Source organism: Curtobacterium citreum (assembly GCF_006715175.1).
Lineage (GTDB): Bacteria > Actinomycetota > Actinomycetes > Actinomycetales > Microbacteriaceae > Curtobacterium > Curtobacterium citreum.
In genome coordinates this window covers 393458-854830 of record NZ_VFMQ01000001.1, presented here as the reverse complement: position 1 = coordinate 854830, position 461373 = coordinate 393458, and the positions used below count along the sequence as shown (strand labels likewise).

General features: G+C 72.1%; 438 protein-coding genes, 1 tRNA gene and 2 pseudogenes (1 of these 441 running past the window's edge). 194 read left to right on the top strand and 247 right to left on the bottom strand.

Going from position 1 to position 461373, the window contains the following annotated elements; genetic code table 11:
* Positions 1–379: 379 nt before the first annotated feature.
* The 3 genes and pseudogenes from FB462_RS04175 to FB462_RS17625 form a co-directional block, all read right to left on the bottom strand.
* A complete protein-coding gene (locus FB462_RS04175) occupies positions 380–703 on the bottom strand; it encodes a contact-dependent growth inhibition system immunity protein (protein ID WP_141860362.1) in 324 nt (107 codons plus the stop codon).
* Positions 700–909: an RNase A-like domain-containing protein gene (locus tag FB462_RS17200; protein WP_229666966.1), complete on the bottom strand. Its 210-nt coding sequence runs from the start codon at positions 907–909 to the stop codon at positions 700–702. The genes FB462_RS04175 and FB462_RS17200 overlap by 4 nt, the downstream gene beginning before the upstream one ends.
* A gap of 101 nt (positions 910–1010) precedes the next feature.
* A pseudogene (locus tag FB462_RS17625) lies at positions 1011–1514 on the bottom strand (DUF6177 family protein); the annotation flags it as partial.
* 103 nt (positions 1515–1617) lie between these two features.
* On the opposite strand from FB462_RS17625, the gene pgm reads away from it, so the two are divergent.
* Positions 1618–3237: a phosphoglucomutase (alpha-D-glucose-1,6-bisphosphate-dependent) gene (gene pgm, locus FB462_RS04165; RefSeq protein WP_114850166.1), complete on the top strand. Its 1620-nt coding sequence runs from the start codon at positions 1618–1620 to the stop codon at positions 3235–3237.
* 201 nt (positions 3238–3438) lie between these two features.
* Positions 3439–5898, top strand: a complete 2460-nt coding sequence (locus FB462_RS04160) for an MDR family MFS transporter (protein ID WP_141860358.1) — start codon at positions 3439–3441, stop codon at positions 5896–5898.
* A 63-nt stretch (positions 5899–5961) separates the two neighbouring features.
* Here the strand turns inward: FB462_RS04160 and FB462_RS04155 are convergent, their stop codons facing one another.
* A complete protein-coding gene (locus tag FB462_RS04155; protein WP_141860356.1) occupies positions 5962–6831 on the bottom strand; it encodes a DNA-methyltransferase in 870 nt (289 codons plus the stop codon).
* 90 nt (positions 6832–6921) lie between these two features.
* A complete protein-coding gene (locus FB462_RS04150; RefSeq protein WP_141860354.1) occupies positions 6922–8283 on the bottom strand; it encodes a hypothetical protein in 1362 nt (453 codons plus the stop codon).
* A gap of 116 nt (positions 8284–8399) precedes the next feature.
* On the opposite strand from FB462_RS04150, the gene FB462_RS04145 reads away from it, so the two are divergent.
* The gene (locus FB462_RS04145; protein ID WP_114850170.1) at positions 8400–8684 is read left to right on the top strand and encodes a GNAT family N-acetyltransferase; all 285 of its coding nucleotides are present in this window, start codon (positions 8400–8402) and stop codon (positions 8682–8684) included.
* A 6-nt stretch (positions 8685–8690) separates the two neighbouring features.
* Here FB462_RS04145 and FB462_RS04140 read toward each other — a convergent pair whose 3' ends face one another.
* The 3 genes from FB462_RS04140 to FB462_RS04130 all read right to left on the bottom strand — a co-directional run bounded on the left by FB462_RS04140 (position 8691) and on the right by FB462_RS04130 (position 11100).
* Positions 8691–9020 (bottom strand): hypothetical protein, encoded by a 330-nt coding sequence (locus FB462_RS04140; protein ID WP_141860351.1) that lies wholly within the window; start codon positions 9018–9020, stop codon positions 8691–8693.
* 72 nt (positions 9021–9092) lie between these two features.
* The gene (gene lplAB / locus FB462_RS04135; RefSeq protein ID WP_141860349.1) at positions 9093–10142 is read right to left on the bottom strand and encodes a lipoate-protein ligase LplAB; all 1050 of its coding nucleotides are present in this window, start codon (positions 10140–10142) and stop codon (positions 9093–9095) included.
* 88 nt (positions 10143–10230) lie between these two features.
* Positions 10231–11100 carry an alpha/beta hydrolase gene (locus FB462_RS04130; RefSeq protein ID WP_141860348.1) on the bottom strand — a complete coding sequence of 290 codons (870 nt, stop codon included), beginning with the start codon at positions 11098–11100 and terminating at the stop codon, positions 10231–10233.
* A gap of 87 nt (positions 11101–11187) precedes the next feature.
* On the opposite strand from FB462_RS04130, the gene FB462_RS04125 reads away from it, so the two are divergent.
* The 5 genes from FB462_RS04125 to FB462_RS04105 all read left to right on the top strand — a co-directional run bounded on the left by FB462_RS04125 (position 11188) and on the right by FB462_RS04105 (position 15682).
* The gene (locus FB462_RS04125; protein ID WP_114850174.1) at positions 11188–12333 is read left to right on the top strand and encodes an inorganic phosphate transporter; all 1146 of its coding nucleotides are present in this window, start codon (positions 11188–11190) and stop codon (positions 12331–12333) included.
* Positions 12334–12342: 9 nt separating this feature from the next.
* Positions 12343–12612 (top strand): hypothetical protein, encoded by a 270-nt coding sequence (locus FB462_RS04120; protein ID WP_114850175.1) that lies wholly within the window; start codon positions 12343–12345, stop codon positions 12610–12612.
* 44 nt (positions 12613–12656) lie between these two features.
* The gene (locus tag FB462_RS04115) at positions 12657–13598 is read left to right on the top strand and encodes an acetamidase/formamidase family protein (protein WP_141860347.1); all 942 of its coding nucleotides are present in this window, start codon (positions 12657–12659) and stop codon (positions 13596–13598) included.
* A 321-nt stretch (positions 13599–13919) separates the two neighbouring features.
* The gene (locus FB462_RS04110; RefSeq protein WP_114850177.1) at positions 13920–14339 is read left to right on the top strand and encodes a MarR family winged helix-turn-helix transcriptional regulator; all 420 of its coding nucleotides are present in this window, start codon (positions 13920–13922) and stop codon (positions 14337–14339) included.
* Complete coding sequence (locus FB462_RS04105) at positions 14336–15682, top strand: MFS transporter (protein ID WP_167510003.1); 1347 nt, start codon at positions 14336–14338, stop codon at positions 15680–15682. The genes FB462_RS04110 and FB462_RS04105 overlap by 4 nt, the downstream gene beginning before the upstream one ends.
* Positions 15683–16044: 362 nt before the next feature.
* Here the strand turns inward: FB462_RS04105 and FB462_RS04100 are convergent, their stop codons facing one another.
* Positions 16045–16938, bottom strand: coding sequence for an alpha-E domain-containing protein (locus FB462_RS04100; RefSeq protein ID WP_141860345.1), 894 nt, complete (start codon positions 16936–16938; stop codon positions 16045–16047).
* 176 nt (positions 16939–17114) lie between these two features.
* Between FB462_RS04100 and FB462_RS04095 the strand changes: the two genes are divergently transcribed.
* Together FB462_RS04095 and FB462_RS04090 are read left to right on the top strand one after the other, a co-directional pair.
* The gene (locus FB462_RS04095; RefSeq protein WP_058740595.1) at positions 17115–17630 is read left to right on the top strand and encodes a MarR family winged helix-turn-helix transcriptional regulator; all 516 of its coding nucleotides are present in this window, start codon (positions 17115–17117) and stop codon (positions 17628–17630) included.
* 9 nt (positions 17631–17639) lie between these two features.
* Positions 17640–17861 carry a hypothetical protein gene (locus FB462_RS04090; RefSeq protein WP_141860343.1) on the top strand — a complete coding sequence of 74 codons (222 nt, stop codon included), beginning with the start codon at positions 17640–17642 and terminating at the stop codon, positions 17859–17861.
* 6 nt (positions 17862–17867) lie between these two features.
* Here FB462_RS04090 and FB462_RS04085 read toward each other — a convergent pair whose 3' ends face one another.
* From FB462_RS04085 to FB462_RS04060, 6 genes are all read right to left on the bottom strand, one after another.
* Positions 17868–18710 carry an NAD(P)-dependent oxidoreductase gene (locus FB462_RS04085; RefSeq protein ID WP_141860341.1) on the bottom strand — a complete coding sequence of 281 codons (843 nt, stop codon included), beginning with the start codon at positions 18708–18710 and terminating at the stop codon, positions 17868–17870.
* A 129-nt stretch (positions 18711–18839) separates the two neighbouring features.
* Positions 18840–19466 carry a M23 family metallopeptidase gene (locus FB462_RS17195; RefSeq protein WP_167510002.1) on the bottom strand — a complete coding sequence of 209 codons (627 nt, stop codon included), beginning with the start codon at positions 19464–19466 and terminating at the stop codon, positions 18840–18842.
* Between the two features lie 395 nt (positions 19467–19861).
* Positions 19862–20269 (bottom strand): hypothetical protein, encoded by a 408-nt coding sequence (locus FB462_RS04075; RefSeq protein WP_141860339.1) that lies wholly within the window; start codon positions 20267–20269, stop codon positions 19862–19864.
* A gap of 121 nt (positions 20270–20390) precedes the next feature.
* Positions 20391–21104, bottom strand: a complete 714-nt coding sequence (locus tag FB462_RS04070) for a lysophospholipid acyltransferase family protein (protein WP_229666970.1) — start codon at positions 21102–21104, stop codon at positions 20391–20393.
* Positions 21105–21239: 135 nt separating this feature from the next.
* Positions 21240–23057 (bottom strand): DNA helicase RecQ, encoded by a 1818-nt coding sequence (gene recQ, locus FB462_RS04065; protein WP_114850183.1) that lies wholly within the window; start codon positions 23055–23057, stop codon positions 21240–21242.
* Positions 23058–23066: 9 nt separating this feature from the next.
* Entirely contained in the window at positions 23067–24191 is a 1125-nt protein-coding gene (locus tag FB462_RS04060; protein ID WP_141860337.1) for a CPBP family intramembrane glutamic endopeptidase, read from the bottom strand.
* A gap of 36 nt (positions 24192–24227) precedes the next feature.
* Between FB462_RS04060 and FB462_RS04055 the strand changes: the two genes are divergently transcribed.
* Positions 24228–25187, top strand: a complete 960-nt coding sequence (locus tag FB462_RS04055) for an EamA family transporter (protein WP_141860335.1) — start codon at positions 24228–24230, stop codon at positions 25185–25187.
* A gap of 32 nt (positions 25188–25219) precedes the next feature.
* Here FB462_RS04055 and FB462_RS04050 read toward each other — a convergent pair whose 3' ends face one another.
* Positions 25220–25657 (bottom strand): GNAT family acetyltransferase, encoded by a 438-nt coding sequence (locus tag FB462_RS04050; protein WP_141860333.1) that lies wholly within the window; start codon positions 25655–25657, stop codon positions 25220–25222.
* An 85-nt stretch (positions 25658–25742) separates the two neighbouring features.
* Between FB462_RS04050 and FB462_RS04045 the strand changes: the two genes are divergently transcribed.
* Both FB462_RS04045 and FB462_RS17190 read left to right on the top strand, forming a co-directional pair.
* The gene (locus tag FB462_RS04045; protein WP_229666968.1) at positions 25743–26549 is read left to right on the top strand and encodes a class E sortase; all 807 of its coding nucleotides are present in this window, start codon (positions 25743–25745) and stop codon (positions 26547–26549) included.
* Positions 26546–26722, top strand: coding sequence for a hypothetical protein (locus tag FB462_RS17190; RefSeq protein WP_167509945.1), 177 nt, complete (start codon positions 26546–26548; stop codon positions 26720–26722). The genes FB462_RS04045 and FB462_RS17190 overlap by 4 nt, the downstream gene beginning before the upstream one ends.
* A 104-nt stretch (positions 26723–26826) precedes the next feature.
* Here FB462_RS17190 and FB462_RS04040 read toward each other — a convergent pair whose 3' ends face one another.
* From FB462_RS04040 to FB462_RS04025, 4 genes are all read right to left on the bottom strand, one after another.
* A complete protein-coding gene (locus tag FB462_RS04040) occupies positions 26827–29829 on the bottom strand; it encodes an AAA family ATPase (protein ID WP_141860331.1) in 3003 nt (1000 codons plus the stop codon).
* Positions 29829–30992, bottom strand: a complete 1164-nt coding sequence (locus FB462_RS04035) for a metallophosphoesterase family protein (RefSeq protein ID WP_141860329.1) — start codon at positions 30990–30992, stop codon at positions 29829–29831. Before FB462_RS04035 ends, FB462_RS04040 begins: the two co-directional genes overlap by 1 nt.
* A gap of 64 nt (positions 30993–31056) precedes the next feature.
* Positions 31057–32154 carry a S24/S26 family peptidase gene (locus FB462_RS04030; RefSeq protein ID WP_141860327.1) on the bottom strand — a complete coding sequence of 366 codons (1098 nt, stop codon included), beginning with the start codon at positions 32152–32154 and terminating at the stop codon, positions 31057–31059.
* 18 nt (positions 32155–32172) lie between these two features.
* Positions 32173–32775, bottom strand: a complete 603-nt coding sequence (locus tag FB462_RS04025; protein WP_114850189.1) for a TasA family protein — start codon at positions 32773–32775, stop codon at positions 32173–32175.
* A gap of 188 nt (positions 32776–32963) precedes the next feature.
* Between FB462_RS04025 and FB462_RS04020 the strand changes: the two genes are divergently transcribed.
* Positions 32964–33434, top strand: coding sequence for a MarR family winged helix-turn-helix transcriptional regulator (locus tag FB462_RS04020; protein WP_114850190.1), 471 nt, complete (start codon positions 32964–32966; stop codon positions 33432–33434).
* A gap of 49 nt (positions 33435–33483) precedes the next feature.
* Complete coding sequence (locus FB462_RS04015) at positions 33484–33993, top strand: mycothiol transferase (RefSeq protein ID WP_114850191.1); 510 nt, start codon at positions 33484–33486, stop codon at positions 33991–33993.
* A 110-nt stretch (positions 33994–34103) separates the two neighbouring features.
* Here FB462_RS04015 and FB462_RS04010 read toward each other — a convergent pair whose 3' ends face one another.
* Positions 34104–36194, bottom strand: a complete 2091-nt coding sequence (locus tag FB462_RS04010; protein ID WP_141860325.1) for a DEAD/DEAH box helicase — start codon at positions 36192–36194, stop codon at positions 34104–34106.
* 219 nt (positions 36195–36413) lie between these two features.
* The gene (locus tag FB462_RS04005) at positions 36414–37268 is read right to left on the bottom strand and encodes a PPK2 family polyphosphate kinase (protein WP_114850193.1); all 855 of its coding nucleotides are present in this window, start codon (positions 37266–37268) and stop codon (positions 36414–36416) included.
* 96 nt (positions 37269–37364) lie between these two features.
* On the opposite strand from FB462_RS04005, the gene FB462_RS04000 reads away from it, so the two are divergent.
* Together FB462_RS04000 and FB462_RS03995 are read left to right on the top strand one after the other, a co-directional pair.
* Positions 37365–38393, top strand: a complete 1029-nt coding sequence (locus tag FB462_RS04000) for an alpha/beta hydrolase (protein WP_141860323.1) — start codon at positions 37365–37367, stop codon at positions 38391–38393.
* Between the two features lie 118 nt (positions 38394–38511).
* A complete protein-coding gene (locus tag FB462_RS03995) occupies positions 38512–38748 on the top strand; it encodes a hypothetical protein (RefSeq protein WP_114850195.1) in 237 nt (78 codons plus the stop codon).
* A gap of 84 nt (positions 38749–38832) precedes the next feature.
* On the opposite strand, the gene FB462_RS03985 is transcribed toward FB462_RS03995, so the two are convergent.
* From FB462_RS03985 to yczR, 3 genes are all read right to left on the bottom strand, one after another.
* Positions 38833–42216 carry an efflux RND transporter permease subunit gene (locus tag FB462_RS03985; RefSeq protein WP_141860321.1) on the bottom strand — a complete coding sequence of 1128 codons (3384 nt, stop codon included), beginning with the start codon at positions 42214–42216 and terminating at the stop codon, positions 38833–38835.
* 66 nt (positions 42217–42282) lie between these two features.
* Positions 42283–42984 carry a DUF6518 family protein gene (locus tag FB462_RS03980; protein WP_141860319.1) on the bottom strand — a complete coding sequence of 234 codons (702 nt, stop codon included), beginning with the start codon at positions 42982–42984 and terminating at the stop codon, positions 42283–42285.
* Between the two features lie 89 nt (positions 42985–43073).
* Positions 43074–44525 carry a MocR-like transcription factor YczR gene (gene yczR / locus FB462_RS03975; protein WP_141860317.1) on the bottom strand — a complete coding sequence of 484 codons (1452 nt, stop codon included), beginning with the start codon at positions 44523–44525 and terminating at the stop codon, positions 43074–43076.
* Positions 44526–44586: 61 nt separating this feature from the next.
* On the opposite strand from yczR, the gene yczE reads away from it, so the two are divergent.
* Both yczE and FB462_RS03965 read left to right on the top strand, forming a co-directional pair.
* The gene (gene yczE / locus FB462_RS03970; RefSeq protein ID WP_208738888.1) at positions 44587–45315 is read left to right on the top strand and encodes a membrane protein YczE; all 729 of its coding nucleotides are present in this window, start codon (positions 44587–44589) and stop codon (positions 45313–45315) included.
* Positions 45258–46127: a sugar phosphate isomerase/epimerase family protein gene (locus FB462_RS03965; protein WP_141860315.1), complete on the top strand. Its 870-nt coding sequence runs from the start codon at positions 45258–45260 to the stop codon at positions 46125–46127. Before yczE ends, FB462_RS03965 begins: the two co-directional genes overlap by 58 nt.
* A gap of 71 nt (positions 46128–46198) precedes the next feature.
* Here the strand turns inward: FB462_RS03965 and FB462_RS03960 are convergent, their stop codons facing one another.
* The 4 genes from FB462_RS03960 to FB462_RS03945 are packed head-to-tail and all read right to left on the bottom strand — an operon-like array spanning position 46199 to position 50629.
* On the bottom strand, positions 46199–47230 hold the full coding sequence (locus FB462_RS03960; protein WP_141860313.1) for a Gfo/Idh/MocA family protein: 1032 nt from the start codon (positions 47228–47230) through the stop codon (positions 46199–46201).
* On the bottom strand, positions 47227–48243 hold the full coding sequence (locus tag FB462_RS03955) for a Gfo/Idh/MocA family protein (RefSeq protein WP_114850202.1): 1017 nt from the start codon (positions 48241–48243) through the stop codon (positions 47227–47229). Before FB462_RS03955 ends, FB462_RS03960 begins: the two co-directional genes overlap by 4 nt.
* Entirely contained in the window at positions 48240–49412 is a 1173-nt protein-coding gene (locus tag FB462_RS03950) for an ROK family protein (RefSeq protein WP_141860311.1), read from the bottom strand. The genes FB462_RS03955 and FB462_RS03950 overlap by 4 nt, the downstream gene beginning before the upstream one ends.
* On the bottom strand, positions 49409–50629 hold the full coding sequence (locus FB462_RS03945) for an ROK family transcriptional regulator (RefSeq protein WP_114850204.1): 1221 nt from the start codon (positions 50627–50629) through the stop codon (positions 49409–49411). Before FB462_RS03945 ends, FB462_RS03950 begins: the two co-directional genes overlap by 4 nt.
* A 139-nt stretch (positions 50630–50768) precedes the next feature.
* Here FB462_RS03945 and FB462_RS03940 point away from each other — a divergent pair, with 139 nt between their 5' ends.
* The 5 genes from FB462_RS03940 (at position 50769) to FB462_RS03920 (ending at position 55606) form a co-directional block, all read left to right on the top strand.
* Complete coding sequence (locus tag FB462_RS03940; protein ID WP_083520143.1) at positions 50769–51725, top strand: carbohydrate ABC transporter permease; 957 nt, start codon at positions 50769–50771, stop codon at positions 51723–51725.
* Positions 51726–51734: 9 nt separating this feature from the next.
* Positions 51735–52637, top strand: a complete 903-nt coding sequence (locus tag FB462_RS03935) for a carbohydrate ABC transporter permease (RefSeq protein WP_058743231.1) — start codon at positions 51735–51737, stop codon at positions 52635–52637.
* 89 nt (positions 52638–52726) lie between these two features.
* The gene (locus FB462_RS03930) at positions 52727–54034 is read left to right on the top strand and encodes an ABC transporter substrate-binding protein (RefSeq protein WP_141860309.1); all 1308 of its coding nucleotides are present in this window, start codon (positions 52727–52729) and stop codon (positions 54032–54034) included.
* A 133-nt stretch (positions 54035–54167) separates the two neighbouring features.
* Positions 54168–55028: a DUF4097 family beta strand repeat-containing protein gene (locus tag FB462_RS03925; protein WP_114850205.1), complete on the top strand. Its 861-nt coding sequence runs from the start codon at positions 54168–54170 to the stop codon at positions 55026–55028.
* Positions 55025–55606: a PadR family transcriptional regulator gene (locus tag FB462_RS03920; protein WP_114850206.1), complete on the top strand. Its 582-nt coding sequence runs from the start codon at positions 55025–55027 to the stop codon at positions 55604–55606. Before FB462_RS03925 ends, FB462_RS03920 begins: the two co-directional genes overlap by 4 nt.
* Before the next feature lie 70 nt (positions 55607–55676).
* Here the strand turns inward: FB462_RS03920 and FB462_RS03915 are convergent, their stop codons facing one another.
* Positions 55677–57758 carry an acyltransferase family protein gene (locus tag FB462_RS03915; protein ID WP_167510001.1) on the bottom strand — a complete coding sequence of 694 codons (2082 nt, stop codon included), beginning with the start codon at positions 57756–57758 and terminating at the stop codon, positions 55677–55679.
* A gap of 117 nt (positions 57759–57875) precedes the next feature.
* On the opposite strand from FB462_RS03915, the gene FB462_RS03910 reads away from it, so the two are divergent.
* The 4 genes from FB462_RS03910 (at position 57876) to FB462_RS03895 (ending at position 59932) form a co-directional block, all read left to right on the top strand.
* Complete coding sequence (locus FB462_RS03910) at positions 57876–58631, top strand: hypothetical protein (RefSeq protein ID WP_141860305.1); 756 nt, start codon at positions 57876–57878, stop codon at positions 58629–58631.
* Positions 58632–58730: 99 nt separating this feature from the next.
* Positions 58731–58997 (top strand): DUF3072 domain-containing protein, encoded by a 267-nt coding sequence (locus FB462_RS03905; RefSeq protein ID WP_114850423.1) that lies wholly within the window; start codon positions 58731–58733, stop codon positions 58995–58997.
* A 124-nt stretch (positions 58998–59121) separates the two neighbouring features.
* Complete coding sequence (locus tag FB462_RS03900; RefSeq protein ID WP_141860303.1) at positions 59122–59562, top strand: DoxX family protein; 441 nt, start codon at positions 59122–59124, stop codon at positions 59560–59562.
* Between the two features lie 157 nt (positions 59563–59719).
* Positions 59720–59932 carry a DUF3073 domain-containing protein gene (locus tag FB462_RS03895; RefSeq protein WP_058741523.1) on the top strand — a complete coding sequence of 71 codons (213 nt, stop codon included), beginning with the start codon at positions 59720–59722 and terminating at the stop codon, positions 59930–59932.
* A gap of 434 nt (positions 59933–60366) precedes the next feature.
* Here FB462_RS03895 and purM read toward each other — a convergent pair whose 3' ends face one another.
* Entirely contained in the window at positions 60367–61467 is a 1101-nt protein-coding gene (gene purM, locus FB462_RS03885) for a phosphoribosylformylglycinamidine cyclo-ligase (RefSeq protein WP_141860301.1), read from the bottom strand.
* A 71-nt stretch (positions 61468–61538) separates the two neighbouring features.
* On the opposite strand from purM, the gene purF reads away from it, so the two are divergent.
* Positions 61539–62996: an amidophosphoribosyltransferase gene (gene purF / locus FB462_RS03880; protein WP_141860299.1), complete on the top strand. Its 1458-nt coding sequence runs from the start codon at positions 61539–61541 to the stop codon at positions 62994–62996.
* 121 nt (positions 62997–63117) lie between these two features.
* Here purF and FB462_RS03875 read toward each other — a convergent pair whose 3' ends face one another.
* A complete protein-coding gene (locus FB462_RS03875; RefSeq protein ID WP_141860297.1) occupies positions 63118–63546 on the bottom strand; it encodes a hypothetical protein in 429 nt (142 codons plus the stop codon).
* 95 nt (positions 63547–63641) lie between these two features.
* On the opposite strand from FB462_RS03875, the gene FB462_RS03870 reads away from it, so the two are divergent.
* Complete coding sequence (locus tag FB462_RS03870) at positions 63642–66233, top strand: helix-turn-helix transcriptional regulator (RefSeq protein ID WP_141860295.1); 2592 nt, start codon at positions 63642–63644, stop codon at positions 66231–66233.
* 293 nt (positions 66234–66526) lie between these two features.
* Here the strand turns inward: FB462_RS03870 and FB462_RS03865 are convergent, their stop codons facing one another.
* A complete protein-coding gene (locus FB462_RS03865) occupies positions 66527–66889 on the bottom strand; it encodes a sterol carrier family protein (protein WP_114850424.1) in 363 nt (120 codons plus the stop codon).
* 57 nt (positions 66890–66946) lie between these two features.
* On the opposite strand from FB462_RS03865, the gene purD reads away from it, so the two are divergent.
* A complete protein-coding gene (gene purD / locus FB462_RS03860) occupies positions 66947–68215 on the top strand; it encodes a phosphoribosylamine--glycine ligase (protein WP_141860293.1) in 1269 nt (422 codons plus the stop codon).
* A complete protein-coding gene (locus FB462_RS03855; protein ID WP_058741529.1) occupies positions 68212–69081 on the top strand; it encodes a phosphoribosylaminoimidazolesuccinocarboxamide synthase in 870 nt (289 codons plus the stop codon). The genes purD and FB462_RS03855 overlap by 4 nt, the downstream gene beginning before the upstream one ends.
* Before the next feature lie 11 nt (positions 69082–69092).
* Here FB462_RS03855 and FB462_RS03850 read toward each other — a convergent pair whose 3' ends face one another.
* Positions 69093–70289 carry a PP2C family protein-serine/threonine phosphatase gene (locus FB462_RS03850; RefSeq protein ID WP_114850216.1) on the bottom strand — a complete coding sequence of 399 codons (1197 nt, stop codon included), beginning with the start codon at positions 70287–70289 and terminating at the stop codon, positions 69093–69095.
* Positions 70290–70482: 193 nt separating this feature from the next.
* Here FB462_RS03850 and FB462_RS03845 point away from each other — a divergent pair, with 193 nt between their 5' ends.
* From FB462_RS03845 to FB462_RS03825, 5 genes are read left to right on the top strand one after another with little or no spacing between them, the layout of a single operon-like run.
* A complete protein-coding gene (locus FB462_RS03845) occupies positions 70483–71430 on the top strand; it encodes an ABC transporter ATP-binding protein (RefSeq protein WP_114850217.1) in 948 nt (315 codons plus the stop codon).
* A complete protein-coding gene (locus tag FB462_RS03840; RefSeq protein ID WP_114850218.1) occupies positions 71427–72260 on the top strand; it encodes an ABC transporter permease in 834 nt (277 codons plus the stop codon). Before FB462_RS03845 ends, FB462_RS03840 begins: the two co-directional genes overlap by 4 nt.
* Before the next feature lie 29 nt (positions 72261–72289).
* A complete protein-coding gene (locus FB462_RS03835; RefSeq protein WP_141860291.1) occupies positions 72290–73537 on the top strand; it encodes a sensor histidine kinase in 1248 nt (415 codons plus the stop codon).
* Positions 73534–74157, top strand: a complete 624-nt coding sequence (locus tag FB462_RS03830; protein ID WP_114850220.1) for a response regulator transcription factor — start codon at positions 73534–73536, stop codon at positions 74155–74157. The genes FB462_RS03835 and FB462_RS03830 overlap by 4 nt, the downstream gene beginning before the upstream one ends.
* A gap of 9 nt (positions 74158–74166) precedes the next feature.
* Positions 74167–74487, top strand: a complete 321-nt coding sequence (locus tag FB462_RS03825) for a hypothetical protein (RefSeq protein ID WP_141860289.1) — start codon at positions 74167–74169, stop codon at positions 74485–74487.
* Positions 74488–74517: 30 nt separating this feature from the next.
* Here the strand turns inward: FB462_RS03825 and FB462_RS03820 are convergent, their stop codons facing one another.
* Positions 74518–75057: a hypothetical protein gene (locus FB462_RS03820; RefSeq protein WP_141860287.1), complete on the bottom strand. Its 540-nt coding sequence runs from the start codon at positions 75055–75057 to the stop codon at positions 74518–74520.
* A gap of 78 nt (positions 75058–75135) precedes the next feature.
* On the opposite strand from FB462_RS03820, the gene FB462_RS03815 reads away from it, so the two are divergent.
* The 3 genes from FB462_RS03815 (at position 75136) to FB462_RS03805 (ending at position 77608) form a co-directional block, all read left to right on the top strand.
* On the top strand, positions 75136–75957 hold the full coding sequence (locus FB462_RS03815; protein WP_114850223.1) for an SDR family oxidoreductase: 822 nt from the start codon (positions 75136–75138) through the stop codon (positions 75955–75957).
* Between the two features lie 68 nt (positions 75958–76025).
* Positions 76026–76898: a VOC family protein gene (locus FB462_RS03810; protein WP_141860285.1), complete on the top strand. Its 873-nt coding sequence runs from the start codon at positions 76026–76028 to the stop codon at positions 76896–76898.
* Between the two features lie 143 nt (positions 76899–77041).
* Positions 77042–77608: a GNAT family N-acetyltransferase gene (locus FB462_RS03805; RefSeq protein WP_058741537.1), complete on the top strand. Its 567-nt coding sequence runs from the start codon at positions 77042–77044 to the stop codon at positions 77606–77608.
* 186 nt (positions 77609–77794) lie between these two features.
* Here FB462_RS03805 and FB462_RS03800 read toward each other — a convergent pair whose 3' ends face one another.
* Positions 77795–79321: a catalase gene (locus FB462_RS03800; RefSeq protein WP_058741538.1), complete on the bottom strand. Its 1527-nt coding sequence runs from the start codon at positions 79319–79321 to the stop codon at positions 77795–77797.
* A 26-nt stretch (positions 79322–79347) separates the two neighbouring features.
* On the bottom strand, positions 79348–79839 hold the full coding sequence (locus tag FB462_RS03795) for a Fur family transcriptional regulator (protein ID WP_141860280.1): 492 nt from the start codon (positions 79837–79839) through the stop codon (positions 79348–79350).
* 162 nt (positions 79840–80001) lie between these two features.
* Between FB462_RS03795 and FB462_RS03790 the strand changes: the two genes are divergently transcribed.
* Both FB462_RS03790 and FB462_RS03785 read left to right on the top strand, forming a co-directional pair.
* Positions 80002–81270 carry an acyltransferase family protein gene (locus tag FB462_RS03790; RefSeq protein ID WP_141860278.1) on the top strand — a complete coding sequence of 423 codons (1269 nt, stop codon included), beginning with the start codon at positions 80002–80004 and terminating at the stop codon, positions 81268–81270.
* Positions 81271–81426: 156 nt separating this feature from the next.
* Entirely contained in the window at positions 81427–82245 is an 819-nt protein-coding gene (locus FB462_RS03785; RefSeq protein WP_141863242.1) for a cytochrome c oxidase assembly protein, read from the top strand.
* A 194-nt stretch (positions 82246–82439) separates the two neighbouring features.
* Here the strand turns inward: FB462_RS03785 and FB462_RS03780 are convergent, their stop codons facing one another.
* Positions 82440–84092: a DHA2 family efflux MFS transporter permease subunit gene (locus FB462_RS03780; protein WP_141860275.1), complete on the bottom strand. Its 1653-nt coding sequence runs from the start codon at positions 84090–84092 to the stop codon at positions 82440–82442.
* The gene (locus FB462_RS03775) at positions 84089–84694 is read right to left on the bottom strand and encodes a PadR family transcriptional regulator (protein ID WP_114850230.1); all 606 of its coding nucleotides are present in this window, start codon (positions 84692–84694) and stop codon (positions 84089–84091) included. Before FB462_RS03775 ends, FB462_RS03780 begins: the two co-directional genes overlap by 4 nt.
* A gap of 220 nt (positions 84695–84914) precedes the next feature.
* Between FB462_RS03775 and purS the strand changes: the two genes are divergently transcribed.
* The 4 genes from purS (at position 84915) to FB462_RS03755 (ending at position 89269) form a co-directional block, all read left to right on the top strand.
* Positions 84915–85169, top strand: coding sequence for a phosphoribosylformylglycinamidine synthase subunit PurS (gene purS / locus FB462_RS03770; RefSeq protein WP_114850231.1), 255 nt, complete (start codon positions 84915–84917; stop codon positions 85167–85169).
* 5 nt (positions 85170–85174) lie between these two features.
* Complete coding sequence (purQ, locus tag FB462_RS03765; RefSeq protein WP_114850232.1) at positions 85175–85870, top strand: phosphoribosylformylglycinamidine synthase subunit PurQ; 696 nt, start codon at positions 85175–85177, stop codon at positions 85868–85870.
* A gap of 38 nt (positions 85871–85908) precedes the next feature.
* Positions 85909–88290 carry a phosphoribosylformylglycinamidine synthase subunit PurL gene (gene purL / locus FB462_RS03760; protein WP_229666969.1) on the top strand — a complete coding sequence of 794 codons (2382 nt, stop codon included), beginning with the start codon at positions 85909–85911 and terminating at the stop codon, positions 88288–88290.
* Positions 88291–88351: 61 nt separating this feature from the next.
* Positions 88352–89269, top strand: coding sequence for a 2-hydroxyacid dehydrogenase (locus tag FB462_RS03755; RefSeq protein ID WP_141860270.1), 918 nt, complete (start codon positions 88352–88354; stop codon positions 89267–89269).
* Positions 89270–89408: 139 nt separating this feature from the next.
* Here the strand turns inward: FB462_RS03755 and FB462_RS03750 are convergent, their stop codons facing one another.
* Genes FB462_RS03750 through FB462_RS03740 form a run of 3 tightly spaced genes read right to left on the bottom strand, consistent with a single transcriptional unit; the run spans position 89409 to position 91314 of the window.
* A complete protein-coding gene (locus FB462_RS03750; RefSeq protein WP_308423700.1) occupies positions 89409–89891 on the bottom strand; it encodes a GNAT family N-acetyltransferase in 483 nt (160 codons plus the stop codon).
* Positions 89855–90943, bottom strand: coding sequence for a lactonase family protein (locus FB462_RS03745; RefSeq protein WP_167510000.1), 1089 nt, complete (start codon positions 90941–90943; stop codon positions 89855–89857). Before FB462_RS03745 ends, FB462_RS03750 begins: the two co-directional genes overlap by 37 nt.
* 29 nt (positions 90944–90972) lie before the next feature.
* Positions 90973–91314 carry a chorismate mutase gene (locus tag FB462_RS03740; protein WP_114850236.1) on the bottom strand — a complete coding sequence of 114 codons (342 nt, stop codon included), beginning with the start codon at positions 91312–91314 and terminating at the stop codon, positions 90973–90975.
* A 92-nt stretch (positions 91315–91406) separates the two neighbouring features.
* Between FB462_RS03740 and FB462_RS03735 the strand changes: the two genes are divergently transcribed.
* A complete protein-coding gene (locus FB462_RS03735; protein ID WP_174778929.1) occupies positions 91407–91814 on the top strand; it encodes a DUF1304 domain-containing protein in 408 nt (135 codons plus the stop codon).
* A 401-nt stretch (positions 91815–92215) separates the two neighbouring features.
* On the opposite strand, the gene FB462_RS03730 is transcribed toward FB462_RS03735, so the two are convergent.
* Positions 92216–93232 carry an iron-siderophore ABC transporter substrate-binding protein gene (locus FB462_RS03730; RefSeq protein WP_167509999.1) on the bottom strand — a complete coding sequence of 339 codons (1017 nt, stop codon included), beginning with the start codon at positions 93230–93232 and terminating at the stop codon, positions 92216–92218.
* A 58-nt stretch (positions 93233–93290) separates the two neighbouring features.
* Here FB462_RS03730 and FB462_RS03725 point away from each other — a divergent pair, with 58 nt between their 5' ends.
* The gene (locus tag FB462_RS03725; protein WP_167509998.1) at positions 93291–94157 is read left to right on the top strand and encodes a shikimate dehydrogenase family protein; all 867 of its coding nucleotides are present in this window, start codon (positions 93291–93293) and stop codon (positions 94155–94157) included.
* A 32-nt stretch (positions 94158–94189) separates the two neighbouring features.
* Here FB462_RS03725 and FB462_RS03720 read toward each other — a convergent pair whose 3' ends face one another.
* Positions 94190–94576, bottom strand: coding sequence for a YchJ family protein (locus tag FB462_RS03720; RefSeq protein ID WP_141860266.1), 387 nt, complete (start codon positions 94574–94576; stop codon positions 94190–94192).
* Between the two features lie 225 nt (positions 94577–94801).
* On the opposite strand from FB462_RS03720, the gene FB462_RS03715 reads away from it, so the two are divergent.
* The 3 genes from FB462_RS03715 (at position 94802) to FB462_RS03705 (ending at position 101375) form a co-directional block, all read left to right on the top strand.
* Entirely contained in the window at positions 94802–95446 is a 645-nt protein-coding gene (locus tag FB462_RS03715; RefSeq protein WP_167509997.1) for a hypothetical protein, read from the top strand.
* Positions 95447–95486: 40 nt separating this feature from the next.
* Positions 95487–96275, top strand: a complete 789-nt coding sequence (locus FB462_RS03710; RefSeq protein WP_229666884.1) for an SOS response-associated peptidase — start codon at positions 95487–95489, stop codon at positions 96273–96275.
* A gap of 180 nt (positions 96276–96455) precedes the next feature.
* Positions 96456–101375, top strand: coding sequence for a beta strand repeat-containing protein (locus FB462_RS03705; RefSeq protein WP_167509996.1), 4920 nt, complete (start codon positions 96456–96458; stop codon positions 101373–101375).
* Between the two features lie 123 nt (positions 101376–101498).
* Here the strand turns inward: FB462_RS03705 and FB462_RS03700 are convergent, their stop codons facing one another.
* On the bottom strand, positions 101499–101828 hold the full coding sequence (locus FB462_RS03700; protein ID WP_058742193.1) for a hypothetical protein: 330 nt from the start codon (positions 101826–101828) through the stop codon (positions 101499–101501).
* A gap of 110 nt (positions 101829–101938) precedes the next feature.
* Entirely contained in the window at positions 101939–102268 is a 330-nt protein-coding gene (locus FB462_RS03695) for a hypothetical protein (RefSeq protein ID WP_114850242.1), read from the bottom strand.
* Positions 102269–102540: 272 nt separating this feature from the next.
* Between FB462_RS03695 and FB462_RS03690 the strand changes: the two genes are divergently transcribed.
* On the top strand, positions 102541–103401 hold the full coding sequence (locus FB462_RS03690) for a VanZ family protein (protein ID WP_167509995.1): 861 nt from the start codon (positions 102541–102543) through the stop codon (positions 103399–103401).
* Between the two features lie 44 nt (positions 103402–103445).
* Positions 103446–103640, top strand: coding sequence for a hypothetical protein (locus FB462_RS03685; protein WP_141860257.1), 195 nt, complete (start codon positions 103446–103448; stop codon positions 103638–103640).
* A gap of 298 nt (positions 103641–103938) precedes the next feature.
* On the opposite strand, the gene FB462_RS03680 is transcribed toward FB462_RS03685, so the two are convergent.
* The 5 genes from FB462_RS03680 to FB462_RS03660 all read right to left on the bottom strand — a co-directional run bounded on the left by FB462_RS03680 (position 103939) and on the right by FB462_RS03660 (position 110029).
* Positions 103939–104493 carry a hypothetical protein gene (locus FB462_RS03680; RefSeq protein ID WP_058742196.1) on the bottom strand — a complete coding sequence of 185 codons (555 nt, stop codon included), beginning with the start codon at positions 104491–104493 and terminating at the stop codon, positions 103939–103941.
* Positions 104494–104913: 420 nt separating this feature from the next.
* Positions 104914–106659 carry a DUF4012 domain-containing protein gene (locus FB462_RS03675; RefSeq protein WP_167509994.1) on the bottom strand — a complete coding sequence of 582 codons (1746 nt, stop codon included), beginning with the start codon at positions 106657–106659 and terminating at the stop codon, positions 104914–104916.
* Positions 106660–106770: 111 nt separating this feature from the next.
* Positions 106771–107742 carry a GDP-L-fucose synthase family protein gene (locus FB462_RS03670; RefSeq protein ID WP_141860253.1) on the bottom strand — a complete coding sequence of 324 codons (972 nt, stop codon included), beginning with the start codon at positions 107740–107742 and terminating at the stop codon, positions 106771–106773.
* Positions 107742–108770, bottom strand: a complete 1029-nt coding sequence (gene gmd, locus FB462_RS03665; RefSeq protein ID WP_141860251.1) for a GDP-mannose 4,6-dehydratase — start codon at positions 108768–108770, stop codon at positions 107742–107744. Before gmd ends, FB462_RS03670 begins: the two co-directional genes overlap by 1 nt.
* Positions 108767–110029 carry a glycosyltransferase gene (locus tag FB462_RS03660; RefSeq protein WP_141860249.1) on the bottom strand — a complete coding sequence of 421 codons (1263 nt, stop codon included), beginning with the start codon at positions 110027–110029 and terminating at the stop codon, positions 108767–108769. Before FB462_RS03660 ends, gmd begins: the two co-directional genes overlap by 4 nt.
* A 149-nt stretch (positions 110030–110178) precedes the next feature.
* Between FB462_RS03660 and FB462_RS17795 the strand changes: the two genes are divergently transcribed.
* The 4 genes from FB462_RS17795 to FB462_RS03640 are packed head-to-tail and all read left to right on the top strand — an operon-like array spanning position 110179 to position 115538.
* Entirely contained in the window at positions 110179–111309 is a 1131-nt protein-coding gene (locus tag FB462_RS17795) for a glycosyltransferase family 4 protein (RefSeq protein ID WP_141860247.1), read from the top strand.
* Positions 111310–111352: 43 nt separating this feature from the next.
* Complete coding sequence (locus FB462_RS03650; RefSeq protein WP_141860245.1) at positions 111353–111928, top strand: LbetaH domain-containing protein; 576 nt, start codon at positions 111353–111355, stop codon at positions 111926–111928.
* Positions 111925–114207, top strand: coding sequence for a glycosyltransferase (locus FB462_RS03645; protein ID WP_167509993.1), 2283 nt, complete (start codon positions 111925–111927; stop codon positions 114205–114207). The genes FB462_RS03650 and FB462_RS03645 overlap by 4 nt, the downstream gene beginning before the upstream one ends.
* Entirely contained in the window at positions 114204–115538 is a 1335-nt protein-coding gene (locus tag FB462_RS03640) for a hypothetical protein (protein WP_141860241.1), read from the top strand. The genes FB462_RS03645 and FB462_RS03640 overlap by 4 nt, the downstream gene beginning before the upstream one ends.
* Before the next feature lie 169 nt (positions 115539–115707).
* On the opposite strand, the gene FB462_RS03635 is transcribed toward FB462_RS03640, so the two are convergent.
* The 6 genes from FB462_RS03635 to FB462_RS03610 form a co-directional block, all read right to left on the bottom strand.
* Positions 115708–116064 carry an acyltransferase gene (locus tag FB462_RS03635; protein ID WP_167509992.1) on the bottom strand — a complete coding sequence of 119 codons (357 nt, stop codon included), beginning with the start codon at positions 116062–116064 and terminating at the stop codon, positions 115708–115710.
* 130 nt (positions 116065–116194) lie between these two features.
* Positions 116195–117427, bottom strand: coding sequence for a hypothetical protein (locus FB462_RS03630; protein ID WP_141860237.1), 1233 nt, complete (start codon positions 117425–117427; stop codon positions 116195–116197).
* Between the two features lie 55 nt (positions 117428–117482).
* Complete coding sequence (locus FB462_RS03625; protein ID WP_141860235.1) at positions 117483–118667, bottom strand: glycosyltransferase family 4 protein; 1185 nt, start codon at positions 118665–118667, stop codon at positions 117483–117485.
* 20 nt (positions 118668–118687) lie between these two features.
* The gene (locus tag FB462_RS03620; protein WP_229666882.1) at positions 118688–120079 is read right to left on the bottom strand and encodes a sugar transferase; all 1392 of its coding nucleotides are present in this window, start codon (positions 120077–120079) and stop codon (positions 118688–118690) included.
* 88 nt (positions 120080–120167) lie between these two features.
* The gene (locus FB462_RS03615; RefSeq protein WP_141860231.1) at positions 120168–121082 is read right to left on the bottom strand and encodes a hypothetical protein; all 915 of its coding nucleotides are present in this window, start codon (positions 121080–121082) and stop codon (positions 120168–120170) included.
* A 53-nt stretch (positions 121083–121135) separates the two neighbouring features.
* Positions 121136–122584, bottom strand: a complete 1449-nt coding sequence (locus tag FB462_RS03610; RefSeq protein WP_141860229.1) for a tyrosine-protein kinase domain-containing protein — start codon at positions 122582–122584, stop codon at positions 121136–121138.
* Between the two features lie 153 nt (positions 122585–122737).
* On the opposite strand from FB462_RS03610, the gene FB462_RS03605 reads away from it, so the two are divergent.
* Positions 122738–123457, top strand: coding sequence for a CPBP family intramembrane glutamic endopeptidase (locus tag FB462_RS03605; protein ID WP_141860227.1), 720 nt, complete (start codon positions 122738–122740; stop codon positions 123455–123457).
* Between the two features lie 33 nt (positions 123458–123490).
* On the opposite strand, the gene FB462_RS03600 is transcribed toward FB462_RS03605, so the two are convergent.
* The 4 genes from FB462_RS03600 to FB462_RS03590 form a co-directional block, all read right to left on the bottom strand.
* Entirely contained in the window at positions 123491–124048 is a 558-nt protein-coding gene (locus FB462_RS03600) for an arsenate reductase/protein-tyrosine-phosphatase family protein (protein WP_141860225.1), read from the bottom strand.
* Between the two features lie 2 nt (positions 124049–124050).
* Complete coding sequence (locus FB462_RS03595) at positions 124051–125346, bottom strand: adenylosuccinate synthase (protein ID WP_141860223.1); 1296 nt, start codon at positions 125344–125346, stop codon at positions 124051–124053.
* 219 nt (positions 125347–125565) lie between these two features.
* On the bottom strand, positions 125566–125736 hold the full coding sequence (locus FB462_RS17180; RefSeq protein WP_167509991.1) for a hypothetical protein: 171 nt from the start codon (positions 125734–125736) through the stop codon (positions 125566–125568).
* A gap of 123 nt (positions 125737–125859) precedes the next feature.
* A complete protein-coding gene (locus tag FB462_RS03590) occupies positions 125860–129519 on the bottom strand; it encodes a S8 family peptidase (protein ID WP_167509990.1) in 3660 nt (1219 codons plus the stop codon).
* Positions 129520–129678: 159 nt separating this feature from the next.
* Here FB462_RS03590 and FB462_RS03585 point away from each other — a divergent pair, with 159 nt between their 5' ends.
* From FB462_RS03585 to FB462_RS03570, 4 genes are all read left to right on the top strand, one after another.
* The gene (locus FB462_RS03585; RefSeq protein WP_114850427.1) at positions 129679–130347 is read left to right on the top strand and encodes a TetR/AcrR family transcriptional regulator; all 669 of its coding nucleotides are present in this window, start codon (positions 129679–129681) and stop codon (positions 130345–130347) included.
* Positions 130344–131072 (top strand): hypothetical protein, encoded by a 729-nt coding sequence (locus FB462_RS03580; RefSeq protein WP_141860219.1) that lies wholly within the window; start codon positions 130344–130346, stop codon positions 131070–131072. Before FB462_RS03585 ends, FB462_RS03580 begins: the two co-directional genes overlap by 4 nt.
* On the top strand, positions 131069–133138 hold the full coding sequence (locus FB462_RS03575) for a YhgE/Pip domain-containing protein (protein ID WP_141860217.1): 2070 nt from the start codon (positions 131069–131071) through the stop codon (positions 133136–133138). The genes FB462_RS03580 and FB462_RS03575 overlap by 4 nt, the downstream gene beginning before the upstream one ends.
* Before the next feature lie 242 nt (positions 133139–133380).
* Complete coding sequence (locus FB462_RS03570) at positions 133381–134403, top strand: LacI family DNA-binding transcriptional regulator (protein WP_114850265.1); 1023 nt, start codon at positions 133381–133383, stop codon at positions 134401–134403.
* Between the two features lie 34 nt (positions 134404–134437).
* Here the strand turns inward: FB462_RS03570 and FB462_RS03565 are convergent, their stop codons facing one another.
* The 4 genes from FB462_RS03565 to FB462_RS03550 form a co-directional block, all read right to left on the bottom strand.
* Entirely contained in the window at positions 134438–135115 is a 678-nt protein-coding gene (locus FB462_RS03565) for a TrmH family RNA methyltransferase (RefSeq protein ID WP_373286867.1), read from the bottom strand.
* A 96-nt stretch (positions 135116–135211) separates the two neighbouring features.
* Entirely contained in the window at positions 135212–135514 is a 303-nt protein-coding gene (locus tag FB462_RS03560) for a DUF4190 domain-containing protein (RefSeq protein WP_114850266.1), read from the bottom strand.
* Positions 135515–135560: 46 nt separating this feature from the next.
* Positions 135561–136427, bottom strand: coding sequence for a DUF3592 domain-containing protein (locus tag FB462_RS03555; RefSeq protein ID WP_141860215.1), 867 nt, complete (start codon positions 136425–136427; stop codon positions 135561–135563).
* Positions 136424–137164 (bottom strand): TetR/AcrR family transcriptional regulator C-terminal domain-containing protein, encoded by a 741-nt coding sequence (locus tag FB462_RS03550; protein WP_141860213.1) that lies wholly within the window; start codon positions 137162–137164, stop codon positions 136424–136426. The genes FB462_RS03555 and FB462_RS03550 overlap by 4 nt, the downstream gene beginning before the upstream one ends.
* Positions 137165–137295: 131 nt before the next feature.
* On the opposite strand from FB462_RS03550, the gene FB462_RS03545 reads away from it, so the two are divergent.
* The gene (locus FB462_RS03545) at positions 137296–138093 is read left to right on the top strand and encodes an HAD-IIA family hydrolase (RefSeq protein ID WP_141860210.1); all 798 of its coding nucleotides are present in this window, start codon (positions 137296–137298) and stop codon (positions 138091–138093) included.
* Between the two features lie 24 nt (positions 138094–138117).
* Here FB462_RS03545 and FB462_RS03540 read toward each other — a convergent pair whose 3' ends face one another.
* The 3 genes from FB462_RS03540 to FB462_RS03530 form a co-directional block, all read right to left on the bottom strand.
* A complete protein-coding gene (locus tag FB462_RS03540) occupies positions 138118–138993 on the bottom strand; it encodes a L,D-transpeptidase (RefSeq protein ID WP_114850269.1) in 876 nt (291 codons plus the stop codon).
* Between the two features lie 91 nt (positions 138994–139084).
* Positions 139085–140896 (bottom strand): phosphatase PAP2 family protein, encoded by a 1812-nt coding sequence (locus FB462_RS03535; RefSeq protein ID WP_141860208.1) that lies wholly within the window; start codon positions 140894–140896, stop codon positions 139085–139087.
* Positions 140897–141109: 213 nt separating this feature from the next.
* Positions 141110–141997 (bottom strand): CPBP family intramembrane glutamic endopeptidase, encoded by an 888-nt coding sequence (locus FB462_RS03530; protein WP_167509989.1) that lies wholly within the window; start codon positions 141995–141997, stop codon positions 141110–141112.
* 22 nt (positions 141998–142019) lie between these two features.
* Between FB462_RS03530 and FB462_RS03525 the strand changes: the two genes are divergently transcribed.
* On the top strand, positions 142020–142709 hold the full coding sequence (locus FB462_RS03525; protein ID WP_114850272.1) for a metal-dependent transcriptional regulator: 690 nt from the start codon (positions 142020–142022) through the stop codon (positions 142707–142709).
* Positions 142710–143143: 434 nt separating this feature from the next.
* On the opposite strand, the gene FB462_RS03520 is transcribed toward FB462_RS03525, so the two are convergent.
* Both FB462_RS03520 and FB462_RS03515 read right to left on the bottom strand, forming a co-directional pair.
* Complete coding sequence (locus tag FB462_RS03520; RefSeq protein ID WP_208738887.1) at positions 143144–144436, bottom strand: sodium:proton exchanger; 1293 nt, start codon at positions 144434–144436, stop codon at positions 143144–143146.
* Between the two features lie 411 nt (positions 144437–144847).
* The gene (locus FB462_RS03515; protein ID WP_141860206.1) at positions 144848–145492 is read right to left on the bottom strand and encodes a HEAT repeat domain-containing protein; all 645 of its coding nucleotides are present in this window, start codon (positions 145490–145492) and stop codon (positions 144848–144850) included.
* A gap of 157 nt (positions 145493–145649) precedes the next feature.
* On the opposite strand from FB462_RS03515, the gene FB462_RS03510 reads away from it, so the two are divergent.
* Positions 145650–146603, top strand: coding sequence for an aldo/keto reductase (locus FB462_RS03510; protein ID WP_114850274.1), 954 nt, complete (start codon positions 145650–145652; stop codon positions 146601–146603).
* 34 nt (positions 146604–146637) lie between these two features.
* Here FB462_RS03510 and FB462_RS17480 read toward each other — a convergent pair whose 3' ends face one another.
* Together FB462_RS17480 and pyrE are read right to left on the bottom strand one after the other, a co-directional pair.
* Positions 146638–148839 (bottom strand): hypothetical protein, encoded by a 2202-nt coding sequence (locus tag FB462_RS17480; protein WP_188868868.1) that lies wholly within the window; start codon positions 148837–148839, stop codon positions 146638–146640.
* Complete coding sequence (gene pyrE / locus FB462_RS03500; RefSeq protein ID WP_141860204.1) at positions 148836–149387, bottom strand: orotate phosphoribosyltransferase; 552 nt, start codon at positions 149385–149387, stop codon at positions 148836–148838. Before pyrE ends, FB462_RS17480 begins: the two co-directional genes overlap by 4 nt.
* Positions 149388–149484: 97 nt before the next feature.
* Between pyrE and FB462_RS03495 the strand changes: the two genes are divergently transcribed.
* From FB462_RS03495 to FB462_RS03485, 3 genes are all read left to right on the top strand, one after another.
* Positions 149485–151155, top strand: a complete 1671-nt coding sequence (locus FB462_RS03495) for a hypothetical protein (RefSeq protein ID WP_141860202.1) — start codon at positions 149485–149487, stop codon at positions 151153–151155.
* Between the two features lie 143 nt (positions 151156–151298).
* Positions 151299–152630, top strand: a complete 1332-nt coding sequence (locus tag FB462_RS17790) for a peptidoglycan DD-metalloendopeptidase family protein (RefSeq protein ID WP_141860200.1) — start codon at positions 151299–151301, stop codon at positions 152628–152630.
* A 71-nt stretch (positions 152631–152701) separates the two neighbouring features.
* Positions 152702–153538 carry an exodeoxyribonuclease III gene (locus tag FB462_RS03485; protein WP_114850278.1) on the top strand — a complete coding sequence of 279 codons (837 nt, stop codon included), beginning with the start codon at positions 152702–152704 and terminating at the stop codon, positions 153536–153538.
* Between the two features lie 315 nt (positions 153539–153853).
* Here the strand turns inward: FB462_RS03485 and FB462_RS03480 are convergent, their stop codons facing one another.
* Positions 153854–154777: an AEC family transporter gene (locus FB462_RS03480; protein ID WP_141860198.1), complete on the bottom strand. Its 924-nt coding sequence runs from the start codon at positions 154775–154777 to the stop codon at positions 153854–153856.
* Positions 154778–154880: 103 nt separating this feature from the next.
* On the opposite strand from FB462_RS03480, the gene FB462_RS03475 reads away from it, so the two are divergent.
* The 3 genes from FB462_RS03475 to FB462_RS03465 all read left to right on the top strand — a co-directional run bounded on the left by FB462_RS03475 (position 154881) and on the right by FB462_RS03465 (position 156833).
* Positions 154881–155474 (top strand): nitroreductase family protein, encoded by a 594-nt coding sequence (locus tag FB462_RS03475; RefSeq protein WP_141860196.1) that lies wholly within the window; start codon positions 154881–154883, stop codon positions 155472–155474.
* 150 nt (positions 155475–155624) lie between these two features.
* Positions 155625–156026: an acyl-CoA thioesterase gene (locus FB462_RS03470; RefSeq protein ID WP_141863238.1), complete on the top strand. Its 402-nt coding sequence runs from the start codon at positions 155625–155627 to the stop codon at positions 156024–156026.
* Positions 156027–156074: 48 nt separating this feature from the next.
* Positions 156075–156833: an HAD-IIB family hydrolase gene (locus tag FB462_RS03465; protein WP_114850280.1), complete on the top strand. Its 759-nt coding sequence runs from the start codon at positions 156075–156077 to the stop codon at positions 156831–156833.
* 126 nt (positions 156834–156959) lie between these two features.
* Here FB462_RS03465 and FB462_RS03460 read toward each other — a convergent pair whose 3' ends face one another.
* Together FB462_RS03460 and FB462_RS03455 are read right to left on the bottom strand one after the other, a co-directional pair.
* Positions 156960–157583, bottom strand: coding sequence for a phosphoribosylanthranilate isomerase (locus tag FB462_RS03460; RefSeq protein ID WP_058741764.1), 624 nt, complete (start codon positions 157581–157583; stop codon positions 156960–156962).
* A 40-nt stretch (positions 157584–157623) separates the two neighbouring features.
* Entirely contained in the window at positions 157624–158676 is a 1053-nt protein-coding gene (locus FB462_RS03455; RefSeq protein WP_167509988.1) for a serine/threonine-protein kinase, read from the bottom strand.
* Positions 158677–158877: 201 nt separating this feature from the next.
* Between FB462_RS03455 and FB462_RS03450 the strand changes: the two genes are divergently transcribed.
* Positions 158878–159081: a hypervirulence associated TUDOR domain-containing protein gene (locus tag FB462_RS03450; protein ID WP_141860192.1), complete on the top strand. Its 204-nt coding sequence runs from the start codon at positions 158878–158880 to the stop codon at positions 159079–159081.
* 4 nt (positions 159082–159085) lie between these two features.
* Here the strand turns inward: FB462_RS03450 and FB462_RS03445 are convergent, their stop codons facing one another.
* The 17 genes from FB462_RS03445 to FB462_RS03365 form a co-directional block, all read right to left on the bottom strand.
* On the bottom strand, positions 159086–159814 hold the full coding sequence (locus FB462_RS03445; RefSeq protein WP_229666880.1) for a DedA family protein: 729 nt from the start codon (positions 159812–159814) through the stop codon (positions 159086–159088).
* 280 nt (positions 159815–160094) lie between these two features.
* Complete coding sequence (locus FB462_RS03440) at positions 160095–162191, bottom strand: PTS fructose transporter subunit IIABC (RefSeq protein ID WP_141860190.1); 2097 nt, start codon at positions 162189–162191, stop codon at positions 160095–160097.
* 85 nt (positions 162192–162276) lie between these two features.
* Entirely contained in the window at positions 162277–163287 is a 1011-nt protein-coding gene (locus FB462_RS03435; protein ID WP_141860188.1) for a 1-phosphofructokinase family hexose kinase, read from the bottom strand.
* Positions 163284–164072, bottom strand: a complete 789-nt coding sequence (locus tag FB462_RS03430; RefSeq protein WP_114850284.1) for a DeoR/GlpR family DNA-binding transcription regulator — start codon at positions 164070–164072, stop codon at positions 163284–163286. The genes FB462_RS03435 and FB462_RS03430 overlap by 4 nt, the downstream gene beginning before the upstream one ends.
* Before the next feature lie 209 nt (positions 164073–164281).
* The gene (locus tag FB462_RS03425; protein ID WP_141860186.1) at positions 164282–165469 is read right to left on the bottom strand and encodes an ABC transporter permease; all 1188 of its coding nucleotides are present in this window, start codon (positions 165467–165469) and stop codon (positions 164282–164284) included.
* Positions 165466–166233: an ABC transporter ATP-binding protein gene (locus FB462_RS03420; RefSeq protein WP_141860184.1), complete on the bottom strand. Its 768-nt coding sequence runs from the start codon at positions 166231–166233 to the stop codon at positions 165466–165468. Before FB462_RS03420 ends, FB462_RS03425 begins: the two co-directional genes overlap by 4 nt.
* Entirely contained in the window at positions 166230–167270 is a 1041-nt protein-coding gene (locus FB462_RS03415) for a peptidoglycan-binding protein (RefSeq protein ID WP_141860182.1), read from the bottom strand. The genes FB462_RS03420 and FB462_RS03415 overlap by 4 nt, the downstream gene beginning before the upstream one ends.
* The gene (locus FB462_RS03410) at positions 167270–167758 is read right to left on the bottom strand and encodes a hypothetical protein (protein ID WP_141860180.1); all 489 of its coding nucleotides are present in this window, start codon (positions 167756–167758) and stop codon (positions 167270–167272) included. The genes FB462_RS03415 and FB462_RS03410 overlap by 1 nt, the downstream gene beginning before the upstream one ends.
* A gap of 50 nt (positions 167759–167808) precedes the next feature.
* Positions 167809–168315: a hypothetical protein gene (locus FB462_RS03405; RefSeq protein ID WP_141860178.1), complete on the bottom strand. Its 507-nt coding sequence runs from the start codon at positions 168313–168315 to the stop codon at positions 167809–167811.
* A 47-nt stretch (positions 168316–168362) separates the two neighbouring features.
* Complete coding sequence (locus tag FB462_RS03400) at positions 168363–169298, bottom strand: sensor histidine kinase (RefSeq protein WP_167509987.1); 936 nt, start codon at positions 169296–169298, stop codon at positions 168363–168365.
* A gap of 269 nt (positions 169299–169567) precedes the next feature.
* Positions 169568–170221, bottom strand: a complete 654-nt coding sequence (locus FB462_RS03395; RefSeq protein WP_141860174.1) for a response regulator transcription factor — start codon at positions 170219–170221, stop codon at positions 169568–169570.
* A 41-nt stretch (positions 170222–170262) separates the two neighbouring features.
* Positions 170263–170817 carry a DUF2231 domain-containing protein gene (locus FB462_RS03390; protein WP_141860172.1) on the bottom strand — a complete coding sequence of 185 codons (555 nt, stop codon included), beginning with the start codon at positions 170815–170817 and terminating at the stop codon, positions 170263–170265.
* A gap of 85 nt (positions 170818–170902) precedes the next feature.
* Entirely contained in the window at positions 170903–173071 is a 2169-nt protein-coding gene (locus FB462_RS03385) for an ATP-dependent Clp protease ATP-binding subunit (protein ID WP_141860170.1), read from the bottom strand.
* 53 nt (positions 173072–173124) lie between these two features.
* Positions 173125–174519 carry an MFS transporter gene (locus FB462_RS03380; protein ID WP_141860168.1) on the bottom strand — a complete coding sequence of 465 codons (1395 nt, stop codon included), beginning with the start codon at positions 174517–174519 and terminating at the stop codon, positions 173125–173127.
* Between the two features lie 182 nt (positions 174520–174701).
* Positions 174702–174980 (bottom strand): twin-arginine translocase TatA/TatE family subunit, encoded by a 279-nt coding sequence (gene tatA, locus FB462_RS03375; RefSeq protein WP_058740778.1) that lies wholly within the window; start codon positions 174978–174980, stop codon positions 174702–174704.
* Between the two features lie 237 nt (positions 174981–175217).
* Positions 175218–176603, bottom strand: a complete 1386-nt coding sequence (locus tag FB462_RS03370; RefSeq protein WP_167509986.1) for a sugar transferase — start codon at positions 176601–176603, stop codon at positions 175218–175220.
* A 191-nt stretch (positions 176604–176794) separates the two neighbouring features.
* Entirely contained in the window at positions 176795–179560 is a 2766-nt protein-coding gene (locus FB462_RS03365) for a glycoside hydrolase family 2 protein (protein WP_208738886.1), read from the bottom strand.
* A gap of 292 nt (positions 179561–179852) precedes the next feature.
* Here FB462_RS03365 and FB462_RS03360 point away from each other — a divergent pair, with 292 nt between their 5' ends.
* Both FB462_RS03360 and FB462_RS03355 read left to right on the top strand, forming a co-directional pair.
* Positions 179853–180251 carry a pilus assembly protein CpaE gene (locus tag FB462_RS03360; RefSeq protein WP_114850296.1) on the top strand — a complete coding sequence of 133 codons (399 nt, stop codon included), beginning with the start codon at positions 179853–179855 and terminating at the stop codon, positions 180249–180251.
* Positions 180252–180359: 108 nt separating this feature from the next.
* On the top strand, positions 180360–181190 hold the full coding sequence (locus FB462_RS03355; protein ID WP_114850297.1) for an aldo/keto reductase: 831 nt from the start codon (positions 180360–180362) through the stop codon (positions 181188–181190).
* Positions 181191–181269: 79 nt separating this feature from the next.
* Here FB462_RS03355 and FB462_RS03350 read toward each other — a convergent pair whose 3' ends face one another.
* The gene (locus tag FB462_RS03350; RefSeq protein ID WP_114850298.1) at positions 181270–182418 is read right to left on the bottom strand and encodes a class I SAM-dependent methyltransferase; all 1149 of its coding nucleotides are present in this window, start codon (positions 182416–182418) and stop codon (positions 181270–181272) included.
* A 190-nt stretch (positions 182419–182608) separates the two neighbouring features.
* Here FB462_RS03350 and FB462_RS03345 point away from each other — a divergent pair, with 190 nt between their 5' ends.
* Positions 182609–182860: a hypothetical protein gene (locus FB462_RS03345; RefSeq protein WP_141860164.1), complete on the top strand. Its 252-nt coding sequence runs from the start codon at positions 182609–182611 to the stop codon at positions 182858–182860.
* Positions 182861–182930: 70 nt separating this feature from the next.
* Here the strand turns inward: FB462_RS03345 and FB462_RS03340 are convergent, their stop codons facing one another.
* From FB462_RS03340 to dnaK, 5 genes are all read right to left on the bottom strand, one after another.
* On the bottom strand, positions 182931–183473 hold the full coding sequence (locus tag FB462_RS03340) for a hypothetical protein (RefSeq protein WP_141860162.1): 543 nt from the start codon (positions 183471–183473) through the stop codon (positions 182931–182933).
* 83 nt (positions 183474–183556) lie between these two features.
* Positions 183557–183967 carry a heat shock protein transcriptional repressor HspR gene (locus tag FB462_RS03335; protein WP_114850433.1) on the bottom strand — a complete coding sequence of 137 codons (411 nt, stop codon included), beginning with the start codon at positions 183965–183967 and terminating at the stop codon, positions 183557–183559.
* Positions 183968–184150: 183 nt separating this feature from the next.
* Entirely contained in the window at positions 184151–185155 is a 1005-nt protein-coding gene (locus tag FB462_RS03330) for a DnaJ C-terminal domain-containing protein (protein WP_141860160.1), read from the bottom strand.
* Positions 185156–185193: 38 nt separating this feature from the next.
* Complete coding sequence (locus tag FB462_RS03325) at positions 185194–185841, bottom strand: nucleotide exchange factor GrpE (RefSeq protein ID WP_114850302.1); 648 nt, start codon at positions 185839–185841, stop codon at positions 185194–185196.
* 2 nt (positions 185842–185843) lie between these two features.
* A complete protein-coding gene (dnaK, locus tag FB462_RS03320) occupies positions 185844–187712 on the bottom strand; it encodes a molecular chaperone DnaK (protein ID WP_114850303.1) in 1869 nt (622 codons plus the stop codon).
* A gap of 351 nt (positions 187713–188063) precedes the next feature.
* Here dnaK and FB462_RS03315 point away from each other — a divergent pair, with 351 nt between their 5' ends.
* The 9 genes from FB462_RS03315 to FB462_RS03275 all read left to right on the top strand — a co-directional run bounded on the left by FB462_RS03315 (position 188064) and on the right by FB462_RS03275 (position 199298).
* Entirely contained in the window at positions 188064–190883 is a 2820-nt protein-coding gene (locus FB462_RS03315; RefSeq protein WP_141860158.1) for a hypothetical protein, read from the top strand.
* Between the two features lie 107 nt (positions 190884–190990).
* Positions 190991–191437 carry a hypothetical protein gene (locus tag FB462_RS03310; protein ID WP_141860156.1) on the top strand — a complete coding sequence of 149 codons (447 nt, stop codon included), beginning with the start codon at positions 190991–190993 and terminating at the stop codon, positions 191435–191437.
* 53 nt (positions 191438–191490) lie between these two features.
* Complete coding sequence (locus FB462_RS03305; RefSeq protein WP_141860154.1) at positions 191491–192939, top strand: tyrosine-protein kinase domain-containing protein; 1449 nt, start codon at positions 191491–191493, stop codon at positions 192937–192939.
* Positions 192936–194015 carry a glycosyltransferase gene (locus tag FB462_RS03300; protein WP_114850307.1) on the top strand — a complete coding sequence of 360 codons (1080 nt, stop codon included), beginning with the start codon at positions 192936–192938 and terminating at the stop codon, positions 194013–194015. The genes FB462_RS03305 and FB462_RS03300 overlap by 4 nt, the downstream gene beginning before the upstream one ends.
* A 27-nt stretch (positions 194016–194042) precedes the next feature.
* Positions 194043–195263: an oligosaccharide flippase family protein gene (locus tag FB462_RS03295; RefSeq protein WP_167509985.1), complete on the top strand. Its 1221-nt coding sequence runs from the start codon at positions 194043–194045 to the stop codon at positions 195261–195263.
* Positions 195260–196570 (top strand): O-antigen ligase family protein, encoded by a 1311-nt coding sequence (locus FB462_RS03290; RefSeq protein ID WP_141860150.1) that lies wholly within the window; start codon positions 195260–195262, stop codon positions 196568–196570. Before FB462_RS03295 ends, FB462_RS03290 begins: the two co-directional genes overlap by 4 nt.
* Positions 196560–197459, top strand: a complete 900-nt coding sequence (locus tag FB462_RS03285) for a glycosyltransferase (RefSeq protein ID WP_114850310.1) — start codon at positions 196560–196562, stop codon at positions 197457–197459. The genes FB462_RS03290 and FB462_RS03285 overlap by 11 nt, the downstream gene beginning before the upstream one ends.
* Positions 197456–198397, top strand: coding sequence for a glycosyltransferase family 2 protein (locus FB462_RS03280; RefSeq protein WP_167509984.1), 942 nt, complete (start codon positions 197456–197458; stop codon positions 198395–198397). The genes FB462_RS03285 and FB462_RS03280 overlap by 4 nt, the downstream gene beginning before the upstream one ends.
* A 49-nt stretch (positions 198398–198446) precedes the next feature.
* Positions 198447–199298 carry an ankyrin repeat domain-containing protein gene (locus tag FB462_RS03275; RefSeq protein ID WP_167509983.1) on the top strand — a complete coding sequence of 284 codons (852 nt, stop codon included), beginning with the start codon at positions 198447–198449 and terminating at the stop codon, positions 199296–199298.
* A 57-nt stretch (positions 199299–199355) separates the two neighbouring features.
* On the opposite strand, the gene FB462_RS03270 is transcribed toward FB462_RS03275, so the two are convergent.
* From FB462_RS03270 to FB462_RS03240, 7 genes are all read right to left on the bottom strand, one after another.
* Positions 199356–200549, bottom strand: coding sequence for a glycoside hydrolase family 1 protein (locus tag FB462_RS03270; protein ID WP_114850434.1), 1194 nt, complete (start codon positions 200547–200549; stop codon positions 199356–199358).
* A 22-nt stretch (positions 200550–200571) separates the two neighbouring features.
* Positions 200572–201444: an alpha/beta fold hydrolase gene (locus FB462_RS03265; protein ID WP_114850313.1), complete on the bottom strand. Its 873-nt coding sequence runs from the start codon at positions 201442–201444 to the stop codon at positions 200572–200574.
* A complete protein-coding gene (locus FB462_RS03260) occupies positions 201441–203231 on the bottom strand; it encodes an ABC transporter ATP-binding protein (protein ID WP_141860144.1) in 1791 nt (596 codons plus the stop codon). Before FB462_RS03260 ends, FB462_RS03265 begins: the two co-directional genes overlap by 4 nt.
* Positions 203228–204184 (bottom strand): ABC transporter permease, encoded by a 957-nt coding sequence (locus FB462_RS03255; RefSeq protein ID WP_114850315.1) that lies wholly within the window; start codon positions 204182–204184, stop codon positions 203228–203230. The genes FB462_RS03260 and FB462_RS03255 overlap by 4 nt, the downstream gene beginning before the upstream one ends.
* A 120-nt stretch (positions 204185–204304) precedes the next feature.
* Entirely contained in the window at positions 204305–205285 is a 981-nt protein-coding gene (locus FB462_RS03250; RefSeq protein ID WP_141860142.1) for an ABC transporter permease, read from the bottom strand.
* Positions 205282–207021, bottom strand: coding sequence for an ABC transporter substrate-binding protein (locus tag FB462_RS03245; RefSeq protein ID WP_229666879.1), 1740 nt, complete (start codon positions 207019–207021; stop codon positions 205282–205284). The genes FB462_RS03250 and FB462_RS03245 overlap by 4 nt, the downstream gene beginning before the upstream one ends.
* Positions 207022–207559: 538 nt before the next feature.
* Positions 207560–208663 (bottom strand): LacI family DNA-binding transcriptional regulator, encoded by a 1104-nt coding sequence (locus tag FB462_RS03240; protein WP_114850317.1) that lies wholly within the window; start codon positions 208661–208663, stop codon positions 207560–207562.
* Positions 208664–208885: 222 nt separating this feature from the next.
* Here FB462_RS03240 and FB462_RS17175 point away from each other — a divergent pair, with 222 nt between their 5' ends.
* Positions 208886–209038 (top strand): hypothetical protein, encoded by a 153-nt coding sequence (locus FB462_RS17175; RefSeq protein ID WP_167509982.1) that lies wholly within the window; start codon positions 208886–208888, stop codon positions 209036–209038.
* A gap of 156 nt (positions 209039–209194) precedes the next feature.
* Here the strand turns inward: FB462_RS17175 and FB462_RS03235 are convergent, their stop codons facing one another.
* Entirely contained in the window at positions 209195–209962 is a 768-nt protein-coding gene (locus FB462_RS03235) for a GntR family transcriptional regulator (protein WP_141860138.1), read from the bottom strand.
* A gap of 88 nt (positions 209963–210050) precedes the next feature.
* Between FB462_RS03235 and FB462_RS03230 the strand changes: the two genes are divergently transcribed.
* Positions 210051–211235, top strand: coding sequence for an MFS transporter (locus FB462_RS03230; RefSeq protein WP_141860136.1), 1185 nt, complete (start codon positions 210051–210053; stop codon positions 211233–211235).
* A gap of 57 nt (positions 211236–211292) precedes the next feature.
* Positions 211293–212318: an acyltransferase family protein gene (locus tag FB462_RS03225; RefSeq protein ID WP_141860134.1), complete on the top strand. Its 1026-nt coding sequence runs from the start codon at positions 211293–211295 to the stop codon at positions 212316–212318.
* 60 nt (positions 212319–212378) lie between these two features.
* On the opposite strand, the gene FB462_RS03220 is transcribed toward FB462_RS03225, so the two are convergent.
* Positions 212379–213542: a rhamnosyltransferase WsaF family glycosyltransferase gene (locus FB462_RS03220; protein ID WP_141860132.1), complete on the bottom strand. Its 1164-nt coding sequence runs from the start codon at positions 213540–213542 to the stop codon at positions 212379–212381.
* 345 nt (positions 213543–213887) lie between these two features.
* Between FB462_RS03220 and FB462_RS03215 the strand changes: the two genes are divergently transcribed.
* Positions 213888–214640: a hypothetical protein gene (locus FB462_RS03215; RefSeq protein WP_141860130.1), complete on the top strand. Its 753-nt coding sequence runs from the start codon at positions 213888–213890 to the stop codon at positions 214638–214640.
* 128 nt (positions 214641–214768) lie between these two features.
* On the opposite strand, the gene FB462_RS03210 is transcribed toward FB462_RS03215, so the two are convergent.
* The gene (locus tag FB462_RS03210) at positions 214769–215917 is read right to left on the bottom strand and encodes a baeRF2 domain-containing protein (protein ID WP_141860129.1); all 1149 of its coding nucleotides are present in this window, start codon (positions 215915–215917) and stop codon (positions 214769–214771) included.
* 253 nt (positions 215918–216170) lie between these two features.
* On the opposite strand from FB462_RS03210, the gene FB462_RS03205 reads away from it, so the two are divergent.
* The 4 genes and pseudogenes from FB462_RS03205 to FB462_RS03190 all read left to right on the top strand — a co-directional run bounded on the left by FB462_RS03205 (position 216171) and on the right by FB462_RS03190 (position 222701).
* Positions 216171–217532: an extracellular solute-binding protein gene (locus tag FB462_RS03205; protein WP_141860127.1), complete on the top strand. Its 1362-nt coding sequence runs from the start codon at positions 216171–216173 to the stop codon at positions 217530–217532.
* Positions 217529–218446: pseudogene (locus FB462_RS03200) on the top strand (carbohydrate ABC transporter permease); the annotation flags it as partial. The gene FB462_RS03205 and the pseudogene FB462_RS03200, both read left to right, overlap by 4 nt.
* 182 nt (positions 218447–218628) lie before the next feature.
* Positions 218629–219633: a carbohydrate ABC transporter permease gene (locus tag FB462_RS03195; RefSeq protein ID WP_373286864.1), complete on the top strand. Its 1005-nt coding sequence runs from the start codon at positions 218629–218631 to the stop codon at positions 219631–219633.
* A 23-nt stretch (positions 219634–219656) separates the two neighbouring features.
* A complete protein-coding gene (locus FB462_RS03190; protein ID WP_141863234.1) occupies positions 219657–222701 on the top strand; it encodes a glycoside hydrolase family 2 TIM barrel-domain containing protein in 3045 nt (1014 codons plus the stop codon).
* Positions 222702–222880: 179 nt separating this feature from the next.
* Here the strand turns inward: FB462_RS03190 and FB462_RS03185 are convergent, their stop codons facing one another.
* Positions 222881–223306 carry a DUF3151 domain-containing protein gene (locus tag FB462_RS03185; protein WP_114850325.1) on the bottom strand — a complete coding sequence of 142 codons (426 nt, stop codon included), beginning with the start codon at positions 223304–223306 and terminating at the stop codon, positions 222881–222883.
* 301 nt (positions 223307–223607) lie between these two features.
* On the opposite strand from FB462_RS03185, the gene FB462_RS03180 reads away from it, so the two are divergent.
* Positions 223608–225209 (top strand): ABC-F family ATP-binding cassette domain-containing protein, encoded by a 1602-nt coding sequence (locus tag FB462_RS03180; protein ID WP_141860125.1) that lies wholly within the window; start codon positions 223608–223610, stop codon positions 225207–225209.
* Positions 225210–225270: 61 nt separating this feature from the next.
* On the opposite strand, the gene FB462_RS03175 is transcribed toward FB462_RS03180, so the two are convergent.
* From FB462_RS03175 to FB462_RS03130, 10 genes are all read right to left on the bottom strand, one after another.
* Positions 225271–225969, bottom strand: coding sequence for an SDR family oxidoreductase (locus tag FB462_RS03175; RefSeq protein ID WP_141860123.1), 699 nt, complete (start codon positions 225967–225969; stop codon positions 225271–225273).
* Positions 225970–226036: 67 nt separating this feature from the next.
* Positions 226037–227095, bottom strand: a complete 1059-nt coding sequence (locus tag FB462_RS03170) for a YihY/virulence factor BrkB family protein (RefSeq protein ID WP_208738885.1) — start codon at positions 227093–227095, stop codon at positions 226037–226039.
* A 4-nt stretch (positions 227096–227099) separates the two neighbouring features.
* Positions 227100–227621 (bottom strand): hypothetical protein, encoded by a 522-nt coding sequence (locus FB462_RS03165; RefSeq protein WP_114850327.1) that lies wholly within the window; start codon positions 227619–227621, stop codon positions 227100–227102.
* 142 nt (positions 227622–227763) lie between these two features.
* The gene (locus FB462_RS03160; RefSeq protein ID WP_114850328.1) at positions 227764–228807 is read right to left on the bottom strand and encodes a Gfo/Idh/MocA family protein; all 1044 of its coding nucleotides are present in this window, start codon (positions 228805–228807) and stop codon (positions 227764–227766) included.
* Positions 228808–229027: 220 nt separating this feature from the next.
* On the bottom strand, positions 229028–229954 hold the full coding sequence (locus tag FB462_RS03155; RefSeq protein WP_114850329.1) for a prenyltransferase: 927 nt from the start codon (positions 229952–229954) through the stop codon (positions 229028–229030).
* Positions 229951–230313 (bottom strand): lycopene cyclase domain-containing protein, encoded by a 363-nt coding sequence (locus FB462_RS03150; protein ID WP_114850330.1) that lies wholly within the window; start codon positions 230311–230313, stop codon positions 229951–229953. The genes FB462_RS03155 and FB462_RS03150 overlap by 4 nt, the downstream gene beginning before the upstream one ends.
* Complete coding sequence (locus FB462_RS03145; protein WP_114850331.1) at positions 230310–230651, bottom strand: lycopene cyclase domain-containing protein; 342 nt, start codon at positions 230649–230651, stop codon at positions 230310–230312. The genes FB462_RS03150 and FB462_RS03145 overlap by 4 nt, the downstream gene beginning before the upstream one ends.
* Positions 230651–232294, bottom strand: coding sequence for a phytoene desaturase family protein (gene crtI / locus FB462_RS03140; protein WP_114850332.1), 1644 nt, complete (start codon positions 232292–232294; stop codon positions 230651–230653). Before crtI ends, FB462_RS03145 begins: the two co-directional genes overlap by 1 nt.
* Positions 232291–233208 carry a phytoene/squalene synthase family protein gene (locus FB462_RS03135; protein ID WP_141860122.1) on the bottom strand — a complete coding sequence of 306 codons (918 nt, stop codon included), beginning with the start codon at positions 233206–233208 and terminating at the stop codon, positions 232291–232293. The genes crtI and FB462_RS03135 overlap by 4 nt, the downstream gene beginning before the upstream one ends.
* Positions 233205–234263 carry a polyprenyl synthetase family protein gene (locus FB462_RS03130; RefSeq protein ID WP_141860120.1) on the bottom strand — a complete coding sequence of 353 codons (1059 nt, stop codon included), beginning with the start codon at positions 234261–234263 and terminating at the stop codon, positions 233205–233207. The genes FB462_RS03135 and FB462_RS03130 overlap by 4 nt, the downstream gene beginning before the upstream one ends.
* A 21-nt stretch (positions 234264–234284) precedes the next feature.
* Between FB462_RS03130 and idi the strand changes: the two genes are divergently transcribed.
* Positions 234285–234827 (top strand): isopentenyl-diphosphate Delta-isomerase, encoded by a 543-nt coding sequence (idi, locus tag FB462_RS03125; protein ID WP_141860118.1) that lies wholly within the window; start codon positions 234285–234287, stop codon positions 234825–234827.
* A 110-nt stretch (positions 234828–234937) separates the two neighbouring features.
* On the opposite strand, the gene FB462_RS03120 is transcribed toward idi, so the two are convergent.
* Positions 234938–235333: a hypothetical protein gene (locus FB462_RS03120; RefSeq protein ID WP_141860116.1), complete on the bottom strand. Its 396-nt coding sequence runs from the start codon at positions 235331–235333 to the stop codon at positions 234938–234940.
* Between the two features lie 174 nt (positions 235334–235507).
* On the opposite strand from FB462_RS03120, the gene FB462_RS03115 reads away from it, so the two are divergent.
* Entirely contained in the window at positions 235508–236098 is a 591-nt protein-coding gene (locus FB462_RS03115) for a glycerol-3-phosphate responsive antiterminator (protein WP_114850337.1), read from the top strand.
* Positions 236099–236387: 289 nt separating this feature from the next.
* Positions 236388–237437, top strand: coding sequence for a magnesium and cobalt transport protein CorA (locus FB462_RS03110; RefSeq protein WP_114850440.1), 1050 nt, complete (start codon positions 236388–236390; stop codon positions 237435–237437).
* An 82-nt stretch (positions 237438–237519) separates the two neighbouring features.
* Here the strand turns inward: FB462_RS03110 and FB462_RS03105 are convergent, their stop codons facing one another.
* The 4 genes from FB462_RS03105 to FB462_RS03090 form a co-directional block, all read right to left on the bottom strand.
* Positions 237520–238944, bottom strand: a complete 1425-nt coding sequence (locus FB462_RS03105; RefSeq protein ID WP_141860113.1) for an FGGY-family carbohydrate kinase — start codon at positions 238942–238944, stop codon at positions 237520–237522.
* The gene (locus FB462_RS03100; RefSeq protein WP_141860111.1) at positions 238941–240458 is read right to left on the bottom strand and encodes an FAD-binding oxidoreductase; all 1518 of its coding nucleotides are present in this window, start codon (positions 240456–240458) and stop codon (positions 238941–238943) included. Before FB462_RS03100 ends, FB462_RS03105 begins: the two co-directional genes overlap by 4 nt.
* A gap of 131 nt (positions 240459–240589) precedes the next feature.
* Complete coding sequence (locus FB462_RS03095) at positions 240590–241366, bottom strand: SDR family oxidoreductase (RefSeq protein ID WP_114850340.1); 777 nt, start codon at positions 241364–241366, stop codon at positions 240590–240592.
* A gap of 21 nt (positions 241367–241387) precedes the next feature.
* The gene (locus tag FB462_RS03090; protein ID WP_167509981.1) at positions 241388–242671 is read right to left on the bottom strand and encodes an MFS transporter; all 1284 of its coding nucleotides are present in this window, start codon (positions 242669–242671) and stop codon (positions 241388–241390) included.
* A 305-nt stretch (positions 242672–242976) separates the two neighbouring features.
* Here FB462_RS03090 and FB462_RS03085 point away from each other — a divergent pair, with 305 nt between their 5' ends.
* The 6 genes from FB462_RS03085 to FB462_RS17170 all read left to right on the top strand — a co-directional run bounded on the left by FB462_RS03085 (position 242977) and on the right by FB462_RS17170 (position 250072).
* Complete coding sequence (locus FB462_RS03085) at positions 242977–243996, top strand: LacI family DNA-binding transcriptional regulator (protein WP_114850343.1); 1020 nt, start codon at positions 242977–242979, stop codon at positions 243994–243996.
* A 513-nt stretch (positions 243997–244509) separates the two neighbouring features.
* Positions 244510–246033, top strand: coding sequence for a multiple monosaccharide ABC transporter ATP-binding protein (gene mmsA / locus FB462_RS03080; RefSeq protein ID WP_141863229.1), 1524 nt, complete (start codon positions 244510–244512; stop codon positions 246031–246033).
* Positions 246030–247322, top strand: coding sequence for a multiple monosaccharide ABC transporter permease (gene mmsB, locus FB462_RS03075; RefSeq protein WP_141860107.1), 1293 nt, complete (start codon positions 246030–246032; stop codon positions 247320–247322). Before mmsA ends, mmsB begins: the two co-directional genes overlap by 4 nt.
* Before the next feature lie 86 nt (positions 247323–247408).
* Complete coding sequence (locus tag FB462_RS03070; protein ID WP_141860105.1) at positions 247409–248524, top strand: substrate-binding domain-containing protein; 1116 nt, start codon at positions 247409–247411, stop codon at positions 248522–248524.
* Positions 248525–249356: 832 nt separating this feature from the next.
* The gene (locus FB462_RS03060; RefSeq protein WP_141860101.1) at positions 249357–249719 is read left to right on the top strand and encodes a hypothetical protein; all 363 of its coding nucleotides are present in this window, start codon (positions 249357–249359) and stop codon (positions 249717–249719) included.
* A 191-nt stretch (positions 249720–249910) separates the two neighbouring features.
* Entirely contained in the window at positions 249911–250072 is a 162-nt protein-coding gene (locus FB462_RS17170; protein ID WP_167509980.1) for a hypothetical protein, read from the top strand.
* 102 nt (positions 250073–250174) lie between these two features.
* Here the strand turns inward: FB462_RS17170 and FB462_RS03055 are convergent, their stop codons facing one another.
* From FB462_RS03055 to dcd, 3 genes are read right to left on the bottom strand one after another with little or no spacing between them, the layout of a single operon-like run.
* The gene (locus FB462_RS03055) at positions 250175–250513 is read right to left on the bottom strand and encodes a HepT-like ribonuclease domain-containing protein (protein WP_141860099.1); all 339 of its coding nucleotides are present in this window, start codon (positions 250511–250513) and stop codon (positions 250175–250177) included.
* Positions 250510–251025: a helix-turn-helix domain-containing protein gene (locus FB462_RS03050; RefSeq protein WP_167509979.1), complete on the bottom strand. Its 516-nt coding sequence runs from the start codon at positions 251023–251025 to the stop codon at positions 250510–250512. Before FB462_RS03050 ends, FB462_RS03055 begins: the two co-directional genes overlap by 4 nt.
* 60 nt (positions 251026–251085) lie before the next feature.
* Positions 251086–251676, bottom strand: a complete 591-nt coding sequence (gene dcd, locus FB462_RS03045; protein WP_058743010.1) for a dCTP deaminase — start codon at positions 251674–251676, stop codon at positions 251086–251088.
* Positions 251677–251778: 102 nt separating this feature from the next.
* Here dcd and FB462_RS03040 point away from each other — a divergent pair, with 102 nt between their 5' ends.
* Positions 251779–252870, top strand: coding sequence for a GNAT family N-acetyltransferase (locus FB462_RS03040; RefSeq protein WP_167509978.1), 1092 nt, complete (start codon positions 251779–251781; stop codon positions 252868–252870).
* A 42-nt stretch (positions 252871–252912) separates the two neighbouring features.
* On the top strand, positions 252913–254958 hold the full coding sequence (locus tag FB462_RS03035) for a bifunctional copper resistance protein CopD/cytochrome c oxidase assembly protein (RefSeq protein WP_141860094.1): 2046 nt from the start codon (positions 252913–252915) through the stop codon (positions 254956–254958).
* Positions 254959–254994: 36 nt separating this feature from the next.
* Here FB462_RS03035 and FB462_RS03030 read toward each other — a convergent pair whose 3' ends face one another.
* Positions 254995–255330 (bottom strand): hypothetical protein, encoded by a 336-nt coding sequence (locus tag FB462_RS03030; RefSeq protein ID WP_141860092.1) that lies wholly within the window; start codon positions 255328–255330, stop codon positions 254995–254997.
* Between the two features lies 1 nt (position 255331).
* Complete coding sequence (locus FB462_RS03025) at positions 255332–256420, bottom strand: DUF6177 family protein (RefSeq protein ID WP_141860089.1); 1089 nt, start codon at positions 256418–256420, stop codon at positions 255332–255334.
* A 208-nt stretch (positions 256421–256628) separates the two neighbouring features.
* On the opposite strand from FB462_RS03025, the gene FB462_RS03020 reads away from it, so the two are divergent.
* A tRNA-Gly gene (locus FB462_RS03020) sits at positions 256629–256699 on the top strand.
* Between the two features lie 500 nt (positions 256700–257199).
* Here FB462_RS03020 and FB462_RS03015 read toward each other — a convergent pair.
* A complete protein-coding gene (locus FB462_RS03015) occupies positions 257200–257619 on the bottom strand; it encodes a VOC family protein (RefSeq protein WP_141860087.1) in 420 nt (139 codons plus the stop codon).
* A 586-nt stretch (positions 257620–258205) separates the two neighbouring features.
* Between FB462_RS03015 and FB462_RS03010 the strand changes: the two genes are divergently transcribed.
* A complete protein-coding gene (locus FB462_RS03010; RefSeq protein WP_141860084.1) occupies positions 258206–258580 on the top strand; it encodes a hypothetical protein in 375 nt (124 codons plus the stop codon).
* 308 nt (positions 258581–258888) lie between these two features.
* On the opposite strand, the gene FB462_RS03005 is transcribed toward FB462_RS03010, so the two are convergent.
* Complete coding sequence (locus tag FB462_RS03005; protein ID WP_141860082.1) at positions 258889–259998, bottom strand: fatty acid desaturase family protein; 1110 nt, start codon at positions 259996–259998, stop codon at positions 258889–258891.
* Positions 259999–260504: 506 nt separating this feature from the next.
* Between FB462_RS03005 and FB462_RS03000 the strand changes: the two genes are divergently transcribed.
* Positions 260505–261005, top strand: a complete 501-nt coding sequence (locus FB462_RS03000) for a hypothetical protein (protein WP_141860080.1) — start codon at positions 260505–260507, stop codon at positions 261003–261005.
* 441 nt (positions 261006–261446) lie between these two features.
* Positions 261447–262406 carry an AraC family transcriptional regulator gene (locus FB462_RS02995; protein WP_141860078.1) on the top strand — a complete coding sequence of 320 codons (960 nt, stop codon included), beginning with the start codon at positions 261447–261449 and terminating at the stop codon, positions 262404–262406.
* A 110-nt stretch (positions 262407–262516) separates the two neighbouring features.
* Here FB462_RS02995 and FB462_RS02990 read toward each other — a convergent pair whose 3' ends face one another.
* Positions 262517–262900 (bottom strand): MmyB family transcriptional regulator, encoded by a 384-nt coding sequence (locus FB462_RS02990; RefSeq protein ID WP_141860076.1) that lies wholly within the window; start codon positions 262898–262900, stop codon positions 262517–262519.
* On the opposite strand from FB462_RS02990, the gene FB462_RS17860 reads away from it, so the two are divergent.
* Together FB462_RS17860 and FB462_RS02980 are read left to right on the top strand one after the other, a co-directional pair.
* Entirely contained in the window at positions 262808–264070 is a 1263-nt protein-coding gene (locus FB462_RS17860; RefSeq protein WP_341872471.1) for an alpha/beta fold hydrolase, read from the top strand. The genes FB462_RS02990 and FB462_RS17860 overlap by 93 nt on opposite strands.
* A gap of 122 nt (positions 264071–264192) precedes the next feature.
* Positions 264193–264627: an ASCH domain-containing protein gene (locus tag FB462_RS02980; protein WP_229666877.1), complete on the top strand. Its 435-nt coding sequence runs from the start codon at positions 264193–264195 to the stop codon at positions 264625–264627.
* 8 nt (positions 264628–264635) lie between these two features.
* Here the strand turns inward: FB462_RS02980 and FB462_RS02975 are convergent, their stop codons facing one another.
* The 7 genes from FB462_RS02975 to FB462_RS17610 form a co-directional block, all read right to left on the bottom strand.
* Positions 264636–265574: a CPBP family intramembrane glutamic endopeptidase gene (locus FB462_RS02975; protein ID WP_141860072.1), complete on the bottom strand. Its 939-nt coding sequence runs from the start codon at positions 265572–265574 to the stop codon at positions 264636–264638.
* A complete protein-coding gene (locus FB462_RS02970; protein WP_141860070.1) occupies positions 265571–266026 on the bottom strand; it encodes a hypothetical protein in 456 nt (151 codons plus the stop codon). Before FB462_RS02970 ends, FB462_RS02975 begins: the two co-directional genes overlap by 4 nt.
* Positions 266016–266984, bottom strand: coding sequence for a hypothetical protein (locus FB462_RS02965; protein WP_141860068.1), 969 nt, complete (start codon positions 266982–266984; stop codon positions 266016–266018). The genes FB462_RS02970 and FB462_RS02965 overlap by 11 nt, the downstream gene beginning before the upstream one ends.
* Complete coding sequence (locus tag FB462_RS02960) at positions 266984–267397, bottom strand: SdpA family antimicrobial peptide system protein (protein WP_229666886.1); 414 nt, start codon at positions 267395–267397, stop codon at positions 266984–266986. The genes FB462_RS02965 and FB462_RS02960 overlap by 1 nt, the downstream gene beginning before the upstream one ends.
* Positions 267398–267554: 157 nt before the next feature.
* A complete protein-coding gene (locus FB462_RS02955; RefSeq protein ID WP_141860064.1) occupies positions 267555–268223 on the bottom strand; it encodes a sporulation delaying protein family toxin in 669 nt (222 codons plus the stop codon).
* Positions 268224–268255: 32 nt separating this feature from the next.
* Entirely contained in the window at positions 268256–268531 is a 276-nt protein-coding gene (locus FB462_RS17895; RefSeq protein ID WP_373286862.1) for a hypothetical protein, read from the bottom strand.
* Positions 268477–268677, bottom strand: a complete 201-nt coding sequence (locus tag FB462_RS17610; protein WP_229666876.1) for a hypothetical protein — start codon at positions 268675–268677, stop codon at positions 268477–268479. The genes FB462_RS17895 and FB462_RS17610 overlap by 55 nt, the downstream gene beginning before the upstream one ends.
* Positions 268678–269151: 474 nt before the next feature.
* On the opposite strand from FB462_RS17610, the gene FB462_RS17890 reads away from it, so the two are divergent.
* Complete coding sequence (locus FB462_RS17890; protein ID WP_208738884.1) at positions 269152–269574, top strand: NUDIX domain-containing protein; 423 nt, start codon at positions 269152–269154, stop codon at positions 269572–269574.
* On the opposite strand, the gene FB462_RS02940 is transcribed toward FB462_RS17890, so the two are convergent.
* The gene (locus FB462_RS02940; protein WP_229666885.1) at positions 269528–269935 is read right to left on the bottom strand and encodes a DUF2087 domain-containing protein; all 408 of its coding nucleotides are present in this window, start codon (positions 269933–269935) and stop codon (positions 269528–269530) included. The genes FB462_RS17890 and FB462_RS02940 overlap by 47 nt on opposite strands.
* 248 nt (positions 269936–270183) lie before the next feature.
* Here FB462_RS02940 and FB462_RS02935 point away from each other — a divergent pair, with 248 nt between their 5' ends.
* Both FB462_RS02935 and FB462_RS02930 read left to right on the top strand, forming a co-directional pair.
* Positions 270184–270423: a hypothetical protein gene (locus FB462_RS02935; protein ID WP_141860060.1), complete on the top strand. Its 240-nt coding sequence runs from the start codon at positions 270184–270186 to the stop codon at positions 270421–270423.
* Positions 270424–270593: 170 nt separating this feature from the next.
* Complete coding sequence (locus FB462_RS02930) at positions 270594–271904, top strand: PQQ-dependent sugar dehydrogenase (RefSeq protein WP_141860058.1); 1311 nt, start codon at positions 270594–270596, stop codon at positions 271902–271904.
* A gap of 124 nt (positions 271905–272028) precedes the next feature.
* Here the strand turns inward: FB462_RS02930 and FB462_RS02925 are convergent, their stop codons facing one another.
* The 5 genes from FB462_RS02925 to FB462_RS02905 all read right to left on the bottom strand — a co-directional run bounded on the left by FB462_RS02925 (position 272029) and on the right by FB462_RS02905 (position 277418).
* Complete coding sequence (locus tag FB462_RS02925; RefSeq protein WP_141860056.1) at positions 272029–273084, bottom strand: alpha/beta hydrolase; 1056 nt, start codon at positions 273082–273084, stop codon at positions 272029–272031.
* Positions 273081–273929, bottom strand: coding sequence for a carbohydrate ABC transporter permease (locus FB462_RS02920; RefSeq protein WP_208738883.1), 849 nt, complete (start codon positions 273927–273929; stop codon positions 273081–273083). The genes FB462_RS02925 and FB462_RS02920 overlap by 4 nt, the downstream gene beginning before the upstream one ends.
* Positions 273926–274912 (bottom strand): carbohydrate ABC transporter permease, encoded by a 987-nt coding sequence (locus FB462_RS02915; RefSeq protein ID WP_229666874.1) that lies wholly within the window; start codon positions 274910–274912, stop codon positions 273926–273928. Before FB462_RS02915 ends, FB462_RS02920 begins: the two co-directional genes overlap by 4 nt.
* Before the next feature lie 74 nt (positions 274913–274986).
* Complete coding sequence (locus FB462_RS02910) at positions 274987–276312, bottom strand: sugar ABC transporter substrate-binding protein (RefSeq protein WP_141860054.1); 1326 nt, start codon at positions 276310–276312, stop codon at positions 274987–274989.
* Between the two features lie 104 nt (positions 276313–276416).
* On the bottom strand, positions 276417–277418 hold the full coding sequence (locus FB462_RS02905) for a glycoside hydrolase family protein (RefSeq protein ID WP_141860052.1): 1002 nt from the start codon (positions 277416–277418) through the stop codon (positions 276417–276419).
* A 218-nt stretch (positions 277419–277636) separates the two neighbouring features.
* Between FB462_RS02905 and FB462_RS02900 the strand changes: the two genes are divergently transcribed.
* Positions 277637–278659, top strand: a complete 1023-nt coding sequence (locus FB462_RS02900; RefSeq protein WP_208738882.1) for a LacI family DNA-binding transcriptional regulator — start codon at positions 277637–277639, stop codon at positions 278657–278659.
* Positions 278660–278711: 52 nt separating this feature from the next.
* Here FB462_RS02900 and FB462_RS02895 read toward each other — a convergent pair whose 3' ends face one another.
* Together FB462_RS02895 and FB462_RS02890 are read right to left on the bottom strand one after the other, a co-directional pair.
* A complete protein-coding gene (locus tag FB462_RS02895) occupies positions 278712–279821 on the bottom strand; it encodes a fatty acid desaturase family protein (protein WP_141860048.1) in 1110 nt (369 codons plus the stop codon).
* A 97-nt stretch (positions 279822–279918) separates the two neighbouring features.
* The gene (locus FB462_RS02890; RefSeq protein WP_141860046.1) at positions 279919–280767 is read right to left on the bottom strand and encodes a helix-turn-helix transcriptional regulator; all 849 of its coding nucleotides are present in this window, start codon (positions 280765–280767) and stop codon (positions 279919–279921) included.
* A 101-nt stretch (positions 280768–280868) separates the two neighbouring features.
* Here FB462_RS02890 and FB462_RS02885 point away from each other — a divergent pair, with 101 nt between their 5' ends.
* From FB462_RS02885 to FB462_RS02865, 5 genes are all read left to right on the top strand, one after another.
* Positions 280869–281534, top strand: coding sequence for an SDR family NAD(P)-dependent oxidoreductase (locus tag FB462_RS02885; RefSeq protein WP_141860044.1), 666 nt, complete (start codon positions 280869–280871; stop codon positions 281532–281534).
* A gap of 19 nt (positions 281535–281553) precedes the next feature.
* A complete protein-coding gene (locus tag FB462_RS02880; RefSeq protein ID WP_114850359.1) occupies positions 281554–282690 on the top strand; it encodes an FAD-dependent oxidoreductase in 1137 nt (378 codons plus the stop codon).
* Positions 282691–282699: 9 nt separating this feature from the next.
* Positions 282700–283815, top strand: a complete 1116-nt coding sequence (locus FB462_RS02875; RefSeq protein ID WP_141860042.1) for a glycerate kinase family protein — start codon at positions 282700–282702, stop codon at positions 283813–283815.
* Positions 283816–283998: 183 nt separating this feature from the next.
* Entirely contained in the window at positions 283999–285045 is a 1047-nt protein-coding gene (locus tag FB462_RS02870; RefSeq protein WP_141860040.1) for an NAD(P)-dependent alcohol dehydrogenase, read from the top strand.
* A gap of 190 nt (positions 285046–285235) precedes the next feature.
* Positions 285236–286195 (top strand): helix-turn-helix transcriptional regulator, encoded by a 960-nt coding sequence (locus tag FB462_RS02865; protein ID WP_114850361.1) that lies wholly within the window; start codon positions 285236–285238, stop codon positions 286193–286195.
* A 78-nt stretch (positions 286196–286273) separates the two neighbouring features.
* Here the strand turns inward: FB462_RS02865 and FB462_RS02860 are convergent, their stop codons facing one another.
* The 4 genes from FB462_RS02860 to FB462_RS02845 are packed head-to-tail and all read right to left on the bottom strand — an operon-like array spanning position 286274 to position 290181.
* On the bottom strand, positions 286274–287737 hold the full coding sequence (locus FB462_RS02860; protein WP_141860038.1) for a hypothetical protein: 1464 nt from the start codon (positions 287735–287737) through the stop codon (positions 286274–286276).
* Entirely contained in the window at positions 287727–288545 is an 819-nt protein-coding gene (locus FB462_RS02855) for a TIGR03943 family putative permease subunit (RefSeq protein WP_141860036.1), read from the bottom strand. Before FB462_RS02855 ends, FB462_RS02860 begins: the two co-directional genes overlap by 11 nt.
* The gene (locus tag FB462_RS02850) at positions 288532–289545 is read right to left on the bottom strand and encodes a permease (protein WP_141860034.1); all 1014 of its coding nucleotides are present in this window, start codon (positions 289543–289545) and stop codon (positions 288532–288534) included. Before FB462_RS02850 ends, FB462_RS02855 begins: the two co-directional genes overlap by 14 nt.
* Before the next feature lie 57 nt (positions 289546–289602).
* A complete protein-coding gene (locus FB462_RS02845) occupies positions 289603–290181 on the bottom strand; it encodes a TetR/AcrR family transcriptional regulator (protein ID WP_114850365.1) in 579 nt (192 codons plus the stop codon).
* A gap of 99 nt (positions 290182–290280) precedes the next feature.
* Here FB462_RS02845 and FB462_RS02840 point away from each other — a divergent pair, with 99 nt between their 5' ends.
* Positions 290281–290595, top strand: a complete 315-nt coding sequence (locus FB462_RS02840; RefSeq protein WP_141860032.1) for a DMT family transporter — start codon at positions 290281–290283, stop codon at positions 290593–290595.
* Between the two features lies 1 nt (position 290596).
* On the top strand, positions 290597–290977 hold the full coding sequence (locus FB462_RS02835; RefSeq protein ID WP_141860030.1) for a DMT family transporter: 381 nt from the start codon (positions 290597–290599) through the stop codon (positions 290975–290977).
* A gap of 173 nt (positions 290978–291150) precedes the next feature.
* Here the strand turns inward: FB462_RS02835 and FB462_RS02830 are convergent, their stop codons facing one another.
* Positions 291151–292290, bottom strand: a complete 1140-nt coding sequence (locus tag FB462_RS02830; RefSeq protein ID WP_141860028.1) for an LLM class flavin-dependent oxidoreductase — start codon at positions 292288–292290, stop codon at positions 291151–291153.
* A 290-nt stretch (positions 292291–292580) separates the two neighbouring features.
* On the bottom strand, positions 292581–293384 hold the full coding sequence (locus FB462_RS02825) for a phosphatase PAP2 family protein (protein ID WP_144803266.1): 804 nt from the start codon (positions 293382–293384) through the stop codon (positions 292581–292583).
* 331 nt (positions 293385–293715) lie between these two features.
* Here FB462_RS02825 and FB462_RS17165 point away from each other — a divergent pair, with 331 nt between their 5' ends.
* A complete protein-coding gene (locus tag FB462_RS17165; RefSeq protein WP_167509977.1) occupies positions 293716–294177 on the top strand; it encodes a DUF4383 domain-containing protein in 462 nt (153 codons plus the stop codon).
* A 222-nt stretch (positions 294178–294399) separates the two neighbouring features.
* On the opposite strand, the gene FB462_RS02815 is transcribed toward FB462_RS17165, so the two are convergent.
* From FB462_RS02815 to FB462_RS17160, 16 genes are all read right to left on the bottom strand, one after another.
* Complete coding sequence (locus tag FB462_RS02815) at positions 294400–295710, bottom strand: ATP-dependent DNA helicase (RefSeq protein WP_373286861.1); 1311 nt, start codon at positions 295708–295710, stop codon at positions 294400–294402.
* The gene (locus tag FB462_RS02810) at positions 295710–297641 is read right to left on the bottom strand and encodes a bifunctional copper resistance protein CopD/cytochrome c oxidase assembly protein (protein ID WP_141860025.1); all 1932 of its coding nucleotides are present in this window, start codon (positions 297639–297641) and stop codon (positions 295710–295712) included. Before FB462_RS02810 ends, FB462_RS02815 begins: the two co-directional genes overlap by 1 nt.
* A gap of 166 nt (positions 297642–297807) precedes the next feature.
* The gene (locus FB462_RS02805; protein WP_058741891.1) at positions 297808–298095 is read right to left on the bottom strand and encodes an HU family DNA-binding protein; all 288 of its coding nucleotides are present in this window, start codon (positions 298093–298095) and stop codon (positions 297808–297810) included.
* A 291-nt stretch (positions 298096–298386) separates the two neighbouring features.
* Entirely contained in the window at positions 298387–298692 is a 306-nt protein-coding gene (rpsN, locus tag FB462_RS02800; RefSeq protein WP_022903745.1) for a 30S ribosomal protein S14, read from the bottom strand.
* Between the two features lie 2 nt (positions 298693–298694).
* Complete coding sequence (gene rpmG, locus FB462_RS02795; RefSeq protein WP_022908193.1) at positions 298695–298865, bottom strand: 50S ribosomal protein L33; 171 nt, start codon at positions 298863–298865, stop codon at positions 298695–298697.
* Positions 298865–299101, bottom strand: coding sequence for a 50S ribosomal protein L28 (gene rpmB / locus FB462_RS02790; RefSeq protein ID WP_022903747.1), 237 nt, complete (start codon positions 299099–299101; stop codon positions 298865–298867). Before rpmB ends, rpmG begins: the two co-directional genes overlap by 1 nt.
* Positions 299102–299586: 485 nt before the next feature.
* Positions 299587–300282 carry an alpha/beta fold hydrolase gene (locus FB462_RS02785; RefSeq protein ID WP_141860023.1) on the bottom strand — a complete coding sequence of 232 codons (696 nt, stop codon included), beginning with the start codon at positions 300280–300282 and terminating at the stop codon, positions 299587–299589.
* A gap of 10 nt (positions 300283–300292) precedes the next feature.
* Positions 300293–300706, bottom strand: coding sequence for a Fur family transcriptional regulator (locus FB462_RS02780; RefSeq protein ID WP_114850372.1), 414 nt, complete (start codon positions 300704–300706; stop codon positions 300293–300295).
* Entirely contained in the window at positions 300703–301650 is a 948-nt protein-coding gene (locus FB462_RS02775; RefSeq protein WP_058741889.1) for a metal ABC transporter permease, read from the bottom strand. Before FB462_RS02775 ends, FB462_RS02780 begins: the two co-directional genes overlap by 4 nt.
* On the bottom strand, positions 301650–302480 hold the full coding sequence (locus FB462_RS02770; protein ID WP_229666873.1) for a metal ABC transporter ATP-binding protein: 831 nt from the start codon (positions 302478–302480) through the stop codon (positions 301650–301652). The genes FB462_RS02775 and FB462_RS02770 overlap by 1 nt, the downstream gene beginning before the upstream one ends.
* 56 nt (positions 302481–302536) lie before the next feature.
* Positions 302537–303451 (bottom strand): metal ABC transporter solute-binding protein, Zn/Mn family, encoded by a 915-nt coding sequence (locus FB462_RS02765; protein ID WP_141860019.1) that lies wholly within the window; start codon positions 303449–303451, stop codon positions 302537–302539.
* An 82-nt stretch (positions 303452–303533) separates the two neighbouring features.
* Entirely contained in the window at positions 303534–304781 is a 1248-nt protein-coding gene (locus tag FB462_RS02760) for a glycosyltransferase (RefSeq protein WP_141860017.1), read from the bottom strand.
* Entirely contained in the window at positions 304774–305148 is a 375-nt protein-coding gene (locus FB462_RS17785) for an ATP-binding cassette domain-containing protein (protein WP_141860015.1), read from the bottom strand. The genes FB462_RS02760 and FB462_RS17785 overlap by 8 nt, the downstream gene beginning before the upstream one ends.
* Complete coding sequence (locus FB462_RS02750) at positions 305148–306845, bottom strand: ABC transporter transmembrane domain-containing protein (RefSeq protein WP_141860014.1); 1698 nt, start codon at positions 306843–306845, stop codon at positions 305148–305150. The genes FB462_RS17785 and FB462_RS02750 overlap by 1 nt, the downstream gene beginning before the upstream one ends.
* Entirely contained in the window at positions 306842–308005 is a 1164-nt protein-coding gene (locus FB462_RS02745; protein ID WP_114850378.1) for a glycosyltransferase, read from the bottom strand. Before FB462_RS02745 ends, FB462_RS02750 begins: the two co-directional genes overlap by 4 nt.
* 59 nt (positions 308006–308064) lie before the next feature.
* Complete coding sequence (locus FB462_RS17160; protein ID WP_167509975.1) at positions 308065–308310, bottom strand: hypothetical protein; 246 nt, start codon at positions 308308–308310, stop codon at positions 308065–308067.
* Between the two features lie 369 nt (positions 308311–308679).
* On the opposite strand from FB462_RS17160, the gene FB462_RS02740 reads away from it, so the two are divergent.
* Complete coding sequence (locus FB462_RS02740; RefSeq protein ID WP_114850380.1) at positions 308680–309132, top strand: PTS sugar transporter subunit IIA; 453 nt, start codon at positions 308680–308682, stop codon at positions 309130–309132.
* Positions 309133–309164: 32 nt separating this feature from the next.
* Here FB462_RS02740 and FB462_RS02735 read toward each other — a convergent pair whose 3' ends face one another.
* Complete coding sequence (locus FB462_RS02735) at positions 309165–309899, bottom strand: GntR family transcriptional regulator (protein WP_141860010.1); 735 nt, start codon at positions 309897–309899, stop codon at positions 309165–309167.
* 124 nt (positions 309900–310023) lie between these two features.
* On the opposite strand from FB462_RS02735, the gene FB462_RS02730 reads away from it, so the two are divergent.
* From FB462_RS02730 to FB462_RS02700, 7 genes are all read left to right on the top strand, one after another.
* Positions 310024–310650, top strand: coding sequence for a response regulator (locus FB462_RS02730; RefSeq protein WP_206609173.1), 627 nt, complete (start codon positions 310024–310026; stop codon positions 310648–310650).
* Positions 310643–311860 (top strand): sensor histidine kinase, encoded by a 1218-nt coding sequence (locus tag FB462_RS02725; RefSeq protein ID WP_141860009.1) that lies wholly within the window; start codon positions 310643–310645, stop codon positions 311858–311860. The genes FB462_RS02730 and FB462_RS02725 overlap by 8 nt, the downstream gene beginning before the upstream one ends.
* 79 nt (positions 311861–311939) lie before the next feature.
* Positions 311940–313988, top strand: a complete 2049-nt coding sequence (locus tag FB462_RS02720; protein ID WP_167509974.1) for a bifunctional lysylphosphatidylglycerol flippase/synthetase MprF — start codon at positions 311940–311942, stop codon at positions 313986–313988.
* Positions 313985–315298 (top strand): alpha/beta hydrolase, encoded by a 1314-nt coding sequence (locus FB462_RS02715; RefSeq protein ID WP_141860004.1) that lies wholly within the window; start codon positions 313985–313987, stop codon positions 315296–315298. Before FB462_RS02720 ends, FB462_RS02715 begins: the two co-directional genes overlap by 4 nt.
* A gap of 99 nt (positions 315299–315397) precedes the next feature.
* Complete coding sequence (locus FB462_RS02710; RefSeq protein WP_141860003.1) at positions 315398–315790, top strand: lactococcin 972 family bacteriocin; 393 nt, start codon at positions 315398–315400, stop codon at positions 315788–315790.
* 70 nt (positions 315791–315860) lie between these two features.
* Positions 315861–317873 carry a hypothetical protein gene (locus FB462_RS02705; protein ID WP_141860001.1) on the top strand — a complete coding sequence of 671 codons (2013 nt, stop codon included), beginning with the start codon at positions 315861–315863 and terminating at the stop codon, positions 317871–317873.
* Positions 317870–318505, top strand: a complete 636-nt coding sequence (locus FB462_RS02700; RefSeq protein ID WP_141859998.1) for an ABC transporter ATP-binding protein — start codon at positions 317870–317872, stop codon at positions 318503–318505. The genes FB462_RS02705 and FB462_RS02700 overlap by 4 nt, the downstream gene beginning before the upstream one ends.
* Before the next feature lie 48 nt (positions 318506–318553).
* Here the strand turns inward: FB462_RS02700 and FB462_RS02695 are convergent, their stop codons facing one another.
* From FB462_RS02695 to hisC, 5 genes are all read right to left on the bottom strand, one after another.
* A complete protein-coding gene (locus tag FB462_RS02695) occupies positions 318554–319126 on the bottom strand; it encodes a GNAT family N-acetyltransferase (protein WP_141859996.1) in 573 nt (190 codons plus the stop codon).
* Positions 319127–319217: 91 nt separating this feature from the next.
* Complete coding sequence (locus FB462_RS02690; protein ID WP_141859994.1) at positions 319218–320816, bottom strand: dihydrolipoamide acetyltransferase family protein; 1599 nt, start codon at positions 320814–320816, stop codon at positions 319218–319220.
* A 32-nt stretch (positions 320817–320848) separates the two neighbouring features.
* Positions 320849–321808 (bottom strand): alpha-ketoacid dehydrogenase subunit beta, encoded by a 960-nt coding sequence (locus tag FB462_RS02685; protein WP_114850442.1) that lies wholly within the window; start codon positions 321806–321808, stop codon positions 320849–320851.
* Positions 321809–321897: 89 nt separating this feature from the next.
* Positions 321898–323031: a thiamine pyrophosphate-dependent enzyme gene (locus tag FB462_RS02680; protein WP_141859992.1), complete on the bottom strand. Its 1134-nt coding sequence runs from the start codon at positions 323029–323031 to the stop codon at positions 321898–321900.
* Between the two features lie 5 nt (positions 323032–323036).
* The gene (gene hisC / locus FB462_RS02675; RefSeq protein WP_141859990.1) at positions 323037–324134 is read right to left on the bottom strand and encodes a histidinol-phosphate transaminase; all 1098 of its coding nucleotides are present in this window, start codon (positions 324132–324134) and stop codon (positions 323037–323039) included.
* Positions 324135–324221: 87 nt separating this feature from the next.
* On the opposite strand from hisC, the gene FB462_RS02670 reads away from it, so the two are divergent.
* From FB462_RS02670 to purB, 3 genes are all read left to right on the top strand, one after another.
* Complete coding sequence (locus FB462_RS02670) at positions 324222–324620, top strand: phage holin family protein (RefSeq protein ID WP_114850392.1); 399 nt, start codon at positions 324222–324224, stop codon at positions 324618–324620.
* A gap of 83 nt (positions 324621–324703) precedes the next feature.
* Positions 324704–325216, top strand: a complete 513-nt coding sequence (locus FB462_RS02665) for a low molecular weight protein-tyrosine-phosphatase (RefSeq protein WP_114850393.1) — start codon at positions 324704–324706, stop codon at positions 325214–325216.
* Positions 325213–326598, top strand: coding sequence for an adenylosuccinate lyase (gene purB, locus FB462_RS02660; protein ID WP_141859988.1), 1386 nt, complete (start codon positions 325213–325215; stop codon positions 326596–326598). Before FB462_RS02665 ends, purB begins: the two co-directional genes overlap by 4 nt.
* A 166-nt stretch (positions 326599–326764) precedes the next feature.
* Here the strand turns inward: purB and FB462_RS02655 are convergent, their stop codons facing one another.
* On the bottom strand, positions 326765–327688 hold the full coding sequence (locus tag FB462_RS02655; RefSeq protein ID WP_114850395.1) for a LysR family transcriptional regulator: 924 nt from the start codon (positions 327686–327688) through the stop codon (positions 326765–326767).
* 72 nt (positions 327689–327760) lie between these two features.
* Between FB462_RS02655 and FB462_RS02650 the strand changes: the two genes are divergently transcribed.
* On the top strand, positions 327761–328735 hold the full coding sequence (locus FB462_RS02650; protein ID WP_141859986.1) for an EamA family transporter: 975 nt from the start codon (positions 327761–327763) through the stop codon (positions 328733–328735).
* Here FB462_RS02650 and FB462_RS02645 read toward each other — a convergent pair.
* The gene (locus tag FB462_RS02645) at positions 328704–329681 is read right to left on the bottom strand and encodes an epimerase (RefSeq protein ID WP_141859984.1); all 978 of its coding nucleotides are present in this window, start codon (positions 329679–329681) and stop codon (positions 328704–328706) included. The two genes, FB462_RS02650 and FB462_RS02645, sit on opposite strands and share 32 nt — an antisense overlap.
* Positions 329681–330358: a DUF4166 domain-containing protein gene (locus tag FB462_RS02640; protein ID WP_114850398.1), complete on the bottom strand. Its 678-nt coding sequence runs from the start codon at positions 330356–330358 to the stop codon at positions 329681–329683. Before FB462_RS02640 ends, FB462_RS02645 begins: the two co-directional genes overlap by 1 nt.
* Positions 330359–330405: 47 nt before the next feature.
* Between FB462_RS02640 and FB462_RS02635 the strand changes: the two genes are divergently transcribed.
* A complete protein-coding gene (locus FB462_RS02635) occupies positions 330406–331320 on the top strand; it encodes a cation diffusion facilitator family transporter (RefSeq protein ID WP_114850399.1) in 915 nt (304 codons plus the stop codon).
* Positions 331321–331342: 22 nt separating this feature from the next.
* Here the strand turns inward: FB462_RS02635 and FB462_RS02630 are convergent, their stop codons facing one another.
* Together FB462_RS02630 and FB462_RS02625 are read right to left on the bottom strand one after the other, a co-directional pair.
* Positions 331343–331948 carry a hypothetical protein gene (locus FB462_RS02630; RefSeq protein ID WP_114850400.1) on the bottom strand — a complete coding sequence of 202 codons (606 nt, stop codon included), beginning with the start codon at positions 331946–331948 and terminating at the stop codon, positions 331343–331345.
* A 52-nt stretch (positions 331949–332000) separates the two neighbouring features.
* Entirely contained in the window at positions 332001–333263 is a 1263-nt protein-coding gene (locus tag FB462_RS02625; RefSeq protein ID WP_141859982.1) for an MFS transporter, read from the bottom strand.
* Between the two features lie 49 nt (positions 333264–333312).
* Between FB462_RS02625 and FB462_RS02620 the strand changes: the two genes are divergently transcribed.
* Complete coding sequence (locus FB462_RS02620) at positions 333313–334227, top strand: LysR family transcriptional regulator (protein ID WP_167509973.1); 915 nt, start codon at positions 333313–333315, stop codon at positions 334225–334227.
* A 58-nt stretch (positions 334228–334285) separates the two neighbouring features.
* Here the strand turns inward: FB462_RS02620 and FB462_RS02615 are convergent, their stop codons facing one another.
* The 6 genes from FB462_RS02615 to FB462_RS02590 all read right to left on the bottom strand — a co-directional run bounded on the left by FB462_RS02615 (position 334286) and on the right by FB462_RS02590 (position 340510).
* Positions 334286–335071 carry a superantigen-like protein SSL4 gene (locus FB462_RS02615; RefSeq protein WP_141859979.1) on the bottom strand — a complete coding sequence of 262 codons (786 nt, stop codon included), beginning with the start codon at positions 335069–335071 and terminating at the stop codon, positions 334286–334288.
* Positions 335061–335594, bottom strand: a complete 534-nt coding sequence (locus FB462_RS02610; RefSeq protein ID WP_229666872.1) for an RNA polymerase sigma factor — start codon at positions 335592–335594, stop codon at positions 335061–335063. The genes FB462_RS02615 and FB462_RS02610 overlap by 11 nt, the downstream gene beginning before the upstream one ends.
* A gap of 136 nt (positions 335595–335730) precedes the next feature.
* Positions 335731–335997: a hypothetical protein gene (locus tag FB462_RS02605; protein WP_058741858.1), complete on the bottom strand. Its 267-nt coding sequence runs from the start codon at positions 335995–335997 to the stop codon at positions 335731–335733.
* Entirely contained in the window at positions 335994–336635 is a 642-nt protein-coding gene (locus tag FB462_RS02600) for a DUF308 domain-containing protein (RefSeq protein WP_229666871.1), read from the bottom strand. Before FB462_RS02600 ends, FB462_RS02605 begins: the two co-directional genes overlap by 4 nt.
* A gap of 132 nt (positions 336636–336767) precedes the next feature.
* A complete protein-coding gene (locus FB462_RS02595) occupies positions 336768–338636 on the bottom strand; it encodes a DUF7507 domain-containing protein (RefSeq protein ID WP_167509972.1) in 1869 nt (622 codons plus the stop codon).
* 233 nt (positions 338637–338869) lie between these two features.
* On the bottom strand, positions 338870–340510 hold the full coding sequence (locus FB462_RS02590; RefSeq protein WP_141859970.1) for a glycoside hydrolase family 13 protein: 1641 nt from the start codon (positions 340508–340510) through the stop codon (positions 338870–338872).
* A 100-nt stretch (positions 340511–340610) separates the two neighbouring features.
* Here FB462_RS02590 and FB462_RS02585 point away from each other — a divergent pair, with 100 nt between their 5' ends.
* The 5 genes from FB462_RS02585 (at position 340611) to FB462_RS02565 (ending at position 344458) form a co-directional block, all read left to right on the top strand.
* Positions 340611–341168, top strand: coding sequence for an NADPH-dependent FMN reductase (locus FB462_RS02585; protein ID WP_058741854.1), 558 nt, complete (start codon positions 340611–340613; stop codon positions 341166–341168).
* A 143-nt stretch (positions 341169–341311) separates the two neighbouring features.
* Positions 341312–341824: a MarR family winged helix-turn-helix transcriptional regulator gene (locus FB462_RS02580; protein ID WP_058741853.1), complete on the top strand. Its 513-nt coding sequence runs from the start codon at positions 341312–341314 to the stop codon at positions 341822–341824.
* A 99-nt stretch (positions 341825–341923) separates the two neighbouring features.
* Positions 341924–342430 carry a Dps family protein gene (locus FB462_RS02575; protein WP_058741852.1) on the top strand — a complete coding sequence of 169 codons (507 nt, stop codon included), beginning with the start codon at positions 341924–341926 and terminating at the stop codon, positions 342428–342430.
* 2 nt (positions 342431–342432) lie between these two features.
* Entirely contained in the window at positions 342433–343233 is an 801-nt protein-coding gene (locus FB462_RS02570) for an SDR family NAD(P)-dependent oxidoreductase (protein WP_141859968.1), read from the top strand.
* Positions 343234–343258: 25 nt separating this feature from the next.
* On the top strand, positions 343259–344458 hold the full coding sequence (locus tag FB462_RS02565) for an NAD(P)/FAD-dependent oxidoreductase (RefSeq protein WP_141859967.1): 1200 nt from the start codon (positions 343259–343261) through the stop codon (positions 344456–344458).
* 111 nt (positions 344459–344569) lie between these two features.
* On the opposite strand, the gene FB462_RS02560 is transcribed toward FB462_RS02565, so the two are convergent.
* From FB462_RS02560 to FB462_RS02545, 4 genes are all read right to left on the bottom strand, one after another.
* Entirely contained in the window at positions 344570–345724 is a 1155-nt protein-coding gene (locus FB462_RS02560; protein ID WP_167509971.1) for an alpha/beta fold hydrolase, read from the bottom strand.
* 44 nt (positions 345725–345768) lie between these two features.
* Positions 345769–346644, bottom strand: a complete 876-nt coding sequence (locus tag FB462_RS02555; RefSeq protein ID WP_141859962.1) for an SMP-30/gluconolactonase/LRE family protein — start codon at positions 346642–346644, stop codon at positions 345769–345771.
* An 82-nt stretch (positions 346645–346726) separates the two neighbouring features.
* Entirely contained in the window at positions 346727–347557 is an 831-nt protein-coding gene (locus FB462_RS02550) for a DUF1206 domain-containing protein (protein ID WP_141859960.1), read from the bottom strand.
* Positions 347558–347661: 104 nt separating this feature from the next.
* Positions 347662–348828 carry an RtcB family protein gene (locus tag FB462_RS02545; protein ID WP_114850412.1) on the bottom strand — a complete coding sequence of 389 codons (1167 nt, stop codon included), beginning with the start codon at positions 348826–348828 and terminating at the stop codon, positions 347662–347664.
* A gap of 504 nt (positions 348829–349332) precedes the next feature.
* Here FB462_RS02545 and FB462_RS02540 point away from each other — a divergent pair.
* Positions 349333–351147: a glycoside hydrolase family 15 protein gene (locus tag FB462_RS02540; RefSeq protein ID WP_141859958.1), complete on the top strand. Its 1815-nt coding sequence runs from the start codon at positions 349333–349335 to the stop codon at positions 351145–351147.
* Positions 351148–351220: 73 nt separating this feature from the next.
* A complete protein-coding gene (locus FB462_RS02535) occupies positions 351221–351817 on the top strand; it encodes a DnaJ family domain-containing protein (protein ID WP_058741844.1) in 597 nt (198 codons plus the stop codon).
* Positions 351818–351942: 125 nt separating this feature from the next.
* On the opposite strand, the gene FB462_RS02530 is transcribed toward FB462_RS02535, so the two are convergent.
* On the bottom strand, positions 351943–352620 hold the full coding sequence (locus tag FB462_RS02530) for an ABC transporter substrate-binding protein (protein WP_058741600.1): 678 nt from the start codon (positions 352618–352620) through the stop codon (positions 351943–351945).
* A 210-nt stretch (positions 352621–352830) separates the two neighbouring features.
* Between FB462_RS02530 and FB462_RS02525 the strand changes: the two genes are divergently transcribed.
* Complete coding sequence (locus tag FB462_RS02525) at positions 352831–355302, top strand: phosphoketolase family protein (RefSeq protein ID WP_141859956.1); 2472 nt, start codon at positions 352831–352833, stop codon at positions 355300–355302.
* A 101-nt stretch (positions 355303–355403) separates the two neighbouring features.
* The gene (locus FB462_RS02520) at positions 355404–355946 is read left to right on the top strand and encodes a hypothetical protein (protein ID WP_141859953.1); all 543 of its coding nucleotides are present in this window, start codon (positions 355404–355406) and stop codon (positions 355944–355946) included.
* A 95-nt stretch (positions 355947–356041) separates the two neighbouring features.
* Here the strand turns inward: FB462_RS02520 and FB462_RS02515 are convergent, their stop codons facing one another.
* Complete coding sequence (locus FB462_RS02515; protein WP_141859951.1) at positions 356042–356413, bottom strand: hypothetical protein; 372 nt, start codon at positions 356411–356413, stop codon at positions 356042–356044.
* 195 nt (positions 356414–356608) lie between these two features.
* On the opposite strand from FB462_RS02515, the gene FB462_RS02510 reads away from it, so the two are divergent.
* The 3 genes from FB462_RS02510 (at position 356609) to FB462_RS02500 (ending at position 358625) form a co-directional block, all read left to right on the top strand.
* Entirely contained in the window at positions 356609–357292 is a 684-nt protein-coding gene (locus FB462_RS02510; RefSeq protein ID WP_208738881.1) for a fumarylacetoacetate hydrolase family protein, read from the top strand.
* Between the two features lie 150 nt (positions 357293–357442).
* Positions 357443–358435: a sugar phosphate isomerase/epimerase family protein gene (locus tag FB462_RS02505; RefSeq protein WP_141859947.1), complete on the top strand. Its 993-nt coding sequence runs from the start codon at positions 357443–357445 to the stop codon at positions 358433–358435.
* 10 nt (positions 358436–358445) lie between these two features.
* Positions 358446–358625, top strand: a complete 180-nt coding sequence (locus FB462_RS02500) for a hypothetical protein (RefSeq protein WP_114850741.1) — start codon at positions 358446–358448, stop codon at positions 358623–358625.
* Between the two features lie 317 nt (positions 358626–358942).
* Here the strand turns inward: FB462_RS02500 and FB462_RS02495 are convergent, their stop codons facing one another.
* The 3 genes from FB462_RS02495 to FB462_RS02485 all read right to left on the bottom strand — a co-directional run bounded on the left by FB462_RS02495 (position 358943) and on the right by FB462_RS02485 (position 362987).
* Positions 358943–361441, bottom strand: a complete 2499-nt coding sequence (locus FB462_RS02495) for an ATP-dependent DNA ligase (RefSeq protein ID WP_141859945.1) — start codon at positions 361439–361441, stop codon at positions 358943–358945.
* On the bottom strand, positions 361438–362328 hold the full coding sequence (locus FB462_RS02490; protein ID WP_141859943.1) for an SDR family oxidoreductase: 891 nt from the start codon (positions 362326–362328) through the stop codon (positions 361438–361440). The genes FB462_RS02495 and FB462_RS02490 overlap by 4 nt, the downstream gene beginning before the upstream one ends.
* A gap of 104 nt (positions 362329–362432) precedes the next feature.
* Positions 362433–362987 (bottom strand): hypothetical protein, encoded by a 555-nt coding sequence (locus FB462_RS02485; RefSeq protein WP_141859941.1) that lies wholly within the window; start codon positions 362985–362987, stop codon positions 362433–362435.
* A 94-nt stretch (positions 362988–363081) separates the two neighbouring features.
* On the opposite strand from FB462_RS02485, the gene ku reads away from it, so the two are divergent.
* Positions 363082–364035 (top strand): non-homologous end joining protein Ku, encoded by a 954-nt coding sequence (gene ku, locus FB462_RS02480; RefSeq protein ID WP_141859938.1) that lies wholly within the window; start codon positions 363082–363084, stop codon positions 364033–364035.
* On the opposite strand, the gene FB462_RS02475 is transcribed toward ku, so the two are convergent.
* Positions 364032–364532, bottom strand: a complete 501-nt coding sequence (locus tag FB462_RS02475; protein WP_114850736.1) for a DUF6328 family protein — start codon at positions 364530–364532, stop codon at positions 364032–364034. The two genes, ku and FB462_RS02475, sit on opposite strands and share 4 nt — an antisense overlap.
* A gap of 57 nt (positions 364533–364589) precedes the next feature.
* Here FB462_RS02475 and FB462_RS02470 point away from each other — a divergent pair, with 57 nt between their 5' ends.
* On the top strand, positions 364590–365195 hold the full coding sequence (locus FB462_RS02470; RefSeq protein ID WP_141859936.1) for a putative antibiotic biosynthesis monooxygenase: 606 nt from the start codon (positions 364590–364592) through the stop codon (positions 365193–365195).
* Between the two features lie 16 nt (positions 365196–365211).
* Here the strand turns inward: FB462_RS02470 and FB462_RS02465 are convergent, their stop codons facing one another.
* The 4 genes from FB462_RS02465 to uriH are packed head-to-tail and all read right to left on the bottom strand — an operon-like array spanning position 365212 to position 369496.
* Complete coding sequence (locus FB462_RS02465) at positions 365212–366147, bottom strand: Ppx/GppA family phosphatase (RefSeq protein WP_141859934.1); 936 nt, start codon at positions 366145–366147, stop codon at positions 365212–365214.
* 48 nt (positions 366148–366195) lie between these two features.
* The gene (locus tag FB462_RS02460; RefSeq protein WP_114850733.1) at positions 366196–367053 is read right to left on the bottom strand and encodes a ribokinase; all 858 of its coding nucleotides are present in this window, start codon (positions 367051–367053) and stop codon (positions 366196–366198) included.
* Positions 367050–368468: a uridine transporter UriT gene (gene uriT, locus FB462_RS02455; RefSeq protein WP_208738930.1), complete on the bottom strand. Its 1419-nt coding sequence runs from the start codon at positions 368466–368468 to the stop codon at positions 367050–367052. The genes FB462_RS02460 and uriT overlap by 4 nt, the downstream gene beginning before the upstream one ends.
* Positions 368465–369496 (bottom strand): uridine-preferring nucleoside hydrolase UriH, encoded by a 1032-nt coding sequence (gene uriH, locus FB462_RS02450; RefSeq protein WP_114850732.1) that lies wholly within the window; start codon positions 369494–369496, stop codon positions 368465–368467. Before uriH ends, uriT begins: the two co-directional genes overlap by 4 nt.
* 177 nt (positions 369497–369673) lie before the next feature.
* Between uriH and FB462_RS02445 the strand changes: the two genes are divergently transcribed.
* Complete coding sequence (locus FB462_RS02445; protein ID WP_229666921.1) at positions 369674–370681, top strand: LacI family DNA-binding transcriptional regulator; 1008 nt, start codon at positions 369674–369676, stop codon at positions 370679–370681.
* 262 nt (positions 370682–370943) lie between these two features.
* On the opposite strand, the gene FB462_RS02440 is transcribed toward FB462_RS02445, so the two are convergent.
* The 5 genes from FB462_RS02440 to FB462_RS02420 all read right to left on the bottom strand — a co-directional run bounded on the left by FB462_RS02440 (position 370944) and on the right by FB462_RS02420 (position 375267).
* Positions 370944–372641, bottom strand: a complete 1698-nt coding sequence (locus FB462_RS02440; protein WP_141859930.1) for an MDR family MFS transporter — start codon at positions 372639–372641, stop codon at positions 370944–370946.
* On the bottom strand, positions 372638–373261 hold the full coding sequence (locus FB462_RS17475) for a TetR/AcrR family transcriptional regulator (RefSeq protein ID WP_208738880.1): 624 nt from the start codon (positions 373259–373261) through the stop codon (positions 372638–372640). Before FB462_RS17475 ends, FB462_RS02440 begins: the two co-directional genes overlap by 4 nt.
* A gap of 68 nt (positions 373262–373329) precedes the next feature.
* Positions 373330–373812 (bottom strand): GNAT family N-acetyltransferase, encoded by a 483-nt coding sequence (locus FB462_RS02430; RefSeq protein WP_229666920.1) that lies wholly within the window; start codon positions 373810–373812, stop codon positions 373330–373332.
* Positions 373813–373879: 67 nt separating this feature from the next.
* A complete protein-coding gene (locus FB462_RS02425) occupies positions 373880–374560 on the bottom strand; it encodes an HAD family hydrolase (protein WP_141859927.1) in 681 nt (226 codons plus the stop codon).
* Between the two features lie 65 nt (positions 374561–374625).
* The gene (locus FB462_RS02420; RefSeq protein ID WP_141859925.1) at positions 374626–375267 is read right to left on the bottom strand and encodes an MBL fold metallo-hydrolase; all 642 of its coding nucleotides are present in this window, start codon (positions 375265–375267) and stop codon (positions 374626–374628) included.
* Between the two features lie 165 nt (positions 375268–375432).
* On the opposite strand from FB462_RS02420, the gene FB462_RS02415 reads away from it, so the two are divergent.
* Positions 375433–376194, top strand: coding sequence for a glycosyltransferase family 2 protein (locus FB462_RS02415; RefSeq protein WP_141859923.1), 762 nt, complete (start codon positions 375433–375435; stop codon positions 376192–376194).
* A gap of 13 nt (positions 376195–376207) precedes the next feature.
* On the opposite strand, the gene FB462_RS02410 is transcribed toward FB462_RS02415, so the two are convergent.
* The 4 genes from FB462_RS02410 to FB462_RS02395 are packed head-to-tail and all read right to left on the bottom strand — an operon-like array spanning position 376208 to position 381379.
* Complete coding sequence (locus tag FB462_RS02410; protein WP_114850727.1) at positions 376208–378157, bottom strand: amylo-alpha-1,6-glucosidase; 1950 nt, start codon at positions 378155–378157, stop codon at positions 376208–376210.
* 2 nt (positions 378158–378159) lie between these two features.
* Positions 378160–379080 (bottom strand): carbohydrate ABC transporter permease, encoded by a 921-nt coding sequence (locus tag FB462_RS02405; protein ID WP_114850726.1) that lies wholly within the window; start codon positions 379078–379080, stop codon positions 378160–378162.
* Positions 379077–380117: a carbohydrate ABC transporter permease gene (locus FB462_RS02400; protein WP_114850725.1), complete on the bottom strand. Its 1041-nt coding sequence runs from the start codon at positions 380115–380117 to the stop codon at positions 379077–379079. Before FB462_RS02400 ends, FB462_RS02405 begins: the two co-directional genes overlap by 4 nt.
* Before the next feature lie 5 nt (positions 380118–380122).
* Positions 380123–381379 (bottom strand): extracellular solute-binding protein, encoded by a 1257-nt coding sequence (locus FB462_RS02395; RefSeq protein ID WP_141859921.1) that lies wholly within the window; start codon positions 381377–381379, stop codon positions 380123–380125.
* A gap of 103 nt (positions 381380–381482) precedes the next feature.
* Between FB462_RS02395 and FB462_RS02390 the strand changes: the two genes are divergently transcribed.
* Both FB462_RS02390 and FB462_RS02385 read left to right on the top strand, forming a co-directional pair.
* The gene (locus FB462_RS02390; protein WP_141859919.1) at positions 381483–382469 is read left to right on the top strand and encodes a LacI family DNA-binding transcriptional regulator; all 987 of its coding nucleotides are present in this window, start codon (positions 381483–381485) and stop codon (positions 382467–382469) included.
* 136 nt (positions 382470–382605) lie between these two features.
* Positions 382606–383289 (top strand): hypothetical protein, encoded by a 684-nt coding sequence (locus FB462_RS02385; protein ID WP_141859917.1) that lies wholly within the window; start codon positions 382606–382608, stop codon positions 383287–383289.
* Positions 383290–383348: 59 nt separating this feature from the next.
* On the opposite strand, the gene FB462_RS02380 is transcribed toward FB462_RS02385, so the two are convergent.
* Positions 383349–383975: a helix-turn-helix domain-containing protein gene (locus FB462_RS02380; RefSeq protein WP_373286875.1), complete on the bottom strand. Its 627-nt coding sequence runs from the start codon at positions 383973–383975 to the stop codon at positions 383349–383351.
* Between the two features lie 58 nt (positions 383976–384033).
* Between FB462_RS02380 and FB462_RS02375 the strand changes: the two genes are divergently transcribed.
* The gene (locus tag FB462_RS02375) at positions 384034–385008 is read left to right on the top strand and encodes an NAD(P)/FAD-dependent oxidoreductase (RefSeq protein WP_141859912.1); all 975 of its coding nucleotides are present in this window, start codon (positions 384034–384036) and stop codon (positions 385006–385008) included.
* Positions 385009–385173: 165 nt separating this feature from the next.
* Here the strand turns inward: FB462_RS02375 and FB462_RS02370 are convergent, their stop codons facing one another.
* Positions 385174–385839: a pentapeptide repeat-containing protein gene (locus FB462_RS02370; RefSeq protein WP_114850720.1), complete on the bottom strand. Its 666-nt coding sequence runs from the start codon at positions 385837–385839 to the stop codon at positions 385174–385176.
* A gap of 141 nt (positions 385840–385980) precedes the next feature.
* Here FB462_RS02370 and FB462_RS02365 point away from each other — a divergent pair, with 141 nt between their 5' ends.
* Positions 385981–386829 (top strand): hypothetical protein, encoded by an 849-nt coding sequence (locus FB462_RS02365; protein WP_141859910.1) that lies wholly within the window; start codon positions 385981–385983, stop codon positions 386827–386829.
* Positions 386830–386836: 7 nt separating this feature from the next.
* Here FB462_RS02365 and FB462_RS02360 read toward each other — a convergent pair whose 3' ends face one another.
* From FB462_RS02360 to FB462_RS02350, 3 genes are read right to left on the bottom strand one after another with little or no spacing between them, the layout of a single operon-like run.
* Positions 386837–387244: a DUF6314 family protein gene (locus tag FB462_RS02360; RefSeq protein ID WP_114850718.1), complete on the bottom strand. Its 408-nt coding sequence runs from the start codon at positions 387242–387244 to the stop codon at positions 386837–386839.
* 20 nt (positions 387245–387264) lie between these two features.
* A complete protein-coding gene (locus FB462_RS02355; protein ID WP_141859907.1) occupies positions 387265–388323 on the bottom strand; it encodes an NAD-dependent epimerase/dehydratase family protein in 1059 nt (352 codons plus the stop codon).
* A gap of 16 nt (positions 388324–388339) precedes the next feature.
* Positions 388340–389536 (bottom strand): zinc-dependent alcohol dehydrogenase, encoded by a 1197-nt coding sequence (locus tag FB462_RS02350; protein WP_141859905.1) that lies wholly within the window; start codon positions 389534–389536, stop codon positions 388340–388342.
* A gap of 324 nt (positions 389537–389860) precedes the next feature.
* Between FB462_RS02350 and FB462_RS02345 the strand changes: the two genes are divergently transcribed.
* On the top strand, positions 389861–390679 hold the full coding sequence (locus tag FB462_RS02345) for a polysaccharide deacetylase family protein (RefSeq protein ID WP_141859902.1): 819 nt from the start codon (positions 389861–389863) through the stop codon (positions 390677–390679).
* A 21-nt stretch (positions 390680–390700) separates the two neighbouring features.
* Here the strand turns inward: FB462_RS02345 and FB462_RS02340 are convergent, their stop codons facing one another.
* From FB462_RS02340 to FB462_RS02330, 3 genes are all read right to left on the bottom strand, one after another.
* A complete protein-coding gene (locus FB462_RS02340; RefSeq protein ID WP_167509970.1) occupies positions 390701–391324 on the bottom strand; it encodes a DNA alkylation repair protein in 624 nt (207 codons plus the stop codon).
* Between the two features lie 67 nt (positions 391325–391391).
* The gene (locus FB462_RS02335; RefSeq protein WP_141859898.1) at positions 391392–392060 is read right to left on the bottom strand and encodes a hypothetical protein; all 669 of its coding nucleotides are present in this window, start codon (positions 392058–392060) and stop codon (positions 391392–391394) included.
* A gap of 162 nt (positions 392061–392222) precedes the next feature.
* The gene (locus FB462_RS02330) at positions 392223–393317 is read right to left on the bottom strand and encodes a type I restriction endonuclease (RefSeq protein ID WP_141859896.1); all 1095 of its coding nucleotides are present in this window, start codon (positions 393315–393317) and stop codon (positions 392223–392225) included.
* A gap of 259 nt (positions 393318–393576) precedes the next feature.
* Between FB462_RS02330 and FB462_RS02325 the strand changes: the two genes are divergently transcribed.
* The 9 genes from FB462_RS02325 (at position 393577) to FB462_RS02285 (ending at position 404082) form a co-directional block, all read left to right on the top strand.
* Entirely contained in the window at positions 393577–395235 is a 1659-nt protein-coding gene (locus FB462_RS02325; RefSeq protein ID WP_141859894.1) for an ABC transporter substrate-binding protein, read from the top strand.
* Positions 395232–396185, top strand: a complete 954-nt coding sequence (locus FB462_RS02320; RefSeq protein WP_141859892.1) for an ABC transporter permease — start codon at positions 395232–395234, stop codon at positions 396183–396185. The genes FB462_RS02325 and FB462_RS02320 overlap by 4 nt, the downstream gene beginning before the upstream one ends.
* Positions 396182–397057 carry an ABC transporter permease gene (locus FB462_RS02315; RefSeq protein ID WP_141859890.1) on the top strand — a complete coding sequence of 292 codons (876 nt, stop codon included), beginning with the start codon at positions 396182–396184 and terminating at the stop codon, positions 397055–397057. Before FB462_RS02320 ends, FB462_RS02315 begins: the two co-directional genes overlap by 4 nt.
* A gap of 3 nt (positions 397058–397060) precedes the next feature.
* Positions 397061–398980 (top strand): gamma-glutamyltransferase family protein, encoded by a 1920-nt coding sequence (locus tag FB462_RS02310; RefSeq protein WP_141859888.1) that lies wholly within the window; start codon positions 397061–397063, stop codon positions 398978–398980.
* On the top strand, positions 398964–400628 hold the full coding sequence (locus FB462_RS02305; protein ID WP_141859886.1) for a dipeptide ABC transporter ATP-binding protein: 1665 nt from the start codon (positions 398964–398966) through the stop codon (positions 400626–400628). Before FB462_RS02310 ends, FB462_RS02305 begins: the two co-directional genes overlap by 17 nt.
* 265 nt (positions 400629–400893) lie before the next feature.
* Positions 400894–401595, top strand: a complete 702-nt coding sequence (locus FB462_RS02300) for a GntR family transcriptional regulator (RefSeq protein WP_229666918.1) — start codon at positions 400894–400896, stop codon at positions 401593–401595.
* A 129-nt stretch (positions 401596–401724) separates the two neighbouring features.
* The gene (locus FB462_RS02295) at positions 401725–402165 is read left to right on the top strand and encodes an OsmC family peroxiredoxin (RefSeq protein WP_058742613.1); all 441 of its coding nucleotides are present in this window, start codon (positions 401725–401727) and stop codon (positions 402163–402165) included.
* Between the two features lie 97 nt (positions 402166–402262).
* Positions 402263–402520: a hypothetical protein gene (locus tag FB462_RS02290; RefSeq protein WP_141859884.1), complete on the top strand. Its 258-nt coding sequence runs from the start codon at positions 402263–402265 to the stop codon at positions 402518–402520.
* Positions 402521–402573: 53 nt separating this feature from the next.
* A complete protein-coding gene (locus FB462_RS02285; RefSeq protein ID WP_114850704.1) occupies positions 402574–404082 on the top strand; it encodes a threonine/serine exporter family protein in 1509 nt (502 codons plus the stop codon).
* Positions 404083–404196: 114 nt separating this feature from the next.
* On the opposite strand, the gene FB462_RS02280 is transcribed toward FB462_RS02285, so the two are convergent.
* Both FB462_RS02280 and FB462_RS02275 read right to left on the bottom strand, forming a co-directional pair.
* Positions 404197–404391, bottom strand: coding sequence for a DUF2795 domain-containing protein (locus tag FB462_RS02280; RefSeq protein ID WP_058742616.1), 195 nt, complete (start codon positions 404389–404391; stop codon positions 404197–404199).
* Positions 404392–404489: 98 nt separating this feature from the next.
* The gene (locus FB462_RS02275; RefSeq protein ID WP_167509969.1) at positions 404490–405167 is read right to left on the bottom strand and encodes a TetR/AcrR family transcriptional regulator; all 678 of its coding nucleotides are present in this window, start codon (positions 405165–405167) and stop codon (positions 404490–404492) included.
* Between the two features lie 163 nt (positions 405168–405330).
* Between FB462_RS02275 and FB462_RS02270 the strand changes: the two genes are divergently transcribed.
* Both FB462_RS02270 and FB462_RS02265 read left to right on the top strand, forming a co-directional pair.
* Entirely contained in the window at positions 405331–405639 is a 309-nt protein-coding gene (locus tag FB462_RS02270) for a hypothetical protein (protein WP_141859880.1), read from the top strand.
* Positions 405640–405708: 69 nt separating this feature from the next.
* Positions 405709–406551: a hypothetical protein gene (locus FB462_RS02265; RefSeq protein ID WP_141859878.1), complete on the top strand. Its 843-nt coding sequence runs from the start codon at positions 405709–405711 to the stop codon at positions 406549–406551.
* A 118-nt stretch (positions 406552–406669) separates the two neighbouring features.
* Here FB462_RS02265 and FB462_RS02260 read toward each other — a convergent pair whose 3' ends face one another.
* Positions 406670–407596 (bottom strand): SDR family oxidoreductase, encoded by a 927-nt coding sequence (locus tag FB462_RS02260; protein WP_141859876.1) that lies wholly within the window; start codon positions 407594–407596, stop codon positions 406670–406672.
* A 159-nt stretch (positions 407597–407755) separates the two neighbouring features.
* Here FB462_RS02260 and FB462_RS02255 point away from each other — a divergent pair, with 159 nt between their 5' ends.
* Positions 407756–408547: a hypothetical protein gene (locus tag FB462_RS02255; protein ID WP_141859874.1), complete on the top strand. Its 792-nt coding sequence runs from the start codon at positions 407756–407758 to the stop codon at positions 408545–408547.
* 36 nt (positions 408548–408583) lie between these two features.
* Here FB462_RS02255 and FB462_RS02250 read toward each other — a convergent pair whose 3' ends face one another.
* The 5 genes from FB462_RS02250 to FB462_RS02230 all read right to left on the bottom strand — a co-directional run bounded on the left by FB462_RS02250 (position 408584) and on the right by FB462_RS02230 (position 414488).
* Positions 408584–409366 (bottom strand): endonuclease/exonuclease/phosphatase family protein, encoded by a 783-nt coding sequence (locus FB462_RS02250; protein ID WP_141859872.1) that lies wholly within the window; start codon positions 409364–409366, stop codon positions 408584–408586.
* Between the two features lie 9 nt (positions 409367–409375).
* Positions 409376–409954, bottom strand: a complete 579-nt coding sequence (locus FB462_RS02245) for a sigma-70 family RNA polymerase sigma factor (protein WP_167509968.1) — start codon at positions 409952–409954, stop codon at positions 409376–409378.
* Between the two features lie 73 nt (positions 409955–410027).
* On the bottom strand, positions 410028–411521 hold the full coding sequence (locus tag FB462_RS02240; protein WP_141859870.1) for an LCP family protein: 1494 nt from the start codon (positions 411519–411521) through the stop codon (positions 410028–410030).
* Positions 411522–411689: 168 nt separating this feature from the next.
* Positions 411690–412340 carry a GntR family transcriptional regulator gene (locus FB462_RS02235; RefSeq protein WP_141859869.1) on the bottom strand — a complete coding sequence of 217 codons (651 nt, stop codon included), beginning with the start codon at positions 412338–412340 and terminating at the stop codon, positions 411690–411692.
* A 12-nt stretch (positions 412341–412352) separates the two neighbouring features.
* Positions 412353–414488 carry an MMPL family transporter gene (locus FB462_RS02230; RefSeq protein ID WP_141859868.1) on the bottom strand — a complete coding sequence of 712 codons (2136 nt, stop codon included), beginning with the start codon at positions 414486–414488 and terminating at the stop codon, positions 412353–412355.
* Between the two features lie 71 nt (positions 414489–414559).
* Here FB462_RS02230 and FB462_RS02225 point away from each other — a divergent pair, with 71 nt between their 5' ends.
* Both FB462_RS02225 and FB462_RS02220 read left to right on the top strand, forming a co-directional pair.
* A complete protein-coding gene (locus tag FB462_RS02225; protein WP_114850695.1) occupies positions 414560–414958 on the top strand; it encodes a MarR family winged helix-turn-helix transcriptional regulator in 399 nt (132 codons plus the stop codon).
* Positions 414959–415027: 69 nt separating this feature from the next.
* Positions 415028–416134, top strand: a complete 1107-nt coding sequence (locus FB462_RS02220) for an LCP family protein (protein WP_229666917.1) — start codon at positions 415028–415030, stop codon at positions 416132–416134.
* 106 nt (positions 416135–416240) lie between these two features.
* Here the strand turns inward: FB462_RS02220 and FB462_RS17780 are convergent, their stop codons facing one another.
* The 5 genes from FB462_RS17780 to FB462_RS02195 form a co-directional block, all read right to left on the bottom strand.
* A complete protein-coding gene (locus FB462_RS17780; RefSeq protein WP_141859864.1) occupies positions 416241–416912 on the bottom strand; it encodes a LysM peptidoglycan-binding domain-containing protein in 672 nt (223 codons plus the stop codon).
* A 361-nt stretch (positions 416913–417273) separates the two neighbouring features.
* Positions 417274–418425: a 23S rRNA (uracil(747)-C(5))-methyltransferase RlmC gene (rlmC, locus tag FB462_RS02210; RefSeq protein WP_141859862.1), complete on the bottom strand. Its 1152-nt coding sequence runs from the start codon at positions 418423–418425 to the stop codon at positions 417274–417276.
* A gap of 7 nt (positions 418426–418432) precedes the next feature.
* Complete coding sequence (locus FB462_RS02205; protein WP_141859860.1) at positions 418433–419569, bottom strand: glycosyltransferase; 1137 nt, start codon at positions 419567–419569, stop codon at positions 418433–418435.
* Between the two features lie 63 nt (positions 419570–419632).
* On the bottom strand, positions 419633–420502 hold the full coding sequence (locus tag FB462_RS02200) for an SMP-30/gluconolactonase/LRE family protein (protein WP_141859858.1): 870 nt from the start codon (positions 420500–420502) through the stop codon (positions 419633–419635).
* A gap of 24 nt (positions 420503–420526) precedes the next feature.
* Positions 420527–421246 (bottom strand): SDR family oxidoreductase, encoded by a 720-nt coding sequence (locus tag FB462_RS02195; protein WP_141859856.1) that lies wholly within the window; start codon positions 421244–421246, stop codon positions 420527–420529.
* 66 nt (positions 421247–421312) lie between these two features.
* On the opposite strand from FB462_RS02195, the gene FB462_RS02190 reads away from it, so the two are divergent.
* The 7 genes from FB462_RS02190 (at position 421313) to mnhG (ending at position 428526) form a co-directional block, all read left to right on the top strand.
* Complete coding sequence (locus tag FB462_RS02190) at positions 421313–422068, top strand: SDR family NAD(P)-dependent oxidoreductase (protein ID WP_141859854.1); 756 nt, start codon at positions 421313–421315, stop codon at positions 422066–422068.
* Positions 422069–422225: 157 nt separating this feature from the next.
* Positions 422226–425147, top strand: coding sequence for a Na+/H+ antiporter subunit A (locus FB462_RS02185; protein ID WP_141859852.1), 2922 nt, complete (start codon positions 422226–422228; stop codon positions 425145–425147).
* Complete coding sequence (locus FB462_RS02180; protein ID WP_058741433.1) at positions 425144–425566, top strand: Na(+)/H(+) antiporter subunit C; 423 nt, start codon at positions 425144–425146, stop codon at positions 425564–425566. Before FB462_RS02185 ends, FB462_RS02180 begins: the two co-directional genes overlap by 4 nt.
* On the top strand, positions 425563–427254 hold the full coding sequence (locus tag FB462_RS02175) for a Na+/H+ antiporter subunit D (protein WP_058741434.1): 1692 nt from the start codon (positions 425563–425565) through the stop codon (positions 427252–427254). Before FB462_RS02180 ends, FB462_RS02175 begins: the two co-directional genes overlap by 4 nt.
* A complete protein-coding gene (locus FB462_RS02170; RefSeq protein ID WP_114850685.1) occupies positions 427251–427832 on the top strand; it encodes a Na+/H+ antiporter subunit E in 582 nt (193 codons plus the stop codon). The genes FB462_RS02175 and FB462_RS02170 overlap by 4 nt, the downstream gene beginning before the upstream one ends.
* Entirely contained in the window at positions 427829–428173 is a 345-nt protein-coding gene (locus FB462_RS02165) for an MrpF/PhaF family protein (RefSeq protein ID WP_114850684.1), read from the top strand. Before FB462_RS02170 ends, FB462_RS02165 begins: the two co-directional genes overlap by 4 nt.
* Positions 428170–428526, top strand: a complete 357-nt coding sequence (gene mnhG / locus FB462_RS02160) for a monovalent cation/H(+) antiporter subunit G (protein WP_141859850.1) — start codon at positions 428170–428172, stop codon at positions 428524–428526. Before FB462_RS02165 ends, mnhG begins: the two co-directional genes overlap by 4 nt.
* Positions 428527–428566: 40 nt before the next feature.
* On the opposite strand, the gene FB462_RS02155 is transcribed toward mnhG, so the two are convergent.
* A complete protein-coding gene (locus FB462_RS02155) occupies positions 428567–429541 on the bottom strand; it encodes an NAD-dependent epimerase/dehydratase family protein (protein WP_114850682.1) in 975 nt (324 codons plus the stop codon).
* Between the two features lie 52 nt (positions 429542–429593).
* Positions 429594–430811: an MFS transporter gene (locus FB462_RS02150; protein WP_141859848.1), complete on the bottom strand. Its 1218-nt coding sequence runs from the start codon at positions 430809–430811 to the stop codon at positions 429594–429596.
* A gap of 156 nt (positions 430812–430967) precedes the next feature.
* Between FB462_RS02150 and soxR the strand changes: the two genes are divergently transcribed.
* On the top strand, positions 430968–431456 hold the full coding sequence (gene soxR / locus FB462_RS02145) for a redox-sensitive transcriptional activator SoxR (RefSeq protein WP_058743252.1): 489 nt from the start codon (positions 430968–430970) through the stop codon (positions 431454–431456).
* An 80-nt stretch (positions 431457–431536) separates the two neighbouring features.
* Here the strand turns inward: soxR and FB462_RS02140 are convergent, their stop codons facing one another.
* On the bottom strand, positions 431537–431980 hold the full coding sequence (locus FB462_RS02140) for a MarR family winged helix-turn-helix transcriptional regulator (RefSeq protein ID WP_114850680.1): 444 nt from the start codon (positions 431978–431980) through the stop codon (positions 431537–431539).
* A 46-nt stretch (positions 431981–432026) separates the two neighbouring features.
* On the opposite strand from FB462_RS02140, the gene FB462_RS02135 reads away from it, so the two are divergent.
* Positions 432027–433286, top strand: a complete 1260-nt coding sequence (locus tag FB462_RS02135) for a multidrug effflux MFS transporter (RefSeq protein WP_141859846.1) — start codon at positions 432027–432029, stop codon at positions 433284–433286.
* On the opposite strand, the gene FB462_RS02130 is transcribed toward FB462_RS02135, so the two are convergent.
* Entirely contained in the window at positions 433270–433998 is a 729-nt protein-coding gene (locus FB462_RS02130; RefSeq protein WP_141859844.1) for a phosphatase PAP2 family protein, read from the bottom strand. The two genes, FB462_RS02135 and FB462_RS02130, sit on opposite strands and share 17 nt — an antisense overlap.
* 106 nt (positions 433999–434104) lie before the next feature.
* Here FB462_RS02130 and FB462_RS02125 point away from each other — a divergent pair, with 106 nt between their 5' ends.
* A complete protein-coding gene (locus FB462_RS02125; protein ID WP_114850677.1) occupies positions 434105–434602 on the top strand; it encodes a MarR family winged helix-turn-helix transcriptional regulator in 498 nt (165 codons plus the stop codon).
* Positions 434603–434638: 36 nt separating this feature from the next.
* On the opposite strand, the gene FB462_RS02120 is transcribed toward FB462_RS02125, so the two are convergent.
* Positions 434639–434935: a Dabb family protein gene (locus FB462_RS02120; RefSeq protein ID WP_167509967.1), complete on the bottom strand. Its 297-nt coding sequence runs from the start codon at positions 434933–434935 to the stop codon at positions 434639–434641.
* Positions 434936–435171: 236 nt separating this feature from the next.
* Positions 435172–436059 carry an SDR family oxidoreductase gene (locus FB462_RS02115; protein WP_141859839.1) on the bottom strand — a complete coding sequence of 296 codons (888 nt, stop codon included), beginning with the start codon at positions 436057–436059 and terminating at the stop codon, positions 435172–435174.
* A 127-nt stretch (positions 436060–436186) separates the two neighbouring features.
* On the opposite strand from FB462_RS02115, the gene FB462_RS02110 reads away from it, so the two are divergent.
* Complete coding sequence (locus FB462_RS02110; RefSeq protein ID WP_141859837.1) at positions 436187–437005, top strand: SDR family oxidoreductase; 819 nt, start codon at positions 436187–436189, stop codon at positions 437003–437005.
* Positions 437006–437138: 133 nt separating this feature from the next.
* Here the strand turns inward: FB462_RS02110 and FB462_RS02105 are convergent, their stop codons facing one another.
* The gene (locus FB462_RS02105) at positions 437139–437870 is read right to left on the bottom strand and encodes a S1 family peptidase (protein WP_114850675.1); all 732 of its coding nucleotides are present in this window, start codon (positions 437868–437870) and stop codon (positions 437139–437141) included.
* A gap of 135 nt (positions 437871–438005) precedes the next feature.
* On the opposite strand from FB462_RS02105, the gene FB462_RS02100 reads away from it, so the two are divergent.
* Positions 438006–439556 (top strand): M81 family metallopeptidase, encoded by a 1551-nt coding sequence (locus tag FB462_RS02100; RefSeq protein WP_141859835.1) that lies wholly within the window; start codon positions 438006–438008, stop codon positions 439554–439556.
* A complete protein-coding gene (locus FB462_RS02095) occupies positions 439553–440323 on the top strand; it encodes a copper homeostasis protein CutC (RefSeq protein ID WP_229666916.1) in 771 nt (256 codons plus the stop codon). Before FB462_RS02100 ends, FB462_RS02095 begins: the two co-directional genes overlap by 4 nt.
* A gap of 11 nt (positions 440324–440334) precedes the next feature.
* Here the strand turns inward: FB462_RS02095 and FB462_RS02090 are convergent, their stop codons facing one another.
* Positions 440335–440958, bottom strand: coding sequence for a metal ABC transporter ATP-binding protein (locus tag FB462_RS02090; protein WP_229666915.1), 624 nt, complete (start codon positions 440956–440958; stop codon positions 440335–440337).
* 49 nt (positions 440959–441007) lie between these two features.
* On the opposite strand from FB462_RS02090, the gene aztB reads away from it, so the two are divergent.
* The 4 genes from aztB to FB462_RS02070 are packed head-to-tail and all read left to right on the top strand — an operon-like array spanning position 441008 to position 445252.
* Positions 441008–441913, top strand: a complete 906-nt coding sequence (gene aztB, locus FB462_RS02085) for a zinc ABC transporter permease AztB (RefSeq protein ID WP_141859833.1) — start codon at positions 441008–441010, stop codon at positions 441911–441913.
* A complete protein-coding gene (locus FB462_RS02080) occupies positions 441910–443112 on the top strand; it encodes an ABC transporter (protein ID WP_141859831.1) in 1203 nt (400 codons plus the stop codon). Before aztB ends, FB462_RS02080 begins: the two co-directional genes overlap by 4 nt.
* Positions 443109–444047: a metal ABC transporter substrate-binding protein gene (locus FB462_RS02075; protein ID WP_229666914.1), complete on the top strand. Its 939-nt coding sequence runs from the start codon at positions 443109–443111 to the stop codon at positions 444045–444047. The genes FB462_RS02080 and FB462_RS02075 overlap by 4 nt, the downstream gene beginning before the upstream one ends.
* A gap of 26 nt (positions 444048–444073) precedes the next feature.
* Entirely contained in the window at positions 444074–445252 is a 1179-nt protein-coding gene (locus FB462_RS02070) for a hypothetical protein (protein ID WP_141859829.1), read from the top strand.
* A gap of 84 nt (positions 445253–445336) precedes the next feature.
* On the opposite strand, the gene FB462_RS02065 is transcribed toward FB462_RS02070, so the two are convergent.
* The 3 genes from FB462_RS02065 to FB462_RS02055 all read right to left on the bottom strand — a co-directional run bounded on the left by FB462_RS02065 (position 445337) and on the right by FB462_RS02055 (position 447631).
* On the bottom strand, positions 445337–445966 hold the full coding sequence (locus FB462_RS02065) for an RNA polymerase sigma factor (protein ID WP_141859826.1): 630 nt from the start codon (positions 445964–445966) through the stop codon (positions 445337–445339).
* Between the two features lie 101 nt (positions 445967–446067).
* Positions 446068–446961, bottom strand: coding sequence for an NAD-dependent epimerase/dehydratase family protein (locus FB462_RS02060; protein ID WP_141859824.1), 894 nt, complete (start codon positions 446959–446961; stop codon positions 446068–446070).
* A gap of 46 nt (positions 446962–447007) precedes the next feature.
* Positions 447008–447631, bottom strand: coding sequence for a GNAT family N-acetyltransferase (locus tag FB462_RS02055; RefSeq protein WP_229666913.1), 624 nt, complete (start codon positions 447629–447631; stop codon positions 447008–447010).
* 80 nt (positions 447632–447711) lie between these two features.
* Between FB462_RS02055 and FB462_RS02050 the strand changes: the two genes are divergently transcribed.
* Positions 447712–448335: a TetR/AcrR family transcriptional regulator gene (locus tag FB462_RS02050; RefSeq protein ID WP_141859822.1), complete on the top strand. Its 624-nt coding sequence runs from the start codon at positions 447712–447714 to the stop codon at positions 448333–448335.
* 194 nt (positions 448336–448529) lie between these two features.
* Here the strand turns inward: FB462_RS02050 and FB462_RS02045 are convergent, their stop codons facing one another.
* From FB462_RS02045 to FB462_RS02030, 4 genes are all read right to left on the bottom strand, one after another.
* Entirely contained in the window at positions 448530–449870 is a 1341-nt protein-coding gene (locus tag FB462_RS02045) for an ABC transporter substrate-binding protein (RefSeq protein WP_141859820.1), read from the bottom strand.
* Between the two features lie 73 nt (positions 449871–449943).
* Positions 449944–450894, bottom strand: a complete 951-nt coding sequence (locus FB462_RS02040; RefSeq protein ID WP_229666912.1) for a carbohydrate ABC transporter permease — start codon at positions 450892–450894, stop codon at positions 449944–449946.
* Entirely contained in the window at positions 450891–451817 is a 927-nt protein-coding gene (locus FB462_RS02035; RefSeq protein ID WP_141859818.1) for a carbohydrate ABC transporter permease, read from the bottom strand. The genes FB462_RS02040 and FB462_RS02035 overlap by 4 nt, the downstream gene beginning before the upstream one ends.
* Positions 451814–453853, bottom strand: coding sequence for a beta-galactosidase (locus FB462_RS02030; RefSeq protein ID WP_141859815.1), 2040 nt, complete (start codon positions 453851–453853; stop codon positions 451814–451816). The genes FB462_RS02035 and FB462_RS02030 overlap by 4 nt, the downstream gene beginning before the upstream one ends.
* A 368-nt stretch (positions 453854–454221) precedes the next feature.
* Here FB462_RS02030 and FB462_RS02025 point away from each other — a divergent pair, with 368 nt between their 5' ends.
* Complete coding sequence (locus FB462_RS02025; RefSeq protein ID WP_141859813.1) at positions 454222–455244, top strand: LacI family DNA-binding transcriptional regulator; 1023 nt, start codon at positions 454222–454224, stop codon at positions 455242–455244.
* Between the two features lie 24 nt (positions 455245–455268).
* Here the strand turns inward: FB462_RS02025 and FB462_RS02020 are convergent, their stop codons facing one another.
* Complete coding sequence (locus tag FB462_RS02020; protein WP_141859811.1) at positions 455269–455529, bottom strand: hypothetical protein; 261 nt, start codon at positions 455527–455529, stop codon at positions 455269–455271.
* A 613-nt stretch (positions 455530–456142) separates the two neighbouring features.
* Between FB462_RS02020 and glgX the strand changes: the two genes are divergently transcribed.
* Positions 456143–458161, top strand: coding sequence for a glycogen debranching protein GlgX (gene glgX, locus FB462_RS02015; protein WP_141859809.1), 2019 nt, complete (start codon positions 456143–456145; stop codon positions 458159–458161).
* A gap of 95 nt (positions 458162–458256) precedes the next feature.
* Here glgX and FB462_RS02010 read toward each other — a convergent pair whose 3' ends face one another.
* Positions 458257–459162, bottom strand: coding sequence for a carbohydrate kinase family protein (locus tag FB462_RS02010; protein ID WP_141859807.1), 906 nt, complete (start codon positions 459160–459162; stop codon positions 458257–458259).
* Positions 459163–459316: 154 nt separating this feature from the next.
* On the opposite strand from FB462_RS02010, the gene FB462_RS02005 reads away from it, so the two are divergent.
* The 3 genes in view from FB462_RS02005 to FB462_RS01995 are tightly spaced (at most 42 nt apart) and all read left to right on the top strand, a layout consistent with a single transcriptional unit that may run on beyond the window.
* Positions 459317–459733, top strand: coding sequence for a BLUF domain-containing protein (locus tag FB462_RS02005; RefSeq protein ID WP_114850661.1), 417 nt, complete (start codon positions 459317–459319; stop codon positions 459731–459733).
* Between the two features lie 42 nt (positions 459734–459775).
* Positions 459776–460441, top strand: coding sequence for a GNAT family N-acetyltransferase (locus FB462_RS02000; RefSeq protein WP_114850660.1), 666 nt, complete (start codon positions 459776–459778; stop codon positions 460439–460441).
* Positions 460438–461373 carry the 5' portion of a hypothetical protein gene (locus FB462_RS01995; RefSeq protein WP_141859805.1) on the top strand. It continues 78 nt past the right edge of the window, so the window shows 936 of its 1014 coding nt (coding positions 1–936); its start codon is at positions 460438–460440; its stop codon lies beyond the right edge, outside the window. Before FB462_RS02000 ends, FB462_RS01995 begins: the two co-directional genes overlap by 4 nt.

Genomic DNA, 461373 nt, shown 5'->3' with positions numbered 1-461373 from the left:
GCGTTTCGGCGACAGCCCCAGGTTGCGCTCGGGCGACAGCCCGGTTCCGACGTACCGCAGGAACTTCCGCACTGCGTGATCGTCGGACAGTTCCTTCTGCAGGACCTTGGCCTGCTCGGCCCAGTCATTCCGAGCGTCAGCGGTGAGACCGTCGAACGCGTCGGCGTACGCCGCTTCGACGTCGGCATGGTCGAGCTCCCAGTCGTAATTGAGGTGTGTCTCCTGTCATGTGTGCGCAACGCTCTCCGCTCGCGACTGCCCCGCTCGTTGACGCAGTCGTCGCTCCCCGTCATCCCATCTCCCCGATCGGGTACGACGTCAGAGCGACGACGGAGGAACAACGGATGCACCGCGCGGCGAAGTCCGGGGCCGTCGTGGCTCACTTCGACTGCTGGATCCTACGGACCAGGGACCGCGGCCAGTCAGCGAGCGGCACCCCGAGGTGCAGACTGGGTGCGAGCCCGGATCCGACGAGGTTCAGGAACTCCTGGACTTCGGTCGCAGACGTCAGCTCCCGCGCGAGAACCTGCGCCTCACGCTCGTACTCGGCTCGTGCTTCGGCACCGAGATCGTCGAACACCGACGCGTAGGCGGCCTCAGCGTCCTCGTGGTCCAGGTCCCAGTCGTAGTTGAACACGGCTCCGAGGAGATTCCGGACGTGCGGGACCTTTGCGATGAGTGCCCGTCGCTCGACGTCGTTCACTTCTCCACCGTCGCCTTCGGATAGCTGGTGATGACCCGGTACGGTGGCTCGCCGCCCGGGGTCCAGCGAAGCACGACGCGAACCACGGTGTCGTCGTTCATCGGCGGGACCCGACCTGGTTCGTATCCGCGGCCCACGACACGATCCGCCGGCCAGTCGAATCCTTCGGTCGATGTCGGCTTGCCCGTTCCCTGGTCCGAGCGCAACCACTCCTGGATTGCACCGTGGTTGAAGTCCAGGTTGTTCGCGACCAGCCGGTCGACGTCAGCTCGGACTGCGGGTGGCGACCCAGACCCGCCGACCGGAGGCCCGCCTGCAGTCCGTCACGCAGGCCGCGCAGGTCTTCGACCGTGACCACGACACCGAGGGTCTCGAACACCGACCGCGGGCCGCGCTCGACGACGAGCAGCCCGCCGACGCCCCGGTCGGCACCGCCGACGACGAGCGTCGTCGGCGCGGGGGAACGACGTTCAGCGACCTCGGTCAGGGCCGCCGGGGTGAGCGGCGCGTCGCCCTCGTACCGCGACCACGACGGTCGTCGGCCGAGGGCCGCGAGGAAGCGTTCCGACGCGGGACCGAGCAGGGTGCGCGGCGACGGAGCGTGCTCGACCGTCAGGTCGACGTGGAGGAGGTCACCGACCGGCGCGCCCGCGTCCCCCGCTGCCGCCGCCGGCCGCCACCGCCACCCGTGCTCCGCGAGCAGGTGGAGCGCGGGCCACGACAGCACTGCGCCCGGTGGGGTCTCGACGACGCGTTCCCCGCGGTGTCCCAGCCGAGCCGCGAACGCGGCGTCCGCGCGGACGATCGTCATCGTGCTCTCCCCCGTCGGGCCACGGTCCGTGGTCCCGCGATCAGCCTACGCAGCCCGCCGTCACCCTCGGACACCTCCATCGGGCTGGTGCCAGGATGGGGACATGAACGACCGCGCCGGCACCCCCGCGACCGCAGACGACCTCGTCGACCTCGACGCCCTCCTGGCGGCCTACCACGAGCGCGTCCCGGACGTGTCGATCCCCGAGCAGAAGGTGGTCTTCGGCACCTCGGGTCACCGGGGCTCCTCGCTCGACACCGCGTTCAACGACACCCACATCGCCGCCATCACGCAGGCGATCGTCGAGTACCGGACGCAGCAGGGCACCGACGGGCCGCTCTTCATCGGCCGCGACACGCACGCCCTGTCCGCCCCCGCCGAGCAGACCGCGCTGCAGGTGCTCGCCGCGAACGGCGTCCGGGTCCTCGCCGACGCCCAGGACGGCTTCGTCCCGACGCCCGCGCTGAGCCACGCGATCATCGCGTACAACCGGGCGGGCAACACCGACACCGCGGACGGCATCGTCATCACGCCGAGCCACAACCCGCCCCGCGACGGCGGCTTCAAGTACAACCCGCCGCACGGTGGCCCGGCCGACAGCGACGCGACGTCCTGGATCGCCGACCGCGCGAACGCGATCATCGCCGGCGGCAACGCCGAGGTGCGACGGCAGGACGCGACCACGGCGGAGGGCTACGACTACCTCGGCTCGTACGTCGCCGACCTCGAGCACATCATCGACATCGACGCGATCAAGCGCGCCGGGGTGCGGATCGGCGCGGACCCGCTCGGCGGCGCCTCGCTGCCGTACTGGGAGCGCATCCGCGACCACTACGGGCTCGACCTGACCGTCGTGAACCCTGAGGTCGACCCCCGGTGGGCGTTCATGACGCTCGACTGGGACGGCAAGATCCGGATGGACCCGTCGAGCGCGAGCGCCATGGCGTCCGTGGTGGCCCGCAAGGACGAGTTCGACGTCCTGACCGGCAACGACGCCGACTCCGACCGCCACGGCATCGTCACGCCCGACGGCGGCCTGATGAACCCGAACCACTACCTCGCCGTCGCGATCGAGTACCTGTACGCGCACCGGCCCGAGTGGCGTGACGACGCGGCGATCGGCAAGACCCTGGTGTCGTCGAGCATCATCGACCGGGTCGCCGAGTCGCTGGGTCGGCGCCTGTGGGAGGTCCCGGTCGGCTTCAAGTGGTTCGTCCCGGGTCTGATCGACGGCTCGGTGGCGTTCGGTGGCGAGGAGTCCGCCGGGGCGTCGTTCCTGCGCAAGGACGGCACCGCGTGGACGACCGACAAGGACGGCATCATCCTGGCGCTGCTCGCGTCGGAGATCATCGCCGTGACGGGCAAGACGCCCTCGCAGCTCTACACGGAGCTGACCGAGCGGTTCGGCGCGCCCGTGTACCAGCGCGTCGACGCCGCGGCCAGCAAGGAGCAGAAGGCCCGCCTGTCGAAGCTCGACGGGGACGCCATCACGGCCGACACCCTGGCGGGCGACCCGATCACGGCGAAGCTGTCGAAGGCCCCGGGCAACGACGCGGCGGTCGGCGGCGTGAAGGTGGTCACCGACCGGGCGTGGTTCGCCGCGCGCCCGTCCGGCACCGAGGACGTCTACAAGATCTACGCCGAGAGCTTCGTCGGGCAGGAGCACCTGGAGCAGGTGCAGCGCGAGGCCAAGGAGATCGTGGACGCGGCGCTCGGGGCGTAGTCCCAGCCCGCTGGTCCCCCGGGAGGCGTCGTCGGATCCGTCCGACGGCGCCTCCTCCACATCCCGCAACCACCCTGCCGATGTCCACAGGAACGCCGTCGGTGGGAACAACTGGCTTGCGCCGGTTGTATTTTTGCAGCGAGCGCAACCTTCGATCACCGGGACGGTCGCGCACGCACCAGCACGGGAGACCCGAAGCACATGACCCAGACAGCGACCGCACCTGCGGCTCCCACGACGTCCTCGAACGCCGTGATGAACCACCGGCAGATCCTGCTCGTCATCTACGGACTGATGGCCGGCATGTTCCTCGGTGCCCTCGACCAGACCATCGTCGGCACGGCCATCCGCACGATCGGCGACGACCTGCACGGGCTCGACCAGCAGGCGTGGGTCACGACGGGGTACCTCATCGCCTCGACCGTGACGACCCCGATCTACGGCAAGCTCTCCGACATCTTCGGCCGCCGACCGCTGTTCCTCACCGCAATCGGCATCTTCATCGTCGGGTCGCTCGCCGCGTCGTTCTCGACCTCGATGCTCATGCTCGCCGGCTTCCGCGCACTGCAGGGCCTGGGCGCCGGTGGCCTGATGTCGCTGCCCCTCGCGATCATGGGCGACATGCTCGCCCCGCGCGAGCGTGCGAAGTACCAGGGCTACTTCCTGGCGGTCTTCGGCATCTCGTCGGTCATCGGCCCGCTCGTGGGCGGGCTGTTCGCCGGGGCCTCGCAGATCCTGTTCATCAACGGCTGGCGCTGGGTCTTCCTGATCAACGTGCCGGTCGGCGTCGTCGCGCTCGTCATGGTGCTGACGTTCCTGCACCTGCCGAAGTTCGGCGACCGCGGCAAGCCCCGCATCGACTGGTGGGGCGCGATGCTCGTCATCGTCACCCTCGTGCCGCTGCTGCTCATCGCCGAGCAGGGGCGCGAGTGGGGCTGGGACTCCCCCGGCGCCATCGCCTGCTACGCCATCGGCGCGCTCGGGCTCATCGCGTTCGTGATCGTCGAGCGCTCGATGGGCGACGACGCGATCCTGCCGCTCAAGCTCTTCGGCTCGCGGGTGTTCTCGATGGCTGCGGTGCTGAGCGTCCTGGTCGGCTTCGGCATGTTCGGCGCGATGCTGACCATCCCGCTGTACCTGCAGATCGTGAAGGGCGTGACCCCGACGGAGTCCGGCTTCGCCATGCTCCCGATGGTCCTCGGCCTGATGATCTCGTCGATCGCCTCCGGCCAGATCATCTCGCGCACCGGCAAGTACCAGGTGTTCCCGGTCACCGGCACGGCGTTCACCGCGATCGGCTTCACGGTCCTGACCTTCCTGACCGCCGACCGCCCGCTCTGGTTCCTCATGCTCGGCATGTTCGGCATCGGGCTCGGGCTCGGACAGCTCATGCAGACGCTGACCCTGGCGGCGCAGAACTCGGTGAGCCCTCGGGACATCGGTGTCGCGACGAGCGCGGCGACGTTCTTCCGGCAGATCGGCGGCACCATGGGCACCGCGGTGCTCCTGTCGGTCCTGTTCACGCTGATGCCGACGAACATCACCGGCGCGATGCAGAACGAGTCGACGCTCAAGCCGGCCCTGACCGCCGCCCTCACGCCGTCGGTGGCGAACGCCTCCGAGAACAAGGGCGTGATGGACCAGATCTGGTCGAAGATCGTCCGTCCTGTCCAGCAGAACGTGCAGAGCGGGCTCGACGAGGGTGCCGCCGCGGCCAAGCAGGCGGCGGACCAGGCGGTCACGCAGAAGGTCACCGCGGCCGTCCAGCAGCAGGTCGCCGCCGGCGCCGTGCCCGCATCGGCCGCCGACAGCGTCATCGCCCAGCAGGTCGCGGCCGCGAAGCCGCAGGCCGAGCAGCAGGCGCTCGAGACGGTCGCGTCCAAGGCGAACGCCGAGGTCGTCGACGGCACGGTCCAGGTCGACTACAGCAACGCCGACCAGCGCAGCGCCGTGGTGGACGAGGTCGCCCCGAAGCTCGTCGACCAGCTCAAGAAGGGCAACACGGCGGCGAGCTCCGGAGCCGGATCGGCCACGAGCGACACCTCGTTCCTGAACGGCGCCGACCCGCGGCTCACCCGTCCGTTCCTCGTCGGCTTCAGCAGCTCCGCCGTCGTCGTCTACTGGGTCGGCCTCGCGGTGATCCTGCTCGCGTTCGTCCTGACCTGGTTCTTCCGCGTCCCGCCGCTCCGCAAGGTGTCCGCCCTGCAGGAGCAGGCGAACGCCGCCAAGGGTGCCGCCGGCGGCAACGGCACCGACCAGTTGTCCGCCGACGCCCAGCGCGCGGCCGCGAACACGGGCTCGCTCGTGTCCCCGGACACCGGTTCGATGCGGACCGTGCCCGTGTCGCCGGACGTCGCGGCGAGCCCGCAGCCCCGGAGCGCCGCATCGGCCGTCGGGGCGGGCGCGACCGGCGGGACGGCCACCGCGGTCGCGGACCGGGCCACCGACACCCGTGCGCCGCTGCCGGACGCGACGACGCACGGTGCGCACGCCGCGGCGGCCCCGGTCGACGAGCCGGCCGCCACCACGGGGACGATCCGCACCCACCCGGCCCACGCGGCCGGGACCGGCGAGGCGGACGCGGGCCGTCCCTCCAGTCCGACCGCTCCCACCGGACCGGAGACCGAACCGCACCCGAACCACGGACGCCACTCTGCGTAGCGGTCCACGGGACGGCACGAGGGGCGGGTGCGACGCGACGGCGTCGGACCCGCCCCTCGACCGTCAGGCCCCGGTGCCCTGCTGCTCGACCGCCGCGCCGGGCAGTCGCCGGCGCATGACGTCGACGGCGACCGGGTTGTGGTCGACCAGGACGAAGCGCCGACCGAGCGCGTGGGCGACGGCGCCGAGCGTGCCGCTGCCGGCGAAGGAGTCGAGGACCCAGTCGCCCTCGCGCGAGGACGCCTGCACCATCCGGCGGAGCACCCCCTCGGGCTTCTGCGTCGGGTAGCCGGTCTTCTCGCTCCCGGTCGGCGAGACGATCGTGTGCCACCAGACGTCCGTCGGGAGCTTGCCGCGCGCACGCTTCTCGGGGGTGACGAGTCCCGGCGCCATGTACGGCTCGCGGTCGACGGCCTCGGAGTCGAACCAGTACCGCTCGGGGTCCTTCACGTAGACCAGGATCGTGTCGTGCTTGGTCGGCCAGCGCGACCGGGACTTCGCGCCGAAGTCGTACGCCCAGATGATCTCGTTGAGGAACGCGTCGCGGCCGAACAGCGCATCGAGCAGGACCTTGGCGTAGTGGGCCTCGCGGTAGTCGAGGTGCAGGTAGAGGGTGCCGTCGTCCGCGAGCAGGCGCCAGGCCTCGAGCAGGCGCGGCTCGAGGAACGACCAGTAGTCCTCGAACCGGTCGTCGAAGCGCATCAGGTCGCCGCGGACCCGCTCGTACGTCCGCCCCCGGAAGCCCGTGATCGTGGACGGTGACCCGACGTCGCGCTGCACGGCGGTCACGGCGTGCCGACGCTGCTTCCGGCCGGTGTTGAACGGCGGGTCGAGGTACACGACCGTGAACGCCCCGTCGGGCAGCGTCGGCGTGACGTCGAGGTTCTCGCCGAGCACGACCAGGTCGGGGCTGCGGTCGTCGATGGTGCGCACCGGACCATCCTCCCCGACCCGAGGCGGGCGCCGGTGCCGGTGTCGGTGCTGCGTGCCGGAGCCGTCGCCGGGCGGCGGTGCCCGCGCCGGTCAGGAGTTGGTCGCGGACCCCGGCTGGTCGGACGCCGTCCGGCAGGTCACCGCTCCGGCGTGCACGTCGGATGCGTGCTCCGTCCCCCCGACGAACACGTCGGTGGCCTTCCCGGCGTGCAGCGGCGTGACCACGGCGACGTCGTGCGGCTTCGTCAGGGACCCGACCGCCGCGTCGACGGTGAACTGCACGGCCGCGGCGGCGCAGTCGGCGGAGGGCGTGACGGCGAACGCCACGCAGTCCTCCTCGTCGCACCCGTCGGGGACGTCGGCGTCGGCCACGGTCGTGTCCTCGTGCTGGGTCGCCGTCACGCGGTCGCCGTCGGTCTCGCCGCCGGTCGCACAGGTCACGTCGACGATGTCCGAGGCTTCTTCGTCGTAGTTCTCGACCAGGACCAGCGGGACGCCCTTCGTCAGGCTGACCGTGCGCTCCTCGACGCGGCTCGGCTGGTCGTCGTCCGCCGAGGCGAAGAACCCGACCGTGACGATCGCCGTGCAGCTGTGGTCGCTCGTGATCTCCCACGGGTCGCAGGTGGTGGTCCCCGGGGTCATGTCGCAGGTGGCCTCCCACTCGTCGTCGGCGGCCAGCCAGTACGTCTTGATGCTGCCGTCGTCGGACGCCCAGCCGGGCTGCGGGGCGTCGTCCCCGCCCGACGCCGACGGGTCGTCCGCGGACGGGCCGCTGCCGTCCGTGCTGGACGCGGCGGACAGCTCCTGCCCGACGGAGTCGACGGCGGGGACCGCAGCCACGAGGGAGCCGCCGAGCAGCACCAGAGCCGCGGCACCGGCGGTGAACCCCGCGACCGTGTGCAGCGCCCTGGGCAACGCCCGGGACGGGGCACCCTCGGTGAAGGGTCGAGCGGCGGGGATCGACCACGCCTCGGCGTCCCAGGCGCCGAGCGCCTCGTCGGCGGTCGCACCGGGGTGTGCCTGTGCGGCGCGCGCGGGGAGCTCCGCCGCCCGACGCTCGGCCGCCCAGGCGCGGACCTCCGCGACGGCATCGATCACGGCGTCGCCACGACGGACCACCCCGACGACCCAGAGCGCGGCACCGGCGACGAGCGTCGGGAGCGCGAAGACCGCGGGCAGACCGAGGACCGTCAGGACGGCGACGGCCACGGCGGACGCGACGGTTGCCGCCGCACCGACGTTCAGCACGACCGTGCCGGATCGCGGGAGACGCCGGCGCATCGATCGGGTGAGCGCCCAGAACAGCCACCCCGCGGGCGCCGGGGGCACGTCGGCGGCCGGGCTCCACCCGGCGGCGGGCTCGGTGCCCTGGTACAGCTCGACCCACTCGGGCGAGGGCGTGGGCCACCCGGGCGGGGTCCGGAAGCGCAGGGGCGGTGTCTGGTCGTGCACGAGGTGACAGTAGTGCGTTCCGGGAGCGGTCACAGCCCCGCGTTCGGGGATCGGCGGGAGCACTGCGCGGGACCGCAGCCGGAACGTGGTCAGGGCCGTGGCGTAGCGTCGCCCGCATGGCATCACCCGAGGTCCGGAACGACACCGACGCGCAGCAGTACTCCCTGGTCGAGGACGGCGAGGTGATCGGGTTCGCCGCGTACGAGGTGGAGGGCGACGAGATCCGCTTCACCCACACCGAGGTCGACCCGGCACACCGAGGTGGTGGTCACGCGTCGATCCTCGTCCAGCACGCGCTGGACGACGTGCGCGAGGGCACACGACGGGTCGTCCCGCTGTGCAGCTACGTCAAGGCCTGGATCGAGCGGCACCCGGACTACCAAGAGCTGACGACCCGCTAGTCGGGGTCAGTAGCTGCGGTCGAGCGTGCCCGGACGGGCCTCGTGCCGTCCGGTGTGCCCGACCGCGGGGACCTTGATGAGCACGCTGCCGCTGAGCAGGTCGTGGTCGTCGTCGGCCGGCGTCGGGGCTTCCCGGGGCAAGCGTGACTGCCGTTCGTACTCGGACTGGGACTCGTGCCGTGTCGGCGCGAAGACCTCGTCCATCATCGAGATGGCGCCGCCGGATCCGCCCGAGCGAGTGGCCTTGTTCGACAGGTCGATCCACCCCAGGCGATCGGCGATCCACATCACGACGACCGCTGCGGCCACCGCCCCCATGAGGATCAACCAGTTCACGTGCCCGACGGTACGTCAGCCGGGCGGGTGACACCTCCGCCGCGCGGATGATCCCGTGGATCGGACGGACGATCAGGGGACCCGCTCGAGCCACTCCCGCGTGTCGAACTTCGTGTGCACGAGCTCCTGCGCCCGGGCCCGCTCGGCCTCGGTCACGTGTCCCTCGTGCGCCCCGTACAGCTTCGTGAACGTGCCGATCAACCGGTCGATGATCTCGGCGCGCGTCAGCCCGGTCTGCGAGCGCAGCGGGTCGACCCGCTTCGCCGCCGAGGTCGTCCCCTTGTCGCTCATCTTCTCGCGCCCGATCCGCAGGACCTCGACCATCTTCTGGCCGTCCATGTCGTAGCTCATCGTGGCGTGGTGGAGCAGCGCCCCGGTGCCGAGGCGCTTCTGGGCCGCCCCGCCGATCTTGCCCTTCGTCGAGGTGATGTCGTTGAGCGGCTGGTAGTACGCCTCGATGCCGAGGGACTTCAGTGCCTCGATCACCCACTCGTCCAGGTAGGCGTACGAGTCCGCGAAGGTCATGCCCTGCACGAGGTCGGTCGGGACGTAGAGCGAGTACGAGATGATCGCACCGGCGTCCATGAACATCGCGCCGCCGCCGGAGATGCGGCGGACGACCTGCACGCCGTACTTCTCGGCGCCGGCGGGGTCGACCTCGTTCTTGAGGGACTGGAACGACCCGATCACGACCGCGGGCTGGTCCCACTCCCAGATGCGCAGGGTCGGGCCGCGGCGTCCGGCGCCGACCTCCTCGGTCAGGACCTGGTCGAGCGCGAGGTGCTCGTTCGGGCTGATCGGTCCCTCGTGGACGATCTCCCAGTCGTACTCCTGCCACGTCGACGCCCGTGAGAGCGCGCGTCGGACGGCCACGCCCACGGACTCGGGCGTGAAGCCGAGCAGGACGGCGTCCTCGGGCAGCGCGCCGCGGACCGCGGCGGCGATGCCGGCCGCGTCGGTGGTCGCGGGCAGGCCGGTCACGGCCTGGTCGATCAGCGGGAGGGCGTCGTCGGGTTCGAGGAAGAAGTCGCCCGCCAGGCGGAACTCCTGGATGCTCCCGTCGACGACCTCGAGGTCGACGACGACCAGCTTGCCTCCGGGGACCTTGTACTCACCGTGCACGGGACGAGCCTACGCCCGCCACGGATCGGACTGGAGGATCGTGGCAGGCCCGCCACGAGCCTCCCGTCCCATCCCGTGTCCGGTCGCGTCAGCGACCCACGTGCCGGTCGAGCCACGCGACCAGGTCGGCGACCACCTCGTCCCGGTTCGTCTCGTTGTAGACCTCGTGCCGCGCCCCCTCGTAGACGTGCACCTGCACGTCCGACAGTCCGCCACGGCGGCGGTACGCCTGCGCGAGCCGCTCGATCGAGCGGGGGCCGCCGAGCGTGTCCTCGGACCCGACCTGCAGCAGCACGGGCAGGTTGTGCGGGATGCGGCGCCGCGGGACCCCGAGCAGCCGGAGGGTGTCGCGGAGGCCGAAGAGCTGCAGCACGTCCGCCTCGACCGCGAGCGGGTCCGCCGCGATCGCCTCGATGATCGCCCGGTCGCGGCTGATCCACTCGTAGCGCGTCGGGCCGGAGCCCGCGTGCCGGGCGTTCAGGTCGCCGCTGTTCATCCAGCCGGGCAGGCGGTACGCCGTGGCGGAGAGCACGACCCCGTCGTACGCGGCGGACGAGGTGTTCACGATCCGCTGCGCCATGAGCGAGCCCCACGAGTGCCCGAGCAGCACGAGCGGCAGACCGGGGTCCTGCTCGCGCGCGACCGCGGTCATCTGCTCGACCACGGCGATCGCGGCCCGCAACCCACCGGGTCCGAGCCGGCCGAGCTGCGCGTGGTCGCCGTCCCACTGCCCCAATCCCGTGCGGCCGTGCCCGCGGTGGTCGTTCGCGTGCACGGTCCACCCGGCGCGGACGAGGTCCTGCGCGAGCGCCTCGTACCGGAGCGAGTGCTCGCCGACGCCGTGCGCGATCTGCACGATGCCCCGCGGCCGTCCCGCTCGCCACGTGGAGTAGACGATCTCGACGCCGTGCGCGTCGGTGAACGAGGCGTCGCCCCGGGCTGCGGAGAAGGTCGGCACGGGTGCATCCTCGCAGACCGTGCAACCCGCGCGCGTGTTCACCCGGCGTTCACGCAGCGGGTCCCCGGCGGGCCTACCGTCACCGCCATGGACGTCCTCGTCACCGTCGTGCTGGTGATCGTGGTGGCCCTCGTGTTCGACTTCACGAACGGCTTCCACGACACCGCGAACGCCATGGCCACCTCGGTCGCCACCGGAGCCCTGAAGCCCCGGACCGCCGTGCTCATCTCCGCCGTCCTGAACGTGGTCGGCGCCTTCCTGTCCACCGAGGTCGCGAAGACGGTCTCGCAGGGCATCATCCGCGAGGGCCAGGACGGCATCCAGATCAGCCCGACCATGATCTTCGCGGGACTCGTCGGCGCGGTGCTCTGGAACCTCGCCACCTGGTACTTCGGGCTGCCGTCGTCGTCGACGCACGCCCTGTTCGGCGGGCTCATCGGCGCGTCGATCATCGGTGCCGGGCTGCACTCGGTCGACTGGGCCACCGTCGTGTCGAAGGTCGTGCTGCCGGCGCTCCTGTCGCCCGTGATCGCGGGCGTGATCGCCCTCGTCGCGACGTACCTGGCGTACACGCTCACGAAGAACGCGACCACGCACGGCGCCGCCACGGGCTTCCGGCACGGGCAGACGATCTCGGCGTCGCTGGTGTCGCTCGCGCACGGCACGAACGACGCGCAGAAGACGATGGGCGTCATCACGCTGACCCTGATCGCCGCGAACTACCAGCCGTCCGGCACCGGTCCGGCGCTCTGGGTGATCCTGGCGTGCGGGTTGGCGATCGGCCTCGGCACCTACACGGGCGGCTGGCGGATCATGCGCACGGTCGGCAAGAAGATCTCCGACGTGCAGTCCCCGCAGGGCTTCGCTGCCGAGACGAGCTCCGCGGCGACGATCCTGGTGTCGTCGCACCTCGGGTTCGCGCTCTCGACGACGCACGTCACGAGCGGCTCGGTCATCGGCTCCGGCCTCGGCAAGAAGCTCGCCGACGTGCACTGGTCGGTGGTCGGCCGGATCGTCGTGGCGTGGGTGATCACGCTCCCCGCCGCCGCGGTCGTCGGTGCCCTGGCGACCCTGGTGGCCTCGACGAGCACGATCGGCCTGGTGGTCGTCGCGGTGCTCGCCCTGGTCGGGGGCCTCGGCTTCTTCTTCCTCGCGCGGCGGAAGCCGATCACGAAGGACACCGTCAACGACGAGCAGCCGACGGAACCCGCTTCCGCCTCGGTGTCGGCCTAGGGAGCGACCGTGTCCATCGACTTCAGCAGCATCGGGATCGTCGCCGGCGTCGGGTTCGTCGCCGCGGTCGGCGTCGTGCTCGTCTACACGCTCGGCCTGCGACTGCTCGGGACCGGGCAGCCCGTCGACGCCGCCGGCGAGCGCACCGAGTACCGCGACGAGACCCCGCGGTCCGGGCACACGCCACCGGCCGCCCTCGCCGGCGCCGTGGTCTGCTTCGCGGTGTGCGCCGCTGCCGTCCTCTACGGGATCTGGCTGACGATCCCGCAGTTCCACTGAGTCCGCTGAGTCCACTGGGGCGGGGCGGCTGGGAGGATCGTCCGGTGACCTCCCACCGCCTCGATGCCTCGCTCGACACCGCCGTCGACGTCCTCACCGCCGAGCGCGCCCCCGTGCTCCGCGCCGTGGACGGCGACACCGTCACCGTCCGGACGCTGAGCGCCGCCGGGTACACGAGGCGCCTCGCGTCGCCCGGCGCCGATGCACCGACCCTGCTCGACGCGCGGCGCGGGCACTGCCTGGTCGGCCCGATCGCGGTGACGGGCGCCCGCCCCGGACAGGTCCTGGCCGTGCGGTTCGACGCGCTCGTGCCGGACGACTGGGGCTACACCGGGTCCGGTGGGATCGACACGGAACTGAACCGGGCGCTCGGGCTCGCGGACCCGGCGTCCCGCGGTCCCCTGCTCTGGGACGTCGACGCCGCCGCGGGCACCGCGCGCAACCAGCTGGGGCTCGGCGTCCGCACGGCGCCGTTCCTCGGCGTCGTGGGGCTCCCGCCGGAAGCGACCGGGGAGCACTCCACGATCCCGCCGCGGCCCCTCGGCGGCGGCAACGTCGACTGCCGCGAGCTCGTCGCCGGGTCGACGCTGTTCCTGCCGGTCACCGTGCCGGACGCGATGCTGTCCGTCGGCGACGGCCACGCCGCGCAGGGCGACGGCGAGGTGTCCGGTACCGCGGTCGAGTGCGGGATGACGACCACGATGACGCTGTCGCTCGTCGACGAGGTCCCGGTCGCCGGCATCCACGCGGACACCCCTGCTGGACGGATCACCTTCGGGTTCGACGCGGACCTGAACGCCGCGACGACGACGGCGCTCGACGGGATGGTCGACTGGATCGCCGGGCTGTACGACATCTCCCGCGCCCAGGCGCTCGCGATGGCGAGCGTCGCCGTGAGCTTGCGGGTGACCCAGGTCGCGAACCGCACCTGGGGGGTGCACGCCCTGCTCCCCCACGACGCGATCACCGGTCCGGACGCTCACTGACGGCGCGCCCGACAAGCGCTGACGGCGCGTCCGACGCGCGCTGTCGGCGCGTCCGACGCGCGCTGTCGGCGCGTCCGTCACCACACGGTCGGACGGGAGGCGCGGGTCAGGTCGGCGGACCCGCGCACCCGACCCGTGCCTCCAGTCCGGCGGTTCGAGCCCATCGCGCCTGTCATGGGAGACCGATCCGCGCGTTGGGTGGCAGAAGTTCCGACGTCCGATGCGCGATTCGTCCTCCGACGGGCGGAACGGCATCCCACGCGCGGATCGACCTCGGGGCAACCAGTTCGTTCGCTGAACTAATGAGGTAGGCTAACGGCCGTGCCCGACTCCTCCCTCGCCACCGACCTCCGCATCGCCGTGAACCGGCTGTCGCGGACGCTCCGCGCGCAGAAGGCCGACGCGAGCATGCCGGACGCACACTTCTCGGCACTCGCCCGGCTGCACCGCGAGGGCGCGATGACCCTCGCCGAGCTGAGCCGCCAGGACGGGGTGACGCCCCCGTCGATGACGAAGTCCGTCGCTGCGCTCGTCGAACGGGGCCTCGTGTCGAAGTGCGGCCACGGCGACGACCGCCGCAAGGTGCTGCTCTCGGCCACCCCGGCTGGGTCCGCCTTCGTGGAGGAGACCCGGCGCCGCCGCGACGACTGGCTCACGCCGAGGCTCGGCGCACTCACCCTCGACGAACGCCGCACCCTGGCCGCCGCCACCGACGTCATGAGGAGGCTGGCCCAGCAGTGACCGCCATGTTCCGTTCCCTGGCCGCCCGCAACTACCGCATCTGGTTCGCCGGCGCGCTCGTGTCCAACGTCGGCACGTGGATGCAGCGCACCGCGCAGGACTGGATCGTCCTCACCGAGCTCTCCGACAACGACGCCGTCGCGGTCGGCATCACAATGGCCCTGCAGTTCGGTCCGCAGCTACTCCTCCTGCCGTTCACCGGACTCGTGGCCGACCGGTTCGACCGGCGGAAGATGCTCATGCTCACCCAGGGCCTGATGGGGGCACTCGGCCTGGGACTCGGCGTCATGGTCCTCACCCACACCGCCACGCTCTGGTCGCTGTACGGCTTCGCGCTCGCGCTCGGCATCGTCGCCGCGTTCGACACCCCGATCCGACAGGCCTTCGTCTCCGACGTGGTTCAGGGCGAGCACGTGGCGAACGCCGTCGCGCTGAACTCCGCGTCGTTCAACGCAGCGCGGCTGATCGGCCCCGCGGTGGCGGGCGTGCTCATCGCCGCGATCGGCTCGGGATGGGTGTTCGTCATCAACGCCGGCTCGTTCCTGGCGGTCCTCGTCGCGCTGCGGTTCGTCGACCCCGCACAGCTCGCCGACCGACCTCGTGCAGGGCGCGGCAAGGGCCAGATCGTGGCGGGCTTCCGGTACGTCCGGACCCGGCCGGACATCATCGTCGTGCTCTGCATGATCTTCGTCGTCGGTACGTTCGGCGTGAACTTTCCGATCTTCACCTCGACGATGGCGCGCGTCGAGTTCGGCAAGGGCGCCGGTGAGTTCGGCCTGCTCAACTCGGTGATGGCGATCGGCTCGGTCGCCGGTGCGCTCCTCTCCGCCCGGCGGGACCGCCCGAGGATGCGCACGCTCGTGATCGCCTCGGCCGGGTTCGGGCTCGCGTGCACCGCGGCCGCCCTCGCCCCGACCTACTGGTCGTTCGCCGTCGTGCTGGTGTTCGTCGGCCTCGCCTCGCTGACGTTCATGACGACCGCGAACGCCCTCGTCCAGACCACCACGAAGCCGGCGATGCGCGGCCGCGTGATGGCGCTCTACATGGCGATCTTCGCGGGCGGCACCCCCATCGGCGCACCGATCGTCGGCGCCGTCGCGGATGCCTGGGGGCCACGGTGGGCCATCATCGTCGGTGCCGCGTCCGGGTTCGTCGCGCTGGCGATCGCCCTCGTGTGGCTCGTCCGGTGGGAGCGCTTCCGGGTCCGGTACGACGCCGACAACCGCCTGCACCTCGCGATCACGCACGCGATCCCCGTGGTCGGGACGCGCGCGTCGCGCGCCGCGATCCGGCGGGACCTGGAGCGCGACGAGGCGGTCGCGGACCGCTCGAGCGCCGTCTGACCCGCGGGTCCGGCAGGACCCGCGTGCGCTGGTCGCGCTGAGCGGGCAGGACGCGCCGCCCGTCGTCCGCCGAGCGGGCGGAACCGGTCGCCTGCTGCCGCCGAGCGTGACAGGAGTGGCCCGCTCGCGGTGCGGTGACGCGAGGCGGGCCCAGGGACGGGGACAGGGCGGACGGGAGGCGCGTGGCGGGCCCGCACCGTGCCTCCACGCCGTCACCACCCGGCCCCACCGCCGCCGGTCGCGCCGCGAGCGGGCAGGACGCGCCGCCCGTCGTCCGCCGAGCGGGCGGAACTGGTCGCCCGCGGTCGGCGAGCGTGACAGAAGTGGCCCGCTCGCGGAGCGACGGGTGAGCGGCGGGGCCGTCAGCGCGCCGGGACGGCGGCCGCGAACACGCGCTCGTCGAGGGCCGCCACCACGGCGTCGACCGCCGCGGCGAGACGCGCCGTCACCGTGCGCGGCCACGCGTCGGGCTGCTCGGCGTCGGGGTGCTCGAGCGCGGCGCGTGCCCGGCGGAAGGCCTCGACCTCGTCCGCGACGCAGGCCGGCGCGACGTCGGCCAGGCAGTCGTCCGCCCGCTGCGCGAGGAACGCGAGCGACCGCGGACTGTGTCCGTCCCGGAGCAGGAAGCCCGCGACGCTCGCCGGGTCCGTCGCACGGTGGTCGCGGCCTCGTCGGAAGGCCTCGACGGCGCCGCAGGCCCGGAGCGCGGTCGCCCACGAGTGCGGCGCAGTGGTGTCGACGAGGTCCGAGGCGAGGAGCCGCGCGGTGGCCCCGCAGCGCAGGAGCGACCGGCCGAGCGTGAAGAACTCCCACACCTCGTCGCGGCTCGCGTCGCCCTCGACGACCCCGACGGCCAGGGCACTCCGCTCGCGCACCCACGCCAGGAACTCGTGCGCGCGTTCGACCGACACCTTCCGCGGCATCCGGGACCGGGTGACGTCGAGGCAGTCCCAGAGCTCCGTGGGGACGACCTCGCGGGCCCGGCGGGCGTCGTCCCGGGCCACCGCGACCGCGGACGCGACGGAGGCCGGCTCGTGACGGTCGAGCGCGAGCGACTCGATCGTCGCGGCCCGTCCGGCTCGTCCCGGGCCCTGGGCGCCGAGCACCGCGCGCAGCGCCGACGCGACCGCCGGGTCCTCCCCCGCGGCGACGACGTCCGGGCGGACGACGTACACCTCGAGCATCCGGGCGACGACGTCAGCACGCTCGACCGCGGTCCCGACGCGGAACACGCTCCCCGCGAGTCGGCTCAGCACGTCGGCTCCTGCATGGGGTGAACCTACTGAGGGGTCGTTGCGCTGGTGTTACGGGCGCGCGTCACCGGTGTTGCACCACTCGCGGAGCGCGCAGAGCGGCCACCGGGTCGCTGGGAAGTGCATCGGTTCCCGCGCACTCGCTAGACAATCTAACTAGAGCGTCTAGCATTGTCCTCATGACGACCGAGGTGACGGACACCACCACGGGCTTCTGGTATGGCAAGGGTTCCAGGGTCGACGCGGTGGACGTCCTCAATGCGCTCCGCAGGTACCGGAGTGCCGAGAGCGCTGCCCAGCGACGGGCACGCGAGGCGCTCGGCATCGGCGAGAACGCCCTGCTCGCGCTGCGCATCCTGCTCGACGCCGAGGCCACCGGCCGCGCGGTGAACTCGAAGGAGCTGGCCGACCGACTCGAGATCACGCCGGCCTCGACGTCGGCGCTCGTCGACCGGCTCGTCCGCAGCGGACACGTCGAGCGGCACGCCGACCCGCACGACCGCCGCGGGGTCATCCTCACCGCGTCGGGTGGCTCGATGCGGCAGGTGCTGCAGGTCATCGACGAGCTCGACACCCGCACGCTCGAGGTCGCCGAGCACCTGCCCCAGTCGGACATGGGCGTCGTGGTCGCGTTCCTCGAGGAGATGGCCCGCGTCGTCGACCAGGACGATGACGAGGACGAGCGGTCCGCGTAGCCTGACGGCATGCGCGCGACCGACGACCCCGCGGCGGTGCCGGCGCACGACCCCGAGGACGACATGCCCCTCGCGGAGCTCGACGCCCGTGCCCGCGCGGACGCCGCCCTCCGGCGCATCCAGGCCGGGGCCGACCCGGCGCGCGAGGCGTTCGACCTCGCGAACACGATGAACTACGAGGCCGTGGGCCGGCTCACCGGCGCGCTGCGGCGCTGGCTCCACCGGCCCTGACCTGCGTCAGAATGCGGTGCCGACCGCCGCGATGTCGTCGCCGCCGTGCCCGTCCGCGCTCGCCTGCGCGTAGACCCGGTCGATGCCGTCGAGCAGCTCCGTCGAGACCCCGGCGTCCCGCGCGGCGTCACGGATGAGTCCGATGTCCTTCCGGATCCCGTCGAGCGCGAACTGCGGCGCGAACTCCCCAGACAGCATGGCCTCGCCCTTCGTGTGCGCGTAGGGCGAGTCGCTCGCGGTGCCCTCGATCGCGTCGAGGAACAGGTGCGGGTCGAGTCCGAGCGCGCGGGCGATGGCGAGGGACTGGCCGGTCGCCGCCGTGATGGCGGCGACCCAGGCGTTCGCGGCGAGCTTCAGCGCGGTGCCGTCACCGACCCGCTCGCCGGCCCGGACGGTCTTCGCGCCGATCGCGTCGAGCACCGGGTCGATCCGGTCGACCGTCACCGAGGGGCCCGCGGCGAGCATGGTGAGCTTGCCCTGCTCCGCCGGGCCCTTCGTCCCGAGCATCATCGCCTCGACGAGGGTGATGCCGTACTTGCCGGCGAGCTGCACGACGGTCTCGGTACCCGCGACCCCGATCGTCGAGGCCTGCACCCACACAGCGTCGGTCGGAGCGTCCCCGGCTGCGGCCTCGAGCACGTCGACCACCGCGTCGGTGTCGAACAGCGTCAGGAGGACGACCTCGGCCTCCGCCACCGCGGCGGACGCGTCGCGCTCGACCGTGGCGCCGTCGTCGGCGAGCGGTGTGGCACGGTCGGCGTTGCGGTTCCAGACCGTGACGTCGTGTCCCTCGCGGAGCAGCGACCGCGCGACCCCTGCCCCCATCGTCCCTGTGCCCAACACCGTCACGCGCACGTGCGTCTCCGTCCTCGGACGACGCCGTGCCGTCCTCGGTCCGACGCTACGCCCCGGGTGTGGACGGGTCCCGGTCAGTCCGTACAGCCCACGGCCGCGGGCGCGGGCGCCGGGCAGCCCGGGTCAGAGCAGCCCGCGGGCAGCGAGCCACGGTGCAGGGTCGACCGGGGCGCCGCCGAGGATGACCTCGAAGTGCAGGTGCGCTCCGGTCGAGATGCCGGTGCTGCCGACGGCGCCGACCGGTTCGCCGACCGCGACCTGGCGCCCGACCACCACGTCGATGCGGGACAGGTGCGCGTACCGCGTCTCGGTGCCGTCCGGGTGGCGGAGCAGCACCTGGTTGCCGTACCCGCCGAGGACCCCGGCGGACACCACCGTGCCGGACATGACCGCGACGGCCGGGGTCCCGGCGCGGGCGGCGAAGTCGAGTCCGTGGTGGTCCGTCGAGCACGCGCTGCACCCGTCGACGTGGCGACCGCCGAAGCCCCCGGCGGTGGGGACCGTGCCGTCGACCGGTCGGACCACCGTGACGTCGGAGCTGATGCGCGGCCCACGCCGGAAGTCGTCGCGGACCGAGAAGTCGTCGCGCTGCACGTCCGGACCCGCTCCCGCCGCGACGGCGTACCACTGGACGGTGCCCTGGGGTCCGGTGGCCGCCGGGAGTGTCGCGTCCAGCGCCTGCGCCGGGGTGGACACCGAGACGACGAGACAGGCGGACAGGGCGGCGGCCGTCACGGACAGCCGGGGCACGCTCGGCGTGTGGCTGACAACGGCGCGGAGCACCGCCCGCGCCGGGTCAGCAGAGGGGGGTCGGAACCGTGGGGCGCGGCACCGGGCGACAGACCGCTCGCGGGCGAGCGCGGCACGCCGACTCGATGGGGACGAAGAGGAGCAGGAGGAGGAGACCGGCCGAGCCGCCTGCGGGAGTGGCACCGGGACGGCGGCAGGGGGGACCGCCGCCCCGGTGGTCGAGGGGCGTCGCGGGGACGCCCGGATGGAGACCGGGGCGGCAGCAGGGGGGACTGCCGCCCCGGTGGTCGTGGGACCGGGACGCACCGACCGGGATCGTCGGGCGCCGGCGGCGTGCCGTGCGGCGGCTCGCGGGCGGAGGACGGGGTCCGGTGCGGTCATCGCGGTGGCCCGGGTCAGGCGCGGACGACGCCGTCGCGGGTGATCCGGTCGAGCTCGCCGACGACGGCGTCGACGACCGCGCGGGTGATCGCGTCGGCGACGGCCTCGACGAGGGCGAGCTGCTCGGTCGACACCGCGTGCTCGGCGTCGAGCGCGGCACCGAGTCGGGCGGGGATCTCGTCGATCGCGGCGACGAGCACAGCGGGCACGAGTGCCGATGCCTGCGGCGTGACGGGCGCGGACAGCGGGGACGACGGGACGGGCGCGGTCGCGAGCGGGGCGGACGCACGAGCCGCGGGGGCGAGTGCGGCAGGCGCGGGAGCTGCTGGGGTGGGGCCTGTCACCGCGGGGACTGCGGGTGCGGAGACTGCGGGTGCGGACGTCCGGCGGGAGACGGCGTCGAAGAGCGGGGTGGAGGACATGCTGCGTGCCTTCTGGTCAGGGTCGGCGCGGCCCGTTCCTGTCGGGCCGCTCGGTCACGTGCCGCTCGGGCACGGACCGATTGAACCACTGATATTCCAGATGTGCAATAGGCGTTCTGGGTCAGTCCGGTTCGACGGCCTGCTTCGGGTCGTCCCGGCGCAGCACCTGCTTGACCCGCTCGACGATCGTGGCGGGCGGGTTGTTGTACGCGTTCGCCGGCTCCTGGCCGCTCAGGGCCTGGATCGCCGCCATCACCGCGTCCGTGGCGTGCCGTCGCGCGCGCCCGGACGAGGCGTCGCCGAACGAGGACAGGTCCATCGGCTCACCGAACTCGATGGTCACCTTTGCGAGCTTCGGGACGCGCGAGCCCACGGGCTGCACGTGCTCGGTCCCCGTCAGGGCGACGGGCACCACCGGGGCGCCGCTCGTCAACGCGAGCCAGGCCACGCCCGTCCGGCCCTTGTAGAGCCGCCCGTCGAGGGATCGGGTGCCCTCCGGGTAGATCGCGAAGGCCTCACCGGCCTCGAGCCGCTCGAGCCCGAGGTCGAGGGCGTGCTGCGCCGCGGCTCCCGCCCCACGCTCGACGCCGATCGCACCGATGCCGCCGAAGAACGCCCGGGACACCGCGCCGCGCAGACCCGTCCCGGTGAAGTACTCCTGCTTCGCGAGGAACGACACCTTCCGCGGAGCCATGAGCGTGATCGCCGGAGAGTCGATGAACGAGCGGTGGTTGCTCGCGAGGATCACCGGTCCGTGCTTCGGGACGTGCTTCCTGCCGATGATCCGCGGACGCCAGAGCATCCGCGCGAGGGGCGTCACCACGGCACGGCTCATGGACGTGGCGAGCTTGGTCGAACCGGGCACCGGACCTCCTCGTTGGCGAGTACCCGAGTGTAGTGAGCGCCCGCGGAACCGCATGCCGCCGACGGAATGTTTCCCAGCCGGTGCGGCCGGCCCCGGTCCCGCCGCTCAGTCCGCGTGCGCCGCGACCACGTCGAGCACCGCGCGACCGTACCGCTCGAGCTTCGCCGTGCCGACGCCGGAGATCTCGGCGAGCTCGTCCTGGTCGGCGGGCTTCACCGCCGCGATGCCGCGGAGCGTCGCGTCGTTGAACACCACGTAGGCGGGGACGCCCTGTTCGCGGGCCTGCCCGGCACGCCAGGCACGCAGGGCCTCGAACAGCCCGACGGCCTCCCGCGGCATGTCCGTCACGACCGTGCGACGGGTGCGCGACGACCGGGTGGACTGCACGGGGTCGCGGCGCATGAGGACCTGCACGCGCCCGCTCAGGACTTCCGCACTGGTCGGGCTGAGCACCACCGTGCCGAACCCGTCGCCGGAGACCGCGGCGTAACCCTGCGCCAGCAACTGCCGGGCGACGGCGCGCCACTCCCCCTCGCTCAGGTCGCTGCCGATGCCGAACGTGGCGAGCTGGTCGTGTCGGAGCTCCTGCACGCGCGGCGACTGCTTGCCGACCAGGATGTCGACGAGGTGTGCCACGCCGTACCGCTGCCCGCGCTCCCGGTCGAGCCGGACGACCGTCGACAGCAACTTCTGCGCGGGGACGGTGCCGTCCCAGGGCTCCGGCGGCGCGATGCACGTGTCGCAGTTGCCGCACGGCGTCGACTCCTGCCCGAAGTACGCGAGCAGCCGCACCCGGCGGCACTCGATCGTCTCGCACAGGGCGAGCATCGCGTCGAGGTGTGCACTGAGCTGCCGACGGTGTGCGGCGTCGCCCTCGGACTGGTCGATCATCCGCCGCTGCTGCACGACGTCGTTCAGCCCGTACGCGAGCCACGCGGTCGAGGGCAGCCCGTCCCGCCCGGCACGGCCGGTCTCCTGGTAGTAGCCCTCGACCGACTTGGGCAGGTCCAGGTGCGCCACGAACCGGACGTCGGGCTTGTCGATGCCCATGCCGAACGCGATGGTCGCGACCATGACGACGCCGTCCTCGCGCAGGAAGGTCGACTGGTTGCGTTCGCGGACCTTCGCGTCGAGCCCGGCGTGGTACGGCAGCGCCGGGATGCCCTGCTCGGCGAGGGCCGCCGCGGTGCGCTCGACCGAGTTCCGGGACAGGCAGTACACGATGCCCGCGTCACCGCTGTGCTCGGTGCGGATGAACGTCAGGAGCTGCTGGAGCGCCCCGGTCTTCGGCTCGATCCGGTACTGGATGTTCGGTCGGTCGAAGTCGGCGACGAAGTGCGCGGCGTCGTCGAGGCCGAGGCGGGCGGAGATCTCGCGGTGGGTCTGCGGTGTGGCGGTGGCGGTCAGGGCGATCCGCGGCACCGTCGGCCAGCGCTCGTGCAGGACGCTCAGCTCGAGGTAGTCCGGCCGGAAGTCGTGGCCCCACTGGGCGACGCAGTGCGCCTCGTCGATCGCGAACAGCGCGATCCGCGCGCGGTCGAGCAGGGAGCGGGTGGACTCGAGCCGCAGTCGCTCGGGCGCGAGGTAGAGCATGTCGACCTGCCCGGACACCACCGCGCGCTCGACCCGGGCGCGCTCGTCGGGTCCCTGCGTCGAGTTGAGGAACGCCGCCTGCACGCCGTTCGCCGCGAGGGCGTCGACCTGGTCCTGCATGAGGGCGATGAGCGGCGAGACGACGACCCCGATGCCGTCGCGCACGAGCGCGGGCACCTGGTAGCAGAGCGACTTGCCGCCGCCGGTCGGCATCAGGACGAGCGCGTCGCCGCCGCCCACCACCTGGTCGATGATGGCGGCCTGCTCACCCCGGAAGGCGTCGTACCCCCAGACCCGGTGCAGGACGTCCAGCGCGGGCGTGGAACTCATGCCACGAGCCTACGGGCGACGGGCGACACCCACCGCACTGTCCACAGCGGCACCCGTGCGGTCGCCGGACCCGGCCGCGTCGTCGACGCGGGCCGGTGCACCCGCCCACCCCGCGCCTCCCGGCCGGAACCAACGCGACCCACCTGCGAAGGCCGGCGGCGTCCCCCGGAAGCGGGGCGCCTCGTGACCGGCGAACCGCCGGTCCAGCTTCCGCCACCGCGCGAGCACCTCGACCATCCCCCAGTACAGGAGCGAGGTGCCGAGCGTCACGAGCCATCCGCCCACGGTGCCCTGCGCGTCCTGCGACGTCAGGTCGATCCGCGACCAGCCGGGCGCCTGCAGCACGAAGATCATGATGTTGTTGAAGGCGTGCTGGAGCACCGTCGCCTCCATGCCGCCGGTGCGCAGCACGATGATCGCGGCGACGAGACCGAACGAGCCGACGTCGAGGATGCCCCAGACGTTGTAGCCGTTCGGGATGTGCAGCAGCGCGAACACGACGGTCGAGACGCCGACCGCCACGACTGTGCCGACGAAGCGGACCGGGATCCACGAGCCGATCGTCTGCATGAGGAAGCCGCGGAAGACGTACTCCTCGGCCGCACCCTGGAACGGGACGAGCAGCACGACCAGGACGATCGTCAGCGTGAGTGTGCTGACCGAGACGGTCGACTGCCCGATCGCAGCGTGGTCCCAGCCGAACCCGCCGTCGAACGTGAACATGCCGATGGTCTGGACCGAGAACATGATCGCCGCGATGACGAGCGTCGGCAGCAGGCACCACGCGGTCCAGCGCCAGCGCACCCGGAAGCGCGTCGACGACAGGACGTTCGCCGGGCCGAGCTTCGCGACCTTGACCGCGAGCAGGATGCCGGGGAGCAGCACGACGAGCGACACCAGGGACAGCGACAGGATCAGCGGATCGGTCGGGTCGAGCGCGCCGCTGGCCAGGTCCTGCTGGAAGCGCATCAGCCCCTCGGGTCCCTGCGACGCCCCGATCGGGACGAAGTAGGCGACCGCCAGGACCACCTGCGTCGCGACGTACCACCCGGCCAGGACCGCCAGCGCGACGAGCGGGCGCCACCACCGCCAACGGGCGTCGACGCGGGGCAGGCGGTGGTACGGAACGCTCACGCTGCGCAGGCTACCGGGCCGGGCAGGATGGGAGCCGTGCTCACCGTGCTGCTCGGCCTGACCGGGGCCGTCGTCTACGGCGCCGCCGACTTCCTGGGCGGCGTCGCGGCCCGGCGGCTGCGCGCCGTCACGGTCGCCGCGGCCGCCGCCGCGGTCGGGCTGGTGCCGCTCGCGGTCGGGATCCCGCTCGTCGGCGCGGATCTGACCGGATCGGCCGTCGGGTGGGGGCTCGTCGCGGGGCTCTCCGGCGGGGTCGCGGTGCTGCTGCTCTACCGCGCGCTCGCGATCGGTCCGATGAGCGTCCTGTCGCCACTGACCGCCGTCTTCGCGGCCGTCGTGCCCGTGGTCGTCGCGCTCGTCCGGGGCACGTCGCTGTCGCCGACGGCGTGGGTCGCGCTCGTGGTGGCGGTCGTCGCGGTCGTGCTCGTCGCGGCGGTGCGGGACACCTCCGGCGCGCGGGTCACCCCGGCCGGGCTGGTCACGGCAGCCGTCGCGGGGTGCGGGTTCGGTGGGATCGTGCTCGCCTACGACGCGGCGCCGGACGGCTCGGGGGTCGCGCCGCTGCTCGTGGCGCGCGGGGTGCAGACGGTGCTGCTCGGGGCGGCTGCGGTGGTGGTCGCGGTGCGGTCCGGCGCGTCGGGTCCGGCGGGTGCAGCGCTCGCTGTCGGTGCGTCGCGTCCGGTGGGTGCTGCTGCAGGGACTGGAGGCACGGTGCGCGTGGGCAGGTCGGCACGCGCGGGTGCGTGGTCGCGTCGCGTCGTGGCGACGGTCGTCGCCTGCGGGGTGCTCGACGCGCTGGCGAACGTGTGCATCCAGGCGGCGCTCCGCGCCGGGGACGACCCGTCGACGCTGCCGGTGGTGAGCGTGCTCAACGCGCTGTACCCGATCGGCACGGTGGCGCTCGCGGGTGTGGTGCTGCGGGAGCGCCTCACGCCCGTGCAGTGGAGCGGGATCGGGCTCGCGTTCGCGGCGGCCGTCGGGCTCGCGCTCGCGTGAGGCGGGCGGCCGTCTGGCTCGCGCGGGTCGGGTCAGTCGTCCGCGATCAGTCGCTTGCCGAGCGACACCGCGTGGTCCTCGGCGTACCCGAGCGAGGCGTAGAACCCGAGCACCCGCTCGTTGCCGGCCCGCACCTGGACGTTGACCTTCGGGCAGCCGCGCGCGAGCAGCAGCCGTTCGAACTCGGCCATGAAGGCGCGGCCGAGCCCGGTGCCCTGCTGGTCCGGGTCGACGGCGAGGTAGTTCACCCAGCCGCGGTGGCCGTCGTAGCCGGCCATGCCGGCGCCGACCAGGGTGGGGGCAGCGGCGTCCGAGGACTCGGCGACCAGGAAGAGCTCGGGCTGCTCGGCGGTCTTGCGGGCGATGTCGCGGTACGGGTCGTTCCACGGGCGGAGGAGTCCGCACGCTTCCCACAGGGCGACGACAGCGGCGGTGTCGTCCTCAGCGAAGGTTCGGAAGCGGTACGACATGTCCACAGGCTAGCGCGGCCCCCACCGGACGGACGCTCACGTCTGCTATACCTGTTCGACCACCGCACCTCGGACCAGGAGCCCCGTGACCGCACACGACACCATGCCGTCGGGGCTGTCTCCGTCCGGTGACGAGATCCCGGAGCGCCCCCGCCGGCGCCGCCCGAAGCAGACGGTCGGTGGCGCGCTCGTGTCCCTGCTCGCCGAGCTGCTCATCATCGCGGGCGCCGGCACCGGGCTCTACGTGCTCTGGACCGCGTGGTGGACCGACGTGGTCGCGGTGAACGAGCAGACCGCCCTCGTGCAGGACCTCAAGCAGACCGCGGTGCCCAAGACCGCGGGGACCGAGCACCGCGAGGCCGCTCCCGTCCTGGCCGAGCCTCCGGGACTGTCGACGGTGTTCGGCACGATGCAGATCCCCCGGTTCGGCGCGGACTACAACCGCCCGATCGGTGAGGGCACGGACCGTGAGAAGGTCCTCAACACGATCGGCCTTGGCCACTACCAGGACACCGCGATGCCGGGGGCCGAGGGCAACTTCGCCGTCGCCGGCCACCGCGTCACCTACGGCAAGCCGCTCAACCAGATCGCGGACCTGAAGAACGGCGACTCGATCGTCGTACGCGTGACCGACAAGGCGAAGGACTTCGACGTCTGGTACGTCTACAAGGTCACCGACTCGCAGATCGTCACGCCCGACAAGATCGAGACGATCGCCCCCGTGCCGAACCAGCCCGGCGTGCAGCCCACCGCCGAGGACCGCTGGCTCACGCTCACCGCCTGCCACCCGATGTGGTCGGCCAAGGAGCGGTACGTCACGCACGCCAAGCTCGACTACTGGATGCCCGCTTCGGAGGGCACCCCGAAGGAACTCTCGGAGACGCCGAATTGATCTTCCCGTTCGTCTGGCGCATCCTGCCGGGCCCCGTCGTCCTGAAGGTGCTCGAGCTGCTCGTGCTCATCGCCGCGGTCGTGTGGGTGCTCTTCACCTTCGTCTACCCGTGGATCGCGTCGGACATCCTGCCGCCGCCCGACGGCACGGTGGACGTGTCGCCGTCGCCCTGACGACCGCTCGCGGTCCGCTCCGGACGTGCCGGCCGGGCTCTGCCGTGTCGGGTCGGGCCAGTCCAGTCCGGGCCGGGCCGGGCCGGGCCGGGCCGGGCCGGGCGTCAGACGGTGGTGGTGACGCGGGACCCTCCGCCGGGGGTCCGGCGGACCGCGATGCGCTCGGGGATGCGCTGCTTGAGCTCCTCGACGTGGCTGACGATGCCGACCTGTCGTCCGCCGGCCGTGAGCCGGGCGAGCTGCCCGATCACGTCGTCGAGTGTCTCCGGGTCGAGCGTCCCGAAGCCCTCGTCGACGAAGAGCGTGCCGAGCGCGACGCCGCCGGCCTCGGCCTGCACGACGTCGGCGAGCCCGAGCGCCAGGCAGAGCGACACCGTGAAGGTCTCGCCGCCGGACAGGCTGCCGGGAGCCCGGAGCGTGTCGGTCGTGTGGTCGTGCACGGCGAGGGCGAGTCCGGTCTTGCGGGCGCGTGAACCGGTCTCGCGCTCCTCGGAGGTCTCGAGGGTGAACCGGCCGCCGAGCATGCCCCTCAGTCGGTCGTTCGCGGCAGCGACGACGTCCTCGAACCGCCGCATGAGCACGTACGTGCCGAGGGTGATGCCGCTCGGGTTGACCGAGGTGGACCCGGCGGCGACGTCGGCCAGCCGCACGACCGCGCGGCTCCGGGCGGACGTGGACTCCCGCGCACGGACGGCACGAGCGACGTCCTCGCCGCACCGGGCGGCGGCTTCGAGCCGGTCGGCCGCCGAGACCGCGACCCGGGTGGCGGCGTCGGCGCGCTCGACCGCGGAGTCGCGCGCGGCGACGGCTGCCGTCAGGTCGAGGGGTTCGTCGGCGGTCCGGGCGGCCTCGGCGACGGCCGCCTCGGTGAGGCCGGCGTCGACGACGGCCCGCTCCCGGTCCGCCGTGGCCACGACGGCACGGAGGCGTTCCCCCTCGGCCGCGGGGACGAGTGCCGCGCGGGCCCGCTCGACGGACTCGAAGCCCTGCTCGGCGCAGACCTCGGTGACCTCCGACTGCCGCTCGGCGACGGACGCGGCAGCCGTGGCGGCGCGGACGTCCGCAGCGAGCACGGCGTCGAGCTCCGCGACACGGTCGTCCAGGGCACGCACCGCGTCAGCGAGCGAGCTCCCGCCCGCGGCAGTGTCGGTGCTCGCACTCGTGCCGGCGTCGAGCGCCCCGGTGGCGCGACGGACGGCAGCGTCGACGGCAGCGGTGTCCTGGGCGAGCCGCTCCGACTCGGCCGCGGCGGAGGACACCAGGACGGCGTGCTCGGACGCGACCGTGGTGCGCTCCTGCTCGAGGGCGCGGGTCTGCTCGTCGTGGGCGCTGCGCCGGCGCTCGAGGTCGAGCACCTGGACGGCAGCGTCGTGTGCTGCCCGGACCCGCTCGGCCGCAGCGGTCGCACGGGCCTCGAGGGTGTCGGCGTCGAGGTCGCCGAGCACCGTCCGGAGCCGCTCGTGTTCCTGCTGCGCGAGCGCGAGGTCGGTCGCCGCGGCGGCGAGGGCGGCCTCGGCAGCGCGGGCAGCGGACGCGGCGGACTCGACCGCGTCGGCGGAGGGGTGGTCGTCCTGCGGCACCGCGACGCTCGGGTGCTCGACCGCACCGCACACCGGGCAGGCGTCGCCCGGCTGCAGGGCGGCGCCGAGTTCCCCGGCGAGGCCGGCGATCCGTCGGGCGCGCAGGTCGGTCTCCGTGGCGAGCGCGGCCGTCGCTGCGGCCCGGGCACTCGCGACCGCTCGCTCGGCCTGCTCCTGGGCTCGGGCTGCCGTGACGCGGGTGGACAGGTCGGCCCGGAGCTGAGCAACCCGTTCGACCTCGACCCGGGCGGGCTCGGCGTCGGCGGCGAGGGCGGCGGCGGTCCGGGCGGACTCGACGATCGTCGCGCGCTCGGCCGGACGGCGCTCGAGCGCGTCGACGAGCGCCGCCGACCGTGCCGCGAGGTCCTCGGCTCGGACGGCCGCGTCCGCAGCGCTCCGGCGACGGGTCGCGAAGGTGCGCTCGACCGCGACGAGGTGTCGGACGTCCGACAGACAGTCGGCGAGGGCGGTCCGGAGGCCGACCACGTCGGTGTCGGCGTCGAGCCCGGCACCCTGCCGTTGCGACGCCGCCGCATCCGTCGCCTGTGCGGCACGCGCGCGCGCCGCGTCGAGGGCGTCGGCGCTCGTCGCGACGCGGGTGGCGCGTTCGCCGAGTGCCAGACGATCGCGCGCCGCGGTGACCTCGTCCGCGGCGGCGTCGAGCGCCCGACGACGGTCGAGCAGTGCGGCACGACGTTCGCGGGCGGTGACGCGCTCGCGGACCGACCGCTCGCGCTCTCGGGCCCGCTCGGCGTCGGACACCGCGGCCCGGCGGTGCTCGTCGGTCTCGGCGGCGACGCTGCGGAGACCGGCGACCACGTCGTCGACGGCGCGTTCGTCGGGATCCTCGACCCCGGCGGCCTGCGCGAACCGGGACTGTGCGTCGCGGACGCGGGACTCGGCGCCCTCGACCTCGGCGAGGACCGCGCGACGACGGGCCGCGAGCTCGTCGGCCGTGCGGTCGTAGACCTGCGTGCCGAACAGGGACTGCAGGAGCTTCCGGCGTTCCTCGCCCGGGGACCGCAGGAACCGCGCGAACTCGCCCTGGGGCAACACGACGGTCTGCAGGAACTGGGCGCGGTCGAGCCCGACGATCCGCGTGACCTCGAGCCCGATCTCCGGGATGCGGGACGACACCGGTTCGCCCGCGGGGTCGGCGGGGTGCGCCAGACGGAAGAGCTGGGCGGACGCCTGCTGCCGGACCGTGCCGGTGCCGCGCTGCTTGGGTCGGTCGTACTGCGGGGTGCGCCGGACCCGGAACAGCCCGGCACCCGTCTCGAAGACCAGCTCGACGAAGGGCTCGGTCGCGGGGTCGGCGTGCTGGCTGTGCAGGCGGTCGGGCGTCGAGGACTCCCCCGCGAGGCCGCCGTACAGGGCGAACACGACGGCGTCGATGATCGTCGACTTGCCGGACCCCGTCGGCCCCTCGAGCAGGAACACCCCCGAGGCGGCGAGCGCGGCGAAGTCAATGACGACGGTATCCGGGTACGGCCCGATCGCGCGGAGTTCGAGGCGGTGCAGGTACATCAGCGCGTCCCGTCCGCGTCGAGGGTCTGCAGTGCGGCCTCGTACGCCTCGGTCAGGACCGCCAGGTCGTCGTCGTCCGGCGCCGCACCCGTCGCGAAGGTCACGAAGTCCGCGGCGACCTCGACCGGGTCGGAGGTGGCGCTCACCGCGCGGGCGGCGACGCGCTCGGGGCGTTCCGCGGGCTCGTGCGTGACCGCCAGGGCGAACGGGAAGTGGTCGCGGACGCGGGCGTACATCCGCTCGGGGTGCACGGTGTCGGTGACCGCGACCCGGACCCACGCATCGGCGTCGGCGTGGTGCGCACCGGACTCGATCGCGTCGATCGTGGCGCGGACGTCCACCAGGCGGCGCGGCACCGGTGCCGGCAGGAGCTCGACCGCGACGCCGCCGTCCGCCGCGAGGTCGACGAGGGTCACGCTCTTGCGCTGGTGCCGCTCGCCGAACGAGAACGCGAGCGGGGAGCCCGCGTACCGGATCCGGTCGCCGTCGCCCACCCGCTGCGGCCCGTGCAGGTGCCCGAGCGCCACGTAATCGATGCCGTCGAACACCGTGGCCGACACCTGGTCGACCCCGCCGACACGGATGTCCTGCTCGCTGTCGCTCGGCGCGGCACCACTGACGAAGGCGTGCGCGACGACGACGCTGCGGTGCCCGGGACGCGCGCCGAGGTCGGCGCGGATGCGGTCCACCGCGGCCTCGACGACGGCCTGGTGCGACCGGGCGAGTGGCTCGTCGGGGACCGGAGCGAGGGCGTAGCGCGTCAGGTCGGGGTGCAGGTAGGGGATGCCGTAGACCGCGACCGGGCCGTGGTCGTCGGCGAGGAGCACCGGGTCGGCCAGCCGCGCGGGCTCGGCGACGATGCGGACGCGGTCGTGCATGACCCCGGCGCCGAAGCCGAGCCGTGCCGCGGAGTCGTGGTTGCCCGGCGTCAGGACGACGGTCGCCGTCTGCGCCAGGCGCTCGAGCGTGCGGGAGAGCAGGCGGACGGCGTCGACCGGCGGGATCGCGCGGTCGTAGACGTCACCGGCGATGACGACGAGGTCGACGGCGCGGTCCCGCACGGTGTCGACGAGGAAGTCGGCGAAGGCCGCCTGGTGCTCGAGCAGGTCGGCTCCGAGCAGCGTGCGACCGAGGTGCCAGTCTCCGGTGTGGAGGATCCGCATGCCGTCACGGTAGCGGCGGCCGGGGACATCGCCGGGCACCCCGCGGCGAGCTGTGGAGAGCCGGTCAACTGCACACGTAGAGGATGGTGGCCGACCCCACGGAGAGGGTCCGGTTACCGTCCGCGTACCAGCTGCTCGTCGGCGTGGGGTCGAGGACGCGGATCTTCACGGTCTTGCGCGTGAGGCTGAGCAGCCCGCCGGAGACCGTGACACTGCGGACGCCCGAACCCGCGGTGGCGACCACCTGGTCGTCCAGGAGCACCTGGAACCCCCTCGCGTCCGGCGCGTCGTAGTCCCATGCCACCTGGACGCCAGCCACGCTGATCAGCCCGCAGCGGACGTTCGTCGGGCCGGGCAGGACCGCCGCCACGAGGTTCGAGGTGGGCGAGTTCGTCACCGCACGGAACGGCGCGGCCTCGGCCCGGTGCGGCGCGACCGCCCCGACCCCGCCGAGCACCGTCACCGCGACGAGCAGCGCGCTCCCCTGCCGCAGCGCGACGTGCCGCGCGCCGCCGCGCACGACCGGACCCCGCGCGGACCGCCGCCCGTGGACGCGGGGAACATCGGACGGAAGATGCGGGGCGGAGGTGCCACGGGCCTCCCGTCCGGTCCGACGCAACCCCGCGTCCACCGTGCACAGCGCGAGCATGCCCGCCAGTGCGGCGGCCGCCGCGGCGACCGCGCCCCACCGGCCCTCGTGCGCCCACAGGACCGGCGTGCCGATGAACGGGACCCGCAGGTAGCCGACCCCGTGCACGGCCGAGCGGTCGAGCGGTGTCGAGTCGGCGGCGGGGTTGGCGTCGCCCTTCGTCACGATCGTGCCGTCGGCGCCCGTCTCGACGTACCGGTGCAGTCGCAGGTGCCCGACCTGGTCGGGGTCGTCGGCGAGCAGGACCCGGCCGGGGACGACCTCGGGCGCGGGGACCGGCCGGGAGACGACCACGTCCCCCGGCACCAGCCGCGGTGCCATCGACGCGGTCACGACCGTGGTGGGCTGCCAGCCGACCACGGCCGGGACGGCGGCCCAGAGCGCCAGGCCGACCACGGTCGCGACGATGCCGCGCGCGAGGGTGCCGACCACGACGCGCCCCCAGTCGAGCGCGTCGAGCACGGTGTCCGGACGGGCGTGGCGGTGCTGACCGCCGACGCCGGTGGTGTCCATCACGGTGCCCGTCGCGGATCAGGTGTTCTGCGCCTCCCAGGTGAAGCCGAGCGACGCCGAACCGCCCTGGGCGGTGTTCGGGGTGTCCGGCGACACCGTGTAGGTGAACTTGAAGACCCGGGTCTCGGGGGCGGTGCCAGTGGGCGTCCACGATCCCTTGCCGGTCGCGTACGTCGTGGTGTTCGTGCCGAGCGTCGAGAGCGTCGTCGCGGGGACCACCGAGGCGCCGGACGCCAGGGCGGTGAAGCCGTCGCACGACCCGAAGCCGCCTCCGGTCCCCTGGTCGACGGTCATCGTGATGTTCGCCGCCAGGTCCTTCTGCGATGTGAGGGACGACGTGTAGAGCTTCACCGCGGACGGCAGGGTGCCGCTGGACGTGACGGCGATGCACTTGAACCCGGTCGACCCGGGCTTGAGGTTCGTGACCGTGAAGAGCGCGGTGTTGCTGTCGTCGTCGGACAGGGCGACGCTGCCGGCGGTCCAGTTGCTCGTCGGGTTCGACGTGGTGTCGGAGAAGGCGGAGTACGAGGCCGTCGAGACGACGACCCCCGAGGCGACGAGTGCGGCCGGGACGGCGATCCAGGCTGCGAGCCGGGCAGCACGAGGAGACACACGGGACATGGTTGTCCTCCGAGAGGGGTTCTGATCGGTTTCGGTTCCGGACCCGCGGTGGTTGGTCGCGCTGCGGAACCTGGTGGTTGGGCAACACCGTACGTGCTCCCTGAGCGTTCCACAAGACTCTTTGCGCGTCACTTGCTCAATCGTTCACATACTTGTTGAATGAGGTACATCCTCCCGAGACGAGTCCCATGACGAACACCCTCACCACGCTCACCACCGCCGACCGCCCGGCGCCGGTCGACGACCTGGACCGCGTGCTCCAGGCCTTCCGAGCGCTGCAGACCCAGCACGCGCGGGTCCTGACGCACCAGAGCGCCCTGCGCGGGCTGCACGCGACCGACCTGCGGTTCCTGGTGTTCGTCGCCGGTGCAGACGCGGGCGTCACGCCGAAGCACGCGAGCGACCACCTCGAGCTCACCACGGGTGCGATGACCTCGTTGATCGACCGACTCGAGCAGCGCGGGCACATCGAACGACGGCCGAACCCCGGCGACCGACGGAGCATCCTCGTGCACCTGACCCCCTCCGGGGCCGCGGTCGCCGGCGAGGTCGCGGCACTGTACCGGGAGGCCTTCCGCTCGGGCGTCGACCCTGCCGACCTCGCCCGTGTGGCGGCCGCGCTCGAGGCCGTCGGCAGCGCCCTCGACCGCCGCCGCTGACCGGAGCGAGCCCGTCCGAGCTGCGGGAGGGCCGCGTAGCGTCGGCGGCATGACACCGTCCGAACTCCTCACCGAAGCGTTCTCCCGCGTCCCCGAGACCGTCGCCAGGGCCCTCGACGGCCTGTCCGAGGACCAGCTCGCGACACGACCGGCAACCGGCGCGAACACACTCGCCTGGCTCGCGTGGCACACCGCACGCGGCCAGGACGCGCAGGTCGCGGACCTGGCGGGCAGCGAGCAGGTCTGGACCGCGGACGGCTGGGTCGAGCGCTTCGGCCTGCCGTTCCCCGCCGAGGCCCTCGGCTACGGCATGTCCCGGGACGACGTCGGTCGCGTCCGGGCCTCGGCCGAACTGCTGAACGGGTACCTGCGTGCCGTGCACGAGCGCACGGTCGCCTACCTGGCGACGCTCGGCCCGGAGGACCTCGACCCCGTGGTCGACGACGCGTGGGACCCGCCCGTCACGCGCGGCGCACGGCTGGTCAGCATCCTCGACGACTGCGTCCAGCACGCGGGGCAGGCCGGGTACGTGCGCGGCCTGCTGTTCTTCTCGCGCTGACCCGCCGCGCGTTCTTCGCGAGACGCAACGTGCGAGGTGCGGGAAGACGGACGGGAGGCACGGTGCCAGCTGGCACCGTGCCTCCCGTCCGTTCTCCGGTCGCGTCGCGATCAGCGCGCAGCGAGCTCCGCGACGATCCCGTCGCCCGGGCCGGCCTCGACGAGGTCCGCCTCGATCTCCGCGTTCTCGAGGATGCCCTCGATCTTGCGGCGGCGGCCACGCGGGACGAGCGTCACGACAGTGCCCTGCTTGCCGGCACGGCCCGTGCGGCCCGAACGGTGCAGGTACGCCTTGTAGTCGTCGGGGGCGTCGGCCTGCACGACGAGCGAGACGTCGTCGACGTGGATGCCGCGCGCCGCGACGTCGGTCGCGACGAGGACGTTCACCCGGCCGCTCGTCAGGAGCTGCAGGTTGCGGGTCCGACGGGACTGGTTGAGGTCACCGTGCAGCGAGGTCGCACGGATGCCGGCGTCCTCGAACTGGTCGGCGAGACGCTCGGCGTAGGCGCGGGTACGGGCGAAGACGATGGTCTTGCCGTCGCCCGCGACGAGCTCCTCGAGGACCTGGTCCTTCTGGCGCTGCTCGACCACGAGCACGCGGTGGTCGATCGTCGAGGACGCCTGGTCCTCCCCGGCGACCTCGTGGACGCTCGGCTCGTGCAGGAACTCCGACACGAGCGACGCGACCTGTGCGTCCAACGTCGCGCTGAACAGGAGCTTCTGCGCACGGTCGCCGTGCGGGGTGACCTCGGCCGTGGCCGAGAGGATCTCGCGCACCGGCTCGAGGAACCCGAGGTCGCACATGTGGTCGGCCTCGTCGAGCACGGAGACGACGACCTCGCTGAGGTCGAGCTTCCCCTTGTTCATGAGGTCCTGGACGCGACCGGGCGTGCCGACGATGATGTCGACGCCACGCTCGAGGGCACCCTCCTGGCGGCCGTAGGGCACACCGCCGTAGATCTGCGTCGTGAAGAGGCCGACCGAACGGGCGATCGGCTGCACCGTGCGGTCGATCTGCAGGGCGAGCTCGCGGGTCGGGGCGAGGATGAGGGCGCGCGGGGCACGGCCCATCCGGCGCTTCGTGCCGCCGCCGTGCTCCATGAGCTTCTCGACGAGGGGCGCACCGAAGGCGATGGTCTTGCCGGAACCGGTGCGGCCACGGCCGAGCACGTCCTTGCCGGCGAGCACGTCGGGGATCGTCGCTGCCTGGATCGGGAACGGGCTGGTGGCGCCCATCTCCGCGAGGGTGCGGGAGATGTTGCCGCCGATGCCGAGGTCGGTGAAGCTCACGCCCTCGACGTCGGCCGCGATCGTCGCCTCGGCCTGGAGCTTCTCGAGCTTGACGTCGTCCGCGGGGACGTACCCGGTGCGGGCCTCGTCGCGGGCGTCGCGGCGCTGGGGCCGATCGTCGCGGTCGAAGCGGCGCGGGGCACGGTCGTCCCGGTCGAAGCTGCGGGGAGCGCGGTCGTCGCGACGCTGCGGGCGCTCGTCACGGTCGAAGCGGCGCGGGGCGCGGTCGTCCCGGTCGTCGCGACGGGGAGCGCGGTCGTCGCGGTCGAAGCGACGCGGGGCCCGGTCGTCGCGGTCGAAGCGACGCGGGGCCCGGTCGTCACGGTCGTCGCGACGGGGAGCGCGGTCGTCACGGTCGAAGCGACGCGGGGCACGGTCGTCACGGTCGAAGCGACGCGGGGCCCGGTCGTCGCGGTCGAAGCGACGCGGGGCACGGTCGTCACGGTCGAACGAGCGCCGCTGCGGGCGCTCGTCCCGGTCGAAGCGGCGCGGGGCGCGGTCGTCACGGTCGAAGCGACGCGGGGCACGGTCGTCACGGTCATCACGACGGGGAGCGCGGTCGTCCCGTTCGAAGCGACGCGGAGCGCGGTCGTCCCGGTCGGAGCGACGCGGCGCACGGTCGTCCCGGTCGTACCCGCGTGCACCGCGGTCGTTGCGGTCGAAGCCACGCGCGCCACGGTCGTCGCGACGCTGGCCGCCGTCGCGCGGCTCCCAGTTCGGACGCGCCGGACGCTCGCCCTGCGCCGAACGGCCGCGGCGCTCCTCGGCGTCCCAACGCTGCTTCTGTCGCGGCTGCGACGGGTCGGCGGCGCGGAAGCCGCGGTGCTTGCTGCTCCGCGCGGCGGGGGTACCGTTCGGGTGGCGGACTCGGTCGTCGGCACGCTGACGCGCGCCCTTGTCGTACGGGGCCATGGCTACTTTCCGGGGTGCGGACGTCCGCATGCCCGGCAGCGACATCGGCGCGGAGCTTCGAGCGGAGAGGGGGTTCTTCCCGTCGCGGTTCGACGTGAATCCAGCCCTCGAGCAACACACACCCAAGCAGAATCCGTGATCACAGTGTCACGGTGTCGAAGGCCGACCGCGGGAGTCTACGCGAGATCCGCCGCCACGGCCAGCCCCCCCCCCCCCGGGTCAGGACTCCGCGAGCCGGCGGCGCTCCTCCGCCACGTCGAAGTCCGCCGGCGGCCAGGTGAGCTGCATGTCCTCGAGCGCGCGGAGCAGCAGCTGCTGCACCGCGAGCCGGGCGTACCACTTGCGGTTCGCGGGGACGACGTACCACGGCGCCCGCGCAGTCGACGTGCGGTCGAGGGCGATCTGGTACGCCTGCTGGTAGTCGTTCCAGAGCAGGCGCTCGTCGATGTCGCCCGGGTTGAACTTCCAGTGCTTGTCCGGGCGGTCCAGCCGGTCGCCGAGGCGCTCGCGCTGCTCGTCCTTCGAGATGTGCAGCATCACCTTGACGATCGTGGTGCCCTGCGCGACCAGGTCGTCCTCGAAGTCGACGATCGCGCCGTAGCGACGCTCGATCTCCTCCGGCGGGGCGAACGACCGCACGCGCTGGATGAGGACGTCCTCGTAGTGCGACCGGTCGAAGACGCCGAGCTGGCCGGCGCGCGGAAGCTCGCGTTCGATCCGCCACAGGAAGTCGTGCTCGCGCTCCTCGGCCGTCGGCGCCTTGAACCCGGCGTAGTGCACGCCGTTCGGGTCGACCGCACCGACGACGTGGGAGACGATCCCGCCCTTGCCCGCGGTGTCCATCGCCTGCAGCACGAGGAGTACGCGGCGCACGTCGCCGGCGGTGCTCGCCGCGTGCAGGCGCTCCTGCAGGGCGGCGAGGCGTGTGGCCCCCGCGGCGAGGGACTCGAGCCCGTCGATCTTGCGGCCGGCGAACCCCGGCGTCGAGTCCGGGTCGACGCGGTCCAGGCGGAAGCCCTCCTCGACGCGCAGGAGGGGCTCGGGGTCGGTGTTCCAGGCCTTGCGACGGCTCACGGGGTCCTCCAGCTCACGGGGTCGCCCCCATCCTGGCACCCGCTCGTGGTCCGCGTGGTGCTGGGGAACGCCCGGAGCCGGGTTAGCGTGGACGCGATGAGGTCCCGCCGTCGAACGATGCTCGCGCTCCTCGCCGCGGGCCTGGCGATCGGGGTGCTCGGAGCACTCGGGTCGTGCAGCGCCGACCCGGCCACGGACAGCAACGCGACCGTGACGACGGACCCCGTGATCCACCCGCTGTCGCTCCGCTACCCGGGCATCGACGTCGTCACGGACGTCCCCTACGGTGCGGATGCCCTGCAGCGGCTCGACGTGTGCCTGCCGCCGGACAGTGCCCCGGACACGAAGACGACCCCCACAGCGGCACCGACCCCGTCGCCACGGCCGTCGCCGGCGACCGACGACGCAGCCGACCGCCGCGGTGGACGGCCCGCCGTGATGATGGTGCACGGCGGCAGCTGGTCCCACGGCGACAAGGCCACCGCGGCGTACCGGGCCGTGTGCGAGTACCTCGCCTCCGAGGGCTTCGTCACGGTGAACGTCGACTACCGCCTGGCGCCGACCGACCCCTTCCCCGCGGGTCTCGACGACGTCCGCCGGGCACTGGACTGGGTGTTCCGCCCGTCGACCCTCGCCACGTACGACATCGACGCCGCCCGTGTCGGGGTCTTCGGCGGCAGTGCCGGCGGTAACCTCGTCGCGCTGCTCGCCGTCACCGACCACGAGTCCGCCGCGTACGCCGCAGGTGATCGGATCCGCGCGGTCGTCGACCTGAGCGGGCCGACCGACCTGACCGAGCGGTCCACCCGCGCGGACGGCGTCTCGGCGTCCTTCCAGCGGAAGCAGCTCCTGTACCTCGGCTGCCGGACGTACACTGCGTGCCCCGCTGCCGAGCGCGCGTCACCGACCTCCCACGTCACCCGGGACACGGCACCGTTCTTCGTCGGACACTCCACCGACGAGTTCATCCCGCTCTGGGAGTCCCAGGAGTTCGTGGCGGCGCTCCGTGCCCACGACGTCCCGGTGACGTTCGTCGCGGTGGAGGGGTCGGCGCACTCGATCGCACAGCTCGACCGGGCGATGAGCGAGCGGGTCGTCGCGTTCCTGCACGCACGGCTCGGGTGACGGCGACGCGACCGGACCCGACCGCGACACGACCGGGCCCGGCGGAGCGCGTGCCCCGTGCGGGTGCCACCCGGAGGCGGGCGTGCGCGAGGGTCCCTCGCACCCCCAGACTCCTGGGGTGACCGACACGCCGACCCGCCCCGCGCGCGCCACCTCCGAGTGGCCGCGCCGCACCGCCGCACAGACCGGGACCGAGCTCCTGCTCGGTCTGTCATTCACGGCCACGGTGGCGACGAGCGGCTACGCGGCGGCGACCGGCCACCTCGCCGTGGTCGCCCAGGGCACGGCCGTCGTGTTCCTCGTGACGCTCACGTGCGCGCTCGTCTCCTGGTTCCGGGGCAGCGAGACCCACTGACCGAGTCCGCGACCGGGAGCGTGACCGGGACCCGGACCCGGACCGGGACCCGGACCGGGACCGGGACCGGGACCGGGACCGGGATCAGTGTGACGCGCTGACCCCGCCCGGAGCCGGTTCCCCGGCACCTCCCGACTTCGCCGCCCGACGGTCCGCCCGCCGCTCCCGCGCACCCTCGACGACGGAGTACAGCGCCGGCAGCACCACGAGGGTGAGCAGCGTCGAGGACACCAGACCACCGATCACCACGAGCGCGAGCGGCTGCGAGATGAAGCCCGACTTGCCCGTGAGCCCCATCGCCATCGGCAGCAGCGCGAAGATCGTGGCGAGCGCGGTCATCAGGATCGGTCGGAGTCGCCGCGTCGCGCCCTCGACCAGGGCCTCGCGCACCCGGAGCCCGCGGCGCCGGTACTGGTTCACGAGGTCGATGAGCACGATCGCGTTCGTCACGACGATGCCGACGAGCATGAGCAGACCGATGATCGACGCGACGCCGAGCGGGATGCCCGTCGCGATCTGGAGCAGCACGGCGCCGGTCGCGGCGAACGGCACCGAGAACAGGAGCAGCACCGGCTGGAGCAGGCTCCGGAACGTCGCGACCATGATCACGTAGACGATCAGCACCGCGACGAGGATCGCGAGGAACAGCTGGCTGAACGCGGACGACTGGCTCGACGCGACGCCACCGATCGAGGCCGACGCACCCTTCGGCAGGTCGAGCTGGTCGACCGCCTTCGTGACGTTCTGCACGGCCGCACCGAGGTTCGACGCGTCCGGCGTCACCGTGATGGTGGCGGTGCGGACGGCGTTCGACGTCGTGATCGTCGTCGGGCCGTCGGACTGCTCGACCGTGGCGAGGTCGGACAGCGGCACCTCGCCGGTCGCGGTGGGGATCGACAGGCTCTTCAGTGCGTCGATCGTGGCCGGCGGGTTCGCGTCGGCGATGTACACGTCGAGCGTCGCGTCGTCGATCTCGACGCTCCCGGTGTCCCGCGGTGACACGGCCGCGGCGACGAGCCCGCCGACCTGGGTCTCGGTCAGCCCGCGCTCGGCGGCCGCCTGCCGGTCGACCTTCACGGCCAGGTACGGCTCGGCGGCGGACAGGTTGCTCGTCGCTCCCGTCGTCCCGTCGACCGCCCGCATCTCCTTGAGGACCTGCTGCGCGGCGGTCTGCAGCTCGGCCTGGGTCGGGGCGGTGACGTCCACCTCGATGTCGCTCGAGCCGCCGAACCCGCTGCTCGAGGTCAGCGACACCTCGCCGGCGCCGTCGATCCGGTCGATGCGCTTCCGCGCGTCGGACTGGATGGTCGTCTGGTCGCGCTGCGCGTCGGTCGTGACGTTGTACTGCACCGAGGCCGACGCCCCGCCGCCGAACGCCGCCTGGATCGACTGGCCGCTCGAGCCGATCGTCGTCTGGACGGTCTGCACGCCGGGGACGTCGCGGAGGGCCCGTTCGACCTTCTCGGCCTCGTCCGACTGCACGGCGAGGCTCGTGCCCGGCTTCAGGTCCTGCGTCACGGTGAACGTGTTCTGGCCGGAGTCGCCGAGGTAGTTCGTCTTGACGAACGGCACCGCCGCGGCCGTCCCGCCGAGCACGAGGACGGCGAGCACCAGCACGATCGCGGGCCGCCCGATCGCCCAGCGCAGCACCGGTTGGTACCCGCGGCGAAGCCGGTCGGGAGCAGCGGCGTCGTGCAGGTCCGCGCCGGACGACAGCACCCCGGTCGACGACGCAGACGACGCAGGCGACGCCGACGCCGACGCCGACGAGTCAGGAGACGCGGCCGCACCCGCGTGCTTGTGTCCCTTCGGCGGGCGCAGGAACCAGTACGCGAGCACCGGCACGATCGTCAGCGACACGAGCAGCGACGCGACGAGCGCCATCGTCACGGTGAGCGCGAACGGCCGGAACAGCTCACCCACGAGCTCGGCGACGAAGGCCACGGGCAGGAACACCGCGACGGTGGTGAGCGTGGACGCGGTCACCGCCCCCGCCACCTCGCGCACGGCGTCGAGCACCGCACGCCCCCGGTCGACGCCGGGTTGCAGGTGCCGCTTGATGTTCTCGATCACCACGATCGAGTCGTCCACCACGCGACCGATCGCGATGGTCAACGCCGCGAGCGTGATGATGTTCAGCGTGTAGCCGGCCGCGCGCATGCCGATCGCCGCGAGCAGCACCGACGTCGGGATCGAGATCGCGGTGACGATCGTCGACCGCAACGACAGCAGGAACACGAGGATCACGACGACGGCGAAGCCGAGGCCGAGCAGCCCCTCTTCGGCCAGCGAGTCGATGGACTGCTGGATGTACGGCGCCTGGTCGAACACGACGGTGAACTGCGGGCTCCCCGTCACCTTCGCCTCGATCCCGGGCAGCGCGGCCTTCACCGTCTCCGAGACGTCGACCGTGTTCGCCTCCTGCGTCTTCGTGATCGCGATGGTCAGCGCGGTCTTGCCGTCCACCCGGCTGATCGAGGTCCGCGGCGACTCCGCGATCTGCACGGTCGCCACGTCGCCGAGACGGGTCGGACTGGAGGCACTGCTCGCGCCCGCCCCGCCGGTCGCGGTGGTCCCGGTGCCGGTCTGGCCGGCGGCGGATCCCCCCGCGGTGCCGTCACCGGACGTGGCGCCACCGGACGCGGCCCCGCCCGACGCGGCGGAGCCGCCGGCCGCGCCCGTTGCGGAGCCACCGGCGGACGACGAGGACGACGACGAGGAAGAGGACGAGGACGACGCCGTGAGCGGCAGGTCCTCGATGTCGGCGAGCGAGGCGATGCGCTGCCCGGTCTGCACCGAGAGCGTCGTGCCGTCCTGCGTGATCGTGCCGCCCGGGATGAGCGTGCCGTTGTCGCTCAGCGCGTCCGAGATGGACTGGCTCGTCAGCCCCTTCGCCGCCAGCTCGGACTCGTTCGGCGTGATGACGACGCGGCGCCCCGGGTTGCCGAACACGCTCGCCTGCCGCACGCCGTCGAGCTTCTCGAGGTCGGGCACCGCGGTCGCGTTCAGCCGGTCGACCAGCTGCTCCTGGTTGCCGGAGGCCGTGACGGCGAGCTGCAGCACGGGCAGGTCGTCGAACGACCCGGTGACGATCTGCGTCTGCACGGTGTCCGGCAGCGACAGCGCGTTCACGGCGGTCTGGATCTTGTCCTCGGCGCTCGCCAGGTTCGAGCCGTAGTCGAACGACGCCGACACCACGCTCTGCCCGGTCGACGACGTCGAGGTCGTCGACTCCAGGTTCGGCACGACCTGGATCGCCTGCTCGATCTTCGTCGACACGTCGTTCGACACGACCTCCGGCGTGGCACCGGGGTAGGCGCTGACGATCGCGACCTGCGGGAACTCGACGCTCGGGATGAGCTCCTGCTTCAGGCTCGTGAGCGAGATGCCGCCGAACACCGCGACGACGATGGTGACGAGGGCGATGAGCGCGCGGTTCCGGATGCTGAAGACCGAGAGGAGGTGCACCCGGTGATCCTCCCAGTTCCACCTGCGAACCAGACCCCCCCCACGGCTGACCTGTGGAGAACCGCCTCACCCGCCGATGAGCAGCAGTGCGCCGAACACCCCGACGGCACCGACGAGTCCGGTCGCGAGCGCCGTGACGCGGCCGACCGGGCTGCCCGCCCGCACGATCGACACGACGAGCACCACCACCCCGACGGCGAGCTGCACGGCCCAGGCGGGCGTCGTCTCGGGCGTCGCCACGCGCAGGAACGCCCGCACCGACTCCCCCACGAGCACCGCCGCCACGACCCCGAGCGCCCCGGCCGCCAGCACCGCGCCCCGGGTGCCGCGCCGGCGTCCGCCACGCAGCGCCACCGCGACCGCCCCGGCCAGCAGTCCCGCGGGGACCCCGAGCAGGACCCACGGGTTCGTGATCGACAGGACGTCGGGGTACCCGCGCAGCACGGTGGCCGCCCAGTAGCCCACGTGCATGACCTCGAGGAGCACGACGCCGAGCAGCATCGCGAGCGGCAGGGCCACCCGGCCGGCCCGGACACCGGCGACCGCACACAGCAGCACCGCGACGACGAACCACGGCCCGGCCGAGTTCGACACGGTCGCGAGCGCGGGGACCGCCTGCCCGAACGAGGTCAGCACCCCGGCCAGCAGGGCGCCGGTCAGGGCGATCGACACCCGCGCGACCGGCGGGACCGGACGGGCCGGAACGACGTGGACGGAGGCAGGATCAGAGGCGGAGACGAGGGCGTCGGTGGGGCGGGTCGGCTGCACGTCCTCAGCCTCCGGCGCAGCCGCCCGCACCGCGTCGGCCGTCGGAGCGACGATGCGCCGGGCGGGTCAGCCCAGCGGATGACGTGCGCTCACACCACCGCGGCGAGCGATCCGCGGATCCCGACCCCGTCGCCGCCGATCCGCGCCCAGGCCCGCTCCAGCACGTCGACCATGCGCTCCCGGTCCGCCGGCGCGGTCGTGAACGGGACCCGCAGGAACCGCTCGAACCCACCGTCGGGACCGAAGACCCCGCCCGAGGCGAGCACCACGCCCTCGGCCCGCGCGGCGAGCACGAGTGCGCTCGACACCGGCCGGCCGAGGCCCACCCACGTCGTCAGCCCGCCCGCCGGCGACGGGACGTCCCACTCCGGGAGCCGCGTGCGCAACGCGCCCACGACGTCGTCGCGACCGGCGCGCAGGAACGTGCGCCGCGCCTCCAGGACGGCCGCCGTCCGCGGGACGAGCTCCCGCGCGACCAACTGGTCGAGCACGGGCGTGCCGAGGTCGCCCGACGGGCGGGCGAGCAGCATCCGCTGCAGCAGGTCAGGCTCGGCGCGCACCCACCCGATGCGCAGCCCACCCCAGAACACCTTGGCCGCCGAGCCGATCATCACGACGGTGGAGGACGGCACGGCGGACGCGGCCAGCGGCAGCTCCGGCGAGCCGTCGATCCGGAGCTCGCCCATGGTCTCGTCCGCCACCACGACGGTGCCGGTCGCCGCCGCGGTCGCGAGCAGGCGCTCCCGGGTCGCGGCGGGCATCGTCGCGCCGGTCGGGTTGTGCAGCTCGGGCATCACGTACGCGACCGCGGGCGCCGTCCGGCGGAGCGTCGTCTCGAGTGCCGACGCGTCCCACCCGGTGTGCGCGTCGACCGGGACGCCGACGAGCCGGCCGCCGGCCTCGCGGAAGGCCTCGTGCGCGTGCGGGTAGGTCGGCGACTCGACCAGGACGGCGTCGCCGCGGCGCACGAGCACCCGGGCGAGCAGCGCGATGGCGTGCTGCGCGCCGATGGTCACGACGATCTGCGACGGGTCGGTCGGCAGCCCGCGCTCCGTGTAGCGCTCGGCGATCACGGCCCGCAGCCCGGGGTCCCCGACCGTGTCGTACCCGATGCCGGCGAGCGCCGCGGGGACGTGCCGGACCGCGCGTTCGACGGCCTCGGCGACCTCGGGGGCGGCGTGCAGGGCGGCCTTGCGCAGGTCGAGCAGCCCGCCGTCGACGACCCCGCCGAGCCGCTCCGGGTCCGGGCGCCCGGCGAGCTCCCGCGGCAGGTGCACGACGCTGCCGGAGCCGCGCAGCGACACGAGGAACCCGTCGGACCGGAGTCGGGCGTAGGCGTTCGCGACCGTGGTCCGCGAGACGCCGAGGGCCTCGGCCAGCCCGCGCTCGGCCGGCAGCCGGACGCCCAGGGGCACGCGTCCGTCGATGACGAGCACGCGCAGGGCGTCGGACAGCGCCTCGTACGCGGGGGCGTCGGACCCGTCCCGCCAGTCGGTGAGCAGGAGGGCGGCCGATCGGGCGCTCAGGAGAACCGGGGTCACGGGTCCACCGTAGCCAGATTGGCTCTCGACCAACAGGCCAATCCGGCGGGAGTATCGACCCGTGCCCCGCTCTGTCAGCCTCTCGCTCCGCTCCGTCCAGCTCCTCGTCGGCCTGTTCCTCTACGGCGCCTCGACCGCGCTGCAGGTCCGCGCCGTGGTCGGCGTCGGCTCGTGGACGGTGCTCACGCAGGGCCTGGAGAACGTGCTGCCCTGGTCGTTCGGCGTCATCACCGTGGTGTCGAGCGTCGTCATCCTGCTGCTGTGGATCCCGCTCCGCCAGAAGCCCGGGATCGGCACGCTGTGCAACGTCCTGGCGATCGGCCCGTCCGCCGACCTGGTGCTCTGGCTCGTGCCGGAGCCGGACGGACTCGTCCCCCGTGTGCTGCTGTTCGCGGCGGGCCTGGCGCTCCTCGCGGTCGCGACGGCCTGCTACATCGGCGCCGGGCTCGGGACCGGCGCCCGGGACGGGCTGATGGTCGGCGTGCACGAGCGCTTCGGCTGGCCGCTCTGGCTCGCCCGCACCCTCATCGAGGTCACCGTCGTCCTGGTCGGCTGGCTGCTCGGCGGTGACGTGGGGGTCGGCACGGTGGTCGCCGCGTTCGCGATCGGGCCGATGGTGCAGCCGCTCATGCCGCTCTTCCGCCGCCTGCCGTGGTCCCCCACCCGCACGGGCGACGCGGAGCCCGTCCACACCCCTGGTGGCGACGAGACCGGAGCGGCTAGGGTCGCGCCATGCGACTCGGAGTGTCCTCCTACAGCTACGCCCGCTCCCTCCAGCGCGGTGCGCTGACGATCTTCGACGTGGTCGACCGCGTCGCCGCGGCCGGGGGCGACCACCTCGAGGTCGCGGCGGGTGGCTTCGGCGACGACCTGCCCCGGCAGCCCGAGCTGGTCGAGCAGCTGCGGGGTCACGCCGCGGCGCGCGGCATCGGGCTCGCCAACTACGTCATCGGCGCGGACTTCTCCGACCCCGCCACCGTCGACGCCGAGGTCGCGCGGGTCCACGAGCACCTCGACGTCGCGCACCGGCTCGGCATCACCCGGTTCCGGCACGACGTCGTGCCGTGGGCCTGGCGGGACGCCGACCACGCCGAGTTCGAGCGGGTGCTCGCGCAGGTCGTGCCGGTCTGCCGCGCGGTCGCCGAGCACGCCGCCACGCTCGGGATCACGACGATGGTCGAGAACCACGGCTTCGCCTTCAACGACAGCGAGCGGATCCTGCGGCTCGTCCACGAGGTCGGCCACCCCGCCTTCCGCACCCTGCTCGACGTCGGCAACTTCGTCTGCCTGGACGACGACCCGCTCCGCGCGGTGCAGCGGACCCTGCCGGTCGCGGCCGTGGTGCACCTGAAGGACTTCCTGGTGCGCGAGACCCCGCCTGCCGCGGACGGCTGGCTCACGACCCTGGCGGGTCGCGCGGTGCTCGGCACGGTCGTCGGGCACGGTGACCTGCCCCTGGGCCGGATCGTGGAGCGGATCGTCGCGAGCGGGTTCGACGGCCCCCTCTCGATCGAGTTCGAGGGGCTCGAGGACGACGTCGACGCGGTCGAGCGCGGACTCGCGAACGCCCGCAACCTGTGGGCAGCGGCCGGCGGCTCCTGAGACGGTGCCGCGACGGACGGGAGGCGCGGTGCCAGCCGGCACCGCGCCTCCCGTCCGTCAGTGCGGTGCGCTCAGACGGACCGCACCCGCACCGTCTCGCCGCTCGCCGCAGACTCCTGCGCCGCCAGCACGACCGCCAGCGTGCGGAGGCCGACCGCGGCGTCGGGCTGCGGCTGCTCGCCGCTCCGGACCGCGGTGACGAACGTCTCGAGCATCGCCTGGTCGAAGTCCGGCCCGTACGGCAGCACCACCGACCGGCCGGTCGCGGCGTCGAGCCCGCGCACGCTCGGGCGGAAGAAGTCGACGTCCACGGATCCCTCCGACCCGACCACGGTGAGCGCGAGCCCACCCCACGTCGGCGAGGTGTCCGGGCGGCCCCACGAGCAGTCGATGGCCGCGATCGTGCCGTCCGCGTAGGTGATCGTCACGAGCCCGGCGGTCTCGGCCTGCGCGCGGGCGGCGTGCAGCACCCGGTTCGTGACGGCCGTCACCGTCACGGCCGGCGTGCCGTCGAGGAGCTCGTCGAGCAGGTCCGCGATGTGCACCACGTGGTCGACGATCGCGCCGCCGCCGGACAGCTCGGGCTCGGTGAACCACGAGCGGGTCAGCGGGAGCATGCCGTTGTTCGCACCGCGGACCGAGAAGACCTCGCCGAGCCGGCCGGCCCGCTTCGTCGCCGCGAGCCGGGCGAAGGTCCCGGCGAACCGCACCGGGAAGGCGACCATGAGCAGCACGCCCGCGGCCTCGGCGGCGGCCCGCATCGCCAGGCCGTCCTCCCACGTCGTCGCGAGCGGCTTCTCGCACAGCACGTGGACACCCGCGGCGGCGGCCTGCTCGACGAGCGCGCGGTGCCTGGCGTTCTCGCTCGTCACCACGACGGCGTCGACGCCCTGTGCGAGGAGCTCCTCGACCGAGTCGACGTACGCGACCCCGAGGGCGTCGGCGAGCTCCCGACCGCGCAGGTCGGTCAGCTCCGTGCCCGTGGAGGTGCCGTCCGGGTCGGTGCCGACGACCTCGGCGCCGGGCATCGCCTGCAGCGCCGTCAGGTACGACAGCGCGTGCGTGTGCGCGAAGGACAGGACGCCGATGCGCAGGGCGGTCATGCCGTCGCCCCCTCGTGCGTCCCGGCCGCGGGGGCGGGCTCCAGGTCGACGGGCTGCCCGGTCTCGACCGACCGGAGCGCCGCGTTGACGATCCGGACCGCGGTCGCGCCGTCCTCGGCGGAGACGCGCGGGACGGCACCGCCCCGGAACGCACCGAGGTACTCGCGGATCTCGAGGAAGTAGGGGTCCTCGGTCGGGTCGAGCTCCGGCAGGTCGCCGCCGACGGCCGCCTCGTCGAGGAGCTCGGCCGTGTAGTTCCGCTCCGCGCGGGAGTCGTGCGACAGGGTGCCGAGCGTGCCGGTGGCCGAGAACTCGGTGACGAACGGCAGGTGCGCCGGACCCCAGATGCCCGCGACGTGGCTGATCGCACCGGACGCGTGGGTGAGCAGCACGTGCGCCGCCTCGACCGGGTGGTCCACGGTGCCCTTCCGGACGTGCACCGCGCTGACCCGGACGACGTCGCCGGCGATCCACCGGGCGATGTCCAGGTCGTGGATCATCTGGTCCATGATGATGCCCCCGGACAGCTCCGGGTCGGCGAACCAGGCGGAGCGCGTCGGGAAGCCGCCGGAGCGGACGAAGCGCAGGACGGCGAGCTCGCCGAGCTGCCCGGCCTCGACCGCGGCCTTCAGCCGGACGTACTCGGGGAAGTACCGGACGACGTGCGCCGGGTAGAGCTGTCGGCCGGCCTCGTGGGCGCGTCGGACGAGGTCGTCGGCGTCCGCGTCGGTGCGGGCGAGCGGCTTCTCGCTGATGACGTCCTTGCCGGCGGCGAGCGCTGCCCGCACGACCTCGGCGTGCGCGTACGTGGGGACGACGACGTCGACCACGTCCACGCGGGCGAGGAGCTCGTCGAGCGAGCCCACCACCTCGCCGCCGTGCGTGGCCACGAGCTCCTCGGCGCCGACCTCGGAGAAGACGACGACGTCGCCGAGGCGGAGCAGGTTCGGCAGGTGTGCGTGGGCGATCACCCCCGCACCGACGAGGCCGATCCGGAGTCGCTGTTCGGTCATGGGGTCCTCCTGGTTCCGTGTGGTGCTGGGTCCGCGGCGGGCGCGGGTGTGCTGGTCGTGGGCGCGCTGGACGTGGGCGCGCTCGTCGCGCCGGTCGTGCTGGTCGCGGCGGCGGTGCGGGCGAGGAGCGCGGCACCCGCCAGTCCGGCGCCGGCCCCCGCGAGCGACTGCTCGATGCGGGGCGACGGCCGCCAGCCGAGTCGGGCGTCGACGGCCGTGCGGAGCGGGGCGAGCAGGCGCTCCCCGGACTCGCCGAGCCCGCCGCCGACGACGACGACCGCGGGGTCGAGCACGGCGGACAGGATCGCGACCCCGGCGGCGAGCGCGTCGACCGCGTCCGCCCACACCGCGGCCGCGACCGGGTCGGTGTCGACCGCCGCGACGATCTCGTCGGTGGCCCCGTCGATGGTGCCGCCGGCCGCACGGTAGCGCCGACGGATGTTCCGGGCCGAGGCGTAGGCCTCGACGCACCCGCGCTGCCCGCACGTGCAGGGCTCCCCGCCGGGTCGGACGCAGACGTGCCCGACCTCGCCGGCACCCCCGGCGGCGCCGACCACCAGGCGGCCGTCGACGACCAGGCTCGCGGAGATGCCCGTGCCGATCGGGATGAAGACCATCTCGGTGACGTCCCGACCGGCGGCGGTGCGGGCGGCGATCTCGGCCGTGGCCGCGGCACGCGCATCGTGCGCAACGGCGACGGGGACGCCGTAGCGCTCGCGCAGCAGGTCGGCGATCGGCAGGTCGTGCCAGTCGAGGTTGACCGCCACGACGACCGTGCCGGCCGCGGAGTCGACGACCCCCGGGGTGCACAGGCCGATGGCGGCCAGCGGGTGGCCGGCGCCCGTGGCGGCGGCCGCGAGCCGGTCGACCACGGCGACGACCGCGGCGAGCGCCGGCCCACCGGCTGCCAGGTCGCCGACCGCCGTGCCCCCGGTCGACGGCCCATCGGCCATCGCCGCGCCGGCCGTCGCCGTGCCGGCCGTCGCAGTGCCGGCCGTCGCCGTGCCGGAGACCGTCCCGTCCGCGGGTCCGACGGTCCCGAAGGTCGGGACGACGGCCCGGTCGAGCACGACGTCGCCGATGCGCAGCATGCCCTTGACCGTCGTGCCGCCGACGTCGACCGCCACGACCGCGCCGGACTGCTCGAGGTCGCGGACCGCGGTGCTCATGCGGTGCGCTCCGCCGCGGTCCGGACCATCTCGTCGATGCGGGTGGGGGCGAGGACCTCGTCCACGGCGAGCACCGTCGCACCGCGGATCCCGGCGTCACGGGGCTCCCGGCTCGCGCGGACGTCGAGCGCGTCGGCGACCATCGGCAGGCACGAGCGGTAGAGCTCGCCGCGGATGGTGGCGACGAGCACCGAGGACGCGGACATCGCGCCCGCGAGCACGACCTCGCTCGGGTTGCAGAAGTTCACGATCCCGGACAGGACCCGGCCGATGTGCTCCCCGGCCCGGCGCAGCTCGTCGAGGACCACCGGGTCGCCCTGGGCGGCGAGGGCGAGGACGTCGCCCGTGCTGCCGACCTCGCGCCCAGTGGCCCGGAGCCGTGCGACGACGGCGCCGCCGGAGGCCACCGACTCCAGGCAGTCCGGCACGCCGCACGTGCAGCCGATCGCGGCCTCGCCGTCCACGGGGGTGTGGCTGATCTCGCCCGCGGCGCCGCTCACGCCGCGGTGCAGCCGGCCGTCGAGCAGGACGCCGGCGCCGATGCGCGTGCCGAGCTTCACCGCGACGAGCGTGCCCGAGCGGTCCGGCTCGGGGTGCTCCGCCAGGGCGATGAGGTTCGCGTCGTTCTCGACGAGCACGGGGACGTCGGTGTACTCCGCGAAGAGCTCGGGCAGCACGGCCCCGTGCCAGGACGGTTCGAACGACGGGGTCGCGATGCTGCCGCCCGGGTATGACACCGGCGCGGGGATGCTGATGGCGGCCCCGCGGAACCGGTCCATGTCGAGACCGCTGTCCCGCGCGAGCTCGACGAACCGCTGCCAGAGCGCCGCGACGGACGCCCGGGGCCCGGCGGCGACCGGGACCGTGCCGGCGCCGTGCTCGAGGGCGTCGGTGTCCGCCAGGACGGTCCCGGCCAGGTCGGTGAGGACGATGCGCACGTGGTGCGCACCGAGGTCGGCCGCGGCGACGAACCCGGCGTCCGCGACGAGTTCGAGCCGTCGGGCCCGGCGTCCGCCTCGGGACCCCTCGGCACCGCTCTCGCGGACGAGCCCGAGGGACGTCAGCGCGTCGACCCGGGCGGACGCCGTGGACGGCGCGAGTCCGGTGCTCCGGGCGATGCTCGAGCGCGAGGTCGTGTCGGATACGCGGATGAGTCGGAGGACGTCCCCGACGGACCCCGGGCTCCGCGCCATGTCCTGGAAGTGCTGCTCGTGCATGTCGTCACTGTAGCGGCTGATCGATCGATGATCGAACGAAGTCGGTGCAGAATCGACTATTTACTTTTGGTGATCGAACGGTAATCTGCTCGAAACAGCCGTTTCCTAGCGTTCAACGACGAGCCAAGAGGAGGTCCGCATGACGAGTGCGGTTCAGAACCCGACCAGGGTGACCGTTCCCGGTCGACGGTCGTCCACCGCGGACGCCAGCCGGATGGAACGACGGGAAGGCCGGGCGGGCTACGTGCTGATCGCCCCCACGACGGTGCTGCTGGCGCTGTTCTACCTGTACCCATTGGCGCAGACGGTCTTCTACTCGTTCACGAACTGGAACCCGGCGTCGGGCGAGACGAACGGCTTCGTCGGGCTGTCGAACTTCACCGGCCTGTTCCGCGACGGCGAGTTCCTGCGCGCCGCCGGCAACACCGCGCTCTACGTGGTCGTGGTCGTCCCCGTCACGATGGCGCTCGGACTGTTCTTCGCGGCGCTGCTCGCCCAGCCGTTCCGCGGCCGTGGCGTCTACCGCGCCCTGCTCTTCGTGCCGTACATCGCCCCGATCGTCGGCAGCGCCCTGATCTTCAGCTTCATCCTGTCGCCGCTCGGCGGCCTGGTGAACGGCGTCGTCACGGCGCTCGGCGCTCCCCCGATCGGCTTCCTGACCTCGGAGCCCTGGGCGCTCGTCTCGGTGATCGTGTTCTCGATCTGGCAGGGCGTCGGCTACACGATGATCATCTACTCGGCCGCGCTCACGAACATCCCGGCGTCCTACATGGAGGCCGCGACGCTCGACGGCGCCGGACCGATCCGCCGTTTCTTCCGGATCTCGCTCCCCCTGGTCGCACCGACCACGGGCTTCCTCGCCATCACCGGCGTGATCGGTGCCCTGCAGGTGTTCACGCAGGTCTACGTCCTGACCCAGGGCGGCCCGATCAACTCGAGCGAGACGATCCTCTACTACATCTACAACCAGGGCTTCGTGTTCTTCCACGGCGGCTCGGCCAGCGCCGCCGCCGTGATCCTGCTCATCGTCGGCATCCTCGTCGCGGTCGTCCAGCTGCGGGTCATCAACCGCCGCGACCCCATCGAGCTGAACTAGGACCGCACCGTGACCCAGATCGCATCCCGCGCCCTCCCGTCGGACGCGCACCGCGCCTCCCGTCCGCACCGCAGCCGACCCTTCGGCGTGCTGTTCCGCAAGCACTCGCCGGCCGTCCTGCGCCACGTCATCCTGATCGTCGCCGTCGTCCTGTTCTTCGGCCCGTTCCTCTGGATGCTGCTCACGAGCTTCAAGTCCTCGGAGGAAGCGCTGGCCTTCCCGCCGACGTTCCTGCCGAAGCAGTGGGAGCTGTCGAACTACACCGACATCTTCACCGTCGCGCCGTTCGGCCTGTACTTCTTCAACTCCACCGTCGTGGCGATCGCGACGACCGCCGGGCAGATCGTGACGAGCCTGGCGGCCGGGTTCGCGTTCTCGCGGCTGAAGTTCAAGGGCAAGAACATCGTGTTCGTCGTCCTGCTCGCCGCGCTCCTCGTGCCGTTCGAGGTCGTGTTCACGCCGCTGATCACCCTGCTGTCCTCGCTGCACTGGCTGAACAGCTACCAGGGGCTCATCGTCCCGAACATCCCGTCGATCCTCGGCACGTTCCTGTTCCGGCAGTTCTTCACCTCGTTCCCGAGCGAGATCGAGGACGCCAGCCGAGTGGACGGCGCCGGCGTCTGGCGGCGGATGTGGTCCGTCGTGACGCCGATGGCGACGCCGATGATCGGCTCCTTCGCCGTGCTGTCCTTCGTCTACAACTGGAACAACTTCTTCTTCCAGTTCCTCGTGGCGTCCCGCACCGAGTTCTTCACGGTGTCCGTCGGCCTCACGCAGCTGCAGTCCGCGAACGCGAGCCAGAGCTTCAACCTGCTCATGGCCGGTTCGACGCTGGCGATCCTGCCGGTGTTCATCGTCTTCATCATCTTCCAGAAGCAGATCGTGTCGGCCATGGCCGGCGGGCTCCGCTGATCCCGACCACCCCTCCCCGCTCCACCCCCTCAGCACCACTCCCTGCACCATTCCTCGCACCACCCAGAAGTCCGAGAAAGGACGATCTCATGCGCAAGCGACTGCTCGGTGTCACGGCCCTCGCCGTCGGCGCCGCTCTGGCCCTGTCCGGGTGTTCCGGTGGGTCCGTCACCGGCAACTCCGGCGGCAGCGGCGGCAAGACGACGATCACCGTGTGGCACAACTACACGGGACCGCAGGCCACCGAGGTGAAGAAGCTCATCGACGAGTACAACGCCTCGCAGGACAAGATCGAGGTCCAGCCCCAGTACGCCGCCTCGTCCGACCAGTTCGACGCGAAGCTCATCAACGCGTTGAAGAACGACACCGGCCCCGACATGGTCCTCGGCGACAGCACGCCGCAGCAGACCGGCGAGGTCATCCAGACCGGCAAGGTCCTGCCGCTCGAGGACTACCTGTCCGGCGGCGACATCACGAAGGACAGCTTCACCGAGGGCATGCTCTCGACGGGCGAGTTCGACGGCAAGCAGTACACGCTGCCGACCGACATCGGCGACTACGCCGTCGTCTACAACAAGGAGATGTTCAAGGAGGCCGGGATCACCGACACCCCGACCACCTGGGCCGAGCTCGCCGACGACGCGAAGAAGCTCACGAAGGGCACGACCCAGTACGGCGCGTACCTGCCGATCGGCACCGGCGAGTGGCCGGTCTTCACCTGGCAGTCGATGCTGTGGGGCGCCGGCGGTGACTTCCTCAACGAGGACAACACCAAGGTCGAGTTCAACAGCGACGCGGGCGTGAAGGCCCTCACCGCCTGGACCGACATGCTCAAGGACGGCACCGCGTACCCGCAGTCGCTCCTCACCACCTCGACGAACGGCGCCGTCCCGGCCCTGACGTCGAAGAAGGCGGCGATGGCGATCACCGGCGCGTACGACCTGTCCACGATCGACAGCACGCTCGGCAAGGACAACGTCGGCGTCTTCGCGCTCCCCGGCATCGAGAAGCCGGCGATGAACCTCGGCACGAACAACTCGTACCTGATCAAGACGACCAAGGCGAAGCAGGACGCGTCCTGGAAGTTCATGCAGTGGTGGCTCAGCCCCGAGACCGAGGCGAAGTGGGACATCGCGACCGGCCTGCTCCCCGCGAACAAGGCCACGTCGGACAACGAGACCTGGAAGAAGTACCTCGACGACAACCCACGCCTGAAGGCCTTCGCCGACGAGCTCGAGTACGCGAAGGCCCGTCCGTCCATCACTGCCTACGGCGAGGTGAGCGCGGCGCTGTCCACGCAGCTGCAGTCCGCGATGCTGCTGAAGACCAGCCCGAAGGACGCGCTCGACGCCGCGGCCGAGAAGGCACAGGCGGCGCTCGACTCCGCGTCGAAGTAACCGCCCCGCCGAACCACGACGGCCCCGCACCCACCAGGGTGCGGGGCCGTCGTGCACACCCCGTGACAACCTCGGTCTCGCGATGTATCGTGACTTCCACCAACGCGATACATCGCGAGTTTCAGGAGGCAACATGGCCCAGGAGAAGTGGCTCGTCGAGGAGCCGAAGGTGATCGACACCGGGATCGTCCGCGCACTGCGCGTCGGGCTCGCCGGTGGACAGGTCGACGTCGTCGCACACGACGAGCCGACCGCCCGCATCGAGGTGCACAGCGTCTCGGGCAAGCCCCTCAAGATCGAGCTCGACGGCGACACCCTGACCGTCGACCACCCACAGATCGGCTGGGACGACCCGCTCGGCTTCCTCAAGTCCTTCCGCGGCCGTGCCGCCGCCGACGTCAGCGTGCTCGTCCCCCGCGACGCGCGCGTCACGATCGGCGTCGTCTCCGCCGGCGTTCTGCTGTCCGGCACGAACCGCGGCGCCTCGGTCAACACGGTGTCCGGCGACGTCGTCGTCGACGGCCTCACGGGCGACCTCGCCGTGCACGCGGTGTCCGGCACCACCACGGTCCGCGAGCTCGACGGCGCCCTGACGGTCCGCACGGTCTCGGGCGACGTCGTCGCGACCGGCGCCATCCCGCGCTTCACCGCCGACGGGGTCAACGCCGACGTGGTCCTCGACCTGCAGGGCACCCCCGACACCGCCCGGGTCAACACGGTCTCCGGGTCGGTGAGCGTCCGGCTCGAGGACGGCGTCCCCTACCGCTGCACCGTGAGCACCGCCTCGGGCAAGCTGCAGTTCGACGACTCCGAGATCCGCGGCGTGCGCGGCTCCTACGTCAAGCAGGGTGGCGAGCTCTCCGGACAGTGGCTCGACCTCAAGGTGAACTCGGTGTCCGGCGACATCGCGGTGCTGCACGCACCGGCCGCGCCCGCCGCCCAGGCTCCCGCCGCCTCCACGACCGTCACCGACGAGAGCGAGGCGCCCGCATGAGCCCGGTCTTCGCCCACGGCCACCTGCGGCTGTACCTGCTCGTCCTGCTGGCCGACCACCCGATGCACGGGTACGAGGTCATCCAGGCCCTCGGCGACCGCTTCGGCGGCACCTACGTCCCGAGTGCCGGCACGGTGTACCCGCGTCTGGCGAAGCTCGAGGCGGAGGGGCTCGTCACCAAGACCGTCGACGGCCGCAAGACCGTCTACGCGATCACCGAGGCCGGTCGCGCCGAGCTCGACGCCCGCGCCGACGAGATCGCCGCAGTGCAGAACGGCGTCGCCGACTCCGTGAAGTCCCTCGCCGACGGCGTCCGCGCCTCGGTGGGCCAGGCCATGCGGTCCCTCCGCGCCGACCTCGCCGCGAGCGCGCAGGCACCCCGCGGGCAGACCGCGGACGAGCCTCAGGACGTGCCGTCCGAGGGGGCGCGTGCGCTCCGCGAGGTCGAGATGGTCCTGTCGTCGTTCCGGCAGCAGGTCCGCGCCGACCTGCGTCGCCACGCGACGCGCGGTTCCCTCTCGGACGACACCGTGACGCGCCTGCGCGACGGTCTCGAGGCGCTGCGCCGATCGCTCTGACCGCGCGCGACGACGGACCGGGCCGGTCGGGCGGGCGCACCACGCGCCTCCCGTCCGGCCTCGTTCGTCGTCAAGACCTGGCGAGAGACCCGAGCGCGTCGCGCAGCACCAACGCGAGGCGTCCGCTCATGAGACCCGTCATGTGCCCGGAGTCGCTCCGGACGAGGGTCCTGTCGATCGTCGCGGGACATGCTCCGTCCACGGTGCAGAACCAGTCGAGCACCGCGACGTGACGGGCATCTTGTCCGGATGCGACCAGCGTGGCCACGGCGGATGCCTCAGCCCGATCCTTCTTGATCGCGGCGGTCGGCAGTGCGCCGGAACACGCGCTCACTCCGGTGAACCGCGTCGCACAGGCGTCGACCGGAGCACCTTCCGGTGGCGCCCCGAGCGCGACGACCGTACGACCCGGCCCGGCCAGCTGCCGGTAGCCATCGACTGCCCCCGTGTACCACCGCTCTTCCACGGACGTCGCATCCTCGGTGCTGCGGAAGGATCCCTCGGACGTCGAGGTGAAGACGAGGTCGGGCCGTCGATCATCGACCCAGTGGCGCATGACGTCGCGTGCTGTTGCACAGCGCGCAGTGTGGTCGACTGCTCTACTGGTCTGACCAGGCGTCCACACCATCGAGCACGAGGCGAACCCCATCGCTTCGATCCGCCAACCGGCACCGAGCGCGTCGACGATCGCCGGAGTCCAGGACAGGGCGATGGAATCACCCACGACGACGGCCGTACGGGGAGCATCGTCGTCGCCCCAGGAGCAGACGGACGGATCGTCCAGTTCGTCCGGCAGGAGATCGTTCTTGCAGCCACCATCAACGAGGGCTGGGGCAACGGTCGCTCGAGCAGGAAGGTCGATGCCAGGCTCGACGTCCACGGGATCCGGTGGTTCCGTCAATCCCCGTGCGACGAACGTGCTGAGGTCTGCCGGGTCGATCGCGGACGAACGGTCATGACGGTCCGCGATCGCAGCCCTGGCGGGTGTCGTGGTGCCGCTGAGGGATGGTTCCATCCACTGCACCCCGGCAGCCAGCACGAGCACCGTCGTCACGAGTCCCCCCAACGCGAGCGAGCCGGGGCCGCGAACAGGCGAGGACCGGCGGGCTGACGGCCGGAGGAACGGCCGTTCGACGTACCGTTCGGTCAGGACAGCGAAGAGGAACGAGATGCCGACGGCCAGGAGGGCGACCAGCGGTGACGGTCCGGCGAGCGATGCAGCGACGACCAGGACCGGGAGGTGCCAGAGGTAGAGCGAGTACGACGTGCGCCCGAGGTAGCGGAGCCCTCGCCACCGCAGCGGGAGCGCGGCGACGACCGAAGCCCCGGTCCCGAGGACCAGCACGGTCCCGACGACGGGGAGCGCGGCCCCGGGCCACGGGAAGGCGGCGCCGTCGTCGAGGACGCACGCCGCGAGGACGATCGCGACGAGGCCGAGCACGAAGGCCGACTCGCGCAGCCACCGCGGAAGGCGACCGACGACGGGTGCGGCGGTCGCGAGCAACGCCCCCGCGCCGAGCTCCCACGCACGGACCACCGGGTCGAAGTAGGACGCGTCCGGCCTGGTCGTGGCTGAGACGACGGCCCACGCGATCGATCCAGCGATCATCAACCCTGCGCACACCGCGACGCTCCCCCTCGGCGGGAGCCATCGCCGGAGGATCGGTACCGCCATCAGCAGCAGGAGTGGCCACACCGCGTAGAACTGTTCCTCGACCGCGAGCGACCAGAAGTGCTGGAGCGGGGACGAGGCAGCACCGGACTGCAGGTAGTCCGCCCCGGTCCGGATCAGCCTGACGTTCTCGACGAAGGAGAGCGACGCGACCGCGTCCCACCACGTCGCGACGGCGCGGGGAGCGAACCAGACGAGGGCCGCAGCGACGCAGGTCACGCCGAGCACGACGAGCGCGGCGGGCAGGACACGGCGGGCACGACGCACGTAGAAGCGGGCGATCGACAGCTGCGCGTGGTCCTGCAGGTCCCGCAGCAGGATGCCGGTGATCAGGAACCCGGACAGCACGAAGAACACGTCCACGCCCACGTAGCCACCGCTCGGGAACGCGAACGCGTGGTAGGCGACCACGAGCAGGACGGCGATCCCGCGGAGGCCGGCGATGTCCTCGCGGAAGTTCTTCGGTCGTGCGGCGTCCACTGGCTCCCCTGATGTCGATGACCCGTATTGCAATATTACATGTGATCATTTCAGCAGGCAACCGGCGCCGGATCCCGCGGACATCGACGGCGGTCGGTCGTAGCATCGGTCCTCGACATGACGATCTCCGACCTGCGCACCTTCGCGACGTTCGACGGCCACGGCGGCAAGGTGTCGAAGCGCGTCGAGGTGCTCGACCACGAACCCTCCCCGGCCGGCCCGTACGCCGGCCTCGTCGCGGTGCGCGGCGAGCACCCCCTCGGCGCAGTCGACGAGCGTCCGGCCGACGACGGCGCCGACCTCGCCCGCGGGGTCGCGAGCATCGGCTGGGTCGACCCCGCCACGCTCCGCGACTGGTACCGCCCGGACCGCGTCGTGGTGTCCCGGCTCGAGGCGCGCCGCTCCGGGCTCGAGCCCGGCCTGTACGCCGATTCGCGCGGACGCGGTCGCGTCCGGATCGACGGCCTGGAGGGACTGCTCGCCCCCGACGGTCGGCCCGCCTTCCGCGCACTGGCCGGCCCGGCTGACGCCCCGGTCGTCGACGTCCGACTCCCCACGGACCAGGCGGTCCGCCTGGTCGCGGTCCGCGAGGTCGACGAGGGGTTCGAGGTCGTCACGACGCCGGTCTCACCGTTCCTGTCACCAGGGCAGCACCGGGCGTACGACGACGACGTGGTCGGACTCCCGCCGCGCCCGTCCTCGGGGACCGTCGAGGTCCGTGCCGCCGTGCTGCTGAACGGGTCCCTCCACCATGTGGTGCGCATCGACGAGCGCGCCGCGACGATCTGGCTGCGGCAGGGCGACGCCGAGGTCCCCGTCGCGTCGAGCGCCGTGGGCGCCGACCTGGTGCGGTACACGGTCGTCCCCACCTGAGCGCGCCGCTCGCGCCGTGGAGTTCCTTCTGTCCCGCTCGCGCTGTCGGGGGACGACGTGCTGCGCTGGCCGGACGGTCCCGCGCGTACGGTCGGCGCCATGACCGACGCAGCAGATCAGACCCCCGACGACGCCCACACCGGCGAGACGCTGGGCGGCGAGCGACCCGACCCCTCGACGACCGCGAGCAAGGACCCCGAGGACTGGGTGACCGGCGACGAGCCGATGACCGGTCCACAGCGCAGCTACCTGGACACCCTCGCGCGCGAGGCGGGCGAGGAACTGCCCGCCGACCTCACCAAGGCCGAGGCGTCCGAGCACATCGACCGCCTGCAGCAGCAGACCGGGCGCGGCGCCGACTCCTGACGCTCCCGACCCTGAAGGCGTGTCCGCGGTTCGGCGGACCGTTGTCTGGGGGACCCCTGGCGAAGTCCGGCAAGTCCCCCGGACGAGGGGGATCGATGACACGTCACTGGATACCGTCGTCGCCATGCGAACGACATCGACATCCATCGGCCTGACCGCGCTCCGCATCGTCCTCGGCGTGGTGTTCATCGCCCACGGTGCCCAGAAGTTCGCCCAGGGCATCCCGAACGTGACCCAGGGTTTCGCCGGCATGGGCGTCCCGCTCGCCGAGGTCGCGGCCCCCGCGGTCGCCGGCCTCGAGCTGGTCGGCGGCGTGCTCCTCGTCGCCGGCGTCGCCACCCGGGTCGTGGGGTTCCTGCTCGCGGTCGACATGGTCGTGGCCGGCCTGCTCGCCCACGCCACGGCCGGCTTCTTCGCCCAGGACGGCGGATTCGAGTACGTCCTCGTCCTGGCCGTCGCCTCCCTCGCCGTCGCACTGACCGGCCCCGGTCGGTTCTCCGTCGACGCCCTCGTCCTGCGTTCCTCGCGCCGGAAGCGGGGCGTCGCGGAACCCCTGCCGGCCTGACGTTGGAGCCGCGGTCCGGGGGACGCCGTGCGGGGTGTCGGGATCGGGGTACATGGTAGAGTGATCGGCAGATTTCAAACCACGAACCGTCTGGTTCCCCGGGTGGCATCCCCCACCCGCCAGGACCGGACCAGAGCCGAACACGAGGGGGTCACGCATGGGGCGCGGCCGTCAGAAGGCAAAGCACACCAAGGTCGCCCGGGAGCTGAAGTACTTCAGCCCGGAGACGAACTACGGTGCACTCGAACGCGAGCTCTCCGCCGGGCAACACTCGGACGAGAACTCCTACGTCGACCGCTGGGCAGACCAGTACGGCGACGAGGAGGACGACGAGCTCGAGACCCAGCAGGACCAGAACAAGTCCGCCTGACCTCACCGTGACGCCGCGCACCCTCCGGGGTCGCGCGGCGTTTCCGCGGGCTCGGGCTCGGGCTCGGGCTCGGGCTCGGGCTCGGGCTCGGGCTCGCAACCGTCCCACGCGCCGGGCTCCGCACGAACGGGCCAGATCTGGCGCGCTCGTGGCGCCGACGCGACACATCATGCCCGCCGGGCAACACGCGCGCGGCGTTCCGCGCACGCTCGACACGCCTTCCGGCCGAGGGGACGCAGCGCACCGGCCCAGCGTCCCTCGTCGAGGGCGCTCAACGGGCGGGCCAGATCTGGCACACTCGGGCCGTCCCGCCGACGTCTTTTGCACGCTCGGCGTCACGCACGCGGCGTGTCCTGCCCGCTCGACCGCCGCCGGCCCCCGAGCACCGCCACCGACCCGGGCAACCCGGCGCGAGACCCCCGCGCCACGCGGCCTCAGCCCGCGTAGCTCCCGACGAGCCGGACGGCGCCGCCGTCGACGCCCTTCGCGCCCTGCTCGAAGCCGTCCAGGTCGCGCGCCGAGGTCGAGATCGCCCCGACGGTCCACGCCGGCAGCCCTGCGGCACCGAGCGCCGCGACGACCGAGTCGGCAGCCGACGCCGCGACGACCGCGAACATCCCGATGCCGAGGTTCCACGTGCCTTCGGTGTCCTCGACCGGGGTGCCGGCCATGTCCGCGAGCACCCGGAACACCGACGGGGGCGTCCAGGTGGCCCGGTCGACCTCGACCCAGGTGCCGACCGGCAGCACGCGCGCCAGGTTCGCGGCGATGCCACCGCCGGTCACGTGCGACAGCGAGTGCACGGCGCCGGGCTGGGCGTCGAGCAGGTCGAGCAGCGGTGCGGTGTACAGGCGGGTGGGCTCGAGCAGTGCTTCGCCGACGGACACCCCGGCGCCGAACTCCGGCAGCTGGTCGGTGTAGCCGACGCCCTTCGTCGACAGGATGTGCCGGACGAGCGAGTAGCCGTTCGAGTGCAGGCCGGAGGACTCGATCGCGACGACGACGTCCCCGTCCTCGACCAGGTGCGCGCCGAGCTGCCGGTCGGCCTCGACCACGCCCGTCGCGGCACCGGCGACGTCGTAGTCGTCCGGGCCGAGCAGCCCCGGGTGCTCCGCGGTCTCGCCACCGACGAGCGCCGTACCGGTCGCCGAGCAGCCGCGGGCGATGCCGGCGACGATGTCCGCGATGCGGTTCGGGACGACCCGGCCGCAGGCGATGTAGTCCGTCATGAAGAGCGGCTTCGCCCCGACCACCACGATGTCGTCGACGACCATGCCGACGAGGTCCTGGCCGATGGTGTCGTGCTTGTCGATCGCCTGCGCGATGGCGACCTTCGTGCCGACGCCGTCGGTCGAGGTCGCGAGCAGCGGCCGTTCGAAGTCCTTCAGGAACGAGACGTCGTAGAGACCCGCGAACCCGCCCACTCCCCCCAGCACCGAGGCGTTGTGCGTCGCCGAGACGGCGGACTTCATGAGCTCGACGGCCAGGTCACCGGCGGCGGTGTCGACGCCGGCGGCTGCGTACGGGTTCGGCATGCGTTGTCCTCCGCGGGGCATGGCAGACTTGTTCGGTACCACCCGATCCTACGGTCTGGAGCACTCCGCGAATGTGCGGCATCGTCGGCCTCGTTGCGCAGGGGCCCGTCAACCAATCCATCTACGACGCCCTGCTGCTCCTGCAGCACCGGGGCCAGGACTCGACGGGCATCGCCACGGTCGAGGGTCGCGTGCACCACATGCACAAGACACGCGGCCACGTCCGCGAGGGCTTCCGCACCCGTGACATGCGGGCGCTGCTCGGCACGATGGGCCTCGGCCACGTGCGCTACGCCACGAAGGGCGTCGCGAGCAACGAGGAAGAAGCCCAGCCCTTCTACGTGAACGCCCCGTACGGCATCGTCCTGGTGCACAACGGCAACCTCACGAACACGCGGGAGCTCACCCGCGAGCTGTTCGACATCGATCGCCGGCACCTCAACACGAGCTCCGACACCGAGCTCCTGGTGAACGTCCTGGCGCACGAGCTGCAGGGCCAGGTCCGCGGCAGCGAGCTCGACCCCGGGCAGGTGTTCGACGCCGTCGAGCGCGTGCACGAGCGCGTCGAGGGCTCCTACGCCACGATCGCGACCATCGCCGGGCACGGGCTGCTCGCGTTCCGCGACCCGTACGGCATCCGGCCGCTCATCCTGGGCCACAAGTTCGACGAGGCCGGCCAGCCGGAGTGGATCGTCGCGAGCGAGTCGCTCGTGCTCGAGTCCGGCGGCTACGAGATCGTCCGCGACATCGCCCCGGGCGAGGCCGTCTTCATCGAGATGAACGGCCAGATGCACGCGCGCCAGTGCGCGAAGGACCCCCGCCTGGTGCCGTGCTCGTTCGAGTACGTCTACCTGGCCCGTCCCGACTCGGTGATGAACGGCATCTCGGTCTACGACGCACGACTGCGGCTCGGCAACCGGCTCGCGGACACCATCGCGCAGTACGCGCCGACCGGCGACATCGACGTCGTGATGCCGATCCCGGACTCGTCGCGTCCGGCCGCGATGCAGGTCGCGCAGAAGCTCGGCATCGACTACCGCGAGGGCTTCTTCAAGAACCGCTACGTCGGCCGGACGTTCATCATGCCCGGGCAGGCGGAGCGGAAGCGCTCGGTCCGGCAGAAGCTCAACGCGATGTCGTCGGAGTTCAAGGGCAAGAACATCCTGATCGTCGACGACTCGATCGTGCGCGGCACGACGAGCCGCGAGATCGTCGAGATGGCGCGGGCTGCCGGTGCGAACGAGGTCACCTTCACGAGCGCCGCTCCCCCGGTCCGGTTCCCGCACGTCTACGGCATCAACATGCCGACCCGTGCGGAGCTCATCGCGCACGACCGGAAGATCCCGGAGATCAACCGCGTGCTCGGCAGCGACCACCTGATCTACCAGGAGGTCGCCGACATGCGGGACGCGATCATCGAGGGCTCGGACGTCACGGACCTCGAGATGAGCTGCTTCACCGGTGAGTACGTGACCGGCTCGGTCACGCCCGAGTACCTCGCCTGGGTCGAGGCGAACCAGCTCAGCTAAGACCGGTCGCGACGCGACCAGGAGACGGACGGGAGGCACGGTGCCGGCTGGCACCGTGCCTCCCGTCCGTCATCTGGTCACCACCGCCGGTGGTGCCGTCCGCCTGTCCGTCTCCTGTCTTTCAGGGACGGTCGCCGTCCGGGTGCTCGATCTCGCCGTCGACCGTGTCCGGCACGGGCTCGACCTCGACGCGCTCCGCCGTGAGGCGGGCGGCCCGCTTCGCGAGGACGCGGTCGAGCACGACCGCGACGATCGCGCCGATCGCAGCACCGATCGTGACGCCCCACAGCGAGAAGTAGCCGACCAGGGTGCCGAAGCTGGCGTCCTGCTGGTCGCCGCGGTCGATGTCCATGGTGACCGACACGACGACGAGGGTCGCCAGGAAGCCGAGGACCGCACCGCCGAGGATGAACACGCCGAACTTCGGTGCCCGGCGGATGGTGACCTCGTCCGGGGTGGAGACGGTGTTCGGGGCCGGCGCGGCGGGCGCGGGCGTGCGGTCGTCGGGACCGTCGTCGGGTCGGGGTTCGGATCGGGCGGAGTCGCTCACGCGTCCATTGTCCCCCACTGTGGGTGGTGGTCCGGTCTGTCCTGTCCCCCGCGACCGGGGCAAGATGGACTGACGAGGAGCGGGAGGTGGTGGGGGTGCGAGACCGACCCGTCGGCGACCGTCGTCGCCCCGGCTCACCGGCGCGCGTGCCGTGGCCGATCGTGCCGCGGCGCGAGGAGGACCGTGCGGTCGCGGTCGTCGCCGAGCACCGCTGGAGCGTCGCGATCGTCGGTGCCCCCGGACTCGGCAAGACCTCGACGGCGGCGCGTGTGACGGACCGGGTCGCCCGACGCGACGCGACCGGCCGGACCCTCGTCGTCCCGATCACGGCCGTCGCCGCCGGACGCTCGATGCCGTTCGGCGCCGTGGCGGACCGCTTCGGGGAGCTCCCGGCCGCCCTGGCCGAGCTCGTCGACGACGCGGTCGCCGCCCAGCGCCTGCGCGAGACGACCGACCTCGCCGACCGGGACGTGCTGCTCCGCGTCGACGACGCCGACCACCTCGACGCGATCTCCGCCCGGTACGTCGCGTGGCTGGTCCGCGACCAGGGCGCCCGGCTCGTCCTGACCTGCAGGGACTTCACCGCACTGCCCGACCCGCTGCGCGCCCTGTGGCAGGACGACCTGCTCGAACGGATCGACCTGGCACCGCTCGACCTGCGCGAGACCGGCGAGGTCGTGGCCGCGGCACTCGGCGCCCAGCTCGAGACGGCGTCCACCGAGCGCGTGCACCGGGCGACCGCGGGCAACCCGCTGTACCTGCGCGAGGTCGTCCGGGCCGCCCTGGCGTCCGGCGCGCTCGAGCAGACCGCGTCCGGGTGGTACTGGCGCGGCCGCGTGACGGCGTCGAACAGCCTGGCGGACATGTACCGCTCGGAGCTCGGCGCCCTGCCGGAGGACCTGCGGGACGTCGTCGACATCGTGGCGCTCGCCGACCCGATCCCCCTCGAGCGGCTGCTGCGGCTGGTGTCGGGCGGGGACGTCGACCGGGTGGTCGCGCTCGGCCTCGTCACGATCGACACGGCGGACGACTGCGCCCGGGTCGTCCGTCCGTCGCACCCGCTCGTCGGCGAGGTCGTCCGGGCGCTCGTGCCGGTCGCCCGGCGTGCGGCCCTGTTCGCGCGCGCCAACGCCTTCCGGACCGACAGCCCCGAGGGCGCCCCGCCCGCCGCTCGACTCCGTGCCGCGCTCTGGGCGCTCGACTGCGGCGTGCTGCCACCCGTCGGGCAGCTGCTCGACGCGACCCAGGTCGCCGTCCGGCTGCAGGAGCACGAGAGCGCGATCGCCCTGGCGTCCGCCGCACTCCGCACCGCCCTGACCGCGCGCGAGCGGGTGACGGCGCGCTGCCTGCGGTCGATCGCGCACTCGTACAGCAGCGGGCGCGAGGCCGGCCGCGTCGACGCCGAGGCCGCCTGGTCCCTCGCGCGCTCCCGTCCGGCCGAGGTCGGCGACGCGATGGTCGTCGAGGCCTGCGAGACGCTCGCGAACATCCGGCAGTTCCACGACGACGACGTCGACGCCGCGGTGGCCCTGGCCGAGGCGGCGGCCGGCCTCGTCGGTCCGGAGACGGCCGAACGCCTGCGGATCCTGCGCCTGGCGCACCTCGGGTGGGGCGGCCGGTTCGAGGAGGTCCGCGCCGAGGTCGAGCGCTCCGGGGTCCTGCAGCAGCCCACGGTGTCCGTCGCGTTCCTCGCGCTCGCCCCCTGCGCCGTGATGGCCCTCGCCACCGCCGGACGGCTCGACGACGCCGCCGGGCTGGCACGACGGGCGCTGGCGACCGCGGTCGAGCACATCGAGGAGGCCCCGTGGGCCGTCGGCGAGGTGGTCTCCGTGACGCACCAGCTCCAGGTCTGGCGCGGGGACGTCGCCACGATGCTCACCGAGATCCCGGTCCGCCGGGCGAGCCCGTTCCTGAAGTACGACTTCACCCTCGAGCTGATCGGCGTCGGCAACCAGGCGATCGGCCAGCGGCGCTGGGACGACGCGATCGCTGCGCTCTCGGCCGCGTGCGAGCGGTACGACGTGGCCGACCACGGCGGGTTCGCGGCCTACCCGTGGGCCCGGCTCGCGATGGCGAACGCCTACGCCGGGCACGCCGAGCAGGCCGCTGCCGCACTCGACCGGGCACGGAGCACCCCGCTGCGGGCGATGCGGATCACCGGCGAGCAGGTCGCGATGTCGATCGCGTGGACCGAGGCCGTGCTCGGCAACCCGGCCGGGCTCCGGCACGCGGACGAGATCACCGCGCGGGCGACGGCGAGCGGCGCGTGGCTGCACGTGATGTACGCCGAGACGCTGCACTTCGCCGACGACGTCATGCGCGGGCACGACGCCACGGTCTCGCGGGAGCGCATGCGAGCCGCCGCGGCCCGGGTGGACGGGCCGCTCGCGAACGCGGTCGTCGAGTACGCCGACGCCCTGCGCGCCGAGGACCGGTCGCGGATCGCCGAGGCAGCTGCGGTCCTCGCGACGCACGGCATGGCGGTCACGGCCGGCCGACTGAAACCCCCACTGACCCACCGGGAGTACGAGGTGGCGGAGCTCGCGGCACGTGGGCTGAGCAACCGGCGGATCGCGGAGTCGCTCGGCCTGTCCGTCCGGACGATCGACGCCCACCTGTCGCGGGTCTTCGCGAAGTGGGACCTGCACGCGCGGTCGGAGCTCGCGGAGATGCTCGGGCCGCGCTGACGGTTCTCGTGTCGCCCCGTCACGAAATCGTCGACAACGAAACCCAGGGTTCGTTGTGGATTGCAGCACGACGCGCCGCGATGGTTGACAACGTAACCCGCAAGTCGCGTACCTTGGAGTCTGTCGCCGGGTTCGGACCCGTTCGGGTCGGGTCCGAATCCCGGCGACTTCTACGCTACGGGGACGGCCACGCAGGGCACATCGGTAGGACCTACCTAATCCCGTGAGCCTCGTCGAACAACTCGTCGGTCGAGCCGGCTGCTCCCGGCGGTGACGTTCCGTGACGTCGTCGTTCAGGTGGCGGTGCGGACCGGCAGGAACGCCGTGATGTCCGCGCGCGAGCCCGAGGCGCTCACCCGCGCGGCGGCGACGGCCTCGCTCCACCGCAGGGACCCGGTCGCCAGTGCGATCCAGGTCGCAGCGTCCGTCTCCACCACGTTCGGCGGGGTCCCCCGGGTGTGCCGTGGACCGGGCACCGCCTGGACGGCAGCGAACGGCGGGACGCGGACCTCGACGCTGTTGCCCGGGACGTCGTCGGCGAGTCGCTGCAGGGTCCACCGGACCGCGGTCGCGACGTCCGTCCGGACCGTGGAGCCCCCGAGCACCGCGGTGAGCGCAACACGGCCGACGGCGTCCTCGATCCTCTTCGGCGGCATGTCCACAGGCTAGCCGTCGCATCGCGGGCGGCGTGTCGCGCTCGGTAGGGTGATCGGGTGCGAATCCTCGTCCTCGGTTCCGGTGCCCGCGAGCACGCGATCATCACGGCCCTCCTCGCTGAACGCGCAGGGCACGTCATCACGGTGGCCCCCGGCAACGCCGGCATCGCGGCCGACGTCGAGACGGTGTCGCTCGACCCCACGAACGGCGCGCTCGTCGCCGAGTACGCGATCGAGAACGGCGTCGAGCTCGTCGTCGTCGGACCGGAGGCACCGCTGATCGCCGGTGTCGCGGACCCGCTCCGGACCCGGGGCATCCCGGTGTTCGGCCCGAGCAAGGCCGCCGCACAGCTCGAGGGCTCCAAGGCGTTCGCGAAGCGGATCATGGCCGAGGCCGGGGTGCCGACCGGACGCCCGGTGTCCGCCGGCAGTGTCGAGCAGGCAGTGGCCGCGTTCGACGAGCTCGGGGCGCCGCACGTCGTCAAGGCCGACGGGCTGGCCGCCGGCAAGGGCGTCCTGGTGACCGAGGACCGTCAGGCCGCGATCGACCACGCCACGTACTGGCTGCAGCACGGCCCGGTGGTGGTCGAGGAGTTCCTCGACGGCGAAGAGGTCTCGCTGTTCTTCCTGAGCGACGGGCACGACGTCCGCCCGCTCAGCCCCGCGCAGGACTACAAGCGCCTGGGCGACGGCGACGCCGGCCCGAACACCGGCGGCATGGGCGCCTACTCCCCGCTGCCCTGGCTCGACGAGCGCTGGGCCTCGGAGCAGGCCTTCGTCGACGAGGTCACCGACCTGGTGGCGCTGCCCACGGTCCGCCGGCTCGAGCACGAGGGCACGCCGTTCGTCGGGCTGCTCTACTGCGGGCTGATCGTCACCGAGCAGGGCGTCCGGGTCATCGAGTTCAACGCGCGGTTCGGCGACCCGGAGACCCAGGTCGTGCTCCCCCGCCTCGCCACGCCGCTGAGCGGACTGATGGCCGCGGCGGCGACCGGACAGCTCGCATCGGCGCCGCGTCCGGAGTTCCGGCCGGAGGTCGCCGTTACGGTCGTCCTCGCGAGCGAGGGCTACCCGGAGAACCCCCGCACCGGTCGGGTGATCACGGGCATCGACGCCGCGAACGCCCGGGACGGCGTCTCCGTCGCCCACGCCGCGACCGCCGTGCTCGACGACGAGCTCGTCGCCACCGGCGGCCGGGTGCTCAGCGTCGTCGCGGTCGGCACCGATTTCGCCCAGGCGCGGGAGCGCGCGTACGCCGGCCTCGGCGACATCGCGCTCGAGGGCGCGCAGTACCGCACCGACATCGCCGCGAAGGTCGCCCGGTGACCGCCGCACCCGTCCTGCCCGGCTGGCGGCACGTCTCGTCGGGCAAGGTCCGCGAGCTCTACGTCCCCGAGGGCACGGCCGACGTCGCCGACGCGACCGAGCTGCTGCTCGTCGCGTCCGACCGGGTCAGCGCGTACGACTTCGCGCTCGAGCCGCCGATCCCGGGCAAGGGCGAACTGCTGACGCGGCTGTCCCGCCACTGGTTCGACCGGCTCGCGGACGTCCCGAACCACCTGATCCCGGACGGCTCCGGCGGGACGCCCGTCCCCGAGTCCGTCGCCGCGCGGTCGATGCACGTGCTCCCGCTCGACATGTTCCCGGTCGAGTGCGTCGTGCGCGGGTACCTCGTCGGCAGCGGCTGGGCCGAGTACCGGGAGTCGGGCAGCGTGTGCGGCGTGCCGCTCCCCGACGGCCTGTCCGAGGGCGACCGCCTGCCCGAGCCGATCTACACGCCGGCGTACAAGGCACCGCAGGGCGAGCACGACGAGAACATCTCGTACGAGCAGACCGTCGAGCTCGTCGGGGCCGAGGACGCGGCGACCCTCCGTGACCTGTCGCTGCGGGTCTACGGTGCCGCGGCGGCGATCGCGCTCGAGCACGACGTCGTGATCGCCGACACGAAGTTCGAGTTCGGTCGCGACGCCGACGGCGTGGTCCGGATCGCGGACGAGGTCCTGACGAGCGACTCGAGCCGCTACTGGGACGCCCGCTCGGGCAACCGCACGGACTCGTTCGACAAGCAGATCGTCCGTGACTGGCTCAGCGCGCACTGGGACCGCCAAGGCACGCCGCCGGTGCTCCCCGACGCGATCGTCGAGCGGACGGCCGCGCGCTACCGGGAGCTCATCGAGCGCCTCGGCGCCTGACGCACCGCGCCTCAGTCGCGCGCCAGCACCACCACGGTCAGGTCGTCGCCCGGGTCGTGCTCGAGCGCCCGCGCCCGGACCCGCGCGAGGAACGCCTCGACGTCGGGCTCCTCGCGCCAGAGCGCCCCGAGCCGGGACAACGCGGCGAGCGTCGAGTCCCAGAGCTCGAGCGCGCCGTCGCTCACGATGATCAGGACGTCACCAGGCGCGAGGTCGACCGCCCCCGGGGTCCGTCCGAGCCCAGCCGGGTGCAGCCCGATCGGCAGGTCGCTCGACAGCAGGGTGCGCTCGGCGCCGTCGGCGCGCATCTGCAGCACGAGGCCGTGCCCGGCGTCGACGAAGTCCAACCGCCCGGTCGCCGGGGTGAGCCGCCCGTGGAACATCGTCGAGAACGACGACGCCCGGCCGAGCTCGGGTGCGACCTGGTCGTCGAGCGCGGCGACGACGTCCCGGGGGTGGGCGTCCGGACGGGCGAGCAGCGCCCCGCGGATCGTCGCCGCGAGGAGGCCGGCCGACATCCCCTTGCCCATCACGTCGGCGACGGTGAGGTGCAGGTCCGTCCCGGTCAGGTGCCAGTCGTGCAGGTCGCCCGAGACGACGCCGTGCGGGACGCTCATCCCGCCGATCCGGTAGCCGGGGACCGCCACGGGCGTCGGCTGCAGCCCGGCCAGCACGTCGCGGAGCCGGTCCTCGTCGGCGCCCGCGGCGAGTTCGCGCTCCGCCCACAACCCGAGTTCCTCGAGCAGCGCGAGGTCGTCAGGGTCGAGCGCGCGGGGCGTCGGGTCGATCAGGCAGAGCGTGCCGACCTTGACGGCGTCGTCGCCGACGCGCAGCGGGACCCCGGCGTAGAACCGCACGTTCGGGTCGTCGACCACCATCGGCATGTCCGAGTAGCGGGCGTCGGCCCGGGCGTCCGGCACCACGACGGGCCCGGACTCCGCCAGGGTCCGACCGCAGAACGTGTCCTGGAGCGGGATCGTGGGACCGAAGACGGTGTCGCTCGACTGCGACTTGATCGTGACGACCTCCGTGCCCGCGAGGTTGAGGAAGGAACCGGTGACCCCGAACGCGTCCCGGGCGATCCGGGTGATGCGCTCGAAGCGCTCCTCGGGTCCGCCGTCGACGACGTCGAGCGCGGCGATGAGGGCGGCGCGACGGAGTGCAGCTGGTGATGATCCGACGGAGGTTGGTGAGGTCCCCTGGTGCATGCCCCCCACGGTATCCCTCCGGGCGACCCGTGCCGCGTCCCCCGAACGGAGGACCCCTCAGACCCGCGTCCCGAGGGCCGGACTCCGAACGACGGCACCCGAGGCACCGCGACACCGACCCCTGACAGATGTCACGCCGAAGTCGTGACGACCGGCACCCGGGTGCCGCCCCGCCCGACGGGATCGTGGAGCCATGAACGAGACACCGGTCATCCAGCTCCGCGGGCTCCGCAAGCGCTTCGGCGCCGTCACCGCGGTCGACGGCGTCGACCTGACGATCCGTCCGGGCGAGGTCGTCGCCCTCCTCGGTCCGAACGGCGCCGGCAAGACCACCACGGTGGACCTGCTGCTCGGCCTGGCGACCCCCACCGAGGGCGACGCACGCCTGTTCGGCACCGACCCCCGCTCCGCGGTCGTCGACGGCCGTGTCGGCGCGATGCTGCAGGGCGGGGCGCTCCTGCCCGACGTGACGGTCCGCGAGGCGGTCGCCCTCGTCGCCGCGGCGCACCGCCGCCCGATGCCCGTCGCCGAGGCCCTGCGCCGGGCACGCTGCGAGGACATCGCGACCCGTCGGGTCTCGAAGCTGTCCGGCGGGCAGCTCCAGCGGGCACGCTTCGCGGTCGCCGTCGTCTCCGACCCGGACCTGCTGGTGCTCGACGAGCCGACCGCGGCGATGGACGTCGAGGCCCGGCACGTCTTCTGGTCGTCGATGCGGGAGTTCACGGACGCCGGCCGCACGGTCGTCTTCGCGACGCACTACCTGGACGAGGCGGACACCTTCGCGGACCGCATCGTCATCCTCCGCGACGGCCGGGTCGTCGCGGACGGCACCCCCGCAGCCGTCAAGGCGACAGCGGCGACGCGCACCGTCCGCTTCGCGGGCATCGCGGAGGACCGGCACGTCGCGTTGCGCGGTCTGCCGGGAGTCGTCGGACTGGAGGCGCGGCACGACGCCGTCACGCTGCGCACCGACCGCAGCGACGACACGCTCCGCGCCCTGCTCACCGCGTTCCCGGAGGCGCACGACCTGCAGGTGGTCGCCTCGACCATGGACGACGCCTTCCTCGCCATCACCGCCGACCGCACCGCCACCACGACCACGAGCACGAGCACCACCGAGACCGAAGGGGTCCTCGCATGACCACCACCACCGCCACCCCGGCCGCGACCACCACCGCGTCCACCGCTCCGTCCACCGTCGGCTCGTCCCGCACCACCGCCGGTCGGCTCCCGGTCCGGTACGTCGTGCTCGAGACGCGTCGGCAGCTCCGCAACGTCAAGGCGATGGTCTTCACGTTCGCGATCCCGGTCGTCATGCTCCTGGTCTTCGGTGCCGCGTACGGCGGCCAGGTCGACCCCGTGACGCACCTGCCGTTCCTGGTCGTCACCACGCTGCAGATGACGGCGTACGGCGCGATGATGGCCGCGCTCAGCCAGGCGTTCTCGCTCGTGACCGAACGCTCGATCGGCTGGAACCGCCAGCTCCGCGTGACGCCGCTGTCCGGGTGGGCGTTCCTCGTCTCGAAGCTCGTCGCGGCGATGGCCTTCTCGGCCGTCTCGGTCGTGGTCACCTTCGCGATCGCGATCCTCGGGATGCACGCGTCGCTCGGCGCCGGGCACTGGGCCGCCGCCGGGCTCGGCATCTGGGCCGGGGTCGTGCCCTTCGCGCTCATCGCGATCCTGGTCGGGCAGTTCGCGAAGCCCGCGTACGCCCAGCCGCTGTTCATGGTCGTCTTCATGGGCCTGTCGATCCTCGGCGGACTGTGGGTCCCGCTGTCGGTGATGCCCGCCTGGATGGGGTCGATCGCGCACCTGCTGCCGTCGTACTGGCTCAACCGGATCGGCCAGATGGGTGCCGGGGCGACCGGTTCCGCGGGGATGACCGAGCCGGCCCTGGTGCTCGTCGGGTGGACGGTCGTCCTCGCCGCGGTCATCGTGTGGCGCTACCGCCGCGACGCGGCGCGCCGGTGACCGGTCACGACGGTCGTACGCTGACCGACGTGACGGACCTGTCGGAGGTGTCGGGGGTGGACAGCACCAGCCCGACCGACGCGCGGGGCGCGGACGACGCGTCCCGCGCCTCCCGGCCGTCCGCCCGTGCCTTCCCGTGGGCCGCCGCACCGGGCGCCGACGACGCCGAGGTCCGCGTCGCCCGCCGCCGCTGGTACGGCGGCGCCGCCTTCGGCCTGCTCTGGCAGGCCCTGCTGCTCGTCGCGGTGTGGACCGACGGCCGCACGGTCGACGAGCACGTCTCCGCGACCCTCGCGCTCGCGGTGCTGTACGTCGGGTACCTGTTCGCCCCGGAGGCCATGTGGCGGCACGGACTCCGACGGCGCGTGGTCGTCCTGGCCGTGCTCGCCGCCTACGCGGGACTCCTGCTCGTCCCCGTCGGCCCGGCCGCGGTGTGGTCCTGGCTGCTCGTCGTCGCGCTGTCCGGGTTCGTGGCGGTGCGGCTCTGGGTGGCCCTCGCCGTCCTCGGGGTCGTCGTCGCCGCCGAGCTCGTCGTCGCCGCGGTCGTCGGGTGGGACGCGGCGTCGAGCACGGGCATCCTGTTCGCCCCGATCGTGGCGGTGTCGATCGGGGCCTCGATGGTGTTCTTCGGTCGCCAGCGCGAGGCCGAGGACCAGCTCGGGGTCGCGCAGGACGAGCTCACCCGGCTCGCGGTGGTCGAGGAGCGCGCACGGTTCTCCCGCGACCTGCACGACGTGCTCGGGCACTCGCTGACGGTCGTCACGATGAAGTCCGAGCTCGCGGCGCGGCTGGTCGACGTCGACCCGGCCCGCGCGAAGACCGAGATGCAGGACGTCGAGCGGCTGTCGCGCGAGGCGCTGCAGGGACTCCGGCAGGCGGTCAGCGGGTACCGTCAGGCCGACCTGGACGCCGAGCTGGTCTCCGCGCGCTCGGCGCTGGACGCGGCCGGGGTCGTCGCGGAGCTCCCCGTGACCGGGGACGCGGCGGCCGGGGACGTCCGGAGCCTGTTCGCGTGGGTGCTCCGCGAGGGCGTGACGAACGTGGTGCGCCACGCGGCGGCCAGCCGGGCACGGGTGACGCTGACCCGGACCACCCTGACGATCGAGGACGACGGCACCGGAGCGGTCGACGCCCCCGTGCCCGCCGGACCGTTCGACGTCGGCGGCAACGGCCTGCGCGGACTGCACGAGCGGGCGGACGCCGTCGGGGCCACGGTGACGACGGGCACGAGCGACCTCGGCGGCTTCCTGCTGCGGGTCGAGAGGAGACCACGGTGACCGACCCCATCCGCGTCCTGCTCGCCGACGACCAGGCGCTCGTCCGCGGAGCCCTGGCGTCGCTGCTGTCGCTCGAGCGGGACATCGACGTCGTGGCGCAGGTCGCCCGTGGGGACGAGGTGCTCGAGGCCGCCCGGACCTCGCAGGCCGCCGTGGCCCTGCTCGACGTCGAGATGCCCGGCACCGACGGCCTGACCGCCGCCGCGACCCTGGCCCGCGAGCTCCCGGCGTGCCGGTCCCTCATCGTGACGACGTTCGGCCGCCCCGGGTACCTGCGGCGAGCGCTCGAGGCCGGCGCCGCGGGCTTCGTCGTGAAGGACACCCCCGCCGAGCAGCTGGCCGACGCGGTCCGCCGGGTCGCCGGGGGCTTCCGCGTGGTGGACCCGGTGCTCGCCGCGGAGTCCCTGGCCGCCGGCCCGTCGCCGCTCACGCCGCGGGAGACCGACGTGCTCGTCGCGTTCCGCACGGCGTCGACCGTCGCGGGGATCGCGGCGGTGCTGCACCTGTCCGAGGGGACGGTGCGGAACCACCTGTCCGCGGCGATCGGCAAGACGGCGGCCCGGAACGCGACCGAGGCGCTGCGGGTCGCCGCCGACAACGGCTGGCTGATCGGCACGTAACCTGGACCGGTGCTCCGACGCCCCCTGCTCGCCCTCGCCGTGGTCGCCCTCGGCGCGCTGTCCCTGACCGGGTGCGGTGCGCACGACTCGACCGGGCAGATCGCCGTGACCGTCTCGGAGAACGCGGCCGAGCACCCCTACGAGGTGCGGGTCTACGCGGCGACCGGCAAGCTCTCCGAGCACCAGCGGGTGTTCCCGGGTGGCACCGCCGACTTCGCGGGGATCCCGCTCGGCCGGGTGACGGTGCGGGCGACGGACCTGTGCTCGGCGAAGGCCACCGTCACGGACGACCACGTCGCGACCGTGACGCTCGCCACCACGGGCTGCTGACGACCCGGCCCCTGGGCGCCGACGACCCGGTCAGTGCGTGAGCAGCACCTTGACGAGCCCGATCGCGAACGCCACGGCCGCGAGCACGATCCCGCCCCACAGCCCGAGGAACGACGGGCGCCGCCCGCTGAAGCGCTGCAGGAACACCCCGACCAGGCCGATGCGCACCACCAGGATGACGATCGCGGCCGTCTGCGCCCACGGCGCCGGCAGCCACCCGGCCCACGCCACGGCGTAGAGCACGGCCGGGATCAGGCCGGAGGTCGCGATCGGGTTCGCGTCGCGCAGGATCGCCCCGACGGTCTCGCGGTGCTCCTCGTCGTCGCCGGTGTCACCGATCGCGTGCGCGACGACGTGGGAGAGCACGTGCGCCAGGTAGGTCAGGACGGCCGTCGCGAGGACCGTCAGGACGGCCGCACCGTGCTCGATCTGCTCCGGGGAGACCGCGATCGCGACGGCCAGGACGGTGATGTTGCCGTAGATGTACGACGACATCCGGTCGCGCAGGCGCTCCAGGGGGAACGTGGACGGGTCGGGGCGGTGGCGACGTTGTCGGGATCGGCGGGGCACGGACCCATCCTGGCCCCCGGAGGTGCCAGGCTGGGCGGGTCGGCGCACCGCGGCGTCGACGGACAGGAGACACGAGACATGTCCCAGCGCCCACTCGACCAGCGCCAGCTCGACGAGCGCCCACTCACCCAGCGCCCCCTCGCCCTGGTGACCGGGGTCGGCCGCCGCGCCGGCATCGGCGCCGCGATCGCCACCCGGCTCGCCGCCGACGGCTGGGACCTCGCCCTCTCCTGGTGGGGCCCGTACGACGCCCGCGTGCACGGCGGGGCCGACCCCGACGGGGTGGACGCGGTCGTCGCCCAGGCCGAGCGTGCGGGGGCTCGCGTGACGCGCCTCCCGGTCGACCTGGCCGACCCGGAGCAGGCGGCCGCACTCGTCGGCCGTGCCGAGGCGGAGGCGGGCGCCCCCGTGACGGCCGTCGTCATGTCGCACTGCGAGTCGGTCGACTCCGACTACGCGACCACCACGCTCGAGTCCTTCGACCGGCACCTGGCGGTGAACGTCCGGGCGCCCTTCCTGATCGTGCAGGCGTACGCGCGACGGCTCCGCGAGGGCGCACCCGCCCCCGAGGACCGCCGCCGGGTCGTGGCCCTGACGAGCGACCACGTCGGCTTCAACCTGCCGTACGGCACGAGCAAGGGTGCGCTCGACCGGCTGATGGTCGGCGCGGCCCAGGAGCTCGGCGACGTGCACGTCAGCGCGAACGCGGTGAACCCCGGACCGAACGACACCGGGTGGTTCACCGACGAGGTCCGCGAGGCCGTGGTCGCGCAGACCCCGCTCGGACGCCCGTCGACGCCCGCGGACACCGCGGCGCTGATCGGGTTCCTGCTCGGTCCGGACGGCGGCTGGGTGAACGGGCAGCTGCTCAAGACGGACGGTGGGTTCAGCGCCCGGTAGTCGCGCCTGCCGATCCGGTCGGCGCCGATTTGGTTGACGCGTCAACCAAATCGGCGCACACTGGGTGCATGCACACGCAGGATCTCCTCGCCGCGGACACCGGGATGGGCGCCGTCACGCTCCGGGTCGCCGACCTCGACACGATGGTCGCGTACTACCGCGACGGCGTCGGACTCACCGTCCTGACGCAGGACGGCGGCGTCGCGGTGCTCGGTCGCGGGACGACCCCGATCGTGGTGCTCGAGCACGCGCCGGCGATGCGGCACGCCGCCCCGCACGAGGCCGGGTTGTTCCACACCGCGATCCTGTTCGACACGCAGGCCGACCTGGCGGCAGCGCTCTACTCGGTCGCGACGAAGTACCCGCGCACGTTCACGGGCAGCGCCGACCACCTGGTGAGCAACGCGTTCTACTTCCAGGACCCCGAGGGCAACGGCGTCGAGCTGTACTGGGACCGCGACCGCACGGAGTGGTCGTGGACGCACGGCATGGTCGACATGGCCACCATCTACGTCGACCCGAACGCCTTCGTGCAGGAACACCTGACCGCCGCGGCGCTCGAGTCCGCGCAGTCCCGCCCCGGCCGGGTCGGGCACGTGCACCTGTCCGTCGGGGACGTGGCCACCGCGAAGGCGTTCTACGTCGACCGGCTGGGCTTCGCGACGACCGCGGCGATGGGCGACCAGGCGCTGTTCGTCAGCGCGGGCGGCTACCACCACCACATGGCGATGAACACGTGGAACTCCCGCGGTGCCGGACGCCGGCAGCTCGGGCTCGGGCTGGGACTCGTCCGGATCGAGGTCCCCGGGGCCGACGACCTCGGCGCGCTCGTGTCCCGCATGCACGACACCGGGGTGCAGACCGCCGACGACGGCCGGACGGTCGCGTTCGAGGACCCGTGGGCGAACCGCATCGAGGTGACGGCGCCCGGTCGGGGCTGAGCGGCGCGGGCGCGCGCGGACCGGCTCGCCGACTGGCCGCGAGACTCGGCTGTCCGGACACGTTCGCGGGTCGGACGCCGCGGAAGCGTCCGCATGGACGAGTCTCGCGCTCGGCCCGCAGCCGCACCCGGCAGGATGGGCACGTGAGCGAAGACATCCGGTGGGAGGTGGTCGAGGAGAGCGCGCTGTCGCTCCCCGACCACGAGGCGATCGCGGCGATGCTCGGGCAGGCCTTCCCGAGCTGGTCGCACTGGTACGTGGGCGGCCGTGACTACGCCGGCATGCAGCCCGAACGCCGGGTGATCGCCCGGGACGCCGACGGTGTGGTGCTCGCCCACGTCGGGATCCGCCGCATGTTCATCACCGTGGGCGGGCAGGACGTCCTGGTCGGCGACACCGGCATCGTCGCCGTCGCGCCCCGACTCCAGGGCACCGGCATCGGCCGCGAGCTGCTCGACCGCACGCACGCGGTGCTCGAGGGACTCCGCGTGCCGTACGGCTTCCTCGGTGCCGGTGAGGACCGCATCCCCTTCTACGCGCACATGGGCTGGCACGAGATCGCGGGTGCGGTCGGCACGTTCTCGGCCTTCACGGCTGACGGGGCCGGGGTCACCGAGACCGAGCAGGGCGGCTGGATGGTCCGGCCCGTCACCGCGGCGCTCGAGGACTGGCCGACCGGAGAGATCCTGCTGAACGGGCAGCAGGTCTAGGACGCGGACTGGGCTGCGTCCAGAGCCGGAGAGATCCTGCTGAACGGGCAGCAGGTCTAGGACGCGGACTGGGCTGCGTCCAGAGCCGGAGAGATCCTGCTGAACGGGCAGCAGGTCTAGACCGGACACACCGACGGACTGGAGGCGCGGTGCCAGCTGGCACCGCGCCTCCAGTCCGTCCTGTCGTTACGCCTCGACCGCGACCTTCGCCGGGTCCTCGTTCGATCCCGGCGCGCTCGGCGCGACGGCGGCGCGCACGCGCGCCCCGAGGTCGGCGTCGACGCTCGTCCAGTAGGCGAACACCCGCTCGCGCAGGTCGTCGCGCGTCACCTTCGAGACGTGGCCGGCGATGTTGCCGACCAGGCGCTCACGGGCGGCGTCGTCGAGGACCTCGCGGTAGAGCGTGCCCGCCTGGCCGAAGTCGTCGTCCTCTGGGTGGAGGGTCGCGGCGGAGCGCTGCAGCGCACCGTCGGACTCCCAGCCGGGAGCGTCGTCCGTCGCGGACGGGTCGGCGTGTGCCCCGCCGAGCGAGTTCGGCGCGTAGACCGGCACCTCGGACTTCTGGAAGTCGAAGCGCATGGCGCCGTCCTTCGAGTACGAGTGCACCTCGTTCTTCGGGGCGTTCACCGGCAGCTGGGCGTGGTTCGTGCCGACGCGGTAGCGGTGCGCGTCCGCGTAGCTGAAGATGCGCGCGAGGAGCATCTTGTCCGGGCTCGCCGCGATGCCCGGGACGAAGTTCGACGGCGCGAAGGTCGCCTGCTCGATCTGCGCGAAGTAGTTCTCCGGGTTGCGGTTGAGTTCCATCGTGCCGACCTCGATGAGCGGGTAGTCCGCGTGCGGCCACACCTTCGTCAGGTCGAACGGGTTGAAGCGGTAGCTCTCGGCGTCCGCGTACGGCATGACCTGCACCTTGAGCGTCCACTTCGGGAAGTCACGGCGCTCGATGGCCTCGTGCAGGTCGCGGATGTGGAAGTCCGCGTCCTCGCCGGCGATGCGGTCGGCGTCCTCCTGCGTCAGGGTCTTGTGGCCCTGCTGCGTCTCGAAGTGGTACTTCACCCAGAAGCGCTCGCCCTCGGCGTTGATCCACTGGTAGGTGTGCGAGCCGAAGCCGTCCATGTTGCGCCAGCTCGCCGGCAGACCGCGGTCGCCCATCAGCCACGTGACCTGGTGCGCCGACTCCGGGGAGAGCGTCCAGAAGTCCCACTGCATGTCGTGGTCGCGGAGGTGCGAGCCCGGCAGGCGCTTCTGCGAGCGGATGAAGTCCGGGAACTTGATGCCGTCGCGCAGGAAGAACACGGGGGTGTTGTTGCCGACGAGGTCGTAGTTGCCCTCGGTCGTGTAGAACTTCAGCGCGAAGCCGCGGGGGTCGCGCCAGGTGTCCGGGGAGCCCTGCTCGCCGGCGACGGACGAGAAGCGGGCGAGCATCTCGGTGGTCTGGCCCGGCTGCAGGAACGCGGCGCGGGTGTAGCGGCTGACGTCGTGCGTGACGGTGAAGGTACCGAAGGCGCCGCCGCCCTTGGCGTGGACGACCCGCTCCGGGATGCGCTCGCGGTTGAACTGGGCGAGCTTCTCGACCAGGTAGTGGTCGTGCAGGGCGATGGGGCCGTCGGCGCCGACCCCCATCGAGTGCTGGTCGCTCGAGACCGGGGCCCCGCTGTTGGTGGTGGTCGTGGGGGTGCCGGCCGGCTGGCCGGTCGTGTTCTGGTCGGACACGGTTCCTCCTCGGAACGTTGGTTCGGTCAGGGATGCTCGGGTTGCTCGTGGGCCACGGGGGTGGCGGTGCCGTCGGCGGCTGCGGCCTGCTCGGCTGCGGCCTGCTCGGCTGCGGCGCAGAGCTCGCAGATGCCCCAGTAGGTGACCTCGGCCGTCGTGACGGCGAAGCCGTGCGTCTCGGACGGGGTCAGGCAGGGTGCGTGACCGACCGCGCAGTCGACGTCCTGCACCGCACCGCACATCGTGCAGACGACGTGGTGGTGGTTGTCGCCCGTCCGCCGCTCGTACCGCGCCGGACTGCCGGCCGGCTCGATCCGCCGCACGAGTCCGGCGCCGGTGAGGGCCCCCAGCACGCCGTACACCGCCTGGTGGCTCGTCGTCGGGAGCTCGGCGGCGAGCGCCGTGAGGACGTCGTCGGCGGTGGCGTGCGGCATCGTGCCGAGCGAGCGCAGGACGGCCAGGCGCGGGGTCGTCACCCGCAGGCCGGCGGTGCGCAGGAGTTCCGCGTCGGTGTCCATCCCGCCCCCTCGTCGGTCACTGTCTTGCATCGGTCAAGACAACAGTAGCGGTCCACCGCCCCGAGCCGCGAGCACCGGCCGGGTCCGCGCGTGTCGTCACGATCGGGTCGCGATCAGCTGGGACGCGGCTGGACCGGGCGGGAGCGCCGGTACGGTCCCTCCATGGGGGCAGCAGCGGGAACACTCGTCCGGCAGGCGATCGCGCAGCGGGACCTGGTCGTCGACCTCGTCCGGACCGCGTGCGTGGTCCTCGTCGTGGTGGTCCACATCACGATGGTCGGCGTCGCGGTGGGACCCGACGGCATCGCGGTGACGAGCCCGCTGCAGGAGGCGCCGTGGTACGTCGCCGCCACCTGGGTCGGACAGGTGATGCCGCTGTTCTTCGTCGTCGGCGGGTTCGCGAGCGCGGTGGGGTGGCGGAGCACGGTCGCGCGGGGCGGTGGGGCGCGGGACTTCGTCGCGACCCGGCTCGTGCGGCTGTTCCGCCCGGCGGTCCCGTTGTTCCTCGTGCTCGCGGTCGCACTGGGCACCGCGACCGCCGTCGGCACGCCGCCGGAGCTGCTCGGCGAGGTCGCGTTCGGCATCGGCTCCCCGCTCTGGTTCCTCGCCGCGTACGGCATCACCCAGTGCTGCGTCCCGCTCATGGCGCGGCTGCACGCCCGGGCTCCGTGGCGGACCCTCGGTGCACTGCTCGTGCTCGCCGCGGCGGTCGACGCGGTCCGGTTCGCCACCGGCGTCGCGGAGGTCGGGCTGCTCAACCTCGGTCCGGTGTGGCTCTTCGCGCAGCAGCTCGGCTTCCTGTGGGCAGACGGCTGGTTCGCCCGGCGCTCCCGGCTCGTGCTCGTCGGCGGGGCGGTCGCCGGGTACGCGGCGCTCGTCCCCCTCACCTCCGTCGGGCTCTGGGCGCCGGACATGCTGCAGGACCTCGACCCGCCGATGCTCCCGCTGGCGTTCCTCGCGGTGGCGCAGGCGTGCCTCGTGCAGCTCGCGCACGGTCCGCTCTCGCGTCTCATGCGGACCCGGAGTGCCCAGACCGCCGTGTTCGTGGTCGGCCGGGACGGCATGGTGGTCTACCTCTGGCACCTGCCGCTGTTCATCGCGCTGAACGGCATCGCCCTGCTCCTCGGTGCGCCGTTCCCGGAACCCGGCTCCGCGGCCTGGTGGGCGACCCGGCCGGCGGCACTCGTCGTGGTGCTCGCCGTCGCGATCGGGGTCGCCCGTCTCCTGGGGTGGTTCGACCGACCGCTCCCTCGCCTCGTGCCGGGCACGGACCGTCCGGGGTGGCCGGTCCTCGCCGTCGCGGCCCTCTGCACGATCGGACCGGCCTTCGCGGTGATGCAGCTGCACCTGTCGCTCGGGACCGCCGTCGTCGGCGCGGTCCTCGTGCCGCTCGGGGTCGTGCTGCTCGGGCGGACGGTGCGGCTGAACTGATCCTCACCGCACCGGGACTCGTCCGAGGGCCCACCGCGACGTCGACGGCAGAGGATGGCGGGACACCGACCACGCCCTGTTCTCCCCCGGAGGTTCCCCACGCCGCAGCCCGCCGAGTTCTGGAGCACGTGGCAGTTCGACCCCCTCGCCGCCGTGATGCTCGCCGTCGCCGCCGTCGCCTACGGGTGGTGGCTCGTCGGAGCACGCCGTCGAGGCGCGCGCTGGTCCGGATGGCGGACGCTGTCGTTCCTGCTCGCGCTCGTGCTGTTCGGGCTCCTGCAGTTCGGCGTCGTCGGGCGGTACGACCAACTGCTCCGCTGGGCCTTCACCCTCCGGCTCGCCCTGCTCTTCTTCGCCGTCCCGACGTTCGCCGCCCTCGCCGCACCGGTCTCGCTGCTGCGGCTCGGCGGCCCTGGACGCCTGGCACAGCTCGCCGATCGCGCGATGGGGTCCCGCCCGATCCGGGTCCTCGGCAACGCGATCGTCGCCCCGGTCGTCGGACTCGTGCTGTTCGCGGTGCTGCTGACCCCGCTCGCGGCGACCATCCGGGAGTCCTCGGCGTGGGCGGTCGCGATCACCGTCCTCGTGCCCGTGCTCGGCTTCGGGTTGCTCGCGCCGCTGTCCGAGCCGGGCGTGCTGCGGAGCTCGACGTTCGTCACGGTCGAGTTCCTGCTCGCCTTCGTGGAGCTCCTGCTCGACGCGGTCCCCGGCATCGTGATGCGCGTGACGAACCACGTGCTCGACGGCTCCCTCGTGCACGTCGTCGGGCAGCCGTGGTTCCCGAGCCCCCTCGAGGACCAGCACCTCGCTGGCGACCTGCTGTGGTTCATCGCCGAGGTGGCCGACGTCCCCGTCCTCATCATGCTGTTCATCCGGTGGCAGCGGACCGACCGCCGCGAGGCTCGGTCCGTCGACGCGCTCTCCGACGAGGAGATGGAGGCGCTCACCCGCGAGCACCTGCAGCGCCGCGGCTGAGCCCGGTGCGGTGGTGCTGTGCGGGGCGCCCGCCGTCGGCTCGTGCGTCATCGCAGACGTCGTACGACAGCGGCGATGACGCTGCCGCCCGCCCGCTCGCACGCCCGACACCCCGCGCCCCGCTCCCCCACGGGACCGGCCCCGCACCACCCCCGGTCGGGGACGGTACGGGGCCGGGATCGACGCAACGCGGGTCAGGCGTCGGCGTGACGACCGTGGTGGTCGGAGGCCGCCAGCTCCTCTTCCGCGGTGGCCGGCGCCGGAGCCGCAGCATGCGCCCCCGAACCCGCACCGGCACCGGCACCCGCACCGACCCGCTCGGCCTCGGGCTGCGTCGGCACCGCCCCGGTCTGCTGCCACTGCACGGTCTGCTTCGGCTTCGCCAGGAACAGGGCCGCGACGATCGCCACGACGAGCACCAGGGCCGGCAGCACGAGCGACTGCCCCATCGCCGTGGCGAAGGGCTGCTGCAGGAACGCCGGCAGCGCACCGACCTGCTGCTCGGCGCCGCCGCCCGACGACGAGCCCGCTCCGGACGGGAAGTTCGCCGTGATCCGGGCCTCGATCAGCGCCGCGATCCCCGCAGAGCCGAGTACCGCACCGATCTGCCGGGTGGTGTTGTAGACGCCCGAACCGGCACCCGCGAGCGCCGGCGGCAGGTTCCGCGTCGCGGAGACCGAGAGCGGCCCCCACATGCACGCGTTCGCGAGCCCGAGCAGCGCACTCGGCAGCAGCGTCCAGCCCCAGTCGGCACCGGACCACAGGAGCGACCCGAACCAGAAGAGGGCGCCGGAGAAGCAGGCGAGACCGAACGCCCCGACCCACCGCGGGTTCCACTTGTTCAGGTTCTTGCCGACGAGCGGCGCGAGCCCGGCGGAGATGACGGCCTGCGGCACGAGGAGCAGCGCGGCCTGGGTCGGGGTGAAGCGGAGCACGTCCTGCGCCCACAGCATGATCGGGAGCGCGAACGACGAGATCGCGACGCCCACCGCGGTGATCGCGATGTTCGCGAGCGTGAAGTTGCGGTCCTTGAACAGCCCGAGGGGCAGCAGCGGCTCGCCCTTCTGCGTGCCCTGCCACACGACGAACGCAGCGAGGACGACGATCCCGGTGATGATGAGCGACCAGACGGAGATCGGCCCGGTGATGGTGCCCCAGTCGTAGGTCTCGCCCTCCTGGATGCCGAAGACGAGCAGGAACATGCCGACGGCGGACAGCACGATGCCGAGGTAGTCGAAGCGGTGCCGGCGGCGCTCGAAAGTCGGGACGAACCGCTGCGCGAGCACGAACGCGACGACGCCGACGGGGACGTTCACGAAGAAGATCCACTCCCAGCCGAAGCCGTCGACGAGCAGGCCGCCGACGATCGGGCCGACGAGCGAGGCGACACCGGCGACGGCACCCCACAGGCCCATCGCAGCGCCGCGGTTCTGGGGCGGGAAGATGCGGGTGATGACGGCCATCGTCTGCGGGGTCATCATGGCGGCGCCGAGGCCCTGCACGACGCGGGCGACGATGAGCACCTCGATCGAGCCGGCCAGGCCGCACCACAGGCTGGCGAGCGTGAAGACGACGAGCCCGACCTGGTACAGCACCTTCGGGCCGAAGCGGTCGCCGAGCCGGCCCGTGATGAGCAGCGGCACCGCGTACGCGAGCAGGTAGGCGCTGGTCACCCAGATCACGGCGTTGATGTCCGCGTCGAGCGCCGAGGCGATGGTGGGGGTCGCGACCGACACGATGGTCGAGTCGACGAGGATCATGAAGAACCCGACGACGAGGGCCCAGAGCGCGGGCCAGGGCTTCTTCTCGTGCGTGGTCGGGGCGCCAGTGGTGGTGGCGGAGGTCATCGAGTGTGTTCCTTGCTGCTGGTGGTGGTGTCGGGGAGGACCGGGTCGGTCCAGGGGACGGCGCCGTTCCGGAGGCGTTCCGTCGTGGCACGGAGCCACTCGATCTGGGCGGTCAGCATGGCACGGACGTACGACACGTCCAGCCAGTACCGCTCGGGCAGGTCCTTGCCGCGGACGACGTCGAGGATCTCGTCGGCCTCGTCCCGCTGCCGCTCGAGCGCGTGCACCCGCCGGCCGAGCGCGTCGACGGCCTCGGCGAGGGGCAGGTTCTCGACCTCAGCGAGCGCCAGGTGGAACACCGGGTACTCGTCGGCGGGGTCGGCGAGCATGCCGACCAGGCCGTCGTGCAGCACCGTCCACCCGCTCTCGGTGATCGCGTAGGTGGTGCGTTCCGGTCGGTTGCCCTCGCGGTCGGTGCCGACGACCTCGGCGAGGCCGAGCTCCACGAGGCGGCCGACCTGGTGGTAGAGGGTGCCCGGCCGGACCTTGACGTTCCGCCCGTCGCGCCGGTGGGTCATCGTCTGGAACATCTCGTACGGGTGCGTGGGGCCCTCTGCGAGGAGCCCGAGCGCGGCGAACGCGAGCGGCGTGAGCGACGCCATCCGTGCCTCCAGTCCGACATGACGGATTGTTCCGTCCCGATCATTCGACTTGGAATGTACGCCTTGGAGCAGCCATCGGCAACCAGACGGGCGCGTCCTCCACAGGCGCGCACCGCGCGTGCAGTTCCGCACAGGAGGCACGGTGCGGTCCCGGCGCGTCGCGCGCGGACCGTAGACTGGTCGCGTCCCACCCAACCCACCCAAGCGCTGGAGTGAACACGTGCCAACCATCGTCGTCGAGGTCATGCCCAAGGCTGAGATCCTCGATCCCCAGGGCAAGGCGGTGGGCAACGCGCTCGCCCGTCTCGGCAAGGCCGACCTGACCGACGTCCGCATCGGCAAGCGCTTCGAGATCGCCGTCGACGGCCCCGTCGACGACGCGAAGCTGGCCGAGGTCCGCGAGATCGCGGCCGACGTCTTCTCGAACGCCGTGATCGAGGACGTCGTCTCGGTCACCGTCGCCGAGCAGGCGTGAGCCGCATGCGGATCGGCGTCATCACCTTCCCCGGCTCGCTCGACGACCGCGACGCCCAGCGCGCGGTCCGGCTGGCCGGCGGCGAACCCGTCGCGCTCTGGCACGGCGACCACGACCTGCAGGGGGCCGAGGCGATCATCCTCCCCGGCGGGTTCTCGTACGGCGACTACCTGCGTGCCGGTGCGATCGCGGCGAAGGCCCCGATCATGGCCGAGGTCATCGACGCCGCCGGCAAGGGCATGCCCGTGCTCGGCATCTGCAACGGCTTCCAGATGCTGGCCGAGGCACGACTGGTGCCGGGCGCGCACACCCGCAACGCCCACCAGCAGTTCATCCGGCGCGACCAGAAGCTCCGCGTCGAGAACGCCGGCACCGCGTGGACCTCGGGCTTCGACGCCCAGCAGGAGATCACCATCCCGCTGAAGAACGCCGACGGCCGCTTCGTCGCGGACGCCGACGAGATCAAGCGGATCGAGGACAACGGCCAGGTCGTGTTCCGCTACGTCGGCGTGAACCCGAACGGGTCGATCGACGACATCGCGGGCGTCTCGAACGAGCGCGGCAACGTCGTCGGGCTGATGCCCCACCCCGAGCACGCGACGGAGCCCGGGTTCGGCCCGGACACCCCCGCGGCGATGGCCTCCGGCACGGACGGCCTCACCTTCTTCACCTCCGTGATCGAGTCGACGCTGGTCAAGTGACCGCGGCCACGACTCCAGTGACAGGGAACGACAACACCGTGACGACCCACGTTCGCCCGAAGCCCGACACCGTCCAGGACGCCGCCGCGACGCCCGACAAGGAGCAGCCGTACGAGGCCCTCGGGCTCAAGGCCGACGAGTACGCGAAGATCCGCGAGATCCTGGGGCGCCGCCCCACCTCGGGCGAGCTCGCGATGTACTCCGTGATGTGGTCGGAGCACTGCTCGTACAAGTCGAGCAAGAACTACCTGCGGCAGTTCGGCAAGAAGGTCACGCCGGAGATGACCAAGAACCTCATGGTCGGCATGGGCGAGAACGCCGGTGTCGTCGACGTGGGCAACGGCTGGGCGGTGACCTTCAAGGTCGAGTCGCACAACCACCCGTCCTACGTCGAGCCGTACCAGGGCGCCGCGACCGGTGTCGGTGGCATCGTCCGCGACATCATCTCGATGGGCGCGCGTCCGGTCGCCGTGATGGACCAGCTCCGCTTCGGCGCGATCGACCACGAGGACACCGCCCGCGTCGTGCACGGTGTCGTCGGCGGCATCTCGTTCTACGGCAACTGCCTCGGTCTGCCGAACATCGGCGGCGAGACCTACTTCGACCCGGTGTACCAGGGCAACCCGCTGGTGAACGCCCTCGCGGTCGGTGTCCTGCGGCACGAGGACCTGCACCTGGCGAACGCCTCCGGCGCCGGCAACAAGGTCGTGCTCTTCGGTGCCCGCACGGGTGGCGACGGCATCGGCGGCGCGTCGATCCTGGCGTCCGACACCTTCACCGAGGGCGGCCCGACCAAGCGTCCGGCGGTCCAGGTCGGCGACCCCTTCGCCGAGAAGGTGCTCATCGAGTGCTGCCTCGAGCTGTTCCAGAAGGAACTGGTCGAGGGCATCCAGGACCTCGGCGCCGCCGGGATCTCGTGCGCCACGTCGGAGCTCGCGAGCAACGGCGACGGTGGCATGCACATCTCGCTCGACGACGTGCTGCTCCGCGACCCCACGCTCACGGCAGAGGAGATCCTCATGTCGGAGAGCCAGGAGCGCATGATGGCCGTCGTCCGTCCCGAGAAGCTCGACGAGTTCCTCGCGGTCGTCGGCAAGTGGGAGGTCGAGACCAGCGTCCTGGGCGAGGTCACCGGCACCGGCCGTCTCGTCATCGACTGGCAGGGCCAGGAGATCGTCAACGTCGACCCGCGCACCGTGGCCGTCGACGGGCCCGTGTACGACCGCCCGGTCGCCTACCCGACGTGGATCGACGCCCTGCAGGCCGACACCGCGGCCTCGCTCGACCGTCCGACCGACGGCCCGGCGCTCAAGGCGCAGTTCCTGCAGCTGCTCGGTTCGCCGAACCTGGCGTCGAAGAACTGGGTCACCAACCAGTACGACACCTACGTGCTCGGCAACACCGCGCTGTCCTTCCCCGACGACGGCGGCATGATCCGCGTCGACGAGGAGACCGGACTCGGCGTCGCCATCGCGACCGACGCCAACGGCCGGTACTGCCAGCTCGACCCGAAGCAGGGCGCACGGCTGGCCCTGGCCGAGGCGTACCGGAACGTCGCCGTCACCGGTGCCGTCCCGGCCGCGGTCACCGACTGCCTGAACTTCGGCTCCCCCGAGAACCCCGAGGTCATGTGGCAGTTCTCCGAGGCGGTCGAGGGCCTGGCCGACGGCTGCATGGAGCTCGGCATCCCGGTCACCGGCGGCAACGTGTCGTTCTACAACCAGACCGGCACCACCCCGATCCACCCGACCCCCGTCGTCGGCGTGCTCGGCATCATCGACGACGTCGCGCTGCGGGTGCCCTCGGGTTGGCAGGACGACGGCCACAACATCTACCTGCTCGGCACGACGAGCCTGGAGCTCGACGGGTCGGCGTGGGCCGGCACGGTGCACGGGCACCTCGGCGGACGCCCGCCGGCGGTGGACCTCGAGCGCGAGAAGGCCCTGGCGGAGCTGCTGTACGCGGCCTCCGGCGAGCAGCTGCTGACCAGCGCCCACGACCTGGCGGACGGCGGCCTCGGCCAGGCCCTCGCCGAGTCGGTGCTGCGGTTCGGCCTCGGCGCCCGGGTGGTGCTCGACGAGCTCGAGGCCCGCGACGGCGTCGACACCGCGACCGCGCTGTTCTCGGAGTCGACCGGCCGCGTCATCGTGACCGTCCGGCGCGAGGACGACGTGCGCTTCCAGGGCCTGTGCGACGGCCGGGGCTTCCCGGTGCTGCGCATCGGCGTGACCGACGCCACGTCGGGCACGCTCGAGGTCCAGGGCGCGTTCGAGTCGACCCTCGACGAGCTCCGCGGCACGCACGCCGCGACGCTGCCGGCCCGCTTCGGCGACGTCATCACCGAGGACGTGACCGAGGGCTACGTCGGCCGCGGCCCGCTCGCCACCGACGGCGCGTTCTCGCCGCGCGCCGACAGCTGATGTCGATCCGGCGGACGGCAGTGGCGGTGGTCGCCTCCGGCCCGGTCACCCGGGTCGCGCGGTGATCGTCACCCTGCCGTTCGCCGAGCTCGTCGACCGCTTCGGCCCCGTGCCGGACGGCGTCGAGCTCGACGTGTGGGACGTCGAGGGCCCGTACAGCCGACCCGACGAGGTCGCCCTCGCGCTGCTGCCGTTCTACTTCGGCGGACGGCACCGCTGGCAGTACGTGCACGAGCTGCCGAACCTGCGGCTGCTGCAGCTCCCGAGCGCCGGCTACGAACACGCGGTGCCGCACGTCCCGGAGCACGCCGAGCTCGCGAACGGCCGCGGCATCCACGACGACGAGACCGCCGAGCTCGCCGTCGGGCTCGCGCTGACCTCACTGCGGGAGATCGCGGCGTTCCAGGCCGACCGTGCCGCCGGGGTGTGGGATGCACGGCAGACCCGCTCCCTCGCGGACCGTCGCGTCACCGTGGTCGGCTACGGGGCGATCGGCGCCGCGATCGCGACCCGGTTCGAGGCGATGCGGTGCCCGGTGACCGTCGTCGCACGGACGGCTCGGGAGCAGGACGGTCGGCAGGTGCACGCCTTCGGCGACCTGCCGTCCCTCGCCGCCGACACGGACGTCCTCGTGCTCATCACCCCGCTGACCGACGAGACCGAACGGCTCGTCGACGCGGACCTGCTCGCCGCACTGCCGGACGGTGCCCTCGTGGTGAACGTCGCCCGCGGCAAGGTCGTCGACACCGACGCCCTGGTGGCGGAACTCACCTCGGGCCGTCTGAGCGCGGCGCTCGACGTCACCGACCCCGAACCACTGCCGGCCGGACACGCGCTGTGGACGACCCCGAACACCGTGCTCACGCCGCACGTCGGCGGCAACACGGACCTCAGCGTGCCGCGCACCCTCGAGCTGATGCGGCAGCAGGTCACCGCGCTGGCCGAGGGCAGCCCCTTCCGGAACGTCATCCCCCGCTGACCGGCGAGGCCGGCGCGCCGCGCCGCCGCGCCGTCGCGCCGTCGCGCCGTCGCGAGACTCGCCCCCGCGGACGGTTTCGCGGGTCGGCGGCCGCGAAAGCGTCCGCCGAGCCGAGTCTCGGGCCGCGCCGCGCCGCCGCTCAGTCGATCGGCAGCGCCATGCCCAGGCTGGGCGCCACGTCCTGGAACCCGAGCGACCGGTACAGCCGCTGCCCGGGCGGATCCCCGACGAGCGTGATGTAGGCCCCTCGGGGCGCTCGCGCGCGGACGTCCGCGACGAGCCACTCGACGACTGCACGTCCGAGTCCGCGGCGCTGGTGCGCGGGATCGGTGGCGATGTCCGCGATGTGGAAGTACCACCCGCCGTCCCCGATGGTGCGGCCCATCGCGATCGGCACACCCTCGGGGTCCACGACGTGGCACGCCGACCACGACCCCGCGATCGCCCCGGCACCCTGCTCGGGCTCCTTCGGCGACAGGCCCGAGTCCCGCCGGAGCCGCAGGTAGTCGTCGAGCGGGGGCGGACCCACGACGAGCCCGTACCCGTCGGCGAGGGGCCCGTCGGCGAGCACTCCCCCGGACACGGTCAGCCCTTCGCCGACGGTGCGATCGGCAGGACGCACGCCGGGCTCCCGACGGCGATCTGCGCCACGGGTCCGCCGGGCACGCCGTCCTCGCCCACGGGCAGCACCGCCACGGCGTCCGACATCTGGTTGGCGACGAGCAGGAACCCGGGGACCTGCGCGAAGTGCCGCGGCCACACCCCACCCGAGGATGCGCTGCCGACCACGGCCAGCTCGTCCCCGGTGGTGTCCAGCACGACGATCAGGTCCCGGCCACGGACGGCGACGAGCACCCGCCCGGCGTCGTCGACCTCGATGTGGGACAGGAGCGACTCCCCCACCGGGCCCTGGAAGGTCGCGGCCGAGGCGATGGGCACGAGCGACCCGGAGTCGTCCCGGCGGAGTCGGTACACGCGCCCGTCGAGCTCGCCCGCGACGATCAGGTCGTCGCCGAGCCACACCATGTGCCGCGGCCCGACCCCGGGACCGAGGTGGTGCACGCGGACCAGGTCGATCGCGGGCTCGTCCGTCACGCGGAACTCGTGCAGCGCGTCACCGCCGAGGTCCGCCACCAGCACGGTGCCGTCGGGCGTCCCGATGGACTGGTGTGCGTGCGGCCCCTCCTGCCGGTCCTCGACGGGACCCTCGACGTCGGGCAGCACGCCGGTGACGATCGCGGAGTCCGGCACGACGACGCGGTCGCCCAGCCCGTGCGGCTCGGCGGAGCCGGAACCGACGGAGCTGCCGTCGAGCACTGCGGACGCGTGCGCCTCCGCTGCCGCGAGCCCGATCGCCGTGACCGTCCCGGAGACGTAGTTCGTGACGACGAGCGCGCCGGACGGGTCGACCCGGACGTGGCAGGGGGCGTCGCCGCCGGCGCTCGCGTCCCAGCGGTGCTCGAGTGCGCCGTCGGCGTGGCGGAAGGCCGAGACGCTGCCGTCGGCGGTCTCGGACACGGCGTAGACCCGGTCGCCGTCGAGGGCGAGGAACGACGGATCGTCCATCACGGCCGCGGTGTGGGCGGTGGTGCCGTGCACGATCGAGATGCCGGTCGCCGACCCGCCACCCGTCGCCGTGTAGGACCCCACGAGCACGTGTAGGTCGTCGAGCACAGCCAGCTCGTCGAGCGACCCCGCCCCACTCACTTCGCGCCGCCCGCGATGCGCTCGTGGTGGTGGATGACCTCGGCGACGATGAAGTTCAGGAACTTCTCCGCGAACGCCGGGTCGAGGTGCGACTCCGCCGCGAGCTGCCGGAGCCGGGCGACCTGGACCTGCTCACGGTTCGGGTCGGCGGCGGGCATGCCGGCCGAGGCCTTGAGGTACCCGACGCGCTGCGTGTACTTGAACCGCTCCGCCAGCATGTGGATCACGGCGGCGTCGATGTTGTCGATGCTCTGCCGGATGCTCGTCAGCTCGGCGACGGGATCCGGAGCGGCAGGATCGACGGCGGCAGGCACGGACTCGGGCTCGACGGCGCTCATGTCCCGAGCCTACCGGCGAGGCCCACGGGTCCCCAGCGGTCGGAGCGCCCCAGCGGACGGAGCACCACTCCCGGGCTGCGAGAATGGAGGCCATGTCGGTCCTGCTCGTGATCTCGAGCGTGTGTGCGGTCCTCGCGGGCCTCGTCCACGTGTACATCTTCTTCCTCGAGTCCGTCGCCTGGACCAGCCCCCGCGTGCGCCGCGTCTTCGGCATCGCGAGCGAGACCGAGGCGCAGGCCACCCGCGCCCTCGCGTTCAACCAGGGCTTCTACAACCTGTTCCTCGCGATCGGTGCGATCGTCGGCGTCGCCCTGGTCGCGGTCGGCAACGGCGCCACCGGCTGGCCGCTCGTCGTGTTCTCGACCGTGAGCATGCTCGGCGCCGCCGTGGTCCTCGCGGGAACGGGGCGCCGGTACCTCAACTCGGCGTTCGTGCAGGGCTCGCTGCCGCTGATCGCCCTCATCTTCGCGTTCCTCGGCTCGACCTTCCCCGCGTCCTAGCCCGACGCACGCCGGACGCACGCCCGACGCACCCCCGGCTCGCCGAACGCCGGCGTCGTTCCGTCCCATCGCGCGTGCGATCGGAGGACGGAACGCGCATCGGGAGCAGGAAGGAACGGTCTTCTTCGAGCGGATCGGCCTCCCACACGCGGATCGGCACCCCACGCGCGGATCGGCAAGCCAGGCACCCGGCACCCAGCACCCGGACGCGCCGGGCGCACCCCGAGACGGACGGGAGGCGCGGTGCCGGCTGGCACCGCGCCTCCCGTCCGTCAGCCGGTCACCTCCGGCACCCCTCTTCCGTGGAGCAGAAGACGTCGGGTCGCACGAGGCGACCCGACGTCTTCTGCTCACCCAGGAATCCGGGGGAGCACCGAGCCGAGCGGTACGACGAACCGGACTCAGCCGACCTTCTTCGCCATCTCGTCCGGCAGCCGCTCGAGTGCCCACTCGATCGCCGCGGTCGTCCCGAGCGAGAACGCCGACGAGACGTTCGCGTCGCTGACGACGATGGAGTGGCCCTCCTGCACGGACGGCACCTTCTGGAACAGCGGGTCGGCCTCGGCCTTGGACGCGTCGACGTAGATCGGCAGGATCAGCGTCAGGTCGGCGTTCAGCAGGTCGAGGTTCTCCTCCGACAGCTTGACCGAGAAGGCGTCCCCGGCCTGCTCGTCGATGGCCTTCGGGATCGTGAACCCGAGGTTCTTGAGGAACTCGGAGCGGCTGTCGCTCGAGGCGTAGGCGCCGAAGCCCTCGGACGTGTACGAGCCGACGACGGCGGTCTTGCCCTGGAACTCCGGGTGCGCCTTCTTCGCGGCGGCGTACGCGTCGTCGAGGCCGCTGAGCAGCTTCTTGCCCTCGGACTCCTTGCCGAGCGCCTTCGCGATCATGTCGACCTGCTGCTCGGTGGTGGTGAGGTAGTTCGCGCCGCCCTTCGGGATCGCCACGGTCGGGGCGATCGCGGAGAGCTTGCTGTAGCGGTCCTTGTCCCCAGAGCTCTTGGTGTCGAGGATCAGGTCCGGCTTGAGCTTGAGGATCTGCTCGTAGCTCGGCTCGAGCGTCTGGATGATCTCGGGCTTCTTCGTGTAGGCGTCCTTGAGCCACGGCCCGACGCCGTCCCCACCGAAGGCGAGCCAGTCGCTGGCGCCGACGGGCTGCACACCGAGCTCGAGCGCCGTCTCGGCGTCACCCCAGCCGAGGGCGACGACGCGCTTCGGCTGCGAGGGGATCTCGGTGGTGCCGAGCGCGGTGGTGATGGACACCGGGAAGGCGCCGGACGAACCGGACGCGTCGCCGGAGGCCGAGCCGGACGGGGAGCCGCCGCTGCAGCCGGCGAGGACGAGGGACGCGGCGACGACGACGCCGGCAGCCGCGAGCACGCGCCGGACGCGACGCGAGGAGGGGGAGGTACGGATCACGTAGGTAAGGCTACCCTAAGCGCTGACCGGGCGCCGCGCCGTGGATAGGCTCGCGTGCGTGGAGTACTCGGACCCCCACCGCACCCGCCTCGCCGTGCTCGGCTCCCCCATCGCGCACTCGCTCTCGCCCACCCTGCACGCAGCGGCCTACGACGTGCTCGGGGTCGGCTGGACGTACGGGAGGCACGAGGTCGCGTCCGGCGGGCTCGACGCGTTCGTCGCGGGGCTGGGTCCGGAGTGGCGCGGGCTGAGCCTGACCATGCCGTTGAAGCGGGACGTCGTGCCGATGCTCGACCGCACGACCCCGCTCGTCGATGCACTCGGCGTCGCGAACACCGTCGCGTTCCGGCAGGAGGGCGACCGGGTCGTCCTCGCGGGCGCGAACACCGACGTCGAGGGGATCGTCCGACCCGTCGAGGCCCTCGGGCACGTGCCCGGTCAGGCGAGCATCCTCGGCGGCGGTGCCACCGCAGCGAGCGCCCTCACGGCGGCCGTCCGACTCGGGGCCGTCGACGTCCGGCTGTTCCTGCGGGACACCGCGAAGGCCGGTGCCCTCGTCGACCTGGCGGTGCGGCTCGGCGTCACGCTCGAGGTCCTGCCGGTGTCCGCGCTCCCCGGCACCCGGCACGGGTTCCTCGTGTCGACGCTCCCCGGGGGTGCGGCGGACTCGCTCGAGCTGCTGCCGACGGGGCCGGACGCCGTACTGTTCGACGTGGCCTACGAGCCGTGGCCGACCGTCGCCGCGAGCCGGTGGGCGGCCGCGGGCGGGCGCGTGCTGAACGGGCTCGACATGCTCACCGAGCAGGCGATCGGGCAGATCCGGTTCTTCCTGACCGGGGACCAGGACGAGCTGCTGCCCGACGAGGCTGCCGTGCGCCGGGCGATGCGGCGCTCCGTCGGGCTGCCGGACGCGATCGCGGGCTGAGCGCGCGACGGGGACATCAGCCGTCGCACCGATCAGGCGCCGACGCCGTCGACGTAGAACCAGCAGCCCTGCTCGCGGACGAACTCGCTCGTCTCCTCGAGCGTCCCGCGACTGTCGTCGGTGCGCCACCACGCGCGGAAGGCGACCGTGCCCCGGGAGTCGAACGGGCCTCCGGCCCGGGTCGAGACGATGTCCAACCGGGTCCAGCGCTGTGCCGGGTCGAGCGTCAGCTCGTCCGGCCGGGTGCTCGGGTGCCAGCTGCGCAGCAGGTACTCCGGCAGGCCGAGGGCGAACGCGCTGAACCGGGAGCGCATGAGCCGCTCGGCGGTCGGGGCCGCGGCGCCGGCGTGCAGGGGGCCGCAGCACTCGCCGTAGGGGTTGCCGCTCAGGCAGGGGCAGCGCTGGTCGTCGGGGAGCACCCCGGCACGGTAGCAGCGGTGCGCTCGCACTGACTGCCCGCGCCCGTCCGCCCGTCCGTCGGTCGATGGAGCAGAAGACGTCGGGTGCCCGGCCCCGACGCGACGGCCTCTGCTCCATCGAAGGCGGTGCACGAGTGAGGCGAGGGCGTTCTGAGGGCGCAGCACGTCCGCGCACGCAGGGCGTGGGGGTAAGAGTGAGGAGTGTTGCGGCTCGGGTGGCAGGTGATGCGGGGGCTCCTCGGCCAGGTCGTCGACCTCGCGCGGGTCCGCCGTGCCCTGTGGATCGCCGGTGCCGTCGCTGCCGCGGTGCTCGGCGCGCTCGTCGCCCTGCACCTGGTGAACGGTTGGGCCGGGACGGGGAGCCTGCGACCGGGGCTCGTGGTCGCGGCCGTGACGGCCAGCGTGTTCCTGCTCGTCTACGCCTGCTGCCCCACGGCGCGCGAGGTCGGCCCGGAGCTGCGGATCAACGGACGGCAGGTCCGGCCGAACACTGCGTTGGCGGTCCGGTGGGAGGTCCGCCCCTACCTGGACCGCGTCCGGCGCCCGGTGCACCCGGAGCACCGCGAGGCGATCCTGAACGACGTGCCCCTGCTGCAGCGCGGCCTGGTGCGCCGGCTGACCCGGCTCGCCCCGCTGCTGCTCGCCGTGGCGATCGGCGCAGCCGTGGTGCTCACGACAGGACGCGCTCAGGTGTTCGCGGTCCTGTGGCCGTTCGTGTACCTCTTCACACTGCCCGACATGGTGCTCCGGATCGGACGATCCGAACGGGCACGGCGGGACGCCCTCGCGACGCCGCCCGCGGCCCCGGAGCAGCGGCCGCAGTGGCGTCGGGACCCGAGCGGCTCGAAGCTGGGCCTGCCCGGGGAGTGACCGCCGGCCGGGTGTCGGTCCGGGCGGGCACACTGGGCGCATGTGTGGAAGGTTCGTCGTCTCCGACACCACGGCCGATCTGCTGCCCGAGCTCGTCGGTGAGCTCGCCGCGCGCACCGAGCACGTCGACCAGGAGACAGGCGAGGTGCACGCCGGCCTCGCCCCGAGCTGGAACGTCGCCCCGACGGACCCCGTGTACGCCGTCCGGCAGCGGAACGGGCAGCGCGAGCTCCCGCAGATCAGCTGGGGCTTCGTGCCGAGCTGGGCGAAGGACTTCCAGAAGCAGCGCCCGAAGCCGATCAACGCCCGGATCGAGACGGTCGCGACGAGCGGGATGTTCAAGCGGGCGTTCGCGACGAACCGGTGCATCGTCCCCGCGCTCGGGTACTACGAGTGGGTGGTGCGCGAGGACGGCAAGGAGCCGCACTTCGTGCACGAGCCCGGCGGCGCCCTGGCGATGGCCGGTGTGGTCAGCGCCTGGCCGGACCCGACCAAGCCCGAGGACGACCCGGACAAGTGGCGGCTGTCCCTGGCGATCATCACCCGGGACGCGCACGTGGCCCCGGGCGAGGTACACGACCGGATGCCGGCGTTCCTGACCCCGGACGGCTACGACGACTGGCTCGACGGCAGCCTGGGCACGGACGACCTGCTCGCACTGCTCGACCACGAGTCGCTCGCAGTCGCGGCGGGGCTCGAGCAGTACGAGGTCTCGCGGGCGGTCAACAACGTGCGGAACCAGGGCCCGCAGCTCATCGACCCCGTGCGCCGAGCCGACCGAGCGGACGAACCGGTCCCCCTCTTTGGGGACAAAGAACCCCCCGTCTGAGTCGCAGCTGGGAACCGGTGTCCCCAATATCGTGATCAACGGCCGTGTACCCGACACGACCGCTCTTCCCGAAGGACACCCGTGCCCTCATTGCACCGCGCTCGACCGCGCCGTCGAACCCTCCGGCTGGTCGCCGGATCCGTCGCAACGACACTCGTCGCAGGGAGCGCCGCGCTCCTGTTGCCGCACGCCGCGTTCGCGGCCCCGGCCTTCGACGCGTCGAAGCTCTACGCCGTCCAGAGCTCGTCGTCGAACGTCGTGACGATCGACCGGACGACCGGGGCGGCGACGACCGTCCTGACCGCCCCCACCGGTCCGGCGAACAACGGCAGCTTCAACCAGCTCGGCATCTCCGCCGACGGCGACAAGCTCTACATGACCGACAGTGCGACGGTCCGCGAGTACACCGCGTCGACGAACACCTGGGAGTCGACACAGCGCTCCACGGGCGCGACCGTCGGAACCACCATGGGTGGCGTCAATCCGAAGACGCAGCTGTTCTTCTTCGGCGGGCAGACCAACGGCAAGTTCCTCTTCGACTCGTACGACCCGGCGACGAACAAGATCTCCACCACCCCGGTCACCGTCTCCGCGGCGGGAGCACCCGGCGGCAGCGGCGACCTGGCGTTCGACCGGCAGGGCAACCTGTACTTCGTGTCCAGCTCGGGCGCGAACAACAACTCGAACACCGCGCAGCTCTACCGCGTCAACGCATCCGACCTCGGCGGTGGCAACACGACGGCGACCGCGGTCGGTCCGCTGATCAGCAACACCCCGATCCTGAACTCGCTGGCCTTCGGTGACGACGGCTACCTGTACATCGCGGGCAACGGGACGAACTCGTTCCTCAAGGTCAACCCGGTGAACGGCAAGACCGTCGACACCAAGACCGTCGGCGTCTCGATCACCGACATGGCGTCGAACGCAGTGCCGTCGACCGGCCAGTCGCAGGGCGGCTTCACCGACGGTCGCGCGAAGCCGAGCGACCAGCTCACGACGACCATCAGCGGCGGTGACATCCCGACCCCGGTGAGCGCGACGACGTCGACCGGCAAGGACACCGTCACGGTGGGCCCGATCATCCTGCTGCCCGGGCAGAGCTACACGGTCGACCAGACCCCGGGGAACACCACGACCGACCCGAACGCGTACGACACGACGTACAAGTGCATCAACCTGGTCGACGGCTCGGTCGTCGCACAGGGCACGGGCACCTCGGCGCCGTTCACCGTCCCCGCCGGCGGCGGCGACGTGCAGTGCGTGTTCTCGAACCCGCTCAAGCCGTCCGTGACGAACACCTCGTCGACGGGCAACACCCCCGGCCAGCCGGTGACCGTCGACCCCCTCGCCGGCTCGCAGGGCTCCATCGACCCGACCACCGTCACGCTGACCCCGAACACGCCGGACTCGACCGTGTCGAACGGCGGCAAGCAGCTCACCGTCCCCGGTGAGGGCACCTGGACCGTCGACCCGCAGTCCGGCAAGGTCACCTTCACGCCGGAGAGCGGCTCGACGAAGAACCCGACCCCGGTCACCTACACGGTCGACGACACCCGAGGCAACCAGACCTCCGGCCAGATCGCCGTGACGTACAAGGGGAACGCGCAGCCCGACACCGCGAAGACCACGCAGGGCACGGCCGTGACGGTCGACGTCCTGGCGAACGACCAGGGCGGCACCGTCGCCTCGAGCGTCGTCTTCCCGACCTCCGGTCAGCCGAAGGGCGCCACCGTGAGCACCGACGGCAAGCAGCTGACGGTCCCCGGCGAGGGCACGTACACGATCGACCAGAGCACCGGCAAGGTCACGTTCACCCCGGACCCCGCGTTCCGCGGCACCACCTCGCCCGTGTCGTACCAGGTCGCCGACGCCGACGGCGCGACGTCCACGGCGACGATCACCGTGCAGGTCGCCGCGGTCGGTCCGACGGCGAAGAACGAGACCGCCACGACCCAGCAGAACGCCCCGACCACGGTCGACGTCGTCCGCGACGCCGCCCCGGGTGTGCAGGGCGGGACCCCCGTCGACCCGACGACCGTCACCTTCCCGACCACGGGCCAGCCGGCTGGCGCCACGACGAGCACCGACGGCCGCCAGCTGACCGTCCCGGGCCAGGGCACGTACACCGCCGACCCCACCACCGGGAAGATCACGTTCACCCCGGCGCAGGGCTTCACCGGCACCACCACCCCGGTCACCTACCAGGTCGGTGACACCGGCGGCGCGACCGGCACCGGCACGCTGACCGTCACCGTCACGGCCGTCACCCCGACCGCGAAGGACGACACCGTCACGCTGGCGCAGGGCGACACGGCGACGGTCGACGTCCTGGGCAACGACACCCCGGGCAACGCAGCGACCCCGCTCGACCCCACCACCGTGACGTTCCCCGGCAACGGCACGAAGCAGCTCACCGTCCCGGGCGAGGGCTCGTACGCCATCGACCCGAAGTCCGGCAAGGTCACCTTCACCCCCGAGCCGACCTTCCGCGGTACCGCGACGCCCGTGACCTACCGGGTCGCCGACGTCGACGGCCACACCGCGTCGGCGACGATGACCGCGACGGTCACCCCGGTCGGCCCCGCGGCGCAGGACGACAGCGCGACGACCGAGCAGAACGCCCCGGTCGTCGTCGACGTCACCGCGAACGACCAGCCCGGCGTCGCGAACGGCACCCCGGTCGACCCGATCAGCGTGGTCTTCCCGACCTCCGGCCAGCCGAACGGTGCGATCGTGTCCCCGGACGGCAAGCAGCTCACCGTCCCCGGCGAGGCCACGTACACGATCGACCCGACCACCGGCAAGGTCACGGTCACCCCGGCGCAGGGCTTCACCGGCACCACCACGCCGGTGACGTACCAGGTCGCCGACACCGGGAAGGCGACGGACACCGCGACGATCAGCGTCACCGTCAGCGCCGTCAGCCCGACCGCGAAGGACGACACCGCGACGACCGACCAGGGCAGCGCGACCACCGTCGACGTCCTGGCGAACGACACCGCCGGCAACGCCCAGACCCCGCTCGACCCCACCACCGTGACGTTCCCCAGCACCAAGACGGGCACGACGAGCACGGACGGCAAGCAGCTGACCGTCCCCGGTGAGGGCACGTACACGATCGACCCGAGCACCGGGAAGGTCACCTTCACGCCCGAGGCCACGTTCCGCGGCACCGCCACCCCGGTGACGTACCAGGTCGCGGACACCGACGGCACGACGGCCACGGCGACGATCACCGTGACGGCGAAGCCGGTCGGCCCGAAGGTCGCGAAGGACACCACCGCGACCACGTCGCAGAACACCCCGGCGACCTTCGACGTCGCCGGTGCCGCGAGCCCCGGCGTCAAGAGCGGCACGCCCGTCGACCCGACGAGCGTCGTCTTCCCGAAGGACGGCCAGCCGACCGGCGCCACGGTGTCGGACGACGGCAAGCAGCTCACCGTCCCCGGTGAGGGCGCGTACACCGTCGACCCGAAGACCGGCGTGGTCACGTTCACCCCGGCGCCCGGGTTCTCCGGCACCACCACCCCGGTGACCTACCAGGTGAGCGACACCGGCGGGCAGACGTCGACCGGTCAGCTGACCACCACGGTCACCGCGGTCTCGCCGACCGCCGAGCCGGACACCGCCACGCTCGCGCAGGGCGACTCCGCGACGATCGACGTGCTCGGCAACGACCACGGCGGCAACGCGGCGACCCCGCTCGACCCGAAGAGCGTCGTCTTCCCGGCTGCCGGTCAGCCCGCGGGCGCCGTCGGCACCGAGAGCGCGAAGCAGCTCACCGTCCCGGGTCAGGGCACGTACGCGATCGACCCGGAGTCCGGGAAGGTCACCTTCACGCCCGAGCCGACCTTCCGCGGGACCGCGACGCCGGTGACCTACCAGGTCGCCGACACCGACGGCACCGCGACGACCGCGACGATCACCGCCACGGTCACCCCGGTCGGCCCGGCGGCGAAGGACGACACCGCGACGACCGAGCAGAACACCCCGGTGTCGATCACGGTCCTGCGCAACGACGGCCCGGGCGTCGCGGGCGGCACGCCGCTCGACCCCGCCAGCGTGGTCTTCCCGGCGACGGGCCAGCCGAACGGCGCCACGGTCAGCACGGACGGCAAGCAGCTCACCGTCGCCGGCCAGGGCACGTACACCGTCGACTCGACCACCGGGAAGGTGACGTTCGCTCCGGCGCAGGGCTTCAGCGGCGCTGCCGAACCGGTGACCTACCGGGTCGCCGACACGGGCGGGGTGACCGCTGCTGCGACGATCACCGTCACGGTCACCTCGGTCGCGCCCGCCGCGCACGACGACTGGGCGCGCACCGCGATGGACACCCCGGTGACCATGTCGGTCCTGAGCAACGACGACGCCGGGAACGCCGCGACGCCGATTGTCCGGTCCACCGTCCGACTGATCGACGGCTCCGGTGCCTCGGTGTCCCGCATCGCGGTGCCTCGGAACGGTGTCTGGTCGGTGAACGACGCGGACGGGACCGTGACCTTCACGCCGGAACCGGGGTTCTCCGGTCCGACGAAGGGGGACTACCGGATCACGGACACCGACGGCCACACGAGCGACGCCGTCATGACCGTCGTCGTCGGCACCCCGCCGACCGCGAAGGCGGACCACCGTGACGGCGAGCCCGGCACCGCGACCGTCGTCGACGTCCTCGGCAACGACGGCCCCGGCACCGCGCCGATCGACCCCGAGTCGGTCCGCCTGGTCGACCCGAAGACCGGCAAGCTCGTCGACACGGTGACGATCGCCGGCGAGGGTACCTTCACGGTCCAGCCCTCGGGCACGGTCACCTTCACCCCGGTCGACGGCTACGCCGGCACCGCGACGATCCGGTACTCGGTCGCCGGCGAGGACGGCAGCCGCGCCACCGCGACGGTCTCGGTCACGATCCCGGTCGTGCCCGGCATCACGCAGAACCCGGCGAAGGGCGGCGGCATCATCGTCACCACCCCGAGCGGCGACCGCCTGGCCTTCACGGGCAGCGACGTGCTGTGGCCCGGCCTCGGTGCCTCGTTCGTCCTGATGGCGATCGGCCTGGGCCTGGTCCTGCTGCACCGCCGTCGTACCGCACAGGAGCGCTGACCGGCGGCCACCGGCCACCGGCCACCGGCCACCAAGAAGCAGCCAGCAAGAAGCAACCAGCAACGACGAAGGGCCGGGACACCAGATGGTGTCCCGGCCCTTCGCCGTTGCGTGCGGATCAGCTCAGTCGAGCGTCCGCCGCACGTCCGGCAGCAGCTCGTGGAGCCGCTCCGCCAGACGGTCCTGGGCTTCGTGCAGGGACCGGAAGTCCCCGACGTACTGCCCGTAGGTGTCCGAGACGAAGAAGTGCGCGCCCTGCTGGTCGACCACTCCCCCGTAGTACCCGCCGTAGTTCGCCGCCCAGAGCCCCGTGTCGGCTTCGGACCAGACGACGTGCGCGCGGGCCGGCGCATCGGGTGACACGACCCCGGCAGCGATGCCGGTGATGACCTCGATGGTCGCCGTGTCCACGGTCACCTCGGCCTGGTGGCTGCTGGTGACGCTCGTGCTCATGGTGGTGCTCCTCGTGATGGTGGTGCTGGTGGAACCGTGCAGTGTGGTGTTGTGCGGTGCGCTGGTGTCGCGGGGCCCGTCCGACGACGGGCCGGGATGGTCGCCGGGCACTAGTCGATCGGCCGGATGACTGCCGGCAACATGACGTGCAGCTGGTCGGCGAGCTTGGCCTGGGCGTCCTCGAGCGTCGAGAAGTCGCCGACGACCAGTCCGAACGTGTCGGAGGCCACGTAGCGACCGTCGCGCTTGTCGACGGTGCCGCCGAAGTAGCCGCCGTAGTTGGCGATCCACTCGCCGTCGTCTTCCTGGGTCCAGGTGGTCTTGGCACGGGCGGCACGACCGGCGTGCTCGGCTTCCGCTTCGAGGATCGCGATGACGTCGACGGTCTCGGTGTCGAGCGTGACCTCGGCTCGGCTGTCGGTGTTGACGGTGATGCTCATTGTCGCTCTCCTTCGCGATCCGGGGTACATCTGCTGACACCAGAAACCTACGGGGCCGACCACCGGCCCCGCCAGCGATGCCCGCCGATTCACGGTTCGCGCCAATGCGATCGATCGAGCACCCCCGGAATTCCGGGGTTGGGGGACACCGGAACGGGGTACAGGTCCGAAACGGGGTACTCGTTTCGCGGATGAACGACTTCCCGGGGGACGTCGCCGCCGTCGGACGGTCGCCACCGGCCGGGAGGCACGGCACAGTACGGTCGGTTCCCGTGACCACCGCGAGCAGGACGACCGTCGTGCGGATCGTGCTGTGGGCGGCGGTCGGGCTGCTGGTCGCCCTGATGCTCGTGCCGGGCACCGCGGACGGGCTGCGGACCGCCCTGGGACGGGCCCTCGCGGCGCTGCGCGCCGTCGGGCACGGCACCCTCGACGTCGACCCGGGCTTCGCGATGGCGATGGTCGTGACGGTGGTGACCGTCCCGGTGCCGGTGCTGCTCGCGGTGGTGGGTCGCGCCTCCAGGCCGGGTGGGGTGCGGCAGCGCGCGGTCGTGAGCTGCCTGATCGTCCTGGTGCTCGCCGCGGCCGCGGCGGTGCACACCGACGGACGGTGGGACCGCTTCCGGGACGTCGCGACCGCCGGACTGGTCGGGGTGCTGATCGGCAGCCTGCTCGACGCGGCGGTGCACGCGCGGGCGCGGGCGGCGCACGCCTCGGTGCGGAGCAAGCGGGTGGCGTGGACGATCGCGGGGGCCTACGGGCTGCTCGTCGTGCTCGTGGCGACGTGGGGGACGCCGGTCGACGGCGGGATCCACCCGTGGCTGGTGCGGGCCATCGCGGCCGGGCAGCGGCTCGGGGCGCCGTCGTGGCTCGGGTACAGCGCGGTCGAGTTCACGGCGAACGTGGTGTTCTTCGCGCCGTTCGGGTTCCTGGCCGTGCTCCTGCTCGGCGCACGTCGGTGGTGGGTGGGGATGCTCGGCGGCTTCCTGGTGAGCTGCGCGATCGAGACGACGCAGGCGCTGTTCCTGCCGGCACGGTTCGCGTCGGTGGACGACGTGCTCGCGAACACCTCGGGGGCCGTGCTCGGGGTGCTGCTGGGGGTCGTGGTGCTGGGGCGGGCGCGGCGGAGCTGAGGCATCTCCGTGTCCCTGCCAGGGGCGCGCGTAACGTCGGCAGCATGACCCGACGCGGCGACCCCGTATGGCGCTCCTTGATGGCGTCCCGGACGATCACCGCGAGCATCATCACCCTGTTCGGGTTCTTCATCCTCGTCACCGATCCCGGCTCGGTGTGGGTGGGCGTGGCGCTCGTGGTCCTCGGCGCCTTCGCGCTCGCGCTCCTCGCCGTCGCTCGTCGCCGCGGCCGGTACTGACCGCCTGCGGCCTTGTTGCACTCGGCATGCTGTCCGACTTCGGCACTTGCGGCTGAAGAAGCGCAGAGCGCGCCCCTGCCGGAAACATTCGTGACCTACCGTCAGCGCATGGCCCGACCCGAACGCCGCCCCTACCGACCGCCGTCGATGTTCCCGTGGTGGTTGTGGATCGCCGCGCCGCTGGCGGTGGTCGCCGTCGTGGCGGTCGCGTTGCTCGTCGCCTGAAGACCACTCGTCCCGCGACGAGAAGAACCCCCCGGCACCGAGGTGCCGGGGGGTTCTGTCAGTCGAGCGAGGCTCAGACGGTCTCGCGCTGGCGACGGACCGACTTGCGGACGACCAGCAGGCCACCACCGAGGACGATGGCGCCACCGGCAGCCCAGAGGCCGAGCGTGGAGATGGTGCCACCCGTGAAGGCGAGCTCACCGGGGGTGCCGGTGTTGCCGTTGGCGGCGACCGAGGTCGCGCCGGCCGGGGCGATCGTGAAGGTCGCGAAGCCGGTCACGCCGGAGGTCGCGCCCGTCGCGGTCAGGTTGTACGTGCCCGAGCCACCGGCCGGGAACGTGACGCGCACGGTCAGCGAGCCGTCGGCGTTCGCGGTGTAGTCCTTCGAGACGGTCGTGGTCGGCAGGGCGCCGAGCGTGACCGCACCGGCACCGGTGACCTGCACGCGGACCGACTCGTTGTCCTGGAAGGCGCCCGGCGTGAAGGCGACCGTCGCCGTGCCCCCGGCGGTGTAGCTACCCGAGACCGACACGTCGGAGTCCGGCGTGTACCCAGCAGCGTTGGCCGCGGTCGGGATGGCGATGAAAGCTGCGCCCGCGAGGACGGCAGCGGCGATGAGCTTCTTCATAGAAGTGTTTCCCCTAGTGATCTGATCCTTCAGACCCTGACACCCAGAGCCCGTGCACCGCTCGCAAGCCACGTGGTGCACGCGGTTGCTATGGCGAAGTTCCCTCAATCTAGCGGGAATCCCCAGCTTGTTGCCACCGGATCCGTAACTTTCTCCAGACGACATCTCGTGCAGGCGCTTCATCGAGCGGTCAGCCTTGCGTAACGCGGAGTTCACACGTGGAGAAAATCCCAGTTCAGAGCCGCGTTCACTCGTTCCCAGCGCGGCTGATCTGTACCCCTGTGAGGGCAGTGAGCGCGCGTCGAGGGCGCTCAGCTTGCCGCAGATCCCCTCGATCTGGGGGTAGCTGAGACCGCGTTTCCCGGAGCAACACGATGGTCCATCACCTTGTCAGGACGTACTCGGGTCTATCGTTCGCGGTCAGCCCTGCGGGACTGGGGCGGCGCAGTCGAACCGCAGCGGCAGGGCCTTCGTCTGCTCCAGACCCGGGGTGGACAGCACCTCGGTGCCGGCCTTCGCGTTCTTGGCCTGCCCGAGGAAGGCGACCCGGAACGTCGCGCTCTCGCCCGGCGCCAGGACGGTCCGCAGCTGCGCGACCGGGTGGCCGTCGTCGGTCGCCGTCTGCACGCCGACAGCCTTACCGTTCTGCGAGGCGCCGAGGAAGATCGCGTTCTGCGGCGCGTAGACCGCGATGAGCGTCTTGATCTTCCCGGGCTCGGTGCCGAACGCGCCACCGCCGGTCACGTACTCCGGCAGGCTCGTCGCCGCGTCGGCCGGTGCGGTGTTCTTGATCGTGACCTCGACCGCAGAGGTCGGCAGGCCGTCCTTCCGGCAGACCGAGGATCCGACCGAGATCGTCTTCTGCAGGTAGTAGTCCATCTTCGAGCCGGTGCCGTCGTTCAGGTAGACGCCGAACTGCCGGGTCTCCTGGTCAGCGGTCGGCAGCGCCCCGGCGACGGCCGTGCCGTCGATGAGCTGCTCCTCGGACGCGTCGGTGCTCCAGAGGCGGAGTCGTCCCTCCCCCGCGGACTGCGTCAGCGCGGCGACGAACTGCTTCGCGTCGAACCCGCCGCTCGAGACCTTCTCGAACACCGCGCTGGCCGCCGAGGCGAAGAACGCGTCCTGCACCTTCGGGTCGGAGTACTTCGCGTACGCCTCGCTCAGGAGCAGCTTGACGGCGTTGTCGGACGTGAGCGTGTCACCGGTCGCGAGCTGAACGGGGCCGGTGGCCTTGAGGAGGTAGCCGAGGGTCACCGGGTCGATGGCGATGACACCGTTCACGTGCTGCCCGGTCTCGCGCTGCCACATCGCCTGGGCGAGCTTGCCGGAGACGTCGAAGCGCGGGGTGAGCGTCACGTCCTGCATGTACTGCCCGGTGATGTCGCCGTACAGCGCCTTCGTGCCGTCGTCGAGCGGGAGGACCGACTCGGGGTAGGGCCCGAACGAGGAGCCCGAGCGCTGCTCCCCGAACGCGACGGAGCCGTCGTTCACGTTGAGGAGCGCCACGGCGCCGGGAATACCGCCACCGGCGCGCAGCTCGGCGTTGTTCTGGAAGAGCAGCAGGTACTGCCGGTCGCCGTCGGCGCCGAGCATCGCCGGGGCGAGCTGCACGACGCGGTTCGCGGTGTCGACCTGCCCGTGCACAGACGTCAAGGCGTTCCGGAGTTGGTTGACCGCGGACGTCACCGGCGACAGGGTGTTCACGGTGTCGATCGCGTCGGCGTCCTTGACGGCCTCGTCGATCGTCGCGGTCGCCTTGGCGACCGGTGCCTGCGCCTGCACGAGGGGCTGCAGGTCGACCTTGCCGTTCTTCGGCTCGAACAAGTCCGTGCCGAGCTTGTCGACGACGCTCGCGACCGGGCTGACCGCACCTTGCGACACGTCGTCGACAACGCCGGCAATCTGACGGACCGCACGCAGGTTGGTACCGAAGAACGGGACGTGCTCCGAAGCACGCCAGATCGGGTCGCCGGTCAACGAGCGGGCCGCGCCGGCTTCGTCCTCCAGGTGCGCGGCCGTCTTCTCCGCGCTCGCGGTGTCGCCACCGGTCAGCTGCGTCCGGAGCGTCTGGACGTCGGCGACGGCGTTCTCGAGGTGTCCCTTCGCGAGCACACCCCGCACCCCCACCCAGGCGACGGCGAGGATGACGAGTAGGACGATGGCCAAGACGATCCACAGCACGGTCCGGGCCCTGTTCCCCCGGCGTACAGCAGTGCGTCGCGACTCGGGCAGGTCGGACATGAGGGCAATCCTACGGTCCCTCATGTCCGGCGCCCGTCACTGACGGATCGAGTCGGCGTTCTCGTGGAACCAGTCGATCGTGCTGCGCAGGCCGTCCTCGAGCCCGATCTGCGCGGTCCATCCCGCCTCGGCGAGCTTCGACACGTCGAGCAGCTTCTGCGGCGTGCCATCGGGCTTCGACGTGTCCCAGACGGTCTCCCCCTCGAAGCCGACGACCTTCGCGATGGTCTCGGCGATCTCGCGGATCGTCACGTCCGATCCGGTGCCGACGTTGACCTGGTCGGGGCCGTCGTAGTGCTCGATCAGGTGGAACACCGCGGCGGCCATGTCATCGACGTGCAGGAACTCGCGGCGCGGTGTCCCGGTGCCCCAGTTCTCCACCCGGTCCACGCCGTCCCGGACCGCTTCGTCGTAGCGACGGATCAGTGCGGGCAGGACGTGCGACCCCGTCGGCGAGAAGTTGTCGCCGGGCCCGTACAGGTTCGTCGGCATCGCCGAGATCCACGGCAACCCGTGCTGTCGGCGTACGGCCTGCACCTGCAGGATCCCCGCGATCTTCGCGATCGCGTACGCGTCGTTCGTCGGCTCGAGATGGCCGGTCAGCAGGGCGTCCTCGTGGATCGGCTGCTCGGCGAGCTTCGGGTAGATGCACGACGACCCGAGGAACACCAGGCGCTCGACACCGTGCTCGACCGCAGCGTCCATGACGTTCACCTGGATCTGCAGATTCTCGCTGAGGAAGTCGTGCGGGTAGGTGTTGTTCGCGAGGATACCGCCGACCTTCGCAGCCGCCAGCACGACGTGCTTCGGACGCTCCTGTGCGAAGAAGTCGAAGACCGCCGCGCGGTCCTTCAGGTCCAGCTCGGCGGACGTCCGGCTGACGAGGTCGGTGAATCCCTCGGCCTCGAACTTCCGCTTGACCGCGGAGCCCACGAGCCCGCGGTGGCCGGCGATGTAGACGCGGTCGGAGCGATCGAGCGGTCCAGGGGTGAACGAGGGCTCGGCCATCACGACTCCCAGCTCGCGAGCTTCACGGTGTCGATCCACGGTCGGCCCTCATGATCGAGCGCCTCGATGTCGGCGTCGACCATGATGCGAGCCAGCTCAGCCGTGTCGACCGTGGCCTCCCAGCCGAGCTTCTCCTTGGCCTTCGACGCGTCCCCGACGAGGGCGTCCACCTCGCTCGGGCGCAGGTAGCGCTCGTCGAACCGGACGTGGTCCTCCCAGTTCAGCCCGGCGTGCGAGAACGCCGTCGACAGGAAGTCCTTCACGGTGAAGTTGCCCCCGGTGGCGAGGACGAAGTCGTCCGGCTCGTCGACCTGCAGCATCCGCCACATGCCTTCGACGTACTCCGCGGCGTAGCCCCAGTCGCGCACCGAGTCCAGGTTGCCGAGGTACACGTGATCCTCGAGCCCGGCCTTGATCCGAGCGACCGCCCGGGTGATCTTGCGGGTGACGAACGTCTCGCCGCGGCGCGGAGACTCATGGTTGAACAGGATGCCGTTGACGGCGAACATGCCGTACGCCTCGCGGTAGTTCCGGGTCACCCAGTAGCTGTAGACCTTCGCGGCGCCGTACGGGGAGCGCGGCCAGAACGGCGTCTCCTCGTTCTGCGGCGGCGGGGTCGCGCCGAACATCTCGGACGACGACGCCTGGTAGAAGCGCGTGTGGATGCCCGACATCCGGACGGCCTCGAGCATGCGCATCGAGCCGACGCCCGTGACGTCTCCGGTGTGCTCCGGCTCGTCGAACGAGACACGCACGTGGGACTGAGCGGCGAGGTTGTAGACCTCGTCCGGCTTCAGCTCACCGAGCAGGCTGACGAGCCGTGCGCCGTCACCGAGGTCGCCGTAGTGCAGGAAGAGCTTCGCCTCAGGGTTGTGCGGGTCGACGTACAGGTGATCGATCCGCGACGTGTTGAAGGTCGAAGCGCGGCGGATGACCCCGTGCACCTCGTACCCCTTCCGAAGGAGCAATTCGGCCAGGTACGAGCCGTCCTGCCCGGTGATGCCCGTGATGAGTGCGCGCTTGGTCAATCGTTTCCCGATCCCGTGGAGGTAGCAGTCCGACGTCCCCGCGTCAGCCCCTGCAGAAGTTGAGCATAAGTGTTGAACGAGGCGTGGCTGGACAAGCGTTCCCGACGGAAGCGCTGACCGGCGAGGCCTAGCTCTGCAGCCCGCTCCGGGTCGCTCGAGAGTGCCTCCGCAGCCTCGAGCAGCGCCCGCGGGTCGCCAGCCGCGACGGAGACGCCACCGCCGGAAAGGAGCACTTCGCTCTCGGTGACGCTCCCCGCGTCCGTCGCTGCCAGGACGGGAAGGCCGGTGCTGAAGTAGGAGGTGAGCTTGCTCGGGACCGCCATCCCGGCGACGCCTGGCTTCTCGTTGACGAGCAGCGCATCTGCGGCCGCGAGGGCGCGGCGGAACTCAGCATCAGGGAGCGAGCCGAGCATCTGCAACGCGGGCGCATCTACGGCGGCCCGCTCGAGCTCGCGGCGTTGGTTCCCATCGCCGAGGAGCACGAAACGGATGCGGCTGCCATGTGCGACAGCGAGCTTCGCCGACTCGACGACGTTCTCGAGCCCCTGCTTGACCCCCATGTTCCCGGCGTGGAGAACGACGAATTCGTCGTCGGTCCAGCCGAGTTCCGCTCGTGCCGCCGCCCGATCAACGGGCTCGCCATCCTCGAGGTGCGACCAGTTGCGCACGACTGTCACCGCACTCGGAGCGACACCAAGCTCGTGGACGACCGTGTCACGGAAACGCTCGTGGATCACAACGACCGCGTCCGCTCTCCTGAGCAACCATCCTTCGAGCGCCGCCACCGCCTGCGCAAGGCGACCCGGTCGTTCGCTGAGCTCCCGCAGGCCGAGGGAGTAGAGGTCCTGGACCCAGACGACGACAGGAGCCCGTCCGCTGAGCCGCGCACGGAGGAACGCGATCGCACTGGACAAGAGTGCGGGCGACACGAGCACGATGGCGTCTGGCCGGCCAAGCCGAGTCAGCGACGACGCGAGTCCGAACGAGATTTCCGACGCTGCACGCGCCAGCCCGCCCGGCTTCGAGGGAAGACGGTGACGGAACCGCTCGACGACCACACCAGCACGCGACTCACGAGACCGACGGGGCGGCTCGCCGTCGAAGCGCCACTGCGGATAGTGGGGGTGCGCAGTCAAGGCACGCACGCGGAAGCCGCGGCGCGCGAGCTCTTCGGCCAGACCTGCCGAGTACGGCGCGATCCCAGTGGTCTCGGGGGTGTAGTTCATGCCGATCAGCAGAACCGACAAGGGCGTCGTCACCGAGTGAACATAACAGTCGCTATGCCTCCAGGCGGCGACGCGACGACGAACAGCCGATTCGAGCAATGCCACCCGAACGGGTCGCGCCGCGACTAACCTGAGCAACAACCAAGGATCAGGGGGCGAGCGCCGTGGCTCGGATTGTCATCATGCAGCCGTACGTGCCCTCGTACCGCGCGCCCTTCTTCTCAGCCCTCGCAGAACGCCTGGCAGAGCAAGGGCACGAGTTGGTCATCGCCGCGGGACAGCCGACTGACGCTCAAGCGAAGCGACGAGACGGGGCCCGCATCCCGGGCGTCAGCGAGCGCCGACTGCGAACGAGGATCGTGAAACTCGGTCCTGCTCGGCTCCGACTCGTCAACGCTCGTCCCGCCTGGAAAGACGCAGACGTCGTCGTTGCTGAACTCGCTGCAGGCGCTTCCGCTACGTACGGAGCGCTCCTGCAGTGTCGGCGACCAGTCGGCGTCTGGGGCCACGTCGAGGCCTTCACAGCCCCGGACAGCCGACTGACCCGAGCGCTTCGTCGATGGCAGACGCGAGCAGCGACGCACGTCCTCGCCTACACCGATACCGGAGCCGCTCTGGCGAAGGACTGGGGAGTGGACGCAGCACACGTGACGTCGTTGCACAACACGGTCGACCTGACCGCCCTCTCCCAAGCGATCGACCGGGCGAAAGCGGACGATCCGTCAACGGTGCGAGCGCGTCTCGGACTCAGCAGCGGTCCCGTCTTCGCGATGATCGGAGGCCTGGACGCGAGCAAGCGCATCGATCTCGTCGTCGGAGCACTAGATGTGCTGTGGGCATCGCGCCCCGAGATCCAGCTCATCGTCGGCGGCCGAGGCGAACTCGAACCGGCCTTCAGCGAGGCCGTGGAGCGGGGCCAGGTCCGGTTGGTCGGCTACGTCGGCAACGATGCCAAGGCAGAGTTCGCGCGCGTGGCCACAGCGCTTCTCAATCCCGGTCGAGTGGGGCTGATCGCCGTCGAGAGCATGGCGATGGAGCTGCCGATCGTGACGACTTCCGGCGCCCGACACGGGCCCGAGTACGAGTACCTGACTCCGGGCGTGGACAGCATCGAATGCGAACCGACCGCGACCGCGCTCGCAGCGACCCTCGTCGCGCTCGCGGATGACTCCGAGCAGGTCGGTCAGCTGTCGGCCGCGATCGGCAAGCGGCTCGACGCGTTCTCGCTCAGTCACATGGTCGACCAGTACGCCGGAGCCCTGGAGTCGCTCGTTGACGCTTCGAAGACGAGGTCGCGTCACTCTAAGATGTGAGCACACGAGGTCGCTCCTCGCAGGCAGAGGGGATCGGGGACTCATGGCAACCGACGTGACGCATGTCATCAAGTTGAAGGACGCTCCGGGCGAGCGAACCGCATGGGGACGCTCGCGAGCGGTCGTCTACCTCTGGGGCGTCGCTGAACTCCTCTTCGTGACCAACCCCTGGCAGATCTCGTCCGGCCTGCGAGTCAGGGTCCTCCGAGCCTTCGGGGCTCAGATCGGCAGCGGCGTGATCTTCCGGCCCAGGACCCGAGTTCGCTTCCCGTGGAAGTTGCACATCGAGGACGACAGCTGGATCGGCGAGGGTGTCTGGTTCCACAATCAAGACCACATCTACGTCGGGCACGACGTCGTGATCTCTCAGGAGACTTTCCTCACGACCGGCAGCCACCGACACAAGCGCGACATGGCCCTCGTCACCCGGCCGATCCACATCGAAGCCGGCGCTTGGATCACTTCTCGTTGCATGGTCCTCGGCGGTTCGCGGATCGGCGAGTCCGCGCTCGTGCGCCCCATGTCACTCGTCCAGGGACACATCCCGGCGGGCGCAGTCGCTGCTGGCAACCCTGCCGTCGTGACCGGAGCTCGATTCAAGAACGGAAGCGACGCGTGAGAATCGTCCAGACCGTCACCCTCGCGTCCGAGGACGGCGCGTTCGGCGGACCACTCGCCGTCGCCATCGCTCAATGTCGCGAACTCGCGCGCCGCGGTCATGACGTGACCCTGCTCGCCGCGTGGGACGCAAAACTCGAGCTCACCATCCCTGGCGTCCGAGTCGTCCTCGCCCGAGGTCGACGCATCCCGGGGACCGGCTTCAGCGGCGTGCGCGCGCCTTCGTTGCTCAAGTGGCTCGACCAGAACCGTCATCAGATCGACGTCGTGCACGTGCACGCCGGGCGTCATGCGCTCGACCTCGAGCTCGCATCGCGAGCTCGGCAGCTCGGGCTCCCCTACTTCCTCCAGACGCACGGCATGATCATGCCGAACCGAGGACCGTTGGCGCGCGTCCTCGACCGCACGGTCACAAGGCCGCTGCTCCGATCGGCTGCAGCGGTCCTCGTCCTCACCGAAGCCGAAGCGTCTGGGATCCACCATGTCGAGCCAGCTGCGCGAGTGAGGACCGTGGGTAACGGTCTCGCCCTGTTCGAGCGCCCAGACCGAGACGACGCAGCACGCCCCGAGGTTCTGTTCCTTGCCCGCCTCCACCCTCGGAAGCGCGTCCTCGCATTTGCCGAGATGGCGGCGGTCCTCGCTGGGCAAGGTGTGGACGCTCGATTCTCGGTCGTGGGGCCGGACGAGGGCGACCTCGCAGAGCTCGAGCGGTTCCTCCAGGCGAACCCCCACGTTCCCCTCACCTACGAAGGCGCTGTCAGCCCGGGAGACGGCGCTGCGCGCACCGCCCGAGCGGATGTGTACGTCCTACCGAGTCACGGAGAGGTCTTTCCCGTCAGCGTTCTGGAAGCACTCGCGGCCGGAACCGCGGTCGTATTGACGAACGACTGCGGAATCGCCGAGCGCCTCGACGCCGCTGAGGCAGCGTCCGTATCAGACGGAAGCCCGGCCGACCTCGCAGCACGCGTCGCGCACCTCTTGACCAACGCAGCCGCGCGTGAGCAGCAGGTCAGGAACGGCCGAGCTCTCATCGCAGGTGAGTTCGGGATCCGAGCGGCAATCGACGGTATCTACGACCACTACGTCGCCGCCCTCGAGCGCGAGAATCGGCCGTCGATCGTTTGGGTCACGAACCAGGCGGCCCCGTACCGCATCCCGGTCTGGGAGGCACTCGCCGAGCAGGTAAACCTCGAGATCTGGCTCCTCGAGTCCGACCAGAAGCTGCATCGAGATCGCAACAACCGTGGCGCCGACTGGGAGGTTCGTGGGCGAGAGTTCAACTTTTCTGTGCGAACACTTCCCACCTACGCCATCCATCGTGGCGAAGCTCGGCACTACATCGCCGGATGGCTCGGTAGGAAGCCACTCAAGGACGTGGACGGCGTCCTCATCGGAGGATGGGACTCGCCGGCATACTGGACTGTTGCGCGGGCGGCCCGCAAAGCGGGTGCCCGCCGCATCGGCTTCTACGAGTCTCACCTCTTGACCCAGCGCAACACCGGTGGCCCCCTCGCCGCTGCACGCCGGTGGTTCTTCCGCTCCCTGGACGGAGTGGTGGTCCCAGGCGTCGCGGCGCAGGAGGCTCTGCTCCACGAGGGCGTCGATCCCGGAAAGATTCATCTCGGATTCAACGCCGTCGATGTTCAAAGGATCCACGCAGAAACCAACCTTGAGCGGGCACGTCACCCTCGAACCGATGACAACCTTCGACTTCTCGTCGTCAGCCAACTGATCGAGCGGAAGAACATCAGTGAAGCGATCAAGGCCATCCGCGAACCCGGACTGGAAAACACAATGCTCACGGTCGTCGGCACCGGACCACTCGAGGTTGAGCTAACAGAACTCATCGACAATCTAGACCTCAGTGACCGTGTAGATCTCGTCGGGTACCTGCCGGGCACAATGCTTCCGCGCGTCTTCGCGGATCACGACGCGCTCGTACACCCGGCCCTCGAGGAAGTATGGGGATTGGTCGTCAACGAGGCGCTCGCCGGCGGACTGTCTGTGGTCGTCAGCGATCGCGCTGGTGTGGCCTCATCCGTTGCGGGGTCGACCGGCGTGCACCAAGTGGAGCCGACCGCTCCCGCCATCGCGGAGGCGCTACGGTCTGTCGCCGTCAAGCAGCCGGTGGCGCACCCGGCGATTCTCGAACACACGCCAGACGCGTTTGCCCGTATCTTCCTCTCCGCGCTTGCCCCATCCGTGGATCTCAGCGAACCTTCGCGCGCAGGTGGTGGAGAAGTTTCCTCGACCCACGACGGAAGCGGGGAACCTCGGTGATCATCATCGCGACGGTAGCACTAGTCGTCTCTTTCATCGTCGGACGACGCAAGACGGCAGCTACACCCGGCCTCCTCTTGTCCCTCTTCTTTTTAAGCTTCGCCTTTCTTGGGGCAACGGCGTGGAACTGGTCTCGAGATCAGAACGGGGCTGGCTTGCCGGGCCAGATTGCGGCAGATCCTAACCTCTACGGCATCGGGACAGGGGCATTCGCGAGCGCGGCTCTCGGAGCGAGCATTGCTGCGATCTTGGGCGGCATGACATCACGACAGCTCTTCACGTTCGCGTCGATCAATCGCATCCTGCGAACTCCGCGCCTCGGAACAATTACGCAAGTCGCCTCCGTCATCGCTCTCGCCCTCTGGCTCGTTGGCCAGGGAACGAACCTCTGGTTCCGCCAGAACTACATGGACACAAACGGCAGCCAGGCGTTCTTGACAACGTTCAGCCTCATCGGACCCTTGGCCGGCATTAGTGCGTTCCTTATTGGATCCATTTCGGCCGCCGCCCCTGTTCGCGTTGCAGCTTGGATCCTTGCAAGCACTTGGTGGGCCTGCACCTCCGCAGCTGGCACTCGCCTCGCCGTCGGCTTCGTTCTGACAGGTCTCCTTGCATGCATTCTGTACTGGCTTACTAGCAGATCAATCCCACGGACTTTGATCGCATTCGCTCAAGGCGCCGGCCTCACCTATTTGACGCTGGCAACCTTCGCTGTCACCTACGTCGCGCGGGGCACCCAACACGGGTTGACACGGCTGGCCGCGCTCTTCGCGTCCCCCTCGGTCCCTCAGCCCTTTGATTTGAATACCTGGGTACCAGGCCTCAAGTGGCTAGTTTCTTCCATCGCAGCTTCCTTCCCGCTCACGGAACAATCCGCCCTGCGAGCCCCGCCTACTGAGATCATTCTGGCGAACCTAAACCCACTGCCGGCAAGCCTCCTCAACATCGATCCATACACGTTCGAGCGTCTCTGGCCATGGGCATGGGTACCCCTTGGTTTCGTCGGCGAGGTTTATGGCGCCTTCGGCCCGATCTCCGTCACTATTCTTTTCTTCGCGGTCGCGCTGTCGGCAGGCATTGGAGCAGCCTGGCTTCAGCGCAAAGGCCTGGACATCGCTATTGTGGCGATACTCGTGACAACTGTCGCCCTGGGATTCCTAGCAATTCAGTATCCGAGCCGATCCGCCGGTCGAGTGATCAGCTTCGTCACTATCGGACCGTACCTTGCGGTGCTCGTCGTCAACCTTGCAAAGCTCTTCCGATTGAAGACTAGGCCGCCAACTGCAAAGCAATTGCACCAAGCGGGCGCGCCGCGAGATGTCGAGGTGTGACTACTCCTGCGAATCGGGAGGAACCGCACCATCAGCTCTACCCAGGGGAGCCGATGCACCTGGCTTAACTTCAAGCTTCACACTGTGTAGTTGCCTGTGTGACGATCAGCAGACGCGTGGCGCTGAAGCATCGCACCGGCAATCCCCGGATGGCGACCACCGGCAGAAATTAATTAAGCCGCCGAATCACACGCGCGGGCACCCCCGCAACAAGGCAATTCGCCTCGACATCGCCGGTCACGACCGCACCCGCACCCACGACCGCACCCGAACCCACAGACACGCCGGGAAGAATTACTACACCAGCACCAAGCCAAGCTCCTTCGGCGATCCGAATCGCTTCGACTCGCATCGCGCCCGCACGCTTGGTCGGTGTCCCTATTTCGTGAGTCACGGTGAGCAGCTTCACCCCCATTGCTATGCTCACGCCGCTTCCGATCTCGACGGCGCCCTCGGCCTCGATCAGACAGTCTATGTTGATGAAGGTGTCATCTCCTATCGAGAGCCCGTCACCTGTGACGGACAATCCGCGAAGGATGCGTGCTCTTCCGACGTTCACCCCAGCGCGTCGCAGGATCCAAGCTCGAACACTTGGCCGCACTATCGCAGATGCGGAGAGTCGCCGTAGAGCCGCGTTCTTGCGCCAGCGAAGTTGTTCACGCATCTGAGCTGCCACCCAATCCGAATCCTCCGGCTGGTCCGTGTCTGCGACTCCTCAACTGCGAGAACCCCAGGACAGTCGCCGGAATCGACTGCTGCACCGAAATGCCCAGGCCTGCGCCAGTGGTCGTGCCACTCAACGCGCCAACGGCGACGCAAGGCACAAACGTGACGAGTTGCACGACTCGCAGCCTGGAGAGGAACCGAATGCGGCCGCGCTTCTTCGCCACGAGCGTCGCAGTCTCCGCAAACAAACTCGCTACCGCCCCGAGCGCGAGTCCAAGCGAAGCGCCTCGCGCCATGTCGACGTGGTCGCCCACCAACAAGCCGAGCACGCCTGCGGGCACGAGCTGGACCGTCCCGAGCCAGAGAACCGTCACCGCGATGAGGAACCCGAGGGTCAGGGTGAGCGGACGTGGCCACCGGACTTCGGCTTTGTGCTCGTCGCGAAGCGCCCCTGCCGCGACGAACGGCAAGGCACTGCCGAGCAATCCGATCGGAGCGGCAATCGTCTCGCCAAGCCGTACTCCTGCAAGAATTTCTGGCCCTCCCACAGCACCAAGGAGCGCGAGGCTTGCAACGCTGATCACGAAGAAGACGGTCCACTCCAGCACTCCGAGGCGCAGTAGCTGGATGGAATCCTTGAACCAGAGCCACAGCGGTCGTCTGGGCGCCGGATTGATCCTGCGCAGGGCAAAGGCAATGGACATGGCGACGCCGAGCGCCGATCCGATCACTGATAGGAGAGCCGCGTCGAGAGCCACGCCGCGAGTGACTGCGACGACCGCCGTCACGACCAGCGCAGTACCGAAGACCGCGCCGTCCGCAAGAGCGATCGAATACGTTGATCGATGCTCGCGAGAGAGCAAAGACCGGGCCACCTCGTATCCTCCGAGTACCCAGACTGACAGTGCCAGCAGTAAGGCTGTCGACAGCGGCAAGCCGGCCTGCGCGACGACGAACACCGCCACCGCGATAGGGGTCCCCAGTGCAACATTCACCGCGAGTAGCGGGACCAGGCGCGGCGTTCGATCTGCCAGCAGAAGTGCGGGAACGAGGACCATTCGAACAGCCCCCACCCATGTCGACTCAAGCGCCCAGGCGGCGAAGAACGCGGCGAGTGGGCCGGTGGTGAGCGCATGGGCCGCGGTTATCGACACAAGGTAATTGGCAAGCGCAAGAAACGCCTGCGCCCCCACCCGTGGCAGGAGCAGGTGCAGGACTTTCACCGTTGGTCGGCTGATCGCATTACGGCGGGCTCCAACGTTCGATCTTTCGACCGGATCACAGTCGGCTCTTCTCCAGTTCAGCAGCAACAGCTTGGTCGACCACAGTGCCGTAACGCTCCCAGGTGCGATCGTCGGAAGCTCCGCGGAGCCGTCCCGCTCGGGCGCCACGCTCCTCGTCGGACAACAGCGGAACAGAACGGAGAGCGCTGCGAAGAGGCAGCATCTCTCCGGCTGGCACGATCCAACCGTCATGCACGCTCACCGCTTCAGCTGCCCCGGTCTCATCCGTCGTGAGGACAGGAAGCCCAGACGCAAGAGCCTCGAGCACGACCAGACCGAAGGCATCCTCAAGGCTTGGCAGAACCAGAGCGTCGCTCTGGTTCATGAAAGCGTTCAGTTCGTTTGCCGACACCGTGCTTCGATGTACGACGTTGTCGGGCAGCCCGTGAAGCAGTTCCGGCTCGACAACAGGCCCGACCATCTCGACATCGACGTCAACGCCACGAGCGGCGTCGACAAGCAACGGAACGCCCTTCCGATAGCTGATCTGACCCACGAACAAGATCTTCGGCCTCCGCCGCTGGCGCCCGCCCGACGGGAGAGCGAAGAAGCGGCTCGTGTCCACACCGTACGGCGCGAGCGCCAAGCGATCCTCCGCAACACCACTCGTCCGGTACTGGCGCTTCTTGAGTTCTGACGGCACGAGCACGATGTCCGCCGCCGCGAGCTCCCGCTCGATCTGCGCCACCCTTCGCTCGGGCACAATTTCGCGCCCGGCCGCCTTGCCGAACGTCGACTCGAGCAGCGCATTGACAGCCCGCGGATGCCCGTCGACCGCGTGAAGTACTTTCACCCCGGACGCCCTGCGGAAGATGCGTTCGGCTGCTCCGGGCATCGCCATGACGACGCTCGAGTCAGCCAAGTGGCGACTCACCGACTGATCAAATAGTCGCTTGTACGCGTCCATCGCGTGCGGAGCGACAGACCGCAGGCGAGGCTCACGCGAAATGAGACGCAACACCTCGAGCAGCGGAGCAACGGTCCGGACCCTGTCGACCTGATCAGCACCCTTGAGGACGCGACTCCGGTACTTGTCGTTCGTCTTGTGCGGAAGCAACGCCAACGCGCCTGCGGTCAATGCCCTCGAGGGGAGCCAGAGTGAGCCAAGGTTGCCGCGACTTTCCAGCCAGCGCGCGTATTCGATGATCGCGCCCTCTGGATAGGGCACGGCGATGGCCACCGGAGGCAGGGTAGCCGGCGTCAATATGCTCCTTCTTTCCTGGTGACAGCCCGCACGGTCCGCCAAAGGATGACCAAGTCACTGATCAGCGACCAGTTTTCCACGTAGTAGAGATCGAGCCGCACTGAGTCCTCCCACGACAGGTCCGACCGCCCGCTGACCTGCCATAAACCGGTCATGCCCGGCTTCACGAGGAATCGGCGGTGCACGTGGGAGTCGTAGCGCTCGACCTCACGGGCGAGCGGCGGGCGCGGGCCCACGAGGGACATGTCGCCGACGAGCACGTTGAACAGCTGTGGCACCTCGTCCAGGCTGTACCGCCGCATGAACGCACCGATCCGGGTGACCCGGGGGTCGTTCTTCATCTTGAACAGGACCGTGTTGCCCTCGGCGCGGTCGAGCGTGCTGAGCTCCTGCAGACGGGCCTCGGCGTCGACGACCATGGAGCGGAACTTGATCATCCGGAAGGTCGAGCCGTTCAGGCCGACGCGCTCCTGCCGGAAGAACACGGGTCCGGGCGACGACGTCTTGACGAGCAGCGCGAGGACGAGCAGCACCGGGGACAGGACGATCAGGAGTGCGGCTGATCCGACCAGGTCGAAGGCCCGCTTGGTGTAGAGCTTGCGGCCGGAGTACGTCGGGGTCTCGACGTGGATCAGCGGCAGGCCCTGCACCGGTCGGGTGTGGATGCGCGGACCACCGATGTCGGTCAGGCTCGGCGCGACGACCAGGTGCTGCCGGCCGGGCTCGAGCGACCAGCTGAGCTGGCGGACGCGCTCGGGCGGCAGGTCGTCCGAGCTGGTGATGACGACCGTGTCGGCGCCGGTCAGCCGAAGCGCCGACGCCACGTCGTCGATGCCGCCGAAGCTCTCGATCGTCGAGCCGTCCAGCACACCACGGGTCCCGTTCGACACCGCAGCCCCGACGACCCGGTAGCCGGCCTCGGGTGCGCGGGCGAGCTCGCGACCGATGTGGAGCACGCTCGCGGTGGACCCGACGAGCAGGACCCGGGCGGAGTACCCGCCGTGCTTGCGCTCGGCGACGAGCCACTGCCGCCACATCCAGCGCGAGAGCAGCAGGACCAGGATCCCGACCGGGAACGCGATGAGCACGTAGCCACGGGCCAGGTCGACGTGCAGCAGGAACGCCGCGATCGCGAGCAGGCCGAACACCCGCACGCTCGAGTCCGCCACCAGGCGGTACTCCGCGCTACCGGTGCCGATGACGCGGGCTCCGCGGGTGTCGTACAGCGCGAGGGCCGCCATCCACACGACGATCACGACGACGGAGATCGCGAAGTAGCTGAGTCGCAGGTCCGCGGTGTTCGTCGCGAGGTTCGAGCTGAAACCGAGCCACGCGATCTGCACGCCGAACACGACCCAGACCAGTGCGAGCAGGTCGGTGACCAGCACGCGCCGCGAGTACGTGCGGCTCCATTCCTGCGTCCCCGCAGGAGCAGATGTCGGCCGGACCCGCTCCGCAGTCACGGCGTGCCCCGGCTCACCACGTCTTGCCGCCGTCCACGGACACCGCGACCGTGTCGCCCGCCCACATCCACACCGACTGCCCCGCCCGGTCGATCGCGATCGGCCCCGTGGTCGGCGCCGGGTTGCATCCCACGGGGGTGGTCGGCGTCGCCGGCGTGACGCCGATGGCGGTCATGGTCTCGACCTGCACGCCCTCGCACGCCGACGCCCCGACCCGCGCGAGCGTGTACGAGTTGCCGTCGACCGCGACGCCGCGGACGCCGCCGAGCGGCACGTCCACCCACGCGGCGGTCCCGGTGCGCCACTCGACCTGGCCGTCGCAGACGACGATCGCGGTGCGGGTGCCCTGGAACGCGTCGAGCGGCTCCGGGCACGGGTTCGCGACGGTGGTGGTGCCGAGGCGCACGCCGTCCGGCGTGATGCCGGCGCCCGAGGCGCCGGCTGCCGCCGCCTTCCAGGTCACGCCGTCGTCGACGGAGGTCCGCTCGGTCGCCTCGCAGCCGTCACCGACGGCCTCCAGCAACGAGAGTCCGTCCGTGGTCGCGCGCATCCCCCACAGGGCGCGCACGTCGTCGCCCAGGGCGACGGGCGTCCACGTGGTCCCACCGTCGACGGTGTGCTCCAGCACCACCTGCGCGACGGAACACGACGCACTGGAGGCACGCCATGCCTCCCGTCCGTCCACTGCGGACAGCAGACGGCGGGCCGGGCCCTGGGACGCACCCTGCGCGGAGGCGTCCGGTGTCGGGGTGGCGGACGCCGACGGCGTCGGCGTCGCGTCCGAGGACGCGCCGAAGGTGGGGACGGGTCGGGGTGAGCCGACCGCCTCCGGGGCGGTCCGCCCCAGCGCCATCGCGACGAGCACGACGTCCACGACGACCAGGAGCACCACGACGGCGGCGACGCCGATCAGGGTGTTCCGTTTCACATCACTGCCGAGGCCTCGGGCCCCCCGGCCTGCACGCATGTCGTCCCCCGGTCTCAGCGGTCGGCCCGGCGCAGCGTGCCGAGCTTCCCACGCGCCTTCTTCGGCGCCTTCGTGTCGGGCTGGGTGGGCTCTGCCTCGTCCAGGCCGTAGCCGTAGCCGTACCCGTAGCGGCCGTAGCCGTACGCACCCGGTCCGCGCACCGGCATCATCGTGATGACGAAGCCCGCGATGGGAGCACCGACGTTCTCGAGCGACGCGACGGCGGCGGCGAGCTGGCCCTTGTGGGTCTTGCCGGAGGCGACGGCGAGGATCGCGCCGGACGCCTTCTTCGACAGGATCGCCGCGTCCGTGACGGGCAGCAGCGGCGGGGCGTCGAACAGCACGTAGTCGAACTGCCCCTCGAGCGTCGTGATGAGGTCCTGCATGGCCTTCGAGCCGAGCAGCTCCGACGGGTTCGGCGGGATCTGACCAGCCGGCAGCACGACCAGGTTGCCGCGGCCCCAGGGCTGGGCGACGTCCTCGAGCGAGGCGCGGCCGATCAGCACGTCGGTCAGCCCGGCGGAGCCGTCGACCTCCATGTACTCGCCCACGCGCGGACGGCGCAGGTCGGCGTCGATCAGGATCACGCGGAAGCCGGCGCTGTCGAGCGCGATCGCCAGGTTCGCGACCGTGGTGCTCTTGCCCTCGGACTGCATCGACGACGTCATCACGAAGGTGCGTGCGCCGGTGCCCAGGTCGAGGAACTGCAGGTTCGTACGGAGCGTGCGGAAGGACTCGGCACGCGGGCTGCGCGGGTCGACCTGCACGATGAGCGGACGCTCGGAGGCCTTGCCGTCGAACGCGATGCCGCCGACGACGGGCTTGGCGCTGATCTTCTCGACGTCGGTCTCGGTACGGACGCGGTTGTCGAGCGTCTCGCGCAGCACGGCGATGCCGACACCGAGCGCCAGGCCGACGAGCAGACCCAGGGCGATGTTCACGGGGACGTTCGGGCTGACCGGGCTGAGCGGCACGTCGGCCTGCTTCACGCGGGTGAGCTTGACGGTGCTCGTGCCGTTCGCGTCGGTGGCCTCGATGTCCTGCACGACGTTCGTCAGGCTCGACGACACCGCGTTGGCGATCTCGGTCGCCTGCACCGGGTTCGTGTCGTTCACGGTGATGGAGATGAGCGTGGTGCTCGTCGGCGCCGTCGCCGAGACCATCTTCGCGAGCTGCTCGGCGTTCATGTCCAACTTGAGCGACGAGATCACCGGCAGGAGCACGATGGGCGTCTCCACCAGGTTCGAGTACGTCAGCACGCGCTGCTGCGTGAAGGTGTTGCCCTGCGCCAGGTCACTCGCACTGCCCGACGTCTCCGTCGACACGAACACCTGGGCAGAGGCGGAGTACACCGGCTTCTTCAGCAGGGAGAAGCCGGCCGCGGCCGCCACCCCCACCAGGGCGAGCACCACGATGAGCACCCACCCCTTGCGGAGCACAGTGATGTAGTCGCGCAGTTCCACGCGGCCGTCCTTCCCCGATCCTCGCCGTCCCTGTGGTCCCGACACAGGCCTGCGGAGGTTTTCCCAGCAGACGGCATTCAAATAGTGCCACATGGATGAGGCCCACTCGGCTGTTCTCCCCGATCCGCGCTGGCGGTCCTCTACGCTCGCCCCATGACGCCCCAGCCGGAAGCGGCCGCCCACGAGCCATCGACCGCCCGGCAGCGGGACCTCGTCGCCCTGCTCATCGCCCTCGTCGTGGCGGTCGTGCTCGCCCGGATCGTCAGCACCCTGACGCTCCGCGGGGCGATCCCGACGCCGGTGCTGCAGGTGCTCGTCGGCGACCTGTCGGTGTGGGTGCCGCTCGCGCTCGGTGCCGTGTGGGTGCTCGCGCGGACGGGACGGGGCACGCTCGCCCGGTTCCGGATCGAGCTCGGCGACCTGGTCTTCGCGCTCGGCATCGTGATCCTGGCGCGGGTGCTCGACGTGGTCCTGGCGATCTCGTTCACGGGGACGACCGGACTGACCCCCGCGCCGTCGCTCGGGGCTCCCGACGTGGGGTTCCTGGTCGTGTCGGCGATCGGCATCGTGCTCGTCAGCCCCGTGCTCGAGGAGCTGTTCTTCCGCGGCCTGTTCCAGCGCATCCTGGCCGACGAGCTGACCCCGCGGACGCAGTGGCTCGCGGTGGTGCTGACGGCGTTCCTGTTCGCCCTGTCGCACCTGTTCCTGGGCTCGGCGACGACGGCGCTCGGCGGGTTCCAGGTGTTCGTGACGACGTTCGTGCTCGGGCTGCTGACCGGGACGCTCGTCGCGATGACGAACCGGATCGGCGCGGCGGTCGTGGCGCACGTGCTGTTCAACGCGGTGGCGGTCGTCGCGACCTGGCCGCGGTAGCGCGGCCGCTCGGATCAGCGCGGCCGCGCGGCGTCAGCGCAGCGCGCGCAGGGCGTCCGCGATCGGCGCGAGCGCCGCGTCGATCTCGTCGGCGACCCGCTCGTGCGTCTCGTCGGAGCGCCGGTAGGGGTCGTCGACGTCGTCGTCCGCGGGGTCGGCCGGCGGCGGCACGGTCCCCCGGAGCCGGGCGACGCGCTCGACCAGGTCCTGCGCCGTCTCGATCCCGGACAGGTCCTCCGGCTCGAGCCCGTCGAGCACCCGCGCGAACTGCTTGATCGTGAACGCCCGCTTCGCCGCCCGGGGCGCGAGCGACACCACGGCTGCGCGGTGCGACCGCTCGGCCGTCAGCACGAGGTCGGCCGACGCCGCGATCTGCTCCGTCAGGTAGCGCGACCGGTGCGTCGACGGGTCACCGCCGAGCCGGGCGGACTGCGCAGCGGCAGCGCCGTCCATCGCTGCACCGTCGTCGGCGATCGTGCCCGCCGACTCGACCGTGAACGCGTGCGCGTCCGGGCCGAGCCGGGCGGTCAGGACCTGGGCGCCGAGGGGCGACCGGCAGATGTTGCCGCTGCAGACGAACAGGACCCGCATGCTCAGAGCGCCGCGCCGAGCAGGTCGTGGCGCACGACGATGGCGTCACGGCCGGGGCCGACGCCGATCGCGGAGATGCGGGCGCCGGACATCGCCTCGACCGCCAGCACGTAGTCCTGGGCGTTCTGCGGCAGGTCCTCGAACGAGCGGGCACCCGTGATGTCCTCGGTCCAGCCGGGGAACTCCTGGTAGATGGGCTTCGCGTGGTGGAAGTCCGACTGGTTGACGGGGACTTCGTCCACGCGCTGCCCGTCGACCTCGTAGGCGACGCACACGGGGATGGTCTCGAGGCCGGTCAGGACGTCGAGCTTCGTCAACACGAAGTCGGTCACGCCGTTGATGCGGGCGGTGTACCGGGCGATCGGGGCGTCGTACCAGCCGCAGCGGCGCGGACGACCGGTGGTGGTCCCGAACTCGAAGCCGTTCGCGCGGAGGAACTCCCCCGACTCGTCGAACAGCTCGGTCGGGAACGGACCGGCGCCGACGCGGGTCGTGTACGCCTTGACGATGCCGATGATGCGCTCGAGCTTGCCCGGGCCGATGCCCGAACCGGTCGCGGCGCCACCCGCGGTCGCGGACGACGAGGTCACGAACGGGTAGGTGCCGTGGTCGACGTCGAGCATCGTTGCCTGCCCGGCCTCGAACAGGACGGTGTCGCCCCGCTCGAGCGCCCGGTGGATCTCGAGCGCGGTGTCGGCGACCATCGGACGCAGGCGGTCCGCGAAGGACAGCAGCGACTCGACGACCTCGTCCGCGTCGATCGCGCGGCGGTTGAAGACCTTGACGAGCAGGTGGTTCTTCTGGTCGAGGGCCGCCTCGACCTTCTGCCGCAGGATGTTCTCGTCGAAGATGTCCTGGATGCGGATGCCGACGCGGTTGATCTTGTCGGCGTAGGTCGGGCCGATGCCGCGGCCGGTGGTGCCGATCTGGCGCTTGCCGAGGAACCGCTCGGTCACCTTGTCGATGGTGCGGTGGTAGTGCGTGATGACGTGCGCGTTCGCCGACACGAGCAGCTTCGACACGTCGACGCCGCGGGCGCGCAGGGCGTCGAGCTCCTGGAACAGGACCTCGAGGTCGACGACGACGCCGTTGCCGATGATCGGGGTGACGCCGGGCGTCAGGATGCCGGACGGCAGCAGGTGGAGCGCGTACTTCTCGCCGCCGACGACGACCGTGTGCCCGGCGTTGTTGCCGCCGTTGAACTTCACGACGTAGTCGATGCGGGAGCCGAGGAGGTCGGTGGCCTTCCCCTTGCCCTCGTCACCCCACTGGGCACCGATGATGACTGCTGCGGGCATGGAGGTTCTCCTCACGTTGGCGGAGGACCGCACCGGCGGGCTGGGCCGATGGTCCACCCGAGTCTATCGAACGGTCACCTACCCGCTACCTCGCGCGGTCGGACCGGGTCGCGTCGCGACGTGGTCGCGACCCACGGACGGACGGGAGGCACGGTGTCAGCTGGCACCGTGCCTCCCGTCCGTCCGTGGTGACGCTGGATCCGAGGTGACGCTCCGCGGTCAGGCGCGGAAGAAGTCCTGGTACGACGGATCGCCGACCGGCTGGGAGTGCCCCGGCTCGGCGAGGCGCTCGGCCACCATGGCCTGGATCGCGTCCGGCGGGGTGAGCCCACGGCGGCGCCACTCCATCGGGTTGGCCCGGAGCTGCATCAGGGTGCTCTGCGTTCGCATGGGACGACCTTCCCACCGATTGCCTAGTTTGTCTAACTACATGTCCTGTTGCCGCACTCCGGTTGCGCCGGACGTGCGGAACGCCCCGCCACCGAGGGGTGACGGGGCGTTCCGGCAGGTGCGTCAGCGACGCGGAGCCACCTTGGCGGTCGACTTCGAGGTCGCCGAACCGTCCTGGTACCCCGTCGCCTTCGCGGTGACCTGCACCTGGAAGCGGTGCCCCTGGTCGGTCGTGCCGAGCGAGTAGCGCTCGCCGGTCGCACCCTTGACGGCCACGCCGTCACGGAGCCACTGGTACGAGTACGTCACCTTCTTGCCGTCCCACGAGCCGTGCTGCGCGCGGAGCGTCTTGCCGACCTTCGGGTCACCCGAGATCGTCACGGCGCTGCCCTTGCGGAGCGCGAGCGTCGGCGCGGTCTGCGCCGCCGCGAGCGTGTCCGCCTGGTCGCCCACCGCGTTGCCGAGGTGGAGCAGCAGGATGCGGGCGTTCGTGACGTCCGCGGGACGCGTGACCTGCAGCGAGCCCTGGTCCGCGAAGAGCACACCGGTGGTGGTGCCCTGCGCGAAGGTCAGCGCCGGCTTCGACGGGTCGTACGTGGCCGAGTCGGTCTCGTCGACGACGTAGGAGCCGCTCGTGGCGAGGGCCGGGGCGTACGCCGACTCGGTCAGGACCGAGTAGTCGAACGGACCGGTCGCGCCGATCGTCGAGGCCGAGACCGTCAGGACCTTCACGGCGCTGTCGAACGTGTTCACGTCCTGCCCGGCGGTCCCGCCGCCCAGCGGCTGCGAGTCGACCGTCTTGCCCGTCGCCAGGTCCACCGTGGTGGCGAACGTGGCGTCGACCGTGGCCGACTTCGCGTCGTACACCAGGTAGTCCGGCTTCCCGTCGCGGTTCGTGTCGATCATGACCTCGACGTTGGTGACGGCGCCCGGGTTGGCGTCGGCACCGGCGGTCTGGACGCCGAACGCGAGCGTGTCGGACGCCTTGTCGTAGTTCGCACCGTAGGAGCGGATGTCCGCGGCCTGGAGCGACTGCTTCGCCGAACCGGCCGGGAACGACTCCTGCGGGTCCGTCCCGCCGAGCACGAACGGCGCGACGACCGAGTGGTACCCGGTCACGGCGTCGCCCTGGTCGACCGCACGCCCGGTGAGCGCGAGGTCCGCCGTGGTCTGCGCGCCCGAGAACGCGATGTCCTTGCCGTGCACCGCACTGACCGGCTTCGGGGCCACGTAGGCGCCGAGACGGAGCGGGTTGAGCGACGAGTCGGTCGGCGCGAAGGCCACGACACCCGACGCAGCGGCGACGAACTCACGCTGGTAGCCGGACTGCACCGACTCCTGCGTGGGGTCGATGACGCGACGGAGCTTCGTCGGGTCGGCGATCGTGAACGTCAGCTTGACCGTCGCGGTGCCGTGGGCCGGAGCCGTGACCCGCTTCGTGCTCAGCGTGAACGCGACGCCCGGCTGGTCCACCTGCGGCTGGTAGGCCACGTCGTAGGTGTGCGGACGGCCGTCGGTGTTCTCGATCTGCAGCGTGCGGGACTCGGTCGTGGCACCGCTGACCTCGACGACACCGTACGAGGCGGTGACGAGCTGGTCGTTCTCGATGCTGCGGACCGTGGTGCCGGCGGTGACCGCCTGCAGCGCGTCGACGCGGCCGGTGCCCTGGCGGAGCAGCGTGGCCGTGCGGTCGCCCTGGCGGACGTCGTGCGTCGCGGTGTTCATCACGGCGGCCTTGACCTGCGGGGCCGTCCAGGACGCGTGCGACTGGAACGTCAGCGCGACGATGCCGGCCACGTGCGGGGTCGCCATCGAGGTCCCGCTCATCGACATGCGGCCGTCACCGGTGCCGTTGGCCGCGGAGATCACGTTGACCCCGGGGCCGGCGACGTCGGGCTTGACGATGTCGTCGAACGATCCGTGGACGCCACGGCTGGTGAACGGTGCGAGCGTGTTCACGTTCGCCTGGTCGGTCGCCAGCTGGAAGCCCTTGAGCTCCTGTGCGAAGCGCACGTGCAGGGTCCCGGCCTGGGCAGCGGCCTGGAGGCTCGCCACACTGTCCGACGTGAGCTCGGCTCCCGGGATGGTCGCGTTGCCCGCGATGCCGGAGTCGAAGCTCGTCACCGTTCCGGCCAGCAGGACGCCGACACCGCCGGCCGCCTGGACGTTGTTGAAGCGGACGCCCGAGCCGCACTCGAGTGCGCCGTCGGTCCACTTCAGCCAGACGACCTTGCCCTTCACCTTGGCGGCCTCGTCGGCGCTGAACGCCTGGCAGCCGTCGATGTTCGTCGACGGGACGACGACGTCGCCCTCGACCGGCAGGGTGCCCTGGTAGTTCTGCGAGTACTGCGCGCGGTAGGTGTTCGCGACGTCCGCGGGGGCGGTCGCCTGCACACCGTCGAAGAGCGACTGGCCGGTGGCGCTCGCGGCCACGGTCAGGGCGCCCTCGGCGTTCCCCGGCGAGCCACCGATGTCGGTGAAGTCGTCGGCGTTGCCCGAGGCGATGACCGGCAGGACACCGCGGGCGGTGAGCGCGTCGATCTTGGCGTTGTCGGGGTCGTCCGGAGCGCCGTAGTCGGAGCCGAGCGACAGGTTCAGGACGTTGATGTCCTTGCCCTCGGTCAGGGCCTTGCCGACCCAGTCGAGCGCGGCACCGGTCAGGTCGGTCGAGCCGCCGTCGTCACCGAACACCTTGAGGGCGTACAGCCCGGCCTGGGGCGCGGTACCCGGGCCGACCCACATGTCCTGCACGGTCTGGTTCGTGAGCTTCGAGTAGTCGCCGCGGAAGGTCTTCTTGTCCGCCATCAGACCGAAGCCCGCCGCGGTGCCCGCCACGTGCGTGCCGTGGTCGCCGCCCTTGCCGTCGATCGGGTTCGCGTCCGGCTTCGGGGTCGGGTCGTACGCCGCGCTCGAGGTGTCCGCGTTGTAGGTCGGACCGGCGAAGTCGTAGCCGCCGAGGTACTTCGAGCCGTCGTACCAGCTCGGGTCGGGGGCGTTCGTGCTCGCGAGGGCGGTCTGGTACGCGGCCGTGGTGCCGGGGCCGCCGAAGTCCGCCTGCGTGTAGTCGAGACCGGTGTCGAGCACGGCGATGTTCACGCCCTTGCCCGTCTTCCCGGTCTGCTGCCACGCGTCGAGGGCCCGCGTGTAGACGTCGCTCGCCGCGTTCTTCGGGCTGACGCCGTCCGCGCCCGGCTTGACCAGGTCGGGGTCGACGCCGCTCGGGGCCTGCGACGCATCGCCCGGTGCCGGGTCGACGATCTTCTTCGGGGTGAGCGGGATGATGCTCTCGACGTCGGAGCGCTCGGCGATGCTGCGGAGCGCGTCGACGTCGGCGACGACCGCGACGCCGGGGACCGTGTACTCGGTCGAGTACAGCTCGGTGGCCTTCGCGTCCGACTGCTTGACAGCGGCGCTGACCGCGTCGACCGTCGACGCGATCGCCTGCACGCGCTGCTTCGCCTGCGTCGACTGGGTCTTCGACTTCGTCAGGTCGCCGCCCTTGGCCTTCGCGTCGACCGCGAGCGCACCCTCGCCGGTCGTCCGCACGAACGCGGCGATCGTCTTCGAGGGCTTCGCGTCGCGGAGCGGCTGCGCGAGCTTGAGGTCGGCCGACGACAGCCCGGTCGGGGCGGCGTTCGCGGCGCCGCCGACGGCGAGTCCGCCGCACGTCAGGGCCACGGCGGCGATGCCGGCGGTCAGGACGCGGGTGAGCCGGCGGTGCCGGATGGGGGCGGTGGGGTCTGTCTGATCTGGTGTTGCACGGTTCGGTGTAGCTCTGGTCACAGGGCGCACTCCTCGGGTTCCGTCCGTGGTGGGAATTCCTGTGAAGTTATGCGGTCGCTCACAGGCACCGCAGTCCGCACTTCGGGGGACTGGCCCCCGTCCGGGGGTACACGATCTGTGAACTTGCACACTGCTGTGCACGATCGTACGATGGTCGCCGTGACCACCGCAGACCAGCCCGTGCGCGCCCCACGGCGTGACGCGACCGAGAACCGCGCCGCCCTGATCGAGGCCGCGAAGACCGTCCTGCAGCAGGACCCGGACGCGTCGCTCGAGACCATCGCGAGCGCCGCCGGGTTGTCGCGGCGTGCGGTCTACGGACACTTCCCGTCGCGGGACGACCTGGTCCGCGAGCTCGTCACCGCCGGTGCCGCCCGGATCGCCGCCGCCATGCCGACGACCTCGGACCTCGGGGTCCTGCCGCCGGCGTCGCGCCTGGCTGTGATCGCGGTCGCGCTCTGGTCCGAGGTGTCGCACGTCCGCTCGATGGCTCGGATCGCCGTGCGCTCGCCGTTCGCCGAGTCCGTGGCCGAGGTCTTCGCGCCGCTGCGGGCCCAGGTGCGCGAGGCGTGCGCGCTCGGGATCGCCGAGGGCTCGATGCGCGACGACGTCGACCCCGCCACGCTCGGCCGGCTGGTCGAGGGCGCGTGCATCACCGTCCTCGACGAGGCCACCCGCTCGGGCACCACCGACGAGGCCGGCCGGCGCATGGTCGTGCTGTCGGCCCTCGGCACCGCCGGGATCGACTGGCGGACGGCGCTGCTGTCCGAGCCGGTCGCTCCCGTGTCCCCCACCACCACGACCACCACCCCGGAGGCCCGCGCATGACGACGCTCGAACTCGACCACGTCGGCATCGGCGAGGACCCCGGCGCGGCGCTGCCCGTCGTGTCCGCCGTCGCCGGACCCGGGAGGCCCGGGGTCGTCGCCGTCGAGACCGAACAGGCACCCGTGCTCGCGTCGCTCGTCGCCGGCGGCCGGATGCAGCCCGAGGCCGGACGGGTGCTGCTCGACGGACGACCGGACGCGGGAGCGGTGCGCACGGCGTTCGCGCTCGTGGACACCCCCGGGGTCGCCGAGCCGTTCCCGGTGCTCACGCTGACCCAGGTCGTGCGCGAGGAGCTCGCGTTCGCCGGGCAGCGGCCCTCCCGCCGGCACGTCGACGCCGTGCTCGACGAGCTCGGGATGCGGGAGTACGCCGACACCGCCGTGCAGCGGGTCCCGACGGGCGTGCGGGTGCGGCTGCTGGTCGAGCTCGCGCTGCTGCGGGACGGGGTGACGGGCATCGTGCTCACCACCCCCGAGCGGCACGGGGGCGCCGTGGCGGAGTGGTTCGCGGTGGTGCGCGACGTCGCCCGGCGTGGCGTGACCGTCGTCGTCGTGACCTCCAAGGCGGCCGCGGCGACCGTCGAGCAGCTGCTCGACACCATCGGGACGGACACCGTGTCCGACCCGCACCAGACCGAGGGTCCCGACGACGTGACCGTGACCGACGGAGGCCCCACGAGCCTCCCGGCCGACACCGACCACCTGCCCACGGAGGCGACAGCGTGACCATCCCCTCGCTCATCCGCGCCGAACTCGCGCGGCTCACCGCGACACCGCTCGCACGCCTGGCGTTCATCGCCCTGATGATCGTGCCGCTGCTCTACGGCGGCGCCTACCTGTGGGCCAACCGCGACCCGTACGCCAAGCTCGACCAGGTCCCGGCCGCGATCGTCGACCAGGACGCCGGCGCGACCCTGGACGGCGAGCGCGTCGACTACGGCGAGGACGTCACGAAGGAGGCGCTCGACGGCGCCGACTTCAAGTGGACCGAGACCTCCGCGGCCGACGCACGCTCGGGCGTGCGCAACGGCACCTACGACTTCGTCGTGACCATCCCGCACGACTTCTCGGAGTCGCTCGTGTCGGCGCAGGGCGACGACCCGAAGCGCGCCGAACTCGTCATGACGACGGCGGACACCAACTCGTACCTGGCGTCCACCATCGCGGAGCAGGCCGGCAAGACCATGCGCACCGCCGTGGCGGAGCGGGTCGGGAAGCAGGCGGCGAAGACCCTGCTCGTCGGGCTCGCGGACGTGCGGGACAGCCTCGGCGACGCCGTCGACGGGGCGGGCCAGCTCGCGTCGGGGGCCACCTCGGCCGCCGACGGGGCCCGGCAACTCGCGTCCGGGACGGACCAGCTGTCGGCGGGTGCGTCGCAGCTCGCGTCAGGGACGGCCGAGCTGCCGTCGCAGACACGGCAGCTCGCGGACGGGGCCGGTCAGGTCGCGTCCGGGGCGTCGTCGCTGGCATCGGGACTCGCCGACGCGCAGCGGCAGACGGCGGACCTGCCGGCGCAGACGCAGCAGCTCGCCGGCGGTGCGAAGCAGGTGTCGGACAACCTGACGGCGTTGACCGCCAAGACCGACCCGGCGCTCCAGGCGCTGCAGACGGCGTCGCCGGACACCGTCACGGCCGCGATCACCCAGGCCGCCGCCGACCGCGGGGTCACCCTGACGCCGGAGCAGCAGGCCGTGGTCGCCGCGACCGTGCAGGCCCAGCTACAGGACGAGAAGACGCAGCAGCAGCTCGCCGACGCGAAGGCCGCGCTGCAGGGGCTCGACCAGCTCCGCGACGGGTCGCAGCAGGTGACGGACGGGGCCGCGCAGCTCGCCGCCGCCGCACCGACGCTGTCGAACGGGATCGCGTCCGCCGCGTCCGGGGCGTCGCAGCTGTCGACCGGCGCGTCGCAGGTCTCGGCCGGTACGTCGAAGCTCGCCGACGCCGCGCCCACGCTGTCTTCGGGTGCGTCGTCGCTCGCCTCCGGTGCCGCGTCGGCCGCGTCCGGTGCGTCGTCGCTGTCGTCCGGGGTGGACCAGCTCGAGAGCGGCTCGAAGGAGCTCGCGTCGAAGCTCGACCAGGGGCGCACGAAGATCCCGGCGTCCACGGCGTCCCAGCGGAACGCGCAGGCATCGGTCATCTCGGACCCCGTGAAGGTCGGTGACGACAACGTGGCCGCCGCGTCGAACTACGGTGCCGGCCTCGCGCCGTTCTTCATCTCGCTCGCAGCCTGGATCGGCATGTACGCGCTGTTCCTGATCCTCAAGCCGATCTCGAAGCGGGCGATCACGGCGGTGCGGAAGCCCCTGTCGGTGGTGCTCGGCGGCTGGCTGACGCCGGCGCTCCTCGGGGTGGTGCAGATGGCGGCGCTGTTCCTGATCGTGCGGTTCGCGCTCGACCTCGACGTGGTGCACGCCGGGTCGACGGTGGGCGTGATGGTCCTGGCCTCGGCGACGTTCGCGGCGATCATCATGGCGCTCAACGTGCTGCTCGGCTCGGTCGGTCAGTTCCTCGGGCTCGTGCTCATGCTCGTGCAGCTCGTGACCGCCGGTGGGACCTTCCCGTGGCAGACGCTGCCGGGGCCGTTGGCGGCGCTGCACTTCGCGCTGCCGATGACGTACTCGGTCGACGCCCTGCGGCAGACGATGTACGGCGGGTCGATGGGCGCGGTGTGGTCCGACGTCGGGGTGCTCGCGTGCTGGCTGCTCGGCGCGCTGCTGGTGTCCCTCGTGGTGACGGCCCGGCAGACCCGCACGCGGACGCTGCGCGACCTGCGGCCGAGCCTGATCGGGTAGCGGCGGGGCCCGGGCCGGCGGCCGGCGCCGGGCCGGCGGTGCCGCGCGGCGCTGCCGCTCCGCACAACCAGAAGCACGCCGTGCCGCGGAAGTCCGTGGCGCGGCGTGCTTCCCGTTGTGCGGGAGCACGCCGAACCACCGGGCCCGAGACAGGTGAGACAAGACCCCCGCACCCATGTCCTGACAACCGCGGAACGGCGCCCGCTACGATCGAGGGACACCACAGGAGGTCGACGGAGATCATGGGACACGGCACGCCCGCCAGCGCAGACGGCACGCCAGCGACGACGGAGCACAAGCCCGCCACCATCTACGACGTGGCCGCCCGTGCCGGGGTGTCGAAGTCCCTCGTCTCGCTCGTGCTGCAGCGCTCCCCCCGGGTGAGCGACCAGCGCCGACAGGCGGTCCTGACGGCCATCCAGGAGCTCGACTACCGCCCCTCGACCGCCGCGGTCTCGCTCGCCGGCACCCGGAGCCGCACGATCGGCGTCGTGCTCGACGACTTCCGGAACCAGTGGTTCGTCGACCTGCTGACCGGTCTGCGCGAGTCGCTCCAGGACCAGGGGCACCGCCTGGTGGTGGCGGACCGGTTCCTCAACACCGGCCTCGACGCCTCGCCGGTCGAGGGATTCCTGTCCATGCGAGTCGAGGGCATCGTCATCGCCGGCGAGCCCGACACCGACCTCGCGATCCCCGCGAGCATGCCCGTCGTGGTCGCCGGCGGTCGCGCGACCCTCCCCCGCGCCGACACCGTTGCCAACGACGACCGCGCCGGCGGCCGGATGGCCGCAGAGCACCTGCTGTCGCTCGGGCACACGCGCATCGGCTTCGTGGGCGCGAGCTCCGCCGCCTCCGCGGAGCGGCTGACCGGTCTGCGGACAGAGGTGCCGACGGTCGTCACGAGCGTGATGCGCGGCGAGCCCACCGAGGCCGCCGGCGCCCAGGCAGTCGGGCACCTGCTGGACGAACACCCCGACGTCACGGCGGTGTTCGCCGCGAACGACGTCATGGCGCTCGGTGCGCTGTCCGCCCTGGCCGACCGAGGCCTGCGCGTCCCCGAGGACGTGTCCGTGATGGGATACGACGACACCCCGCTCGCCGCCACCGCGTACGTGGCGCTGACGAGCATCGACGACCGGAGCGTGGAGATCGGCCGCGGCGCCGGGGAGCGGTTGCTCGCCCGCATCGCCGACCCGACCGCACCAGCGCAGGAGACCCTCGTCGAGCCCCGCCTGGTCGCCCGCCGGACGACCGCACGACGCTAGCCGCGGCGCTCGCCGCAGCGCGCCGCCCGCCTGGTCAGGAGGCCGGCAGCGCCGCGTGCTGCACGACCCACGCGTGCATGACGATCGCAGCCGCCGCCGAGGCGTTGATGCTCCGCGTCGACCCGAACTGCGTGATCTCGAGGTGTGCGTCCGCCCCCGCGACGGCCGCCTCGGTGAGCCCCGGCCCCTCCTGCCCGAACAGGAACACGCACCGCTCCGGGATCGCCGCCGTCTCGATGCGTTCGGCCCCCGGGGTGTTGTCGATCGCCACGACGGGTCGGCCCTCGTCGCGCATCGCCGCGAGGAACGCGTCGACGTCGGGGTGGTACCGGACGTGCTGGTACCGGTCGGTCACCATGGCCCCGCGCTTGTTCCACCGCCGCCGTCCGACGATGTGCACGGTCCCGGCCAGGAACGCGTTCGCGCTGCGCACGATCGACCCGATGTTCAGGTCGTGCTGCCAGTTCTCGATCGCCACGTCGAACCCGTGCCGACGGGTGTCGAGCTCGGCGACGATCGCGTCCATCGACCAGTAGCGGAACCGGTCGACGACGTTGCGGGTGTCCCCGGCGGCGAGGAGCTCCGGGTCCAGCCGCGGGTCGTCCGGCCACGGCTCGGGGTGCGGCCCGACGCCGTTGGTGGTCGCCTCGTGCGTCGGCGGCAGCTCCGGCGCGTGGTCGCCCCGGTGGGCCGGTCCCGTCGACGGGACCACGGGGTCGGACGGGAGGCGCTCGGTCACGCGACCAGCGTACGGTGCGTGCCCCGCGCCTCCCGTCCGGCGACCGGCGTCACCGCCGGCCGGACGCGGTCAGTACCCCGTCGGGTACTCGACCGTCGGGGCGCTCGCCGCGACCGCGACCAGCGCGATGACGAGGACCACGTACAGCAGGGTGATCACACCGCCGACGATGACGGCCGCGAGCGCGAGGCCGCGGCCGCCCTCGCCGCGCTTCCGGGTCTGCGACATCGCGACGAAGCCGAGGACGAACCCGACGATCGGCGCGACGAACGCCGCCACGAGGGCGATGATCGCGAGGGTGTTGGTGCGCGGCGGAGCAGCGGGCGCTGCTGCGTACGGCTGGTACTGGGGCTGGGGCTTCTGTTCTGACACGGCCAACGAGCCTAGGGTGACGCGGATTTCGTTGAGAAGTGCCAACCTACGTCGTGCCCGGGCGCAGGAACTCCTCCGGGTCCTGCCCCTTCCCGGTCGACGCGAAGATGCGCTTCCGGTCGCCGGGCCGCGCCGGGTCGTACAGCACCGTGACCGCGCGTCCGAGCTCCGGGCCCTCGCCGGGTGCGAAGCCCTCGGTCCGCTCCACCCAGCGCCGGACGCCCTGCAGGTCCACGAACGTGAACGTCCACCGCAGCAGGGTCCGCGCCGCGTCCGGTGTGGTCGCACCGCTGACGGCGGTGACCTCACCCGTGGTCCGGCTGCCCTGCTGCAGGACGTCGGTCAGGCGTGCGCGGCGGCTCCCCCGGCCCAGGCGCGTGACACCGCCGGCGACGCAGGCGAGCACGGCGAAGACCGTCACGAGCGCGGGGAGCAACCAGACGGTGGCGTACCAGACCCAGTCGCCGACACTCCAGGCCTGGTCGTGGCCGAACGTCGGGTCGACCTCGGTCCCGACGCGATCCGGGGCGGGCCACTGCGTCTGCGTCGTCCACCACAGGAACGCCGCGGCCCCGACGAGCCAGAGCGGCAGCACGCCGATGCCCGCGACGTCGCTGGTGCGACCGGACCAGCGGTGGTTCCAGCGGGTGTAGACCGCGGCGGCGACGAGCGTGCCGACGACCGCGACGGGGGCGGCCCACAGGGCGGTGTCCGGGTCGGGGCTGTGCGAGAACACGCTGTTCAGGTTCATCATCCGGAACACCAGGACGAACTGCCCGATCGCGGCGCCGCCGACCGCGCCGGCGGCGACGACGAGCAGGCCGCCGAGGACCGTCATCGCGAGGGCGAGGGGCGTCCGGCGGAAGCGGGCCTCGCGTTCGCGGCGGGCCTGCTGCGGGTCGACCGTGCTCACCGGTCTGCCTGGGGCGCTGCGGCTGCGTTCGTCGAGCGCACGCGTGCCTCGATCCCGCTGAGCAGGATCTCCAGGCCGAGCTCGAACCGCTCGTCGTAGGAGTGCTCGCCGAGGATCTCGCCGACGAGCCGGTGCCGCTCCGGACGCCCGGCGTCGGAGTCGCCCCGGCCGACCTGCACCCCGGCGTGCCCGACCACGAAGTCGTACACGACGAAGAACGCGTACATGGCGTCCCGCTCGCTCAGCCCGGCCTGCCGCAGGGCGCCGACGACCTTCGCCACGACGGCGTCGGACTCGGTCGAGGCCAGCGGGGCGCGCTGGCTGTGCGACTCGAGCACGAGCGGGTGCGTGTGCATGAGCTGCCGGAAGGTCCGGGCGAACACGCAGACCACCTGGCGCCAGTCGTCCGGCCAGACGAAGGTCGCGGTGAACTCGTCGACGGTGCGGCGGACGAGCTCGGCGTGCAGGTCGTCCAGGCCGCCGATGGTCCGGTGCACGGTCATCGGGGCGACGCCGAGGCGGGCGCCGAGGGCGCGGAAGGACAGGCGGTCGAGGCCCTCCTCGTTCGCGATGGCCGTCGCGGCGTCGACCACCTGGTCGCGGCTCAGCACGTTCGGCCGGCCGCGGCGGCGCGGGGCGGGCTTCTCACCCGCCGCCGCTGACTGCTCGCGTTCCGTTGCCGGGCTGGCCGTGGTCGGGCGGGGTGCGGCGCTGGGGGTGCCAGGGTCGACGAGCACGGAAGGGCCTCCTGATCTGGATCCGGTACGTGTACGGAAAAGCCTAGGGCAAAGCCGAACGCCGCTCGGTGTCCGGTCGGCCAGTGCTCGGTGGCCGACCGGCTGCCGAGCGCTCCCGGTACCCTGGGCGCATGGCGACCCGCGACGACGTCGAGTGCTGGCTGACCGACATGGACGGCGTGCTCGTCCACGAGAACCAGGCGCTCCCGGGCGCCCCCGAGCTCATCCAGCAGTGGCTCGACGAGGGCACCGAGTTCCTCGTCCTGACGAACAACTCGATCTTCACGCCGCGGGACCTCAGCGCCCGCCTGCGGAGCTTCGGCCTGCACGTGCCCGAGGAACGCATCTGGACGAGCGCCCTGGCGACGGCCGACTTCTGTCGCTCCCAGATGCCCGGCGGCTCGGCGTTCGTGATCGGCGAGGCCGGCATGACCACCGCCCTGCACGAGGCCGGGTTCATCATGACCGAGACCGCGCCGGACTACGTGGTGGTCGGCGAGACGCGGAACTACTCGTTCGAGGCGATCACGAAGGCCGTCCGGCTCATCCGCGACGGTGCCCGGTTCATCGTGACGAACCCGGACGCGACCGGACCCTCAGCCGAGGGGGTCCTGCCGGCCACGGGTGCGATCGCCGCGATGATCGAGAAGGCCACCGGGAAGCAGCCGTACGTCGTGGGCAAGCCGAACCCGATGATGTTCCGGTCGGCGATGAACCGGATCGGGGCGCACTCCGAGAACACGGGCATGATCGGCGACCGGATGGACACCGACGTGCAGGCCGGCATCGAGGCGGGGCTGCACACGGTGCTCGTCCTGACCGGCATCAGCGACCAGGCCGAGATCGACCGCTACCCGTTCCGCCCGAGCGAGGTCATCACGGGCGTCCACGAGCTCGTCCGTCCCGAGCCCGTCGAGGTCGAGATGTAGCGAGGGCGCCGCCCGGCCCGCGCCTCACTCCACCGTGACGAGCGTGCCGAGCGGCAGGGCGTCCACCGCCGCCACCGCCTCGGCGGACAGCCGGACGCACCCGTGCGACACCGCACCCGAGGTCGTGGCGTTCCAGTGCAGCCCGATCAGCCCGCCGTCGTGCCCGCCGTACGGCTCGTCGGCGGCGCTCGAGTGCAGCGAGGTGAGCTGGATCGGGTGGTCGCCGGTGCCCTGCGACGGGTCGACGTACCGCTGCTCCAGGTAGCCCGTGACCCCGGTCGGCGTCGGGGTGTCCGCCGTCCCGACGCCCGCGGCGAAGTGCTGCTGCACCGCTCCGGTCGACGCCGAGACGATCGACACGGACTGCTCCTTCGTCGAGATCACGACGCGCGAGGTCGGCGACGGTGCCGCCGTCAGCAGGGCCGTCGGCACCCACGCCGCGGTCTGCGCCGCGGCACCGCCGGCTCCGGCGGCCGAGGGCAGCTGCCGCCGCGCGGGCGTCAGCACGAGCTCCCACGGGCCCTGCCGTCGCACACCGACGACCGTGGTCGGCTGCTGCAGGAAGTCGTCCTTCGCGAGCCGCGCCACGGGGGCGGTCCGAGCGTCACCGAACAGCGGGGCGTCGGCGGTCAGGTGGAACACGTCGACCGAGGTGGTCGTCCGGTCCCACGGGAGCAGCCCGCCGATCACGGCCGAGTACTGCGCCTCGGGCAGGGCGGCGAGCGCCGCGGCGTCGACGGACGGAACGCTCGGCGCCGAGGTCGCGGACGCCGTGGCCGCGCGGGTGGTGCCGGCCGCGGGGGCGGGTCCGCCGCCGACCAGGAGCGGGAGGGCGATCGCGGCCGCCGCGACGGCGGCGGCGACGCCGCCGACGGTGGTCCAGAGGGTGGTGCGCTGCACGGGGTGTCTCCCGGTGTGGGGGTGGTGGGGAGGACGGACGGGAGGTGCGGTGCGGGCGGGCACCGCGCCTCCCCTCCGTCAGGGGTGTGCGTCAGCCGCTGACGACGGGCAGGTGCACGCCGACCGGGACGGTGCCGGCTGCGCCGGCCGTTCCCGAGCCGCCGGTCGTTCCCGAGCCGCCGGTCGTTCCCGAGCCGCTGGCCGCCGCGGTCACCGTGATGCCGAGCGGCGACACGAGCACCGAGGCCTCCGACGCGTCGACCAGGTCGAGCGTGTGCGATCCCGCTGCGGTCCCCGCGGGAATCGTGACGGAGCCGGTCGCGGTGCCGTCGGCGCCGACCGTGAGCGTGCCGACCGTGACCGGGTCGGAGTGCAGCACGACCTGGAGCGTGGCGCCGGCGGCCAGGCCGGTGCCGCGGAGGGCGATGGCGCTGCCGGCCTGGACCGTGGTGCCCTGCGGGGCGGTCAGCACGCCGGAGACGACGGTCGCCGTCCCACCCGTGGACAGCACCTTCGCGCTTCCGTCGGCCTGGATCGCGACCGTGGCGCTCGTCGCCGCGGCGAGGTCGAGCCGCTCCCACGAGCCGTTGGCGGACCCCGTCTGGTCGAGCGGGTAGCCCGAGTCGATCTCGGTCTGCGCGAGCACAGCGGTGCGCTGCGCGTCGGTCAGCGTCGGGAACGCCGTGAGGAGCAGGTTCGACGCGCCGGCCGGCACGGATGGGGCCTGGCCCGCGACGCCCGTGCGGGCGAAGCCGTAGGTGAGGCGCTCGTGGTAGACCGACACGGCCGATGCACGGTCGGTGACGACCTGCGCGGTGCCGCCGGGCATCGCCTGGCCGCCGTAGGGGTCGTCCGTGTAGGGCTTCTCGGCGGCGATGCAGGACGCCAGGGTCCCGCCGCACTGCGCCTCGAGGTACTTGACGAGCTCGGCCCGGGCGGGCTCGAGGACCTGCGTGCGGTACTGCGTGTCCGACCAGCGGGTGGCGAGGGCGGCCTCGCCGTCGATGCGTCCGCCCATGATGTCGAGCGGGTAGTGCACGCCGAGGACGATGCGGTCGTTGCCGGCCTCCGAGGTGCGGGCGAGGATCTCCGGCGCGAGCTCGGGGACGAGCGTGGCGAGGGTGATGCCGGCCTGGTACGCCGTGGTGGTGTGCCCGGACGGGTACGAACCGCCGGTGCAGATGCCCTTCTGGCCGTAGCCGGCGTCGAGCACGACGTCGTTCGGCGAGAACTCGTGCGTGGTGTCCGTCGTGGCGGGCACGCGCGTGATCGTGAGGTTGCCCTTCGCGTCCGCCCACGCCTTGCCGGTGCGGTTCGCGGCGAGCGACGACGCGTTCACGGTCGCCGGGTTGCAGTTCACCTGGTCGTCCCCGGCGGGCAGCGTCGCCGCGGGGTCGGACGGCAGGTAGGGCCGCGGGTAGCTGAAGTGCGCCTTGGCCGCTCCGGTGCCGACGTAGGCGCCGCTCGTGCCGTTCGAGGAGTTGATGAGGGCGTTCGTCAGCGGCAGCGAACCGTCCAGGCGGCCCTTGACGAACAGCTTGCCGAGCACGTCGCCGAGGCCCTGCGAGACCGTGAACGACTGGTCGTACGCGGTGTTCGTCGCGTTGTTGTACTCGGCGTCCTGCAGCGCCGTGAACTGCTGCGCCTTCGTGGCGTGCTGGTTGATCCAGCTCGTCAGCTCGTCGTTCTTCGCGAGCGTCGCACCGTCGTCGACGGTGCCGTGGAGGTTGTTCGTCCCCGTCGAGGTCCAGTACTGGTCGTAGCCGTTCAGCAGGCTGATCAGGTTCGGCGGGGTGGAGTCGCTCGGGTACGTCGTCGCGGCCTGGGCGACGAGCGGTGACCCGATCACGAGGGCGGTCGCGACCGTCGCGACGGTCACCCCGCGGAGTGAGGTTCTGCGCATGTGTGGTGGTCGCCCGCGGGCGACGCCCCTTTCCTCGATGTACCGGTGTGGAAACACCGCGACGCTAAGGAGGGGTGGTTGCCGGTGGGGGAACGATCCCCCTCCAGCGGGTGAACCGGACCGCAGGCTGTGGGCATTCGCAGCGTCGGGCGGCCGGCGCGCGGGCCGACCGGGCGGTCCGTCACGTGGGCCGTCGATCCGTCCGTCGGTGGTTCAGACCCCGGCCTGGAGGCTCGGCTCGGCTCCCCGCCCCGCGTCCACCCCGGCGGGCGGCACGTCCCGCCACCGGCGCCGCAGGCGGCGCGGCCGGTCGTCACGCCATGCGACCAGCCCGCCGGCGACGAGCCCGAGGGCGAGTACGCCGAAGGACACGAGGCCGACGATCCCGACGGGCAGGAGTCGGCCGAGGTCCGTCGTGTCGACCGTGGCGGACACCGCGATCGACCCGAAGTCCCAGAAGGCGTGGAGCAGCACGGGCAGCAGCAGGTTCCCCGTCAGCCGACGTGCCAGGTACAGCGTCGAGCCGAACGAGGCCGCGAACCCCACCTGCAGCAGGGTCGCGCCGACGGCTGCCCCGGCGAGGACGTTGAGCAGGTGCAGGAGCCCGAACAGCACGCACGAGGCGATCCACACACCGAACTCGGGCAGCCGGCGCCGGAGCCCGACGAGCAGGACCCCGCGGGTGAGCAGCTCCTCGAACACCCCGACGAACAGCACGCCGAGGGTGAGCAGCACGAAGTACCGGACCGGGAGCGCCGACCAGTCGACGAGCGGCAGCCGCGCGGCGCACACCACGGCGATCAGCACGACGGTCACCGAGGTCCACCGCAGCGGGGTCCGGTCGTGGTCGACCGCCGCGCCAGGCCACCAGCCGAGGGCGGTCACGTACACGCAGAGCACGAGCACCGCGATGCTCTCGGGCAGCACGAGGGCGTGCACGACGCTGTCGACCGTCTGGCCGAGCGTGGCGTAGTCGTCGCTCGGTCGGGACCGCCAGGCACTGACCGCGGCGAACGCGACGAGCGGCAGCAGCCCGAGCAGGAGCGACGACGGGACCGGCCAGCGCGGACGGCGACGGCGCACGGGCTCGGTCGAGGTCACGTCCCGTTTGTACCATTGACCCATGCGGCTCCCCTCCCTCAGCACCATGGCCGAGGACTACGTGAAACTCGTGTGGAAGGCCGGGGAGCGCGGCGGGCAGGGGCTCGCGACCCGGGACATCGCCGCGTCGCTCGGGGTCTCGGCATCGACGGTGTCGGGGAACCTCCGGAAGCTCGACCGCGATGGTCTGATCGAGCACACCCCCTACTACGGCGTCGTGCTCACCCCGCTCGGGCAGCAGGTCGCCGTGGCGATGGTCCGGCGGCACCGGCTGATCGAGACGTTCCTGGTGCAGCGGCTCGGGTACTCGTGGGACGAGGTGCACACCGAGGCCGAGGCCCTGGAGCACGCCGTGTCGGAGACGTTCCTCGAGCGGGTCGACGCCGACCTCGGGCACCCGACGCACGACCCGCACGGCGATCCGATCCCCGCCGCGGACGGCACCGTCCCGGCGTCACCGGGCACGCTGCTCGGGTCCGTGGAGCCCGGCTCGTGCGGGGTCGTCGACCGGGTGTCCGACGACGACCCGTCCCTGCTGCGGTACTTCGACGAGCTCGGGGTCGGGCTCGGGACGCACCTGCGCGTGGAGCGGGTCCGGGACTACGCGGGCGTGATCGCCGTCACCCGTCGGTCCGCCGACGGCGCGGAGTCCCTCGTCGACCTGCCGGCGGCCGCGGCGAGCGCCATCTGGCTGACGCCCGACCCGCACTGATCAGCGCGGGCGCCGCCGAGTGCCCCACATCGGTCACCCTCGCCGGCGCGGCCCGACGACCTCTGCAGGCTCGACGGAACGCACGCGGCGTGTCCCGCCCGCTCGTGCTGCCGGAGACGACGACACGCGCCGCACTCTCCGTCGAGGTGCCGAGATTCCGGCATCTCGACGCGTCACGCGGCCGCCCGTGGAACCTCGGCGTCCCGCCGAGGGCGAGTCTCGGCACCTCGGCGCTCACGCTCGGGCCGGTCCCCGGTCCCCGGTCCCGGTCCCCTGCCCGCCGAGCGCCCCACATCTGGCACGCTCGGCGGAGCAACCCGACGACTTCTGCTCGCTCGACGGAACGCACGCGGCGTGTTCCGCCCGCTCGCGGCCCCGGGAAGCGGCGCACTCGTGCCGGGAAGTGCCGCACCCGCAGCCCCGAGCAACACCCGTCAGGTGCGGACCGCCGCGGCCCCCGCCCGCCGGAACGGCGCCGCGAGCGTCGGCAGGATCGACGACCGGTGCACCCAGAACACCACGAGGGCCGCGACGAGGTGCACCACGCTCAACACCCACCGCCCGCTCGTGTCCGTGACGACGAACTGCACCGCGAACAGCGCCACGAGGGCGATCGCCGACCACCGGTGGAAGCGCAGCGCGATGATGATCGCGACCCCGAGCACGGTCTGCGACGCGGTGAGCATGAACTCCTCGACCTGCCGGCCGTCGAGCGGCAGCCCGCCCGTGGTCCCACCGCCGAGCACGTGCGCGATCGGCAGCGACCCGACGAGCAGCGACCACTGGTTGACCTTCGACGCGATGAGCGTCCCGATCGCGGCGCCACCCATCCCGCGCAGGGCGAAGAGCGCGGCGACGATGAACTCGGGCGCCTCGGTGGCGAGCGGCGCGAGCCACTGCACCAGGAAGTAGCTGTCGATGCCGAGCGCGCTGCCCGAGGCGACCAGGGCCTCGGCGAAGGGCTCCGCCGACGACAGGATGACCGCGGCGGCGACGACGAACAGCGCGACGATCGTCCAGCGACGGGCCCGCGTCGGCATCGAGGCGATGTTGCCGGCCATCCCGACCATCTCCTCGTCCTCGTCGTCCCCGTCGGACACCTTCGACGCGCGCCACAGGTAGGCGACGAACGCGGCGAGCAGCACGAACCCGAACCACATCGGGATGGAGCCCATCAGCGGGATGAGGAACGCGACGACCGCCAGGAGCGCCAGGAAGCCGATGTCGAGCCGCGAGGACGTCTCGAGCTGCAGCACCTTCGTCGCCGAGGCGGGCAGGGAGCCGGCCTTGACGGAGCGACGGGCGACGAGCAGCGAGAGGATCACGACGAGCGGCCAGCCGAACCCGAGCAGCAACCGGTTCGAGCCGGTCATGTTCGCGGCGGCGAACTGCTCGTAGGCGGGATCGTAGCCGGAGCGGAACGCGTAGTACAGGTCGACGGCGTACTCGGGCAGCACGGCGATGAGCGCCAGGATCGCGATGGCGAGCGCACCGGAGATGTCCTTCTGCGCGGCCTCGGCGGCCCAGGCGAGCAGGAACGAGGCAGCGACGACCGCCCCGCCGAAGACGAGCAGGTCGACGACGGCGTTCGGCGCGAAGCCCGTCACACGGAAGACGACAGCGGGCAGGGCGAGCACGATGCAGATCGCGATGCGGCCCCAGGCGCTGCGGCCCATCCGGGGTGCGTGTGCCCGCTCGGTGGCGGTGGGCGTGGAGGTGTCGATCACGGGGTGGTCCCTTGGTCGGGCCGCACCGGAGCACAGGGGTGGGAGCGCTTCGGCACGACAGAACGGCCGAAGGTCTCGCTCGCCCGCCGGGTGGGACCGGACGGGTGGTGCACCGGGCCGATCGTCGTGATGGCCAGTGTGTCGACGCACGCGCTGGGAGCTACTCCCCTTCGCCCACCACCCTGCCCGTCCCGATCCGCACGTGCAAGCCGATCGGGCCTGTTCGGCGACCCGAATCCGGGTGTTCCCCGGCCCGCCCCGGAACCCCGGGAACCGGTCGCGGCGACCCGCACCGCACGACACGCGCGGCCCGACGAGTGCGGCCCGACGAGTGCGGCCCGACACAGGGGCCCCAGGGACGGACGGGAGGCACGGGGCGGGCCCGCCACGTGCCTCCCGTCCGTCAGGTGGTCAGCCGGACGCGCGCTTGCCGCGTCCCAGCGCCATCTCGCGTCGTGCGCGCTCGACGGCGAGCGCCGACCCGGCGTCCGGGTCGGCGAGGAGGCGCTCGGTGTCCGCGACGTGCTCGCGGACGGCGTCCCCGCGACGCTCGGCCGCCTCGGTGAGGACGGGTCCCGCGACCTCCGGACCGAGGGAGGCGAGCGCGCGGCTCAACGCGAGCCGACGCTCGCGGTCGCCGGAGCCGAGCTCCCGGGCGAGCCGACGGGCCAGCGCCGGGCGCTCGCTCTCCGGTGCGAGCAGCGCGGCCGCGCGCCAGGCGGTCCGGGCGACGCCGGGGTCCGGGTCGCCGAGGGCATCGGCCACGGCCGGGTACACCGAGGCATCGCGGATCTTCGAGAGGGTGTGGAGCGCCTGTGACCGGGCCTGCGCCTCCGGTCGGTGCAGCTGCTCGACGAGCCGCGGCACGGTCAGCTCGGCCGGCAACCGGACCAGCGACCACGTCAGCGCCTCGCGCACCTGCAGGTCCGGGTCGACAGCGCAGCGCTCGAGCAGCAACTCGAGGTCGGCCGGGTCCGCCGCGGTCCCGAGGGCCATCACGGCGCGCAGGCGCACGGAGGAGCGGGGGTCGGTGAGGGCGTCGGCGGTGGTGGTCATCCCCTCATGGAACACCCTGCCACCGACGGGACAGCGCGCTGCCACCGGCGGATCGGGGAGTCAGACGACGGGCATAGCGTGGGGCGGTCCGGGCACGCTCCGGACCCGTACGGGCGACCCGTACGACCGATCCGCACGACCAGGAAAGGACCTCCGCATGCCCCGCATCGGAACCAGCGACCTCCACGTGTTCCCCCTCGCCCTCGGCGGCAACGTCTTCGGCTGGACCGCCGACGAGCAGACCTCGCACCGGGTGCTCGACGCCTACACCGGTGCCGGCGGCGACTTCATCGACTCGGCGGACGTCTACTCCGCCTGGGGCGACGGCAACGAGGGCGGCGAGTCCGAGCGCGTCATCGGCTCGTGGCTCCGAGCCTCGGGCAAGCGCGACGACGTGGTGATCGCCACGAAGGTGTCGCAGCACCCGCAGTTCCCGGGGCTGTCGGCGTCGAACGTCGCCGCGGCCGCCCGCGCGAGCCTCGAGCGGCTCGGCACCGACCGGATCGACCTGTACTACGCGCACTTCGACGACCAGGACACCCCGCTCGAGGAGACCGTCCGCGCGTTCGACCAGCTCGTCCGCGAGGGCCTGGTGCGGTACACGGCGATCTCGAACTACTCCCGCGCACGCGCCGAGGAGTGGATCCGCATCGCGAAGGCCGACGGACTGGCGCTGCCGGTCGCGATCCAGCCGCACTACAACCTGGTCACCCGCGAGCCGTACGAGTCGGAGATCGCGCCGCTCGCCGCCGCCGAGGGCCTGGGCGTCGTGCCGTACTTCGCTCTGGCCGCCGGGTTCCTGACGGGCAAGTACCGGACGAAGGACGACTTCGCCGGGCGGGACCGCGAGGGCCAGGTGTCCGGGTACTTCTCGGACCAGGGACTCGCGGTGGTCGACGCCCTCGACACGATCGCACAGGCGCACGGCGTGGAGATCGCCTCGGTGGCGCTCGCGTGGCTGCAGGGCCGCCCGGACGTCGTCGCGCCGATCGCCAGTGCCCGGAACACCGAGCAGCTGCCGGCGCTCCTGGCGTCCGCCGAGCTCGAGCTCACCACGGACGAGGTCCGGACGCTCGACGACGCATCAGCCGCGGTGCCGACCGAGGCCTGATCCACGGGACTGAGCCGCGGGCGCTGGTGCCGGACTACTTGCCGTCCGGCGCCAGCGACCCGGTCAGCATCTGCCCCTGCGCGCGGGTCGCGAAGCACGAGATGAACGTGTTGCCCTGGTCCCAGGTGGCCTGGTCGGGAGCGTAGGAACCCTGCACCTGCACGTCGCCGATCTTCGCGGCCGCCGCGGTGTCGATCGCCTCGGAGCTCTGGCACGTCTTCGACGCCTGCTCGGCGAGGGCCTCGGGGCCGGGCCACTGGCTCGCGGACACCTGCACGCGGGCGGTGAGCTGCGCAGTGTGCGGCGAGGAGCAGTCGATCACCGTGTAGCTCTGGTCCCACGCGTTCGTGAACGGCGACAGGCACTCCCCGCCCGCCAGGTCCGTCCACGGGTGCACACCGGGGGCGGCCTGCGTCGTGGCGAACTGCAGGGTCGCGGCCGGCTGCTGCGGGGTGGAGCCCTGGGCCGTGCCGGACTCGGGGGTGGCCTCGGGCGTCGCGGGGGCCGAGGCGGCGGCGGTCGAGCTCGGTGCCGGCGTCGACTCCTCGATCGACCCGCCGAGGATCCAGCGGGTCAGGGCGAACACGGCGACGAGCAGCACGACGATGAGCACTACGGCGCCGCCGATGAGCAGCTGCTTCCCGCGCTTGCCCTCGTTCTTCAGGCGCGAGACGCCCTCGTCGAGCAGGACCGCGGCGCGGTTGGGCTGCGCGGGCTCGGCCGTGGGGCGCGGTGCCGCGGCCCGGTCGGCCGAGGGGACCGCGGGGACCGCGGGCATCATCCGCGTGCCGGTCTCGTGCGGGTCGTACCCGGTGGCGCCGAGCTGCCCGACGGCGGCGGTGCCGAACAGGTCCTTGATGGCGCTCGTGTCGCTGGTCTCGCGGCCGTCCCACTCGGACTGGTCGATCTCGTCGCCTTCCCCGACCCCGGGGGCGCCCGACCGGCGGGGGCCCGGCGTGACGTCGTCGTCGCGGTCGGCTCCGTGGCCGACGTCCTGCCGGTCGTCGATCGGGAACGGCAGTCGGGTCGTCGCCGCGTCGGACGCCGGACGCGGTGCCGGCTCGACCAGTGGCGGGACGGGTGCGGCGGTCGCGTCGGGTGCAGCCCACCACGGGGTGGCCCCGGTCGGCGGCTCGGAGGACGCAGCAGCTGACGACGGCTCCGGCGCGGACACCGGCGCAGCCACCGAGGCGACCGGCGCAGCGGGCGGCGGCGCGATCGGCAGCACCGTCGTCCCGTCCGCGGGGGTGTCGACCTCGCCCGAGATGACGTCGTCGTCCGCCTCGTCCGCGAGCGACCACGAGCCGGCGCCGAACGCCGTGGTGTCGAACGAGTCGGTCGTCAGGGTCGTCGGGACCTCGCCGGTCTCGTCGTCCCGGATCGCCCAGTCGAACGGGCGCTCGGTGGCGCCGCGCTCGTCGTCCCCGACGCCCTGCAGCCGCAGCAGCTCGGTGAAGCTCGGCGGCTCCCCGGTCGAGGGAGCCGGCGTCGGCGGGAGCACCCCGTGCACGCCGAGGGGCTGCGCCACCGGGCCCGTCGGGGTCACCGGCGGCGGAGGTGTCTGCGCACCGGTCGCCCGACCGAGCCAGTCGACGTCGCTGCGCCCCTGGCCGAACGGGTCGGTGCGACGGCGTTCCTCGTCGACGGCACGGTTCTCGGCCGCGCGCTCGTCCCGGTGCGTGAGCGCCGTCGGCAGCGTGATGGAGGAGGGGTGCTGCGTCGTGCTCGTCGGCGGCACCGGTGCGGCGGGCGGGATGCGCTCCCCGAGCGTCTCCCGCTCGTGCTCGGCGCTCGCCTGCGGGTTGACCGAGGGCGCCTGCAGCTCGTCGTCCATCCGGATGGCCTGCGTGGCCCCGGCGTCGTCCGGCTCGCGCGCGGCCGGCACCGAAGGCGTCACCGCCGGCGGCACCGGACGCTCGGCCAGCGGCGCGGGACGGCCGTCGGCAGGCTCTGCAGACTCGGCGGCCGAGGCCGGCGCGGTCGGCACGTCCGACGTGAACGGCTCCGGCAGCGGCGCGCCCGTCTCACGGGCGGCCCGCTCCGCCTCGCGGCGCTCGCGCCGCGAGGGCCACTCGTCCGCCGTCCGGGGCGCACCGAAGATGTCCGCGGCGCTGCGGAGCCCGCGGAACGGAGCGTCCGAGGCGGACGCGCGCTGAGCCTCCAGGCCGTCGTCCCCGTCTGCCGGGCCGGCGGTGTCCTCGGGCTCGCGCGCGCCGTCCGGACGCTCCCCGGTCACGCGCTCAGCCCCAGGTCGGCCAGCCCGATCGCGGCGAAGTAGGGGTACCCGGCCGCCTCGATGCGTTCCTTCGCGCCGGTGTCGCGGTCGACGACGACGGCGACGGCCGCGACGATCGCACCCTCGCGCTCGAGCGCCTCCGCGGCCTTGAGCGGCGACCCGCCGGTCGTGGAGGTGTCCTCGAGCACGACGACGCGCTTGCCGCGGACGTCGGGGCCCTCGACCTGCTTGCCGCGACCGTGGTCCTTCGGCTCCTTGCGCACGACGAACGCGTCGTAGGTCAGGCCGCGCGCGGCCGACTGGTGCAGCACGGCGCTCGCGATCGGGTCCGCACCCATGGTCAGGCCACCGACCGCGTCGACGTCCGGGACCTGCTGCAGCAGGTCCGTCATGACCTGTCCGATCAGGGGTGCGACGCGGTGGTCGAGGCTCACCTTGCGCAGGTCGATGTAGTACGAGGCCTGCTTCCCGCTGGTCAGCGTGAAGTCGCCGTGGAACACGGCCTCGTCCGAGATGTGCTGGATCAGCTGTTCGCGCGCGTCGGTCACAGCGCACCAGGGTAGTCGGTCACCCCGGGATCGCACCCGTCGGCCGTTCCCCGCCACCCGCAGGCGGCGCTCCGGACGGCTCGGTACGCTCCGCCTCATGTCCCACGACGCACCGGAGCCGCGCGCCTCGGTCACGTCCGGACCCGGTCCGGCGGCCCACCGCAGGTGGGTGGCGACGGTCGGCCGGGAGGCGCTGGGCGCGGTCGTCGCGCTGGCCCTGTCCGTCATCGCGTTGCGTCACGTCGTCGCGACCGAGCGGGTCGCCCTGCTCTGGTACGACGCGGACTCCGTGCTGCTGCCGCTCGTGGAGCGCTCGATCCGTTCCGGGCAGCCGTTCGAGTGGGCGATGTCCCCGGCGCTGTTCTTCTTCCCGGAGCTGCCGGTCTACCTGCTCTGCTCGCTCGTGACGGCGACGGCGCAGCAGGCCCTGGCGCTCAACGGGGTCCTGGTGCTGCTCGCCGTGTACGCCCTGGTGCGGGCGGCTGCGAACGAGCTCATGCCGTCGGCCCGGCGCTCGGCGCGGATCGCGACCGCGGCGGTGGCGCTCGGGTTCGTCACGCTGCTGGTGCTCACCGAGTCGTCTGCGACCGCCACGTCGCTCGAGCTCGCGTCGCTGCTCCTCACGACGACCTACTACTACGGCGCCCTGCTCGCGATGCTCGGCACCGCGGTGCTCGTGCTCCGCGCCGTCCGGACCGGTCGGGCGTCCGTGACCGTGCTCGTGGTCCTCGCGCTCGTCGCGGCGTGCACGACGGCGTCGAACCCGCTGTACGTGCCGTGGTCCGCGGCGCCGGTCGTCGTCACGCTCGTGCTGCTCGCCGCCGCACGACGGCTGTTGTGGCGCCCGGTCGCCCGGCTGTCCGGGGCGCTCGTCGCGGGGTCGGTGGTCGGGTACCTGCTGCGGATCCCGCTCCGTCCCTTCGTCTCCCTGGACCCGTCGACGTACGTGCACCCCGAGCACGCGGGCGAGACGCTGTCGTTCTTCGCCGCGCTCACCGACGACCGAGCAGGATCGGCCGCCGGGGACGCGGGTCTGCTCCTCCTGTTCGCGGGCGTGCTGCTCGCCGCGGGCGGGACGGTCTGGGCCTGGCGGGTCCGGACGTCGCGCACCGTGCTCGTCGCGACCGCGCTGCCGCTCGTCACGGTCGTCGCGGTGTCCGTCGGGGTGGTCGTCGCCGGGTCGGACACCCCGCGGTACCTCGAGCCGATCGTCACGGCCCCGCTCCTCGCGCTCGTGGCGGTCGCCGAGCTCACCCGCACCGCCGTCCGGACGACCCGCGTGCACCGGCCCCGCCGCGGGCTCCGGCTGACCCTGGCGGTCGCGGCCGCCGCGGTGCTCCTCGCCGGGGTCGCGACCGCGCCCGGCACCCTCTCGGCCGTCGCGCACGCCCGGTACGGCTCGGTCGCGTGCCTGGACCGGTGGGCGGACGGTCGGCAGGTCACCGGCGTCGGGCAGTTCTGGACCGTCCGACCGCTCGCCGCCTACGCCGCGTCCGACGTGCAGCTCCTGCAGGTGCGGGACACGTTCGACGCCTACCCGTGGCTCGTCGACCTCGGGGCCTACCGGGACGCCCGGCCGACGTTCGTCGTGATCGGGGCGAACGACGTCTGGACCACCGCGGTCGAGGACTCGCTCGGCTCCCCCGCGTCGATCACCCACTGCACCGGGTACGACGTGTACGACTACGCCGGGACCGCCGGCGCGGCGGTGCTGCGGCGGGACGTGGTGGGGAGCGCCGACGTGATCCGGCGCGAGCGGGGGTTCTGAGCGGGCGGCTGGCGTCCGCGCGTCGGCGTGCGGCGCGTGCGTGCGGCGCGTGCCGTCCGTCGTGTGTCGTTCGTCCATCGGACTTGTCCACAGCGGCGCGCCGTCGGACCGGGATGCCTGAACGGATGTATAGGCTCGACTCCGTGACTCGTCCCACCAACGGCCGCATCCCCCGCACGTCCCTTCGGTTCCGCCTCGCCGCCACCGGACTGGCGCTCGCCGGCCTGCTCGGGACGGTCCTGCTGGACGCGCCGAGTGCGAGTGCCGCGAAGTACCCCTCGTGGGACGACGTGATGGCCGCCCGCGGGCAGGAGTCCGCGAAGCAGGAGCAGATCACCACGATCCGGGGCATCATCGACGGCCTCGCGACCCAGGTGAAGGAAGCCGAGGCCGAGGCACAGCGGCTCGGCGACGAGTTCTACGCCGCGCAGAGCGACGCGCAGGACGCCGCCGAGAAGGAACAGAAGCTCCGCGCCGACGCCGAGGAGCACGCGAAGGTCGCCGAGCAGAGCGCCGCCCAGGCCGGGCAGCTCGCCGCGCAGATGGCCCGCCACGGTGGCGCCGACGTCACCGCCTCCGTGCTGTCCGGCGGCGAGTCCGCGCGCGACCTCCTCTACGACCTCGGTGCGCTGAGCAAGCTCTCCGAGCAGTCCGAGCGGGTCGAGGCGGCAGCGACCGCGGACGCCGCCGTCGCCCGTTCCCTCACCGCGCAGGCCGACCGGGCCTCGGCGGAGCTCGACCGGCTCGCCGCCGCCGCGCAGGAGCGGATGGACGCCGCCCAGGCCGCGGCCGACAAGGTCCAGTCGGCCTACACCGAGCAGCAGGACAACAAGGCCCGGCTCGACGCCCAGCTCGCGACGCTGACCTCGGGTCGGGTCCGGACCGAGGCCGAGTTCGCCAAGGGCGAGGCCGAGCGCAAGGCCGCGATCGAGAAGGCCGCGCGCGAGGCAGCAGCGGCCCGCGCGCGCGAAGCAGCGGCCGCGGCTGCTGCGGCGAACAGCGGCGGTGGCGGTGCTCCCGCGCCGAGCGGTGGTGGTGGCGGCGGCAGTGTGGGCTCCGGCTCCGGCACCGGTTGGGTCCGTCCCGCCGGCGGCTACGTCATCAGCCCCTACGGCTACCGCGTGCACCCGATCACCGGGCGGGTCACCAAGCACGACGGGCTCGACCTGACGAGCGGCTGCTCGACGGCGATCGTCGCGGCGTCGGCCGGCACCGTGGACTACGTCGGCTGGTACGGCGGGTACGGCAACTACGTCCGGATCAACCACGGCGGTGGCGTGAAGACCGCGTACGGGCACATCGTCAACGGCGGCTTCCGGGTCTCGCCTGGCCAGCAGGTCTCGGCCGGGCAGCTCATCGCCCTCGTCGGCTCGACCGGCAACTCGACCGGGTGCCACCTGCACTACGAGGTCCACATCAACGGCGCCACGACCGACCCCGCGCCGTTCATGGCGGCACGGGGCGTCGGCTTCTAGCCCGCGGTTCGTCGGCTTCGAGCACGCGGTCGATCGGCCCGCGCTCCGGCGGCACCGGTAGGTTCGATCCCATGCGCGTCGCGACCTGGAACGTCAACTCCGTCCGCACCCGAGTGGGCCGGATCGTCGACTGGCTGGTCCGCGAGGACGTCGACGTCCTCGGCATGCAGGAGATCAAGTGCAAGCCCGAGCAGTTCCCGGTGGAGGCGTTCGAGGCCGCCGGTTACCAGGTCGAGGCGCACGGCCTGAACCAGTGGAACGGCGTCGCGTTCGCCAGCCGGCTGCCGATGGAGGACGTCACCCGTGACTTCCCCGGCCAGCCCGGGTTCCTGAAGGGCCACGAGGGACCGGACCTGCCCGTCGAGGCCCGCGCGATGGGCGTCACCGTCGACGGCGTCCGGCTGTGGAGCCTCTACGTCCCGAACGGCCGCGAGCTCGGCGACCCGCACTACACGTACAAGCTCGACTGGCTCGAGCAGCTGGCCGACCGGACGTCCGAGTGGCTCGAGGCCGAGCCGGAGACACCCCTCGCGCTGATGGGCGACTGGAACGTCGCGCCGCTCGACCGGGACGTCTGGGACGTGGCCGTGTTCGAGGGCGCGACGCACGTCAGCGAACCGGAGCGTGCGGCGTTCCGCGCGTTCGAGTCCCGCGGCCTGCAGGACGTCGTCCGCCCGATCGTCCCCGAGGGCTACACGTACTGGGACTACAAGTCGCTCCGGTTCCCCCGCAACGAGGGCATGCGCATCGACTTCGTGCTCGGGTCCCAGGCCTTCGCGGACGTCACGGTCGGCGCGACCATCCACCGCGACGAGCGGAAGGGCGACGCTCCGAGCGACCACGTCCCCGTGTCGGTCGACCTGGACCTGGAGACCTCGCTCGACGACGACCGCCCGATGATCTTCTGACGCGTCCCCTCTCGCCCACCTGCTCCCACCGCGAGCGGGCAGGACACGCCGCCCGCGTCGCGCCCCGCGGGCGCAACACGCCGCCACGGGCCGCCGAGCGGCCCACATGTGGCCCACTCGCGACCCCGCGGCCTCGCGACGGACGGGAGGCACGGTGCCAGCCCGCCCCGCGCCTCCAGTCCGACAGTCCCCACCCGCCACCGCGAGCGGGCAGGACACGCCGCCCGCGTCGCGCCCCGCGGGCGCAACACGCCGCCACCGCCCGCCGAGCGGCCCACATGTGGCCCGCTCGGCGCCGCCGCCCGGGCGCGCCCGCTACAGGTGCAGCACCGCCGCGACCACGACGAGCACCGGCACCGCACCGATCGTCGAGACGAGCACGACGTCCCGCGCGACCGGCACGGCCGCCTGGTACCGCTGCGCGTAGTTGAAGACGTTCTGCGCCGCCGGCAGGGCACCGAGCGTCGTGAGCATGAACACGTCCTGCTCGTCGAGCCGGAACACGAACCGGGCGACCACGAACGCCACGAGCGGCATCACCACGAGCTTCAGCCCGGCGGCCACGAGCACGTCCGCCCGTATCGCGGGGTCCCGCAGCGGGGTCGCCCCGTGCAGGCTCATGCCGAAGGACAGCAGCACCACGGGCACCGCGGCGGCCCCGACGAGGGCGAAGGGCTCGAGGACCGGCGTCGGGATCTCGATCCGGAGCGCGGAGCACACCAGGCCGAGCAGCGACGCGATGATGATCGGGTTGCGGAAGGGTCCGGCGACCCGGCTCCGCCAGGTGCCCCCGGTGGCCGTCGCCGCGTCGAGGACGGTGAGCGCCAGCGGTGCGAGCACGACGAGCTGCAGCAGGATCACCGGGACGACCGCGGTGGCCTGGCCCAGGACGTAGACGGCGACCGGCAGCCCGATGTTGTTCGCGTTCACGTAGCCGGAGGCCAGCGCGCCCACCGTCGTCGTCGCGACCGACCGCCGGAGCACCAGGCGGAAGACCAGCACGGCGACGAGCGCCACGGTGACGGCGCTGATCAGCGAGACCCAGAGCATGGGCGACACCAGCGACTCGATGTGGGCAGTCGCGATGGTGTGGAAGAGCAGGCAGGGCATCAGGACGAAGAAGGCCAGCCGACTCATCACGAACTGGGCGTGCGGGCCGAGCAGCCCGGCGCGGCCGACGACGTACCCGGCGGCGATGATCGCGCCGATGATCGCGAACCCGGTCAAGACGCCACCCATCCCGTCCATCCTGTCAGCCCGGCCCCGGACGGACGACCATGTGACTGCTCACAGACGCGCTCGGACGGGAAATGCCGGACGCTTCGGTACCGTTGCACGCACCATGACCTCGACGCCCGACACGCTCACCCGTTCGACCGACTCCAGCCAGCCGCTCGTGCCGCTCCTCGAGGAGCGTTGGAGCCCCCGCTCCTACGACGAGACCGCCACCGTCACCGACGCGCAGCTCGACGCGCTGCTCGAGGCCGCCCGCTGGGCCCCGTCCGCGATGAACCACCAGCCGCGCCGCTTCGTCGCCGGCCGCCGTGGCACGGACACGTTCCGGAAGATCAACGACAACCTGCTCGGCTTCAACGCCGCGTGGGCGTTCCGCGCGAGCGCCCTCGTCGTCGGTGTCCTCGAGACCGTGACCGAGGACGGCGACGAGCGTCCGTTCGCGCAGTACGACCTCGGCCAGTCCCTCGCCGCGCTCACGGTCCAGGCGCACGCCGAGGGCCTGCACGTCCACCAGATGGCGGGCATCGACGCCGAGGGTCTCCGGGCCGCGTTCGACCTGCCGGAGCGCTTCCGGCCGTACACCGTGACGGCGATCGGCACCGTGACGGACCCCGCGCAGCTCGGCGACCAGGCCGCTGAGCGCGAGGTGGCCCCGCGCACGCGTCTCCCCCTCGACGAGGTCGTGCTCGTCAAGGAGTAGTCGACGAGCATCGGTCCGGCCCGCCCCCGTGGAGCGCTCCAGCACCACGGGGGCGTACCATGTCCGGACATGGATCAGCACACGACACCGGACCCCGCGCAGGACACGACACCGGACCCCGGCCAGGACCCCGCCGGGCCGGCCCCGGAGATGAACTTCTACACCCGCAAGTGGGTCCGCCCCGAGGACCTCAACGCCAACGGCACCCTGTTCGGCGGCAGCCTGCTGCGCTGGATCGACGAAGAGGCCGCGGTGTACGCGATCATCCAGCTCGGCAACGGCAAGGTCGTCACCAAGTACATGTCGGAGATCGTCTTCGTGTCCTCCGCACGCGAGGGCGACATCGTCGAGATCGGCCTCGTCGCGACCCGGTTCGGCCGCACCTCGCTCACGATGCGCGCCGAGGCCCGGAACCTCTTCACGCACCGGAGCATCCTCACCATCGACGAGGTCGTCTTCGTGAACCTCGGCGAGGACGGCAAGCCCGCCTCGCACGGGTACACCGACATCACCTACGCGCGCGACCGGGTCCCCGCGACGCACCGGGCCTGACGACCGCCCGCACCGGCGGAGCACGACGGATCTGGCAGGATCGAGGGCATGACCACGCCCCGCCTCGTCGCCTTCGACCTCGACGACACCCTCGCGCCGTCGAAGTCCCCGCTCGACCCGCGCATGCTCGAGACCTTCGCGTCGCTGCTCGCCACGGTCCCGGTCGCGGTCATCTCCGGCGGGAACTTCCAGCAGTTCGAGCAGCAGCTCGTGACGCCCCTGAGCGCCCGCGACGGACTCGTCCTCGACGACCTCCACCTGCTCCCGACCTGCGGCACCGCCTACTACCGCTGGTCCGGGTCCGACTGGGCACTGCAGTACGCCGAGGACCTCACCGACGACGAGAAGTCCCGCGCCCTCGCCGCGGTCGAGGCCCAGGCGAAGGCAGCCGGGCTCTGGGAGTCGGAGACCTGGGGCCCGATCCTCGAGGACCGCGGGTCACAGATCACGTTCTCGGCCCTCGGCCAGTCGGCGCCGGTGGACGTGAAGAAGCGGTGGGACCCGACCGGCGAGAAGAAGGACCACCTCCGCCGGCTCGTGCAGGCCGAGCTGCCCGACCTCGAGGTCCGCTCCGGCGGCTCGACGAGCGTGGACATCACCCGGAAGGGCATCGACAAGGCCTACGGCATGCGACGCCTCGCCGAGCTCACCGGCATCGCCCTCGACGACGTGCTGTTCGTCGGGGACCGCCTCGACCCCGAGGGCAACGACTACCCGGTCAAGGCGCTCGGTGTCCCCTGCCACGCGGTGGAGGGCTGGGAGGACACCGACGCGTTCCTGACGGAGCTGATCCCGACGCTGCGCTGAGCGTGCGCTGACGCGCACCGGACGGACGGGAGGCACGTGGCGGGCTCGCCACGTGCCTCCCGTCCGTCGTCCGGTCACGTCCGCGACGCGACGTGATCAGGCCAGGCCCGACCCGGCCGGGTCGGCTCAGGGGATGCTGCGGACCGCCTCGACGAAGGAGCGGATCCGCGCGACGTCCTTGACCCCTCGCTCCGACTCCACACCACTCGACACGTCCACGCCGTCGGGGTCCAGGGCCTCGACCGCGGCGACCACGTTCGCCGGGGTGAGCCCCCCGGCGAGGATCCACGCCTCGTCCACCTTCCCCGCGATCGTCGCGGGGTCGACGAGCCGCCCGCTGCCCGGCACGGCGGCGTCGAGCAGCAGCAGGTCGTGGTCGAAGGCCGCGCGCTGCTCGGGCGTCTCGCGCAGGAAGTCGTCGGCGGCGACGGCACGGATGGTGAAGAACCCGGCGTCCCGCGCACGCGCGAAGTCACTCGCCGACTCGCCCCCGTGCAGCTGGAGCGTGGTGAGCCCGACCTCGGACGCGATACCGACGATCTCGTCGATCTGCTGGTCGCGGAACACCCCGACGGCGTCGATGCCCTCCGGCACCCGCTCGACGAGCTCCTTCGCGAGGTCCGCCGTCACGGTGCGGGGGCTGCCGGCGGCGAAGACGAACCCGACCGCGTCGGCACCCGCGTCCACGGCGGCGTCGACGGTCTCGGGCGTCGACAGACCGCAGATCTTGATCCAGCGCTGGTCGCTCATGGATCCATCCTGCCAGGGACCTGGCCCGTCGGAGGCCGGGTCAGTGCAGGGTGCCCGCGATGTACGCCGCGGTGCACGCGGCGAGCACCCCGAAGGCCGCGAACGACCCGACCAGGACGTTCCGGCGACGCCAGCGACGGACCGCCGCGAAGGTGCCGCGCCGTGCGTGCCGGTGGGCGGCGCGGTGCAGCTTGTGGTCGCGCTTGTGCTTCGTCCGCTCCGGGCCGAGGGGCACCGGGCCGGTGATCCGCGTCGACCCGCCACGGAGCGCGCTCGCGACGGCGACCGCGGTCGGTCGGCGGGCCGGGTCGCGGTGGGTCATCTTCGCGAGCAGGTCGTGCCAGTCCGGGCCGACCGAGTCCGGGACCTCGGGGTCGTGCCGCAGCCGGGCGAGGGCAGCCTCGATCAGGGTGCCCGAGTACTCCTGCTTGCCGGTCAGCGACTCGAGGAGCACCAGGCCGAGCGAGTACACGTCGGTCGCGAAGCCGATCGGCTCCCCCGCGACCTGCTCCGGGCTGAGGTACGCCGCGGTGCCGATGATCGTGCCGTCGTTCGTCAAGCGGGAGCCGTCGACGAAGTGCGCCACGCCGAAGTCGGTGAGCTTCACGGCACGGGCGAAGCCGGAGGCGCCCTCGTCGTTGATGAGGATGTTCGCCGGCTTCACGTCGCGGTGCACGATGCCGCGCGAGTGCACGTACGCCAGGGCGTCGGCGAGCTGCGCCCCGAGGTCGGCGACCTCGTAGTTGTGCAGCGGGCCGCCCGCGAGCCGGCGGAGGAGCGTCGTGTCGGCGATGAGCTCCATCACGATGAAGCGGTGCGGGCCGTCCCCGAACTCGTGGGTGCCGGCGTCGTACAGCGGCACGAGACCCGGGTGCGACAGCATGCTGAGCAGCCGGATCTCGCGCTCCTGGCGGACCCGGTCGGCCGTCGTCATCGAGTCCGGCGTCGCGAAGAGCTTGACCGCGACCGCACGGTACGTGTGTTCGTCGCGAGCTTCGTAGACCGACCCCATGCCGCCCGTGCCGATGAGCTTGACGAGCCGGTAGCGGCCCGCCAGGACCGTGTCGGCCCGCGCGCTGTCGACCAGGGTCATGCTGTACTTCGATCCGTCGGGAGTCATCGGGTTCCGCGGCAGACGCCGACAAGGTGACTCACGGTCAACGGTACGCGTCCCACCTCGGATCCGCGGTGCCGTTACGACATCGTGATGGGGGACAGATCCCCGTGGATCCGCGGAACTGCGGGGGTAGCGTCCGGGTTCCCGGAGAGCCCGGGACTACGCAAGGAGGACATCGTGGCGCTGTCGAAGGGCGACGAGGTGCACTGGAACACCTCGCAGGGCAGGACGACCGGCAAGCTGGTCGAGAAGAAGACGAAGGACTTCACGTTCGACGGTCAGGACTTCAAGCCGACGGACGACGACCCGTACTGGATCGTCGAGTCGGAGAAGTCCGGCAACAAGGCCGCGCACAAGGAGTCGGCCCTCACGAAGAAGTGACCGCTCAGTCGTTCGCGGGTGCCGCAGGTCGGCGCCCGCGAGCGGCGCGTTCCGCCCGGGCACGCCGGACCCGTCGCACCACGAACGTCACCACGACGACGGCGATCGCGACGTAGAGCACCCGGTCGATCCACTCGGTGTACTGCTCGACCTTGTCGTACTGGGTCCCGAACGCCGCTCCGAGCAGCACCAGGCCGCTGTTCCAGATGCCGCTCGCGATGATCGTGAACACCGAGAACGTGCCGAGGTGCATCCGGTCGGCGCCCGCCGGCAGCGAGATCAGGCTCCGCACGATCGGCACGAACCGGCCGAAGAACACCGCGCTCCTGCCGTGCCGGTGGAACCAGTCCGCGGCCTTGCGGAAGTCGTCCTCGTCGACGAGCGGCAGCTTCCCGAGCCAGCGCACGGTCCGTTCGAACCCGATCACCGCGCCGAGCCAGTAGAGCACGAGCGCGCCGAGGTACGACCCGAGCGTCGCGAGCAGCAGCACGAGCACGAGGTTCATCCGCCCGGCTCCCGCCAGGAACCCCGCGAGCGGCAGGATCACCTCGGACGGGATGGGCGGGAACACCGTCTCGACGAAGAGCATGATCGCGACGCCCCACTCGCCGAGCGCGTCGATGACCTGCAGCACGAAGCCGGAGAGGCCACCGAGGTCCTCGGTGCCCGCCTCCTGACCCGCACTCCTGGTCGAGGCGGGCAGGGTCGGCGGCAGCGTGAGGGCGGTCGTCATGGGTCCACTCTGTCTGAGCGTCCTGCCAGGAGTCAGCACGCCACCTGAGCGCGAGCCGAGTGGGCGTGGTGCCGACGCGCTCGGCGACGTGTCGCCGAGGTGCCACGACTCGCCGCTGCGTGGGCGCCCGGGTGCGACGGACGGCCGCTCCGGACCGCGAGGTACCGGAATTCCGGCAGCTCGACGCACAGGGCGGGCAGGGCGGGAACGGGGGTGCGGCAGACGGACGGGAGGCACGGTGCCAGCTGGCACCGTGCCTCCCGTCCGTCAGGGCGTTGCGTCAGACCGCGGCGGGCGCGCGCTGGCCGATCGTCTCGCCGGCCACCGCCGCCTGATCGGCGGCCGCCGCCTCGGCGGCGGGTGCCTTGCGCACCCACTTCTTCAGGCCCACCAGGACCAGCGCGGACACGACCGTGCCGGCCACGATCGCGACGATGAACATCGCGACGTCCCCGATGGCGAAGAACACGAAGATGCCGCCGTGGGGTGCGCGAGAGGTCACCCCGGCCGCCATCGAGATCGCACCCGTGACCGCGGCACCGATCATCGACGCCGGGATGACGCGCAGCGGGTCGGCTGCGGCGAACGGGATCGCGCCCTCGGAGATGAACGACGCACCGAGCAGCCACGCGGCCTTGCCGTTCTCGCGCTCCGGCTTCGTGAAGCCCTTGCGGTACAGGACGGTCGAGGCGAGCGCCAGGGCCAGCGGCGGGACCATGCCCGCGGCCATGACGGCGGCCATGATCTCGAACGGGACGACGTTCGCGGCGGTCCCGGCACCGAGCCCGGCGACGGCGAACGAGTACGCGACCTTGTTGACCGGGCCACCGAGGTCGAACGCCATCATCAGGCCGAGGATCACGCCGAGCAGGATCGCCGAGGCGCCGTTGAGCGAGTTGAGCCAGTTCGTCAGCTGCGTCATGAGCCAGGCGATCGGGCCGCCGAGCACGAGGAGCATCAGGCCGGAGGCGATGATCGACGCGAAGAGCGGGATGATCACGACGGGCATCAGGCCGCGGAGCCAGCGCCAGGTCGGGATGCGCCCGATCCAGTACGCGGCGGCACCGGCGATGAGACCACCGACGAGCCCGCCGAGGAAGCCGGCGTTCATGAAGACGGCGATCGACCCGGCGACGAAGCCCGGCGCGATGCCGGGGCGGTCGGCGATCGCGTAGGCGATGTACCCGGCGAGTGCGGCGACGAGGAACCCGAGGGACACCCCGCCGATCTGGAACGCGGCGGCGCCGAGGTAGTAGCCGAGGCCCTCCGGCGGCAGGTTGAGCAGCGTGTAGTTCGTCAGCGTGTACACCGCGTTGTTCTGCCCGGAGTCCCCGTGCGGCAGCGCGATGGCGTAGCCCGCGAGCAGGAAGCCGAGCGCGATGAGCAGACCGCCGCCCGCGACGAACGGGATCATGTAGCTGACGCCGGTGAGCAGCCAGCGCTTGAGCGCCTGCCCGAAGTGCTCGTCGGCCTTGTTCGACTCGGCGGTCGTCGCAGCCCCGCCCTGCACGCGTGCGGCGTGCGGGTCGTCCGCGGCGCGGAGGGCCTCGGCGATCATCTTGTCCGGCTCGTCGACACCGCGCTTGACCGGTCCGGACACCAGCGGCTTGCCGGCGAAGCGGTTGCGGTCGCGGACGTCCACGTCGACCGCGAACACGACGGCGTCGGCGCGGGCGATCAGGGCGGGGTCGAGCGGCTCGACCTGCGAGGAGCCCTGCGTCTCGACGTGCATCTCGGCACCGGCGCGCTCGGCGGCGGCGACCAGGGCGTCGGCGGCCATGTAGGTGTGCGCGATGCCGGTCGGGCACGCGGTGACGCCGACGATGACCTTGCGGGCACCCGAGCCCGTGGTGGTGGGGGCCGGGGCGGCGGCAGCGGGCGCCGGGGCGCCGACACCGGCCTCGGCGACCTCGCCACCGACCTCGCGCTGCACCAGGTCCACGACGTCCTGCGGGGTCGCGGCCGCGCGGAGCGCCGCGGTGAAGTCGTCGCGGATGAGGGCACGCGCCAGGGTCGACAGGACCGTCAGGTGGTCCTTGTCAGCACCCTCGGGCACCGCGATCATGAAGACGATGTCCGCGTCGCCGTCCGGCGCACCGAACGGCACCTTCCGCGCCAGGCGGGAGAACGCGAGCGTCGGGCTCGAGACCGAGGCGGACCGGGCGTGCGGGATCGCGATGCCGCCGGGCACACCGGTGCCGACGCTCGCCTCGCGCTTGATCGCGTCCTCGGCGAGGGCGCTGCCGTCGGCGGCACGGCCGGTGGCGGCGACGCGGTCGGCGAGCACGCGGATGACGTCGGAGGACGTTCCGCCGAGGTCCTCGTCGAGGCCGACGAGCTCCGCGCTGATGAGGCGCTGCGTCGTGTCTGCGGACATGGGGTTGCTCCTTTGCAGTGGCGCCGAGGCGCGGGCATTGCTGTTCGGGGGTGGTGCTGCGAAGTGGTGGTGCGGTGGGGGTCGGTCAGGCGATCGGTGCCGGGACCTGCGCCGGGTGCAGGGTCCGGACGGTCACGCTGCCGGGGTCGGTGTGGTCGAGGGCGGGCACGTCGCTGCCGGGGAGCGCCGCGGCGGCCGCTCCGGTGGCGACGGCCTGGGCGAGCCGCTCGGCGGGGGTCGCACCGGCGACCTCGGCGAGCAGGTAGCCGGCGAGCGAGGAGTCCCCCGCGCCGACCGTGGAGCGCGCGACGATGCGCGGTGCGGCGGCGGCGAAGGCGCCCTCGTCCGAGACGAGCACGGCTCCGGCGCTGCCGAGCGTGAGCAGGACGGCGTCGACGTGCTTGTCGTGCAGGCGCTGGGCGGCCACCGCGGCGGCGTCCGGGTCCTGCTCGTACGCGTCCGGGTCCCCGCCGACGACCTCGGCGAGCTCCTCGGCGTTCGGCTTCACCAGGTCGATCCGCTCACCGGACTGCAGCAGCGCGGTGAAGGGCAGACCGGACGAGTCGACGGCGATCCGGACGGTGTCCCCGTGGCGCTGGCGCACGGCGCGGACGAGCACGGCGAGCGCGTCGTCGGGCAGCCCGGGCGGCAGGGAGCCGGCGAACACGACCCAGCGAGCGGCGGGCCCGGTCGCGGTCGGTCCGGCGGCGTCGGCCACGAGCGCGGCGAGGTCGTCCAGGCGGCCGGCGAGCGAGGGGCCGGGTTCGTTGAGCTTCGTCGTCGTGCCGGTCGGCTCGGTCACGGTGACGTTCGAGCGCAGCGGGGCGCCGATCGGGAGCGCCGCGGTCGGGATGCCGCGGGTCGCGAGGCCGAGCAGGACGGGGTCGAGCTCGTCGCCGGGCAGGACGGCCAGGGTGTCCCCGCCGCTGGCGACGACGACCCGCGAGACGTTGACGCCCTTGCCGCCGGGCTCGGCCGTCGTGTGCACGGCGCGCTGGACGGCGCCGCGGTGCAGCTCGCCGGCGAGCTCGATGGTCCGGTCGAGGGACGGGTTGGGCGTCACGGTGACGATGCGGGTGCTGGCGGTGCCGTTCATGCGACCACGACCTCCACGTCGGCGTCGGCGAGCGCACCGGCGAGGTCGGCCGGGGGCTCCTGGTCGGTGACGAGCGTGTCGATCTCGTCGAGGCGGGCGAAGCGCATGAGCGCCTCGACGCCGTGCTTGGCGGCGTCGGCGAGGACGACGCTCCGGCGGGCGGCGAGCACGTAGGCGCCCTTGACGCCGGCCTCGTACTCGTCGGGCGTGCTCAGGCCGAAGCCGGCGGACAGGCCGTTCGTGCCGACGAAGGCGACGTCGGGGCGCAGGCCGGCGATCTGCTCGACGGTGGCGGTGCCGACGGCAGCGCTCGTGACCCCGCGGACCCGGCCGCCGAGCAGGTGCAGCTCGACGTGCGGGCTGTGCTGCAGGGTGGCGGCGATCGGGACGGAGTTCGTGACGACCGTCAGCGTGGCGCCGGGGGTCGCGGGCTCCCACCGGGCGAGTTCGGACGCGACGGCTGCACAGGTCGTCCCCGCGTCGAGGGCGATCGAGCCGGTGAACGTCGCGGGCACCAGGCGCATCGCGGCGCGGGCGATCGCCGACTTGGCGGGGCCGTGCTGCCCCTCGCGCTCGGCGACGGTGAGCTCGACCACACTGGATCGTCCGACCGGGACCGCTCCCCCGTGCACCCGGCGCAGGACGCCCGCGGTCTCGAGCAGGTCCAGGTCGCGGCGGACGGTCTCGGTGGTGACGTCGAAGTGGTCGGCGAGGTCGGCGACGGAGACCCGGCCGGCACGCTGCAGCTGCGCGGCGATCGCGTCGTGGCGCTCCGTTGCGTACATGTCCGAACTCCTTCGTTCCCGTTGGTTTCGAGAACGATACGACGCTGAACCACAGGAACGCAACTGTTCCAACGCAGAACAAACAGGCGGGTGGACGTGCCCGGTTCGGCTGCCTGTGCGGCGTACCGGCGCCGCGGGTGCGGGGTCCCGTCCCGGCCCGCGTCGGAGCGACACCGGGCGGACCCGATGACGCTCCGACGCGACCGCCCTCAGACCGCTGCGAGCGCCGAAGTCGGGGGTATCCGCGCTGCTCGTGCCGCCGGGTAGATCCCGGAGACGCCGCCGATCACCACGGTGGCGCCCAGCCCACCGCCGACGGCCCAGAGGGGTACCGCGATCGGCCAGCCCTGAACGAGCGCGAAGACGACCGTCACCCCGAGTCCGATCACGACGCCGGCGAGCCCACCGATGAAGGACAGCAGCAACGACTCGACCAGGAACTGGTCGCGGATGGTGCGACGCCGGGCACCGAGCGCCCGTCGCACACCGACCTCGGCACGGCGTTCCAGCACGGTGATCACCATGGTGTTCGCGACACCGATGCCCCCGACCAGCAGTGCGACACCGCCGATGCCGATGAGCAGCCCAGTGAAGGAGTCGTCGGTGGCGTTCTTCGCGGCGAGCGCGTCGGACGGCCGGGTGACGGCGACGTCCTGCGGGCTCAGCGGGCTGATCGCACGGGCGAGCCGGGAGCGCACCTCGGCCACCCGCTCGCCGTCGACACGCGTGTACACGGCGGTCGGGTGCCCGTCGAACCCGGCATCCGCTGCGAACCCGCGCGGCACGTAGACCTGACCGTCGAGGTCCGGTGCGAGCTCCATCGGTGCCAGCACCCCGACGACCTGGACCCACTGCCCGCCGATCCAGACGCGGCTGTCGGGGCGCACCTCCTGGATGCCCAGGGCCTCGGCGGCGAACGATCCGAGCACCACCTGGGCGGGTGCGTCGGCGTGGGGGTCGAGCCATCGTCCCGAGGCCACCTCGCCGCCCAGCACCCGCGGCAGGTCGCCCCACGCCGCCATGACACCCAGGCCCTTGGACTGCGCGGCCGGCACCAGGCTGTTGCGGTACACCCGGGCGTCGGGAACGGTCCCGACACCCGAGACGAGCTCGACCGCGTCCTGCCGGGCGATCGAGTCGACCGCCGTGGACGGCAGCGGTGGGGTCTCACCGAACCCCTGCGCCTCGGTCACGGTCAACACGTTCGTGCCGAGCCGGTCCAGGACCTGGTCGAGGGCCGCCTTGCTCGAGGACGAGATCCCGACGACGGCGATCATCGCCGCGATGCCGATGGCGATGCCGAGCGCCGACAGGACCACCCGCCCGGGACGTGTCCGGAGCCCGAAGACCCCGAGTCGGAGCAGGTCGACGGGGGCCAGCGCAGCTCGGCGGCTCATGCCGCACCCGCCGTCGCCCGGACGCCGTCGGCGATGCCGCGGACCGCGGACACGTCGGTGCCCGAATCGGCCTGGACCCGCCCGTCACGCATCCGGACGGCTCGGGGCAGCGATGCCGCCAGGTCCAGGTCGTGGGTGATGACGAGCACGGTGGTGCCGCCCGCGTTGAGCTCGCGGAGCAACTCGACGATCGCGCTGCCCGAGGCGCTGTCGAGTGCCCCCGTCGGCTCGTCCGCGAGCAGGATCGTGGGCGAGCCGACGATCGCACGGGCGATCGCGACCCGCTGCTTCTCCCCGCCGGACAGCTCGTTCGGACGGTGGTCGACCCGGTGTCCCAGTCCGACCTGACCGAGCGCACGGACGGCACGGCGGAGACGTTCGCGACGCGGGGTGCCGGTGTAGAGCAGGCCGTCCGCGACGTTCTCGCAAGCGGTCGCCCCGGACTGCAGGTGGAAGTGTTGGAAGACGAAGCCGATGTGCTCGGCACGCAGCGCCGACAGGTCGTCGTCCCGCATCGCGCCGACGTCGTTCCCCGCGATGTGCAGGGTGCCCGAGGTCGGCCGGTCGAGCGTGCCGACGATGTTGAGCATCGTCGACTTGCCCGACCCCGACGGCCCGACGACCCCGACGAGTTCGCCGGTGGCGACGTCCAACGACACGCGGTCGAGCGCGCGGACGTCGCCGTAGACCTTGCTGACGTCCCGGAGTGCGAGGACCGGCGCAGCGCCGCCCTCGGCCGTGCGGGCGCCGTCGTCCGTGCTCACGAGGGCATCACCACGCGATCGCCCTGGCGCACGGCGCCGTCGATGGCGGCACGGCCCTCGGCAACGAACGACACGGTCACCGGGACCCGCTCGGTCGCCCCGGACGACCGGACGACGTCGAGCGCGAACGCCTTCCCGTCGCCGGCGACGAGGGCCGCGACCGGGACGGAGAGCACGTCGTGTGCGGACTGCCCGGACGCCGTCACCTGCACCGAGCCGCCTTGTGGGACGTCCCGGTCGCCCGGGTCGAACGCGATCGTGACCTCGACGGTGCCGTCACCCTGGTCCTCGTCCTGCCGGGTGTCGACGACCGCCCCCTCGACCGGGTCGCCGACACCACCGATCCGCATGCTGACCGTCGTCCCGACCGCGAGCCGCTGCTCGTCGGCGGGCTGCACGGTGACGAGTGCCACCGGGGTGGTCCCCGTGAGCTGCAGGACGTCGCCGTTGACCGGTGCGCCGAGCTGCGCCGTCCGCGACGCGACCCGGACCTCGCCAGGGACGAACGCGATGTCGTCGGCGCCCAGGGAGCCGTCGACGGTCAGGCCGTGGTGCTCCTGCCACTGCCGGACGGCTCGCTCGGTCCGAGGCCCGAAGACGTCGTCCACCGAGACGCCGTAGCCGAGCGCGGCGAGGTTCTCGTTCAGCTGGTGCACGTCGGCGCCCTCCGCGCCGCGTGTCAGGTCGCGCCAGAGCGGGACACTGCCGTACATGGCCCGGACGGGATGCTCGTCCACGGCGTACAGCGGCTGGTCCCGGGCGATCACCTTTCCCGGTTCGGGCAACCACGTGACCGTGCCCGTCGCGCTCCCCGGCAACGGCACCGGTCGGTCGAAGCCGAGGCTGCCGGAGAACACCTTCGTGTCGGTCAGGTCGCCCTTGGTGATGGTCGTCGTCGCGGGTGCGGGAGTCTGCCGTGCCGACGCCGGCGCGGAGTCCGCCGGTGTGACGACGCTCCAGGCGGCGACCCCGGCGCCCAGGACCGCGGCCACGAAGCACGTCGACACCACGACGTGACGTGCGCGCGATGCCGCCATCAGTTCACCTCGACGTCGTAGGCCTCGGCCAGACACGCCTTCTCGACCGGACCGAACGCCGTGGCGTCCTCCGGCTCGTACGCAGCCTGTCCCTGGGCGTCGTCGGGGTAGTCCTCGAAGCCCTGCCGTCGGACGCACTCGCCCAGCGCGCGGTCCGCCTTCGGGTCATGCGGGAGTTCGGCGGCGCCTGCCTGTCCGTCCGGGCTGACCTGCTTCGAGCACGCCGTGATCGCCTCGTCGAACGCCTCTGGCGAAGCGCCGTCCGGCAGGGTCGCGGTCGTGCTGTCACCCGTGTCCCCGCTGTCGTCCCACTCGAAGCCCTTCGATCGGATGCAGTCGCCGAACGCGGCGTCCTCGGCAGCCTTGCTGTTCGCCGAGCTCTGACTGCTCGGCTTCGTGGTGGTCCCGCTCGACGAGCACCCGGCCAGGAGCGCGGGTGCGAGCAGTGCGGCGGCGACGACGCCGAGGACGGTCTTCGTGGTGATCACGGGGGTCTTCCTGGTGCGGTTCTGGTGAGGGGCGGAGGTGGACGGACGCATCAGCGGTCGACCGCCTGGGTGTCGGGCGCGAACTCGGCCAGGCACGCCGATGCGGCGTCGGCGAACCCGGGTTCGTCCGCGCGGGGGTAGTCGTTGAAGTCGAGGACGCCCGGCTGTTGTTCGGGCAGGTCGTCGAAGCCGCGGTCGCGGATGCAGTCGGCGACCTTGGCGTACTGCCGCTCCCACTGCTGCTGCTGCGCGGCATCGGCGCGTTCGACACCGACCTGCTCCGAGCACTCCTGGGCCTGTCGGGTGAACGCCTGTCCGTCACCGCCGTCCGGTGCCGGGTAGGTACCGGTGCGGACCGACTCGTCGTCCGGGTCCTCGACGTCCAGTCCGGCGTCCCGCATGCACGCACCCCACCGAGCGCCGACTCCGCTGGCGGAGGACGTGGAGTCGGACGACGCCGGTGAGGACGTGCATGCAGCGAGCGACAGCGGCGCTGCGACGATGAGGGCTGCGACCACGGTGCAGCGGACCATCTTCTGCCATGTCGTGTGTGTCATGTTCCGAGTTCAGCAGGTACCGTGTTGCGCCAGCGTCACCCGGCGGGTCACACCGACGAAACACCGACCGCGACCCGGAGGCCGCCTCGCTCGCCGGGCGCCAGGACGAGGCTCCAGCCGTGCGCGGTGACGATCGCGGTGATGATCGACAGCCCGAGACCGCTGTGCCGGTGCGAGCCGGTCTGTGCGCCACGACGGAAGGGCTGCGACAGCGCGGCGATCTCCGTCGCGGGGACGTCCGGTCCGCTGTTCTCGACGACGAAGCCGCCCGCGTGCAGCTCGACCCGGACGACGCCGCCGGGGACGTTGTACTCGACGGCGTTGTCGAGCAGGTTGCCCAGCAGCTGCTGGACGAGGACGGGTTCTCCGACCACCCCGTCGGGCGCGGTCCCCTCGACCGACAGGGAGACTCCCGTCACCGCAGCAGCGGCGCGGACACCGCCCACCGCAGCCGCGACGCACGATCCGAGGTCGACCAGGACCGAGCTGCCCTCCAGACCGCGTTCGGCCTCGGCGAGGACCAGGAGCGACTCGACCAGGTGCTCGGTCCGCCGGTTCTGCTCGAGCATCTCCGTCCGCGCAGCGACCACGTCGGGTGGTGTGGCGTCGTCCGGCAGTCCGATCTGGAGCGTCGCACGCTGGACGGCCAGCGGCGTCCGCAGCTCGTGCGCCGCGTGCGACACGAACCGGCGCTGGGCCTCGAACGCGGCCTCGAGCCGGTCGAGCAGCGCGTCGATGGTGCGGGAGAGGCGGCGGAGTTCGTCGTCCGGACCGTCGAGCGCGATCCGTTCGTCGAGCGTCGTCGCCGAGATCCGGTTCGCGGTGGCGGTGATCCGGTCGATCGGCGAGAGCATCCGTCGACTGACGAACCAGCCGATCCCACCCGCCAGGCCGCCGGCCACCACGACCGCCGACGTGGACCACTGCCACTGCTGCTCGGCGACGACCGCGATCAGCGCCACCTCGCGGTCCGCGTCGGCCACGTCGGCACCCTGCGGACCACGATCGTCCGGCAGGAGCTCAGCCCGTCCGCGCCGCGACGCTTCCGTGGACACCACCCCCTCGATGGCTGCGAGGGACCACTGGGACGCCAGGTTGACGAACGCGAGTGATGCCGCGACGAGCGCCATCGCCGCCAGCGCGAACGTCAGAGCCGTCCGCGCCCGGAGACTCAGCGACCGCCAGCGCCACCGCGACCGCCAGCGCCACCGCGACCGCGACCGCGATCCGGCACGTGGTCGCGGTCGCCTGCTCACAGTGCGTACCCCTGACCCGGCACCGTGCGGATCGGGTCGGGGGCGCCGAGCTTCCTGCGCAGCTTCGACATCGTCACCCGCACCGCCGACGTGAACGGGTCGGTGTGCACGTCCCAGACCTTCTCGAGCAGCTCCTCGGCCGAGACGTACCGACCGTCCGCCCGCAGCAGCACCTCGAGGACGCCGAGCTCCTTCGACGTCAGGTCGAGCGGACGCCCGTCCCGGGTCACCGTGCGGCGGTTCGAGTCGAGCACGAACCCCGCGCGATCGAGCACCGGAGCGACCGGCGCGACACTGCGTCGGCCGAGCGCCCGCACCCTGGCCACCAGTTCCGGGTACTCGAACGGCTTCGCCAGGTAGTCGTCCGCGCCGAGTTCCAGGCCGTGCACCCGGTCGGCGAGGGTCGTCGCCGCGGTGAGCATCAGGATACGGGTGAGCGCGCCACGCGCCGCGAGTCGGCGGGCCACCACGTCGCCGTGCAGACCCGGCACGTCACGGTCGAGCACGACCACGTCGTAGTCGTTCACGGCGAGGAGCTCGTCAGCGTCGTCCCCGCGGTACGCGACGTCCGCCACCATGCCCTGCCGCGCGAGGCCCCTGGCGATCAGGTCGGCCAGTGCTGTCTCGTCGTCCACCACCAGGATGCGCATGTAGCGATCACATCTGATGTTCCAGTGGACCGGCTGGGAACTCAGCGGTCGAACGGTACCTCGCCGTGGTCGCTCACACCGGCACGCTGGCGGTACGCCAGGTGCCCTCCGAGGTAGCCGCCGACGCTCACGACGAGCAGCCCCGCGAACCCGAGCACCTTGCCGGCCCCGTGGTTCCCGGCCCGGCGCTGCACCCACGACAGGCCGTACAGCGAGATGCCGATCCAGTTCACGGCCTGGTGCACCCAGCCGGTGCGCAGCTGCTCGCGGTCGAGCTCCGCCCAGTCCACGTACCCAGCGACGCTCGCGCTGCTCGCGGAGACCAGTCCGACACCGACCAGGGTCTTCGCGGCCCGGGCGTTGCCACGACCGCCCAGCAGGTCGAGCACCGCCGCCGAGATCCAGGCGCCGAGCGGGACCTGCACCATCAGCGGGTGGACGGGGTGCCCGAACGGGACGCCGTGCAGCAGCTGCCGCAGGGCTCGGGGACGCGCCGTGGCGCGGACCACCGCGCGGTCGAGGTCAACGGCCTTGTCGAGGACGCCGGCCCCCTCGATGGTCTCGGTCAGGCGACGGAACACGCGCAGCTCAGGCATGCGTTGCACGGTAGGCCTGGAGGCGCGGTGCCGGTCCCAGGGACCGGCACCGCGCCTCCAGGCCGGATGCCGTGCACCCGCCGCATCACTCCTCGACGATCTCCGCCAGTTCGAACGGTTCGACGACGAGCGCGTCGCCGCCGTCGGCGACGTCGACCCGCACCGTGTCGCCGTCGCGCACGGCCCCCGACAGGATGCCGCGCGCGAGCTGGTCGTCGATCTGCCGCTGCATCAACCGGCGGAGCGGGCGCGCCCCGTACACCGGGTCGTACCCGCGCTCGGCGAGCCAGCCACGTGCCTGCGGCGTGACCGCGAGCTCGAGCCGCCGGTCGGACAGGCGGCGGGCGAGCCGGTCGACGTACAGCGAGACGATCTGACCGAGGTCGTCGCTCGTGAGCGCCTGGAACACGACGATGTCGTCGAGCCGGTTCACGAACTCGGGACGGAACGCCTGCTGCACGAGCTCGCGGACCGCCTCCTCGCGCTGCGCGTCCGACAGGGACAGATCCGTCATGAACTGCGAGCCGAGGTTCGACGTCAGGATGAGGATCGTGTTCCGGAAGTCGACCGTCCGACCTTGCCCGTCGGTCAGTCGTCCGTCGTCGAGCACCTGGAGCAGGACGTCGAAGACCTCCGGGTGCGCCTTCTCGACCTCGTCGAGCAGCACGACGGAGTAGGGCCGACGCCGGACGGTCTCGGTGAGCTGCCCGCCGGCCTCGTAGCCGACGTACCCGGGCGGGGCGCCGATGAGCCGCGCGACCGAGTGCTTCTCGCCGTACTCGCTCATGTCGATCCGGACGAGGGCCTTCTCGTCGTCGAACAGGAACTCGGCGAGCGCCTTCGCGAGCTCGGTCTTGCCGACACCGGTGGGACCGAGGAACAGGAACGAGCCCGTCGGACGGTCCGGGTCGGAGATGCCTGCGCGGGTCCGCCGGACGGCCTCGGACACGGTGCCGACCGCGCTCCGCTGCCCGATGATCCGGCGGCCGAGCTCGGTCTCCAGGTGCAGCAGCTTCTCGGTCTCGCCCTGCAGCAGACGCCCCATCGGGATGCCCGTCCACTGCGCGATCACGGAGGCGATGTCCTCGTCGGTGACGCTGTCGTTGACCATGCGCTCGGCACTCTCGGCCTGCTCGGCGGCGGCGAGCTCGGCCTCGATGCGCGGCTTCTCGCCGTACTCGAGCCGGGACACCGTCTCGTAGTCGGCCTCGCGCTGCGCCCGCTGGCTGCGCATGTTCAGCTCGTCGAGCTGCTGCTTCAGCTCACCGATCCGGTTCAGGCTGGCCCGCTCGGCCTGCCAGCGCTGCTCGAGCTCGTCGAGCAGCGTCTGCCGTCCGGCGAGCTCGGCGCGCAGCGTCTCGAGGCGCGCCTTCGAGGCGTCGTCCTTCTCCTGCTTCAGCGCGAACTCCTCGACGCGCAGCCGGTCGACGGTGCGCTTGAGCTCGTCGATCTCGACCGGGCTGGAGTCGATCTCCATGCGGAGTCGGCTCGCGGCCTCGTCGATCAGGTCGATGGCCTTGTCGGGCAGCTGACGGCCGGAGATGTACCGGTTCGACAAGCTCGCCGCGGCCACCAGCGCGGAGTCGTTGATCGTCACCTTGTGGTGCGCCTCGTACCGCTCCTTGAGTCCGCGCAGGATCGCAACGGTGTCCTCGACCGTGGGCTCCCCCACGAAGACCTGCTGGAAGCGGCGCTCGAGCGCGGCGTCCTTCTCGATGTACTCGCGGTACTCGTCGAGCGTCGTCGCGCCGATGAGCCGGAGCTCACCGCGCGCGAGCATCGGCTTGAGCATGTTCGACGCCGCGACCGATCCCTCACCGCCGCCGGCGCCCATCAGGGTGTGCAGCTCGTCGATGAAGGTGATGACCTGCCCGTCCGACTCGTCGATCTCCTTGAGGACGGCCTTGAGCCGCTCCTCGAACTCACCCCGGTACTTGGCACCGGCGATGAGCGCGGACATGTCGAGCGAGACGAGGCGCTTGTCCTTGAGCGAGTCGGCGACGTCCCCGGCGACGATGCGCTGTGCGAGCCCCTCGACGACGGCGGTCTTGCCGACACCGGGCTCACCGATGAGCACCGGGTTGTTCTTCGTGCGGCGGGTGAGCACCTGCGACACCCGGCGGATCTCGGCGTCCCGGCCGACGACCGGGTCGAGCTTGCCGCTCCGGGCGATCGCGGTGAGGTCGACGCCGTACTGCTCGAGGGCGGTCTTCTGCCGTTCCTGCGAGTCGGGAGCGCCCTGGAGGTTCGCCATGCGGTCCGTCCTTTCCGTGCCGTGGAGTTGTACTTGAGCCTACTCGACTCAACTCATGTGCGCGCGGGATCATTCCGGATCCCGACCGCGCTGACGACGGCGCCGGCGGCGAGCAGGCACGCCATCACGACCGCGGCGCGGTGGAACCCGGCGGTGTTCATCCCACCACCGAGGACGACCCCGGCGAGCGCCACCGTCACCAGGCTGGCGATCCGCGCGAGGGCGTTGTTCACGGCCGACCCGACGCCGGCCTCGGACTCCGGGACCGACCCGAGCACCGCACTGGTCAGGGGCGTCACCATCGTGGCGATCCCGACCCCCACGAGCACCAGGCCCGGGAGCACCGACCACCAGTACGCCCGCGGGTCCTGACCGGCGGCGAGCATGAGGAGCGCACCGACGGCGGCGACCGCGGGGCCGGCCGCCATGAACCACCGCGGGCCGTAGCGTCCAGCCAGGACTCCGACGGTGGAGGACAGCAGCAGGAGCAGCAGGGTCGGGGGCAGCGTCGCGAGGCCGGCGAGCCAGGCCGGGAAGCCCCAGACCTCCTGGACGAAGAGCGTCACGACGAAGCCGACCATGCCGAGCGCGCCGTAGACGGACAGCGTCGCCGCGTTGCCGACCGAGAAGTTCCGCGCCCGGAAGAGTTCGAGCGGCACGAGCGGCACCCGACCGGCCCGGGTGACGTGTCGCTCCCACGGGACGAACGCCAGCAGGGACGCGGCACCGACCACCAGGGCCACGACGACCACGGGGGCGGTCCAGCCGAGGCGCTCCTGCTCGATCAGCCCGAGCACCGCCCCGCCGACGCCGAGCACCGCGAGCACCGCACCCGTGACGTCGATCCGCGGCCGGTGTGCCGGGTGCACGTCGCCGGTGATCCGGGTCACGAGCACGATCGTGACGACGATCGGCACCGTTGTGAGCACGAAGATCCACCGCCAGCCGATCCCGTCGACGATGAGCCCGCCGACCAGCGGACCGAGGATCATCGCCGCGCTCGACCAGCCGGTCCACGTCCCGATCGCCTTCGTCTGCGCCGACCCCCGGAACGCCGCGACGATGAGCGCGAGCGAGCTCGGGGTGACGAGGGCGCCGCCGACGCCCTGCAGCGCGCGGGCGACGATGAGCACCGCCCCGGTGGGGGCGACGGCGCACACCACCGATGCGACCCCGAAGACGACGAGTCCCCACCTGACGATGCGGACCCGTCCGAACGCGTCGGAGAGCGACCCCGCGACGAGGATCAACGACCCGAGCGTCACCAGGTAGGCGTCGACGACCCACTGCTGCACGACGAGCCCGCCGCCGAGGTCCTGGCGGATCACGGGGAGCGCCACGTTCACGACGCTCGTGTCGAGACCCACCACGAACGAGGCGAGGATCGCGACGACGAGCACGGTGCGCCGGTCGTCCCGCAGGGGTGCCGTGGCGGCCGGGGCGCTCATCGGCCCATCATCCTCCGCCGGCGATGCAGGCGCTCCGACCGGCTCCAAGGCGCGCGACGCGAGCTGTCCCGCGCCGCAGCCGGACGGACCCCGGCAACGCCGAAGCCCCCGCGACCGGTGGTCGCGGGGGCTGCCGACAGGACGGGGCTGGGTCCTGGATCCGTGGGGGAACCGGCGGTGCGTTACTGCCGGCTGTCCGAGTTCGGCTGCACCGAGGGGCCGGGGTTGACCACTGGCTGTGCGGGAGCGGCCGACTGCGCCGTGCCCGTGGTGGTGTCCGGCGCGACGGTGGTGACCGTCGTGTCGTCCTTGCCCTTCTTGTCGTCACCCATCTCCTTCTTGAAGATGTTGATCGACTGACCGAGGCCCTTGGCGAGTGCCGGGAGCTTGGTCGCACCGAACAGCAGGATGATGATGCCGAGGATGATCAGCAGGTGCACCCCGCCGAGGCCTTGCAACATGGTGACTCCTTGGATCGAGTTCTGGTCGCCGCTGGTTCCGAGTCGCCGTCGACACGTCGGGCGGAAGTCCGTGGTGCGTCCATGCTAACCCGCACGCTCCCGGAAGCACAGGCGAGCGCCGGAACCGTCACCGTTCGCACAGGCAGACGCCGCACGGCAGCACCCCCGGAGGCCGTTGCTCTCCGGGGGTGCGCCGTTCCGGTCGCGGGTCAAGGCACGGCCGGGGTCGGTGGGCGGCTAGTAGGCGCCGCGGGAACGCAGCACGGACGGGATCGTCCGCGCCAGGATGACGACGTCGTGCAGGAACGACCAGTTCTCGACGTAGTGCAGGTCGAGCCGGACGCCCTCGGCCCAGTCCAGGTCGGAGCGACCGCTGACCTGCCAGAGCCCGGTGATGCCCGGGGTCACGAGCAGGCGGCGATCCGCGAAGTCCCGGTAGACGGCGACCTCGCGCGGGAGCGCCGGACGTGGCCCCACCAGGCTCATCGTGCCGGTCAGGACGTTCCAGAGCTGCGGGAGCTCGTCGAGCGACGTCCGGCGGAGGAACGCGCCGACGCGGGTCACCCGCGGGTCGGCCTGCATCTTGAACAGGGGACCTGCGCCCTGGTTGTACTGCGCGAGGTCGGCGACGCGCGATTCGGCGTCGACGCACATCGTCCGGAACTTCAGGATCGGGAACTCCTGCCCGCCGCGGCCCACGCGCGCCTGCCGGAACAGCACCGGCCCGCCGTCGTCGAGCCGGATCGCCGCCGCGACGACGGCGAACACCGGCGCGAGGAGCACGAGTCCGAGCGTCGCCGCGACGACGTCGAGGACCCGCTTGCCCGCGCGGCGCCGGTAGTCCGGGAGTTCGACGTGCATGAGCGGCAGACCGTCCACGGGGCGCTCGTGCACCCGGCCGGCGGCGATGTCCGCGAGCGGCGACGACACCACGAGCTCGACCCCGCGCTCCTCGAGCTCCCACCCGAGCCGCCGGAGCCGCTCGTGACCACCCCGCACGGCACCCGCGACGACCACGGCCGCGACGCCGGTCGACGCCGCGAGGTCGAGCACCCGGTCGAGCCCGCCGAGCACGGGCAGCCGGACCCCGTCGAGGTCGACGAGGCCGTCCGGGGCCGGGCAGTCCGTGACGACCCCACCGACGCGGTACCCGGCTGCCGGCGTCACGACGATCCGTCGCCCGACGTAGCGGACGTCGTCCAGGTCGCCGACGAGCAGGACGTCCTGCAGCCGCCGACCCCGGGCACGCTGCCCCGCGAGCACGGTGCGGACGGCCTTCCGTCCGAGTGCGAGCAGCACGAGACCGAGGGGGAACGCGATCGCGACGTAGCCGCGGGCGAGGTCGAGTCGGACGGCGTACGCGACGATCGCGACCGCGGCGCCGGTGAGCAGGCTCGCCGTGAGGAGCCGGCGGTACTCGTCACCGCCGACCCCGACGATCCGCGGGTGCCGCGTGCGGAAGACCGACAGCATCGTCATCCAGAGCACGACGATGCAGGGCGCGACGAGGAACTCGGTCCACCCCGGCGCGGTGTGCACCGGTGGCACCTCCCAGGGGAAGCGGAGCAGGTGCGCCGTCGTGAAGGCGACGGTGAGCAGGACGAGGTCGAGTGTCGCGAGCACGACCGAGAGGCCGGCCGCAGGGCGTCGAGGCGCGGGAGACGCGGGAGACGCGGCCTCCGTCGAGTGGATCTGGCGCACTGCGAGCGACATCGACGGCCTTCCGGTTTCGGGGAGGGACCGGTCGGGAGCCGATCCCGCGCCCGTCGGCCGACGGAACGCGGGATCAGTATATCAGAGCAGTGTGCAGTATTTCAGAGGTGTTCGTCGGGTGAGCTCAGCACGAAGGGCTCGCCGAGCCGCCGGACGTCGGCGTCGGTCAGCCCGCGGAGCCGGAAGTCGACCCGCTCCCCCGGCAGCAGCGTCATGAACCCGCGGTCGACGGTGCCGGTCGGGGCGAGCCGGTCGGGCTGGACGAGCAGGTCCCGCACGAGGGAGTCCGCCTCGACGACCAGGTCGTGGCCGTCCCCGTCCGCCGCCGGCGTCACCGTGGTCCGGTACCGCGCCGGCTCCCAGCGCACGTCCTTGTCCGGGGTGGCCGTCCACACCGCGCGCCGCCAGTCCATGTCCGCCACGACGAGCTCGCGCGTCGGGTCGTCGAGGACACCGACCGACTCGGGCAGGGCGACGACCGCGACCCCGGCCTCGGACAGGCGGACGGGGAGCGTCACCTCGGCGAGGATCGTGCCCGCGACCGTCACCCGGCGGACGCGCACGACGCTGTCCCGGCCGGCGCGTGCCGACCGCACGGCGACCTCGACGGGCGACTGCCCGAAGGCGCCTGGTGACACCCCGAGTGACAGCGTGTCGGACAGGGTGACCAACTCGGCCGTCCCACCGGCGGCAGCCGACGGGACGTCGTGTTCCGCGCCTCCAGGCTGGTCGTCAGGAGCCGGACGTGACCCGTCGGTCGGACCCGACGCGTCGGCCTGATCAGACCCGTCGGCCTGATCGGACCCGCCGACGACCCCGACGTCGCCGGGCGCAGCGGCACCAGCCGCCGCGGACCCGCGGGTCACCGGCCGGATCGTCAGAAGGACGTCGTCGTACAGGCGACGCAGCTCGTGCGCGAGCGGCTTCAGCCGCCCCGCCGAGTCGACCGCCGACCACGACGACACCGGCCACAGGTCGTTGAGCTGCCACAGCACGACACCTGTGTTGCGCGGCCAGTGCGTGCGCCAGTGCTCGACGCCCGTCGCGACCGCCCGCGCCTGTTGCAGCTGCGTCAGGTAGTGCCAGCGGTCGAACTCCGACGGGTCCACCGAGCCGAACCGCGGCGCGATCCCGCGGGCGAGCTTCGCCATCCCGTCGTCGGCCTTCTGGTGGTGCACGACGCCCGGCGCGTCGACGCGGAGCGGCTCGTCGGTGACGGCGTCCCGCAGGGTGCGCCACGCGGGCGGCGCCTGCCAGCCGAACTCCGACACGAAGCGCGGCACCGAGTCGCGGTAGTGCTCGTCGGACAGCCGGTTCCAGACGTCCCACGAGTGGTGGGTCTCGTGGTCGACGTCGTTCGCGAACAGGCTCTCGGACCCGGACCACGGCGACGCGACCGTGTAGAAGCGCGACGGGTCGACCGCGTCGACGATCGTCGGCAGCAGGTCGAGGTAGTAGTCGAGCCCCCAGCCGCGGTCGCCGAGTACGTCGGCCCAGCCGTCGACGTCGTGCAGCCAGATGTTCTCGTTGTTGCCGTTCCAGAGCACGAGCGACGGGTGACCGGAGAGCCGCGCGACGTTGTCCCGTGCCTCGGCGACGACCTCGCTGCGGATCGGCTCGATCTCCGGGTACGCCGCGCAGGCGAACGCGAAGTCCTGCCACACGAGCAGCCCGAGTTCGTCGCACACGTCGTAGAACTCGTCGGACTCGTAGACCCCGCCGCCCCAGACGCGGACGAGGTTCACGCCGAGGTCCGCCGCGACGCGCAGCCGCTCGGACACCCGGACACGGTCGACCCGCGACACGATCACGTCGTCGGGGATCCAGTTCACGCCGCGGACGTCGACCACGGCGCCGTTCACGACCACGTCGAACGGCTTGCCCACGGCGTCGTCGGTGGTGTCGATGCGCGCCGAACGGAAGCCGGTCTTCGCCGTGTGCCGGTCCAGGACCTCGCCGTCGACCGTCTGCAGCTCGACGGTGACGTCGTACCGCGGTTGCGCGCCGTACCCCCTCGGCCACCAGCGGAGCGCGTCCGGCACCCGCACGGTCACCACGGTCTCGTCGTCCTTCGGGGTCAGCTGCGCCCGGGACCGCTGTCGGGTCGTCCCGCCGTCGACCGTGGGGCCGGCGACCGTGACCACGAGCACCAGGTCGTCGTCCTCGCCGTCCTGGTCGAGGTCGTTCATCCCCGAGCGCTCGACCCGGACGTGCGCGTCGAGGACCCCCTCCCCCGCCTCGACGTCGACGAGGGGCTGGACCTCGGCCAGTCGGGCCGTCGACCACCGCTCGATCGCGACCGGGCGCCACGGCCCGCTCGTGACGGCGGTGAGCCCCCAGTCCCAGCCGAAGTTCGACGCCTGCTTGCGGACGTACGGGAACGGCTCGTCGTACGGGCCGGGCATCGCACCGGCGCGCGCGGCGACGCGGCCGGCCTCGCGGTAGGCCGACTCGAACAGCAGCTCGAGCTCGCGCCGCCCCGTCGGACCGGGGACGTCCTTGAGGTCGAAGCGGTAGCGCCGGTGCATGTTCCGCGTGGTGCCGAGGACGACACCGTCCAGGCTCAGCTCGGCGACGGTGTCCAGGCCGTCGCACACCAGGTCGACGCGCTCGAACCCACGCGGGTCGACGTCGACGTGCCGCCGGTAGGCCCAGTCGGCGCGGCCGACCCAGGCGGAGGCGTCCTCGTTGCGGTCGAACGTCGGGTCGGCGATCACGCCCTCGCGCTCGAGGTCGGTGTGCACCTGCCCGGGGACGGTCGCCGGGAGCGTGCGACCGACGAGGTCGGCGGGTGCCCCGCTCGGCACCTGGTCCCCCGCGATCGCCACGGTCCAGTCGTCACGGAGTTCCTCGCGCTCGAGGGTCATGCGGGTCCTTCTCTGGGCGGACTGGGTCGGGGCTGACGGGACCGGGCGCGGCTCGTGCCGCCACGGTGGTCCTGACACCGGCCGGCGGTCGTGCCCGTGGCCGGTGGGACCGGACGGGAGGCACGACACCGGTCGCCCAGGCGTCGTCGCATCTGCGCACGCGGGCGTCGTGACGACCGCGTGCGCAGGGGTGCTCCGCGATGCTAGTACGCCCGACTCGGTGCGCCCCAGGGGTGGGGACGGATTCCGCGTCGCCGGGCGCGTGACACCGGCTCCGTGGCAGGGTGGACCGGTGATCACCGTCGAGCTCGCCCGGTCCCTCCGCGACGCCGGACTCCGCTGGCACCCGACCACCGGAGACCGCTTCGTCATCGACAAGCCGGGCGTCGACGACGACGTCTACACGGTGTCCGAGATGACCGTCGAGCGGCACGACTACCCGAGCGGCACCGTGCTCGGCTTCAACGGCACGACCGAGTGGGCGCTCGACTCGGTCGAGGCGTCCGAGTCGCTCTGGCTGCCGCGCGAGGACCAGCTCCGCGAGCTCCTCGGCCCGGCCTTCGTCTCGCTCAGCGCGGGCTTCGCGGTGACGGCGACGATCGACGGCGCCGACCGGGAGTTCCCCGCTCCGGACGCGGCACGGGCCTACGCGGAGGCGCTGCTCGCCTACATCACCGCGTCGCTCGCCTAGCCGGGTCGCCCCGTCGCGGCCTCGCTGGCGGGGCGCCCCCGGTCGGGGGACGCGCCCGTCTGGACGTTCCCGGGAAGCGCGCTGGGGGCCGTTTGGTTGCATGTCGTCATGACCGTTCCGAACATCACGCTCAACGACGGCAAGACCATCCCCCAGCTCGGCTTCGGGGTGTTCCAGATCGAGCCGGAGAACACCAAGGAAGCCACCCTCACCGCCCTCGAGGTCGGCTACCGCCACATCGACACCGCCGAGATGTACGGCAACGAGAAGGAGGTCGGCGAGGCGATCGCCGAATCCGGCATCGACCGCTCGGAGATCTTCGTCACCTCGAAGCTCAACAACGGGTTCCACGACCCGGATGCGGCGCTCGAGAACGGCAAGAAGTCGGCCGACCTGCTCGGCGGCTACACCGACCTGTTCCTCATCCACTGGCCGCTGCCCACGGTGTCGGACTTCGTGCCGACCTGGCAGGCGATGGAGGAGCTCTACCGCGGCGGCACCGCCCGCTCGATCGGTGTCTCGAACTTCCAGACCCACCACCTCAACCGTCTCGCCTCCGAGACCACGATCACCCCGGCCGTGAACCAGATCGAGGTGCACCCGTACCTCGTCCAAGACGAGCTCCGCGCGTACGGCCGCGAGCACGGCATCGCGACCGAGGCCTGGTCCCCGATCGCGCAGGGCCTCGTGCTCGACGACGAGACCATCACCCGGATCGCCGGCAACACCGGCAAGACCCCGGCGCAGGTCGTCCTCCGCTGGCACATCCAGCGCGGTGACATCGTCTTCCCGAAGTCGGTCACCCGCTCGCGCGTCGAGGAGAACTTCGCGATCTTCGACTTCGAGCTCTCCGACGACGACATGACGGCGATCACCTCGCTCGACAAGGGACACCGCACCGGGCCGGACCCGGACACGTTCGACTACGTCCCGGCCTGACGGCCGCCGGTCGCCCAGGGCGACCCACACGACGACGGGAGGCCCGTGGCGCACGCAGCCACGGGCCTCCCGTCGCGCGTCAGGACCGCCGTGAGGCGGTGACCGTGAACTTGGCGGTCCGCACGACCTGCCGCGTCGGCCCGACCGACCGCTCCAGGAGCGGCCGGTACCGCAGGTGCGAGTTCCAGACGCACCACAGTTCACCGCCGGACTGGAGGATCGTGGCCGCGTTCCGGAACATCGCCTCGGCCGCGTCGGTGCTCACCGTCGTGCCCTCGTGGAAGGGCGGGTTGCAGAGCACGAGCTGCGCCGCGCCCTCGTCGAGCTCGTCGCCCGCATCCGACCGCACGACCGCGACCCGGTCGGCCACGCCGTTCGCCGCCGCCGTCGCCCGCGTCGACGCGACCGCGATCGACGAGACGTCCGTCGCGACCACGCGGACCCGCGGCCGGCGCCGCGCGATCGCGGTCGCGATGACGCCGTTGCCGCAGCCCAGGTCGACCACCGTCCGCGCCGTCGGGACCGCCTGGTCGGCGACGTCGAGCAGCACCCGGGTGCCCTGGTCGAGCGACGTGCCCGCGAAGACCCCGCCGTGTGCGACGAGCGTCATGCCGAGCTCGTCCACGTGCACCGCGCGCGGCCACGGGTTCGTCGTGTCCGCCCGCACGGCGGCGGCGCGCAGGGGATCCTGTGCGACGAGGAGCCGGGACTTCCCCCGCCCACGTGACGGGGTGACCTCGCCGAAGTACCGGCGGAGGACGTCGTTCTGGGACAGCGTCATGTGCTTCGTGACCCCGCCGCACAGCAGCACCACGTCCGGGGCGGCCCAGCGTGCGACGGCACGGGCGAGCTCGTCCAGTCGGTCGTTCGACTTCGAGAGCCGGAGCAGCACGAGCCGGACGTCACGGAAGGCCTGCTCGGCGGTCTCGGCGTGCCGGAAGCCGCGCAGCCCGAACGTGCCGGCGGCGGCCTGGAGCGCCCGGACCCCGACGAGGGAGTCCTGCACGACCCGGACGTCCGAGGCGCCGTGCAGTGTGATCAGCCCGAGGGTGAGCACCCCGGCCCGGTCGTCCACGACGGCGACCTCGCCGGGCTGCCGGACCGCGTCGCCGTGCACGTGCGGCGCCTCGTCGAGCAGGAACCGGTCGGTGCCGTCGATCGTCACCAGGTCCGGAGCCCCGTCGTCGGGGTCTCGCCGGAACTGGTCGGCGAAGTCAGACACGCGCATCCGGTCAGCGTACTGAGCACGCCTGCGACCGGCACGCCGACGCTTTCGTACCTGAGATGTCCACGGCTGGCCCTCGCCCCCCGCCCGCGCGATCGCGCCCGGCACCCCGCTCGACGACACCGTGCGGTCCGCGCTCGGGAGTCGCGTCGGAGCACTGCTCGACACCGTCCGGCTCGGGGAGTGGGATGCCGTGACCGATGCGGCTGCCCCGGTCCACCGCAGTTCCATCGCGTCGTGCACGAACCCCGTGCTCTGCTCACGGCTCCGAGGGTCCGTCGACGCCCTGACCTTCCGACTCCGCCACGAGGACTTGCCGATCGCACTGCCGTGGGAACGGATCGTCGCACTGCAGCTCGCGGTCGAGGGCGGCGACGGTCGACTTGCGGAGCGAGCGCTCCGGTCGATGCCCCTGCGCCCCGATCTCGACCACGCGCCTGGGTGAGGACGCGCTCGCGCCGGACGTCACCGCCATGTCCACGCACTCAGCGCCTACACCGACATGGGCACCAGGGTCATCGCGTGCTGGTGGCCGTGTGCGTCGGGAAGTCCGCGTCCTCGATCGTCGCGGTGATGGTCGTCGAGCTCACCCTCACGTCAGCGCTGTGGTTCAGGAACTCCGGCTCGTCCCCGTAGGCATCCGCCTCGATGCGCTCGGGTCGCTGCGCCAGGCGCGTGCCGGGCGAGAAGGACACCGCCGGGCCGCTGTCCGCAGTGAACTGGTACTCGATCGACTGCCCGGCTGGAGCCCACAGGAGCGGCTCCTTCCCCCATCGTCCAGATGCCGACACAGCCGTCCCCTGACGCTCACCGCTCAGCCTCCAGGCGCCGCGTTCGATCTCGATGCGGTACCGGTCACCGCCGTAGTAGGACAGTGCGGGGTCCACGCCGTCGTCGACCGAGCCGACGCGCTTCCCACCCGTCCCACTCACGTCGTAGGACCACGTCCCGACCAGTGCCGTGAGGACCGGTCCGGTCCGAGCAGTCGACACCGCGCAGCCGCCCACCCCGAGGACGACCATCGATGCCGCGACGAGCGCGATCCCTTCCCGAACCACCGAACCACGTCCGTGCAAGCGGATGGCCTCCGTTCCGATCAGCGTGAACAGATCGCTCACACTGATACTCTCCGTACGGAAGATCACGACATCGGGCGCCAGAGCACGATCTGCGTGTTCCGCTGCGGTCGCGCCCCGGCGCGGAGTGACACCGCGGCCCCCGTGGTCGTCGCGGCGAACACGCGCGCGCCCGGGCGGTTGATGAGCTGATCCGCGAGGGCCGTCTCGAGCTCACGGACGCGCTCCCGCAGCGCCTTGTTCTCGTTCTCCAACTCGAGCACGCGGCGGATGCCCTCGAGCGAGACGCCCTCGGACCCCAGGCGTGCGATCTCCCGCAGCTGCACGACGTCCCGCATCGAGTAGCGGCGCGATCCGCCGCGGGTCCGGCCGGGCACGACCAGGCCGAGCCGGTCGTACTGCCGCAGCGTCTGCGGGTGCATCTCGGCGAGTTCCGCCGCCGTCGCGATCGCGAAGACGGGCGAGTTCTCGTCCATGTCGGTCACGGCCTCTTCCTTTTCGTCGTCCGCGTGGTGCAGGACCAGCCTGGAGGCCCGGTGCGGCTTCCTGACGGAGCCGCACCGGGCCTCTCCCCACCGGCACGGCCGACCCGCCGCTTCGCGACGGGCCGGCACCGGCAGCGTGGGCCCCGGCCGGTTCGTTGCTGTGGTCGCGCAGCGTCAGCTGCGCGCCTTGGCGAGGAGGTCCTCGCGAGGGTCCTCGTCGGGTAGTGCCGCGCGGAGGGCCTCGACGGCCTCGCGCTGCTTGTCCGACAGGTGCGACGGCACCGCGACCTGCACGGTCGCGAGCAGGTCACCGGTCCCGCTCTTCGTCGCGACCCCGCGTCCCTTGACGCGCAGGACACGACCAGAGGGCGTGCCGGGCGCGACGCGGAGCTTGACGGGCTCGCCGCCGAGCGTCGGGACCTGGATCGTCGCGCCGAGCGCCGCCTCGGCGAACGTCACCGGCACGTCGACCCGCAGGTTGAGCCCGTCGCGCTCGAAGACCGGGTGCTTCCGGACGGAGACGCTGACGACCAGGTCGCCGTCGTCACCCCCGTCCGGACTCGGCTCGCCGCGGCCGCGCAGGCGGATCTTCTGTCCGTCGGCGACGCCGGCGGGGATCCGGACGTTCACCGGCTTGCCGTTGCCCTGCGAGAGCTTGACGGTGTCACCGGCGATCGCAGTGGTGAAGTCGAGCGTCGTCGACGCGGTGACGTCCCGGCCCTTGGTCGGACCGCCGAAGCCGCGGAAGCCGCCGGACGACTGCCCGAAGCCCCCGCCGCCGCCGAACATCCCACCGAGGATGTCCTCGAAGCCACCGGCACCACCGCGACCTCCGCCCTGACCGAAGCGCACGCGCTGCCCGCCCTGTTGGCCGAACATGCCGCCGAAGACGTCCTCGAACCCGCCCTGGGCGCCCGGGCCACCCGCCGTGAAGCGGGCGCCCGAGCCCATGGCGCGGACCTGGTCGTACTCGGCGCGCTGTTCCTTGTCGGAGAGCACCGAGTACGCCTCGCTGATCTCCTTGAAGCGGGACTCGGCCGCGGCGTCCCCCGGGTTGGAGTCCGGGTGGTACTGCCGGGCGAGCTTGCGGTAGGTCTTCTTCAGCTCAGCGTCGCTCGCCGTCTTGTCGACGCCGAGGACCTTGTAGAAGTCCTTGTCGAACCAGTCCTGACTGGCCATCGAGCCCTACCTTCCGTTCCTGGTCGTGACGAGCCTGCTCAGGCCGGGACCGCGACGGCGACCTTGGCCGCACGCAGGACGCGGTCGCCGAGCTTGTAGCCCGGCTCCACGACGTCCGCGACGGTCTGGTCGGTCGCACCCGGCGTGGGCAGCTGCACGATCGCCTCGTGCACCTTCGGGTCGAAGGTCTCGCCCTTCTCGCCGATCTGCACGAGCCCGAACTTGTCGAAACCGCCGCGGATCTTCTGCCCGATGACCTGCATCGGACCGTCCGCGAGGTCCCCGTGCGCCTCGGCACGGGTCAGGTCGTCCAGGGCCGGGAGCAGGGCGCGGACGACCTCGGCGATGACGGCGTCGCGGTTCGCCTCGCGGTCGCGCTCGACGCGCTTCCGGAAGTTCACCAGCTCGGCCTGTGCGCGGAGCATGTCGGCACGCATGTCGGCGACGAGGTCGCGGTCCGCCTGGGAGAGCTTGTCCTCTTCGATGCCGCGCGCGGCGTCGTCCAGGAGCGCCTGGTCCTCCGGGGAGAGGTCCGACTGGGGGCCGCCGGCGGCGGGGCCGTCGGTGGGCACTTCCACGTCCGGCCCCTCCGCCTCGATGAGGTCCTCGGGCTCCTGCGCGTTGGTGGCGTCGCCCTCGACCTGGGGCTCGGCGTCCTCGGGCACGTTGTCCTTGGGATCCGTCATCGTTACTTCTTGTCCTTGTCGTCCTCGTCGTCCACGACCTCGGCGTCGACGATGTCCTCGTCGTCCTGCTGCGCCTGGCCGTCGGCGGTCGGCTGCTCGCCACCGGCCGCGGCACCCGCGTCCTGCTGGCTGTAGATGGCCTGGCCGAGCTTGCCCTGCGACTCGTTGAGCTTGTCGTAGGCGGTCTTGACCGCGTCGTCGTCCTCACCCGCGAGGGCGGACTTCAGCGCGTCGACGTCGGCCTGCACCTCGGACTTGACGTCCGCGGGGAGCTTCTCGTCGTTCTCCTTGATGAGCTTCTCGATCGAGTAGACGAGCTGCTCCGCCTGGTTGCGACGCTCGTTGGCCTCGCGGCGGGCCTTGTCCTCGGCCGCGTGCTCCTCGGCCTCGCGGACCATGCGCTCGATGTCCTCCTTCGGCAGCGACGAGCCGCCGGAGATGACCATCGACTGCTCCTTGCCGGTGCCCTTGTCCTTCGCGGACACGTGCACGATGCCGTTGGCGTCGATGTCGAACGTGACCTCGACCTGCGGGACGCCACGGGGAGCCGGCGCGATGCCGGTCAGTTCGAACGTGCCGAGCGGCTTGTTGTCCCGGGTGAACTCGCGCTCGCCCTGGAAGACCTGGATCGCGACGGAGGGCTGGTTGTCGTCAGCGGTCGTGAAGGTCTCGCTGCGCTTGGTCGGGATCGCGGTGTTGCGGTCGATGAGCTTCGTCATCAGGCCGCCCTTGGTCTCGATGCCGAGCGACAGCGGCGTGACGTCGATGAGCAGGACGTCCTTGCGCTCACCCTTCAGCACACCGGCCTGCAGTGCGGCGCCGACGGCGACCACCTCGTCCGGGTTGACGCCCTGGTTCGGCTGCTTGCCACCGGTCAGCGACTTGACGACCTCGGCCACGGCGGGCATGCGGGTCGAGCCGCCGACCAGCACCACGTGCGCGATGTCGTTGACCGACACGCCCGCTTCCTTGATGACGTCGTTGAAGGGCTTCTTCGTGCGGTCGAGCAGGTCGGAGGTCATCTGCTCGAACTGGGCGCGCGAGATGGTCTCGTCGAGGTTGAGCGGGCCGTCGGCCGTCAGCGTCAGGTACGGGAGCTGGATGTTCGCCGACATCTGCGACGACAGTTCCTTCTTCGCCTGCTCGGCGGCTTCCTTCAGACGCTGCTTGGCGATCTTGTCCGTGGACAGGTCGACGCCGTGCTCGTCCTTGAACTTCTTGACCAGGTGGTCGACGATGCGCTGGTCCCAGTCGTCACCGCCCAGGCGGTTGTCGCCCGAGGTCGCGCGGACCTGGATCGTGGAGAAGTCGTCGTCCTTGCCCACCTCGAGCAGGGAGACGTCGAACGTGCCGCCACCGAGGTCGAAGACCAGGATGAGCTCGTCTTCCTTGCCCTTGTCGAGGCCGTAGGCCAGCGCGGCCGCGGTCGGCTCGTTGATGATGCGCAGGACGTTGAGCCCGGCGATCTCACCGGCGTCCTTCGTGGCCTGACGCTCGGCGTCGTTGAAGTACGCCGGGACGGTGATCACCGCGTCCGTGACGTCTTCACCGAGGTACTGCTCGGCGTCGCGCTTGAGCTTGCCGAGCGTGCGGGCCGAGATCTCCTGCGGCGTGTAGCTCTTGCCGTCGATGTCGACCTTCCAGTCGGTACCGATGTGGCGCTTGACGCTCGCGATGGTGCGGTCGACGTTCGTGACGGCCTGACGCTTGGCGGTCTCGCCGACCAGCACCTCGCCGTCCTTGGTGAAGGCGACGATCGACGGCGTGGTGCGGAGCCCCTCGGCGTTCGCGATGACCGTGGGCTCACCGCCCTCGAGCACGCTGACGACCGAGTTGGTGGTTCCGAGGTCGATGCCTACTGCACGTCCCATGTTGTGGTGCTCCTTCTGTCGGGTGCGTGGTTGCGGAAGTCTGCGGACTTGCGTCCGATGGACTCAACTCTACACCTGAGTCCTGTGGACGCAAGGCCGAGCAGCGACACTTCCGTCGAGCCCGTCCCCCTCGCAGTCATGGCGATGTCCCGAGCAGGAGGGAGCACCGGGGACGCACATCACGAAGGCCGCGACGGGACCGCGAGCAGGGCAACCCCGGACGCTCGACGAGGGCGACGGGGCACGCGAGCGCCGCCGACTTCGCCACCATCACTGTACATTTGATATGTTTATATCTCTCCGTCCCGTGCTGGTGCCATGCACGGGACCACTACCGAAAGGGCATGACGCATGACCAGCAAGAAGTCACGGGTCGGGCGGGCGGTCAGCGCCTCGGCGCTCGCCATCGCGACGCTCGCCTCCGGACTCTCGTTCGGGGCCGCTTCCGCTTCGGCCACCACGGCCCCCCAGACGGGAGCCACGTTCCAGCTCATCCACAAGATGAGCGCGAGCCAGTGGGTGGCCGTCAAGCAGAACGGGCAGTACGGGTCGTTCTCGTCCGAAGCGGCCGCCAAGTCCGGCGCAGGGACGTGGACGGCGTACAAGTACGCCAGCGGGACGTTCGCCATTCGCGGTGCCGGGAACACCTGCCTGCTGGCCAACAACCTCGCCCCGACCCCGTCGCTCTACAGCAGCCAGGGTGACAGCTGCCTCGATTCCCCGTCAGGCGTCTTCGCCTGGACCTTCAAGGACAACAACTTCTACAGCCCGAAGTTCAACAAGTACATGTCCTGGGACCGCGAGGACCAGGGCCATCGCACGCAGTTCTGGCTCCGGGACACGAGCGCCTACCGCTTCGACACCATGCCGATCGATCCGGCGTCGCCGGTTCCCCCTGCGGCGAACGGCGGCATCCAAGCCGATTCCTCCCCCACGACGTCGCTCGTGCGCAACCAGCCGACACCGGTGCCGTTCGCGGTCCGGTCCGTTGCCTGGTACAACACAGCCAACCTCAACATCCGACTGACCGCCCCGGCAGGGACGAGGTTCGACGCGAATCAGACGGTTCCCGGTCAGTACCATCGCAGCGGCAGCACCACGTGGCTGGACTCAGTCGGCTTGACGTTGTCCGACGTGACCGTGTCGACCGATGGCAAGACGTTGACGGGCACGTTCAAGAACGTGCCCGACTTCGCGCAGTTCGACGGCTACGGGATGCGATGGCTGCCGAAGGTGATCGCATCGAACGACACCCTCGCCGGCGAAGGCTCGATGGGGTACAAGATCACCGGCAGCACCGCTGCTGGCACCGTGTCGGTCGACAGCACGAGCCCGACGACCGTTCCCGGTCTCGCCGGTGGCGGCGTCGTGAGCGATGTGTCCAGCGGCGTCCGACTCGAGCGAGGCACTGCGACCGACGTCCCGTTCGCAGTGAAGTCCACCAACCAGTACAGCGCAGCCAAGTTCGAGGTGACCCTGGCGGCTCCCAGCCACAGCACCTTCGCGGCGGACCAGACGGTTGCCGGCCAGTTCCACTACGTCGATGAGGACTGGCAGGGCGCGTCGAGCCTGAACCTGACCGATGTCAGCGTGTCATCGGATGGGAAGAGCCTGACGGGAACCTTCGACAGCGCGAACTCCAGCGGGTTCGGTCAGAACGCCGGCATGGGTCTCCGCTGGATCGCGAAGGTGATCGCTGACAGCGATGCGGCTGCAGGCAACGGCTCCATGAACTACTCCATCAACGGCTCCACGAGCCTCGGGCCGGTGTCGCTGAACTCGTTCACCGCGACCACGATCGAGGCGCCGGCCGTCACGACTCCGACGGCGACCGTGACGTTCGACCAGGACGTGACGAAGAAGGCCACCGTCTCGGGCACCGGGGCGAAGGGTGCCGTGATCACGATCAAGAACGGCACCGACCCCATCGCCAGCGCGACGGTCGGCGATGACGGCACCTGGTCCACCCAGATCGACCCGATCGGACCTGGCTCCCACGAGCTGACGATCGAGCAGACCGGCATCGAGGGCACCCAGACCACGAGCGCGACGGCCGACTTCGGTGCCGCCGTCACCGCCAACGCCCCCACCGCCACCGTCGACTCCACCCTCGCGACGGTCACCGGCCGCGGCGAGCCCGGCGCGACGATCACCCTGCGGGACGACACCGGCACGACCCACACGACCACCACCGATGCAGACGGCAACTGGAGCATCCAGGGCAACTTCCGCCCCGACACCAACCGGGTCACGGTCACCGCGCAGTCGAAGGGTGCCCTGGAGACCACCGTCGCAGCTGAGCTCGACATCAATGTCAGCAACCGGCCCCTCGTGATCACCAGCCCCACCCAGGACGACGCGAAGGCCGACCGGATCACCGCAGGAAAGGTCACCTTCACCGGCACCGCGACGCCGTTCTCCACCGTCCAGCTGCGCACCTGGCCCGAGATCGGCCGCATCCTGTTCACCACCTACGCTGACGAGAACGGCAACTGGTCCGCCACCGGCGAGCTCGCCTCGAGCTACTACGAACTCGCCGGCAAGGAGACCGCGATCGGCGGCTACGTCGACGACATCCGCATGTTCGCCTTCTCGACCGTCGCGTTCCAGGACACCGTCATCACCAGCCCCACCGCCCAGGACGTGATCCTCGGCGGCACGGACCCCGGCGTGGTCTTCGCCGGGACCGCCACCCCCGGCGCGACCGTCGAGATCTGGACCTGGATCAACCCCCGAGGTCGCCTGGTCGCCACGGCCAAGGCCGACGGCCTCGGCAACTGGAAGACCAAGCCCGGCTCCCTCGCCGCCGACACGACCTACAAGCTCAAGGCCGAACAGATCGCCCTGAACGGCAAGACCACCGTCACCGAACTCGGCGACCTGCAGACCGAGAGCTTCCACGCCGTCGACCAGATCGAACGCGACCAGAACGGCTCCGTCACGGACTGGACCCTCCGTGCGACCCCCGGCGCGACCGTCGAGATCTGGACCGGCCCGAAGACCGCCACCTGGGCTCGCAAGATCGGCTCCGGCACCGCTGACGACCTCGGCAAGGTCGCGATCGACGGTACCTACCTTGCGCCCGGCAACGCCTACATGACCAAGATCTACCAGACGACCCCCACCAAGGAAGAGGTCACCGACTACAACTTCACGACCGACCCCGCCTGACGCTCGTCCCACCCCACCCGGAGGGCCCTCGCTCCCAGCGAGGGCCCTCCGGCATTTCGACTCGCAACTGCGATGAAATACTGATATCCTGTGTACAGGAGGAAACCATGATCCGTACTCGTTCCATCATCACCACCATCGCTGCAATCGCCCTGCTCGGTACCCTCACCGGGTGTTCCGGCGCCGATCACACCGACGGCTCCAGCCCGACGCCGACGAAGTCCGAAGCGCCCGCGGCGCTCTCCGAGGGATCGACTCCCCCGAAGACCGGCGTCTGCGACAACGGGCAGCTGACCGTGATCGCCGAGGACCTCACGGACAACGCCCTGACACTCGACGATCCGTGCGACACCGTCGCCCTGCTGACCAACGGCGCCCAGGTCACGATCGACTTCGACGTCGACATGCTGATCATCGAGGGCGCTGACAACACCATCCGGGCGAAGACCGTCGGCAAGAGCCTCGCCACCAACAGCGGCAACACCGTCGAGTTCCGCGGCTCAGCGCCGGAGAAGGTCAACGGATCCGACACGACCACGTACACCGCGCGCTGACCCGCACCGCGACCCGACCGCGCTCGCTCCACCGACCGACAGGACCGATCACCATGCAGTTCCCCGAACTCCTCCGCCTCGTTCGCCGGGGTTGGGTCACGCTCCTCGCGACGACCCTCGTCGGCGTCGCAGTCGGGGCAGTCGCCTTCCTCACCACCACCCCGGTGTACGAGGCGAAGGCGCAGTTGTTCGTCGCCGTGAAGTCCGTCGACGAGGGCAGCGCGGTCGAGGTCGTGCAGGGCAGCAGCGCCGCGCAACTCAAGGTCAAGTCCTACGTCGGGGTCATCACGAGTTCGCGTGTCCTCACGCCCGTGATCGACGACCTCGACCTGAAGACCTCGCCCGCGGCCCTGGCAGGTCACGTCAAGGCATCCACACCGACGAACACCGTCCTGATCGACCTCGTGGTCGCCGACACCGATCCGAGCCGTGCCGCGCAGATCGCGAACTCCATCTCGAAGAACTTCGCCTCGGTGATCTCGAACGGCATCGAGGCCCCGACCACGGGGGGCTCGAGCCCCGTGTCGATCGACGTCCTCGAGCCGGCCACCGTCCCCACCGCCCCGTCGGACCCGAAGCTCGCGGTCACCCTCGGGCTCTCGGTCGTGCTCGGCTTCGCGGCGGGGCTCGGCCTGCTGCTCGCTCGACGCGCGCTGGACACGCGGATCCACTCGAAGGCCGACCTCGAGGCGATCACCGACGTGCCGGTCATCGGCACGATCGGCCTCGCACCGGACATCGACCGGCACCCGCTCGTCGTGCACAGCAAGCCGAAGGGCCCGATCGCCGAGTCCTTCCGGACGCTCCGCACGAACCTGCAGTTCGTCGACATCGGCGCGAGTGAGCGGAGCTTCGTCATCACGAGCGCCGTCCCCAGCGAGGGCAAGTCCACGACGGCGGCCAACCTCGCCGTGGCGATCGCCGAGACCGGCGCGTCCGTCGTGCTCGTGGACGGCGATCTGCGGCGACCGCGGGTCGCGGAACTCATGGGGATCGAGGGAGCAGCGGGGCTGACCGACGTCCTCATCGGTGCCGCAGAACTCGACGACCTGCTCCAGCCGTGGGGGAACAACGGACTCCAGGTGCTGCCCGCCGGCGCCATCCCGCCCAACCCGAGCGAGCTCCTCGGCTCCGTCGGCATGCAGGCGCTCCTCGCCGAGCTCACCGGGCGCTTCGACGTCGTCCTCGTGGATGCACCGCCGCTGCTCCCGGTGACCGACGCCGCCGTGATCAGTCGCTCGACCCGAGGCGTCATCGTCGTCAGTGGATCGAAGCGGGCCACGCGCGCTCAGTTCGCCGAGGCGATCGAGCTCCTCGAGACGATCGGGAGCCGTGTCCTCGGGCTCGTGGCGACCCTCGTGCCGTCACAAGAAGTGCAGGGCTACGGCAGCTACGGCGCCTACGCCGCGTACTACGGGACCACCGCGAGCGCCGCGCCGCTCCCGAACCGCCCGACCGCTCGCCGGTCGCGGTCGGAGACATCGGGACCGTCGCCCGCATGACCCGTCGCCGAGACGCGGCCCACGGCCCGAGGAGCATCCGGCCGCGCATCGTCGTGCACCGAGCGGTCGACCCGCAGTACCCCCGTTCGCAGCGGATCATCGCGGACCTCCGTCGGCGCGGAGCAGACGTCGAGGTGGTCCCGCCGTCGACGACTGGTGGCGTCCTGCGACAGGCGCTCGTCGACGCCGTCCGCCTCGTGCGGGCAACGCGTCGTGGGGACGTCCTGCTGCTCGCCGAGATGCAGCTCAAGTTCACGCCGGTGACCGCAGCCGTCGCTCGGATCCGCGGGGCCCGGCTCGTGGTGGACGGCTTCATCGGTCTGCACGAGACCCACGTCGAGGACTGGCAGGTCACGGCCCCCGGGTCGCCGCGCGCGCTGCGGTACCGACTGCAGGACGCCTTCGCCCGTCGGGTCGCCGACGTCTACCTCGTCGACACCGACGTCCGAGCCACGGCGGTCCGCCGCACAGCACCCCGGACGACCGTCGCGACCCTGCCGGTCGGCGCACCGCGCTGGGCTGCGCACACGCCACCGCGGACCGCCGCCGAGCCGTTGCGGGTCCTGTACTACGGCAACTACATCCCGTTGCACGGAGTCCCGGTCATCGTCCGCGCCCTGGGGCGGGCCGTGTCGCGGCGCGACGTCGTCGCCACCTTCGTCGGCGCCGGTGCCGCCCGTCCGGCGACGGAGCGGGCGGTCGTCGACGCTGGTCTGCAGGACCGCGTGCGCTTCGTCGACCCGGTGTCGACCGACCTCCTCGCGACCGAGATCGCGCGGCACGACGTCGTCCTCGGTGTCTTCGGCACGTCGTCGAAGGCCGCTTCCGTGATCCCGAACAAGGTGTGGCAGGGTCTCGCATCCGGTCGCGTCGTGATCACCCGCCGATCGACGGCACTCGCGGAGATCCGCGACATCGTCGGTGCCCGCCTCGTCGAGGTCCCCGCTGGCGACCCGGTGCGACTGGCCGAGGCCATCGAAACGGTCCACCCGACGCCGGACGAGGTCCCCGTGGACGACCGCCTCGAGGCGTACGTCGAGCGGCGCTTCGACGAGTTCTGGGCTAGATTGACCTAATAGTATTTCACATGCTAGGTTTTGGTCGTGCCTTCGAACGCTGCTCTCCGTGAGATCTCGCGCTCTGCGAGCTTCGTCCTCGTGCCGGTCGTGTCCGCGGTCTCCCCGCTCGTGGCGCTCCCCGCGATCGCGGACCAGTACGGTGCCGCGGGGTGGAGTGACGTCGCGATCGGCCTGGCAGCCGGCGGGACCGGTGCCGTCTTCGCAGAGCTCGGCTGGGGCGTCATCGGTCCGCAACGCGTCGCGGGCGATCCCGCTGGTCGTCGCACGCTGTACAGCCGGTCGCTGGCGTCTCGCCTGGTGGCCGTGGCCGTGATCGCCCCGCTCGCGGCCCTCGCGGCCGCGGTGCTCGCGCAGACTGCGCCCGTCGCGGCGTCACTGTGCGCGGTGGCACTCGTGCTCGCGACCCTCACGCCGAGCTGGTACCTCGTCGGCGTGAACCGACCGGAGCTGATCCTGTTGGTCGACAGCCTCCCCCGCGCCGTCTGCGTGCTCGGCGGCGCACTGCTCGTCGCCGGTGGTGGACCGCTCGAGGCCTACGGCTGTGGCCTGTTCGTCGCGGCGGTGACCACGGTCGTCCTCGCCGGCACCGTTCCGGGGCTCCCCCACTGGCCGAGCGGTGCCGACTTCCGCGCATCCCTGCGAGTCGTCCTCGACCAGCGCGTCCTGGTGGCCGGTCGCGCCGTCACCGTGTGCACCACGACCGTTCCGACGATCCTGCTCGGCCTGGTCGCCCCGGGCGCGGTCCCGGTCTACGCCGCGGTCGACCGCCCCCTGCGCATGGGGCTGGGGGTCGCGACCGCGGTGCCGACGCGGCTGCAGAGTTGGGTGGGTGCTGCGCTGGAGTCGCAGCGGTCTGCTCGTCTCCGTTCCGCGCTCCTGGTCAACGTCACGCTCGGGGTGGCCAGTGCCGCCGCCGTGCTCGTCGCCATGCCGGTGGCGGTGCCGGTGCTCTTCAGCGGGGAAGTCATCGCCGACAGCGCGGTCGTCGGGTGGGCGGCAGCGCTGGCGCTGCTCGTCTGCTGCAACCGGGGCGGGGGGCTGACGCTCGTCGCACTGGGAGAGGCCAGCTGGATCGCGATCGCCGCCGTGGTCGCGGCCGCGGTCGCCCTACCGAGCATCGCGTTCCTGACACCGTCCTCCGGGGCCGTCGGCACCATGGCGGCCCTGGTGGTGGCCGAAGCGGCGGCGGGCGGCGTGCAGTTCGCCCGCTGCGCACGCCGCTGGCCGCGTGGAGGAACCCGATGACCATCGCCCTCGCAGCCTTCGCCGCAGCGGTCGCCGCCGTGTTCATCCGGCAGTTGTGCCCGCCGCAGGTCGTGCGCGGGTTCCTGATCAGTGCTGCGATCGGGCTCGTCCTCGCCGCCGGCGGGTTCGGCATCCCGGTCGAGATCACCGGTCCGGTGATCGCAGCTGCGGTCGTCCTCTCGACGGCGGCCGCACTCGTCCCCGGGTCGTTCCGAGCCTCTGTCCCGACGAGCTTGACGATCGGTCTGTGGGTCGCCCACGTGACGATCACCCTGGCGCTCGTCTTCCTGGGCGGACTCCGCCCGAGCGCCGCTGCCGAGATCCCGCAGTTCGCCGGCGTCGCCCTGAGCACCGTGCTCGCGGCCGCTCGCTGCACGCCACGCGACGTCCGGTTCGTCCGGCGTGCAGTGGTGTGGTTCGCGGTGATCGAGTCGGTCCTCGCGCTCTTCTTCGTGTTCGTGCTCGGAAGACCTGGCGTCTGGGAGTACGGCGCCGAGACGCCGTCCCCGAACTTCCTGCTCGGGGGCGAGTTCCTGCGCGCCGCCGGCTCGGTGGTGCACCCGCTCCTGCTCGGACTCCTCATCGCGTTCGGCGCCGTCCTCGTGCTGATGGACGAGCGGCTCTCGGGTTGGACGAAGGCCCTCGTCCTGGCGCTCCTGCTCCTCACCCTGGTCGTCACCGGTTCGCGGAGCGTGGTCCTCGCGCTCAGCGCCGCGGTGGTGTGGCTCACGATGACGGCCCAGCGCAGCCGCACCGAACGGGTGCTCCTGCTCGCCGTGGTCGCCGCGGTGGTGGCCGCGGTCGGCAGCGATGACATCGCCCAGGCCGTCGCCGTCCTGCTGGACTCGGGTTCCTACACGAACCGCGCGGAGTCGATCGACTCCGCGCCGGCACTCCTCGGCCGCCCGGTCGTCCAGTCACTGTTCGGTTCGGGGTACGGCTCCGAGCTCGCACTCCGTGAGCTGGGCCACCTCAACCAGAACGGCTTCGAGACCGTCGACAACCAGTACGTGACGACGCTCGCCACACAGGGTGTGCTCGGGCTCGTCGCCCTCGTCGCACTCCTGGCGACGTGGTTCCGGAACGGCGACCGGACCGTCCGCGCGCTGAGCGTCATCGTCGTCGTCGTCTTCTGCTCGTTCGACGCGTTCCGCGCCACGGTGCCGCTCGTCCTGATGCTCTCCCTGCTGACCCCCGGGGCACCGACGACCACGGCTCCCACCGCGCCGGACGCCACCGCGCCGGCCGCCCTCGCCGACGACCGCCCCGTCCGCCACCGATCCAGGAGGACCGTCCGTGCACGCTGACCTCTCCCACGACACCCGCCGCGTGGTGTGCGTCCTCGCGACCCGCGACGGTGGTGATCTCCTGCGCCGTCAGCTCGAGTCGATGGCGGAACAGACCGTGTCGCTGGACGAGCTGGTCGTCCTCGACGACGGTTCCTCGGCCGCCACGCGGCAGGTCATCGCGGCCGCCGCGGACCGTCTCCCCGTCCGGGTCGTCGCCGCGAGCACCCCCGGCGTCCCGGGAGACGCCCTGCTCGCCCGGATCGGACAGAACTTCGCCGCAGCCCTTCGGCACGCACGGATCGGCGCGTCCGACGTCGTGCTCTTCGCGGACCAGGACGACGTGTGGCTCCCTGACCGCATCGAGCGACAGGTTGCGCAGGTCGTCCGCAACGATGCCCTGGCAGTGGCCTCGGACGCGCGACTCATCGATGGTTCCGGCGACCCGCTGCCCGGATTGCTCAGCGACCTCTACCCGCGGCCGGACCGCTTCGCGGACCGCACCCGTGACGCGCAGCTGCACGCCGTGATCCGGACACCGGTCGCGACCGGCGCGGCGATGGCGGTCAGCGGAGCGCTGGTCCGGACGGCACCGTCCGTCCCGACCGGGTGGTTGCACGACCGCTGGTACTCGCTGTGTGCCGCGGCGGCGGGTGCGCTGGTGCTCGACGACGGCCCCGTGATCGAGTACCGGCTGCACGTCGACCAGGCCGTCGGCGCCACCGGGGCGGGGCGGGGCGCTGCGGCTCGACGGCTCGCAGCCTGGCTCCGCGCGCCGGGGAACGCTGGTCGTCGCATCGCGGACCTGCATCGGCTGCGGGCGATCGCCCCACTCGACGTGTCGCGAGCGTTGACCTACCGGAGGCTGTTCGCCGCCGTCGCAGCACCGGCCAAGTGGGGCGCCCGGTGACCGCCGTGCAGCGCGCCGGGATCCTGGTCACCGTCGCGACCTTCCGGCGGCCGGACGGTCTCGTCGCACTCCTCCGGTCGCTCGAGCGGATGGTGGACGCTCCGCCGTTCGACGTGCTCGTCGTGGACAACGACCCGCGGCACAGTGCCACACCTGCGGTCGACGGTGTCCGCGGCGAGCTGGGCTTCCCGGTGCGGCTCGTCGCGGAACCCGCGCCGGGCATCGCCGCCGCGCGCAACGCTGCGCTCCGCGCCGCCGACACGTACCGCTGGGTCTGCTTCGTCGACGACGACGAGGAAGTCGATCCGGGCTGGTTGCTGCGGTTGACGGACGTGCGGCGGCGCTCCGACGCCGACGGTGTGACCGGACCCGTCGAGTTCTCGTTCGCGGTGGACCCGCCACGGTGGGCGCTCCTCGGCAACTTCTTCATCCGTCCGGACTTCGCCGACGGCGCTCCGTGCCCGACTGCGGCGACGAACAACCTGCTGCTGTCCGTCGACGCGTTGCGTGCTCGCGACCTCCGGTTCGACCTCCGCCTGGGGACGACCGGCGGGTCGGACATCATGCTGACCCGGCAGCTCACCAGCAGGGGCGGACGGATCGTCTGGTGCGAGGGTGCCGTCGTCCACGAGACCGTCCCGGCGGCGCGCTGTCGCCCGAGGTGGATCCTCCGGCGGGCCGTCCGCAGCGGCAACACCGAAGCCCTCGTGGCACTCGCGCTCGCGACCAGCGCCCCGGCGCGCTTCGCGGTCCTGCTCGGCGGTCTCGCGCGCATCGTCGTCGGCTCCGGCCGGCTGGTCACTGCGCCGCTGGTCAACCGCCAGCAGCGCGGTGCCGCGGCGCTGCGCACCCTGCTCCGCGGGATCGGGGTCGTGGCAGCGTGGTCAGGCCGGCCGGTCCGCGAGTACGCACGCCCGGTGCCGCAGGAACACCGGTAACGTCGAGACCGTGCGATGGAGTCGAGTGGGCTGGCCCGGGGTCGGGTACGTGTCCCTCGAAGACGTCGAGGGCTACGCCGAACACCTCGCGCGCCTGGTCACCGATGCCCCGCCGTCCGTCGCCGCACTCGCCTCGGTCTCCTGGAACGAGTCCAGGATCGCCGAATGGCAGGTGACCGAGACACCAGGCGGCGACACCGCGGGCATCGACGAGGCCCCCACGAGCTCCGTGCGCGCGGCCGTCGTGGTCCGGACCGACGAGGTCCTCGACACCCCGGACGGCCTGTGGCGCCGGTGGAACCACGCCCGCGTGACGCTCGAGTTCCACCGTGCGGTCCTCGAGCCGGCGGACACGACAGCGCTGGCGGTCCTCGCGGGGGACGTGCAGGTGTCCCGAGGCGAGATCGCGCACGTGGACGCCGACGTGTGGGAGCTCCGGCTGCTGCTCTCCCCCACCGGCGAGCTCGCGGTGCACTTCCGCGACGTGGTGATCGAGGTCCGGCCGGTCGCGGAGTTCGAGTGGGCCGCCCTCGAGGAGCGTCCGGTCCACGGCTGGCACGGCCCGGTGCCGGACGGCTGGCTCGAGTGGGCCGCCCCCGCGGTGCGGGCTGCGGGCCACGGAGACGTCGGCGGGCTGTCACTCGAACTCGACGGCTTCGGGGCGGACCCGGCCGACATCGACGAGGTCGACACCCGATGGGGCTTCGCCCCGCTGCACGCCGCGGCCTGGTTCGACCGTCGCGGCACGACGGAGGCGCTCCTCGAGCGCGGTGCGGACGTCACGCTGCCGGATGCAGCGGGCCGGACCGCCCTGGACATCGCGCGCGAGCGCGGCTCGCGCAAGGCCGAGGAGGCGCTGCTCGCCTGGTTCGACCGGCCCGCTCCGGACGCGACCACCTGATGAGCTGGAGGCGCGGTGCCAGCTGGCACCGCGCCTCCAGTCCGTCGTGGGGTCGCGTCAGCGACGCGTCTCGAGCGCGTTCGCCTGCGCGACCCGGCCGTACCAGCGCGCCGAGTCCTTCGGCGTCCGCGCGAACGTCTCCCGGTCCCACGCCACGAGCCCGAAGGTCGGCCGGTAGCCGGAGGCCCACTCGTAGTTGTCGAGCAGGGACCAGTGCTGGTAGCCGAGCACCTGGATGCCGTCCTCGATGCAGCGGTGGATGCCCTCGAGGGCGCCCTGCGTGTAGGCGACCCGGCGGGAGTCGTCGGCCGTGGCGATCCCGTTCTCGGTGATCATCAGCGGGACGTGACCGGAGAGCTCCCACGCGCTGCGGAGTCCGTCGGCCGAGGCCTCGGGGTAGAACTCCCACCCGGTCAGGGTCGTCTCGACGTCGTCCGCGACCGGCACCGGGCCCGAGGCACCGATGAAGGTGCGGGTGTAGGCCTGCACACCGAGGAAGTCGTCGCCGGCGGCCTGCTCGAGGTACCAGTCGTCGCGCGGGTACCCGTACTCGCGGAGCATCTCCTCGGACCCGGGCTCGCCGTTCGCGCGGAACGCCTGCGTGGCGATGGTCCAGCCGGACTGGATGCCGGGGACCTGCGACAGGACCTCGCGGGAGCGCCGGTGCGACGCGAGCAGCTGGTCCGCCACGTGCAGGTCGGGGTTCGGCAGGCCGTACGCGACGAGGTTCGCGGCGTCCTCGCCGCCGGCGAGCATCGCGGCGATGTTCGGCTCGTTGATCGTGCAGACGAAGCGGACCCCGTCCTGCACGACGGGCAGCGCGGCCTCGGTGTAGCGGGCGAACAGGTCCGCGGCGTCGTCGGCGCGCCAGAAGCCGTCGCGCTCGAACCAGCGCGGCACGGTGAAGTGCATGAGGGTGACGATCGGTTCGATGCCGGCGTCGTGGCAGGCCTCGACCATCCGGCGGTAGTGGTCGACCTCGGCGCGGGAGACGAACCCGCGCTCGGGCTCGATGCGCGCCCACTCGATGCTGAACCGGTAGGAGTTCAGGCCGAGGTCGGCGGCGATGCGGATGTCCTCGCGGTAGCGGTGGTAGCTGTCCGCGGCGTCGCCGGAGGGCTCGACGATGGTGGTGTCCGGTTCGTGCTCGTGCACCCACCAGTTCGAGTTCACGTTGTTGCCCTCGATCTGGTGGGCGGCGGTGGCGGCACCCCAGAGGAAGCCGTCGGGGAACTGCAGCGTGGTGATGATGGGTCCTTTCAGTGCGCCGGCGTCAGTGCGCCGACAGGAAGTCGTCGAACAGCGCGATGGTCGCGCCGGGGTTCTCGACGTGGGGGCCGTGGTAGCTCGTTGGGACGACCTCGTACCGGGCGCCGGTGTCCTCCGCCATCTGCCGCTGCCACGGGATCGGCCAGGCACCGTCCCACTCGCCGTGCGCCACGAGGACCGACAGCCCGGTCGCGCGGAGCTCGGCGGAGGAGTCGGTGTGGTCCTCGAGGATGTGCCCGCCGGCGACGACGCTCAGGGGGCTCGTCGCGTCGAAGCGGTCGCGGACCATCCGGGCGTCGTCGGGGAGCTCCTCGTCCGGACGCCCGGCCCACAGCGGGTTCGTCGAGTCGAACAGCTGACGGAGGTTCCCGCCGGTGTCGTGCAGGATCGTCAGCTCGGCGACCTTGCGGTAGGGCCAGCCGTACGGCCCGGAGCAGAACTGCACGACGCTCCGGAACGACTGCGGGGACGCGATGACCGCGGCGCGTGCGATCACACCCCCGAGCGAGTGGCCGATCAGGTGCACGGGGGCGCCGTCGTCGAGCAGGGCGGCGACCCGGATGACGTCGGCCGCTTCTTCCTCGAGCGAGTAGTCCGACGGGCTCGTCGGCGCCGCGGAGTCGGCCTGGCCGCGGCGGCTGATCGCGACCGCGGTCCAGCCGGCCTCGCGCAGGAGCGGCATGAAGGTGCGCCAGTCCTCCTTCGAGCCGGTGTACCCGGGGACGACGAGCACGACGCCCTTCGACGGCCCGTCCGGGACCACGCGGTAGGCGGTGAGCCGCCCGACGGGCAGGTCGATGCCGACGGTGTCGACTCCCTCGGGGGTGGGCAGGTGGCCGAACGGCGCGACGACGGGGAACGCGTGGAGGGTGCTCATGCGAGCAGTGTCCGCCGCGGGTTCGGCACCGCGTCCAGCAGCGCGACCGTGTAGTCGTCCTGCGGGTGCTGCAGCACCTCGGCCGTGCGACCCCGCTCCACCACGGCGCCGTCGTGCAGCACCATGATGTCGTCGGTGATGAGCCGCGCGCTGAGCAGGTCGTGCGTGATGTAGAGGAGCGAGACGCCCCACTGCTCGCGCAGGTCCTCGAGCAGCGCGAGCACGCCCGCGCGCAGCGTCACGTCGAGCATCGAGACGGGCTCGTCGGCGATGATCACCTGCGGGTCGCTCGCGAGCGCCCGAGCGATCACCACGCGCTGCCGCTGCCCGCCGGAGAGCTGGTGCGGGAGCTTCTGCGCGAACTGCTCGACGGGCGCCAGGCCCACGGTCTCGAGGATCTCGAGCATCCGGCGACGGGCATCGCGGCCGCGGAGTCTCGTGTAGTTCGCGATCGGCCGGGACAGGATGTACTCGACGGTGTGCAGCGGGTTGAGCGCCGCGTAGGGGTCCTGGAACACCATCTGCACCTCGGAGCGCAGGTCCTTCAGGCCCCTCCTGCCCAGACGAGCCACGTCCGTGTCGCCGAAGCGCACCGTGCCGCTCGTCGGCTGCTCGACACCGGTGAGCATCTTCGCGATCGTCGACTTGCCCGAGCCGGACTGGCCGACGAGGGCGAGCGACTGCCCGGGCTCGAGCGTGAACGACACGTCGCGGACGGCCTGCACGGGCTGTTCGCCGCGGCGGGGCGCCGGGTACGTCTTCACGAGGTGGTCGACGACGATCGGGTTGCGGGCGGCGCTGCGTTCGCGGGACCCGACGGTGCTGAACGACGAGGTCGTCTGTTGCCGCGTCGCCCCCTCGGACGAACGGAGCGACCGGTCGGGGAAGCCGGGCAGCGAGACCACCGCGGCGCGCGGGTCCGCGTAGTGCGACAGCAGCATCTTCGTGTAGTCGTCCTGCGGGTCGCGGAGGACCTCGAGCGAGCGACCGTCCTCGACGATCCGTCCCTCGTGCATGACGAGCACGCGCTCGGTCGCTTCGAGCACGATGCCGAGGTCGTGGCTGATCAGGATCGCCGTGAAGCCCTCGGAGCGCTGCAGCTCGATGATCGTGTCCATCACGGCGTGCTGCACGAGCACGTCGAGGGCCGTCGTCGGCTCGTCGAACACCATGAGCTGCGGCTCGAGCGACAGCGCGAGGGCGATCGAGACGCGCTGGCGCATGCCGCCGGAGAGCTCCCCGGGGTACCGCGCGAGCATCGTCTCGGGCAGCTTCACCTTGCCGACGAGCTCCCGCATCCGCGCGTCCCAGCGCTCGCGCGGCACGTGGCCGTGGGCCTTGAACACGTCGACGAAGTGGTTGCGGACGGTCCGCACCGGGTTGAGCGCGTTCATGCCGGACTGCAGCACCATCGCGAATCCGCCCTGCCGCTGCTGGCGCAGCGCCTCGTCGTCGAGGTCGCGGATGTCGCTCCCGGCGAAGACGATGCTGCCGCCGTTGGTCCGCGCCGGCGGCTTCTGCAGCCGGGTGAGCGCGTAGCCGAGGGTCGACTTGCCCGAGCCGGACTCGCCGACCAGGCCGACGAACTCGCCCTTGCGCAGGCTGAACGACACGTGGTCGACGGCCTGGACGGCCGTCTGGCCGGCCGACTCGTAGACGACCGACAGGTCGCGGACGTCGAGCAGGACGTCCTGCGTCGCGTGCGTGGCGTCGGACGGGAGGCGCGTGGCGGCGCCGCCACGGGCCTCCAGGCCGTCGCTGGTCACGTCGGGTGTCTGGCCGCTCATGCTGCTGCCTCCTTCTTGCGGCGCGCGCCCTCGCGCAGCCGCGGGTTGGACACGGCGTCGACGCCGAAGTTGATGAGGGTGAGGCTCATCGCCAGGAGGGCGATGCAGAGACCGGGGGCGAACAGCAGGATCCACTGGCCGGTGAGCAGCGCGTTCGAGTTCTGCGCCCAGTAGAGGATCGTGCCCCAGCTGACGATCGACGAGTCGCCGAGCCCCAGGAACTCCAGGCCCGCCTCGGCGAGGATCGCGCTCGTCGCCGCACCGAAGAAGCTGCCGACGATGAGGCTCGTCATGTTCGGCAGGATCTCGCGGAACACGATGCGGGTCGCACCGTCACCGGAGAACTGCGCCGCCGTGACGAAGTCGCGGCTCCGGAGGGACTGCGTCTGGGAGCGGAGCACGCGCGCGCCCCAGGCCCAACCGGTCACGACGATCACGGCGATGATGACCGCGATGCCGCCGTTCTGCAGGTAGGCCGCGATGACGATCATGAGCGGCAGACCCGGGATGACGAGGAACAGGTTGACGATGAACCCGATGACCTCGGCGACCCAGCCGCGGATGTAGCCCCAGCTCAGACCGATCGCGACGGCGACGAGCGTGGACAGGAAGCCCGCGACCGCGCCGACGAGCACGGAGACCCGGGCGCCGTAGATCAGTTGGGAGAGGACGTCCTCGCCGGCGGCGGTGGTGCCCATCCAGTGCGCCCAGGTGGCGTCGGCGTTCCGCGCGAAGCCGTTCTGGCTGGCGCCGTACGGGGCGAGGAGCGGGGCGGCGATCGCCACGAGGACGAAGAACGCGAGGATGCAGATGCCGACGCGGGCCTTGGTGTTGCTCCAGACGACACCGAACTGTCGTCCTGCTGACCGGAGCTTGGAGGGGGCCTGCTGGTCGTGCTGCGTGTCTTGCGTTCGTACTGCGACGGTTGCGTCGGGTGCCTTGATGTTCGTCATCGGCGCGTCCTCGGGTGGTGGTTGTGGGCAGAGCACGCCGCCCATCGCGAGTTGGTCGTCATCGGCGCGTCCTCGGGTGGTGGTTGTGGGCAGAGCACGCCGCCCATCGCGAGTTGGTCGTCATCGGCGCGTCCTCGGGTCCAGGACGCCGTAGAGGACGTCCACGATGAAGTTGGCGATGAGCACCGACACGGTGATCATCAGGAAGAGGGCCTGCATGAGCGGGTAGTCCTGCCCGATCACGGCGTTGAACAGCAGGTAGCCGATGCCCGGGTAGCCGAACACCTGCTCGACCAGGACCGAGCCGCCGACGACACCGCCGAGGGCCAGGCCGAAGCCGGTCAGGTTCGGCAGGATCGCGTTGCGTGCGGCGTACCGGACGGCGACCGTGCGGCCGCGGAGGCCGTTCGCCTCGGCGAAGGTGACGTAGTCGTCGCCGAGGGTGTTGATCATGGCGTTCCGCATGCCGATGATCCAGCCGCCCAGACTCGTCACGAGGATCGTGACCGCCGGCAGGATCGCGTGCAGGAGCACGTCGCCGACGTACTCGCCGTTCCAGCCGGGGACGCTCGTCGCCGAGGACGCCCCGGTGGTCGGGAACCAGTGCAGGACGTAGCCGAGGAAGAACAGCAGCAGGAGCGCCGTCCAGAAGTACGGGAACGTCGACATGAAGCTGCCGGACAGGGTCGGGAGCGAGTCGAGCCAGGAGCCGCGCTTCCACGCCGCCGCGACGCCGATGAGCGTGCCGATCACGAACGCGAGGACCGTGACCGTGCCGACGAGCACGAGCGTGTAGGGCAAGGCCCGGCCGACCAGGTCACCGACGGGCTGCGGGTAGAACGTGTAGCTCGTGCCGAAGTCGAGGGTGACGACCTGGTGCAGGTAGCTGACGTACTGGTCCCACAGGTTGCCGGAGGGGACGCCGAGCTGCGCCTCGATGGCCTTCTTGGTCGCGTCCGTGACGGGGCCGTTCTGGCTGAGCTTCGCCAGCGCCGCGTCGGACGGGCTGCCGGGCATGAGGCGCGGGAGCACGAAGTTCAGCGTGACCGCGGCCCAGAGGGTGAGGACGAAGAGGACGAGTTTCTGCAGGATGTACTTCACTTGGCCTGCTCCTCCATGATCTTCCGGCCCGCTTCACTGTCTCTGAGTCGCAGCTTCGTGAAGATGAGCAGCGGTGCCGAGTCGTAGTTCTGCGGTGCCATGTACGGGTCCTCCGCGCTCGGCCAGCCGACGAACTTGCCGGTGTTGAACAGGCCCCAGAGCCCGCCGTAGTACATGCCGATCACGGGCAGGTCGTCGTACACGATCCCCTGCAGCTGGTTCAGGATCCGCTGCTGCTCGGCCTTGTCGGTCGTCGCCTTGTACGCGTCGAGGAGCTGCTGCGTGTCGGCGTTCCGGTACCGCTCGAAGTTGTTCACGGTCGACTTGCCGACCGGCTGGTAGAAGTCGCTCGACAGCAGCGAGTTGTAGGCCTGGAAGACGTCGCCGTTCCCCATGCCGCCCATCGCCATGTCGAACTGGCCGTTGTTGATGTTCTGCTGGTACCCCGCGGGCTGCGGCGCCTGGATGTCGACCTTGATGCCGATCTTCCCGAGGTCGCGCTGGACCTGCTGCGCGGCGCGGAGCCAGTCCGAGTAGCCGTTCGCGGTCATGAGCCTGATCTCGAGCTGCTTGCCGTCCTTGACGAGCTTGCCGCCCTGCTGGGTGTACCCGGACTTGGCGAACTCAGCGAGGGCCCGGTCGGTGTCCTGCGTGATCATGCCCTTGTCGGGGATCGACGGGTCGAGGTACTGCTCCTGGTTCGGCAGGATCAGGCCGGTCTGTCCCGCGGCGCTGAGGTTGCCCTCGGACGCGGTCTCGGCGATGTCGTCGCGGTTCAGCGCGTACGAGATGCCCTTGCGGACGTTGACGTCGCTGTACGGCGCCTTCGTGAGGTTCGGGATGAGGCCGATCACACCGCCGGCCGGGAACCACCACTTGTTGTCGGGGGACGCCGCACCCCAGGTGCCCTCGACGTCGGAGATGAACGAGTACGCCCAGTCGTAGCCGCGCGTGACGGTGTCGAGCTGCGTGTTCGTCGCCGGCAGGATCAGGTGCTCGATGGCGATCTTGTCCGCCTGCCAGTACCGCGGGTTCTTGTCCATCGAGTACTGCTGGTCGGAGTAGTTGCCGAGCACGAACGGGCCGGTGCCGACGGGGTCCGGGTCACGCCAGGTGGTGGGGTCCTTGATCTTGCCGTAGTGGTGCTCGGGGAGGATGTACGTCGCACCGATGATGTTGAGGCTCGGCACGTCGTCGCTCTTCAGGTGGAAGACGACGTGGTCACCGTCCCGCTCGATGCGGTCGATGTGCTGCCAGGCACCCTTGATGTCCATCGCGGGGAACTTCTGGAGCAGGTCGAACGTGAAGACGACGTCCTCCGCACTGAACTGCCTGCCGTCGGACCACTCGACGCCCTTCCGGATCGTCATGTCGATGGTCTTCGCGTCCGGCTGGCTCCACGAGCTCGCCAGCCACGGGGTGCCCTTGCCGTCGAGGGGGTTGATCTCGATGAGGGGCTCGTACATCCACTTGCTCGCGGTGCGGGCGTTCGAGATGTACGGGTTGAAGTTGCGGTCGAACAGCGGGTTGCCGCGGTCCGCGTTGATGAGCATCGTGTCCTTGCCGATGCTCGGGTCCGGCTGGGAGCGGACCTGGATGCTGCAGCCGGTGGCGGCGAGGGCCACGACGGCGATGCCGGCGAGCGCGGCGGCAAGGCGGCCGCGGCGCCGCGACCGCTCGGGGGCGCGGGTGCGCGGCGCGGCGCGCTCCGGCGTGCGCTGTGGGGGAAGCGTCATTGCTCGGTCGACCTCCGTGTCGAGTGGGTACCCGGACAATGTATGCGCTTACATCACGGGATGCAACCGGCCGTGTTGTTTCCCGGGGTGGGACGCCGTTCGAACGCGGGGCCTCGAGCGTGCACGACGTGCCGCTCGCGTGCGCGGCGAATGGCGCCGAGTGTGCACGACGTGCCGCTCGCGTGCGCGGCGGGTGCACAGATCGTCGGCGGAGAGGGTCGAGCGCGCCGGATGTGGCGCGCTCGTCACACCACCCGACTCATCGATCGTCGGCCGCCGAGTGTGCACGACGTGCCGCTCGCGTTCGCGGCGCGGGTACAGATCGTCGGCGGCGAGGGTCGAGCGCGCCGGATGTGGCGCGCTCATCTCCCGACACGCGCATCAACACCCCGCCGAGGTGCCACGACTCGCCGCGTGCTGCTCGTCGGGGTGCCACTCGATGCCGCCCGGAGCATCGAGAGTCCAGGATCTCGGCACCTCGAGGGCCGGGGCTGGTCGCGGCGGAGAGGAGGGGGCGGGTGCCCGGGGCACTCCGCCGCTACAGCGCGGGCGGGCAGCTCTCGCGCAGCAGCACCTCGACCGGCAGGCGCAACGCCCGCGGCGGCCCCTCCCGCCGCTCGAGCCGGTCGACGATCGCCCGGACCGCGGCACGCCCGAGCTCCCCCATCGGCTGGTGCACGGTCGTCAACCGCGGGCTCGAGAACCGTCCGGCGTCGATGCCGTCGAACCCCGTCACCACCAGGTCGTCCGGCACCCGGAGCCCGCGGGCCCCCGCCGCGTCGAGCACCCCGAGCGCGGACTGGTCGTTCGAGCAGACGATCGCCCGCGGCACCTCGGCACCGTCGAGCAGCCCCGCCGCGAGCTCCCGCGCTCGGGCCCGGCCGAAGTCACCGTGCACGACCCGCACGGACCGGGCCGGCACGTCGTGGTCGTCGAGCGCCTGCCGGAACCCCGCCGAGCGCTCCATGTCGTCCGGGGAGTCGATCGGCCCGGCCAGGTACACGAGCGACCGGATCCCGAGCCGGCCGATCACGTGCGACGCGAGGGTCCGCATCCCCGCCGCGTTGTCCACGCTCACCGAGTCGAACCCGTGCGACCGCCGGTCGTCCGCGAGCACCACCACCGGGACACGGCGGGCGACGTGCTCGAGCAGGTCGTCCGGCACGGTCTGGGCGAGGACCGCGAGCCCGTCGACCCGGCCGGCGACGTCGTTGACGAGCACGTCCCGGGAGGACCCCCGCCCCGCCGCCACCATGAGCGCCAGGCCGCGCTGCCACGCCTCGGTCTCGGCGCCGCGCAGGACCTCGTCGAAGTACAGGTTCGACGAGAACGGCTGTGTCACGTGCCGTCGGTCGTCGACCACCCGGACGCCGCCGTCGGTGACGAGGTCGGGACGCTCGTCCGGTACGACGTCGAACCCGGGCAGCAGGAGCCCGACCACGCCGGTCCGGCGTCCGGCCAGTGCGCGCGCGGTGCCCGAGGGCACGTAGCCGAGGCTCCGGATCGCCGCCTGCACCCTGTGGCGGGTGCCCTCGCGGACCGCGTCGGGCGTGCGGAGCACGCGCGAGACCGTCGCGATGGAGACGCCGGCCTCGGACGCGACGTCGTAGACCGTGGGGGGTGCGGTGCGCTGCGGACCCACGCCGTGCCTCCCGTCCGGTGTCCGTGTCAGTGCCGCGCTCGGCGCGGCCGGACCATCCTAGGCACGGCGCACGACGCGACTTCTCCACAGGTTGCCGGAATCGCTTGCGCTCCGCGGACAGGCGGCGGCACACTGATCCGACCTCAGTACGTCCCGTGAGGAAGCGCATCCGCAGGCCGGGGGCCTGCACCACCCGATGCCCACGCACACAGGAGGAACGCCATGTCACAGTCGACCCGGTCCGGCAGCAAGCACGCCATCCGACTCACCACCGACGAGGCCGAGGTGCGCGACGCGCTGCTCGACCGCACCGAGCACGGCGCCTCATCGGTCACCGATCCGCTCGAGGGGTCGGAGGACGCAGCGCGTCCCTGACGCGGGGCCCGGCAGGCTCGGGCCAGCGACTCGAGACGTTCGCCGCGGCGACGCCCGGACAGGAGGCACGATGCGGGTCGTCCGCGGCCGTCACCTCCACCGGGTGGACACGTCGGGCAGGTCTGCCGTGGGGTCACGTCGGGCTGGCGCGTGAGGTCAGCTCGCGTCGGCCTGGACGTCAGCGTGCTGGTACTCGGTCTCGTCGAGGACGGCCGCCGAGCCGACGATCGTCACGCCCGCACCGCGGAGCCGACGACGCTCCTGCGCGATCCAGCTGAGCAGCCGGTCGTTCGTCCCCGCGACGTGCGCGGCGAGCAGGTCAGCTGCTCGGTCGGCGTCGCCGTCGCGGACCGCGTCGAGGATGGCACTGTGCTCGGCCCACGCGGCGTCGCGCGCCTCGGCGGTGCGCACCTCGATCCAGCGCGTGCGCTCGAGCCGGGTGAGGGCGTCGGCCACGGTGTCGGTGATGAACCGGTTGCCGCCGAGCGCGGCGAGGTCGAGGTGGAAGGTCGATCCCATCCGGATGCCGGCTTCGCGGTCGGGAGCGCCCCGGAGGTCGTCCAGGTGCGCCCGGACCTCGTCGAGCTGTTCGACGGAGGCCCGGCCGACGGCGAGCCGAGCAGCAGCGGGCTCGAGGACCCCGCGCAGTTCGGCGAGCGACGCGATCTCGTCGAGGTCGATGGGCGTGACCGTCCACGAGCGCCCCTCGTGCAGGATGAGGCCCTCGCGCTCGAGGCGGGACAGCGCCGCGCGCACGGGCGTCCGCGAGGCGTGGAAGCGACTCTCGAGTCCGCGCTCCGAGATGCGCTCGCCCGGCGCGATGTCGAGGGTCAGGATCGCCTCGCGCAGGTTGTCGTAGAGCTGGCTCGTCTGCGACACCGGGGCGGCGTCGGTCGTCGCGTCGTCGGTCGTCGTTCCGGTCACGGCGGACCAGCCTAGTGCGGATCGGCCCCGGTTGGTATACCGTGATGGTATACCAATTGGTACCGATCCGGAACGACAGGCTGCACCGATGACCACACCCCGCCGCGCGTGGACGATGCTCGCCCTCGGCGTCGCCGCCCAGGCCGCCGGCACCCTGGTGGTCTCCGCGCCGGCCCTGCTCATCCCACACCTGGTCGCGCAGGGCATGCCGCTCGCGTCGGCCGGGTTGTTCGCCGCCGCACCCACGATCGGTCTCGTCCTCACGCTCATCGCCTGGGGTGCGGTGACCGACCGGGTCGGCGAGCGCGTGGTGATCGCGGGCGGGCTGGCGCTCACCACGGTGACGGTGGTCGCGGCGTGGCTGTCCGCGGGGAACCCGGTGCTGCTCGGCGTGGCGTTCCTGGCGGCGGGCATGACGAGCGCGTCGACCAACGCCGCGAGCGGGCGGGTCGTGGTCGGGTGGTTCCCGAAGGAGCGGCGCGGCCTGGCGATGGGCATCCGGCAGATGTCGCAGCCGCTCGGCGTGACGCTCGCGGCGGTCACGGTCCCGCAGCTGACCGAGGGGTCCGGCATCCGCGCCGCCCTGGTGCTGCCGTTCGTCCTGAGCGCCGTGCTCACCGTGCTGTGCGCCGCCGGCATCGTCGATCCGCCGCGACCGGCCCGGACGGCTCCGGCCCCGGGCGCTGCCTCGACGACGGCCGCGAACCCGTACCGCTCGTCCGGCTTCCTGTGGCGGGTGCACGCGGTGTCGGTGCTGCTCGTGGTGCCGCAGTTCACGCTGTCGACCTACGGACTGGTGTGGCTCGTGGGGCTCGGCTGGTCGACCCCGGCCGCCGGCCTGCTCGTCGGGGTGTCCCAGTTCGTCGGCGCCGTCGGACGGATCCTCGTCGGGGCGTGGAGCGACCGTGCCCGGTCCCGCGTGGGGCCGCTGCGCGTGGTGGCGGTGTCGGCCGCGGCGGTGATGGGCGTGATGGCGCTCGTCGACGTGTCGCACTGGGCGGCAGCAGCGGTGTTCCTCCTCGTCGCGACGAGCGTCACGGTCGCGGACAACGGGCTGGCGTACACGTCGGTGGCCGAGGCCGCGGGACCGTCCTGGTCCGGCCGGGCACTCGGCACGCAGAACACCGGGCAGTTCCTCGCGGCGAGCGCCGTCGGCCCCGGGGTCGGGGCGCTCGTCGGGACGCTCGGCTTCGCGGCGTCGTTCGGACTCGTGGCGGTGCTGCCCCTGCTGGCGCTGCCGCTCGTGCCACGGACGGACCGCTCGCACGACTGAGGCCGACTGCAGCAGATTCACACCGATCTGACATCCTACATATGTAACATCAGCAGCATGCGCGTTGGATGGTTGGACACGGCGAAGGGCCTGGCGATCGCCGGGATCGTGCTGATCCACGCGACGTCCTGGAGCCCCTCGCCCTCGCCCGAGGCGACCTGGCTCCTGCAGCGCTTCCTCGCTTCCCTCCCCGTGTTCTTCCTCGTCTCCGGGATCGTTTCCGGTCGCTCCCTCACCGATCCGGCCGCGACGGTCCGGACACTGGCGGCCCGAGTGCTCCCGCTCTGCTACCTCTACACGCTGTGGCAGCCCGTGGTCCTCGGGTACCGCGTCCTCCGCGACGTGACGGCGGGGACGTCGGTCGACCTCGTCGGTGAACTCCTCCGCGTGGCCGCATCACCGATCCGTCCGAACGGAGAGATCTGGTACCTGTGGGCACTCGCGCTGCACCTCGTCGTCATCTGGGCCACCAGACGCCTCCCGACCGCCGCGGTCCTCATCCCGACCTTCGTGATGTGCGCGGCTCTGATCGGCTGGGGCCGCACCGCACTCGGTGACGACACGTGGCACGTCCTCGGACCCGGACTGCAGGGGCTGCCGCTCTACCTGTTCTTCACGGTCGTGGGCGCCCGGGCGGCGTCCCCGATCGTCGCCCGTGTCGAACGCACCGGGCCGACCACATCCGTGTGCGCGCTGGTCCTCTGGGCCGTCCTCGGCGAGCTGCACGCACGCCTCGGCGGCGTGGCCCAGCCCGCGGTGGGGGTCGTCCAGACGATGGTCGGTACCGTCGCCGTCCTGCTCGCCGCCAGGACCGCGACACGGTACGCATGGGCGACGCCGATCAGCGCACTCGGTCGCTGGTCCGTGGTGCCCTACCTGACACACACGGCGATCATCGGCGTGACCCTCGCCGCGGCGCTGTGGTCCGGGGCGATGCCGCTGCTCGTCGCACACCCGACCCTCACTGTCGCGGGCCTGACGATCCTGGGGACGACCTTCGGTCTCGTCGCGTTCGTGCCGCTCCGGAACACGCCGGTCGCGTTCGCCTTCCGCCTGCCGAGCAGACGCCGCGTGCAGGCCTGAACGCGGGCGACGGCAGGGTCCAGCACACCGGCCGCGGACGATCCGTCGGGGAGCGACCGGTCAGCAGCGCCGCGCCAGCTCGTCGAGCACCGTCGCGAGCGACCGGCCGAGGGATGCGCCCGGGACCGCTCCCCCCGGAGCGCGCCGCACCCGAGTACGGACGGCGTCGGCGACGGCGGCCCCGAGAGCCGCCGGGTCCGCGTCGACAGCAGCGAGCGCCGGGTGCAGCCCGGACCGCAGGCCGCCGAGTTCGTTCGTCACCACGGCGGCCCCTGAACGCGCCGCGTCGAGCGGCGGATGGCTCGGGTGCGGGCTCTGCTGCAGGGAGAGCACCACGTCCGCAGTCCCCAGGAGGTCGAACCACCCGTCCCAACTCAGGGTGCCGACCGAGCGGAGGAGGTGCCCGTCACCGAGGTCGACGTCCGCGTGCGGCTCACCCGCCGAGAGGAACTCGAGGTCGACACGGTCGCCCGCGAGTTCGCGCGCCGCGACCCGGAGCGCGGCCACCCCGAGCGGGAACATGTTCCGCGGCTTGCCGGGCCTACCGTAGAACAGGACTCGGGTGACGCCTCCGGGGTCTCGCGCGCCGCGCACAGCCTCGGCGCGGTCGATCCCGGCACGATCGAGCTCCGGTGCGAACACGAACCGGGGATCGACCTCGATCCTCTCGTGGCGCTCGAGCGCCTCGGCGACCGGGATCGAGTTGACACAGTGCACGAAGCCTGCGCGGTAGGTCGCCGAGGCCACCGCGGACGCGGTGGACCACGGCAGGAAGCCGGGCTCGTGGTCCTGCACCAGGTAGACCACCCGGTCGCGGTGGAGCACACCGGCCCGCGCCGCGACGTCCAGCGCGTGCGCCGTGCGCCAGTAGGTCGCGATCCAGACCGTGTCGGCGGCGAACGTCGCGCCGCCCAGGTCCTCGCGTCGGACGACCCGCATCGCCGGAAGCCCGGACGGGACGACCGACGCGAAGCGCTGTGCGAGGAACCGCTCGGTCGTCCGGGTCGATGCTCGGCGTGGAGAGGTGCCCGTCGTCACGATCCGGAGCGTCCGGCCGGTCCGAGCGGCGAGGCCGGCCGCCACGGCGAGCGCCGTCCGCACACCCGCGAACGCCGCGCCGGGGCCGATCTCCTCGAGCACGAGGACGACCTGCCGCCCGGGGCCGTCCGCGGAGATGCCAGCGAGGACGAGACTGCGGTCGGTCAGTCCGTCGTACGCGTGCACCGACGCCGGTGCACGCCGACGCTCTCCCGCCCGGAGCGCTCCTGTCCTGGTGCGGTCGTCGGCGCGGCGGAGCACGGTCGTACCGGCGGCACAGGCTCGCGCTGCGACCGAGCTGATCCCTCTGACTGTTCGACGCATCTGACCAATATATCGCATGTGACGAAAATCGACCGAGATGGATCGAGTCGGGCGGGGCAGCCCAGGGCGGGCGGGATGCGCAGGGCGGGCCGTGCCGCGTCACCCTCAAGCGATGAACCAGCTTTACATATTGCATACAGGATGTCTTCGACCGATCACGTCAGGATTCGTCCGGCTCCGACCAGAGCCCCAGACGAAAGAGGTTCCATGCGAAAGCACATCAAGACCACCGGCGCGACGCTCCTGACCGCAGCGGTCGCAGCCGGTTGCCTGCTCACCGGAGCCGGCCCCGCGTCGGCGCTCACCCTGGACGGTCCGTACGCGGCGAGCGCGCAGTCGCCGGCGCCCACGGTCAAGGACCTGGTCGCCGTCCGCGACGCCAGCACGGGCGACACGACGGTGACCGGCATCGGTCGCGCTGACTCGGCCGTCCTGATCCGGTGGGCGAGTGGCGCCAACTTCATCGCGATGACCGGCTCTGACGGGTCGTTCTCCGACACCCGCAAGGCCGGGCTGCCCATCGACGCCACGGTCTCCGTTCGGTCGACGGTCTCGGAGGCGTGGCAGCCGGTCGCCATCGTCGAGGGCGAACCGACGTCGCCGGTGGTCGCCGAGCCGAACCCCGGCCAGACCGATCCCGGTTTCACCGCACCCGTGGTCGCGCAGCCGGGTCAGGGCGCGGTGGACCCGGGCTTCACCGCACCGGGCGCACCGCAGGCTCCGACCGTGCGCGACGCTCGAGCGGTCTACGACGCCCGGACCGACACCACCACCGTGACCGGGACGACCGTGGCCGACTCGTCGGCGTCGATCCGCTGGCCGGGGTGGATCGGCAGCATCGTCCGGACCGCTCAGGACGGGACGTTCTCGGACAGCCGCAAGGGGAAGTTCACCACGATCAGCGTCAGGGCGCCGTTCGGTGGCGCCTGGCAGACCGTCCCGGTCACCCAGCACCGGTGACGACCACGCCCTGAGGGCTTCCAGCCCCGGACACGCGACGGGTTCCGTCCGGGCAGGCACCAGCTGCCCGGACGGAACCCGTTCGTCGGTGGACCGACCACCGTGCGGTGGCGGCGTACCGGCGCGGCTCAGGCCGGCACGGACGGCCCGACCGGCCAGCGGAGCAGCGCCGCCGCCGGTGCCCCACTCGGCAGGGAAGCCGCGTTCACCAGCACGAGCTCGGCTTCGGTGAGCACGGCGGCCCGGACGAGCGCACACACCGCCGGCACGGGACCGATCACGGGCGCCCCGGCCGCCCGATCCGGCGTGGTCGCGATCCAGGGTGCCGCCCCGAGTGCGAGCAGCGTCTCGTCACCGATCGCCACGGCGTCGAGGGCGACGGTCGCACCCTGTGCCTGCTGCAGGGCCTCGACGACGGGCCCGAGTCCGGTGACGGCCTGGTCGTCCCCGCGCCCGACGTGGGTCCGGACCAGGTCCTCCAGGTCGTGCCGGTGCGTGGCGAGCACCCGGGCCAGGGCGACGCGGGTGTGGTCACCCAGGACGGTCTCGTCGAAGCCGCCCCCGGGCACCTCGCTGACGAGCCCCCGGGCCTTCGAGGACAGCTTCTCCAGGAGCATCGGCCGGGTCTGCGAGTCGCCGGCCACGACGACGAGCGCCGGGTCGAGTCGGGTGACGGCCCTGTCGACGGCCGCAGCGACCTCGGCCGTGTTCTGCCGCCAGACCTCTTCCGTGCGACGCTGCCAGCGCGGCTGCTTCCAGTCACCGAACCCGCCCTTGACCTTGTGCTGGTCGAAGGTCTCGCCGCTGATGCGCTCCTCGTCGTCGGCCGTGGCGGGGTGGCCGAGCCGGAACGCGCGGTAGCCGCCGCCGTCCTTGCCGACCTGCACGACCAGGAACGGCAGGTCGATCGGACGGTGGGCGACGAGGGGCACGAGGTCGGGCACGGCCCCGACGCCGATCGCCTCGGCACCGTGCAGGTGGCCGGGGAGCACCTCGCTGAGCACGAGCTCGCCGTCGTGGACGAGCACGTACCGGGCGACCGGGGACGGCATCCCCGGCTCCTGCTCGAACTCGCCGGCGATCGTGTCGACGACCTCGGCGCTCGCGCCCTGGGCGCGGAGGGACTCCTCGACGGCGCGGAGCTTCAGCGCGGCCTGCCGTCGCGGGTCCTCGACGTTGCCGGACACGTCGGCGTAGGCCCACGCCCACGTGCCCCCGCCCTCGAGCCGCTCCCCCAGGACCCTGCGCAGCTCACTCGTCGCGTTCGTCGTCGTCATGACAGCTCCTCTCGGCGGTGCGCCGGGGCGTCACGAACCCCGACGTGTCGTGTGCGCCCCACGATCCCCCCGGTGGCCCGGACGCGTCCACGGCTCGGAGCCGACACCCAGCCGCCCCGGCCGCGGTGCACCATCGGGTCAGGTGACGAGCAGCCGTGAAGAACCGTGAACGGCTTCGTGGAAACACAGCAGCGCTCAGTTTCGTGCTCTACTTGCAGCGGACCCGATCCGCCGACGAACCGGAGACCAGGCAATGACGCCATCACCATCTGGACGACAGCTGTCGAGACGAAACCTGCTGAGCCTCGGGCTCGGGACAGCCGCGGCGGGCCTGCTCGCCGGCTGCGCGGTCCCGGGCTCGACGAACGTGAACAAGGCGGCGGTGATCCCCGCGGCCGGCGGTGACACCGTGCAGATCACGTACTGGGCGTGGTTGAAGGACCTGCAGAAGGTCTGCGACGTCTGGAACGCGAAGAACCCCCGCATCCAGGTCACCGCGAACTGGATCCCGGGCGGCAACAGCGGCGGGTACCAGAAGATGTACTCCGCGCTCGCGGCCGGCGGCGGTCCGGACATCGGGCAGGTCGAGCTCCGGCAGATCCCCGAGTTCATGCTCGCGAACGGCCTGGTCGACCTCGCACGCTACGGCGCCAAGCAGTACCAGTCGAAGTACGACGAGGCCGCATGGGCCCAGGTCGAGTTCGTCGACGGCGTCTACGGCATCCCGCAGGACACCGGCCCGATGGGCTTCTACTACCAGACCGCGATCCTGGAGCAGGCCGGCGGCGAACCCCCGGCGACGTGGGACGAGTGGAAGGTGCTCGCCGACAAGGTCCGGAAGACCGGCAAGCAGAACTACCTCGAGGTCTTCCCGGTCGCCGACGCCTCGCCGTTCGCGGCGTACGCGCAGCAGGCCGGCGCCCGCTGGTTCACGACCGACGGCGACGAGTGGGTGGTCGACATGACCGACGACGCCACGCTGCGGGTCGCGGAGTTCTTCGACGGCTGCATCGACGACGGGCTCGTCGACACGTCCGCGGGCGCGTACTCCCCCGGCTGGTACGCGGCGTGCGCGAACGGCCGGATCGCCGCCGTGACGAGTGCGAGCTGGGGCGACGCCCTCATCGAGTCCATCCAGGGCGGCGAGGGCAAGTGGAAGGTCGCGCCGATGCAGAAGTGGGACGCGTCCGGCTTCGGCTCGAGCGCGATCGGCGGCTCGAGCGCCGCGGTCCTCGCCAACGCGAAGCACCCGGCCGAGGCGCTCGAGTTCATCACGTGGATGACCACCTCGAAGGAGGGCATCGACGCGATGATCAAGTACTGCGGCATCGGGTGGTCGCCCGCCCGCGACTACATCGGGGCGCAGCGTGAGCAGCCGAGCGAGTGGTTCTCCGGGCAGAACTACAACGAGGAGGTCTTCGTCCCCGCGGCGAAGGAGCAGAACATCGAGTGGTCGTGGTCGCCCGTGACCCAGTCGGCGTTCACCAGCCTGCAGAACCAGTTCCGTCGCAAGCTCACCGGCGGCCTCAAGCTGACCGACGCCGTCGAGCTCGCCCAGCGGGAGATCGTCCAGTCCTTCAAGGACAAGGGCCTGAGCGTGAGGACCGCCCGATGACCGCCACCCAGCCGGGAACCGGCTACCGCACGAGCACGAAGGCCACGAGCGCGCAGAAGCGTGCCCCGTGGATCCTGCTCGCCCCGTTCCTCGCCCTGTTCCTGCTGACGTTCATCATCCCGATCATCAGCGCGCTGTTCCAGAGCTTCACGACCGTCGACCGCGAGGGCCTGTTCGGCGAGGACGGCGTCACCGGCCGCTTCGCCGGCTTCGACAACTACGCGATCGCACTGCAGGACTCCGGGTTCGTCGCGTCGATCGGCCGCATGCTCCTGTTCGGCATCGTGCAGGTGCCGATCATGATCATCGCGTGCACGATCCTCGCGCTGCTCCTGGAGTCGGCGAGCGCCCGCTGGCCCGCGTTCTTCCGCGCGGTCTACTTCATGCCGTACGGCGTCCCCGGCGTCATCGCGACGATCCTGTGGTCGTTCCTGTACGTCCCGGGCCTGTCGCCGATCGTCGACCTGCTGCAGTCCGTCGGGCTGCAGCCGGACTTCCTCGGTGCGAACAGCGTGCTGTGGTCGATCGCGAACATCGTCACGTGGACGTACACCGGCTACAACATGCTCATCATCGTGGCGCAGCTGAAGTCGATCCCCGGCGAGGTCTACGAGGCCGCGAAGATGGACGGCGCGGGACCCTTCCAGGTCGCCTGGCGGATCCAGGTCCCGCTGATCGCCCCGGCGCTCGTCCTGACGACGGTCTTCTCGATCATCGGCACGCTGCAGCTCTTCGCGGAGCCGCAGATCCTGTCCACGGTCGCCCCGGCGATCGACACGGAGTACACGCCGAACTACGCCGCCTACACGAACGCGTTCGCGTTCAACGAGTACGGCGTCGCGAGCGCGCAGGCCGTGATCATCGCGTTGGCCGCGTTCGTCCTGTCGTTCGCGTTCCTGGCGCTGACGAACCGTCCGCCGAAGCACGAGCGCGACCAGCGGAAGCGGGCGAAGCGGGACGGCCTGGAGGCACGGCGTGCGCTCCAGACGCGTGTCACCACCGGCGACGGGTCGCGCACCGCGACCGGCGTCGCGAACCGCAGCACGACCACCGGAGCCGCCACGGGCCTCCCGGCTGACCGCAAGGGGGCGGAAGCATGACCAGTGAACGCATTGACGGACCGCAGTCGCAGGCTCCTGCGGCGCTGGCGTCGCGGCGCCGCTGGCGCGTCGCCCTGAGCTCCAGCGCGCCCGTGACCGACCGAGCCGCCGAGCCGGTCGACACCACGTCGATCACGGCGCACCAGCGTCGCAAGCTGGACCGGACCGGGAAGTCGCAGATCGTCGTGACGGGGATCCTCGTCGTCGTCGCGGTCTACTTCCTGGTGCCGCTGTACTGGGTCGTCATCGCGGCGACCAAGACGACGGGCGCGCTGTTCGCGACGAACGGGTTCTGGTTCGGCGGCGAGTTCGCCCTGTTCAGCAACATCCAGCAGGTGTTCTCGTACGACGGCGGGATCTTCGTCCGCTGGATCGCGAACAGCGTCCTGTACTCGGGCGTGGGTGCGGTCCTCGCGACGTACTTCGCGGCCGCGGGTGGGTACGCGCTCGCGAAGTACGAGTTCCGCGGCCGACAGCTCGTGTTCGGCACGATCCTCGGCGGCGTGCTCGTCCCGGGCACCGCGACCGCGCTGCCGCTGTTCCTGCTGTTCTCGACGATGGGCCTGACCGACACGTACTGGAGCGTGCTCATCCCGAGCCTCGTCTCGCCGTTCGGCCTGTTCCTGTGCCGGGTGTACGCGGCGGCGTCGGTGGACACGGCGCTCCTCGAGCAGGCGCGCATCGACGGGGCCGGGGAGCTGCGGATCTTCCACACGATCGTGCTGCGCCAGATGACGCCGGCGCTCGTGACGGTGTTCCTGTTCCAGGTCGTCGGCATCTGGAACAACTTCTTCCTGCCGCTCATCATGCTGGCGGACCAGAAGCTGTACCCGATCACGCTCGGGCTCAACAACTGGCGTGCGCAGGTCGATCGTCTGCCAGAGTTCTACCAGCTCACCACCGGCGGGGTGCTCGTCTCGGTCATCCCGCTCGTGATCGCGATCATCGTCCTGCAGCGCTTCTGGCGCGGGGGCCTCACGGAAGGATCGGTCAAGGGTTGACCAACGCTGTTCACTCGTCCTCCATCACCACCAGCACCACGCCCGATGCGCTCGACGCACTCGACGCGCTCGCCTCGACGGCACCGGGCTCGGACACCCGGCTCGCGCCGCGGGCCTGGTTGCACACCGACGCCCCCTCCCTGTCGCTCGACGGGGACTGGGACTTCCGGTGGTCGCCGGTCGCGGACGTCCCGCTCCCGGGGGTGGAGGACGGGTGGGGCAGCCTGCCCGTCCCGTCGCACTGGGTCCTGCACGGGCACGGTGCGCCGAGCTACACGAACCTGCAGTACCCGTTCCCGATCGACCCGCCGCACCCGCCGGAGGAGAACCCCACCGGCGACCACCGACGCACGTTCTCGCTGCCGTCGTCGTTCGACGCGGCGGCCCGCGTGCTGCTCCGGTTCGACGGCGTCGAGTCGCACTTCCGGGTGTGGCTGAACGGCGAACTCGTCGGATGGTCGACCGGGTCGCGGCTGGCGACCGAGTTCGACGTGACCCCGCTGCTCCGCGCGGGTGACAACGAGCTGCTCGTCCGCGTGCACCAGTGGAGCGCCGGCTCGTACCTCGAGGACCAGGACCAGTGGTGGCTGCCCGGGATCTTCCGTTCCGTCACGCTGCTCGCCCGCCCGACCGCGCCCGTCGACGACGTGTTCGTCCGAGCCGGCTGGACCGCCACGCTCGGCGACGCCGCGACCGCGGGCACCGCCGCCTCGGGACGCCCGTCGACCGGGACGGGGACCATCACGTTCCCGACGCTCGACGCCGCGTTCCCCGTCCGGTTCACGGTGCCGTCGCTCGACGTGGACGTCACCTGGGACACCCCGGAGGACGTCGCACCGATCACGGTCGAGGGCGTCGAGCCGTGGAGCGCCGAGCTCCCCCGGCTGTACGACGCGACGGTGTCCACCGGGACGGCCGCCGGCGAACGTGCGGGCGGTGAGACGGTCGCGCTCCGGCTGGGCTTCCGCACCGTGCAGATCGTCGGCGACCGGTTCCTGGTGAACGGCGAGCGCGTGGTCTTCCACGGTGTGAACCGGCACGAGACCCACCCGGTGCACGGGCGGGTCTTCGACGAGGAGCACGCCCGCGCCGACATGGCGCTGATGAAGCGGAACAACGTCAACGCGATCCGCACCTCGCACTACCCGCCGCACCCCCGCGTGCTCGACCTGGCCGACGAGCTCGGGTTCTGGGTCGTGTTGGAGTGCGACCTCGAGACGCACGGCTTCCTGTTCACCGACTGGGTCGGGAACCCCTCGGACGACCCGGCCTGGCGCGACGCGTTCCTGGACCGCATCGCCCGCACGGTCGAACGCGACAAGAACCACGCGTCGATCGTGATGTGGTCCCTCGGCAACGAGTCCGGCACCGGACGGAACCTCGCCGCGATGTCGCAGTGGGTGCACGACCGCGACGACGAGCGGCCCGTGCACTACGAGGGCGACTACACGGGTGAGTACACCGACGTCTACTCGCGGATGTACCCGACGCTGCAGGAGACCGAGTCGATCGGCGGAGGGACCCCGACGCCGCTCATGGAGTGCGGTCCGGCCGAGGCGGCACGGCAGCGCTCGAAGCCGTTCCTGCACTGCGAGTACGTACACGCGATGGGGAACGGCCCCGGGCAGATCGCCGAGTACGAGGCCCTGGTCGACCGCTTCCCCCGGCTGCACGGCGGCTTCGTGTGGGAGTGGCGGGACCACGGGCTGCTCGCCCGGACCGCCGACGGCACGGACTACTACGCGTACGGCGGCGACTTCGGCGAGGTCGTGCACGACGGCAACTTCGTGATGGACGGTCTCGTGCTGCCCGACGACAGCCCCACCCCGGGACTGGCGGAGTTCGCCGCCGTGGTCGCCCCGATCCGGTTCTCGCTCGGCGAGCGGACCGTGCTGGTCGAGAACCGGTACCACTCGGCCTCGACCGCGGGACTGCGGTTCTGCTGGACGCTGAGCCGGAACGGTGTCGTCGAGGCCTCCGGACGCTTCGCCCCCGGCGTCGTCGCCGCGCGGGAGTCCGCCACGGTGCCGGTGCCGGACGAGGTGCTCGCCGCCGCGACGGCCGCACCGGCCGCGGGCGAGGAGCTGTGGTTCGACGTCACCGCAGAGCTGGCGGGCCCGACCGCGTGGGCGGACACCGGCCACGTCGTGGCACGCGCCCAGCGGCTCGTCGCGAGCCGACCGGCGGACGTGCCACGGGCCTCCAGGACGGGGTGGGAGGGCGACCGTCTCGGCGAGGGGACGTTCAGCGCCCGAGGCGACCTGGTGTCCTGGAAGGGGCACGAGGTGGCGGGGCCGCGCCTGGAGCTGTGGCGCGCACCGACCGACAACGACAGCCTGTCGTCGCAGGGCGGGTACGAGACGGCCGACCCGGTGCTCACCGCGGGCGTCGGTGACCCGGACGCCCCGGCTTCGGCAGAGCGCTGGCGGGACCGCGGGCTCGACCGGCTGACGCACCGGCTCGTCGCGGTGACCCGGACCGACCGCGGGCTGGAGCAGCGCGTGCGCGTGGCGGCGGCGAACAGCGGATGGGGCGTCGACGTGACACACCGCTGGACCCTGACCGACGCGGGACTGCTGCTGCAGACGGACGCGGTGCCCTTCGGCGCCTGGGACGTCACGTGGCCCCGGATCGGCGTCCGGTTCGACCTGCCCGCCGGACTGCTCGACGGGTCCGCCGACTGGTTCGGGACGGGGCCGCTGGAGTCCTACGCGGACTCGTCGCACGCAGCACGCGTCGGACGGTTCAGCGCTCCGGTGCGCTCGCTCGGTGTCGAGTACTCGATGCCGCAGGAGACGGGGCACCGGCCGGAGCTGCGTGCACTGTCGGTGGGTCCGTTCACGGTGACGACGGTGGGGGCGCACCGGGCGGGCTTCACGCTGTCGCCGTGGACCGCGCAGCAGATCGGGAAGGCGATGCACCCGTACGAGCTGCCGACGCCGGACCACACGTACCTGTACCTCGACGCGGCGCAGCACGGGCTGGGGTCGCGGGCGTGCGGGCTCGACGTGCTGCCGGAGCACCAGCTGTGGCCGCAGGCGTTCTCGTGGAGCGTGGTGCTCGGGTAGGGCGCCGGGCCGCCGATGGCGGCACCTGCGTGGTGCGGTGCACCTGCGTGGTGCGGTGCACCTGCGCACAAGGGAAAGCACTCCGTGCCACGCGATTGCGTGGTGCGGAGTGCTTTCCGTTGTGCGGGACGCGACGCGGGCCTCCAGCGGCGCGCAGCGTCCCGGCGCGAAGCCCGGCGCTACTGGCCCGCGGTGAGCGCGCGGAGCGCCTCCGGGTCGCTCTGGTCGAGGAAGTCCGTCAGCCGCTCGGGCTCGCCGGGCTCCTCGATCGCCTCGGCCGCGCGCCGCAGGGCGAACAGCGCCCGGAGCACCCCGCGGTTCGGCTCGTGCGACCACGGCACGGGTCCGGCGCCACGCCAGCCCGCCTTCCGCAGGGCGTCGAGGCCGCGGTGGTACCCGACGCGGGCGTAGGCGTAGGACTCCAGGGTCGCGCCGCGCTCCCAGGCCTCGTCGGCGAGGAGCGCCCACGCCAGGCTCGAGGACGGGTGCGACACGACGACGCTCGACACGGGAGCGTCGGCGGCGAGCGCGGCGGTCACCTCCGGCTCCTCGGGCAGCAGGGTCGCGGGGTTCGCGGTCGGGTTCGGCAGCAGGTTCTCCGGCATGCGTCCAGCCTGTCACCTCTTGCCTGTCATCTCTTGCCTGGGGCCGGGTCCAGCCGTACGGTGGGTGACACCTCGTCGTCACCGCGGGGCTGCCGGGGCGGGAGACCGACCGGCGGCACGGGTGGCGGACACGGGGGTCCCCGACGGAAGAGCCGCCTTGCAGTCGATCACCGGTACCGCGCAGTCCTCGCGCTGACACCGTGATCGTCGCGCCCCGTCGGGCGTGTCCGCGCCGTCGGCCCCTCCGGGTCGCCGCGGGTCCGGTGTCGTGCGCCCAGCTCACGATCCGGGAGGCACCCCCATGCCCGCAACACCCTCCGTCGTCCTGCACGACGTCACCTTCACCTGGCCCGACGGCACCGTCGCGCTCGACCACCTGTCCACCGCCTTCGGGTCCGGCCGCACCAGCCTGGTCGGGAGGAACGGGGCCGGCAAGTCCACGCTGGTCCGGCTCGTCACGGGGCAGCTCCACCCCACGTCGGGCACCGTCCGCACGTCGGGTCCCGTGGACCTGCTGCCGCAGCGGCTCGCCACGCGCCCCGAGGACACGGTCGCGGACCTGCTCGGCATCCGCCCGGCGCTGGCGGCACTCCGCGCGATCCTCGACGGGGACGCGGCCCCGGAGCACTTCGACGCCGTCGGGGACGACTGGGACCTCGAGGAGCGGGCCGCCGCCGCCCTCGACGGGATCGGGCTGGGCGCGATCGGTCTGGCCGGGATCCGGACGGGTGCCGCCGTCCTGGACCGGCCGGTCGCGACGCTGTCCGGCGGGCAGGCCGTGCTGGCCGCGGTCGCCGGCATCCGACTGCGCGGCCGGCCGGTGGCGTTCCTCGACGAGCCGACGAACAACCTCGACCGCCGTGCCCGCGGCCTGCTGCTCGACCTGGTCGACGACTGGCGCGGGACCCTCGTGGTCGTCAGCCACGACCGCGAGCTCCTGGAGCACGTCGACGAGACCGTCGAGCTGCGGCAGGGCTCGGCGACCGTGTACGGCGGGACGTACGCGCAGTACGAGGCGCACGTCGCCGTGCAGCAGGCGGCGGTCGAGCGCGAGGTCCGGGTCGCCGAGCAGCGGCACCGCGCCGAACAGCGACAGCGCATCGAGGCCGAGACGAAGATCGCCCGCCGCGCCCGTTCGGGCCGGAAGGCCGCCGAGGGCATGCCGAAGATCTTCGCGAACGAGATGCGGAAGCGCGGCGAGCAGACCGCGGGGAAGCTCCGCACCGGGTACGCCGAGGACGAGGCCGCGGCCCTGTCGGCGAAGCACGAGGCCGAGTCCCGCCTGCGCGACGACGAGTCCCTGCACGTCACCCTGCCCGTCCCGGACGTCCCGGCGTCGCGGCGCATCGCGACCGTGACGGTGCGGGGCCGGCAGACGATCGTGCAGGGGCCCGAGCGGGTCGCCGTGGTCGGGGACAACGGGGTCGGCAAGAGCACGCTCCTCGACCAGCTCGTCGGGGTGCCGGACGCGCGGGAGCACCCGCTGCCGGAGACCTCGGCCGTCCCGCACGTCGACCGGGTGGCGTACCTGCCGCAGCGGAAGGACACGCTCGACGACACCGCGTCGGTGCTCGACAACGTCCGGCGGGACGCCCCGCACGTCCCGGTCGCCGAGGTCCGGAACCGCCTGGCTCGGTTCCTGGTCCGCGGCGACACCGTCGACCGCCCGGCGGGGGCCCTGTCCGGCGGGGAGCGCTTCCGGGTGGCCCTCGCCGCCCTCGTGCTGGCGGACCCGCCACCGCAGGTGCTCGTGCTCGACGAGCCGACGAACGACCTCGACCTGACGAGCGTCGACCAGCTCGTGGACGCCCTGCGGGCCTACCGAGGCGCCCTCGTGGTGGTGAGCCACGACGAGACGTTCCTGGAGCGGCTCGACCTGACGACGAGGATCGAGCTGCGGTAGGCCGCGGCGAGCGCGGGACGACCGCCCCGGGGCCGCGGCCGGTGCGGCCTGCCCGGGCTGGTCAGCGCCGCCGGGTCGGCCGGATCGCGAGCGACTCGATCGTCCCGCGCTCCGGCAGGTCGACCACGGTGCGGACCGCGGCGGCGACGTCCTCCGGGGCGAGGTAGTACGCGGTGTCGTAGTCCTCGCCGAGCTTCTCGGTCAGCGCCCGCTGCATGTCGGAGTCCGTGCGACCGGGGTGCACGCTCGACACCCGGACGCCGTTCGCCCGTTCCTCTTCACGCAGGGCGTCGGCGAACGCACGCAGGGCGAACTTCGACGCCGCGTACACGCCCCCGCCCGGTCCGGCGACGAACCCGGAGCCGCTGTTCACCGGCACGACGATGCCCCGCGCCGCCCGGAGTGCCGGGAGCGCCGCCCGCGTCAGCTCGGCGACCGCGAAGACGTTCGTGGCGAACACGGACTCCCACACGTCGCGCGGGGTGTCCGCGATCCGGGTGCCCTGCTCGACCCCGGCGGAGTGCACGAGCACGTCGAGCCGGTCGGGCAGCGGGGGTAGGTCACCGGCGCCGAGGTCCCCGACGAACGGCGCCGCGCTCGGCAGCTCCGCGACCAGGGCGTCGACCGCGGCGGCCGTGCGTCCACCGACGAGGACGCGGTGCGTCCGCCCGAGGTCGAGCGCGATCGCGCGGCCGATCCCCCGGGTCGCGCCCGTGACGAGGGCGACGGGACGGGTGGCGGCAGGTGCGGTGTCGGTCATGCCCACCACCCTACGGACGGTGCGCGGCGGACCCGCACCGTGCCTCCAGGCCGTGGACCGGACGCGGTCAGTCCTTGGTGCGTCCCGCGCTCTCCCGGATCCGGATGCCCTCGAGCACGTCCTTCGCGTGCTGCTCGTCCTGCTTCTCGATCTGCCGGGTGTCCCGCTCCGGGAGCTGGATGTCCTCCTCCGCCCGGATGCCCGCCTGCAGCTGCCGGCCGCGCTCGAGCTCGGCGTCGAACTCCGCACCGAACAGCAGCGCGTTGTTCGTGATCCAGATCCACAGCAGGAAGACGATCACGCCTCCGAGGGATCCGTACGTGGCGTTGTAGTTCGAGAAGTTGCCGACGTAGAAGCCGAACCCGACGCTCGCCACGATCCAGATCGTGATCGCGAGCAAGGCTCCGCCGCTGACCCACTTGAACTTCGACTGCCGGATGTTCGGCGCCCAGTAGTACAGGACCGCGACGATCACGATCATGATCGCGAGCAGGATCGGCCACTGCACGATGGAGACGACGAGCGCGGCCGCGTCACCGAGGCCGACGACGTCTCCGAACGTGCGCGCGATCGGCCCGGAGACGAGCACGAGCAGGCCGACGACGAGCAGCACGACGGTGAAGACCGTGACGCCGAGCATGGTCGGGCGGAGCTTCCAGATCGGGCGGCCCTCGCGGACGTTGTAGATCCGGTTCATCGCGCGGCCGAACGCCCCGACGAACCCGGACGCCGACCAGAGCGCGCCGAGCACACCGACGATGAACGTGATCGGGGCCGCGGGCGAACGGACGAGCCCCTCGATCGGGCTCTGCAGCAGGTCGGCGACCTGTCCGCCGCCGACGTTCCGCACGACGTCGAGCAGGGTCTCGATCGTGTCCTTCGGGTTCGACACCAGGCCGAGGATCGACACGATGGCCAGCAGGCCCGGGAAGAGCGCGAGCACCGTGTAGTAGGTCAGGCTCGCGGCGAGGTCCGTGCACTGGTCGCTCGAGAACTCCCGGAGGGTCTTCTTGAGCGTGTAGGTGAAGGACGGCTTCGTGAGGTCCGCCGGGCTGTCCGGCTTCCGGGGGTCGTCCGGCGCGGGCTTGTGCTGCAGGTCGTCCAGGTCGTGCTGCTTGCGCGCCATCGGCTCAGCCCTTCGTCTTCGCGAGGGCCTTCGCCGCCGCCTTCGACCGCTTCGCGGCCTGCTTCCGGTTCGCCGTCGCCCGACGCTGCACGGCCGAGATGCCGGCCCGCTGCTTCACGCGGTTCCGGTGCACCGGGTCGCGTTCGAGCGAATCCTCGGCCGCCTTCCGACGGGCCTTCCGCCCCTTGCGTCCGCCCTTCGCCTGGTCCGGGTCCGGCTCGCCGCGGGCGCCGAACGGCAGCAGGGCGGTGAACGCCGTCGACGCCGGCGGTCGGTCGAGGTGCCCGGCGTCGGTCCGGCCGATGCGCGCCCCGAGGACGATCGCCGCGATGCCGGTGACGGCCGTGATGCCCATCGCCACGAGCGGGGTGGGGTCGCGGTGCCAGCGCTGGCGCGCCTTCGCGACGGCGAGCCGGGTGCGCGCAGGCACGTCCGAGCGCCGCCGGATCTCGGCGACGCTGTCGGTGAGCCGCTCACGCGTGCGTACGTTCGCGAGCTCCAGCTCGGGGAGACTGTCCTTGGCCATGCATCGTGCCTACCAGTGCGGGACCGGCGTGGTCTCAGCGGAGCCGCCCGGCGCAGCCGGACAGCGGACGGGAGGCACGTGGCGGGCCCGCCACGTGCCTCCCGTCCGGTGCGGCGCGCGCTGCTGCGCCGAGCGGCGCGGGTCAGTCCGGGAGGACGACGTCCTCGGGGACGCCGGAGACCGCCGAGCGCCCCGCCGCCTCCATGACCGCGAGGCTCCGTAGGTTGTCGCGGCCGCTCGTCTCGGGAGCCGGACCGCCCTCGACCGACCGGGCGAAGGCCTGCAGCCCGCCCTGCCGGTCGGCGTGCTGCATCGAGGGCAGCTCGACGGGTTCTGCCGCCGCGTCCTGGTCCTTCCGGAGCGTGACGCGGTCACCGGCGACCTCGCTCGGCGAGCCGTCGCGGCTCGTGAACCAGAGCTCGCCGTCCTCGCCCTGGATGCTCCACTCGCCGGCCCAGGCGGTGCGCGGCGCCCGGCTCAGCCAGCTGCCGCGGTAGCTCACGACGAGGCCGCCCTCGAGCTCGATGACCATCGAGGTGATCGCCTCGTCCTGGTACTTGCTGTACGACGGGTACGAGGCGCGGGCGTACACCCGGACGGCCTCGCGACCGGTGACCATCCGGAGCAGGTCGAAGTGGTGGATCGCCATGTCGTTGATCATCGGGTGCGGGAACCGGTAGTGCGGGTAGGTCTCGACGGGCTCGTCGTTGTCCCACTGCCGGAAGTCGATGTCGATCGCCGAGAGCTCCCCGACGGCGTCCGCCTCGAGCAGCTCCTGCACGACGCGGGGCGCCGGGTACCAGCGGTAGTTCTGGCTGACCTGCAGCACGAGGCCGAGCTCCTCGGCCCGGCGGACGGCCTGCAGCGCCTCGTCCGTGGAGTTCGCGAACGGCTTCTCGACGAGCACGTGCTTACCGGCCTCGAGCGCCTCGAGCGCGAGCGGCACGTGGGTGACGGCCGGGGCGGTGATGACGACGGCGTCGGCCTCGACCGCGGCGAGGGCCTCGGTGAGGGACGCGAACGCGCTGCTCTCCGGCATGCCGAGGTCGGTGCGGACGGCCTCGAGCGTGGCCGCACTCGGGTCGACGAGCCCGACCACCTCCACTTCGGTGACCTGCGGGATGGCGGTGCGGGCCCAGTTGCCGCCCCACCCTCCGAGACCGACGTGGATGATTCGGACCGTCATGCGTGCACTCCTTCGTGACCGGCGCCCCACGACTCCCGCGGCGCGTGCGTCCAGTCTGTCAGGGGCTGCGGCGGGGGCGCGCAGGCGGGCGGGATCGTCTGCGTCTCGTCGGTGGAGCAGAAGACGTCGGGTGTCCGCGGGCCGACTCGACGTCTGCTGCTCCATCGACGGTCGGAACGACGGACCGCCCGGCGGCGGAACGGCGGGCGGGCCGGTCCGGTCAGTGCGTGAACGCGTAGGCGATGAGCGCCATCGTGACGATGAAACCGGCGAGGTAGTTGATCCAGAGGAACCGCTTCCACCCCGCGTTCGCCGACTCGGCCCCGGCGTCCGTGACGTTCCACCACGGCAGGACGTTGAGCGCGTACGGCACGACGACGATCGCCGCGATCGGCCCCGGGAAGTCCGAGAACAGCAGCGCGACGCCCGCGACGAGGTACGCCACGAACGCCAGGCGCACAGTCGCCCGCGCGCCGATCACCGTCGCCACGGAGCCGATCCCGCCCGCCCGGTCCGCGAGCACGTCCTGCACCGCTCCGAACGCGTGCGAGGCCACGCCCCACAGGAAGAACGCCACGCACACCGCGACGAGCTGCCCGGTCCACACGGGCCCCGCGAGCGCCAGGCCGTAGACCGCCGGCGACACGAAGTGCGTCGACGACGTGAGCGAGTCGAGGAACGGCTTCTCCTTGAAGCGCAGTCCCGGCGCCGAGTACGCGATCACCGCGAACACGCTGATGGCGAGCACCAGCCACGACCACGGGCCGTTGCCGGACAGCGCCCCGAGCACGACGAGCGCCACGAGGAACGGGACGTTCGTCACGACCACGGCCCAGAGCGTCGTGCGGTGCACGCTCTTGTCGAGCAGGGCGCCCTCGACGCCGCCCTTCCGCGGGTTCCGCAGGTCGGACTCGTAGTCGAAGACGTCGTTGATCCCGTACATCGCCAGGTTGTAGGGCACGAGGAAGTACACGACGCCGACGAGGAACGCGACGAGCGAGAACCCGCCGCCGCCCTCGACGCCGACCCCGCTGCCGAGCAGGTAGGCCGCCCCGAACGGGTAGGCGGTGTTCACCCAGCTGATCGGCCGCGACGACACGAACAGCGCGCGCAGGGTCGACGGCCTGGAGGCAGTGGTGGCGTTCACGGGGTCTCCTCCGGTACGGGGGTGGAGCGGTCGAACAGGACCCACAGGCTGGGCAGCAGCACGACGGCCGCGATCGAGTACGCCAGGTCCTCGACCGGGATCACACCGATCTTCAGCCCGCTGATCAGCGATGCGTCGTACGCGACGACGCCCGTGCCGACGATCACGTTGTCGAACACGATCGTCATGACGAGCAGGGCGATGCCCGCGACGACCGAGGTGGCGACAGCGACCCGGCGGGAACCCCGAGCGGCGGCACCGCCGCGTCCCCGACGCCGCGCGACGACCCCCGCCACGACCGCGACGACGGCGACCACGGCGAAGAACGGCAGCGCGAGGAGCGCGTAGGTGGCGTTCACGACCGTGACCGTCCCGCGGCCGATGCCCGGCGTTCGAGCACGGGTCGGACGAACCCGACCAGGTCCATCGTCGTCCAGCAGAGCAGCACCAGGAAGAAGAGCTCCTCGAGCGGGACGTCCGGTGCGAGCAGGATGCCCGTCAGCAGGTCCTGCGGACCGATGAAGAAGATGCCGAGGGCGACCCCGGCGACGTCCCACACCATGAAGAACACGAGGCCGACGGCCATCACGGTCGCCGCCCGCCACGGTGCCCGCCAGAAGAACAGGCGGTAGCGGGCGTCGAGCACCGCGACGCCGGTGATCGACACGAGCAGTCCGGCGAGGTACAGCCCCGGCATCAGCCAGCGGTCCGCGACGAACCCACGGGCGAGGGCAGCGGGGTCGGCAGCGGTTCGGTGCTCGTGTCGCCGTGGATGCGCTTGAGCAGGACCTCGGCGCTGATCAGGCACATCGGCAACCCGATGCCCGGGGTCGTCGAGGCGCCCGCGTAGTAGAGCCCCTGGACCCTGCCCGAGACGTTCTTCTCGCGGAAGAACGCGCTCTGCGCCAGCGTGTGCGCCGGCCCGAGCATCGAGCCGCTCCAGGCGTTGTAGTCGTCGGCGAAGTCCTGCGGGCCGATCGTCCGGCGCACCCGGATCCGGTCCCGCAGGTCGGGGACACCGGCGCGCTCGGCGATGACGTCGATCGCCCGGTCGGCGATCCGCTCGACCTCGGCGTCGCCGGCACCGTCGATGCCGCCCTTGCCGATGGACAGGTCGGCCGGCAGCGGTACGAGGACGAACAGGTTGCTCGTGCCCTCGGGCGCGACGGAGTCGTCGGTGAGCGAGGGCGCGCACACGTAGATCGACGCGGGGTCCGGCACGTGCCGGTCCTTGCCGAAGATCGCGCCGAAGTTCGCCTGCCAGTCCTCGGTGAACACGAGGGTGTGGTGCAGCAGCCCGGGGACGGGGCCGTCGACGCCGAGGTACGCGAGCACGGCGCTCGGACCCGGATCGCGCTTCCGCCAGTGCGCCTCGGGGTAGGTGCGGTGCTCGGGGCCCAGCAGGTGCAGCTCGGTGTGGTGCAGGTCCGACGCGCTCACGACGAGGTCGGCCGGCAGGGTGTGCCGGGCACCGGTCGCGTCGCGGTGGACGACACCCGTGACATGGCCGTCCTCGACGAGGATCTGCTCGACCGGCGACTCGGTGGCGATGGTGACGCCCTCGCGCCGGGCCACGCGCTCGACGGCGGCGATGACCTCGGTGATCCCGCCCTTCGGGTAGAGCACTCCGTCGGCCAGGTCGAGGTGGCTCATCAGGTGGTACATGCTCGGCGCCGCGTACGGGCTCGTGCCGAGGAACACCGCCGGGTAGCCGAGGACCTGCCACAGCCGGCGGTCCCGGACGGCCTTCGACGCGAAGGTCGACAGCGGCTGGAGCAGCAGGCGCGCGAGCTTCGGCAGACGACGGAGCACGTCGGGCGCCGCGAGCTTCGTGAGGTCCTCGAAGGTCGTGTACAGGAACCGGCGGACGGCCATCGCGTACGTGTCGGCCGCCGAGTCGAGGTACTTCCGCATGCGGTCGCCGGCACCGGGCTCGATCGACTCGAAGAGCGCGATGTTGGCCTCTCTGTCGGCGAGCAGGTCGATCGGTTCGTCGTGCCCCTCGGAGTACACGCGGTAGCCCGGGTCGAGCTTGATCAGCTCCATCTCGGCGTCCGCGGAGGTACCGAGCAGCTGGAAGAAGTGGTCGAACACCTCGGGCATGAGGTACCACGACGGCCCGGTGTCGAACCGGAAGCCGTCGCGCTCCCACGAACCGGCGCGGCCACCGAGCTGGTCGCGCTGCTCGAGCACCGTGACGGCGTAGCCCTCCCGCGCGAGCAGTGCGGCGGACGCGAGTCCGCTGATGCCACCACCGACGACGACGACACGACGGGCGGGCACCGTGCGTCCCGGGGTGGTCGGGACCGCCTTCTGACCGGAGGCGCGTGGCGGGGTCACCGCGAGCCTCCCGTCCGGTGGTGCGCGGCCCGGGACGCGAGCGGCGCGCGACCGGCGAGCACCTGCGCGGCGAGCCGGGCCTTGACCGGGTTCGGGACGCGCACCCGGCTGGTGACCAGCCGGTCCGCCGGGGTCGCCGCGATGCGGTCGTTGAGCTCCTGGAACAGCGCGTGCGCGAGTCCGACGGCCTTGCGCGCGTCGGCGGGGAGCAGCGGCACCGTCAGCGCGGCACGGTCGAGGTCGGCCTGCACGTCGGCGACCAGGCGGCGTTTCGTCGTCTCGTCGAACGAGCGGATGTCGACGCCCGGGAAGTACGAGCGGCCGAGGACCTCGAAGTCGGCGTGCAGGTCGCGGAGGAAGTTGACCTTCTGGAACGCGGCGCCCAGGGCCCGCGCGCCGTCCACGAGCACGGTGTCGTCGAACGTCGGCCGGCCCGCGCGGTGCACGAAGGCACGCAGGCACATGAGCCCGACGACCTCGGCGGAGCCGTACACGTAGCGGTCGAAGGACTCCTGGTCGTGCTCGGTCCGCTCGAGGTCCATGCGCATCGACGCGAAGAACGGCTTCGTGAGCTCCGGGCCGAACCCGGTGACGCGGGCGGTGCGGGCGAAGGCGTGCACGACGGGGTTCACCGAGAAGCCGAGCGCCATCGCCCGCTCGGTGTCCGCCTCGAGCTCGTCGAGGACCGTGCGGGCGAGGTCGTGGTCGAGCCCGGCCTCGGTCGCGGGACCGTCGACGACCTCGTCGGCGACGCGGACCAGGGCGTAGACGTTCCGGATGTGCTCGCGGGTGTCCTTCGTGAGCAGCCGGCTGGCGAGTCCGAAGGACGTCGAGTAGCGCTCGATGACCACCCCGGACGCAGCCTCGGCCGTCGCGTCGTACAGGGGCAGACGCGGGGGTGCGGTCTGGGTCACCGCACGCGCTCCAGCAGTTCGGTCACGAGGCCCTCCAGTCGGTCGGCGAGGTCGTACGGCAGCGCCGCGAGCTCGGCCCGGGCGAGTGCGGCGTGCTCGGCGATCCGGGACTCGGCAGCCGAGCGGGCGCCGCAGGTCTCCAGGGTCGCACGGAGTTCGGCGGCACGCTCCTCGGTCAGGTCGGGGTCGCCGAGGTACGGCGCGATGTCGTCCCAGCAGTCCGTGGTGGCCGCGTAGGCGACGAGCATGGTGCGCTTGCCCTCGCGGAGGTCGCCGAGGACGGACTTGCCGGTCGCGGCCTCGTCGCCGTACACCCCGAGCAGGTCGTCCACGATCTGGTAGGCGATCCCGATCTCGCGGCCGAAGGCCCCGAGCGCCTCGACCACGAACTCCGGAGCGCCGGCCAGGACCGCGCCGGACTGCAGCGGCGCCTCGAACGAGTAGACGCTCGTCTTCGCCCGTTCCATCGCGAGGACCTCGTCCACCGAGGGCATCACGCCGTGCGCCAGGTCGACGTCGGTCATCTCGCCGGCCGCGCTCGCGAAGACCGCGTCGTCGAGGATCTCGAGCAGCCGGGAGCGTCGCTCGCCGGTGACGCCCGAGGCCTCGATGAACCGGGCCGCGGCGACCAGCGCCAGGTCACCGGCGATGACGGCCGCGCTCACGCCACGGTGCTCGGCGGTCGGCAGTGCGAGGCCGCCCGTCGTGCCGGTGTCGCGGAACGACCCGGCGACGTTCGGCTCACCGCGGCGGGACCAGTCGCGATCGATGACGTCGTCGTGCACGACCAGGGCGGTGTGCAGGAGCTCGTAGGCGGCGGCGACGTTCGCGGCCGCGTGGTGGTCGGTGCCGCCGAGGAAGCCGTAGGCGGTGAGGACCATGCGGGGACGGAAGCGCTTGCCGCCCATGCTCGCCTTGCGGAGCACGCGCCAGAGTTCCTCCGACGGGCGGCCGAAGCGACGGGCCCGGGCCGAGGACACGGTGAAGAAGCGTTCGATGCAGTCGTCGACCAACCCCAGGTCGATCTGCGCCACGGTGGCCGCTTCCTCGCTCATTGGCCTAACCTATCGGGGCAGATGAACACTTTCCCGGAAACCGTCGTCCTGCTGGCCGAGGACCGTACCCCGGTCGGCACGGCGGACAAGTTCGCGGTGCACACGACCGACACTCCCCTCCACCTGGCGTTCTCGTGCCACGTGCGGAACACCGACGGCGACGTCCTCGTCACCCGTCGTGCGCTCTCGAAGAAGACCTGGCCCGGGGTGTGGACCAACACGTTCTGCGGCCACCCCGGCCCGGACGAGGCGTTCGAGGACGCCGTCGCCCGTCGAGCGTCGCGCGAGCTGGGCATCACCGTCCGCGACGTCGAGCTCGTGCTGCCCGACTTCCGGTACCGCGCGGTGGACGCCTCGGGCATCGTCGAGAACGAGGTCTGCCCGGTGTTCCGCGCCGTGACCGACGACGTCCCGGCGCCCGCGGACGACGAGGTCGCCGAGTGGGCATGGGTCTCCGAGGACGCGCTCCGGGAGTCCGTCGCCGGAGCACCCTTCGCGTGGAGCCCGTGGCTCGGCTGGCAGTTGACGGAGCTCGAGCGACAGGGGCTGCGCGTCACGCGCTGACCCGGCGCGCGCCCGGCACCCCTGTGCCCGGAGCCCGGCGCCCGCAGCGGGACAGCGCCCGCAGCGGAACGGCGCGCTGCGACCTGCAGCGCGCCGTTCCGACCGGATCGCTACGCCCAGGCGACGGACACGCACTTCGCGATGGTCCCGGTGGTGAAGCCCGCTGCGGCGGCCAGGCACCGCGTACACAGCACGGCGGTGGCGCACGCGGCGCCGCACGCGAGGCCGAGGACCGCGATCACCGCCCAACTCACCCCGATGCTGTTGAGACAGGTGTTCAGCCGGTTCCGGTCGAGCCCTCGCGTCCCGGTCGGCGAAGCGGACGCACCCTGCTCTCCCCGGTGCAGTTCAACGTTCTGCACGAGCGCACCGTCCTGCCACTGCGCGAAGTGCACCGACGTGATCGACGTCATCGCCGCGACCATCTCCGTGACGGTCGTCTGCCCGGCGGACGTCGTGAACGCGACCTTCGTCATCTCCGGCACGTCCGTCCCGACGAGCGGCACGGAGACGACCGTCGCCGAACCGAACCGAACCGGAACGCCTGCGCTGCTGCACAATCCGCCGAGAGCGCGGACCGCGGCACAGAGGCCCGGGTCCGGGTCCGGGTCGATGCCCGCAACGGGCTGCTGCGACCTGCTCCCCGAAGACGTCGAGGAGCATGTGCGCACAATGGGCGCATGACGACCGCCCACACGCCGACGAGCGCCGCGGTGCTGTTCGACCTGCTCGCCGACGACCCGGTGGTCGCGAGTGTCAAGGACCCGGGCTCGCTCGACGCCGTGCTCGCGTCGGACCGCGGCGTCGTCTTCCTGCTCTACGGCAGCGTGCTCGACGTCGCCGACACCGTCGAGCGCTGCAAGGCCACCGGCAAGACCGTGCTCGTCGACGTGGACCTGCTCGACGGGTTCGCCGCCAGGGAGGTCGTGGTCACCTGGCTCGCGGCGAACACCCGCGCCGACGGGGTGCTGTCGACGAAGGCGAACCTGGTGCGGGCGGCGAAGCGGGCCGGGCTGGTCGCCGTGCACCGGTTCTTCCTCGTCGACTCGTTCTCGTACCACCAGCTCGCCCGGGTCGTGGCGCAGTCGCAGCCGGACGCGGTGGAGATCCTGCCGGGGTGCGTGCCCCGCGTGCTCACCTGGTTGCGCGACGACGTCGACGTGCCGATCGTCGCCGGCGGTCTCGTGTGCGACAAGGCCGACGTGGTCGCGGCCCTCGGTGCCGGTGCCGTCGCGGTCGCCTCGTCGAACCGGGACGTCTGGGGCATGTGACCACCCCGCGCTGGTGGTCCCGCCCGGACCGGGGTAGCGTTGCCCCTCGGTCACGACGGGTGGCCTCGGTCCGTCCAGCACGGACGGACCAGCACGACGAACCGGAAGGGCAGGTGAGGCGCGATGTCGGGTGACCATCCTCGATCGGGCCGGACGACCGCCGCGGTCGTCGCCCTGCCCGTTCGCTGACGTACGCCCCCGCTCCCCCGGGACGCCCGGGCGCGTGCACACCCGTCCCGGCCCGCCCGGGTCTCGCGCCGGACTGCTCCCGACACTCGAGGAGCACGACATGGCACTCATCGACAACGCCGTCTACGTCGCTGGACGTCGCGTCGGCAGTCCGTCGACCCTGTCGCCCGACACCCGGGGCGACCTCGCCTGGATCGGACTGCTCCGTCCGGACGATGCCGAGCTCGCCGCCGTCGCGAGTGAGTTCGACCTGCACGAGAACGCCGTCGAGGACGCCCGGAAGGGCCACCAGCGCGCCAAGCTCGAGCGGTACGGCGACACGCTCTTCCTGGTGCTCCGACCGGCCTGGCACCGCACCGACACGAACGAGGTCGAGTTCGGGGAGGTGCATCTGTTCGTCGGCGACCGCTTCGTGATCAGCGTCCGGCATGCGGCGAAGCCCGACCTGGCGGCCCTGCGCTGCCGCGTCGAGGCCGACCCGGAGTTCCTGGCGAAGGGCTCCGAGGCCGTCACCGCGGCGGTGCTCGACGAGGTCGTCGACGGCTACGCGCCGGTCGTCGAGGTCCTGCAGGACCAGGTCGACGCCATCGAGGACCAGCTGTTCGCCGGCCAGGTCGACCCGGGTGTCTCGAAGCGGATCTACCAGCTGCTCAGCGAGGTCCTCGCCTTCCAGCGCGCCACGACCCCGGTGCCCGCGATGGTCCAGGGGCTCCTGCGCGGCGCGGACAAGTACGGCGTCGACGACGAGGTGCAGCACCGCCTGCGGAACGTGCTCGACCACGCGCTGCGCGTCACGGAGCGCGTGGACTCGTTCCGGGCCCTCCTCGAGAACGCACTGACGCTGCACGCGACCCTCGTCAGCCAGGAGCAGAACGAGGCCATGCGCCGGATGACGAGCGCGAGCCTGGCGCAGGGCGAGGAGAGCCGGCAGCTCGCCCGCGCCGCGCACAAGCAGGGCGAGGAGGTCAAGAAGATCTCGTCGTGGGCGGCCATCCTGTTCGCCCCCGGGCTGATCGCCGGCGTCTACGGCATGAACTTCGACCACATGCCCGAGCTGCACTGGCGCTACGGCTACCCCGCCGCCATCGTCGCGATGCTCGCGCTCGCCGGCATCCTGTGGGTGGTGTTCCGGAAGCGGAACTGGCTCTGACCCGCTCGCGGGTGGCGGGCGGGAGGATCGTGGCGGGCCCGCCACGATCCTCCCGCCCGCCACCCGGTCGCATCGGCGACCGTCAGCCGACGATCGCGGCCGTCCGCCGGTAGAGCGGGTCGGTGTGCGCCGCCGCGTCCGCGTGCACCGCGCGGAGTGCGTCGTAGACCGCGGCGTTCCCCGGGTCGGGCCGGAAGCGGTCGCGCTCGACGACCATCGCCTGCACCGCCTCGGCGAACGAGGGGTGCACCCCGGTCGCGACGGCCGCGCAGATCGCCGCACCCCGACCGGCCGCACCGTCGCCGACCATGCGGATCGCCTCCCGCTGGAACACGTCCGCGGTGATCTGCATCATCAGGTCGGACGACGACCCGCCGCCGGACACGACCACGCGCTCGTGCGTCGTGTCGAGCTCGGCGGCCATCGCGTCGGTGCGCTCCCGCATCGTCATCGCGATGCCCTCGAGGATCGACCGGTACACGTGCGCCCGGCCCTGCCGCCCGTCGAAGCCGAGCAGCGACCCCTTCCGGAACGTCGCGTCCGACGGCGCGAGCCAGTCGAGCACCGCCAGGAGTCCGTCGGAGCCGGCCGGGACGGCGGCGGCCTCACGGTTCAGGCGTTCCTCGACGCGCTCGCCCGCGGCCTCGGCGGCGGCCGCGGCCTCGGGGCCGAGCAGGTCGCGGAACCAGCTCACCGTCCACATGCCGCGGCGGATACCACCGGACTCGTACAGGTAGCGACCCGGCTCGGACCCGAAGTTCGTCCAGCAGTCGGTCCCAGTGCGGTTCCGCGTCCCGACCGACATGCCGGCGATGTAGGTGCCGAGCGAGACGAGCAGCGTGGTCGGGTCGAGCAGGCCGCAACCGAGCGCCTCGACGGCCTTGTCGTTCGCGGTCGCGACGACCGGCAGTCCCGCGGGGAGCCCGGTCGCGGCGGCCGCGGCAGGGGTGACGTGCCCGAGGACCTCGCCGGGATCGACGAGCTCGAACAGCTGGTCGCGGCGCATCCCGGTGGCGGTGTACGCCCGCGGGTCGTCGGACCAGCGCCAGGTGTCGGTGTCGATCGGCCAGACGCCCTGGTGGTTCGCCGCGGCGTCCCGGAAGCGACCGGTCAGGCGGTGCGTGACGTACCCGGAGGACGACGTGACGAAGGCGACGTCGTCGCGCTCGGCGGCGAACGGCCCGGACACCCGCGCGTCCATCCACGACTGCACCGGTTGCGCGAGGGACCCGTCGGCGCGGAGCACGGCACGGCAGAACCGGATGGTGCAGAGACCGACGCCGACGATCTCGGCGGGGTCCCCGGAGAACGCCGCCATCGCGATCCGGCACGCGGCCGCGATCGAGTCCCACAGGTCGTCGTCCGGGTGCTCGACCACCCCGGGCGCCGGGGTGTGGTTCGGTCGTAGCGGGACCCGACCCTCGGCGACGACCCCGCCCCGCTCGTCGAAGACCGTGACCTTCGACGACTGCGAGCCGTTGTCGATGCCGACGAGGTACCGGGTCATGCGCGGGTCGCCCCGAAGTCGGTCACCGGGTCGGCGGCTGCCGGCTGGATCGCCCCGGGTGCGGGGAAGATCGTGCCCTTGTTCATGATGCCCTTCGGGTCGAACTGCGCCTTGAGGCCCTGCATGATCGCGAACGCCGAGCCGTGCTCCTCCTCGACCCACGGCGTGCGGTACTTGCCGACGCCGTGGTGGTGGACCATCGAGCCGCCGTGGCGCAGGGCTTCCTCGACGATGATCGCGTTGAGGGGGATGTGGTACTTCTCGATCTCCTCCTCCGGGGAGCAGTCGATGCGGTAGTCGTACACGAAGTACATGTTCGTGCCGGTCTGGTAGCTGTGCGACGAGTGCCCGCCGAGCATCGTCAGGTCGTCGGCGTGCGGGTACTCGGTCCGGATGCGGCGCATGACGGCGTCGTACACGTCGCCGACGGCGGACCAGTCGGCGGAGATCTCCGTCGTGTAGCCGAGGTGCCGGTCACGGAGCATCGTGGCCTTCTCGGCGTCGATCTTGTCCTGCCCCCAGTTGAGCTGGTCGAACCACTGCTCGATCCGGGCCGGGTCCACCTTGGTGTGCGGGTGCTGGTCGAGCACACGCTGGATCTCCTCGCTCGTCGCGCGGACGATGCCCTTCGGCCCCTCGGCGACGAAGACGACCACGCACTTGCCCTGCGAGAAGTCCGCGAAGTGCTGGTTCGCGTCCTCGGGCGAGTAGAGCCGGACGACAGACGGGTGGAAGCCGTTCACGACGACCTCGCGGAGGATCGCGATGCCGGTCCGCATGTCGTCGACGAGTGCGCCGTGGAACTCGTTGTTCTCGGGCTGGTACCGGAAGACCTTGACGGTGACCTCGGTGATGACGCAGAGCGCACCCTCGTTGCCGATCACGACGTGGCGGATGTCCGGGCCGGCCGAGCGGCGCGGGACGGCCTTGATCCGACGGACGGCACCGCCGGGGAACACCGCCTCGAGCCCGACGACCATGTCCTCGATCGCGCCGTAGAGGGTCGAGAACTGCCCGATCGAGCGGGTGGCGACGAGCCCGCCGTACTGCGCGAGGGGCTTCGACTGCGGCGAGTGCCCGGTGGTCAGGCCGCGTGCACGGAGCTCGTCCTCGAGGCGCTGCAGCGGAACGCCCGCCTGCACCGTGACCTGCATGTTCTCCTCGTCGACGCGCAGGACGGCGTCCATCCGTGAGCAGTCGAGCACGATCGTGTCGACGACGCTCGTCTCGAGGCCGCCCTCGGTGCCGGTTCGACCGGTGCGGGGGACGACGTTCACGACGTGCTCGTCGGCGAAGGCCAGGACTGCGGCGACGTCCGCCGTGGACTCGGCGTTGACGATCGCCACCGGCGTGGGGGCGTCGTGGATGCCGTGCACCGCCTGGTACTTCTTGAACCGGTCGACGCTGGCCTCAGCGAGGTGCTGCGGGTCGGTCTCGAGCTGGTCGGGCCGGACGACGGTGGCCAGGTGCGCGAGGATCTCAGCGCGGTCGAGGGTGGCGATCGAGTCGATCATGGGGTGCACCTTTCGTTGGTGGCGTGCGGTGGGTCTGGTCGTGGGGAGCGCGGACGGGAGGCGCGGGGCGGGCCCGCCACGGGCTTCCCGGCCGCGCCTGGTCCCGTCGATGGGCGACGCGGGTGGTCGCATCAGCGGACGAGGTAGCCGCCGTCGACGGTGAGCGTGTGGCCGTTGACGTAGTCGGATGCGCGGGAGGCGAGGAAGACGGTCGCGCCCATCAGGTCGGCGACGTCGCCCCAGCGGCCGGCCGGGACGTGGTCGAGCACGCGCTGGTTCGTCTCCGGGTCCGACCGCGTGCGCTCGGTGATCTTCGTGGCGAAGTACCCGGGCGCGATCGCGTTGACCTGGACGCCGTGCTGCGCGAGCTCGTCGCAGTACGCCTTCGTGAAGCCGACGATCCCGTGCTTGGTGGCCGCGTACGCCGGGGACCACTGCCCGCCGAGGAACGCGAAGAGCGACGCGATGTTGATGATCTTCCCGGAACCCTGCGCGACGAAGCGCTTCCCGACCGCGTGCCCGAGCGCGAACGGTGCGGTCAGGTTCACGGCCACCATCGGGTCCCACTTCTCGCGGTCGAAGGCGTCGACCTCGTCGAGCAGGCAGATCCCGGCGGAGTTGACGAGCACGTCGATCCCGCCGAGCTGTTCCTCGCACGCGGTGACGATCCGCTCCGGGGCGTCTGCGGCGGTGAGGTCGACCTCGAGGAACGCGTAGCGACGGCCCTCGGCCTCGACCAGGGCGCGCGTGGTGCCGTCGTCGTCGACGACGCTGGGGACGAAGACGTCGGCGCCGGCCTTGGCGAGCGCGAGCGAGAACGCCTGTCCGAGCCCGGAGTTGCCGCCGGTGACGATCGCCCGCTTGCCGGCGAGCGAGAACAGGTCCAGCGAGAAGTCGCGGATGTCCAATGGGGGTCCTTTCGTGGGGGTTCAGGCGGCGACGACGACGTCGTCCGCCGGACGGCTGCGGAGGTCACGCGCGCGGACGCGCATCGTGACGGTGGTGAGCAGGACGCCGAGCACGGCGGCGACGACGAGCACGGCGAACATGGCCGTGTAGCCGCCGCCCTGCTGCGGCACGCCGTTCGCGGGGTCGCCGACCCACCAGGCACCGAGTGCGGGCAGGAAGGCGTCGGGCAGGTACGCGATGCCGGAGGCCAGGCCGATCACACCGCCGCGCTGGGCGAGCGGGACCTCGACCTCGCCGACCTGCGCCCAGTAGACGCCGCGCGAGGTGAAGACCGCCAGGCACATCACGACCATGAGCGCGACGGCGACCCCGACGAGCGCCGGGTCGTGCGGCAGGACGAGGAACCCGACGGCGCTGACCGCTGCGACGACGAAGGCCCATCGGAGGAACGCGGGCGAGGACCCCGTCCACCGGTCGACGAGCACACCGCCGACCGGTCCCCCGACGATCTGGAACACGTAGGTCCGGACGACCCCGATCGCCCCGAGGAGCACGACGGGCACCGCGAAGCCGTCCTGCAGCAGCGGTGTGAGGTACCCGAGCAGCGTGTAGAAGCAGTACATCAGCATGATCGAGCCGCCGATGAGCCAGGTGTACTTGTTCCGGACCGCGGCGGCGAGCTCCCGGAGGGACACCGCCTGCCGGTCGACCTGCGCGAGGGCACTGCGATCGGTCCGGACGACGACCAGCACGAGCACCGCGGACAGCAGGCAGAGCACGCCGTAGATCCGCATCACCCAGAGCACCCCGACGGTCTCGGCGATCGCGGCGGCGACGATCCCGGCGCCGACGAACCCGACGATCGTCGACGTGATCCCGCGGACCCCCTCGAGCCAGCCGAACAGCGTGCCCTGCTGGTCCGCGGACCCGAGCATCGACACGAGCTTGACGAGCGACGACCAGTAGAGCCCCATGCCGAGCACCGCCATCAGCACGTGCGCGACCACGACCCCGGTCTCGCCGGGGACCGATGCGAGGTACAGGTCGACGGCGCCCATGCCGGCGAGTGCCACGACGATGAGCACCTTCGGTGGGAACCGGTCGGCGAACCAGCCGCCGCAGAAGTACATCACCACGGCGACGGCGCCGAACACCGACGTCACCTCGCCGTAGCGCTGGACCGACAGCCCGAGCGCATGCGCGGTGTCGGCGAGGAACACGAACCGGATGTAGGCGACCTGGAAGATGACGCCTCCGGTCATCGACAGGACGACGAAGCTCGTCAGGGTGCGGGCACGGGTCACGACCACTCCTTCGTGGTGGATCGGGGGGGGTGAACGGGCAACGAAAAAGCGGCACCCCCAGCACGTGGTGTGCTGCGGGTGCCGCTGTTCTCTGAGGTCTGGAGCGACTGCCGTCCTCGGGCGGACGGCCGATCTGCAGTTGTGCGACCCGGTGGTGACATACCGGATACGCCGTGAACCGTAGCGCACGACCCGCGACTTCGACAAGTCGGCTGGCGTGCAGTCCCCGGACGTGCATAATGATCTGGCTCGGAATGTGAACGTGCACATCGAGGTGCCACGGCCCCGGGCGGGAGAGAGCAACGATGGCGTCACCGCGGACACAGCAACCGCGCTCGCCCAGCATCCGCGACGTCGCGCGGGTCGCCGGCGTCTCGCACCAGACCGTGTCGCGGGTGCTCAACAACTCCGACGCGATCCGTGCCGAGACCCGCGACAAGGTGCTCGCCGCGATGGAGCAGCTGCAGTACCGGCCGAACCGGGCCGCGCGGGCGCTGGTGACGAGCCGGACGCACACGATCGGCGTCCTCACGGCGCAGCGGTCGCACTACGGTCCGGCAGCCACGATGCAGGCGATCGAGGACGCCGCCGTCACCCGCGGCTACTCGGTCACGACGTCGAACATCGCCGACGCGACGGACACCGCCGTGCGCGACGGCCTCGGGCACCTGCTCGACCAGGACGTCGAGGGGATCATCGTGATCGCGCCGCAGCAGCGCGTGTTCGACCTCATCGAGGAACTCGGCATGCGGACGCCCTACGTGGCACTGCGCACGAGCGTCGGGGACGGCCCCTCGACCCTGTTCGTGGACCAGATGGAGGGCGCCCGGCTCGCGACCGCGCACCTGCTCGACCTGGGTCACGAGTACGTCCGGCACATCGCGGGGCCGCGGGACTGGATCGAGGCCGAGGCCCGGATGCAGGGTTTCCTGCGCGAGATGAGCGACCGGGACATGCCCGTCGTCCCGCCGATCCTGGGCGACTGGACCGCCGACTTCGGCTACCACGCCGGTCGGGAGCTCCTGCGGTACCGGGACTGCACGGCGATCTTCTGCTCGAACGACGCGATGGCGCTCGGGGTCATGCACGCGGCGCGCTCCTACGGGCTCGACGTGCCGGGTGACCTGTCCGTGGTGGGCTACGACGACATCCCCGAGGCGAAGCACCTCTGGCCGCCGCTCACCACCGTGCAGGTGGACTTCCCCGAGCTCGGCCGCCGGTGCGTGGAACTGCTGCTGCCCGCTGCGGAGCAGGCGCTCCGCCCGGTGGACCTGGTCCCCCAGCTGGTCGTGCGCGGCTCGACGGGCGCGCCCCGGCGTCGCTGACGCGACCCACCACCGGCCTGGAGGATCGGGGCGGGCCCGCCCCGCGCCTCCCGTCCGTCCGTCCGTCCGTCCGTCCGTCCGTCCGTGGAGCAGCAGACGTCGGGTGCCGCCACCGGGCCCGACAGTTGCTGCTCCACAGATGCCCGTCGCGCCCACCCGGCGCGCGCGGACCGGAGGTCCACCACCCCACCTCGGGGGTGGTGCGCGACCGTGATGCGCCAGATCACGCGGGCCGTTACACAAACGCGACCAATCCGAATTGACAGCCGCGTCGGGGCTGTGCGTAAATTACCTCCGTTCCGCCGATGTGAACGGTCACATGACCGTCACACGACGAGGACACCGGACGCGACAACGAGGTCCACACAGGACTCCTGTGCCCCCGTTGCCGCAGCTTCACCACCCGAAGGACTGCCGCACTGCAGCGGCAGAAGGAGATGCACCGTGGCGTCAACCCCACAGGGACCGGACCTGGCCACCAGGTCCGTCACCAGCGCCGAGACGATCCTCGAGATGCGTTCGATCACCAAGGAGTTCCCTGGTGTGAAGGCGCTCTCGGACGTGTCGCTCAGCGTCCGCGCCGGCGAGATCCACGCGATCTGCGGCGAGAACGGCGCCGGCAAGTCCACGCTCATGAAGGTCCTGTCGGGCGTCTACCCGTACGGCACCTACAGCGGCGAGATCGTCTACGAGGGCGAAGAGGTCCGCTTCAAGGACATCAAGCAGTCCGAGCAGGCCGGCATCGTCATCATCCACCAGGAGCTCGCGCTCATCCCCGAGCTGTCGATCACCGAGAACCTGTTCCTCGGCAACGAGCCCGGCCGCTTCGGCGTGATCGACTGGACCAGCGCCCAGCTGCGCGCCCAGGACCTGCTCGCCCGCGTCGGCCTCGACGAGGACCCCGACACGCAGATCAAGAACCTCGGCGTCGGCAAGCAGCAGCTCGTCGAGATCGCGAAGGCCCTGCACAAGGACGTCAAGCTCCTCATCCTCGACGAGCCGACCGCCGCGCTGAACGAGAACGACTCGCAGCACCTGCTCGACCTGATCGTCGGCCTCAAGGGCAAGGGCATCGCGAGCATCATCATCAGCCACAAGCTCAACGAGATCGAGCAGATCGCCGACGAGATCACGATCATCCGTGACGGCAAGGCGATCGAGACCCTGAACGTGAAGGGCGACGGCGTCAACGAGGACCGCATCATCCGCGGGATGGTCGGTCGGTCGCTCGAGAGCCGCTTCCCGGACCGCACGCCGAAGATCGGCGAGGTGTTCTTCGAGGTCAAGAACTGGACCGTGCAGCACCCGCAGGACCCGTCGCGCCTGGTCGCCAAGGGCTCGAACTTCCACGTCCGCCGCGGCGAGATCGTCGGCTTCGCGGGCCTCATGGGCGCCGGCCGCACCGAGCTCGCGATGAGCATCTTCGGGCGCTCGTACGGCAACTTCATCGATGGTCAGATCATCAAGGACGGCCACGAGGTCAAGATCGCGAACGTCCAGCAGGCGATCGCGAACGGCCTCGGCTACGTCTCCGAGGACCGCAAGGCACTCGGGCTCAACCTGCTCGACACGGTCAAGCGCTCCACGGTCGCGGCCGACCTGCCGAAGATCTCGAAGGGCGGTGTCGTCGACTCGCTCCAGGAGTACGACGTCGCCGAGAAGTACCGCAAGATGCTCCGCACGAAGGTGCCCTCGGTCGAGGACAACGTCGGCAAGCTCTCCGGCGGGAACCAGCAGAAGGTCGTCCTGTCCAAGTGGATGTTCACCGACCCGGACCTGCTGATCCTCGACGAGCCCACCCGCGGCATCGACGTGGGCGCCAAGTTCGAGATCTACGGCATCATCCAGCAGCTCGCAGCACAGGGGAAGGGCATCATCCTCATCTCCTCCGAGCTCCCCGAACTCCTCGGCCTCTCCGACCGGATCTACACGATCTTCGAGGGCCAGATCACGGCTGACGTCCCCGCCGACCAGGCCGATCCAGAAACGCTCATGCGCAGCATGACCTCCGCGCGGAAGGGCGCCACCGTCTCATGAAGAACCTGAAACTGCTCTTCGGCAAGGGCAACAGCATCGGCCAGTACGGCATGATCATCGCCCTCATCGCGATCCTGATCATCTTCTCGATCTGGACCGACGGGCTGATCCTCGAGCCGACGAACATCATCAACGTGTTCCTGCAGTACTCCTACATCCTCATCCTCGCGCTGGGGATGGTCATGGTGATCATCGCCGGGCACATCGACCTGTCGGTCGGCTCGGTCGCCGCGTTCACGGGCATCATCGTGGCGCAGTCGATGTCGCAGTGGCACTTCCCGGCGTGGGCCGCGATCCTGCTCGGCCTCGCGGTCGGCGCGGCGGTCGGCGCCTGGCAGGGCTTCTGGGTGGCGTTCGTGAAGGTCCCGGCCTTCATCGTGACCCTGGCCGGTCAGCTCATCTTCCGCGGTGCGAACCAGATCATCGGCAACTCGACGTCGGTCCCGACGCCGAACACCTACAACACCATCGGCTCGGGCTTCCTGCCCGACTTCGGCCCGGACTTCGGGTTCTCGAACGGCACGGTCATCCTGGGCATCATCACCTGCCTGGTCCTCGTCTTCCTCGAGTTCCGTGGCCGCCAGCGTCGCAAGAAGATGCAGGCCGAGCTCGTCCCGCTGTGGGTGTCGGTCGTCCGCACGGGCATCCTGGTCGCCGTCACCCTCGTCGCCACGTACCTGTTCGGTCACGGCCCGGCGGGCACCTCGATCCCGATCGTCGCGATCATCCTCGGCGTCCTGACCATCGTCTACGGCTTCCTCACCAAGAACACGATCTTCGGTCGCCAGGTCTACGCCGTCGGTGGCAACGCGAACGCCGCGGTCCTGTCCGGCGTCAGCGCCCGCAAGGTCAACTTCTTCGTGATGATGAACATGTCGGTCCTGGCCGCCGTCGCCGGCATGGTGTTCGTCGGCTACTCCGGTGCCTCGGGCCCCGCTGACGGCACCGGCTGGGAGCTCGACGCGATCGCCGCCGTGTTCGTCGGTGGCGCCGCGGTGGCCGGTGGCATCGGCACGATCTCGGGTTCGATCATCGGTGGTCTGGTCATGGCCCTGCTGTCGAACGGTCTCTCCCTGGTGGGCCTCGAGTCCAACAAGGTGCAGATCATCCGCGGTCTCGTCCTCCTCGTCGCCGTCGCCTTCGACGTGTACTCGAAGTCGCAGGGTCGTCCGTCCCTGATCGGCGGGATGTTGAAGCAGTTCCAACGCAAGGACACCGAGCAGAACACGGTGGCCGCCCAGCAGCCGCGGTCCATCGAGGACCAGCCGGAGAAGGTCAACATCCAGTAACGCGTGCCGGGCGGCCGCTCCGGTGTCCGCCCGCTCGATCCCCTCACCAACACCGCTCCACTCCTCAACGAAGAGAAAGCAATCTCATGCGCAAGAAGCTCATCGCCGGCATCGGTCTGGCACTGGTCGCGGGCCTCGCCCTCAGTGGCTGCTCGGCCCGTGGCAACGACACCGGCTCCGGCTCGTCGACCTCCGGCGCCTCGAACGTCCAGATCAAGAAGGGCGACCTGATCGGTGTCGCCCTGCCCGCCAAGACCTCGCAGAACTGGGTCCTCGCAGGTGCAGCCTTCGAGAAGTCGATCACGGACGCCGGCTTCAAGGCCGACATCCAGTACGCAAAGGCAGACGGTCCCGTCCCGGACCAGCAGGGGCAGATCCAGGCGATGGTGACGAAGGGCGCAAAGGCCGTCATCATCGGCGCCGCTGACGGCTCGCAGCTCGGCACGCAGGTTGCCGCCGCCAAGAAGTCCGGCGCGCTGGTCATCGCCTGGGACCGCAACATCCTGAACACTGAGAACGTCGACTACTACGTCGCGTTCAACAACTTCAAGGTGGGTCAGCTGCAGGCGCAGGCCCTGCTCGACGGCATGAAGGCCAAGAAGCCGAACGGCCCGTACAACATCGAGCTCTTCTCCGGCTCGCCCGACGACGCCAACGCGAAGGTCTTCTTCAACGGTGCCATGGACGTGCTCCAGCCGAAGATCGACGACGGCACCGTCAAGGTCGTCTCGGGTCGCACCAGCTTCTCGGACACCAACACGCAGGGATGGCTCGCGCAGAACGCCCAGTCGCGCATGACCGACATCCTGACGAAGTCGTACACGAACACCGAGCTCGACGGCGTCCTGTCGCCGAACGACACCCTGGCCCGCGCGATCCTGACCGCCACCAAGGCCGCCGGCAAGCCGAACCCGATCGTCACCGGTCAGGACTCCGAGACCGCCTCGATCCCGCTCATCATGAAGGGCGAGCAGTACTCGACGATCTACAAGAACACCACGGAGGAGGCCCAGGCCGCCATCGACCTCGTCTCCGACGTCGCGAACGGCAAGACCCCGAAGACCACCGAGGACAAGAACAACAACAATGGTGTGAAGATCGTGCCGGCCGTCGAGCTGACCCCGGTCCTGGTCACCAAGGAGAACGCGGTCGAGGCCTACAAGGGCAACAGCACCCTCGAGGACCTCGCGAAGCAGGGCTGATCCCCTTCCGCAGCAACACCACAGCAGCACCAGCACCGACGGCCCCGTCTCGCTCCGGCGAGACGGGGCCGTCCCGCGTCCGCAGCAGCTTCGACAGCCCCGAGACGTTGAAGAAACACAGGCATCACATCGACACACCGATCGCGAGCCCGGTCTTCACGACCTGCCCGAACCGCCGGAGAGCGCGCAACGTCGCAATCGCCAAGAAGCGTTCGGCGCGGACGTCCCACCCCGCGGGACCGAAGGCAGCGCACAGAAGTAGGAACGAGCTGGTCGGCCCGAAGGGAAGGCCCTTCATGCGGGCAGGGGCGCATGTGTAGACACCACGACTGGCCTGGCCTGAGCGCGGGCCGCACAGGACAGTGCTCACTCGGGTGCGACTTGATTGAAGTGAGTTCTACCCGGCAAGCGCCCGCGACGTCCACAGCGGCACACGACGGCAGCTCGATCCACCTCCCCGGCGGACGTCACGGTTCGGGCGCATGCACGACTCAGTCCAGGGACAGACCATCCCCGATCGTCACCGGTCAGGACTCCGAGACCGGCTCGATCCCGCTCATCATGAAGGGCGAGCAGTACTCGACGATCTACGAGACCCCGGTCCTGGTCACCAAGGAGAACGCGATCGAGGCCTACCAGGGCAACGACACGCTCGAGTCGCTCGCGACGGCCGGTAGCTGACCCGACCAACGAGCAAAAAGCCCCATCCCCTGCTGGGGCTTTTATGTACCCCATGGTCCACCAAAACACCGACTTACGATCCAAGATCCGCGTGCGTAGCGTCAGTATTCGGGGGGCGGTTGGTCGCCTTCTGAGATCAAAGGAGATCAAGATGAAGTTGGCTACGAAACTCGCAGCTGGTGCAATCATGGCCGGCGCCCTCATCGGTGGTATGGCCCTACCCGCCAACGCGGTCGGAACGAGCGCGCAGACCTGTCCGGGCGGCTCCGCGGTCGGCCACTCCTCGACCAACGGTGGCGCGGACACGAACGCGGTGAACTGCAGGGACGCACTGAAGGTCGCGGTTCGACAGCACTACAGCGCGACCGGCGGCAAGGTCTACACGACCAGCTGGAAGATCAGCGGGAACTACGTCCTGACAGTCAAGCAGGCCAATCCAGGGTACCCAGTGCTCTCGGCGGACCACTACTACGTCGCGGGCGTTGCGGGGATGAAGCCCATCTTCTCGGAATGATGCGCCTGATTGCATCATCGTTGGTGGCCCTCGCATTGATCGCGGGGGCCACCGCCTGCTCCTCCTCCGATTCGTACGTGCAAGCCGAGATGACCGGGAGCACTGATTCACCCACCACGGGCGCTCCAATTTCGGAGTCCGACTACAAGAGGGCGTTCGATACATTCCGGAAGTGCAGTCAAGACTCCGGCGTGCAGATCACCGTCACCGGCTCCGAGAACGAGGTGATTCAGTACGTGTTCGAGCAAGGCGGAGAGTCCAAGGTCGACAAGTGCTATCAGAACGACTTCGCCGCGGCGGACATCGCGTGGCAACAACAGCGCCTCGCTGCGGGCACCGCGACACCTCGCTAGACGACTCCGAGACGGACGGGAGGCACCTGACGGGCCCGCCTTGCGCCTCCCGTCCGTCCCTCTGGTCGCGTCGCGACCGGTCGTGCGTCAAACGGTCCCGCGTCAGGCGGGACCGCAGTGCGTGTCGCGCATCCGCCGGACCGCCGCGCACAGCGACGGGACGTCCGTCCGGGCCGTGCCGAACACGACCGACGGCGTCGTGTCGAAGTACCGGCGGGTGAGCCGCTCCCCCAGCAGCGACACCCGCGACCACGGGATGCCCGGCTCGGACGCGGTCACCGCGACGGGGAGCGCGCGGACCGCCTCGCCGATCTCGACCAAGCGCATGCGCACGGCGTCGTAGACCAGGGTCTCGGGCAGTGCGTCGTCGGCGACGTACTCCTGGATGAGCCCGCACGCGTGCACCAGATCGTCGAGCCGGTGCCGCAGGTCGCGGTTCACAGCGGCACCGCGTCGCGGCGGGCGTCCTCGCCCATCCCGGCCGCGTCGGTGACGTCCACACGCACCCCGAGCAGTTGCTCCGCGGCGTCCTGGATGCGGAGCAGGCTGAAGAGTCCCGTGCCCGGTTCCAGGTCGACCATCAGGTCGACGTCGCTGCGCGGCCCGTCGTCCCCGCGGGCGACGCTGCCGAACAGCCGCGGGTTCGCGGCCCCGAAGGACTCGACGACCTCGACCAGCTCCTCGCGGAGCGCGGCGACCCGCTCGCGCAGCGACGGCGGGTCCGGCACCGGACGCAGGTCGAACACCGTCTCGAACCCGGCGGCACGGACGAGCCGCTGCAGGGCGGCCAACGAGGGTTCGCGGCGGCGGTTCTCGTACGTGCTGATCACACTCTGCGTGACGCCCGCGCGGGTGGCGAGCTGCACCTGGGTGAGCCCGGCCCGCATCCGGGCCTCACGGAGGATGTCGGACGCCGCCACCGGCGGCGCCGCGTCTGGGGGTGGAGCGACCATGCCGCCACGATACACAGCATGCAACATTTCCCGCGTGCCGATGTGCACGCGGGATCCGGGTCAGGCGTCGCGCTGCGAGACGTCCGCGCGGTGGAAGTTCAGCGCCGAGCGGGACGGCGTCGGGCCACGCTGCCCCTGGTAGCGCGACTGGTACTCGGCGGAGCCGTAGGGCTTCTCGGCAGGGCTGGACAGCTGGAAGAAGCAGAGCTGGCCGATCTTCATGCCCGGCCAGAGCTTGATCGGCAGGGTCGCCACGTTCGACAGCTCGAGCGTCACGTGTCCGGAGAAGCCCGGGTCGATGAAGCCGGCGGTGGAGTGCGTGAGGAGCCCCAGGCGACCGAGCGAGCTCTTGCCCTCGAGCCGGGCCGCGATGTCGTCGGGGAGCGTGACGACCTCGAACGTCGAGCCGAGGACGAACTCCCCCGGGTGCAGCACGAACGCCTCGTCCGGGTCGGTCTCGACCAGGCGGGTGAGCTCGGGCTGGTCCTCGGCCGGGTCGATGTGCGGGTACTTGTGGTTGTCGAACAGCCGGAAGTACTTGTCGAGCCGGACGTCGATGCTCGACGGCTGGACGAGCGAGGCGTCGTACGGGTCGAGCCCGATCCGGCCCTCGGCGAGCTGGGCGGTGATGTCGCGGTCGGAGAGCAGCACGGTGGGAAGCCTAGCGGCAGGCGGTCCGCCGTCGGTATGCTGCTCGGCTGCCCTCCGGGCGGCGGACGACGGCCGTCCGACCGGCCGAGTGGGGGACCGACCATGAGCACGTACACCGTCGAGGAACTCGTCGTGCCGGCGACGATGGACGACGATCCCGAGCGGGTCCGCGCGTTCTGCGACTGGCTGGCGGTCTCCGACGCCGCCGAGGTCGCCGTGCACGGACTCACCGAGCTGTCGTGGAAGCCGGCCGAGTACCTGCCGATGTGCCACGAACCCGGGTCGCCGAGCCGCCTGTTCGTCGTGCGGGACCCGAACGGCTCGGTCGTCGGCGCGGGGTCGTACGACACGAAGACCGAGCCCGGGACCACGAACTGCTGGCTCGCGGTCGGGGTCCGGCCGGACCGGCAGCGCCGCGGGATCGGGACGCTGCTCGCCGACCACCTGGAGGGGCTCGCCCGCGCCGAGGGCCGCACGCAGCGCAAGACCTACGCGGTGTCGCGGCAGGTCGGCCCCGCCACCGGCCCGGGGTTCGTCCCGGCGCCGACCGGCTCCGGCGCGGTCCCCGAGGACGAGGCCGGCGTGCGCTTCCTGACCGGCCGCGGGTGGCACTTCGGTCAGGTGAACCGGATCAGCCGGCTCGGGCTGCCGGCCGACGCGTCGGTCGTCCGGGCCCTGCACGAACGCGCAGCCTCGGCCGCCGGGCCGGAGTACCGCGTCCACACGTGGACCGACCGCACGCCGGACGTCTGGCTCGACGGGGTCGCGCTGCTGCACACCCGGATGAGCACCGACGCCCCGTCCGGCGACATGGCGGAGCCCGAGGACGTGTGGACCGCCGACCGTGTTCGGCAGTCCGAGGAGCAGCTCGCCGACGGCCCGCACACCATGCTCACCGTGGCCATCGAGCACGTGCCGAGCACCACCCTGGCCGGTTTCAGCCAGCTGAAGGTGCCGCACGACCCCTCCCGCGCCGTGATGCAGTGGGACACGCTCGTGCTGCGGGAGCACCGGGGGCACCGGCTCGGGTGGCTCCTCAAGGTGGTCGGGATCGAGACCGTCGAGCGGGACTTCCCGGGGCGGCCGTCGATCATCACGTTCAACGCCGAGGAGAACCGGCCGATGCTCGACGTCAACGAGGCGGTCGGGTTCGTCGGGGTGGGCAGCGAGGGCATCTGGGAGCAGCGGGACTGACGGGAGCCGGGTGTCAGGTGGGCGACCTACCATTGGACGGTCATGACCGTCACGTCAGCCGCCACGCAGCCCGGGGACACGGCACCCGACCCCGTCCCCGTCGCCAGCCGGAACTCCACCGTCGCGACGGTCCTCGTCATCGCGATCCCGCTCGCCGTCGCGTGCGCCGTGCTCGGCATGACCGTCACCGGTGCGTTCGCCGCCGGGCAGCAGCTCGTCTCGGCGGGTGAGCTCGTCGAGTACGGCCTGCCGGTCGCCCGCGTGGTGCACGACACCACGGCCGCCCTGACGATCGGTCTGCTCGTCGTGGCAGCGTTCGCGCTCCCCGCCAAGAAGCAGGACCACGGCGCGATGTCGAGCGTGCAGCACCGCGCCGCGCGCTGGGCGGCGTCGGCCGGGGCCGTGTGGTTCCTCGCCGCCGTGGTCGGGATCGTGCTCACCGGTGCGAACACCCTCGGCGTGCCGCTCACCAGCCCGGTGTTCGCACGGAACTTCCTGCTGTTCGCGTTCCAGGTCGAGATCGGCCAGGCCCTCGTGGTGTCCGCCGTGGCCGTCCTGGCCGCCACGGTCGTCGCGGCGTTCGCGACCCGGGCCACGACGCTCGCCGTCGCCACGGTCCTCGGGCTCTTCGCGCTCCTGCCGCTCGCCCTGTCCGGTCACGCGGCCGGGTCGCTCGAGCACGCGAACGCCGTGAACTCGCTCGCGGTGCACCTGGTCGCCGTGTGCGTCTGGGCCGGCGGGCTCGTCGCCGTGGTCGTCCTGCGCTCCCGGACCAAGGGCGCCACCGGACGCGTCGTCGCCCGGTACTCCACGCTCGCGGGCTGGGCGTTCGCGGCCGTCGCGTTCTCGGGCATCGTGAACGCCTCGCTCCGGCTGACCGGCCCGCTCGACCTCGTCACGACGACGTACGGCTGGCTCATCACCGTGAAGGCCACCGTGCTCGTGCTGCTCGGGCTCGCCGGGGTCGTGCAGCGCCGGAAGCTCGTGCCGGGGCTCCTCCGCAACCCCCTCGAGCGTCGGCTGTTCGTCCGCTTCGCCCTGGCCGAGATCGTCTTCATGGCCGTCGCCATCGGCGTCTCGGTCGCCGTCTCCCGCTCGCAGCCGCCGATCCCGCAGACGCCGGAGACCGGCGAGGACACCCGCTCCGGGCTCATCGGGTTCCCGTACCCGCCGGCGCAGACCCTGCACACGTACCTGACGCAGTGGCACATCGACTGGGTGTGGCTCGCGCTCGCCGTCGTCGGGGCCGGCTGGTACCTGCTCGCCGTCCGGAAGCTCAAGCAGCGCGGCGACTCCTGGCCCGTCGGCCGGACCATCGCGTGGCTGCTCGGCTGCGCGCTGTTCATCTGGACCACCTCGGCGGGCCCCGCGGTCTACGGGATGATCCACTTCTCGTCGCACATGGTCCAGCACATGCTGCTGATGATGTTCGTGCCGCTGCCGCTCGTGCTCGGCGGTCCGGTGCTGCTCGCCCTCCGCACGCTCCCGGTCCGGAACGACGGCTCCCGCGGCGCCCGCGAGTGGCTCATGCTCTTCACGCACTCGCGGTACATGCAGTTCCTCGCGAAGCCCGCCGTCGCCGGGGTGATCTTCGCCGGGTCCCTCGTCGTGTTCTACTTCACGCCGGCGTACCAGTACGCCATGCAGTCCCACGAGTGGCACGTCGCGATGGTCGTGCACTTCGTGTTCAGCGGCTACCTGTTCTTCTGGGTCTTCGTCGGCGTCGACCCCGGCCCGAAGCGTCCGGCCTACCCGATCCTCATCATCGCGCTGCTCGCGACGCTGGCCTTCCACGCGTTCTTCGGCGTCGCCGTCATGACCTCGCAGTCCGTGTTCGCGATCGACTGGTTCCACGCGCTGGGACAGACGGACGACGCCGCACTGCTCGCCGACCAGCACACGGGCGGCGGGATCGCGTGGGGCGCCTCCGAGCTGCCGATGGTGTTCGTCGCCCTGCTCGTCGTGCGGAACTGGGTGCGCACGGACAAGCGGGACGCCAAGCGCCTCGACCGCAAGGCCGACCGCGACGGCGACGCCGACCTCAAGGCGTACAACGAGCGGCTCGCCGCCATGCACGACCGCGACTGACCGGCCCGGAACCGTCCCGGCAGCAGCCGCGCGGCGCTAGTCGCCGTGGACGATGCAGAACGCGTCGAGGTCCATCGACGCCTCGAGTGCGGCCGCGACACCCTGCTCCCCCGCGGCGCCGATCGGCGTCACCGTGTCGACCCACCACAGCGGCGTCGACAGCGACGGGGCGTCCGGCAGGATCCGTCGCACCTCGTCCATGGAGTCCACCCGCCGGACCCCGAGCACCGTGATCACCGGCGTCGCCGCGTCCCGGCAGACCTGCAGCACGGGACCGTCGTCGAGCGCCCGCACCCCCCAGGTCTCGTCGTGCAGGAGCAACGCCTCGGCCACGTCACGGGTCTCCACCGGCCCGCGGCAGAGGAGCGTCACGTCACGCGGCACCCTGACCGCCCCGCTGTCCACCGGTGCGCTGCGACCCGGCGTGCTCGCCTCGGTCGTGTCCGTCGAGGGCGCCGTCGTCGTGCGCGGGGTCGAGCGGCGCACCGCCGACGAGCTGCAGGAAACGGTCCTCGTCGATCCGGTCCAGGAACGCCTCGAGCGCCTCCCACCCGTCGTCGAACCGCACGACCAGTCCCCCGCCGCCGAACACCGACGTCGTCGTGCGCGCGGGCGGCCAGACACCGTCGCGGTCCAGGAACGCCGTGGCCTCGGCACCCACCACGACCGCGAGGGGCGACGGTTCGCCGTGCGAGGCCGCCCGGACCAGGTGGTCCGCGTCCCCGCGTCGCTGCATCACGACGCCGAACACCGGCTCGACCTCGTCCGCAACCCGGTGCACCGCGTCCAGGAGCTTCGACGCGAGCGCCGGGTCCGCGCCGTCCTCCGGGATCGTCAGCACCGCCGACATCGTCTCCACGACCACGCCGTCCACCAGGTGCGCGGTCATCGTCGCCGAGAACCCGTTGCCCACCGCGTACGACGTCGACACCCCGGGTGCCTCGTGCTTGGCGTACTGCGTCACGACCCAGCGGTCCCACGGCACCGTGAGCGGCTCGCTCGTGCCCCAGTGCGTCGGACAGGTGCCGACGGTGTCGCAGAGCGCCTCGATCGCGGTGCCGATGTCGACCGCGCGGTCCGCGTGGTGGCGGAGCGTCAGGTCGATGCTGATCTGCCGGACCGAGTCCGCGACCTCGGTGTGCGCCGGCGACGGCGGGCCGACCAGCTCGGGTCCGTGTTCGGCGAAGGCCTCGACGCCGGAGGCGGCGACCCCCGTCCGCCCGTCCCGCAGCGATCCGTCGGCCTCGTCCACGGCCCACGCGGCGTGGTGCGCGCCCAGCGCGTGCCGTAGGGCGGGAGTGAGTGCTGCCTCCCGGCCGGTGCGGAGCACGACCGTGCGTCCGGACTCGGCGGCGCGACGCAGGAGGGCGGCCAGCGACTCGGTCAACCAGACCACCGGCGAGGCGGACCGGACCACGATGGCGGGGCCGACCACGTCGTCGATGAGGGGATGCCTGACCATCCGGGTCCTCCTCGCGTCGGGGGCTCGATCCACCTGGACGGTACACACGGCGACGACACATGTCCGTCAGGTGGGGCACCTCACAGGGGAGACCCAACGAACGGCCTGGAGGCACGGGGCGGGTCCGCCGCGCGACGCGCGGCCGGATGCACGGCTGGCATCCAGGCTGGAATCCGCTAGGCTTGCTGCGTCCCGCTCGGCGGGATGCGCGAGTGTAGTTCAATGGTAGAACTCCAGCTTCCCAAGCTGGTAGCGCGGGTTCGATTCCCGTCACTCGCTCTCTGTGGGATCTGGCGCTTCTCGGGCGTCTCCCGGCATCTCCGCTCCTTCTCTCCTCTGGAAGCGACTTCTGCCCATCGGTCGTCGGCGGCCTGTTCTCGGCGGCGCCCCGGAGACGATCGGGCATCGGAGCGATCGCGCTCCAGCCTCGTCGGGTCGCCCTCGGCCGATGCCTCTCAGGAGGAAGCCTGCGGCGCTCTCGGGGGGGGCGACGCCCGTCCGGATGGCGTCCCTTCACCGCGATCGCTTGCGGACCACCTGTGTGCGACAGCCGATCCCGGATGCCTGGTGGCGGTAGCGGCAACGCGGCGCTGGGTGGACGGCCGCGTGTCGAGGACCGGCTACTGAGGGTCGTCAGGCATTGAACGTGCCGCTCAGTTCCACGAACAAGTGGTTTCCGGAGTCACAAGGAGGCCACCGCTTGCGATGCATCTGATGCACGGCCACACCTGGCGCCACTCCAACTTCAGCTGCCCGTCGCGAGATCTCTCGGTCGGCACTCAACCCTCGGAACGGCTCAAGACCATCTTCGCTGTGCCGGCGCGGGTGCCACCAGCCATCCGGTGAGGTGTCCCGACCGGTTGCCAGCCGTGTCGCACGCAGAGCTTGAGCGCACGATCGAGGTCCGTGACCGTGAGCGCTATGTGCACCGTGCCGAGAAATGCGGGCGAACCAGCGGCCCCAGGTGTGCGGGTTGGGTCGTACTGCAGCAACTCAATCCGGTGAGGCCCGAAGGTCACCGTCGCTGCGCGGATCACCGCTTCGTGGACGCCGGTGGTCGCCGCCGTGACGTCCACGTCGAGCGTGAAGGTGCGCTCGAGCGTGAACCCAAGACCGGAGCACCACAGTGCCGACGCGTCATCAAGGTCGGCCACGCTGAGGCCGGAGTGAGCAACATCGGAGACGAGCGGTGATGCCATCACATCAGTATCTGGCTCAAGCCCGCTCTCTGCGGATACAGGGTCCGGATCGCCGATGGACCACCGGACGCCTCGCTGGTCAAGCGGGATCACGGTGTTGATCGTGAAGGCGCCCGTGACGCGGTCGAGGTATCCGTCTGATGGATCTGACTGATCTGAGGTGTGCCGGCACACTCCTTCGCGTCGCCTGGCTAACCCGGACCGGGCGTCCGTCGACAGGCGGTGAAGCTGGGGTGCGTCAGGCCGTCAGCGGACGCCCTGATCCGATCGTCCGCTGCGATGAACGTGACTCGAGACTGAACAGAGGTCAAGCACGATCGGCATGGCCGGCTCCGCGCTTGTCCTCGTCACCAGCGGCTTCAGGCCGATCGCTGCGAGGTCATGGCCAAAGGACCTTCTGCGAGTTGAGCGTTCGCGTGTCGACAACGCGCTGAGGAGCCGACATCGCCCGGCGCGTCTGAGCACCGCAATGACCGTTCCAGCCACCGGTGCGTCTCCTCGACCCGCGCATGAGGGACACCGTTGGGTGTGCCTCCGGGAGCGGCGCGTACGGTTCAGGAGCGTCGTTGGACTGGGCGCGTCGGGGATGATTTTCACGGTCGCCGTCTTCTCAATCCGCTTTGTCCCGCGGCGAGAGCGGTTGATCGTGCAGTACCTCCATTACGGGCATACCCGTATCCTCGTCAGCGACATGGTCGGCAAAGTGGTGCTGGCCTACAGCGCCTCGTTGGCGCAAGCCGCGGTCGCTGACACCATTGCAGTGCCGACCGTTGATGATGCTGGACTACCGGTGACGGTGCAGCTCATGCTCGCTCCGGCGATCCCGGTCCTGTTGGAGCCAGCGCCGGAGGACGCCCTCGAGGACGCAGGCGACCTTGCCGCGCAAGACTTTCTCACGGATGCGCGATGGAGAATCAGCGCCCTTCCCCCAACCGGTCCCGGTGCTCGGCACCGCAGATGAGTAGGCACACCAGAGGTGCCGCGAAGAGCTGTAGCGGCTCTGCCGCCCCCCGGTCCGAGCCGGTTGTCGCCTTGATGTGGATGGCTGCCGGTCAGGTGCTGGTGGTCCAGCGGTGCCAGGCGTCGATTTGGTCTTGTGCGGCTTCGAGCGAGTGGTGTGTGCCGTGAACTGAGCCATCGAAGGTCACCGCTGTGTAGTCGCCTGCAGCGATGACGGAGCCGACGACCGCTCCGGCATCGTCCGTCGCAGTCCATAGCTCGGTGTCATCTGAGCTCCAGTGCAACGGTGAGATCCGCTCCCCGCTCACGTCAGTGGATCCGCATCTGCGCGACCATCGGGCAGGCGAAGGGGTCGCGTGCGGCGAGTCCTACCCGGTTGAGGTACCGGACGACGATGCCGTACGAACGCAGCAGCGTCGTCTCGGTGTAGGGCACGTCGAGCGTCTCGCAGTGGTCGCGGACCAGCAGGCGGGCCTGCTTCAGCGCCGGCCGGGGCATCGAGGGGAACAGGTGGTGCTCGACCTGGAAGTTCAGACCACCCATCAGGAACGACACCCACCAGCCGCCACGGATGTTGCGGGAGGTCCGGACCTGCCGGGAGAAGAAGTCGACCTTCGCGTCGTGCGCGATGGTGGGCATGCCCTTGTGGTTCGGCGCGAACGAGGCACCCATCATCACCCCGAACACCGCCAGCTGCACACCCAGGAACGCGCACGCCATCCCGAACGGCAGGAACCAGAACACCACCGTCAGGTAGATCGCGAACCGCGCCACGAGCAGCGTGCCCTCGAGCACGCGACCCTTCGTGTCCGGACGGCCACCGGCACCACGGACGACGGAGACCACCGCGTGCCGGTGCAGGTTCACGCCCTCGAGCGTCAGCAGCGGGAAGAACAGCCAGCCCTGGAAGCGCAGGAAGGTCCGCATGAACGGTCCCTTCGCCGCAGCGGCGTCCTCGGGCAGGAACCGGATGCCGTCGGGAGCGATGTCCGGGTCCTTGCCGACGGTGTTCGGGTTGCCGTGGTGGCGGGTGTGCTTGTTCATCCACCACGAGTAGCTCAAGCCCACCAGGAACGTGCCGACCCAGCGGCCGGCATGGTCGTTCCACTTCTGCGACGCGAACACCTGGCGGTGCGCGGCCTCGTGCGACAGGAACGCGAACTGCGTGAACAGCACACCGAGCACCCCCGCGACGATCAGCTGGAACCACGAGTCACCGAGGAACGAGAACACGACCCACGCCAGCGCGAGGGTGGCGACGAGGCCGCCGAACAGCGACCAGTAGAAACCGGTGCGGCGGCGCAGGAGACCGTGGTCCTTGACCTGCGCGAGGAGTGCGGAGTAGGTGGAGGTGCCGGAGCGGCCGCCGTTCCCGGGACGGGTGCGGGTGAAACCGGGGGCGAGCGGGATCGTCGTCATCGAGGACCGACCTTCTGGTGCTGAGCGATCCTTCGACCGGTCCGGAGAGTTCACGCATCCGCGCTTGCCGTCACGCTACGGCGCCGGGATGCATGCCACCCGTGAGTCGGCAGGACCCTGCGCCCTCAAGCTGCGGTCTGCTGCCTCCACGGCAGCGGCTGCGCGGCTCCTGCTGTCGAACAAGCCTAGGAGCCGGACGACACCGTCTTCCTGATGAGCCAACGCCCGAAACCCATCCCGCTGCGGCCGAACTCGACCAACCGGACGCTTCCCGACATCGCCGATAGGCCATCCCCATCGGCCGCGTGCACGGAGTCGTGTGGTCATCCGCTGAGCCTCCTCGTACGCAATTGACCGGCGACAGAGGAACCGCCGGACGAGTCCGTCTGCAACCTGCATGCTGCGACCACCTGGCAGGAGGAGACTCATCTCAGACGGTTCCGACCACGATGCTCGCCGCAGCGAACGCATCCTGGCGGTCACCACCGTCAACGGAAGCAGTCATCATGACCGGCCCATCCACCACCGCTGACCAGCACCTCGCCCTGACCAGCGTCGTCGCATCCGGCCTGCCTGCATCGCTCGGCACCGACGCCGCCGAACGGTTCTACGACGTTCCCGCCGTTTTCAACCGACGACCCAATCCGGAAGAGATCGCAGCGCTCGAAGGCTCCGGCAGTCACCATTTGTTACAGCGCGCCGGCTACCCGGATGTGACGCTGGCCGTGCACGACCGGCGTCTGATCATCGGCAACACCAACCTCGGCCAACTCGAACGTGGCCTCTCGACCGCAATCGCGAACCTGGTGCACCAGATCAGCAGCAACGCCCTCGCCACGATCCGCCGGTCACGAGCTGACGCGCAGACCGCGCAGGATGCACAACTTGCTCGCGCCCAAGACACCACCCGCGCAGCCGAACGCATCCACTTCACCCCCGACACGTCTCACACGCCTGGCAGCGGCACGCCGGACAAGGTCGCAGAGCCGAAGCCCGCAACCCGGTGAGCACGCCTCCCCCGGCAGTGACGGTCCGTGCGGAACCGTCCAGGATGCGGCTTCGTCCGGATGGACTGACCACCGCCGGTTTGACGGCGGCGACGAAGGAGAACAGCATGCCGGATCACGCGACCCACGTCACGCTCGACCCCGCTGGAGTACTGCGAACCCTCGTCCTCCAAGAGCCCGAGCACCCAGACATCACCCTCACTCTCCGCGGAACCGCCCCCGAGACGCTGCAGTACAACGGGCGGATCTGGGCGGCCACCCACCACCGGCTCCATCGACCAATGGCCCGCAACGGCTACCAGTACATGCTCCTGCAACCCCCGAAAGCTTCCCCGGAACATCCCTGACAGCTCCGTCGCAGACCGCCGAATCACCGGAAGGCGTGAGGGGGTTCCAGCCGGGAGCATCGATGTCGGCGGTAGGCGGCATACTTACTCGCGGATGCCGTCGGACAATCTGCCCCCAGTCGCCGTCGACCGCCGAGGCACGAATGTCGACGAAGCGGTCGCGTTCTACGAAGACGTCTACGCGAGCCAGGACATTCACATCGGCAAGCCCACCGCCGACGGATTCACATGGCGGTACCGCGCCGTCGGCGACGACGAGCTCACGCTCGGCACATCCGCTGTCGACGCGAACCGATGGGGCACCATCGGCCAACACGGCACCTACATCCTCGCCTGGACCACCACCCCGGGCATCGTCCTCGACATCGACACGCGAGACGCTGTCGCGATGCCACCGAACGTGCCCGTGATGTACCCATCGGGTCGACCGTTCGAGTTCAGCGCTGCGCCAGGTACCCAGCACATGATCCGCTTCGACGGCACCTTCCTCGAGAACGTCGCCGCGGCCCAGCTCGGCGCAATCCCCGGTCCGCTGCAGTTCCGAAACCTTCCCGACCCGGAACAACTCGAGCGCCTCAGACAGGTGATCCGTGCGGCAGCACCCGAGCTGCTGCACCCCGACACGGACCGGTGGCGACGAGCGGCTGTGAACATGCTTGTCGCAGAAGCAGCAGTCGACGCTTTCCACGCCACCCCAGACGTCGACATCGCGTTCCACGACGGCCCAGCGACGATGCGCTTCGCACAGGAGTGGATGGTCGCCAACGCTCATCGACACATCACCAGCACTGACGTCGCCCAGGCGGCCGGCATCAACGCCCGCGCCCTGCAAGCAGCCTTCCAACGCCACGCGCACATTACCCCCATGGCCTTCCTCCGCCAGATCCGGCTCCACCGAGTCCGCGCACAGCTCGTCGCCGGCGAAATCCCAACGACCGTCATCGCAGACGTCGCACGAGGCTGGGGCTTCGGACACCTCGGACGATTCGCCAGCTACTACGCCGACACCTTCGGAGAACGACCATCCGACACGCTCCGCAGACCGTCACGGTGACTCAGCAGCAACACAGAATTGGGTCCCGATAGCCGGTCTTCTACCGGACGCCCGATCGGTTGGTCGACCGGGTGTCACAGGTGGCGATAGGTCGTCATGGTCTGGTTCGGTCAGTCGGAGACGTCGAGGGACGTGAACGCAAGGCGTTGCACCCCACCGTCGGCCAGACGCACGCGCTTGATGCCGCCTCCTTCAATGCCCACGTCGTATCGTGACCACCATCGGTCGGCCTCCGGACTGGCCCCGCGGAGCTCGCTCTCGAGCTCCGTGTAGCCCGCAACGCCCGGGTGCCGTCCTGCCCGGGCGCGGAGCCGTGCGAGGAGTCCCTGCGCCACGTCCGTCCAGTCCGGCAAGAAGTCGTGGGCATCTGGGGCGAGGAACACCCACCGCACGAGGTTCGGGTGCTCGCTGTGTGTCAGCGCGCCGCGGAACAGCTCGGCCGCCGCCGTGTTCCACGCGGTCCCGTACGACCAGCTGATGCGGCGCCGGATCACCGTGCGCGGGTCGTGGATGTGCTCCGAGGAGACTGCGTTCCGTGTCTGGCGACAGGTCCAGGCCGGCGTCACCGACCTCAGCGTCCTGCAGGTGACCACCGTCGGCATCGACGACCCGGCAGCAGCGCTCACTCAGGCGGAACAGATCCGAGGGCTGTCGATCGCGGTGCTGACTCCTCGACGACGAAGCGAGCACCCGGCGGCCCTCATCACCGCAGGAAGCTGTCCGGTGTTCGGTCCGTTTCCCTCACCGACCTGCAGGCGGATGCAGCGGCATCGCCAGCGCTGGTTGCTCGTGGTCGATGCCGTGCTGACGCTGTGGATCACAGCATCGTCACCGAGCACGTTGCGTCTCGCGACGGGACCTCGATCGGCTACCTTCGTCAGCGCACCGGACCGGGCCTCGTCCTGGTGCAGGGTGCGATGGCTGACGTGCACGCGTACCGGGAACTCGCCCTCGCTCTGTCCGCCTCGTTCACGGTCATCACCGCTGGACGACGCGGCCCCGGGATCAGCCCGCGCCCGTACACCGCCGACCACAGCATCGCCCGCGATGTCGAGGACCTCGATGCGGTCATGGCCGCGACCGGCGCGACGAAGCTGTTCGGGCTCAGTTCCGGCGCTGTCATCGTCTTGGAGGCTGCACGGACCCTGCCCGGAGTGAAGCAACTCGCGGTCTACGAGCCCCCGTTCTACCGGGACGGCATCGACCAGGCCGGGATCCGCCGACTGGGCACCGAGATCGAGCGCGGACAGTCCGGCGCCGCGCTCATCGACGCGCTCGTCGTTGCAGGGACCGCACCTGCGCTCATCGCGCGAGCCCCGCGCCTCGTCGCCCGCGCTCTCGGCCGTGTCGTCCTCGCGGTCCAGTCCCGGCAGCGGGGGCCGGCGTCATCGCTCCGCGACCTCCTCCCGGGCGTGCGCTACGACTTCCGCGCCGTCGCCGAACGCGACGGGCACATCCAGGACCACGCGAGCATCGACTGTCCGGTCCTGCTGCTCAGCGGAACTGCGAGCCCCACGTTCCTCCGCACCGCCATCCGCGACCTCGCCCGGATCCTCCCCGATTCACGACAGGTGGAGTTCGACGGGCTCGGCCACGACGGCCCCCGGAACAGCGGCGGACCCGCTCAAATCAGCACGACACTCGCGGACTTCTTCACGCCCTGAACCGGACGCAACAGCGTCTCGACAGCCGGTCGCACACCGATCATCTGCACAGGCACTGCATCGCTGTCAGCCCTGTTCGAGCCGTCAGGGCCTGCGTGTCCGACCGGTGCTGAAATCGACGGATGACCGGGCCGTCATCCGACCTGAGCGACCGCGTGATCAACGTGGTCGCGGACGGCCCACTGCTGGACATCCCGCCGCTGCGACAGAGTGGGGGCATGGTCAGTGCGACACCCAACACGATCCACTTCCACCGCAAGCACCACGAAGCGGTCATGTCTGGCGAGAAGGTCACCACCGTTCGGTGGAACGAGGACGTACCGGTCGGAGCAGCCGTGTTCGTCTTCGACGAGCACCCGACTGCACTATCGGTCCCCGGCACCGTGATCGCCGTGCACCAGTACCGGCTCGACATGCTCACTGCCGAGCAAGCCCACCAGCCTCCTGAGACCGACATGCAGCTCTTCGCGCAGCAGCTGCGCGAGAACTACTACCCAGACATGCCTTCCGATGCAGTCGTCGAGGTCGCCCAACTCGCGATCGAGACGTCCCGATAGACGATCGCCTACGGGGACAGATTGCGGCTTCGGAGCCAACCGCGGTTTGTGCTCGTCGTCTTCCGCACGAGGACGACCAGTAGAGCGACGGTTGCTACCGCGATCACTGTTCCTGCTCCGAGCGGGCCAGCGAGAAGCAGGTTCGGCGCCGTTTCATCACTGCTGAGGAGCACAACGAGACCGCCAGTCGCGTTGAGTGCTCCGTGCCCGAAGACCGCAGGCCAGACCGAGTTGCTCCAGATCCGAAGCCATCCGATGACGACGCCGACTGCTGTGCAGCCGACGATCATCGCGACGACACCGAGCGGGTTCGGTTGGTTGAAGTTGTAACCGAGGAGGATCAACGGACTGTGCCAGGCACCCCAGATGGCGCCGGTGAGTAGGACTGCGGGCCAAACCCCGAGGGGTTGCAGCTCGGGGAGGAGCCAGCCGCGCCATCCGATCTCTTCCCCGAACGCAAGGAACCCGTTCAGCACTGCGGCGACGGGGATGGAGACCAGCTGCACGATCACGAGGGTGCGGACCGGAACCGCTTCCTGCACGTTTCCGGGAAGTGCTGCCGCGAATCCGCTGAACTCGTCGAGGTCGAGCTGGACGAGGCCGAGGCATGCAGAAATCGTGAGGCCGGCGGCGATCGTCAGTGGGAGCAAGACGATCGCTACGACGGTCAGGACGATCGTTCTGTGGGCCGATTCCAGCGGCCAGATCCCGAGACGACGGACCTGGGCGCCGAGAGCGCCGCGGTCGACGGTCAGCGTCATCAGCGCGGTCGCGAGCAGCGGGGTGAACATGACCACCGGGAGCACCCAAGTAGTTGCGGGCGAGGCGAGGCCGCCGGCATCGACCCACAAAGGTAGGCAGACGAGCCAGGAGAGCAGGAACGACGCGACGATGAAGACGCCGACCGGCATCCAGCGAACGTTGCGTGGCGGCGAATGTGCGTTCATCGGAGAGCGTCCGCCAGACCGGGGACGTCGTCGCACTCGAGGATGAGCGTCGAGCCGTCCCGCATCTGCAGTTTCGCAGCCGACCCTCCGCGTTGGAACACTGCCGGTGGTTTGCCCGGGGCGCGGCGGATGCCGACGCCGCCGTACCCGGCTGGGTTGATGGTCGTCGCGCTGACGGATGCGACCTGCGTCGTCAGGACGGTCTTGCGGAAGAACGGTGTCAGCTGAATCACGAGCGTGCCGTCCCGCACGGTGATCAGGAGCGTTTGCGTTGCTGCGCTCAGTCCAAGCGCGATGCCGACGCCCAAGGCGACGACCAGTGCGCTGGCGTCGGCGCCGGTTCGGGTGGGTAACGAGGGGATGGAGGCGGCGAGTCCGGCGGCGCTCCCCGCTGTGACGACGACGCCGAGGATCCTGATCGAGCTCGGCGCGAGGTGACGTTCACGAAACATGGCTGATCGACTTCTCCTCTACGGGGTTGGCGGGCTGTGCGTTCGCGAGGGCTGCGTCGCCTCCGCGCGGCAGCGCCCGGCGGAGCGCGCGAAGGTCAGTGTCGATGGGAAGGACCAGCAGGGTCAGCGCGGCGAACATCACCATCGAGAAGGAGCTGACTCCCATCAAGAGGATGATTCCGAAGTGGAGCGCGGCAGCACATGGGTACAGCACTCGTGTGCGGAACCATCGCGGCAGCACCGGGGAGATCGCGATGGTGAACTCTGTGGCCATCACCGCGAACGTCATCAGGGCGCTGATCAGCGGTTGCGCGGTCAATGAGTACACCAGCGGCTGAGCCCAGCTCGGCGCTCCGAAGTTCGGGTGTCGCTCCCAGGCGTAGAGGGCGGTTCCGCCTGCCCACTCCGGAACGGCGATCTTGCCGATGCATGCTTCGAGGTACACCACGACGACTTGCGCTCGAGCGAGCCACCAGCTGACGGTGCCCGCGAGGACCGCGGCGCTGCTCTCGGCCGTTCGTGGTGCTTCATCACGCCAGGGATTCCATCGCCAGTCGGTGACGCTGACGGGGATGAGGAGCAGACCGAGGATGCCAGCGAGCTGGTCGCCGCCATCGACGAGCGTGCCGGAGAGCGGAACGCTCAGCAGGATCCAGGCTGCTGGTACCGCGGTCAGCCACGGGATCAAGCCCGTCGCGAAAACGAGCAACAGGATTCCAGCCACCCGTGTTGAGACATCGAGTGGCAGTGCGTCCGCCACACAGAACACGGACAAGGCGCTCGCCCCTGAACAGTCGAGTACGTCGGGGTTCCCGTTCGACGGGGTGAACACCGCCCAGCTCGGACCGATGGTCAGCGTGAGTCCTGTGCCGAGGAACAGCAGGGAACGAGCGATGGTCAGTGGGAGCGTCCAGGGCTCCGGAAGGCGGACACGTTGGCGAAGGAAGCTGCTCAGCATCAGCAGGTCACCTCGAGCCGGACGACTTCCGTCACGAAGCGGGGTTCGTCCCGCAGATCGCGCCACTTCCACGGGGTGATCTGCTCGGCGGCCATGGCGATGGGGCCGCACAAGGTCGGTTCGGGCAGCGTGTTCGCACGCCGCACGGGCTCCGGCGCATCCGCCGCGCACGTCGCGACATCCGCCCCGTCGCACTGTTGCCACGCGGACCTTCCGATGCCTTGGAGCAGCATGGCCGATTCGACGCCCTGCCGCCGCTTGCTGCGATCGAACCCGAAGCCGTTCGAGGGTTCCGCGTACTCGCCGACCGACATCGACTCGGCCGAACCGTCAGCGAGACGGTACGGGACCAGGGCTTCAGAGTCCGCTGGTTTGGTGAAGAACGCCCAGCCCTGAGGAAGGACCTTCTGCATCACCGGCGAAACCTCCGCCTGGTACGGAAGGGCCCCAGCGCCGGTGTTCTGTAGCCGCCCCTGCAGCACGTACCCGCCCAGGAGAACGCAGGTGACGATTGCACCGGCGACCGACAGGAGGGGGACGCGCGCGATGCGCGTCCCCCGAGCACGCTGATCAGACACTCTGGAGCAGCGCTGCGACGAACTGCCCGTCCGTGTCGGACGCGGCCGCAGCACGCTTGCTCGCGGCGTTCTCCCCCGCCACGTACACGTCTCCGACGAGGGCCACGGACGCGAGCGCCACGACCCCGACCCCGACCGCCGCAACCGCGATCACCAGGTAACCGCCCACAGCGACGTTGAAGAGGCAGTCGGGTCCCACTTCGCCAGGCACGTAGGTCTGCTCAGCCTCCTGCACTGCGGCGGTGGCCGCCTGCGCCGCCGGAGTGTCGGCTGCGTCCTCGACCACGTTCCTCAGAGCGGAGGAAACCGCCACCGGGTCACCGCCGTCGAGAGCCGTGTCGAGGTCTGTCGCGAGCTCCGGCCGCTCGTCCAGCAGCTGCTGCGTCGATTCTGCGGCGAGCTGCTTCGCGTTGTCGTCTGCGAGAAGCTCCTCGACCGCCGTCTTCTCGGCCGAAGAGATGTCGCCCAGTGCACCGTTGTCGATCAGGGACTGACCGAGATCGCCCTGCAGGAACACGACCCCTTCGATCAGCTCTGCCGAGGTGTAGGCGGGTGGTGCAGACGCGCTTGTCTCCGCAGCCAGCGCGCCGGTACCAGTGGCGAATGCTGCCCCAACCGCTACCGCTCCTGCCAGTACGCCGCCGATGATCTTCTTCTTCATTGAAACCCCCCGAGGTCAATCTGTGGTTCCCCTCAGCAAAGCACGCCCCCCGCTCGGGGGTCAAGTTGCACTGGGCAACGGTTTTCACTCGGCTGCGAAGCGCTTCGACGTCGTCGACCAGCTCCTGCACGGGGGCGTTCAAGGATCGCAGGTCGCGCGTGGCCGGCGGCTTCAACGCCGGACGGTTCGGTGTGGAGCACGGTGCGTTCAAGGACGGGGCGGTCTGAGCGCGGATGCACGACACCCGCCAGGGTCACGACACCGAGAACGTGGCCCCGGTGTTCGTGAGCGACCTGTCGGGCGACCATGCCGCCGAAGGGGTTCCCGATGACGGCGAACGGCTCATCCCCGAGGCGGTCGCCGATCTCGGCGAAACCTCGTCGGCCACATCGACCGTGCTCTCATCGGTGGCAGTCACCGCTGCTGCCTCGGCCCACGGCAGGTCGAGGAACACCAGCCGCCATGGGAGACCCTGCAACGCGTCCGAAGGGGCGCAGCCCGATGCGATGGTTCACCCCGAAGCCGTGAAGAGCGACGTGCGGACGACCAAGACCGACGCTCCGTGCGATCACCCGGCAGGCCTACGAGCAGTCCGGCGCGACGATCGATCGCCTACCCGACCTCTGCTGCAGCACCGCCCACTCCGGGTCACGCCACCACCTGACGAGGTCGGGAAGATCTGCGTCCTCGAGCGCCCGGAACAGGACTCGGTCCCCGATGAGGATGGTCGATCCGTAGCGTTGCGCGTCGGCAGCACTGGTCCAGGTCATGCAGCGACACCCTCATGGGCTTTCCGCCAGCGACCGAACGGCCCGCCGGGCCAGCGTGCGGCGAGCATGTGGCAGCTCACATGCGGTCGCACCGTGGACTCATGCCAGCCGAGGTCGACAAGGTCGTCTGCTAGGTCATCCGTGACGGGCACCTCCTCGTGTTCACGCACGACGGGGTCCCGCTCGCGAAGACCGGCGTCCAAGTGCCAGCCGGCACCATCGAGACCGGCGAAACAGCTGAGCACGCCGCGGTACGAGAGCTGTTCGAACAGACCGGTCGGACGGGCATGGTAGTGCAGGCGCTCGGACGTGAGCGGTACGACCTGCGCCCCGTCCGAGATGAGATCGCGGTACGCCACTTCTTCCTCATGGCACTGCCAGAAGAGGACATCGCGGAGCGTTGGCGGGCGGGTGGACGCTTCCGGTCAGACGACGGAGGAGCTGTCAGCTGGACCTGTTGGTGGCTGCCGCTCGAGGACGCTCACGTGCTCGCCGCCGGGCTCGGAGCACAGGTGGGTGCAGCGGCAGCGTCGCTCACTCCGCCGCGATCCGGTAAACGGCACCGTCCGGCGACCGCCTGAGCACCCCCGTGTCGACCGCGTCGCGGCGGACCAGCGCCACGTCCTCGACGAACATCGCCAGCGCAGCGTTCAGCGTCTCCTCCGGCACACTCAGTCGAGCGGGGAGGCGGTCGAACACCGTCCGCACGATCACGTTCGACAGCTCCTGGCGACTGCTCGCCTCCGTCGGCAGCACGCTGATCCGTCCGACGTGCAGGACGGCATGGTCGGTCAGGAGGAGGTCGATCGTCTCCTTGGTCTCCGACAACGCCCCCTCGTCGACGGTTCCGTCCGGACCGACCCAGTCGAACCCGCCCACCGGGATCCTCGGGTGCATCGTCAGCGCGACCACCTGCCGTGCGCGCCGGAGCGCAGATCGCATGCTCACGTCGAGTCCTCCCTCGTCGTCCGTGGGCCGTCCATGCGACCTCGCCTCCCGCGAGAACGAGACCGCGACCGAGACCGCAGCCCCACAAACGCAAGCGCTTCCCCACAGAAATCCCCCGCCACTACGGTCGTTGCCGACGGAGCGCGACCGGCGCGCTCCCCGACGTATCGCGGTCGCAGCACACCGGCGGCGAGGAGGGCTCCACCGCCCGCAGCCTGCCGAACGAGGCCGGCCCCTCCCTGATGGTGATCAGCGAGCAGTCCCTGTCGATGTGGGACCTCGGCTTGACCGGCAACCAGCTCCCCGCGGAGCACATCGTGACGATCCCGCGGGCGCAGGTCGCGTCGATCGTCGACACCGGGAAGACCGCGCAGGGCGGGGTTCCGGTCGCGCGCCTCACGTTCGCCGACGGCTCGTTCGCGGACCAGCGCCTCATCAGCAAGCCGGGCCCCGAGTTCTGGTCGGTCGCCGCCGCGATCTGAGCGCGCAGCGCTCCGCTCCAGAGCCGGCAACCCACCGGACGGGAGGCCCGTGACGATCCCGCCCCGTGCCTCCCGTCCGTCCCGTGGGCGCGTCCGACAGACGGCCGTCCGACTGGCGCACTCGCGTCCCGGCGGCGACGAAGCCGGCCTAGCCTGCCGCTGTGGAGCGGATGAGCAGGGTCCTGGGCAGCGCCGCCGCGGCGGCGCTCGTCGTGGTGGGCATCGCGTCGTGCACGTCCGGACCACTCGAGAGGGCGCCCTCCGCGGCCGCGGCGACGACCGGGAACCCGGCCTCCGGACTGCACACCGTGCGGCTGACCGTCGCGGACGGCGCGCACGCCGGGCGCGCGGCGGGACGCTCGCTGCGCGTGCCGGACGGCTGGCGTGCCGAGGTCTGGGCGGACGCCCCCGGCGCGCGGATGGCCGCGTGGCTCCCCGACGGCAGCATGCTCCTGACCACCGGCTCCGAAGGCGACCTGCTGCGCCTCGAGCCGCGCGGCGGGGTCCGGGCGCCGACCGTGCACCGGCTCGCGACCGGACTCGACGACCCGCAGGGCGTCGCGGTGACCGAGCAGGACGGCCGGACCGTCGTGGTGCTCGGCGAGGCGACCCGCATCGAGGCCTGGCGCTACGACGGCGGGACGCTCGGCGACCACCGGGTCCTGGTCGACGGACTGCCGACCGGCGGGCACGGCGGCAAGTTCGTCGCGGTGCGGAACGGCGTGGTCGCCTACGACATCGGCTCCGCGTCGAACAGCGACGGCGCCGATCGCCGCGACCACCCCGACCGCGCGGTGATCCGGCAGGTGCGGCTCGACGGGACCGGGAACACGCTGCTGGCCACCGGGGTCCGGAACGGCGAGGGGCTCGCGCACGCGCCGGACGGCACGCTCTTCGCCGCCGTGAACCAGGCCGACCAGCAGCCGTACCCGTTCCACGACGGCAGCGGGCACTACGGGCAGCGCGTGCAGGCGTACGTGAACGAGCACCCGGACGACCAGGTGACGCGGATCACGGCGGGGGCCGAGCTCGGGTGGCCGTTCTGCCAGCCGGACTCCCGTGGGAAGCCCGACCTGCTCGACCTCGGGTACGTCGACGACCCGGCGAACAACCCCGACGGCAAGGCCCTCGACTGCGCCACCGTCACCCCGACGATGGTCGGGCTCCCCGCGCACAGCGCCCCGGTCGGGTTCGTGTTCACCCGCGGGAGCGCCCTGCCCGCGGCGTACGCGGACGGGGCACTCGTCACGACGCACGGATCGTGGGACCGGGAGCCACCGCGGCCACCGTCGGTGTCGTACAGCGCCTGGGACGACACCGCGCACACCCTCGGCCGGCCGCGCACGATCGTCGAGGGGTTCCAGGACGACGACGGGTCGCGGTGGGGTCGGTCGGTGGACGCCGTGCCCGGCCCGGACGGCAGCCTGTACGTCACGGACGACACCGCCGGGCTGGTCTACCGACTGACCCCGGGGTCCTGAACCGGGGCGCGCGTTGCGCCCGGTCCGCAGGGCGGGTGGACACCGGACGGGAGGCACGTGGCGGGCCCGCCACGTGCCTCCCGTCCGGTGTGGGGCCGGGTCCGACGGGGCCGGGCCTGTTGGATCAGGTGCGCGCGAAGGCGGACGCGAGCGCGTCGGCGACGTCCTCGAGCGCGCGGCGCGAGCGGTCGACGTGCCCGGTGAAGGAGAGGAACGCGTGCGGGACCCCCGGGACGACGACGTGGTCGACCGCGACCCCGGCGGCCCGGAGCGCCGCGACGTAGCGGGTGCCCTGCCCCAGCAGCGGATCGACCGCGGCCGACACCACGAGTGCCGGGGCGACGCCGCGCAGGTCCGGCGACCGGAGCGGGGAGGCCCGCAGGTCGGACCCGTCGCCGTCCGGTCCGAGGGAGGTGTCCCAGAACCAGTCCATCTGCGCCGCCGTGAGGACCGGGCCGTCCGCGTGCACGCGCATCGACTCGCTGTCGTCCGCGTGGTCGACCACCGGGTGCACGAGGACCTGGAACACCGGCCGTGGGCCCGGACGACTCCGCAGGGACTGCGCCACGACCGCCGCGAGGTTCCCACCCGCGCTCTCCCCGAACAGCGCCACGCGCTCGGGGTCGCCGCCGAGTTCGTCGGCGTGATCGAGGACCCAGGTCGTGACGGCCTCGGCGTCGTCGACCGCGGCCGGGAACGGGTGCTCGGGGGCGAGTCGGTAGTCGACGGAGACGACCAGGCACCGCGCGCGGGCGCACACGACCCGTGCGAGGTGGTCCTGGCTGTCGAGGTCGCCGAGCACCCATCCGCCACCGTGCAGGAACACGGTGACGGGCAGCGCGCGGTCCTGGTCCCGGTTCGGGTCCGGGACCAGGTCGGGCTCCGGCTCCGGCTCCGGCTCCGGCTCTGGCTCTGGCTCGGGCTCTGGCTCGGGCTCGGGCTCGGGCTCGGGCTCGGGCTCGGGCTCGGGCTCGGGCGGGGTGTAGACCCGGACCGGCACCGGGCCGTGCTCGGTCGGGACGGTGCGGTCGTCGACCCGACCGACCCGGACCGGCGAACCGGCGAGGGCCGCGAACCGCGCGGCCTGCGCGCGCTGGCCCGCGACGGTCGCGGGACCGCCCGCTCCGCCCTCCTCCGCCAGGCGCGCGAGGAGCTCACGGACCTGCGGGTCGAGCGTCATCCCTTGACGGCCGATCCGGCGACGCTCTGGATGAAGTACCGCTGGAACGCGAGGAAGACGATCAGCACGGGCAGCACCAGCAGGGTGCCGAACGCGAAGGTCTGCCCCCAGTCGACGGGCTCCTGCCCGGAGAACACGCTGATCTCGAGCGGCAGCGGGCGGGCGGTCGGGTCCGACGTGACGATCGACGGCCAGAGGTACGACCCCCACGAGCTCAGGAACGTCAGGATCGCCACGGTCGCGAACACCGGGCGGGCGTTGGGGACGACCACGCGGACGAACGTGCCGAAGGCGCCGAGGCCGTCGAGCCGTGCGGCCTCCTCGACGCTCTTCGGCAGGTTGAGGAAGAACGTGTAGAACAAGAAGATCGAGAACGCGTTCGCGATGAACGGGATCATCTGCACCACCAGGGTGTCCCGCTGTCCGTTGAGCAGGTACAGCAGCGGGACCGCGACGGACTCGAACGGCACGATGACGAGCAGCACGACGAGCAGGAACACCAGGTTCTTGCCCTTCCACTGCAGCCGTGCGAACGAGTAGCCGGCCATGGCGTTGACGACGAGTCCGCCGACGACGACCACGAGCGAGATGAGCACCGAGTTCGTCATGAACTGCCAGAAGTACCCCGTGGCGTCCGAGTCGAGTGCCCGGAAGACCCCGCGGTAGTTGTCGAGCGACAGGTGGATCGGCAGGAAGCCGGTGAAGCCGTCGAGCACCTCGCTGCTCGGCTTGAAGCTGCCGAGCAGCAGGTAGTAGACGGGCGCGAACATGAGCGCCGACAGCACGATCAGGATCGCGTAGGACCCGGCCTTGGACGCCACGCGGCGGGGGCGGATGGTGGTCAACTCTCACTCCTCTGTCGGAGCACGGCGCGCTGGACCAGGGCGACGACGACGATGATCACGAAGAGCACGACGGAGATCGCGGTGGCGCGTCCGACGCTGTTCTCGGTGATGATCGCGTTCGTGGCCTGGTACAGGACGGTGCGGAGGGCGTTCTCGTTGCCCCCGGCGGTGGTGATCAGGATGTACACCTGGTCGTAGACGCGGAAGGCGAAGATCGTGGTGAGCAGCACCACGAAGATCAGGGTGTTGCGGACACCTGGCACGGTGATGTGCACGAACTGCTGGAACCGGTTCGCCCGGTCCAGTCGAGCCGCCTCGTACCGCTCCTCGGGGATCTCCTGCAGCGCGGCCAGGATGATGACCATCTGGAACCCGACGCCCTGCCAGATCGACAGGGCGATGACGGACAGCATCGCGGTGGCACCGGAGCCGAGCCAGTCGTGCGGGCCGACCGCTCCCCCGGTGACGGTCTCGACCGCGCTGTTGAGCAGACCGCTGCCGCTCCGGTCGAGGATCACGCGCCAGATCACGGCGACGAGGGCCATCGGGAAGACGACCGGCATGAAGAAGAACGTGCGGAAGAACCGGATGCCCTTGAGCTGCTGGTTGAGCAGGACCGCGAAGACGAGCGCGAGGCCGGTCTGCAGCGGGATGACGACCACCGCGAAGAACAGGTTGTTCCCGAGCGCGCGGAGGAACTGCGGCGCCTCGACCGGGTCGGTGAACAGCCGGACGTACTGGCTGAACCCCACGAAGGTCGGCGGGCGCGGCGAGCCGAGCTGCACGTTGAAGAACGACAGCCCGATGGCCGCGACGAACGGGACGGCGATGAAGAGGACGATGCCGGCCATCGCGGGCAGGGCCATGAGCGGCCCCGCGACGAGGTCGCTGCGCTGCCGACGGAGCTGCCGGGGAACCCGGCGACGCCGTTCGGCGATCGGTGCAGCCGGCGCGGCCGGCGGCGGGGTGGTCGTGCTGGTCACGAGGACTCCTGGTCTCCTGGTTCTGCGGGGTGACCGGGGGTGGGGGCGTCGGACTCCGACGCCCCCACGGCCGATCACTTGTAGTCGTTGTTGTCCGAGTAGGCCTGGTCGATCGACTTCGCAGCCGTGGTCAGCTGCTCCTTCGCGTCGGCGCCGCCCCAGACCGCGGACAGCGCGCTGGCGAACTTCGACGTGATGACCGGGTACCCCGGGGTCACCGGGCGGTAGACGGCGATGCAGCTCTTCGTGATCGCGGTCGCCGGGCACGACTGCTCCAGCTGCTGGCCCCAGAGGGCGAGGCCGCCGCCGGACTGGTAGACGCTCTGCGCGGAGAACGCCGACTTGGTCGCCGCGGGGGCGCCGTTCGCCTCGGTGATGGCCTTCACGTTCGCGTCGTTGAGCAGGTAGTCGAGGAACGCGCCGGCAGCCTTGCCGTGCTTGGTCGACGAGCCGATGCCCCACGTCCACGAGCCGGCGCCGACCTTCTCGCCGTCGCCGAAGTTCGGCAGCGGCAGGGCGACCAGGTCGCTGCCGATCGCCTTGGAGTAGGTCGGGTAGTTCCAGTGGCCGCTCAGGCTCAGCGCGACGCGGCCGTTCGGGAACGCGTTGCCGTCGGTGTTCGAGTCGACGTAGGGCTTCCAGGACGCGATGTCCTCGAGGGCCTTCACCGAGTCGGACGAGTCGAGCACGCCGGACGCCTTGTCGCCCTTGATGAGGTTGCCGCCGGCGGACTGCAGCATCGGCGAGAAGCCGTAGGTGCCCCACTCGCCGTTGAGCGCCGACTCGGACAGGTCGAGCGACTTGCCCGACGAGTTCGCGGCGGCGAGCTTCTTGAGCGCGTCGGAGAACTGCTCCGGGGTCCAGGCCTCGGACGGGGACGACGGGATCGAGACCCCCGCGGCCTCGAGCAGCTTCTTGTTGCCGTACAGCCCCATCGCCGAGCTGTACTGGGCGAGGCCGTACAGCTTGCCGTCGTACGTGCCCTCGGCGATCGAGCCGTCGGTGGCGTTCGACACGGTCGACTTCGACACGGAGTCGGTCAGCGGGGCGAGCTTGCCGTTGTAGGCGTAGCTCGCGAGCGTCGGGCCGTCCATCTCGAGCACGTCGGGGAGCTTGTTCGTCGGGGTGTTCGTGACGGTGCTCGTGTAGGTGTCGCCCGAGATGAGCTTGAGCGTGACGTGCACCTTCTTCTGCGACGCGTTGAAGGACTTCACGGTGTCCTGGATCGCGGTGACCTCGCTCGTCTGGCCCTGGTGGCCCCAGACGGTGATGTCGCCGGTGCCGTCGCCGGCAGCGCTGCCGGATCCGGAACCGGCCGAGCAGCCGGTGAGTGCGGCGGCGGCGACCGCGAGCACCGCGATGGCCACCCCCGATCGACGGGCGATGTGCTTGGTGTTCATGGTTCTCCTCTGGAGGGGTTCTTCGGGTCGGGACCTCCGGGTCGCAGGCGCTGCGCCGTGGAGCCGGAGGGGTGTGGAGGGGAAGTGAGGGGTCGGGGTCGGGGTCAGCGCGCAGCCGCGCCCGCGGACGTGGTCGCACGCAGGACGAGCTGGCCGTCCACGACGTCGACGTCGACCGGGTCGGTGAGCACGCCGGGCAGCGGTTCGCCCGGGGCGCCGTTCTCGAAGGTCACCAGGGCCCACGAATCGTCGCGGCGCTGCACGAGTCGGCCCGAGTACCGGGTGGCGTCCGTGAGCGGGACCGCGCGGGTGACGTCGAAGGGACCGGTCGGGTCGTCGATCGGCATCGCCCACGTCCCGGGGGTGGTGTCCGCGGCGGGGTGCACGGGGCTCAGCGCCTCGGCCGGGCACGAGAACAGCAGGAACCAGTGGCCCTGCACCTGGACGACCTGCGGGACCTCGAGGTGGACGAAGCCGGAGCCCGGACTGCTGAGCGGCGGTCGGACCTCCCAGTGCTCGAGGTCCGTGGACACCGCGTGGCCGATCACCCCGCGCTCGTCGAGGGGGCCCGCGTTCGTGCGCGCGGTGACGAGCATGTGCCAGCCGTCCCCCGCCGGGTCCCGGAACACCCAGGGGTCGCGCCAGGCCTCCTCGCGGAAGACCGCGCCGTCGGCGTCCGGTGCGGCGCCGAGCGTCTCGTACCAGCGGGCGTCGGCCCGGGTCACCGGGCCCGGGCGCTTGACCCAGGTGCGGAGGTCCTCGGACACGGCGACACCGACGGTCTCGACGTTCGTGTGGTCGGGCTCGTCGGCGAGGAACCGGGTGCCCGTGTAGAACATCCGCCACAGGCCGTCGTCGCCGCGGACGACACTGCCGGTCCACGTCGTCGTCGCGTCGTGGTCGTCGCCGGACCCGGGGCCGAACGGCTGCTCCGCCCGCTCCCAGTGGACGAGGTCGTCGCTCACGGCGTGGCCGATGCGGGCGGCGCGGTGGCGTCGGCCCTCGTCTCCCAGGGCTGTCGGCGCCTGCAGGAAGAACACGTGGTGGCGAGCGCCGTCGTCGGCGAACCAGAAGTCCCACACCCAGTGGTCGGGCACCCTCAGCACGGCGCACCGCACAGACGGTCAGGGTCGGTCAGGAGGAGGTCACACACTGCTCGGCACCACTCTTCATCGAGGTCATCATCGGTTGCACCCACGTTGGTGAACCGGTTGATCACGAATGGTGTACCGGTTCACCACCTGCTGTCAAGCCCGTATGATGAGCGAATGCGCAAACAGTCCGCGGAGTTGCCGTGAGCGCGCGACGCGTCACGCTCTCGGACGTGGCCCAACAGGTCGGCCTGTCGAAGGCAGCGGTCTCGCAGGTGCTCAACGACCACCCCGCATCCCGGGTGTCGGCGGACGCCGCCGCGCGCATCCGTGCCGCGGCGGGCGAGCTCGGGTACCGCCCGAACCTGACCGCGCGGTCGCTGACGACCCGTCGCTCCGGGGTCATCGGGTTGGTGTCCGAGGCGATCACCACCGACCGGTTCGGCAGCGGCATGATCCGCGGTGCCCTGGCCGAGGCGAAGCGGCAGGGCCACGTGCTGTTCATCACCGAGACCGAGGACCAGCAGGACGCGATGGCCGCGGCGTTCGGGGTCCTCATCGACCACCAGGTCGACGGCCTGGTCTACGCGTCGATCCGACCGCACCCCGTCGACCTGCCCGACGTGGGCGGGGGTATCCCGACGGTGATGCTCAACGCCGTCGCGACCCGACCCACGGCGACCGTGCTCGCCGACGAGCGCGCCGGCGGCGAGGAGATCGTGCGGCTGCTGCTCGACGCCGGGCACACCGACGACGTCGTCCTGATCGGGCGGGACCGATCGGCGACCGTCGAGTGGAGCACCGCCGCGATCGAACGACGGCTCGACGGCATCACGACGGCGCTCGACGCACACGGGGTCGTGCCGGTGGCCGAGGTCGACTGCCATCCGTGGGACCCCGACCACGGGTACGCCGCGATGCGCGACCTGCTCGCCGCGGGTCGACGCCCCGCCGCCGTGATCGCACTGAACGACCGACTGGCGTTCGGTGTCTACCGCGCGCTGGCCGAGGTGGGCCTGTCGGTGCCGGACCAGGTCTCGATCGTGTCGTTCGACGACGACGACATCGCGCTCTACCTGGAGCCGACCCTGACGACGGCCGCGCTCCCCTACGAGGCGATGGGCGCCCTGGCCGTCCGGCTGCTGCTGCAGCCCGACCTGGTGCCGGCCGAGCACCTGGTCCCGATGCCCGTGCGGGTGCGCGGGTCGGTGTCGGCGGTCCCGGCGGACATCCGGTCGTTCGACCGGCCGCACTGACGCTCTACTGCGTCGCTGCGCCGGGACCGACGCCCGGGCGCAGCGGACCGGGTCAGTGGATGCGGAGCTGCGCGACCATCGGGCAGGCGAAGGGGTCGCGTGCGGCGAGTCCTACCCGGTTGAGGTACCGGACGACGATGCCGTACGAACGCAGCAGCGTCGTCTCGGTGTAGGGCACGTCGAGCGTCTCGCAGTGGTCGCGGACCAGCAGGCGGGCCTGCTTCAGCGCCGGCCGGGGCATCGAGGGGAACAGGTGGTGCTCGACCTGGAAGTTCAGACCACCCATCAGGAACGACACCCACCAGCCGCCACGGATGTTGCGGGAGGTCCGGACCTGCCGGGAGAAGAAGTCGACCTTCGCGTCGTGCGCGATGGTGGGCATGCCCTTGTGGTTCGGCGCGAACGAGGCACCCATCATCACCCCGAACACCGCCAGCTGCACACCCAGGAACGCGCACGCCATCCCGAACGGCAGGAACCAGAACACCACCGTCAGGTAGATCGCGAACCGCGCCACGAGCAGCGTGCCCTCGAGCACGCGACCCTTCGTGTCCGGACGGCCACCGGCACCACGGACGACGGAGACCACCGCGTGCCGGTGCAGGTTCACGCCCTCGAGCGTCAGCAGCGGGAAGAACAGCCAGCCCTGGAAGCGCAGGAAGGTCCGCATGAACGGTCCCTTCGCCGCAGCGGCGTCCTCGGGCAGGAACCGGATGCCGTCGGGAGCGATGTCCGGGTCCTTGCCGACGGTGTTCGGGTTGCCGTGGTGGCGGGTGTGCTTGTTCATCCACCACGAGTAGCTCAAGCCCACCAGGAACGTGCCGACCCAGCGGCCGGCATGGTCGTTCCACTTCTGCGACGCGAACACCTGGCGGTGCGCGGCCTCGTGCGACAGGAACGCGAACTGCGTGAACAGCACACCGAGCACCCCCGCGACGATCAGCTGGAACCACGAGTCACCGAGGAACGAGAACACGACCCACGCCAGCGCGAGGGTGGCGACGAGGCCGCCGAACAGCGACCAGTAGAAACCGGTGCGGCGGCGCAGGAGACCGTGGTCCTTGACCTGCGCGAGGAGTGCGGAGTAGGTGGAGGTGCCGGAGCGGCCGCCGTTCCCGGGACGGGTGCGGGTGAAACCGGGGGCGAGCGGGATCGTCGTCATCGGACCGATCTCTTCGAGGTGAGCGGTCCTTCGACCGGTCCGGGAGTACACGCGTTCGCGCTTCCCGGAACCGTAGGTCGCGCAGATGTGTGTTCGCCTACACCGTGCGGGCGTTCCTGTCCGGGAAGTCCTGGAGCCCGGTCACGGCGAGCAGGTCGAGCGCGGCGGCGTCCGGCGATCCGGGCACCGCGGTGTACACGACGATGCGCAGGTCGCTGTCCGGCACGGTGAGCACGTCGCAGTCCACGGTGACCGGGCCGACCGGGGTGTGCACCACCTTGCGGCTCGTCCGGTGCTGCGCGACCCGGCCGGTGTCCCAGCGGCGCTCGAACTCCGGCGAGGTCCGGCGCGGGGCCGCGACGAGGTCGGCGAGACCGCGGTCGGCGGGGTAGCGGCCGAGGGCCTGCCGCAGGTCGGCGACGAGATCGCTCGAGAACGCCTCCTCGTGCTCGGCGTCCCACTCCACGCCCTCGTGTCCCCGGGTGAAGTGCCGCCACACGAGGTTCTGCTCCGGACCGGTCCGCCGGGTCGGGTCGCCGTCGATCGCGGCCCAGAGCGGGTTCCACAGGACGATGTCGTGCGCCGCCGTGAAGACCGCGAGCGGCACGTCGCCGAGCCGGTCGACGATCCGCTGCACCCCGGGGGTGACGTGCCGCGGGACGACTCCGCGCGACGGTGTGGCGGCGCCCGCGACACGGTGCAGGTGATCGCGCTCCTCGCGGCTCAGGCGGAGGGCGGTGGCCAGGGCGCCGAGCAGCTGCGGCGACGGGTTCGTCGCGCGACCCTGCTCGAGGCGGACCACGTAGTCGACGCTCACCCCGGCGAGCGCCGCGAGCTCCTCGCGTCGGAGTCCCGGCGTCCGTCGGCCCGACCCCGCGGGGAGGCCGACCTCCTCCGGTCGCACCCGGTCCCGCCAGGCACGCAGCACGTTCGCGAACTCGTCCACGGGACGATCATGCCGCCGATCCCGACCGTGGTCCTGGTACCGCTGGTCCCACCGTCGCGCAGGGCCTGGGACGCGCGAGGACCGAGGAGCAGGCTCGGGGCATGACCACGACACTGATCACCGGGGCGAACCGCAGCCTCGGTCTCGAGACCACCCGCCGCCTGCTCGAAGCCGGCCACACCGTGTACGCCGGGGTGCGCGACCCCGACCGCGCCGACGACGTCCGGGCGCTCGGCGCGCACGTCGTCCAGCTCGACGTGACCGACCAGGCGAGCGTCGACCGGGCACTCGCCGAGGTCCCCGAGCTCGACGTCCTCGTGAACAACGCCGGTGTGCTCGGCACCGCGTCCGGGGTGGACGACCTGGACGCCGCCGCGATGGCCGAGGTGCTCGACACGAACGTCACCGGGGTCGTCCGGGTGACACAGGCCGCGCTCCCGCTGCTCCGGCGGTCGGACGCCCCGGTGATCGTCAACGTCGCGTCGGGCGTCGGGTTCACGCGGTGGCTGACGACCCCCGGGCACGACGAGTACCCGGTCGCTGCCGTTCCGTACGCGGCGTCGAAGGCGGCCCTCATCGCGCTCACGGTGCAGTACGCCAAGAACCTGCCGGAGTTCCGCGTGAACGCGAGCGACCCCGGGTACACGGCGACGGCGTTCAACGGGTACGGCGGCCACCAGACCGTCACCGAGGGCACCGACGCGACGGTCGGTCCCGACGGCCCCACGGGCGAGTTCCACGACCGGAACGGCCGCATCGCCTACTGAGCACGGCTACCCTCGGCGCATGAGCACCGCGCCCTCGACCTCCACCACGCACGTCGTGATCGGCGGTGGGGTCGTCGGCGCCGCGACGGCGTGGGCGCTGACGGCCCGTGGCGAGCGGGTCCTGCTCATCGAGCAGCACGCCCGCGGCCACGACCGGGGATCGTCGCACGGGGCGACCCGGATCTTCCGGCAGGGCTACGCCGACCCGGAGTACGTCGCGCTGACGACCCGGGCGCTCGCGCTCTGGGACGCGCTGGAGCGGGAGTCGGGCGAGACGCTGCTCGACCGGACCGGTGCGGTCGACCACGGGCGTCCCGAGGTCGTCGACGCGATCGCCGCCGCGCTGGCGGACGGAGGCATCCCGCACGAGCGCCTCTCCCCCGCCGACGCCGCGGCACGCTGGCCGGGGATCGCGTTCGAGGGGCACGTCCTCGCCCACGCGACGGCGGGCCGGATCCGGTCGGCGGTCGCGATCGAGACCTTCCTGCGGCTCGCCGAGCGGACCGGCCTCGCCGAGCTCCGGTTCGGCACGCGGGTCACCCAGGTCGAGGACCACGACGGCGAGCTCACCCTGACCCTGGACAGCGACGAACAGGGTTCCCACGCACCACGGACGGTCCGCACCCAGTCCGTGGTCGCGGCCGCCGGGTCGTGGGCCCCCACGCTGGTCGGTGGGGTGTTCGCCGGACGTGGGGCGCGCCTCCCGGCCGTCCGCGTCACCCAGGAGCAGCCCGCCCACTTCCCCAGCCACCTGCCGGACGAGGCATGGCCGAGCTTCGTGCACTGGGCCGACGGCGACGACGTGTACGGCCTGCTCACCCCGGGCGAGGGCGTCAAGGTCGGGTTCCACGGGACGGGACCGGTCGTCGACCCGGACGACCGGGACTTCGCCCCTCGACCGGACGAAGCCGCGCGCCTACAGGCCTACGTGGCGCGGTACGTCCCCGGGGTCGACGCGAGCCGGCCGACCTTCATCAGCTGCCTGTACGACACCACCCCCGACGAGGACTTCGTGATCGACCGACGCGGCCCCCTGACGGTCGCGACCGGGTTCTCCGGGCACGGGTTCAAGTTCGCGCCGCTGCTCGGCGAGCTGGTGGCGGACCTGGCGACCGGTGGGGCGCCGCACCCCCGCTTCGCGCTCGGATCCCGCTAGCGTGGTCGGGTGCGCGTCGTCATCGCTCCGGACTCCCTGAAGGGCACCGCGACCGCGGTCGACGTCGCGGGGGCGGTGCGGGACGGCTGGCTGACCGAGCGTCCCGACGACGACCTGGTGCTCGTGCCGATGGCCGACGGGGGCGAGGGCACGCTCGACGCGTTCGCCGTCGCGTACCCGGGCGCCGAACGGGTGCCGGTCCGGGTGACCGGGCCGGACGGCGAGCCGGTCGACACGCACTGGCTGCGGCTGCCGGACGGCCGGGCTGTCGTCGAGCTCGCGGCGACGAGCGGACTGCCGCTCCTCGGCGGCGTGATGCGGCCGGAGACGGCGACGAGCCGCGGCTTCGGCGAGGCGATCGCCGCGGCACTCGACGCCGGTGCGACGGGGCTCGTGCTCGGGATCGGCGGGAGCGCCTCGACCGACGGCGGGCGACCGGTGCTCGAGGCGCTGGGGCTGGACGCGGGCGGCGCGGGCGGCGCGGGCGGCGCGGGCGGCGCGGGCGGCGCGGGCGGCGCGGGCGGCGCGGCGAGCGCCGCCGCCGGCGGCCTCCGGCCGCTGCCCCCTGGTGGGGTCGTCGTGCTCACCGACGTCGTCTCACCGCTGCTCGGACCCACCGGCGCCGCCGCCGTCTTCGGCCCGCAGAAGGGCCTGGCGGTCGACCGGATCGGCGCGGTGGACGCCCGGCTGGCCGAGTGGGCCGCCCGGTTCCCCGCGGTCGACCCGACGACCCCCGGGGCCGGAGCCGCGGGCGGAGTCGGCTTCGGGCTGCTCGCCTGGGGTGCGACGCTCGTCCCCGGAGCCCGTGCGGTCGCAGACCTGCTCGGGTTGCCCGGACTGCTCGGCGGGGCCGACGTGGTGGTCACCGGCGAGGGCCGCTTCGACGAGCAGAGCGCGGCGGGCAAGGTGCCGTCGGTCGTGCTGTCGCTCCGGGACGCGCACGCTCCCGCCGCCTCGGCGCTGCTCGTGGCCGGCGAGGTGGACGCTCCGCTCGACGCCTTCACGGCCGCGGCCTCACTCGTGGTGCTCGCGACGCAGACGACCGGCGAGCCGGACGACGCCCTGCGGGACCCGCTGCGGTTCGCGACGGTGGCGGGCCAGCGGCTCGCGCGGCTCGTCGGCTGAGCACGAAGCGCAGAGCGCTGAGCGCGAAGCGCCGAGCGACTCGGCGCCCGCCCCGCACCCCTGGGACACGCCCGCCCGCTCCCGGCAGGGGGACCCCATCGCAACCCCCCTGTCCCCAGGACGCGGGACCACACTGGTCGGCGGGCCGCACCCGGCCCGCGAAGCACCACCACGAGGAGACCAATGCGCACCGTCAACGCGTACGCGGCAACGTCGGCCACCGAGCCGCTCGTCAAGACCACCATCACCCGCCGTGACCTCGGCCCGAACGATGTCGAGATCGACATCGCCTACGCCGGCATCTGCCACTCGGACATCCACACCGTCCGCGGCGAGTGGGGCGAGATCCAGTACCCGCAGGTCGTCGGCCACGAGATCGTCGGCCACGTCTCCGCCGTCGGCAGCGACGTCACGAAGCACCAGGTCGGCGACCGTGTCGGCGTCGGCTGCATGGTGAACTCCTGCGGCGAGTGCGAGAACTGCGTCGCCGGCGAGGAGCAGTACTGCCTGAAGGGCAACATCCAGACCTACGCGGGCGTCGACCCCGCCGACGGATCGATCACCCAGGGCGGCTACTCCGAGGCCGTCGTCGTGAACGAGGACTTCGTCCTCCGCGTCCCGGAGTCGCTCGACATCGAGCGCGTCGCCCCGCTGCTGTGCGCGGGCATCACCCTGTACTCGCCGCTGCACCACTGGGGTGCCGGCCCCGGCAAGAAGGTCGCGATCGTCGGCCTCGGCGGGCTCGGCCACATGGGCGTGAAGATCGCGTCGGCCCTCGGCGCCGAGGTCACCGTCCTGTCGCAGACCACCTCGAAGCAGGAGGACTCGCTCCGCTTCGGCGCGGTCGCCCACTTCGCGACGAAGGACCCGAAGACGTTCGAGGAGCTCCGCGGCTCGTTCGACCTCATCATCAACACGGTCTCGGCGAAGATCCCGGTCGGCGCGTACCTGAGCCTGCTCAAGGTCGACGGCACGATGGTCAACGTCGGTGCCCCGTCCGAGCCGCTCGAGGTCCCCGCCTTCGCCCTGATCCCGCGTCGCCTCAGCTGGGCGGGCTCGGCCATCGGCGGCATCCGCGAGACCCAGGAGATGCTCGACTTCTGCGCCGAGCACGGCATCCTGCCGGAGACCGAGCTCATCTCGGCGGACCAGATCAACGAGGCCTACGAGCGCGTGCTCTCCTCGGACGTCCGGTACCGCTTCGTGATCGACACCGCGACGCTGGCCTAGTCAGCACGACGGGTCGCGTCCGCGACGCGACCAGTCGACGGACGGGAGGCGCGGTGCCGGCTGGCACCGCGCCTCCCGTTCGTCATCCCGCCTGTCCGGCGCGCGCGGCCCTTGTCCGCGGAACGCGACCGACGAGTCCGACCCACGCGACACGCTGCGCGGTCCGGGCACGCGGGGGGAGGCTGGGCCGATGACCTCCACGGCGAACGAGGGACCCCGGTCCCTGGTCTCGGTGTCCGGCACGGACACCGACGCGGCGGTCGCCGACCTCGCGGGCATGTACGCCGGCAAGTCCTGGCACTCGTCGCACGTCGACGACGACTACTGGTACCGCTACGTCGCGATCGGCGACGACCGGATGAGCATCCGGCGCTCCCAGATGCACGGCTCCCTGCGCGGCGACGTCGCCGTCGAGGGGCAGGTCGTCGTGCAGTGGATCGACTCGGGGTCCGCGACCGTCGACGTGGGGCGCAACGCGGTCCGCATGCAGCCGGGTGTCCCGACGCTCTTCCCGATCGAGCAGCGCTTCGACATGGAGTACCGCGACTGGGACCAGCGGCTCGTGCACCTGGACCGCGACCTGGTGCTCGACGTCGCGTCGGAGCGGTACCTGGTCGACGGCACGCTCGCGTTCGACCGCTTCACCCCGCCGGACGCCGCCTCGGTGGACCGCTGGCGGACGGCCGTCGGCGGTTCGGTGCGGGCGCTGCGCGACGAGGGTGCCGAGTCGCTCGCCTGGCACGAGGCGCAGCGCGACGTCGTCCGCGCCCTGCTCGACCTGTACCGCTTCCACGGCGAGACGGCCCCGGTCGGCTGGGGCGAGCACCGGAACGTCCGTGTCCGCGCGGCCGTCGAGACGATCCATTCCCGCGCGCACGAGCCGCTCACGGTGTCGGACATCGCACGGGCGGCGGACCTGAGCGTCCGCGGGCTGCAGGAGTCCTTCCAGCGGGTGCTCGAGCGCACGCCGATGGAGTACCTGCGCGAGGTCCGGCTGCGCCGCGCCCACGACGACCTGCTGCGGTCCGAGCCGGGCACGGTGTCGGTCGCGGACGTCGCGGTGCGGTGGGGGTTCACGCACATGGGCCGGTTCTCGGGTGAGTACCTGCGGCGGTTCGGGGAGTACCCGAAGCAGACCCTGCGGCGCTGACGCGGCGCGCTGCTGGCTGCCGGTGCTGCGCTGCGCGGTGCCGGGATCGCGCGGCGCTGCTGCCGCGCGCGCCGCGTGTCAGCTGATCTCGTCGCCGGAGGGCAGCGCGCCGCACCAGTCGACCGAGGCCGCGTCGATGCTCGCCTCGAGCTCCCCGGAGGACGCGTCGACGATGCTCACCAGGTCGCTCGTCGCCGACTTCGTCGCGACGGCGAGGAACTGCCCGTTCGGCGACGGGCAGACCGCGGTGATGCTCGCGTCCGCGGGCACGACGACGGGCAGCCGGGAGGCTCGGCTCGCGTCCACGCGCAGGATCCGCTGGGCGAGGGTCCCGTCCGCACGCACGTCGCCCACCACCCGCACGTAGGTGTCGTCGTCGAGCTGAGCGATCCGCCCGAGGTAGGCGGCGTCGGTGCTCCCCGGCGGCGCGGCCAGGGGCGTGCGCTTCCCGTCCGTGAGGTCGAGGCGGACGACCCCCGTGCCCGTCTCGACCACGGCCGTCGTCCCCGTGCCCACGAAGCCGTGCAGGTAGGTGGCGCTCCCGAGCCGCACGGGGTCGGTCTGCCCGCTGACGTCGACGAGCACGAGGTCGTCCGAGCCGGTCCGGACGAGGGCCCGCTCGGTCCGCGGGACGTACGCCCACTGCGCGACGGTCATCGGGACGGCGCCGGCGCTGGGCTTGCCGTCCGCGGCGACGGCGGTCGGCAGGTGCGTGCCGGTCATGTCCACGACGTACAGGCCGACGTCCCGGGACTGCCCGGTCGTGGTGTCCGCGTACTCGAACCCGAAGGACGCGCCGTCGTCGGCGACGTGCAGGGCGGTGACGCGGCCCTCGGCGGTCGGCAGCGTGAGGTGCTCCACGGGCGCGGACGGGTCCTGCACGCCGCCCGCGAGCGAGACGATGTCGACGGCGGACCGGCCGTCGGTGCCGCTCACGACCACCAGGGAGCGGCCGAGCCGGGCGTACTCGGTGATGTCGGCGGCCTGGTAGACGGTCGTCGCACCGCCGGCGTCGAGGGATCGGCGGACGATCCGGTCCTTGCCGGCGCTCCCCGCGGTGCCGCTCGTCCCGCTCGTACCGCTCGTCCCGCTCGTGCGACTCGCGGCCGGGACGAGCGCGAGCACGTCGGTGCTGCCCGTCCGGATCGTCGTGCGGAGCTCCGACGTCGCGGGCTGCCCGGGTGCCCGCACACCGGCCACGGCGATCTCGTACGAGCGGTCGTAGGCGAGGGGTCCGGCGAACTCGACGGCGATGGTGTTGCCGCTCGACGTCACCGTGTGTGCGGCCGCCGGGGTCACCGTCACGTCCCCGGCGGACACGCGCTGCAGCGCCTGGTTCGCGGTCAGGATCACCCGCTGCGCCGGCCGGGACACCAGCCCGCTCGGGTCGTAGGTGACCTCGCGCAGCCGCGGGCCCTGCTGCGCGCCGATCACCGCGGCCACGGCGCCGACGAGCACGAAGACCGTCAGCGACGCGACGAGCCGGCGGCGGAACCGGTCGCGCGGCCGGCGGCGCAGCTCCGGGGTGCGGTCAGTACTCATACGGGTCCGACGGCTGGGCGATCCGGGTGATGCTCGCGGCCCGGATCACGATGCGTGCGTCCGCCGACGGGTCGGGGTTCGCCGCGAGCTTGCCCTCGACCCGGACCCACTGGTCGGCGTCCGGCACGGTGCCGTCGGTGACGACCCCGAGTCCGACGGGCTGGGCGTCGACGGCGCAGCAGCTGATCACGAAGCGCGTGAGGGTGAACGTGCCGTCGGCGCCGGGGACCACGAACCCGGTGAGCCGCACGGGCTTGCCGACGAGCGACGAGGTGTCGGTGGTCTGGCGGATCACCGCGGCCCAGTCCTTCACGCCGTACTGCGAGGTGTCGACGCCGGCGCTGCCGAGGAGCGCGACGTCCTGCGTCCCGGTGGCGTTCGAGAGCGTCGGGGTGTCCACGCTCCGCTGCTGCGCCGTCCGGGCCGACAGGGTCGCCGGCGGCAGGACGAGCATCGCGACCGTGACCCCGACGGTGACGAGCGCCGCCGCACCGCCGAGCACCCGGACGAGGACCCGGCGGCGGGTCGGCGCGGTGGACGCGCCGTGGCCGCCGTGCCCGTCGTGGTGGTCGCCGTGGTCGTCGTCGGCCTCGTCGTCGTGCCGGTGCCCGTGGCCGCGCGCGACCACCACGAGCCCCGCGACCGCAGCCGGGACCGCCACCGCCGCGAGCACGATCGTGAAGACGTCGTACCGCGGGTTGATGTACAGGTCGAGGTGCCCGACGGCGGCGAGCCACAGCGTGCACAGTGCGACCGCGAGCACCGATCCGAGCCCCAGGTACGCGGGACCCCTGTCAGACGAGGACATTCATCACCAACCCGACCGCTGCCGTGAACAGGGTGCAGACGACGGCGAGCAGCACCAGGAAGCGCGCCCGGAAGGTCGTCCGGAGCAGGGCGATCATCTTCACGTCGATGATCGGCCCGATGAGCAGGAAGGCCGTGATCGACCCCGGCAGGAAGGTCGAGGCGAAGGACAGGGCGAAGAACGCGTCGACGTTCGAGCACAGCGACACCGTCATGGCGAGGAGCATCATCGCCGCGACGGACAGCACCGGGTTCGCCCCGATCGCGACGAGGGTGGACCGGGGCACCGCGACCTGGATCGCCGCGGCGAGCCCGGCGCCGACGAACAGCGCCGGCATCATCGTCGCGGTCTCGCCGCCGAACTGCGCCGCGCTCTCCCGCCAGCGGTTCCGGGCCCGCGGTGCGCCGACGGCTGCGCGGCACCGAGCCTCGAACGCGGGCAGGAGCAGCTCGGCCGGGCGGCGGTGCGCGGCGACGATCCACCCGACCAGGTTCGCGAGCACGAACCCGCCGACGATGCGCACGACCAGGATCCAGCCGGACCACCCGAAGGCCTGCGCGGTGCTGATGATGACGAGGGGGTTGAGGATCGGTGCCGCGACCAGGAACGTGACCGCCTCGGCCGGGGTGAAGCCGCGCAGCATGAGCCCGCGGGCCAGCGGGACATTGCCGCACTCGCACACCGGGAAGAGCATCCCGATGAGCGAGATCACCGCGCGCCGGGGCAGCGGGCGCTCGGGCAGCAGCTTCTCGAGCACGCCGACGGGCACCCACACCTCGACGACGATCGACAGCACGATGCCGAGCACGACGAACGGCAGCGACTCGACCACGACGCTGATCGCCAGCGTCAGGAAGTCCTGCACGACGTCCGGTAGCCCGGTCGTCCCGACGCTCGGCGACGCGACGCGCACGGCGAGCAGCACCACGACGGCACCGAGCACCAGGCCGGGGCCGGTGAGCGTGCGGGTCGGGGTGGGGCGAGTGGGGGCGCTCGTCACCGGGACAGGATAGGCGAGGAGCACGTCTGCTCCCGCCGAGCCGCGCGGTGCCGGGCCTCAGGCCGTGGGCAGGCCCGTCAGGTGCCGGTCGAGCAGCGCGATCGCCCACTCGCCGGACTCCCCCGGGGCCAGGCGTGTGACGTGCACGCAGAGCCCGTCCACGAGGGCGTGCAGCCGACAGGCCTCGTCGACGCGGTCGTCCTCGGGCACCCCGACCAGCGCGACGATCCGGTCGCACCAGGCGCGCATCTCGGCGACCACCCGGTCGAGGGCCGGCCGGAGCGCGTCGTCCGTCAGCGCCGCGTTCCCGAGCGCCAGGTAGACGTCGAGCTCGACGATGCGTTCGTCGTCGAGCGGCAGGAGCTCGACCAGGATCCGCCGCGCGGTCTCGTCGTCCGGCAGCCCGGCGGGGATCGCGTCGATGCGCTCCCGCGTGCGGTCGAACACGAGCGTGATGGCGTGCTCGCGCATCGCGGCCTGGGTCGGGAAGACGTACCGGACGGTGCTCGGCGGCAGCCCGGCCTCGGCCGCGACGCCCCGGACGCTCAGCGCGCCGAGGCCGTCCCGGGCGAGCACGCGGCACGCGGCGTCGGACACGTCGACGCGGCGCTGCTCGAGGTCTTCGCGCGTGGTCATCCGTCCATACTCGCACGGTCGTGCGAGTCGTGCTACCGTCGGTCCGGTAAGAGTCGCACACTCGTGCGACTCACGCCGGAACGAGGAGAGGAGCCTCTCATGGCCTGGCTGGTCCTGGTGGCGTCCGGCGTGCTCGAAGCGGTGTGGGCCACCGCGCTGAGTGCGTCGAACGGGTTCAATAAGGTGGTCCCGACGATCGTGTTCGTCGCCGGCATGGCGCTGAGCATGGTCGGCCTGGCGTTCGCGATGCAGGCGATCCCGGTCGGTACGGCCTACGCCGTCTGGGTCGGGATCGGCGCCTCGCTGACCGTGGTCGTCGCGATCCTGCGCCGTCAGGAGGCCGCGTCGCTGGCCCGGGTCGCCCTCGTGCTCGGTCTGGTCGCCTGCGTGGTCGGCCTCAAGGTGGTGAGCTGAGGTGGCGTGGCTCGTCCTGTTCGTCAGCGCCGCGCTCGAGACCGTCTGGGCGACCGCCCTCGGCGCGAGCGACGGCTTCAGCCAGCCGGGTCCGACGGCCGTCTTCGCCGTCACGATCGTCGTCAGCCTCGTGGCGTTCGGCTACGTGCTCCGGCACATCCCGATCAGCACCGCGTACGCCGTGTGGACGGGCACCGGCGCCGCGCTCACCGTGCTGTGGGGCATGGCAACCGGAGTGGAGCCCGTCACGGTCCTGCGCCTGCTGTTCATCGCCGGGATCGTCGGCTGCGTCGTCGGCCTGAAGCTCGTCCCCGCCCGCCCGGCCCCCGCCCGCCCAGCCCCCGCCCGCACCTCGCACTCCGATCCGTGCGTCGGAGACTGATCCGCGCACAGGAGGCCGATCCGCGCATCGGAGGACCGGAGATCCGGCTTCCGATGCGCGGATCGGCATCCCGGGTCGGTCGCGATGGGACGGAACGTCACCGGCGTGACGGACGGGAGGCACGGTGCCAGCTGGCACCGTGCCTCCCGTCCGTCAGGTGGTCACGTCTGCGGTCAGACGGACGCGCCCGTCCACGCATCCTCGGCCGCGACGTGGTCGCTGCCGACGGTGCCGGCGGCGAGGGCCGCGGCCACGCGGTCCGCGTGCGACGGCGGGTCCGACGGCACGTGCGCCGGACGGTCTGCGTCGTTGATGCGACGGAGCTCGGGGACGATGTCCTCGGCCAGGATGTCGATCTGCTCGAGCACCGTCTTGAGCGGCAGCCCCGCGTGGTCGATCAGGAACAGCTGGCGCTGGTAGTGCCCGACGTGGTCCTTCATCGTCGCGTACCGGTCGATGACCTGCTGCGGGGAGCCGACCGTGAGCGGGGTCTGGGCGGTGAAGTCCTCCATCGAGGGGCCGTGACCGTAGACCGGGGCGTTGTCGAAGTACGGGCGGAACTCGTCCCACGCGTCCTGCGAGTTCTTCCGGGCGAAGAACTGCCCACCGAGACCGACGATCGCCTGGTCGGCGGTGCCGTGCCCGTAGTGCTCGAAGCGCTGGCGGTACAGACCGACCATCTGCTCGGTGTGCTGGATCGGCCAGAAGATGTTGTTGTGCAGGAAGCCGTCGCCGTAGTAGGCCGCCTGCTCGGCGATCTCGGGCGTGCGGATCGAACCGTGCCAGACGAACGGCGGGACGCCGTCGAGCGGACGCGGGGTCGACGTGAAGCCCTGCAGCGGGGTGCGGAACTTGCCCTGCCAGTCCACGACGTCGTTCTCCCAGAGCTGGCGGACGAGCGCGTAGTGCTCGATCGCCAGGTTCACGCCCTGGCGGATGTCCTGGCCGAACCAGGGGTACACGGGGCCGGTGTTGCCGCGGCCCATCATGAGGTCCATGCGGCCGTCGGAGATCACCTGGAGCATCGCGTACTCCTCGGCGATGCGCACCGGGTCGTTCGTGGTGATCAGCGTCGTGCTGGTCGACAGGGTGATGTGCTTCGTCCGACCGGCGAGGTAGCCGAGCATCGTCGTCGGGCTCGAGGCGACGAACGGCGGGTTGTGGTGCTCACCCGTGGCGAAGACGTCCAGGCCCGCCTGGTCGGCGTGCTCGGCGATCGTCAGGATGTCCTTGACGCGCTGGGTGTCGTCCGGCGTCCGGCCGGTGGTGGGGTCCGTCGTCACGTCGCTGACGGTGAAGATGCCGAACTGCATGGTGCACGCCTCCTGGCTTGCTCGCTCGCGCCGGTTCGTCCACCAGCGCCCAATCAATGCGTTTGCATCGACTTGGTGGGTACAACGTAGCGCAGGCGGAGGCATTCCCGCCAGTGCCGGGCTCGGGTGCGGTGCCCGCCCGACACCGGCTCTCGCCAGTCGCTGGCTCGTGATGGAGCAGACGATGTCGGGTCCTGCGCCGGTACCCGACGTCGTCTGCTCCATCGACAGGGGCGGCGCGTGTGGGCGGACGGGTCGGACGGGGTCGGACGGGCTCGGACGTGCGGGCGTCAGCGCGGGGCGGGCAGCGCGGCGGTGTCGGTCCGGTCCGCGTGGTGCTGACGATCCGCGAGCCAGACCACGGAGACGACGGCGAGCACGCTCGCGCTCGACGCCATGCGCCCGGCGACCAGGATCGCACCGTGGTCGTGCGAGCCCCCGGCCAGGCCGACGACGAGCGCCACGACGCCGACCAGGAACGTGACGGCGGTGCCGATCAGCAGGATCGTGGTCACCACCCGCCGAGGTGCTCTGCTGCCGTCACGGTCACCGCGCTCACCGCGGTCCACCCGGGGTCCGACGGCCCGGACGACGCCCACCCAGAACAGGGCGATCGCGCAAGCGCCGACGATGTCGCTCACCCGGTGCCAGCCGTAGACCACCGTCTGGTTCGCGACGAACACCGCGTACGCGGTGCCGAGGAGGGTGACGACCCCGCGGAAGCGCCTCGGCGTCACCATGAGCACGGCGAACAGGGCGGCCAGCGCGATGGTGGCGTGACCGGAGGGGAACGAGTTGGGGGTCGTCGACTGGGCGATCTCCGGGCGCTCGGCGATACGCTTCACGAGCGTCGAGGTCGCTGCCGACGCGAGCACCACGACACCTGCTCCGAGCCCCACCGCGAGCCGGCGTCGGGCGAACGCCACGGCCGCGATGACGACGACCAGCAACAGGATGACCGGCACCGAGATGACGTTCAGCGCAGTGTCCGAACCGAACAGGTCGGACTCGCGGACCCCGCCCAGCGCGGCGTCCTCGACCCGCTGGCCGACGGACGTCAGCACGGCGGCCGCGTAGACGGAAGGAACGATCACGAACCCCAGAGCCGCAAGCAGCCCCCACCGGAGCCGTCGCGAGACGCTCGGTCCCCGCGACTCGGGTGCCGTGCGGTCGGGCGTTCGGGTCACCGGACTGGTCCTCCTCGGTGTGGCGGTCATCGGCCTCCTCGTGCGCCTGGTTCCTCGGGTGCGATTCGGACGGTCGGGGCCGGTCACGATACCGTTGGTCCGCCGGTCTGCGCCTGTGAACGAGGGGAGCACCCCCTCCGGGAGCGACGGCCGCACCGCACGCGGCACACGGGCGGACGCACCGGCTCCGTACGCCGGCGGGCCCACCGCCACCACCCTGTACCAGGAGGAGACCGAAGTGGCCATCAAGGAACCGAGCATCACCGCCTCGCCGAACCGCGGCCTGGCCCTGACGGCAGGTGCCCTCCTCGCGCTCTGGGGCTTCCTGGGCTTCTTCCTCGCCGCCGACGGCGACCCCGGCTTCTTCAGCCGCCAGGGCGGGATGCTCTGGAACGCGTTCGGCGTGAACCCGGCGATGTCGCTGCTCTGGGTGCTCCTCGCCGTGGTGCTGCTCATCACGGGCCTCGGCACCACCATCGGGTCGCGGAACGGCAACCTGCTCGTCGGCATCGTGCTCGTCGTCATGGCCGTGTACGGTTTCGCGCTCGGCAACACCTCTGCCAACGTCTTCGCTCTGACCTTCGCGGACAACCTGTTCCACGCGATCGTCGGTGTGGTGCTGCTGCTGACGGCGTTCGGCGCCGACCGTGAGAACATCCGCGCCATCCGCGGTTCGCGCCGCATGGACGTCACCGTCTGATCGACCGCTCCCCCGACGCCCCGTCCACCCCGGTGGGCGGGGCGTCGTCGCGTCGGGGGGGGCGAGTGCTGGCGCGCGAGCGGGCAGGACACGCCGCGCGTCGCCCGCCGAGCGTGCACGATCCGTCGGCGGTGACGCTCGGTCGCGCCAGATCTGGGCCACTCGGCGGACGACGATCGTCGGGTTGCGGGCGCGTCGGACGAGCGGCGGACGCGGTGGACCTCAGGCGTCGGCGTCGGGCTGGCGGGCGGCCTCGAGCTCGGTCGCCACGATCCGGGGAGCCTCGGACATGAAGCGTCGGACGTCCAGGTCGACGATGATGTCCTGCGGCCGGAGTGGGCGCGTCAGGTACAGCCCTTCGAGCGAGGTCAGCCGGGACAGCGCGACGTAGGTCTGCCCGGCGCTGAACACCCGGTTGCCGAGGTCCACCACGGCGCGGTCGTACGTCGAGCCCTGCGACTTGTGGATCGTCACCGCCCAGGCCAGGCGGAGCGGGAACTGCTGGAACTCCCCCACGGTGTCCTTCTTGAGTTCCTTCTTGTCCGGGTCGTAGGAGTACTTGAACTTCTCCCACACGGACGGCTGGACCTCGAACGACTCCCCGTCGACGTCGACCCACACGGTGTCACGGATGGTCGTCACGACGCCGAGCGTGCCGTTCACCCAGCGCTGGTCGGGGTCGTTGCGCAGGAACATCACGTGCGCGCCGGGCTTGAGCTCGAGCGCTTCGTCGGCCGGGAAGTTCCGACCGCCGAAGTCGCCGTTGACGTCGGCCCTGGCGGTCTTGACCTTGCCGGGGAGCCGGTCGAGCGCCGCCTTGTTGATCCGGGCCACGGTGTCGTTCCGGGTCGCGAGCGTGATCGCGTCGTCGGGTGCCGGCCGTGCCCCCGCGGCGTTGAGCTGCCCGGCGACGTCGGCGGTGACGCGCCCGTGCCGCACCGCGGTGAGCATGGCCGCGAAGGCGTCGTCACGCTGCCGGTGCACCTTCGCGAGTTCGACGATGTGCAGCTCGGCCTCGAGCCACACCTTCGCGTCGAAGAACCACATCGACCGGTAGTGGTCGGTGAAGTAGGCGCGCTCGTCCCCGTCGCCCGGGACCGGCGGCAGCTGGTAGGGATCACCGAACATCACGACCTGGACGCCGCCGAAGGCCTCGAACTGCCGTCCGCGGGCCTTGCGCAGCGAGCGGTCCATGGCGTCGAGGAGGTCGGCGTTCACCATCGAGACCTCGTCGATCACGAGCGTGTCGATGGTGTTGAGGAGCTTGCGGGTCTCGGGTCCCTGGCGGAGCTCGGCGTCGGCGATGAGTCCGATGGGCAGGCGGAAGAGCGAGTGGATCGTCTGCCCGCCGACGTTCAGCGCGGCGACCCCGGTCGGTGCGCAGATCACGACCTGCTTCTCGGTGTTCCACGACAGGTGGTTCAGGAGCGTGGACTTGCCCGTCCCGGCACGACCGGTGATGAACACGTGGTCGCGTGTCGTCTCGATGTACTCGAAGACGGCCCGCTGTTCGGCGCTGAGCTCGACGGCCATCAGGCGTCCGTCGTCACCGGTTCGGTCGGCCGCGGGTCCGTCACGGCGCCGCGGTCCCGACGGAGTCGGAGCAGGACGACGACCACGACCGTGACGAGCAGGGCCGATCCGGCGACGACGAGGACCACCCCGCCGCGCGCCTGGTCGACGAGCGGATCCGGACCCCACGTCCGCCCCATCGCCCCGAACCACGACGCCTGCACGAGCCCGAGCGGCCCCTGCAGCGCGACGCCGAGCGAGACCACACCGGCCGCGACGACCACGGCGCCGGCGATCCGGACCAGGGCGGCGGGGACCGAGGCCGAGCGGGCACCGGCGGCGACCGGCGTGAGCAGGGTGGGGACGGCGAGGAGCCCGACCAGGAGCAGGCCGACGTCGACGAGTGTGCGGCCGGTCGGGTCGCTCACCGACCAGCGCAGGACCTGGGTGCCGTAGAGCGCCCACCACACCGTGGCGAGGAGCACGAACGCCGGGAAGGGCTGCACGAGGTACCGCACGACGCCGTTGTCGACGAGGAGCCCCGTCCATTCGCGGACCCCGGTGCTGTCGTCGTCACGCGTCTGCACCGCGGCGCGGACGAGCCGGACCGGCGCCGCGGCCCAGAGGAGCGCGGGCACCACCAGGCCGAGGACGACGTGCGCGCCGACGTTCGCCGAGACCAGGAAGCGGTCGTAGGTGTGCAGCGAGCCCGAGGTCGCGACGACCAGCGACACGAGCGCGATCCCCATCGCCACCGACCGGCCGACCGGCCAGCCCTGCCCGCGGTGGCGGAGCCGGACCACGCCCGCGACGTACGCGGCGGCGACGAGCACCGCGGCCATGAGCCAGAACAGGTCGATGTTCCACGCCGTCAGCCAGCCCCAGGCGCCCGGGTCACGGGGCAACGGGTCGTCGGTCAGGAGCTCGGCGGGCGACGGGTTGGTGGTCTTGCTCAGCGCGACCTGGTCGACCGGGGTCGCGGTGCGTCCGAGCGCAGCGGCGAACCCGCTCGCGACGCCCATCACCGCGAGCTCCACGAGCACGAGCGTCCAGAAGGGTCCGCGGCGACCGGGCTCGGCGGTGAGTGACCGGATCGTCCGACGGCGGTGCACGGCGCCGAGCACGCCGACGGCGAGGAGCGCCGCGGACTTCACGATCACGAGCACGCCGTACGGGCTGCCGAGGTTCGAGAAGGCCCCGACCCGGATCTGCGCCGAGGCGACGCCCGAGACCGCGACGAGGACGAAGCACCCGAGCGCGATGCTCGAGTACCGCCCCACGACCAACGGCAGGCGATCGCCGCCGAGGACCCCGCGGAGCAGGACGAGGAGCACGAGTCCGCCGACCCAGAGCGCGGCGCCGACGAGGTGCAGCCCGAGTGCGGTCACCGCGGAGTCGTGGCTCGCGGTGCCGGCGGCGTGCCCCTGCTGCGCGATCGGGATCAGCCCGATCATCGCGATGCCGGCGGTCAGCGCGACCATGCCGCGTGCCCGGACGGCGAAGCACAGGACCGTGACGGCCGCGGCGACCAGGACGGTGACGAGCCAGGCGAGCCCGAGGTCGGTGCCGGTGAGGAAGACCCCCATCGACTGGCCGAACTGCTCGTCGAGGCTGATCCGGGAACCGGCGACGCTGAGGAACGTGAAGAAGGTGGCGACGGCGGCCGCGACGGTCCACACACCGGCCGCGCCCGCCGCGATGTCGATGGCTCGGTTCCACTCCGGGCGGCTGCGCGAGAGTCCCACCGTGGTGAGCGCGAGCCCGCCGATGGTGGCGGCCGCGGCCAGGTCGACGACGAGCCGCGCGATCGGCAGCCCGAAGCGCACGACCGCGCCGGGGTCGGCGATCAGGGCACGGTCCGCGCCCCCGCCGACGACGAGCGCGACGAGGAGCGACACGAACCCGACGAGCAGCAGCACGGCGGGGCCGGCGATGCGCGCGATCCGATCCACCCGACAAGCCTAGGCGCTGCCCGGAGCGACCACCCACCCGACGGAGCTGCCTGTGGGCGGTGGTCCGCGCCTCCAGGCCGGTGCAGGAGTGTCGCGGACCGCCGGCCGGACCCGGGAACGGCAGAAGGGACGGCCGCAGCCGTCCCTTCCGTGTGGTGCAGTGGTCTTACTTGACGGCTGCCTTGAGCTTCGAGCCGGCGCTGACCTTGACCGAGTCGCTCGCGGCGATCTCGATGGCCTCACCCGTCTGCGGGTTGCGGCCGGTGCGTGCGGCGCGGTGGGTCTTCTCGAAGGCGATCCAGCCGGGGATGGTGACCTTGGTGCCGTCGGAGACCGACGACGAGACGACGCTGAACAGCGCGTCGACGACGCCGTTGACGGTGGCCTGGCTCTGGCCGGACTCCTGCGCGACGGCAGCGACGAGCTCGGTGCGGTTCAGTGACTTGTCAGCCATGGATGTCCTCCTCGGACTTCTTGCAGTGTCGGTGGGACGTGCGGGACGCCCGCCCGCCCGGAGCGGGTGCCCTGGACGTTCTGGACCGGCGGGCAGGACACCCGGCGGAACCGTCAGCGAACCTACCAGCCGGACGGGTCGTCGCGGACCGACTCGCCCGGATTTCCGGGGTTGTCGAGGGTCTGGTGAGGTCCGAGTGACGGATGTGACGGCCGTGTACCCCGGTACGGGTCCGCGGACGACGAACGCCCCGTCCCTCGGAGGGGACGGGGCGTTCGCTGGAGCCGGTGCTTACCAGGAGCTCTTCGTGATGCCGGGGAGCTCGCCACGGTGGGCCATGTCGCGGAAGCGGACACGGCTGATGCCGTACTCACCGAGGTGGCCACGGGGGCGGCCGTCGATGGCGTCGCGGTTGCGGTAGCGGACCGGCGACGCGTCGCGGGGGAGCTTCTGCAGGCCGACGCGAGCAGCCTCACGCGACTCGTCGGTGCCGTTCGGGTCCACGAGGGCCTTCTTCAGCTCGAGACGACGCTCGGCGTAGCGCGCGATGACCTCGGCGCGCTGGTTGTTCTTCGCGATCTTGCTCTTCTTCGCCATGCTTAGCGCTCCTCACGGAAGTCGACGTGCTTGCGGATCACCGGGTCGTACTTCTTGAGCACGAGGCGGTCCGGGTTGTTGCGACGGTTCTTCTTGGTCACGTAGGTGAACCCGGTGCCCGCCGTGGAGCGGAGCTTGATGATCGGACGAACGTCCTGACCCTTCTTGGCCATCAGATCTTCTCCCCTCGGGCGAGCAGGTCCTTGACGACGGACTCGATGCCGCGTGCGTCGATGACCTTGATGCCCTTCGCGCTGAGCGTGAGCGTGACGTTACGACGAAGCGAGGGCACGTAGTACGTCTTCTTCTGCACGTTCGGGTCGAAGCGACGCTTCGTCCGGCGGTGCGAGTGCGAGATGTTGTGTCCGAAGCCGGGGGTGGCTCCGGTCACCTGGCACACTGCTGCCATGGTTTCCTCCTGAGGTACCGAGCGACCGGACGGCCGCTCCCAAGTTCACTTGCCTGGCGCACACGCGGAACGTCCGGGGACGATCCGAGGGGGTTGTGTGCGCCGCCCAGGCTCGCGGACCCTGTCGAAGGGCCGGGAGCACCGCGCGACCGCGGCGTTCGCGACGGTCGGAGGGCTTGGAACAACTGGGTCTGCCACGCGGACGCAGCGGACCAGGGGACAACGTTACGGGACGGCCGCGCGTGTCGCAAGCCGGGGCCGACGGGCCGGGTCGGGCGGGCAGGCGGCGGAGCGGCGGGGCGAGGTGGTGCGGGCAGCGGGGGCGAGCGGGCCAGATCTGGCACGCTCGGCACGCGGCGACGACGAAGTTCGCCCACTCGACGACTAGCGCACGGCATGTCCTGCCCGCTCGACGAACGCCGGCCCGCTCGACGAACGCCTGCCCACTCGACGAACGCCGGCCAGCGCCGGCGCCGAAGATCGCCCTACGCCGCCGCCGTCGGCCGCGGCGCCAACGCCTGTACCAGGAGCTCCCCGAGCTCCGTCGGCGCCGTCATCATCGGCCAGTGCCCGGTCTCGAGCCCGACGATCGTCAGGTCCTCCACCGCCGAGAGCTCCGTCGTCCACGCATGGTGCTCCGCGACCATCGCCGCGAGCTCCGTCGCCGGGACCTCGCAGGACACCACCGTCGCCGGGATCGTGTGCCGCGCGGGGTCGGCGTAGTGGAACCGGTCCGAGGGCACCGCCGCGGGCTCCGGGACCGCCGGCTGCTCGAACGCCGCGCGGAGTTCCGGGGTCATCCCCCGCACGGTCGCCGGCTCCCAGACGTCCCACGACGGCAGCGGCACGACGCCGTCGACGACCGGGAGCTCGTCGTTGACGCACCCGCCCTCCGGTCCCGGGAAGGTGTCGACGTACAGCAGGTGCGCGACGAGCGCCGGTCGCTGGTCCGCGGCCATGAGCACCATCGGCCCGGCCCCGGAGTGCCCCGCGAGCGCGACGGGTTCCTCCGGCGTGGCCACGTCGTCGAGCACGGCCACGATCGCCGCGACCTGCTCGTCGAGCGTGTCGCCGTCGCGCGTGATCGTCTGGACCGAGTGCCCGGCACGCTGCAGGACCGGGGTCACCTCGTCCCACGCGCTCGCGTCGAGCCAGAACCCGGGCACCAGGATGACGTGCATGCGCCGGAGACTACGCGCCGGTCCGCGACGCCGTGCACACCGCGCACTCGCCGAAGATGTCGACGACGTGGCTGGCGTTCGTGAAGCCGTTCGCGGCCGCGACGTCCTGCGCCCACCGCTCGACCGGGTCGGCCTCGATCTCGACCGTGCGGCCGCAGTTCCGGCAGATCAGGTGGTGGTGGTGCGTGTCGGTGGTGCAGGCACGGTAGAGCGACTCGCCGTCCTGCTGCAGCGAGTCGGCGTCACCCTCGGTCGCCAGGTCGGCGAGCGCCCGGTAGACGGTCGCCAGGCCGATCGTGGACCCGTCGTCCCGCAGGTGCTGGTGCAGCGCCTGCGCGCTGACGAACCCCTCGGTGCTCGACAGGGCGGTTCGCACCGCCTCGCGCTGCCAGGTGTTCCGCTTCGGCTTCTGCACGGCGTTCACGCGGTGACTCCTTCCCTGCGGCCCGCGTCGGTCGACGCGTCGGCTCCGCCGGCCGGGAGGCGCGGCTCGCCCCCGGCGGTCTGCTCGCGGACCGCGACCCGGTCGCGTCCACGGCGGTCCCTCCTGGAGCCGACGATGCGGCAGACGACCCAGATGAGGAACGAGATGGTGGTGACGTACGGACTGATCGGCAGCCCGCCACCGAGGGCGAGCAGGATGCCGCCGACGACCGACACGACCGCGAACACCGTCGACAGGACGGGGACGACCACCGGGTGCGAGGTCAGTCGGAGCGCGGCGGCGGCCGGGGTCACGAGGAGCGACAGGACGAGCAGCGCGCCGACGATCTGCACGGACACCGCGGTCGCCAGGCCGAGCGCGAGCATGAACACGAGCGCGAGCGTCCGGACCGGGACCCCGGCGGCCGCGGCGACGTCCGGGTCGACGGAGGAGAACATCAGCGGGCGCCAGACGAGCAGCAGCGTCACGACGACGATCGCCGACACGACCACGAGCGAGGTGAGCTGGGGGTTGTCGACCGAGACGATCTGCCCGGTGAGCAGGCCGAACTTGTTCGCCGCGCGGCCCTTGTAGAGCGCGAGGCAGAGGATGCCGAGCCCGAGGCCGAACGGCATCAGGACGGCGATGATCGAGTTGCGCTCGCGGGCCCGGGAGCCGAGCAGGCCGATGAGCAGCGCCGCGACGACCGACCCGACGAGCGAGCCGGTGACGACGTTCGCGCCGAACAGCAGCGCCGCGCTCGCCCCCGCGAAGGACAGCTCCGAGATGCCGTGCACCGCGAACGGCATGTTCCGGGCGACGACGAACGGGCCGATCAGGCCGCCGACGATGCCGAGCACCGCGCCGGCCCAGATCGAGTTCTGGACGAGCACGAGCAGCTCGCCGTAGTCCTGGAACGAGAAGACGGTCGACAGCACGTCCATCAGATCCGCCCTTCGTCCGGCACGGTCGCCTGCGGGTCGGGGTCGCAGTGGTGGTGCGCCCCGGTCTGGTCGTGGGGTTCGTTGCCGCCGACGATGACGATGCGTCCCATGGTCCGGACGACGTCCACGGGGGTGCCGTACAGGTCGCTCAGCACGTCGGCGCGCAGGACCTCGTCCGGAGTGCCGATCCGGAAGCGCCCGCCGGCGATGTAGAGGACGCGGTCGACCACGTCGAGGATCGGGTTCACGTCGTGCGTGACGAACAGCACCGCGGCGCCCTGCTGCTGCCGCTGCCGGTCGATCAGTTCGGTGACGCCGCGCTGGTGCCGCAGGTCGAGCGAGATGAGGGGCTCGTCGCACAGGAGCAGCGCGGGGTCGGCCGCGATCGCCTGCCCGACGCGGGTGCGCTGCTGCTCGCCGCCGGACAGCTCGGCGACGGGGGCGTCCGCGAACGCCGTCGCGCCGACCTCGTCGAGGATCCGGTCGATCCGCACGCGCTCCGCACGGCTGGCCGGCAGCACGCCCCAGCGCGAACCGGTCACGCCCTGCGCGACCATGTCCCGCGCACGGAGCGGGGTACCGGACTCCATGAGCCGCTGCTGCGGGATGTACCCGATCCGGCGGTGGCCGCGTCGGACGGGCTGACCGAGGAACGACATCGTGCCGCTGGTCAGGCGCTGCTGGCCGAGGACCGTGCGCAGGAGCGAGGTCTTGCCGGCGCCGTTCGGCCCGAGCACGGCGACGAACTCCCCGGGTGCGAGGTCGAGGTCGAGGTGCGACCACAGCGCCCGGGAGCCGTACGACAGGGCCGCGTCACGGAGTTCGAGCACGGCGGAACCGCCACGGCCGGGGGCCGCAGCGGTTCGCGAGGGGGTCTGGACGGCGGTCACTTCGCGAGGGCCGCCGTGATCGCGTCGATGTTCGCCTGCTGCCACGAGACGTAATCCTTCCCCTTCGGGAGCGTCTCCGTGACACCGACCACCGGGATGTCGGCCTGGTCGGCTGCCTTCTTGACCTGCTCGGTCTCCGGGCTGGACGTCTGCTCGTTGTAGGCGAGGAGCCGCACGGTCTTGTCGCTGAACAGCTTGAGCGTGTCGTTGAGGGCCGCCGGCGGGACGTCGTCGCCCTCCTCGATCGCCTCCGAGAACGCCTCGGGCGTGACGTTGTCGAGGCCCATCGCCTCGAACAGGTACCCCGGGACGGGCTCGGTGTAGGCCACCTTGTCCCCGTCGACCTTCTGCTTCTCGGCGGCGGTCTGCGACTCGAGGTCCTCGAGCTTCGTGGTGAGCGTCTTCGCGTTCGCCGCGAAGGTGTCGGCCTGCCCGGCGTCGAGCTTCGCCAGCCGCTGCTCGACCTCGGCCACGAGCTTCACCATGGTCGGGTAGCTGTAGAACACGTGCTCGTTGAACTCCTTGTCCCCGTCCTTCTCGAGCCCGGAGAGGTCGACCACGTTGATGGTGGGGGCCTTCGTGTTCGCGGACTTCGCGAGCGTGGTCATGAAGTCGTCGTAGCCGCCCCCGTTCTCGATGAGCAGGTCGGCCTTCGAGACCGCGAGCTGCGTCTTCGCGCTCGACTCGAACGAGTGCGGGTCCTGCGACGGGTCGTCGAGGATGCTCGTCACCTCGACGTCCTTCCCACCGATCGACTGCACGATCGAGCCGTAGACGTTCGTCGAGGCGACCACGCGGACCGTGCCGTCGCTCGACGCGCTGCCAGGGGACGAGGAGGTCGCGCAGCCGGTCAGGACGAGCGCGGCGGCGCCGGCGACGAGCGGCAGGGCGAGGAGGCGGCGGTTCTGCATGCTGACGACCGTAGGCCTACTTGATAACGATTGTCAAAACCGATCTCATGCGAGCCTGTTCAGACGGGCGGGCGCGCTCCGCTCACGCTCCGAGACGCTCGAGCGCGTCCCGGATCCCGATGGCAGCTTCTCGGAACCGGTCCGGGACGGTTCCCCCGAGTCGGCCCTCCAGCACCGCCCACGCGGTGCTGTCGTCGCCGACGAGCAGCGAGAGCAGACCGAGGTCATCGAGCAGCCCCGGGTCGGCCTCGGACCCACCCAGCAACTGCGCGGCGACGCGAGACCGGATCTGCCGCGCCTGCTGTCGGAGCGCCTCGCGCTCGATGGAGAGTGCCAGCGAGTCACGGTCCGCGACGTCGAGCTGCTGCTCGGAGGTCTCGAGCGTCGATCTGGCTTGCGAGACCGCACCGCGCTGCAACTGGCTCCCGATCAGGTCCCGGATCGCAGCGACGTGGGGTTCCCCTTGGAAGGCGATCGTCTGCGGCCCAAGGACGATCGCCGCACGAAGGTCAGCCTCGGTGGCCTCGTCGGTCCGGAGCGGCCGGGCGTCCCGGCTCCGGTAGTAGTGGTCCTTCGCGGTCGCCTCACCACGTGCCACGACGGCGTCCAGAACCTCTTGGTTCCTGCGGGCCTTGTCGGCTCCAGCAGCGCCGTCGTACCCGTCGTGCACGAGGTCACAGTCGAGGTCGACCTGGAGGACGACTCCGCCGCGGACGAAGAGCTCCTCGTGCAGGGCGCCCCGGTACCGGACCAGACCGTCCGCTCGTATCACCCGACCCACCCGCGAGACCGTCCCGCGATTGCCGTCCCAGACGCGGAGCGAGACGCCCAGCCGGCCGCTCGCTGGGTGCTGCGAGAAGTGTCGCAGCACTTCTTCCAGCGACTCGGATGCCTGCGGCACGAACACTTCATCGGTGTCGACGAACACGACCCAACCCTCGCCGGCCGCATCCAGTCCCGCGTTCCGCGCCGCCGCGAAGTCGTTCCTCCATCGGAACGGGATCGCGGTGACCCGCAGGTCCGGTCGGTCCGCGGGCCGCATCTCCGACACGTCGTCCACTCCGACGACCAGGACGTCTGCTCCGGGTGGGAGTGAGGACAGCGTCGGACAGAGGTCGGTTCCCGGGACGGACGCCAGGATGCAGTACGTGACCGTCGACGAGGACTCCGTGGCATCCGGACGCCGGTTCGCGGAGGACATCAGGATGTTCCCGCGCGCCACCTTCGTCAGCACGGCGATCCGACGGAGGAGGAACGCGCGTTCTCGGGCCGAGGCCGTGGCGCCCATGGCCGCGCGCGCACTCGGGACGTCCCAGCACCCGTCAGACATTCGGCACCCCGACTTCGACCACGCGCGTGGCCAGGCTGTCGAGCGCCTCGCTGTGCGACACGAGCAGCACGGCAGAGCAGAGTCCCAGCCCCATGATCCGGTCCACGATCACGCGTTGGGTCGCGACGTCGAGCATCCGGGTCGCCTCGTCCAGGATCAGCAGACGGGGCCGATCGACGAGCGCCCGGGCGATGCCGACCCGCTGCGATTCGCCTCCGGAGAGACGGACGTGCGGCGGTCCGATGGGTGTCGCGTAGCCCAGCGGGAGCCGGCTGGCCAGGTCGTCGAGACCGACCGCCGTACAGATCCGATCGACGTCCTCGATGTCCCGACCGAACGTGACGTTGTTCAAGAGTGTGTCGGCCATCACGGCCACGGCATCGGGACGTACCGCACGGGCTCGCCGCCGGCGTCGCGGAGCGGTTCCCCGTCGAGCGCGATTGAGCCGGTCCAGTCGTCCTCGAGACCCGCCAACACCCGGCAGATCGTCGACTTCCCCGCTCCGTTGGGACCTCGCAGCCCGACGACCTCACCGCTCTGGATGCTCAGCCGCGGGAGGTCCGCGAGGACGCTCCCGGCCGCGACGACACGCAGCGCCTCGACACGGAGCAACGGTGCCCCGTCGCCCGCATGCGCGCCGCCGGAGACCGGGAGCGCAGCCCGCGCGAAGGAGATCTCCTCGATCCGTTCCGCGCTGACGGTCGCCCGCTGGACGTCCTGCTGCAGACCAGCGAGCGCGAACGCAGCTCCCGACATCATCGGGAGCAGGACCGCGAGCGAAGCGAGCGAACCCAGCGAGAGCGTTCCTGCCTGGACCTGGAAGGCCATCAGGGTCATCACGACGATCAGGACCACGCTCCCGGCGAAGGCCGTGGAGAACTCGAGCGCTGCGGAGACGAGGAAGACCCGTCTGGTCTGATCGATGAGTCCGTCGAAGGCCGCACGCAGTCTCGGTCGCTGGTAGGCGACCCAGGCTGCCCCACGGTTCGTCACGGAACCCTCGCCGACTTCGACCATGGCTTGGGTCAAGGCACTCTCCGCGCCCGCGGCACGCCGTTGCAGTGACTCGATTCGCTTCCCCTTGATCCACCTCGCTGATGCGATCGCCGACACACCGACCAGACACGCGAGTGCTGCGACCGGGCTCTGCAACCCCAGCACCGTCACCGCACCGAGCAGAGTGGCAGCGCTCAGGATCCCGGAGAGCACCGAGTCGTGGACGAACGACCGCATCTCGGACAGGTCCGTGAACCTGGCCATCAGGTCTCCGGGGGCGTACGCCCGGAAGGCAGTACCCCCCAGGGAGAGCACCGTCGTCCCGTAGCCGAGCGCGAGTTCGCGTTCCATGGACACCGAGCTCGTGAAGGCCTTCCGGGTCGAGAACCAACCGAAGGTGGCTCCCGCGGCTGCGACGAGCAGCGTGATCATCCCGATCGCGACCAGTGCGGCAGACGAGAGTGCGCCGGCGGCGGCGAGATCGACGAGGACCCGGACGAACTGGGACACTGCGAGGCCGGACGCTGTCGCGGCGAGCGAGAGGAGAGCAACACCCGACAGACGGCCGCGAGCGCTCCAGAGCAGTCCACGCACCACCTCTCCCCCGCTGCGGTCCTCGCGCGCACTCGCCGGCCTCTCGCTCGGCACCACGGTCATCAGGTAGCCCGAGGTGTCGAGGGCCGCCTTCCGGACCCATCCTTGGTCGCCCGCTGGGTCGGTCACCCGGACACGGTCGCCTCGCTGACGGTCGATTGCCACGAAGTGCCCGCCGTCACGGTCGAGGTGCAGGACCGCCGGGAGGTACCGATCGCTCACCTGTCGGAGATCGTCGAACCGGTAGCACGTCGCGTCGAACCCGTTCCGGTCCGCGACCCGCTGCAGCTCCAGCAGGGACATCGCCGTCTGCGAGCGTCCGTACAGCTGCCACATGCGCCCGACGCTCCGGCGCACCCCGTAGCACCCCATGACGGAGCTCAGCGCGGCGACGCCGCAGTCCGAGTCGAGACGTTGCGGGACGTGCGGTGCACGCTTACGGGAACCGTGGTCCGGGATGCCTGACGACCTCACAGCGCTCCTCCGGGCTGACCGTACAGGTCACGGAAGGGCGCGCTGTCCTCCCCGAGGCGATCCGTGAGCTCGATGAGTACGTCGACTGCGCGGGCCGCGAGATCACTCGCCGGGTCACCGGCCGACCCACTCTGCAGGTGGCGCGCGAGGAGCGCACGGGTGCGCGCGCACTCGACCTCGGCGAACAGCAGCAGCGCCCGAGCGCGGAGGAGCGCGAGCTCGAGCGCGCCCGGCTCTCCGAAACGGCGAGCGGCGGATTCGTGTTCATGCGCCTCCAGGACGGCACGAGGACCGCCGTCCAGGAGCAGCCCGACGAGCAGGGAGAGTCGCGCACCCAGCTCCTCCTCGAGGGACAGACTTCCGGACGCGATCGCATCCTGGAGCACCTGTCGGCGCTCCGGACTCTCGGATTCCGCGGCCAGTTCCTGCGCGTGCGCGAGAAGTCGCCGGCCCTCGGGCCCATCCTCGGCTCTCCAGCCCTCGATGATCGTCGTGTTCCGACGGCGTCGCTCGGCCACCTCCGTCTCGTACCCGTCGTGCGCCACGGTGACGTCGAGCGCAACACGTTCGACCTGACCGTCGGCACGGAGGACAGGCACCTCGTGGAGCCGCCCGCTCCACCGCACGGCTCCGCGCACCCGGAACAGACGCGGCAGGAACGGCGTGACTCCGGCAGTCTGATCGAGGACGGTGACACCACCGATGATGCGATCGCGTAACGGGTGCCTCTCCAGGGCCCGAGCTGCATCGACGACCCGTTGAGCGTGACCGGGGAGCAGGAACTCGTCGTCGTCGACGAACGCCACCCAGCCGTTCTCCAGCTGGTCCACCGCGAAGTTGCGTGCTGCCGCGAAGTCACCCGTCCACTGACGCCGGACGACCTCCACGTTCCGGCCGCCCACCGACCGAAGGAGGTCGAGCTGCCCCGGTCCGCTGTCGACGACCAACACACGAGCGTCCGCGGTCAGACTCTCGACACAGCGCAGGACACGAGTCGGGTCGCCGGCGCTCACGACCACGAAGACGAGTGAGCCGTCGTCGACTGGAACGTCTGGTGAGTCGATCGGCCAGAAGGTGCTCGACGCGAGGGTCTGCGCCCGGACGGCACCGAGGCCGACCGGCAGATCCCCCGGGGAGCGGAAGACATCAGTTGTTTGCATGCTTCTCCATGCGGGCACCACCGACCGCGGCGATGCGATCGATGGCGCCCGGTCAGAACTCAGTGACAGATGCAGGTACCGCAGCTGCCGCTGCTCGGCGGCGCCGGCTTGCTGTGCAGGATCGCGTACGCAGCCATCTTGCCGACCCAGGACGGCGAACCGATCCCGATGAGGCCGACCGAGCCGCACTTGGGCCCGTACTTGTAGTACCAAGCGCGGAGCTTGTCGATCCACGCCCCTCCCCGGACCTCGTTCAGCTCGTCCTGATCGATGATCTGCTGGAGCAACATCTCGCGTGCCGTCATCGGCATTCCCCTCTCTTCCGCGTCGGGGAGGCTCCCCCGGGCTCCGAGAGTCAAGCGGCCCGTGACGAGCGTGGTCCAGCCCCCCACACGGACTTCATCCTCACGACGGACCCCGTTCCGTCACTCGGACAGCGCAACAGTCGGTCGGTCGCCGTCGGACCGGTCCGGGCGCCCGGAGTCGAGCGAACTGCCCGTGGCGTCGACTCGCTCGACGGCCAGCGTCCGGTCAGGGCCTACAGTCGAGTCGACCGGGCAACTCCGCCCAGGTCGATGTCCTCGTGAGGAGGAGGGTGCCGTGGCAGGAGCCATCGCCGTGCTCGCCGCAGCCGGAGTCCCGACGACGGGCACGCGGCGCCAGCGGGGTCAGCGGTGACCACCGTCCGGACGCCCTTCGCGGGTCCGGTCGTCGCCCTGGCGGACGTGCCGGACCCGGTGTTCGCCGAACAGCTCGTCGGTGCCGGGGTCGCGGTCGACCCCACTGGAGCCGAGGGCCCCGTCACCGCGGTCGCCCCGGTCGACGGCTCGATCGTCAAGCTGCACCCGCACGCGTTCGCCCTGCAGGGTGCGGCGGGGACCGACGTCCTCGTGCACGTCGGCATCGATACGGTGAAGCTCGGGGGCGAGGGCTTCGAGCTGCTCGCGGCCGAGGGCGACACCGTCCGCGCGGGCGACCCCGTCGTGCGGTTCACCCCGTCGGTGATCTCCGCCGCCGGCTACTCCCCCGTCTGCCCGGTGGTGGTGCTCGGCAGCGCGCCGGACTCCGTCGAGCAGTCCACCGTGGGCTCGGTGCTCACCGACGGCGCAACGCTCTTCACGGTCTGACACCGCGCGCAGCGCGGGACCGGCGGTGGAGGTCAGGCGGCCGGGCTGGTCGCCGTGACCTCCATCTGCACGCGGTAGCGGTCCGAGCGGTACCAGGAGCGACTGTGCTCCACGGGCCGGTCGCCGGAGTACGACACCCGGTCGAACTCGAGCACGGGCGCACCCGTCTTCGTCCCGAGCAGGGTCGCGACGTCGTCGGCGGCGGGCTTCGCCGCGACGGTCTGCTGTGCGCGGTCGATCGGGGTGTCGTACTCGGTCGCCGCGAGCGAGTACACGGACCCGGACAGGTCGTGCTCGAGCAGCCCGGGGAACGCGTCCGCCGAGAGCCACGCGTCGTCGATCGACACCGGTGCCCCGTCGGCCATCCGCAGGCGCTTGAGGTGGTACGCGGTCGCACCGTCCCCCAGGCGCAGCGCGGCCACGGTGTCGGCGGGCGGCACGGTCTCCTCGCGGACGAGCACGACGGTGGTCGGAACGTGCCCGAGCGCCCGCATCTCCTCGGTGAAGGACGCCAGGTGCAGCGTCGACTGCACGGGCCGGTGGGCGACGAAGGTCCCCTTGCCGCGCACGCGCTCCAGGTAGCCCTCGTTGACGAGCTGCCCGAGCGCCTCGCGCACCGTGATCCGCGAGACCCCGTACTCGGCGATGAGCTGCCGCTCCGACGGGATGGCCGCACCGGGGGCGAGCCGGGTCGTCGCGAGGTCGAGCAGGATCCGCCGCAGCTGCTGGTGCTTCGGTTCGGCACCCTCGGTGATGCGGCTCGTCATGCGGGTCCCTCTGCTCCGTCGCTCGGCGTGCTGGTGGTCCAGGTGGTCATGCGCGGACATGACCAGTGGGCCTCACAGTAGCGATTCGATCGGTGTTCGCCAACGTCGTGACAAGATGACGCCCGTGACCACGGTGGTGATCGTCGACGACGAGACGCTCGTCCGCTACGGCTTCGAGCTCATCCTCGGCGCCGCGGCGGACATCGAGGTGCTCGCCACGAGCGGGGACGTGGACGCGGTGGAGACCGTGCGGCGGCACCGACCCGACGTGGTCCTGCTCGACGTGCGGATGCCCCGGGTCAACGGGCTGCAGGTCCTCGCCCAGCTGCGCGAGCTGCCCGAACCGCCGGCCGTCGCGATGCTCACCACGTTCGACACCGACACGCAGGTCGTCGCCGAGGCGATGGACGCCGGTGCGGCCGGCTTCCTCCTCAAGGACACCGACCCCGAGTCGCTCGCCGAGTACGTCCGGGCGCTGGCCCGCGGGGGCATCGTGCTCGCCCCCGGCGTCGACCGCACCCGCCTGTTCGCGCTCCGCCGGAGCGCCGTCCCGCCGGAGCTGTCCGACCGTGAGCACGCCGTCGTGCGACTCGTCGCCGAGGGCGCGAGCAACCCCGAGATCGGCCAGCGCATCGGCGTCAGCACCGGCACCGTGAAGGAGGACGTGCGCGCCCTGCTCGCCGCCTTCGGCGTCACCACGCGCGTCCAGCTCGCGCTCCGCGCGGCCGAGGCCGGACTGCTGGATGGCTGAGACCGCCGGGCGGGTCCGGGCTGCGCTGTCGGGTCTGGACGGGAGGCTCGAGGGACTCGTCGACGCCGGCCTGCGCCGGGCGCGCGCCCGGAAGGCGCCGTGGTGGGTGGTCGACGCCGTGTTCCTGGCGGCTGCGGTCGTCGACGCGGTGCTCGACCTGTCGGGAGCCACGACGACGGAGATCACGCTGTCCCTGGTCGCCGCCGGGGCGCTGGTGCTCCGCCGACGCTTCCCCGTGCTGACCTTCGCGCTCACGATGCCCGGGCTCTTCATCGGCTCCGGGGTCGTCGCAGCGAGCATCGCCCTCTTCACCCTCGGCGAGCGCACGAGTCGACGGTGGCTGATGCTCCTCGCCGCGGTCGTGCAGTTCGTCGGGTTCAGCGGCTTCGTCGTCGGTCCCCCGCAGCAGCTCGACGAGATCGTCGTGTCCACCGTCTACGCGCTCATCTTCGCCCTCGGACCGCTCGCGATCGGCATGCTCGTCCGCACCCGGGCGGTGCTCGTCGACCGCATCGCCGAACTCCGGGCGTCCCGCGCCGAGGAACGTCGTCGGGGCGCCGAGATCGCACTGTCCCGCGAGCGGGCGCTCCTGGCCCGCGAGATGCACGACGTCGTCTCGCACCAGGTCACGCTCATCGCGGTGCAGGCCGGCGGGATGCAGATGGCCGGACGCGACGACCGGGAGCGCGAGTTCGCGCGGACGATCCGGCAGCTCTGCGTCGTGACCCTGCAGGAGCTCCGCGAGATGGTGCAGGTGCTCCGCGCGTCCGGCGGCACCGACCGCGAGATGGCACCGCAGCCCCTGCTCGGCGACCTCGACCGGCTCATCGGGGCGAGCGGCCTGGAGACCTCGGTCGCGGTCGACCTGCCGGACACCCTGTCGCAGCCGGTGCAGCGCGCCGTCTACCGCTTCGTGCAGGAGGGCCTGACGAACGTCCGGAAGCACGCGCCGGGGGCGAGCGTCCGGATCAGCGGCCGGCTGCACCGCGAGCAGGTGCTCGTCGACGTCGTGAACGGGCCGCCGCGTGCCGAGCGACTGGAGCTCCCGGGGTCCGGTCTCGGGCTCATCGGACTGGGTGAACGCGCGTCGCTGCTCGGCGGTCGGCTCGAGTCCGGCCCGCAACCCGGGGACGGCTTCGCGCTGCACCTGCGCCTGCCCGTCGAGCACGTCCCGCCGGAGGTCGCGGTCGGAGCACCACCGCGCGGGTGACCGGCGATGGCCGATCGGCCACCCGGGTTCACGCCACCGCCCGATGCCGGAACGGTGGCACCTCGGCTGTGATGACACCGTGGCACCCAACACCCTCGTCGCAGCAATCCGCCGGCACCCGGTCTCGACCGCCGTCGCCGTGGCCTCCGTCGTCCTCGTCGTCACCGCACGCATCGCGCACGCCGAGCCGGACTTCCCGCACCACCCGCCCGTCGCCTGGGCCGCCCTCGTGGTCGTCGTGCTCGCCACCCTGCTCGCAGAACGCACCCTCGGATCGCTCCGCACGGTGGCCATCGGCGTGCTCGCTCCCCTGGCCGCCGCCGGGACGACCCTCCTCGCCGTCACGGTCGGCGCCGCCATGGGCGAGGCGCACGCCGAGACCGCGGCGGGCCAGCCGCTCTTCGCCCCCTCGATGGTCGCGACGGCCCTCGTCGGCGCCGCCTCCGCGACGATGCCCGTCGGCCGCCGTCGCCGGATCCGGGCCGTCCTCTGGACGGTCGTCCTGACCCTCGTGCTGTTCGCCGGGCACGGGTCCGACACCGCGCGTGCCCTCGCGACCCTGTTCGGGACCGCAGCCGGCGCGATCGTGGCGCGCCGTGCCTCCCGGCCGGCCCCGGAGCGCCCGCGGACCGCCGCCCGTCCCGCCGTCCAGCCCCGTTCGGTCGTCGTCGCGACGCTCGCGTCGCTCGGTGCCGGCACGCTCGTGACCCTCGTCGTGCCGCAGCCGGACGGCGTGCTCTCGCCGTTCGCGGACGCGATGAGCGACCGGGCGACCGTCCTGGTCGGCATCCTGCTCCTCGCCGCCGCCTGGCTCGTCCACCGCGGCCGTCGGACCGGTGTCGTCCTGGCCGCCGGGCTGCTCGTCGTGCTGACCGCCGTGCTCGCCGACGTGTTCCTCATCGAGCCGATGAGCGAGGGCTTCGTGCAGTGGCGGGGCCTGACCATCGACGAGGTCGAGTGGCAGGTGACGCTGCTCGGCGCCTGGGCCGTGCCCGCCGCCGTGCTGCTGGCCGTCGTGCTCCTGCGCGGCCGGCTCGTCCGGGCCCGCTTCGCCGCGGCGACCCTCGGCGACACGGGCTACCGGGAGATGCTCCGCGACGGGGACGCCGGTACCCTCGGCCACATGGGGACGTGGACCGGCAACGCCACCTGGACCCACCCCGACGGGCTGGGCGCGGTGGCCTACCGCGTGCACGGCGACGTCGCCCTGACGGTCTCCGACCCCGCCTGCGCCGCCCGCGACCGCGCCGAGGTCGTCACCGCCTTCGCCCGAGCCTGCGAGCGGAACGGCTGGACGCCCGCGTTCACGAGCGTCCACGAGTCCGTCCGCACGATCCTCGCCACCGAGGGCTGGGCGTCCTTCCCGGTCGGCGTCGAGTCGGTGCTCGACGTGACGACGTTCGACCTGCGCGGCAAGAAGCGGCAGGACCTCCGGACGGCGTCGAACCGCGCCGACCGCGAGGGCCTGCGCGACGAGTGGACGACCCTGGCCGCGCTCGACCCGGCGATGCGCGCCCAGGTCGAGGCGATCTGCACCCGCTGGGCGGCCGACCGGCGTCTGCCGGAGATGGGCTTCACGCTCGGCGGCTTCCGCGAGCTCGACGACCCCGACGTGCGGCTCCTGCTCGCCGTCACCGCCGACGACCGCGTCACCGCCGTGACCAGCTGGCTGCCCGTGCACGAACACGGCACCCTGACCGGCTACACGCTCGACGTGATGCGCCGCGGCGAGGACGGGATGCCCGGCGTCATGGAGTTCCTCATCGCCCGCACGGCCCTGCGTGCCCGCGAGGCCGGTCTGACCACCATCAGCCTGTCCGGCACGCCGCTCGCGCCGCACACCGACGCCGGCTCCTGGGTCGCCCGCGGGTCCGCGCTGCTCGCCCGGGTGCTCGAGCCGGTGTACGGGTTCCGGTCCCTGCAGCGGTTCAAGGAGAAGTTCGGCGCCCGGCACGAGCCGCTCTGGCTGGTCGTGCCGAGTGCGTTCCAGGCACCCCGGGTGGCCCGGGCCCTGACGAGCGCGTACGTGCCCGGACTCCGCCCGAAGCACCTGTGGGCCCTCCGGCAGGCGCACACCGCCACCGCCGAGCCCGTCGCGCCGGCACCCGTCGGCGCGGGCAGCCGGTGAGCCCGACCGAGTGGCTGCTCGCGACGCCGCTGCAGGCGCCGAACAAGCTCGTCCCGATCGACACGGCCTTCGTCGTCCTCGCCCTCGTGGTGCTGCTGCCGGCGGTCCGGCGGTGGCGTGACCGCGCGGCCTGGCGACGGGTGGCCTGGCGAGCAGGGATCGCCCTCGCCGGCGCCGGACTGGTGCTCGTCGCGTGCTGGTTCACGACCTCGGTCGTCGACCTGTTCGGCGTCGCACTGAGCCCGGTCACACAGATGTGGAGCGCCTTCGCCGGTGCCGCCCTCGCCCTGGCCGTCACCGGGATCGTGCACGGCGGCGGGTGGCGGCGGGCCCTCGCGATCGTGCTCGTCCCCGCGGCGCTCGTCGTGCCCGCGCTCGGGATCAACGTCGAGTTCGCGAAGTACCCGACCCTCGGCACCGTCGTGCAGAGCGACCCCTACCCGACCTACCACGCGGGGGCCCGGTCGACCGCGCACCCGACCCCTGGCGGCCCGACGGCCTCCGCCACCCCGGCGATGCCCGCGTCCGGGCAGATCGTCTCCGCGGACATCCCGGGCACGCGCTCCGGCTTCCACCCCCGGCCGGCGGCGATGTACCTGCCGCCGGCGGCGCTCGTCCCGGACCCGCAGCCACTCCCGGTCGTGATCGCGTTCTCCGGGCAGCCGGGCGCCCCGAGCGACCTGTTCACCGCCGGACAGCTCGCCACGCCCCTCGACGAGTACGCCCGGGCCCACGGCGGTCGAGCGCCCATCGTCGTGTCGGTCGACCAGCTCTCCTCGCCGGGGCTCAACACGATGTGCGTCGACTCCCGACTCGGGAACGTCGACACCTACGTCACGCAGGACGTCCCAGCGTGGATCCTCGCGAACACCCCCGCGACGACCGACCGCAAGGCCTGGGGGCTGACCGGGTTCTCGCAGGGGGCGACCTGCACGATGCAGTTCCTGTCCGGTCACCCGGGTGACTTCGGCGCTGCCCTCGCCGTCTCGAGCGAGCTGCAGCCGATCGACCAGAGCCCGCGGCACAGCGCCGACGAAGCCTTCGGCGGCTCGATCGCGCGGTGGCAGGCCGCGGCGCCGATCGCCCTGCTGCGGCAGAACGGGCTCGCCGGGCACAGCGTGTGGCTCGTCGCGGGGTCGGTGGACGGGGAGTTCACGGCGAACGCGCGGAAGCTCGGCGCTGCTGCGACGGCAGCCGGGGCCCGGGTGTCGGTGTCGAGCGCGCCGGGGAGCGGGCACGACTGGAACACCGTGCAGTGGGCGTTCCGGACGGACGTGACACCGTTCTGCGACGCGCTGTTCACCCAGTGATCGAACAACCAATATACAACGTTCCAGAAGGCTGGGCATCAGTTCCGGTTGCTGCCATCGTGGTCGTGCCCGTTCCGGGCACACCACGAAGGGGGAACGATGAACCGCACACACAAGCACATGCTGGTCGGCCTCGCGCTGACCGTCGGCCTGGTGGCCGGCACCGCCGCGACGGCGACGGCCGCGCCGCTCGAGCAACTCGGGTCCGGTCCTGACGCCGGCGGTGTCGTCCTGTCCACCGCGGACACGACCACGGTCTCGAGGACGACGGGCGTCGGCGGGACAGCCCGCGGCGGCGACGGAGCGTTCTGGCAGTACGGCGTGAGCGGCGGCGACGTCTGGTCGAACTACTTCCGCGAACGGAGCTGTCACGGCGCGACGGCGGTGGGGAAGAAGACCAAGCGCGTGACGAACGTACCGGGCGGCAGGTACGCCTACGCAGCGACCCCGAAGGCCGGCAGCGGCAACCAGGCGTACTACCACAACTGCTGACACGCAGGGCGGGCGCCCCGGCGGCGCCCGCCCTGCTCGGGGACCGAGGGGAACGCACGTGTCGCACCGGATGCTGCAGCTCGCATACGCCGTGCCCGCCGTCCTCGCGGTCGTGCTCGGCTTCGTCGGGCTGCTCCAGGTCGCGGAGTCCGGCGCGGTCGGTAGCACCGGGACGGTGACGGCCACCGCCGGCGCCGCGACGGGATCCAACGAGCGCGTCGCCGCGGCGCTCGAGCGCGTCGCCCGGACCGAACACGTCACCATCGTCCGCTTCGTCGCCGACCGCGCCTCGCCCGTCGATCGTCGGACGGCGCTCACGACCGGGGCACCCGGGACGCGTGGCGCGACGTGGCTGCGGACCGGCTACCCGGACTTCTCCCGTGGCATGTCCACCCGCGTCGAGCCGATGGCGGCGCTGGTCGAATTCGACCCCACCGGGACCTACGAGCTCGACGGGAGCGACCTCGCCCGGAGTGCGACGGTCGACGCGCTGCGCAGCGTCGGCTACGAGGCGTCGTCGGAGGCGATCCCGCTCGCACGGCGGCTCGGCATGAGCGACCGACTCGACGGGACGCTCGGGCTCGTGGGACTCGTGGTCACCGGCGCGGTCGTCCTGTGCCTGGTCGGGACCGTGGGAGCCCCGCGGCGGTACGCGGTGCAGCAGGCGTTCGGCCGGAGCAGCGGCGCGGTCCTGCTCGGCGAATGCTCCGTCGTGCGAGCACTGCTCCCCCTGATCGGGGTCGCTGTCCCGACGGGAGCCGCCGCGCTCTGGTGGTACAACCGCCTCGCGGACGTGGGCCCGTTCGTGCTGGCGGTCGCGGCGATCGCCGCCGTGCTCCTCCTCCCCGTCATCGCGGCGCACGGCGTCGGCGTCCTGGCCGCGCTCCGCGTGCCGATGGCGGAGGGGGTCCGCGGTGCGCGCCCGACCGCCCCGCTCGTCGCACTCGCCCAAGTTGCGCGGTTCCCGGCGGTGCTCCTGCTCGTCGCCGCGGTGTTCGACCTCGTCGGCGCGACCGCGGTGGCGCGGTCGGGTTCGATGGACCGCGACCTCCGTGCCGCCGGTGCGAGCGTGCAGCTCTGGGTCACGCCGGACCCACGCCCGGTCGACACGCAGGAGTACTGGGACCGCATCGGGGACTTCGCGGCGTCCGCACTCGTGGACGGCGGCGCGATCCTCGCCGCGCCGGTCGAAGTGCCGGTCGGTGCCGCGCGCTCGACCGTCCCGGTGCTGTTCGTGGACGACGGGTACCTCCGGCTCCGGGACGTCCGCGCGACCGACGGCTCGCGTGTCTCGCCCGGCAGCACCCGACCGGCGGTGTGGCTCCCGGACGGGACGGACCTCGACGGGACGGGGCTCGTCCGGGCGCTTCGAGACTGGGACCTGCGGAACGCCGCAGAGCCGGGCGTGCACCTGTCAGCCGTCCGGCTGGCCGACGGTCCGCTCTACACCTTCCCGGGCGACGCGACGACCCCGACGTGGCTGGACGACGCCGCGCTGGTCGTCGTGCCCGACCCTGCCCGTGTCTTCACACCGGACCAGCTCGGGTCGTGGCTGTCGAGCGGCGACGTCGTCTTCCGCACCCGGGCCGACGCCGAGCGCAGCATCACCCGCGCTGGGATCGGACGCGAGTTCAGTGCCGTCGTCGACGTCGGGCAGGCCGCGGCCGAGGAGGCACGACGCGCGCGCCTCGCCGTCGGCGTCGGGACGGCAGCGGTGGTGAGCGGGCTCGCCGTCGCGGTGTCGCTCTCGGTCCTCGCCACCGCGGCACACCGACGGCGTTCCGGCCGACGGCGCTTCGTGCTCGCCACGGCCGGGGTGTCCGGACTCCGCGCGGACCTGGGGCTGTTCGCGGTCGAGTTCATCCTCGTGGCCTGCGGAGTCGTCGCCGTCGTCGAAACCTGGGTCGGCCGACGTCCGGACGGGACCGGGTTGCACTCCGTGCTGGACCCCGTCGCCCGCGCGGCGGACCCCGCGGCGCTGCTCGCTGCCGCGGTCGTCGTCACCCTGGCCGCCGTCGGAGTGGTCGTCGTCGGCTCGACGGCCCGGACCGTCGTCCGGGAGCGAGGAGCAGGAGCGCGATGATCGAGGTCCAGGACGCGTCGAAGCGCCGCGGCGGTCGGCTGTTGTGGCACGGGTTGTCCTTCCGCGTCGAACCCGGGGAGGTCCTCGCCCTCCGCGGCCCGAGCGGTTCAGGCAAGTCGACCCTGCTCGACTGCATCGGCCACCTCGACACGCTCGACGCCGGCCGCATCATCCTCGACGGTCGCACCGCCGGTGGGAACGCCAGGCGCGCACGCCACATCCGGCGGGACCTGCTCGGGTACCTGTTCCAGGACTTCGGGCTGGTTCCCGACCTGTCCGTGACGGCGAACATCGAGCTGGCGCTCCCCGGTCCACGGCACCGGGTCGGTACGGCGCCGTCGGTCACCGCCGCACTCCGGAGCGTCGGTCTGGACCGCCGCGGTCCGGACCGTGCTCACGAGCTGAGCGGCGGGGAACAACAGCGCGTCGCACTCGCGCGACTGCTCGTGAAGCAGCCCCGCATCGTGCTCGCCGACGAGCCGACGAGCGCGCTCGACGACACGAACGCCGAAGTCGTGCTCACGCACCTGGAGGCGCTGGCTGCGGCCGGCGCTGCGATCGTGGTCGCCACCCACTCCGACGCGGTCAGCGGCTGGGCAGACAGGAGCCTGACCCTGACGACCGCGGACTGACCCGACGCGCAGGAGACGGGCGACAGGTGCCGAACCCCGACGAACGCGTCAGGCGTTGCGCACGAGCCAGGCGAACTGGTCGTCCGTGAGTGCCCGGTCGGCCCACACCTGGCGCTCCACCCCGTCCGGCAGCGGCGCGGCCGAGCTGCCCTGCCACACCATCGCGAGTCCAGCCGCCCGCAGTACCGCTGCGGACGCCGGGTTGTTCGTGAGGACCCGGCCCGTCACCGGCACGTGGGCGTCGACCCGGGCCGCCGCGTCGACGGCGGTTCGGGCGATCTCCTTCGCGTAGCCGTGGCCCCAGGACTCGGGCGCGAGCCGGTAGCCCAGGTTCCACACGTGGCCGGCGGTCATGTCGACGCCACCGACGCCGACGAACGTGCCGTCGGTCGTCCGGACGGCCCACGAGCCGAGCCCGTGCCGCGCGCGACCACCGATCTTCCGCTGCACCATGTCGATGGTGGACGAGCGGGTCGTGTGCCGCGCCGTCGGCAGGTGCGTCCACGTGCGCGCGTCGGAGAACAGCGCGTGCACGTCGTCGATGTCCGCCGGGGTGAGCGGCGTCAGCACCAGGCGATCCGTCCGGATCTCCTGCGCCGGGGTCAGGAGCTGGTGGGCCATGCACCGATCATCGCCCGCGCCACCGACAACGCGGTGAACACCACGCGACGTCCGCGTGATCCGGCCCGGGCGTGCGGGAACCCGCAGGCGCTCAGTCGAGCAGGAGCGCCGGCTCCTCGATGATCGACGCGATGTCGGCGACGAAGCGCGAGGCCACGTCGCCGTCCACCACGCGGTGGTCGAACGAGGCGCCGATCGTGGTCACCATCCGCGCGCGGACCTCGCCGTCGACGACCCACGGCTTTGGCTTGATCGTGCCCATAGCCACGATCGCGACCTCGCCCGGGTTGAGGATCGGCGTCCCGGTGTCCATGCCGAACACCCCGATGTTGGTGATCGTCACGGTGCCGTCGGCCATCTGCTTCGGCGTGGTCTTGCCGTCGCGGGCCGTCAGGGTCAGCTCCTCGAGCGCCTGGGCGAGCTCGAACAGGGACATGTCCTGCGCGTCCTTGATGTTCGGCACGATGAGCCCGCGCGGGGTCGCCGCGGCGATGCCGAGGTTCACGAAGTGGTGGACGATGATCTCCTGGTCGGTCCAGGTCGAGTTCACCGAACGGTTGCGGCGGACGGCCCAGATCACGGCCTTCGCGAAGACGAGGAGCGGCGACACCTTCACGCCGGCGAACGTCGGCGACGCCTTCAGGCGCTTGACGAACTCCATGGTGCGGGTGGCGTCGACGTCGACGAACAGCGAGACGTGCGGCGCGGTGAACTTCGACGTGGTCATCGCGGTCGCGATCGCCTTGCGCACGCCCTTCACCGGGATCGTCTCGCGGCGGACGTCGCCCCACTCGGGCGTCTCGATGTTCCGGAAGACGCCGGCCTGCTTGGCGTGCCGGATGACGTCGTCGCGCGTGACCTCGCCGGCGAGCCCGGTGGGCACGACCTCGGTCAGCTCGACGTCGAGGTCCTTCGCGAGCTTGCGGATCGGCGGCTTCGCGAGGACGTTCACGGCGGCGAGGGCCTTGCGCGGGCGCGTGCCCTGGGCGGCGACGGCCTGCGCCGTCGAGTCCTCACCCGGGTCCGACGCGGCCTCGGCAGCCGCCTGCGCGTCCGCACTGGAGGCACGGCTCGCCTCGGCCGCGAGGGCTGCGGCCCGGCGGGCACCCGGCTTGCGACGCGACGGGGACGTGGTCGCCGAGCCGTAGCCGACGAGGACGGCCCCGGAGGACTCGTCGGAGCCGACGACCGTGGCGTGGTCGGCGACCTCGGGGGCCGCCGCGGCGTGACGCGCCGCCGGCGCGGCCGCGGCGGGAGCAGATGCGGCCGGAGCCGCGGGCGGGGTCTGTGCAGCGGGAGCCTGTGCGGCGGGGGCCTGCGCGGCGGGGGCCTGCGCGGCGGGAGCGGGCGCCGGGGTGGACGCGACCACGGGCGAGGTCGGGACGCTGTCGGCGACCGGCGCCGTGCCTCCCGGCTGGACACCGGTGGGTGCACCGGAGGCGACCGACGCGTCGGACTCGACCCGGATGATCGGCTTCCCGACCTCGACCGTGTCGCCCTCGGACACGAGCAGTCCGGTGACGGTGCCGGCGAACGGCGACGGGAGCTCGACGAGGGACTTCGCGGTCTCGATCTCGACGAGGACCTGGTCCACGGCGATCTCGTCCCCGATCGCCACGCGCCACTGCACGATCTCGGCCTCGGTCAGGCCTTCGCCCACGTCGGGCAGGGGGAATTCGGCGGTGGCCACTACGGCTCCTTCGACGGTCAGGACGGTTCTGGTCAGTACGCGAGTGCGCGGTCGACGGCTTCGAGGACCCGGTCGGCGTCGGGCAGGTGCAGGTGTTCGAGCTTCGAGACCGGGAACGGCACGTCGAAGCCGGACACCCGCAGCGGCGGCGCCTGCATCGTGTAGAAGCAGTGCTCGGCGACGGTCGCGGCGATCTCGCTGCCGACGCTGACGAAGCCGGAGGCCTCTTGTGCGATGACGAGGCGCCCGGTCTTCCGCACCGAGGCGAAGAGCGGCTCCCAGTCGATCGGCGAGATCGAGCGGAGGTCGATGACCTCGCAGCTCGTGCCCTCGGACTCGGCGAGCTCGGCGGCCTGCATGAGCGTCGCCACCATCGCGCCGTGGCCGACGAGGGTGACCTCGCTGCCGGTGCGGGCGACGCGCGTCGTGTGCATCGGGACGTGGCCGCCGATCAGGTCGACCTCGCCCTTCGGCCAGTAGCGGGACTTCGGCTCGAGGAAGATCACCGGGTCCTTCGACGCGATGGCCTCCTGGATCATCCAGTACGCGTCGTTCGGCGTGCTCGGGCTCACCACGCGGAGACCAGGGGTGTGCGCGAAGTACGCCTCCGGGGACTCCTGGTGGTGCTCGACGGCGCCGATGTGCCCGCCGTAGGGGATGCGGATGACGACCGGCAGCGACATGTGCGCCGGCAGTCGGTTCTGCATCTTCGCGAGCTGCGAGGTGATCTGGTCGAATCCCGGCCAGACGAAGCCGTCGAACTGGATCTCGACGACCGGGCGGTAGCCGCGCAGGGCGAGCCCGATCGCGGTGCCGATGATGCCGGACTCCGCGAGCGGGGTGTCCCGGACGCGCGCGGCGCCGAACCGCTCCTGCAGGCCCTCGGTGATGCGGAAGACGCCGCCGAGCTGGCCGATGTCCTCGCCCATCAGCAGGACCTTGTCGTCCGCCTGCATCGCCGCGGCGAGCCCGGCGTTGAGCGCCTTCGCCATCGGCAGGTTCGGGGTGGGGTCGCTCGGGACCTCGCCGGCACCGGGGTGGGCGCGGAGCGTGTAGTCGAAGAGCTGCTCGGTGGTGCTCATCAGTGGGAGCCCCCTTCGTAACCGGCCTCGTAGCGTTCGAGCCAGGCCTGCTGGTCGGCGACCGTCGGATGCGGCTCGCGGTACACGTTCTGGAACATGACGTCGATCGACGGCGGGGCCAGGGCGACCGTGCGGCGTCGGACGTCGGCGGCGATGTCCTCGCCCTCCTCGTCGAACACGGCGAGCTGCGCGTCGGTGACGCCGAGGCTGCGGAGGTAGGCGGCCGACCGGCTGATCGGGTCGCGGCGGACCCACTCGGCCAGCTCGTCGTCCTCGCGGTAGCGGCTCGGGTCGTCGGAGCTCGTGTGCGCGCCGATGCGGTACGTGTCGGCCTCGACGAAGGCGGGACCCTGACCGCTGCGGGCGTGGTCGGTCGCGACGACGGACGCCGTGTACGAGGCGAGGACGTCGTTGCCGTCGACCCGGACGCTCGGGATGCCGAAGCCGCGGGGGCGGTCGACGAGCGGGCTCGGCGACTGCGTGGTCACCGGGACGGAGATCGCCCAGTGGTTGTTCTGCAGGAAGAAGACCACGGGGGCCTTCGTCGAGGCCGCGAAGACGTAGGCCTCGTTGACGTCGCCCTGGCTGGTCGCGCCGTCGCCGAAGTAGACGATGGTGCACGAGTCGACGTCGGGGTCACCGGTGCCGACGACGCCGTCGAGCTGCTGGCCGAGCGCGTAGCCCGTCGCGTGCAGCGTCTGCGACCCGATGACGAGGGTCGAGATGTGCGTGTTGCCGCGCTCGTCCGGGTCCCACCCGCCGTGGGTCTGCCCGCGGTACATCGCGATGATCTCCATCGGCTCGACGCCGCGGTGCATCGTGACGGCGTGCTCGCGGTACGACGGGAAGACGTGGTCCTGCGCCCGGAGCGCGAAGACCGAGCCGACCTGCGCGGCCTCCTGTCCGTGGCTCGGCACCCACAGGCCGAGCTGTCCGGTGCGCTGGAGGTTGTGCCCGGCGTGGTCGAACCGCCGGGTGAGGACCATCCGGCGGTGCATCGCCAGCAGGGTCTCCTGCGGGATCGCCCGGGCAGCGGCGGCGTACTCGGCGTTCTCGTCGGTCTCCACGAACCGGCCCTCGGGGTCGAGGAGCCGGACGGTGGTCGACTCGGGTGCCGCGGCGCGGAATGACATGCCGGTCAGCGTAGCGGGCGGTCCGAGGGGGCCATCTGGAGGTCCTCCACAAGCGAGGCCGCTGTTTCGAGGAGCGTTTCCACAGCCTCGTGCTCGCCGATCGAGATGCGGACCCCCTCGTTCCCGAAGGCCCGGACGATGATCCCCGCGCGGTCGAAGGCATCGGCCGCATGTGCGGTGCGTTCCCCGGTCGGCAACCAGACGAAGTTGCCCTGCGCGTCCGGCACGTCCCAGCCCTGGTCGCGGAGCGCGGCGACGATCCGGTCGCGGGACTGCGCGAGCTCGGCGACGCGCTCGAGCAGTTCGTCCTCGCGCTCCAGGCTCGCGAGCGCGGCCGCCTGCCCCTGCGCCGTCACGGACAGCGGGATGGCGCACGCGCGGACGGCATCGAGCACGTACGCCGGGCCGAGGGCGTAGCCGACACGCAGACCCGCGAGGCCGTACGCCTTCGAGAACGTCCGCAGCACGACGAGGTTCGGGTACCGCTCGAGCAGCGGAGCGCCCCGGACGGCGGTCGGCTCGGTCACGAACTCGGCGTAGGCCTCGTCGAGCACGACGAGCACCGTCGCCGGCACCCGCGCCATGAACGCGTCGAACTCCGCGGCGGTCACGACCGGCCCGGTGGGGTTGTTCGGGGAGCAGACGATCACCATGCGCGTGCGCTCGGTCACGGCGGCGGCCATCGCGTCGAGGTCGTGCCCGCCGTCCGGCCGGTTCGGGACCTGCACGCCCGTGGCGCCGGCGATTGTGACGACGCCCGGGTACGCCTCGAACGAGCGCCACGCGTAGACGACCTCGTCGCCGGGGGCGCTCACGGCGCGGGCGAGCTCGTGCAGGATCGCGACGCTCCCCGGGGCGACGTGCACCTGGTCCGGGGTCAGGCCGAACCGGTTCGCGAGCACCGCGCGGACGGCGAGGGCGGTGGCGTCCGGGTAGCGGTTGAAGGCGGTCTGGGCCTGCACCGCCTCGACGACGCCGGGCAGCGGCGGGAAGGGGTTCTCGTTGCTCGAGAGCTTGAAGGCGTCCGCGGCGGCCTGCCGACCCTGCTGGTACGCGGGGAGGACCGCGATCTCGGGCCGGATGTGCACGCGCGTGTCAGTCACGCAGACAGCGTAACCGCGTGTCGGTCACGCAGACGGCGTGACCACCGACTCAGCGGAACCGGCGGTGCCGCCGGGCATCATGGCGGCATGCGATTCCTCGTCCGCCTCGTCGTCAACGCCGTCGCGCTCTGGCTCACGACCCTGATCGTGAGCGGTGTCACGGTCGTCCCGTTCGGCACCGGCGACACCACCGCCGTCGTGCTGACGTTCCTGCTCGTGGCGTTCGTGTTCGGCCTGGTGAACGCCGTCGTCGGCACGATCATCCGGGTCGTCGCGTTCCCGCTCTACGTCCTGACGCTCGGGCTCATCTCGCTCGTCGTGAACGCCGTCCTGCTGCTCATCGTCGCCGGGATCTCCGACGCGATGGGCTTCGGGCTGCAGGTCGAGTCGTTCGGCTGGGGCATCGTGGGTGCCTTCGTCCTCGCCGTGTTCTCGTGGCTGATCGGCCTGTTCGTGCGCCCCGCGCTCGACCGGCGCCGTCGGTGACGCGGGCCGGGCGACCGACCGGCACCGTGCCTCCAGGCCGGTGACCGTCGCGCACACGCGCCGCGACCCGTCATGATGAGCACATGACCGAGGACGGCCCAGCACCCTTCCGCGTGTCGTTCGTCTGCAGCGGGAACATCTGCCGATCGCCGATGGCAGGCATCGTCTTCGCGCAGATCGCGGCGGACGCGGGGATGTCCGACCGGTTCCACGTGGAGTCGGCCGGGACCGGGGACTGGCACGTCGGAGAGCCCGCGGACGAGCGCACGATCGCGGCGCTCGCAGCGCGCGGATACGATGGCAGCAGGCATCGCGCCCGCCAGTTCGACCCGGACCGGTTCCCGGACCTCGACCTGGTGGTCGCACTCGACCGATCCCACGAACGCGTCCTGCGCTCATGGGCACCGACCATGGACGACGCCGCCAAGGTGACGCTCCTGTTGCGGTACGACGACGCCTGGCCCCAGCAGACCGACGTACCGGATCCGTACTACGCGGACCGGCACGAGTTCGACCGAGTGCTCTCGACCGTCGAGCGGGCCTGCCGGGCGCTCTTCCGACAACTCGAACCGGCAGTCCGTCAGGGAGCCCCATGACCCCCCTTCCCCCGCAGCCGATCAGCCCGCTCGACGGGCGGTACTACCCGGTCGTGCACACGGTGGGCGAGCACCTCTCCGAGGCCGGCCTGAACCGTGCGCGCGTCGTGGTCGAGGTGGAGTGGCTCGTGTTCCTGACCGACCACGCCATGTTCACGACCTCGCCGCTGAGCGTCGACGACAAGGCCGCGCTCCGTCGGGTCGTCGAGACCTTCGGGCAGCAGGAGATCGCCGAGCTCGCCGAGATCGAGGCGACGACCCGTCACGACGTCAAGGCGGTCGAGTACTTCGTGCGCCGTCGCCTGTCCGACCTCGGGCTCGACGCCATCGCCGAACTGACGCACTTCGCGTGCACGAGCGAGGACGTCAACAACCTGTCCTACGCGCTCACCGTCCGGGACACCGTCGAGCAGGTGTGGCTGCCGGCCTACCGCTCCGTGATCGCGACGCTGCGCACGATGGCAGAAGAGCTCAAGGCCGTGCCGATGCTGTCCCACACCCACGGGCAGCCGGCCACCCCGACCACGCTCGGCAAGGAGCTCGCGGTCGTCGTCTACCGGCTCGAGCGCGTCCTCGCCCAGATCGAGGGCGGCGAGTACCTCGGCAAGTTCTCCGGCGCGACCGGCACGTTCTCGGCGCACCTGGCCGCGGACCCCGAGGCCGACTGGCCCGCCCTGTCGAAGGAGTTCGTCGAGGGCCTCGGCCTGACGTGGAACCCGCTCACGACGCAGATCGAGTCGCACGACTGGCAGGCCGAGCTGTACGACCGGGTCCGGCACGCGAACCGCATCCTGCACAACCTGGCGACGGACGTGTGGACCTACATCTCGATGGGGTACTTCACGCAGATCCCGGTCGCGGGCGCCACGGGCTCGTCGACCATGCCGCACAAGATCAACCCGATCCGGTTCGAGAACGCCGAGGCGAACCTCGAGATCTCGTCGGCGCTGTTCTCCACGCTGTCCGAGACGCTCGTCACGAGCCGCCTGCAGCGCGACCTCACCGACTCCACCACGCAGCGGAACATCGGCGTCGCGTTCGGGCACTCGCTGCTCGCGCTCGACAACCTGCGCCGCGGCCTGGGCGAGATCGCCGTGAACCAGGTGCGGCTGGCCGAGGACCTCGACCACAACTGGGAGGTGCTGGGCGAGGCGGTCCAGACGGTCATCCGGGCCGAGGTCACCGCGGGGCAGTCGAACATCGAGGACCCCTACGCGATGCTCAAGGAACTCACCCGGGGCAAGCGGATCGGCCAGGACGAGCTCGTGGCCTTCGTGAACGGCCTCGACATATCGTCCGGCGCCAAGGCGCGGCTGACGGCCCTGACGCCGGCGACGTACACGGGCCTGGCGGACGAGCTGGTCGACGACCTGGAGGTCTGAGACCCGGGCTCGGGCAGGCCCGGTCCGGTCCGGTCCGGTCCGCAAGACGCAACCTCGGCGGCTCCTCGCAGCGGTACTCCGCTGCGAGGAGCCGCCTTCGTTGCGTCGCGCGAGTGGCGGGACGCCACGACCGGACTGGAGGCACGGTGCCGGTCCGGTGCGCGCCTCACCCGCCCCGGGTGGTGACGTCGCGTGCCTCCGCGACCAGCGCCTCCAGGACGGTCCGGACCGCGGGCCGGACCGCGCGGTCCGGCCGCACGAGCGCCTCGATGCGGCGTCCGGCGCGGACCGCGCCGAGCTCCGCCAGGTGGAAGCGACCGGCTGCTCGGGTGCCCGACGTGTACCGCGGGACCAGGGCGACGCCGTGCCCGGCCGCGACGAGGTTCTCGATGACCGGCAGGTGGATCGTGCGGAAGCCGACGTCGGGCGGGGTGTCGGTCGCGGCGGCCATGGCCGTCAGGACGCGGTCGATCGGGTAGCCCTCGGGGACGCCGATCCAGGGTTCGCCGACGACCTCGTCGATCCGTACCCGGTCGCGGTCGGCGAGCCGGTGCCCGAGCGGCAGCGCCACGTCGAGCGGCTCGCGCAGCAGCGGGACCGTCTCGAGTCGTTCGCGCCCGGCGGGCGGCGCACCGTCCGGCCGGTGCCCGATGACGACGTCGTGGTCGGCGGTGAGCGGCCCGAAGGCGTCCTCGTCGACGTCGACGTCCACCAGGACCAGGTCGATCGCGGGGTGGTCCCGCATGCGCGTGAGCAGCCCGGGCAGCAGGAGTTCCGCGGCCGAGGGGAACACCGCGAGGTCGACGCGGCCGACCGTGCCGCCGAGGTGTTCCTGCCACGCGGCGTCCAGCTCCGCGACGGCCGTTGCGACGCCGTCCGCCAGGCGCGCGAGCACCCGGCCGTGCTCCGTCAACCGGACGCCCCGGCCGGCGCGCTCGACCAGCGGCACGCCGACCTGGCGCTCGAGGGTGCGGAGCTGTTGCGAGACCGCGCTCGGGGTCCGGTGCGTGGCCGTGGCGACCGCCGTCACGCTCCCCCGCCCGGCGAGCTCCCGGAGCACGGCGAGGAGCTGCACGTCGAAGCCGACCATGAAGCGAGGCTACAACGTCGATACGGAACTCTGCGCTGGTGCTGCACTGTCGGCACGCGCGACGATCGGGAGGTGCGCTCTCGTGACCGACTCCTCGCCGTCCTGGTCGCCGTCGTCTGGGGACTGAACTTCCCCGCGACGGCGCTCGCCCTCGAGCACTTCCCGCCGTTCCTGCTCGCCGCCGTCCGGTTCACGCTGCTGGCCGTGCCGACGGTGCTGTTCGTCCCGCGGCCGAGGATGCCGTTCGGACGGCTGCTGCTCGTCGGTACCGGCCTCGGGGTGCTCCAGTTCGCGTTCCTGTACCTCGGCATGGCGGCCGGGCTGCCGTCCGGGCTGGCCTCGCTCGTGCTGCAGGCGTCGGCGCCGTTCACGGTCGTGCTCGCCGGGGTGTTCCTGCGCGAGCGGCTGACCGGACGACAGGTGGTCGGCGTGACGATCGCGGTCGCAGCACTCGCGGCGATCGCGGTCCACCGTGCCCAGGCCGCGGCGCTCGTGCCGGTCGTGCTCGCGCTGTGCGGCGCGCTCGGTTGGGCGATCGGCAACGTGGCCACCCGCCGCGCCGGTCCGGTCAACCCGCTGCACCTGACGCTGTGGTGGTCGATCGTGCCGCCGGTGCCGATGGCCGTCCTCGCACTCGTCGTCGAGGGACCCGAGCGCGTCGGCACAGCCCTCGGCACGGCCTTCACCGCGGCGGCGCTCCCCGCGGACATCGGGCTGCTCTACATCGTGCTCGTCGCGTCGCTGGTCGGGTACGGCATCTGGTCGCGCCTGCTCGGTACCTACCCGTCGAGCACGGTCGCGCCGTTCTCGATGCTCGTCCCCGTGGTCGGCGTGCTCGCGTCGTGGGTGGCCTTCGGTGAGGTCCCCGACGTGGTCGAGGTGGTCGCCGGCGCGGTGGTGGTCGCGGCGGTGCTCTGGTCGTCCCGGACGCCCCGGGTCGTGCCGACGACGGAGACCGTGGCGGTGCCGCCGCACTCGGAACCCGCGGCGGTCGCCGGACCCGAGCCGCTGCCGGTCAGCCCCGGTGCTGACGGCGCTCGGCGATGATCCCGGCGAGCGCCCCGCGCAGGTCGGGGTGGCGGAACTCGTAGCCCGCCGCGAGCAGCCGGGTCGGCACCACCCACCGGCTCTTCAGGACGAGTTCGGTCTCGGTGCGGATCGCGAACGACCCGAGCTCGAGCATCCAGCGCCAGGTCGGGATGCCGATGCGGCGCCCGACGGCATCGCGGATGGTCGCCATCACGGTGCGGTTGTCCGACGGCTCGGGGCTCGACACGTTCACCGGACCCTCGATCTCCGGGTGGTCCCGCACGAACCGGACGATCCCGACGACGTCGGCGACGTGTACCCAGCTGAAGCGCTGCCGCCCGTGGGTGTGCCGGTCGTGGTGGTACGTCCCGGCGCGCAGTCGGGAGCGTGTCGGGAACCACGGGCCGTCGTACTGCGGTCCGCCGAGGCCCGCCTGCGCGAGTCGGAGGAGCGGGACCAGGGCGCTGCCGTCGCCGAACACGATCGCCATGCGCAGCGCGACCCGACGGGTGGCGGGCAGGTCGGCGTCGAAGAACGCGCGCTCCCACGCCCGGGCCACCGAGACCGAGAAGCCCTCGCCGAGCTCACCCGTGTCCTCGTCCTGCGGACGGTCGTCGGCGTGCCGGTAGATCGTGGCGGTGGATGCGTTCAGCCAGAGCGGCGGCGGGTGCTCGGCGGTCCGGATCGCCTCGGCCAGCTCGAGCGTCGTGTCGACCCGCGACCGCAGGATCTCCGCGCGGTTGCGGCGGCCGTAGCGGCAGTCGACGCTCTTGCCCGCCATGTTCACGACGAGCGCGGCGCCGTCCACGAGCTCGCGGATGCGCATGGTGTTGCCCCACACGGCGTCGCCGGAGCGTCCGACCGTGACGACCTCGTAGCCCTCGTCGCGGAAGGCGTCCTGCAGGTACCGCCCCACGAAGCCGCTCGCCCCCGCGATGACCACTCTCGGCTGCTCCGGTGCCATCAGCCATCCCCTCGTCGACCGGTGTCGGGCTCGACCGCGTAGCGGAACGTCCCCTCGTACCGGTACAGCGTGCCGAGCACCGGCGCGTGGAGCACCAGGGACACGCGCTGCACGTCGGCATCGTCATCGAATCGTTCCACGAGCGTCACACGCGGCGCGACGCGGGCCGGGACGACCAGGTCGCGCCCGAACGCCCGCAACGACACCCGGGTGGAGACCAGCCGGAGCGCACCCGCCCCCGGCCCGGTCGCGTCGACCTCGGCGCGCAGCAGCGCACTGAGACGCCCGCGGCGCCCGAGGTGGTCGACCAGCCCGTCCGGTCCGGCGGCGATCGCGTCCACCATCGTGCGGGACCCGGAGCGGAACCGGAAGGTGCGGCGCGCGACCACGGCGATCTGAGCCTGCCGGCCGTCCGCAGCCCCGCGACCGACGCGAGCCGGGCGGTTCTCGACCGTGAACGGGACGTCCCGCTCCCAGACCGGGAACAGCACCCCCTCGTGGGCGAGGCACGCGAGGACCGGCCACAGCCAGCGTCGCGGTGTGCCGACCACGGCGAAGACGCCCTCGCCGCGACCGACGTCACCGGCCGGGACCGGACCGAAGTACGTGCGGAGCCGCGGGTGCAGCCGGGCCAGCACGTCGGGCGGGATCGTCAGCTGCCACGGCGACACGGTCACGTGCCGAGCCTGGCACGTCGTCGGTGCGACTGCCTACGATCGAGGGCATGGGTCACGACCACGGGCACACGCACGGACACGCCTCCGAGCGGGCACTCCTGGTCGCGTTCTGCATCTCGGCGGGCATCCTGCTGGCCGAGGTCGTCGGGGCGGTGCTGACCGGGTCGCTCGCACTGCTCGTCGACGCCGGGCACATGGTCGTCGACACGGGCGGTCTCGGCATCGGACTCGTCGCGACGCGGCTCGCCCGGCGCTCCCCCACCGCCCAGCGGACCTGGGGGTACCAGCGGGCCGAGGTGCTCGGGGCGACGGCGCAGGCGGCGATCCTGCTCGCGGTCGGCGTCTACGTGGTGATCTCCGCGGTCCAGCGGCTGTTCGTCCCGGCCGAGGTGCACGCCGGACCGCTCCTGGTGTTCGGCGTCGTCGGACTCGTCGGGAACCTGGTGGCGTACGCGGTGCTGCTCCGGGCCTCCGGCGAGGGGTTCACGTCCCGCGCCGCACGACTCGAGGTCCTGAACGACACGCTCGGCTCGGTCGCGGTGATCGCCGCGGCCGTCGTCCTCGGGCTGACGGGGTGGCAACGGGCGGACTCCGTCGCCGCGATCCTGATCGGGCTGCTCATCCTGCCGCGCGCGGTCCGGCTGCTGCGGGAGACCGCGAACGTCCTGCTCGAGTCGACGCCTCCAGGGCTCGACCTGGACGACGTGCGCGCGCACATCCTGGAGCTCGACCACGTCATCGCGGTGCACGACCTGCACGCGACGCTCGTCGCGACCGGGGTGCCGAACCTGACGGCGCACGTCGTCGTGGACGACCACTGCTTCTCGACGGCGCACGCACCGCGAATCCTCGACGCGTTGCAGCAGTGCGTCGCGGAGCACTTCGACGTGCCGGTCGAGCACTCGACGTTCCAGCTCGAGCCGGTGTCGCACCGGCGGCACGAGCACGAGGTGCACGCGTAGGACGTGCCGGTGTCGGTCGGCGTCAGCAGCCGTCGTCGCGGGTCGGGTAGGCGGTGATCACCCGGTCGGTGGTCGCCGAGACGATGACCGTGACGAAGGGCTCGTCGTCGGGCCGGGAGCCGTCGTCGAAGCGGACCGGTGCGGCGAAGCAGACCTTGCCGTCGCCGGCGTCCACCGGGTACCCGTCCCGCGGGGAACCGAGTGCGGTCTGCACCGCGGTGAGCATCGCGTCGTCCCAGTCCCGGCTGCCGTGTCCGGCGACGACGTCCTGCCAGTCGCGGGTGTGCCGGACGCGGATGTGCTCGTAGCCCTGGGCCGACGTCCCGCACTGCAGGACGACCTCGCCGAGCGCGGCCGTCTCGTAGCGTGCGACGACCTGGCGGCTGCTCGACCGGCACTGGTCGAGCACGTCGGCGCCGGGCAGGTCGGGGCCCTCGCGCGGGATCGTGACGGTGACCTCGTCGGGGGCCTCCGCCGCGCCGGTGGCGGTCGTCGCGGTGGGTCCGCTGCCGGGGGCCGGGTCGTCCCCGCTCCGCTCGGTCGTCAGCACGACCCCGGCGGCGACCAGGCCGCCGGCGATGACCGCGGCGAGGCCGGCGAGGGCTGGTCGTGTGCGCTTCCGGGCCATGCCCCCAGTATGCCGGGCCGCCCGGCGCCGGCGGGGCCCGTGCGGCTGCGTCCTACTCGGCGTTGGCCGCCAGCCGGACACCCGCCACCAGGGCGAGCACGACCACGAAGACCACGTAACCGAGCAGCACCGGTAGCGTCGGGACCACGAGGAGCGCCGCGCCGACCGCCACCACCGGGACCGTGAGCCCCGCGTAGGCGATCAGGAACGTCGCCGCCAGCACACCGCCGCGCTGCTCGGGGCCGACGAGGGACCCGGCACGGGCGATCGACGCGCGGAACAGCAGCCCCACGCCCGCTCCGGCGACGACCCCGCCACCGATGAACCCGCCGACCTGCAGCACGACGGCGGCGACCGCGAGGACCGCGAGCCCGACGACCAGGAGCACCAGCCCGAGCTGGACCTGCCGACGCTGCGCGAGCCGGGCGAAGACGATCTGCGACACCGCGCTCGCCGCGAACACCCCGAACGTGGTCGCCCCGGCCGCGAGCCGGTCGGTCACGTGGAACGTCGTCGCGAGGAACGTCGGCGCCACCGAGGTGAAGAGCCCCTGCACCGCGAGCGCCGCGAACGCCGCGGTCCCGGCGGCCCAGAACGCCCCGGCCTGCCCAGCGGGCGCCTGCATCCGCTGCGGTCGGTACGGCACCGGCTGCTCCGGACGGTCGACGGTCTCGGGCGCCGCGAGCACCACGACGAACGCGACGACCAGCGCCACCACGAACACGACGTACGGCACGACGAGCGGCTGACCGACGAACTCGGCGAGCGCCCCGCCGACGAGCGCACCGAGCGACAGCCCGCCGAGGTTCACCGCCCCCGCCGCCACGCTCGCGCCCTTCGCGGACGCGTCCGACCCGGTGGCCCGGACGCGGAGCTCGCCGAGGTGTGCGGTGGCCGTCGCGGTGAGGAGCCCCACCCCGAGGCCGGTCACGAGGCGGGCCACGACCAGCCCGGTCACGTCGTCCCACAGCAGGAACAGCACCGCGGCGACGAGTTCGAGCGCCACGGACACCAGCACGAGGGGGCGGCGTCCGTGCACGTCGCTGAGGTGCCCGGCGAGGAAGAGCGACGCCACGACACCGACCCCGTAGGCCGCGAAGACCACGGTGGTGGTGAAGGTCGGGAAGCCGTCCCGCGCCTGGTAGATCACGTAGAGCGGGGCCGGGACGGTGGCGAAGGCCATGACCGCCAGGAACGCGAACGCGACGGCCCAGAAGCCGAAGCCGTGCCGGCGCCGGGTGTGCGCGCGGTGCCCCCGAGGGGCGGGGACCCGGTCGGCAGCGGCGGCGGGAGCGGGAGCGGTGGTCGAGGACATGCCTCGATGGTCGTCCCGCAGGTGGCATCGAGTCCAACGGTTCTCCTTGATGGCCACCATCGACCTGGTCGATACTCGTCGGGTGGAGACCCGTCTGCTCGAACAGTTCGTCGCCGTCGCCGCCGAGGGCAGTGTGACCCGCGCCGCCGAGCGCCTGTGGGCCGCGCAGTCGACCGTCTCGGCGGGCATCGCCTCGCTGGAGCGCTCGCTCGGTGTCCGGCTGTTCGACCGGACGGGCCGGCGGACCGTCCTCACCGCCGCGGGCGAGGACCTGCTCCCCCACGCCCGGGCCGCCCTGGACGCCCTCGACCGTATGCGCGACCTCGCCACCGTGGACGACGCCGACCTGCGCGGACGGGTCCGGCTCGGGATCTTCACGAGCATGGACATCGTCGACCTCACCGGGGTCCTCCGTCGGTTCCGGCAGCGCCACCCCCTCGTCGTGGTTGAGCTCATGACGTCTCCGACCGGGACGACCGGGCTCGTCCACGACCTGGTGGCCGGACGACTCGACCTCGCCTACACGGGGTTGCCCGCGGTGCCGCCGGGCATCACGGTCGAGCCGCTGCGGGAGATGCCGTTCCGCGTGTTCGTGGCGTCCGACCACCCGCTCGCGGGACGGACGTCGGTCGGGCTCGCCGAGCTCGCCGGCGAGCCGTTCATCGACACGGCGCACGGGTTCGGCAACCGGATCATCCTGGACGCGGCTCTCGACCGGCTCGGGATCCGGCGCCGCATCGTCGCGGAGATGAACGACATGCCCGCCGTGGTGCGGTTCGCGACCGCCGGGCTCGGTGTCGGGGTCGTGCCGGACTCCGGCGTGCAGCACGACGGCGCGGTGCTGGAGCTCGAGGACGACGTCGCGCCGCTGCGGATCGGGCTGGCGATGCGGACCGACCCGGAACCCAACCGCGCGACGCGGGCGCTGGCCCGCGACGTCGTCGCGGCCCGGCGGGCGGCCTGACGGGACCCACCGACGGACTGGAGGCACGGGGCGGGGCCCGCCACGTGCCTCCAGGCCGTCAGTCCCCCCAGACCTCCCCGACGATCGCGGGCAGGAGCCCGTTCGTCGGGAAGTTCGACTGGTCGATGACCAACCAGGTGTCCCCGCGGACGTACGTCGTGCGCGCCCAGTCCGTGCCGTACTGGGGGTCGCTCCGCACGGCGCGACACGTCCGGATGCCGTCGCGCTCGTCGCAGGTCGGCGACCAGCCCTGGAACGTCGTCCGCTCCAGCTCGGCCATCTGCTCGGGCGTTCCCGTGCCGAGCGTCACGGCCAGCCCTGTGATGTCCGCCTGGGAGTCACGCCAGAGGCAGTACAGGGTGGTCGGCCCGGCGAGCGGATCCCGCCTCGTCGAATCCTTCTCCGCCTGGATCTGGTTCGCGGCGGGACTCCCCGGGTCGGGGAACACCTGCATCAAAGGCGCGTCGCCGAACAGGCGGTCGTAGTCCGACGCCGGCACGATCGCCCGGCAGTCGGTCGGGACGGACGCCACCGTGTCCGGGGTCGACGTCGGCCGGGGTGTCGGCCGGCCGGTGATCGGCGCCGAGCTCGGGGTCGTCGCCGACGGCGCCGGCTCGGGCTGCTGCGTCTGCGCGGGCGCTGCCGCCGGACGGTCCTGTTGCGTGAGCGTCAACGCGACCGCACCGGTCGCCGTGCCGAGCGCGAGCAGCGCCACGACGCCGACGACGATGCCGGACCGTCCGCGTCGCCGGGCCGGCCGCGGGGTGGCGCGTTCGAGGACGTGCTGCTTCATCGAGACGAGCATGCGCTGCAGGTCGTCTCCCTCAGGGGGTTCAGTGTTCATCGTGCATCACCACCTTCTTGAGTCGACGACGGTTGCGGGAGACGCGTTGGGTGACCGCGCCGACGGACAGACCGAGGAGTTCCGCGGCCTCGGCGTACGAGTGCCCCTCGAGCAGGCACAGCTCGCAGATGCGCCGGTCGAGTTCGGGCAACGCCGCGATCTCGGCGCGCACCCAGCGGAGCGTCTCGGCGGCCTCCCCGTGGTCGGACGGGGTCGCCAGGGTCTCGGGCAGCTCGTCGGCGCGGTGCTTGGTGCGCTTCCGTCCCGCGTTGAACGCCAGGTTGCGGCACACCACGAGCAGCCACGGCAGCACCGTGTCCGCCGGGAGTTCGAGCGTCGGCGAGCGCTGCCAGAGCGTCAGGAAGGCGTCCTGCACGACCTCCTCGACGTCCTGCCGGTCATCCGCGAGCGCCCAGGTGTACCGGGTGAGGGTCGCGGCGTAGCGGTCGAACGCGCGGGCGAGCGCGCCACGGTCGCCCGTGGCCATCGCCCGGACGAGCACCGCGTCCGTCTCCGTGGTCACGTCCACACCCCACCTCCCTCACCCTGGAGATGTCGGCAGGACCCGCGGTCCTGACAGGACCGTTCACGATTCGTGACCTCGGGCGTGTCGTGCCTGCGTCAGCCGCGGGCCCCGGGCCGGGCGGGCTGGGCGGACGTCAGTGGAAGTCGTCGCCCTCGACGCGTTCACCGGGGGCCTTGTGCCCACCGAGCATGTCGTTGTCGTCCTGGTCGCTCGACGACGCGAGCTGCAGCATCGCGAGGACCACCACGACGACGATGAAGGCGATGCCGAGGAAGACCAGGGCGAGCACGAACTCCCGCGTCGAGAACAGCACGACGAGGCCGATGAACACGGCGACGATCGCGGAGATCACGAGGAGCTCCGCCGGACGGAGACGGTCGCGACGGCTGGGGGCGTTCATGCGTGGGGTGCTCCGTCCGGGGCTGCGGTCGGCGCCGCCGTTCCCCACTTGTGCGAGAGTCCGGCGATCACGTGGAAGACCGCCGCGATGGCGAGGTAGGCGCCGAGCAGGCCGACGAGGACGATCGAGGCGTCGAGGGTGCCCGACACCTTCTCGATGCCGCCGAGCCGCTGCGAGTAGTCCGGCGGGGTGAGCAGGAAGGCGACGGCCAGCAGCAGGGTCAGGCCGCCGATGGTCGTCCAGTCGCGGGCGAACGGGGACCGACTGCGTGCTCGCAGTCCCTGGGTGAGCTCGAGTGCCCCGGACAGGATCGCCCAGGCCACGACGACCGCGATGAACGCCGGCAGACCGAGGCTGCTCGTCGCGAAGGCCGCGACCGCCGCGACGACGTCGATGCCCGCGTGCACCAGTGTCGTCCGCCGCGACCGTGGGTCGTCCGTCAGCCGGCGGGTACCCGCGACCGCCAGGACGACGGCGTCGACGAGGGCGACGGCGCCGAACAGCACGAGCCCGTAGCCGGCGGCGTGGTTGGCGGAGAAGGTGATGACGACGGCGACGACCGCGGCTGGGACGGCCCGGAGGACGGGGATCGGCCAGTACCGCGCGCGCTCGTCGGCGTCGTCGACGGAGTCGGACACGAGACCTCTTTCGGGCATGCGGGTGGTGGCCCAATCGTACCGCCGTGCCCGCTGCGAGCCGACCGGACGGCGGCGGCCGGCGCTGAGGGAGCACCGAGCCGCCGCACTCCGGCCACCAGCCGGTCAGCCCCGTCAGCCGCCGGCCGGGTCCGTCGTGTCCGTGCGCGCCCTGCGGCGTCGGACCGCCCACCAGCCCGTAATGCCGAGCGCCGTCACCGCCGCACCGACGAGCGCGAGCAGACCGAGGCCGGACGAACCGGTGTAGGCGAGGGACCCGCCACGTCCTGGTCCGGATCCGGGGCCGCGTCCGCCGGCGCCAGGTCCTGCTGTGTCCGTGGCCGGTCCGGGCGAGGCGCTCGTCCCGCCGCCGTCGCCGTCAGTACCCCCGTCTCCGTCGCCGGGGTCGACCACCCCGACCGCGACGCCGGGTGACGGGTCGCCCCCGTCCGGGTCGGACGGCGAGGTCGCCGTCGCGACGTTGACCACGTCGGAACCGTCCCCGCGGTAGGTCTCGTCGAGGACCGTCCGGATCGTGAAGGTACGACGCTCCCCCGGCGCGAGGGTGTCCGCCGACCGGCACGTCACGAGCTGTCCGTCCGCCGTGCAGTCGTCGTCGGACCCGGTGAAGCGCACGGCGGCGGGCAGCTCGTCCGTGACGCCCACGCGCTCGGCGTCGACGGTCCCGTCGTTCCGGGCGGTGAGCGCGTAGGTGAGCTCGTCGCCCGGGTGGACGTCGGTCGCGGGCTCGACGGACTTCTCGGTGCCGAGCCGCGCGACGGGTCCCGGTCCGGGTCCGTCGTCGTCCCGGACACGCGTCTCGGCCACCGAGACGTTGTCGTCGACGAAGGTGTCGGCGAGCCCCGACGCCGGTTCGAGCACCGCACGGCTCGTCAGGGTGCCGGTCGCGTCGTCCGGGACCGTACCGGTCACGGTGACCACCGCACCGGCACCCCGTGGGAGCCCGAGGTCGGTGGACACCGCACCCGTCCCGCTGCCGGCGCCGCACGTGCCGCCGTCGACCCCACGACACGTCCAGGAGACGTCCCGCAGCCCTGCCGGCACGTCGACCGTCAGGCGGCTCGGGTCCGATGCACTCGGCCCGGCATCGCGCGCGACGACGTCCCAGCGGACCTGCTCGCCCGCGGTGACCTCCGGTGCCAGGTCCTGGTCGACGGCGAGGTCGACCGGCACCTGCACCCGGAGCTCGTCGATCTCGTGCACGTCGACGTAGCTGCCGGTCGACGCCGCGAACCCGAGCCGCAGCGTCGGTGGCAGCGGCGCCTGGCCGTCGCCGTGGAGCGGCACCTGGTCGAGGACGGTCCGGAGCGCACCGGCCTCGGTCTCGAGCCGGACCGTGAGCGCGAGGCCGCCGTCGTCCTGCGGCAGCAGCGTCACCCGTACGGTCCGGGGTTCGGGTCCGTCGGTCTGGACGCCGCGCGGGACGTCGGTGCCGGCGACGTACCGGTAGCCGTCGAGTCCGTCGCCCGATCCGCGGACCACCACCGAGTCCGGTGCGGCGCCGGGGCCGGACAGGTTGAGCGGCAGCGAGAAGTTGCCGTACCGGTCGATGGCGATGCCGGCGAAGGCCCCGGGCAGTCCGGGCAGGTCGCAGGGGTGGTCCCCGCCCTGGGTCTCGTGGAAGCGGCAAGCGTACCCGAGGCCGGCACCGGACTGGCCGACGCCTTGCGGTGCGGCGCCGTCGGCGAGGAACAGCAGCAGTCCGTCCGCCCCCGCACGCGTGCCCTCGTGGTACATCGCGTAGTCGAACTCGATGTCGAGCCCGAGGTCGGACGAGAACGTGTCGTCCGTGGACCACGCCCCCGCCTGGCTGAGCTCGTCGTCGGTCAGCCGGAGCCGTCCGTCGACGATCGCGGCGTCCCCGCTCAGAGTGCCACCGGCGACGTCCGAGAAGTCGGCGACGTAGGGGAAGGGCAGCGAGCCGGCGGACGACGGCGCGACGAGCACCGCGGGTCCGCCGAGCAGGCCGAGCGCCGTGGCCACGCCGGCGGCGACCAGTCCGGGCCGTCGGCGCCACCAGCGCCTCGAGCAGTCCGTCGCGGGTCGGGCAGGACGGTCAGCGGGCGCGGCGGATGCGGCGGGTGGGCCGCCGGATGGGGATGTGTGTCGGTTCATGCCCCGATCGTCGCGATCGGGGAGCATCCGCCGACGGCGTGCGCCGCACACTGTGGAGAGCCGCCCGCCGCCGGCGGCTTGGGGAGGAAGGAGCCCGTCGGTCAGCTGAGCCAGACCGTCGTCTCACCAGGCAGCGTGTGCTCGTCGTCGAGCGGCCCAGAAGCGACGACGACCGCGCCCGCGGGCATCGGCACCGGCGTCGTCCCGAAGTTCGTCACGGACCGCCAGCCGTCGTGCCGCGCGAACGCCACGACGCCGTCGCCCGCCTCGACCCAGTGCAGTTCCTCGCCGCGCTGCAGCCGACGCCGGGCCGCCGTCGCCGCGCGGTACAGCTCGAGGGTCGACCCCGCGGCGCCGTCCTCGGCCTCCACCGACCACGCGCCGAAGTCCTCGGGCTGCGGCAGGTGCGGCGCGGTGTCGCCGAAGCCGAACGACGGCCCGGAGCGCGTCCACGGGATCGGCACGCGGCAGCCGTCCCGACCCTTGACCGTGTGCCCGGTGCGCAGCCACTTCGGGTCCTGCAGCTGCGCGTGCGGGATGGCCGCGGCCTCCTGCAGGCCGAGCTCCTCGCCCTGGTAGACGTACGACGAGCCCGGGAGTGCCAGCACGAGCAGCGTCGCCGCCCGCGCACGCCGGAGCCCGCGCTCCCGGTCGAGCACCGGGTCGGTGCCGTCGGTCATCAGCCAGGCGTCGGTGTCGGTGCCGTCGGGCAGCCCGTACCGGGTCGCGTGCCGGACGACGTCGTGGTTCGAGAGCACCCACGTGCTCGACGCTCCGGACTCGGCGGACGCGGCGAGGTTCCGTTCGACGATCGTGCGGAACGAGTCGGCGTCGAACGGTGACTCGAGCAGGTCGAAGTTGAACGCCTGCCCGAGCTCGGTCGGCCTGGCGTAGAGCACGCGGCGCGGCGCCGGCGCCCAGGCCTCGGCGACGGCGGCGCGGGGCGGATCGTACTCGTCGAGCACGGTCCGCCAGGTCGCGAAGATCTCGTGCACCTCGTCGCGGTCGTACAGCGGGTCCGAGCCGTCGAGCGGCAGCGCCTGCTCGTCCGAGTGCCGGTACGGCGTCGACAGGTCCTTCGCGAGCCCGTGCGCGACGTCCACGCGGAAGCCGTCGACCCCGCGGTCGGACCAGAACCGCAGCGTGTCCTCGAAGTCGGCGCGGACCTCGGGGTTCGACCAGTCCAGGTCGGGCTGCTCCGGCGCGAACAGGTGCAGGTACCACTGCCCGTCCGGCACCCGGGTCCAGGCGCTCCCGCCGAAGTTCGAGACCCAGTCGCTCGGCGGCAGCGACCCGTCGGGTCCGGAGCCCTCGCGGAACACGTACCGCGCGCGCTCCGGCGACCCCGGTTCCGCGGCGAGCGCCGCCCGGAACCACTCGTGCTGGTCGGAGGTGTGGTTCGGCACGATGTCGACGATCATCCGCAGGTCGTGCTCGTGCGCGGCGGCCAGCAGGGCATCCGCGTCGGCGAGCGTCCCGAGTCGCGGGTCGACGTCGCGGTAGTCCGCCACGTCGTACCCGCCGTCGGCGAGCGGCGACGGGAAGAACGGGGACAGCCAGATCGCGTCGACGCCGAGCGCGGCGAGGTACGGCACGCGGCTCGTCACCCCGGCGAGGTCGCCGAGGCCGTCGGCGTCCGTGTCCGCGAAGCTCCGCGGGTACACCTGGTAGACGACGGCTTGCCGCCACCAGTCCGGGTCGGTCGTGCGGGGTGTGCTGGCGGGCGTCCGAGGGGTGCTCACCCGGTCAACCTACCGAGCCGGGGCCGTGTCGGGAATGGGTGACCCAGCCGGCTCATTGGTTGTTCCTGACACCATTCGTGTCCCGAGAGAAAGGATCTCCATGACGAACGTCCTCGTCCTCGTCGGCAGCCTCCGCGCCGGCTCGATCAACCGCCAGCTCGCCGAGGCGGCCGACCAGCACGCTCCGGAGGGCATCACGCTCTCGACCTTCGACGGCATCGTCGACCTGCCCTTCTACAACGAGGACATCGACGGCGACACCCCGCCGGCCGCCGCCGTCGCGTTCCGCCAGGCGGTCGCCGACGCGGACGCCGTGCTGCTCGTCACGCCCGAGTACAACGGCACGATCCCGGCCGTGCTGAAGAACGCGCTCGACTGGGGTTCGCGTCCGTTCGGCGCCTCGCCGCTGTCCGGCAAGCCGCTCGCCGTCATCGGGTCCGCCTTCGGCCAGTACGGCGGCGTCTGGGCACACGACGACGCGCGCAAGGCCGCCGGCATCGCGGGTGCACGCGTCCTCGAGGACGTCAAGGTCGCCATCCCGCAGTCCGTCGTCCGCTTCGCCGAGACGCACCCCCGTGAGGACGCCGAGGTCGTCGAGCTCGTCCAGGGCGCGCTGCGCGCGCTCGCCGAGGCCGCTGCGGAGCCCGTCGCGGCCTGATTCCGCAGTCGCCACCCGGTCGCGTCGGATCGCGACCACGGGACGGACGGGAGGCGCGGTGCCAGCTGGCACCGTGCCTCCCGTCCGCTCGTGACGACGGACCGCTAGACAGGCGAGATACCAGAGGGGTTACCCTGAACGCCATGTCGACGCAGGAGATCACGGAGGCGTCGGGGTACTGGTTCCCCGACGACGACGCCACCCAGCGCGGTGTCGCCGTGCTCAACGCGCTCCGCCGCTACCGCGCCGCCGAGACCGCCATGCGCCGCCGCACCCGCGACTCGATGGGCATGGGCGAGACCGACCTGCTGGCGGTCCGGTACCTGCTGCAGGCGCAGCGCGCCGGCCGCATCGTGAAGCCGAAGGACCTGGCGGCCTACCTGAAGATCTCGTCCGCGTCGACGACGATCCTGATCGACCGGCTCGTGAAGTCGAACCACGTGCGCCGCGACCCGCACCCGACCGACCGCCGCGCGCTCGTCATCACCCCGACGACCGAGACCGACGACGAGGTCCGCGCGACCCTCGGGGTCATGCACCGCCGGATGATGTCCATCGCCGAGGGCCTGACCGCCGACGAGGCCCGCGTGGTCGCGACGTTCCTGGAGCGCATGCGCGGTGCCGTCGACCAGGTCGACGCCGCACCGGCCCACTGAGTCCTCCGCGGGGGACACCTCCGTCCACGGGCTCTGGGAACCGTGCGGGCTGGACCGCGTAGACCGGAAGGGTCAGCACCGATCCGGAAGGAGCCGATCATGCACGCATCGGACACGCTCGCCAAGAACCTCCAGGCCGTCCTCGTCGACCTCATCGACCTGCACCTCCAGGGCAAGCAGGCCCACTGGAACATCCTCGGGACCAACTTCCGCGACCTGCACCTGCAGCTCGACGAGATCGTCGACGCCGCACGTGAGTTCGCCGACGACACCGCCGAGCGCATGCGCGCCCTGTACGCCGTGCCGGACGGCCGCTCGGCCACCGTCGCCGCGACCAGCCACCTCGACGCCTTCCCCGAGGGCGAGGTCACCACGCACGACGCGATCGACCTCGTGACCCTGCGCCTGTACCAGGCCACCGGCACCATGCGCGACGTGCACGACGAGGTCGACGACGAGGACCCGACGACCGCCGACCTGCTGCACGGGTTCATCGAGCGCCTCGAGCAGCTCGCCTGGATGGTCTCCGCCGAGAACCGTGCCCCGCGCACGCCGCTCGCGTCGGCCACGAGCCCGGCGACCGCCGAGGCCTCGACGCACGCCTGACCGTGGACCTCGGGATCCAGGGCAGGACCGCCCTGGTCTTCGGTGGCGACTCCGGCATCGGCTGGAACACGGCGCGCATCCTCCTCGCGGAGGGTGCGACCGTGGTCGTCACCGACCTCGACCAGGGCCGTCTCGACACCAGCGCGGACCAGCTGGAGGCGCCTCCGGGCAAGCTCTTCGCCTTCGCCGCGGACGTGACCGACGCCGGGAGCCTCGCCGCACTGCACGACCGGGTGCGCGACGCCGTCGGCGAGATCGACATCCTCGTGCAGTCCTCGGGCATCACCGGCGCGCAGGGCCTGTTCCACGAGGTCGACGAACAGGGATGGCTCGACACCATCGACGTCGACCTGATGGGCCCGGTCCGCATCACCCGCGAGTTCATCGCGGACCTGCGGAACGGCGGCTGGGGCCGGATCGTGTACCTCGTGTCCGAGGACGCGTCCCAGCCGTACGACGACGAGCTGCCGTACTGCGCCGCGAAGGCGGGCGTGCTGTCGTTCGCGAAGGGACTCTCCCGCTCGTACGCGTCCGAGGGGCTGCTCGTGAACACCGTCAGCCCCGCCTTCATCCACACGCCGATGACCGACGCGATGATGGACGAGCGGGCGAAGGAGCGGGGCACGTCCTTCGACGAGGCGATCACGAGCTTCCTCGACGAGCAGCGCCCGTACATGGAGCTCGGCCGCCGCGGTGAGCCCGAGGAGGTCGCGAACGTCGTCGCCTTCCTGTGCTCCGACCTCGCGAGCTTCGTCAACGGGTCGAACTACCGGGTCGACTCCGGCTCGGTCGCCACCATCTAGACACCCACCCACACGAGGGACGCACATGACCGACTTCCGGTACCTCATCGTCGGCGGCGGCATGGTCGCCGACGCCGCAGCCCGCGGGATCCGCGAGATCGACCAGGACGGCTCGATCGGGATCCTCAGCGAGGAGCACGACCGCCCGTACGCCCGCCCGGCCCTGTCGAAGAAGCTCTGGACCGACCCGGAGTTCGACTGGGACGAGAAGGTCGACCTGCACACCGAGGAGACCGGCGCGACCTTCGTGCTCGGGTCCGCGGTGACCGCGATCGACCGCGCGGCGAAGACCGTCACGACCGCCGACGGCCAGACCCACGGCTACGAGCGACTCCTGCTCGCCACCGGTGGCAAGCCCCGCGGCCTGCCGGGACTCGAGCCGTCGGACCGCGTCCTCGACTACCGGAGCGCGGCGGACTACCGGAAGCTCCGGGCCTTCGCGGACGCCGGGGCGCACGTCGCCGTCGTCGGCGGCGGGTACATCGGCACCGAGATCGCGTCGGGCGTCGTGCAGAACGGGGCGAAGGTCACGCTCGTCGACCCCGACGAGACCGTGGGCGCGCGGATGTTCCCCGACGGGCTCGCGCACGCGTTCCAGCAGCGTTTCGTCGACCACGGGGTCGAGCTGCGCCTCGGCCGCCGCGTCGAGTCCGGCACGCAGACGGCGGGCGGCGTCACCCTGACGCTCGACGACGGCTCCGTGCTCGAGGCGGATGCGGTCGTCGTCGGTCTCGGCATCGAGCCGCAGACGCAGCTCGCCGCCGACGCGGGCCTGACGGTGGACGACGGCATCGTGGTGTCCTCGACGCTGGTCACCGACGACGAGTCGGTGTTCGCGGCAGGCGACGTCGCCGAGTACCCGGACCGGATCCTCGGCACGCGCCGCGTCGAGCACGTCGACAACGCGCAGCAGCAGGGGCGCCAGGCCGGCCGGAACCTCGCCGACGCGGACGAGACCTACGACCACACGCCGATGTTCTACTCGGACGTCTTCGACATGGGCTACGAGGCCGTCGGGCAGGTCTCGACGAAGCTGCACACCGTCGAGGACTGGCAGGAGCCGAACGTCACCGGCGTCGTCTACTACCTGGACGACGACGACACGGTCCGCGGCGTCCTGCTCTGGAACGTCTGGGACAAGACCGACGACGCCCGCAAGGTGCTCGCCGAGGCGCACGCGCTGACGCGCGACATGCTCCCCGGACGCATCACCGCGGACGCGTAGGCCCGCACCAGGGCGACCCGACCGGAGGCCCGGTGCCGGTCCGACGGACCGGCACCGGGCCTGCAGTCCCGTGCGTCCGGCACCACCTGCCGGACCGTCAGCGGGAGGCGGCTACCGGCCCCGCACCTCGGGCGCGACCTCGTCGACGACCTCGCGGCGGTCCTCCGGGTCGACCGGGATGCCGTCTCCGTCCGCCATCGCGACCGCGTGCGCGGACTTCGCCTGCTCGAGCGCACCGTCGTCCCCCCGCGCCATCCCGGCGAGCTCGATGAAGCGGGACTTCAGGACCAGCCACGCCTCCTTCGCGCTGAGCCGCGCCAGGTCGGACGACGTCGTGGTGTCCCGGACCCGCTGCAGCGACCCCACGCCGCGGTCGGTGATCCGCCCCGCGACGTGGTCGACCGCGAGCCGCGCGACGGCGTCCGCCTGCGCGTGCATGACGGAGTGCGCACCGTCGACGACCTCGCGGAGGACCGCGTGCGGGAAGACCCGCGCCAGGCTCCGCACCCAGTCCCGCGGGACGAGGGCGTCGTGCTCACCGCGCACGATGAGCGTCCGCGCCTGCACCTCGGCCGCGCGGTCCTCGATCGGGAAGGCGATCATCCGCGGCAGGACCTTCCGGAACCAGTGCCAGCCGCACAGCGCGTACGCCGTGATGCCGTGCCAACGGACCGCCGCCGGCTCGTGCAGCGATGAACGCAGGAACCGTCCGGCCGACTGCCGGATCGTCCGGGCGCGACGGTCGACCACCGGGCTGATGAGGACGAGGTCGCGCAGCTCGGGTCGGCGCGCGGCGACCTCGGTGACGACCTGCGTGCCCATCGAGTGCCCGACGAGCACCGGGTCCTCGAGCCCCAGGTCGTCGAGGACCCGCTCGACCGCGTCGGCGTACCGCTCGATCGACACCGCACCCCGGAAGCGCGGGACGCCCGCGAAGCCCGGCAGGTCGAGCGCGTGCACGGGGCCGTTCTCGTTGAGGTGCGGGGCGAGCCGCTCGTAGTAGGTCGCGGCGATGCCGAGCCCGGCGACGAGCACGAACGCCCGCGCACCCGGGTGACCGATCGAACTGACCCGGACGTAGGTGCCGTCGACGGCGATCCGGTCGACCTCGACCGTGACGTCGGCGTCCTCGGCGTCCGCGAGCCGCCCGGCCGGGTCCGGTGCCGGCGCAGCCGTGCCGCCGTCGGGCGCGCTCCCCTCGCTCGGCGCGCTCCCCTCGCCGGGCGCGGTCCCGTGGGTGTGCGGGGTGGTGTCGTCCTCGTGCACGTGGGCCTCCCGTGTTGCTGGCGACCGCCCACGATACCCGCGGTTCAGCCGCCGAACGCGGACGCCGGGCTGCCGTGCACGCGAGTCCGCACAGCGAACACGGCGCCGGAGTGCGGCGCGCGCTCGAGCTGCTCCTCGGTCGCGTTCTCCCGCGCGGTGCCGATGAAGAGCGTCGACCGGTCGGGTCCACCGAAGGCCACCGAGGTGACGTTCGGTGCCGGCACCTCGACGGTCTCCAGGTGCTCGGCGGCCGGGCTCCAGCGCTCGACCCGGCCGCCGCCGTACACCGCGGTCCAGAGACACCCCTCGTCGTCGCGGACCAGGCCGTCGTGCGCGGCACCGCTGACGAACGGCTCGAGGTCGCCGAGCTCCCCGTCGGGCCCGTAGCTCCCCCGGTAGATCGTCTGCGTGCTGGTGTCGGTGACGTACATCACGGAGCCGTCTTCGGACCACTCGATGCCGTTCGTGACGCCGAATCCACCGCGGAGCACCCGGACCGATCCGTCCGGCTCCACCGAGTACAGCGCACCGGCCGGGTCGCGGTCGGTGAGGTCCATGCTGCCGACGACGAACCGGCCGAACGGGTCGCACTTGCCCTCGTTGAAGCGCATGTCCGGCGTCGCGTGCCGGACCCGGGCGAGTTCGCGCTCGACGGTCCCGCGCGCGTCGGTGAGCACGACGGTGTCCCCGAGGGCGGCGACGAACCCGCCGGTGGCCCGCGGCTGGAAGCTCGCGAGGGGCGGCGGCAACGCGACGCTCGACTCGACCGTGCCGTCGGCGCGGGCGGTCGTGAGCAGACCGAGCGTGATGTCCGTCCAGCGGAGTCGCTCGTGCTCGGGGTCCCAGACGATGCTCTCGACGAGGACGGCCTGCTCGTCGCAGAAGACGGTCACGGGTCCGGAGGTGGCGTCGGTGTGCATGCTCCGTCCCTACCGGTGGACGCCTCCGCACGCGTCCAACATGTTCAGCGTCCGCGACCCCCGCCGGGCGTCGTGGCGTCGGTCAGAGGCGGGCGTACTTCGCGCGGAAGAAGCTGTAGACCCCGTAGGCGAGGAACCCGATGCCCACCAGGACGAGCACGACCCCACCGCCCGGCATGCCGTGGATCACCTGGAACGCCCCGTCGAGCCCCGTCGCCTGGCTCGGGTCGCTCCGGAACGCCGCCACGACGATGAGCACGCCGACGACCACGACCGCGATGCCCTTGCCGACGTAGCCGACGATCGCGAGCACCGTGACGGGCCGGTCGATGGTGCTCGGCAGCGGCACGAGCTGCTTGCGGAAGGAGCGACGGACCCCGGTCACGACGAGACTGACACCGATCGCGATCGCCACGACGCCGGCCGCGACGAGCACGAACACCCCGCCGGGCGTCGCGAGGGCCTGCGCCGCGGCGCCCCGGCTCGAGCCGCTCGAGCTCTTGCCGGCACCGAGCGCGAAGGTCACCGCCGTGTACGACACGACGCCGTAGACCACGGCCTTGCCGGCGTCCTTCGCGCGGGCGGCCCAGGCGCGGGTGCTGTCCGACCGACCGCCGACTACCGCCTCGACCGCCAGGCGCAGGGCGAGCGCCGCGGTGCCGACCGCGACGACCCACAGCAGCACGATCCCGCCGGGGACCGCGGCGAGCTGCTGGAGCGCGCCGGACTGGTCGGTCTCCTCGCCGGACGCGCTGCCGATGCCGAGCAGCACCACGAGGTACCCGACGAGCAGGTGCACGATGCCGCTGCCGACGAACCCGGCGCGGGCGGTGGTCTCGAACCACCGGCTGTCGGCGATGCGCCGCGCCTGTCGTCCGGTCTCGCGCGCTGCCCGTTCCGCCTGGTCGCTCATCCTGACCAGCGTGCCCGCTCCGCGGCACGCTGTCCGTGACGCGCCGCTGCGCGCACCGGACGGGAGGATCGTGGCGGGGTCGCCACGATCCTCCCGTCCGTCGGTCAGTCGCCCTTGACGTTGACGACCTGCCGCAGCGTGTGCCGGATCGCGACCAGGTCGGTCGCGTCCGCCATCACCTGGTCGATCGGCTTGTACGCGGCCGGGATCTCGTCGAGGAACGCGTCGGTGTCCCGGTACTCGATCCCGACCATCGCCTCGCGGAGCTGGTCGTGCGTGAACGTCCGCCGCGCCGCGGACCGCGAGAACAACCGACCGGCGCCGTGCGGGGACGACTCGAGCGACGGCTTGTTCCCGAGGCCCTCGACGACGTACGACGCGGTCCCCATCGACCCGGGGATGAGCCCGGGCTGGCCGGCCTTGGCCTGGATCGCACCCTTCCGGGAGACCCACACGCTCTTGCCCCAGTGCGTCTCCCGCTGCGTGAAGTTGTGGTGGCAGTTGATCCGCTCCTGCTCGTCGACCGCGGTGCCGAGCACCTCGGACAGCTGCCGGACGACCCGGTCCATCATCTCCTCGCGGTTGAGCAGGGCGAAGTGCTGCGCCCACCCGAGCTCGGCGACGTACCGCGTGAACTCCGGGGTGCCCTCGACCAGGTACGCCAGGTCAGGGTCCGGGAGCTGGATCCACCAGCGCTGCATCAGCCGCTTGGCGACCGTGATGTGCCGCTGCGCGATCTTGTTGCCGACGCCCCGCGAGCCCGAGTGCAGGAACAGCCAGACCCGGTCCTGCTCGTCGAGCGAGACCTCGATGAAGTGGTTCCCGGACCCGAGGGTGCCGAGCTGGTTCCGCCAGCCGCCGTGCACGCCCGCCGGGTCGAACCCGGCCCGCTCGGCGAGTGCCTCGAGCTCGGCGATCCGCGGCTCGGCGGTCGCGACGATCTTCCGGTTCGATGCACCGGCGGACAGCGGGACCGCCCGCTCGATCTGCTCGCGGAGGGGCTGCAGGTCGTCCGGCAGGTCCCCGGCGGTGAACTGCGTCCGGACCGCGATCATGCCGCAGCCGATGTCCACGCCGACGGCCGCGGGCATGACGGCCCCGAGGGTCGGGATGACCGACCCGACGGTCGCGCCGAGCCCGAGGTGGGCGTCCGGCATGAGCGCCAGGTGCGGGAACACGAACGGCATCCGTGCCGTCGTGCGCGCCTGCTGCTCGGTGTTCTCCTCGAGCAGCGAGGCCCAGCTCAGGAGCTTGTCGTCGATCTTCTTCATGGGGGTGCCTTTCCGTCGTGACGGTTCGACGACGGCCGGGTGGCCGTCGGTGGTGACGGTCCGGGGCGAGCGGGACCCGCGCCTCCTGGTCGGTGCCGAGCACCGGTGGAGGAACGACGGGAAGGACGCCCCGGGCCGGGTGGGCACGGGACGTCGGGAGACGGGCCGTGCCTACGCGGGGTCGCGGAGGGACTGGTTCGCGTACTGCTTCGCGGGCAGCACGACGAGCGCTTCGAGCTGGCGCTCGACGCTGCGTTCGTGGTGCTGCACGGTGTGCACGGCGGTCCTTCCGAGGTGCCCGGGGCGGGCGGTGCTGCCCGCCGGGTCTGTCCGGGCGGGCCTGCCCGTCGGGTGTCCGGGCGGGCAGGAGGACCGACAGTAGTGCGACACGCCCGGAGTGCACAAGTCGCCCGGGCGTGTCGCAGTCGGGAGGCCCGGTTCGGCCCTCCGGGGTGGGGTACGTCCGGCTGATGGTCACCTCCACGTCGCGGGCAGGCTGGCGGCATGACGGAACGCACCCGCGACACCCCAGACGCGCACGACAACGAGGAGCGCACCGACGGCTCCGTGCCGCTGCGGTCCTACGGTGCGATCGGCGACGGTCGCACGGTGGCGCTCATCGCGCTGGACGGTCGCATCGACTGGCTGCCGATCCCCTCGATGGACTCCCCGCCCGTGTTCGCGAGCATCCTCGACGCCGAGCACGGTGGTCACGTCGCGCTGCGGCCGACCGGTGACGCGACGGTGGAACGCCGGTACCTGCCCGGGACGAACGTGCTCGTCACCACGTGGACGACCGACTCCGGGTCGTGCACCGTCACGGACGCGATGGTCACCGGCGTGGCCGGACGCCTGCCGTGGGCGGAGATCGGCCGGTGCGTGCAGGGCGTCACGGGCAGCGTCGAGATGGAGTGGGCCGTGGTGCCGGGCACGCTGCTGAACACCGCGGAACCGAACCGCCTCGACACCGCGAACGGGACCGTCATCGGCATCGACGGCGTCACGATCGGCATCGTGCAGCACGGGTTCGAGCCGATCCACGACGACGGCCCGCGCTTCTCGGGTCGCTTCACCACGAGCGAGGGGTCGAAGTCGATCCTGACCATCGTGGGCACCGAGAACGAACCGATCTTCCTGCCGGAACCGGAGCGCACCCTCGACGCGGTCGACCGCACGATCGCGAACTGGTCGACGTGGTCGGAGACGTTCTCGTACGACGGTCCCTGGGCCGACGCCGTGCAGCGGAGCGCCCTCGCCCTCAAGCTGCTCATCTACTCGCCCACCGGTGCGATCGCGGCCGCGCCGACGACGAGCCTGCCCGAGGACCGGACCGGCGGCAAGAACTGGGACTACCGGTTCGCCTGGGTCCGCGACCTGTCGTACACGGTGCACGCCCTGACCCGGTTCGGGCTCCGCGAGGAGACGCACGCCGCCGTGTCGTGGGTGATGCGCACCATCGCCGAGCACGACGAGACCATGCCGATCTTCTACGACCTGAACGGCGAGAAGACCGACGGGGTCGAGGAACGCGACGTCCCGGGCTGGAAGGGCATCGGCCCGGTGACGATCGGCAACCGCGCCGGCGACCAGCTCCAGCTCGGCGTGTGGGGCGACGTGTTCGAGATCCTGCGGCAGTACGTCCGGGCCGGGAACGTGCTCGACCGGCAGACGGCCGGTGTGCTCGAGCGGCTCGCCGACGACGCGTGCCACCGCTGGCCCGAGGCGGATTCGGGCATGTGGGAGCTGCAGGACACGCAGCACTACGTGTCGAGCAAGATCGGCTGCTGGCAGGCGCTCGACGCGGCGGTCGAGCTCCACGACGCCGGGATGATCGACGGCCCGCGCGACAAGTGGATCGAGAACCGCGAGCTCATCGAACAGTGGGTCGCCGACAACGGCTGGGACGAGGAGCGCGGGTACTACGTGATGTACCCGGGCAGCGACGCCCTGGACACGTCGATCCTGCTCCACGCGATGTCGTCGTTCGACCGCGGACCGCGCATGGAGTCGACGATCCGGGCGGTGGAGGAGCAGCTGCAGCGCGGCCCGCTCGTCTACCGGTACTCCGGGATGGACGCCGAGGAGTCGCCGTTCGTCGCGTGCTCGTTCTGGCTCGCCGCCGCGATGGCCTGCGTCGGCCGGGTCGACGACGCCCGCGAGCTCATGGACGCGATGGTCGAGCAGGCCAACGACGTCGGGCTGTTCAGCGAGATGCTCAGCGAGGACGGCGACTTCATGGGGAACATCCCGCAGGGGCTGTCGCACCTCGCCCTGATCCAGGCGGCGCTGACCATCGAGGAGGTCGCGGCGGAGTCCTGAGCCGCCTCCTGAGCCGCCTCCTGAGCGGACTTCTGGGTGCGCTGTCGCCCGTGCGTTGCATCATGGGACGACCATGAACGACGTCGATGCCCGGATGGACCGGCTGCGACGAGCCGCGCGGTACCGGTACCAGCAGCTCGTCGACAGCGAGGTGGAGCGAGGCTCGCTGGACCCGGACGAGGTCCGCGAGGAACGCCGACTGCTGCGTGCGCAGGACGTCGGACAGCACGCGCGCATGCTCGTCGAGCAGGCGGAGCGCCGCGGGGTCTTCGACGGCAACCCGTACCACGGCAAGCCGCTGCCCGGGAACGACGGCCGGCACGACCCGGACTGGTGGATCAAGGCGAAGATCGAGCGCGAGGACATCCGCGGCATCGCCCCGCCCGCCTTCGCCCTGCGCACCGAGGACGCCGAGCTCGACGGGCACCTCGATGCCCTCGCGACCGAGGACGACGTCCGCGCGGTGCTCGTGGACTTCAACGCCCGGGTGAAGGAGGCCAGACGGCAGCTGCTCGGCGGCCCGCCGGTGGTGACCCCGATGCGGGACGTCGACGCCGAGGTCGAGGCCTGGGCCGCCCGGCGACGCGACCGGCTGGCTGCGGCGGCCGAGGTGGCGGAGGCGGCCGAGCGGGCGGCGCGACCGCGCCGGTGGTGGCGCCGCCGCGACTGAGCACGCGCGACCGAGCGCGCCACCGGCCCGGCACGACCGGGCCGCCACCCGCCTCCCGGTCCTGCACACACGAACGACGGCCGGTCCCTTCCGGGGCCGGCCGTCGTTCGTGTGGTGCGGGGGTGTTACTTGATCTGTGCGGTGATGGTTGCGGTCCCGACGAGGAGACCGCCCTTGACGGCGTCGGTCTTGAAGGTGCTGTTGAGCAGCTTCGCGGCGTCGTCGGAGACGTGGACCGTGGTGCCGGTCAGGATCGCGTTGTCACCCTCGAGCTGCAGCGGCTTGAGCGTGCCACCGTGCAGCGAGAACAGGTACGCGTTGGACGCGGCGACCTGGCCGTTGACCAGCACGTCGCCGTAGAGCTTGGACGAACCCGGGTTCACCACGAAGTTCTCCAGCGTCACCGTCGTGTCGCCGGCCTTGAGCGTCAGGCCCGAGTCGTCGTGGTTCAGCAGCCCCTGCACGTACGGGCGGTAGTTGCCGTCCGGCGACCAGTACGTCACCGAACCGGCCGTGATCGGGAACGACACCGACCCGTTCTCCAGCTTCGCGTTGCCCGACACACCCGGGGTCAGGCCCAGCGAGGTCAGCGCGTCGGTGAAGCCCTTGTCCAGCGCGACGGCGGTGTTGCCGCCCTTGACCTCCGGCACCGACGCGACCGGGCCGGGGATCTTCGACGAGGACGAGGAGACGGTGTGGACGGTGCCGTCGGCCTGCGCGGCGGACACACCGAACGCGGCGCCACCGAGCACCAGGGCGCCCGTGGTGGCGAGGGTGATCGAGGTCTTCAGGCTCTTGCGCATGAGTTCGTTCCTTTCGTGGTCGCGCTCGGCGCGCGATTTTCGCAGTGTGCGCGCCGAACACACCCCGGACAGGGGTGGAGAACCAGCTAGGTGCGGCTGGTGAGCGCTCCGGGTGAATCCCGGGTTGTACTGGTGGTTCGACACCCCCCACCGAACGGATTGGACCGATTTCCTGGGCGGTTCCTGTCCCCCGTTCCGTAGCGTGGGGGCATGGCCCCCGCACACATCGCGACCACGGACCGGATCCGGGCGATCGACGCCTGGTGGCGCGCCGCGAACTACCTCACGGTCGGACAGATCTACCTGCTCGACAACCCACTGCTGACGCGCCCGATCGACCCGGACGACGTCAAGCCCCGGCTCCTCGGGCACTGGGGCACCTCCCCCGCACTGAACCTCGTGTACGCGCACCTGAACGCGCTCATCACCGAGACCGACCGCGACGTGCTCTACGTCTGCGGCCCCGGGCACGGCGGACCGGCGATGAACGCGAACGCCTGGCTCGAGGGGACCTGGGGCGAGTTGTACCCCGACATCACCCCGGATCCCGACGGCCTGCGGAGGTTCTTCCGGCAGTTCTCGTTCCCCGGCGGGATCCCCTCGCACGCGGCCCCGGAGACGCCGGGCTCGATCAACGAGGGCGGTGAGCTCGGCTACTCCCTCGCCCACGCGTACGGCGCGGCGCTCGACAACCCGGACCTCGTCGTCGCGTGCGTGGTCGGCGACGGCGAGGCCGAGACCGGCCCGCTCTCCGGCTCCTGGCAGGCCCACACGTTCCTCGACCCGGTGTCCGACGGCGCGGTCCTGCCGATCCTCAACCTGAACGGGTGGAAGATCGCGAACCCGACGGTGCTCGCCCGCATCCCGGACGAGGACCTCACCGCGTACTTCCGCGGACTCGGGTACGACCCGATCGTCGTCGACTCCGCCCGGGTCGGCGACGACCCCTACGCCGTGCACGCCCTGTTCGACGGCGCACTCCGCCGGGCCCTCGCCGCCATCGACGACGTCCAGGCCGCCGCACGGGCCCAGGCCGAGCGCGCGGCGGCCGGGCAGCCGGCCGGTGCCGCGGACCTCCGCCCGCGCTGGCCGATGATCGTGCTCCGCACGCCGAAGGGCTGGACCGGCCCGCAGGAGGTCGACGGCGAGCGCGTCGAGGGCACCTTCCGTGCGCACCAGGTGCCGCTGCCCGCGGTCCGCGAGGACGCCGGACACCGTGAGCAGCTCGAGGAGTGGATGCGCTCCTACCGCCCGGACGAGCTCTTCGACGCGGACGGTCGTCCGATCGGCATCCTCACGACGATCCGTCCCGAGGGCGACCGCCGGATGAGCGCGACGCCGCACGCCAACGGCGGACTCGTCCGCACGGCCCTCGACCGGCCGCCGCTCGAGCCGTACGCGGTGCCGGTCGGCGAGGACGCCAGCGCCACGGCGACGCTGGGTCCGTGGCTCGCCGAGCTGACGTCGCGGAACGGTTCGACGTTCCGGCTGTTCGGCCCGGACGAGACGATCTCGAACAAGCTCGACGCGGTCTTCGACGTGACGAGCCGGGTTTGGCGTGCGCGCCGCGGTCCCGGCGACGAACACCTCGGCGCCCGCGGCCGCGTCATCGAGGTCCTCTCCGAGCACCTGCTCGAGGGGCTGCTCGAGGGCTACGTCCTGACCGGGCGGCACGGTCTGCTCAACACCTACGAGGCCTTCGCCCACATCATCGACTCGATGGTCGGCCAGTACGCCAAGTGGCTCGAGTCGTCGACCGACATCGACTGGCGCGCACCGGTGTCGAACCTGTCGATCCTGCTGTCGTCGCACGTCTGGCGCCAGGACCACAACGGCTTCTCACACCAGGACCCCGGGTTCCTCGACGTCGTCGCGTCCAAGCAGCAGGACCTCGTCCGGATCAAGCTGCCGGCGGACGCGAACACCCTGCTCGCCGTCGCCGCGCACGCCTTCGAGACGACGGACCGCATCGAGGTCATCGTGGCCGGCAAGCACCCGGAGCCGGTCTTCCTGTCGCTCGAGGACGCGACCGCGCACGCCGCGGCCGGGCTCGGCGTGTGGGACTGGGCCGGGACCGAGCAGACCGTCGGTCGCACCGACGTCGTGATCGCGAGCGCCGGGGACGTCCCGACGGTCGAGGCGGTCGCGGCCGCCGACATCATCCGCCACCACGCGCCGGAGGTCGGGGTCCGCTTCGTCAACGTCGTGGACCTGCTGTCCCTCGGTGACCCGCGGAAGCACGAGCACCCCGTCAGCGACGAACGCTACGACGAGGTCTTCCTGCCGGGGACGCCGGTGGTGTTCGCCTTCCACGGGTACCCGTCGCTCGTGCACCAGCTGACGTACCGTCGGCACGGGCACGACGACCTGCACGTGCACGGGTTCCTCGAGCAGGGCACGACGACCTCGCCGTTCGACATGCTCATCCGCAACGACATGGACCGCTTCGCGCTGGCGCACGACGCGCTCAGCCGGGTGGACGCGACGGCGCACGCGGACCTGCTCACGACCCTCTCGGAGGCCCGTGACGCCGCCCGCGCGTTCGCGTACTCCCGCGGTGAGGACCACCCGTCGGTCGCCGGGTGGCAGTTCGCGGGGTGGCCGCAGGACGAGCCGACCGACGGCGGCACCGGCGGCGACCCGGGTGCGGGCGAGTCCGAGGGGGCCGCCCCCGGCGCCTGACGCACGTCCGTCGTCCTCCACACGGCCTGGAGGCACGACTCGCCTCCACAGGACCGGTCACGCCCGACGCGTGGCCGGTCCTGTGTCGTCAGGGTGGGGCCATGGGCATCGGGGTGTCAGGACTGGTCGGGGCGCTGACCGGCGCCGTGATCGCGGCGATCGGCATCGTCGTGACGGTGGTCGAGGGGCGGCGGACCCGGCGAAATGCAGAGTTCTCGGTGCATCGGGACCTGTGGTGGCAGCGTTGGTCGTGGGTCGCCGACCGGGCGCTCTCCGCAGACGTCACGGAGCGCGAACGCGCGGCACTGATGGCCCAGGCGCTGATGACCCGGTCCTGGGTCACCACGACGACAAGTGGGTTGAAGAGGCGCTCGCGCGCCTCGACGAACCGGCCGCACACCGGCAGCCGGACGAAGAGGAGCAGGACGATGATCTCTGACATCGACGACCGAGAGTTCAAGCGGCGGCTCGACCGCATGGAACGGAACTACCCCTCGCTACTCGCCGATCCGCACTACGGCCCGCTCCTGCGCGCCGAGGGCGGCCCGGAGCGGCTGGCGGCTGCCCGTCGGGAGTGGCGCGAGCGCGAGGAACGCGCACGGGCACGCCGGCTGCGGTGGGAGGCGAGCGTCGGCGAGGGATGATCGCGTCCGCCCGCCTGCAGACGCAGCTGCCGAGGTGGTCTCCGGCCCGGCCCGCGCGTCAGGAACGCCGGGCCGGGACCGGAGGCGGTGCCGCTCTACGACTGCGACACGCAGACTTCCTTGATGCTCGTGATGTGGCCGTTCGTCGCACCGAACTGGAACGTGAACGTGCGGTACCCGGAGTTGTAGCTGTACGAGCCGCTCTTCGTGACCTCCCGGAGCAGGTTGTTGCCGGCCGTCTCTCGGTCCGGACCGCCGAAGAGCCGCACGGTGCCGGTGCTCTTCCAGTTGATCTGGGCTGTCTTGCTGCCACAGCCGAAGGTGAGCGGCGAACCGTACGGATCAGCCTGCGCGGGCCCGCCGATCACCGTGGTCGTCGCCACCACGGTCGTCGCCATCAGGAGCAGGGCGCCGAGTCGCCTCGCCCGCCCCACCCGCTGCGCTGACCGTCGTGCAGGAACGTTCATCGTGGATCCCCTCATCAGATGTCGCGATCGACCGAGCCCGGCCGACCGGGCGTGGTCCCCTGTGGCCACGTCCGGACGCTAGCACCGACCGCGACGGCCGCTCAGTCCGCTGTTCGGAGGACCCCGACCCGCCGCGTCAGCCCACCCGTCGGCGACGGGCCCCCGTCCTGGCCGCCCACGTGGCAGGGTGGGCGGGTGTCCGACCTCGTCATCGACCCGCCCGAGCAGCCGACGCTGCCGACCTCGACCGGCGGCCGCTTCCCGGTCCGCCGCGTGTACTGCGTCGGGCGGAACTACGCCGCGCACGCCCGTGAGATGGGCCACGACCCGGACCGCGAGCCGCCGTTCTTCTTCACCAAGCCCGCGAGCGCCCTGGTGACGGACGACGGGGACACCCCGTACCCGCCGCAGACTGACCGGCTCGAGCACGAGGTCGAACTCGTCGTCGCCCTCGGAGCGGGTGGCAGCGAGGTGCCGGCCGACCGGGCGCTCGAGCTCGTCTGGGGGTACGCGGTCGGGCTGGACCTCACCCGGCGGGACCTGCAGGCCGAGGCCAAGCGGCTCGGTCGGCCGTGGGACCTCGCGAAGGGGTTCGACGCCTCGGCACCGATCGGCCGGCTCGTCCCCGCGGCGGACGTCGACCCGACGACGGGAGCGGTCACGCTGCACATCGACGGCGAGCTGCGGCAGTCCGGGGACCTCGCCGACCAGATCTGGTCGGTCGCCGAGACGATCGCCGAACTCTCGCGCTTCGTCGCCCTCGCGCCGGGCGATCTCCTGATGACCGGGACCCCGGACGGCGTCGGACCCCTGGCGCGCGGTGAGCGGCTCGAGGGCAGGATCGCCGGGGTCGGCTCGGTCACGACGCGCATCGTCTGAGCCGCCGCCCGGCGCGAGCCCGCTGGGAGCCCGTCGAGGTGGACGGCGTACACATGGTGCACGGCGCGCGGGGACCAGCTGCGCCGGGATCACCAGGACACCAGCACTGCGACGGGGCGACGGCGGGTGTCCGGAGCCAGGAGGTGCACCGTGCAGGAACACGACCTGCTCGCGACGTCCGGGACCTGGGCCGGCGACGCTCCCGTCGCCGAACGGGTCCGGGCGGTCGGGGACGCCGGGTTCTCCGGGCTGTCCCTGTCGCTCGACGACCTGCACGAGGTGCGGGCGACCACGGGCTTCGCCGCGCTCCGGCGGGTGCTCGACCGGGCGGGGATCGTCTGGGTCCAGCTCGGCCCCCTCGTCCGATGGTGGTCGTCGCCGCAGCGCTCGACCGACGACGAGGCCGACCGGGGCGTCCTGCTCGAGGCCGCGTCCGCGCTCGGTGCGTGGCAGGTCGTCGCCCGCGCCGACAGCGGAGTCGCAGCCGTGTCGCCCGTCGCCATGGTCGACGACTGGGTGGACCTCGCCGCACAGGCCGAGAAGGTCGGCGCGCAGCTCCTGCTCGAGCAGGAAACGTGGTCGAACCTGCCGACGCTCGAGCGGGCGGCGCGGTTCGTCACGGCCGCGGGCCACCCGAACGGCGCCGTGCTCCTCGACGCCATGCACACGCTCCGTGGCGGGTCGACGCTCGCCTCGATCGCGCAGGCGCTCACCCCGGGGGTCCTCGGCGCCGTGGAGCTGAGCGACGGGCTCCTGCACACACCGGCGGGCCTGACCCTGGCCGAGGAAGCCCGTTCCGCACGGCACCTGCCCGGTGCCGGGGCGTGGGACCTGCCCGGCCTGGTCCGGATCACCCGCGACCTCGGGCACGACGAACCCTGGGGCGTCGAGGTCCGGACGGACGCACACCGGGCGATGCCCCTGGCCGACGCGCTCCGGACGGCCGCCGCCGCCACCCGCGCCGTGCTCGACGCGGCCGACGCGGTCGGGCAACCGGCGGCTCCGGCGATGCCGTCGACCCCGGCGCCGACCTCGGCCGTCGACTTCGAGCCGTCGTCCGCACCCGCCGTCGGCCCCGCGATCGACACGACGACCGGGATGCACCTGCCGCGGCGCGACGCCGACACAGGGGCGCCGGCGTAGCGTCACCGTCATGACGGATCACGCACCAGCAGCAGACGACGACCTCCTCCGCCGGTCGCAGGAGTCCATCGACGAGGCGAAGGCAGCCGCAGCCGAGGTCGACCTGCCCGAGCAGGAGGAACTCATCGACGAGGACCTGCCCGCGGCGGACGACGCCGCCCCGGCGGACGGTCCCGCCCCCGCCGCCTGACGGACGACCGGCACTGACGGACGACCGGCACTGACGGTCGGACCGCACGACATCGACGGACCGCCCGGGAGCACCTGCTCCCGGGCGGTCTGTCCGTGTGCGGGACGATGCCGCGGAAAGAACTTCCGATCGGGTGTGACGATCCGGCGACTCGACTCGTCACAGCAGTGTGTTCCGGGACCGTGGGGGTCCCGGCGGTCCGGGATCGTGGGTGACCCGGGCCTCGGACGCACCGTGGCCGGGCTTCCCTGAAGTCCCGGTCGCGGTGCCTCGACGGCGGCCCGTGCGTTCCCTGATCCGGCGCACGGGTCGTCTCCTCACGTGTCGGGTCCGGCCTCGCGGACGACGTCGTCCGGGTCCTTGTCCGGCCGCCACCCCCGCCACGACGGCTGGCGCAGCCGCCCGTCCGCCGTCCACTCGGCGAACACGACCTCGCCGACCCGGTCGGCGCGGACCCAGTGCGCGTCCCGGGCGTCCGGTCGGGGGACGTCGACGAACGGGGAGGTCTTCCGGACCCGGGAGCGGAGCACGTCCGCGATCTCGTCGAGGTCGCGGTCGCGGAACCCGGTCCCCACCTTGCCGACGTACTCGAGTCCGTCCGGCCCGGGGACCCCGAGCAGCAGCGACCCGATCCCGCCGGCGCGGCGACCGGCACCGGGCTTCCAGCCGCCGACGACGACCTCCTGCGCGGCGAGGTGCTTGACCTTCACCCACGACTCGGACCGGCGCCCCTCGGCGTACCGGGAGCGCCGCTTCTTGGCCACGACCCCCTCGAGCCGCAGCCGGGCGGACTCCGCGAGGGCCGCGTCGAAGTCCCCGTCGAACGCCGGCGGCACCTCGATCGCACCGCCGGCGTCGACGACCGTCGTCAGGGCGTCCCGACGGGCGTCGTAGCCGAGCCGGACGAGGTCGTGTCCGTCGGCCTCGAGGACGTCGAAGAGCAGGAAGTGCACGGGCGCGGTCGCCCGCGCCGCGTCGACCTCGCGCTTCCGCGTCAGTCCCATCCGGTCCTGCAGCCGCTGGAACGACGGGCGGCCAGCGTCGTCGAGCGCCACGACCTCGCCGTCGAACACCCCGTCGACCCCTGCTCGGTCGGCGAGTTCCTGGAGTTCGGGGTACTGCGCGGTCAGGTCGTTGCCGTTCCGGCTCCGGAGCGTCACGGCGCCGTCCCGCACGGTGGCGAGCGCCCGGACGCCGTCCCACTTCATCTCGAACGCCCACGCGTCGGGGTCGAACGACGGCGTGCCCGACACCGGCGACGCGAGCATCGGGCGCCGCTCGGTCGGCGTGGTCGCCCCAGCCCCGTCCGACGCTGAGCCCGAGCCCCTGCTCGGTGCGGCCCCGCCCTCGTCGGGCGTCCGCGACGGCTGCTCCTTCGTCCGGTGGATCAACCAGTTCTTCTCGTCGCCGTCCTTCCCGCGACCGCGGCCACGGGTGTGCAGGAGCGCGAGTCGCCGGTTCCCGTTCGTCCGCCCGTGCAGGGTGACGATGACCTCCTCGCCCTCCCGCCACTTCTCGAGCTCGTAGGTGCCGTCGTCCCAGATCGTGACCGTGCCGGCGCCGTACTCGCCGTGCGGGATCGTGCCCTCGAAGCCGCCGTACTCGAGCGGGTGGTCCTCGGTCTGCACCGCGAGGTGGTTCTTCCCCGGGTCGGTCGGCTCGCCCTTCGGGAGCGCCCAGCTGACGAGCACCCCGTCGTGCTCGAGCCGGAAGTCGTAGTGGTCCCGGGTCGCGTGGTGCTCCTGGACCACGAACGTCGGTGTGCCGTCCTTCCGGACCGTCGGTGCGTCCTCGGGGACCGGCTCCGGTGTCTTCGAGGCGTCCCGTTTCGCGCGGTACGCGGCGAGACGGTCGCGACCCGGCTGCTCCGCGTCGTTCGCACGCTGGGTCCGGTCGCCGTCCCAGTGACCCGAGTCGGGCCTCCCGACCGACAGCGAGGCGGACGCGACCGGGTGCAGGCGGTCCCCACGCTCCTCCAGGCGGTCGAGCACCTCGTCCAGGGTGAGCTGGGCGAGTCCGCGCGACGTGAGCTCGTCCCAGGTGCGCGGTGCGGCGACCGTCGGCCGGTCCCGGCCGCGCAGCGAGTACGGCGCGATCGTCGTCTTGTTGCCGTTGTTCTGCGACCAGTCGACGAAGACCTTGCCGGCGCGCTCCGCGCGGCTCATCGACGACAGCACCAGGTCGGGCAGGTCCTGCTCGAGCGCCCTCGCGAGCTCGTGCGCGACCTCCGAGACGTGCTGCGCGGTGGACCGGCCGTCCAGCGCCGCGTACAGGTGGATGCCCTTCGAGCCGGACGTCACCGGGTACGGGTCGAGGCCCATGCCCTGCAGGAGCTCACGGGCGGCGACCGCGACCTCGACGCACTCGGGCAGGCCGACCCCCTCACCCGGATCCAGGTCGAGCACGAGCCGATCCGGGTGCTGCTGGCCACCGCGAGGACCGAACCGCCACTGCGGCACGTGCAGCTCGAGCGCGGCCTGCTGGGCCATCCACACGAGCGTCGGCAGGTCGTCGACGACCGGGTACTCGGTGTCGTGCTCCCTGTGCGCGATGGTGTGGTGCCGGATCCAGTCGGGCGCCGAGTCCGGCAGGTTCTTCTCGAAGAACACCTTGCCGTCGACGCCGTTCGCCCAGCGCTTCCGCGTCACCGGACGGTCCTTGACGTGCGGGATCATCCACGGCGCGACCCGCTCGTAGTAGGCGATCACCTGCCCCTTGGTCGTCCCGCTCTCCGGGTACAGGACCTTGTCGGTGTTGGACAGCGCGATGCGGCGGTCCCCGACCTGGACCGTCGTGCGCCGGGAGACGGGGCTCACAGCGCGACCCCGGTCGCTCCCGCCACCGTGAGGGTGCTGCCGGACGTGTACGACGACTCCGGGCCCGCCAGGTACACGTACGCGCCGCCGAGCTCGACGGGCTGCGCCGGGCGCCCGAACGGGGTGTCCTGCCCGTAGGCCGCGATCTCGTCGCCCGGGTAGCTGATCGGCTGGAGCGGCGTCCACACCGGTCCGGGGACGACCGTGTTCGCGCGGATCCCCCGCGCCGCGAGCTGCCGGGCGAGACCGTTCGTGTACGTGATGATGGCGGACTTCGTCGCGGCGTAGTCGATCATCCGGTCCTGCGGCTGGTACGCCGACACCGAGCTCGTCGTGACGATCGCGCTCCCCGGCGCCATGTGCGGGACGGCCGCGCGGACGAGCCAGAAGAGCGAGTACAGGTTGACCTTCATCGTCCGGTCGAAGTCCTCGGTGGACTGCTCGGTGACGTCCTCGTGCACCTGCTGGTGCCCTGCGACGAGCACCAGGGCGTCCAGCCCGCCGAGCTCGCTGACGGCGTCCCGGACCAGCGTGGCGCAGAACTCCTCGTCGGTCAGGTCACCTGGCAGCAGCACGGCCTTCCGCCCGAGGTCGCCGATCACGTCGCGGACCTGTTCGAGGTCCTCGCGCTCCTCGGGCAGGGCGTTCAGGGCGACGTCGGCGCCCTCCTTCGCCATCGCGATCGCCGCCGCCCGGCCGATGCCGGAGTCGGCGCCGGTGACGAGCACGCGGTAGCCGGGCATCCGTCCCGTGCCGAGGTAGCTCGTCTCGCCGTGGTCGGGCTGCGGGTCCATCGCGCTCGCCAGCCCGGACCCCTGCTGGGTCTGCGGCGGGAACGGCGGTCGGGGGAACTGCGAACGCGGGTCCTGCTTGTCGAGCTGGCTCATGGGCCCATGGTGCTCGCGCGGGAGGGAACGGGTCTCAGGCCCGATCGGGCACGCGGGAGGGCGCGGGTCTCAGGCCCGATCGGGCACGCGGGAGGGCGCGGGTCTCAGGCCCGATCGGGCGTGCGGGCCGGCGCAGCGAGCAGGCGTTCCGCTGCAGCGCGGTCGCCCCGGTCCCCCAGGAGCCCGACCGCGGCGATGAGGGCCCACACCAGCACGAGCCCCCAGTTGTCGGTCGACCCGGCCAGCGCGGTGAGCGCCCACAGGACGGCGGCCACGACCGCGAACCAGCCGCTCACCCGCCGGCGCCCGAGGTCGCTCAGCCATCGCTGCACGCGGGGCCGCCACACCGCGTCGGGGACGTCGGACGGCACGCTGCCGTCCCGGACCCACCGCCGGGTCGTCGCCACCGCGGCCCGGCCACCCCGTCGGGACCAGTTCCACACCAGCGACGCGGGCAGCACGACCGCGAGGGCGAGGCCGAGCACGACGGCGGCCGTCCACGGCATCGGCCCACGCAGCATCGCGAGGAAGACCGCGGGGACGACCGTGCCCACCACCGCCAGCCCGACCAGCTGCCACCACCCCACGGTGTCGATGCGGTCGTCGTCCACCGTCCGCGCGGCGTCGGTGCGCTGCGTCGTCGTCTGGTCCCCCGTCATGCCCGCGACCCTACGCCCTCGGACGCCCGTCCACACCTGCCGATCCGCTCGGAACTGAGGACCCGTCCGCAGCCCCGCGGGCATCATGTTGCGCATGAGGTCGATCTGGAAGGGCTCCATCGCGTTCGGGCTCGTCAACGTGCCCATCAAGGTGTACGCGGCGACCGAGACCCACGACGTCTCCCTGCACCAGGTCCACGACGAGGACAAGGGCCGCATCCGGTACAAGCGCGTGTGCGAGTTCGGCCACGAGGTCGAGCACGCCGACATCCAGCGCGCCTACGACGACGGCGACAAGACCGTGGTGCTCACCGCCGACGACTTCAAGCAGCTGCCGCAGGAGCAGTCGCACGAGATCGAGGTCCTCGAGTTCGTGCCCGTCGACCAGGTCGACCCGATGATGTTCGAGAAGTCGTACTACCTGGAGCCGGACTCCCGCTCCCCGAAGGCGTACGTGCTGCTCCGGGAGACGCTGGCGAAGACCGATCGTCTCGCGATCGTCCAGTTCACGCTCCGGCAGAAGACCCGGCTCGGCGTGCTCCGTGTGCACGACGACGTCGTCCTGCTGCAGGGGCTGCTGTGGGGCGACGAGGTCCGGGCGGCCGAGTTCCCGTCGCTCGACGCATCGGTCAAGGTCAGCGCGAACGAGCTGAAGATGTCGTCCTCGCTCGTCGACAGCATGTCCACCGACTTCGACCCCGACCGCTACACCGACGCCTACCAGGAGGAACTGCAGCAGCTCATCGACGCGAAGCTCGAGGCCGGTGACGACGTCGACACCGCCGAGACGTTCGGCGAGCAGGCGTCCTCCGACGACGACGACGAGGGTGGCGACGTCATCGACCTGATGGCCGCCCTGCGGGCGTCCGTCGACAAGAAGCGGTCGGGAGGATCGGGGTCGCGTCCGTCGTCCAGCTCGCGGAAGGCGGACGGCGGGTCCCCGGCGAAGAAGGCGACGGCGACTGCGACGGCGACGGCAGAGAAGGCGCCGGCGAAGAAGGCCCCCGCGACGAAGAAGGCGCCGGCGGCGAAGAAGCAGGCCAGCTAGCCGTCCCGGCTCGTCCTCCGCAGCGCGAGGGGGATCGAGACCCACAGTGCCGCCGTCCCGACGAACACCACGACCCCGCCGACCACCCCGCCCACGTCCCCGATCACGACGTCGAACACGAACAGCACCGTGCCGGAGAACAGCAGGGCACTCGCTGCGAGCGCCGCGATGAGCAGCGCGTTCCCGGCTCGGACGAGGTCGTGCTTCTGCCGCTGCCGGAACACCAGCCGGTGCGCGGAGACGGCGGAGAGCGCGACGACGGTGATGACCACCGCGAGCGCCACCAGCACGAGGTAGACGACCTCCTCGCTCGGACTGAGCATCGTGAACCGCTGCTGGAACGGCAGCGTCAGCAGGAACCCGGCGAGGATCTGCGTCCCCGTCTGGACGATCCGGAGCTCCTGCTGGATGTCCGACCAGTTCCGGTCCCAGCGTTCGGTCGGGGTCTCGTGCCGTCCGCGCTCGGTGTCCCGGGCTCCACCGCTGACGTCGCTCATGCCCAGAACCTACTGCGGCGTCACGCACCCGAAACACGACTCCGCGACACTGTCCACATGACTCCACAAGAGCCTTGGAGCCCGCAGTCGTCATCCGTGACCGCCGGCCCGCCCGTCACCGTGTCCATCACCCGCCTCGTCGAACCCGACCGCATCCCCGACGCCACCGCCTGGGTGCAGTCCGGGGTGAACCTGGCGAACCGCTACCCCGGCTTCCTCGGCTCCGGGTGGGTCCGGTCGCACGCCACGAGCCACGAGTGGCACATGCTCTACCGGTTCGCCGACCACGAGCAGCTCGCCACGTGGGAGAACTCCGACGACCGGCTCCGGTGGCTCGACCGCGGCCGGGACCTCGTCGTGGAGTCCCGGGTCGAGAAGCGCACGGGCATCGAGGGCTGGTTCGACGCCCCGCAGGACGCCCCGACCTCGAGCGCCCCACCGCGGTGGAAGCAGGCCGTGAGCATCTGGCTCGGCTTCTTCCCGGTGAACCTGGCCTTCACCTACCTGGTCGGCTGGCTCGTGCCGGCGTTCGGGCACCTGGCCGTGCTGCCCCGCGTGTTGATCACGACGCTCGTGCTCACGCCGATCATGACCTTCTGGGTGCTCCCGTCAGTGACGAAGCTCGTCCGCCCGTGGCTCCTCGCCCCGCCGCGCGAGCGGTAGCGCGAGCCGAGCACCCTCAGCCGAGCACCGACAGCTGGTCGAGGCGCTCCAGGATCACGCCCTCGCGCAGGGCCCACGGGCAGATCTCGAGCGCCGGCAGGTCGAAGATGTCCAGGCACGCCTCGGCGACGAGCGCTCCCGGGACGACCTGGTGCGCCCGGCTCGGCGAGACCCCCGGCAGCGCCGCGAGCTCGGTCACCGACTTGGTCAGGAGCGACGGCAGCAACCGCCGCAGCTCGGCGCCGTCGAGCGCCCGTGGCACGAGTGGCCCGTCCCCGGACGGCGCGGCCCCGCAGATCCGGGCGATCGAGCGGAAGGTCTTCGACGTCGCGACGGCACGGTCCGGCCGCCCGGCGCGCAGCAGCAGCCCGGCGTCGCGGGCGATCGCGACCCGGATCTCGTGGCGGATCCGGCGGACGTCGTCGTCGCTTGGGGTCCCGTCCGCGAAGTACGAGCGGGCCAGGCGGGCGGCCCCGATCGGCATCGACCACGCGACGTCGGGTGCCTCGTCCGCGCCGCCGGCGATCTCGAGCGAGCCCCCGCCGATGTCGAAGACCGCGAGGCGTCCGGCGGACCAGCCGAACCAGCGGCGGACGGCCAGGAAGGTCAACCGGGCCTCGTCGCCGCCGGACAGCACGGCGAGCTCGACGCCGGTCTCCCGTTCGACGTGTGCGAGCACCGCGTCGGAGTTCACGGCGTCGCGGACGGCCGAGGTCGCGAACGCGAGCATGTCCTCGCACCCGCGGTCCTCGGCGACACGGACCGACTCGGCGACGAACACGGTGAGGGCGTCGACCCCGGCGGGCGTCACCGCGCCGGTCTCGTCGAGGTGCTCGGCGAGGCGGAGCGGCTGCTTGAACGAGGACGCCGGCAGCGGCGCCGCCCCGCCGTGGGCGTCCACCACGAGCAGGTGGCCGGTGTTGGACCCGATGTCGAGGACTCCCACGCGCATGCCACCACGCTAGTGGGAGGGGCGGGGAGGGCGGACGGGAGGCGCGGGTCAGGACCGCAGGAAGCGCTCCAGCTCGGCGGGGGTCGGGTAGGACGCCTGGGCGCCCGGCTCCGTCGCGGCGTACGCCCCGACGCCGACGGCGAACCGGGCCGCGTCGACGAGGGAGTCCCCCGCGTCGAGTCGGAGCGCCACGGCCCCCATGAACGCGTCGCCGCAGCCCGTGGTGTCCACCGGGTCGACCCGAACGGCCTCGACCACGACCGACTCGGCGTCCCCGTCGTGCACCACGCAGCCGTCGCCACCCCGCGTCACGATCGACCGGGCGACACCGTGGTCTCCGAGCGCGACCGACTCGTGCTCGTTGACGAGGAGCACGTCGGTCAGGTCGAGGAGCTCCTGCGGCACGGCACCGAAGGGCGACAGGTTCGTCAGCACGGTGGCGCCCGCGGCCCGTCCGGCGCGGGCGGCCGCGAGCACGACGTCGATCGAGACCTCGAGGCAGAGGCCGAGCACCCCGGTGCCGTCGAAGGCGTCGGCGGGCAGGTCGTCCGGCGTGAGCGTGGCGTTCGCGCCGCCGGAGACCACGATGGTGTTCTCTCCGGCGGCGTCGACCGTGATGACGGCGGTGCCGGTCGGCACGCCCTCACGGACGGCGACGTGCGTGGTGTCGACCCCGGCAGCCGCGACGGAGTCGCGGAGCAGTCGACCGTTCCCGTCGTCGCCGACCGCACCGATCATGCGCACGGTGCCCCCGAGCCTCCCGGCTGCGACCGCCTGGTTGGCGGACTTGCCGCCGGGCAGGGTGGCGAGGTCGGACCCGTGCAGGGTCTCACCGGGCTGGGGGAAGCGCTCGGTGCGGACCACCAGGTCCGCGTTGAGGCTCCCGACGACGACGATGCCGCTCATGCGGTGGCTCCTGTCTCGGCCGAGGCCGGGCGCGGGATGAGGAAGGACGTGGCGAGGGCCGCGCAGGTGATCACGGCTCCGAGGAGCATGCCACCCGAGTACCCGGAGGTCCCGGCGGACCCTCCGGTCCCGAGGGCGATCTGCAGCGCCGGCAGGACCGCGAAGCTGATGCCGGCGCCGAGGTTGAACGCACCGGCGTTGAGACCGGGCAGGAACCCGGGGTTCGAGTCCGGCGAGAGCACGATGCCGAGGCCGTTCAGGATGATGTTCGCGATGCCCGCGTAGGTGATGCCGATCAGGACCGTCGCCGCCACGAGCACCGGCAGCGAGTGCACGCCGACGATCGCCATCACGACCGTGGCGACGATGCTGCCGACCAGGCCCACGCGGAGCACGGCACGGTAGCCGAGGGTCGGCGCGAGCCGTCCCGCGAAGGGTCCGACCACCCAACCGACGAGCGCGTAGGGCGTCAGGAACGCGAGCGAGGCGAGGTCCGGCTCCATGCCGAAGCCGACCTCGGGGTTCTGCGCGAGGCTCGTCACGAGGCCGTTCACGACCGCGAAGACGCCGGTCATCGTGAGCAGGGTCGTCACGAGGAGCGCCCAGGTCGCCCGACGCTTGAGGAACCGCGTCTCGACCAGGGGTTCGCGGACACGGGACTCGACGGCCCAGAACACGCAGAACGCGACGAGGGCGAGCACGACCGCGCCGACCACGAGTGCCCAGTCCGCGGCCGCGAGCTTGCCGGCCTCGTTGAACGCGGTCAGGAGGGCACCGACGCTGACGACCAGCGGCAGCACGCCCCACCAGTCCATCCGGGTGCCGGCCGAGGGCTTCGACTCGACGCCCCACGCGGCGACCATCACGGTCGCGACGACGGTGACGACGGCGATCACCCAGAAGATGCCGCGGAAGCCGAAGTTCGTGGCGATCCACCCGCCGGCGAGCGCGTCGACGCCGGCGATGCCGCCGTTCACAGCGGTCAGCAGGCCGAGGGCCGCGCCGTACCGCTTCGGGTCGGCGATCTCGTTGCGTAGGATGAGCAGGCCGATCGGCACGACCGGGCCGGTGACGCCCTGGATCATGCGGCCGGCGAAGAGCATCGGGACGTTCACGGCGAGTGCGGCGACGATGCTGCCGACGAGCATGACCGCGAGCATGCCGAGGAGCACGCGCTTCCGCCCGACGATGTCGGACAGACGGGGCAGGAACAGCGAGAACAGTGCGGCGAGCGTGAAGAACAGCGTCTGGGACAGGCCGATCGTGGCGTCGTCGGTACGCAGATCGCGCGCCATCGTGACCAGGGCCGGACTGAGCATGCTCGCGTTGAGCTGGAACGCGATGCACGCCGCGAGCAGGGCGGCGATGAGGGCGCCGGTCGACTTCTTCGTCGAGGTGGTCGTCACGGTGCTCAGGCCTCCGTGGCGACGGTCTCGGCGTCGGCGCCGGCACGGGGCGTCCACCCGGTGTCCGGCGTCTCGCCGATCCGCTCGAGGGCGTCGACGACCAGGTCCCAGAACCGCTCGTGGTCGAGCTCCATCGCGGCGCTCGTGCGGCAGTCCTCGGGCGCCGGTGCACGGAGGTCGGCGACCGTCATGCCGAGCGTGTGCGTGCCCGTGGTCTCGATCGCGATCGGCATCTTCACGGCGCGCACGATCGTCGGGTCGATGACGTACGCCACGGCGCAGGGGTCGTGCACGGGCGGCGAGTCGAAGCCCTGCGCGTCCTCGTAGGCCTTGCCGAAGAAGTCGAGCAGCTCCCCGACGAACGCGGCCGGGCCGGTGCCGACGGCGGCGATGCGCGCGGCGACCTCGGGGGTGGCGAGCGCCTGGTGCGTGAGGTCGAGGCCGACCATGACGACGTCCCAGCCGGCGCGGAAGACGATGTCCGCCGCCTCGGGGTCGATGACGATGTTGAACTCGGCGACCGCGCTCCAGTTGCCGACGTGCACGCCGCCGCCCATGAGCACGACCTGCTTGACGCGCTCGACGATGCGCGGCTCCTTGCGGACGGCGAGGGCGATGTTCGTCAGGCCGGCGGTCGGCACGATCGTGACGGTGCCGGGCTCGTGCGCCATGACCGTGTCGATGATCAGGTCGACCGCGTGCCGCTCGTCGAGGGCGAAGGCCGGCTCGGGCAGCATCGGGCCGTCGAGGCCGCTCTCGCCGTGGATCTCCGGGGCGACCTCGATCTCGCGGAGCAGCGGGCGCGGGCTGCCGGCGGCGAAGGGCACCCCGGTGATCCCGGCGATGCGTGCGACCGCGAGGGCGTTGCGGGTGACCTTCGGCAGGGTCTGGTTGCCGACGACGGTCGTCACGGCGAGCAGTTCGATCGCCGGACTGCCGTGCGCCAGGATCATGGCGACGGCGTCGTCGTGGCCGGGGTCGCAGTCGAGGATGATCTTCTGCTTCGTCGCATCGGACACCGTGGGGCTCCACTTCATCGGGGGGTGCTGGACGACCGGGAGGTCTGTGCTTGACGCGGTGGGGTCCGCGTCGTGGAGGAACCAACTCCGGCGCGGCGCGTCAAGCGTTTGACATGGAAACACGTCAAGCGTTTGACGTCAACTCCCCGAGCGGTTCTCGGCTTGCCGGGCCGCGTGCGTCGCTAGGCTCGACGGGTGCCATCCTCCGCCGTCCCGGCCCGCCGTGTGACCGCGGCGATGGTGGCCGAACGCGCCGGCACGAGCATCGCCACGGTGTCCCTCGTCGTGAACGGCAAGGACCGTGGCCGGGTCTCCGCCCCGATCGCGGCGCGGGTGCGCGACGCCGTGGACGAGCTCGGGTACGTGGTCGACCACGCGGCGAGTTCCCTGGCGCGAGGCACGGGCGACCTCGTGGTGCTCATCGCCCCCGATCTGTCGAACCCCTTCTTCGCCGAGGTCATCCGGGGCGTCCGGGACACCCTTGGCGACCGGTACCAGCTCGTGCTCTCCGTCACCGAGCGCGGGGCGCAGCCGGCCACGAGCGACCTCCGGCGCTTCGAGCGGCTCCGGCCGGCGGGCATCCTGGTCGACGCCCCGGCCGCCGGGGGTTCGCTCGACGCCGCCGTCCCCGTCGTGCTGCTCGACGCCCCGGATGCCCCGACCGGCGCGGTCGCGGTCGACTACGACCTGACCTCGGGCGTCGCGGAACTCGTCGCGCACCTGCGGGAGCGCGGGCACGAGCGGGTCGCGTACCTCGACGGCACGGCACGGGTCGCCACCTTCGGCGTCCGGCACCGTCTGTTCCAGGAGGCCTGCGCAGCCGCCGGCATCACCGTGTCCGAGCTCGGCGCCCGGGCGGACCTGACGGTGGACGCCGCCGCAGCCGCGACGGAGCACGCACTCGAGGCCTGGCACGAGGACGGCGTCACCGCGGTCGTCGCCGCCGCCGACACCCTGGCGTACGGCGTGCTCCGCGTCGCCGCCGCGACCGGGCTGCGGGTCCCGGAGGACCTCGCGGTCGCGGGCTTCGACGACCTGCCCTCGTCCTCCGTCACCGCGCCGGCCCTGACGAGCGTCGCACTGCCGGGAGCGGAACTCGGACGCGCCGCAGCCCTCCGGCTGCTCGCGGCGGTCGACGGCACGGCGGCCGAGCCGGTCGCACTGCCGACGCGCCTGGTGCGGCGGGCGAGCACCGGCGGCTGAGCGGCGCGCACCGCGCGCCCGGCAGGGCCGGGACTCGGCTCAGCGGGCACGACTCGCGTCCGCGGGCGCGAGTCGCGTCCGCCAGCGCGCGTCTCGCGCCGTTCGGGTGGAGGCGCGGACGGACGGGAGGCGCGGTGCGGGCCCGCCACGCGCCTCCCGTCCGGTGGGGTGCCGGCCCCGCGACCGGCGCGAGACGGCCCCGTCAGGGCGGGACGCCCCCGGAACGGCGAGACGCCGCCGGGAACGGGGGCGTCTCGGTGACTCAACGGCGTCTCGGTGACCCGGCGGAGTCCGCGCCGGTGTCGGCATCCACGTTCGACTCCACACCCGCCGCCCGGCCGGCCCGCTGGGCCCGCTCGAGCTCGTCGGCCTCGGCGCCGCCGACGGCCTCACCGCGGGCCACCATGCCGGCCGTGTCGGACAGCGTGATCTGCGGCAGGAACAGCGCGAGCAGGAACGCGATCGCGATGAACGGCAGCAGGTACCAGAACACCGGCGCCAGGGAGTCGGCGTAGGCGTTCACGATGCCGTCCTGCACGGCCTCGGGCAGCTTCGCGACCGTGGCCGGGTCGATGCTCCCGGCCGAGGACGCCGCGTCGGTCGCCGAACCCCCGGCACCCCGGAAGACGTCGGTGAGCGACGTGGTGAGCCGGGCGGTGAACAGCGCACCGAAGACGGCCGTGCCGAGGGAGGCGCCGACCTCGCGGAAGTAGTTGTTCGTCGAGGTCGCGGTGCCGACCTGCTCGGCGGGGACGGCGTTCTGTGCGACGAGGACGACGACCTGCATGATCAGGCCGAGGCCCGCGCCGAACACGAACAGGTACGTGCAGATCAGCCAGATCGGGGTGTCCGCGGCGAGCTGCGTCATGGCGAGCATCGCGAGGGCGACGAGCACCGTGCCCGCGATCGGGAACAGCCGGTAGCGGCCGGTCTTCGTGATGAGGTTGCCGGACGCGATCGAGGTCCCGATCAGGCCGACCATCATCGGCAGCATGAGCAGGCCGGAGACCGCGGCCGAGGTGCCCGACGCCATCTGCAGGAACGTCGGCACGAAGCCGATCGCGGCGAACATGCCGATCCCGAGCACGAGGCCGATGCCGGTCGCGAGCAGGAACGTGCGGTTGCGGAAGAACGACATCGGGAGCACCGGGTCCTCGACGCGCGACTCGACGAGGACGAGCAGCGCGGCCGCCACCACGAGGCCGGCGAACCAGGCCCACGTCTCGAGGGCGTCCCACCCGTGGTCCTTGCTGCCGCCGAACTCCGAGAAGAACACCAGGCAGGTCGTCGCGGCGGACATGAGCACGACGCCGAGGACGTCGATCTTCTTCTCGGCCTTCTTGGTCGGCAGGGTCAGCGCGAACCAGGCGACGAAGAACGCGGCGATGCCGACGGGGATGTTGATGTAGAACGCCCAGTTCCACGTGAGGTGGTCGACGAAGAAGCCGCCGAGCAGCGGGCCGCCGATCGCCGAGAGCCCGAAGATCGCACCGAGCGGCCCGAGGTACTTGCCGCGCTCCGAGGCCGGCACGATGTCGGCGATGATCGCCTGCGACAGGATCATCAGCCCGCCGCCGCCCAGGCCCTGCATCGCGCGGAACACCACGAGCTGCGTGAAGTCGCCCGCGAAGGCGCACCCGGCCGACGCGATCGTGAACAGCGCGATCGCGACGAGGAACAGGTTGCGGCGGCCGAGGACGTCGCCGAACTTGCCGTAGATCGGCATCACGATGGTCGAGGCGAGCAGGTAACCCGTCGTCAGCCAGGCCTGGTGCGCGACGCCGCCGAGCTCCCCGACGATGGTCGGCATCGCCGTGGAGACGATGGTCTGGTCGAGGCTCGACAGCAGCATCCCGGCGATCAGGGCGGAGAAGATGATCCAGATGCGGCGCTGCGTCAGCAGCAGCGGCCCGTCGGATCCGGGTCGGGCACGCTTCGTGCCCTGCGCGGTCGCGCTCATGCGGTGTGGTCCTGTCCGGTGGTGGTGACGGCCGCCCTGAACTGGCGGAGGTTCTCGGTGAGCAACGCGTCGAACGTCGGGCCCGTGGACTCGTCGAACGCGTCGTCGAAGTAGGTGCCGGCGGTGACCTTGAGGAGGCCCGCGGCGGCCTCGGCGACGAGCTGGGCGCGCCGGTCGCCCGGGTCGGTCCAGCCGAACCGCTGCCGGACGGCCCGACCGACCGCGGCGAGCTGGACGTCGGCGGCGGCGAGGAACTTCGCCACCATCACCGGCTCCCGCTCGAACACGCGGCGGACCAGGGCCTCGTCGGCACGGTCGAGCCCGACGACGTGCATCTGCTCGATCGCGAGCGCGACGATCGACCCGAGCGGGTCGACCTCGGTCGGGATCAGGGACCGGGACGCGTACGCCGCGAGGAGCTCCTCCATCGCGCCCTGCTCGATGCCGAGCACGGCGTCGTCCTTCGACGCGAAGTGGTTGAAGAACGTGCGACGGGAGACCCCGACCGTCTCGCAGAGCTGCTCGATCGTGAAGCCGTGCAGCCCGTGCTCGATGGTCGCCCGGCGTGCTTCGACGACCATGCGTCGGCGCAGCGCGCGGGTGCGTTCGGTGGTGCTCACCGAGCAAGAATTGCACTCTGCTACTGAAAGTGCAACGAAAGGCCGGGGACAGCTGGGCTACCGCCCGGTCACAGCGCCTTCGCGAAGCAGTAGGACCAGGGCATCGTGGCGGCGTAGGGCTCGTACACGTCGATCTGCTGCCAGCCGGTCTTCCGGTAGAGCGCGACGGCCTCGGGCTGCTTGTCCCCGGTCTGCAGGATGACCCGAGCGGCACCGGCCTCGCGCGCGACCTGCTCACCCTCGGACAGCAGGGCGGTCGCGGCACCCTTGCCCCGGGCGGCGGCGAGGACGATGAGGCGCTTCAGCTCGACCTCGTCACCGAGCCACCGGACCGCGATGTGCCCGAGGGGCGTGCCGTCCTCGTCGACGGCGAGGAGCGAGGTGATCACGGTGGCCGGGTCGACCGTCAGCACGCGGTCGCGCTCGGCGGTGAAGGCGGGGTCCTCGTCCCGGTGCCCGGCGCCGTAGCGCTCGTGCATCTCCTCGTCCATGGTGGCGCGGAGGGCCACACCACGCGGGTCCTCCCAGGCGACGCGCTCGATCGTGATCACGATCGACCATCCTCCCACGGGCGGGATCCGCGGCGGCCCGGCGACCGCCGCACCAGCATCCGCCCGCTCAGGCCAGCGCGGCGATCGGCCCCTCGCCGTCGCGGAGCGCCCGCAGCACCGCCGCGGCGTCGTCGTACACGGCCGCCGCTCCCGCTCGCCGGAGCTCGTCGCCGCCGATGCCACCGGTCATCACCGCGACGCACGGCAGCCCGACCTTCCCCGACGCCTCGACGTCCCACATCGCGTCGCCGACCATCACGGCGTGCTCCGCGTCGACCCCGACCCTGTCGAGCGCCACCTGCACGATGCCGGGCGCGGGCTTCGCCTCGTCGACGTCCTCCGAGCTCGTCTCGGCGGTCACCCACGCGGCCGCGTCGAGCAGCTCCCGCAGCGCGGCCAGCTCGTGCTCGGGCGCGCTCGTCGCGAGGACGACGGCGTGTCCGCGGCGGGCGACCTCCTCGAGCAGCTCGCGGGCCCCCGGCAGCAGGCGGAGCTGCGGCACGTGCTCGGCGTAGTACGCCGTGTGGAACTGCTCCGCCTGGTCGCGGACGTCGTCGCCGGCCTCCGGGAGCAGCTCGTCGAGCAGCCGCCCGGAGTCCATCCCGATGGCGCGGTGGATGCGCCACGCGTCGACGGACTCCCCCGCCGCGCGGAACGCCCGCCACCAGGCGTCGACGTGCGCGTAGTTGGAGTCGGCGAGGGTCCCGTCGATGTCGAACAGGACCGCGGTCGAGCGAGCATCAGCCATCCGTCCAGCGTGCACCCCCGACCGGGAGCGGCGACTCAGCCCGACGCGACCGGGACCGGCGCGGCTCAGACCGTGATGCTCTCCCCCGCGGGCAGGATCGTCACCGGGACGCTGCCGAGCACCTCCGGCCCGAGGAACCGCGCGGTGGACTGCTGGCCGAGGTCGCTGAGCATCGCCTCGTGGATCTGCACGATCCGCTCCGGCGCGACCGCGCGGACGTAGTCGACCGCCTCGGCCATGTGCGTCCACGGCCCGCTCGTCGGCATGAGCAGGGTCGGCACCGGCACACCGGGGACCAGGTACGAGTCGCCCGGGTGGAACACGGCGTCGTCGACCAGGTAGCCGACGTTCGGGATGACCGGCACGTCCGGGTGGATCACGGCGTGCTGCTCGCCGAAGACCCGGACCGCGAAGGGGCCGACCGTGAAGGCGTCGCCCGCGGCGACCGCTCCGACGCGTCCGTCGTGTGCGCCGAGCTGGTCGACGACGGGCTGCGGGCCGCGGACGACCAGGTCCGGGTTCGCCTCGAGTCCGGCGCGGACGGCGTCGACGTCGAGGTGGTCGAAGTGCTCGTGGGTGACGAGCACGGCCGTGGCCGAACGGACGAGGTCGGCGGCCTCCGAGGTGAACGCACCGGGGTCGACGACGAGGGTGGCGCCGTCCCGCTCGAGGACGACCGTGGCGTGGTTGTACTTCGTCAACTGCATGCCCCCAGTCAACGCCCGTCGCGCGGACGGTCGTCCCGAGACGGGCTGAGGGCACGCTCAGTCCCGACGAGGCCGGTGGACGGACGGGAGGATCGTGGCGGCGCCGCCACGATCCTTCCGTCCGACCGCGCGTGCGTCCAGCGCGCCTCCGGCAGGATCACAGGGGTGCAGCGTGTCTCCGTCGTCGTCCCCGTGCTCGACGACGCCCTCCTGCTGCAGCGCTGCCTGCAGGCGCTCGCCGCGCAGAGCCATCCCGCCGCCGAGGTGATCGTCGTGGACAACGGCAGCCGGGACGACAGCGCCGCGGTGGCCCGTGCCGCCGGCGCCCGCGTGCTCGTCGAACCCGAGCGCGGCATCGCCCGGGCGTCGGCGCGGGGCTACGACGCGGCGACCGGCGACGTCCTCGTCCGGCTCGACGCGGACTCGGTGCCGCCGCCCCGCTGGATCGCCGAGGCGCTCCGGCTGCTCGGCCGTCCCGGCGTCGTCGCGGTCACCGGGCCCGGCCGGCCGCACGACGGCAGCGTGCTCGTCCAGCAGGTGTGGGACGTGCTCTACATGCGCCCGTACTTCGTGCTGATGTGGGCGGCGCTCGGGCGACCGCCGCTGTTCGGCTCCGCGACCGCGATGCACCGCGCGACGTGGACCGCCGCGCGCTCCCGCGTGCACCGCGACGACCCCGAGGTGCACGACGACGTCGACCTGTCGATGGCGATCGACCCGGCGCTCCGGGTGGTCGCGTCGCGGCGGCTGCTCGTGCAGGTGTCCTCGCGACCGTTCTCGGGCTTCGGGTCGGTGGTCCGCCGGACCCGCCGCGCGTTCCACACCTTCCGGGTCAACGGCCGCCGGGCGAACCCGCCCCGGCGCTGGGCCCGTCGCTTCCGGGTCGCACTGCGGGCGCGGCTGCGGAGCGCGTGGGCGCAGCGCTGAGCGCCCGACGCCCTCACCGCAGCGCGACCCACACCGGGAACACCGCCGCCGCACTCCACGCCTGAGGTCGGCACGCCGCCGGGTAGGGCGCCGGTCGGGACACCTCGGCGGCGGCGTCTCCCGCGTGCAGCTCGGGCATCCGGAAGTCGAAGGCGACCGCCGCCGCGAGCAGCTGCTCGGCGAGCGCCCGCGCCTCGTCCCGGAAGCCCGAACGGGTGAGCCCGGCGACGACCACCGCGGTGTCGTGCGCCCACACCGAGCCGCCGTGGTAGCTCAGCGGCCAGTAGCCCGAGGCCGTCGTGGACAGGGTCCGCAGACCGAAGCCGCTCGCCATGTCCGGTGCGACGACCCGGGCGGCCACGACGGCCTCCTCGCGCTCGTCCAGGAGTCCCGTGCCGAGCAGGTGGCCGATGTTGCTCGTCGCCGAGTCGACGGCGTGCTTCCGGGCGTCGAGGGCGATCGCCGGGTGCGGCCCGACCGCGTCCGTCACCCAGAACGTCGCACGGAAGCGGTCGGCCAGGCGCGCCGCCCACGCCCGCCACTCCGGTCCCCCCGGCAGCCCGAACGCGTCGAGCAGGTCGGCGCCGTGCACGGCCGCCTCGTGCGCGTACCCCTGCACCTCGCAGAGCGCGATCGGGCCGTCGGCGAGCCGTCCGTCGCGCCACTGCACACTGTCGCCGGAGTCCTTCCACCCCTGGTTGGCCAGCCCGCGGCCGGACTCGTCGACGTACTCGAGCAAGCCGTCCCCGTCGGCGTCGCCGGAGTCCCGCATCCACGCCAGGGCGCGCCCGAGGGCGGGCAGGAGCGCCCGGACCTGGTCCTCCGGCAGGCCGGCCCGCCAGGCGTCGTGCAGGGTGCAGATCCACAGCGGGGTCGCGTCGACGGTGCCGTAGTACAGCGGCGGCAGCGAGATCTCGTCGTTGTCGACCGGCAGCGATGCCTGCCGGAGCTCGTGCGGGATCTTCCCGGGCTGCTCGGCGGTGGCGGGGTCGTCGCGCGTGCCCTGCAGCGCGGCGAGCACCCGGAGCGTGCTGCCGGCCACCGTGATGTCGACCGGCAGCAGGAACCGGGCGGCCCAGAGCGAGTCGCGCCCGAATAGCGTGAAGAACCACGGTGCCCCGGCGGCGAGGAACTCCCCCTCCGGGCGGCGCAGCCGCAGCGCGTCGAGGTCCTCGACGGCGCGGTCGAGCCATCGGCGGAGCCGGTCGTCCTGAACGCCCTGCGGCGCGTGGAACGTCCGCGGCGTGGTGGCGCCGACGGCCACGGCGTCCGGGGCCGTGACGCGGCAGTCCCACGCGACCTCGACGGTCCGCGCGTGCGGCAGGCTCCAGGTCAGGACGACGGCGTCGCCGTCGGTGGTGACCGTGGCGCCGTCGGCACGCAGGGTCACGGACACCGATCCCGCCGTCCAGGAGGCACGGCCCGCGTCCGTCCCGCCGCCGTCGGCCGCGAGCACGGCCGGGACCGGCACCGGCGGTGCGCCGGCCTTGACGGCGTCCATCCCGCTCGCGTCCGGCACGATCCGGACCGTCACGGTCCGTCCGGTGTGTCCGGAGTGCTCGGCCGCGGGCTGCCCGGGGGCGAGCCGGTCCGTGATGCGCAGGCGTTCGTGGACGCCGTCGACGCGGACCGTCCGGATCCGGTCGAGCCGCACGTCCGGGTCCGCTCCGGGGCCGTCGAGCCCACGCAGGAGTCCGGTGAACACGACCTCGCGGGCGCCGGCCGGCACCGTCGCCACGGGCTCCACCGACGACCCGGCGACGGTCAGCGTCATCGCCGAGACGACGCGCTGGTCGCCCGTCCAGTAACCGTGCACGGGGTTCGTGCCGACGTCGCCGTGCCGGTCGGACCACGCCTGGGTCGGCGCGGCGAGCACGACGACCTCGTCGTGGAGCAGGGGTTGCCGCGGCACCGCGTGGGCGGCCTGCTCGGCGGCGTCGGGCGGCGTGGTGGTCGTCGTCATGGTCACTCCTTGACCGCCCCGTCGCTGGTGTTCATGATGCGCCGCTGGAACACGAAGAACGCGACGGCGACGGGGATCGTCATCACGAAGGCGGCGGCGAGCTTGATCGGGAACTGGTTCCCGGCGCTCAGGGCGCCGGAGGCCAGCGAGGCGACGCCCTTGGTCAGGGTCGTCAGTCCGGGCGAGGACGCCGACACGATGAAGTGCGGGAGCTCGTTCCACGACCCCTGGAACGACAGGATCGTGATCGTCACGACGGCCGGGCGGGCCATCGGCAGCACGATCGACCAGAAGGTGCGGAACACCCCGGCGCCGTCGATCTTCGCCTGCTCCTCGACGCTGACCGGGATCGACTCGAAGAAGTTCTTCATGATGAACACCCCGGCGGCGTCGACGAGCAGCGGGATGATCATGCCCGAGTACGAGTCGTACATGCCGAGCTGGTTGATCACGAGGAACTTCGGGATGAGCAGCACCACGGCGGGCACGGCCATCACCGCGACGATGAGCGCGAAGACGGTCTGGCGTCCGGGGAACCGGATGCGCGCGAGCGCGTAGCCGGCGAGCGAGTCGAAGAAGATCCGACCGAGCGTGACGACCACGGCGACGATCACCGAGTTCATCGTCCAGACGCCGAAGTCGGAGTTCTCGAAGAGCGTCCGGAACGCGGCGCCCGTCCAGGTGGTGGGGAGGGCGAGCGGGTGGAGCGAGGCGTCCTCGTCCGTCTTGAAGGAGTTGACGATCGCCACGTAGAACGGCAGCAGGTAGACGACCGCGATGACCACGCCGACGACCAGCAGGACGATCCCGCGACCGGTGAGGCGGCGGGGCCCCCGGCCCGGGCCGGGCGCCTGTGCGACGGTGGCGGCGCGGAGGTCCGGCACCGTGCCTCCCGTCCGTGCCGAGGTGGGTGCGGCGGTCATCGTGACTCTCCCTGTTCGATCCAGCGCATCCGCCGTCGTGAGACGGGGCGGTCCCGCAGTGCCCAGCGCTGCAGCAGCGTGAAGACGACGATGATCCCGAACAGGATGAAGGCGATCGCCGCACCGACACCCCACTGCTGGCTCTGGAACGCGGACGTGTACGACAGGTACGCCGGGGTGAGCGTGGTGTTCGCCGGGGCGCCCTTCGTGCCGGTGTAGATCTGGTCGAAGACCTGCCACGTCCCGATCAGCCCGAGGGTGAGCACCGTGAAGAGCGTCGGGCGCAGCTGCGGGAGCGTCACGCGCCAGAAGCGCGTCCAGGCGCCCGCGCCGTCGATCATCGCGGCCTCGTCGACGTCGGCGGACAGGTTCTGCAGCGCCGCGATGAAGAGCAGCATGAACGTGCCGCTCGTGGTGAACACGGCGAGCAGGATGAACGCGCTCATCGCGACCGACGGCCCCGCGGTCCACTCCCACCACGAGATGCCGAGCATCGTGTGGTCGGCGAGGAAGGCCGGAGGCTGCCCCGCCCCGAGGTGGAAGATGCCGGTCGGCTCGTTGAACCAGTTCGGTCCGCGCACCCCGATCCACCCGATGATCGTGTTCACCGCACCGGAAGACGAGAACAGGAACAGCCAGAGCACGGTGATCGCGACCGAGCTCGTGACGGACGGGAAGTAGAACGCGGTCCGGAAGAACCCCCGCCCCTTGAGCGCCCGTCCGTTCACGAGGACGGCCAGGCCGAGGGCGACGGCGGTCTGCAGCGGCACGACGAACACGACGTACCAGAGGTTGTTCCGCAGGGCCGTGCCGAAGTTCTGCTCGTCGAGCCCGCCCCCGCCGAGGATCTTCGCGTAGTTCTCGCCGCCGACGAAGGACACGTCGGACGAGAACGGACTGCCGACCCCGCGCCAGTTCGACACGCTCACCCATGCGGCCATGAGGACGGGCACGAGCAGGAACAGGCCGAGGACGATCACCGTCGGGGCGGTGAACAACCAGCCCGAGACGGCTTCGCGGCGGTTCTTCCGGGACATCGCGGTCAGCCCTTCAGCGCAGCGGCCATGTTCTTCTGGACGCCTTCGAGCAGGGTCTGCACGTCGGTCTTCTGCAGGGAGCCGAGCTTCGAGTCGAAGTCGGCGACCACGTCCGACGTGCCGGCCTTGTTCGGCAGCCCCTGGGCGACGTCGGCCTGGTCGAGGAACGCCGCGTACTGCGGGTAGTCGCGCTTCCAGGTGCTCGCAGCGGACTCGACACTCGGCATCACGCCGAAGTCCTTCGCGAAGGTGAGCTGCTGGTCGGTGCTCGTCATCTTCTCGACGAACGACAGCGCCGCCTTCTGGTTCGGGGAGTCCTTCGCGATGCCCCAGCAGTTCGTGAACTGCAGGGTGCCGGCGCCCTCCGGACCCTTCGGCAGTGCGACGACCTGGTAGTCGACGCTCGGGTAGCTCGAGGACATCGCGCCGGTGAGCCAGTTGCCCTCGATGGTCATCGCGGCCTTGTTCTTCCCGAACGCGTCGCCGCCCCAGCTCTCGCCGAGGTCGCTCGAGAACTTCATCGAGCCGTCGTCGAGCAGGCCCTTCACGTAGTCGAGCGCCTGGACGTTGGCGGCGGAGTCGACGGTCGCCTTCGTCTGGTCGGCGTTCGTCAGGGCGCCGCCGGCCTGGGCCATGAACGCCCCGAGGCGCTCGACCTGCGGGCTGGTCGAGAGTCCGACGCGACCGTCCCGGGTGAGCTTCTCGGACACCGTCTTCAGCTGGTCCCACGTCGTCGGGACGTCGGCGTCGGTCAGTCCGGCCGCCTTCCAGTCCGCCTTGTTGATGAACAGCCCCAGGGTCGAGAAGTCCTTCGGCGCGCAGTACAGCTTCCCGTCCACGGTGAACGACTTCGTCAGGGTCGGGTAGAAGTCGCCCTGGTCCTGCAGCTGGTCGCCGTAGGACAGGAGCGAGCCGTTCGCCGCGTACCCGGCGAGCGACGACGTGCTGACGTAGAACACGTCGGCGGGCTTGCCGGAGGCGAACCCCTGCGCGAGCTGCTGGTCGAGGTTGTTGGCGGCCTGGACGCTCACACCGGTCCCGGAGGACTTCGACCAGGCGGCGGCCGCGCTCGTGACCGCGGCGGTCTCGGCGTCGCCGGAGGAGCCGATGAGCACGGAGAGGGACTTGTCGCTCGAGGTGAGCCCCCCGGACCCGGAGTCCGAACCGGAGTCGCTGAAGCCGGAGCCGCAGGCGGAGAGGGACAGCGCTGCGGTCAGGGCGATCGCCCCTGCGGACAGCGCGCGAGCTGTGCGTCGTGACATGGGTCGTTGCATCGGGTACTCCTCGTCGAGTAATCGTTGGATCGTTCAATTTGATCGATCAAACGCCATCACGATACACCGCCGAGGCGCTACGGTGAACCCCATGTCGCAGCCCGCCACCGTCGCCGACGTCGCCGCGGTCGCCGGTGTCTCCCGGCAGACCGTGTCGAACGCGCTGAACCGGCCGGAGGTCGTCCGTCCGGACACCCTGGACCGGGTGCGCTCGGCGATCGAGACCCTCGGGTACCGCCCGCACGCCTCGGCACGGCGGCTGCGGACCCGGCAGAGCTCGACCCTGGGCGTCCGGCTCGAACCCGTGCACGGCATCTCCGGCGCGGTGCTCGACCGCTTCCTGCACGCCCTGGTCGAGCACGCGGACGCGCGGGGCATGCGGATCCTGCTCTTCACCGCGCGGGACGTCGACGACGAGCTGACGCACATCGAGCGGCTCGTCGAGGGGTCCGACGTCGACGGCTTCGTGCTCACCTCGACGTTCCACGGCGATCCTCGGCCCGGGTGGCTCGCCGACCGGGACGTCCCGTTCGTGCTGTTCGGACGCCCGTGGGGGCAGTCCGCCGAGCGCGCCGAGGTGCTGCCGTGGGTGGACGTCGACGGTCGGGCCGGCCTCCGGGCCGCGACCGCGCACCTGCTCGAGGCGGGGTACCGACGCATCGGGTTCCTCGGGTGGCCGAGCCCCTCGGGGCAGGGCGACGAGCGGCGCCACGGCTGGCAGGACGCCCTCGCCGCAGCGGGCCTGCCCGACCAGGTGCAGCTCGTCTGCGAGGACGACGTCTCCGCGGCGACCGAGGTCGTCACCCGGGCGGTCGCGGACGGGGCCGCCGTCGACGCGGTGGTCTGCGCTTCGGACACGCTGGCGCTCGGTGCGCGGTTCGCCCTCGGCCCGGACGTCCCCGTGGTCGGGTACGACGACACCCCGGTGGCCGAGGCCCTGGGGATCTCGAGCGTCGAGCAGCCCCTCGGTGACGCGGCCGCGGCGGCGCTGGACCTGCTGATGGGCACCGGCAGGTCGGTCCTGCCCGCACCGACCGGGCACCGTCTGCTCGAACCGACGGTCGTCTGGCGCCCCTGACCCGGACCCCGCGGTCACGATCCCGTCTCGGACCGGCTACGGTTCGGTACCGGCACCCTCGCCGGCCCAGCACCGTCGGTAGCGTCGGCACCACCGCGGCACGGGTCCGTCCGAGCCGCCGAGACCGGGGGACCCCATGCGCACCGCACGCACCACGACACTGCTCGCGACGATCGGGATCGGCGCCGCGCTCGTCCTGAGCGCCTGCACCGAGGGACCGAACGTCGTGACCACGCCGACGGCCTCGTCCACGCCGACGACGTCGACCACGCCGTCGTCGACGAGCACCCCGAACGCCACGGCTTCGCAGACTCCGTCGAGCACCCCGCGGCCGACGTCCACCATCACCCCGGTCCCCGGCGTCGACTACGACGGCGGCACGGTGCCGTCCGAGTGCTCCGACCTGATCACGGCCGGCAAGTGGAAGTTCGCCGAGGCTCCGCTGAACGACCCGAAGGTCGTCGGCGACTCGTGGTCCCGCCCGAAGGACGCCTTCACGCCGGTCCTGCAGGCCGACGGCAAGCACCTGTCGTGCGTCTGGCGGGATCCACGGGCGGACATCACGAACCTGGTGATCGACGTGGTGGTGGTCGACTCGTCCCGCGCGTTCGGTGCACTGCAGGCGCTGCCCGCGAAGGGCTACGACTGCGCACACGTCGCCGAGGGGTACCGCTGCCAGAAGGTCTCGCAGAACTCGCAGTACCCGGTCATCGACGGCGACACGTACTTCACCCGCGGCGACATCGGCATCCGCATCAGCCAGTCGAACACCCCGACGGACGGCCTGCTCGACGACGTGACGGCGCACGTCTTCGGCTGACCCCACCGACCGGCTGCCCCGCCGGCCGGCTGATCCGCCCGGCGAGCGAAGCGCCCGGCTCAGTCCGCCCGGGCCGCCGGTCGCGACCGCACGTGCGCCCGCTCGCCCTGGGGCCCGTACAGGCAGAGCACCTCGGTGACCTCGTCCGTGGTGTTGCCCACCCAGTGCGGCGTGTGCGTGTCGAACTCGACGACCTCGCCGGGCCCCAGGTCGAACTCCCGGTCACCGAGCAGCAGCCGCAGCCGCCCGGACAGGACGTAGAACCACTCGTAGCCCTCGTGGGTCTTCAGTGTCCGATCGCTGTTCGCGGGTTCCGGCGGGATGAGCTGCTTGAACGAGCGCACGCCCCCGGTCCGCTTCGTGAGCGGGATCACCACCCGCCCGCCGTGCCGCTCGGGGCGCAGGTGGACGCGCGGATCCCCCGTCTGCGGCGCCCCGACGAGGTCGTCGAGCGGCACCTGGTACGCCCGGGCCAGCGGCAGCAGCAGTTCGAGGGTCGGTCGCCGCTGGCCGGACTCCAGCCGCGAGAGCGTCGACACCGAGATGCCGGTCTCCGCGGCGAGCGCCGCGAGCGTGACGTCACGCCGTTCGCGGAGCGCGCGCAGGCGCGGACCCACCGCGTCGACGACCTGGGCCGTCGTGCGTGGGGTGATCCGATCCTCCCGGCCGTGTGCCATGCCGACCATGTTGCCAGACCGGCAAGATTCGTTGCTGATCCGGTCGAGCGCGCCGCACGCTGTGGTCATGTCCGATCACTTCGACGTCATCGTCATCGGCGGCTCGGCCGCCGGCCTGTCCGCAGCCCTGATCCTGGGGCGGTCCCGTCGCTCCGTCCTCGTCGTCGACGCGGGTGAGCCCCGCAACGCGCCCGCGGCCGGTGCGCACAACTACCTCGGGCGCGAGGGGGTCGCCCCCGCCGAGTTGACCCGCATCGGACGTCAGGAGGTCGCCGCCTACGGCGTGCAGGTCACGGCCGGGAGGATCGTGGCCACGTCCGCCACGGACGGTGACGGGACCGACCCGGTCGCTTTCTCGGTCACGCTCGACTCCGGCGCGGTCGTCACCGCGCGGCGACTCGTCGTCGCCTCCGGCGCCGTCGACGTGCTGCCGGAGGTCCCGGGGCTCGCCGAGCAGTGGGGGCGCGGGGTCGTGCACTGCCCGTTCTGCCACGGGTGGGAGATCCGCGACCAGCGCATCGGGATCCTGGTGACGACACCGAACGGGGTGCACCACGCGCTCATGTTCCGGGCGTTGAGCGACCGGGTGACGGCGTTCGTGACCGACCCGGCGCTCGTCGACGACACCGCCATGGCAGGTCTCACGGCTCGTGGCATCGGGGTGATCACGGGTCCGGTTGCCCGCGTGGTGTCTTCGGGCGACGTGCTGACCGGGGTGGAGACGGGGTCGGGCGAGGTCGTCCCGCTCGACGCCCTCGCCGCCGCCAGCACCGCCGAGGCCCGCGTCGACGTCCTGGCCGGGCTGGGCCTGGTGGCGGAGGACGTCGTCGTGGGCGGCTCCCGGTTCGGGAGCGCGCTCGTGGTCGACGCCGCGGGGCAGACCGGCGTGCGCGGGGTGTACGCGGCGGGCAACGTGACGGCCCCGATGGCGACCGTGATCGCGTCGGCCGCGGCGGGGACGCAGGCGGGGGCGGCGGTGCACGGCGACCTGGTGCAGGCGGACCTGGCGGCGGCGCTGGCGGGGGTGGCGGCGGGAGTGTGAGCCGGGGCCGCTGCGGCCGCTGGCTGAGCGCGGAGGTTTCGGGCTGAGCGACAGTTCACGCCGTCCGCGGCCCGTGAGGTGTCGCTCAGCGCATGAACTCCCCGCCCGCCAGCGGACCGGGCGAGCCGGCGGCGGCCGACTGGCGGGGGTGGCCGGCGGCGCGCGTCAGTCCACGCGATAACCAGCCTGCGCGGCCAGGAGCGGCGCGAGGGCGAACAGCTGGTCGGCACCGATCGTCGCCCCGCGGAACCCCTCGAGCCGCTCCACCCGGTCCAGGTCGGCGGCCCGCAGGTCGACGTGGTCGATGCGGGTGTTCGAACCCTCGGCGGAGCGGATGCGTGTGCCCTCGAAGGACACGCGGAGCAGTCGGGCGTCGGCGATGTCGAGTTCGTCGAGCACGCAATCGCGGAACACCACGTCGGTGAGCGTCGACCCGCGGAGGTTCACGAACCCGAGCTTCATGCCGACGAACTCGACCCCGTTCAGCGTCGCGTCGTACAGGTCGGCCGACCCGACCCGGCCGCCGGCGACCCGGACCTCGCGCCAGGCGCTGCTCGAGGCGCGGAACACCGGGGCGTCGAGCGTCTCGACGACCGAGTCGCGGACGCGCAGGCCGCGCAGATCGGTGCCGTCGGCGCGGAGGGTCCCGACGACACACTCCTCGAGCTCGAGGTCGGGCAGCCGCTCCCCGGCGACGTCGAGCATCGCGATGCGCTTCGCCTCGATCCGGTCGCCGGTGAGCAGGTCGCCGGGTGCCGGTGACCAGTCCTGCAGGTCGGTCGGCTCGGTCAGGGTGATCCGCGGGGCGTCGGTGCCGGTCGAACGTGCCATGCGCTCAGTCTGCCGGTCCGGGCCGACGCCGCGTCAGGCCGGATCGACGCTGTGCCGGTCCGGTGCGACGCTCGAGCACGCGGCCCCGCGGGGTACACGGGACTCCGGTCCGGCGAGCACGTCGGGCAGTAGCTTCGGCAGATGACAACTGGAGAGCAGGCGATCAGCCGTCGGTCAGCGCCACGCATCGCCGTGTTCGTCGTCCTCGCAGGACTCGTCGGCGGAGTGGTGACCGGGACCCCGGCGTGGGCTGCCGACGACCCTGCCGGACTGCAGGTGGACACGGCGACCTCGACGGAGGTCGCGTACGGCAACACCGCCACGTGGTCGTTCACGGTGACGAACACCGGGACCCGTGCCACCGCCGGACCGGTCACGATGGCGTTCCAGTACAACCAGGGGTCGAACCCGCCGGACGCGGCGATCCTGTCGGCGTGGGACCAGGCGAAGGTGACGTCGACGAGCGGCACCTGCTCGTTGTCCACCCAGAAGCGGACCGGCACCTGCGTGACCGGCGCGCTGCGTCCCGGCCAGAGCGTCACCATGACGACGACCGCCCGCCAGCACTTCGCCTCGTCCATGTCCGGGTTCACGGGTTGGGGGTTCACCGTCGTGCGCGGGAAGTCCGATCCCGACGCGCCATGGAACGCGCGGTACAGCGGCACGACGCTGGTCCCCGTGCGCGGCAACCTCGACCGGGTGCTGCCGGTGTCCGGTGGGGTCCAGGTCGCGGGCTGGGTCGTGGAACTCGAGCGGCTGGCCGACCCGATGACCGTGACGGCCCAGGTCGACGGCGTCTACACGGACCGCTTCACGACCACCGTTCGACGCGCGGACGTGAACCGTGCCCTGCACGTCAGCGGGAACCGCGGCTTCGCCGGGACGGTCGCGATGAGCGCCGGGACGCACCGCCTGTGTCTGACAGCGAGTGATCCGTACTGGGGGTCGAGCACCATCGACTTCGGCTGCCGGAACGTCCAGGTCCGGTGAGCCCGGGTCACGCCGCCGGGGTCAGCACGCTGTCGAGCCGGTAGTCCTTCGCGGGACCCCGGGCCTGCCAGCGCACCGTCCACCGTCGGGCGTCGCCCGTGAGCACGCCGGTGTAGTCGTCCGGCGCGCAGGCGTGCTCGACCGCCGCGCCCCACACCCAGTCGTGGAAGACCCGGCCGTCGATGAAGTGCACGCTCCAGTGCGCGTCGGCGCCGCGGCGGACGAGCAGCGTCCGGGACACCGGGGTCTCCCGACCGCCGAACCGCATCACGCCGGACTCGTCCCAGCGCACCTCGTCCGGACCGGTGAGCGAGAGCGTGGTGCGGCCGGTGACGATGCCGCGGACACCGGCGGCGCGGTCGTCCACGGTCCGTGCGAGGTCCCAGTCCCCGAGCAAGTCCGTCGGCAGCAGCACCCCCTCAGGCTACGCGGCGCTCACCCGCGCAGGGGTCCGGACGCGGGCACACGGGCGCCGTCGGCGAAGCCGCCGACGAGTTCCCGCAGGGCGTCCTCCGCCGTGTGCTGCGGCGCCCACCCGAGCTCGTTCCGGGCGCGGTCGGTCTGCATGACCGGCACGCCGGCTGCGATGTCGAGCCACCCGGCGTCCGTCGGCTGGAGCCGGAGCCGCCAGGTCAGCGTGACGACCCCGCGCAGCAGGCGGAGCGGGATCCGCACCGCGCCGAGCATCCCGGCGGCCCGGGCCATCCGCGGCGGGGTGAGCACCGGCGACGCCGCGATGTTGAACGCGCCGGCGGCCCGCCGGTCGATCGCCCGCCAGAACGCGTCGGCGAGGTCGTCGGCGTGCACGGCCTGGAACACGAACGGCAGCGGCAACGGCAGGACCGCGAACCGGGCCGCACGCACGACCGACATCGGGACGAGGTGCCCGAGGAACAGCCCCCGGAGCTCCGCGGCCACCGACCGCTGGAACACCAACCCGGGCCGGAGTCGTGTCACGACCACGTCCGGGTGCTCGCGCTCGAACGTGTCCAGTGCCCGTTCGTTCTCGGCCTTGTGCACCGAGTACGTCGCCGTCGGGATGCCGGTCGTGGGGAAGGACTCGTCCACCGGCGTCCGCTTGCCGTCCACGTTGACCCCGCGGTACGCCCCGACCGAGGAGGCCACGACGACCTGCTGGACCCCGGCCCGGGCCACGGCGGCGAGCACGTTCGCCGTGCCCCGGACGTTGGTCCGGTGCTGCGCGGGGATGTCGTGCGTCGGCTGGAGCGCCCACGCCAGGTGCACGACGGCGTCGGCCCCGCGGAACACGGCGGCGAGCTCCGCGACGGCACCGTCGCCACCGACGTCGACGGCGTGCCAGACCGCGACGTCGTACGGTGCGACCCGGGCGTCGGGCAGCCGTCGAGCGACCCCGACGACCTGCAGCCCCTCGTCGGAGCCGGCCCGGCCGTCACCGGCGAGCCGAGCCGCCGCGAGCCGCCTCAGCACGGCGGTCCCGACGTTCCCGGTCGCCCCGACCACGACGACGCGCATCAGCGGTGCCCGACCGTCACGCCGCCGCGGGCGCGAGCGACGGGTCGAGGACGACCTTGATGCAGCCGTCCTCCTTCTTCTGGAAGACCGAGTACATGTGCGGGGCGTCCTCGAGCGACACCCGGTGCGTGGTCAGGTCGAGCGTGCCGAGGGGGTCCGATGGGTCGGACACGAGCGGCATCAGGTCGTCGACCCAGCGGCGGACGTTGCACTGTCCCTCGCGGATCGTGATCTGCTTGTCGAACAGGGTCATCATCGGCATCGGGTCGGCCATCCCGCCGTACACGCCGGACAGCGACACCGTGCCACCGCGCCGGACGAGGTCGATCGCCGCGTGCACCGCCGCCAGCCGGTCGACGCCCGCGGTCTCGATCGCCTTCTGCGCGAGCTTGTCCGGCAGCAGGCCGGCCGCGCGCTGGGCGAACCCGGCGACGGGGTTGCCGTGCGCCTCCATGCCGACCGCGTCGACCACGCCGTCCGGCCCGCGGCCGTCGGTGAGGTCGACGAGCTGCGGCACGACGTCGTCGGACAGGTCGAACACCTCGATGCCGTGCTTCGCCCCGAGGTCGCGGCGGACCTGCTCGGGGTCGACGGCGAGCACCCGGTAGCCGAGGTGCTTGCCGATCCGCGCGGCGAACTGCCCCACGGGGCCCAGGCCGAGCACCGCGAGCGTCCCGCCCTCGGGCACGTCCGCGTACTGCACGGCCTGCCAGGCGGTCGGGATGATGTCGCTCATGAACAGCCACTGGTCGTCGGCACCGCTGTCCGGCACCTTGATCGGGCCGTAGTCGGCGTGCGGCACCCGCAGGTACTCGGCCTGCCCGCCGGGGACCTGGCCGTACATCTTCGTGTAGCCGAAGAGCGAGGCGCCGGTGCCGTACTCCTTGACCTGCGTCGTCTCGCACTGCGACTGGAAGCCGTGGCGGCACATCCAGCAGTGGCCGCACGAGATGTTGAACGGGACGACGACCCGGTCGCCGACCTTCAGGTTCGTGACGGCGGAGCCGACCTCCTCCACGATGCCCATGGGCTCGTGCCCGAGGACGTCGCCCTTGTCGATGTACGGGCCGAGCACCCGGTACAGGTGCAGGTCGGAGCCGCAGATGGCGGTCGACGTGATCCGCACGATCGCGTCGGTCGGCTCCTGGATGGTCGGGTCGGGGACGGTCTCGACGGACACCTTCTCGGTGCCCTGCCATGTCAGTGCGCGCACGTCGCGTTCCTCTCGTGGTCGCGTCGGGCCGGCCGGGAGGCACGGCTCGTCTCCCCCTCGTCGGTACCCGCCCGCCCCGTGGCGCGTTCCCAGCCCCGCCCGCGCGCCCTGCCCGATCCGCGCGTGGGAGACCGATCCGCGCATCGGATGCCGATCCGCGCGTGAGAGACCGATCCGCGCGTCGGAAGCCGTTCCTTCCGCCACCCGACGCGCGGATCCGCCTCCGATCACAGGCGCGATGGGCTCGAACGTGGCCGATCGGCCAGTCGGTCTCCGCCCGTCCGCCGATGCGCCCGGTGCCGCCCACCCGCCACGCTGGCTCCGATGGACCACCGCACCACGCGCCGCAGCCTGCTCACCGGGGCCGGAGCGCTCCTCGCCGCCGGGGCGCTCGCCGCGTGTTCCTCCCAGCCGCCCCGGCGGGCGACGAGCGCGACCCCGACGCCGACAGCCACCCGGACACCCACGGGCACGCCCACACCGACACCGACACCGACACCGACCCGTCCGGCACTGACGAAGGTGCCGCTGCCCCGGGGGACCGTGACGGGTCTGCCAGCGGGGACACCCGGGATCGCGTGGACGGTGGACGACGGGGCATCGTCGGACGTCGTCGCCGCGTACGCCCGGTTCGCGGCCGAGACCGGCACGCGCCTGACCTTCTTCGTCAACGGCGCGCGGCCCGCGTGGACCGAGCACGCCGACCTGCTGCGGCCGCTCGTCGCCTCCGGGCAGGTGCAGCTCGGGAACCACACGTGGGATCACCCCGCCCTGACGAAGCTCGGCGACCAGGCGGTCCAGGACCAGCTGACGCGGAACCACGCCTTCATCCAGGACACCTACGGCGTCGACGCGAAGCCGTACTTCCGGCCGCCGTTCGGCTACCACGACGCCCGGGTCGACCGGGCGGCGGCGGCCGTCGGCTACACCACCCCGCTGCTCTGGTACGGGACGCTCGCGGACTCCGGGGACATCACCTCGGACCAGATCGTCGGCTTCGCGGAGCAGTGGTTCCAGCCGGCGCACATCGTCATCGGGCACGCCAACCACCCCGGCACCATCGGCGCGCTGCCGAGGCTCCACGCCCTGCTCGAGCAGCGCGGCCTGGCGACCTACACGCTCGACGACGTGTTCTCCCACTGACTCCGGCCCCGCGCGAACAGGTCAGGCGCGCAGCCGGTCGCGCTCGGTTGGGGGCAGGTGCTCGGTCGCGGTCGCCCGTGCCGCCGGGGTCAGGAACCGCCCGTGCCGCTCGAGGAACGCCACGAGCGCCGGCTCGGAGGCCCGCTTGCCGGTCTCGCGCAGGACCCACCCGAGCGCCGACTGCACGGTGTCGCTGCGCTCGCGGACGAGCCGCCCGACGATCCCGAGCGGGACCTCGGCGTCGCCCTGCTTCGCGAACGCCAGGGTCGCCACGACCGCGATCCGGCGCACCATCGCCACGTCGGACTTCACGAGCGCGAACAACGGGCCGGTCGAACCGCCGACGAGCGGCGCACCGACGAGCTCCTCCGCCGCGAGGTCGACGAGCGTGGTGTCGTCGAAGCGCTCCGCCTTCGCCGCGGCGAGGAACTCGTCCGTCAGCTCGGCGTCCGGCCGCGCCCGCATCGCCTGCACGAGGAGCACCACCGCGACGAGCCGCGCGCCGGGGTCCTCGCTCCAGAGCAGGGCGGACCGCTCCCCCGCGTCGAGGTCCGCGAACTGCCGGGCGACCCGCCGCGCCGCCGCCACGTCCCCCGGGGTCCGCGCGAGGGCGGCGAGGACCGCCTCGGCGTCGCATGTCTGCATCACCGCCACGGTACTCGTCGCCATGGATCGTCCGACACGAGGAACGGCCGGGTCCGTCAGGCGCAGATCAGCCGGACAGGGGCAGCAGCTGGGAGTCATCCGCCAAGCTGAGTGCCGCACGTCCGGTGTTCTTCACGAATGCTTCGGACGAGAACAGCGCAAATGGTGTGCCAGCCGCCACAGCCGACGTGAGCGCTCCCAGGTGGTGCGAGTTCGGCATGAACACGCTGATCGCATCGTCGCTTCGTCCGGACGCGTCCAGAAGCGTCAGCTCCAAGCGTTTCCCTTCAGCCACCGGGTACGCGTTGTACTTCGCCAGCCCCTCCACGTAGTACGCGCGGTGCTTCGTGACCTGAGTCTCGATGGATGCCGTCAGCGCGCTGAACGCGTTCCCGGTGGGAGCGAAGGCCAGCTCATGCCACCAGTGATCGATGCCGCCGAACCGGATCTTCTCGCGACGGCCGAAGTGCTCGTCGGCACCGACCTGCAAAGCGAGAGCACGAAGGCCGACGACACCGCCCACAGGAGCGCCGTAGGCGTACTGCGTTCGCGACTGTCCGGTCGGAGCGGAGTCGACGGCCGACCGTCGCGACTCGGGCACCGGGACACCCGTCAGACCATGGATGTGCTCGTACACGCCCGCCACAGGTGCGGAGCTGTCCGTCGATCTGCGCGGCGCACCATGCGGCACGAGCGCGTGGGCGGAGCCGGAGAAGCACGAGAACTTGGCCGCCACGGGCACTGCGCCACCTGACGCCACATCCCGAACAGTGCTCCTCGAATGGAAGAGTCGTGCGCCGCAACCGGCCCAGCCTCAACGCCCGGAACCTGCCCGGAGCTCGTCTTCCACCTCGTCGGGGGGGACACCCGGCCGGAGGGTTCGTGAACCGCCTTCACTTCAGCGCAAGCGTGACACGGACACCCGGAGGGCATCCGCGTGCAGGTAGATGTCCTCGAGCGACTCAATCGGGTGTCGCGTCTCGACTTTGTCCTCGTCGAACAACCCGATGTACTTCTGCTTCTTCCCGTTGAACCAGAGGCGCGCGATCGGCTTGCGGTTGTTGTTGTCGAGCAGAATGGCGAAGTACGACTTCTGATCCCGGTGCACGATGCGCTCGGGCTTGACCTCGCTGCAGGCGATGGCCTTGACGATCTGATAGCCCTCGAGTTCCTCGGGCGTGGTCTCGATCTCGGTGTCTCGATCTATGTCCTCTTCCACCACCAGCTCGCTCGAGAGCGCCTCGACGGAAGTAGCTTGCTCGATCGGCGCCGTGTAGGAGGCACCGAGCGCCGTCTTCAGACGGTCGTTGACCTGTTCGTTGAGGAATTGCTTCGAGGCCTTGGCGACGAGCGTCGTGAACTGGCTGCGCGCCTCCTGGGTGAAGCGCCCCTCGTAGACACGCGACGCGAAGAGTCGGACGAAGTCCTCCTCGGGCTCCCGGAACTGTACGGCGATGGCACGCTTCAGCGCGCCGACGTACTTGAGTTCCTCGGCCGCGCTGATCACCGAATCGAGGTCGAACACGTCCTTCGTGAGCTTGCTGAGCTCCGGCAGGAGTGTCTCGTCGATGTCGGCTAGGTCGAGCACGAGGAACGGTCGGTCGTCCATCTTGTTCGGTGCGTCGAGATCCGTGTAGAAGTTGTAGACCTCGCCGTTGGTCAACACGGCGATGCGTGCGTTCGTGACGGAGAAGTACCGGAAGAGCTGGGATGCATGCTCGATCTTGAGCGGCTCCGTGGACTTCTTGCACTCGATGAGGATCTGCACCTCACCGTCGCGCATGATCGCATAGTCGACCTTCTCCCCACGCTTCACGCCGACGTCCGCCGTGAACTCCGGAACGACTTCGAGGGGGTTGAACACGTCGTACCCGAGGATCGTCGAGATGAAGGGCATCACGAACGCGTTCTTCGTGGCCTCCTCGGTCTGGATCGCCTGGCGTTGGTTGTGCACCTTCGTGGCCAACGCAGCGAGACGCTCTTCGAACTCCATCGTTCACTCCTGTCCTCACACTCAGGATAAGTGACCGGTCGTCAACTCGAGGGGTTCTCACCGAGCCCCAGAGCGAGGGACACCGCAGACCTCGGAGCGAGGTGCCGGAGGACGAGTCCAAGCGGCATAGGCGCAGCGTTACAAGCTCGAAACGTCACGTATACAAAAGCGAGCGACGATCCGTGATTGTATGCAATCACCGCACTCCTGAGCGTGACTCCACAAGAGTCGCCACGCACACCGCAGCTCCAGGAACACGATGTCCCAGACCTCCCCCCGACGCCGCCGGACACTGCTCGCCGTGCCCGCCGTCGCCCTGGCCGCCACGCTCGCCCTCACCGCCTGCGTCCCGGTCCAACGCTCGAAGGCCGGCGGCGCGACCGCCGGCACCGTCACGACCGTCCCGATCGGCGACCAGCAGGTCCGCGAGGGCGGTGACCTCGTCATGGCGCTCTCCGCCGAGCCGGACCGACTCGACCCGACCACCTCGTCGTCGCTGTACACCCGGTACGTCATGGAGACGATGTGCCAGAAGCTGTACGACATCGACGCCGAGGGCACGGTCGTCCCGATGCTCGCCACGGCGCTGCCCACGGTGTCGGACGGTGGGAAGACCGTCACGTTCCCGGTGCACACCGGGTACCGCTTCGCCGACGGCACCCCGTTCGACGCGGACGCTGTCGTGACGACGCTCGAGCGCAACCTGACGAAGGACGACTCGAGCCGGAAGAGCGAGATGGGTCCGGTGTCGAGCATCGACGCGGTCGACGACCACACCGTCCGGATCCGCTACGCGACGCCCTTCGCCCCGATCACCGCCGCGCTCGCGGACCGTGCGGGCATGGTGATGTCGCCGACCGCGCTGGAACAGGAGGGCGACGGGTTCGGCGACCACCCGGTCTGCATCGGCCCGTACAAGTTCGTCGAGCGCGTCCCGCAGACGTCCATCACGGTCGAGCGCGACCCGCAGTACCACGACCCGGCGAGCGCGCACTTCGACCGGATCACCTACCGGATCATCACGGACGCGAGCATCCGCGCGCAGAACCTGAAGTCCGGCGACGTGCAGGTGGCCGACTCGATCTCGACCCAGGACGTCGACGAGCTCATGCGGCGGAAGGACCTCAGCGTCCTGCGCACCGGGTCGCTCGGCTACCAGGGCATCACGATCAACCTGGCCAACCAGGACGGCGTCGGCACGGACCCGAAGCCGCTCGACACCCCGCTCGCCACGCAGCGGACGGTCCGGCAGGCCCTGTCGATGTCGATCAACCGTGCCGAACTCGTGCAGAGCGTGTTCCGCGGGTGGGCAGACGTCGCGTGCTCGCCGATCCCGGACTCGAGCGTGTTCGCGACGGACGCGAGCAAGACGTGCCCGGAGTACGACCCCGAGCGGGCGAAGCAGCTCCTCGAGCAGGCCGGCGTCGAGCAACCGTTCCCGATCGAGATGGAGGTGACGAACACCCCCGACACCGTGCGGTTCGCCCAGGCACTGCAGGCCCAGGCCCGTGCCGGCGGCTTCGCGATCACGATCACGCCGGTCGAGTACACGACCCTGCTCGACGACCAGACCCGCGGTGACTTCCAGGCGCTCCAGCTCGGCTGGTCCGGCCGAGTGGACCCGCACGGCAACATCGGCTCGTTCCTCGGCACCGGCGGCGGCAACAACTACCCCGGGTACAGCGACCCCGACGTCGACGACCTGATCAGCCGCGCGGCCCAGGCCACCGACCAGCAGGAGCGCGCCGACCTGTACGGGCAGCTCGTGACGAAGGTGCAGCAGGACGACCCGATCATCTACCTCTACCGGACCCGGAGCATCACGGGCGTCAGCACGGACGTCGCCGGGGTCTCCACCTACGCCGACGGCGTGGTCCGACTCAGCCAGGCGGCGTTCGTGGAAGGCGGCAGCAAGTGATCCGGTACGTCGTGACCCGACTCTGGCAGGCGGCGCTCACGCTCGCCCTCGCCTCGGTCGTCGTGTTCTTCGGGGTCCGGCAGCTGCCGGGCGACCCCGCCCTGGCCCTCGCCGGGGAAGAGGCGAGTCCCGAGCGGCTCGCGGCGGTCCGCGCGGACCTCGGCCTCGACGACTCCCTGCTCGTGCAGTACTGGCGCTTCGTGGTCAACGCGCTGCAGGGCGACTTCGGCCAGTCGACGCGCACGGGGACGCCCGTCACCGAGCTGCTCGGCTCGACCCTGCCGGTCACGCTGTGGCTCGCGCTGTACGCGATCGTCGTGGCGGTCGTCGTCGGGGTCGCCCTCGGCACCCTCGCCGAGCGGTACCGCGGCCGTTGGCCCGAGTGGATGGCGAACGCTGCCGCGCTCGTCGGCCTGAGCGTCCCGAACTTCTGGCTCGGGATCCTGGCGATCGTGTGGCTCGCCGCGGGGCTCGGCTGGTTCCCGGCGTCCGGCTACGTCCCGGTGACGAGCGACCCCCTCGGCGCCCTGCACCACCTGACGCTGCCGGCCCTGATCCTCGGGACCTCGCTCGCCGCCGTGATCATGCGGCAGACCCGTGCCTCGATGATCGAGACGATGAAGACCGACTTCGTCCGCACCGCCCGCGCGAAGGGCCTCAGCCGCCCGCGCGTGCTGTTCCGGTACGGACTGCGCAACTCGATGATCGTCGTCGTGACGATCGTCGGCCTGCAGCTCGGCGGGCTCATCTCCGGCGCGGTCGTCACGGAGCGCATCTTCGCGCTGCCGGGCTTCGGCAAGCTCACGCTCGACGCCGTCTTCACCCGCGACTACCCGGTCATCCAGGCCGTCGTCCTCGTGATCACCCTCGGCTACGTCCTCATCAACTTCGCCGTGGACGTCCTGTACTCCGTCATCAACCCGAAGATCCGCGTGGGGGGCACCGCATGACCACCATCACAGCGCCGTTCGACCTCGGGTCGAGCCGCGGTCGCGTCTGGAAGCAGGTCCGGACGAACCGCCTCGGCATGACCGGCGGCATCATGCTCGCCGTCGTCGTCCTCGCCGGGGTCACCGCCCCGCTCGTCGCCCCGTACGACCCCACCACGACGCACTTCGACCTGCCGTTCCAGGTGCCGTTCACCGTCGGCTTCGGCCTGGGCACCGACGACCTCGGGCGCGACATCCTCTCCCGCACGCTGTACGGCATCCAGGTCTCGCTCGTCGTGGGCGTCCTGTCGGTCCTGCTCGCGGTCGTCGTCGGCACCCCGCTCGGGCTGCTCGCCGGGTACTGGCGCTGGCTCGACGCGATCATCAGCCGTCTGACGGACGTCGCACTCGCCTTCCCGTTCCTCATCATCGCGGTCGGACTGGCCGCGATCAGCGGACCGAGCCTGACGAACGCGGTGATCGCCATCGGCATCTCGCACGTCCCGGCGATGATCCGCATCGTCCGCGGCGAGACGCTCCGGATCACGAGCGCCGACTTCGTGACGAGCGCGAAGACGCTCGACGCGGGCGGCGCGCGGATCATCCTGCAGCACGTCCTGCCGAACTGCGTCTCGGCGATCATCGTGCAGGCCACCGTGATCATGCCGGTCGCGGTCATCGGCGAGGCCCTGCTGTCCTTCCTCGGCCTCGGCATCCAGCCGCCCACCCCGAGCCTCGGCATCATGCTCTCGGACGCGCAGCAGTACCTCGGCCAGGCGCCGTGGGCCGCGGTCGTGCCCGGCGTCGCGATCGCCGTCGTCTGCCTCGGCTTCAACCTGTTCGGCGACGCCCTGCGCGACGCCCTCGACCCCACCGCCTCGGACCGGAAGTAACGCATGCGCACCACCAACCCCGCCTTCACCGCACCGCCGACCGAGACCACCCGGCCGGACCTGCAGGGCACGTTCGGCATGGCCGCCGCGACGCACTGGATCGCGACCGCGACGGCCCAGTCGGTCCTGGAACGCGGCGGCAACGCCTTCGACGCGGCCGTCGCCGGCGCGTTCGTCCTGCACGTCGTCGAGCCGCACCTGAACGGCCCCGGCGGTGACGTCACCGCCGTGTTCGCGACCGCGTCCGACAAGACCCCGACGGTGCTGATGGGCCAGGGACCGGCCCCCGCCGGCGCGACCCCGGAGCATCTCCGCTCCGAGGGGCTCGACCTGGTGCCGGGATCGGGGGCCCTCGCGGCCGCCGTGCCCGGTGCCGTCGACGCGTGGCTGCTGCTCCTCGCCGAGCACGGCACGTGGGAGCTCGCCGACGTGCTCGCCCCCGCCGTCGGCTACGCCCGCGACGGCCACCCGGTCGCCCCGCGGGTGGTCGCCACGATCGCGACGGTCCAGGACCTGTTCCGTGACCACTGGCCCACCTCCGCCACGCAGTGGCTGCCGGGAGGCACGGTGCCGGTCCCCGGGACCGTCGTGCGCAACGAGGCATGGGCCGGCGTCCTCGACCGGCTCGTGCAGGCCGGGTCCGGTGTCGACACCGACGCAGCGGGCGACGCACGCGTCGCCCGGATCGAGGCGGCGCGCACCGAGTGGGCCGAGGGGGTCGTCGCGCAGGCGGTCGACGCGTTCGTCCGCACCCCGCACCGGCACGCGTCCGGCACGGACCACGCCGGCGTCATCACCGCCGCCGACATGGCGGCCTTCCGGGCGTCCACCGAGCCGGCGACCACCGCGGAGTTCCGCGGGCACACGATCGCGAAGACCGGACCCTGGGGGCAGGGTCCGGCGCTCCTGCAGACCCTGCGCCTGCTCGAGCCGCTCGACGACGAACGCCTCGACCCGTCCACCGTCCTCGGTGCGCACACCATCGTCGAGGCGCAGAAGCTCGCCCTGGCCGACCGCGAGGTGCACTACGGCGAGCGCGACGTCCCGATGGCCGAGCTGCTGTCCGACGCCTACTCCGACGAGCGCCGGGCCCTGATCGGCGACCGCGCCTCGCACGCGTTCCGACCGGGTGCCGTGTCCGTCCCCGGCGGCGTCGCGCCCCCGCTCCGCGAGACCTACACGCCGCGTGGCGAGCCGGTCGCCGGCGTCGGCGAGCCGACCGTCCCGGGCGCCCGCGGCGAGGCTCCGGTCGAGACTCCGGTCGTGGCCCCGGCCGAGGACGACCCGGTGCACGAGGACCGCGGCGAACCGATCGTGATGGCGACCGGCGAGACGCGCGGCGACACGTGCCACATCGACGTCGTCGACCGCTGGGGCAACATCGTCAGCGCGACCCCGTCCGGCGGCTGGCTGCAGTCGTCCCCGACGATCCCCGGGCTCGGGTTCTGCCTCGGCACCCGCCTGCAGATGACCTGGCTCGAGGAGGGCACGGCGTCCACGCTGACCCCCGGCGCCCGACCGCGCACGACGCTCACGCCGACGCTCGTGCTCAAGGACGGCGAGCCGGTCGTGGCGATGGGCTCCCCCGGCGGCGACCAGCAGGACCAGTGGCAGCTGCTCTTCCTGCTCCGCACGATCGTCGGCGGCTGGTCCCCGCAGCAGGCGATCGACGCCCCCGCGCTGCACACGACGTCCTTCCCGGGCTCGTTCTGGCCGCGCACCTGGACCCCCGGCGGCCTGGTCGTCGAGGACCGCCTCGGCGACGACGTGATCGCCGGGCTCGAGGAGCTCGGCCACGTCGTCACCCGCGCCGGCGACTGGTCGCTCGGCCGCCTGTCGTGCGTCACGCGCGACCCCGACACCGGCGTCCTGGGCGCCGCCGCCAACCCCCGAGGAGCACAGGGCTATGCCGCAGGACGCTGAGAACGTGACGACGACCACCGGGGCCGCACCGCGCCTCCCGTCCGGAACCGGAGCCGACCACCTGCTCTCCGTGCGCGACCTGCGCGTCGCGTTCGGGGACCGCGAGGTCCTGCACGGCGTCGACCTCGACGTCCGCCGCGGCGAGCGCGTCGCGATCGTCGGACAGTCCGGCTCGGGCAAGTCGACGCTCATCGCGGCGCTCCTCCGGTTGCTGCCGGGCGCCGGGCACATCACCGGCGGGGCGATCACGCTCGGCGACGACGACATCGCGCACGCAGACGAGCCGCTCATGCGGCGGATCCGCGGCGGTCGGATCGGCCTGGTGCCGCAGGACCCGTCGACGAACCTGAACCCGTCGATGCGGGTCGGTGCGCAGATCGCCGACGCGCTCCGTGCCGGCGGGCTGCGCGGACGGGCCGCGGTCCGTCGCCGCGTGGTCGAGCTCATGACCGAGGCCGGCATCCCCGAGGCCGCCCGCCGCGCGGACCAGTTCCCGCACGAGTTCTCCGGCGGCATGCGGCAGCGCATCCTCATCGCGGTCGCGCTCGCCCGACAGCCGGAGCTCCTCATCGCCGACGAACCGACGAGCGCCCTCGACGTGACGGTGCAGCGGCAGATCCTCGACCACCTCCAGACCCTGGTGGACCAGCACGGCACCACGCTGCTGTTCGTGACGCACGACCTCGGCGTCGCGGCGGACCGGACCGACCGCATCGTGGTGATGCTCGACGGCGAGGTCGTCGAGCAGGGCGCCCCCGCGGCGATCCTCCGCGACCCGCAGCACGAGTACACGAAGCGGCTCATCGCGGCCGCCCCGGCGCTGTCGGGGGTCGCGCCGGAGCCGACCGCCCCGGGGGAACCGATCCTCGTCGTGTCCGACCTGGTGAAGGAGTACCGGCTGCCCGGCCGTGGCGCCGGCACCCTGCGGGCGAGCGACGGGGTGTCGTTCACGGTCCGCCGGGGCACCACCACCGCGGTGGTCGGCGAGTCCGGGTCCGGCAAGACCACGGTCGCGCGGATCGTCCTCGGGCTCGAGACCCCGACGTCCGGCACGGCGCTCGTCGACGGCCTGTCGATCGGCGCCGCCCGGGGGCGGGAGCGTCGGGCCGTCCGACGTCGCGTGCAGCCGGTGTTCCAGGACCCGTACGGGTCGCTCGACCCGACGTCGACCATCGAGCGGATCATCGACGAGCCCCTCCGCGTGTTCGGGGTCGGGGACCGGGCGTCCCGGGCCGAGCGGGTGGCGACGCTCCTCGACCAGGTTGCCCTGCCCCGCGAGGTCGCGCAGCTCCGACCGAACGAGCTCTCCGGCGGGCAGCGGCAGCGCGTCGCGATCGCCCGGGCGCTGGCCCTCGAGCCGGAACTGATCATCCTTGACGAGGCGGTCTCCGCGCTCGACGTGCTCGTGCAGGAGCAGATCCTGACGCTCCTCGACGACCTGCAGGACCGGCTCGGGCTGAGCTACCTGTTCATCACGCACGACCTCGGGGTGGTTCGTCGGATCGCGGACGACGTCGTGGTGATGCGACGGGGGAAGGTCGTCGAACGCGGCTCGGTGGCCGCGGTGTTCGACGACCCGCAGGAGCAGTACACGCGGGACCTGCTCGACGCGATCCCGGGTCGGAGCCTCGCCGAGGCGGCCGTGTGACGGACCTGCTCGACGCGATGCTCGGTCCGCGGGCGTCGGAGCCTCGCCGAGGCGGCCGTGTGACGGACCTGCTCGACGCGATGCTCGGTCCGCGGGCGTCGGCGCCTCGCCGAGGCGGCCGTGTGACGGACCTGCTCGACGCGATGCCCGGTCCGCGGGCGTCGGAGCCTCGCCGAGACAGCCGTGTGACGGACCTGCTCGACGCGATGCCCGGTCCGCGGGCGTCGGAGCCTCGCCGAGACGGCCGTGTGAGACGATCGGCCCCGTGCTGAACGGGACGAGCGTCATCGACGCCATCCGCCACGACATCGTGTCCGGTGCGCTGCAGCCCGGGACCCGGGTGACCGAGGCGTTCCTCGCGGAGCGCCACGGCGTCTCCCGGGTGCCCGTGCGCGAGGCCCTGCGCGGCCTCGAGGGCGAGGGCTTCGTGGTGTCCCGCCCGAACGCGGGCTCCCGGATCGCCGACATCCCCTTCGACGAGGCCGACGACCTGTTCGCCGTCCGGGAGTCCCTCGAGACCGCCACCGCCCGCCGCGCCGCCACGCGCGCCCGCACCCTGTTCGACGCACCGTCCCCGCCCGAGGACTGGTGGCGGGTCCGCCGGGAGCTCGGCGAGGTCCTCGACGCCGGGGACGCCGCCGTGGCGCGCGACGAGCTCGACCTGCTCGTCGACCTGAACGAGCGCTTCCACCTGCTCGTCGCCGAGCTGTCCGGCAGCAGCACGCTCGCGACGCTCCTGCGCCAGCTGTCCCGGAAGATCGAGTGGCTCTACGCGCTCGACACCTCGTCCCGTGGCAAGCGCCTGTGGCCGGACCACCGCCGGATCCTGGCGTCGATCGACGCGGGAGACGTCGACCAGGCCGCCGAGCGCATGGCGTGGCACGTCCGCGAGAGCCGGATCGGGTACGCGGCGCGGACCTCGCCGGCGCAGGCCGACGCGCTGCGTGCGGTGCCGCCCGTCGCCTGAACGGCCCCGGTCCGTTCTGCGCGTTCGCCTGCGCACTTGCCGAGAGCCGGTTGCGAGAACGATCGTTCTCCGATTGACTCGGCTTCGGCGGTCCCGGTCGGGTCCGTCCCCCACACGAAAGGAACGCGAATGCCCACGCGCACCGCACGCACCGCCTGGAACGGCGGCCTGAACGACGGCTCCGGTCAGGTCGAGCTCTCCAGCTCCAAGGTCGGCACCTACGACGTCTCCTTCCCGAAGCGCGCCGCGGACGAGGCCGGTGGCACCACCAGCCCCGAGGAGCTCATCGCCGCAGCGCACTCCGCCTGCTACGCGATGCAGTTCTCCGCGATCCTCGGCGAGGCCGGCGGCACCGTCGAGGCCCTCGACGTCAAGGCCGACGTCTCGCTCGGCCCGGACAGCGCCGGCGGCTTCAAGCTCACCGGCATCGTCCTGACCGTCAACGGCGAGGTCTCCGGCATCGACGAGGCCGCCTTCCTCAAGGCCGCCGACGAGGCCAAGGCGACCTGCCCGGTCAGCAAGGCGCTCACCGGCGTCGACATCGAGCTCAAGGCGACCTTCGAGCAGTAGCGGTCACGTCCCACGGGACGTCACCGAGTGACGGACGGGAGGCACGGTGCCAGCTGGCACCGTGCCTCCCGTCCGTCTGCTGCATACGCTGGGTCGCGTGCTCCGTCGTCTCGTGTCGTCACCCACCCGCATCGCCGGCTGGGCCGGCCTGGCGGCCGTCCTGGTGGGGATCCTGCTGATCGCGACGGCCACGCACCCGACCGCCGGCTGGTTCGCGTACGCGCCGCTCTCCGACACGACCTTCGTCCCGGACCAGCACCCGTGGCAGGAACGCGCCGGCCAGGCGCTCGTCGCGGTCGGTGCGGTGGTCGTCGCGTTCGTGGTGGGCCGGCTGAGCGCACAGCGCCGCCCCTGACCGCGTCCAGCCGACGTCCGGACTCGGCGGCCGACGGCTGGCACCATGGCGGGATGGCCGAGCAGTTCCTCCCCGGTGTCCCACGGCCCCCGCGTCCGCCGCGGCCCCGCGTGCGCAAGCTCGCCCAGCACGACATCCGCGACGCGCGCGCCCGGCTGCGCGGCACCATCTACGAGGACGTGACGCCGGACACGCGCTCTCGCGAGCAGTACTCGCCGGTCCAGATCGTCGACTTCTGCCTCGACCTGGCCGAGGTGATGCTCGCGTCGGGGGCCGACACGCGCAGCGTGGAGACCGCCGTCGTCGCGGTGTCGACGAAGTGGAACCTCGCACCCCTCGACCTCGACTTCTCCGGCAGCTCGGTGACGATCCAGTACGCGCCGACCGAACACCCGCCCCTGGTGAAGGTGCGGACCGTGCAGTCGGACGGCTCCGACCTCGACCGACTGGCCCGCGCCAACCAGATCGTGGACGACCTCGTGCACGGCGAGCGGGACATGACCTCGGCGGTGAGCGCCCTCGTCGCGGTGCTCCGCCTGGCGCCGCGGTGGCCGTCGTGGTTGGCGGACGTCGGTCTGTCGGTCCTCGGGACCTCGATCGCGATGCAGGCGGGCGGTGGGTGGCGAGCTGGCCTCGGCGCCTTCGTCCTGATGCTCGGGATCATCCTGTCCGGTCGCTGGCTGACCGGCCGGGGCTTCCCGCAGTTCTTCGTCTCCGGTGCCCAGGCGGCCGTCGCCTCGGCCCTCGGCACCCTCGCGATCTTCGGCGACGTGCTCACCCCGACGGGGGCAGCCACCATGGTCGCCGCGCTCGTCGTGCTGCTCCTGCCGCACGTGTCGCTCGTCACCTGGGCGCAGGACGCCATCTCCGGCTTCCGGGCGATGGCCGTCGCCCGGGCGTTCTACATCGTGCTCGTCATCGCCGCGATCGTCGTCGGGGTGCCGGCCGGCATCGCGGTGCTGCACTGGCTGAGCATCGAGGTCGACCCGTCCGGGATCGTGCTCCGACCGCTGCCGCTCTGGGCGTCCCTGTCCTTGACGGTGGTGTCCGCGGCGGCGAACTGCTTCGTGCAGCAGGCCAGCGCGCGGGTGATCCCCGTCGCGGTGGTGTTCTCGGTCGCCGCCGGGGCGTTCCTGTGGGAACTCCGGCACCTCGGGATGCCGCTCCTCGGCGCCACGTTCGTCGCGTCGGTGCTGCTCGGCGTCCTGTCCACGATCGCGGCGGCCAGGATGCGCACAGCGGTGGCGGCGATCGCCGTGCCGGCGTTCTGCGGGGCGCTGCTGCCCGGTGTCGCGGTGTCGAATGCGCTGCTCAACTTCATGTCCGGCTCGTCCGGGGCCGCGCTCGACTTCGTGGCGGCGGTGTCGGTCGCGCTCGGGATCGGCGCGGGCCTGGTGCTCGGCGGACTCGTGGCGACCCCGGGAGCACGGCGTGCACTGCGGCGGGCCCGACGGGTGACCGTGCACTCGGTCCACAACGACACGACGGCGATCCCGGTCCTGCGGGACACCGGGTACGACCCCGGCAACGGGAGCGTGCCGCGGGGGTCGCGGCCGCGCTGATGCGCGCGGCGACGGTCGCTGCCGGCGGCTGCGCTGCCCCGAGCCTCGGGCTGGGCGACGAGTCCCGGGCACGGGGCCGCGGGACTCGTCGCCCACGCCGGGACTCGGCGCGCCTCAGCCCGCGTCCGAGACGGCCTTCGACACCGCGGTGGGGGCGTCGTAGTCGCCGTCCGGGATGCCCCGCAGCGCCTCGAGCACGTCGCCGTCGGCACCCTCCTGCTCGGCCTTCGAGACGATGTCGTCCTTCGAGGCCGGGTAGTCGATGCCGCTGAGGTACTTCTGGACCTGGATCGGGTTCGGTGCTGCCATGTCGATCTCCTTCGTTCGCGAGACCCACTGACTACCCGGCCGCCCCTCGGCGCCCTGCCGGCCAGTGCGTCCAGCGGCCGAGGCGCGCACTCGTCGGCTCAGATCTCCCAGCTGCCGCCGTCGCTCCACGCCGAGAAGCGCTGCGCCGCCGCCGGCTCGTACCGCTCCATCCAGCCACGCTCGAGCCGCGCGACGGCCCGGTCGAACGCCGCCGCCAGGTCGAGTTCGGCGCGGAGGAGCGCCTGGAGCTGCAGTCCCTCGTACAGGGCGATCAGCTGCTCGGCTCCGCGACGCGGGTCCATCGTGTGCGGCGCCCGACCCACGGCGACGTCGTGCTCCAGGCCCCGCTTGATCTGCGAGTAGAAGAGCTGGTAGCGGGACCGCAGGTAGGTCGCCATCGGGTGGGCGGGGTTGCCCGCGACGGAGAGCAGGGCGACGAGGAGTCGCATGAGCGCGGGGTCCTCGGCGTTCGAGGCGACGATCGCGCGGAGCAGGTCCACCGTCGAGCCGTCGCCGACCTCGCGCGTGACCTCGTCCATGCGGGCGCCGTTCCAGCGGTCCAGCGCCGCGAGCACGAGACCGTCCCACGACGGGAAGTGCTGTCGGAGCTCCGCGACCGAGATGTCGAGGCGCTCGGCGACGAGCCCGACGTGCGCCTCGTGGAAGGGGACGTCGCGGAGCAGGTCGACGGTCGCACCCACGATCGTGATCCGCAGGTGCAGGGTCGCGGCCGCAGCGGCAGCCGCCTGCGTGTCCGCACTGGTGTGTTCGAGCATCATGCCCTCCGTCGTGCCGCGGACGTCCTGTCCGCACCCCCATCCAAGCGCCTGCACGGGGGCCACCAGAATCCCCGTAACGGGTGTCGGCATGTCGGGGGACAAGGGATCGACCTACACCACGTGCACTGCGCTCGGGGACGGGACGTGCGACGATGCCGGGATGACCCCGGAGGACCCCGTCGCACAGGGACTGGCGACCATGGCGTCGGCGGGCTTCGAGTTCGGGAGCGACGCCGAGCAGGTGGCCCACGACGTCCGGACGATGTGGCAGCAGCTCGGTGCACCGACCGGTGCGTTCGCGGCGGCGGCCGACGCCATCGCCCGGCTCCCGCAGCGCCCCGAGGTCCCGATCGCCGACCAGGCACGTCGACGGGCCTTCGAGCGCGCGGTCGGGATCAACCCGGTCGAGGTCGAGCTCACGGCGGCGATGTCGGCGCGGGAGCTCCTGGAGCGGATGGCATCGGAGTGATCGCATTGAGCATCTTGCACTTCACATACGACTGATCGAGAATGGGGCGTTCCGACCCGAGGAGATCCCGTGCCCCGACCGTCCGCCCGTCGCTTCCTGACCGACATCGACCCGAAGCGCTCCGCCTTCGCGCGGGACGTCCTGCTCGCCACCTGGCGCTCGCTCGTCCCGGACACGCTCGACACCCCGTCGCCGCTGCGCATCCGGGACCGCCTGCGCCTGTTCGGCAGCGAGCGCCTGGTCCTCAGCGACCGTCCGGCCGCGAGCGGGGCGAGCGCGGCCGACGTCGTGCCGGCCGCCTCGCTCGTGCACCTGTGGAGCGCCGCGCACCCCGTCGACGCCCCGGGCGCGGAGCGCAGCGTGGGCGTGGTCGTCCGGACGGGCCTGCCCGTGGTCGTCGAGGCCCTCGCCGCCGCCCTCGCCGCGACGGCCGGGGAGTCCGACGCGCACGGCATCCTCGTCCTGCAGCTCGACCCCCGGGACGGCCGACTGTCCCACGCGCTCCTGCGGGCGGTCCGACGGATCTCGGACCTGCCGGTGGCCCTCGTCGTCCACGACGGTGACACGGGCGCGACGGCGTCGCGGATGCGCTCGTGCTCCGTGCTGGCGTCGGCCGACGGCACCGCGGCCGTCGTCGCGTCGTCCCTCGGGGTCCCTGTCGTGCCCCTCGGGTCCGCCCACCCCGATGAGCAGGCGGACAGTGGGCCCGACTCCGAGGAGCCGATCGACGCCGGCGAGCTCTGGGTCCGGCTCCGGGTGGCGGCCACCTCGGTCGGGGAGCCGGACGAGGACGCCCTCGCCGACGCCCGCGTGCTCGCGTTCGCCCTCGACGCCTGGCAGCGCGGACGAGCCGACGTCACGGCGGTGCACGACGCGTCCCGGCGGCGGTCGGGCACCCTGGTCGACGCCTGACCCGAGCAGCGATCACCGGGCACGCGACCACCGGGCACGACGACCGAGCACGACGACCACCGTGCACGACGACGGCCACCGCCGCCGCGGTGTCCGTCGTGGTGTCTCGACCCCGGGGTCAGGGCGTGGGCATGCCACCGTCGACGTGCAGCGTCTCGCCCACGACGTAGGACGACTCGCCGCTCGCCAGGAACACGAAGGCCGGCGCGAGCTCGGCCGGCTGCCCCCAGCGGCCGAGGTACGTCTGCTCACCGGCGGACGGCAGGGCCTCCGGCGGCTGTCCACCGGCGGGCTGCAGCGGGGTCCAGATCGGCCCGGGAGCGACCGCGTTCACACGGATGCCCTTCGGCGCGAGCTGTGCGGCGAGCCCCTTCGCCATGTTGTTCACGGTCGCCTTCGTCGCGGCGTAGTGCACGAGGTGCGGCGAGGGGGCGTACGCCTGGATCGACGTCGTGTTGATGATCGTGGAGCCGGGCTGCAGGTGCGGCACCGCGGCCTTGGTGATGCGGAACGTGGCGTAGGCGTTCGTCTTGAAGGTCTCGTCGAACTCCTCGTCCGAGATCTTCGTGATGTCGTCGACGTTCTGCTGCTTGCCGGCGTTGTTCACCAGGATGTCGAGACCGCCCAGGCCGTCAACGGCCCGCTGCACGAGCTCCTCGCAGAACGCCAGTTCCGTGATGTCGCCCGGGATGGCCACGGCCGTGCGCCCGGCGTCCTCGATGAGCCCGACGATGCGGTCGGCGTCCTCCTGCTCCTCGGGCAGGTACACGATCGCGACGTCCGCACCCTCGCGGGCGAAGGCGATCGCGACCGCCGCTCCGATGCCCGAGTCGCCGCCGGTGACGAGCGCCTTGCGCCCCTCGAGCCGCCCGGAGCCGCGGTAGGTGTCCTCGCCGTGGTCCGCGGGGACGTTCTGCGCCATCTCCTCGTCGGTCCCGGCGCCCGGGAGGTACTGCTCGTCCGGCTTCTTGTCGGCGTAGAGCTTCGTGGGGTCCTGCATCGTGTACTGGTCGCGACCCGTCCGGCCGCCCTGCTGCTCCGTCATGGGGGCGACGGTACGCACGACCGGACCCGGGCCCGTCCAGCGGGGTGTCCCCCGTGGCGGTTCCGTGACACATCCCCGAATGTCACGAACGCATGACGACGAGGACGCGATTCGGTAACACCTGTCGTTCTGTCCGGTCGGGCGTCGTACGGTCGGCTGGTGACTCCCCGGACCCTGCTCGCGCTTGGCGCTGCCGCGCTCGCCGTCACGGCGGGTTCGCTGGGCGTCGGCCCGAGCCAGCTCGGCGGGGTGCCGACCGCCGCCGCGGCGGAGCTCCCGGGTGACGGCACACCGTCCGCGACGCCGTCCGTCGACGTCTCCACGGCCAAGCTCCGGCGCGTCGACGCCGTCGAGCTCGACGCGGAGTCCCTCGTGTTCCGCAGCGGGGACAAGACCGTCGCCGACGTGTCCATGCGCGACTCGCGGTCGACGGTGGACCTGCTGAACCGGTTGCTCGGCACCCCCGCGCGGACGCAGACCGCGATCGGCTCGGGCGGCGCGTGCTTCCCGTCCGGGACCACCTACACGTGGGGCGGTGCCCTGCGCGTCGCGGCCATGACGACCCCGGCCGCGGCGGGCAACGCCGTCGAGATCCGCGTGCTCAAGGACACCGTCCGCTCGCGGTCCGGCGACCCGGTCGCCCTGTCCGGCCCCGACGGGGTCCAGGTCGGTGACGACATCGGGGACGAACTCCGCGCTGCGCCGCGCTCCGACAAGGTGTCCTTCGGCTCGGGCGACTCCCGTGCCTGGCAGCTCCTGCTCGAACCCGGATGGGCACCGACGACGGACGACGACGCCGACACCGGCGACGAGACCGCAGCGGACGACGACACCACGGCCAGCGGTGATGCCGACGACGCGGGCTCGAACGGGGTCTCCGCCCTGACGAACGGCACCGTCGTGAGCGTGCTCGGCTCCCCGATGCCGGTGCACGCGCAGCGCTCCTGCTGACCGCCGAGCGCCAGCCCTCGGGCTGATCGCCCCGGGTCAGACCCGGATCGTCGCGACCACCGGGAAGTGGTCGCTCGCCGCCCAGGTCTCGGGCCCGTCGTGGTCGATCACGACCCGGTCCACCGCGCTCACCCCGCGCGTGAACACCCAGTCGATGCGCTCCCCGGAGTCCACCGGCGCCTGCCAATTGTTGTACGTCGCCGTCCGGTCGGCCGGGTCCCCGGCGTCGAGCCAGGCGTCGCGGTACCCGGCGTCCACGAAGACCTGCCAGGCGGCGCCGTCGCCCGCCGGTTCGTTGCAGTCACCGGCGAACACGACCGGTCCGTCGACCGCGTGGAGCCGCTCTACGACCAGCGCGGCGCTGCGCCGTCGGACGTCGTCGCCGTGCGCGTTCTCCTCGTGGTCGAAGTGCGAGGTCAGGAGCGTGAAGGACGACCCGTCGACGTCGAGGAACCGGGCGTGGTTCGCCACCCGCGGGTACAGGCTGCTCCACGTGTTCGACACCGGCTCGTCGGGGGTGTCCGACAGCCAGAACGTGCCCTCGTCCACCGGGCGGAGTCGGTCACAGCGGAAGAACACGGCGGCGTGCTCCCCCGCGGTTCCGCCCTCGCGCCCCTGCCCGACGTCGCCGTGGTCCGGCAGACCGGCTCGCAGGTCGTCCATCTGGTGGTCGAAGGCCTCCTGCACGCACAGCACGTCGGGGTCGTGCCGCCGGATGACCTCGAGGACCAGCGGCAGTCGGGCCGGCCAGTCGTGGGCCGGGTCCGGGTTCTTCACGTTGTAGGTCATCAGGGTGATCGGGCGCGCGGCGGAGGTCACGGCACGAACCTACCGAGGCGGTCCTGCCCGGTGCGCCAGGGAACGCCGGAGCGCCGAGACGCCGTCGCGCGCGCGGCTCTTCGCGGTCCCGAGCGGGACCCCGAGCCGGTCCGCGAGCTCCGGGCCGCTCAGCTCGACCAGGTGGCGGAGCACGACCGCCTCGCGCTGTCGGTCCGGCAGCGACCGGACGGCGTCGCGGAGGGCCGCCCGGTCGAGCACCCCCTCGGCCCGCTCGAGCGACGCGTGGTCGACGAGCTCGAGGTGCCGCGCCCCGATGCGCAGGTCACGCTGCCGATCGGCCTGGCTCGACCGCACCCGGTCGATCGCCCGCCGCTGGGCGATGGTCCGGATCCACGCGACCGCAGTGTGCCGGGGGTCGTACCGTCCGGCGATCTGCCACACCTCGAGGAAGACGTCCTGCACGACCTCCTCGGACTGCCACGGGTCGACCACCACGAGTCGCACCCACCGCTCGACGAGTGGTCGGAGCCGACCGTACAACCGGCCGAACGCGAGCCGGTCACCCTTGGCGGCCGCAAGGAGCCACGCACGTTCTTCGTCCCGGTTCGTCTGCAGTTGCGCTCGCACCGTGACATTCCACATGCCGGTCGGTGCGAGCGCCAATCGACGGGCACCGTCACAGCACCCTGCCGGGCAGCACTCAGTTGATGCAGACGCCTTCCTTGCCGTACGACTTCACGTCGGTCGACGACGGCGACGGCTCCGACGACTCCGACGAGGACGACGACTCCGGCGCAGCGGGTTCGGACGAGCCGGCGTCCGGCGACGCGGGGGCGGCCGGGGCGGACACGGTCTTGCCGTCGGACCCGAGCACGAGCGTCACGCCGGTCACCTTCGTCGAGCGCACCGCGACGGCACCGGGCACGACCGCGGCGACGGCCTTCGCCTGCGCCTCCTGGCCCGCCGGGTACTGCACCTGGGTGGTCTTCGTCTCGTCGGAGGACCCCGGGGCGCCGACCTGGAAGCCGCGCGCTGTCAGGTTCTCTCCCGCGGCGGCGGCGGCACCCGTGACACCGCTGCCGTTCAGGACCGTGACGGTCGTCGCCGCGGGTTCGGCCGCGGTCGCCTTCGTGTACTCCTCGGGCTCGCCGACGAGTCCCTGCACGAAGGCGGGCAGGCCGACGGTGTCGACCTGGACGATCGACAGCGCGGAGCCGCCGACGTAGATCGTGGGGGTGCCGAGCGTCGGGATCGTCGCCGACTGGATGTTCCCCGGCCGCAGGTTCCGCATCTGCGTCGCGAGCGAGATGAGGTCGGTGTCGGTCTGCACCGAGCCGCCCACCGCGCTGAGGATGTTGTTCATCTTGACGGGGTTGAGCAGGGTCCCGGCGGAGAGCACCTTGCGGGCCTCCTGCGACAGGAAGTACTGCTGGCGGACGTTGCGGTCGAGGTCGCCGTTCGGCAGTCCGTGCCGCTGCCGCACGAAGGAGAGCGCCTGCTTCGCGTCGAGCTGCGACGTCCCCGCGGGCAGGTCCACCCCGGAGTACGGGTCCTTGGCGGGCTGGTTCAGGCAGACCTCGACCGGCCCGAGTTCCTTGACGACCTGGTAGAAGCCGAGCAGCGAGACGCGCACGTAGTGGTCGATCGTCAGGCCACTGAGGTCCTGGATCGTCTGGATGAGGAGCTTCGCGCCGCCGGTGTCGCCACCGCCGTTGAGCGTCCCGTAGTAGAAGGCGCTGTTGAGCTTGCCCTTGCCGACGCCCGGGATGTCGACGTACGAGTCGCGCGGGAACGAGATCATCGTCGCCTGGGACCCGTCGGCGCTGATGTGCAGCACGATCATCGTGTCGGTGTTCGTCGCGCCGCCGTCGGACTCGGTGCTGAGCTCCGCCATCTCCTCCGGCGTCGCGTTGTCCGGCCGGTGGTCGTCACCGACGAGCAGGATGTTCTGCGCGGTGCCGTCGACGTCGTCCGCCCCCTTGGCCTTCGGGACGATCGCGTCGATCTTCGTGACGTTGTTGGACAGGCTCGCGTACGCGAACGCGGCGTACCCGCCGGTGAGGACCAGGCCCATCGCCAGCACTCCCGCGACGGCGGGCAGGACGACCCCGCCCCCGCGCTTCTGGCGCCCGTGGCGCGGCGGCACGTGGCCGCGGCGGGCGCGGCGCGTCGTCTGCTCGGGATCGATGCTCACCCGGAAACCATAACCGCACAGCGTGGAACGGACAGGGAGAGTCCTGGACACTCGCCCCGGCGCGGGGCCGGGACGGGCCGGACGGGAGGCACGTGGCGGCGCCGCCACGTGCCTCCCGTCCGGCACGCACCGCGTCCGCGACCGCAGCCGCGTCGCGGTGCCGATCCGTCAGGAGCGCGTCGGGAGCAGGTGGATGGCCTCCATCGCCAGCTCGGCGGCGATCGGGTCCTCGGCGAGGACGGCGGCCTTCAGGTCGTCGAGCTCGGGCCGGACGACCTCGTTCGGGACGAGCTCGGCGAACTCCGGCACGCGCAGCTTGAACGCGAGGCCGTCCGTGGTCGCGCGGCAGAGCTGCGCGAGCGACGGGTTCCCGCAGGCGTCGGCCCACATCCCGTACAGGTCCGAGCCCTCGCGGACGACCTCGGCCTGGTGCTGCGCGTCCATCCGGGCCGCGACGTCGTCGAGCATCGCGACGATCTTCTTCCGCTCCGCCGCCGTGAACCGCGGCACCGCGAGCCGGACGACTCCGCCGTAGATCACGCCGAGCGTCCGGAATGCGTCGAGCATCTCGTCCTTGGACGGTGCGGCGACCCGCGTGTAGCGGTTCGGCGCCATCTCGATGAGGCCGGCCCGGGCGAGCTCCGCCAGTGCCTCGCGGATGGGGGTCCGGGAGACGCCGAGCCAGGCGATGAGGTCGTCGTCGTTCAGACGTTCGCCGGGCTCGAGCGTGCCGTCCATGATCGCGTCACGGATCTTGTCCTGCACGGTGTCGCGGAGGAGCTTCCGCTCGGCGGCCGGCTGCGTGGAGGGTACGGGCATGGGACCAGCGTGTCACATGTGATGGGTCGCGCGCGAGCGGCGCGACGGCCACCATGCGCGGCGACCGAGGTCGTACACGACCGCCGGCACGAGCAGGGAGCGGACCACGACCGTGTCGAGCAGGACGCCGAACGCCACGATGAACGCGATCTGCACGAGGAACAGGATCGGGATGACGCCGAGCGCCGCGAACGTCGCCGCGAGGACGATGCCCGCCGAGGTGATCACGCCGCCCGTCGCCCCGAGGCCGCGGAGCACGCCCTCGCGCGGTCCGTGCCGCAGGGCCTCCTCGCGGACCCGGGTCATGAGGAAGATGTTGTAGTCCACCCCGAGCGCCACGAGGAACACGAACGAGAACAGCGGGACCGAGGGGTCGGCGCCCGGCAGGTGCAGGACGTGGTCGAAGACGAGCGCGCCGACGCCGAGCGCGGCCACGAAGGACACGATGACGCTCCCGATGAGCACCAGGGGCGCCACGACGCTCCGCAGCAGCAGCATCAGGATGAGCAGGATGACCACCAGCACGATCGGGATGATGACCGTCCGGTCGCGGATGCCGGTGTCGTTCGTGTCGAGGGCGGTGGCGGTGACCCCGCCGACGAGCGCGTCCGGCGCCACCCGCTCCACCGCGGTCCGCAGGTCCCGCACGGTCTGCTCCGCGCGTGCCGAGTCGGCGGGTGCGGTGAGCGTGGCCTCGAGCAGGACGTCCCCGCCCGAGACCGTCGGGTCGGCGACCGGTCCCCGGGCAGCAGTGTCGGCCTTCGTCGTGGTGCCGACGGGGGTGGTCCCGGACGGGCTGTCCTTCGCCGCCGCCACGACGCCGTCCACCCCGTCGACCGAGCGGATCGCCGTGACGAGCCGGTCGAGGTCGCGCTCCGGGCCGATCACCTGCGCGGGGCTCCCGGAGCCGCCGGGGAAGTGGTCGGCGAGGACGTCCTGGCCGTCCCGGGCCTGCGAGGACCCGATGACGAGGTCGCTCTGCGGGACGCCGTCCGCCCGGAGCCCGACGATACCGGCCCCCATCGCGAGCAGGGCCACCGTGCAGACCACCCACACCGTGCGGGTCCGACGCGCCACGAGCCGCCCGACGCGCGCCCAGATCCCCCGGGCGTCCGGCCCGGTGAGCACCTTGTGCGCGCTGCCGTACGCCGGCCGCAGCGGCCAGAACGCAGCCCTTCGGAACGCCATCAGGAGCGCCGGCAGCAGGGTGAGGGCGGCGAGCAGGCTGAACGCGATGCCGATGGCCGCGACCGGACCGAGCGCCTTGTTGGAGTTGAGGTCCGAGAACAGCAGGCACAGCACGCCGACGATGACGGTGCCGCCCGAGGCGACGATCGGCTCGACGGCGCCGCGCAGGGCCGCCTTCGTCGCTCCCCAGCCGGTCCGGTGGTCCCGCAGCGCCTCGCGGTACCGGGCGGTGTACAGGAGCGCGTAGTCCGTCGCGGCACCGATCACCAGGATCGACAGGATGCCCTGCACCTGGCCGTTCACGGTGACGATGCCGGCGTCCGCGAGCCAGTACACGACGAGGATCGAGGCGCAGAGGGCGAAGGTCGCGGTACCGAGCACGAGCACCGGCAGGAGCGGCGAACGGTAGACGACGACGAGGATCACGAAGACCGCGGCGAGGGCGACCCCGAGCAGGATGCCGTCGATGCCCGCGAACGCCTCGGTCAGGTCGGCCGTGAAGCCCGCCGGACCGGTGACGTACCCGGAGAGCCCGGCGGGCAGCGCGTCCTCGACGTCGGCGCGGATCGACGCCACCGCCTCACCGGTCTCGGCGTCCTGGGTCAGCGTCGCCACGATCTCGACCGCGTCGCCGTCCTCGCTCGGGATGACCGGGCTCACCCCCTGGACGTCGCTCCGGTCGCCGAGCGTCGCGGCGAGCTGCTCGGCCGCGGTCCGGTCGCCGTCGCGGAGCCCGCCGTCCCGGTCGAGCACGACGATCGCGGGCGCCCCGGACGCCTGTCGGAACGCCGAGGAGCGCTCCTGCACCTTCGTCGCGTCGGCCGAGGCCGGCAGGAAGGACGTCTGGTCGTTGGTCGCGACGTCGGAGATCTTGCCGAAGACCGGACCGCCGACGGAGGCGACGACGAGCCAGACCACGATGACGACGGCGGGCAGCACGATGCGGAGGAAGCGGGGCACGACGGTGAGCGTACACGGATCGTCAGCATGCTGATCACTTTGGTCGTCCGGGCGCGCCGTAGACTCCGGTCATGCACGAGCAGGCGGAGCAGTGGCCCCTCGGCCGCCTGCTCTCCGCAGCAGCCCGGGCCGTCGAGCGCGACTGGGACGAGCGGCTCCGGGCGATCGGGCTGACCCACGCAGCGCTCATCGCCATCGACATCCTGATCCGCACCGGGCCGACCGGCGCCGACACCCTCGCACGGACGGCGCACGTCCGACCGCAGACGATGTCCCTGACGCTCGAGCGGGCCGAGCGTGACGGGCTCGTCGAGCGGACGCCGCACCCCGACGACCGTCGACGCCGGGTGGTCTCGGTCACCGATGCCGGACGCGCAGCGTGGGACACAGCGCGGCACATCGAGCGCGAGGTGCTGCCCGACGACGACGCACTCCGGGAACGACTGACGAGGATCCTGTCCACGGACTGATATTCGCATATCACCTGCGGTATGCTGGTGTCGTCGACGTCAGGGTCGACCCGACCCGCAGGAGCAGCCGTGCCCGACCGTGCCGACGTCCCGTCCCCCGTCTCCGAGCGCCGCGCCGCCCGCGCGGCGGCCGAGGCCGAGCTCCGAGCATCCCGGGGCAGCCGCCGCCCACGGCCCGACCAGCAGGCACGCAAGCCACGCCGTCGACGTCCGGTCCTCCGTGCGGTCCTCGCCGCGACCGCCTCGCTCGCCGGCGTCGCCACCGTGCTGGCCGTCGTCGGGGCGGTGTTCGTCGGCGGACTCGTCCGGAGTTTCGACACCGAGAAGGACGTCATCCCCGACGCGTTCCCGACCGGGAACCGTCCCGCCCCGACGGCCGGCGCGCAGAACGTCCTGCTCATCGGCTCGGACTCGCGCGCAGCTCGCGACCCCGACGGCGACCAGGCCCTCGGCGGGCGGTCCGATGCCCTGATGCTCGCGCACGTCCCGGCGGACCGGCACGCGGTCTACCTGATGTCCATCATGCGCGACGCCTGGGTCGACGTGCCCGGCCATGGCCAGGCGAAGATCAACGCCGCGTACTCGTGGGGCGGCGTCCCCCTCACCGTGCAGACCGTCGAGCAGCTGCTGGACGTCCGGATCGACCACGTCGCTGAGATCGACTTCGCCGGGTTCGAGGACCTGACGGACGCGCTCGGCGGTGTCACCGTCTCATCGCCGCAGGCGTTCACCGCGCGCGGACACACCTTCACCGCAGGGCCGAACCGGCTCGACGGCGCCGGGGCCCTCGCGTTCGTGCGCGAGCGGTACGCCTTCGCCGACGCCGACCACACCCGCGTACGCAACCAGCAGGCGTTCATGCGGGGGGTGTTCCAGCAGGCCCTCTCCCGCGGGACCCTCACCCAGCCCGGTCGGATCCAGGAGGCCGTCGCCGCGACCAGCCGTCACCTGGCGGTCGATCCAGGCCTGGACGCATCGACGCTCTTCGGTCTGGGATGGTCCCTCCGTGGCGTCCGGGCCGACGACCTCCGGACCTTCACGATGCCGACCGCGGGTTCGGGCACGAGCACCGACGGCCAGTCGTACGTGACGCTCGACGACGGCGACCGGCGGACGCTCGCCCAGTCCCTCCGCTCCGACGACCTCGACCGGTGGCTCGCCGCCCGGAACCACTGACCCCACACCGACCCGGCCCCGGACCCGGACCCGGACCCGGACCCGGACAGCACGAGACCCCCGCGACGTTCGTTCGCGGGGGTCTCGTGCTGGATCGGGAGGTCGATCAGGCGGGGAGCTGCAGCTGCTGGCCGGCGTAGATCAGGTTCGCGTCGTCGATGGTCGACGTGTTCGCGGCCCACAGCTTCATGTAGCCGCCGTCGATGCCGAGCTTCGTCGCGATGCTGTCCAGGGTGTCGCCGGACTGGATCGTGTACGTCTTGCCGCTCGTCGGGACCGCGGCGGGCTTCGACGGCGCAGCGGGCTTCGCCGCCTGCGTGGTCGCCGGCGCCGTGCGCTGCTGCGGGGCGACCTGCTTCGGCGCCGCCTGCTGCGGGGCGGCCTGCTGGGGAGCGGCCTGCTGCGGGGCCGCGGCCTGCGGTGCTGCACCGGCGGTCCCGCTCAGGCCGAGCTTCGCGGAGCAGGCCGGCCAGGCGCCCCAGCCCTGCGAGGCGAGGACGCGCTCGGCCACGGCGATCTGGGCCTCGCGGCTCGCCGACGCCGGGTTGCCCGAGCCGCCGTTCGCCTGCCAGGTGCCGAGGGTGAACTGCAGGCCGCCGTAGTAGCCGTTGCCGGTGTTGATGGCCCAGTTGCCGCCGGACTCGCACTGTGCAAGCGCGTCCCAGGTCGAGCCGGACGCTGCGTTCGCGGGCGCCGCCGCGAGGCCGACACCGGTCGCGGCGATGCCGGCGAACGCCAGGCCACCGACGATGGTGCGGGTACGGGAAAGCTTCTTCATGGTTGATCGCTCCACCGGGACCACGGACCGCACACCGCCGGAGCGGTCTCGGTCGCCACTGCCCGTCCCGACCGATCGCGGTCGTGTCGTGGGGTGCGCCTCCGGGGGCAGTGGTCTCGTGCCGGCGGCGTCTGGTCGGCCACCATAGGAAACTCAGGACTGTTATCAAACCGAGACCAACGGTTCTACCCGTTGCTGCTATGTACCCCACCGCCGTTCCTGTACGCGGCGATCGCCGCGTCCATGGTGATCGCGCCGTACCCGGGTACGTGACCTTGGCAGTTCCCTGGCAATGCGACGGGCTGGAGGCGCGGGGCGGGCTGGTGCAGAGCCTCCCGTCCGTCCCCTGGTCGCCTCCTGGTCAGTCCCTGGACAGCAGGGTGACCGCCTCGAGGTGGCCGGTCTGGGGGAACATGTCGAGCACCCGCGCGCGGCGCAGCCGCAGCGACGGCATGCGGGCGAGGTCCTTCGCGAGGGTCACCGGGTTGCAGCTCGAGTAGACGACGTGCTGCACGTCGGACTGCTCGAGCCAGCTGGACAGCGTCTCGCCGATGCCCCGCCGGGGCGGGTTCACGACGACGAGCTCGGGGACGGCGTCCGGACGGGCACGGAGGGCGTGCTCCGTCGCGTCGTCGGCGGCGAAGCGCACGTCGGACAGACCGGCCTCCCGCGCGGACTGCTTCGCGGAGCGGACGGCCTCGCGGCTCGTCTCGATGCCGGTCACGGCGCGTCCGGGGCGTGCGGCGTGCAGGGCGAAGCCGCCGACGCCGCAGTACAGGTCCCACATCGAGGCCGGTCCCACCTCGTCGATCCAGGTCGACGCCTGGGCGTACAGCTGCGCGGCGACGGACGTGTTCGTCTGGAAGAAGCTCTGGGGCCGCAGGTGCATCGTGACGTCGTCGAAGCGCATCGGCAGCGTCTCCTGCTCGGTGAGCACGACCTCGCGCTCCCCCTCGGTCACGGCCTTGTGCTCCGGGAGCAGGTTCACGGTGACGACGACGGCCTCGGGCAGCACCTGCCGCAGGGCGCCGAGGTGGTCGCGGAGGCGCGGGAGCTGCCCCTCCGAGCGGAGCACGAACCGGACCATGAGCTCGCCGTCCGGGGACTCCGTGACGAGCACGAACTTCAGCTCGCCCCGACGGGCCGCGACGTCGTACGGGATGAGCCCGACGTCCGCGACGAAGTCCGCCAGGACGGGGAGCGCCCGCTGGACGCCGGGCGTGCAGATGCCGCAGTGCCGCAGGTCGACCCCGCGCTGACGGTCGTCGAGGATGCCGATCGTCGGCCGCTGGACGGTCCCGCCGACGACCATCTTCGCCTTGTTCCGGTAGCCGGACTCCGGGCTCGTGATCGCCGGGAGCCAGGAGACCGCTGCCGCACCCCCGGCGTGCTCGACGGCGTCGCGCAGGAGCTCGCGCGTGCGGATCTCCTTGTCGAGCACCTGGTCGGCGTAGGGCTGGCCCATCAGGGTGCAGGACCGGCACACCCCGCGGTCGAAGTAGTCGCACTGCATGGCCGGGTCAGGATACGGCAGCGAGCTCCCGGACACGGTGGCCGGACACCTCTGCGAGCAGTCGCTCGTAGGCGGCGCACACCGAGGGCCAGTCGTACGCCGAGGCCGCCCGGGCCCGCACAGCCGTCCGGAGCGCCCGCTGCGCTGCCGGATCCTCGAGCAGGTCCGTCACGGCGTCCGCGATGGCCGCCGGCTCCGGCTGGACCAACCGGGCACCGGTGTCGGCGAGGACCTCGCGGTTGTAGACGGTGTCTCGGGCGACCACCGGGGCACCGCAGTGCATCGCCTGGACGAGCGCGGGGTTGGTCCCGCCGACGCTGTGCCCGTGGAAGTAGGCGCCGGCGTGCTGCCAGAGCGCGAGGAGCCGGGCGTCGTCCGAGACGTGGCCGAGCCAGCGGACCCGCGGGTGCTCGTCGGCGAGCGCGCGGGCCTGCTCGTCGAGGTCGCCGCCGTACCCGGTGGACCCGACGATCACCACCGGGTGCCGCTCGCCGATCCGCCGCGCCGCCGCGAGGAACTCCGGCACGGTGTTCTCCGGGACGAACCGGGCGACCAGGAGCGCGAAGGGCACGCCGTGGAGGTCGGCGTCGTCGTCGTGGAGCGGCAGTGGGCCGAGCTCCGTGCCGCCGTAGGGGATGACTGCGCCGTCCCGACCGAGCTCCCGACGCCAGTAGCGTCCGATCGCCTCGGCGTCGAAGACCAACTCGGTCCCCCACCGCGCAGTCATCCGGGCACCCCACCAGAACACGGTCCGAGCGAGGCGCCCCCACTTCGCACGCTCCCACTCGAGGCCGTCGACGTTGACGACCGCGGGGATGCCGGCGAGACGGAGGAGTGGGAGCCAGTACCCGTTCGCACAGTTCATCACGAGGACGGCGTCGGGGCGGCGGCGCAGGACGTCGAGCGTGGCGGTGAGCCCGTACGTGAGCGTCGACAGCGACCGGGTCTCGAGTCCGCGGGTCGTGCGCCGGGCGACGCGTGGGTCGAGGTCCGGGTCGTCGGACCGCTCCTGACCGGGACGACCGTAGACCGTGACGTCCCAGCCGGCCTCGGCCAGCGACGGGGCGAGCTGTCGGACGGCGGTCTCGAACCCGCCGTAGTAGGACGGGTACCCCCGCGTCCCGATGATGGCGACCTCGGGCATGACGACACTCCTGATCTCTCGGCTGCGGTGGAATACTACATCGCAGTCGACCAGAACGGAATGTCAGATGCTGGTTGCGTCCCGGGTCGTGGTGCGCAGGCGGTGCACGGACGTGGTCGCGGTGACGAAGAGCGTGCGACCGTCGGCGCCGCCGAAGCACAGGTTCGCGACGACCTCGGGCACCGGCACGTCGCCGATCCGGGTGCCGTCCGGTGCGAACACGGAGACCCCGCGGTGGGTTGACGACCACACGTGGCCGTGCTCGTCGACCCGGATGCCGTCCGGCACCCCCTCCCCGGGGTCGAGGCGGACGAACTCGCGGCCGTTCTTGACCCGGGCGCCGTCGCGATCGTAGGCGCGGATCACGGGCAGGTCCGCGGAGGAACTGGCGACGTAGAGCACCCGCTCGTCGGGCGAGAACGCGAGGCCGTTCGGCTCGTCGCAGTCGAGCACGACCGGTCGCAGGTCCTCGCCGTCGGGGCCGCACCGGAACACCCAGTGGTCGCCGTACTCCCGCTCGCCGGGGTGCCCCTCGCGCGGCTGCGTGATGCCGTACGCCGGGTCGGTGAACCACACGCTTCCGTCCCGCGCGACGACGACGTCGTTCGGCGAGTTGAGGCGTCCGCCGGCCCACGCGTCGACGATCGGGGTGACGACGCCGTCCCGGTCCCGTTCGATCCGACGGCGGCCGTGCGAGCACTGGACAACCGAGCCGTCGCGGTCGAGCACGCGGCCGTTCGTGAACTCGACCCCGGTGGCGTACTCGGTCGTCTCCCCGGTGTCCTCGTGCCACTGGAGGATGCGGTCGCCGGGGATGTCCGACCACCGCAGGGTGCCGGTGGCGGGGACCCAGCACGGCCCCTCGGCCCAGGTGCTGCCGGTCGCGATCCGCTCGAGCGCGGTGGGGTCGGGGACGAGGTCGGTGAGTTGCACGGGGGTCTCCTCCGGGATCTGCGGTCAGTGCTGCGCGACGGGGGACAGCACGAGTTCGTCGATGCGGACGTGCGGCGCGGCGCCGAGCACGAACGCGACGGTCCGTCCGACGTCCTCGGGCTGCAGCATGCGCGCCCGGGCGTCCGCGTCCGGCACGACGGGGCGCTGGTCGAGGAAGTCCGTCGCGACGTCGCCGGGGCACAGGTGGGTCGCCCGGACCCCGTGCTGCGCCTCCTGCTGGTTGAGCGTCCGCACCACCGAGCCGAGCGCGGTCTTCGACGCCGAGTAGGCGACGCCGGCGCCCGGCTGGAACGACCACCCGGCGTAGGACGACACGGCGACGACCACGCCGCCGGTGGCGCGGAGGGCGGGCAGGGCGGCATCGACGACGGTCACGACGGCCGTCAGGTTCGTGTCGAGGACGGCGCGGACCTGGTCGAGCGACTGGTCGTCCCACCGGCGCCGGGGCGTGTTCAGGCCCGCCGCGAGCAGCAGTCCGTCGAGCCTCCCGTGCCGTTCGAGCACCGTGTCCCGCGCCGTACGCACGGCGTCGGCGTCGGCGACGTCGACGGGCAGGACGTCGGCGGTGCCACCCGCGGCGCGGATCGTCGCGGCGACCTGCTCGAGCCGGTCCGCCCGACGCCCGCTGAGCACGACCGTCCAGCCGTCCCGCGCGGCCGCGACGGCTCCGGCCGCCCCCATGCCGCTGCCGCCACCCGTGGTCCAGAGCACCTTCGCCGTCATGGTGGAACAGTATGGCTCTCGCGGCGTCGCGGTGGTCGGCGCGCGACACCGACGACAGGAGCGACGATGCACCTCGACCTGACCGACCGCGTGGTCCTCGTGACCGGGGCCGCCCGAGGGATCGGCGCCGTGCTCGCCGACCGGTTCGTGACCGAGGGCTGCCGGGTGGTGGCGCTCGACCTCGCGTTCCCGGACGCACCGACGACCGGCGTCGACCAGGTCCGCTGCGACGTGACCGACCCCGCGTCCGTGCGCGCGGCGGTGGACGGGGTCGTCGCCCGGCACGGCACGGTCGACGTACTCGTGAACAACGCCGGCATCAACGTCGAGGGGACGGTCGCCGAGCTCGGGTGGGACGCCTGGCGCCGGTGCATGGACGTCAACGTCGGCGGCACGTTCCTGGTGGCCCAGGCGGTCGCGCCGGTCATGCAGGCCGCCGGACGCGGACGGATCCTCAACGCGGCGTCGTTCGCGGCGATCGTGCCGAGCGTCGGGAGCGCGGCGTACGCGGCGTCGAAGTCCGCGGTCGTCGCCTTCACCCGGGTGCTCGCGTCCGAGCTCGGACCGTGGGGCATCACCGTGAACGCGTACGCGCCGGGCATGGTGCCGACCGCGATGAACGGGTTCGCCGAGATGCCGTCCGCCGCGCAGGACCGGCTGCTCGACACGCTGTCGATCCGGCGGTGGGAATCGGCCGACGACGTCGCGGACCTGCTCGTGTTCCTCGCGAGCGACGCAGCCGGGTACGTCACCGGGACCCTCGTCGACGTGTCCGGCGGGAAGCTCGCGACGCAGATCCCCGCGAAGGCGTACGAGCGCTGACCCGCAACGCCCGCGCCGGTCGCGGTGCAGAGTGGTGGGGCAGTCTGCTCCCGCACGTCGCCGGCTGTCCGGCCGTACAGGAAGTTGCCAACCGCCTGCTCGTAGGCTGTGAGGGCCCAGTGAGCCGGACTGCAGCCCGACCCCGAGGAGGTGCCCGATGGTCTCCGTCCTCGTCGCGTTCGCGATCGTCGCCCTGATCGTCCCCGCCCTGACCCCCCTGCTCGGGCGCCGCGTGTTCTACGTCGCCGCCCTCGCACCGGCCGCCGCCGCGGTGCTGACCGTCGCCCGGACGGACGCCGCACTGCACGGCGGGGTGACGAGCACGTGGCGGTGGATCCCCGAGCTCGACCTGGCGATCGCGCTGCGGATGGACGCCCTGTCGTGGGTGCTCGCGCTCGTGGTGTCCGTCGTCGGCGCCCTCGTGCTCGTGTACTGCGCGTCGTACTTCGGTCGCGACGAACCCGGGACCGGCCGGTTCGCGGGCGTCCTGACCGCCTTCGCCGGCTCGATGTACGGGCTCGTGGTCGCCGACGACGTGATCGTGCTCTTCGTGCTGTGGGAGGCGACGACCGTCTTCTCCTACCTGCTCATCGGACACGACGCCGCGAAGCGGGCCAGCCGCGCGGCCGCCATGCAGGCGCTCATCGTCACGACCGCCGGTGGTCTGGCGATGCTCGCGGGGCTCGTCGCCCTGTCCGTGACCGCGGGGACCTCGAGCCTGTCCGGCATCATCGCGCGGGCCCCGGAGCTCGTCGACCGGCCGGGTCCGCTCGTGCCCGTCGCCGTCGTGCTCGTGCTCCTCGGCGCCCTGACGAAGTCGGCGATCGTCCCCTTCCACTTCTGGCTCCCCGCCGCGATGGCCGCCCCGACCCCGGTCAGCGCCTACCTGCACGCCGCGGCGATGGTGAAGGCCGGCATCTACCTCGTCGCCCGGCTGGCCCCCGCGTTCGCGCTGGTGACCGGCTGGCGCGAGACCGTCACGGTGCTCGGCGTCGCCGGCATGCTCATCGGCGGGTACCGCGCCCTGCGCCAGACCGACGTCAAGCTCCTGCTCGCGTACGGCACCGTCGCGCAGCTCGGCTTCCTGGTGCTCGCGGTCGGATGGGGCGTGCCGGCCCTGGCGCTCGGCGGGGTCGCCCTGCTCGTCGCGCACGCCACCTTCAAGTCGACGCTCTTCCTGGTCGTCGGGGCGGTCGACCACGCCACCGGCACCCGCGACCTCCGGAAGCTCAGCGGGCTCGGGCGCCGCACGCCGTGGCTCGTCGTGGTGAGCGTGCTCGCCCTCGCGTCGATGGCCGGGCTGCCGCCGACGATCGGCTTCGTCGCGAAGGAGGCCGTGCTCACCGGCTTCGTCGAGGAGCTGCACGGTGCCCAGGCCGGGTGGGCGTGGGTCGCCCTGATCGGGGTCACGCTCGGGTCGGTCCTGACCGTGGCGTACTCGCTGCGCTTCCTCTGGGGCACCTTCGCCCGGAAGCCCGGGGTCGCGGCCACGGAGCCGCACGGACTGCACGGCCTCGGCGTCGTGCCGTCGGTGCTCGCCGTCGCCGGGGTCGTCCTCGGCCTGCTGACCCCGGTGGTCGCGCACGGCATCGAACCGGCGGCCGCCGACGCCGCGCTGCCGGGCGAGGTCCCGCACCTGGCGCTCTGGCACGGCCTCGAGCCCGCCCTCGGCATCTCCGCGCTGACGCTCCTCGGCGGCACGGCCCTGTTCCTGCTCCGTCGTCCGGTCGGCGCCCTGCAGGACCGGCTCGAGGGCTCGCCGAGCGCCTCGGGCACGTACCGCCGGACCATGCGCGGGCTCGACCGCTTCGCGACCGGCCTGACCGCCAGCCTGCAGCGCGGCTCGCTCCCCTACTACCTGACCGTGATCCTGTCGGTGTTCGTCGCCGGGGCCCTCGCGAACCTGGTGCTCGGCGGTCCGTGGGCGTTCCACGTCCGGTTCGCGGACTCGTGGGGCCAGGTGCCCGTCGTCGTCGTGATGGCGATCGCGGCGATCGCCGTGCTCACCGCGAAGACCCGGTTCGCCGCGGCCGTCCTGGTCGGCGTCACCGGCTACGGCATGTCCGTGCTCTTCGTCCTGCACGGCGCCGTCGACCTCGCGCTCACGCAGCTCGTGGTCGAGACCGTGACGCTCATCGCGTTCGTGCTCGTGCTCCGCCGGCTCCCCCCGCGGATCGCGACCGCGAACCCTTCGCGGTTCCGGATCGTCCGCGCGCTCTTCGCCGCCCTCGCCGGGGTCACCCTCGCGGTCGTCGTCGTCGCGGCCTCCGCCCGGACGGCCGAGCCGCTCTGGCCGGACCTGCCCGCGCTCACGAGCTCGTTCGGGCACGGCCTGAACGTCGTGAACGTCGCCCTCGTCGACCTGCGCGGCTGGGACACCCTCGGCGAGCTGACCGTCGTCGTCGCCGCGGCCACGGGCGTCGCGAGCCTGATCTTCCTGGACTCCCGCGAGGACACGCTCCCGCGGCTCCGGGACCTGCCCTCGAGCGTGACGAGCGACAAGCACCGCTCGGACGGGGAACCCCGCGCCTGGCTGCCGACGAGTGCCGCGATCCCGACCGGTCGCTCGGCCCTGCTCGACGTGGTCGTGCGCCTGCTGTTCCACGGTCTCATCGTCCTGTCGCTCTACCTGCTGTTCGCCGGGCACAACGCCGCCGGCGGTGGGTTCGCCGGTGGTCTCGTCGCCGGGATCGCGCTCGCTGCCCGGTACCTCGCCGGTGGTCCGGCCGAGCTCGGCGCCGCCGCCCCGGTCCGCGCCGGACGCCTGCTCGGGCTCGGGGTCGCGACCGCGGCGACGACCGCGATCGTGCCGCTGTTCTTCGGGAAGGAAGCCCTGTACTCCGAGTTCTTCGAGGCCACCGTCCCCGTGCTCGGCCACGTGGAGTTCGTCACCGCGACGTTCTTCGACATCGGGGTCTACCTGGTCGTCGTCGGGCTCGTGCTCGACGTGCTCCGGAGCCTCGGTGCCGAGGTCGACCGCCAGCGCCTCGAGGACTCCCGCGCCCCGATCGCCGACACGACCGAGTCCGACCCCGCCGACAACGCCGCAGCCTCGACCCCGGAAGGGAGTGCCGCATGACCATCACGCTGGTCCTCGTCATCGCGATGGCGGTGCTGTTCTCGTGCGGGGTGTACCTGCTGCTCGAACGCTCGCTGACGCGGATGCTGCTCGGCTTCCTGCTGCTCGGCAACGCGCTCAACCTGCTGCTGCTCATCATGTCCGGCGCCGCAGGCCGGCCGCCGATCGGCAAGTCCGCCGAGGGCATCACCGACCCGCTCCCCCAGGCCTTCGCCCTCACCGCGATCGTCATCACCTTCGCCGTGAGCGCGTTCCTCCTCGCGCTCATCCACCGGTCCTGGAAGCTCTCCCGCGCCGACGAGGTCGAGGTCGACGAGGCCGACGCCGCGATCGGCAAGGACCGCGACGACCCGGCGGACGAGGACCCCGAGATCGACACCGACCCCGAAGCCGCGCAGCGCGAGGAGGCCTCCCGATGACCTGGCTCGTCCCGCTGCTCGTCCTCGTCCCGCTGCTCGGCGCGGCCGTCGCGCTCGGGCTGCTCCGGCACCAGAAGCTCCAGCGTGCGATCACCGTCGCGGTGCTCGCGGTCGCCGTCGCGGTCGCGGCGACGCTCATGGTCCTGGTCGACCAGCACGGCACGATCGTCGTGCAGGTCGGCGGCTGGGAGGCGCCGTACGGCATCTCGCTGGTGGTCGACCGGTTGAGCGCCCTGCTCCTCACCGTGAGCGCGAGCGTGCTCCTGCTCGTCCTGCTGTTCTCGATCGGGCAGGGCCTGGCCGCGGACGACGAGGACGCCCCGGTCACGATCTTCTACCCGACCTACCTCGTGCTCGCGGCGGGTGTCCTCGACGCGTTCATGGCCGGCGACCTCTTCAACCTCTACGTCGCGTTCGAGATGCTCCTGGTGGCGAGCTACGTGCTCATCACCCTCGGCGGCAGCGAGCAGCGGGTGCGCGCCGGCACGACGTACATCGTCACGAGCCTCATCGCGTCGGCGATCTTCCTCGCCGCGATCGGCCTGGTGTACGGGGCCACCGGCACCGTGAACATCGCGCAGATCTCGCAGCGCATGGCCGAGCTCCCGGAGCACGTGCAGCTGCTCCTGCACACCATGCTGCTCATCGGGTTCGGCATCAAGGCCGCCGTGTTCCCCCTGGCGTTCTGGCTGCCGGACTCGTACCCGACCGCCCCGGCCCCGGTCACGGCGGTGTTCGCGGGCCTGCTCACGAAGGTCGGCATCTACGCGATCATCCGCCTCGAGACGATCATCTTCCCGAGACCGCAGCTCAACACGGTCCTGCTCGTCGTGGCGGTCCTGACGATGATCGTCGGCGTGCTCGGCGCGGTGTCGCAGACCGACGTCAAGCGACTGCTGTCGTTCACGCTGATCAGCCACATCGGCTTCATGGTGATGGGCATCGGCCTCGGCACGGTCGCGGGCACGGCGGCCGCGGTGTTCTACACGGTGCACCACATCGTCGTGCAGACCACGCTGTTCCTGGTGTCGGGCGTGATGGAGCGCGTCGGCGGCACGACCTCGAGCCGGTCGCTCGGCGGGCTGCTCAAGGCGGCACCCCTCCTGGCGGCGCTGTACCTGGTCCCGGCGTTCAACCTCGGCGGGATCCCGCCCTTCTCCGGCTTCATCGGCAAGCTCGGCTTGTTCCGCGCAGCGGCCGAGGACGGCTCCCCGATGGCGTGGGTGACGGTCGCCGCCGGGGTCGTCACGAGCCTCCTGACCCTGTACGCGCTGATGCGCGTCTGGGACGCCGCCTTCTGGCGACCGAAGCCGGCCGCCGAGGCGGCGGCCCCGCACGTCACGACGGCCGAGCCGCACGCGCACCTGCGGTCGCCGGAACCGGCGCCCCTCACCGTCTCCGAGGAGACGGGCGAGGCGTACCACCCGGGAGGATCGACCACCGTCACCGACGCACCCCACGCGAGCAGCGCCTCCCGTCCGGCGACCGGCGCGACGGCCACCGCCGGCGAAGCGCCGGAGCCGGCCCGCCTGCCCCGCATGCTCGTCGCCGTCACGACGGTGGCGGTCCTCGGTTCGGTCGCCCTGACGGTCGTCGCCGGGCCGCTCTACGGCTACGCGACCCGCGCGGCGGAGTCCCTCGAGTCCCCCGACCGCTACGTCCAGGCCGTCCTCGGAGGTGCGCGATGACCGACGTCCGTCGGATCTCGAACGCACGACGCATCGCCGTCGCGTGGCGCTACGACGTGCCGCTCGTCGCCGGGCTGACCGTGCTGTGGGCGCTGCTGTGGGGGTCGTGGACGGTCCTGACGCTGCTCTGCGGCGTGGTCGTCGCGCTGCTCGTCACCCAGCTGCTCCCGCTCCCGCCGGTCCCGCTGTCGAAGCGGCTCTCGCTGCCCCGGCTGCTCTGGTTCCTGGTGGTCTGGGCCGGGCTCGTCGTGGCGGCCTCGTTCCGGGTCGCCTGGGTCGCGGTCCGGCCGCGCGGTGTGCGGCGGAGCTCGATCGTGCTCGTGCAGCTGCACACGACGTCCGAGATGACCTTCACGCTCGCGACGCTGGCGATCTCGCTCGTGCCGGGATCGTACGTCGCCGACGTCGACCTGCCCCGTCGACGGCTGCTGCTGCACGTGCTCGACACCGAACGCGTCGAACAGGTGGAGGCCGCGACGCGCGAGGCGCACCGGATCGAGGAGATGGTGATCCGGGCGATCGGTTCGCGACAGGACGTGTCCGAGCTGGCCGAGCCGCTGCCGGAGGTGACCCGGTGAGCGCCGCGGTCGTCGTGATGGCCGTCGGGGTCGTCCTGCTGCTCGTGCTGCTCGGTGCGACGCTCGCCCTGGCGGTCGGTCGGATCGTCCGCGGGCCGACCATCCTGGACCGGATGATCGGCTCCGACATCGTGCTGACCACCGCGCTCATCGTCATCGCCGCGGCGATGGTGGTCCGCCGGGACCTGACCGCCGTGCCGGTGCTCGTGGTCATCGCGGCCACGAGCGTGTTCGCCACGATCGCGGTCGCCCGCATCGTCACCCCGTCGTCCGACCCCTCCGACGAGGGCCTCGACGCGACCACCCCGGAGCACGCCGTCGACGAGGAGCGCCGCCCGTGATCGAGATCCTCGAGTCCTTCCTCGACACCGCCGGCGTCCGCGCCTGGGTCGCCCTGGTCCTGCTGCTCGTCGGCGCCGCGCTGTCCCTCGCGGCGGCGATCGGCATCGTGCGGTTCCCGGACCCCCTCGTCCGGCTGCACGCGATGGCGAAGCCGCAGGTCCTCGGGCTCGCGATGGCGCTCGCGGCGGTCGTCGTCGCGGTGGGGACCTGGACGGCGTTCTGGGTCGTGCTGCCGGTGATGGTGTTCCAGCTGTTCCTGGTGCCGGTGTCGTCGCACATGATCGCCCGGGCCGGTCTGCGGTCGAACGACTACCGGCACGAGGACCTGCTGGTCGACGACACCGAGGACTGAGCCGGCGGGGCGGCCGGTGCGGCTCGGGGCGTCGCTGCCGTCAGCGCCCGGTGAGCAGTGCGTCCTCGTCGTCGTCGGACAGTCCCGCGCCGTGCGGGTGCTCCGGCTGCCGCACCTCCCACGCCAGGGCATCGCACAGGGTCTCGGCGAGCGGACGCAGCGTCAGTCCCGCACGGACCGCCCGGGCGTTCGACCGGTCGTTCATCCCCTGGTGGTCCGCGTCGGGGATCCAGAGCGGCAGCGATCGCGCACCGGCCCACGGCGCGACACCGTGCCCGATCAGGGTGTCGTCGTCGAGCGCCACGACCGGCGCGGACGCCCCCGCGACGCTCCGCGCAGCGCCGAGGTGCTGGCGCAGGGTGACGGGGTCACCGGTGACGTTCGAGACGCCCGGCCGACCGCCCTCCGCGGCGCCGACGAGCCAGCCGGCGAGGTCGCGGACGTCGACGACCGCGGTGGGACGGTCGCCGTCGGCCGGCACGACCACCGAGCGGCCGGTCGCGGCGGCGTGGGCGAACCGCCAGGGCCAGTACCCCGACCTGCCGGTGTGGTCGCCCGGTCCGCCGACGAGTCCCGCCCGGGCGATCGACGCGCGCTCCGGGCCGAAGCCGTCGGTGACCGCGCGCTCGCACGCGACCTTCGCGGCGCCGTACTCGGCGGGGTCGTCGCTCGGCGGCAGCAGGGCCGCGGTCTCGTCAGCACCGCGCTCGGCGTGCGAGGCGTACACGCTGACGGTCGAGACGAACACGTACCGGTCAGCGACCGGCTCGAGGGCCCGGACCGCGCGGCGCACGTGCGCGGGCGTGCGGGACACGTCGACGACCGCGTCCCACCGACCGTCCTCGACGACCGCCTCGAGGGCGTCCGGATGATCCCGGTCGGCGACGACCGAGCGGGCACCCGCGGGGACGGTGGAGCTGCGGGCGAGGCAGGTGACGTCGTGACCGGCGCGGAGGGCGTCGTCGGCGACCGCTACGCCGAGCCAGGCGGTGCCGCCGAGGACCAGGAAGCGCATGCCGCCATCCTGCTCCGGTGAGCGGGCCTGCGGTCTCCGGCGGCCCGGCCCGTCAGGCCGTGCGGCGGGCCAACACCAGGTTGAGCACCGCCGCGAGCACGACGAGCGCCGCCGCGTACGCCGGGAACGCCATCGCCGCGCCGGCCCCGGCACGTTCGGCGACCTCGCCGACGATCGCGGACGCCACGGACTGCCCGACGATGACCGCCGAGCCGAGGATCGTCATCGTGGTCGCCGAGCGACCGACCGGGGAGCGCTCGGACCCGAGGCTGTACTGCGCCACCAGGGTCGGCCCGATGCCGATGCCCATCAGGCCGAGCACGAGGGCCACGGCGCCGACCGAGTCCGCCGCCGCGAACGCCACCGCGCCGGCGAGCAGCACGACGCCGAAGGCGAGCCAGCGCCACCCGACGCCGAACGCCCGAGGGAAGGCCGCCGAGCCGAGCGCCAGGGCCGCGGAGCCGATGCCCATGATCCCGTAGAGCAGCCCCGCCTGGGACGACTCCCCGTGCTGCTCCATGAACGCGGTCAGCGAGGTCAGCGTCGAGCCGAAGAACAGCCCGACGCCGAGGATCCCGAGCACCACGACGACGAGCCGCGGGCGGAGGAGCTGCGTCGCGGGCGCCGGGGTCTCGCGCTCGGCACCGCCGACGACGAGCCGTCCGGTCGGGTGCAGCGCGAAGGCCGTCACGAACACCAGGGTCAGGGCGGCGGCACCGGCGACCGCGACCCACGGGGCGATCGCGCTCGCCAGGAGCCCGACCAGGAACGGTCCGACGATGAACACCGTCTCGTCGGCCGCGGACTCGTACGCCATGGTGCCGCTGAGGACGCGCCCGTGCCGCTGCGGTGCCATCCGCTGCCGGATGATCGCGACGAGCCGGGTGCGGGACATCGGGGCGACCTGCGGCGCGCTCGCGCCGATGCAGAACGACATCGCGAGGACGGCGAGGTCCGGCGCGGTGCCCGCGACGACGAACGGGAGCGCGCCGAGGAGCACCGCGTTCGCCAGGCCGACGGGCACCAGCACGGCACGTTGGCCGAACCGGTCCGCGGCGGCACCGACCAGCGGGCCGAAGACGGCCGAGCCGATGCCGACGAAGGCGGAGTTGACGCCGCCGAGGGCGACCGAGTCACGGGAGGCGACGACGAGCGTCAGGACCCCCACGACCATCATGGCGAACGGGAGCCGGGCGACGAACGCGATCGGGAAGTACCAGCGACCGGCGAGGGAGACGAGGGACGCATCGGTGCGTCGGGGTTGGAGCATCAGGGGTGTGCCTTCTGGGGCCGGCCTGGATCGAGCGGGCCCATCGGGTGCCGCCGTTGTCCGTCGGGGTGCCGACGGCCGGTAGATACACACTGCGTGTCTTGTTCGCCGTCGAGGGTACCAGGGGCCGCTGCGCGCCGTCGTAGGATCTCGACCATGGTGGAGATCCCGGAGCCGAAGCCGACCGACCTGCTCTCCATCGGCGAGGTCGTCCAGCGCACCGGGGTGGCCGCCTCGGCCCTGCACTTCTACGAGCGCAAGGGCCTGATCCACCCCGAGCGCACGACCGGCGGCACACGGCTGTACCCACGGCACGTCGAGCGGCGGATCGCGATCATCCAGGTCGCCAAGCGGCTCGGCATCCCGCTCGCCGAGGTCGCCGAGCAGTTCGCCGCGCTGCCGACCGACCGGATGCCGTCGCTCCGCGACTGGGCACGGCTCAACGAACGGTGGCGGGCACGGCTGCGGGCGCGCCAGCTCGAGCTCGAGCGGCTGCAGCAGGAGATGACGCAGTGCATCGGCTGCGGCTGCGTGTCGCTGAACGCCTGCCTGGTCGTCAACCCGGGCGACGCGCTCGGCGCGGAGGGTCACGGCGCCCGCCGGCTGCTCCCGATCGACGACGAGGCGTCGCGACAGCGCGCCTGACCGCTCGCCCGATCGCGCGGACCGGCCCCACACCGGACGGGAGGATCGTGGCGGGCCCGCCACGATCCTCCCGTCCGACGTCAGTCCCGTCGTCGCAGGCCGTCGTCGAGTCGTGCCAGCAGGGCCGCTGCGGCCTCGAGGCCGCGCTCGTCGCCGCCGAGGGCGGCGCGCAGCCGCCCCGCCCAGGACGCGTGCAGTCGGGCGATGCTCTCGTCGGCGAGCGGCGTCGGGTGCAGCTGGACGGTGCGGGCGTCCTCCGGGGCGGTGCGGCGCTCGACCATGCCCTTCGCGACGAGGGAGCGGAGCGCGGCGCTGCAGTTGCTGCGCTGGAGGGCCGTGGCCTCGGCGACCGCACTCGGAGAGGCCCCCGGGTTGCGGTGCACCCAGCGCATGACGAGCGCCTCGGTCCCGGTGAGCGGGACGATGTCGAGGGCGTGCTGGCCGTGCGGGTCGACCTCGCGACCGATGCGCAGGACGACGTCGGCGAACTCGGCGAGGGCGTCGTCGGAGACCGCTGGTGCCATGCGGTCACTGTACCGTCCCGACCGCATCAGTTATGCTTTCATAACCATGACGACCGACACCGGATCCATCCGCGCCACGACGGCGAAGCCCTCCTCCCGGCCGAAGGGCATCACGACACCGCTGCTGCTCGTGCTCGGCCTGCTCAGCGCGGTCGCCCCGTTCGCGACCGACCTGTACCTGCCGGCGTTCCCGCAGATGACCACGGAGCTGGCGGCGTCCGCGACGACCGTGCAGCTGACCCTGACCGCCTTCCTGGTCGGGGTGACCGCCGGGCAGCTCGTGTTCGGCCCGCTGTCCGACCGGTTCGGCCGCGTGCCGCCGCTGCTGGCGGGGGCCGCGCTCTGCGTGCTCGCGAGCGCCGCCGCGGTGCTCGCGCCGAACGTCGCCGTGCTCGTCGTCGCCCGGCTGCTGCAGGGCCTGGGCGGCGCAGCCGGGATGGTGATCGGGCGGGCGGTGATCTCCGACCTCGCGACCGGCAAGCCCGCGGCGCGCGCGTTCTCGCTCATGATGATCGTCGGCGGGGTCGCCCCCGTGGTCGCGCCGCTGCTCGGCGGGCTGCTCACCGGGCCGATCGGCTGGCGCGGGCTGCTGACGATCGTGCTCGGGCTGTCGGTGGTGATGCTCGTCGCCGTGCTCGCGGTCGTGCGGGAGACGCACCTGCGCTCCCGGCGGGACGCGCTGCGCGCCGAGCGGGTGTCGGCCGGGTCGCCGCTGCGGGCGCTGCGCTCGCGGACGTTCGTCGGGTACACCGCGGTGTTCGGCTTCGCGTTCGCGGTGATGATGGCCTACATCTCGGCGTCGCCGTTCCTGTACCAGGGGATGCTCGGGCTCGACACGGTCGGCTACGGCATGGCGTTCGGCCTGAACGCGCTCGCGCTGATGGGTGTGAGCGTCCTGTCCGCCAGGCTCACCGCAACCCGTTCGGTCGAGGGCGTCCTGACGCTCGGGATCGTCCTGGTCGTGGCGTCGACGGTGGCGTTCGCGCTGCTCGTCGTCACCGGAGCCCCGGTCCTGTGGCTCGCCGTGCCGCTGTTCACCGCGGTGGGGTCGCTCGGCCTGGTGCTCGGCAACGCGACGGCGCTCGCGCTCGGGGCGGTGCCCGGGGTGGCCGGCAGCGCGTCGGCGGTGCTCGGGGCGCTGCAGTTCGGCCTCGCGGCGCTGGTGTCGCCGCTCGTCAGCCTGGGCGGGGAGGGCACGGCGGCGCCGCTCGCGGTGGTGATGCTCGCGTCGGCCGTCGTCGCCGTCGGGGCGCTCGTGGTGGCGCGGCGGCGCTCACGCCACGCGGGCGTCAGCGGCCGGGGCTGACCGGGACGGCGGCGCCCTCGCGCGGACGGAGGAACGGGATCCGCGGGGTGATCCAGTCGACCCAGACGACCCGGGCCGCCGGGGACACCGCGAGTGCCCAGAGGATCGAGGCGGCCGCGTCCGTCGGGAAGTGCACGGCGTCGATCGACACCGACAGGAACACGACGACGATCGCCACGACGCCGAGGACCTGTGCGAGCCGGTGCCACCGGGTCTCGCGGACGACCCAGACGAGGGCGATGACGAACGCCGTGATGTAGACGGTGTGGCCGCTCGGGTAGCTCGGGTCGGGCTGCACGGGGAACGGGTGCGGCAGGAGCGCCACGTCCGGCCGGGCCCGGTGCACGATCTCCTTCACGACCGCCGAGGGCAGCCACGTGATCGCGATCGTCATCCCGAAGCCGAGCGCCGGTCGCAGGTCCCGGGCCCGCCACCAGATGATCCCCGCGACGACGAAGGTCAGCGCGATCGCCGGCACCGGGCTGATCACGTGGTAGACCGCGGTCGTGAAGGCCCCGAGGGCACCGACGTGCACGGTGTTGAACGCCTTCGCGAGCCCGAGGTCGACCGCGCCCAGGAAGAACCCGACGACGGTGAGCACCAGGACGGCGACGACCGCGACGAGGACCGTGGTGAGCGGGCGCGGGTTCGGTTCGAGGATGCCGACCACGTCGGCCGTGCGCCGACGGCGGCGGAACTCAGGGTCGGTCATCCGTCCATGGTGGCAGGGGCGACGGCTCCCGGGGCGCCGAGCCAGCAGCGCGAGCCTCCGAGAGCACTCAGGAGGTGCTTCGAACTCGCAGCACTAGACTGCCGCCGTGACCGAACCCGTGCCGCCGCTCGACCCCGCCGAACTCGGTGCCTACTTCTCGCTCATCGAGGTGAGCAGCCTGCTCCGGCACACGGTCGAGCAGCAGCTCAAGGACGCCGGGGGCCTGAGCTACGTGCAGTTCCAGCTGCTCGCCACGCTCGGCGACGCCGCGGACGGCAGCCTGCGGATGACCGACCTGGCGGACGGGGTCGTCTACAGCCGGAGCGGTCTGACCTACCAGGTGGGGCTGCTCGAACGGGACGGCCTGGTCGTGCGGGCCCCCTCGGCCGAGGACGAACGGAGCGTCACGGTCTCGCTCACCGACGCCGGCCGCGCGCTGCTCGGTCGGGTCTTCCCCGGGCACGTCGAGGTGCTCCGGCAGCTGTTCCTCGTGCCCCTGTCGCGCGAGGACGTGCAGACGCTCGACGACGTCCTGGGCCGGGTGAAGGCGCACATGCGGACGGTCCCGCCACGGTCGGCACGGCCGCGGCGCAAGCAGGCCTGAGCGGTCGGCCCGGTCCGGTCGATCGGCCCGGTGCGGTCAGTCGGCGACGTCGAACACCACGACGCGCTCGCTCGACGCCCCGATGTGGTTGGCGACGGGTCGGTGCTCCGGGTGCGGCAGGTAGGCGGCGAGCGCTTCGGGGTCACGGAAGCGCACCGCGAGCATCCAGTCGAAGCCGCCCTCCAGGCCCTCCGTGCTGATGCTCGGCCCCGAGTGCACCGACTCGACCCCGTCGATGCGGACGAGGTGCTCGCGGCAGAGCGCGTCCGCGCGGCTCCCGGCCTCGTCGTCGCCTGCCCACGTCACCAGCACCACGTGCGTCACCCCGGCCATCGGTTGCTCCCGTCGTCGTGACCGATGCTGCCAGCGTGCCCCTGGGACGGACGGGAGGCTCAGGGCGGTGTCGCCACGTGCCTCCCGTCCGGTGTCACGCGCGTTCCGTCCCATCGCACCCGACGTGGGATGCCGAACCGCGCGTACCGGGTCGGAACGGACGACCCGCTACGCGCGGAACAGCTTCCTTCGCGCGGAACGGCCCGCTACGCGCGGAACGGCCTCCTGCGCGCGGATCAGAACGCGGGGGTGCCGCCGGCGATCGTCACCGTCGAGCCCGACTGGTAGCTCGACTCGGGGCTGACCAGGTGCACGTAGGCGGCGCCGAGCTCGGCGGGCTGGCCCGGGCGACCGTACGGGGCCTGCTCGCCGAAGTGCGCCACCGTCTGCGCGTCGTCGGAGCCGGGCTGCAGCGGGGTCCACACCGGCCCGGGTGCGACCGAGTTCACACGGATGCCCTTCGGTGCGAGCTGCTGGGCGACGGCCTCGGTGAAGGTCTTCACGGCGCTCTTCGAGATCGCGTAGTCGACCTTGTCGGGCGACGGGGTCGACGCCTGGATCGACCCGGTCGTGACGATCGTCGACCCGGGCTCGAGGTGCGGCACCGCCGCCTGGGTCAGCCAGAACAGGGAGTAGATGTTCGTCTTGAACGTCGAGTCGAAGTGCTCGGTCGACAGCGTCAGGATGTCGTCGTTGCTGTCCATCCGGCCGGCGACCATGACCAGGGTGTCGAGGCCACCGAGCTCGTCGACGGCCTGCTGGACGAGGTCCTTGCAGTACTGCTCGTCGGAGATGTCGCCCGGGACGAGCACGGCACGGCGCCCCTCGGACTCCAGGAGGTCGCGGACCTGCTCGGCGTCCTCCTGCTCGGCGGGCAGGTAGGAGAGGACGAGGTCGGCGCCCTCGCGGGAGAGCGCGATCGCCGCCGCGCGTCCGATGCCGGAGTCGGCGCCGGTGACGATGCCGCGGAAGCCGGTGAGCCGCCCCTTGCCGACGTAGCTCTGCTCGCCGTGGTCGGGCTCCGGGTCCATCTTCCACGCGGCACCGGGCAGCGACTGTTCCTGCTCGGGGAACGGCGGCTTCGGGTAGAGGGAGATCGGGTCGCGCTTCTCGTACTGGCTCATGGGGCCATGGTGCTCGGCGGCTGCTCCGCGCCGGTCCAGCGGGTGCTGTCACCCGCGCACCCAGGCCACGCCCGGGCGACGGGCGTTGCCTGCTCGCGGTCACCCGAACAGCAACAGGAGGCACCACATGGCCAAGACCTGGTTCATCACCGGCGCATCGAAGGGCTTCGGCCGCGAGTGGGCGGAGGCCGCCCTGGAGCGCGGCGACTCCGTCGCGGGCACCGCCCGGGACACCGACGACGTGCAGGCGCTCGTCGAGCAGTACCCCGACACGTTCCTGGCGATCCGCCTCGACGTGACGGACAAGGACGCGGACGTCGCCGCCGTCCGGCAGGCCGCCGACCACTTCGGCCGGCTCGACGTCGTCGTGAACAACGCGGGCTTCGGACACTTCGGCATGGTCGAGGAGCTCACCGAGGACGAGGTCCGCGCGCAGCTCGAGACGAACTTCTTCGGAGCGCTCTGGGTCACGCAGGCGGCGCTGCCGATCATGCGCGAGCAGGGCTCCGGGCACATCGTGCAGGTGTCGAGCATCGGGGGCATCAGCGCCTTCCCGACCGTCGGCGCCTACCACGCGTCCAAGTGGGCGCTCGAGGGCCTGTCGCAGTCGCTCTCGCAGGAGGTCGCGGGCTTCGGGATCCACGTCACGCTCGTCGAGCCGGGCGGCTTCTCGACCGACTGGTCGGGCCCGTCCTCGAAGCACAGCGAGGAGCTCGACGCCTACGCGGACGTCCGCGAGGCCGCGTCGAAGCGCCCGTCCGCCTCCGACCCGGGCAAGCCCGAGGCCACGCGCTCCGCGATCCTCAAGGTCGTCGACGCGGACCAGCCGCCGCTGCGGGTCTTCTTCGGCAAGGCGCCGCTCGGCATCGCCGAGCAGGACTACCAGTCGCGCCTCGCGACGTGGCGCGAGTGGCAGCCGGTCGCCGAGGAGGCGCACGGCGCCTGACGCGGGTGCAGACCGCTCGCGTCGCGGACGCGGGTGGGTGCTGTCCGCTCGCGTCGCGGACGCGGGGGTCGACGGACGGGAGGCGCGGTGCGGGCCGGCACCGCGCCTCCCGTCCGTCAGGTGGTGGCGCTGGTCAGACGCCGGCCGTGGAACGGATCCACGAGGACGACTGCGACAGGAGCGCGTAGTTCGAGCCGGCCGTCGTGTCCGCGCCGGGGTCGGCGCTGTCACCGGTCGAGCAGACGGCGACCACCTTGCCGTTCACCAGGAGCGGGCCGCCGGAGTCGCCGTGGTTCGAGGCGCCGGTCACGCCCGTGACGTGCTGCGCCTTGCCGCTGTAGGCGTCACGCGAGGCGCCGGTCAGCGAGACCGTCGCCTGGTAGAGCCCGTCGGACTGCTGCGCGTTCGCCCGCAGGCCGTAGCCCTGGATGACGCCGGTGCCGCTCGACTTGGCGGCGGCCGTCAGGTCGAGGGGCGCGTAGGTCGACAGGGAGTAGGTGCTGCGCAGGTGCACGAGGGCGATGTCCCCGGCGGGGGCCGCGGTCACCCGGTCGACGGCGACGGCGGAGCCGCGGTTCGTCGTGGAGTTCGAGTGGTAGACGTTCATCGCCCCGATGCCGTCGATGCAGTGCCGCGCGGTGAGGATCCACGAGGCGTTGATCTGCTCGCCGGTGCAGTTGCTGACGTAGCCGGACGGGATGGTCCCGCCGGAGGCCTCGAGCTGGACGGCCCAGGTCGTGGTGGGCGCCTTCTCGCCGCCGACGACCTCGGTCCCGGCGGGCAGCGCCGTGGCGGGTGTGGCGGCGAACACGCCGCCGGCGACGACGGCCACGGCGGCGAGCGCCGCTGCGAGGGTGTGCTTCATGTGGACTCCTCGGTCAGGACCCTGCTGCGTTGCAGGGTGCAACTAGGAGGCCCATCCTGACCCCCGTCCAGGGGGTGCGGTAGTCCGCACTTCGACCGACACGTGCCGGCCGACGGCGCTGCCTATGCTGTGACCGTGTCCGACTCCGCCGTCCCCGCCGCCGTCGCCGCGCCACGCCGTCCGGTGGTCGCTATCGCCGGACTCGCGATCGAGACCTCGACCTTCACGCCGACCCGGACGGACGCCGCGGCGTTCCACCCGGTCCGCGGGCAGGACGTCGTCGCCCGGTCCCCGTTCCTCGCGGCGTACGCGGACGTGGTCGACCTGCGTGGGACCCTGACCGGGCACGCGCTGCCCGGCGGAGTGGTCCTGCGCTCGGCGTACGAGGCGCTCGCGGGCGAGATCGTCGACCGGCTGACGTCGGTGGTCGCGGACGGCCCGGTCGACGGACTCTGGTTCGACGTCCACGGCGCGATGGTGGTCGAGGGTCTGGACGACGCCGAGACGGACCTGCTCGGGCGCATCCGCGCGGTCGTCGGGCCGGACACGATCGTGTCGGCGTCGATGGACCTGCACGGCAACGTCACCGCGGAGCTCGCACACCAGCTCGACCTCGTCACCTGCTACCGGACCGCCCCGCACGAGGACGTCCTCGAGACGCAGGAGCGGGCCGTGCGCAACCTGGTCGACGTGCTCACGACCCGCGCGCCCGGGCAGCGCCGGCCGGTGAAGGCGTGGGTGCCGATCCCCGTACTCCTCGCCGGCGAGCAGACCTCGACCCGGGTCGACCCGGCCGCCGCGCTGTACGCGCAGGTCCCCGAGGTCGAGGCGTCCGAGGGGGTCCTCGACGCCGCGGTGTGGGTCGGGTACGCGTGGGCCGACCAGCCGCGGGACCGCGCGGTGACGGTCGTGACGGGGTGGGACCGGGACGCGGTCGTCGCCGGGGCCGAGCGGCTGGCGCGGGCGTTCTGGGACGCGCGCGAGGACTTCGGGTTCGTCGCGCCGACCGGCACCTTCGCGGCCTGCCTCGACGCGGCACTCGCCCCGGGAGCGCCGCGGCCGTACTTCGTCTCGGACTCGGGCGACAACCCGACCGCCGGCGGCTCGGGCGACATGACGTGGGGGCTGACCGAGGTCCTCGCGCACCCCGCGTTCCGGGACCCGGACGGTCCCGTGCTCGTCTACGCGAGCGTCCCGGGACCGGCCGCCGTCGACACCGCGGTGGCCGCCGGCGTCGGTGCGACCGTCACGGTGACGGCCGGGGCCGCGGTGGACGACGAGCACGCCGGACCGGTGACGATGACCGGACGGGTGCACGCGGTCCGGCACGGCGACCGGGACGCCGACACCGAGGTCGTGCTGCAGGTCGGCAGCGTGTACGCGGTCCTGACCCGGCTGCGGAAGCCGTACCACCACGAGCACGACTTCACGGACCTCGACCTGTCGCCCCGTGACGCGGACGTCGTCGTCGTGAAGATCGGCTACCTGGAGCCCGAGCTGTTCGACATGGCCGCCGGGTGGATGCTCGCGCTGACCCCGGGCGGGGTCGACCAGGACCTCGTCCGGCTGGGCCACCACCGCGTCGAGCGCCCGCTGTTCCCCTTCGACCGGGACTTCCCGTCACCGCCGGACCTGCACGCCCGGATCGTACCGCCGTCCGACGAGCCGCTCGGGACCCTGGCGTGAGCGCCGGAGGCGCCGGGATCGGCAGGGACGCCGGAGGCGCCGGGGTCGCGCTCGAGGTGGCGGTCACGTCGCCCGCCGGTGCGGTCGTCGCGCGGGACGCCGGTGCCGACCGGGTCGAGCTCTGCTCCGGACTCGAGCTCGGTGGGCTCACACCGTCGCAGGCGCTGGTCGAGATGACCCACGAGACCGGCATCCCCGCGCACGCCCTGGTCCGGTGCCGTCCCGGCGGGTTCGTGCTCGACGCCACCGAGGTCGAGCTCACCGAGCGTGAGGTCCGCACGGTCCTGCGCTCCGGAGCGGCCGGCGTCGTCGTCGGTGCCCTGCGCCCGGACCGGACCCTCGACGAGGACGCCCTCCGCCGCTTCGTGGAAGCGGCCCGCTCGGTCTCCGCGCACGCCGAGGTCACCCTGCACCGTGCGGTCGACCACGCTGCCGACCCCGTCGCGGCCGCCGCCCGCCTGGCCGACCTCGGGTTCACGCGGGTGCTCACCTCCGGCGGGGCGGCGAGCGCCGTGGCGGGCGCGGGCACGATCGCCCGCATGGTGGCGGCGGCGGGGCCGGTGCAGGTGATGGCCGGAGCGGGGGTGACGCCCGCGGACGTCCCGGCGCTCGTCGCCACCGGGGTCGCGGCCGTGCACCTGTCGGCGAAGCGGCCCGCTGGTGACGGGCACGCCGGGGTCCCGATGGGCGCCGGTGACCGGGGCGACGGGCACTTCGTGACCGACGGCGCGGTGGTGGCGGCGGCGCGGGCGGCGCTCGGCGGCTGAACCGGGCGCGCTCAGCCGAGCGTGACGACGCGGTCCGCCGCCGCGACGGCGACCGGGTCGTGTGCGGCGTGCACGACGACCGCGCCGCGGGAGGCCTCCTCGGCGAGCGCTGCCACGACGAGCGAGGCGGAGGCCGCATCCACGCCGGCCGTCGGCTCGTCCACGAGCAGCACCGGCGCGCGCTGGGCGAGCCCGAGCGCCACGAGCGTCCGCTGCCGCTGGCCCCCGCTCAGCTCGTCGAGCGACCGGTCCGCCAGGTCGGGGATCTGCATCCGGTCGAGCTGTGCGTCCACCACGTCCCGGTCGTGCCGGCCGAGCGGTCGCCACCAGGGCTTCCCGCGCCAGCGCCCCATCGCGACGGTCGCGCGGACGGTCAGCGGCAGGGCGCTCGGTGGCACCGCCTGCACGACGTAGGCGACCCCGTCCCCCGGTCGCGAGACGGCGCCGGTCGCGGGCGCGACCACACCGGCGAGCGCGTCGAGCAGCGTCGACTTGCCCGAGCCGTTCGGTCCGGTGAGCGCCGTGACGGCACCGGCGGGGAACGTCGCGTCGACGCGGTCGAGCACCGTGCGGTGGCCGCGGTGGACGGTCAGCGCGGCGACCCGCACGGCGGGGTCGGTGGTGGTCGGTGGCACCTGAGCACGCTATCAGTATCGATAGTCATTTTCATGTAGCGTCTCGGCCGTGACCTGGCTGACCGACCCGTTCTCCGTCGACTTCATGGTGCGCGCCCTCGTCGGCGGCGCCCTGGCCGCGGTGCTCTGCGCGGTCGTCGGCACGTGGGTGCTGGTCCGCGGGATGGCGTTCCTCGGCGAGGCACTCGCCCACGGGATGCTGCCGGGCGTCGCGGTCGCGGCCCTCACGGGTGTCCCGGCCGTCCTGGGTGCCGCGGCGAGCGCGGGCGTGATGGTCCTCGGGGTCGGGGCGCTCCGACGTCGCGCGCGGCTGTCGTACGACACCTCGATCGGACTGCTCTTCGTCGGGATGCTCGCCCTCGGGGTGATCATCGTCTCGTCGTCGCGGTCCTTCGCGACCGACGTCACCGCGATCCTGTTCGGTGACGTCCTGGCGGTCACCCCCGCGGACCTCGTCGGGCTCGCGGTCGCCGTCGCCGTCGCGCTCCTGCTCGCGACCGTGTTCCACCGCGCCTTCACCGCCGCCGCCTTCGACCAGCGCACGGCCACGGCGCTCGGACTGCGGCCGCGCCTGGCCGAGGTCGTGCTCGTCGCCCTCGTGACGCTCGCGGTCGTCGCGTCCTACCGGGCGGTCGGCACGCTCCTCGTCGTCGGCCTGCTGCTCGCGCCGGCGGCGGCGGCCCGCGCGTGGACCCGGCACGTCGCCTCGACGATGGTGCTCGCCGCCGTCCTGGGGTCCGCGGCGGTCACGGTCGGCCTGCTCGTGTCGTGGCACCTCGGCACCGCAGCCGGCGCCACCACCGCGTTCGCCGCCGTCGCCGGGGTCGCACTGTCCCGCACCCTCGCCGCCCTCGCGGCCCACGGCCGTCGACGCCGGGCCACACCCGCCACCCGACCCGAACCCGGTCCCGCCCGGCGGACCACACCGACCCCAGCACCACGAGAGGGAGCATGAACCCGACCGCCCGACGCACCCAGCGCCTCCTGGCCGCAGCCGTCGCGACCACCCTGACCACCGGCCTCGCCCTGTCGGCGACCGCCTGCACGACCGGCGGGTCCGCCGGCCGGTCCGACGAACCGTCGCCGGACCGCTCGTCCACGGCGCGGCCGCACGGCTGGGTCGAGGGGGCGAGCGAGGCGCAGGAGCCACAGCTGCGACTGCTCGCCGTGTCCGCGTCCGGCACGACGACGCTCCACGACCTGCTCGGTGGTGCCGCCACGTCCCTCGACGCGGTCGACGCCCCGGCGCACTCGGCGACCGACGGACGGTTCCTCGTGACGAGCGACGCCGACCGGACCACGATCACCGACGGCGGCGCGTGGACGGTCGACCACGGCGACCACACGCACTACTACACGGCCGATCCGCGGGTCGTGGGCGTCCTCGACGGCGGCGGACCGGTCGCGGTCCACTCGTCGGAGACCGTCACCACGATCAGCTGGCCGGAGCGCCGGCAGGCCGTCGTGCTCGACCGCGCCGCACTCGGCCAGGGCGACGTCGACGTGACCGCACGGCTGGAGGCCGCCGTCCTGCTCCCGTTCGGTGACGGCCTGGTCGCCGCCACCGACGCCGGGGTCCGGCTCCTCGACGCGGACGGCGAGCCCGTCGGAGCCGCTACGCCGTGCGCCGCACCCGCGGGCGGCACGGTGACGCGCGCGGCGGCCGCCGTCGGGTGCGCGGACGGCGCGGTGCTCGTCGCCGAGGACGGGACGGCCACCGTGGTCCCGCTCCCCGACGGCGCCGAGCGGCCGACGTCCTTCGCGGCACGGGGCGGACGCCCCACCGTCGCCGGGACCGCCGGGGACCGCGGTGCGTGGTTGCTCGACACCCGCGAGGGCAGCTGGCGACTCGTCCAGACCGAGCGACCGCTCCGGACGGTCGTCGCGGTCGACGACCAGGAAGAGCACGTCGTCGGGGTCGACGACCTCGGGCGGGTCGTCGTCCTGACGGTCGCGACGGGCGCGGTCGCGACGACCGGTCCGCTCCTCGACCCGGACGCCGAGCCGTTCCTGCAGCTGGACGCCCAGCGCGCCTACGTCGCGGACGACGCCGGGCCGCGCGTGCACGAGGTGGACTTCGCCGACGGTGCCCGCGTGGCCCGGACGATCGAGCTGCCCGCCGCCCCCGCCGCCCTCGCGGAGGTCGGGCTGTGACCCAGCGCGACGCCGAACGCCGCGGGGCCGGACGCCGGGGTGGACGCTCGGTCACCGCGCTCCTGCTCGCCGCCCTCGTGCTGGGCGGTACCGCGGCGTGCACGACCGGACCGCCCGACCGACCGACGGTCGCGGTGACGACGAACATCCTCGGGGACGTCGTGCACGAGGTGGTCGGCGACGCCGCCGACGTCCTCGTGCTCATGCCGCCCGGAGCGGATCCGCACTCGTTCGAGGTCTCCGCGCAGGACGCCGCCCGACTCCGCTCCGCGGACCTCGTCGTCGAGAACGGCCTCGGACTCGAGGAGGGCATCGCGCGGCACGTCGAGGCCGCAGCGACGGACGGCGTCCCGGTCTTCACCGCCGGCGATGCGGTCGACGCGCTCGAGTGGACCGCGGACGGCGACAGCGGACCGGACCCGCACCTGTGGACCGATCCCGTCCGGATGGCCGAGGTCGTGCAGGACCTGGACGGAGCGCTCCGCGACGTCGGCGTGGACCCGACCGGCACCGACGCCTACCTGGACGAGCTCGCCGCGCTCGACGCCGAGATGGCCGCCGCCTTCGCCCGCATCCCGGACGACCGGCGCGCCCTGGTCACGAACCACCACGTCTTCGGGTACCTGGCCGATCGGTACCGGTTCCGGGTGGTCGGCGCCGTCATCCCGAGCGGCACCACGCTCGCGTCCCCGAGCGCGGCGGACCTGCGCGACCTCGCCGAGGCGATCGAGGACGCGGGCGTCCCGACGATCTTCGCCGACCTGTCGCAGCCCGAGCGGCTCGCCGAGGTCCTGGCGGACGAGGTCGACGTGCACGTCGAGATCCGCTCGCTCGCGACGGAGTCGCTGACGCCGGACGGCGCGGCCTCGACGTACCTCGGCATGATGCGTGCGAACACGGCGTCGATCACGGCCGGGCTGTCGGTTCGTAATTGAGAATGAGAATCAGTACAGTGTGCCCCATGACCCCTCGAACCGCCCTCGTGCCGGCGACCCTGCTCGGCGCGACCGCCCTCCTGCTCACCGGCTGCACCGCCGCTCCGAGCGGCGCCGACCGCGCCGACGACCGCCCTGACACCACCGCTCCCGACGGGGCGCGCATCGTCGTGACCTACGACGGCGGGCTCCTGACCCTCGACCAGGACCTGCGGGTCGTCGCCGACGATCCGATCGACGGCTTCACCCGCGTCAACCCGGCCGGGGACGGCCGGCACGTGCTCGTGACCGTCCCGTCCGGCTTCCGCGTGCTCGACACGGCTGCGGACCCTGCCCTGACCGACGCGGTGTTCCCCGCCGACACCGGTGGCCACGCGGTCGTGCACGGCGACACGACCGCACTCTTCGCGGACGGGACGGGCGACGTCACGGTCTTCGAGCACGACGACCTCGACGGCGACCGGCTCCCCGAGACCCGCACCACCACGTCCGAGGCCGCGCACCACGGCGTCGCGATCCAGCTCGAGGACGGCACGCTCCTGACCACCGTGGGAACGGAGGCGTCACGCTCCGGCGTGCGGGCGCTCGACGAGGACGGCACCGAGACCGCGCGCTCCGAGTCCTGCCCGAACGTGCACGGCGAGGGGGCCGTCGAGGACGAGGTCGCCGTCTTCGGGTGCACCGACGGCGCGCTCGTGTTCCGCGACGGCACCTTCACGAAGATCGACGCCCCGACGACGTACGGCCGCACCGGCAACCTCTTCACGACGGAGTCGAGCCCCATCGCGGTCGGTGACTACAACGACGACCCGGACAGCGAGGGGTACCTGCTCGACCAGGTCGCCCTCATCGACACCGCGACCGACGAGTACCGCGTCGCCGACCTGCCCGAGGGCGTCGGCTTCACGTTCCGGGACCTCGCCCGTGGTCCCGGCGACGAGGCCGTCGTGCTCGGGTCGGACGGCGCGCTGCACACGATGGACGAGCAGACCGGCGAGCTCCTGGCCTCGTACCCGGTGATCGACGCGTGGCAGGGTCCGGCCGAGTGGCAGGACGCGCACCCCGCGCTCAAGGTGGTCGGCGACGTCGCGTACGTCACCGACCCGGCGGAGCGGAAGGTGCACGCCGTGGACCTGACGACCGGAGCGGTCCGCACGTCGAGCGACGTCCTGCCCGGCGTCCCGAACGAGATCGCGGTCGCGTAGCGCGGGTGGTCACCACCCGGCGGACGGGAGGCACGGGGCCGGCCGGCACCGTGCCTCCCGTCCGTCGGTCCACGGGACGGGCGGTCAGCGCCAGTCCGGCCGCGCGCTGCGGATCGCGGCGCGCGCCCGGGCGATCTGCCCGCGGACGGTGGACTCGGGCAAGCCGACCGCGTCGGCGATCTCCCGGTAGGACAGGCACCGGAGGTGTCGCAGCTCCCAGCAGCGGCGCTGCGCGTGCGGCAGGGCGCCGAGGAGCCGTTCGGCCACCGACACCATCGCCGCGCGCTCGGCGACGGCGTCCGGGCAGTCGTCGGTCCGTGCGACCGCGTCCGCCTGCAGCTCGGCGCGACGGCGACGATCGGGAGCACGGAGCCGGTCGTAGCTGCGTCGTCGGGCGGTCGTGGCGAGCCACCCCGCGATCGCGTCGCCCTCGACGAGGTCCGCCATCCGCAGCCACGCGGTGAGGAAGGTCTCCTGCACCACGTCGTCGACCTCGGCCGTGCCGTCGAGGATCCGACCGACGACGGCCCGGAGCATGGTCTCGTGCCGGCGGACGAGCGCGGCGAACGCCCGGTCGTCCCCGGTGGCGGCGCGGGCGACGAGCGATCCGGGCCTGGCCGCCGACGGCGACGGCGGCGGGGATGACGGCTCGGGTGGCAGCAGGTGGTCGGGCGGGGTGGTGGTCCGGGTGGGGTCCGGGAGCGTGGCGAGCATGGTGGGTGCCCTCTGATCGGCGGGGGTGGTTGCCGATGGTTCGGAGGGGACGGTCACCGGGGCTGGTGCGGCCGGTACCCCAGATCACGGGGCAGACAGCGTCAGTGCCGTCCGGGCAACCGCAGGTCCCGCCACGTGAAGCCACCGCGCGGCGGGAGGGCCGCCCGGATGTGCTCGTCGTCGAACCGCGCCGTCGGCGCCAGGTCGGCGGGCAGGTCCTCCGTCGGCGGCGCGGCCTCGGTCACGCCCTCGGCGAGCATCCGGACCTGCGCCTTCGCCACGAGCGGCACACGCATCGTCCACTCGGTCAGCTGGCCGAGCGCCCGGTGCGCCCAGACCGGCGCGGGGAACACCAGGACGCGCCGACCCACCACTCGCGCGACCCGGCGCACTGCCTCGCTGAGCAGCAGGGCCTCACCGCCCCGGACCGCGACGGTCCGGCGGGACAGCCGACCGTCGAGCGCAGCCACGACGACGTCCACGAGCTCCGCGACCGGGATCGGGCTGATCGTCCGCTCGTGGAACCCGACCGACGCGAAGAGCGGCACGGTCTGCACGGTGTGGCTGAGGTGGTCGACGAGGTGGTCCCCGTGCCCGTAGACCATCCCGGCCTTCAGCACGGTGTGGTCGAGGCCCGAGGAGCGGACGAGCTCCTCCGCCGCCCACTTCGTCTCGTGGTACGGCGAGCCGGTGCCCGGACGGGCGCGCAGGAAGCTCAGCAGGACGACGCGCTGCACCCCGGCCCGCCGGGCGGCCTCGAGCACGGCTGCGGTGCCGTCGACGTGCACGCGCTGGAAGGTCTGGTCGCCGATCTCGCGGTTGATGCCCGCGCAGTGCGCCACGGCCTCGACCCCGGCGAACGCCGCGGTCAGGGCATCGACGTCGTCGATCGGCACTCCGGTGCGCCGGGACACCACGACGACGGCCTCGGCCGGGTACCGCTCGGCGAGGTGTCGTCCGACGAACCCCGTCCCACCCGTGATCGCGATCCGCACCGGTCCTGCTCCCCCCGGGTGCACACCTCGTGCCCCGCTGCGGACACTAGCGCGTCGCGGTCGCCGCCGGCCGCCACATCGACACGGGTCGCGCCGCGCCGAGGCCGGTGATCGGCGCCCCGTCCCCGAACCCGTGCCGACGGTAGAGCCGGCGGTTCTGCGGCGTGGACGACTCCAGGTACGCGTCCTCGCCCCGGCCGTCCACGCGGTCGAGGGCGTGCTCGAGCAGCAGCCCGCCGACGCCCCTGCCCCGGGCGACCGCCGCGACACCGATCTCGGCGAGGTACCAGTGCGGCGCCTCCGGACGGGCACGGTCCATGCGGCCGAGGTGTCGGACGGCGCGGAGGGCACCGCCGACCCCGAGCGTCCGCAGGAAGGCCGGGACCTGCCGGAGGAACGCGAGCGCTCCCCCGGCGTGCGGCCGCGGCGCCTGCCAGAAGGCGGCACCGACGACCCGGCCGTCCTCGACCGCCACGTCGAGCGCGCGGGACGCCGGCGGGACGGAGCGGACCAGCGCGGTGAACAGGTCGGTGAGGACGAGCACGCGGTCCTCGTTTGAGCGGGCCGGGCGGAACGCCCGGAGGACGGGGTCGTCGGCGAAGGCCTCGGCGAGGACGGCGGCGGCCGCCGGCACCTCGTGCTCGGCGGCGGGTCGGACGGTGATCGACACAGGGGCTCCCTCCAGATTCGGCCACTTGGCCGAATGCAGTCTCCCGAGCAGACCTGCACGCAGGCCGTACGCTGCCTGTGATGACCCCGGAACCCGCTCCGCGCGCCTACCGCAGCCGTGCCGAACGCCGCGACGAGCTGCTCGACGCGGCCGCCCTCGTGGTGCGGGACGGCGGGGTCGAGGCGCTCACCACCCGGGCGGTCGCGGAGCGCGCCGGTGTCGCACACGGGGTGGTGCACTACGCCTTCGGGGCGCGGCAGCACCTGGTGCTCGCGCTGCTCGAGCGGCAGGCGCGGGACGTGCTCCCCCGCGTGCTGGCGGCGGCCGAGGAGCACGACGACCTGGCGGGAGCGCTCGAGGCCGGCGTCTCGGCGTACCTGGCGCTCGTGCGGGCCGAGCCGGAGCGGTTCCTGCTGCTCGAGTCGTTGAGCGGGACGGCGCTGGGTGGGCCGGCACTGGGCGGGGACGATGCGCTCGTCCGGGGAGAGCGTGCGCTCTGGCACGACGGCCTGGTCGCCGCGATCGAGCGGTGGACGGCTCGACACGGGGTCGCGCTCGCGGAACCGCCGGCGGTCGTGGCAGATGCCGTGCTCGCGTTGGTCGACGGGCTCGGCCGGGCCGCGTGGAGCGATCCGGACGGGTCCGCCACGGACCGCGCGCGGGCGCTCCTGGTGCGCGGCCTCGCGCACGCGCTGACGCGCTGACCGACCGCACGCGCCCAGGGTGGGCCGGTCCACGAGACGCCCCGTTCGGCGCGAGACGCCGCGGATCGTCGGGGCGTCTCGGCGCGTCGGGGGCGTCTCGACGATCCGGGGTCGCGGACCGCGACCCCAGGACGGACTGGAGGCACGGTGCCAGCCGGCACCGTGCCTCCAGTCCGTCAGGGAGGTCGAGGGCGTCAGCCCTTGACCGGGATCGACTGCGCCTCGAGGGCCGCGATCGTCTTGGACTGTCCGCTCTTCAGCGCGTCCTCGAGCGTCCCCGAGCCGGAGGCCGCGGCACCGAAGCCGTCCGAGACGTCCGCGTAGGTCTGCGTCATCGTCGGGCCCCAGGTGAAGGGCTGGATGTCCTTCGCGGCCGAGGCGAACTCCTCGTAGATCTTCTGGTCGCCGTAGAAGGGCAGGCCCTGGGTGAGCGCCGGCAGGTCCGCACCGGTCGAGGACGCCGGGTACAGGTTGGCCTCCTTGTTCAGTGCGCTGAGCGCCTCGGTCGAGGTGTTCAGCCACACGAGGAACTTCGACGCCTCGGCAGGGTGCTTGCTGCCCGCGAAGACGACGTTCGACGAACCGCCCCACGCGGCGGACTTGCTCTCACCGGACTTCCACTGCGGCATCGGGGCGACGGCCCACTTGCCGGAGGTCGAGGGCGCACCGCTCGAGATGGTGTTCGCACCCCAGACGGCGGAGACCCAGGTCCAGTCCTGCCCGCTGTCGTACGCGGCGTTCCACTGGTCGGTGAAGCTCGGGACGGTGTTGACGAGCTTCTTGTCGATCAGGCCCTGCCAGTAGTCCGCGACCTTCTTCGACGCGCTGTCGGTCAGGTTCACGTCCCACTCGTCGCCGGAGTTCGAGAACCACTGGCCGCCGGCCTGCGAGACGAGCCCGGCGAACTGGTTGACGTCACCCTTGGCGAAGTTCGTGATATTGCCGCCCTTGGCCTTGATCTCCTCGGCGGCCTTCGCGTACTCGTCCCACGTCTTCGGGACCGGGATGCCGGCCTGCTCGAACAGGTCCTTGCGGTAGTACAGCGCCATCGGGCCGGAGTCCTGCGGCACCGCGTAGACCGACTTCGACTCGCCGAAGGTCACCTGGTTCCAGAGGCCGTCGGAGAAGTCCTTCTTCGCGGCGCTGATGCCGGAGCAGGCGCCGATGTCCTCGAGGCCGCCCTGGACGCGGAAGGCCGGCAGGGTGTCGTACTCGACCTGACCGATGTCCGGCGCCTGCTTGGCCTTCAGCTGGTTGAAGAAGTTCTGGTACGTGCCGCTGTTGCCGTTCGCGACGATGGAGACCTTGACCTGGATGTCCGGGTTCTCCTTGTTCCAGATGTCCACGACCTTGTCCATGTTGGGCACCCAGGTCGTGAAGTCGAGGGTGACCTTGCCGCTCGACGGCTTGCAGCTCGCGGCGGCGGAGTCGGAGCCACCGCTGCCGGAGCCGGAGCCGCCGGTGCTGCAGCCGGCGAGGGCCACGGTCGCGGCGACCGCCACGGCGGCGACGCTGAGGAACTTCGTTGTCTTCATGCTGTTTCCGTTCGGATGTGGGTGAGGAGGAGGTGCTGGTCCGGGGTGTGGGCCGCGGTGGCTCGGGGCCGGGCTACTTCAGGCCGCCGGCGCCGAGGCCGGACCGCCAGAAGCGCTGCAGGGAGAGGAACGCGACGAGCAGCGGGATGATCGAGACGAACGACCCGATGAGCACGAGGGTGCGCAGGTCCGGGTACTGGTTCACGCTCGAGTTCCACGTGTAGAGGCCGAGGGTGACGGGGAACAGCGACGAGTCGCGGAGCATCACGAGCGGCAGGAAGAAGTTGTTCCACACGGCGACGAACTGGAACAGGAAGATCGTCACGAGCGCGGGCGACATGAGCCGCACGGCCACGGTGAAGAACGTGCGGACCTCGCCGGAGCCGTCGATGCGCGCGGCCTCGATGATCTCGTCCGGGACGCTCGACGCCGCGAACAGCCGCGACAGGTAGACGCCGAACGGGCTGACGATGCTCGGCAGGAACACCGACCAGAACGTGTCGGTCAGGTCGACCTGGCTGAAGATGAGGAACAGCGGCAGGGCCAGCGCGGTCGCCGGCACGAGGACGCCGCCGAGGAACACGTTGAACAGGGCCTCGCGACCGCGGAACCGGTACTTCGCCAGGGCGTACCCGCACATCGCGCTGAGCACCGTGCCGAGCAGGCCGGCGACCCCCGCGTAGGCGATGCTGTTGAGCAGCCAGCGCAGGTAGATGCCGTCCTGGCGGGTGAACAGCTCGACGAGGTTGCCGAAGAAGTCCTGGAACGAGGTCGCGCTGAACCACAGCGAGAACGTCGTGTTGAAGTTCGACGCCGTCTTGGTCGACGAGACGAAGAGCCAGAAGATCGGCAGCAGGAAGTAGACGGTGAAGACGCCCATCACGATCATCGCGGCGGAGCGCGAGATCACGCTCTCGCGCGGTCCGCGGGCTCCCGGCTCGTGCGGACGGGAGGCACGGTTCGGCTGCAGGGGTCGGCCTGCGTCCGCGACGAGGTCGCGTCGGGTGGGTGCGTTGACGGTCACTGGGCGGCCTTCCGCTGGGTCAGTCGGAGGAACCCGATCGACAGGACGAACGTGGCGAGGGCGAGGACGACCGAGAACGCGGCCGCGAGGTTGAAGTTCGGCACCGACGAGGTCGAGTAGACGAGCATGTTCGGCGTGAAGGTCGACGAGATCGTCGAGGTGAACTGCCGGAACACGGTCGGCTCGGTCAGGAGCTGCAGGGTGCCGATGACGGAGAACACGGCGGTGAGGATGATCGCCGGGACCACCATCGGGATCTTGATCGACAGCGCGATCCGCAGCTGCGACGCGCCGTCGAGCTTCGCCGCCTCGTAGATCTCGGTCGGGATCGCGAGGAGCGACGAGTAGATGATGAGCATGTTGTAGCCGACGTAGACCCAGGTCACGACGTTCGCGACGGCCCACAGGACGGTGCTCGCGGAGAGCAGGTCGACGTTCGACGTCAGGAACGAGAACGGCGACAGGTCGGGGGCGTAGAGGTAGCCCCACATGATCGCGGCGATGACGCCGGGGACCGCGTACGGCGCGAAGAACGCCAGGCGGAAGAACCGCTTGCCGCGCAGCAGCGGGGAGTCGAGCAGCAGCGCGAAGACGAGCGCGAGCCCGAGCATCACCGGGACCTGCACGATGCCGAACAGCAGCACGCGGAGGACGGAGCCCCAGAACTCGGTGGCCTGGAACACGAGCACGTACTGGCTCAGGCCGCCGAACACCTGCGTCGGGGCGCCGAACGTGCCCTGGCGCTCGATCTTCTGCAGCGACTCCCACACGGCGTACAGGATCGGTGCGAGGTAGAACGCGGCGAACAGCAGCGCGAACGGCAGGACGAAGAAGGCGATCGCGCGCCGGTAGCGCGTGCCGCCGGGGCGACGCCGGGGCGTGGTCGGCCGGGTCGTGCGGCGCGACTGGGCGGTGGTGGTCATGGGCGGGCTCCGTCGATGCGGTCGGTGCGGATGATCTGGGTGCCGCCGGCGGCGAGGACGGTGACGCCGTCGACGGGCCGGTCGGCGACGAGCTCGTGGCCCGCCACGGTGTGCGCGACCTCGCGGTCGGTGTGGTTGAGCAGGAAGACCCACTCGTGCGCGTCGTCACGGCGACGGACGACCTCGAGGCCCGGCTCGGCCACGGGGTCCGGGGCGACGCCGGCGGTCTCGAGGACCCGACGGAGCAGGGCCGCGCGGGCGCCGTCCTCGAGCACGGTGGAGACGTACCAGGCGTCGCCGGTGCCGACGGTGTTCCGGGTGACGGCCGGGCGTCCGGCGAGGGGCCCCTCGGCGTAGGTCGTGACCGCCTCGGCGCCGCGCAGCTCGACGGGCTCCGACCAGGTGTGCGCCCGGGTGCCGTCCGACAGCGCGAGGGTCTCGCGGGCGCCGAGCGGGCGGAACTCGTCGACGCGGATCCCGAGCAGGTCGCGGAAGGCGCCGGGGTACCCGCCCGTCCGGACCCGGTCGTCCTCGTCGACGATGCCGCTGAAGAACGTGACGACGGCCTGGCCGCCGCGGGCGACGTGGTCGGCGACGACCGCCGCGTGCTCGTCGCGGACCAGGTAGAGCTCCGGGACGACGACGACCGCGTACCCGTCGAGCGGGGCGCCGGGCGCGACCACGTCGACCGTGACGCCGAGGTCCCACAGCGCGGCGTGGAACGCGTGGACCTGTTCCAGGTACCGGAGCGCGGTGGTGGGGTGCGCCTCCAGGTCGGCGGCCCACTGGACCTCCCAGCTGAAGACGAGCGCGACGTCGGCGACGACGCGGGAACCGCGGAGCTCGCCGAGGCGCTCGACGAGGGCGCCCAGCGCGACGACGTCGCGCCAGGTCTGCGACTCGGTGCCGGCGTGCGGCAGCAGTGCGGAGTGGAACTTCTCGCTGCCCTGCACGGACGCGCGCCACTGGAAGAAGCAGACGCCGTCGGCGCCGCGGGCGATGTGCGTCGCGGTGTCGCGGAGCATCTGGCCCGGGTCCTTCGCGACGTTGTGCGGCTGCCAGTTCACGGCGCCCGTCGAGTGCTCCATGAGCAGCCAGGGCGCCCCCTTCGCCAGACCGCGCGTGGTGTCGGCGGCGAACGCGAGCTCGGTGTGCGGGCGGGGCAGGCGGTGGTCGAGGTAGTGGTCGTTCGCGATGACGTCCATGTCGTCGGCCCACGTCCAGTAGTCGAGCGCGGTGATGTGCGCCGCGACCATGAAGTTCGTGGTGACGGGCTTGTCGCTCAGCTCGCGGAGCACCGCGGCCTCGGCCCGGTGGTGGCCGAGGAGCTCGTCGGACGAGAACCGGTCGAAGTCGAGCGTCTGGCCGGGGTTCGTGAAGGAGAGCGTCGCGCGGGGCGGCAGGACCTGCTCCCACGCGGAGTACCGCTGGCTCCAGAAGGCCGTGCCCCACGCGGTGTTGAGCGCCTCGAGCGTGCCGTACCGGTTGCGGAGCCAGCCGCGGAAGGCGTCGGCGGAGACGTCGCAGTAGCAGTGCGCGTTGTGGCAGCCGAGCTCGTTCGAGACGTGCCAGAGCTTGACCGCGGGGTGGTCGCCGTAGCGCTCGGCCGTGGCGCGGACCAGGGCCAGGGCGTGCTCGCGGTAGACCGGGGAGCTCGGGCAGAACGCCTGGCGGCCGCCGGGCCAGCGGGTGGTGCCGTCCGCGACGACGGGCAGGACCTCGGGGTGGGCGGTGGTCAGCCACGGCGGGGTCGAGGCGGTCCCGGTGCCGAGGTCGACGCCGATGCCGGCGCCGTGCAGCAGTTCGACGACGCGGTCGAGCGCGGTGAAGTCGTACTCGCCCCGGTGCGGCTCGACGTGCGACCAGCCGAAGATGTTGATCGCGACGAGGTTGACGCCGGCCTCGCGCATGAGCCGGACGTCCTCGACCCAGACCTCGGGGTCCCACTGCTCGGGGTTGTAGTCGCAGCCGAACGCGAGTCCGGTCGAGCCGAGCCCGAGCGCCGTGGTGGCTGGTGCCGGGAGGGTGGTGGTCACGGTGGTCCTCGCTGGTCGGGGCGGTCCGCCGTCCCGGTCGCGTGCGACCCCTTCGACGGCGAAGGCCACCCAGTGTTCTGGGAGCGCTCCCAGATGCCGCCGACCGATCGGGGTCCGAGGGTTTCTGGGAGCGCTCCCAGAGTGAACACGAGATCGCGGCCGGTGTCAACCCGGGGGTGCTCGCGCGAAGCGGGGGCGACTTCACGGCCTCAGCGACACTTCACGGCCGCCCGGGCCCGTGAAGTGTCGCTGGGCGCGTGAGGTCGCCACGGACGGGCAGCCGGCATCGCCACGATCACGGCACCGCGCGGCCCGGGCGGGCGGCCCCCGCGACCGGCCCCCGCCCGCCCGCCGGATACGCTTGCGCCATGACCGACGTCCGTGCCGCACGCACCCGTGCGACGATCCAGGACGTCGCGGACGAGGCCGGCCTGTCCCGCGGCACCGTCTCCCGCGTCCTCAACGACGAGCCGTACGTCTCCGCCGAGGCCCGCGAGGCCGTCCAGGCAGCCGTCCGCCGCGTCGGCTACGTGCGGAGCGCTGCGGCCCGCAGCCTCGTCACCCGCCGCTCCGGCGCCGTTGCGCTCATCGTGCACGAGCCGAGCGTCCAGGTGCTCGACGACCCGAACATCGGCAACATCCTGATCGGCACGAACACGGTCCTGTCCGAGGCGGACCAGCAGCTCGTGACGATCATGGTCGACTCCGGCCGGGACAACGAGCGCGTGGTCGAGTACCTGCGCGGCGGGTTCGTGGACGGCGCGATCGTGCTCTCCGCCCGGGACGGCGACCCCGTCACCCGGGCCATCGAGGAGATCGGACTCCCGGCGTGCTTCGTCGGCCACCCGTCCGACGCCCCGAACACCTCGTACATCGCGATCGACAACCGCGCCGCCGCCGAGCAGATCACCCGACGCCTGGTCGAGACCGGTCGGCAGCGCATCGGCATGCTCGCGTCCGGGCTCGACCGCGACTCGGGGCAGGACCGCCTCGAGGGCTTCACCGCCGCACTCGGCGACCGGTTCGACCCGTCACTCGTGGCCAGGAATCCCCTGTTCAGCTACACCGCGGGCGTCGAGGGCATGCGCGAGCTGCTCGACCGCGCACCCGATCTCGACGGGGTCTTCGCGGCGTCGGACGCGGTGGCCGCCGGGGCGATGGACGTCCTGCAGCGCGCCGGCCGATCGGTGCCGGGCGACGTCGGCGTGGTCGGCTTCGACGACAGTGCGTGGGCGCTCCGCTGCGACCCCCCGCTGTCGACCGTCCGGCAGCCGGCTCGCACCCTCGGCGAGCACGCGGCGCAGCAGGTCCTCGCGCAGATCGCCGGCACCGACGAGGGCCCGCACGGTCTGATCCTGCCGACCGAGGTGGTCTGGCGCGGGAGCGCGTAGCCACCCGCGCACGCCCCACCCGCATCACCGCCAGGTGCGCGCCACCACCCAGCCGTCGCCCTCCGGCACGATGTCGACCACGACCGCGTCCCCGTCGGCGCTGACCTGGAACCGCCACCCGACCGTCCGCTCCGGCGCGTGGGTCATCGCCGACGGCAGGAACTCCGCCGTCGCGGTGAGCCGCGTGGGACTGTCACTGACCCGCCAGCGCCGGTCGCGCCACACCATCCGGTCCGGCACGCCGCGCTCCCACCACACCGTGGCGACCTCGTGCGTGAGCATCATCTCGACCTCCTGTTCGAACGTGTGTTCGAATGCTACGCGATCCCCGCCGACGTTCCGCGTGTCGGAGGCCGTTCCGCGCACCGGGCGCCGAACCGCGCATCGGGAGCCGATCCGCGCGTGGTGCGCAGGTCCTTCCGCCCCTCCACGCGCGGATCGGCACCCCATGTCGGGTGCGATGGGCAGGAACGCCCCACACGTCCCACACGTCCCAGCGCACCACACGTCCCAGCGCACCACGCGTCTCCGCACCACCCGTCCCCGCACCACGCGTCCCCGCACCACCCACCGGACGGGAGGCACGTGGCGGCCCCGCTCCGCGCCTCCCGTCCGGTGTGGAGTCGCGCCCGCCCGCACGACGCGCCCCGGCGCGCACGTCCAGGTGCCACGACCCACCGCGTGCGCACCGCCGAGGGTGCGCGACACGGCCGGTGTCGCGCCGAGGTGCCACAATTCCAGCACCTCGGCGGACCGCCCCGAGAGCGTCCCGACCGCATCCCGTCGGCGCCGCGGGGCACCGCCCCCGACGCGCCGCACGCCCCGGCCACCCGGACGCCGGCGGCCCGGGGTACGCAGCCGCCACGAGGACACAGTCGCCCACCACTAGAAGGGCACTATGACCACTTCCTCCCGCACGCCGCTCGGCGTCACGCTCGTCGACGGCGGCGCCAACGTCGCCCTCTTCTCCAGCACCGCCGAGCGGGTGGAGTTCTGCCGGTTCGACGAGGACGGCACCGAGCACCGCACCGAGCTGCGGAACCGCACCGGGTACACCTTCCACGACGTGGTCCCCGACGTGACGGTCGGCACCCGCTACGGCTTCCGCGTGCACGGCGCCTGGGACCCGGCGAACGGCCTCCGCCACAACCCCGCCAAGCTCCTGCTCGACCCGTACGCCACCGCGATCGACGGCTCCTACGAGTGGGGCCAGGCACTGTTCGGCCACGACATGGACGCCCCCGAACAGCTCGACGAGACCGACTCGGCGAGCGCCATGCCGAAGTCCGTGGTCGCCGACCGCGACTTCGACTGGGACGGCGACACGCAGCTGCGCACCCCGTACGCCGACACCGTCGTGTACGAGGTGCACGTCAAGGGCTTCACGAAGCAGCACCCGGACGTGCCCGAGGAGATCCGTGGCACGTACGCGGGTCTGGCGCACCCCGCCGCGGTCAAGCACCTGACCGACCTGGGCGTCACGGCCGTCGAGCTCCTGCCGACCCACCAGTTCGTGCAGGACTCGACCCTGGCCGACAAGGGCCTGCGGAACTACTGGGGCTACAACTCGATCGGCTTCTTCGCGCCGCACGACGAGTACTCGTCCTCGGGCACGGCCGGGCAGCAGGTCGCCGAGTTCAAGGCGATGGTCAAGGCCCTGCACGCCGCCGGGCTCGAGGTCATCATGGACGTCGTCTACAACCACACCGCCGAGGGCAACCACATGGGCCCGACGCTGTCGTTCAAGGGCATCGACAACCAGGCCTACTACCGCCTGGTCGAGGGCGACGAGGCGAACTACTTCGACACGACCGGCACGGGCAACAGCCTGAACGTGTCGCACCCGTCGGCGCTCGGGCTCATCACCGACTCGCTCCGCTACTGGGTCGAGGAGATGCACGTCGACGGCTTCCGCTTCGACCTCGCGACGACGCTGACCCGCCAGGACGGCGAGGCCGAGAAGCACTCCGCGTTCCTCGACATCATCCACCAGGACCCGGTGCTCCGCGAGGTGAAGATGATCGCCGAGCCGTGGGACACCGCGGGCTACCAGGTGGGCGGGTTCCCGGCCGACTGGTCCGAGTGGAACGGCAAGTACCGGGACGACCTGCGGGCGTTCTGGCGCGGCGACGAGGGCACGCTCGGCGACGCCGTGCAGCGCGTCCTCGGCTCCCCCGACGTGTACGAGGGCTCCCGCCGCTCGCCGCTCTGCTCGGTCGACTTCGTCACCGCGCACGACGGCTTCACGCTGGCGGACCTGACGATGTACGCCGAGAAGCACAACGAGGCGAACGGCGAGGACAACAACGACGGCGAGAGCAACAACACCTCGTTCAACGGCGGCATCGAGGGCCCGACCGACGACGGCGCGGTGAACGACTACCGCGACCGTCAGCGCCGGAACTTCCTCGGCACGCTCCTGCTCTCGGCGGGCGTCCCGATGATCCTCGGTGGCGACGAGATCGCCCGGTCGCAGGGCGGCAACAACAACGCCTACTGCCAGGACGACGAGATCTCGTGGTTCGACTGGGCCGCGGCGGACCGGGACCTGCTCGCGTTCACGACGTCGGCGATCGCGTTCCGCAGGGAGCACGCGGCGCTCCGCCCGCTGTGGTTCCGCACGGCGCCGGGCGACTCCGAGTCGACCGTGACGGTGCTCCGCGCCGACGCGGAGGGGTTCGAGGACGGCGACTGGGCCGACGGCGGCAACCGTGCGGTGCTCCTGGTGCTGCAGCAGGGCGACGACACCGTCGCGGTGCTCCTGAACGCGTCGGACACCACGGTCGAGTTCACCCTGCCCGAGAAGCCGGGCGGCGGCAGCTGGGCGCTCGGCCTGTCGAGCGACCCCGACCAGGCCGTCGAGGACGGCGCGACGACGCTGCTGGTCCGCGACGCGTCGTTCACGGCGCTCGTCTGATCTGCTCGGCTGCGGTCCGACATGGACCGGGTGCCGGACGGGAGGCACGGTGCCGGCTGGCACCGTGCCTCCCGTCCGTCAGGGGGTGGCGTCCGTCAGGGGGTCGCGTCGGGACGGACCTCGGCGGGCAGCTCGTCCGTGGTGGGCGGGTCCGCGCCGGGGCGGGAGACCGTGACGGCGGCGCACGCGAGGGCGAGCGCGGCCAGGCGCCCGAGGTCGTCCTCGTCGGGGGCCGTCGGCGCGGTCCCGGTCGCGAGGACGGCGGCGAGCAGCCCGGCCATGAACGAGTCCCCCGCGCCGATCGTGTCCGCCACCGTCACCGCGGGAGCGGCGATCCGTCGGCGGGCGTCTCGGGAGGCGATCGCGCACCCCGAGCCGCCGAGCGTCACGGCCGCGAGCGTCGCACCGGCCGCGAGCAGCCCGTCGAGCACGGCGTCGACGTCCCGGTCCGGCCAGAGCCAGGCGGCGTCCTCGTCGCTGCACTTCACGACGTCGGCCTCGGCCAGGAGCGGCTCGAGGGTCGCGAGCACGGCGCCGCGGTCCGGCGTGATCGACGGCCGGACGTTCGGGTCGAGGGACAGCAGTGTGCCGGCGGGTCGGGCGCGCACGGCGTCGAGCACGGTCGCGGCACCCGGCTGCAGGACCGCGCCGATCGACCCGACGTGCACGAGCGGCGTGCCCTCGGGGACGTCGACCGGGTCGATCCGCCAGTCCAGGTCGAACTCGTACGAGGCCCCGCCGTCCGCGGCGATCGTCGCCACCGCCGTCGAGGTCCGCGGGACCGCCGTCGCGTCCACCCGTACGCCGCTCGCCTCGACGTGCGCACGGACCGCGGCACCGCGGTCGTCGTCGCCGAGTGCACAGACGAGCCGGGCCGGACGGCCGAGCCGGGCGAGCCCCACCGCGACGTTCATCGGACTGCCGCCGGGGTGCTCGGACCGTCCCTCGGGGCGGTCGACGACGTCGACCAGGGCTTCTCCGACGACGATGACGCTGCTCATGGCGACCAGCCTGACAGAGGTGCGCGCCCCGTGACGGCAGCGGCCTGACGGACGCACCACGATCCTCCCGTCCGTCCCCTGGTTCCCGTGTGCCGGACGCGCGCCGGGGAGTTGACTCGGCCGTACCCGACCCGACCGTCGAGATGGAGCCCCGATGCTGTCCCTGACCTACTCGAGCGTCGCCACCGACGCGCTCGACGACGCCGATCTCGCGCAGCTGCTCGCGCAGAGCCGGCGGGCCAACGCCGAGAACGACATCACCGGGGTGCTCCTGTTCCGGAACGGCTACTTCCTGCAGCTGCTCGAGGGCCCGGACCAGGCCGTGCGACGCAAGATGGACACCATCAAGCACGACGCCCGGCACACCAAGGTGACCGTGCTGCTCGAGGAGGTCATCGAGGAACGGCAGTTCCCGGAGTGGACCATGGGCTACCCGGCGGCCGACACCGACGTCGAGCAGGCGCCCGGGTACCGGACCACCTTCGACGACCTCGACGCGGCGGGCGGCGACTCCGTCACGTCGCTGCCGGCGCTCCGTGAGCTGATCCGCTGGTTCCGGCCCCGCGGCTGATCGTGACCCCGGCGTGACCACGGGCCGTGGCAGGATCGCGGCATGGGGGACGTGGTCGTGGTGCCGGCGGATGCGCCGCGCCGGGTCGAGCTGGAACGGCGGGGGTGGCGGGTCGTCGCGCGCTCGTTCGGGGCGCAGCTCGACGGTGACGCGGTCGACCGGACGCGGCTCCGCTCCCTGGTGGACCGGGCCGGGCTGCCGGTCCGCGCGCTCGACGTCGCCGACGTCGACGCGGTGCTCGCCCTCGACGTGGCGACCGTCGGGCACTACCCGGGCAGCGTCGCGACGCGGCACGAGCCGTTCGACCGCGAGCGCGCGACGCCCTCGGCGGTGCGGCGAGCGTTCGGAGCATGGTCCGGGGACGACCTCGTCGCGATGACGTTCGTCGACGTGCTGGTCGGTGCTGGCGGTGCTGCTGCCGGTTCTGATGCCGGTTCCGATGCCGCTGCCGGTTCTGATGCCACTGCCGTTTGCGCTGCCGCGTCCGTTTCGGCGGAGACGGACGTCACGGTGGTCGCCGCGGACCACCGCGGGCGCGGGATCGGGACCGCGGTGAAGGCCGCGTCGGTCCTCGCGCTCCTCGACGCCGGCGTGACCCGGTTCCGCACCGGAGGCTCCGCCGACAACCCGGCGATCATCGCCGCGAACACCGCGCTCGGCTACGTCCGCGACGAGGAGTGGGTCACGCTCGAGCCGAGCGCGCCGTGAACGACCGCTCCGGAGGAAGGCCGTGGTGGCACGTCGTGTCGGCGACGCTCGTCGGGGTCGGCGCAGCGTACCTCGTGCACGTCGGCGTGGTCCTGCTGTTCCTCACCGGCGTGGGGGGCCTCGTCGCCCTGCCGGTGGTGACCGTCCTGGCCGGTGTCGGACTCGGCCTCTGCGGGTTCGTGGGCACCGGTCGTCGTCGCGCGTGGTGGCTCGGGACGACGTCGCTCGTGCTGGTGCCCGGCGCCCTCGTCACCGAGGTCGTCCCGTGGTTCGTCCCCGCACCGGGGCCGCTGCTGCTCGCGCCGTCACCGCTGCCGTACTTGATCGGGGCGGTCGTCGGTGCCGTCCCCGCGCTCCTGGTGCACCCCGGAAGGCCGCGGCTCGCAGGGCTGGTCGCCGGCGGGACCGCGGTGCTCGCCGTCGCCGCGCTCGTCACCGTGCTCGGGGTGCAGGCGCACGGCCGCGCGGTCGAACGCGACCAGCAGGCGATCGCGCGGGCTCAGGTCGCGATCGGCGCCGACTTCCGCCCCGTCACGATCTCGCCGCCGGGCTACGGCTCCGACTTCGAGGCGAACATCGAGCGGCGGCTGCCCGGCTTCCTGCAGGTGTTCTCGTCCCCCGCCTCCCCGGCGCACTACCCGGGCAACACGAGCGGGGACGACCTGACCGTCGTCACCCTTGCCGCGGATGCGCCGTCGTGCGGACGGGCGCTCGAGGGCGTCGGTCCGGACGGTGCGTCGGAGCCCGAGACCGGGTGCACCACCACGGACGGGGTCGTGGTCCGCACGAGTGCGCACGGACACGAGGTCGCCGCCGTCGTCGGGGACACCTTCGTCGCAGTGAGTGCCTTGCGCGCGGTCGACGAGACGGTGCTGCGGGCCGCGGTCCGGTCGGCCGAGCCGATCGGTGACGCGGCGTACCGGCACGTGCTG

Coding starts and splice junctions, on each gene's coding strand:
- pgm (WP_114850166.1), top strand. CDS start 1,618: ATGAACGACCGCGCCGGCACCCCCGCGACCGCAGACGACCTCGTCGAC.
- FB462_RS04160 (WP_141860358.1), top strand. CDS start 3,439: ATGACCCAGACAGCGACCGCACCTGCGGCTCCCACGACGTCCTCGAAC.
- FB462_RS04145 (WP_114850170.1), top strand. CDS start 8,400: ATGGCATCACCCGAGGTCCGGAACGACACCGACGCGCAGCAGTACTCC.
- FB462_RS04125 (WP_114850174.1), top strand. CDS start 11,188: ATGGACGTCCTCGTCACCGTCGTGCTGGTGATCGTGGTGGCCCTCGTG.
- FB462_RS04095 (WP_058740595.1), top strand. CDS start 17,115: ATGACGACCGAGGTGACGGACACCACCACGGGCTTCTGGTATGGCAAG.
- FB462_RS04090 (WP_141860343.1), top strand. CDS start 17,640: ATGCGCGCGACCGACGACCCCGCGGCGGTGCCGGCGCACGACCCCGAG.
- FB462_RS04075 (WP_141860339.1), bottom strand. CDS start 20,269: ATGTCCTCCACCCCGCTCTTCGACGCCGTCTCCCGCCGGACGTCCGCA.
- FB462_RS04070 (WP_229666970.1), bottom strand. CDS start 21,104: ATGAGCCGTGCCGTGGTGACGCCCCTCGCGCGGATGCTCTGGCGTCCG.
- recQ (WP_114850183.1), bottom strand. CDS start 23,057: ATGAGTTCCACGCCCGCGCTGGACGTCCTGCACCGGGTCTGGGGGTAC.
- FB462_RS04050 (WP_141860333.1), bottom strand. CDS start 25,657: ATGTCGTACCGCTTCCGAACCTTCGCTGAGGACGACACCGCCGCTGTC.
- FB462_RS04040 (WP_141860331.1), bottom strand. CDS start 29,829: ATGTACCTGCACCGCCTCGAACTCCGCGCGATCGGGCCGTACCCGGAT.
- FB462_RS04035 (WP_141860329.1), bottom strand. CDS start 30,992: ATGCGGATCCTCCACACCGGAGACTGGCACCTCGGTCGCACGCTGCTC.
- FB462_RS04030 (WP_141860327.1), bottom strand. CDS start 32,154: ATGGACACCACCGGCGTCGGCGGTCAGCACCGCCACGCCCGTCCGGAC.
- FB462_RS04025 (WP_114850189.1), bottom strand. CDS start 32,775: ATGTCCCGTGTGTCTCCTCGTGCTGCCCGGCTCGCAGCCTGGATCGCC.
- FB462_RS04020 (WP_114850190.1), top strand. CDS start 32,964: ATGACGAACACCCTCACCACGCTCACCACCGCCGACCGCCCGGCGCCG.
- FB462_RS04015 (WP_114850191.1), top strand. CDS start 33,484: ATGACACCGTCCGAACTCCTCACCGAAGCGTTCTCCCGCGTCCCCGAG.
- FB462_RS04010 (WP_141860325.1), bottom strand. CDS start 36,194: ATGGCCCCGTACGACAAGGGCGCGCGTCAGCGTGCCGACGACCGAGTC.
- FB462_RS04000 (WP_141860323.1), top strand. CDS start 37,365: ATGAGGTCCCGCCGTCGAACGATGCTCGCGCTCCTCGCCGCGGGCCTG.
- FB462_RS03965 (WP_141860315.1), top strand. CDS start 45,258: ATGCGACTCGGAGTGTCCTCCTACAGCTACGCCCGCTCCCTCCAGCGC.
- FB462_RS03960 (WP_141860313.1), bottom strand. CDS start 47,230: ATGACCGCCCTGCGCATCGGCGTCCTGTCCTTCGCGCACACGCACGCG.
- FB462_RS03955 (WP_114850202.1), bottom strand. CDS start 48,243: ATGACCGAACAGCGACTCCGGATCGGCCTCGTCGGTGCGGGGGTGATC.
- FB462_RS03950 (WP_141860311.1), bottom strand. CDS start 49,412: ATGAGCACCGCGGTCCGCGACCTCGAGCAGTCCGGCGCGGTCGTGGCG.
- FB462_RS03945 (WP_114850204.1), bottom strand. CDS start 50,629: ATGCACGAGCAGCACTTCCAGGACATGGCGCGGAGCCCGGGGTCCGTC.
- FB462_RS03940 (WP_083520143.1), top strand. CDS start 50,769: ATGACGAGTGCGGTTCAGAACCCGACCAGGGTGACCGTTCCCGGTCGA.
- FB462_RS03930 (WP_141860309.1), top strand. CDS start 52,727: ATGCGCAAGCGACTGCTCGGTGTCACGGCCCTCGCCGTCGGCGCCGCT.
- FB462_RS03925 (WP_114850205.1), top strand. CDS start 54,168: ATGGCCCAGGAGAAGTGGCTCGTCGAGGAGCCGAAGGTGATCGACACC.
- FB462_RS03920 (WP_114850206.1), top strand. CDS start 55,025: ATGAGCCCGGTCTTCGCCCACGGCCACCTGCGGCTGTACCTGCTCGTC.
- FB462_RS03910 (WP_141860305.1), top strand. CDS start 57,876: ATGACGATCTCCGACCTGCGCACCTTCGCGACGTTCGACGGCCACGGC.
- FB462_RS03905 (WP_114850423.1), top strand. CDS start 58,731: ATGACCGACGCAGCAGATCAGACCCCCGACGACGCCCACACCGGCGAG.
- FB462_RS03900 (WP_141860303.1), top strand. CDS start 59,122: ATGCGAACGACATCGACATCCATCGGCCTGACCGCGCTCCGCATCGTC.
- FB462_RS03895 (WP_058741523.1), top strand. CDS start 59,720: ATGGGGCGCGGCCGTCAGAAGGCAAAGCACACCAAGGTCGCCCGGGAG.
- purM (WP_141860301.1), bottom strand. CDS start 61,467: ATGCCGAACCCGTACGCAGCCGCCGGCGTCGACACCGCCGCCGGTGAC.
- purF (WP_141860299.1), top strand. CDS start 61,539: ATGTGCGGCATCGTCGGCCTCGTTGCGCAGGGGCCCGTCAACCAATCC.
- FB462_RS03865 (WP_114850424.1), bottom strand. CDS start 66,889: ATGCCGCCGAAGAGGATCGAGGACGCCGTCGGCCGTGTTGCGCTCACC.
- FB462_RS03850 (WP_114850216.1), bottom strand. CDS start 70,289: ATGCACCAGGGGACCTCACCAACCTCCGTCGGATCATCACCAGCTGCA.
- FB462_RS03845 (WP_114850217.1), top strand. CDS start 70,483: ATGAACGAGACACCGGTCATCCAGCTCCGCGGGCTCCGCAAGCGCTTC.
- FB462_RS03840 (WP_114850218.1), top strand. CDS start 71,427: ATGACCACCACCACCGCCACCCCGGCCGCGACCACCACCGCGTCCACC.
- FB462_RS03815 (WP_114850223.1), top strand. CDS start 75,136: ATGTCCCAGCGCCCACTCGACCAGCGCCAGCTCGACGAGCGCCCACTC.
- FB462_RS03810 (WP_141860285.1), top strand. CDS start 76,026: ATGCACACGCAGGATCTCCTCGCCGCGGACACCGGGATGGGCGCCGTC.
- FB462_RS03795 (WP_141860280.1), bottom strand. CDS start 79,839: ATGGACACCGACGCGGAACTCCTGCGCACCGCCGGCCTGCGGGTGACG.
- FB462_RS03790 (WP_141860278.1), top strand. CDS start 80,002: ATGGGGGCAGCAGCGGGAACACTCGTCCGGCAGGCGATCGCGCAGCGG.
- FB462_RS03785 (WP_141863242.1), top strand. CDS start 81,427: ATGCTCGCCGTCGCCGCCGTCGCCTACGGGTGGTGGCTCGTCGGAGCA.
- FB462_RS03780 (WP_141860275.1), bottom strand. CDS start 84,092: ATGACCTCCGCCACCACCACTGGCGCCCCGACCACGCACGAGAAGAAG.
- FB462_RS03775 (WP_114850230.1), bottom strand. CDS start 84,694: ATGGCGTCGCTCACGCCGCTCGCGTTCGCCGCGCTCGGGCTCCTCGCA.
- purQ (WP_114850232.1), top strand. CDS start 85,175: ATGCGGATCGGCGTCATCACCTTCCCCGGCTCGCTCGACGACCGCGAC.
- FB462_RS03740 (WP_114850236.1), bottom strand. CDS start 91,314: ATGAGCGCCGTCGAGCCCGAGTCCGTGCCTGCCGCCGTCGATCCTGCC.
- FB462_RS03735 (WP_174778929.1), top strand. CDS start 91,407: ATGTCGGTCCTGCTCGTGATCTCGAGCGTGTGTGCGGTCCTCGCGGGC.
- FB462_RS03715 (WP_167509997.1), top strand. CDS start 94,802: ATGCGGGGGCTCCTCGGCCAGGTCGTCGACCTCGCGCGGGTCCGCCGT.
- FB462_RS03710 (WP_229666884.1), top strand. CDS start 95,487: ATGTGTGGAAGGTTCGTCGTCTCCGACACCACGGCCGATCTGCTGCCC.
- FB462_RS03700 (WP_058742193.1), bottom strand. CDS start 101,828: ATGAGCACGAGCGTCACCAGCAGCCACCAGGCCGAGGTGACCGTGGAC.
- FB462_RS03695 (WP_114850242.1), bottom strand. CDS start 102,268: ATGAGCATCACCGTCAACACCGACAGCCGAGCCGAGGTCACGCTCGAC.
- FB462_RS03685 (WP_141860257.1), top strand. CDS start 103,446: ATGACCCGACGCGGCGACCCCGTATGGCGCTCCTTGATGGCGTCCCGG.
- FB462_RS03680 (WP_058742196.1), bottom strand. CDS start 104,493: ATGAAGAAGCTCATCGCCGCTGCCGTCCTCGCGGGCGCAGCTTTCATC.
- FB462_RS03670 (WP_141860253.1), bottom strand. CDS start 107,742: ATGGCCGAGCCCTCGTTCACCCCTGGACCGCTCGATCGCTCCGACCGC.
- FB462_RS17795 (WP_141860247.1), top strand. CDS start 110,179: ATGCAGCCGTACGTGCCCTCGTACCGCGCGCCCTTCTTCTCAGCCCTC.
- FB462_RS03650 (WP_141860245.1), top strand. CDS start 111,353: ATGGCAACCGACGTGACGCATGTCATCAAGTTGAAGGACGCTCCGGGC.
- FB462_RS03605 (WP_141860227.1), top strand. CDS start 122,738: ATGACGCCCCAGCCGGAAGCGGCCGCCCACGAGCCATCGACCGCCCGG.
- FB462_RS03600 (WP_141860225.1), bottom strand. CDS start 124,048: ATGCGGGTCCTGTTCGTCTGCAGCGGCAACATCTGCCGGTCGCCCCTC.
- FB462_RS03595 (WP_141860223.1), bottom strand. CDS start 125,346: ATGCCCGCAGCAGTCATCATCGGTGCCCAGTGGGGTGACGAGGGCAAG.
- FB462_RS17180 (WP_167509991.1), bottom strand. CDS start 125,736: ATGCGAACGCAGAGCACCCTGATGCAGCTCCGGGCCAACCCGATGGAG.
- FB462_RS03580 (WP_141860219.1), top strand. CDS start 130,344: ATGACGACGCTCGAACTCGACCACGTCGGCATCGGCGAGGACCCCGGC.
- FB462_RS03570 (WP_114850265.1), top strand. CDS start 133,381: ATGGGACACGGCACGCCCGCCAGCGCAGACGGCACGCCAGCGACGACG.
- FB462_RS03545 (WP_141860210.1), top strand. CDS start 137,296: ATGGCGACCCGCGACGACGTCGAGTGCTGGCTGACCGACATGGACGGC.
- FB462_RS03535 (WP_141860208.1), bottom strand. CDS start 140,896: ATGCGCAGAACCTCACTCCGCGGGGTGACCGTCGCGACGGTCGCGACC.
- FB462_RS03525 (WP_114850272.1), top strand. CDS start 142,020: ATGCGGCTCCCCTCCCTCAGCACCATGGCCGAGGACTACGTGAAACTC.
- FB462_RS03515 (WP_141860206.1), bottom strand. CDS start 145,492: ATGACCACCACCGCCGACGCCCTCACCGACCCCCGCTCCTCCGTGCGC.
- FB462_RS03510 (WP_114850274.1), top strand. CDS start 145,650: ATGCCCCGCATCGGAACCAGCGACCTCCACGTGTTCCCCCTCGCCCTC.
- FB462_RS03495 (WP_141860202.1), top strand. CDS start 149,485: ATGTCCCACGACGCACCGGAGCCGCGCGCCTCGGTCACGTCCGGACCC.
- FB462_RS03485 (WP_114850278.1), top strand. CDS start 152,702: ATGCGCGTCGCGACCTGGAACGTCAACTCCGTCCGCACCCGAGTGGGC.
- FB462_RS03480 (WP_141860198.1), bottom strand. CDS start 154,777: ATGGGTGGCGTCTTGACCGGGTTCGCGATCATCGGCGCGATCATCGCC.
- FB462_RS03475 (WP_141860196.1), top strand. CDS start 154,881: ATGACCTCGACGCCCGACACGCTCACCCGTTCGACCGACTCCAGCCAG.
- FB462_RS03470 (WP_141863238.1), top strand. CDS start 155,625: ATGAACTTCTACACCCGCAAGTGGGTCCGCCCCGAGGACCTCAACGCC.
- FB462_RS03465 (WP_114850280.1), top strand. CDS start 156,075: ATGACCACGCCCCGCCTCGTCGCCTTCGACCTCGACGACACCCTCGCG.
- FB462_RS03460 (WP_058741764.1), bottom strand. CDS start 157,583: ATGAGCGACCAGCGCTGGATCAAGATCTGCGGTCTGTCGACGCCCGAG.
- FB462_RS03455 (WP_167509988.1), bottom strand. CDS start 158,676: ATGACCCTGGTCGACAGCGCGCGGGCCGACACGGTCCTGGCGGGCCGC.
- FB462_RS03445 (WP_229666880.1), bottom strand. CDS start 159,814: ATGACGACCGCCCTCACGCTGCCGCCGACCCTGCCCGCCTCGACCAGG.
- FB462_RS03440 (WP_141860190.1), bottom strand. CDS start 162,191: ATGTCCGCAGACACGACGCAGCGCCTCATCAGCGCGGAGCTCGTCGGC.
- FB462_RS03435 (WP_141860188.1), bottom strand. CDS start 163,287: ATGAACGGCACCGCCAGCACCCGCATCGTCACCGTGACGCCCAACCCG.
- FB462_RS03430 (WP_114850284.1), bottom strand. CDS start 164,072: ATGTACGCAACGGAGCGCCACGACGCGATCGCCGCGCAGCTGCAGCGT.
- FB462_RS03425 (WP_141860186.1), bottom strand. CDS start 165,469: ATGAGCCGCCGAGCTGCGCTGGCCCCCGTCGACCTGCTCCGACTCGGG.
- FB462_RS03415 (WP_141860182.1), bottom strand. CDS start 167,270: ATGGCGGCATCGCGCGCACGTCACGTCGTGGTGTCGACGTGCTTCGTG.
- FB462_RS03405 (WP_141860178.1), bottom strand. CDS start 168,315: ATGACACACACGACATGGCAGAAGATGGTCCGCTGCACCGTGGTCGCA.
- FB462_RS03395 (WP_141860174.1), bottom strand. CDS start 170,221: ATGCGCATCCTGGTGGTGGACGACGAGACAGCACTGGCCGACCTGATC.
- FB462_RS03390 (WP_141860172.1), bottom strand. CDS start 170,817: ATGCCTGAGCTGCGCGTGTTCCGTCGCCTGACCGAGACCATCGAGGGG.
- FB462_RS03385 (WP_141860170.1), bottom strand. CDS start 173,071: ATGGCGAACCTCCAGGGCGCTCCCGACTCGCAGGAACGGCAGAAGACC.
- FB462_RS03380 (WP_141860168.1), bottom strand. CDS start 174,519: ATGAGCGCCCCGGCCGCCACGGCACCCCTGCGGGACGACCGGCGCACC.
- tatA (WP_058740778.1), bottom strand. CDS start 174,980: ATGTTGCAAGGCCTCGGCGGGGTGCACCTGCTGATCATCCTCGGCATC.
- FB462_RS03365 (WP_208738886.1), bottom strand. CDS start 179,560: ATGACCCTCGAGCGCGAGGAACTCCGTGACGACTGGACCGTGGCGATC.
- FB462_RS03355 (WP_114850297.1), top strand. CDS start 180,360: ATGACCGTTCCGAACATCACGCTCAACGACGGCAAGACCATCCCCCAG.
- FB462_RS03350 (WP_114850298.1), bottom strand. CDS start 182,418: ATGCGCGTGTCTGACTTCGCCGACCAGTTCCGGCGAGACCCCGACGAC.
- FB462_RS03335 (WP_114850433.1), bottom strand. CDS start 183,967: ATGGACGAGAACTCGCCCGTCTTCGCGATCGCGACGGCGGCGGAACTC.
- FB462_RS03330 (WP_141860160.1), bottom strand. CDS start 185,155: ATGGCCAGTCAGGACTGGTTCGACAAGGACTTCTACAAGGTCCTCGGC.
- FB462_RS03325 (WP_114850302.1), bottom strand. CDS start 185,841: ATGACGGATCCCAAGGACAACGTGCCCGAGGACGCCGAGCCCCAGGTC.
- dnaK (WP_114850303.1), bottom strand. CDS start 187,712: ATGGGACGTGCAGTAGGCATCGACCTCGGAACCACCAACTCGGTCGTC.
- FB462_RS03315 (WP_141860158.1), top strand. CDS start 188,064: ATGACCAGCAAGAAGTCACGGGTCGGGCGGGCGGTCAGCGCCTCGGCG.
- FB462_RS03310 (WP_141860156.1), top strand. CDS start 190,991: ATGATCCGTACTCGTTCCATCATCACCACCATCGCTGCAATCGCCCTG.
- FB462_RS03305 (WP_141860154.1), top strand. CDS start 191,491: ATGCAGTTCCCCGAACTCCTCCGCCTCGTTCGCCGGGGTTGGGTCACG.
- FB462_RS03300 (WP_114850307.1), top strand. CDS start 192,936: ATGACCCGTCGCCGAGACGCGGCCCACGGCCCGAGGAGCATCCGGCCG.
- FB462_RS03290 (WP_141860150.1), top strand. CDS start 195,260: ATGACCATCGCCCTCGCAGCCTTCGCCGCAGCGGTCGCCGCCGTGTTC.
- FB462_RS03265 (WP_114850313.1), bottom strand. CDS start 201,444: ATGAGCACCCTCCACGCGTTCCCCGTCGTCGCGCCGTTCGGCCACCTG.
- FB462_RS03260 (WP_141860144.1), bottom strand. CDS start 203,231: ATGAGCGGCCAGACACCCGACGTGACCAGCGACGGCCTGGAGGCCCGT.
- FB462_RS03255 (WP_114850315.1), bottom strand. CDS start 204,184: ATGACGAACATCAAGGCACCCGACGCAACCGTCGCAGTACGAACGCAA.
- FB462_RS03245 (WP_229666879.1), bottom strand. CDS start 207,021: ATGACGCTTCCCCCACAGCGCACGCCGGAGCGCGCCGCGCCGCGCACC.
- FB462_RS17175 (WP_167509982.1), top strand. CDS start 208,886: ATGTCACAGTCGACCCGGTCCGGCAGCAAGCACGCCATCCGACTCACC.
- FB462_RS03230 (WP_141860136.1), top strand. CDS start 210,051: ATGACCACACCCCGCCGCGCGTGGACGATGCTCGCCCTCGGCGTCGCC.
- FB462_RS03225 (WP_141860134.1), top strand. CDS start 211,293: ATGCGCGTTGGATGGTTGGACACGGCGAAGGGCCTGGCGATCGCCGGG.
- FB462_RS03215 (WP_141860130.1), top strand. CDS start 213,888: ATGCGAAAGCACATCAAGACCACCGGCGCGACGCTCCTGACCGCAGCG.
- FB462_RS03210 (WP_141860129.1), bottom strand. CDS start 215,917: ATGACGACGACGAACGCGACGAGTGAGCTGCGCAGGGTCCTGGGGGAG.
- FB462_RS03205 (WP_141860127.1), top strand. CDS start 216,171: ATGACGCCATCACCATCTGGACGACAGCTGTCGAGACGAAACCTGCTG.
- FB462_RS03195 (WP_373286864.1), top strand. CDS start 218,629: ATGACCAGTGAACGCATTGACGGACCGCAGTCGCAGGCTCCTGCGGCG.
- FB462_RS03185 (WP_114850325.1), bottom strand. CDS start 223,306: ATGCCGGAGAACCTGCTGCCGAACCCGACCGCGAACCCCGCGACCCTG.
- FB462_RS03180 (WP_141860125.1), top strand. CDS start 223,608: ATGCCCGCAACACCCTCCGTCGTCCTGCACGACGTCACCTTCACCTGG.
- FB462_RS03175 (WP_141860123.1), bottom strand. CDS start 225,969: ATGACCGACACCGCACCTGCCGCCACCCGTCCCGTCGCCCTCGTCACG.
- FB462_RS03170 (WP_208738885.1), bottom strand. CDS start 227,095: ATGGCGCGCAAGCAGCACGACCTGGACGACCTGCAGCACAAGCCCGCG.
- FB462_RS03165 (WP_114850327.1), bottom strand. CDS start 227,621: ATGGCCAAGGACAGTCTCCCCGAGCTGGAGCTCGCGAACGTACGCACG.
- FB462_RS03160 (WP_114850328.1), bottom strand. CDS start 228,807: ATGACGGTCCGAATCATCCACGTCGGTCTCGGAGGGTGGGGCGGCAAC.
- FB462_RS03145 (WP_114850331.1), bottom strand. CDS start 230,651: ATGCCGGGGCTGTACCTCGCCGGACTGCTCGTGTCGATCACCGGCGTC.
- FB462_RS03130 (WP_141860120.1), bottom strand. CDS start 234,263: ATGAGCGAGGAAGCGGCCACCGTGGCGCAGATCGACCTGGGGTTGGTC.
- idi (WP_141860118.1), top strand. CDS start 234,285: ATGAACACTTTCCCGGAAACCGTCGTCCTGCTGGCCGAGGACCGTACC.
- FB462_RS03115 (WP_114850337.1), top strand. CDS start 235,508: ATGACGACCGCCCACACGCCGACGAGCGCCGCGGTGCTGTTCGACCTG.
- FB462_RS03110 (WP_114850440.1), top strand. CDS start 236,388: ATGGCACTCATCGACAACGCCGTCTACGTCGCTGGACGTCGCGTCGGC.
- FB462_RS03105 (WP_141860113.1), bottom strand. CDS start 238,944: ATGACCCGGTACCTCGTCGGCATCGACAACGGCTCGCAGTCGTCGAAG.
- FB462_RS03100 (WP_141860111.1), bottom strand. CDS start 240,458: ATGATCGACTCGATCGCCACCCTCGACCGCGCTGAGATCCTCGCGCAC.
- FB462_RS03085 (WP_114850343.1), top strand. CDS start 242,977: ATGGCGTCACCGCGGACACAGCAACCGCGCTCGCCCAGCATCCGCGAC.
- mmsA (WP_141863229.1), top strand. CDS start 244,510: ATGCGTTCGATCACCAAGGAGTTCCCTGGTGTGAAGGCGCTCTCGGAC.
- mmsB (WP_141860107.1), top strand. CDS start 246,030: ATGAAGAACCTGAAACTGCTCTTCGGCAAGGGCAACAGCATCGGCCAG.
- FB462_RS03070 (WP_141860105.1), top strand. CDS start 247,409: ATGCGCAAGAAGCTCATCGCCGGCATCGGTCTGGCACTGGTCGCGGGC.
- FB462_RS03060 (WP_141860101.1), top strand. CDS start 249,357: ATGAAGTTGGCTACGAAACTCGCAGCTGGTGCAATCATGGCCGGCGCC.
- FB462_RS03050 (WP_167509979.1), bottom strand. CDS start 251,025: ATGGTCGCTCCACCCCCAGACGCGGCGCCGCCGGTGGCGGCGTCCGAC.
- FB462_RS03040 (WP_167509978.1), top strand. CDS start 251,779: ATGAGCACGTACACCGTCGAGGAACTCGTCGTGCCGGCGACGATGGAC.
- FB462_RS03035 (WP_141860094.1), top strand. CDS start 252,913: ATGACCGTCACGTCAGCCGCCACGCAGCCCGGGGACACGGCACCCGAC.
- FB462_RS03025 (WP_141860089.1), bottom strand. CDS start 256,420: ATGGTCAGGCATCCCCTCATCGACGACGTGGTCGGCCCCGCCATCGTG.
- FB462_RS03015 (WP_141860087.1), bottom strand. CDS start 257,619: ATGGCATCACCGCTCGTCTCCGATGTTGCTCACTCCGGCCTCAGCGTG.
- FB462_RS03010 (WP_141860084.1), top strand. CDS start 258,206: ATGATTTTCACGGTCGCCGTCTTCTCAATCCGCTTTGTCCCGCGGCGA.
- FB462_RS03005 (WP_141860082.1), bottom strand. CDS start 259,998: ATGACGACGATCCCGCTCGCCCCCGGTTTCACCCGCACCCGTCCCGGG.
- FB462_RS03000 (WP_141860080.1), top strand. CDS start 260,505: ATGACCGGCCCATCCACCACCGCTGACCAGCACCTCGCCCTGACCAGC.
- FB462_RS02995 (WP_141860078.1), top strand. CDS start 261,447: ATGCCGTCGGACAATCTGCCCCCAGTCGCCGTCGACCGCCGAGGCACG.
- FB462_RS02980 (WP_229666877.1), top strand. CDS start 264,193: ATGACCGGGCCGTCATCCGACCTGAGCGACCGCGTGATCAACGTGGTC.
- FB462_RS02975 (WP_141860072.1), bottom strand. CDS start 265,574: ATGAACGCACATTCGCCGCCACGCAACGTTCGCTGGATGCCGGTCGGC.
- FB462_RS02970 (WP_141860070.1), bottom strand. CDS start 266,026: ATGTTTCGTGAACGTCACCTCGCGCCGAGCTCGATCAGGATCCTCGGC.
- FB462_RS02965 (WP_141860068.1), bottom strand. CDS start 266,984: ATGCTGAGCAGCTTCCTTCGCCAACGTGTCCGCCTTCCGGAGCCCTGG.
- FB462_RS02960 (WP_229666886.1), bottom strand. CDS start 267,397: ATGCAGAAGGTCCTTCCTCAGGGCTGGGCGTTCTTCACCAAACCAGCG.
- FB462_RS02955 (WP_141860064.1), bottom strand. CDS start 268,223: ATGAAGAAGAAGATCATCGGCGGCGTACTGGCAGGAGCGGTAGCGGTT.
- FB462_RS17895 (WP_373286862.1), bottom strand. CDS start 268,531: ATGGTCGCCCGACAGGTCGCTCACGAACACCGGGGCCACGTTCTCGGT.
- FB462_RS02940 (WP_229666885.1), bottom strand. CDS start 269,935: ATGCGATCTGCGCTCCGGCGCGCACGGCAGGTGGTCGCGCTGACGATG.
- FB462_RS02935 (WP_141860060.1), top strand. CDS start 270,184: ATGGTGATCAGCGAGCAGTCCCTGTCGATGTGGGACCTCGGCTTGACC.
- FB462_RS02930 (WP_141860058.1), top strand. CDS start 270,594: ATGAGCAGGGTCCTGGGCAGCGCCGCCGCGGCGGCGCTCGTCGTGGTG.
- FB462_RS02925 (WP_141860056.1), bottom strand. CDS start 273,084: ATGACGCTCGACCCGCAGGTCCGTGAGCTCCTCGCGCGCCTGGCGGAG.
- FB462_RS02910 (WP_141860054.1), bottom strand. CDS start 276,312: ATGAACACCAAGCACATCGCCCGTCGATCGGGGGTGGCCATCGCGGTG.
- FB462_RS02895 (WP_141860048.1), bottom strand. CDS start 279,821: ATGACGACGATCCCGCTCGCCCCCGGTTTCACCCGCACCCGTCCCGGG.
- FB462_RS02885 (WP_141860044.1), top strand. CDS start 280,869: ATGACCACGACACTGATCACCGGGGCGAACCGCAGCCTCGGTCTCGAG.
- FB462_RS02880 (WP_114850359.1), top strand. CDS start 281,554: ATGAGCACCGCGCCCTCGACCTCCACCACGCACGTCGTGATCGGCGGT.
- FB462_RS02870 (WP_141860040.1), top strand. CDS start 283,999: ATGCGCACCGTCAACGCGTACGCGGCAACGTCGGCCACCGAGCCGCTC.
- FB462_RS02865 (WP_114850361.1), top strand. CDS start 285,236: ATGACCTCCACGGCGAACGAGGGACCCCGGTCCCTGGTCTCGGTGTCC.
- FB462_RS02860 (WP_141860038.1), bottom strand. CDS start 287,737: ATGAGTACTGACCGCACCCCGGAGCTGCGCCGCCGGCCGCGCGACCGG.
- FB462_RS02855 (WP_141860036.1), bottom strand. CDS start 288,545: ATGTCCTCGTCTGACAGGGGTCCCGCGTACCTGGGGCTCGGATCGGTG.
- FB462_RS02845 (WP_114850365.1), bottom strand. CDS start 290,181: ATGACCACGCGCGAAGACCTCGAGCAGCGCCGCGTCGACGTGTCCGAC.
- FB462_RS02840 (WP_141860032.1), top strand. CDS start 290,281: ATGGCCTGGCTGGTCCTGGTGGCGTCCGGCGTGCTCGAAGCGGTGTGG.
- FB462_RS02830 (WP_141860028.1), bottom strand. CDS start 292,290: ATGCAGTTCGGCATCTTCACCGTCAGCGACGTGACGACGGACCCCACC.
- FB462_RS02815 (WP_373286861.1), bottom strand. CDS start 295,710: ATGGCCGTCGAGCTCAGCGCCGAACAGCGGGCCGTCTTCGAGTACATC.
- FB462_RS02805 (WP_058741891.1), bottom strand. CDS start 298,095: ATGGCTGACAAGTCACTGAACCGCACCGAGCTCGTCGCTGCCGTCGCG.
- rpsN (WP_022903745.1), bottom strand. CDS start 298,692: ATGGCGAAGAAGAGCAAGATCGCGAAGAACAACCAGCGCGCCGAGGTC.
- rpmG (WP_022908193.1), bottom strand. CDS start 298,865: ATGGCCAAGAAGGGTCAGGACGTTCGTCCGATCATCAAGCTCCGCTCC.
- rpmB (WP_022903747.1), bottom strand. CDS start 299,101: ATGGCAGCAGTGTGCCAGGTGACCGGAGCCACCCCCGGCTTCGGACAC.
- FB462_RS02785 (WP_141860023.1), bottom strand. CDS start 300,282: ATGCACGTCATCCTGGTGCCCGGGTTCTGGCTCGACGCGAGCGCGTGG.
- FB462_RS02775 (WP_058741889.1), bottom strand. CDS start 301,650: ATGGACGTGCTGTCGACCGTCTTCTCGTTCCAGGACTACGGCGAGCTG.
- FB462_RS02765 (WP_141860019.1), bottom strand. CDS start 303,451: ATGCAGAACCGCCGCCTCCTCGCCCTGCCGCTCGTCGCCGGCGCCGCC.
- FB462_RS02760 (WP_141860017.1), bottom strand. CDS start 304,781: ATGTCTGACGGGTGCTGGGACGTCCCGAGTGCGCGCGCGGCCATGGGC.
- FB462_RS17785 (WP_141860015.1), bottom strand. CDS start 305,148: ATGGCCGACACACTCTTGAACAACGTCACGTTCGGTCGGGACATCGAG.
- FB462_RS02745 (WP_114850378.1), bottom strand. CDS start 308,005: ATGCAAACAACTGATGTCTTCCGCTCCCCGGGGGATCTGCCGGTCGGC.
- FB462_RS17160 (WP_167509975.1), bottom strand. CDS start 308,310: ATGACGGCACGCGAGATGTTGCTCCAGCAGATCATCGATCAGGACGAG.
- FB462_RS02735 (WP_141860010.1), bottom strand. CDS start 309,899: ATGACGAGCCGCATCACCGAGGGTGCCGAACCGAAGCACCAGCAGCTG.
- FB462_RS02725 (WP_141860009.1), top strand. CDS start 310,643: ATGGCTGAGACCGCCGGGCGGGTCCGGGCTGCGCTGTCGGGTCTGGAC.
- FB462_RS02710 (WP_141860003.1), top strand. CDS start 315,398: ATGAACCGCACACACAAGCACATGCTGGTCGGCCTCGCGCTGACCGTC.
- FB462_RS02705 (WP_141860001.1), top strand. CDS start 315,861: ATGCTGCAGCTCGCATACGCCGTGCCCGCCGTCCTCGCGGTCGTGCTC.
- FB462_RS02700 (WP_141859998.1), top strand. CDS start 317,870: ATGATCGAGGTCCAGGACGCGTCGAAGCGCCGCGGCGGTCGGCTGTTG.
- FB462_RS02695 (WP_141859996.1), bottom strand. CDS start 319,126: ATGGCCCACCAGCTCCTGACCCCGGCGCAGGAGATCCGGACGGATCGC.
- FB462_RS02685 (WP_114850442.1), bottom strand. CDS start 321,808: ATGGCGAAGGCGCTCAACGCCGGGCTCGCCGCGGCGATGCAGGCGGAC.
- FB462_RS02680 (WP_141859992.1), bottom strand. CDS start 323,031: ATGTCATTCCGCGCCGCGGCACCCGAGTCGACCACCGTCCGGCTCCTC.
- FB462_RS02670 (WP_114850392.1), top strand. CDS start 324,222: ATGCGATTCCTCGTCCGCCTCGTCGTCAACGCCGTCGCGCTCTGGCTC.
- FB462_RS02665 (WP_114850393.1), top strand. CDS start 324,704: ATGACCGAGGACGGCCCAGCACCCTTCCGCGTGTCGTTCGTCTGCAGC.
- purB (WP_141859988.1), top strand. CDS start 325,213: ATGACCCCCCTTCCCCCGCAGCCGATCAGCCCGCTCGACGGGCGGTAC.
- FB462_RS02655 (WP_114850395.1), bottom strand. CDS start 327,688: ATGGTCGGCTTCGACGTGCAGCTCCTCGCCGTGCTCCGGGAGCTCGCC.
- FB462_RS02645 (WP_141859984.1), bottom strand. CDS start 329,681: ATGGCACCGGAGCAGCCGAGAGTGGTCATCGCGGGGGCGAGCGGCTTC.
- FB462_RS02635 (WP_114850399.1), top strand. CDS start 330,406: ATGGGTCACGACCACGGGCACACGCACGGACACGCCTCCGAGCGGGCA.
- FB462_RS02630 (WP_114850400.1), bottom strand. CDS start 331,948: ATGGCCCGGAAGCGCACACGACCAGCCCTCGCCGGCCTCGCCGCGGTC.
- FB462_RS02625 (WP_141859982.1), bottom strand. CDS start 333,263: ATGTCCTCGACCACCGCTCCCGCTCCCGCCGCCGCTGCCGACCGGGTC.
- FB462_RS02620 (WP_167509973.1), top strand. CDS start 333,313: ATGGCCACCATCGACCTGGTCGATACTCGTCGGGTGGAGACCCGTCTG.
- FB462_RS02615 (WP_141859979.1), bottom strand. CDS start 335,071: ATGAACACTGAACCCCCTGAGGGAGACGACCTGCAGCGCATGCTCGTC.
- FB462_RS02605 (WP_058741858.1), bottom strand. CDS start 335,997: ATGAACGCCCCCAGCCGTCGCGACCGTCTCCGTCCGGCGGAGCTCCTC.
- FB462_RS02585 (WP_058741854.1), top strand. CDS start 340,611: ATGACGAACGTCCTCGTCCTCGTCGGCAGCCTCCGCGCCGGCTCGATC.
- FB462_RS02580 (WP_058741853.1), top strand. CDS start 341,312: ATGTCGACGCAGGAGATCACGGAGGCGTCGGGGTACTGGTTCCCCGAC.
- FB462_RS02575 (WP_058741852.1), top strand. CDS start 341,924: ATGCACGCATCGGACACGCTCGCCAAGAACCTCCAGGCCGTCCTCGTC.
- FB462_RS02565 (WP_141859967.1), top strand. CDS start 343,259: ATGACCGACTTCCGGTACCTCATCGTCGGCGGCGGCATGGTCGCCGAC.
- FB462_RS02555 (WP_141859962.1), bottom strand. CDS start 346,644: ATGCACACCGACGCCACCTCCGGACCCGTGACCGTCTTCTGCGACGAG.
- FB462_RS02550 (WP_141859960.1), bottom strand. CDS start 347,557: ATGAGCGACCAGGCGGAACGGGCAGCGCGCGAGACCGGACGACAGGCG.
- FB462_RS02545 (WP_114850412.1), bottom strand. CDS start 348,828: ATGAAGAAGATCGACGACAAGCTCCTGAGCTGGGCCTCGCTGCTCGAG.
- FB462_RS02540 (WP_141859958.1), top strand. CDS start 349,333: ATGACGGAACGCACCCGCGACACCCCAGACGCGCACGACAACGAGGAG.
- FB462_RS02535 (WP_058741844.1), top strand. CDS start 351,221: ATGAACGACGTCGATGCCCGGATGGACCGGCTGCGACGAGCCGCGCGG.
- FB462_RS02530 (WP_058741600.1), bottom strand. CDS start 352,620: ATGCGCAAGAGCCTGAAGACCTCGATCACCCTCGCCACCACGGGCGCC.
- FB462_RS02525 (WP_141859956.1), top strand. CDS start 352,831: ATGGCCCCCGCACACATCGCGACCACGGACCGGATCCGGGCGATCGAC.
- FB462_RS02520 (WP_141859953.1), top strand. CDS start 355,404: ATGGGCATCGGGGTGTCAGGACTGGTCGGGGCGCTGACCGGCGCCGTG.
- FB462_RS02515 (WP_141859951.1), bottom strand. CDS start 356,413: ATGAACGTTCCTGCACGACGGTCAGCGCAGCGGGTGGGGCGGGCGAGG.
- FB462_RS02500 (WP_114850741.1), top strand. CDS start 358,446: ATGACGGATCACGCACCAGCAGCAGACGACGACCTCCTCCGCCGGTCG.
- FB462_RS02490 (WP_141859943.1), bottom strand. CDS start 362,328: ATGAGCCAGCTCGACAAGCAGGACCCGCGTTCGCAGTTCCCCCGACCG.
- FB462_RS02485 (WP_141859941.1), bottom strand. CDS start 362,987: ATGACGGGGGACCAGACGACGACGCAGCGCACCGACGCCGCGCGGACG.
- ku (WP_141859938.1), top strand. CDS start 363,082: ATGAGGTCGATCTGGAAGGGCTCCATCGCGTTCGGGCTCGTCAACGTG.
- FB462_RS02475 (WP_114850736.1), bottom strand. CDS start 364,532: ATGAGCGACGTCAGCGGTGGAGCCCGGGACACCGAGCGCGGACGGCAC.
- FB462_RS02470 (WP_141859936.1), top strand. CDS start 364,590: ATGACTCCACAAGAGCCTTGGAGCCCGCAGTCGTCATCCGTGACCGCC.
- FB462_RS02465 (WP_141859934.1), bottom strand. CDS start 366,147: ATGCGCGTGGGAGTCCTCGACATCGGGTCCAACACCGGCCACCTGCTC.
- FB462_RS02460 (WP_114850733.1), bottom strand. CDS start 367,053: ATGAGCGGCATCGTCGTCGTCGGGAGCCTCAACGCGGACCTGGTGGTC.
- uriH (WP_114850732.1), bottom strand. CDS start 369,496: ATGAAGTGGAGCCCCACGGTGTCCGATGCGACGAAGCAGAAGATCATC.
- FB462_RS02440 (WP_141859930.1), bottom strand. CDS start 372,641: ATGAGCGCGACCGCGCAGGGCACGAAGCGTGCCCGACCCGGATCCGAC.
- FB462_RS02425 (WP_141859927.1), bottom strand. CDS start 374,560: ATGGCTGATGCTCGCTCGACCGCGGTCCTGTTCGACATCGACGGGACC.
- FB462_RS02420 (WP_141859925.1), bottom strand. CDS start 375,267: ATGCAGTTGACGAAGTACAACCACGCCACGGTCGTCCTCGAGCGGGAC.
- FB462_RS02410 (WP_114850727.1), bottom strand. CDS start 378,157: ATGACGACGACCACCACGCCGCCCGACGCCGCCGAGCAGGCCGCCCAC.
- FB462_RS02405 (WP_114850726.1), bottom strand. CDS start 379,080: ATGACCGCCGCACCCACCTCGGCACGGACGGGAGGCACGGTGCCGGAC.
- FB462_RS02400 (WP_114850725.1), bottom strand. CDS start 380,117: ATGTCCCGGAAGAACCGCCGCGAAGCCGTCTCGGGCTGGTTGTTCACC.
- FB462_RS02395 (WP_141859921.1), bottom strand. CDS start 381,379: ATGTCACGACGCACAGCTCGCGCGCTGTCCGCAGGGGCGATCGCCCTG.
- FB462_RS02390 (WP_141859919.1), top strand. CDS start 381,483: ATGTCGCAGCCCGCCACCGTCGCCGACGTCGCCGCGGTCGCCGGTGTC.
- FB462_RS02385 (WP_141859917.1), top strand. CDS start 382,606: ATGCGCACCGCACGCACCACGACACTGCTCGCGACGATCGGGATCGGC.
- FB462_RS02380 (WP_373286875.1), bottom strand. CDS start 383,975: ATGGTCGGCATGGCACACGGCCGGGAGGATCGGATCACCCCACGCACG.
- FB462_RS02375 (WP_141859912.1), top strand. CDS start 384,034: ATGTCCGATCACTTCGACGTCATCGTCATCGGCGGCTCGGCCGCCGGC.
- FB462_RS02370 (WP_114850720.1), bottom strand. CDS start 385,839: ATGGCACGTTCGACCGGCACCGACGCCCCGCGGATCACCCTGACCGAG.
- FB462_RS02365 (WP_141859910.1), top strand. CDS start 385,981: ATGACAACTGGAGAGCAGGCGATCAGCCGTCGGTCAGCGCCACGCATC.
- FB462_RS02355 (WP_141859907.1), bottom strand. CDS start 388,323: ATGCGCGTCGTCGTGGTCGGGGCGACCGGGAACGTCGGGACCGCCGTG.
- FB462_RS02345 (WP_141859902.1), top strand. CDS start 389,861: ATGGACCACCGCACCACGCGCCGCAGCCTGCTCACCGGGGCCGGAGCG.
- FB462_RS02340 (WP_167509970.1), bottom strand. CDS start 391,324: ATGCAGACATGCGACGCCGAGGCGGTCCTCGCCGCCCTCGCGCGGACC.
- FB462_RS02330 (WP_141859896.1), bottom strand. CDS start 393,317: ATGGAGTTCGAAGAGCGTCTCGCTGCGTTGGCCACGAAGGTGCACAAC.
- FB462_RS02325 (WP_141859894.1), top strand. CDS start 393,577: ATGTCCCAGACCTCCCCCCGACGCCGCCGGACACTGCTCGCCGTGCCC.
- FB462_RS02315 (WP_141859890.1), top strand. CDS start 396,182: ATGACCACCATCACAGCGCCGTTCGACCTCGGGTCGAGCCGCGGTCGC.
- FB462_RS02310 (WP_141859888.1), top strand. CDS start 397,061: ATGCGCACCACCAACCCCGCCTTCACCGCACCGCCGACCGAGACCACC.
- FB462_RS02305 (WP_141859886.1), top strand. CDS start 398,964: ATGCCGCAGGACGCTGAGAACGTGACGACGACCACCGGGGCCGCACCG.
- FB462_RS02295 (WP_058742613.1), top strand. CDS start 401,725: ATGCCCACGCGCACCGCACGCACCGCCTGGAACGGCGGCCTGAACGAC.
- FB462_RS02285 (WP_114850704.1), top strand. CDS start 402,574: ATGGCCGAGCAGTTCCTCCCCGGTGTCCCACGGCCCCCGCGTCCGCCG.
- FB462_RS02280 (WP_058742616.1), bottom strand. CDS start 404,391: ATGGCAGCACCGAACCCGATCCAGGTCCAGAAGTACCTCAGCGGCATC.
- FB462_RS02275 (WP_167509969.1), bottom strand. CDS start 405,167: ATGCTCGAACACACCAGTGCGGACACGCAGGCGGCTGCCGCTGCGGCC.
- FB462_RS02270 (WP_141859880.1), top strand. CDS start 405,331: ATGACCCCGGAGGACCCCGTCGCACAGGGACTGGCGACCATGGCGTCG.
- FB462_RS02260 (WP_141859876.1), bottom strand. CDS start 407,596: ATGACGGAGCAGCAGGGCGGCCGGACGGGTCGCGACCAGTACACGATG.
- FB462_RS02235 (WP_141859869.1), bottom strand. CDS start 412,340: ATGCCCGTACCCTCCACGCAGCCGGCCGCCGAGCGGAAGCTCCTCCGC.
- FB462_RS02225 (WP_114850695.1), top strand. CDS start 414,560: ATGCACGAGCAGGCGGAGCAGTGGCCCCTCGGCCGCCTGCTCTCCGCA.
- FB462_RS17780 (WP_141859864.1), bottom strand. CDS start 416,912: ATGAAGAAGCTTTCCCGTACCCGCACCATCGTCGGTGGCCTGGCGTTC.
- rlmC (WP_141859862.1), bottom strand. CDS start 418,425: ATGCAGTGCGACTACTTCGACCGCGGGGTGTGCCGGTCCTGCACCCTG.
- FB462_RS02205 (WP_141859860.1), bottom strand. CDS start 419,569: ATGCCCGAGGTCGCCATCATCGGGACGCGGGGGTACCCGTCCTACTAC.
- FB462_RS02195 (WP_141859856.1), bottom strand. CDS start 421,246: ATGACGGCGAAGGTGCTCTGGACCACGGGTGGCGGCAGCGGCATGGGG.
- FB462_RS02190 (WP_141859854.1), top strand. CDS start 421,313: ATGCACCTCGACCTGACCGACCGCGTGGTCCTCGTGACCGGGGCCGCC.
- FB462_RS02185 (WP_141859852.1), top strand. CDS start 422,226: ATGGTCTCCGTCCTCGTCGCGTTCGCGATCGTCGCCCTGATCGTCCCC.
- FB462_RS02180 (WP_058741433.1), top strand. CDS start 425,144: ATGACCATCACGCTGGTCCTCGTCATCGCGATGGCGGTGCTGTTCTCG.
- FB462_RS02175 (WP_058741434.1), top strand. CDS start 425,563: ATGACCTGGCTCGTCCCGCTGCTCGTCCTCGTCCCGCTGCTCGGCGCG.
- FB462_RS02170 (WP_114850685.1), top strand. CDS start 427,251: ATGACCGACGTCCGTCGGATCTCGAACGCACGACGCATCGCCGTCGCG.
- FB462_RS02155 (WP_114850682.1), bottom strand. CDS start 429,541: ATGCGCTTCCTGGTCCTCGGCGGCACCGCCTGGCTCGGCGTAGCGGTC.
- FB462_RS02150 (WP_141859848.1), bottom strand. CDS start 430,811: ATGCTCCAACCCCGACGCACCGATGCGTCCCTCGTCTCCCTCGCCGGT.
- soxR (WP_058743252.1), top strand. CDS start 430,968: ATGGTGGAGATCCCGGAGCCGAAGCCGACCGACCTGCTCTCCATCGGC.
- FB462_RS02140 (WP_114850680.1), bottom strand. CDS start 431,980: ATGGCACCAGCGGTCTCCGACGACGCCCTCGCCGAGTTCGCCGACGTC.
- FB462_RS02135 (WP_141859846.1), top strand. CDS start 432,027: ATGACGACCGACACCGGATCCATCCGCGCCACGACGGCGAAGCCCTCC.
- FB462_RS02130 (WP_141859844.1), bottom strand. CDS start 433,998: ATGACCGACCCTGAGTTCCGCCGCCGTCGGCGCACGGCCGACGTGGTC.
- FB462_RS02120 (WP_167509967.1), bottom strand. CDS start 434,935: ATGGCCGGGGTGACGCACGTGGTGCTGGTGACGTGGGCAGGCGACGAC.
- FB462_RS02115 (WP_141859839.1), bottom strand. CDS start 436,059: ATGAGCCAGTACGAGAAGCGCGACCCGATCTCCCTCTACCCGAAGCCG.
- FB462_RS02110 (WP_141859837.1), top strand. CDS start 436,187: ATGGCCAAGACCTGGTTCATCACCGGCGCATCGAAGGGCTTCGGCCGC.
- FB462_RS02105 (WP_114850675.1), bottom strand. CDS start 437,870: ATGAAGCACACCCTCGCAGCGGCGCTCGCCGCCGTGGCCGTCGTCGCC.
- FB462_RS02080 (WP_141859831.1), top strand. CDS start 441,910: ATGAACCCGACCGCCCGACGCACCCAGCGCCTCCTGGCCGCAGCCGTC.
- FB462_RS02070 (WP_141859829.1), top strand. CDS start 444,074: ATGACCCCTCGAACCGCCCTCGTGCCGGCGACCCTGCTCGGCGCGACC.
- FB462_RS02065 (WP_141859826.1), bottom strand. CDS start 445,966: ATGCTCGCCACGCTCCCGGACCCCACCCGGACCACCACCCCGCCCGAC.
- FB462_RS02050 (WP_141859822.1), top strand. CDS start 447,712: ATGACCCCGGAACCCGCTCCGCGCGCCTACCGCAGCCGTGCCGAACGC.
- FB462_RS02045 (WP_141859820.1), bottom strand. CDS start 449,870: ATGAAGACAACGAAGTTCCTCAGCGTCGCCGCCGTGGCGGTCGCCGCG.
- FB462_RS02035 (WP_141859818.1), bottom strand. CDS start 451,817: ATGACCACCACCGCCCAGTCGCGCCGCACGACCCGGCCGACCACGCCC.
- FB462_RS02025 (WP_141859813.1), top strand. CDS start 454,222: ATGACCGACGTCCGTGCCGCACGCACCCGTGCGACGATCCAGGACGTC.
- FB462_RS02020 (WP_141859811.1), bottom strand. CDS start 455,529: ATGATGCTCACGCACGAGGTCGCCACGGTGTGGTGGGAGCGCGGCGTG.
- glgX (WP_141859809.1), top strand. CDS start 456,143: ATGACCACTTCCTCCCGCACGCCGCTCGGCGTCACGCTCGTCGACGGC.
- FB462_RS02010 (WP_141859807.1), bottom strand. CDS start 459,162: ATGAGCAGCGTCATCGTCGTCGGAGAAGCCCTGGTCGACGTCGTCGAC.
- FB462_RS02005 (WP_114850661.1), top strand. CDS start 459,317: ATGCTGTCCCTGACCTACTCGAGCGTCGCCACCGACGCGCTCGACGAC.
- FB462_RS02000 (WP_114850660.1), top strand. CDS start 459,776: ATGGGGGACGTGGTCGTGGTGCCGGCGGATGCGCCGCGCCGGGTCGAG.